The 449,264-nt window shown below is 63.6% G+C and carries 427 protein-coding genes, 5 tRNA genes and 7 pseudogenes (1 of these 439 cut by a window edge); 190 read left to right on the top strand and 249 right to left on the bottom strand.

What is annotated here, in order from left to right; all coding sequences use genetic code 11:
• The 3 genes in view from EJ074_RS04525 to EJ074_RS04515 are tightly spaced (at most 28 nt apart) and all read left to right on the top strand, a layout consistent with a single transcriptional unit that may run on beyond the window.
• On the top strand, positions 1-734 hold the 3' portion of the coding sequence (locus tag EJ074_RS04525) for a sugar ABC transporter permease (protein ID WP_095809118.1). 193 nt of this gene lie to the left of the window's left edge; the window shows 734 of its 927 coding nt (coding positions 194-927); the start codon falls outside the window, past its left edge; its stop codon occupies positions 732-734.
• The gene (locus EJ074_RS04520) at positions 734-1,591 is read left to right on the top strand and encodes a carbohydrate ABC transporter permease (RefSeq protein ID WP_095809117.1); all 858 of its coding nucleotides are present in this window, start codon (positions 734-736) and stop codon (positions 1,589-1,591) included. Before EJ074_RS04525 ends, EJ074_RS04520 begins: the two co-directional genes overlap by 1 nt.
• A 28-nt stretch (positions 1,592-1,619) precedes the next feature.
• Positions 1,620-3,581: a glycoside hydrolase family 127 protein gene (locus tag EJ074_RS04515; protein ID WP_129552797.1), complete on the top strand. Its 1,962-nt coding sequence runs from the start codon at positions 1,620-1,622 to the stop codon at positions 3,579-3,581.
• Between the two features lie 33 nt (positions 3,582-3,614).
• Here EJ074_RS04515 and EJ074_RS04510 read toward each other — a convergent pair whose 3' ends face one another.
• From EJ074_RS04510 to EJ074_RS04490, 5 genes and pseudogenes are all read right to left on the bottom strand, one after another.
• The gene (locus EJ074_RS04510; RefSeq protein WP_095809115.1) at positions 3,615-4,415 is read right to left on the bottom strand and encodes an endonuclease/exonuclease/phosphatase family protein; all 801 of its coding nucleotides are present in this window, start codon (positions 4,413-4,415) and stop codon (positions 3,615-3,617) included.
• A 36-nt stretch (positions 4,416-4,451) separates the two neighbouring features.
• Positions 4,452-5,912 carry a phospholipase D-like domain-containing protein gene (locus tag EJ074_RS04505; protein ID WP_095809114.1) on the bottom strand — a complete coding sequence of 487 codons (1,461 nt, stop codon included), beginning with the start codon at positions 5,910-5,912 and terminating at the stop codon, positions 4,452-4,454.
• A 115-nt stretch (positions 5,913-6,027) separates the two neighbouring features.
• Entirely contained in the window at positions 6,028-7,017 is a 990-nt protein-coding gene (locus tag EJ074_RS04500) for a GlxA family transcriptional regulator (RefSeq protein WP_095809113.1), read from the bottom strand.
• 182 nt (positions 7,018-7,199) lie between these two features.
• Positions 7,200-7,397 (bottom strand): annotated as a pseudogene (locus EJ074_RS04495) (hypothetical protein); the annotation flags it as partial.
• 149 nt (positions 7,398-7,546) lie between these two features.
• Positions 7,547-8,296, bottom strand: a complete 750-nt coding sequence (locus EJ074_RS04490) for a DUF899 domain-containing protein (RefSeq protein WP_095809112.1) — start codon at positions 8,294-8,296, stop codon at positions 7,547-7,549.
• A gap of 113 nt (positions 8,297-8,409) precedes the next feature.
• Between EJ074_RS04490 and EJ074_RS04485 the strand changes: the two genes are divergently transcribed.
• Together EJ074_RS04485 and EJ074_RS04480 are read left to right on the top strand one after the other, a co-directional pair.
• The gene (locus tag EJ074_RS04485; protein ID WP_095809111.1) at positions 8,410-9,630 is read left to right on the top strand and encodes a helix-turn-helix domain-containing protein; all 1,221 of its coding nucleotides are present in this window, start codon (positions 8,410-8,412) and stop codon (positions 9,628-9,630) included.
• A gap of 36 nt (positions 9,631-9,666) precedes the next feature.
• Entirely contained in the window at positions 9,667-10,314 is a 648-nt protein-coding gene (locus EJ074_RS04480; RefSeq protein WP_095809110.1) for a PQQ-binding-like beta-propeller repeat protein, read from the top strand.
• Positions 10,315-10,329: 15 nt separating this feature from the next.
• Here EJ074_RS04480 and EJ074_RS04475 read toward each other — a convergent pair whose 3' ends face one another.
• From EJ074_RS04475 to EJ074_RS04460, 4 genes are all read right to left on the bottom strand, one after another.
• The gene (locus EJ074_RS04475; protein ID WP_095809109.1) at positions 10,330-11,409 is read right to left on the bottom strand and encodes an acyltransferase family protein; all 1,080 of its coding nucleotides are present in this window, start codon (positions 11,407-11,409) and stop codon (positions 10,330-10,332) included.
• Positions 11,410-11,610: 201 nt separating this feature from the next.
• On the bottom strand, positions 11,611-12,507 hold the full coding sequence (locus tag EJ074_RS04470; protein ID WP_095809108.1) for an ankyrin repeat domain-containing protein: 897 nt from the start codon (positions 12,505-12,507) through the stop codon (positions 11,611-11,613).
• 113 nt (positions 12,508-12,620) lie between these two features.
• A complete protein-coding gene (locus tag EJ074_RS04465; RefSeq protein WP_095809107.1) occupies positions 12,621-13,877 on the bottom strand; it encodes an MFS transporter in 1,257 nt (418 codons plus the stop codon).
• On the bottom strand, positions 13,874-14,605 hold the full coding sequence (locus tag EJ074_RS04460; RefSeq protein WP_095809106.1) for an MBL fold metallo-hydrolase: 732 nt from the start codon (positions 14,603-14,605) through the stop codon (positions 13,874-13,876). The genes EJ074_RS04465 and EJ074_RS04460 overlap by 4 nt, the downstream gene beginning before the upstream one ends.
• A 99-nt stretch (positions 14,606-14,704) precedes the next feature.
• Here EJ074_RS04460 and EJ074_RS04455 point away from each other — a divergent pair, with 99 nt between their 5' ends.
• The 6 genes from EJ074_RS04455 (at position 14,705) to EJ074_RS04430 (ending at position 24,409) form a co-directional block, all read left to right on the top strand.
• Entirely contained in the window at positions 14,705-15,370 is a 666-nt protein-coding gene (locus EJ074_RS04455; RefSeq protein ID WP_095809105.1) for a metalloregulator ArsR/SmtB family transcription factor, read from the top strand.
• 268 nt (positions 15,371-15,638) lie between these two features.
• Complete coding sequence (gene bcsN / locus EJ074_RS04450; protein ID WP_165349849.1) at positions 15,639-16,523, top strand: cellulose biosynthesis protein BcsN; 885 nt, start codon at positions 15,639-15,641, stop codon at positions 16,521-16,523.
• A 143-nt stretch (positions 16,524-16,666) separates the two neighbouring features.
• The gene (gene bcsA / locus EJ074_RS04445) at positions 16,667-18,862 is read left to right on the top strand and encodes a UDP-forming cellulose synthase catalytic subunit (RefSeq protein WP_129552796.1); all 2,196 of its coding nucleotides are present in this window, start codon (positions 16,667-16,669) and stop codon (positions 18,860-18,862) included.
• Positions 18,859-21,207: a cellulose biosynthesis cyclic di-GMP-binding regulatory protein BcsB gene (locus tag EJ074_RS04440; RefSeq protein WP_095809102.1), complete on the top strand. Its 2,349-nt coding sequence runs from the start codon at positions 18,859-18,861 to the stop codon at positions 21,205-21,207. The genes bcsA and EJ074_RS04440 overlap by 4 nt, the downstream gene beginning before the upstream one ends.
• A complete protein-coding gene (locus EJ074_RS04435) occupies positions 21,204-22,262 on the top strand; it encodes a glycosyl hydrolase family 8 (RefSeq protein WP_245420665.1) in 1,059 nt (352 codons plus the stop codon). Before EJ074_RS04440 ends, EJ074_RS04435 begins: the two co-directional genes overlap by 4 nt.
• Positions 22,259-24,409, top strand: a complete 2,151-nt coding sequence (locus EJ074_RS04430) for a cellulose synthase (protein WP_095809100.1) — start codon at positions 22,259-22,261, stop codon at positions 24,407-24,409. Before EJ074_RS04435 ends, EJ074_RS04430 begins: the two co-directional genes overlap by 4 nt.
• A 493-nt stretch (positions 24,410-24,902) precedes the next feature.
• Here EJ074_RS04430 and efp read toward each other — a convergent pair whose 3' ends face one another.
• Positions 24,903-25,472: an elongation factor P gene (efp, locus tag EJ074_RS04425; protein ID WP_095809143.1), complete on the bottom strand. Its 570-nt coding sequence runs from the start codon at positions 25,470-25,472 to the stop codon at positions 24,903-24,905.
• A gap of 129 nt (positions 25,473-25,601) precedes the next feature.
• On the opposite strand from efp, the gene epmA reads away from it, so the two are divergent.
• Positions 25,602-26,648 (top strand): EF-P lysine aminoacylase EpmA, encoded by a 1,047-nt coding sequence (epmA, locus tag EJ074_RS04420; protein WP_095809099.1) that lies wholly within the window; start codon positions 25,602-25,604, stop codon positions 26,646-26,648.
• A gap of 173 nt (positions 26,649-26,821) precedes the next feature.
• On the opposite strand, the gene EJ074_RS04415 is transcribed toward epmA, so the two are convergent.
• From EJ074_RS04415 to EJ074_RS04400, 4 genes and pseudogenes are all read right to left on the bottom strand, one after another.
• Positions 26,822-27,643 (bottom strand): ABC transporter permease, encoded by an 822-nt coding sequence (locus EJ074_RS04415; protein ID WP_095809098.1) that lies wholly within the window; start codon positions 27,641-27,643, stop codon positions 26,822-26,824.
• A 2-nt stretch (positions 27,644-27,645) separates the two neighbouring features.
• Entirely contained in the window at positions 27,646-28,926 is a 1,281-nt protein-coding gene (locus EJ074_RS04410) for an ABC transporter permease (protein WP_095809097.1), read from the bottom strand.
• An 8-nt stretch (positions 28,927-28,934) separates the two neighbouring features.
• On the bottom strand, positions 28,935-29,987 hold the full coding sequence (locus tag EJ074_RS04405; protein WP_129552795.1) for an ABC transporter substrate-binding protein: 1,053 nt from the start codon (positions 29,985-29,987) through the stop codon (positions 28,935-28,937).
• Positions 29,984-31,146 (bottom strand): annotated as a pseudogene (locus tag EJ074_RS04400) (ABC transporter ATP-binding protein). The gene EJ074_RS04405 and the pseudogene EJ074_RS04400 overlap by 4 nt, the downstream one beginning before the upstream one ends.
• Positions 31,147-31,421: 275 nt before the next feature.
• Here EJ074_RS04400 and EJ074_RS04395 point away from each other — a divergent pair.
• The 8 genes from EJ074_RS04395 to lpxK all read left to right on the top strand — a co-directional run bounded on the left by EJ074_RS04395 (position 31,422) and on the right by lpxK (position 39,867).
• The gene (locus EJ074_RS04395) at positions 31,422-32,810 is read left to right on the top strand and encodes a PLP-dependent aminotransferase family protein (RefSeq protein ID WP_095809094.1); all 1,389 of its coding nucleotides are present in this window, start codon (positions 31,422-31,424) and stop codon (positions 32,808-32,810) included.
• A gap of 21 nt (positions 32,811-32,831) precedes the next feature.
• Positions 32,832-34,076 carry an FAD-dependent oxidoreductase gene (locus EJ074_RS04390; protein ID WP_095809142.1) on the top strand — a complete coding sequence of 415 codons (1,245 nt, stop codon included), beginning with the start codon at positions 32,832-32,834 and terminating at the stop codon, positions 34,074-34,076.
• Positions 34,077-34,279: 203 nt separating this feature from the next.
• Entirely contained in the window at positions 34,280-35,623 is a 1,344-nt protein-coding gene (locus EJ074_RS04385; RefSeq protein ID WP_095809093.1) for a TldD/PmbA family protein, read from the top strand.
• Entirely contained in the window at positions 35,610-36,413 is an 804-nt protein-coding gene (locus EJ074_RS04380; RefSeq protein ID WP_129552794.1) for a 3'(2'),5'-bisphosphate nucleotidase CysQ, read from the top strand. The genes EJ074_RS04385 and EJ074_RS04380 overlap by 14 nt, the downstream gene beginning before the upstream one ends.
• Positions 36,414-36,493: 80 nt before the next feature.
• Entirely contained in the window at positions 36,494-36,739 is a 246-nt protein-coding gene (locus EJ074_RS04375; RefSeq protein WP_095809141.1) for a DUF4170 domain-containing protein, read from the top strand.
• 5 nt (positions 36,740-36,744) lie between these two features.
• Entirely contained in the window at positions 36,745-37,518 is a 774-nt protein-coding gene (locus tag EJ074_RS04370) for a lysophospholipid acyltransferase family protein (RefSeq protein ID WP_095809091.1), read from the top strand.
• Positions 37,515-38,831, top strand: a complete 1,317-nt coding sequence (gene waaA / locus EJ074_RS04365) for a lipid IV(A) 3-deoxy-D-manno-octulosonic acid transferase (RefSeq protein ID WP_095809090.1) — start codon at positions 37,515-37,517, stop codon at positions 38,829-38,831. The genes EJ074_RS04370 and waaA overlap by 4 nt, the downstream gene beginning before the upstream one ends.
• Before the next feature lie 10 nt (positions 38,832-38,841).
• Entirely contained in the window at positions 38,842-39,867 is a 1,026-nt protein-coding gene (lpxK, locus tag EJ074_RS04360; protein WP_095809089.1) for a tetraacyldisaccharide 4'-kinase, read from the top strand.
• A gap of 84 nt (positions 39,868-39,951) precedes the next feature.
• Here the strand turns inward: lpxK and EJ074_RS04355 are convergent, their stop codons facing one another.
• Positions 39,952-40,185 (bottom strand): DUF2093 domain-containing protein, encoded by a 234-nt coding sequence (locus EJ074_RS04355; RefSeq protein ID WP_095809088.1) that lies wholly within the window; start codon positions 40,183-40,185, stop codon positions 39,952-39,954.
• A 163-nt stretch (positions 40,186-40,348) separates the two neighbouring features.
• Positions 40,349-41,275 (bottom strand): LysR substrate-binding domain-containing protein, encoded by a 927-nt coding sequence (locus EJ074_RS04350; RefSeq protein ID WP_095809087.1) that lies wholly within the window; start codon positions 41,273-41,275, stop codon positions 40,349-40,351.
• 90 nt (positions 41,276-41,365) lie between these two features.
• Here EJ074_RS04350 and EJ074_RS04345 point away from each other — a divergent pair, with 90 nt between their 5' ends.
• On the top strand, positions 41,366-42,259 hold the full coding sequence (locus EJ074_RS04345; protein ID WP_095809086.1) for a DMT family transporter: 894 nt from the start codon (positions 41,366-41,368) through the stop codon (positions 42,257-42,259).
• 199 nt (positions 42,260-42,458) lie between these two features.
• Here EJ074_RS04345 and mutL read toward each other — a convergent pair whose 3' ends face one another.
• Positions 42,459-44,345 carry a DNA mismatch repair endonuclease MutL gene (mutL, locus tag EJ074_RS04340; RefSeq protein ID WP_095809140.1) on the bottom strand — a complete coding sequence of 629 codons (1,887 nt, stop codon included), beginning with the start codon at positions 44,343-44,345 and terminating at the stop codon, positions 42,459-42,461.
• Between the two features lie 40 nt (positions 44,346-44,385).
• Entirely contained in the window at positions 44,386-45,300 is a 915-nt protein-coding gene (locus EJ074_RS04335) for a LysR substrate-binding domain-containing protein (protein WP_129552793.1), read from the bottom strand.
• Between the two features lie 93 nt (positions 45,301-45,393).
• Between EJ074_RS04335 and EJ074_RS04330 the strand changes: the two genes are divergently transcribed.
• The 3 genes and pseudogenes from EJ074_RS04330 to EJ074_RS30080 form a co-directional block, all read left to right on the top strand.
• Positions 45,394-46,944: a trimethylamine methyltransferase family protein gene (locus tag EJ074_RS04330; protein WP_095809084.1), complete on the top strand. Its 1,551-nt coding sequence runs from the start codon at positions 45,394-45,396 to the stop codon at positions 46,942-46,944.
• 46 nt (positions 46,945-46,990) lie between these two features.
• Positions 46,991-48,640, top strand: a complete 1,650-nt coding sequence (locus tag EJ074_RS04325; RefSeq protein WP_095809083.1) for an ABC transporter substrate-binding protein — start codon at positions 46,991-46,993, stop codon at positions 48,638-48,640.
• Between the two features lie 114 nt (positions 48,641-48,754).
• Positions 48,755-48,823, top strand: a pseudogene (locus EJ074_RS30080) (cobalamin-binding protein); the annotation flags it as partial.
• Positions 48,824-49,043: 220 nt separating this feature from the next.
• On the opposite strand, the gene EJ074_RS04315 reads toward EJ074_RS30080, so the two are convergent.
• Positions 49,044-49,673, bottom strand: a complete 630-nt coding sequence (locus tag EJ074_RS04315) for a TetR/AcrR family transcriptional regulator (protein ID WP_095809082.1) — start codon at positions 49,671-49,673, stop codon at positions 49,044-49,046.
• Between the two features lie 149 nt (positions 49,674-49,822).
• Between EJ074_RS04315 and EJ074_RS04310 the strand changes: the two genes are divergently transcribed.
• The 4 genes from EJ074_RS04310 (at position 49,823) to EJ074_RS04295 (ending at position 53,946) form a co-directional block, all read left to right on the top strand.
• Positions 49,823-51,859, top strand: coding sequence for an NADH:flavin oxidoreductase (locus EJ074_RS04310; protein WP_095809081.1), 2,037 nt, complete (start codon positions 49,823-49,825; stop codon positions 51,857-51,859).
• A 105-nt stretch (positions 51,860-51,964) separates the two neighbouring features.
• Complete coding sequence (locus EJ074_RS04305) at positions 51,965-52,444, top strand: DUF3828 domain-containing protein (RefSeq protein ID WP_095809080.1); 480 nt, start codon at positions 51,965-51,967, stop codon at positions 52,442-52,444.
• 5 nt (positions 52,445-52,449) lie between these two features.
• Positions 52,450-53,040 (top strand): hypothetical protein, encoded by a 591-nt coding sequence (locus tag EJ074_RS04300; protein WP_095809139.1) that lies wholly within the window; start codon positions 52,450-52,452, stop codon positions 53,038-53,040.
• A gap of 165 nt (positions 53,041-53,205) precedes the next feature.
• On the top strand, positions 53,206-53,946 hold the full coding sequence (locus EJ074_RS04295; RefSeq protein ID WP_165349847.1) for an alpha/beta fold hydrolase: 741 nt from the start codon (positions 53,206-53,208) through the stop codon (positions 53,944-53,946).
• 15 nt (positions 53,947-53,961) lie between these two features.
• Here EJ074_RS04295 and queF read toward each other — a convergent pair whose 3' ends face one another.
• Positions 53,962-54,423, bottom strand: coding sequence for a preQ(1) synthase (gene queF, locus EJ074_RS04290; RefSeq protein ID WP_095809138.1), 462 nt, complete (start codon positions 54,421-54,423; stop codon positions 53,962-53,964).
• A gap of 378 nt (positions 54,424-54,801) precedes the next feature.
• Positions 54,802-56,871: an EAL domain-containing protein gene (locus tag EJ074_RS04285; protein ID WP_095809078.1), complete on the bottom strand. Its 2,070-nt coding sequence runs from the start codon at positions 56,869-56,871 to the stop codon at positions 54,802-54,804.
• A 302-nt stretch (positions 56,872-57,173) separates the two neighbouring features.
• Here EJ074_RS04285 and EJ074_RS04280 point away from each other — a divergent pair, with 302 nt between their 5' ends.
• Both EJ074_RS04280 and tdh read left to right on the top strand, forming a co-directional pair.
• A complete protein-coding gene (locus tag EJ074_RS04280) occupies positions 57,174-58,361 on the top strand; it encodes a glycine C-acetyltransferase (RefSeq protein ID WP_095809137.1) in 1,188 nt (395 codons plus the stop codon).
• A gap of 218 nt (positions 58,362-58,579) precedes the next feature.
• Positions 58,580-59,614 carry an L-threonine 3-dehydrogenase gene (gene tdh, locus EJ074_RS04275; protein WP_095809077.1) on the top strand — a complete coding sequence of 345 codons (1,035 nt, stop codon included), beginning with the start codon at positions 58,580-58,582 and terminating at the stop codon, positions 59,612-59,614.
• Between the two features lie 192 nt (positions 59,615-59,806).
• On the opposite strand, the gene EJ074_RS04265 is transcribed toward tdh, so the two are convergent.
• Positions 59,807-60,250 (bottom strand): MarR family transcriptional regulator, encoded by a 444-nt coding sequence (locus tag EJ074_RS04265; RefSeq protein ID WP_095809076.1) that lies wholly within the window; start codon positions 60,248-60,250, stop codon positions 59,807-59,809.
• Between the two features lie 126 nt (positions 60,251-60,376).
• Here EJ074_RS04265 and hmgA point away from each other — a divergent pair, with 126 nt between their 5' ends.
• The 4 genes from hmgA to EJ074_RS04245 are packed head-to-tail and all read left to right on the top strand — an operon-like array spanning position 60,377 to position 64,146.
• Positions 60,377-61,690 (top strand): homogentisate 1,2-dioxygenase, encoded by a 1,314-nt coding sequence (hmgA, locus tag EJ074_RS04260; protein WP_095809135.1) that lies wholly within the window; start codon positions 60,377-60,379, stop codon positions 61,688-61,690.
• Positions 61,687-62,583: an MBL fold metallo-hydrolase gene (locus EJ074_RS04255; protein WP_245420663.1), complete on the top strand. Its 897-nt coding sequence runs from the start codon at positions 61,687-61,689 to the stop codon at positions 62,581-62,583. The genes hmgA and EJ074_RS04255 overlap by 4 nt, the downstream gene beginning before the upstream one ends.
• Positions 62,580-63,593, top strand: a complete 1,014-nt coding sequence (locus EJ074_RS04250; RefSeq protein ID WP_095809075.1) for a fumarylacetoacetate hydrolase family protein — start codon at positions 62,580-62,582, stop codon at positions 63,591-63,593. Before EJ074_RS04255 ends, EJ074_RS04250 begins: the two co-directional genes overlap by 4 nt.
• Positions 63,594-63,609: 16 nt before the next feature.
• Positions 63,610-64,146: a DinB family protein gene (locus EJ074_RS04245; protein ID WP_095809074.1), complete on the top strand. Its 537-nt coding sequence runs from the start codon at positions 63,610-63,612 to the stop codon at positions 64,144-64,146.
• Between the two features lie 22 nt (positions 64,147-64,168).
• Here EJ074_RS04245 and hppD read toward each other — a convergent pair whose 3' ends face one another.
• Positions 64,169-65,284, bottom strand: coding sequence for a 4-hydroxyphenylpyruvate dioxygenase (gene hppD / locus EJ074_RS04240; RefSeq protein ID WP_095809134.1), 1,116 nt, complete (start codon positions 65,282-65,284; stop codon positions 64,169-64,171).
• 137 nt (positions 65,285-65,421) lie between these two features.
• Here hppD and EJ074_RS04235 point away from each other — a divergent pair, with 137 nt between their 5' ends.
• Positions 65,422-65,889 (top strand): Lrp/AsnC family transcriptional regulator, encoded by a 468-nt coding sequence (locus EJ074_RS04235; RefSeq protein ID WP_095809133.1) that lies wholly within the window; start codon positions 65,422-65,424, stop codon positions 65,887-65,889.
• A 130-nt stretch (positions 65,890-66,019) separates the two neighbouring features.
• The gene (locus EJ074_RS04230; RefSeq protein WP_245454792.1) at positions 66,020-67,114 is read left to right on the top strand and encodes an ISAs1 family transposase; all 1,095 of its coding nucleotides are present in this window, start codon (positions 66,020-66,022) and stop codon (positions 67,112-67,114) included.
• A gap of 179 nt (positions 67,115-67,293) precedes the next feature.
• On the opposite strand, the gene EJ074_RS04225 is transcribed toward EJ074_RS04230, so the two are convergent.
• The 4 genes from EJ074_RS04225 to aztA form a co-directional block, all read right to left on the bottom strand.
• Entirely contained in the window at positions 67,294-67,632 is a 339-nt protein-coding gene (locus tag EJ074_RS04225; protein WP_095808400.1) for a TIGR01244 family sulfur transferase, read from the bottom strand.
• A gap of 148 nt (positions 67,633-67,780) precedes the next feature.
• A complete protein-coding gene (aztC, locus tag EJ074_RS04220; protein WP_095808399.1) occupies positions 67,781-68,722 on the bottom strand; it encodes a zinc ABC transporter substrate-binding protein AztC in 942 nt (313 codons plus the stop codon).
• A 30-nt stretch (positions 68,723-68,752) separates the two neighbouring features.
• On the bottom strand, positions 68,753-69,628 hold the full coding sequence (gene aztB / locus EJ074_RS04215) for a zinc ABC transporter permease AztB (protein ID WP_095808398.1): 876 nt from the start codon (positions 69,626-69,628) through the stop codon (positions 68,753-68,755).
• A complete protein-coding gene (gene aztA / locus EJ074_RS04210; RefSeq protein WP_095808397.1) occupies positions 69,628-70,452 on the bottom strand; it encodes a zinc ABC transporter ATP-binding protein AztA in 825 nt (274 codons plus the stop codon). The genes aztB and aztA overlap by 1 nt, the downstream gene beginning before the upstream one ends.
• A 232-nt stretch (positions 70,453-70,684) precedes the next feature.
• Between aztA and EJ074_RS04205 the strand changes: the two genes are divergently transcribed.
• Positions 70,685-71,029: a RidA family protein gene (locus tag EJ074_RS04205; protein ID WP_095808396.1), complete on the top strand. Its 345-nt coding sequence runs from the start codon at positions 70,685-70,687 to the stop codon at positions 71,027-71,029.
• 44 nt (positions 71,030-71,073) lie between these two features.
• Here EJ074_RS04205 and hutC read toward each other — a convergent pair whose 3' ends face one another.
• Positions 71,074-71,820, bottom strand: a complete 747-nt coding sequence (gene hutC / locus EJ074_RS04200; RefSeq protein WP_165350043.1) for a histidine utilization repressor — start codon at positions 71,818-71,820, stop codon at positions 71,074-71,076.
• 5 nt (positions 71,821-71,825) lie between these two features.
• Positions 71,826-73,181 (bottom strand): formimidoylglutamate deiminase, encoded by a 1,356-nt coding sequence (locus EJ074_RS04195; protein ID WP_095808421.1) that lies wholly within the window; start codon positions 73,179-73,181, stop codon positions 71,826-71,828.
• A 96-nt stretch (positions 73,182-73,277) separates the two neighbouring features.
• Here EJ074_RS04195 and hutI point away from each other — a divergent pair, with 96 nt between their 5' ends.
• The 8 genes from hutI (at position 73,278) to EJ074_RS04150 (ending at position 91,334) form a co-directional block, all read left to right on the top strand.
• A complete protein-coding gene (gene hutI / locus EJ074_RS04190; protein ID WP_165350042.1) occupies positions 73,278-74,507 on the top strand; it encodes an imidazolonepropionase in 1,230 nt (409 codons plus the stop codon).
• Positions 74,504-76,039: a histidine ammonia-lyase gene (gene hutH / locus EJ074_RS04185; RefSeq protein ID WP_095808395.1), complete on the top strand. Its 1,536-nt coding sequence runs from the start codon at positions 74,504-74,506 to the stop codon at positions 76,037-76,039. The genes hutI and hutH overlap by 4 nt, the downstream gene beginning before the upstream one ends.
• Before the next feature lie 220 nt (positions 76,040-76,259).
• Positions 76,260-77,075, top strand: coding sequence for an N-formylglutamate deformylase (gene hutG / locus EJ074_RS04175; RefSeq protein WP_095808394.1), 816 nt, complete (start codon positions 76,260-76,262; stop codon positions 77,073-77,075).
• A 34-nt stretch (positions 77,076-77,109) separates the two neighbouring features.
• Positions 77,110-78,780 (top strand): urocanate hydratase, encoded by a 1,671-nt coding sequence (gene hutU / locus EJ074_RS04170; RefSeq protein ID WP_095808393.1) that lies wholly within the window; start codon positions 77,110-77,112, stop codon positions 78,778-78,780.
• Between the two features lie 3 nt (positions 78,781-78,783).
• Complete coding sequence (locus EJ074_RS04165; protein WP_095808392.1) at positions 78,784-79,365, top strand: HutD family protein; 582 nt, start codon at positions 78,784-78,786, stop codon at positions 79,363-79,365.
• 269 nt (positions 79,366-79,634) lie between these two features.
• Entirely contained in the window at positions 79,635-88,217 is an 8,583-nt protein-coding gene (locus EJ074_RS04160; RefSeq protein ID WP_129552791.1) for a glucoamylase family protein, read from the top strand.
• A 356-nt stretch (positions 88,218-88,573) separates the two neighbouring features.
• Positions 88,574-90,343: a glucan ABC transporter ATP-binding protein/ permease gene (locus tag EJ074_RS04155; protein ID WP_095808390.1), complete on the top strand. Its 1,770-nt coding sequence runs from the start codon at positions 88,574-88,576 to the stop codon at positions 90,341-90,343.
• 232 nt (positions 90,344-90,575) lie between these two features.
• A complete protein-coding gene (locus tag EJ074_RS04150) occupies positions 90,576-91,334 on the top strand; it encodes a heme ABC transporter permease (protein WP_095808389.1) in 759 nt (252 codons plus the stop codon).
• Between the two features lie 3 nt (positions 91,335-91,337).
• On the opposite strand, the gene EJ074_RS04145 is transcribed toward EJ074_RS04150, so the two are convergent.
• Entirely contained in the window at positions 91,338-92,396 is a 1,059-nt protein-coding gene (locus EJ074_RS04145; RefSeq protein ID WP_095808388.1) for a D-TA family PLP-dependent enzyme, read from the bottom strand.
• Positions 92,397-92,601: 205 nt separating this feature from the next.
• On the opposite strand from EJ074_RS04145, the gene EJ074_RS04140 reads away from it, so the two are divergent.
• Complete coding sequence (locus tag EJ074_RS04140) at positions 92,602-93,288, top strand: D-lyxose/D-mannose family sugar isomerase (RefSeq protein ID WP_095808387.1); 687 nt, start codon at positions 92,602-92,604, stop codon at positions 93,286-93,288.
• Positions 93,289-93,664: 376 nt separating this feature from the next.
• On the opposite strand, the gene EJ074_RS04135 is transcribed toward EJ074_RS04140, so the two are convergent.
• From EJ074_RS04135 to EJ074_RS04110, 6 genes are read right to left on the bottom strand one after another with little or no spacing between them, the layout of a single operon-like run.
• The gene (locus tag EJ074_RS04135; RefSeq protein ID WP_095808386.1) at positions 93,665-94,528 is read right to left on the bottom strand and encodes an RDD family protein; all 864 of its coding nucleotides are present in this window, start codon (positions 94,526-94,528) and stop codon (positions 93,665-93,667) included.
• Positions 94,515-95,531, bottom strand: coding sequence for a stage II sporulation protein M (locus EJ074_RS04130; RefSeq protein ID WP_129552790.1), 1,017 nt, complete (start codon positions 95,529-95,531; stop codon positions 94,515-94,517). The genes EJ074_RS04135 and EJ074_RS04130 overlap by 14 nt, the downstream gene beginning before the upstream one ends.
• The gene (locus EJ074_RS04125) at positions 95,528-96,832 is read right to left on the bottom strand and encodes a DUF58 domain-containing protein (RefSeq protein WP_095808384.1); all 1,305 of its coding nucleotides are present in this window, start codon (positions 96,830-96,832) and stop codon (positions 95,528-95,530) included. The genes EJ074_RS04130 and EJ074_RS04125 overlap by 4 nt, the downstream gene beginning before the upstream one ends.
• Positions 96,829-97,785 carry a MoxR family ATPase gene (locus EJ074_RS04120; protein ID WP_095808383.1) on the bottom strand — a complete coding sequence of 319 codons (957 nt, stop codon included), beginning with the start codon at positions 97,783-97,785 and terminating at the stop codon, positions 96,829-96,831. Before EJ074_RS04120 ends, EJ074_RS04125 begins: the two co-directional genes overlap by 4 nt.
• Positions 97,772-98,974 carry a DUF4350 domain-containing protein gene (locus EJ074_RS04115; protein WP_245420550.1) on the bottom strand — a complete coding sequence of 401 codons (1,203 nt, stop codon included), beginning with the start codon at positions 98,972-98,974 and terminating at the stop codon, positions 97,772-97,774. The genes EJ074_RS04120 and EJ074_RS04115 overlap by 14 nt, the downstream gene beginning before the upstream one ends.
• Before the next feature lie 8 nt (positions 98,975-98,982).
• On the bottom strand, positions 98,983-99,615 hold the full coding sequence (locus tag EJ074_RS04110) for a DUF4129 domain-containing protein (RefSeq protein WP_095808381.1): 633 nt from the start codon (positions 99,613-99,615) through the stop codon (positions 98,983-98,985).
• A gap of 150 nt (positions 99,616-99,765) precedes the next feature.
• On the opposite strand from EJ074_RS04110, the gene EJ074_RS04105 reads away from it, so the two are divergent.
• From EJ074_RS04105 to EJ074_RS04095, 3 genes are all read left to right on the top strand, one after another.
• Positions 99,766-100,551: a hypothetical protein gene (locus EJ074_RS04105; RefSeq protein ID WP_095808380.1), complete on the top strand. Its 786-nt coding sequence runs from the start codon at positions 99,766-99,768 to the stop codon at positions 100,549-100,551.
• 128 nt (positions 100,552-100,679) lie between these two features.
• Positions 100,680-101,441, top strand: a complete 762-nt coding sequence (locus EJ074_RS04100; RefSeq protein ID WP_095808379.1) for a glycerophosphoryl diester phosphodiesterase membrane domain-containing protein — start codon at positions 100,680-100,682, stop codon at positions 101,439-101,441.
• 266 nt (positions 101,442-101,707) lie between these two features.
• On the top strand, positions 101,708-102,322 hold the full coding sequence (locus EJ074_RS04095) for a hypothetical protein (RefSeq protein ID WP_129552789.1): 615 nt from the start codon (positions 101,708-101,710) through the stop codon (positions 102,320-102,322).
• A gap of 66 nt (positions 102,323-102,388) precedes the next feature.
• On the opposite strand, the gene EJ074_RS04090 is transcribed toward EJ074_RS04095, so the two are convergent.
• The gene (locus EJ074_RS04090) at positions 102,389-103,066 is read right to left on the bottom strand and encodes an isochorismatase family protein (protein ID WP_095808377.1); all 678 of its coding nucleotides are present in this window, start codon (positions 103,064-103,066) and stop codon (positions 102,389-102,391) included.
• Positions 103,067-103,232: 166 nt separating this feature from the next.
• Here EJ074_RS04090 and EJ074_RS04085 point away from each other — a divergent pair, with 166 nt between their 5' ends.
• From EJ074_RS04085 to EJ074_RS04035, 11 genes are all read left to right on the top strand, one after another.
• Entirely contained in the window at positions 103,233-103,730 is a 498-nt protein-coding gene (locus tag EJ074_RS04085) for a GAF domain-containing protein (RefSeq protein WP_095808419.1), read from the top strand.
• Between the two features lie 423 nt (positions 103,731-104,153).
• Positions 104,154-105,587, top strand: coding sequence for an aldehyde dehydrogenase family protein (locus tag EJ074_RS04075; protein ID WP_095808376.1), 1,434 nt, complete (start codon positions 104,154-104,156; stop codon positions 105,585-105,587).
• 332 nt (positions 105,588-105,919) lie between these two features.
• Positions 105,920-107,893 (top strand): AAA family ATPase, encoded by a 1,974-nt coding sequence (locus EJ074_RS04070; protein ID WP_095808375.1) that lies wholly within the window; start codon positions 105,920-105,922, stop codon positions 107,891-107,893.
• A 30-nt stretch (positions 107,894-107,923) separates the two neighbouring features.
• On the top strand, positions 107,924-108,748 hold the full coding sequence (locus tag EJ074_RS04065) for a hypothetical protein (RefSeq protein ID WP_095808374.1): 825 nt from the start codon (positions 107,924-107,926) through the stop codon (positions 108,746-108,748).
• A 195-nt stretch (positions 108,749-108,943) separates the two neighbouring features.
• Complete coding sequence (locus EJ074_RS04060) at positions 108,944-109,546, top strand: ANTAR domain-containing response regulator (protein ID WP_095808373.1); 603 nt, start codon at positions 108,944-108,946, stop codon at positions 109,544-109,546.
• 1 nt (position 109,547) lies between these two features.
• The gene (locus tag EJ074_RS04055; protein WP_095808372.1) at positions 109,548-110,774 is read left to right on the top strand and encodes a CmpA/NrtA family ABC transporter substrate-binding protein; all 1,227 of its coding nucleotides are present in this window, start codon (positions 109,548-109,550) and stop codon (positions 110,772-110,774) included.
• Positions 110,775-111,516: 742 nt separating this feature from the next.
• Entirely contained in the window at positions 111,517-111,690 is a 174-nt protein-coding gene (locus EJ074_RS29545; protein WP_165349846.1) for a hypothetical protein, read from the top strand.
• A gap of 62 nt (positions 111,691-111,752) precedes the next feature.
• Positions 111,753-113,048, top strand: a complete 1,296-nt coding sequence (locus EJ074_RS04050) for a nitrate/nitrite transporter (RefSeq protein ID WP_095808371.1) — start codon at positions 111,753-111,755, stop codon at positions 113,046-113,048.
• Positions 113,049-113,068: 20 nt separating this feature from the next.
• On the top strand, positions 113,069-115,519 hold the full coding sequence (gene nirB / locus EJ074_RS04045) for a nitrite reductase large subunit NirB (protein ID WP_095808418.1): 2,451 nt from the start codon (positions 113,069-113,071) through the stop codon (positions 115,517-115,519).
• Positions 115,520-115,739: 220 nt separating this feature from the next.
• On the top strand, positions 115,740-116,069 hold the full coding sequence (gene nirD, locus EJ074_RS04040; RefSeq protein WP_095808370.1) for a nitrite reductase small subunit NirD: 330 nt from the start codon (positions 115,740-115,742) through the stop codon (positions 116,067-116,069).
• Positions 116,070-116,073: 4 nt separating this feature from the next.
• Entirely contained in the window at positions 116,074-118,962 is a 2,889-nt protein-coding gene (locus tag EJ074_RS04035) for a nitrate reductase (RefSeq protein ID WP_095808417.1), read from the top strand.
• A 66-nt stretch (positions 118,963-119,028) separates the two neighbouring features.
• Here EJ074_RS04035 and EJ074_RS04030 read toward each other — a convergent pair whose 3' ends face one another.
• On the bottom strand, positions 119,029-119,262 hold the full coding sequence (locus EJ074_RS04030) for a hypothetical protein (protein WP_095808369.1): 234 nt from the start codon (positions 119,260-119,262) through the stop codon (positions 119,029-119,031).
• Positions 119,263-119,509: 247 nt separating this feature from the next.
• Between EJ074_RS04030 and EJ074_RS04025 the strand changes: the two genes are divergently transcribed.
• From EJ074_RS04025 to EJ074_RS04010, 4 genes are all read left to right on the top strand, one after another.
• On the top strand, positions 119,510-120,229 hold the full coding sequence (locus EJ074_RS04025) for a LuxR family transcriptional regulator (RefSeq protein ID WP_095808368.1): 720 nt from the start codon (positions 119,510-119,512) through the stop codon (positions 120,227-120,229).
• A gap of 83 nt (positions 120,230-120,312) precedes the next feature.
• Positions 120,313-120,978, top strand: a complete 666-nt coding sequence (locus EJ074_RS04020) for an acyl-homoserine-lactone synthase (RefSeq protein WP_095808367.1) — start codon at positions 120,313-120,315, stop codon at positions 120,976-120,978.
• A gap of 305 nt (positions 120,979-121,283) precedes the next feature.
• Entirely contained in the window at positions 121,284-122,546 is a 1,263-nt protein-coding gene (locus tag EJ074_RS04015) for an Nramp family divalent metal transporter (protein ID WP_245420547.1), read from the top strand.
• A 252-nt stretch (positions 122,547-122,798) separates the two neighbouring features.
• Complete coding sequence (locus tag EJ074_RS04010; protein WP_280952470.1) at positions 122,799-123,365, top strand: sigma-70 family RNA polymerase sigma factor; 567 nt, start codon at positions 122,799-122,801, stop codon at positions 123,363-123,365.
• Positions 123,366-123,386: 21 nt separating this feature from the next.
• On the opposite strand, the gene EJ074_RS30540 is transcribed toward EJ074_RS04010, so the two are convergent.
• From EJ074_RS30540 to EJ074_RS03960, 11 genes are all read right to left on the bottom strand, one after another.
• Entirely contained in the window at positions 123,387-123,515 is a 129-nt protein-coding gene (locus EJ074_RS30540; protein WP_280952468.1) for a hypothetical protein, read from the bottom strand.
• Positions 123,516-123,764: 249 nt separating this feature from the next.
• Positions 123,765-123,983, bottom strand: coding sequence for a hypothetical protein (locus tag EJ074_RS04005; RefSeq protein WP_095808364.1), 219 nt, complete (start codon positions 123,981-123,983; stop codon positions 123,765-123,767).
• A gap of 65 nt (positions 123,984-124,048) precedes the next feature.
• On the bottom strand, positions 124,049-124,963 hold the full coding sequence (locus tag EJ074_RS04000) for a class I SAM-dependent methyltransferase (protein WP_165349845.1): 915 nt from the start codon (positions 124,961-124,963) through the stop codon (positions 124,049-124,051).
• Entirely contained in the window at positions 124,960-125,955 is a 996-nt protein-coding gene (locus tag EJ074_RS03995) for a GNAT family N-acetyltransferase (protein WP_095808363.1), read from the bottom strand. The genes EJ074_RS04000 and EJ074_RS03995 overlap by 4 nt, the downstream gene beginning before the upstream one ends.
• Complete coding sequence (locus EJ074_RS03990; RefSeq protein WP_095808362.1) at positions 125,952-127,016, bottom strand: glycosyltransferase; 1,065 nt, start codon at positions 127,014-127,016, stop codon at positions 125,952-125,954. Before EJ074_RS03990 ends, EJ074_RS03995 begins: the two co-directional genes overlap by 4 nt.
• 31 nt (positions 127,017-127,047) lie before the next feature.
• Positions 127,048-127,980, bottom strand: coding sequence for a beta-xylosidase (locus tag EJ074_RS03985; protein ID WP_095808361.1), 933 nt, complete (start codon positions 127,978-127,980; stop codon positions 127,048-127,050).
• Positions 127,973-128,734 (bottom strand): TIGR04290 family methyltransferase, encoded by a 762-nt coding sequence (locus EJ074_RS03980; protein ID WP_129552787.1) that lies wholly within the window; start codon positions 128,732-128,734, stop codon positions 127,973-127,975. Before EJ074_RS03980 ends, EJ074_RS03985 begins: the two co-directional genes overlap by 8 nt.
• Positions 128,735-128,736: 2 nt before the next feature.
• The gene (locus tag EJ074_RS03975) at positions 128,737-129,540 is read right to left on the bottom strand and encodes a sugar phosphate nucleotidyltransferase (protein ID WP_095808359.1); all 804 of its coding nucleotides are present in this window, start codon (positions 129,538-129,540) and stop codon (positions 128,737-128,739) included.
• Positions 129,540-130,640, bottom strand: a complete 1,101-nt coding sequence (locus EJ074_RS03970; protein WP_095808358.1) for a glycosyltransferase — start codon at positions 130,638-130,640, stop codon at positions 129,540-129,542. Before EJ074_RS03970 ends, EJ074_RS03975 begins: the two co-directional genes overlap by 1 nt.
• A gap of 12 nt (positions 130,641-130,652) precedes the next feature.
• On the bottom strand, positions 130,653-131,249 hold the full coding sequence (locus EJ074_RS03965; RefSeq protein WP_095808357.1) for a histidine phosphatase family protein: 597 nt from the start codon (positions 131,247-131,249) through the stop codon (positions 130,653-130,655).
• Complete coding sequence (locus EJ074_RS03960; protein ID WP_095808414.1) at positions 131,246-132,349, bottom strand: inositol-3-phosphate synthase; 1,104 nt, start codon at positions 132,347-132,349, stop codon at positions 131,246-131,248. The genes EJ074_RS03965 and EJ074_RS03960 overlap by 4 nt, the downstream gene beginning before the upstream one ends.
• A gap of 107 nt (positions 132,350-132,456) precedes the next feature.
• On the opposite strand from EJ074_RS03960, the gene EJ074_RS03955 reads away from it, so the two are divergent.
• Complete coding sequence (locus EJ074_RS03955; protein ID WP_245454791.1) at positions 132,457-134,244, top strand: hypothetical protein; 1,788 nt, start codon at positions 132,457-132,459, stop codon at positions 134,242-134,244.
• A gap of 15 nt (positions 134,245-134,259) precedes the next feature.
• On the opposite strand, the gene EJ074_RS03950 is transcribed toward EJ074_RS03955, so the two are convergent.
• From EJ074_RS03950 to EJ074_RS03910, 9 genes are read right to left on the bottom strand one after another with little or no spacing between them, the layout of a single operon-like run.
• Positions 134,260-134,478 carry a hypothetical protein gene (locus tag EJ074_RS03950; protein ID WP_245420543.1) on the bottom strand — a complete coding sequence of 73 codons (219 nt, stop codon included), beginning with the start codon at positions 134,476-134,478 and terminating at the stop codon, positions 134,260-134,262.
• A gap of 60 nt (positions 134,479-134,538) precedes the next feature.
• Positions 134,539-135,573 (bottom strand): UDP-glucuronic acid decarboxylase family protein, encoded by a 1,035-nt coding sequence (locus tag EJ074_RS03945; protein WP_095808412.1) that lies wholly within the window; start codon positions 135,571-135,573, stop codon positions 134,539-134,541.
• A 23-nt stretch (positions 135,574-135,596) separates the two neighbouring features.
• Positions 135,597-136,706 (bottom strand): glycosyltransferase, encoded by a 1,110-nt coding sequence (locus tag EJ074_RS03940; protein WP_095808355.1) that lies wholly within the window; start codon positions 136,704-136,706, stop codon positions 135,597-135,599.
• Positions 136,703-137,797, bottom strand: a complete 1,095-nt coding sequence (locus EJ074_RS03935; protein WP_095808354.1) for a glycosyltransferase — start codon at positions 137,795-137,797, stop codon at positions 136,703-136,705. Before EJ074_RS03935 ends, EJ074_RS03940 begins: the two co-directional genes overlap by 4 nt.
• The gene (locus EJ074_RS03930; RefSeq protein ID WP_095808353.1) at positions 137,794-138,924 is read right to left on the bottom strand and encodes a glycosyltransferase; all 1,131 of its coding nucleotides are present in this window, start codon (positions 138,922-138,924) and stop codon (positions 137,794-137,796) included. The genes EJ074_RS03935 and EJ074_RS03930 overlap by 4 nt, the downstream gene beginning before the upstream one ends.
• A gap of 2 nt (positions 138,925-138,926) precedes the next feature.
• Positions 138,927-140,027, bottom strand: a complete 1,101-nt coding sequence (locus EJ074_RS03925; protein WP_129552786.1) for a glycosyltransferase family 4 protein — start codon at positions 140,025-140,027, stop codon at positions 138,927-138,929.
• Positions 140,012-141,304, bottom strand: a complete 1,293-nt coding sequence (locus EJ074_RS03920) for a TIGR04295 family B12-binding domain-containing radical SAM protein (RefSeq protein WP_095808351.1) — start codon at positions 141,302-141,304, stop codon at positions 140,012-140,014. Before EJ074_RS03920 ends, EJ074_RS03925 begins: the two co-directional genes overlap by 16 nt.
• Positions 141,301-142,374 carry an NAD-dependent epimerase/dehydratase family protein gene (locus EJ074_RS03915; protein WP_095808350.1) on the bottom strand — a complete coding sequence of 358 codons (1,074 nt, stop codon included), beginning with the start codon at positions 142,372-142,374 and terminating at the stop codon, positions 141,301-141,303. The genes EJ074_RS03920 and EJ074_RS03915 overlap by 4 nt, the downstream gene beginning before the upstream one ends.
• Positions 142,371-143,477, bottom strand: a complete 1,107-nt coding sequence (locus tag EJ074_RS03910; protein ID WP_095808349.1) for an SDR family NAD(P)-dependent oxidoreductase — start codon at positions 143,475-143,477, stop codon at positions 142,371-142,373. Before EJ074_RS03910 ends, EJ074_RS03915 begins: the two co-directional genes overlap by 4 nt.
• Before the next feature lie 184 nt (positions 143,478-143,661).
• On the opposite strand from EJ074_RS03910, the gene EJ074_RS03905 reads away from it, so the two are divergent.
• Positions 143,662-143,934, top strand: a complete 273-nt coding sequence (locus EJ074_RS03905) for a hypothetical protein (protein ID WP_095808348.1) — start codon at positions 143,662-143,664, stop codon at positions 143,932-143,934.
• A gap of 44 nt (positions 143,935-143,978) precedes the next feature.
• Here EJ074_RS03905 and EJ074_RS03900 read toward each other — a convergent pair whose 3' ends face one another.
• Positions 143,979-145,157, bottom strand: coding sequence for a zinc-dependent alcohol dehydrogenase (locus EJ074_RS03900; RefSeq protein ID WP_129552785.1), 1,179 nt, complete (start codon positions 145,155-145,157; stop codon positions 143,979-143,981).
• Between the two features lie 170 nt (positions 145,158-145,327).
• On the opposite strand from EJ074_RS03900, the gene EJ074_RS03895 reads away from it, so the two are divergent.
• The gene (locus tag EJ074_RS03895; protein ID WP_095808346.1) at positions 145,328-145,567 is read left to right on the top strand and encodes a hypothetical protein; all 240 of its coding nucleotides are present in this window, start codon (positions 145,328-145,330) and stop codon (positions 145,565-145,567) included.
• 13 nt (positions 145,568-145,580) lie between these two features.
• Entirely contained in the window at positions 145,581-145,988 is a 408-nt protein-coding gene (locus EJ074_RS03890) for a VOC family protein (protein WP_095808411.1), read from the top strand.
• On the opposite strand, the gene EJ074_RS03885 is transcribed toward EJ074_RS03890, so the two are convergent.
• The 5 genes from EJ074_RS03885 to EJ074_RS03865 form a co-directional block, all read right to left on the bottom strand.
• Positions 145,981-146,211, bottom strand: a complete 231-nt coding sequence (locus EJ074_RS03885; protein WP_129552784.1) for a hypothetical protein — start codon at positions 146,209-146,211, stop codon at positions 145,981-145,983. The genes EJ074_RS03890 and EJ074_RS03885 overlap by 8 nt on opposite strands.
• A 37-nt stretch (positions 146,212-146,248) precedes the next feature.
• On the bottom strand, positions 146,249-146,692 hold the full coding sequence (locus tag EJ074_RS03880; protein WP_095808410.1) for a DUF983 domain-containing protein: 444 nt from the start codon (positions 146,690-146,692) through the stop codon (positions 146,249-146,251).
• Between the two features lie 254 nt (positions 146,693-146,946).
• A complete protein-coding gene (locus EJ074_RS03875) occupies positions 146,947-147,267 on the bottom strand; it encodes a hypothetical protein (RefSeq protein WP_095808344.1) in 321 nt (106 codons plus the stop codon).
• 96 nt (positions 147,268-147,363) lie between these two features.
• Positions 147,364-147,437 (bottom strand) — tRNA-Gln (locus tag EJ074_RS03870).
• A gap of 130 nt (positions 147,438-147,567) precedes the next feature.
• Positions 147,568-148,503 (bottom strand): lysylphosphatidylglycerol synthase domain-containing protein, encoded by a 936-nt coding sequence (locus EJ074_RS03865; RefSeq protein ID WP_095808343.1) that lies wholly within the window; start codon positions 148,501-148,503, stop codon positions 147,568-147,570.
• 247 nt (positions 148,504-148,750) lie between these two features.
• Between EJ074_RS03865 and EJ074_RS03860 the strand changes: the two genes are divergently transcribed.
• Both EJ074_RS03860 and EJ074_RS03855 read left to right on the top strand, forming a co-directional pair.
• Positions 148,751-150,061, top strand: coding sequence for a Ppx/GppA phosphatase family protein (locus EJ074_RS03860; protein WP_095808342.1), 1,311 nt, complete (start codon positions 148,751-148,753; stop codon positions 150,059-150,061).
• 231 nt (positions 150,062-150,292) lie between these two features.
• Entirely contained in the window at positions 150,293-150,988 is a 696-nt protein-coding gene (locus EJ074_RS03855) for an RlmE family RNA methyltransferase (protein WP_129552783.1), read from the top strand.
• Positions 150,989-151,221: 233 nt separating this feature from the next.
• On the opposite strand, the gene EJ074_RS03845 is transcribed toward EJ074_RS03855, so the two are convergent.
• Together EJ074_RS03845 and EJ074_RS29540 are read right to left on the bottom strand one after the other, a co-directional pair.
• Positions 151,222-152,643, bottom strand: coding sequence for an MFS transporter (locus tag EJ074_RS03845; RefSeq protein WP_129552782.1), 1,422 nt, complete (start codon positions 152,641-152,643; stop codon positions 151,222-151,224).
• Positions 152,644-152,736: 93 nt separating this feature from the next.
• A complete protein-coding gene (locus EJ074_RS29540; protein ID WP_165349844.1) occupies positions 152,737-152,889 on the bottom strand; it encodes a hypothetical protein in 153 nt (50 codons plus the stop codon).
• 39 nt (positions 152,890-152,928) lie between these two features.
• Here EJ074_RS29540 and guaB point away from each other — a divergent pair, with 39 nt between their 5' ends.
• From guaB to EJ074_RS03830, 3 genes are read left to right on the top strand one after another with little or no spacing between them, the layout of a single operon-like run.
• Positions 152,929-154,431 carry an IMP dehydrogenase gene (guaB, locus tag EJ074_RS03840; RefSeq protein ID WP_095808339.1) on the top strand — a complete coding sequence of 501 codons (1,503 nt, stop codon included), beginning with the start codon at positions 152,929-152,931 and terminating at the stop codon, positions 154,429-154,431.
• Between the two features lie 43 nt (positions 154,432-154,474).
• Complete coding sequence (locus EJ074_RS03835; protein WP_245420554.1) at positions 154,475-155,020, top strand: hypothetical protein; 546 nt, start codon at positions 154,475-154,477, stop codon at positions 155,018-155,020.
• Between the two features lie 19 nt (positions 155,021-155,039).
• Positions 155,040-155,459, top strand: coding sequence for an MAPEG family protein (locus EJ074_RS03830; protein WP_095808338.1), 420 nt, complete (start codon positions 155,040-155,042; stop codon positions 155,457-155,459).
• Positions 155,460-155,500: 41 nt separating this feature from the next.
• On the opposite strand, the gene rnd is transcribed toward EJ074_RS03830, so the two are convergent.
• The 4 genes from rnd to EJ074_RS03810 all read right to left on the bottom strand — a co-directional run bounded on the left by rnd (position 155,501) and on the right by EJ074_RS03810 (position 160,421).
• The gene (rnd, locus tag EJ074_RS03825; protein ID WP_095808337.1) at positions 155,501-156,652 is read right to left on the bottom strand and encodes a ribonuclease D; all 1,152 of its coding nucleotides are present in this window, start codon (positions 156,650-156,652) and stop codon (positions 155,501-155,503) included.
• A gap of 169 nt (positions 156,653-156,821) precedes the next feature.
• Positions 156,822-158,060, bottom strand: coding sequence for an MFS transporter (locus EJ074_RS03820; protein WP_095808336.1), 1,239 nt, complete (start codon positions 158,058-158,060; stop codon positions 156,822-156,824).
• A gap of 148 nt (positions 158,061-158,208) precedes the next feature.
• Complete coding sequence (locus tag EJ074_RS03815) at positions 158,209-159,534, bottom strand: aspartate aminotransferase family protein (RefSeq protein ID WP_095808335.1); 1,326 nt, start codon at positions 159,532-159,534, stop codon at positions 158,209-158,211.
• Positions 159,531-160,421: a MurR/RpiR family transcriptional regulator gene (locus tag EJ074_RS03810; protein ID WP_129552781.1), complete on the bottom strand. Its 891-nt coding sequence runs from the start codon at positions 160,419-160,421 to the stop codon at positions 159,531-159,533. Before EJ074_RS03810 ends, EJ074_RS03815 begins: the two co-directional genes overlap by 4 nt.
• Before the next feature lie 79 nt (positions 160,422-160,500).
• Between EJ074_RS03810 and EJ074_RS03805 the strand changes: the two genes are divergently transcribed.
• The 6 genes from EJ074_RS03805 to EJ074_RS03780 all read left to right on the top strand — a co-directional run bounded on the left by EJ074_RS03805 (position 160,501) and on the right by EJ074_RS03780 (position 165,677).
• The gene (locus EJ074_RS03805) at positions 160,501-161,361 is read left to right on the top strand and encodes a 3-keto-5-aminohexanoate cleavage protein (protein WP_129552780.1); all 861 of its coding nucleotides are present in this window, start codon (positions 160,501-160,503) and stop codon (positions 161,359-161,361) included.
• A 140-nt stretch (positions 161,362-161,501) separates the two neighbouring features.
• Positions 161,502-162,254 carry a glutamine ABC transporter substrate-binding protein GlnH gene (glnH, locus tag EJ074_RS03800; RefSeq protein WP_095808333.1) on the top strand — a complete coding sequence of 251 codons (753 nt, stop codon included), beginning with the start codon at positions 161,502-161,504 and terminating at the stop codon, positions 162,252-162,254.
• Between the two features lie 60 nt (positions 162,255-162,314).
• Positions 162,315-162,971: a glutamine ABC transporter permease GlnP gene (gene glnP, locus EJ074_RS03795; protein WP_095808332.1), complete on the top strand. Its 657-nt coding sequence runs from the start codon at positions 162,315-162,317 to the stop codon at positions 162,969-162,971.
• A complete protein-coding gene (gene glnQ, locus EJ074_RS03790) occupies positions 162,968-163,696 on the top strand; it encodes a glutamine ABC transporter ATP-binding protein GlnQ (RefSeq protein WP_095808331.1) in 729 nt (242 codons plus the stop codon). The genes glnP and glnQ overlap by 4 nt, the downstream gene beginning before the upstream one ends.
• Positions 163,686-164,744 carry a C45 family peptidase gene (locus EJ074_RS03785; protein WP_095808330.1) on the top strand — a complete coding sequence of 353 codons (1,059 nt, stop codon included), beginning with the start codon at positions 163,686-163,688 and terminating at the stop codon, positions 164,742-164,744. Before glnQ ends, EJ074_RS03785 begins: the two co-directional genes overlap by 11 nt.
• 15 nt (positions 164,745-164,759) lie before the next feature.
• A complete protein-coding gene (locus tag EJ074_RS03780; protein ID WP_095808329.1) occupies positions 164,760-165,677 on the top strand; it encodes a MurR/RpiR family transcriptional regulator in 918 nt (305 codons plus the stop codon).
• Between the two features lie 22 nt (positions 165,678-165,699).
• Here the strand turns inward: EJ074_RS03780 and EJ074_RS03775 are convergent, their stop codons facing one another.
• Both EJ074_RS03775 and EJ074_RS03770 read right to left on the bottom strand, forming a co-directional pair.
• Positions 165,700-166,911: an MFS transporter gene (locus tag EJ074_RS03775; protein ID WP_095808328.1), complete on the bottom strand. Its 1,212-nt coding sequence runs from the start codon at positions 166,909-166,911 to the stop codon at positions 165,700-165,702.
• A gap of 49 nt (positions 166,912-166,960) precedes the next feature.
• Positions 166,961-167,647, bottom strand: coding sequence for a DUF1629 domain-containing protein (locus tag EJ074_RS03770; RefSeq protein WP_095808327.1), 687 nt, complete (start codon positions 167,645-167,647; stop codon positions 166,961-166,963).
• A gap of 113 nt (positions 167,648-167,760) precedes the next feature.
• Here EJ074_RS03770 and EJ074_RS03765 point away from each other — a divergent pair, with 113 nt between their 5' ends.
• Together EJ074_RS03765 and aspS are read left to right on the top strand one after the other, a co-directional pair.
• Positions 167,761-168,519: a DeoR/GlpR family DNA-binding transcription regulator gene (locus tag EJ074_RS03765; protein WP_095808326.1), complete on the top strand. Its 759-nt coding sequence runs from the start codon at positions 167,761-167,763 to the stop codon at positions 168,517-168,519.
• Positions 168,520-168,648: 129 nt separating this feature from the next.
• Complete coding sequence (gene aspS / locus EJ074_RS03760; protein ID WP_129552779.1) at positions 168,649-170,442, top strand: aspartate--tRNA ligase; 1,794 nt, start codon at positions 168,649-168,651, stop codon at positions 170,440-170,442.
• Between the two features lie 72 nt (positions 170,443-170,514).
• On the opposite strand, the gene EJ074_RS03755 is transcribed toward aspS, so the two are convergent.
• Positions 170,515-171,705 (bottom strand): hypothetical protein, encoded by a 1,191-nt coding sequence (locus tag EJ074_RS03755; RefSeq protein ID WP_095808324.1) that lies wholly within the window; start codon positions 171,703-171,705, stop codon positions 170,515-170,517.
• Positions 171,706-172,143: 438 nt separating this feature from the next.
• Between EJ074_RS03755 and parC the strand changes: the two genes are divergently transcribed.
• Together parC and EJ074_RS03745 are read left to right on the top strand one after the other, a co-directional pair.
• Positions 172,144-174,399, top strand: a complete 2,256-nt coding sequence (parC, locus tag EJ074_RS03750) for a DNA topoisomerase IV subunit A (protein WP_095808323.1) — start codon at positions 172,144-172,146, stop codon at positions 174,397-174,399.
• Between the two features lie 274 nt (positions 174,400-174,673).
• Positions 174,674-175,888 carry an AI-2E family transporter gene (locus EJ074_RS03745; RefSeq protein ID WP_095808322.1) on the top strand — a complete coding sequence of 405 codons (1,215 nt, stop codon included), beginning with the start codon at positions 174,674-174,676 and terminating at the stop codon, positions 175,886-175,888.
• Here the strand turns inward: EJ074_RS03745 and EJ074_RS03740 are convergent.
• The 3 genes from EJ074_RS03740 to EJ074_RS03730 all read right to left on the bottom strand — a co-directional run bounded on the left by EJ074_RS03740 (position 175,876) and on the right by EJ074_RS03730 (position 178,283).
• A complete protein-coding gene (locus tag EJ074_RS03740) occupies positions 175,876-176,772 on the bottom strand; it encodes a DMT family transporter (RefSeq protein ID WP_095808321.1) in 897 nt (298 codons plus the stop codon). The genes EJ074_RS03745 and EJ074_RS03740 overlap by 13 nt on opposite strands.
• Before the next feature lie 126 nt (positions 176,773-176,898).
• Positions 176,899-177,663, bottom strand: a complete 765-nt coding sequence (locus EJ074_RS03735; RefSeq protein WP_095808320.1) for an arginyltransferase — start codon at positions 177,661-177,663, stop codon at positions 176,899-176,901.
• Positions 177,664-177,812: 149 nt separating this feature from the next.
• Entirely contained in the window at positions 177,813-178,283 is a 471-nt protein-coding gene (locus EJ074_RS03730; protein WP_095808319.1) for an RDD family protein, read from the bottom strand.
• Positions 178,284-178,477: 194 nt separating this feature from the next.
• On the opposite strand from EJ074_RS03730, the gene sthA reads away from it, so the two are divergent.
• Positions 178,478-179,866, top strand: a complete 1,389-nt coding sequence (sthA, locus tag EJ074_RS03725) for a Si-specific NAD(P)(+) transhydrogenase (protein WP_095808318.1) — start codon at positions 178,478-178,480, stop codon at positions 179,864-179,866.
• 17 nt (positions 179,867-179,883) lie between these two features.
• Here sthA and EJ074_RS03720 read toward each other — a convergent pair whose 3' ends face one another.
• Entirely contained in the window at positions 179,884-180,555 is a 672-nt protein-coding gene (locus EJ074_RS03720) for an alpha/beta hydrolase (protein ID WP_095808317.1), read from the bottom strand.
• Positions 180,556-180,758: 203 nt separating this feature from the next.
• On the opposite strand from EJ074_RS03720, the gene EJ074_RS03715 reads away from it, so the two are divergent.
• Positions 180,759-181,997, top strand: a complete 1,239-nt coding sequence (locus EJ074_RS03715) for an OpgC family protein (RefSeq protein WP_129552778.1) — start codon at positions 180,759-180,761, stop codon at positions 181,995-181,997.
• A 91-nt stretch (positions 181,998-182,088) separates the two neighbouring features.
• Here EJ074_RS03715 and EJ074_RS03710 read toward each other — a convergent pair whose 3' ends face one another.
• The gene (locus EJ074_RS03710) at positions 182,089-183,168 is read right to left on the bottom strand and encodes a LacI family DNA-binding transcriptional regulator (RefSeq protein ID WP_095808315.1); all 1,080 of its coding nucleotides are present in this window, start codon (positions 183,166-183,168) and stop codon (positions 182,089-182,091) included.
• 173 nt (positions 183,169-183,341) lie between these two features.
• Between EJ074_RS03710 and EJ074_RS29535 the strand changes: the two genes are divergently transcribed.
• Both EJ074_RS29535 and EJ074_RS30535 read left to right on the top strand, forming a co-directional pair.
• Complete coding sequence (locus EJ074_RS29535; RefSeq protein WP_095808314.1) at positions 183,342-183,485, top strand: hypothetical protein; 144 nt, start codon at positions 183,342-183,344, stop codon at positions 183,483-183,485.
• Between the two features lie 58 nt (positions 183,486-183,543).
• Positions 183,544-183,675: a hypothetical protein gene (locus EJ074_RS30535; RefSeq protein WP_095808313.1), complete on the top strand. Its 132-nt coding sequence runs from the start codon at positions 183,544-183,546 to the stop codon at positions 183,673-183,675.
• 48 nt (positions 183,676-183,723) lie between these two features.
• On the opposite strand, the gene EJ074_RS03705 is transcribed toward EJ074_RS30535, so the two are convergent.
• Positions 183,724-184,092 carry a DUF423 domain-containing protein gene (locus tag EJ074_RS03705; RefSeq protein WP_095808312.1) on the bottom strand — a complete coding sequence of 123 codons (369 nt, stop codon included), beginning with the start codon at positions 184,090-184,092 and terminating at the stop codon, positions 183,724-183,726.
• Positions 184,093-184,125: 33 nt separating this feature from the next.
• Entirely contained in the window at positions 184,126-185,379 is a 1,254-nt protein-coding gene (locus EJ074_RS03700) for a multidrug efflux MFS transporter (RefSeq protein WP_129552777.1), read from the bottom strand.
• A gap of 116 nt (positions 185,380-185,495) precedes the next feature.
• On the opposite strand from EJ074_RS03700, the gene EJ074_RS03695 reads away from it, so the two are divergent.
• Both EJ074_RS03695 and EJ074_RS03690 read left to right on the top strand, forming a co-directional pair.
• A complete protein-coding gene (locus EJ074_RS03695) occupies positions 185,496-186,161 on the top strand; it encodes a GntR family transcriptional regulator (protein ID WP_095808407.1) in 666 nt (221 codons plus the stop codon).
• Between the two features lie 123 nt (positions 186,162-186,284).
• Positions 186,285-187,256 carry a glycosyl transferase family 90 gene (locus tag EJ074_RS03690; RefSeq protein WP_095808310.1) on the top strand — a complete coding sequence of 324 codons (972 nt, stop codon included), beginning with the start codon at positions 186,285-186,287 and terminating at the stop codon, positions 187,254-187,256.
• 94 nt (positions 187,257-187,350) lie between these two features.
• Here the strand turns inward: EJ074_RS03690 and EJ074_RS03685 are convergent, their stop codons facing one another.
• The 4 genes from EJ074_RS03685 to EJ074_RS03670 form a co-directional block, all read right to left on the bottom strand.
• Positions 187,351-188,394 (bottom strand): aldo/keto reductase, encoded by a 1,044-nt coding sequence (locus EJ074_RS03685; protein ID WP_095808309.1) that lies wholly within the window; start codon positions 188,392-188,394, stop codon positions 187,351-187,353.
• 191 nt (positions 188,395-188,585) lie between these two features.
• On the bottom strand, positions 188,586-189,230 hold the full coding sequence (locus EJ074_RS03680; protein WP_095808308.1) for a dihydrofolate reductase family protein: 645 nt from the start codon (positions 189,228-189,230) through the stop codon (positions 188,586-188,588).
• Between the two features lie 220 nt (positions 189,231-189,450).
• The gene (gene hemB, locus EJ074_RS03675; RefSeq protein ID WP_095808307.1) at positions 189,451-190,482 is read right to left on the bottom strand and encodes a porphobilinogen synthase; all 1,032 of its coding nucleotides are present in this window, start codon (positions 190,480-190,482) and stop codon (positions 189,451-189,453) included.
• A 165-nt stretch (positions 190,483-190,647) separates the two neighbouring features.
• Positions 190,648-191,337, bottom strand: a complete 690-nt coding sequence (locus tag EJ074_RS03670) for a DUF2066 domain-containing protein (protein ID WP_245420541.1) — start codon at positions 191,335-191,337, stop codon at positions 190,648-190,650.
• 293 nt (positions 191,338-191,630) lie between these two features.
• Here EJ074_RS03670 and EJ074_RS03665 point away from each other — a divergent pair, with 293 nt between their 5' ends.
• The 14 genes from EJ074_RS03665 to EJ074_RS03600 all read left to right on the top strand — a co-directional run bounded on the left by EJ074_RS03665 (position 191,631) and on the right by EJ074_RS03600 (position 205,647).
• The gene (locus EJ074_RS03665) at positions 191,631-192,674 is read left to right on the top strand and encodes an enoyl-CoA hydratase/isomerase family protein (RefSeq protein ID WP_095808306.1); all 1,044 of its coding nucleotides are present in this window, start codon (positions 191,631-191,633) and stop codon (positions 192,672-192,674) included.
• The gene (locus tag EJ074_RS03660) at positions 192,671-193,093 is read left to right on the top strand and encodes a DUF6163 family protein (RefSeq protein ID WP_095808305.1); all 423 of its coding nucleotides are present in this window, start codon (positions 192,671-192,673) and stop codon (positions 193,091-193,093) included. Before EJ074_RS03665 ends, EJ074_RS03660 begins: the two co-directional genes overlap by 4 nt.
• Positions 193,094-193,330: 237 nt before the next feature.
• Positions 193,331-193,846 (top strand): winged helix DNA-binding protein, encoded by a 516-nt coding sequence (locus EJ074_RS03655; RefSeq protein ID WP_008875359.1) that lies wholly within the window; start codon positions 193,331-193,333, stop codon positions 193,844-193,846.
• Positions 193,847-194,021: 175 nt separating this feature from the next.
• Positions 194,022-194,396 carry a hypothetical protein gene (locus EJ074_RS03650; RefSeq protein WP_095808304.1) on the top strand — a complete coding sequence of 125 codons (375 nt, stop codon included), beginning with the start codon at positions 194,022-194,024 and terminating at the stop codon, positions 194,394-194,396.
• A gap of 319 nt (positions 194,397-194,715) precedes the next feature.
• Positions 194,716-195,969 (top strand): L,D-transpeptidase family protein, encoded by a 1,254-nt coding sequence (locus EJ074_RS03645; protein ID WP_095808303.1) that lies wholly within the window; start codon positions 194,716-194,718, stop codon positions 195,967-195,969.
• A gap of 313 nt (positions 195,970-196,282) precedes the next feature.
• Complete coding sequence (glyA, locus tag EJ074_RS03640; RefSeq protein WP_129552776.1) at positions 196,283-197,596, top strand: serine hydroxymethyltransferase; 1,314 nt, start codon at positions 196,283-196,285, stop codon at positions 197,594-197,596.
• A gap of 81 nt (positions 197,597-197,677) precedes the next feature.
• A complete protein-coding gene (locus tag EJ074_RS03635; RefSeq protein ID WP_095808406.1) occupies positions 197,678-198,250 on the top strand; it encodes a hypothetical protein in 573 nt (190 codons plus the stop codon).
• A gap of 145 nt (positions 198,251-198,395) precedes the next feature.
• Entirely contained in the window at positions 198,396-198,875 is a 480-nt protein-coding gene (gene nrdR, locus EJ074_RS03630) for a transcriptional regulator NrdR (RefSeq protein ID WP_095808301.1), read from the top strand.
• A 2-nt stretch (positions 198,876-198,877) separates the two neighbouring features.
• Complete coding sequence (gene ribD, locus EJ074_RS03625; RefSeq protein ID WP_165349843.1) at positions 198,878-200,005, top strand: bifunctional diaminohydroxyphosphoribosylaminopyrimidine deaminase/5-amino-6-(5-phosphoribosylamino)uracil reductase RibD; 1,128 nt, start codon at positions 198,878-198,880, stop codon at positions 200,003-200,005.
• A 61-nt stretch (positions 200,006-200,066) separates the two neighbouring features.
• Positions 200,067-200,684 (top strand): riboflavin synthase, encoded by a 618-nt coding sequence (locus tag EJ074_RS03620; protein WP_095808299.1) that lies wholly within the window; start codon positions 200,067-200,069, stop codon positions 200,682-200,684.
• A gap of 236 nt (positions 200,685-200,920) precedes the next feature.
• The gene (gene ribH / locus EJ074_RS03615; RefSeq protein WP_095808298.1) at positions 200,921-201,415 is read left to right on the top strand and encodes a 6,7-dimethyl-8-ribityllumazine synthase; all 495 of its coding nucleotides are present in this window, start codon (positions 200,921-200,923) and stop codon (positions 201,413-201,415) included.
• A complete protein-coding gene (nusB, locus tag EJ074_RS03610; RefSeq protein WP_095808297.1) occupies positions 201,412-201,906 on the top strand; it encodes a transcription antitermination factor NusB in 495 nt (164 codons plus the stop codon). The genes ribH and nusB overlap by 4 nt, the downstream gene beginning before the upstream one ends.
• A complete protein-coding gene (locus EJ074_RS03605) occupies positions 201,903-203,126 on the top strand; it encodes an MFS transporter (protein ID WP_095808296.1) in 1,224 nt (407 codons plus the stop codon). Before nusB ends, EJ074_RS03605 begins: the two co-directional genes overlap by 4 nt.
• A 379-nt stretch (positions 203,127-203,505) precedes the next feature.
• Positions 203,506-205,647, top strand: a complete 2,142-nt coding sequence (locus EJ074_RS03600) for a sodium-translocating pyrophosphatase (RefSeq protein ID WP_095808295.1) — start codon at positions 203,506-203,508, stop codon at positions 205,645-205,647.
• Positions 205,648-205,775: 128 nt separating this feature from the next.
• On the opposite strand, the gene EJ074_RS03595 is transcribed toward EJ074_RS03600, so the two are convergent.
• Entirely contained in the window at positions 205,776-206,294 is a 519-nt protein-coding gene (locus EJ074_RS03595; protein ID WP_095808294.1) for an outer membrane protein assembly factor BamE, read from the bottom strand.
• Positions 206,295-206,411: 117 nt separating this feature from the next.
• Between EJ074_RS03595 and EJ074_RS03590 the strand changes: the two genes are divergently transcribed.
• From EJ074_RS03590 to EJ074_RS03560, 7 genes are all read left to right on the top strand, one after another.
• Positions 206,412-206,954: a ubiquinol-cytochrome C chaperone family protein gene (locus EJ074_RS03590; RefSeq protein ID WP_095808293.1), complete on the top strand. Its 543-nt coding sequence runs from the start codon at positions 206,412-206,414 to the stop codon at positions 206,952-206,954.
• 11 nt (positions 206,955-206,965) lie between these two features.
• Positions 206,966-207,514 (top strand): DUF177 domain-containing protein, encoded by a 549-nt coding sequence (locus EJ074_RS03585; protein ID WP_095808405.1) that lies wholly within the window; start codon positions 206,966-206,968, stop codon positions 207,512-207,514.
• Positions 207,515-207,643: 129 nt separating this feature from the next.
• A complete protein-coding gene (gene plsX / locus EJ074_RS03580) occupies positions 207,644-208,714 on the top strand; it encodes a phosphate acyltransferase PlsX (protein ID WP_095808292.1) in 1,071 nt (356 codons plus the stop codon).
• A 9-nt stretch (positions 208,715-208,723) separates the two neighbouring features.
• On the top strand, positions 208,724-209,695 hold the full coding sequence (locus EJ074_RS03575; RefSeq protein WP_095808291.1) for a beta-ketoacyl-ACP synthase III: 972 nt from the start codon (positions 208,724-208,726) through the stop codon (positions 209,693-209,695).
• A gap of 104 nt (positions 209,696-209,799) precedes the next feature.
• A complete protein-coding gene (locus EJ074_RS03570; protein WP_095808290.1) occupies positions 209,800-210,123 on the top strand; it encodes an integration host factor subunit alpha in 324 nt (107 codons plus the stop codon).
• Between the two features lie 132 nt (positions 210,124-210,255).
• Complete coding sequence (locus tag EJ074_RS03565; RefSeq protein ID WP_095808289.1) at positions 210,256-210,798, top strand: MerR family transcriptional regulator; 543 nt, start codon at positions 210,256-210,258, stop codon at positions 210,796-210,798.
• A 67-nt stretch (positions 210,799-210,865) separates the two neighbouring features.
• Positions 210,866-211,168: a DUF883 family protein gene (locus tag EJ074_RS03560; RefSeq protein WP_095808288.1), complete on the top strand. Its 303-nt coding sequence runs from the start codon at positions 210,866-210,868 to the stop codon at positions 211,166-211,168.
• 128 nt (positions 211,169-211,296) lie between these two features.
• Here the strand turns inward: EJ074_RS03560 and EJ074_RS03555 are convergent, their stop codons facing one another.
• Both EJ074_RS03555 and EJ074_RS03550 read right to left on the bottom strand, forming a co-directional pair.
• Positions 211,297-211,557 carry a hypothetical protein gene (locus EJ074_RS03555; protein WP_245420539.1) on the bottom strand — a complete coding sequence of 87 codons (261 nt, stop codon included), beginning with the start codon at positions 211,555-211,557 and terminating at the stop codon, positions 211,297-211,299.
• Positions 211,558-212,030: 473 nt separating this feature from the next.
• Positions 212,031-212,225, bottom strand: coding sequence for a hypothetical protein (locus tag EJ074_RS03550; RefSeq protein WP_129552775.1), 195 nt, complete (start codon positions 212,223-212,225; stop codon positions 212,031-212,033).
• A gap of 579 nt (positions 212,226-212,804) precedes the next feature.
• Here EJ074_RS03550 and EJ074_RS03545 point away from each other — a divergent pair.
• The 3 genes from EJ074_RS03545 to EJ074_RS03535 all read left to right on the top strand — a co-directional run bounded on the left by EJ074_RS03545 (position 212,805) and on the right by EJ074_RS03535 (position 214,417).
• A complete protein-coding gene (locus tag EJ074_RS03545) occupies positions 212,805-213,071 on the top strand; it encodes a helix-turn-helix transcriptional regulator (RefSeq protein ID WP_095808281.1) in 267 nt (88 codons plus the stop codon).
• A gap of 172 nt (positions 213,072-213,243) precedes the next feature.
• Positions 213,244-213,702, top strand: coding sequence for a YbaK/EbsC family protein (locus EJ074_RS03540; RefSeq protein ID WP_095808280.1), 459 nt, complete (start codon positions 213,244-213,246; stop codon positions 213,700-213,702).
• A gap of 82 nt (positions 213,703-213,784) precedes the next feature.
• Positions 213,785-214,417 carry a LysE family translocator gene (locus EJ074_RS03535; protein ID WP_095808403.1) on the top strand — a complete coding sequence of 211 codons (633 nt, stop codon included), beginning with the start codon at positions 213,785-213,787 and terminating at the stop codon, positions 214,415-214,417.
• Positions 214,418-214,478: 61 nt separating this feature from the next.
• On the opposite strand, the gene EJ074_RS03530 is transcribed toward EJ074_RS03535, so the two are convergent.
• The 5 genes from EJ074_RS03530 to EJ074_RS03510 form a co-directional block, all read right to left on the bottom strand.
• Positions 214,479-214,555 (bottom strand) — tRNA-Pro (locus tag EJ074_RS03530).
• Positions 214,556-214,592: 37 nt separating this feature from the next.
• Complete coding sequence (locus EJ074_RS03525; protein ID WP_129553988.1) at positions 214,593-215,804, bottom strand: O-antigen ligase family protein; 1,212 nt, start codon at positions 215,802-215,804, stop codon at positions 214,593-214,595.
• A 146-nt stretch (positions 215,805-215,950) separates the two neighbouring features.
• Entirely contained in the window at positions 215,951-217,486 is a 1,536-nt protein-coding gene (locus EJ074_RS03520; protein ID WP_095807284.1) for an undecaprenyl-phosphate glucose phosphotransferase, read from the bottom strand.
• A 96-nt stretch (positions 217,487-217,582) separates the two neighbouring features.
• Entirely contained in the window at positions 217,583-218,713 is a 1,131-nt protein-coding gene (locus EJ074_RS03515; RefSeq protein WP_095807285.1) for a glycosyltransferase, read from the bottom strand.
• An 8-nt stretch (positions 218,714-218,721) separates the two neighbouring features.
• Positions 218,722-219,282, bottom strand: a complete 561-nt coding sequence (locus tag EJ074_RS03510; protein WP_095807286.1) for a polysaccharide biosynthesis/export family protein — start codon at positions 219,280-219,282, stop codon at positions 218,722-218,724.
• Between the two features lie 266 nt (positions 219,283-219,548).
• Here EJ074_RS03510 and EJ074_RS03505 point away from each other — a divergent pair, with 266 nt between their 5' ends.
• A complete protein-coding gene (locus tag EJ074_RS03505) occupies positions 219,549-221,744 on the top strand; it encodes an exopolysaccharide transport family protein (protein WP_095807287.1) in 2,196 nt (731 codons plus the stop codon).
• Between the two features lie 33 nt (positions 221,745-221,777).
• Here EJ074_RS03505 and EJ074_RS03500 read toward each other — a convergent pair whose 3' ends face one another.
• Entirely contained in the window at positions 221,778-223,007 is a 1,230-nt protein-coding gene (locus EJ074_RS03500; RefSeq protein ID WP_095807288.1) for a GNAT family N-acetyltransferase, read from the bottom strand.
• Between the two features lie 92 nt (positions 223,008-223,099).
• On the opposite strand from EJ074_RS03500, the gene EJ074_RS03495 reads away from it, so the two are divergent.
• Positions 223,100-224,158, top strand: coding sequence for a polysaccharide deacetylase family protein (locus EJ074_RS03495; RefSeq protein ID WP_129552774.1), 1,059 nt, complete (start codon positions 223,100-223,102; stop codon positions 224,156-224,158).
• Between the two features lie 16 nt (positions 224,159-224,174).
• Here EJ074_RS03495 and EJ074_RS03490 read toward each other — a convergent pair whose 3' ends face one another.
• Positions 224,175-224,390, bottom strand: a complete 216-nt coding sequence (locus EJ074_RS03490) for a DUF2842 domain-containing protein (protein ID WP_095807290.1) — start codon at positions 224,388-224,390, stop codon at positions 224,175-224,177.
• Positions 224,391-224,544: 154 nt separating this feature from the next.
• Between EJ074_RS03490 and EJ074_RS03485 the strand changes: the two genes are divergently transcribed.
• A complete protein-coding gene (locus EJ074_RS03485; RefSeq protein WP_095807291.1) occupies positions 224,545-225,636 on the top strand; it encodes a COX15/CtaA family protein in 1,092 nt (363 codons plus the stop codon).
• Positions 225,637-225,676: 40 nt separating this feature from the next.
• Here EJ074_RS03485 and argC read toward each other — a convergent pair whose 3' ends face one another.
• Both argC and speB read right to left on the bottom strand, forming a co-directional pair.
• Complete coding sequence (gene argC / locus EJ074_RS03480) at positions 225,677-226,612, bottom strand: N-acetyl-gamma-glutamyl-phosphate reductase (RefSeq protein WP_095807292.1); 936 nt, start codon at positions 226,610-226,612, stop codon at positions 225,677-225,679.
• A gap of 26 nt (positions 226,613-226,638) precedes the next feature.
• The gene (gene speB, locus EJ074_RS03475) at positions 226,639-227,640 is read right to left on the bottom strand and encodes an agmatinase (protein ID WP_095807293.1); all 1,002 of its coding nucleotides are present in this window, start codon (positions 227,638-227,640) and stop codon (positions 226,639-226,641) included.
• Between the two features lie 122 nt (positions 227,641-227,762).
• Here speB and EJ074_RS03470 point away from each other — a divergent pair, with 122 nt between their 5' ends.
• Entirely contained in the window at positions 227,763-228,977 is a 1,215-nt protein-coding gene (locus tag EJ074_RS03470) for an acyltransferase (protein WP_095807294.1), read from the top strand.
• Positions 228,978-229,072: 95 nt separating this feature from the next.
• Positions 229,073-230,131, top strand: a complete 1,059-nt coding sequence (locus EJ074_RS03465; protein ID WP_095807295.1) for a glycerophosphodiester phosphodiesterase family protein — start codon at positions 229,073-229,075, stop codon at positions 230,129-230,131.
• A gap of 201 nt (positions 230,132-230,332) precedes the next feature.
• On the opposite strand, the gene EJ074_RS03460 is transcribed toward EJ074_RS03465, so the two are convergent.
• Positions 230,333-231,289 carry an IS481 family transposase gene (locus tag EJ074_RS03460; protein WP_129552773.1) on the bottom strand — a complete coding sequence of 319 codons (957 nt, stop codon included), beginning with the start codon at positions 231,287-231,289 and terminating at the stop codon, positions 230,333-230,335.
• A gap of 88 nt (positions 231,290-231,377) precedes the next feature.
• The gene (locus EJ074_RS03455; RefSeq protein WP_095807296.1) at positions 231,378-232,250 is read right to left on the bottom strand and encodes an aldo/keto reductase family oxidoreductase; all 873 of its coding nucleotides are present in this window, start codon (positions 232,248-232,250) and stop codon (positions 231,378-231,380) included.
• A gap of 95 nt (positions 232,251-232,345) precedes the next feature.
• Here EJ074_RS03455 and EJ074_RS03450 point away from each other — a divergent pair, with 95 nt between their 5' ends.
• Positions 232,346-233,254, top strand: coding sequence for a LysR family transcriptional regulator (locus EJ074_RS03450; RefSeq protein ID WP_095807297.1), 909 nt, complete (start codon positions 232,346-232,348; stop codon positions 233,252-233,254).
• Between the two features lie 59 nt (positions 233,255-233,313).
• On the opposite strand, the gene rpsI is transcribed toward EJ074_RS03450, so the two are convergent.
• The 3 genes from rpsI to EJ074_RS03435 form a co-directional block, all read right to left on the bottom strand.
• Positions 233,314-233,790, bottom strand: a complete 477-nt coding sequence (rpsI, locus tag EJ074_RS03445; protein WP_095807298.1) for a 30S ribosomal protein S9 — start codon at positions 233,788-233,790, stop codon at positions 233,314-233,316.
• The gene (gene rplM / locus EJ074_RS03440) at positions 233,790-234,254 is read right to left on the bottom strand and encodes a 50S ribosomal protein L13 (RefSeq protein ID WP_040983169.1); all 465 of its coding nucleotides are present in this window, start codon (positions 234,252-234,254) and stop codon (positions 233,790-233,792) included. Before rplM ends, rpsI begins: the two co-directional genes overlap by 1 nt.
• 362 nt (positions 234,255-234,616) lie before the next feature.
• Positions 234,617-235,072 carry a PaaI family thioesterase gene (locus tag EJ074_RS03435; RefSeq protein WP_095807299.1) on the bottom strand — a complete coding sequence of 152 codons (456 nt, stop codon included), beginning with the start codon at positions 235,070-235,072 and terminating at the stop codon, positions 234,617-234,619.
• 148 nt (positions 235,073-235,220) lie between these two features.
• On the opposite strand from EJ074_RS03435, the gene EJ074_RS03430 reads away from it, so the two are divergent.
• The 5 genes from EJ074_RS03430 to EJ074_RS03410 all read left to right on the top strand — a co-directional run bounded on the left by EJ074_RS03430 (position 235,221) and on the right by EJ074_RS03410 (position 239,174).
• The gene (locus EJ074_RS03430; protein ID WP_095807300.1) at positions 235,221-236,042 is read left to right on the top strand and encodes an enoyl-CoA hydratase; all 822 of its coding nucleotides are present in this window, start codon (positions 235,221-235,223) and stop codon (positions 236,040-236,042) included.
• A 41-nt stretch (positions 236,043-236,083) separates the two neighbouring features.
• Positions 236,084-236,860, top strand: coding sequence for an AAA family ATPase (locus EJ074_RS03425; RefSeq protein WP_095807301.1), 777 nt, complete (start codon positions 236,084-236,086; stop codon positions 236,858-236,860).
• Positions 236,857-237,378, top strand: a complete 522-nt coding sequence (locus EJ074_RS03420; RefSeq protein WP_095807302.1) for a CoA-binding protein — start codon at positions 236,857-236,859, stop codon at positions 237,376-237,378. The genes EJ074_RS03425 and EJ074_RS03420 overlap by 4 nt, the downstream gene beginning before the upstream one ends.
• A gap of 166 nt (positions 237,379-237,544) precedes the next feature.
• Positions 237,545-238,825 carry an O-acetylhomoserine aminocarboxypropyltransferase gene (locus tag EJ074_RS03415; protein WP_095807490.1) on the top strand — a complete coding sequence of 427 codons (1,281 nt, stop codon included), beginning with the start codon at positions 237,545-237,547 and terminating at the stop codon, positions 238,823-238,825.
• A gap of 4 nt (positions 238,826-238,829) precedes the next feature.
• Positions 238,830-239,174, top strand: a complete 345-nt coding sequence (locus EJ074_RS03410; RefSeq protein ID WP_095807303.1) for a cupin domain-containing protein — start codon at positions 238,830-238,832, stop codon at positions 239,172-239,174.
• 55 nt (positions 239,175-239,229) lie between these two features.
• Here the strand turns inward: EJ074_RS03410 and EJ074_RS03405 are convergent, their stop codons facing one another.
• Entirely contained in the window at positions 239,230-240,477 is a 1,248-nt protein-coding gene (locus EJ074_RS03405) for a cytochrome P450 (RefSeq protein WP_095807304.1), read from the bottom strand.
• A gap of 92 nt (positions 240,478-240,569) precedes the next feature.
• Between EJ074_RS03405 and EJ074_RS03400 the strand changes: the two genes are divergently transcribed.
• Positions 240,570-241,670: an FAD-dependent oxidoreductase gene (locus EJ074_RS03400; RefSeq protein ID WP_095807305.1), complete on the top strand. Its 1,101-nt coding sequence runs from the start codon at positions 240,570-240,572 to the stop codon at positions 241,668-241,670.
• A gap of 30 nt (positions 241,671-241,700) precedes the next feature.
• Here the strand turns inward: EJ074_RS03400 and EJ074_RS03395 are convergent, their stop codons facing one another.
• Positions 241,701-242,429 carry a hypothetical protein gene (locus EJ074_RS03395; protein ID WP_095807306.1) on the bottom strand — a complete coding sequence of 243 codons (729 nt, stop codon included), beginning with the start codon at positions 242,427-242,429 and terminating at the stop codon, positions 241,701-241,703.
• Between the two features lie 125 nt (positions 242,430-242,554).
• Here EJ074_RS03395 and EJ074_RS03390 point away from each other — a divergent pair, with 125 nt between their 5' ends.
• Together EJ074_RS03390 and EJ074_RS03385 are read left to right on the top strand one after the other, a co-directional pair.
• Complete coding sequence (locus tag EJ074_RS03390) at positions 242,555-242,896, top strand: hypothetical protein (RefSeq protein ID WP_129552772.1); 342 nt, start codon at positions 242,555-242,557, stop codon at positions 242,894-242,896.
• A 20-nt stretch (positions 242,897-242,916) separates the two neighbouring features.
• Entirely contained in the window at positions 242,917-243,444 is a 528-nt protein-coding gene (locus EJ074_RS03385; protein ID WP_095807308.1) for a gamma carbonic anhydrase family protein, read from the top strand.
• Between the two features lie 16 nt (positions 243,445-243,460).
• On the opposite strand, the gene EJ074_RS03380 is transcribed toward EJ074_RS03385, so the two are convergent.
• The 4 genes from EJ074_RS03380 to EJ074_RS03365 form a co-directional block, all read right to left on the bottom strand.
• Entirely contained in the window at positions 243,461-244,045 is a 585-nt protein-coding gene (locus EJ074_RS03380) for an ankyrin repeat domain-containing protein (RefSeq protein ID WP_095807309.1), read from the bottom strand.
• Positions 244,046-244,240: 195 nt separating this feature from the next.
• Positions 244,241-244,846 carry a transglutaminase-like cysteine peptidase gene (locus EJ074_RS03375; protein WP_095807310.1) on the bottom strand — a complete coding sequence of 202 codons (606 nt, stop codon included), beginning with the start codon at positions 244,844-244,846 and terminating at the stop codon, positions 244,241-244,243.
• A 262-nt stretch (positions 244,847-245,108) separates the two neighbouring features.
• A complete protein-coding gene (locus tag EJ074_RS03370; protein ID WP_095807311.1) occupies positions 245,109-245,726 on the bottom strand; it encodes a PilZ domain-containing protein in 618 nt (205 codons plus the stop codon).
• A 208-nt stretch (positions 245,727-245,934) separates the two neighbouring features.
• On the bottom strand, positions 245,935-246,573 hold the full coding sequence (locus tag EJ074_RS03365) for a PAS domain-containing protein (RefSeq protein WP_095807491.1): 639 nt from the start codon (positions 246,571-246,573) through the stop codon (positions 245,935-245,937).
• 425 nt (positions 246,574-246,998) lie between these two features.
• Here EJ074_RS03365 and EJ074_RS03360 point away from each other — a divergent pair, with 425 nt between their 5' ends.
• Both EJ074_RS03360 and EJ074_RS03355 read left to right on the top strand, forming a co-directional pair.
• Positions 246,999-247,733 carry a rhomboid family intramembrane serine protease gene (locus EJ074_RS03360; RefSeq protein ID WP_095807312.1) on the top strand — a complete coding sequence of 245 codons (735 nt, stop codon included), beginning with the start codon at positions 246,999-247,001 and terminating at the stop codon, positions 247,731-247,733.
• A 217-nt stretch (positions 247,734-247,950) separates the two neighbouring features.
• Positions 247,951-248,382, top strand: a complete 432-nt coding sequence (locus tag EJ074_RS03355; RefSeq protein ID WP_095807492.1) for a CBS domain-containing protein — start codon at positions 247,951-247,953, stop codon at positions 248,380-248,382.
• A gap of 176 nt (positions 248,383-248,558) precedes the next feature.
• On the opposite strand, the gene EJ074_RS30075 is transcribed toward EJ074_RS03355, so the two are convergent.
• Together EJ074_RS30075 and EJ074_RS30070 are read right to left on the bottom strand one after the other, a co-directional pair.
• Positions 248,559-248,708, bottom strand: a complete 150-nt coding sequence (locus EJ074_RS30075) for a DUF6455 family protein (protein WP_245454790.1) — start codon at positions 248,706-248,708, stop codon at positions 248,559-248,561.
• Complete coding sequence (locus tag EJ074_RS30070; RefSeq protein WP_245420410.1) at positions 248,705-248,866, bottom strand: hypothetical protein; 162 nt, start codon at positions 248,864-248,866, stop codon at positions 248,705-248,707. Before EJ074_RS30070 ends, EJ074_RS30075 begins: the two co-directional genes overlap by 4 nt.
• 100 nt (positions 248,867-248,966) lie before the next feature.
• On the opposite strand from EJ074_RS30070, the gene gatB reads away from it, so the two are divergent.
• Both gatB and EJ074_RS03340 read left to right on the top strand, forming a co-directional pair.
• The gene (gene gatB, locus EJ074_RS03345) at positions 248,967-250,469 is read left to right on the top strand and encodes an Asp-tRNA(Asn)/Glu-tRNA(Gln) amidotransferase subunit GatB (protein WP_095807313.1); all 1,503 of its coding nucleotides are present in this window, start codon (positions 248,967-248,969) and stop codon (positions 250,467-250,469) included.
• 1 nt (position 250,470) lies between these two features.
• Positions 250,471-250,959 (top strand): GNAT family N-acetyltransferase, encoded by a 489-nt coding sequence (locus tag EJ074_RS03340; RefSeq protein ID WP_095807314.1) that lies wholly within the window; start codon positions 250,471-250,473, stop codon positions 250,957-250,959.
• A gap of 35 nt (positions 250,960-250,994) precedes the next feature.
• Here EJ074_RS03340 and panC read toward each other — a convergent pair whose 3' ends face one another.
• Both panC and panB read right to left on the bottom strand, forming a co-directional pair.
• Entirely contained in the window at positions 250,995-251,846 is an 852-nt protein-coding gene (panC, locus tag EJ074_RS03335) for a pantoate--beta-alanine ligase (protein WP_095807315.1), read from the bottom strand.
• Positions 251,843-252,679, bottom strand: coding sequence for a 3-methyl-2-oxobutanoate hydroxymethyltransferase (gene panB, locus EJ074_RS03330; RefSeq protein ID WP_095807316.1), 837 nt, complete (start codon positions 252,677-252,679; stop codon positions 251,843-251,845). Before panB ends, panC begins: the two co-directional genes overlap by 4 nt.
• 226 nt (positions 252,680-252,905) lie before the next feature.
• Between panB and EJ074_RS03325 the strand changes: the two genes are divergently transcribed.
• The 3 genes and pseudogenes from EJ074_RS03325 (at position 252,906) to EJ074_RS03315 (ending at position 254,648) form a co-directional block, all read left to right on the top strand.
• Positions 252,906-253,304, top strand: coding sequence for an NADH:ubiquinone oxidoreductase subunit NDUFA12 (locus EJ074_RS03325; RefSeq protein ID WP_095807317.1), 399 nt, complete (start codon positions 252,906-252,908; stop codon positions 253,302-253,304).
• Positions 253,305-253,593: 289 nt separating this feature from the next.
• Positions 253,594-254,043 (top strand): annotated as a pseudogene (locus EJ074_RS03320) (DUF2155 domain-containing protein); the annotation flags it as partial.
• Positions 254,044-254,261: 218 nt separating this feature from the next.
• Positions 254,262-254,648, top strand: a complete 387-nt coding sequence (locus tag EJ074_RS03315; RefSeq protein ID WP_095807493.1) for a hypothetical protein — start codon at positions 254,262-254,264, stop codon at positions 254,646-254,648.
• Between the two features lie 11 nt (positions 254,649-254,659).
• Here EJ074_RS03315 and aat read toward each other — a convergent pair whose 3' ends face one another.
• The 6 genes from aat to EJ074_RS03285 all read right to left on the bottom strand — a co-directional run bounded on the left by aat (position 254,660) and on the right by EJ074_RS03285 (position 259,994).
• On the bottom strand, positions 254,660-255,277 hold the full coding sequence (gene aat, locus EJ074_RS03310; protein WP_095807318.1) for a leucyl/phenylalanyl-tRNA--protein transferase: 618 nt from the start codon (positions 255,275-255,277) through the stop codon (positions 254,660-254,662).
• Between the two features lie 12 nt (positions 255,278-255,289).
• Positions 255,290-256,633: an acetyl-CoA carboxylase biotin carboxylase subunit gene (accC, locus tag EJ074_RS03305; protein WP_095807319.1), complete on the bottom strand. Its 1,344-nt coding sequence runs from the start codon at positions 256,631-256,633 to the stop codon at positions 255,290-255,292.
• A 19-nt stretch (positions 256,634-256,652) separates the two neighbouring features.
• Entirely contained in the window at positions 256,653-257,126 is a 474-nt protein-coding gene (gene accB, locus EJ074_RS03300) for an acetyl-CoA carboxylase biotin carboxyl carrier protein (protein ID WP_095807320.1), read from the bottom strand.
• 26 nt (positions 257,127-257,152) lie between these two features.
• A complete protein-coding gene (gene aroQ / locus EJ074_RS03295; RefSeq protein WP_095807321.1) occupies positions 257,153-257,587 on the bottom strand; it encodes a type II 3-dehydroquinate dehydratase in 435 nt (144 codons plus the stop codon).
• Between the two features lie 135 nt (positions 257,588-257,722).
• Positions 257,723-258,526 carry a DsbA family protein gene (locus EJ074_RS03290; protein ID WP_095807322.1) on the bottom strand — a complete coding sequence of 268 codons (804 nt, stop codon included), beginning with the start codon at positions 258,524-258,526 and terminating at the stop codon, positions 257,723-257,725.
• 58 nt (positions 258,527-258,584) lie between these two features.
• Entirely contained in the window at positions 258,585-259,994 is a 1,410-nt protein-coding gene (locus EJ074_RS03285; RefSeq protein ID WP_095807323.1) for a M48 family metalloprotease, read from the bottom strand.
• Between the two features lie 190 nt (positions 259,995-260,184).
• Between EJ074_RS03285 and EJ074_RS03280 the strand changes: the two genes are divergently transcribed.
• Together EJ074_RS03280 and EJ074_RS03275 are read left to right on the top strand one after the other, a co-directional pair.
• Entirely contained in the window at positions 260,185-261,333 is a 1,149-nt protein-coding gene (locus EJ074_RS03280) for an aminotransferase class I/II-fold pyridoxal phosphate-dependent enzyme (protein ID WP_095807324.1), read from the top strand.
• 10 nt (positions 261,334-261,343) lie between these two features.
• Positions 261,344-262,272 (top strand): annotated as a pseudogene (locus EJ074_RS03275) (glutaminase).
• 121 nt (positions 262,273-262,393) lie between these two features.
• On the opposite strand, the gene EJ074_RS03270 reads toward EJ074_RS03275, so the two are convergent.
• Positions 262,394-265,339 carry a ribonuclease E/G gene (locus tag EJ074_RS03270; protein WP_129552771.1) on the bottom strand — a complete coding sequence of 982 codons (2,946 nt, stop codon included), beginning with the start codon at positions 265,337-265,339 and terminating at the stop codon, positions 262,394-262,396.
• Positions 265,340-265,431: 92 nt separating this feature from the next.
• On the opposite strand from EJ074_RS03270, the gene EJ074_RS29530 reads away from it, so the two are divergent.
• The 8 genes and pseudogenes from EJ074_RS29530 to EJ074_RS03235 all read left to right on the top strand — a co-directional run bounded on the left by EJ074_RS29530 (position 265,432) and on the right by EJ074_RS03235 (position 274,525).
• Positions 265,432-265,569, top strand: coding sequence for a hypothetical protein (locus EJ074_RS29530; protein ID WP_165349842.1), 138 nt, complete (start codon positions 265,432-265,434; stop codon positions 265,567-265,569).
• A gap of 416 nt (positions 265,570-265,985) precedes the next feature.
• Positions 265,986-267,242: an N-acetylmuramoyl-L-alanine amidase gene (locus tag EJ074_RS03265; RefSeq protein ID WP_095807327.1), complete on the top strand. Its 1,257-nt coding sequence runs from the start codon at positions 265,986-265,988 to the stop codon at positions 267,240-267,242.
• 318 nt (positions 267,243-267,560) lie between these two features.
• Positions 267,561-270,017 carry a penicillin-binding protein 1A gene (locus EJ074_RS03260; RefSeq protein WP_095807328.1) on the top strand — a complete coding sequence of 819 codons (2,457 nt, stop codon included), beginning with the start codon at positions 267,561-267,563 and terminating at the stop codon, positions 270,015-270,017.
• A gap of 187 nt (positions 270,018-270,204) precedes the next feature.
• Positions 270,205-271,336, top strand: a protein-coding gene (prfB, locus tag EJ074_RS03255; RefSeq protein WP_129552770.1) for a peptide chain release factor 2 whose coding sequence is annotated in 2 segments (ribosomal slippage) — positions 270,205-270,270 and positions 270,272-271,336 — 1,131 coding nt in all. Because the reading frame shifts where the segments join, the coding sequence is not laid out codon by codon here.
• Positions 271,337-271,781: 445 nt separating this feature from the next.
• A complete protein-coding gene (locus EJ074_RS03250; protein ID WP_095807494.1) occupies positions 271,782-272,159 on the top strand; it encodes a hypothetical protein in 378 nt (125 codons plus the stop codon).
• Positions 272,160-272,563: 404 nt separating this feature from the next.
• Positions 272,564-272,930: pseudogene (locus EJ074_RS03245) on the top strand (GFA family protein).
• A 107-nt stretch (positions 272,931-273,037) separates the two neighbouring features.
• Positions 273,038-273,688 carry an OmpA family protein gene (locus tag EJ074_RS03240; protein WP_095807330.1) on the top strand — a complete coding sequence of 217 codons (651 nt, stop codon included), beginning with the start codon at positions 273,038-273,040 and terminating at the stop codon, positions 273,686-273,688.
• A 228-nt stretch (positions 273,689-273,916) separates the two neighbouring features.
• Complete coding sequence (locus EJ074_RS03235) at positions 273,917-274,525, top strand: hypothetical protein (RefSeq protein WP_095807331.1); 609 nt, start codon at positions 273,917-273,919, stop codon at positions 274,523-274,525.
• Positions 274,526-274,652: 127 nt separating this feature from the next.
• On the opposite strand, the gene EJ074_RS03230 is transcribed toward EJ074_RS03235, so the two are convergent.
• Together EJ074_RS03230 and EJ074_RS03225 are read right to left on the bottom strand one after the other, a co-directional pair.
• Complete coding sequence (locus tag EJ074_RS03230; protein WP_165349841.1) at positions 274,653-276,209, bottom strand: DEAD/DEAH box helicase; 1,557 nt, start codon at positions 276,207-276,209, stop codon at positions 274,653-274,655.
• 192 nt (positions 276,210-276,401) lie between these two features.
• Complete coding sequence (locus EJ074_RS03225; protein WP_095807333.1) at positions 276,402-277,175, bottom strand: NAD kinase; 774 nt, start codon at positions 277,173-277,175, stop codon at positions 276,402-276,404.
• 56 nt (positions 277,176-277,231) lie between these two features.
• Here EJ074_RS03225 and EJ074_RS29525 point away from each other — a divergent pair, with 56 nt between their 5' ends.
• A complete protein-coding gene (locus EJ074_RS29525; RefSeq protein WP_165349840.1) occupies positions 277,232-277,369 on the top strand; it encodes a hypothetical protein in 138 nt (45 codons plus the stop codon).
• A gap of 258 nt (positions 277,370-277,627) precedes the next feature.
• Here EJ074_RS29525 and EJ074_RS03215 read toward each other — a convergent pair whose 3' ends face one another.
• Genes EJ074_RS03215 through EJ074_RS03195 form a run of 5 tightly spaced genes read right to left on the bottom strand, consistent with a single transcriptional unit; the run spans position 277,628 to position 282,175 of the window.
• Positions 277,628-278,389, bottom strand: a complete 762-nt coding sequence (locus tag EJ074_RS03215) for an MBL fold metallo-hydrolase (protein WP_095807335.1) — start codon at positions 278,387-278,389, stop codon at positions 277,628-277,630.
• Between the two features lie 2 nt (positions 278,390-278,391).
• Entirely contained in the window at positions 278,392-279,456 is a 1,065-nt protein-coding gene (locus EJ074_RS03210; RefSeq protein WP_095807336.1) for an ABC transporter ATP-binding protein, read from the bottom strand.
• On the bottom strand, positions 279,453-280,235 hold the full coding sequence (locus EJ074_RS03205; protein ID WP_129552769.1) for an ABC transporter permease: 783 nt from the start codon (positions 280,233-280,235) through the stop codon (positions 279,453-279,455). Before EJ074_RS03205 ends, EJ074_RS03210 begins: the two co-directional genes overlap by 4 nt.
• Before the next feature lie 3 nt (positions 280,236-280,238).
• Positions 280,239-281,084, bottom strand: coding sequence for an ABC transporter permease (locus EJ074_RS03200; RefSeq protein WP_095807338.1), 846 nt, complete (start codon positions 281,082-281,084; stop codon positions 280,239-280,241).
• 8 nt (positions 281,085-281,092) lie between these two features.
• Entirely contained in the window at positions 281,093-282,175 is a 1,083-nt protein-coding gene (locus tag EJ074_RS03195) for a spermidine/putrescine ABC transporter substrate-binding protein (RefSeq protein WP_095807339.1), read from the bottom strand.
• A gap of 92 nt (positions 282,176-282,267) precedes the next feature.
• Between EJ074_RS03195 and EJ074_RS03190 the strand changes: the two genes are divergently transcribed.
• Positions 282,268-282,882: a TetR/AcrR family transcriptional regulator gene (locus EJ074_RS03190; RefSeq protein WP_095807340.1), complete on the top strand. Its 615-nt coding sequence runs from the start codon at positions 282,268-282,270 to the stop codon at positions 282,880-282,882.
• Positions 282,883-282,981: 99 nt separating this feature from the next.
• Here the strand turns inward: EJ074_RS03190 and EJ074_RS03185 are convergent, their stop codons facing one another.
• The 6 genes from EJ074_RS03185 to EJ074_RS03160 all read right to left on the bottom strand — a co-directional run bounded on the left by EJ074_RS03185 (position 282,982) and on the right by EJ074_RS03160 (position 288,949).
• A complete protein-coding gene (locus tag EJ074_RS03185; RefSeq protein WP_095807341.1) occupies positions 282,982-283,887 on the bottom strand; it encodes an SMP-30/gluconolactonase/LRE family protein in 906 nt (301 codons plus the stop codon).
• Between the two features lie 10 nt (positions 283,888-283,897).
• Positions 283,898-284,854 (bottom strand): ABC transporter permease, encoded by a 957-nt coding sequence (locus EJ074_RS03180; RefSeq protein ID WP_165349839.1) that lies wholly within the window; start codon positions 284,852-284,854, stop codon positions 283,898-283,900.
• Entirely contained in the window at positions 284,851-285,819 is a 969-nt protein-coding gene (locus EJ074_RS03175) for an ABC transporter permease (RefSeq protein WP_129552768.1), read from the bottom strand. The genes EJ074_RS03180 and EJ074_RS03175 overlap by 4 nt, the downstream gene beginning before the upstream one ends.
• Before the next feature lie 2 nt (positions 285,820-285,821).
• A complete protein-coding gene (locus EJ074_RS03170) occupies positions 285,822-287,303 on the bottom strand; it encodes a sugar ABC transporter ATP-binding protein (protein WP_095807344.1) in 1,482 nt (493 codons plus the stop codon).
• Positions 287,304-287,320: 17 nt separating this feature from the next.
• Positions 287,321-288,394 (bottom strand): substrate-binding domain-containing protein, encoded by a 1,074-nt coding sequence (locus tag EJ074_RS03165; RefSeq protein WP_245420411.1) that lies wholly within the window; start codon positions 288,392-288,394, stop codon positions 287,321-287,323.
• A 354-nt stretch (positions 288,395-288,748) separates the two neighbouring features.
• Positions 288,749-288,949, bottom strand: a complete 201-nt coding sequence (locus EJ074_RS03160) for a DUF2905 domain-containing protein (RefSeq protein ID WP_095807345.1) — start codon at positions 288,947-288,949, stop codon at positions 288,749-288,751.
• A gap of 217 nt (positions 288,950-289,166) precedes the next feature.
• Between EJ074_RS03160 and EJ074_RS03155 the strand changes: the two genes are divergently transcribed.
• The gene (locus EJ074_RS03155; RefSeq protein WP_095807346.1) at positions 289,167-289,478 is read left to right on the top strand and encodes a DUF3303 family protein; all 312 of its coding nucleotides are present in this window, start codon (positions 289,167-289,169) and stop codon (positions 289,476-289,478) included.
• Positions 289,479-289,627: 149 nt separating this feature from the next.
• Here the strand turns inward: EJ074_RS03155 and EJ074_RS03150 are convergent.
• Positions 289,628-289,703 (bottom strand) — tRNA-Thr (locus EJ074_RS03150).
• 157 nt (positions 289,704-289,860) lie between these two features.
• On the opposite strand from EJ074_RS03150, the gene EJ074_RS03145 reads away from it, so the two are divergent.
• The 3 genes from EJ074_RS03145 (at position 289,861) to EJ074_RS03135 (ending at position 290,941) form a co-directional block, all read left to right on the top strand.
• Complete coding sequence (locus EJ074_RS03145) at positions 289,861-290,028, top strand: hypothetical protein (RefSeq protein ID WP_095807347.1); 168 nt, start codon at positions 289,861-289,863, stop codon at positions 290,026-290,028.
• Positions 290,029-290,213: 185 nt separating this feature from the next.
• Positions 290,214-290,411 (top strand): hypothetical protein, encoded by a 198-nt coding sequence (locus EJ074_RS03140; protein WP_095807348.1) that lies wholly within the window; start codon positions 290,214-290,216, stop codon positions 290,409-290,411.
• Positions 290,412-290,620: 209 nt separating this feature from the next.
• Positions 290,621-290,941 carry a BA14K family protein gene (locus tag EJ074_RS03135; RefSeq protein WP_095807349.1) on the top strand — a complete coding sequence of 107 codons (321 nt, stop codon included), beginning with the start codon at positions 290,621-290,623 and terminating at the stop codon, positions 290,939-290,941.
• 73 nt (positions 290,942-291,014) lie between these two features.
• Here EJ074_RS03135 and EJ074_RS03130 read toward each other — a convergent pair whose 3' ends face one another.
• On the bottom strand, positions 291,015-291,272 hold the full coding sequence (locus EJ074_RS03130; protein ID WP_095807350.1) for a PepSY domain-containing protein: 258 nt from the start codon (positions 291,270-291,272) through the stop codon (positions 291,015-291,017).
• Positions 291,273-291,679: 407 nt separating this feature from the next.
• Here EJ074_RS03130 and EJ074_RS03125 point away from each other — a divergent pair, with 407 nt between their 5' ends.
• Entirely contained in the window at positions 291,680-293,494 is a 1,815-nt protein-coding gene (locus tag EJ074_RS03125) for an adenylate/guanylate cyclase domain-containing protein (RefSeq protein ID WP_095807351.1), read from the top strand.
• A gap of 89 nt (positions 293,495-293,583) precedes the next feature.
• Positions 293,584-297,906, top strand: a complete 4,323-nt coding sequence (locus EJ074_RS03120; RefSeq protein WP_095807352.1) for a cytochrome P450 — start codon at positions 293,584-293,586, stop codon at positions 297,904-297,906.
• A gap of 107 nt (positions 297,907-298,013) precedes the next feature.
• On the opposite strand, the gene EJ074_RS03115 is transcribed toward EJ074_RS03120, so the two are convergent.
• Complete coding sequence (locus EJ074_RS03115) at positions 298,014-298,700, bottom strand: Crp/Fnr family transcriptional regulator (RefSeq protein WP_129553987.1); 687 nt, start codon at positions 298,698-298,700, stop codon at positions 298,014-298,016.
• A 574-nt stretch (positions 298,701-299,274) separates the two neighbouring features.
• On the opposite strand from EJ074_RS03115, the gene EJ074_RS29520 reads away from it, so the two are divergent.
• Positions 299,275-299,445 carry a hypothetical protein gene (locus EJ074_RS29520; protein ID WP_165349838.1) on the top strand — a complete coding sequence of 57 codons (171 nt, stop codon included), beginning with the start codon at positions 299,275-299,277 and terminating at the stop codon, positions 299,443-299,445.
• Between the two features lie 80 nt (positions 299,446-299,525).
• Here the strand turns inward: EJ074_RS29520 and EJ074_RS03110 are convergent.
• Both EJ074_RS03110 and EJ074_RS03105 read right to left on the bottom strand, forming a co-directional pair.
• Positions 299,526-299,600, bottom strand: a tRNA-Val gene (locus EJ074_RS03110).
• A 115-nt stretch (positions 299,601-299,715) separates the two neighbouring features.
• Positions 299,716-300,396: a phosphoglycolate phosphatase gene (locus EJ074_RS03105; protein ID WP_095807354.1), complete on the bottom strand. Its 681-nt coding sequence runs from the start codon at positions 300,394-300,396 to the stop codon at positions 299,716-299,718.
• 147 nt (positions 300,397-300,543) lie between these two features.
• Here EJ074_RS03105 and rpiA point away from each other — a divergent pair, with 147 nt between their 5' ends.
• The 3 genes from rpiA to gor all read left to right on the top strand — a co-directional run bounded on the left by rpiA (position 300,544) and on the right by gor (position 303,344).
• Positions 300,544-301,275 carry a ribose-5-phosphate isomerase RpiA gene (gene rpiA, locus EJ074_RS03100; protein WP_095807355.1) on the top strand — a complete coding sequence of 244 codons (732 nt, stop codon included), beginning with the start codon at positions 300,544-300,546 and terminating at the stop codon, positions 301,273-301,275.
• On the top strand, positions 301,262-301,846 hold the full coding sequence (locus EJ074_RS03095) for a DUF2059 domain-containing protein (RefSeq protein WP_095807356.1): 585 nt from the start codon (positions 301,262-301,264) through the stop codon (positions 301,844-301,846). The genes rpiA and EJ074_RS03095 overlap by 14 nt, the downstream gene beginning before the upstream one ends.
• Positions 301,847-301,955: 109 nt before the next feature.
• Entirely contained in the window at positions 301,956-303,344 is a 1,389-nt protein-coding gene (gene gor, locus EJ074_RS03090) for a glutathione-disulfide reductase (protein ID WP_095807357.1), read from the top strand.
• Positions 303,345-303,458: 114 nt separating this feature from the next.
• Here the strand turns inward: gor and EJ074_RS03085 are convergent, their stop codons facing one another.
• Positions 303,459-305,351: an ABC transporter ATP-binding protein/permease gene (locus tag EJ074_RS03085; RefSeq protein ID WP_165349837.1), complete on the bottom strand. Its 1,893-nt coding sequence runs from the start codon at positions 305,349-305,351 to the stop codon at positions 303,459-303,461.
• A gap of 538 nt (positions 305,352-305,889) precedes the next feature.
• On the opposite strand from EJ074_RS03085, the gene EJ074_RS03080 reads away from it, so the two are divergent.
• Positions 305,890-306,321, top strand: a complete 432-nt coding sequence (locus EJ074_RS03080; RefSeq protein WP_095807358.1) for a hypothetical protein — start codon at positions 305,890-305,892, stop codon at positions 306,319-306,321.
• A gap of 4 nt (positions 306,322-306,325) precedes the next feature.
• Here EJ074_RS03080 and EJ074_RS03075 read toward each other — a convergent pair whose 3' ends face one another.
• Positions 306,326-307,006 carry a DsbA family protein gene (locus EJ074_RS03075; protein ID WP_095807359.1) on the bottom strand — a complete coding sequence of 227 codons (681 nt, stop codon included), beginning with the start codon at positions 307,004-307,006 and terminating at the stop codon, positions 306,326-306,328.
• Positions 307,007-307,037: 31 nt separating this feature from the next.
• Positions 307,038-308,858 (bottom strand): extracellular solute-binding protein, encoded by a 1,821-nt coding sequence (locus EJ074_RS03070; protein WP_095807360.1) that lies wholly within the window; start codon positions 308,856-308,858, stop codon positions 307,038-307,040.
• A 284-nt stretch (positions 308,859-309,142) separates the two neighbouring features.
• Between EJ074_RS03070 and EJ074_RS03065 the strand changes: the two genes are divergently transcribed.
• Positions 309,143-309,763 (top strand): invasion associated locus B family protein, encoded by a 621-nt coding sequence (locus EJ074_RS03065; protein WP_095807361.1) that lies wholly within the window; start codon positions 309,143-309,145, stop codon positions 309,761-309,763.
• 72 nt (positions 309,764-309,835) lie between these two features.
• Here EJ074_RS03065 and hspQ read toward each other — a convergent pair whose 3' ends face one another.
• Entirely contained in the window at positions 309,836-310,159 is a 324-nt protein-coding gene (gene hspQ / locus EJ074_RS03060) for a heat shock protein HspQ (RefSeq protein WP_165349836.1), read from the bottom strand.
• Positions 310,160-310,469: 310 nt separating this feature from the next.
• Positions 310,470-311,681: a UbiH/UbiF family hydroxylase gene (locus EJ074_RS03055; protein WP_095807363.1), complete on the bottom strand. Its 1,212-nt coding sequence runs from the start codon at positions 311,679-311,681 to the stop codon at positions 310,470-310,472.
• Between the two features lie 100 nt (positions 311,682-311,781).
• Here EJ074_RS03055 and EJ074_RS03050 point away from each other — a divergent pair, with 100 nt between their 5' ends.
• The 8 genes from EJ074_RS03050 (at position 311,782) to EJ074_RS03015 (ending at position 320,065) form a co-directional block, all read left to right on the top strand.
• On the top strand, positions 311,782-312,675 hold the full coding sequence (locus tag EJ074_RS03050) for a DUF2182 domain-containing protein (RefSeq protein ID WP_095807364.1): 894 nt from the start codon (positions 311,782-311,784) through the stop codon (positions 312,673-312,675).
• Positions 312,676-312,687: 12 nt separating this feature from the next.
• Positions 312,688-313,302, top strand: a complete 615-nt coding sequence (locus EJ074_RS03045) for a DUF1326 domain-containing protein (RefSeq protein WP_095807365.1) — start codon at positions 312,688-312,690, stop codon at positions 313,300-313,302.
• The gene (pcsA, locus tag EJ074_RS03040; protein WP_165349835.1) at positions 313,299-314,117 is read left to right on the top strand and encodes a phosphatidylcholine synthase; all 819 of its coding nucleotides are present in this window, start codon (positions 313,299-313,301) and stop codon (positions 314,115-314,117) included. The genes EJ074_RS03045 and pcsA overlap by 4 nt, the downstream gene beginning before the upstream one ends.
• Before the next feature lie 30 nt (positions 314,118-314,147).
• Positions 314,148-315,125, top strand: coding sequence for a quinone oxidoreductase (locus EJ074_RS03035; RefSeq protein WP_095807366.1), 978 nt, complete (start codon positions 314,148-314,150; stop codon positions 315,123-315,125).
• A gap of 215 nt (positions 315,126-315,340) precedes the next feature.
• Positions 315,341-316,918: an ABC transporter ATP-binding protein gene (locus EJ074_RS03030; protein WP_165349834.1), complete on the top strand. Its 1,578-nt coding sequence runs from the start codon at positions 315,341-315,343 to the stop codon at positions 316,916-316,918.
• Positions 316,915-318,027: an ABC transporter permease gene (locus tag EJ074_RS03025; protein ID WP_095807368.1), complete on the top strand. Its 1,113-nt coding sequence runs from the start codon at positions 316,915-316,917 to the stop codon at positions 318,025-318,027. Before EJ074_RS03030 ends, EJ074_RS03025 begins: the two co-directional genes overlap by 4 nt.
• On the top strand, positions 318,027-318,947 hold the full coding sequence (locus EJ074_RS03020; protein WP_095807369.1) for an ABC transporter permease: 921 nt from the start codon (positions 318,027-318,029) through the stop codon (positions 318,945-318,947). The genes EJ074_RS03025 and EJ074_RS03020 overlap by 1 nt, the downstream gene beginning before the upstream one ends.
• A gap of 50 nt (positions 318,948-318,997) precedes the next feature.
• A complete protein-coding gene (locus EJ074_RS03015; protein WP_129552767.1) occupies positions 318,998-320,065 on the top strand; it encodes a BMP family ABC transporter substrate-binding protein in 1,068 nt (355 codons plus the stop codon).
• A 67-nt stretch (positions 320,066-320,132) separates the two neighbouring features.
• Here EJ074_RS03015 and rimO read toward each other — a convergent pair whose 3' ends face one another.
• The 22 genes from rimO to EJ074_RS02910 form a co-directional block, all read right to left on the bottom strand.
• The gene (gene rimO, locus EJ074_RS03010) at positions 320,133-321,446 is read right to left on the bottom strand and encodes a 30S ribosomal protein S12 methylthiotransferase RimO (RefSeq protein ID WP_129552766.1); all 1,314 of its coding nucleotides are present in this window, start codon (positions 321,444-321,446) and stop codon (positions 320,133-320,135) included.
• Positions 321,447-321,568: 122 nt separating this feature from the next.
• Positions 321,569-322,231, bottom strand: a complete 663-nt coding sequence (locus tag EJ074_RS03005; protein WP_095807499.1) for a TerC family protein — start codon at positions 322,229-322,231, stop codon at positions 321,569-321,571.
• Positions 322,232-322,503: 272 nt separating this feature from the next.
• Complete coding sequence (locus tag EJ074_RS03000) at positions 322,504-322,911, bottom strand: DUF930 domain-containing protein (RefSeq protein ID WP_165349833.1); 408 nt, start codon at positions 322,909-322,911, stop codon at positions 322,504-322,506.
• 219 nt (positions 322,912-323,130) lie between these two features.
• Positions 323,131-323,436, bottom strand: a complete 306-nt coding sequence (locus EJ074_RS02995; RefSeq protein ID WP_135903946.1) for a hypothetical protein — start codon at positions 323,434-323,436, stop codon at positions 323,131-323,133.
• 152 nt (positions 323,437-323,588) lie between these two features.
• Positions 323,589-324,401 carry an NAD(P)-dependent oxidoreductase gene (locus EJ074_RS02990; RefSeq protein ID WP_095807501.1) on the bottom strand — a complete coding sequence of 271 codons (813 nt, stop codon included), beginning with the start codon at positions 324,399-324,401 and terminating at the stop codon, positions 323,589-323,591.
• A gap of 3 nt (positions 324,402-324,404) precedes the next feature.
• Positions 324,405-325,607 carry a pyridoxal phosphate-dependent aminotransferase gene (locus EJ074_RS02985; RefSeq protein ID WP_095807373.1) on the bottom strand — a complete coding sequence of 401 codons (1,203 nt, stop codon included), beginning with the start codon at positions 325,605-325,607 and terminating at the stop codon, positions 324,405-324,407.
• Positions 325,607-327,223, bottom strand: coding sequence for a hydantoinase B/oxoprolinase family protein (locus EJ074_RS02980; RefSeq protein ID WP_095807374.1), 1,617 nt, complete (start codon positions 327,221-327,223; stop codon positions 325,607-325,609). The genes EJ074_RS02985 and EJ074_RS02980 overlap by 1 nt, the downstream gene beginning before the upstream one ends.
• Positions 327,220-329,316, bottom strand: a complete 2,097-nt coding sequence (locus EJ074_RS02975; RefSeq protein ID WP_095807375.1) for a hydantoinase/oxoprolinase family protein — start codon at positions 329,314-329,316, stop codon at positions 327,220-327,222. Before EJ074_RS02975 ends, EJ074_RS02980 begins: the two co-directional genes overlap by 4 nt.
• The gene (locus EJ074_RS02970) at positions 329,313-330,983 is read right to left on the bottom strand and encodes a thiamine pyrophosphate-binding protein (protein ID WP_129552765.1); all 1,671 of its coding nucleotides are present in this window, start codon (positions 330,981-330,983) and stop codon (positions 329,313-329,315) included. Before EJ074_RS02970 ends, EJ074_RS02975 begins: the two co-directional genes overlap by 4 nt.
• 119 nt (positions 330,984-331,102) lie before the next feature.
• Entirely contained in the window at positions 331,103-332,506 is a 1,404-nt protein-coding gene (locus EJ074_RS02965; RefSeq protein WP_129552764.1) for an FAD-binding oxidoreductase, read from the bottom strand.
• A gap of 52 nt (positions 332,507-332,558) precedes the next feature.
• The gene (locus EJ074_RS02960; RefSeq protein ID WP_095807378.1) at positions 332,559-333,314 is read right to left on the bottom strand and encodes an amino acid ABC transporter ATP-binding protein; all 756 of its coding nucleotides are present in this window, start codon (positions 333,312-333,314) and stop codon (positions 332,559-332,561) included.
• An 11-nt stretch (positions 333,315-333,325) separates the two neighbouring features.
• Positions 333,326-334,405, bottom strand: coding sequence for an amino acid ABC transporter permease (locus EJ074_RS02955; protein ID WP_095807379.1), 1,080 nt, complete (start codon positions 334,403-334,405; stop codon positions 333,326-333,328).
• Between the two features lie 4 nt (positions 334,406-334,409).
• Positions 334,410-335,573: an ABC transporter permease subunit gene (locus EJ074_RS02950; protein WP_095807380.1), complete on the bottom strand. Its 1,164-nt coding sequence runs from the start codon at positions 335,571-335,573 to the stop codon at positions 334,410-334,412.
• Between the two features lie 125 nt (positions 335,574-335,698).
• Entirely contained in the window at positions 335,699-336,733 is a 1,035-nt protein-coding gene (locus tag EJ074_RS02945; protein ID WP_095807502.1) for an amino acid ABC transporter substrate-binding protein, read from the bottom strand.
• Positions 336,734-336,821: 88 nt separating this feature from the next.
• Positions 336,822-337,772 (bottom strand): LysR substrate-binding domain-containing protein, encoded by a 951-nt coding sequence (locus tag EJ074_RS02940; protein ID WP_095807381.1) that lies wholly within the window; start codon positions 337,770-337,772, stop codon positions 336,822-336,824.
• Positions 337,773-337,855: 83 nt separating this feature from the next.
• Positions 337,856-338,605 (bottom strand): SDR family oxidoreductase, encoded by a 750-nt coding sequence (locus EJ074_RS02935; protein WP_095807382.1) that lies wholly within the window; start codon positions 338,603-338,605, stop codon positions 337,856-337,858.
• 12 nt (positions 338,606-338,617) lie between these two features.
• A complete protein-coding gene (locus EJ074_RS02930) occupies positions 338,618-339,328 on the bottom strand; it encodes an SDR family oxidoreductase (RefSeq protein ID WP_095807383.1) in 711 nt (236 codons plus the stop codon).
• A gap of 24 nt (positions 339,329-339,352) precedes the next feature.
• Positions 339,353-339,508: a hypothetical protein gene (locus EJ074_RS29515; RefSeq protein ID WP_165349832.1), complete on the bottom strand. Its 156-nt coding sequence runs from the start codon at positions 339,506-339,508 to the stop codon at positions 339,353-339,355.
• 101 nt (positions 339,509-339,609) lie between these two features.
• Positions 339,610-340,398: a FadR/GntR family transcriptional regulator gene (locus EJ074_RS02925; RefSeq protein WP_245420412.1), complete on the bottom strand. Its 789-nt coding sequence runs from the start codon at positions 340,396-340,398 to the stop codon at positions 339,610-339,612.
• Positions 340,399-340,514: 116 nt separating this feature from the next.
• Positions 340,515-341,321: an SDR family oxidoreductase gene (locus EJ074_RS02920; RefSeq protein WP_095807385.1), complete on the bottom strand. Its 807-nt coding sequence runs from the start codon at positions 341,319-341,321 to the stop codon at positions 340,515-340,517.
• Positions 341,314-342,126: a shikimate dehydrogenase gene (locus EJ074_RS02915; protein WP_129552763.1), complete on the bottom strand. Its 813-nt coding sequence runs from the start codon at positions 342,124-342,126 to the stop codon at positions 341,314-341,316. Before EJ074_RS02915 ends, EJ074_RS02920 begins: the two co-directional genes overlap by 8 nt.
• Before the next feature lie 4 nt (positions 342,127-342,130).
• The gene (locus EJ074_RS02910) at positions 342,131-343,021 is read right to left on the bottom strand and encodes a 2-hydroxy-3-oxopropionate reductase (protein WP_095807387.1); all 891 of its coding nucleotides are present in this window, start codon (positions 343,019-343,021) and stop codon (positions 342,131-342,133) included.
• Between the two features lie 106 nt (positions 343,022-343,127).
• Between EJ074_RS02910 and EJ074_RS02905 the strand changes: the two genes are divergently transcribed.
• Together EJ074_RS02905 and EJ074_RS02900 are read left to right on the top strand one after the other, a co-directional pair.
• A complete protein-coding gene (locus tag EJ074_RS02905) occupies positions 343,128-343,892 on the top strand; it encodes an aldolase/citrate lyase family protein (RefSeq protein ID WP_129552762.1) in 765 nt (254 codons plus the stop codon).
• Positions 343,893-343,906: 14 nt separating this feature from the next.
• Entirely contained in the window at positions 343,907-345,124 is a 1,218-nt protein-coding gene (locus EJ074_RS02900; protein WP_095807389.1) for an FAD-dependent oxidoreductase, read from the top strand.
• A 630-nt stretch (positions 345,125-345,754) separates the two neighbouring features.
• On the opposite strand, the gene EJ074_RS02895 is transcribed toward EJ074_RS02900, so the two are convergent.
• A tRNA-Ser gene (locus tag EJ074_RS02895) sits at positions 345,755-345,844 on the bottom strand.
• 1,108 nt (positions 345,845-346,952) lie between these two features.
• Positions 346,953-347,111 (bottom strand): hypothetical protein, encoded by a 159-nt coding sequence (locus EJ074_RS29510; RefSeq protein WP_165349831.1) that lies wholly within the window; start codon positions 347,109-347,111, stop codon positions 346,953-346,955.
• A 398-nt stretch (positions 347,112-347,509) separates the two neighbouring features.
• Between EJ074_RS29510 and EJ074_RS02885 the strand changes: the two genes are divergently transcribed.
• The 7 genes from EJ074_RS02885 to EJ074_RS02855 all read left to right on the top strand — a co-directional run bounded on the left by EJ074_RS02885 (position 347,510) and on the right by EJ074_RS02855 (position 355,131).
• The gene (locus tag EJ074_RS02885) at positions 347,510-348,778 is read left to right on the top strand and encodes a septal ring lytic transglycosylase RlpA family protein (protein WP_129552760.1); all 1,269 of its coding nucleotides are present in this window, start codon (positions 347,510-347,512) and stop codon (positions 348,776-348,778) included.
• Between the two features lie 69 nt (positions 348,779-348,847).
• Complete coding sequence (locus EJ074_RS02880; RefSeq protein ID WP_176478397.1) at positions 348,848-350,026, top strand: D-alanyl-D-alanine carboxypeptidase family protein; 1,179 nt, start codon at positions 348,848-348,850, stop codon at positions 350,024-350,026.
• A gap of 72 nt (positions 350,027-350,098) precedes the next feature.
• The gene (gene tmk, locus EJ074_RS02875; protein ID WP_095807419.1) at positions 350,099-350,773 is read left to right on the top strand and encodes a dTMP kinase; all 675 of its coding nucleotides are present in this window, start codon (positions 350,099-350,101) and stop codon (positions 350,771-350,773) included.
• Entirely contained in the window at positions 350,770-351,825 is a 1,056-nt protein-coding gene (locus EJ074_RS02870; RefSeq protein WP_095807420.1) for a DNA polymerase III subunit delta', read from the top strand. The genes tmk and EJ074_RS02870 overlap by 4 nt, the downstream gene beginning before the upstream one ends.
• A 136-nt stretch (positions 351,826-351,961) precedes the next feature.
• On the top strand, positions 351,962-353,512 hold the full coding sequence (gene metG / locus EJ074_RS02865; protein ID WP_095807421.1) for a methionine--tRNA ligase: 1,551 nt from the start codon (positions 351,962-351,964) through the stop codon (positions 353,510-353,512).
• The gene (locus tag EJ074_RS02860; RefSeq protein ID WP_095807422.1) at positions 353,512-354,306 is read left to right on the top strand and encodes a TatD family hydrolase; all 795 of its coding nucleotides are present in this window, start codon (positions 353,512-353,514) and stop codon (positions 354,304-354,306) included. Before metG ends, EJ074_RS02860 begins: the two co-directional genes overlap by 1 nt.
• Before the next feature lie 3 nt (positions 354,307-354,309).
• The gene (locus tag EJ074_RS02855; protein ID WP_095807423.1) at positions 354,310-355,131 is read left to right on the top strand and encodes an MBL fold metallo-hydrolase; all 822 of its coding nucleotides are present in this window, start codon (positions 354,310-354,312) and stop codon (positions 355,129-355,131) included.
• Between the two features lie 222 nt (positions 355,132-355,353).
• On the opposite strand, the gene EJ074_RS02850 is transcribed toward EJ074_RS02855, so the two are convergent.
• From EJ074_RS02850 to EJ074_RS02835, 4 genes are all read right to left on the bottom strand, one after another.
• Positions 355,354-356,232 (bottom strand): aldose 1-epimerase family protein, encoded by an 879-nt coding sequence (locus EJ074_RS02850; protein ID WP_095807424.1) that lies wholly within the window; start codon positions 356,230-356,232, stop codon positions 355,354-355,356.
• A gap of 191 nt (positions 356,233-356,423) precedes the next feature.
• On the bottom strand, positions 356,424-357,140 hold the full coding sequence (locus tag EJ074_RS02845) for a Bax inhibitor-1/YccA family protein (protein WP_095807425.1): 717 nt from the start codon (positions 357,138-357,140) through the stop codon (positions 356,424-356,426).
• A gap of 38 nt (positions 357,141-357,178) precedes the next feature.
• Positions 357,179-357,952 (bottom strand): anti-sigma factor, encoded by a 774-nt coding sequence (locus EJ074_RS02840; RefSeq protein ID WP_095807426.1) that lies wholly within the window; start codon positions 357,950-357,952, stop codon positions 357,179-357,181.
• The gene (locus EJ074_RS02835) at positions 357,949-358,470 is read right to left on the bottom strand and encodes a sigma-70 family RNA polymerase sigma factor (RefSeq protein WP_165349830.1); all 522 of its coding nucleotides are present in this window, start codon (positions 358,468-358,470) and stop codon (positions 357,949-357,951) included. The genes EJ074_RS02840 and EJ074_RS02835 overlap by 4 nt, the downstream gene beginning before the upstream one ends.
• Positions 358,471-358,672: 202 nt before the next feature.
• Here EJ074_RS02835 and EJ074_RS02830 point away from each other — a divergent pair, with 202 nt between their 5' ends.
• Positions 358,673-359,857, top strand: a complete 1,185-nt coding sequence (locus tag EJ074_RS02830) for an amino acid aminotransferase (protein ID WP_129552759.1) — start codon at positions 358,673-358,675, stop codon at positions 359,855-359,857.
• Positions 359,858-359,935: 78 nt separating this feature from the next.
• A complete protein-coding gene (gene mazG / locus EJ074_RS02825) occupies positions 359,936-360,760 on the top strand; it encodes a nucleoside triphosphate pyrophosphohydrolase (RefSeq protein ID WP_095807429.1) in 825 nt (274 codons plus the stop codon).
• An 8-nt stretch (positions 360,761-360,768) separates the two neighbouring features.
• On the opposite strand, the gene hflX is transcribed toward mazG, so the two are convergent.
• The 8 genes from hflX to dusB form a co-directional block, all read right to left on the bottom strand.
• Entirely contained in the window at positions 360,769-362,157 is a 1,389-nt protein-coding gene (gene hflX / locus EJ074_RS02820; RefSeq protein WP_129552758.1) for a GTPase HflX, read from the bottom strand.
• Positions 362,158-362,403, bottom strand: a complete 246-nt coding sequence (hfq, locus tag EJ074_RS02815; protein ID WP_018428055.1) for an RNA chaperone Hfq — start codon at positions 362,401-362,403, stop codon at positions 362,158-362,160.
• Between the two features lie 143 nt (positions 362,404-362,546).
• The gene (locus tag EJ074_RS02810) at positions 362,547-363,410 is read right to left on the bottom strand and encodes a D-amino-acid transaminase (protein ID WP_095807431.1); all 864 of its coding nucleotides are present in this window, start codon (positions 363,408-363,410) and stop codon (positions 362,547-362,549) included.
• Between the two features lie 238 nt (positions 363,411-363,648).
• Entirely contained in the window at positions 363,649-365,010 is a 1,362-nt protein-coding gene (locus tag EJ074_RS02800) for a sigma-54 dependent transcriptional regulator (RefSeq protein ID WP_095807432.1), read from the bottom strand.
• Entirely contained in the window at positions 365,000-367,291 is a 2,292-nt protein-coding gene (locus EJ074_RS02795) for a PAS domain-containing sensor histidine kinase (RefSeq protein ID WP_165349829.1), read from the bottom strand. The genes EJ074_RS02800 and EJ074_RS02795 overlap by 11 nt, the downstream gene beginning before the upstream one ends.
• Before the next feature lie 219 nt (positions 367,292-367,510).
• Positions 367,511-368,971, bottom strand: coding sequence for a nitrogen regulation protein NR(I) (gene ntrC / locus EJ074_RS02790; RefSeq protein WP_095807433.1), 1,461 nt, complete (start codon positions 368,969-368,971; stop codon positions 367,511-367,513).
• The gene (locus EJ074_RS02785) at positions 368,968-370,110 is read right to left on the bottom strand and encodes a nitrogen regulation protein NR(II) (protein ID WP_095807434.1); all 1,143 of its coding nucleotides are present in this window, start codon (positions 370,108-370,110) and stop codon (positions 368,968-368,970) included. Before EJ074_RS02785 ends, ntrC begins: the two co-directional genes overlap by 4 nt.
• Entirely contained in the window at positions 370,107-371,135 is a 1,029-nt protein-coding gene (gene dusB / locus EJ074_RS02780; protein ID WP_095807435.1) for a tRNA dihydrouridine synthase DusB, read from the bottom strand. The genes EJ074_RS02785 and dusB overlap by 4 nt, the downstream gene beginning before the upstream one ends.
• A gap of 139 nt (positions 371,136-371,274) precedes the next feature.
• Here dusB and EJ074_RS02775 point away from each other — a divergent pair, with 139 nt between their 5' ends.
• Entirely contained in the window at positions 371,275-372,504 is a 1,230-nt protein-coding gene (locus tag EJ074_RS02775) for a bifunctional 2-C-methyl-D-erythritol 4-phosphate cytidylyltransferase/2-C-methyl-D-erythritol 2,4-cyclodiphosphate synthase (protein WP_095807436.1), read from the top strand.
• Positions 372,501-373,013, top strand: coding sequence for a CinA family protein (locus EJ074_RS02770; protein ID WP_095807437.1), 513 nt, complete (start codon positions 372,501-372,503; stop codon positions 373,011-373,013). Before EJ074_RS02775 ends, EJ074_RS02770 begins: the two co-directional genes overlap by 4 nt.
• On the opposite strand, the gene EJ074_RS02765 is transcribed toward EJ074_RS02770, so the two are convergent.
• The 11 genes from EJ074_RS02765 to eno all read right to left on the bottom strand — a co-directional run bounded on the left by EJ074_RS02765 (position 373,000) and on the right by eno (position 383,285).
• Complete coding sequence (locus tag EJ074_RS02765; protein ID WP_095807438.1) at positions 373,000-373,455, bottom strand: type II toxin-antitoxin system RatA family toxin; 456 nt, start codon at positions 373,453-373,455, stop codon at positions 373,000-373,002. The genes EJ074_RS02770 and EJ074_RS02765 overlap by 14 nt on opposite strands.
• A gap of 12 nt (positions 373,456-373,467) precedes the next feature.
• Positions 373,468-374,433, bottom strand: coding sequence for a lipoyl synthase (gene lipA / locus EJ074_RS02760; protein WP_095807505.1), 966 nt, complete (start codon positions 374,431-374,433; stop codon positions 373,468-373,470).
• A gap of 127 nt (positions 374,434-374,560) precedes the next feature.
• Entirely contained in the window at positions 374,561-374,818 is a 258-nt protein-coding gene (locus tag EJ074_RS02755; RefSeq protein WP_095807439.1) for a GlsB/YeaQ/YmgE family stress response membrane protein, read from the bottom strand.
• A gap of 120 nt (positions 374,819-374,938) precedes the next feature.
• Positions 374,939-376,405, bottom strand: a complete 1,467-nt coding sequence (lpdA, locus tag EJ074_RS02750; RefSeq protein ID WP_095807440.1) for a dihydrolipoyl dehydrogenase — start codon at positions 376,403-376,405, stop codon at positions 374,939-374,941.
• Positions 376,406-376,431: 26 nt separating this feature from the next.
• Positions 376,432-377,070 carry an SGNH/GDSL hydrolase family protein gene (locus tag EJ074_RS02745; protein ID WP_095807441.1) on the bottom strand — a complete coding sequence of 213 codons (639 nt, stop codon included), beginning with the start codon at positions 377,068-377,070 and terminating at the stop codon, positions 376,432-376,434.
• Entirely contained in the window at positions 377,067-377,492 is a 426-nt protein-coding gene (locus tag EJ074_RS02740) for a hypothetical protein (RefSeq protein WP_095807442.1), read from the bottom strand. Before EJ074_RS02740 ends, EJ074_RS02745 begins: the two co-directional genes overlap by 4 nt.
• Positions 377,493-377,506: 14 nt before the next feature.
• On the bottom strand, positions 377,507-378,880 hold the full coding sequence (locus EJ074_RS02735; RefSeq protein ID WP_095807443.1) for a pyruvate dehydrogenase complex dihydrolipoamide acetyltransferase: 1,374 nt from the start codon (positions 378,878-378,880) through the stop codon (positions 377,507-377,509).
• An 18-nt stretch (positions 378,881-378,898) separates the two neighbouring features.
• Positions 378,899-380,290 (bottom strand): pyruvate dehydrogenase complex E1 component subunit beta, encoded by a 1,392-nt coding sequence (locus tag EJ074_RS02730; RefSeq protein WP_095807444.1) that lies wholly within the window; start codon positions 380,288-380,290, stop codon positions 378,899-378,901.
• Between the two features lie 15 nt (positions 380,291-380,305).
• On the bottom strand, positions 380,306-381,352 hold the full coding sequence (pdhA, locus tag EJ074_RS02725) for a pyruvate dehydrogenase (acetyl-transferring) E1 component subunit alpha (RefSeq protein ID WP_095807445.1): 1,047 nt from the start codon (positions 381,350-381,352) through the stop codon (positions 380,306-380,308).
• A gap of 176 nt (positions 381,353-381,528) precedes the next feature.
• Complete coding sequence (locus EJ074_RS02720) at positions 381,529-381,852, bottom strand: septum formation initiator family protein (protein WP_095807446.1); 324 nt, start codon at positions 381,850-381,852, stop codon at positions 381,529-381,531.
• A gap of 158 nt (positions 381,853-382,010) precedes the next feature.
• A complete protein-coding gene (gene eno, locus EJ074_RS02715; RefSeq protein ID WP_095807447.1) occupies positions 382,011-383,285 on the bottom strand; it encodes a phosphopyruvate hydratase in 1,275 nt (424 codons plus the stop codon).
• A gap of 199 nt (positions 383,286-383,484) precedes the next feature.
• Here eno and EJ074_RS30530 point away from each other — a divergent pair, with 199 nt between their 5' ends.
• Positions 383,485-383,607 (top strand): hypothetical protein, encoded by a 123-nt coding sequence (locus tag EJ074_RS30530; protein ID WP_280952452.1) that lies wholly within the window; start codon positions 383,485-383,487, stop codon positions 383,605-383,607.
• A 65-nt stretch (positions 383,608-383,672) separates the two neighbouring features.
• On the opposite strand, the gene EJ074_RS02710 is transcribed toward EJ074_RS30530, so the two are convergent.
• From EJ074_RS02710 to EJ074_RS02690, 6 genes are all read right to left on the bottom strand, one after another.
• Positions 383,673-384,038, bottom strand: a complete 366-nt coding sequence (locus EJ074_RS02710) for a PRC-barrel domain-containing protein (protein ID WP_095807448.1) — start codon at positions 384,036-384,038, stop codon at positions 383,673-383,675.
• 96 nt (positions 384,039-384,134) lie between these two features.
• On the bottom strand, positions 384,135-384,977 hold the full coding sequence (gene kdsA / locus EJ074_RS02705; protein WP_095807449.1) for a 3-deoxy-8-phosphooctulonate synthase: 843 nt from the start codon (positions 384,975-384,977) through the stop codon (positions 384,135-384,137).
• Positions 384,974-385,849 (bottom strand): VOC family protein, encoded by an 876-nt coding sequence (locus EJ074_RS02700; RefSeq protein ID WP_095807450.1) that lies wholly within the window; start codon positions 385,847-385,849, stop codon positions 384,974-384,976. The genes kdsA and EJ074_RS02700 overlap by 4 nt, the downstream gene beginning before the upstream one ends.
• A gap of 113 nt (positions 385,850-385,962) precedes the next feature.
• Positions 385,963-386,253, bottom strand: a complete 291-nt coding sequence (locus tag EJ074_RS02695; protein WP_095807506.1) for a Dabb family protein — start codon at positions 386,251-386,253, stop codon at positions 385,963-385,965.
• Between the two features lie 101 nt (positions 386,254-386,354).
• Positions 386,355-386,489, bottom strand: coding sequence for a hypothetical protein (locus EJ074_RS30525; protein WP_280952453.1), 135 nt, complete (start codon positions 386,487-386,489; stop codon positions 386,355-386,357).
• A gap of 148 nt (positions 386,490-386,637) precedes the next feature.
• On the bottom strand, positions 386,638-387,903 hold the full coding sequence (locus tag EJ074_RS02690; protein WP_129552757.1) for an NAD(P)/FAD-dependent oxidoreductase: 1,266 nt from the start codon (positions 387,901-387,903) through the stop codon (positions 386,638-386,640).
• Between the two features lie 173 nt (positions 387,904-388,076).
• Here EJ074_RS02690 and EJ074_RS02685 point away from each other — a divergent pair, with 173 nt between their 5' ends.
• Positions 388,077-388,745 carry a 5-formyltetrahydrofolate cyclo-ligase gene (locus EJ074_RS02685; RefSeq protein WP_095807452.1) on the top strand — a complete coding sequence of 223 codons (669 nt, stop codon included), beginning with the start codon at positions 388,077-388,079 and terminating at the stop codon, positions 388,743-388,745.
• 95 nt (positions 388,746-388,840) lie between these two features.
• Here the strand turns inward: EJ074_RS02685 and EJ074_RS02680 are convergent, their stop codons facing one another.
• Positions 388,841-389,314 (bottom strand): Lrp/AsnC family transcriptional regulator, encoded by a 474-nt coding sequence (locus EJ074_RS02680; RefSeq protein WP_095807507.1) that lies wholly within the window; start codon positions 389,312-389,314, stop codon positions 388,841-388,843.
• 157 nt (positions 389,315-389,471) lie between these two features.
• Here EJ074_RS02680 and ald point away from each other — a divergent pair, with 157 nt between their 5' ends.
• On the top strand, positions 389,472-390,587 hold the full coding sequence (ald, locus tag EJ074_RS02675; RefSeq protein WP_095807453.1) for an alanine dehydrogenase: 1,116 nt from the start codon (positions 389,472-389,474) through the stop codon (positions 390,585-390,587).
• 623 nt (positions 390,588-391,210) lie between these two features.
• Here ald and EJ074_RS02670 read toward each other — a convergent pair.
• The 5 genes from EJ074_RS02670 to EJ074_RS02650 all read right to left on the bottom strand — a co-directional run bounded on the left by EJ074_RS02670 (position 391,211) and on the right by EJ074_RS02650 (position 395,098).
• Positions 391,211-391,678 (bottom strand): DUF1203 domain-containing protein, encoded by a 468-nt coding sequence (locus tag EJ074_RS02670; protein ID WP_095807454.1) that lies wholly within the window; start codon positions 391,676-391,678, stop codon positions 391,211-391,213.
• Positions 391,679-391,857: 179 nt separating this feature from the next.
• A complete protein-coding gene (locus EJ074_RS02665) occupies positions 391,858-392,421 on the bottom strand; it encodes a GNAT family N-acetyltransferase (RefSeq protein ID WP_095807508.1) in 564 nt (187 codons plus the stop codon).
• A 5-nt stretch (positions 392,422-392,426) separates the two neighbouring features.
• Positions 392,427-393,278 carry a 3-mercaptopyruvate sulfurtransferase gene (gene sseA, locus EJ074_RS02660; protein WP_095807455.1) on the bottom strand — a complete coding sequence of 284 codons (852 nt, stop codon included), beginning with the start codon at positions 393,276-393,278 and terminating at the stop codon, positions 392,427-392,429.
• A 42-nt stretch (positions 393,279-393,320) separates the two neighbouring features.
• Complete coding sequence (locus EJ074_RS02655) at positions 393,321-394,064, bottom strand: alanyl-tRNA editing protein (protein ID WP_095807456.1); 744 nt, start codon at positions 394,062-394,064, stop codon at positions 393,321-393,323.
• Positions 394,064-395,098 (bottom strand): cysteine synthase A, encoded by a 1,035-nt coding sequence (locus EJ074_RS02650; protein ID WP_095807457.1) that lies wholly within the window; start codon positions 395,096-395,098, stop codon positions 394,064-394,066. The genes EJ074_RS02655 and EJ074_RS02650 overlap by 1 nt, the downstream gene beginning before the upstream one ends.
• Positions 395,099-395,313: 215 nt before the next feature.
• On the opposite strand from EJ074_RS02650, the gene EJ074_RS02645 reads away from it, so the two are divergent.
• A complete protein-coding gene (locus tag EJ074_RS02645) occupies positions 395,314-396,162 on the top strand; it encodes an SDR family oxidoreductase (RefSeq protein ID WP_095807458.1) in 849 nt (282 codons plus the stop codon).
• Positions 396,163-396,217: 55 nt separating this feature from the next.
• A complete protein-coding gene (locus tag EJ074_RS02640; protein ID WP_095807459.1) occupies positions 396,218-397,192 on the top strand; it encodes an alpha/beta fold hydrolase in 975 nt (324 codons plus the stop codon).
• Positions 397,193-397,281: 89 nt separating this feature from the next.
• Here EJ074_RS02640 and EJ074_RS02635 read toward each other — a convergent pair whose 3' ends face one another.
• Positions 397,282-398,733 carry a DEAD/DEAH box helicase gene (locus EJ074_RS02635; RefSeq protein ID WP_095807460.1) on the bottom strand — a complete coding sequence of 484 codons (1,452 nt, stop codon included), beginning with the start codon at positions 398,731-398,733 and terminating at the stop codon, positions 397,282-397,284.
• A 405-nt stretch (positions 398,734-399,138) separates the two neighbouring features.
• On the opposite strand from EJ074_RS02635, the gene EJ074_RS02630 reads away from it, so the two are divergent.
• A complete protein-coding gene (locus EJ074_RS02630) occupies positions 399,139-400,671 on the top strand; it encodes an acyl-CoA carboxylase subunit beta (protein ID WP_095807461.1) in 1,533 nt (510 codons plus the stop codon).
• 114 nt (positions 400,672-400,785) lie between these two features.
• Here EJ074_RS02630 and EJ074_RS02625 read toward each other — a convergent pair whose 3' ends face one another.
• Complete coding sequence (locus EJ074_RS02625; RefSeq protein ID WP_129552756.1) at positions 400,786-402,792, bottom strand: hypothetical protein; 2,007 nt, start codon at positions 402,790-402,792, stop codon at positions 400,786-400,788.
• Positions 402,789-404,300 (bottom strand): NAD(P)H-hydrate dehydratase, encoded by a 1,512-nt coding sequence (locus EJ074_RS02620; protein WP_129552755.1) that lies wholly within the window; start codon positions 404,298-404,300, stop codon positions 402,789-402,791. Before EJ074_RS02620 ends, EJ074_RS02625 begins: the two co-directional genes overlap by 4 nt.
• 345 nt (positions 404,301-404,645) lie before the next feature.
• Here EJ074_RS02620 and EJ074_RS02615 point away from each other — a divergent pair, with 345 nt between their 5' ends.
• Both EJ074_RS02615 and glnA read left to right on the top strand, forming a co-directional pair.
• Complete coding sequence (locus tag EJ074_RS02615; protein ID WP_006205430.1) at positions 404,646-404,984, top strand: P-II family nitrogen regulator; 339 nt, start codon at positions 404,646-404,648, stop codon at positions 404,982-404,984.
• 57 nt (positions 404,985-405,041) lie between these two features.
• Positions 405,042-406,451, top strand: a complete 1,410-nt coding sequence (glnA, locus tag EJ074_RS02610; RefSeq protein ID WP_095807463.1) for a type I glutamate--ammonia ligase — start codon at positions 405,042-405,044, stop codon at positions 406,449-406,451.
• A 167-nt stretch (positions 406,452-406,618) separates the two neighbouring features.
• Here glnA and EJ074_RS02605 read toward each other — a convergent pair whose 3' ends face one another.
• Positions 406,619-407,659, bottom strand: coding sequence for a glutamine synthetase beta-grasp domain-containing protein (locus tag EJ074_RS02605; protein WP_095807510.1), 1,041 nt, complete (start codon positions 407,657-407,659; stop codon positions 406,619-406,621).
• Between the two features lie 313 nt (positions 407,660-407,972).
• On the opposite strand from EJ074_RS02605, the gene EJ074_RS02600 reads away from it, so the two are divergent.
• Entirely contained in the window at positions 407,973-408,167 is a 195-nt protein-coding gene (locus EJ074_RS02600) for a DUF2735 domain-containing protein (RefSeq protein WP_095807464.1), read from the top strand.
• Positions 408,168-408,247: 80 nt separating this feature from the next.
• Here EJ074_RS02600 and EJ074_RS02595 read toward each other — a convergent pair whose 3' ends face one another.
• The 40 genes and pseudogenes from EJ074_RS02595 to rpsL all read right to left on the bottom strand — a co-directional run bounded on the left by EJ074_RS02595 (position 408,248) and on the right by rpsL (position 436,720).
• A complete protein-coding gene (locus tag EJ074_RS02595) occupies positions 408,248-410,137 on the bottom strand; it encodes an MFS transporter (protein WP_095807465.1) in 1,890 nt (629 codons plus the stop codon).
• A gap of 188 nt (positions 410,138-410,325) precedes the next feature.
• A complete protein-coding gene (locus tag EJ074_RS02590; RefSeq protein WP_129552754.1) occupies positions 410,326-411,117 on the bottom strand; it encodes an ATP12 family chaperone protein in 792 nt (263 codons plus the stop codon).
• Positions 411,118-411,127: 10 nt separating this feature from the next.
• Complete coding sequence (locus tag EJ074_RS02585) at positions 411,128-412,045, bottom strand: DMT family transporter (protein ID WP_095807467.1); 918 nt, start codon at positions 412,043-412,045, stop codon at positions 411,128-411,130.
• Positions 412,042-412,248 carry a hypothetical protein gene (locus EJ074_RS02580; RefSeq protein WP_095807468.1) on the bottom strand — a complete coding sequence of 69 codons (207 nt, stop codon included), beginning with the start codon at positions 412,246-412,248 and terminating at the stop codon, positions 412,042-412,044. The genes EJ074_RS02585 and EJ074_RS02580 overlap by 4 nt, the downstream gene beginning before the upstream one ends.
• A gap of 9 nt (positions 412,249-412,257) precedes the next feature.
• On the bottom strand, positions 412,258-413,238 hold the full coding sequence (locus EJ074_RS02575) for an RluA family pseudouridine synthase (RefSeq protein ID WP_095807469.1): 981 nt from the start codon (positions 413,236-413,238) through the stop codon (positions 412,258-412,260).
• 91 nt (positions 413,239-413,329) lie between these two features.
• A pseudogene (locus EJ074_RS30065) lies at positions 413,330-413,512 on the bottom strand (DUF779 domain-containing protein); the annotation flags it as partial.
• Between the two features lie 13 nt (positions 413,513-413,525).
• On the bottom strand, positions 413,526-414,353 hold the full coding sequence (locus tag EJ074_RS02565) for an aspartyl/asparaginyl beta-hydroxylase domain-containing protein (protein WP_095807470.1): 828 nt from the start codon (positions 414,351-414,353) through the stop codon (positions 413,526-413,528).
• 122 nt (positions 414,354-414,475) lie between these two features.
• Positions 414,476-415,783 (bottom strand): replication-associated recombination protein A, encoded by a 1,308-nt coding sequence (locus EJ074_RS02560; protein WP_095807471.1) that lies wholly within the window; start codon positions 415,781-415,783, stop codon positions 414,476-414,478.
• Between the two features lie 39 nt (positions 415,784-415,822).
• Positions 415,823-417,316, bottom strand: coding sequence for a DegQ family serine endoprotease (locus EJ074_RS02555; protein ID WP_095807472.1), 1,494 nt, complete (start codon positions 417,314-417,316; stop codon positions 415,823-415,825).
• A 188-nt stretch (positions 417,317-417,504) separates the two neighbouring features.
• Positions 417,505-417,936, bottom strand: coding sequence for a 50S ribosomal protein L17 (gene rplQ, locus EJ074_RS02550; protein ID WP_095807473.1), 432 nt, complete (start codon positions 417,934-417,936; stop codon positions 417,505-417,507).
• Positions 417,937-418,079: 143 nt separating this feature from the next.
• The gene (locus tag EJ074_RS02545; protein WP_059188661.1) at positions 418,080-419,090 is read right to left on the bottom strand and encodes a DNA-directed RNA polymerase subunit alpha; all 1,011 of its coding nucleotides are present in this window, start codon (positions 419,088-419,090) and stop codon (positions 418,080-418,082) included.
• Between the two features lie 99 nt (positions 419,091-419,189).
• Positions 419,190-419,579 (bottom strand): 30S ribosomal protein S11, encoded by a 390-nt coding sequence (rpsK, locus tag EJ074_RS02540; protein WP_006205444.1) that lies wholly within the window; start codon positions 419,577-419,579, stop codon positions 419,190-419,192.
• 156 nt (positions 419,580-419,735) lie between these two features.
• On the bottom strand, positions 419,736-420,104 hold the full coding sequence (gene rpsM, locus EJ074_RS02535) for a 30S ribosomal protein S13 (RefSeq protein ID WP_024924780.1): 369 nt from the start codon (positions 420,102-420,104) through the stop codon (positions 419,736-419,738).
• A 189-nt stretch (positions 420,105-420,293) separates the two neighbouring features.
• Entirely contained in the window at positions 420,294-420,902 is a 609-nt protein-coding gene (locus tag EJ074_RS02530) for an adenylate kinase (protein ID WP_129552753.1), read from the bottom strand.
• Complete coding sequence (secY, locus tag EJ074_RS02525) at positions 420,899-422,239, bottom strand: preprotein translocase subunit SecY (RefSeq protein ID WP_095807475.1); 1,341 nt, start codon at positions 422,237-422,239, stop codon at positions 420,899-420,901. Before secY ends, EJ074_RS02530 begins: the two co-directional genes overlap by 4 nt.
• A 243-nt stretch (positions 422,240-422,482) precedes the next feature.
• Positions 422,483-422,956, bottom strand: coding sequence for a 50S ribosomal protein L15 (rplO, locus tag EJ074_RS02520; protein ID WP_095807476.1), 474 nt, complete (start codon positions 422,954-422,956; stop codon positions 422,483-422,485).
• 22 nt (positions 422,957-422,978) lie between these two features.
• Positions 422,979-423,176, bottom strand: coding sequence for a 50S ribosomal protein L30 (gene rpmD / locus EJ074_RS02515; protein ID WP_095807477.1), 198 nt, complete (start codon positions 423,174-423,176; stop codon positions 422,979-422,981).
• Positions 423,177-423,201: 25 nt separating this feature from the next.
• Positions 423,202-423,771 carry a 30S ribosomal protein S5 gene (gene rpsE, locus EJ074_RS02510; protein ID WP_095807478.1) on the bottom strand — a complete coding sequence of 190 codons (570 nt, stop codon included), beginning with the start codon at positions 423,769-423,771 and terminating at the stop codon, positions 423,202-423,204.
• Between the two features lie 153 nt (positions 423,772-423,924).
• On the bottom strand, positions 423,925-424,287 hold the full coding sequence (rplR, locus tag EJ074_RS02505; RefSeq protein ID WP_095807479.1) for a 50S ribosomal protein L18: 363 nt from the start codon (positions 424,285-424,287) through the stop codon (positions 423,925-423,927).
• A 129-nt stretch (positions 424,288-424,416) separates the two neighbouring features.
• On the bottom strand, positions 424,417-424,950 hold the full coding sequence (rplF, locus tag EJ074_RS02500; protein WP_095807480.1) for a 50S ribosomal protein L6: 534 nt from the start codon (positions 424,948-424,950) through the stop codon (positions 424,417-424,419).
• Between the two features lie 113 nt (positions 424,951-425,063).
• Positions 425,064-425,462, bottom strand: coding sequence for a 30S ribosomal protein S8 (gene rpsH, locus EJ074_RS02495; protein ID WP_059188496.1), 399 nt, complete (start codon positions 425,460-425,462; stop codon positions 425,064-425,066).
• A 13-nt stretch (positions 425,463-425,475) separates the two neighbouring features.
• Positions 425,476-425,781 (bottom strand): 30S ribosomal protein S14, encoded by a 306-nt coding sequence (gene rpsN / locus EJ074_RS02490; RefSeq protein ID WP_095807481.1) that lies wholly within the window; start codon positions 425,779-425,781, stop codon positions 425,476-425,478.
• Positions 425,782-425,807: 26 nt separating this feature from the next.
• Positions 425,808-426,386, bottom strand: a complete 579-nt coding sequence (gene rplE, locus EJ074_RS02485; RefSeq protein WP_095807482.1) for a 50S ribosomal protein L5 — start codon at positions 426,384-426,386, stop codon at positions 425,808-425,810.
• A complete protein-coding gene (gene rplX, locus EJ074_RS02480; protein WP_095807483.1) occupies positions 426,379-426,693 on the bottom strand; it encodes a 50S ribosomal protein L24 in 315 nt (104 codons plus the stop codon). The genes rplE and rplX overlap by 8 nt, the downstream gene beginning before the upstream one ends.
• 12 nt (positions 426,694-426,705) lie before the next feature.
• The gene (gene rplN, locus EJ074_RS02475) at positions 426,706-427,074 is read right to left on the bottom strand and encodes a 50S ribosomal protein L14 (protein WP_006205457.1); all 369 of its coding nucleotides are present in this window, start codon (positions 427,072-427,074) and stop codon (positions 426,706-426,708) included.
• 82 nt (positions 427,075-427,156) lie between these two features.
• Positions 427,157-427,396, bottom strand: coding sequence for a 30S ribosomal protein S17 (gene rpsQ, locus EJ074_RS02470; RefSeq protein ID WP_059188492.1), 240 nt, complete (start codon positions 427,394-427,396; stop codon positions 427,157-427,159).
• 4 nt (positions 427,397-427,400) lie between these two features.
• Positions 427,401-427,601, bottom strand: a complete 201-nt coding sequence (gene rpmC, locus EJ074_RS02465; RefSeq protein WP_095807484.1) for a 50S ribosomal protein L29 — start codon at positions 427,599-427,601, stop codon at positions 427,401-427,403.
• A 14-nt stretch (positions 427,602-427,615) separates the two neighbouring features.
• Positions 427,616-428,029 (bottom strand): 50S ribosomal protein L16, encoded by a 414-nt coding sequence (gene rplP / locus EJ074_RS02460; protein ID WP_040994621.1) that lies wholly within the window; start codon positions 428,027-428,029, stop codon positions 427,616-427,618.
• Between the two features lie 27 nt (positions 428,030-428,056).
• Entirely contained in the window at positions 428,057-428,779 is a 723-nt protein-coding gene (rpsC, locus tag EJ074_RS02455; RefSeq protein WP_095807485.1) for a 30S ribosomal protein S3, read from the bottom strand.
• Positions 428,779-429,168, bottom strand: a complete 390-nt coding sequence (rplV, locus tag EJ074_RS02450; RefSeq protein ID WP_010909277.1) for a 50S ribosomal protein L22 — start codon at positions 429,166-429,168, stop codon at positions 428,779-428,781. The genes rpsC and rplV overlap by 1 nt, the downstream gene beginning before the upstream one ends.
• Positions 429,169-429,170: 2 nt before the next feature.
• A complete protein-coding gene (rpsS, locus tag EJ074_RS02445) occupies positions 429,171-429,449 on the bottom strand; it encodes a 30S ribosomal protein S19 (RefSeq protein ID WP_006205463.1) in 279 nt (92 codons plus the stop codon).
• A 16-nt stretch (positions 429,450-429,465) separates the two neighbouring features.
• Positions 429,466-430,299 carry a 50S ribosomal protein L2 gene (gene rplB, locus EJ074_RS02440; protein ID WP_095807486.1) on the bottom strand — a complete coding sequence of 278 codons (834 nt, stop codon included), beginning with the start codon at positions 430,297-430,299 and terminating at the stop codon, positions 429,466-429,468.
• A 22-nt stretch (positions 430,300-430,321) separates the two neighbouring features.
• Positions 430,322-430,615, bottom strand: a complete 294-nt coding sequence (locus EJ074_RS02435) for a 50S ribosomal protein L23 (RefSeq protein WP_040983033.1) — start codon at positions 430,613-430,615, stop codon at positions 430,322-430,324.
• Positions 430,612-431,232 (bottom strand): 50S ribosomal protein L4, encoded by a 621-nt coding sequence (gene rplD / locus EJ074_RS02430; protein ID WP_095807487.1) that lies wholly within the window; start codon positions 431,230-431,232, stop codon positions 430,612-430,614. The genes EJ074_RS02435 and rplD overlap by 4 nt, the downstream gene beginning before the upstream one ends.
• Positions 431,232-431,951: a 50S ribosomal protein L3 gene (gene rplC, locus EJ074_RS02425; protein ID WP_095807488.1), complete on the bottom strand. Its 720-nt coding sequence runs from the start codon at positions 431,949-431,951 to the stop codon at positions 431,232-431,234. The genes rplD and rplC overlap by 1 nt, the downstream gene beginning before the upstream one ends.
• Positions 431,952-432,044: 93 nt before the next feature.
• Positions 432,045-432,353 (bottom strand): 30S ribosomal protein S10, encoded by a 309-nt coding sequence (gene rpsJ / locus EJ074_RS02420; RefSeq protein WP_006205468.1) that lies wholly within the window; start codon positions 432,351-432,353, stop codon positions 432,045-432,047.
• Between the two features lie 65 nt (positions 432,354-432,418).
• The gene (tuf, locus tag EJ074_RS02415) at positions 432,419-433,594 is read right to left on the bottom strand and encodes an elongation factor Tu (RefSeq protein ID WP_095805843.1); all 1,176 of its coding nucleotides are present in this window, start codon (positions 433,592-433,594) and stop codon (positions 432,419-432,421) included.
• Between the two features lie 101 nt (positions 433,595-433,695).
• Positions 433,696-435,786, bottom strand: coding sequence for an elongation factor G (fusA, locus tag EJ074_RS02410; RefSeq protein WP_095805834.1), 2,091 nt, complete (start codon positions 435,784-435,786; stop codon positions 433,696-433,698).
• Positions 435,787-435,815: 29 nt separating this feature from the next.
• Positions 435,816-436,286: a 30S ribosomal protein S7 gene (rpsG, locus tag EJ074_RS02405; RefSeq protein WP_059189563.1), complete on the bottom strand. Its 471-nt coding sequence runs from the start codon at positions 436,284-436,286 to the stop codon at positions 435,816-435,818.
• Positions 436,287-436,348: 62 nt separating this feature from the next.
• Positions 436,349-436,720 carry a 30S ribosomal protein S12 gene (rpsL, locus tag EJ074_RS02400; protein WP_006202128.1) on the bottom strand — a complete coding sequence of 124 codons (372 nt, stop codon included), beginning with the start codon at positions 436,718-436,720 and terminating at the stop codon, positions 436,349-436,351.
• 464 nt (positions 436,721-437,184) lie between these two features.
• Between rpsL and EJ074_RS02395 the strand changes: the two genes are divergently transcribed.
• Positions 437,185-437,466 (top strand): transcriptional regulator, encoded by a 282-nt coding sequence (locus tag EJ074_RS02395; RefSeq protein ID WP_095806133.1) that lies wholly within the window; start codon positions 437,185-437,187, stop codon positions 437,464-437,466.
• 83 nt (positions 437,467-437,549) lie between these two features.
• Complete coding sequence (locus EJ074_RS02390; RefSeq protein WP_095805835.1) at positions 437,550-438,509, top strand: Gfo/Idh/MocA family oxidoreductase; 960 nt, start codon at positions 437,550-437,552, stop codon at positions 438,507-438,509.
• Positions 438,510-438,641: 132 nt separating this feature from the next.
• On the opposite strand, the gene EJ074_RS02385 is transcribed toward EJ074_RS02390, so the two are convergent.
• The 5 genes from EJ074_RS02385 to rplJ all read right to left on the bottom strand — a co-directional run bounded on the left by EJ074_RS02385 (position 438,642) and on the right by rplJ (position 449,076).
• Positions 438,642-439,307 carry an O-methyltransferase gene (locus tag EJ074_RS02385; protein WP_095805836.1) on the bottom strand — a complete coding sequence of 222 codons (666 nt, stop codon included), beginning with the start codon at positions 439,305-439,307 and terminating at the stop codon, positions 438,642-438,644.
• Positions 439,308-439,382: 75 nt separating this feature from the next.
• Entirely contained in the window at positions 439,383-443,579 is a 4,197-nt protein-coding gene (gene rpoC / locus EJ074_RS02380) for a DNA-directed RNA polymerase subunit beta' (RefSeq protein WP_095806134.1), read from the bottom strand.
• A gap of 141 nt (positions 443,580-443,720) precedes the next feature.
• Positions 443,721-447,857: a DNA-directed RNA polymerase subunit beta gene (rpoB, locus tag EJ074_RS02375; protein ID WP_095805837.1), complete on the bottom strand. Its 4,137-nt coding sequence runs from the start codon at positions 447,855-447,857 to the stop codon at positions 443,721-443,723.
• A gap of 265 nt (positions 447,858-448,122) precedes the next feature.
• Positions 448,123-448,503: a 50S ribosomal protein L7/L12 gene (gene rplL / locus EJ074_RS02370; RefSeq protein WP_095805838.1), complete on the bottom strand. Its 381-nt coding sequence runs from the start codon at positions 448,501-448,503 to the stop codon at positions 448,123-448,125.
• Positions 448,504-448,557: 54 nt separating this feature from the next.
• Positions 448,558-449,076, bottom strand: a complete 519-nt coding sequence (gene rplJ / locus EJ074_RS02365) for a 50S ribosomal protein L10 (protein ID WP_095805839.1) — start codon at positions 449,074-449,076, stop codon at positions 448,558-448,560.
• Positions 449,077-449,264: the final 188 nt, after the last annotated feature.

The following is a 449,264-nucleotide window of genomic DNA, read 5'->3' as shown; positions in this document are numbered from 1 at the left end:
TCGGCTTCGACAATTACGTCGCCATCCTGCGCGACAACCGCTTCTGGAACGCGCTCAAATTCACCTTCTACTATACGGTGATCGTCACCATCGCGATCTTCGCCGTCGCCTTTCCGCTCGCAATCTTCATCGAGCGGCCGCGTCCGCTCACCAATCTCTACCGCACCGCCTTCTTCATGCCGGCGGTGGTGGGCTTCGCCTCGGCCAGCCTGCTCTGGTCCTGGCTGCTCAACGTCGATTCCGGCCTGTTCAGCCCGGCGGCCCTCGATCTCGGCCTGACCGAGAAGAAGGTCAATCTGCTCGCCACCTTCCAGCCGGCCTTCTGGTCGATCATCGCCATGGTGGTCTGGAAGGTCGCCGGCTTCACCATGATCATCCTGATGACCGGCCTGCAGTCGATCCCGCAGGATTTGCAAGAAGCCGCCGTCATCGATGGCGCCGGCCCCTTTGCCAGGTTCAGGGCCATCACCTTGCCGCTGATGCGCCGCACGCTGGCGCTGGCGCTGATCCTGTCGGTCGCCGGCTCGATCCTCGCCTTCGACCAGTTCTACATCATCCTGCGCGGCGGCCCGCGCAACCAGACGCTGACGGCCGTCTACTGGATCTTCAACCAGTCCTTCGTCTCGTTCAAGCTTGGCTACGGCGCGGCACTGTCCATGGTGCTGCTCTTGATCCTGGTGGCGCTCAGCCTCATCCAGCTCTGGCTGCTGCGCAAGCCCGAGGGGCTCGACTGATGGCCGAGGCGATGTCCCGCAGCCGCAAGGCGGCCTTCAGCTTCGGCAGGCATTCCACCGGCATCATCGCCTCGGTGCTGTTCCTGGCGCCGATCGTGTGGACGGTGCTGTCGACCTTCAAGCCGGCGCAGGAGGCGCGCCAGCCGCCGCTGCCGCCCTGGCCGACGACCGGCTTCTCGATCGAGAATTACCAGACGCTGAACAGCTTCGGCGACGGGCTCTGGGCCTCGGCGCAGAACAGCATCTACGTGTCCGTGATGACGGTGCTGCTCTCGGTGCTGGTCAGCGTGCTTGCCGGCTACGGCTTCTCGCGCTTCCGCTTCCCCTTCCGGGACTTCTTCTTCGTCCTCATCCTGTCGACGATCATGATTCCGTTCCAGTCGATCCTGACGCCGATCTTCCTGGTGCTGACCAGGCTCGGCCTGCACAACACGCTGACCGGCCTGGTCTGCGTCTACGTCACGCTGCAGCTGCCGTTCTCGATCTTCATGATGCGCAACGCCTTCGACGCGGTGCCCCGCGAGATCGAGGAGGCCGCGCGCATGGACGGCGCCAACAACGTCACCATGCTGGTCAAGGTGATGCTGCCGCTGGTCTGGCCGGGCGTCGTCACCATCGCGCTGTTTGCCTTCCTCGGCGCCTGGAACGAGTTCCTGGCCGCGCTCGTGCTGATGACCGACCAGTCCAAATTCACGCTGCCGGTGATGATGACCGCACTGCAGTCCGGCCGCTTCGGCGCCATCGACTGGGGCGCCGTGCAGGCCGGCGTCACCGTGATGATGGTGCCCTGCCTGATCCTGTTCCTGGCGCTGCAGCGCTTCTACATCCGCGGCCTCATGGCCGGGGCCGTCAAATAATCCGCCGCATTCGAATGGAGTGACATTCATGACCGCATCGCAAACCGCCGCCGCACCTGCCAAGCCGAAGCTCGCCTTCCGGCCGCTGCCGGTGCCGCAGGTCGATGTCCGCGGCTTCTGGGGCGACCGCGTCGACGCGGTTGCCGCCAAGACCGCCGGCATCCTCTACGACCGCTGCGTCGAGGCGCGCATGCTGGAGCAGATCGATCCCGACCGGCCGTCGCCGGGCGTCGTCATCCCCTTCCATGTCAGCGACGGCTTCACCTCGCGCACCGTCACCACGCAGATGTTCTGGGATTCCGACTGGGGCAAGACCATCGAGACTGCCGCCTATTCGCTCTACCGGCGCCGCAATCCCGATCTGGAAGCGAAGATCGACGCCGTCATCGACATGTATGGCAAGCTGCAGCAGGCGGACGGCTATCTCTCCAGCTGGTACCAGCGCATCCAGCCCGGCCTGCGCTGGACCAACCTGCGCGACTGCCACGAGCTCTATTGCGCCGGCCATCTGATCGAGGGCGCGGTCGCCTATTACCAGGCGACGGGAAAACGCAAGCTGCTCGACATCATGAGCCGCTATGCCGACCACATCGCCGACACCTTCGGTCCAGAGCCGGGCAAGAGAAAGGGCTATTGCGGCCATGAGGAGATCGAGCTGGCGCTGGTCAGGCTCGCTCGCGTCACCGGCAACCGGAAATACATGGAGCTGGCGAAATACTTCATCGACCAGCGCGGCCAGCAGCCGCATTATTTCGACGAGGAGGCGGTGGCGCGCGGCGCCGATCCCAAGGATTTCCACTTCAAGACCTACGAATACAACCAGTCGCACAAGCCGGTGCGCGAGCAGGACAAGGTCGTCGGCCACGCCGTGCGGGCGATGTATCTCTATTCCGGCATGGCCGACATCGCGACCGAATATGGCGACGACACACTCAAGGTGGCGCTCGAGCGGCTTTGGGACGATCTCACGACGAAGAGCCTCTACGTGACTGGCGGCCTCGGTCCATCGGCCGACAATGAGGGCTTCACCAACGACTACGACCTGCCCAACGACACCGCCTATGCCGAGACTTGCGCCTCGGTCGGCCTGGTGTTCTGGGCCAGCCGCATGCTCGGCATGGGTCCCAACGCCCGCTATGCCGACATGATGGAGCGGTCGCTCTACAACGGCTCGATCTCGGGCCTCTCGCTCGACGGCTCGCTGTTCTTCTACGAGAATCCGCTGGAGAGCCGGGGCGGCCACCATCGCTGGAAATGGCACCGCTGCCCGTGCTGTCCGCCCAATATCGGTCGCATGGTGGCTTCGATCGGCAGCTATTTCTACGGCCTCGCCGACGATGCGCTGGCCGTCCATCTCTACGGCGACTCGACCGCCCGTTTCGAGATCGCCGGCCGGCCGGTCAGCCTCGTCCAGACCAGCAACTATCCCTGGGACGGCGCGGTCGCGATCGCGGTCGAGGCCGAGGCGCCGGTGGCGTTCACGCTTCACCTGCGCATACCCGCCTGGTGTCGCAGGGCCGCACTGCGGGTGAACGGCAAGATGGTCGATCTCGAGACGGCAACGGTCGAGGGCTACGCCGCGATCCGGCGCGAGTGGCGCCAGGGCGACCGCGTCGAGCTCGACCTCGAAATGTCGATGGCGCGCCTCTTCGCCAACCCGCATGTGCGCCAGGACATCGGCCGCGTGGCGCTCGCGCGCGGGCCGCTAATCTATTGCGTCGAGGAGACCGACAATGGCAGCGGGCTGAATCGCATCGCCCTGCCGCGCACGGCCGTGCTCGAGGCGCACAAGGAGCCGAACCTGCTTGGCGGCATCGTCACCCTCTCGGTGGTCGGCGAGCGGGCCGAGGCGGAGAACTGGGGCAGGGATCTCTACCGCCCCGAGCCGCCGGTGACGCAGGAGATGCAGCTCAAGGCGGTCCCCTATTTCGCCTGGGACAATCGTGATCCCGGCGAGATGCTGGTCTGGTTGAGGGAAGGTGAGGGCTGACGGCGCCCACTCTGTGCTGACGACCAGCCAATGCTAGAGATGCACGAAGGCCGTCAGTGGCAAATGATCGGAGGCCACGCGCGACAGCGGCGTGTCGTGTGCTTCCACTGCCGAAACCATGCCGTTCCGGTTGCCCATGATCCGGTCCAGCGCCAGCACCGGCAGGCCTGACGGAAAGGTGGGCACCGCCGGCGGCGTGGGGTCGAAAGTCGAGTGCAGCGTGTTGAGCGCCGAGCGGTTGCCGAGCCGCCACTCGTTGAGGTCGCCGAGCAGCAGCGTCGGCCTTTCATCCGCGCTGCTCATGATGTCGAGCACTACGCGCGCCTGTTCCGAGCGCGAGCGGCGCAGCAGGCCGAGATGCGCCGCGATCACGCGCAGCGACCGGTTCTCGTCGAGATCGATCTCGGCAACCAGCGCCCCGCGCGGCTCCAGGCCCGGCAGCTTGATCTGATGGACGTCGCGCACGGTGCCGCGCTTGAACAGAAGCACATTGCCGCGCCAGCCATGCGCCTTGCCGTTTCCCGTGACCGGCACCGGCACCAGCCCGGTTTCCATTTCCAGCCGGTTGAGGTCGAGCAGCCCGGTCCGGTCGCCGAAGCGGCTGTCGGCCTCCTGCAGCGCGATCACGTCGGGGCTGATCTCGCGGATGACGCGGGCTGTCCGTTCGGGATCGAATTGCCGGTCGGTGCCGATGCATTTGTGGACGTTGTAGGAAGCGACCACCATCCCGGCGTCGTCTATCCGCTGGCGCGGCGTCGAAATCGCCTTCCGCGCCTTTCTGCGGCGGATCGTCAACAGCACTGTCTCCGGGAGGCTGCGTCCGTTCTTCTTCATGGGTCTGCTGCTCGTCTTCCCTGAACGTAGGCCCTGCTAAAGATAGGGCGATCCCAGCCACAGCAACCGGTCGAAGACGCGGATGATGAACGGCCGGGCCCTTAATGTCTGCAGTGTCACCGGTTGCGCCGAAGCCATCGCCGCGCCGATGCGGGCGTCGATGGCGGCAGCAAAATTGGCATCCAACACCTCCATGTCGATCTCGAAATTCAGCCTCAGCGAGCGGGCATCTAGATTGGACGAGCCGACATAGGCCCAGACGCCGTCGATCGCCATCAATTTCGAATGGTCGAACGGGCCTTCGTGGCGCCAGACCCGGCAATAGTGCTTCAGCACCTGGTCGAACTGGGCCGTCATGGCGTGGTCGACCAGGAAGAGGTTGTTCACCGCCGGCACGACGATGTCGATCTCGACGCCACGTCGGCCGGCCGTCGTCAGCGCGCTGATCAGCTCGCGATCCGGCAGGAAATAGGGCGACATGATGCGGATCGATTTGCGCGCGACCGAGAACGCCCCCATCATCAGTTTGTGGTTGGTTTCGTTCGAAGCATCCGGGCCGGTCGCCACCGCCCGCACAAGCATCGGTTGGCCAGGCGGCGGCGAAGCTCTTTCGACCTGCCAGATTTCTCCCGTCAGGGCCTCGTTGCCGGCGAAGCGCCAGTCCTCCGCGGCGACCGCGAACAGCTCTCCTACGATCGGCCCGGTCACCTCGAAATGCGTGTCCCTGGAGCTGTCGGAGCCGGCGAATTCGGCCGAGAACCCCTTGCGGATGTTCATGCCTCCCGTGAACGCCACCATGCCGTCGACGACCAGGATCTTCCTGTGGGTCCTGAGATTGGCATAGGGGAGCCTCAGCCCCATCAGCAGGTTGCCGTTGAAGAGGTCGGTCGTGACGTTGGCCTCGTGCAGCTGTTTGAAGATGCTGGGCACGGAATAGCGCACGCCGACGGCATCGATCAGCACGCGCACGGTGACGCCGCGTTTGACTGCGGCGGCCAGCGATTGCACGAACATCTGCCCGACCGCGTCATTGTCGAAGATGTAGGTCTCGAGAAGGACGCTTCTTTGCGCCCCGTCGATCGCCCGGCACATCGCCATGTAAGCTTCGTCGCCGGTTTCGAGCACGGCGATCGTGTTGCCCGAGGTCAGCGGACGCCGCGCGACCCTGTCTCCCAATATCTTCAGCCCGGCGAAGCGCTGGCCATATTGCGCGCCGACCAGCCTTTCCAGCGCCACGTCGCGGTCATGCTCGGGCCCGCTCGTCCCGCCGACCGACGGACGCATGGCGCTGATCGTCGCGCGGCGGATGCGGTTGATGCCGGCGATGGCGTAGATGATCGCTCCGAGGAACGGAGACAGGAGCATCACGCCCACCCAGCCGGTGGCCGCGCGCACGTCTTCCTTCGTCATGATGGCATGGACGATGCCGACCGCCGCCATCCCCAGCGAGAGGATCAGGATGAGCTGGGACCAGTGACTCGCAATCGCCTCGAACATCGCTTCGACTATTGAGCGAGCGGAAACGGAAGGCAATGCGTCCGATCAAGCAGTCTCGTGTATCGCCCACCCTCTATCCGCATACGATCGCGCTGCAGGCCGGCCGGGCACCTGGTCAATTTGGAACGGCCGACCTGACTTTGCTCGGCGGCACGCCGAATGTCTCGCGAAAGGCTCTGGAGAAGTGCGAGGCGTTCTCGAAGCCGACCTCGATGGCGATCTCGACCATCGGGACGCTGGTTTCGAGCAGCAGTTGCTTTGCCCGCTCGAGACGCACTCTCTTGTAGATGACGGCAGGCGAGCTCTTTGCCTGCTCCATGAACAGGCGCTCCAGCTGCCGCCGCGATAATCCGACCGATGCCGCGATCTGGGAAATCGACAGCGTGTTTTCGAGATGGCTCTCCATCGAGATCAGCGCCGCCTGGAGGCGCGGATCGTTGCATTCGATCGCCAGCGGCCGGCGCGGCTGGATGTGCAAGGCCGAGCGCGCCTTGTCGATCTGCAGCACTTCGAGGGCATTCCGCTCGGCGCGTTCACTGATGTGGCGCCTGACGATCGACGCCGCCATGTCGGCCGCGCTGCTGCCGCCGGCGCACGATCCCCTCGTGCGGTCGAGGTTGAAGATGCGGTCCGCCCTGACCTCGTGATCCGGGAAACGCTGGCGAAACGCCTGGTAATGCAGCCAGCTGACGCAGGTCCGGTGGTACTTCATCAGGCCGGCGTCTGCCAGGATGAAGGTTCCGGTACAGACACCGATCAGCGGAACCTTGCTTGCGGCCGCTTTCTTCAGATAGCGGACCGTCTCGTCGTCGACCGGAAACTCGTTGTTCAAGAGTCCCCCCACCACCACGACATAGTCGAACAGCTTGGGGTCCACCAGATCCGACGTCGGCGCGACCTGCACGCCGCAGCTCGAGGTGATCAGGTGCCGGGTGCTCGCCAGGACCTGCCAATCGGCGAAGATCCTGCCGGACCTGTCCGCCTCGTCGCTGGCCAGCCGGAGCGTGTCGACGAACAGCGCGAAGGCTGAAAGTGTGAAGGAGCGGGCAAGGACGAAACCGATCTTCAGTCGAGTGGTTTCGGCAGTTCCGTTCGCGGACTTCATGACTGACTCTCTGATACCGGCCCGAACTGTAGCGCTTTCCGAGAGCATTGTCCCAGGCGGATTGCTGGCGACGCCGCTCACACCGGGAGAGGATGAGCGCGCCAGCAGGCCGCTGATGGTCCATGAACGACGCGCGCAGCCCCGAATGCGTGCCGGGGCGAGCGTTTTGATGATTGCGGCGCCTACACCCGCTTGGCGACCAGCCGCAGCCATGGCGCAAGATGGAAGGCAGCCATCAAGAGATACATCGGTACCATGCCGCTGAGCATGGAGGCTCCGGGACCGGACATGCACGTCATGTCCTGACCATCGTAGGCGGCCGTCAGCAGCGCCATGATCGCGAAAGTGGGCGCTGCCGCGAGGCAAAGCCAGTCGGCGGCACCGAAGCCGCCACGACATGCCGGGCGAGGGGCGAGGTCAGGGTGATCGACGCTCATCGTCTTGATCTTCCAAATCGTCGGACTTTCGAGGCATTTGGCAAGAAATCGGCACTGGCGGCGCAGCTCGCACCGCCAGTGTCGCTTCACGTTCAGGCGCTCTTGTTGCGGAACGCCGCTTCGCCGGCATCCGAGACCTCGACCCATCTCTGGTCGGGCGCCGCACCTTCCTCGTAGTTGTCGTGCCAGTTCCACCACTTGTAGGTCTGTGTCTGCGGATAGCCCTCGGGCGAATCCTCCCACACCTCCTGGCGGCCGAGCGGGGTGACGTCGAGATAGCTCCACACCGTGCCAAAAGCCTCGTCGCCGCGATTGTTGACGAAATAGGTGCGGAAGATGCGATTGCCGTCATGGATGAAGACGTTGTGGCCGTGCCACTCGTCGACGCCGAAATCCTTGTCCCAGCTGTCGGTGATGGTGTACCAGGGCATCTCCCAGCCCATCCGCTTCTTCAGCCGGGCGATGTCGGCCTGCGGCGCGCGCGAGGCATAGGCAAGCGTGGTGTCGCGGGCGTTGAGATGGGCAAGGTTGCCGACCATGTCGGCGCCGAGCGAGCAGCCGCGGCAGGCATGCTCCGGCCAGCCATAGACGCCTGGCTCGAAGAAGGCGCGGTAGACGACGAGCTGGCGGCGGCCCTCGAACAAATCGAGCAGGCTCGCCTTGCCGTTCGGCCCTTCGAACACATAGTCCTTCTCGACCGCCATCCACGGCATGCGGCGGCGTTCGGCGGCGAGCGCGTCGCGGGCGCGGGTGAGGGCTTTCTCCTTCACCAGCATCTCCTCGTGTGCGCCTTCCCAGGCTTGCTGCGAAACGATTGGGGGTGTCTTCATCTGCTGGGTCATTGCTCTTGTCCCGTTCTTTCGGTTTGGTTGAAGGTGACGAAGGCAGACATAGGGCGCGGCGGGCCCACGGTGAGAGTTACAAGTGTGGCGGGATTTTTCTCGATGAGCCTGAGATGGACTCCCTGATCAATGCCGCCGGCCGTGCGCTTGCCGCGGGCGATCCGCTGGGCGCCTTGAAGCGGGTTGCCCTGCGCGAGGACGCGCCGGCGCTGGCACTGCGCGGTATCGCGATGGCGCAGCTCGGCGACTTGTGCAAGGCAAAGACGCTGCTGAAGAACGCGGCGCGCGCCTTCAGTCCGAAGGAGCAGGTGGCGCGCGCCCGCTGCGTCGTCGCCGAGGCCGAGATTGCTCTGGTCTCGCGTGACCTCGGCTGGCCGGAGAAGGCCCTCGGATCCGCACGCCGGACGCTTGCCGCACACGGCGACCGGGTAAACGCTGCCTATGCGGGAAGTCTCGAGGCGCGCCGCCTCATCCTGATCGGCCGCCTCGACGAGGCCGAGCGTGTGCTGGCCGGCTTCGATCCGGCGCCGCTGCCGCCGGTCGCGCGCGTGGCGCACGAACTCGCGGCCGCAGGCATCGCGGTTCGGCGTCTGAGGACGAAAGCGGCGCGCGCTGCGCTCGGACGGGCCACGCTCGCCGCCTATGAGGCGAACATCCCGGCGCTGAAGGCCGAGGTCCAAGCCGCCTCGCAGGTGCTGAATGCGCGCGTGGCGCGGCTGATCTCCAAGGGTCGGGAGAAGTCGCTGCTGCTCGATGAAGTCGAGGCGTTGCTGGGCTCGGGCGCGCTGGTCGTGGATGCCTGCCGCAATGTGGTGCGGCAGGCCGGCGCGGTGGTCCCGCTGGCGACGCGGCCGGTGCTGTTTGCCCTGGCGCGCACGCTTGCCGAAGCATGGCCGGCGGACGCATCGCGCGAAACGCTGCTCCGGCGTGCTTTCCGGGCAAGGGATGCCGATGAATCACATCGCGCGCGGCTCAGGGTCGAGATGGGCCGGCTGCGCGCCGAACTCGGCGCATTGGCCGAAATCAACGCGACTGCTGCCGGCTTTGCGCTGACGCCGCTGAACGCCGGCGAGGTCGTCGTGCTGGCGCCCCCGGTCGAGGAAGAGCATGGCGCGGTGCTCGCTTTCCTGGCCGACGGCGAGTCCTGGTCTAGTTCGGCGCTGGCGATCGCGCTTGGCGCCAGCGCCCGCACCGTGCAGCGGGCGCTGGAAGAGCTGTCGACGCGCAACAAGGTTCAGGCGGTCGGCCGCGGCCGGGCGCGCCGCTGGATGATGCCGCCCATAACCGGATTCCCGACTGTCTTGTTACTCCCCGGTCCGCTGCCGAGCGACTAGGGTAGCGGCACATCGTTCAGATCGAAGAGGAAGACAATGAAACGAGTGGCTGCCGAGATCCTGCGTGAATACGGTCCTTTTCCAGGTGTTGCCAAGGTGGCCGGCGTGACCTTCGACGGCGAGAAGGTGTGGTTTGCCTCGGGCGACAAGCTCAATGCGCTCGATCCCGGAACGGGCGCGACGCAACGCTCGATCGACGTCGCCGCCGATGCCGGCACCGCCTTCGACGGCAAGCATCTCTACCAGATTGCCGAGGACCGCATTCAGAAGATCGAACCGGCGACCGGAAAGGTCGTCGCCACCATTCCGGCTCCCGGCAATGGCGGCGATTCAGGGCTTACCTGGGCCGAGGGGTCGCTCTGGGTCGGCGAGTACCGGGCGCGCAAGATCCACCAGATCGATCCCGAAACCGGCAAGGTGATCCGCACCATCGAATCCAAGCGCGTCGTCACCGGCGTCACCTGGGTCGACGGCGAGCTCTGGCACGGCACCTGGGAAGGCGATGAGAGCGATATCCGCCGCATCGATCCGCAGACCGGCGAAGTGCTGCAGATGCTGGAGATGCCGGCCGGAACCGGCGTCTCCGGGCTGGAGTCCGACGGCGCCGGCTGCTTCTTCTGCGGCGGCGGCAACAGCGGCAAGGTCAGGGCCGTGCGCCGTCCGGGATACGAAGCTGCCGAGTAGCGCGCAACGGGCGGTTCAGGCCGTTTCACGGGCCGGCAACGCGGCGCCGGAAGCCTTGGCAGCCATTGTCCTGTCGATATGCGCCCAGGCCGGCCGCTCGAACAGGAACATGCCGAAGCCCGTCCACTTGACGATCAAATAGAGCACGACCGGGCTGATCGAGACCAGCAGCACCGCCAGGCTGAGCATGCCGGTGTCGGTCAACAGGCCGCTTGCCAAGGCAGCACCCCGGAACAGCGACATCGGGATGGTGAAGGCGACATAGACGACCAGCGAATGCTCGCCGAGCCAGCGCAGCCATTCCATGGAGGCGAATTTCGACAGGAAGCCGCCGGCGACGCAGAGCGCCAGCGCTCCGGTGACGGCGAGCACGAGGTGCAGCGGCGGCCAGGCCGCAAGGCCCATCTGCATGCCGACCGGCTCGACGGCATAGCCTGGCGAATAGACGAGCAGGCCGTTGACGATCGCCCAGGCGAGCAGCCCCGCGACGGTCAGGGCGGGACGGTCCTGTGTCCGCGCGACAAGCCGGAACACCAGCGGCGCCATCACGAAGCCGAGATAGAAGAAGACGAAATAGGCCGCGAACTGCTCGAGCGCATAGCTATCCGGGTGCGGTGCCCACATCTGCAGCGCGGCGGCGGTCGGGATGACGGCCCAGTGCGGCACGCGAAGCTCGCGCAGCACGCGAATGACGATGCCGAACACCGCCAGCATGTAGATGAACCACAACACGCCATAGGGCTGGACGACGGCCATGGCGAGGTCGTGCAGCATGCCGTCGACATCGCGGCTGTAGATGCCGATCTTCAGCCCGATCGAGATGATCGCCCACAACACATAGAAATAGAGGTAATGGACGACGCGCCGATCGACATAGCGCCGCCACGGCCGGTCGATCACCTGCGACAGGAACAGTCCCGAAATCAGGAAGAATTCCGGCATGCGGAAAGGCGTCGCAAAGCCGATGACATAATGCAGGAAGCCCACACCATTGGTGTATTCACCGGTGTTGTAGGCCGAATACATCATCACCACCAGGATGATCGAAAGACCTTTTGCCGTGTCCACCCACGGCATGCGCATCGGACTGTTCATCAACGAACTCGAGAAGGAAACACTGCGCCATACTATCGGATAGGCCCATTTCTAGCAGCATGAAGCTTCGGATATCGTAAACATGGCACTGCTGGTGGTGGAAATCTGACGCTTGTCGAAGGGGAATTCCGGCAAGTGCGGAACGGCCGTTGCGTGCAGTCGGCGCAGGCTGCGCAATAGTTGCGGAACAGACGATCGGGTTCAGGGTAGCGGGACCGGCTTGTCACTGAGGGTGCGCAAGTAGGCGATCAGGTCGACTCGTTCGGCCTCGTCCGGGACACCGGGAACCTCCATGTAGACGCCCGGCCTGGTGAGCATGGGCGCGAAGAGATATCCGTTCAGGTCCTCATACGACCATACGCCCTCCCAGCTCAGCAAGGCCTCAGAGTAACGCATATTCGCCACAGACGCCTTGTCGCGGCCGACGACGTCCCACAAATTCGGTCCCGTTTTGGTCCCTCCCTGTGGCTCGGCGTTGTGGCAACCATTACACACGTGGGTGAAATAGGTTCGGCCTTTCTCGACATCGGCAGAAGCCAGCTTCATCGAGATAGGGTCCGGTGTCGACAAGACGACGCCGTGCGACATGAGATAGTCGGCCACTTCACGGTGTCCCTTGATTTTTGCCAGATGGAGCGGTGTCTTGCCATCGTTTGTCTTCGCATTCACGTCCGCGCCGGCCTCGACCAGTGCCTTCACGCAGTCGAAACAATCGATAGTGACGGCGACATGAAGGGCGGATTGGCCACTGCGGCCGGGAATATTTGGATCTGCCTTTCGCTGCAGCAACAGCTTTAGCAGTTCGATCTTCTTGCCCTTTCCCACGGCTGCCATCAGCGCGGGACCCCAAGTCGACTGGGCGTTGACGTCCGCACCACGTTCAATGAGCAGTTTCGCCGCTTCGATATGGCTGGTCCGGACCGCAAAATAGAGCGCCGTCGCGTTTCCATCGCTCTCATCTATGCCGGCACCTGCATCGAGCGCTGCCGTGATCGCAGCGACATCGCCTTTCTTCGCGGCGTCGTGAATGGCGGCAGCGCGTGCTTCAATCGGGAAATGTACAAGCAGGAGCGGAATGAAAAGCAAGAACCCGCGCATTTGGCAGCCTCCCCAAGGCTTACCGGGTTGCGAAGGATACCTTAAATGCCCCGCAAGAACCAGAGTTTTAAGCAAGACTGGCCATGGCCTTGCTGGCCGTTAGGCTTTCGCCACTAGCCGTCGCTTCGCGCCGGCGTTGATGCGGTTGCCTCCCGCATCAACACCGCCACGATCGCTCCCGACAGGAAGGTCAGCGCCGCGACCGCTGAGATCGCGGCCACGAAGCCGAAGAAATCGGCGATCAGCCCTGCCGACAGCGCGCCCGCCGCGTAGCCGAGGTCGCGCCAGAAGCGGTAGACGCTGAGCGAGCGCGCCCGCCAGGACGGGTGCGAAGCGTCCGACACCGCCGCGATCAGGCTCGGATAGACCATCGCCGTGCCGAGGCCGAGCAGCAGGCTGGCCCACAGCCACCAGCCGAAGGCAGTGGTTGCGGCAGTGAGGAAAAGTCCCGCCGCCTGCACCCACATGCCGGCGACGATCAGGCCCTTGCGCCCCCACCGATCGCTCAGCGGCCCGGTCGCGACCTGGAACACGCCCCAAACGGCCGGGTAGACGGCCTTCAGGATGCCGATCCGCTCGACGCCGAGCCCGTTGGCGGCGAAGAAGAGCGGAAAGAGGCCCCAGCTCATGCCGTCGTTCAGATTGTTGACGAGGCCCGCCTGCGAGGCGGCGAAAAGATTGCGGTCGCCGAAGGAGGTCAGCATGAAGATCTCGCGAAAGCCGAGCGGCGAAGCCTGTTTGGCATGGTTGGCCAGTTCCAGCCGCACATGCTCGCGCGTGTCGCGTACCAAAAGGATCGATAGCGCGGCACCCACGATCGCATAGCCGACGCCGAGATAGATCGGCACCGGACGCAGCCCGTAGCGGCTCGCCAGGTAGCCGGTCAGGAAGGCGGTGATGCCGACGGCGAGATAACCGGCGAACTCGTTCAGGCCGACGGCAAGGCCGCGCGATTTCGGTCCGACGAGGTCGACCTTCATGATCACCGTCATCGACCAGGCAAGTCCCTGGTTGATGCCGAGCAGCGCGTTGGCGGCGACGATCCAGCCCCAGTTCGGTGCCGCGATGATGATGAAGGGCACCGGCAGGCCGAAAAGCCAGCCGAGGATCAGCACGCGCTTGCGCCCCCATAGGTCCGCAAGCTGTCCGGAAACGAGATTGGCGCAGGCCTTGACCACGCCGAAGCTGACGATGAAGGAGACGACGAGCGTCGTCGAGGCGACGCCGAACTCCTCCGCACCGATCAGCGGCACCACGGTCCGCTCGATGCCGACCATGCCGCCGACGAAGGCGTTGATCAGCACAAGCAGCGCAAATTGTTTCCAGTTGGCCTTGAGGCCGAGCGCGACGGCCGGCGCGGATGCGCTCAAGACGTCGCTCCGGCGTTGGCGGCCCGGTTGCGGGCGGCTTCCGGGGGCGGAGGCGGGATGTCGGCGGTCATGGCGGCGACGAACTGCTCCTCGTCCTCGATGCGAAAGGCCTTGTTGAAGCGCCGCTCGAAGCCGATCGTCGATGTCGGCTTGCCGCTCAGCGAGCGGCCGCAGACCGAGCCGGAATAGGCGCCCGGCAGCACCTCGATGTGATCGGGCAATTGCTTCAGGCGTTGCGCGCTGGCGAAGAGCGCGCGGGCGCCGTCTTCGGCGCTCGAAGCAAGCTCGGTTCGGCCGAGGTCGCCGACCATCAGCGTGTGTCCGGTGAGCACGAACCACGGCTCGGTCGAACGGGTATGGTCGGTGACGAGCAGGCTGAGATGCTCTGGCGTATGGCCGGGCGTGTGGATCACGGTCGCCGTCACATTGCCGAGCTCCAGCACCTCGCCGTCCTTCACGCGCCGGAACGGGAAGTCGGCCTCGGCGTCTTCGAACAGGACATAGTCAGCGCCGCTCGCTTCGGCGAGCGCCCGCCCGGCCGAGATGTGGTCGGCGTGGATATGGGTGTCGATGACATACAGGATGCGCATGCCGGTCGCGCGCGCTGCCTCCATATAGGGCGCAATGTCGCCGACCGGATCGACGACAGCCGCGGACGCGTTGCCGCCGCAGCCGAACAGGTAGGAGGCGGCAACCGGCTCTCGATGCAGGAACTGCCTGAGGATCATTGATCTTCCTCCCACAAGGAGCTGCCGCATAGTCTTGACAGCCGGTCGAAACCGTCATTCAACAACTCTATTGAATGACGGTGCGTCGCTGAAAGGCCAATGTCAATCCGCAATCCGAAGCAGGCGCTCTACGAGCAGTTCGCGATAGTCGCCAAGGCGCTTGGACACCCGCTGCGCCTGGAGATGATCGAGCATCTGGCGCAAGGCGCGCGCAGCGTCGAGGCGCTGGCGGCCAAGCTGGGACAACCGATCGCCAACATCTCCCAGCATCTTCAGGCGCTTCGCCGCGCCGGTATCGTCACGGCTGAGCGCGACGGCAAGTTCGTGCATTATTCGCTTAGCGACGACAGCGTGCTGTCGGCTTCCGCCTCGCTCCGCGCGATAGCCGAGCGTCACCTTGCAGAAGTCGACCGCATCGCGCGCGGCTATTTTCACGCGCGAGACGAGATGCGACCAGTAGGCCGGGACGAACTACAGGCGCTCATGCGCGACGGATTGGTGACGCTGATCGATGTCCGCCCGCCGGACGAGTTCGCGCTTGGCCATGTGTCCGGCGCGATCAATGTCCCGCTCGGGGAGGTCAAGGCCTGGTCCGCCGGGGTCGCGATGGACCGGGAGATCGTCGCCTACTGCCGTGGTCCATGGTGCGTCATGTCCTTCGAGGCGGTATCGACATTGCGCTCTCTCGGATTTGCGGCGCGGCGGCTGGAAGAGGGCATGCCGGAATGGAAGGCCGCCGGCCTGCCGGTCGAGACGGCCGCCTGACGGGCGTCGTCGACCGTCGAGTGTGGCGCTTCTGACTCGGCCGGCTTTTTGTTGAGCGGGATACGGCCTGGGGTTGCATTAACCCTTCGTCAATCCGGGCGAATCTCTTAGCTTCGCGCAGATGGACTTAGCCCGTTCCCGCCAAATCTATGCTGCCCGACCCCGTAGAACGCCGAGCGCCGTTCTGCGGGCTGCAGGTCTGATTTCCGCCGGTCTCGTTGCAAGCTGCGCCAATCCGCCGCCGCTGGCCAACTCTTCCGGCACACTCATGGTGCCTGCAGAAACCGCCTTCGCCTATCCGTCTCCGGGCGGACCAGCCGTCACCGCCGTGCTCGAGCGGCGCTTCGCCAATGCCACCGAGCAGGACATACTGCTCGCGACCTCGGCGCGCACGCCCGGCCAGAATATGCTTCGGGTGCAGATTTTCGGCCCGGTCGATGCCTCGATGGCTGGAGAGGGCAGGCTGCGCGACGGTTATCTGCCGATCGGCGATATCGGCTCCGAGATGCGGCAATTGCTGCCCGGCATCCGCATGCAGCGCTCGCCTTTCTTCGTGCAGAACAAGTATGGCCCGTTCGGCTATGCCGTCGGTCGCGGCGCCTCCGGCGACACCTGCCTCTATGGCTGGCAGCGCATCACCTCCACCGGTTCCACCCAGACCCTGATCGGCAACAAGGGCTCTGTCCAGGTGCGGCTGCGGCTTTGCGACCAGGATGCGTCCGAGCAGCAGCTGCTGGAAGCCCTGTATGGCTATACGATTTCCTCGGCGTTCAGGACACGCAACTGGAACCCTTATGGCGGCGCGCCTGGTCCGGACGCGGCGATCGGCAAGTCCGGTCATCCGATCTATCCGCTCGGCGCCGCTCAGTTCGGCACTGTGACCACTCCGCCGGCTCCGGCTCAGCCGGCGCGCCGGCTTGCGCGCCAGCACATCGCGGCTGAGCAGGCACCGCCGACGCCGGAGCAGCCACCGCCGGTCGGCCCGACGGTGCCGGCGCCGCCGGGAGGACAGACGGCCCAGACGCAAACGCCGAACTCCGTGCCACCGGTTCCCGCCGCCTCTGACGGTGCCCCCGCGACGATCGTTCCACCGCCGCCTTGTGCAAAGACGGATTCGGCCTGTGTCCAGGGCAAGGAAGACACCTCTCGTTAACCATCATCGCGGCACAACTGGAATCAGGCGGTGTGGTTGTAGCGCGAAACCGGAATAGGCAGCGGCAGGCGAGGGGCTACCTTGCCGTAAGCGATTGCCAAGCGGTGGCCCGACCGGCCGAAGCCGATTGCAGAGGCACTTGGATGCGGAAGTTCCTGATCGTCTTGCAATGGGCAATGGCTTCGGTCTGCGTCATCACCATGGTGTCGCTGCCGATCAGCCTGGAAACGCAGCTCGTCGCCTCGATGAGCGTGCTCCTCGCCATGATGATCCTCAAGCTGGTGCGTCCTGACGGCATCTGGCGGCTGATCGCGCTGGCTTTCGGTACCGCCATCGTCATGCGTTACGTCTATTGGCGCACGACCAGCACGCTGCCGCCGGTCAATCAGCTGGAAAACTTCATCCCCGGCGTGCTGCTCTATTTGGCCGAACTCTACAGCGTCATGATGCTGGCGCTCAGCCTCTTCGTCGTCGCGCTGCCGCTGCCTTCGCGCCCGTCGCGTGCCAACTCCAATGACCGGCTGCCGACCGTCGATGTCTTCATCCCGACCTACAACGAAGATCCCGATCTGCTCGCCAACACCATGGCCGCGGCGAGAGGCATGGACTATCCGCCGGACAGGTTCACCGTCTGGCTGCTCGACGACGGCGGCACGCTGCAGAAGCGCAACTCCGACCGCATCGTCGACGCCACCAATGCCGAGCGTCGTCACGCCCGGTTGCAGAAGCTCGCCGCCGATCTCGGGGTCAACTATCTGACGCGCGACCGCAACGAGCATGCCAAGGCCGGCAATCTCAACAACGGGCTCGCCACGTCGACCGGCGAGTTGGTCGCGGTCTTCGACGCCGACCATGCGCCGGCGCGCGATTTCCTGAAAAAGACCGTCGGCTATTTCGATGAGGATCCGCGCCTGTTCCTGGTGCAGACGCCGCATTTCTTCCTTAACCCCGATCCTGTCGAGCGCAATCTGAAGACCTTCGAGAAGATGCCCTCGGAGAACGAGATGTTCTACGGCATCATCCAGCGCGGCCTCGACAAATGGAACGCGTCCTTCTTCTGCGGCTCGGCCGCGGTGCTGCGGCGCTCGGCGCTTGTCGAGACCAACGGCTTCAGCGGCGTCAGCATCACCGAGGACTGCGAGACCGCGGTTGAATTGCACGCGCGCGGCTGGCACAGCGTCTATGTCGACAAGCCGCTGATCGCCGGCCTGCAACCCGCCACCTTCGCCAGCTTCATCGGCCAGCGCAGCCGCTGGGCGCAAGGCATGATGCAGATCCTGCGCTTCCGTTTCCCGCCGTTGAAGCGCGGCCTCTCGATCCCGCAGCGCCTCTGCTACATGTCCTCGACGCTGTTCTGGCTGTTCCCGTTCCCGCGCGCCATCTTCCTGGTCGCGCCGCTCTTCTACCTGTTCTTCGACCTGCAGATATTCACCGCCTCCGGCGGCGAGTTCATGGCCTATACGCTGAGCTACATGATCGTGAACCTGATGATGCAGAATTATCTCTACGGCGCCTTCCGCTGGCCGTGGATCTCAGAGCTCTACGAATATGTGCAGACCGTGCATCTTTTGCCGGCCATCGTTTCGGTGATCCTCAATCCGCGCAAGCCGACCTTCAAGGTGACGGCCAAGGACGAGTCGATCGCGACCAGCCGTCTGTCGGAGATCGGCAAGCCCTTCTTCGTCATCTTCGGCGTGCTCCTGGTCGGCGTCGCCATGACGGCCTACAAGGTCTACACCGAGCCTTACAAGGCGGACGTGACACTGGTCGTCGGCGGCTGGAACCTGCTCAACCTCATCATGGCGGGCTGTGCGCTGGGTGTCGTCTCCGAACGGGGTGAGCGTGCCGCCACCAGGCGCGTCAAGGTTAGCCGTCGCGCCGATTTCGAGATCGACGGCAAATGGTACAAGGGCACGATCGAGAACGTCTCGGCCTTCGGCGCGCGCCTCACCGTGCTGGACGCCGAGCTCGAGGATCTTGCCAAGGATGCCAGGGCCGGTATCCGTTTCAAGCTGTTCGCCGACGGCACCGAGGCGGTGCTGCCGGTCGCCATCCGCAACTTCGAGCGCACCTCCGACGGCATCGCGGTCGGCTGCCTCTACCAGCCGAGCGAGGCCGTGCACCACCGGCTGGTCGCCGACCTGATCTTCGCCAATTCCAAGCAGTGGGAGCAGTTCCAGCTTTCGCGGCGCGGCAATCCGGGCCTGCTGCGCGGCACGGGCTGGTTCCTGCGCCTCGCGATTTTCCAGACCTATCGCGGCCTGGTCTATTTCTGGCGCGATCTGCGGGGCAGAACCAGGAGCGCGCAGGTTGGACAGCTCGCGGAGAAGCGGCCATGAGAAGCGTCTGGCTGCTTCTGCTTCTGCTGGCGACGTGGCCAACGGCCGCACAGACCCCGTTCGACATGTCCGAGGAGCGACCGGCCGCGCCGCCTTCGCAGCCGCCCGCACCTGGAGCCCAGACTGTCCTGCCGGGGACCACGCCGTCATCTGCCGCGGGTAATAGGGGCACGGCCGAGCCCGGGATACAGCAGGCCGCCATTCAACCCGCCAAACGCCACTTCATACCGTTCAGCGAACTCGTGCTTTCCGGCGAATATGCGCAACGCTCCTGGTCGGTCTTCCTGACGCCCGAGCAGGCCGACGCAGCAAGCGAGCTCCATCTCGGCTATCAGAATGCGGTCGTCGTCGCCCCGGAGGCTTCGCGCATGACCGTGTCGATTAACGGCACCAAGGTCGTCGACGAGCCGATCGCCGCCTCGGACGATGCCGCCGACATTGTCGCCACCGTTCCGCCGAAGGTTTTGCATGCCGGGTTGAACGATATCGTGATTTCGGCGGTGCAGCGGCATCGCACCGACTGCACCATCCAGTCGACCTATGAGTTGTGGACCCAGATCGATCTCGCGCGCAGCTTCTTCTCCTTCGAGGGCGCGGAAGCAGGACACTGGAAACGGGTCGAGGATCTGCGCGCCGTCGGCGTCGATGAAAACGGAGCCACGACCTTCAACCTGATTGTGCCATCCATGGCCCAGGCTGTCTCAACGGCGCCGACGGTGCGGCTCGGCGAGGCGCTGGCGTTGATGGCCAACATGCCGAACCAGTCCTTCGAGGTCAGCGAGACCGGTTCGCCTGCCTCCGGCCCCGGCGTGGCCAACGTCGTTCTCGGCCCCGCCGCCGATATCGCCAAGCTGGTGGCGAGGCTGCCCGAGGGAGCGGAGGCGGGACCGGTTGCAACAATGGTCGACGACCCGAAGCTCGGCCCTTCGACCCTGGTCGTCAGCGGTCCGAACTGGCAGGCCGTCGACACGGCGATCGACGACCTCGCCAAGCAGGTGGATCGCCCGGTCGGCAGCCTGCGCACCAGCCTCGGCACGCGAAGCTGGCGCACGCCCGACGTGCCGATGCTGCTCGGCGCCAGCACGCTCAAATTCTCCGATCTCGGCGTGAACACCCAGGAATTTTCGGGTCGCCGGATCCGCACCGATCTCGCTGTCGGTGTGCCCTCAGATTTTTATGCCGGCGCCTATGGCCAGGCCACCATCCTGCTCGACGCCGCCTATTCGGCGGAGGTGCTGCCGGGCAGCCATATCGACGTCTATGTCAACGACAACATCGCCGCCACCGTGCCGATCACCACCGCGGGCGGCGAGATCCTGCGTCACCTGCCGATCAAGGTGACGATGCGCCACTTCCGGCCGGGCGAGAACACTATTGCGATCGAGGCGGTGTTGTTGACCGAGGCAGACGCCATCTGCGCCCCGGGCGCCACTGCTCAGGGCGCTCAGCGCTTTGCCGTCTTCGACACGTCCGAGCTCGTCATGCCCGACTTCGCCCGGATCGCCCGGATTCCGGATCTTGCCGCGATCAGCGGCACCGGTGCGCCCTACAGCAGAACCGATTATGCGCTGCCTCTTATCATGGACCGCGCCCAGCCCGAGACGGTCTCGGCCGGAGTGACGCTCATGGCACGCATGTCGGTGGCCGCCGGCCGCCTGATCGGTGTGGATTCATCGACCGCCGCGGCAGCCGTGTCCGATCGCAACGCTGTCTTCATCAGCCCGCTGTCGCAAGTTCCGCCGGCCGTGCTAGCCCAGGTCGGCGTATCCGGCAACAGTTCCTCGACCTGGGGACTGGTGGTCGCCTCGATCAAGCCGAACACCGAAACGACTTTCGACGAGTGGCGCCAGAAGCTGCGTGGCAGCGGTTGGCGGGGTCAGATCAGTTCGCTCGAGGACTGGATGGGCAGGACCTTCAACATCTCCATGGATTCCTTCCGCATTTTCCCGGGCAGGCCGGCCGAATACACGCCGCAGGGCAGCGCCAGCCTGCTCGTCGCGCAGGAAACCAGCCCGACCGTCGGCGGCACCTGGACCGTGATCACCGCGCCGACGGCCAGCGCGCTTCGCGAAGGCGTGCGCACGCTGACCCAGCAACGCAGTTGGCGCCAGATGGGCGGCCATCTCACAACGGTCGATTCCGGCGACGACAAGGTTGCGACGCTGCCCGTCACGCGCTTCAGTTTCGTCGAGACGCAGCCCTTTTCGCTATCCAACTACCGCCTGATCGTCGCCAACTGGCTGTCGGCCAATGCGCTGTCCTACGCCGCGGTGCTGACGGTGTTGTCGATCGTGCTCGGGCTGGCAACGGCAGGATTGCTTGCGTCGCTGGGGCGCCGCAAGTGAGCAGTCCCGTGCAGGCCTTTCTCGTAGCCTTTGCCTTGGCCGCCTCGCTGCTCGCACCAGCCCGGGCAAGCCTCGCGGCCGCAGCGATCACCTCGCAGGAGTGGTCGCTCTACAAGGACAAGTTCCTCGACCCCGCCGGTCGAATCGTCGACAACGCCAATGGCGGGATAAGTCACAGCGAAGGTCAGGGTTACGGGCTGCTTTTGTCTTACCTTGCCGGCAACCGGGGCGATTTCGACCGCATCTGGGCGTTCACGCGCACGGAGATGATGGTGCGTGACGACGGCCTGGCGGCCTGGAAATGGGACCCCGCCGCGAAGCCGCATATCAGCGACACGAACAACGCTTCCGACGGCGATCTGCTGATCGCTTATGGCCTGGCGTTGGCTGGCGAGGCATGGCACCGTCCCGACCTTACCCAGGCCGCGACCGGCATGGCGATGGCGCTCGCCGCCGGCAGCCTGGAGAAGGTGGGCGACCTCGTTCTGCTCAAGCCCGGCAATTCCGGCTTTGCCGCCGGCGACCGTCCCGACGGCCCGGTCGTCAATCCGTCCTACTGGGTCTTCGAGGCGCTTCCGGTGATGGCCGAGCTTGCCCCCGACGGACCCTGGAACGAACTTGCCGCCAACGGCAGGACCCTGCTGGCCAGTTCGATGAAAATCGGACCTTCGGAGCTGCCGCCTGATTGGGTTTCGTTGAAAGCGCAGCCGGCCGTCGCCGACGGCTTCCCGCAGGAGTTCAGCTACAACGCGCTTCGCATTCCGCTTTACCTGCTGCGCGCCGGCATCCATGACCGCGACCTGCTTGCCCCGTTCCTGTCGCAGATGCCTGACGATCAAGGCCGTGTTCGCATCGTCGACATCGCGACCGGACAGACGCGGCAGTTGCTGGCCGACAGCGGCTACCGCATCATTCCGGCGCTCGTCTCCTGCGTTATCGAGAGCAAGCCGCTGGCCGGCGATCTCAAGGCGTTCCAGCCGACCGACTACTATCCTTCGACACTCCAGCTGCTCGCGCTCGCCTATGCGCGCCGCCATCATCCGGAGTGCCTATGAAACCGGCAATCTTCATAGCTGCCGGAACGGTACTGCTCGGCGCCATGGTGCTTCATCAGGGCGGCTATTTGTCGAGCCCGGCGACCTTCCCAAAAGCTGGGACATTTCCGAATGCCGCGCAAAACCCTCGCGACGATGCCTCGCAGCAAAGCCTGTCAAAGCCCATCACCCTGGCCCAGGGCGACCAGCCGGTTGACGCCGATGTGGCGCCGGCATCCTCGCGAAAGATCGACGAGAGCGCGCTGCGCTACTTTGCCTCGAAGGGCGACACCAAGCGGCTGAACGCCGAGATCGCGCGGCTCAAGGCGCTCTATCCGGACTGGACGCCGCCGGCAAATCCGCTGGCCGTGCGCAGGCAGGGCGATCCGCAACTCGACCAGATGTGGAAGCTCTATTCGGCGGGCAAGCTGGCAGAGTTGCGCAAGGCGATCGCGGACCGGCAGACGGCGCAGGCCGGCTGGCAGCCCCCGGCCGACCTTCTGCAGCGGCTGGCGCTGGCGGAGGCGAGGGAGCAGCTCATCAACGCCTCCAACCTGAAGCAGTATGATGCCGTCATTCGCGTCGGCTCGACTAATTCCAGCCTCCTGACATGCGGCGACGTCGACGTGCTGTGGCGTGTCGCGGAGGCGTTCGCGCGCACCCGGCGCGAGGATCGCGCCAAGGACGCCTATCTCTACATCCTGGACAACTGCAAGAAGCCCGAGGAGCGCTTCGCCACCGTCCAGAAGGCACTGCCGCTGCTGTCGCGGCAGAACCTGGACCAATTGCTGGCGACGGAGCAGAAGACGCCCGACGGCAAGGGCGAGTTCGCCGCCTTGCGCGGTGACATCGCCAGGCAGAGCCTCGCCAACGCCGATGCCGATCCGAAGCTGGTCATTCCCGCCGCCGACATCGCAACGGTTGAGGGCCTTGCCCGGGAAGGCGGCCTGGCTTCGGACGATCTGCTGCTCGGCTGGTACTATGTCCAGCGTGACAATCCGCAGAGGGCCGAGACGTGGTTCCGCAAGGCGCGCGACAAGGAAGACACCGCCAAGTCGTCGCAGGGCCTGGCGCTCGCCCTGATCAACCAGAACCGCCCGGCCGAGGCGGAGGACATCCTCTTCCGGTGGCGCGATACGGACGACGATACGCGCAAGGTCTATCTCGCGGCGGTGGCAAACCTGCTCGCCATGACGCCGCCGGCGCCGCTCACCCCGCAAGTGCTGCAGCGCATGGTGCAGGCGGTTTACGCCGCCAAGGACGCGGCCTCGGCGCAGCAGTTCGGTTGGTATGCGGATGCCCTAAACCAGCCGCAGACCGCGGCGCAGTGGTTCAAGCTGGCGCTTGAGTGGAAACCCGATGAGGAGCCTTCCGCCTACGGGCTTGCGCTGACGCGCTGGAAGACCGGCGACAAGGCAGGCGTCAGGGAAATCCAGTCGGCTTGGATAGGCCGGTCAGAGCGCATACCGACGGTCGGCGAACGCAGCATCGAGACAGCCGCCGTCGGCAAGCCCAGGCAAGCCGCGGCTGCCTCGAACGAGGCTGGGCAGGAGCAACCGTCGCGGCGCCGCCCGCTCGCCCAGGTCGAGGTCAGCGAGCACAGCGCCGCCAGGCCGCGCGCGGCGACGCCCGGCAGAGCACGGCAGGCGCCCCGCAACTGCTCGACCACGCTCGATCCTTCGTCGCTGTCGCCACAGACGGCGCTGTCTCGCGGCTGGTGCCTTATGCAGGTCAACAGGCCGATCGAGGCCGCGGCCGCCTTCGACGTCGCGCTGCGCGGCTCCGGCAGGACGCGGGCCGACGCCGCCTATGGCCAGAGCCTTGCCTATCTGCGCGCCGGACTGATCGACAGGGCGGCGATTGCCGCCTCGCAGGCGCCGATGGAGGCCGGTCGCAGCATCGAGATCAGGACGGCGCTGCTCGAGGCCCAGGCCAACACCGCTTTCGATCGCGGCCGCTACAACGAGACGATCATGGCCCTCGACGAGCGCGCGCGCATCGCGCCCGAGCGCACCGGCCTGATGGTGCTGCGCGGCTATGCCTATCTGAAGCTGCGCCGCTTCGCCGACGCCGAGCAGGCGTTTCGCGCCGCCGCGGCCACCGGCAATCATGACGCGCTGAGGGGCCTCAACGACGTCAGGAACGAACGCCAATCGAACATGCAGTAACCCAATGCATGTCGCCCAAAAGTGCGCAGCGGTTTTGGGACAACGACATGCATCAAACAAAAGGGCATGTCGCCCAAAAGTGCGCAGCGGTTTTGGGACAACGACATGCATCAAACAAAAGGGCATGTCGCCCAAAAGTGCGCAGCGGTTTTGGGACAACGACATGCATCAAACAAAAGGGCATGTCGCCCAAAAGTGCGCAGCGGTTTTGGGACAACGACATGCATCAAACAAAAGGGCATGTCGCCCAAAGTGCGCAGCGGTTTTGCGACAACGACATGCATCAGACAAAAGGGCATGTCGCCCAAAAGTGCGCAGCGGTTTTGGGACGACGACATGCGTCAAACAAAAGGGCATGTCGCCCAAAGTGCGCAGCGGTTTTGCGACAACGACATGCATCAGACAAAAGGGCATGTCGCCCAAAAGTGCGCAGCGGTTTTGGGACGACGACATGCGTCAAACAAGTCCGCCCGATACTTTTCAGGCGTCCGCTCTAATCCTTGGCGCGCTCGACATAGGAGCCGTCGGCGGTCATCACCACCACGCGCGTGCCGGCGGAGATGTGTGGCGGCACCGCGGTGCGCACGCCGTTGGAAAGCACGGCCGGCTTGTAGGAAGAAGACGCTGTCTGGCCCTTGGTGACCGGCTCGGTCTCCACCACCTCGAAAGTGGCGCGCTGCGGCAGCACCAGCGAGATCGGCGCGCCGTTGAACTGCGCTAGCTGCACCGCCATGCCTTCCTGCAGGTAGGGAGCCATGTCGCCGACCACGCTTTCCGAGGCCACGACCTGGTCGTAGCTCTCCGGGTTCATGAAATGGAAGCCTTCGCCGTCGGCATAGAGGAAGGTGTGCTCGCGTTCCTCGACATAAGCGCGCTCGACCATCTCGGTCGTGCGATAGCGCTCCGAGACCTTCACGCCGTCGCCGATACGGCGCATGTCGAGCTGCGTTACCGGCGTGCCCTTGCCAGGGTGGATGTTTTCGGCAAAGAGAATGACATAGAGCTTGCCGTCCTTATCGACGACGTTGCCTTTGCGTAAGGAACTGGCGATGACCTTGACCACGGTATTCAATCCTAATCGAGTTATTCGGCCTGCAAGCGTTGAGTGCCGTAAATCGGCGACGGCGGCCATCGCGTGCGCCCTAGCGCATCTTGCGGCGAACCGCCAGCCTTCTGCGCGATTTTCCTGTCCATGACCGGCGCTTCGCCCTGGTGGACGCCGCATGTCCATGCCGACCGCCGGCCAAGGCTGATGGCGCGCAACGCCATCGCCGCGGCGCTGCGAGCCTGGTTTGCCGAACGCGACTTCATCGAGGTGACGACGGCTGCGCTGCAGGCCTCGCCCGGCAACGAGGCGCATCTTGCAGCCTTCGCCACCGAGGCGATCGGGCCTGACGGATCGCGCCAGCCGCTCTATCTCCACACCTCGCCGGAATTCGCCTGCAAGAAGCTGCTTGCCGCGGGCGAGACGCGCATCTTCAGCCTGGGCGCGGTCTGGCGCAATCGCGAGCGTGGGCCGCTGCACCACCCCGAATTCACCATGCTGGAATGGTATCGCGTCGGCGAGACCTATGAGGCTCTGATGGCCGACTGCGCCGACTTCCTGGCGCTCGCCGCGGAAAAGGCCCGTGCGAAAAGCTTCAGCTTTCGTGGCCGCATCGCCGACCCGTTCGCCGAGCCGGAACGGCTGAGCGTCGCGGAAGCCTTCGCCCGGCACACCGGCATTGATCTGCTGGCGACCGTCGCCCCCGACGGCGGCACCGACCGCGACGCGCTGCACGCAGCGCTGGTCCGCGCCGGCCTGCGCACCGCGCCCGACGACAACTGGGCCGACCTGTTCAGCCGGGTGATGGTGGAAAAGGTCGAGCCGGCGCTGGGGCAGGGGCGGGCCACCATCCTCTACGGCTATCCGGTATCGGAGGCCGCACTTGCCCGGCCAAGTGCCGACGATCCGCGCGTCGCCGAGCGCTTCGAACTCTATTGCTGCGGCGTCGAGCTTGCCAACGCCTTCGGCGAATTGACCGACCCGGCCGAACAGCGCCGCCGCTTCCTCGCCGAGATGGACGAGAAGGAGCGCGTCTATGGCGAGCGCTATCCGCTCGACGAGGATTTTCTCGATGCTCTAGCGGTAATGCCCGAGGCAAGCGGCTCGGCGCTTGGCTTCGATCGGCTGGTGATGCTGGCGACGGGGGCAACGCGGATTGAAGATGTGATCTGGGCGCCGGCGGCGGGCATCTGATAGCACCGGCTTCTGCCTATGCCGAAGCGCCATATCGGTTTGGCCGCGCCGTGCCAGAAGGTGGCGACGATCAGAAGCACGATCGACAGCGGGGCGCCGGCACGATCCATTCCAAGGAACGCAGCCGCTTATCGCGACGCGCATCACCATTCCCGTCTGATAGCGTTGCGCTCTCATCTATTCGGGGCTGTCCGACCGCGTCGCGCCAGAAGATTGGCAACGACCAGGAGTACGATCGATAGCGCCATCATCAGCGTCGCGGCGGCGGTGATGGCCGGGCTGAGCTTTTCGCGCAGTCCAATGAACATCTCGAGCGGCATGGTGCGCTGGCTGGCGCTGGCCAGGAACTGCACCACCACCACTTCATCGAAGGAGGTGACGAAAGCGAAGGCCGCGCCCGACAGCACGCCGGGCAGGATCAGCGGCAGCATCACGCGGAAAAATGCAGTCAGCGGTCTTGCCCCCGAAATCGCTGCGGCGCGCATTAGGTTGCGGTCGAAACCGGTGAGGCTGGCGCCTACTGTTACCACGACGAAGGGGCTGGCCAACGCGGTGTGCGCCAGGATGATGCCGGCATAGGTGCTGGCTAGCCCGACGCGCGCGTAGAACAGGTACGAGCCGACGGCCGTGATCACCACCGGCACGATCAACGGCGACAAAAGCAGCGGCATGATGATGCGTCGACCGGGGAATTTCTCGTCGGACAGCGCGATGGCCGTCAGCGTGCCCAGCGTGGTTGCGATCAGCGTTGTGCCGAAGGCGACGATCAGACTGTTGCCGATCGCCGATTGCCAGCGCTGAGTGCCGAGCACCACCTCGTACCAGCGCGTTGAAATTCCCTCCAGCGGGAAGATGAAGAAGGCACCGCTATTGAAGGAGAGCGGTACCGGAATCAGGATCGGCACCAGCAGGAACAGGATCACCAGTCCGCACCACAGCCAGAGCAGGGCGATGCGGACGCGTTCGCCGGTGGTGGGGTAGGGGGACAACAGCATGGCTACACCAGCTTCAGGCGGTCGAGGCCGAGGATGCGGGCGAAGATTGCGAACAGCGCCAGCGTGAAGACGAGCAGGATGAAGGAGAGCGCCGCCGCCATCTCCCAATTCAGTTCGACATTGACGTAGTTGGCGATGAAGTTGCTGATCAGCTGGTCGCTCGCGCCGCCGATCAGGGCAGGGGTGATATAGTAGCCGAGGCACAGGATGAACGTCAGCAGGCAACCTGCCATCACGCCGGGGAACACCTGCGGAATGTAGATGCGACGGAAGGCGGTGAAGGGTCGGGCGCCCAACGAATAGGCGGCCTTCATCTGCGAGGGCGGGATGGTGCGCATGACGCTGTAGATCGGCAGCAGCGTGAACGGCAGCTGGATATGGGTCATGGCGATGATGAGCCCGATACGGCTGTACATCAGGTCAAGCCGGTCGCTGGCGACGCCAACAAACAGCAGGAAGTCGTTGACCAGGCCGAATTTCTGCAGGAGCACCGTCCAGGCGGCAGTGCGGACGAGGATCGACGTCCAGAAGGGCAAAAGCACGGCCACGATTAGGATGGCGGCCAGCCCTTTCGGCACGTTGGCTATCAGATAGGCGAGCGGAAACCCGAGGACCAGCGTTGCCAATGTGACTGCGGCGGCGACGAAGAAGGTGCGCAGAAACACCTGAATGAAGATCGCCTGCTCGGGCGGCACCCGTTCGATGCCGCCATCGGCGTTCCAGCGCAGATCGAGCGCGCTGAGAAGGTAGAAGGAAGTCAAGCTCCGGGTGCCGCTCTGGATCGCCGGCCAGGTCGACGGAGCCGACCAGAATGGCACTGATTTCATGGCGTCGAGCGCAGCCTGGCCGTCAGCGTTTTCGAGCTTGCGCACCGTCTTCAGCACCTGGCTGCGCGCGCCGGGCAGGCGCGCGTTCATGCTCTTGGCCAATTGATAGGCCGTGCCCTTGCCCTGGTTGTCTTTGAGGTCCGCGGCCAGGGCGGCGAAAGCATCGTCGCCCGGCAGGCCCTGGCCGTTCCAGCCGCTCAACGCCTGCGTGGTCTTGGGCAGTGCGTCGGCGATCGTGGGATCGTACACGGCGCGCGAGAGCAGCAGCACGATCGGAATGCCGAAGCTTAGCGCCAGGAGGACCAGCAGGGGTGCCGCGAGCAGCAGCGTGCGCATTCGATCACCGAATTCGGCGCGGCGGAGCGCCGCCGACACGGATTTCAGGTCCGCATCGGCGGCTGACCGGTCGCGGGCCAGCGTCGGCCGGTCGAGTTGGCTGGGCTGGAGCGCCGACATCTGGGATCCTACTGGGCAAGCCAGGCGTTGAAGCGCTTGACGAGATCCTCGCCGTAGTCGCCCCAGAACTCGGTGTCGGCGACCAGGTACGCGCCCGCCAGATGGTCCGGAGCGTTGGGCAGCTTGGGCAGGGCGTCCGCCGCCACGAAGGACGCCGCGTCGGTGCGCACCGGCCCATAGGTGATGTAGCTGGCGAGCTTGGCGTTGTTCTTCGGATCGCTGATGTAAGCCAGATACTTGTAGGCGAGTTCCGGATTGCGCGCGCCCTTCGGGATGGCGATCATGTCGTATTCGAGGATCTGGTTGTTCCAGACGATCTTGAACGGCTTCTTGTCGTTGTCGATGGCGTTCTGGATGCGGCCGTTCCACGCGGTGGTCATAACCACCTCCTTGGAGGCGAGGAGCTGCGCCGGCTGCGCGCCGGCATCCCACCACACGATGTCCTTTTTGATCGTGTCAAGCTTCTTGAAGGCGCGGTCGACCCCTTCCGGCGTGGCCAGCACTTTATAGACGTCGGCGGGCGGGACGCCGTCGGCAAGCAGCGCCCATTCGAGATTCTGTGCCGGGAATTTGCGCATGGCGCGCTTGCCGGGGAATTTCGTTGTGTCGAAGAGGTCGAGGACCGAGGTCGGCCCGTCGTTCAGCACCGTCGGGTCATAGGCGAGGATGTCGCCGTAGGCATCGAGACCTACACCGCAATCGAGCGCCGAGCCTTCGATGAACTTGTCGCGCGGCCCGATCTTGGCATAGTCGAGCCGTTCGAGGATGCCTGCGTCGCAGCCTTGCAGCACGGTCGCGGTTTCGACCGTCACGAGGTCGATCGGTACATTGCCGGTCTCCACCATGGCTTTGACCTTGCCGAGATCGCCGAGATATTCCTGCTCGAGGATCTTGGCGCCCGTCTCCTTGGCGAACGGCTCGAACCAGGCCTTGCGCTGCGCGTCCTGCCAGGCGCCGCCGCTTGCCATGATGGACAGCTCGTCCGCGCGGACGGCACCGGCGATCGTCATGACCGCCGTGGCGGTCGCAAGCGCGAGCAGATGTGTTCTCACATGTTTCATGTCGTTTTCCCCTGTTTTGGAATGGCCCCGCCCGTTCCCGCATCGGCCGGAAAGGCGCGGCAATCATTGGGCGCGCAGGAGACCGTCACGGTCTCGCCATTCGCCATCGTCGCTTCGGGGCCGACCTTGACGATCAGCACTTGCTCGTTGGCGAGCTTGGCCACAAGGCGCAGGTGGTCGCCGAGATAGATACGTCCGTCGACCGTGGCCGGCAGCGCGTTGGCGCCGGCGGCAGCCGGCGTGAGATTGAGCCGCTCCGGCCGGATCGCGACGTGGCAAGCGCTGCCTTGCGCTACGCCGATCGCAAGCGCCGTAAGCTCGCCGCCGCCGTTCAGCCGCACGCGGCATTGCCCGCCGGAGACGCGCTCGACCATGCCTTCCAGCGTGTTGTTTTCGCCTATGAAGCTCGCCACGAACGAGCTTTGCGGTGTGTTGTAGAGGTCGTCAGGCGAGCCCAACTGGGCGATCGCGCCTTGGTTGAAAACGGCGACGCGATCCGACATCGTCAGTGCCTCGCTCTGGTCGTGCGTGACATAGACGATGGTGATGCCCAGCATCGTATGCAGTTGCTTGATCTCGAGCTGCATGTGTTCGCGCAGTTTCTTGTCGAGCGCGCCGAGCGGCTCGTCCATCAGCACCAGGCTTGGCTGGAACACCAGGGCGCGGGCAAGCGCCACCCGCTGCTGCTGTCCGCCGGATAGCTGTGTCGGCCGGCGTCGCCGAATTGCCTCAGCCGCACCATGTCTAGCGCCCGCGCCACGCGTGATGCGATGTCAGCCTTGCTCACCTGGCGGACGGAGAGCGGGAAGCCGACATTCTCCTGGACCGTCATGTGCGGAAAAAGCGCATAATTCTGGAACACCATCCCGATGTTGCGTTGGTATGGTGGCAGGCGGTCGACCGGCTGCCCCTCCAGTGTGATCGTGCCGTGCGTTGGCCGCTCGAAGCCGGCGAGCATGTTGAGCGTCGTGGTCTTGCCTGAGCCGGAGGGGCCGAGAAGCGTCAGGAACTCGCCGCGTGCCACGGTGAGGTTCATGCGCGTCACGGCGAAGGTGCGGCCGTCATAGGATTTCTCGACCTCGGCGAATTCGACGAAGTCCTGGCTGGCGGAAGCCGCTTGAGCCGCGGCGGCTGGGATCGCGGCCTGACCGGCGATCATCGTCCGCGATCCTGGAAACTGTTGATCGATTCGAGCTTGCGATCCATGCCTCGTCCTCCCGGAAACCAGACTGCCGTCGCTGGCTACCAACTTGTATGGTCACACAATTAACGCGAAATCGACCATAGATGCAGACAACTCTGCGCGTCAAGATGGTTTTCGCAAGATTGTGTGGTTATAATCTGGCCTAGGTCATGTCGGACAAATTCTATTGTCCGGAGCGTTGTCCTGTGCTAGATGCCCAAATGAGATGTCAGTCTTCGTTTGAATCCCGCATGCTCCAAGATCTCCGTCTCGCCGAGGATGAAAGCCCGGTCTACCGCCGTCTTGCCGACGCGATTGCCGAACGCATCGCAGCCGGTACGCTGGCCGTCGGTGATCGGCTGCCGACGCAGCGCGAGATCGCGCGCGCCCTGGGTATCAACGTCACGACCGTGACGCGCGCCCTATCGACACTGCAGGAGCAGGGGCTTCTCGAAGCACGGCCTGGACGCGGCACCACGGTCGCGGCCCGAGATATCGGTGAAAGACCGGGTTTCGCATCGGCGCCCAGCGACCAGAGCGGCATTATCGACCTTTCCGTCAACCGGCCGCCCACCGCGGCCTATCTCGACGCCGTTTCGACGCTGCTGCCGCGGCTGTCCAAGGACCGGCATTATGCCGCGCTGCAGGATTATCACCCGCCGGAAGGGCCGCTCTGGGGCCGCGTGGCGATCGCCGACTGGTTCAGATCCGTCGCTGGCGACGGCGACCCAGGCCGGGTCGTGCTGGCCGCCGGCGCCCAGCATGGGCTGGATTGCGTTCTTGGCGCCGTCACCAGGCAGGGTGAGGTCGTGCTTGCTGACGAGGTCACCTATCAGGGCATAAACGCGCTGTGCCGCGTGCACGGGCTCGACTTGAGGGGCGTCGCCATGGATCGCGGCGGCATGCGCCCAGACGCCTTCGAAGCGGCTTGCGCCCAGCTTCGGGCCCGCGCGGTCTTCCTGGTGCCGACGCTGCACAATCCGACGACCACCACGCTCAGCGAAGAGCGTCGGCGCGAGCTTGCCGCAGTGGCGCGGCGCCACAACGTGCTGATCATCGAGGACGATGTCTACCGGCCGCTGGCCGACGATCCGCCGCCCTCCTTCGCAAGCCTCGAGCCCGAGCTGACGATCTATCTCGGCGCGCTGTCGAAATGCCTGGCACCAGGCCTGCGACTCGGCTTCGTCATCGCGCCGCGCCCGATCGCCGGTCAGGTGGCGGCGGCGCTGCGCATCAACTGCTGGAGCATCAGCCCGCTGACCGCGCTGATCGGCGCGAGGCTGATCGAGGAAGGGTCGGCCGCGCGCATCATCGAGATCCAGAAGCAGGAACTGCGCCAGCGTCAGGCCATCGTGAGGGACGTCCTCGGCAACTTCGATACCCAGAGCCATCCGACCTCGACTCATGTCTGGCTGCGCCTGCCGGAGCCCTGGCGCGGCGCCGGCTTTGCCCGCACCTGCCTGGAGCGCGGCGTCGCCGTGCTGCCGGGAGACGCCTTCGCCGTCGGTCGCGAGCCCGTGCAGCATGGCGTACGCATCAACGTCGGCGCGGCCCGCTCGCAGGAGGACCTGCGCTCGGCGCTGACCGCCATGGCGGAATTGCTCGCCGCCGGCCATCTACAACTGCCCGGCTTCGTCTAAACCATGATTTCGAATCCAACGGTGTCTGCAGCCAAAAGCGTCGAGATCGCGATCGTCGGCGCCGGCGTCGTTGGCCTGGCCACGGCACTACGGCTTGCCGGCGAAGGGCGCGAAGTCCTGCTCATCGATCCTAACGAACCGGGTTCTGGCGCCTCCTTCGGCAATGCCGGAACGATCGCCGAATATGCCTGCATGCCGGTCGGCAATCCCGCCGTTCTGCGCGCGCTTCCGAAGCTGCTGCTCGATCCCGACAGCCCCTTTGCGCTGCGCTGGGCTGCGCTATTCCAGCTTGCGCCGTGGCTGATCCGCTTTGTTCGCCAGTCGCTTCCGGCGGCCACCCGCGCCAACGCGATCGCGCTTGCCGGCCTGCTTGCGGAGGCCCTGCCGGCCTGGGGAGAAATGGTGCAGGAAGCCGGTCTGCAGGATCTGCTGCGCCGCAACGGCTGCCTCTATATCTACCGGCGCGAAAGCGATTTTGCCGCCTCGGCCGACGGACGGGCCTTGCGGGCCGAAATGGGTGTCCATCAGGAACTTCTCACGGCTGCGGAGGTCGCGGCGATGGAGCCGGCCTTGGCGGGCGCGGCTACCCAAGGCCTCTATTTCCCGGATTCGCTCAATATTAGCGATCCCAGGAGAGTGATGGCGCGGCTGGCGGCTGCCGCTGGCGCTCGCGGTGTGCATCCGGTGCGGACAAGCGTCACCGGTCTCGTAGCGGATGCGGGAGGCGTCCGTCTGACCGGCCCAAGTCTCGCCATCACGGCGCGAAAAGTGGTGATTGCGGCGGGCGCCCGCTCGCGGGCACTTGCCCTGCAAGCCGGCGACAGGATCCCGTTGGAGACCGAGCGCGGGTACCATCTGGAATTTCCGACGGCGGCGCCATTGCTCAACCGGCCTGTATGCCCGGTGGATCTCGGTTTCTACATGACGCCGATGGCCGGCAGGCTCCGCGTAGCCGGCACTGTTGAGCTTGGCGGGCTGGCAGCACCGCCCAATCCTCGTCGGTTGGCGCTGCTCGACCGCGGTGTACGGCACTTCTTTCCCGAACTCGGCCGGCCATCCTCCGAATGGCTCGGCTTCAGGCCCTCACTCCCCGATTCGCGTCCGGTCATCGGTCCGTCCCGCCGAAGTCCTGCCGTTATCTACGCCTTCGGGCATGGCCATCTCGGGCTGACGCTGGCGCCGATCACGGCGCGTCTTGTCGCCGATCTTGTCAGCGCGCGCGGCAACGCGGCACGCCAGGCGCCTTTTGCCGCAGACCGCTTCTGATCAACCTCGCCCCTCTGGTCCCTTCCAATTTCCCTCAAACGTGTGCAGCGGGCAGCGTGAGCGACGCGGCGGGGATAGCCATGGCTCCTATCGCAATGCGTCCTCTGCCGCGCAGCCCATTGCACAAGCGATGGTGGAACAATAGATGGTGCGGCAGGGTTCCGCCCCAACGGCCCGCTTGAACAACAGGGATCAACAACAGCATGACCGACAAGCTCGACGCAGCGAAACTGACCGATCGCGTCGCGGCGCTCGTCGAGGCCGCCAGGCGCGCCGGCGCGGATGCCGCCGACGCCGTTGCAGTACGCGGCCGCTCGGCCGGCGTGTCGGTCAGGCTCGGCAAGGTCGAAGGAACCGAATCCTCGGAAAGCGAGGATGTCTCGCTGCGCGTCTTCGTCGGCCAGCGGGTGGCGAGCGTATCGGCCACCGCCGCCTCCGATCCGAAGACGCTGGCCGAGCGCGCCGTCGCCATGGCGAGAGTTTCCCCCGAAGATCCCTTTCAAGGTCTGGCCGATCCGGCGCTGCTTGCCCGCAATTTGCGCGATCTCGATCTTTTTGACCCGACCGAGGTATCGGCCGATCAGCTGAAGGAGGCAGCGCTTGCGGCGGAAGCAGCGGCGCTTGCGGTGAAGGGGGTCACCAATTCAGCCGGAAGCAGCGCCAGCGGCGGGCTGGGAGGCCTGGTGCTGGCCACTTCGCATGGCTTCCTCGGCCAGTATGTCGCCTCGCGTTTTTCGCGCTCGACCAGCGTGATTGCCGGCGAGGGCACGGGCATGGAGCGCGACTATGAATTCTCCTCTCGCCAGCATTTCGCCGATCTCGATGCGCCGGAGGAAATCGGCCGCAAGGCCGGCGAGCGCGCCGTGCGCCGCCTCGGCGCCCGCAAGGCGGCGACCGGCCCGGTCGATGTCGTGTTCGATCCCCGCGTCGCGCGCGGGATCGCCGGCCATCTCGCCGGCGCCATCAACGGTGCCGCCGTGGCGCGCAAGACCAGCTTCCTGCGCGACATGATGGGCAAGCAGGTGGCATCGAGCGCCATCACCGTTACCGACGAGCCGCTGCGGCGTCGCGGCCAGGCCTCGCGCCCCTTCGATGGCGAAGGCGTCGAAGGCGAGAAGCTTCTGATGGTCGAGAAGGGTGTGCTGAACCACTGGTTCCTCTCGACATCGGCCGCGCGCGAGCTTGGCCTCGCCACCAATGGGCGCGGCTCGCGCAGCGGCTCTTCCGTCTCGCCGTCTTCCACCAATCTTGCCATCGAGCCGGGTGAACAGCCGCCCGAGGAGCTAATCAAGTCTCTCAAAAACGGCTTCTATGTTACTGAAGTTTTTGGTCAAGGCGTCGATATGATCACCGGTGAATACAGCCGCGGCGCCTCCGGCTTCTGGATCGAGAACGGCGCGCTCGCCTATCCGGTGGCGGAGGTGACGATCGCCTCGAACCTAAAGACCATGTTCCTCAACATGGTGGCGGCGAGCGATCTCGACCGCAATTTCGGCACCGCGGCCCCGACGCTGCTGATCGGGGGGATGACCCTTGCCGGCGCCTGATGCGGTGATTTCAACCGCAGCGCGCGAGGACCTCGCCTTGCTGCGCGACGCCGCCCGCGCGGCCGGCGCGATTGCCATGCGCTATTTCGGCAACAGCCCGCAGGTGTGGATGAAGGGCGGCACCTCGCCGGTCAGCGAGGCCGACCATGCGGCCGACGCTTATTTGCGCGAGACCTTGCTCAAGGCACGGCCGGGTTATGGCTGGCTTTCGGAGGAGACCGCGGACGACCATGCGCGCCTGTCGGCCCGCCGCACTTTCGTCGTCGACCCCATCGACGGCACGCGCGGCTTCCTCGACGGCCTGCATTCCTGGTGCGTCAGCGTCGCGGTGGTGGAGAATGGCCGCTCGTTGGCCGGTGTGCTCGAATGTCCGGCCAAGCATGAGACCTATTGGGCACTGCCGGGCGAGGGCGCTTTCCTCAACGGCAAGCGCATTCAGGTCAGGCCGCTTGCCGACGCCATCGACATCGGTGGGCCGAAGGCGCTGATCGACCGGATGCCGGAAAAGTGGCAGGGCAGGCTGCGGCGCATGCCCTATATTCCCTCGCTGGCCTACCGGCTGGCGATGATCGCCGCCGGCAAGCTCGATGCTACATTCGTCAAGCCGAACGCTCATGACTGGGACATCGCCGCAGCGGACTTGATTCTCAGCGAGGCGGGCGGCGTCCTGCTCGACCGCAGCGGAAAGCCGCCGCGCTACGCCGGCGAGGTGATCAACCATGGCGCTCTCGCCGCCGGCAGCGGCGAGCTTCTGGGCGTCATTGCCGGGGTCGTCGCCGGGCTTGACTAGGGTGAGCCGGTCGAAGGTTCCAAAACCGGCTGCTTTGGTCTAGACCTATGACAAAATTGATGAATCTGCGAAGGATAGGCATGGCCGCGGAAGACGGAAAGAAACAGCTTTTGCACCTGGTGTTCGGCGGCGAGCTGAAAAAGCTGGGGGGAACCGAGTTCCGCGATCTCGACGCCCTCGACATCGTGGGCGTCTATCCCGACTATCAATCGGCCCATGCAGCTTGGAAAGCCAAGGCTCAGGCCAGTGTCGACAATGCTCATATGCGCTATTTCGTCGTTCACCTGCACCGGTTGCTCGACCCAGACGCAAAGGCCTCCGGTTGATACCGATGGAGCATGAAGCTGTGAAAGGGCCGACCAGGGTTCCGGCGGCCCGACGCAACGCGACGCTCTGGCGGCGGATTCGCGAGCCGCTGGCGCAGTCGGGGTTCGTCAAGAGCTTCATCGCCGGTCTGTTCGCTTGGTTTGTCCGCCTGGTGCGCCTGACCAGTCCGCTGGTCAAGGGATCGAGCCAGGTCGCCGGCGGTCCCCAGGTCGATCTCGAGCCGGGCATCATCGCGCTCTGGCACGGTCAGCATCTGCTGACGCCTGCCTTCTATCCCAAGGGCCGGCCGCTGGTCGCCATGGTTTCGCGAAGCGCCGACGCCGAGCTCAACGCGCTGATGCTCGAAAAATTCGGCATCGAGGCGGTGCGCGGATCCGGCGGCCGCGAGAATGCGCGCCACCTCGACAAGGGCGGCGCCAAGGCCTTGATCGCGCTCAAGAAGGCGCTCGTCGCCGGCAAGAACGTCGCCATGATCGCCGATATCCCGCATGGCAAGCCGCGCGACGCCGGAATGGGCATCGTGCTTTTGGCACGGCTTTCGGGCCGGCCGATCCTGCCGGCGGCGATCACCACCAGCCGCCGCAAGGTGCTGGAAAGGAGCTGGGACAAGACAACCATCAACCTGCCGTTCGGCCGCTCCGCCGTGGTGGTCGGAACACCTGTCTTCGTGCCGGCCGACGCCGACGATGCCGAGATGGAGCGCAAGCGCCAGGAGGTCACCGCCTCGCTCAACGCCGCGACCGCCGAGGCCTACCGCCTCGTGGACGGTGGCAAATGAGCGAGCGCTGGGCGCGCGCCATGCTGACGGCCTACCGCTATGCCGGCGCCGTCGCCTACCCGCTGATCGGGCCCTATGTCGCCTGGCGCGCCTCGCGCGGCAAGGAAGACCGTTACCGTCGCCGCGAGCGCTATGGCGTTGCCGGTCGGCCGCGCCCGCCTGGGCCGGTGATCTGGATCCATGCCGCCAGCGTCGGCGAAACCATTGCCGTCGTGCCGCTGGTCGAGAGCATTCTCGACTATGGCGTCAACATCGTGCTGACGACCGGCACCGTGACGTCCGCCCAGGTGGCCGACGAGCGGCTCGGCGATCGCATCATCCATCAATATGTGCCGCTCGACCTGAAACCGGCTGTCAGCCGCTTTCTCGACCATTGGCGGCCGGACCTGGCGATCATTGCCGAATCCGAGATCTGGCCGATGACCATCCTCGAACTCGGCGCCCGTCACGTGCCGCAGGTGCTGGTCAATGGCCGGCTGTCCGATCGCTCCTTCACCTCGTGGAAGAAGCGCGCCAGTGTCGCCGAGGCGCTGTTCGAGAACCTCGCCCATGTGATTGCGCAATCCGATGTCGACGGCGAACGCTTTCGCGCGCTTGGCGCGCGGCCGGTCACCGTGTCCGGCAATCTCAAGGTGGACACCAATCCGCCGCCGGTCGACGAGAGGATACTGGCCAGCTTGCAGCGTCAGATCGGGGGCCGCCCGACCTGGGCGGCGATTTCGACGCATGATGGCGAGGAAGTCGTCGCCGCGGAAGTCCACGCCACCCTCCATCGCCGCCACCATGGCCTCCTGACCATCGTCGTGCCGCGCCATCCCGACCGCGCCGACGCGCTTGCCGCGCAGATTTCCGGCATGGGGCTGAAGGTCGCGCGGCGCAGCAAGAGCGAGCGCATTTCGCCCGACACCGATATCCTGCTCGGCGACACGATCGGCGAGATGGGGCTTTACCTGCGTCTCACCGAGATCGCCTTCGTCGGCCGCTCGCTGACCTCCGAGGGCGGTCAGAACCCGCTCGAACCGGCCATGCTCGACACGGCGGTGCTCGCCGGCCGCAACGTGCAGAATTTCCGCGAGGCTTACCAGCGCCTGCTCGACCGCGGCGGCGCCAAGCTGGTGCGCGATCGCGACATGCTGGCCGGCGCGGTCAACTTCCTGCTGACCAACGAGGTGGCGCGCCAGGAGATGATTGCCGCGGGCGCTGCGACCGTCGACGAGATGCGCGGCGCGCTGGCCCGCACGCTGAAGTCGCTCGAGCCCTATATCCAGCCGCTGGTCGTCAAGGCGCGCCTGAAAGGCGCCAACGGGCGCTAGGTCCGGACCGGTGACAAGCGAAGCGCCGCCCTTCTGGTGGGAAAAGCCCGACTGGCGCGTGTTGGCGCTATCGCCGCTGTCGGCGGCCTACGGGCTTGTCGCCGGGCGCCGCATGCGGCGCGCGCCGCGCGAAAAGATGGCGGCGCCGGTGCTTTGCGTCGGCAATCTCACCGTCGGCGGCAGTGGCAAGACGCCGGTCGCGATCGCGCTGGCGAAACAGGCAAAGCGCATGCGGCTGACGCCCGGCTTCCTGTCACGCGGCCATGGTGGATCCTTCTCCAAGCCGCATGTCGTCGATGCGCATCACGATGCCGCCAAGCATGTCGGCGACGAGCCGTTGCTTCTGGCGGAGCACGCCCCGGTGGCGGTGACGCCGAACCGTGCGGCAGGCGCAAGGCTGCTGATGGAACAGCATGGCTGCGACTTCCTGATCATGGATGACGGATTCCAGTCGGCGCGCATCCACATCGACTACGCGCTGGTCGTGGTCGACGCGCGCTTCGGCATCGGCAATGGGCGTGTCATTCCCGGTGGGCCGCTGCGGGCCAAGGTCGTCGACCAGCTCGTTTTCACCAGCGGATTGCTGAAGATGGGAGAGGGCTCCGCAGCCGACGGCGTCGTGCGCCAGGCGGCTCGTGCCGGCCGGCCGATCTTCCTCGCCCTTGTCGAGCCGGCTAATCCTGGGCACTTTGCCGGCGGCCGCTTCCTCGCCTTTGCCGGGATCGGACATCCCGAAAAATTCTTCGACACGGTGCGCGGCGCCGGCGGCGAGGTCGTGCTGTCGCGCGCCTTTCCGGACCATCATGTCTATGCCGCGGACGAGCTCGCCGATCTGGCGACGCTTGCCAAGCGCGAAGGACTGCGCCTCGTCACCACCGCCAAGGATGCCGCGCGCCTGCGCCACGGCACGCCGGCCAACTTTCTGGATCAACTGGACGTGCTGGAGATCGACGCCGTGTTCGAGCTCGACCATGTCCCGGAGCGCATCATCAACGAGACGCTGGATGCGTGGCGCCAGCGCAAGATGCGGGGATAGGCCGCGATTGGGCGGCGATGCAGAAACGGGCGAGACAGAGGGGGCGCGAAGAAACGCGGCGCTTCGGTGTCCAGCGGGACGAACCTACCCCCGGCTGCGCAATTCCGGATGCGTTTCGATCTCTCGGCGCAATGAGGCTGCCGCGTTCGCATAGGGCTCCTGCCTTGCGACGCTCCAATATTTGAGCTCGTCCAGCGGAATGCTCTCGCCGGTCACCGCGCAGCGCACGAACGAGCCGGGGCTGGTGACCTGGAAATCGCCATCGAGATAACGGATGCGCGCTTCCTTGCCGCCGGGGCCTTCAAAACGGTTCATCATGAAATGACATGTGGGTTCATTGGGCTTCAATCGCCACAAATCTCGAGCAAGGTCAAGCTTGACACCCTCGCAGATGGGAAATCGACACGAGGTTCGAGCCTGGCCGGTCGTTCGCCTCGGCTCACCGCCATCGAGGTGTTGCGGCTGTGCTGGCCGCCGCCGGCTACGCGTCGTCCTGCAGGAACGCGTCGAGCTTTTCCTGCGCCAGCCCCGCCTGCTCGCCGATGCGCCGGGCAAGGTCGGCGGCCGCGGCGCGCGGACGACCTACTGGTCGATCCATCCAATAGGATATCGGATTGAGCGCGACGCGCTCGTCGACGGCCACGATCCTCCCGGACTTCAGCTGATCTTGCGTCATCGGCGGCCGCGCAAGCGCGATGCCGAGACCATGCGCGGCCGCGTCCAGCACCAGGTTGTAGTCCTCGAAGCGCCGGTCTTGCGGGCGCGGGCGATAGTCGACGTCCTGCGCCGCGAGCCACGCGCGCCAGCCGGAAGCGTCGGAATCATTGATCAGCGGGAATTTGAGCAGTCGGGCCGGGTCGCCGCGCCCGATTTCCTTTGCCAGCTCCGGCGATGCGATCGGGAAGATGTGCTCCTCGAAAAGCCGCACCGAAACGCGGCCGGGAATGCGGCCGCGCCCGCAACGCACCGAAAGGTCGATGCCCTCCTCGGCGAGGTCGGACTGGCGGTTGTCGATGTCCAGCACAATGCGCAGCCGGGTCGGGTTGTTCTCGAGCGCCGCCATGCGCGGCATCAGCCAGAGGCCGCTGACCGAAGGGATCGAGGCCAGCCGCACCACCGCGGTGCCGCGCGGCTCCACCCAACGGTCGGAATTGACCGAGATCAGCGCGAAGGCCTCGGTGGTGCGAAGGTGCAGCCGGTTGCCCTCATTGGTCAGCGTCACGCCGCGCGCGTTGCGCTCGAACACCTTGAGCCCAAGCCAGTCCTCCAGCTTGGCGATCTGGCGGCTCACCGCGCCATGGGTGAGGTTGAGTTTCTCGGCCGCCGCCGAGAAACTTCCCGTGCGCGCCGCCGCGTCAAAGGCGCGCAACGTCTCCAGCGGCAGCATCCGGTCAGAGCTGTGATCCATACTCACAGCTGACCCTCGAAATGCTCGTTTGTCAACGGGCCGGCCATCGCGTTTTCTACCTCCATGGCACTGAAAGACGGGGAATCTGTAATGAGCGCTTACACCGGCACGTTGAATGAGACACAGCGCATGGACACAACTGCTGGGATCGCGGTGGCCCTCACGGTGGTCGGCTGGGCCTCGGCCTTTCCGGCGATCCGCGCCGGCCTTGCCGCCTTCCAACCGCTCGAACTCGGGGCGTTGCGCTTTGCCATTGCGGCCGCCCCGGCCGCCATCTTTCTCGCCGTGAAGCGTCCGGCGCTGCCCAGGGTCGATGAGCTGTGGCGCTTCGCCTTCGGTGGCGCCATCTTCGTCGCGCTCTATACGGCCATGCTCAATTTCGGCGAGCTAACCGTCTCGGCGGGTGCCGCCGGCTTCATCATCAATGTCAGCCCGATCTTCACCGCCATAATGGCGATGGCGCTGCTCGGCGAGCGCTTCTCGGCGATGGCCTGGGCCGGCACGGTGATTTCGTTCACCGGCATCGGCATCATCGCGGTCGCCGACGGGCACGGCTTGCATTTCAACGCCGGCGCGCTGCTGGTGCTGGGCTCGGCGCTCTGCTCCGCGGTCAACACGATCGTGCAGAAGCCGCTCTTTGCCCGCCATCATCCGCTGACGATTGCCGCCTCCAACATGGTGCTTGGCGCGCTCTGCCTGTCTCCATTCCTGCCGGAGGCGGTCGCCCAGGCGGCGGTCGCCGATCTCGCTGGTCTCGGTGCCGTCATCTATCTCGGCGTCGTGCCCAGCCTGATCGCCTATGCCGCCTGGGCGACCGCGCTCTCGCGCTTGCCCGCCGCGCGCGCCTCGAACTTTCTTTACCTGGTCTCGCCGACCTCCGCCCTGATCGGCTTCTTCTGGCTGGGCGAGGTGCCGACACTGCTCGGTGTCATGGGGGGCGCGCTCGCGCTGGGTGGCGTGATCGTGGTGAATTTCAAGCGCTAGATCAAAGAGCAGGCTTCATCTTTCACATCGAAAAGTGCCGTTGAAAGCGGCTCTTTTCGGACCCTCACTCCGCTGCTGGCGCAGCGACCCTCCCCACACGGGGCCACAAGGGGGAGGGTTAAGGCGCGGCGCCCTACCTCCCCCTTGTGGAGAGGTCGGGCCGAAGGTCCGGGTGGGGGTCTGCGCCCTATGTGGTTTCTCACCGCCGCCCGAACAGCCTTTCGATGTCGGCGAGCTTGAGCTCGATGTAAGTCGGACGTCCGTGGTTGCAGGTGCCGGAGCCCGGGGTCGCCTCCATCTGGCGCAAAAGCGCGTTCATCTCCTCCGCCTTGAGCAGCCGGCCCGAGCGCACCGAGCCATGGCAGGCCATCGTCGCCGCTATCTTGTCCAAACGCTCCTTCAGCGTTTCGACGGTATCGTTGTCGGCGATTTCGTCGGCAAGGTCGCGCACCAGCTGCTGCACGTCGGTTTCGCCGAGCATCGATGGCGTCTCGCGCACCGCCACCGCGCCCGGCCCGAAGCGTTCCAGGCCGAGGCCGAATTTGGCGAGCGTATGCGAATGCATGGCCAGCCGCTCGGCATCCTCTTCCGGCAGGTCGACGATCTCCGGCAGCAACAGCATCTGCGAAGGCACGGCGCGCGCATGCAGCGCGTTCTTCAGCGCTTCGTAGACAAGCCGCTCATGCGCGGCATGCTGGTCGACGATAACCAGCGAATCCCTCGTCTGTGCGACGATGTAATTCTCATGCACCTGCGCGCGTGCCGCGCCCAGCACCATCCCGAGCAACGCTTCGGCCGGCGCGCTCTCGCCGGCCCGCGCATCGGCGCTGGCAAGCGGGCCGGTATCGAAGGCCGCCTGGTCGTTCTCCGCGAAGCCGCCCCTTTGCTGCCGAGGATCGCCATAACCCGTGTCGAGCGGACGCTGCGGCGAGCGCGCCAAATTCGAACCATGATCGAAGCCGCTGAAGCCGGAGGCGCGATAGGCCGCATCGTAGCTGCGGTGTCCGTTGGCGGGGCCAGGATGCGCGAAGGGCGCCGCGCCCGGCCGGAACGCCGCCATCATGCCGGCGGCGCCCGAGGTGGCAGCCCGGATGCCGGCGCCGGCCAGTGCCTCGCGGATGGCGCCGACGATCAGTCCCCGCACCAGGCCCGGATCGCGGAAGCGCACATCGGCCTTGGCCGGATGAACGTTGACGTCGACAGTTGCCGGATCGAGCGAAAGAAAAAGCACCGTCACCGCGTGCCGGTCGCGCGGCAGGACATCGGCGAAAGCGCCGCGAATCGCGCCGGCAATCAGCTTGTCGCGCACCGGCCTGCCGTTGACATAGGCATATTGCTGCAGCGCGTTGGCGCGCGTGTAGGACGGGATCGAGACGTGGCCGGCAAGATGAACGCCGTCGCGGACTGCATCGATGGCGATGGCGTTATCGGGAAAGTCGGTGCCCATCACCTGCGCGACGCGGGCGAGCCGGCCTTCGGGCGTGTCGCTTGTTGCCGGCAGCTCCAGGGTCGAGCGGTCGGCGCCGGCGAGCGTGAAGCGCACGTGGGGGAAGGCGATGGCGATGCGCTTGACCACGTCGCTCGTGGCCGAGCTTTCGGCCCGCTCGCCTTTCATGAATTTGAGCCTGGCCGGTGTGGCGAAGAACAGGTCGCGCACCTCGACCGTGGTGCCGCGATTGGCCGCCGCCGGCCTGACGGGCAGGAGACGGCCGCCCTCGATGCCGATCTCGGCCGCGCTATCGCCGCTGGCTGTTCGCGAGCGGATCGACAGCCGCGCGACGGAGCCGATCGATGGCAGGGCCTCGCCGCGGAAGCCAAGCGAGCGGATGTCGTGGATGTCGTCGGCAAGCTTGGAGGTGCAGTGACGGGCGACCGCCAGCGCCAGCTCCGGTTCGGGGATGCCGGAGCCATCGTCGGTGACGCGGATCAGGTTCAGGCCGCCCCCAGCGGTGACCACCTCGATGCGCGAAGCACCGGCGTCGAGCGCGTTTTCGACCAGTTCCTTGACCACGCTCGCAGGACGCTCGATGACCTCGCCGGCGGCGATCTGGTTGATCATCGTTTCGGAAAGCTGGCGGATGGGCATGGCGCGATTATAGGCGGATTCGCGGCGCATGCGGGAGGGACTAGTTCGATTGCCTCGCCTGCGCTGCCAGCCAATCCCGTACCTTGCGCGCGTTGTCGCTGAGCTCTCGGTTCTTCGGCCAGATCACGTAGAACGCGATCCCGGTCCTGAGCACATGATTGGTCAGCGGCACCAGCAGTTCCGCCGCAACGAGGCGCTCGACAAGGTGCCGCCACCCGAGGGCGATGCCTTGTCCTTCCATCACCGCCTGGATCACAAGGGCGTAGTCGTTGATGCGCAGTCCGCGTTCGGCATTGCGCAGGCTGGTCCCGGCGGATGCGAACCATTCGTCCCAGTTCGGGGCCTCGCGGTAGGGCTCCTCGAGATGGATGAGCCGGTGCGTGGCCAGTTCCGCGACGGTCTCGGGCGGCCCGAACTTCGCCAGATAGCCGGGGCCAGCGACCGGGAAGATCTCTTCGTCGGCGAGGGGCAGCGAATGATAGTCCGGCCAGTGCGCGGGCAAGCCGCCGCGCACGCCGAGCGGGATGCCTTCGGCGATGATGTCGAGGTCGCGGTCGGCGGTCTGGATGCGCAGATCAATGCCCGGCAGCGCGTCGCGGAACTGCTGCAGGCGCGGCATCATCCAGAAGGAGCCGAACGCCGTCGATGCGGCAACCGTCACATGCCCGCCGGTCGCCTGCAGGCGAAGGTCCTCGGCCGACTTGCGGATATGCGACAGGCCCAGCGAGACATCGGCATGGAAGCGCTCGCCGGCCTCCGTCAGGAGCACCTGGCGGTGGCGGCGCTGGAAGAGCTTGACGCCGAGCTGCTCCTCCAGGCCACGCACCGCGTAAGAAACGGCGGCTTGCGTCATGCCGAGCTCGCGCCCGGCGGCGGTGAAGCTCGACAGCCGGCCTGCCGCCTCGAAGACAATCAGGCTGCCGGCCGAGGGGAGAAGTTGACGCAGATTTCGCATAAGCATAGCTTATACTAGAGATCAGGATTTTCCAGCGTCACAGTCACATTTCGCCTCGCTAAGTTGACCGGAACTGGAAGGGATGGAGGTTCCATGAACGGACTGGCTGCGGAAGCGACCGAACCTACTCATCGTCGCGGTGGCGGCCGCCTTGGGCGCAAGGCGCTGAGGAGCGCGCCGATTGCGTCGTTCCCGACCTTGGTCCGTCAAATTCCCGTCTATCAGATCGTTCCCGACGAAGCGGTGGAACTGATCAACCAAGAGTCGCTCAGCATTCTTGAAGAGGTCGGCTGCGAGTTCCGCGACGAGGAAGCGATCGCCCAGTGGAAGGCGGCCGGCGCCGACGTCAAGGAGACGCGAGTCCGCATCGACCGCGCATTGCTGCTGGAGCTCGTGTCGAAGGTCCCGTCGGAATTCACCCTCAACGCGCGCAACCCTGAGCGCACCGTGCGGGTCGGCGGCAAGAACTCGATCTTCGTGCCGATGTATGGCGCACCCTATGTGCGTGACCTCGACAACAATCGGCGCTACGGCACGCTGGCCGATCTCAACAACTTGCACAAGCTTGCCTACATGGCGCCGGCGCTGCATTCGTCGAGCTCGATCATCTGCGAGCCGATGGAGATTCCGGTGCCGAAGCGCCATCTCCACATTATCCATTCGGCGCTTAAGCACTCCGACAAGCCGTTCATGGGCATCGTGACGTCCAAGGAGCGGGCCGAAGACACAATGGCGATGGCCGGCATCGTCTTCGGCGAAGACTTCGTCCGCGACAACCCGGTGCTGGTTTCGATCACCAACTGCAATTCGCCGCTGGTGTGGGACGCCACCATGATCGACGCCATGAGGGTCTATGCCCGCAACAGCCAGCCGCTGATCCTGGCGCCTTTTGCGCTGTGCGGCGCGTCGACCTCGGCCTCCGCGGTCGGCGCGGTCGCGCAGGTCAACGCCGAGGCGCTTGCGGGTGTCGCCTTTACCCAGCTCATTCGCCCGGGCTCGCCGCAGATCTACGGCCAGTTCATGGTCACCGTCGACATGAAGACCGGCGCCCCGATGGGCGGCACGCCGGAAGCCGCCCAGATGATGTATCTGATGGGCGCGCTGGCGCGGAAGTACAAGCTGCCGTGGCGCACCTCCGGCTTCCATGTCGGTTCGAAGCTCAATGACGCCCAGGCTGGTTACGAAGCGAACATGCTGATGCACGCGGCGATCCTTGCCGGGGCCAATTATATCTGGCACTCGGCCGGCTGGCTCGAGGCGGGTCTCACCTGCGGCTTTTCGAAATTCGCCACCGACTGCGAGCAGCTTGCCGGCTGGTACAAATATGCCGGCGGCGTTTCCTTCGATGATTTCAAGGAGGCGATGGCGGCGGTGCGCGAGGTCGGGCCGCAAGGGCACTTCCTCGGTACCCAGCACACGCTCGATCATTTCGAGAAGGCCTTTTTCATGCCGACCATCATGGACTACAACTCCTTCGAGCAATGGAGCGCCGAGGGTGCGAAGGATCATGACACGCGCGGTCGGGAGAAGGCTCGCAGCATGCTCGCTGATTACCAGGAGCCGAAGCTCGACGAGGGCATTGCCGAGGGCCTCAGAGATTTTGTAGCGCGACGCGAGGCAACGCTGCCTGATAGTGTTAGTTGAGAGAAAGAATGGGCGAAAACCCGCTCAAACCAATGGGAGAAAGAAAATGACGATTTTCAAAAGCAACGGCGACCGCGTTCCCGGCGCGATCGAGGCAATGGCCGAGGACGCACGGGCCGGCCGCATGGACCGGCGCGAATTCCTGGCGCTGGCAAGCGCTTTCGGCGCCTCCACGGCTTTTGCCTATGGCATGATCGGCCTTGCCGCGCCGACCAAAGCGCTGGCCGAGGAGCCCAAGAAGGGTGGCACGCTGCATGTCTCTATGTCGGTCAAGGCGCAGAAGGATCCGCGCACCTATGACTGGACGGAGATGGCAAACGTCACCCGCACCTGGCTGGAGCCGCTGGTGCGCTACACGCACCAGTTCACCTTCGAGCCGGTCCTGCTCGAAAGCTGGGACGTCAATGACGACGCCACCGAATACACCCTGCATCTGCGCAAGGGCGTGACCTGGAACAATGGCGATGCCTTCAACGCCGATGACGTGGTCGCCAACCTGAACCGCTGGTGCGAGAAGGGCGCTTCCGGCAATTCCATGGCCGCTCGCGTCGGCGCGCTGATCGACGCCAAGACGGGGAAGGCAAAGGATGGCGCGATCACCAAGGTCGATGACCTCACCGTCAAGCTCAAGCTCAACGAACCCGATATCGCGATCATACCGGGCTTCACCGACTATCCGGCGCTGGTCGTGCATCGCGACTTCGACAAGGACGGCGCCGACCCGATCAAGAAGCCGATCGGTACGGGAGCTTTCGAACTGGTGTCCTATGACGTCGGCCAGAAGGCGGTCGTCAAGCGTCGCGAGAACGGCAAGTGGTGGGGCGGCGAAGCGCCGCTCGACAGTGTCGAGTTCATTGACTACGGCACTGACTTCAACGCCACGGTGAACGCCTTCGATTCCGGCGAGATCGACCTCGATTTCGAAACGCCGGCCGACTTTATCGACGCCCTCGACAAGATGGATCTGGTGAAGTCGGAGGTCGCCACGGCGACCACGCTTGTTGCCCGCACCAACATCACGCACAAACCCTATGACGACCAGCGGGTGCGCAACGCGCTGCAGATGGCAGTCGACAACAATGCCGTCATGCAACTCGGCTACGCCGGGCGCGGCACGGTGGGCGAGAACCATCACGTCAGCCCGATCCATCCCGAATACTACCCTCTGCCCAAGAAGACGCGGGACGCTGCCGCCGCCAAGAAGCTGATGGCGGATGCCGGACAGGCCGACTTCGAGCATGAACTTATCACGGTCGAGGACGAATGGCAGAAGAACACCGGCGATGCGATCGCCGGCCAATTGCGCGAGGCCGGTATCAAGGTGAAGCGTACCGTGCTTCCGGGCTCGACCTTCTGGAACGATTGGACGAAATATCCTTATTCGATGACGATCTGGTACATGCGTCCGCTCGGCGTTCAGGTGCTTGCGCTCGGCTATCGCTCGGGAGAGGCCTGGAACGAGACGGCCTTTGCCAATCCGGATTTCGACGCCAAGCTCAAGCAAGCACTTTCGCTCGCCGATCCCGACAAGCGCAAGGAAGTCATGAAGGACGTCGAGCAGATCCTGCAGGATTCCGGCGTCATCATCCAGCCGTTCTGGCAGAAGCTCTACTGCCACATGAACAAGAAGGTGAAGAACTACGGAATGCACCAGACCTACGAAATGGACTTTCAGAACGTCTGGCTGGATGCCTGAGCCCACTCCCAGGGCTGATCTGGGCCGGCACCTGTTCGTTCAGATGCCGGCCGACTTTTCGATATCGAACCTACAGCAAGGTCAGAGCTTTCCGACGAGGAACTTGTGCAGCGGATGCATGACTGCCTCTATGACGGACTGAAGGAAGAAATCGAGCAAGGCACCCACATTCTTCTCTACAGGCGAAAACAGACGCGGAAAGAGTTTTGACATCTCAGGTTCACCTGCAAATTGGTTGGCTGAACATGCAGAATTCGCTTACCTGCCTCAACCGAGGCGCCTGTTTCGGGCTGTGAAGGCCATCGCAAATATCGGCGTCGAGAGCGGCTGCGCGCATCCCGGCTTGGCAAATGCGCGGGCTCGGCGCTCGACCGGGTCCGCAATTGCAATTCTCGACGTTGCTTCAATTCCCCGAATAGCTATGCCTGGCGAAGAAACGGTCCAGTTCGCGCTGCTGGGGAGACTTCCCGGTGAAGATCTCCACATATTTGGGAATTCGCTTCATGCGGGCCGCGAGATCTTCCTTGGTCTGCATTGAGATGTAGCCGATCTGCACGAGGTAGACGGTGCGCGCTCGGGCGTCGGCTGAGCTCTGCTCGTAGCCGAAGCGGATGAACATTTGGCTCATCGCGTCGAGCCGCATCTGGTCGGCTTTCTGCACCTCCGCCAGAATGTCGGGAGACTGAAGCGCCCAGCTTCTGACCGCGAACTCGAACGGAGAATCGAACAAGGACTTGTCGAGCCAGCAGTCGAAGACGTTCAGCATCGCTTCGGCGACCGTCTCGGCATATGCCTCGGCCTGCTTGACGAGGTTGCCGGTGTTCTTGTCCCGCCAACGGGTCACCAGCGCTGCAAGCAGTTCTTCCCGATCCTTGAAGAACCAATAGAAGCTGGTGCGCGACAGGCCCAGCGTCTTGGCAAGGGGCGAAATTCTGACGGTATCGACTCCGGATTCGAGAAGCAGGTCGTAGGCGGCTTCGAGCCACCCCTCCGCAGATCCGCGCCATCGGCTATCGTTCGAAATTTGCTCCATGAGCTTGCTTCCTAACAAAATGTCGAAGTCAGAACCAGCAAAATGTACGCCTACGTCGATTAAGCTGACATCTTAGAACATGAACTTGACACAGATGTACATTTTCGAATAGCGTTCACGCTTGCCTGTCTCAGCCCGGAGTCCGTCGGATGTCGAACGATCCCCTTCTGCAGCCTTACAAGCTCAAGCATTTGACCCTGCGCAATCGCATCATCGTGACGTCGCACGAGCCGGCCTATCCGGAGGATGGGATGCCGAAGGAGCGTTATCGTGCTTACACGCTGGAAAGGGCCAAGGGCGGTGTGGCGATGACGATGACAGCCGGGTCTGCGGCGGTTTCGAAGGACAGCCCTCCTGTTTTCAACAACCTGCTCGCCTACAAGGACGAGATCGTGCCGTGGATCAAGCAGATGACCGATGCGGTCCACGAAGAGGGCGCCGCCATCATGATCCAGCTCACCCATCTCGGGCGCCGCACACGCTGGGACAAGGGCGATTGGCTTCCGGTCGTGGCTCCGTCCCATCACCGTGAGGCCTCACATCGCGCGTTTCCCAAGAAGATCGAAGATTGGGATATCGAGCGCATCATCAAAGACTTCGCAGACGCCGCCGAGCGAATGAAGGCGGGCGGGATGGATGGCGTCGAACTCGAGGCCTACGGCCACCTGCTCGATCAGTTCACGTCACCGCTCACCAACGAGCTTGACGGTCCCTATGGCGGATCCCTCGACAATCGCCTGCGCTTCTGCCTGGATGTCTTGAAGGCGATCCGGTCACGGGTGGGCGAGGACTTCATCCTGGGCCTGCGATACACTGCGGATGAATGTCTCCCCGGCGGCACCGGCAAGTCGGAGGGCCTTGAAATCTCCAAGCGCCTCAAGGAAAGCGGACTTGTCGACTACCTCAACGTGATCCGCGGCCACATCGACACCGATGCGGGCTTGACGGACGTTATTCCCATCCAGGGAATGACCAACTCGCCGCACCTCGATTTTGCGGGCGAGATTCGCGCTGCGACGAACTTCCCAACCTTCCATGCAGCGAAGATACCGGACGTGGCGACTGCGCGCCACGCGATCGCGTCGGGCAAGGTGGACATGATCGGCATGACGCGCGCTCACATGACCGATCCGCACATCGTGCGCAAGATCATCGAGAAGCGCGAAGAGGAAATCAGGCCCTGTGTGGGCGCCAACTATTGCCTTGACCGTATCTACCAGGGTGGAGCGGCATACTGCATCCACAATGCCGCGACAGGTCGCGAGCTGACCATGCCGCACGTCGTCGCCAAGGCCGAGACCCGCAAGAAAGTTGTCGTCGTGGGTGCCGGTCCGGCAGGCCTGGAGGCGGCCCGCGTGGCGGGTGAGCGCGGACATGAGGTGGTGGTCTTCGAGGCCGCAAGCCATCCCGGAGGGCAGATACGCCTGACGGCGCAGAGCCCGCGTCGCAGGGAGATGATGAGCATCATCGATTGGCGCATGGCCCAGTGCGAAAAGCACGGAGTGTCCATCCAGTTCAACACCTGGGCGGAAGCCGAAACCATCGAGGCCGAGAATCCGGACGTCGTCATCATTGCCACGGGCGGGGTGGCGCACACCGAGGTGCTTTCCAAGGGCAACGAGTTGGTGGTGTCCTCATGGGATATCATCTCGGGAGACGTGAAGCCGGGGACCAATGTTCTCATCTTCGACGACGCCGGTGACCACGCAGCGCTGCAAGCTGCCGAATTCATCGCGGGTGCCGGCGGAAAGGTCGAGATCATGACACCGGACCGGTCCTTCTCACCCGAGGTCATGGCCATGAATCTCGTGCCCTATATGAGATCTCTTCAGAAGCTCGATGTGACCTTCACGGTGACCTATCGGCTCGAGTTTGTCGAAAAGAGCGGCAACCAGCTCATTGCACATGTCGGCAGCGACTACGGCGGCGTGTCCAAGCAGCGTGTCGTGGACCAGATTGTCGTCAATCACGGCACCATACCGCTCGACGACATCTATTTCGAACTGAAACCCAAATCGACCAACCAAGGCGAGATCTCGCACGATGAGCTCATCGCCGGGCAACCGCAATCGGTCGCACGCAATCCGCAGGGCCGATTTCAGCTCTTCCGCATCGGAGACGCTGTCTCGGCTCGCAACACCCACGCCGCGATCTACGATGCGTTGCGTCTGGCGAAGGATATCTGATGGCCGGCAGCGGGCTCCGCTCACCCACAACACAGGTTCAGCCCTAACCAGCCCCAGGATTCGTGGTATTGAATGGTTCCCGCCACGAAGCCTGGAGCTTATCGGATGAGACTGACTGTGCTTGCCGCCGCCCTCTCGATCGCAGCGCCTGCGGCCGCCCTGGCCGGGCCGGCATCCAATGCGGTGAAGTTCTTCTACAGGCCCGAAGTCAAATTCGAGGCCGACCTGAGATACCGCGATCGTTTCACCGAGCCGGTGACCAAGCTTTTCGAGCTCAATGATCAGGTGCAGAAGAACAAGCCGGACGAGGTGCCGTGCATCGACTTCGCCCCCGGTCTCGACGCTCAGGACTATGACGAGAAGACCGTCGCCAAGACGCTGAAGCTTTCGGAACAGGTGGACGGCGATAGCGCCAGCGTCACCGTGACCTTCAATCTCTTTCCGGAAGGCGATGATTCCAAACGCGAAATGATCTGGTCTCTGAAGAAGATCGACGGCAAATGGAAGATCGCCGATATCGCTTCCAAATCCAGCGGCTGGACGCTGAGCGCTCTCGAATGCATGTCTGGTTCGACGGCGGAGTGATTCAGTTGCTTCGTCGCCTTGTCCTGGCGTTTCCAATGGTCTCGATGCTGACTGCTGGGCTGAGCGACGCCGCCTCGGCGCAAGGCCTGTTCGGCACGCCGCCGCAAAAGCCGCCATCCGACTCCAGCAATGCGCCTGCGGACGATACGTTGCCCGCCAATCCGCCGGCCGCATCGCCGCCTGCGGAAAACGCCCCGGTCGCACCCGTCCTGCCGGGCTCGCCGACGGCGCTGGTCAAGCCCTTCTACGAGCATCTCGGGTTGGAGCTCGATCCAACTGAGCGTAAGAACTTCATCGATCCGGCCAAGACCGTGCTCGACAAAAGCGATGCGCTTCGGCAATCGGGGCAGGGCGAATGTCTCGATCCCAACATGGCGCTCGACAATGCCAATTATGACAAAGCGGCCATAGACGGCAGCCTGAAGACCATCGAGGCGGTCAAGGGCGACGAAGCCAAGGTCGTCGTCGCCTTCGTCGTCGCCGGCAACCAGCACCGCCTCGAGTGGAAGTTGAAGAAGATTGGCGGCGACTGGAAGATATCCGACCTTCTGTCGGTCACCGGAGAATGGGCGCTGAGCCAGTACCAGTGCGAGTGAGCCGCCGATGAAATCGCCGCCAGGCAATCGCCGATGAGATTTCGTGCTCTTCTCATGACTGCCGGCGTCGGACTGTGCGTCGCCGCTTGTGTCGATTGGGCTGTCGGAACGACGCTGATCGCCCGCAAGCCACGCGAGAGCCTGACAGCGGCAAGCGATCTGCCTGTGGATCGCGTCGAACTCGAGCAGGCTGGCGCGCCAGAACTCGCCGGCTGGGTGGCGCAGCGAGAAGGCAGTTGCGGCGCCATCGTCCTTTTGCATGGGCGCGGCGCCAATAGGCTTGCCATGGTGCAAAGAGCAAAACTGCTGTTCGACGCCGGCTACTCCGTCGTACTGTTCGATCTGTCGGGACATGGCGAGAGCGGTGGCACGGTTCAGGGCTTTGGCTACAGCGAAGGAAAGGACGCGGCTCGCATCCTAGCCTATGCGAGACAGCGCTTTACCGGCCAGAAGCTTGGCGCTGTCGGCTCATCGCTGGGTGCTGCATCACTTGTCTTTGCCGCGCCAGAGGCCCGAGCCGACGCTTATGTACTGGAGCAACTCTACGCGAGCCTGAGGGAGACGACAGCTTGGCGCATGCCCTTTCACGTCGCGCGACGCTTCCAGGTGGATGTCCTTTTGGCCCAAATGCCGCTGCGTCTCGGTTTCGGCGCCGATGATGTCAGGCCCGTCGATCGTCTCGGCAAGCTCGGCAAACCGCTCATGCTGCTTGCCGGCGGCATCGATCCCTTCATCGATCAAGGGCAGGTCATGGCCTTGCAAAACGCCGCGCGCGGATCAGAGTTGGTCTGGTTCGACCGGGCTGGCCACGTTGATCTGCTGCGCCACGACGAGCAGCGCTACAGCGACGCGGTTCTGCCGTTCCTTTCAAAAAACCTCTGCCGACCCGGTGTCAATCCTCCCTGACGGGTGTCCAGCGGCTCAACCTCTCCCGCGATAGGGCGCGACGCCCGTGTCGGGCAGCCACGCACCTTCCGGCGGTGCGCCCGTCTGCCAGAACACGTCGATCGGGATTCCGCCGCGCGGGAACCAGTAGCCGCCGACACGCAGCCAGAGCGGCTTGGTCGCCTCGACGATGCGTCGGCCGATCATGACTGTGCATTCCTCATGGAAGGCGCCGTGATTGCGGAACGAAGTCATGAACAGCTTCAACGATTTCGATTCCACCAGCGTCTTGTCCGGTGCGTAGTCGATGACGATGTGGGCGAAGTCTGGCTGGCCGGTGACCGGGCACAGCGAGGTGAACTCCGGGCAGGTAAAACGCACGATCGCCGGCGGCCCATCACCGCGCGAGAATGGCACGGTTTCCAGAACCGCCTGTTCTGGACGCGGTGGCGTCTCGACGTGCTTGCCGAGTTGGGTGAGGTTCTTTGCATCGGTCATGGGCGGCTCCTTGCTGCCGCCTGAAAACGTCGACGGCGGCAGCCGCAATCAAAGCTGGAAAATGCGCCGCGATCCGATGGGAGCGGCGCGATTGGGCGCTCATTTAGCACCTGAGTGAAAGGGGCGCAGCGGTTTTCATATGAATGCGATGCGTGAAATGGAAGCGGGAGCAGCAGGATTCTGGCGCGCGAATTAAACGGCAGGAACACGACAACCAGCGACGACCGCGCTGGCGGGCTGGACTTGGTCTGCCAGTTTTGCAATTTTCTGGCGCCGATCCGAGGCTTGCACAACCTCTGCATTGGCGCCACGCCGCGCGATTGTTGGAGCTAGAACAGGAGACAGGATCAGTAGCGGCTAACCAGTTGCTCGGCCGGCCTAAGCGAGGTTGCCCTGCAGCACCTTCAGCTTCGCTCTCTTCGGGCTGCGCGCCAGCAGCCATTCGCGCGCCTTGTCCTGCGGCATCGGGAAGGCGATGGAATAGCCCTGCACCTGGTCGCAGCCGATGGCCATCAGCGAGTCCAGTTCGGCTTCGGTCTCGGCGCCCTCGGCGACGATCGAGATGCCGAGCCCGCGGGCAAGCTCGGTGATGGCGCGCACGATCTTGGTGTTGTCGCCATTCTCGTTGATGTTCTGGACGAAGCGGCGGTCGATCTTGAGCCGGTCGATCTCGTTCGGATTGACATGGCTGAGCGAAGCATAGCCGGTGCCGAAATCGTCGAGCTCGAGATGCACGCCGGCGGCGCGGATATGCCTGAGCTTGGCGGCGATGCCCGTCTTCTCGTCGTCGAGGATGACGGATTCGACGATTTCCAGCGACAGCTTCTGCGGCGCTAGTCCGGCCCGTTCCAGGGTCCCGAACAGGAAGGTGTCGAAATCCGGTTCGCGCAGCTCGGTGCCCGAGACGTTGACGGCGATGCGTCCGAAATCGATGCCGGCGCGGTCCCATTCGGCCGCTTCGTTGATGGCTTTGGTGATGACGATGCGGCCGATATCCGGCATGAAGCCGCATTTTTCCGCGACCGGGATGAACTCGCCCGGCGAGATCATGCCGCGCGACGCATGCTTCCAGCGCACCAGCGCCTCGATGCCGCTGATCTTGCCGCTGGTGAGCGATACCTGCGGCTGGAAATAGACCTCGAAAGTCTTTTCCGCGATGGCGGTGCGAATGTCCTGCTCGAGTTGCTTGCGGTAGTCGAGCTCGCGCCGCAGCTCCTCGGAGAAGAAGGAGAAGCTGCCGCCGCCCATCTTCTTGGCGGAATAGAGCGCGAGATCGGCATGGACGAGCAGGTCCTGGGCGTTTTCGGCATCGACCGGGTAGACCGCAATGCCGGCGCTGGCACCGGGCAGGATGGTCGTGCCCTGGAAGGTGATCGGTTCGTTGATCTGGCCGATGATCCGCTTGGCCAGCATATGGATGTCCTCGGTGGTGCCGGCACCGTTGAGGATCATCACGAATTCGTCGCCGCCGAGCCGCACGCACAGATCCGATGCGCGGCAGGAATCGCGCATGCGCTGGGCGGTGACGACAAGAACATAGTCGCCCGCCGCGTGCCCCAGAGAATCGTTGATCTGCTTGAAGCGGTCGAGGTCGAGCTGGATCACTGCCAGGCGCTCGCGGCGGCGGTGCGCGCCCTTGATCAGCGTGTCGAAATGGTCAGTGAGGAAGGTGCGGTTGTGCAGGCCGGTCAGCCCGTCATGCACGGCGATGAAGGCCATCGAATTGCGCGCGTCGACCAGCTCGTGCGTCTTGCGCAGGATGGCCTTGGACATCGGCCGGAAGATGAACAGCGCAACCAGCAAGATGACGCCAAGGGTGGCGAAGAACAAGGTCCGATGCAGATCCAGCAACTGGCTGGAGCGCTCTTGGCCAAACGCGCTGATGCGCTGGCCGAGTGCTGCATAGCCGGCCAGCGTCGCATTCGCCACTGAAGCGTCGAGATCGACGCGCTCGGCACCTCCCTTGTAACCGTCGCTGCCAGTCGCAAGCCGGGATTCGAACGATGAGATCAGGCGTTTGCCGTTGGCGATCAGGCCGACGGAGAAATAGTCGAGATGGAACGGCTTGCCGAACAGCACATTCTCGATCGACTTGGGATCGAAACGCGCCCGCGAGATCGGATCGGCGCCGGTCTTGTCCAGCAGCAGATCGTAATTCGTTTCGAATTCCTGCGTGGCCTGCTTCAGCGCGGCGACCAGGGCCGGCTGCTTGTCCTGCCCGGCAGCGCCCGTTGCGCCGGAGAGAAAGACGATCCGTTGCGAAAGCGCCTTTTGCGTGCTGACGATGTTGAGCAGCGCGTCGTTGTGCTGCTGCGCCGCCATCATCTGCTGCAGCAGGATGAAAGCGGCCATCACCATGGCGGCGATGATCGTCAGGGCCAGCCAGTAGCCGCTCTTGATCAGCAGAACCAGCTTGCGCGAAACGCTGTGCACTGGCTGCTGCGACATAGCTGGTTGATCCCTCCCGCCCTTCAGAATCCTGGCCATGGCTTCGATGGCGGGAAGACCTTTGACCTGAAAGGGTTAATAGCTAGGCATACAGGCTGCGCGCTCATCGCGGCTGCAGAACAAAGCTGCCGGAATGGTTATTATGGCGTTTCCCGGCCCGCGCATTTTGAATGCATCTCCCATCGCGCTGGCACGATGAACTGCGGCCCGGCTTTCGCGAAGTCGCCGAAGCGGTCGCTTTTGCGATGGATTTTTCTCATCCACGGCGCGACAGTCCGCCTCGAAGCGAACAGGGCCGGATCATGAGCGCAGCCTTCCTATCCCACATCGACAAAGAACTCGCAGGGCTGAGATCGGCGGGGCTCTATAAATCCGAACGGGTCATATCCTCCATGCAATCGGCCGAAATCGAGGTCGGTGGCCAGAGGGTGCTGAATTTCTGCGCCAACAACTATCTCGGCCTCGCCGACAGCCCTGACCTGCGCGAGGCGGCCAAACAGGCGCTCGACCGCTACGGCTACGGCATGGCGTCGGTGCGCTTCATCTGCGGCACGCAGGAGGAGCACAAGGCGCTCGAAGCCACCATCTCGTCCTTTCTCGGCATGGAGGACACGATCCTCTACGGCTCCTGCTTCGACGCCAATGGCGGCCTGTTCGAGACCCTGCTCGGCGAGGACGATGCCGTCATCTCGGATGCGCTGAACCACGCCTCGATCATCGACGGCGTCAGGCTCTGCAAGGCCAAGCGCTTCCGCTACGCCAATAATGACATGACCGATCTGGAGGCCCGGCTGAAGGAGGCGAAGGACTGCCGCTTCCGGCTGATCGCCACCGATGGCGTGTTCTCGATGGACGGCATCATAGCCAACCTGCAAGGGGTCTGCGATCTGGCGGAAAAATACGATGCCATGGTGATGGTCGACGACAGCCATGCGGTCGGCTTCGTCGGCAGGAACGGCCGCGGCTCGGCCGAGCATTGCGGTGTCGAGGGCAGGGTGGACATCATCACCGGCACGCTCGGCAAGGCCCTGGGCGGCGCGTCCGGCGGCTATACGTCGGGCAAACGCCAGGTGGTCGACTGGCTGCGCCAGCGCTCGCGGCCCTATCTCTTCTCCAACACGCTGATGCCGGCGATCGCCGGTGCCTCGCTGAAAGTGTTCGAACTGATCCGCAACGGCGATGCGCTGCGCCAGCGCCTCTATGCCAACGCGCAACATTTCCGGTCTCAGATGGGCAAGCTCGGCTTTACGCTGGCGGGCGCCGAGCACCCGATCATTCCGGTGATGCTTGGCGATGCGGCTTTGGCGCAGGAGATGGCGCAGCGTATGCTGAAGCGCGGCATCTATGTCATCGGCTTCTCATTCCCGGTGGTGCCGAAGGGCCAGGCGCGTATCCGCACCCAGATGTCGGCCGCCCATTCCAGCGCCGATATCGACCGCGCGGTCGAGGCCTTTGGCGAAGTCGGCAAGGAACTCGGAATAGTCGGATAATAGCGAATGCTTGCTTTCTACGGCGTCCCCCTCTGTCCTGCCGGACATCTCCCCCACGAGGGGGGAGATCGGCAGCTTTGGCGCCAGCGCCTTTCTTCCACGTTTGAGATTGGCGAAGGTCTTCGTGACATCCAATCTCCCCCCAAGTGGGAGAGATGTCCGGCAGGACAGAGGGGGGCGCGAGGGAACGCGAGCGTTTGCAGCCTTTGGAGAGTCTCATGTCCAACATGATGAAGGCGCTGGTGAAGGCCAAGGCCGAGCCGGGCATCTGGATGGAAGAGGTGCCGGTGCCGGAGATCGGCCCCAACGACGTTCTCATCAAGGTCAAGAAGACGGCGATCTGCGGCACCGATGTCCACATCTACAATTGGGACCAGTGGGCACAGAAGACGGTGCCGGTACCGATGGTGACGGGTCATGAGTTTGTCGGCACCGTTGCCGACTACGGCGCGGAGGTCACCGAATACAAGGTCGGCCAGCGCGTCTCCGGCGAGGGACATATCGTCTGCGGCCATTGCCGCAACTGCCGCGCGGGCAGGGGGCATCTGTGCCGCAATACGCTGGGCGTCGGCGTCAACCGCCCCGGCGCCTTCGGCGAGTACCTGGTGATCCCGCAGCACAATGTCGTGCCGATCCCCGATGACGTGCCGGATGAGATCGCCGCCATTTTCGATCCGCTGGGCAATGCGGTTCATACGGCCCTGTCCTTCGATCTGGTCGGCGAGGACGTGCTGGTCACCGGCGCTGGGCCTATCGGCATCATGGGCGCGCTGGTGGCGCAATGCGTCGGCGCCCGGAAAGTCGTCATCACCGACATCAATCCGGTGCGGCTGGAGCTGGCGAGGAAGCTCGGCGTCCAGCATGTCGTCGATGCCTCGAAAGAGAAGCTGCGCGACGTCATGCCGGCGCTCGGCATGACCGAAGGTTTTGACGTCGGGCTGGAGATGTCGGGCGCCGCCCCTGCCTTCCGCGACATGATCGACACCATGAACAATGGCGGCAAGATCGCCATCCTCGGCATCGCGCCGACCGGCTTCGAGATCGACTGGAACAAGGTCATCTTCAAGATGCTGCATCTCAAAGGCATCTACGGCCGCGAGATGTTCGAGACCTGGTACAAGATGATTGCCCTGGTGCAGGGTCCGCTTGATGTTTCCGGGTTGATCACGCACCGCATCGGCATCGACGATTTTCAGGTCGGGTTCGATGCGATGCGGAGCGGCAGTTCGGGCAAGGTGGTGATGGATTGGTAGCTCATTAGAAACGCCGGCGGGACAGCACCCCCCTCTGGCCTGCCGGCCATCTCCCCCGCAAGGAGGGAGATCAACTGTCGCGCGGCTTTCGCCAATCTCCGACGTTGCAGGAGCGGCGCTGTCAGGGAAGCTGCCAATCTCCCCCCGTGCGGGGGAGATGTCCGGCAGGACAGAGGGGGGTGTGAAGGATCGCTACGAAGCAGACAAAGCCCTCTCCAGCGCCGCCACCCCACTTATAATCGCCGCCCGCTCTTCCGCGCTCACCCTCGCCAGCAACTCCCTTTCAAACGCTTTCGCCAGCGGCACCATCTCGCGATAGACGGCGAGCCCTGCTTTGGTCAGCGTCAGATGCTCGACGCGTCGGTCGGTCTCGTCAGGTGTGCGCGTCAGCCACCGCCGCCGCTCCAACTCCGCCACTGCCCGCGAAACCTTGGTCTTGTGCATGGCCGATTGCTCGCCGAGTTCCGTCGCCGTCATCGTGCCGCGCTGGCCCAACCCTGATAGCGTGCGCCATTCCGGCCGAGTCAGCCCGTGGCGCTCCTTATAGATGCGCGAGAACTCGCGGCTGACGGCATCGGCGAGTCGGTAGAGCCTGTAGGGCAGGAAGCTTTCGAGTTCGAGGATTTCCGGTTCCATCAAAACCACCGAGGGCGGCGTTCGCCGTTGATAGTTACATTTTCAATGGTTACAAATGAAACCAGTTTGGTCAACGTCCCGGAAGGCCACGCTGGAAAGCGGCAGTCCGGGATCAGGGAGGATCGGATGGGCTTTTCCTACATGCCGGGCTTCGGCAACGATTTCGAGACCGAGACGCTGCCCGGCTCGCTGCCGCAGGGGCGCAACTCGCCGCAGCGGCCGGCCTACGGCCTCTATGCCGAGCAGCTTTCCGGCTCGCCCTTCACCGCGCCGCGCGGCACCAACGAGCGCTCCTGGCTTTACCGCATTCGGCCGAGCGTCAGGCACACCGGCCGCTTCAAGGCGGCGAACTATCCTCTATGGAAGACCGCGCCGAATGTCGGCGACCACGAGCTCGCGCTCGGTCAGTACCGCTGGAGCCCGGCGCCGATGCCCAGCGAGCCGACCGACTTCGTTTCCGGCATGCGCACCATGACCACCGCCGGCGACGCGCTCGGCCAATCCGGCATGGCGGCACATGTCTACGTCGCCAACCGCTCGATGGTCGATGATCATTTCTTCAACGCCGACGGCGAACTGATGGTCGTGCCGCAAGTGGGGGCGCTGCGCTTCGTCACCGAGATGGGCATCATCGAGCTAAGGCCCGGCGAGATCGCCGTGCTGCCGCGCGGCCTGGTCTTCAAGGTCGAGCTCACCGACCAGGAGGCGCGCGGCTATGTCTGCGAGAACTATGGCGCGAAGTTCACCATGCCGGACCGCGGCCCGATCGGCGCCAACTGCCTCGCCAACCCGCGCGACTTCAAGACGCCCTGCGCCTGGTTTGAGGAGAAGGAGACGCCGTGCCGGCTGATCGTCAAATGGTGCGGCCAGTTCCATGTCACCGAGATCGGCCATTCGCCGCTGGATGTCGTCGCGTGGCATGGCAACTACGCACCGTTTAAGTATGATCTTGCTACATTTTCGCCGGTCGGCGCCATTCTGTTCGACCATCCGGACCCGTCGATTTTCACGGTCCTGACGGCGCCGAGCGGCGAGGAGGGCACGGCCAATGTCGACTTCGTCATTTTCCCGCCGCGCTGGCTGGTGGCGGAAAACACCTTCCGCCCGCCTTGGTACCACCGCAACATCATGAGCGAGTTCATGGGCCTGATCCACGGCCAGTACGATGCCAAGGAGGAAGGTTTTATCCCTGGCGGTATCAGCCTGCACAATCTGATGCTGGCGCACGGGCCGGATGCGCCAGGTTTCGAGAAAGCCAGCCGAGCGGACTTGAAACCGGTCAAGCTCGACAACACCATGGCCTTCATGTTCGAGACCCGATTCCCGCAGATGCTGACCCGCTATGCCGCCGAGCTCGATACGCGGCAGGACAATTACATCGACTGCTGGGCCGAACTGAAGAAGCGCTTCAACGGCACGCCCGAGGGCGACTGGTCTTGAGCGAGACGGCGGAGCGCCTCGTCCTTCTCGGCTGCAAGGGCGGGCCGGCGGTTCGTCCTGGCGGCCCTTGGCCGAGTTCGTCGCTGCTGGAGATCGGCGGGCGCGTGATCGTCCTCGATTGCGGGTTGGGTGTCACGCGCACCCTGACCGATGCCGGGGTGAGCCTCAAGGCGCTCGACCTGATCTTCATCACGCATCTCCATTCCGACCATGTGCTGGAACTCGGCCCATTGATCCACACCGCCTGGACGGCGGGTCTGGCGACCCCGGTGACCGTCTACGGGCCGCCGGGCACCGGACATTGCTGGCAGCACTTCTGCCAGGCGATGGAATTCGACATCGAAATCCGCATCGTCGACGAGGGCCGGCCGGATATCCGCGGACTGGTTTCGGTCGAGGAGTTCGGCGAAGGCACGGTGCTTGAGGAGCGCGGCCTCACGGTAGCGGCGCTGCGCGTCGACCATCCGCCGGTGACCGACTGCTTCGCGCTGCGCTTCGATCATGGCGGCAGGAGCGTGGTATTCTCCGCCGACACCGCATTCTTCCCGCCCCTGGGCGATTTTGCCCGCGGCGCCGACATTCTCGTCCACGAAGCCATGCTGGAAGCGGGCGTCGAACGGCTGGTCGCCAGGACCGGCAACGGCGCGCGGCTACGCGAGCATCTCTTCGCCAGCCATAGCCTGGCCGAAGAAGCAGGCCGCGTCGCCAGCGATGCCGGCGTGAAGCGGCTGGTGCTCAATCACCTCATTCCGGCCGACGATCCCGCGATCGGCGAGGCCGACTGGATCGCCGCCGTCAGGAAAACATGGCCGGGCGACTTGACGATCGCCCGCGACGGCCTTGTTGTACGATTAAGCGGCGACCAGGCCGCGTCAGGAGAGGAAACCGCATGAAGCTTGCCACATTGAAGAACGGGACGCGCGACGGGAAGCTGGTCGTGGTCTCGCGCGATCTGACGCGGTTCACCGACGCCTCCTTCCTGGTGCCGACGCTGCAGGCCGCGCTCGATGATTGGCGGCGGATCTCGCCGCATCTGGCGGCCATGGCGGAATCGCTCGAGGCCAACGCCGTGCCTTCGGCGCGTTTCCACGAGCATGACGCGCATTCGCCGCTGCCGCGCGCTTATCAATGGGCGGACGGCTCGGCCTATGTGAACCATGTCGAGCTGGTGCGGAAGGCGCGCGGCGTCGAGATGCCGGCGAGCTTCTGGACCGACCCGCTGATCTATCAGGGCGGCTCGGACTCCTTCATTCCGCCACGCGATCCGATCCGCATGGCCGACGAGGCCTTCGGCATCGACATGGAGGCCGAGGTCGCCGTCATTGTCGACGACGTGCCGATGGGCGCCGGGCAGGACGAGGCAAGGGATGCGATTCGCCTGATCATGCTGGTCAACGACGTGACGCTGCGCGCCGTCACCGGGCCGGAACTGGCAAAAGGCTTCGGCTTTTTCCAGTCGAAACCCTCATCCGCCTTCTCGCCCGTCGCGGTGACGCCGGACGAGCTGGGCGACGCCTGGGATGGCGGCAAGGTCAACCTGCCGCTGCTTGCCGACCTCAACGGCAAGCCTTTCGGCCGCGCCAATGCCGGCATCGACATGACCTTCGATTTTCCGGCACTGATCGTGCATGCCGCCAAGACCCGGCCGCTCACCGCCGGCACCATCATCGGTTCCGGCACCGTCTCCAACAAGCTCGACGGCGGACCCGGCAAGCCGGTCTCGGCCGGCGACGCCGGCTATTCTTGCATCGCCGAACTGCGCATGATCGAGACCATCGAGAGCGGCGAACCGAAGACGCCCTTCCTGCGCTTCGGCGACACGGTGCGCATCGAGATGAAGGACAAGGCCGGCCATTCGATCTTCGGCGCCATCGAGCAGAAGGTCGAGAAATACGAGAGGTGAGGGAGAGTCCGGGCGGATGACCCTGCTCGACCACCTGCGCCGCATGGCGCGCAACAATCTCTGGTCGAACGACCGGCTCTACCGTGCCGTCCTGGCGCTTCGACCGGGCGAGTTCGAGGCCAAGCGCACCAGCTTCTTTCCCTCGATCAGGGAAACGCTCAACCACATTCTGGCGGTCGATCATCTCTATCTCGATTTCCTGACGGGTGGCGGGCTCGGCGCCGCGGCCTACGACGACTTCGTGCCCTTCGACGAAGCGGCAAGCCTGGCGGCGGCACAGGTCGATTTCGACCGCAGGCTTGTCGCCTTCTGCGACGGACTGTTGGAGGCGGATCTCGACCGCCGCGTCATCACCGACCGCCGCGAGGACGGCATGATCCCCGAACGGATCGGCGATATCCTCGCTCACGTCTTCCTGCACGACATCCATCATCGCGGCCAAGTCCACGCGATGCTCTCCGGCACCTCGGTTGCGCCGCCGCAATTGGATGAGTTTTTGCTCGATTACGATCTGAAACTCAGGAAGGACGAGGTCGAGCGGCTGGGGTTGTGAGCCGCTCGACGTCTTGCGGGACCTACGCTGCCTTGCCGTCCACCTTCAGCACGCCGCGCTTGATCTGGTCCTGTTCGATCGACTCGAACAGTGCGCGGAAATTGCCCTCGCCAAAGCCTTCGTCGCCCTTCCGCTGGATGAACTCGAAGAAGATCGGACCGATCACGGTCTTGGAGAAGATCTGCAGCAGGATCTTGGTCGTGCCGCCGTCGACGACGCCTTCGCCGTCGATCAGGATGCCGTGCTTCTTCATCCGCTCGATCGGCTCGTCATGGTCGTGCACGCGGGTGTGCGACATCTCATAGTAGGTGTCGGGCGGACCGGGCATGAACTTCAGCCCGTTGGCGGCGAGCTTGTCGGTGGCGTCGTAGATCGCGTCGGTGCCGACGGCGATGTGCTGGATGCCCTCGCCATTGTACTTCTTCAGATACTCGGCGATCTGGCTGGTCTCGTCCTTGGACTCGTTCAGCGGAATGCGGATCTTGCCGCAGGGCGAGGTGATGGCGCGACTGACCAGACCGGTGATCCTGCCGTCTATGTCGAAGAAATGGATCTGCTTGAAGCCGAACAGGTCGCGATAAAAGTCCCACCACTTGTCCATGCTGCCGCGATAGACATTGTGGGTGAGGTGGTCGAGGTAGTAGAAGCCGACCCCTTCGGGCTTGGGATTGCGCTCGCCCAGCCACTCGAACTCGGCGTCATAGGCCGAGCCCTTCTCGCCATAGGTCTCGATGAAATAGAGCAGCGAGCCGCCAATGCCGACGATCGCCGGCACGTCGAGCGCCTTGTCCTTGCCTTCATAGGGGGTAGCGCCCTTCGATACGGCATGGTCGAAAGCATGCTTGGCGTCGACCACGCGCCAGGCCATCGATGCGGCACAGGGGCCGTGCTTGTCGACGAACTTCATGGCATGCGAGCCGGGTTCGGCGTTGACGACATAGTTGATGTCGCCCTGGCGCCAGACGGTGATGTCCTTACTGCGGTGCTTCGCCACCGCGACATAGCCCATGCGCGTGAAGAGATCGGCGAGTTTCGCCGGCTCCGGATGCGCGAACTCGACGAACTCGAAGCCATCGGTGCCGGCGGGATTCGCCTTGCTGATCCTGGCGGGCGGGGCGTCGTGCGGGAAGGGGCCCATGGCAGTCCTCCAATGCTGTTGCGGCCGATCGAGGCCATCTTCGCCTATGATAGCGCCGCAGGGCCGCACGGTGCTTGCATTCAGCTGCTTGAAATGCTGAAGATATGCGCGAAACATGCATGGATGGAGGAAAATCCGTGGATGATGCGCGACTTGACCAATTCGATCGCAAGATACTGGCGCTGTTGCAAGGCGATGCGCGGCTCACCAACAACGATCTCTCGGAACGTGTGAACCTCTCGGCCTCGCAATGCTCGCGCCGCCGCCAACGGCTGGAGGAAGACGGCTACATCAAAGGCTATCGCGCCGTGCTCGACCGCGATCGGCTCGGCTTTTCGCTGGTCAATGTCATCTCGGTGACCTTGGCCACCCACAACCGTGACAATGCCCGCCGCTTCGGCGAACTGGTGGCGCGCCTGCCCGAGGTGCAGGAAGCGCACGCGCTGACCGGCGAGATGGACTATATCCTTAAGGTGGTGACGCTCGATCTCAAATCACTGTCGGAGTTCGTCAACGGGGTGCTTTTGCCGCATGAGTCTGTGCAGCATGTGAAGACGGCGATCGTGCTCGAAACGCTGAAGGAAACCGGCGCGCTGCCGATTTAGTTTGCGGAGATCTTTGTTGGATGTGACGGCGGGACAGCGCCCCCTCTGTCCTGCCGGACATCTCCCCCACGAGGGCAGGGGAATCGCATATGGCTTTTTGGGACTTGAAGTTGGCCTGAGAAGGGATTCTTTGGGCAGGCAGTCGAACGAAGGAGAGACTGCCATTTCCAGCCTTGAGAGCTATTTTGGCGCGCTGCCCGATCCGCGCGCCGGCAATGCCACGCATCGGCTTGGCGATTTGATCGTGATGATGATCGCGGCGAGCCTGTGCGGGGCGAGCAATGCGACGGAGTTCTCGTTGTTCGCGCAAGAGCGCAAGCAGGCGCTGTCGCGGTTGATCGAATATGAGGTGGCGCCCAGCCACGACACCTTCTCGCGGCTGTTGCGGCTGCTGGATCCAGAGGCGTTCGGCCGTGCTTTCGCCGCCTTTGCCGCGGGCTTCGCGCGTGCCTGCGAGGAGGTGGTCTCGCTCGACGGCAAGGCGCTGCGGCGAGCCTATGAGAAGGGCCTTGCGGCCAGTCCGCCGCTGACGGTGTCAGCCTTCGCCGCCGAGACGCGGCTGTGTCTGGCGGCGGTATCGCCCGGCGCCGGAGAGAACGAGGTCGAGGCAGCCCTCAGGGTCGTCGAACTCATTGATCTTACTGGCAGAATGGTCACCGCCGATGCGCTCCACTGTCACACGCGCATGGCAAAGGCCATCACCGAACGCGGCGGCGACTACCTGCTCGCGCTTAAAGGAAACCGCCGGCACTGGGTTGCTCACGCCAAGCAACAACTGACCGAGATCACCCCCGCTGTCGCGGAGCGGACTGAAACCAGCCATGGCCGCAGCGAATGGCGGCAGGCCGAGGTCGTGGCGGCGGCCGAACCGCTGATGCCCGGTCACAAAGCCTTCATCCGCATCACCAGCCGGCGCGACCAGACCAAGCCGCTGACGCGCCTGTTCATGGCTTCCACATTGCTATCACCGCAACAGGCGCTCGAACTCACAAGAGCCCATTGGCAGATCGAGAATGGGCTGCATTGGATGCTCGACGTCCATCTGGACGAGGATCAATCCCGCGCCCGCAAGGACAATGCTCCCGCCAACACCGCGCTCCTCAACCGCATCGCCAGAAACATCCTTCAGGGCGCCGATGTCGACAAAGTCCCCATTAGCCACCGCATCAAGAAATGCGCCTGGAATGACGACTACCTCATCCAGGCGCTTACTCATATGCGATAGCCCTGCCCACGAGGGGGGAGATCGAAGTCACGCCGGCTTTCGCCAATCGCCAACGTCAGGGAATGGCGCCGTCGCCAACGCTGCCAATCTCTCCACCCGTGGGGGAGATGTCCGACAGGACAGAGGGGGCGCGAAGGATCGCCAACTGCGGAATTGGCTCTCGCCAATGCGCCAAGCTTTCACCCCCGCTGCTGCTGGATCAGCCCATAAAGATTGGTGCAGCGCGCCCCCGAGCGGCAGTAGGCGAAGACCGGCCCTTCGAGCTCCTCGAGCGCGGCGGCCTGGTCCTCGACATTCTCCATGGTGAGCTGGCCGCTGATCACCGGGATAAAGCGGAACGCCAGCCCCGCGGCCTCGGCTGCGGCCTTGACGCTGCCGGCCGACGGCTGGCCCGGCTGCTCGTTGTCCGGCCGGTTGCAGATCACGCTCTTGAAGCCGGCGTCCTTGATGGCGGCGATGTCGTCGGGCTGGATCTGCCCGGCGACCGAGTAATCCTCGCTGATCTGGCGGTATTCCATGATAATCGTCCTCGCGATCTCTTTGGCGGCAGTTTTGCCACTCCCGGGCAGGGGCGGCAATGCATGCCGGAAGATTTCTCTGCCAAATAGCGATCCCGGACCCGAAAATCCAACCGGGCCAACATGGGCCCGGTTGACGCGATGCCGCTCAGCTGCCGAGGATCGCGCCTTTAATCTGCGTAATGTTGTTGTGCATCATGTCGATATAGGTCGAGGCCGGGCCGTCGGGTCCGGACAGCGCATCCGAATAGAGCGTGCCGCCGACCTTGATGCCGGTCTCGCCGGCGATCTGCTCGATCAGCCGCGGATTGGTGATGTTCTCGATGAAGATCGCCGCGGCCTTGTCCTGTTTGACCTGCTCGACCAGCTTGGCGACGTCGGCGGCAGACGGCTCGGAATCGGTCGAGATGCCTTGCGGTGCCAGGAAGGTCAGCCCGTATTCGTGCTCGAAATAGCCGAAGGCGTCGTGCGAGGTGATGACCACGCGCTTCGCTTCAGGGATCGACTGGATCGCCGCCTTCACTTCGCCTTCCAGCGCATCGAGCTTGGTGGCGTAGGTGGCGGCGTTGGCCTTGTAGCTGTCGCAGCCCTCGCTGTCGGCGGCGCAGAAGGCGTCGGCTATATTCTTCACATAGATCCTGGCGTTTGCGATCGACTGGAAGGCGTGCGGATCTGTGACGGTCTTGCCCCTGCTGGTGCCGGCACCTTCGGCAGCATCCGCATCGGCGAATTCCGGCTTGAAGTCGATCGGCGTGACGCCCTTGGTCAGGGTGACGATCACGGCTTTGGTGGCGCTGGCGTCGACCAGGCGCTGCAGAAAGCCTTCGAAATGCAGGCCGTTGACCAGCACAACGTCGGCGCCCGCCATCGCCACTGCGTCCGCCGGGCTCGGCTCATAGACATGCGCGTCACCATCCGGGCCGACGATGGTGGTGATGTTGACGCGATCACCGCCGACATTTTTCGCCAAGTCTGCAATCACCGTGAAACTCGCCACCACCTTGAGCGGCGCTGCGACGGCCGAGGAGGCTGCGAAAGCGCTTAATGTTATAACGCTCACCGCCAGCGCGGCACGGATGGATTTCAGCATTGGTAAGTCTCCTTGCTTGGGTAGGCGGGATCAGGCGGTCCGGTGGCGGTGATGCACAATGCGGGCGCGCAGCGCGCCGCGCGAGCCGAACAGGATCGAGAAGAAATAGACGACGCCGGCCGACAGGATGATCGCCGGGCCGGACGGCAGTGACGCATGATAGGACAAAAGCAGCCCGGCGATGCAGGAGGCAAAGCCGATCAGCACCGCCAGCACGCACATCGGCTCGACCCGCACCGTCCAGAAGCGGGCAGAAGCCGCCGGCAGCATCATCAGCCCGACCGACAGCAGCGTGCCGAGCGCCTGGAAACCGCCGACCAGATTGAGCACGACCAGCCCGAGGAAGATGAAATGCACCGGGCTGCCCATGCGGCTCACCGAACGCAGGAACAGCGGATCGAGGCATTCGGCCACCAGCGCCCGCCAGAAGACGGCGAGGCTGGCGAGCGTCACCGCCACGATGCCGCCGATCAGCGCCAGCGCCTCATTGTTGAGCGCCAGCACCGTGCCGAACAGCACATGCATGAGGTCGACGCTTGAGCCGCGGATCGATACCATCAGCACGCCGACGGCGAGCGAGATGAGATAGAAGGCGGCCATCGAGGCGTCCTCGCGCTGGATGGTGAAGCGCGAAACGGCACCGGCGCCGAGCGCCACGATAATGCCGGCGATCAGTCCGCCGATGGTCATCGGCAGGATTTCAAGGCCGTAGAGCAGGAAGCCGGCTGCGGCCCCGGGCAGGATGGCGTGCGCCATGGCGTCGCCCGACAGGCTCATGCGCCGCAGCATCAGAAAGACGCCGACGGGGCAGGCGCCGAGCGACAGCATCAGCGAGCCGAACAACGCCCGCTGCATGAAGGCGAAGTCGGCAAAAGGCGCGATGAACAGGCCGTAGAGGAATTCCATTACGCCGCCCTCGGTCCCGAGCCATGGCCGTGATGATGATTATGCGTGTGCACGTGGTCATGATGTTCGTGGTCATGGCCATGATCGTGCTCGCTGGGCTCGCACCAGGGAGCGTTCTCTTCCCAGGCCTCGTGGAAGCGTCGTGCCTTGAGCAGGTTCTCCGGCCGCAGTGTCTCTTTCGTCTCGCCCCAGGCAACGGGCTGACGGGCAAGCAGCAAGGTCTCGGGAAAATTCTGCCGCACCAGATCGAGGTCGTGGACGACGACCATGATGGTGCGTTCCTCGCCATGCCAGTGCTTGATAAGCTGGATGAGGTCGCCGACGGTCTTGGCGTCGACCGCGTTGAAGGGTTCGTCGAGCAGGATGAGGTCCGCGTCCTGCAGAAGCACGCGGGCAAACAGCGTGCGCTGCAGCTGGCCCCCGGATAGCGTGTCGATCGGGCGCGTTTCGAAGCCGCCGAGACCGACCGCCATCAGCGCCTTTCCGACGGATTCCCGATCCTCTTTGGTGTAGCGTCCGAGCATGCCGCGCTTCGGCCACAGGCCAAGCGAAACCAGGTCGACGACCCGCGCCGGGAAGCTGCGGTCGAGCTCCGATTGCTGCGGCAGATAGGCCGTGCGCACGCCGGGCGCGCGTACGACCGCGCCTTCCATCGGCTTGAGCACGCCGACGATGCCTTTCATCAGCGTCGACTTGCCCGAACCATTGGCGCCGACCACGGCGGTCAGCGAGCCTTTGCGGACAATGCCGTTGAGGTGATGGATGGCTGGATGGCTGTTGTAGCCCAGCGTCAGGTCGCGGAAGGTCAGGCAGGCATTGGTCATCAGACGATCCGTGGCGGCGATCCGCGAAACAGTGCGGTCGAGTCGATATGTGATGTTATTACATAAGTCAACATGCCCAACTGGCGGAATTGCGGCGCGCCCGGTCAACTCGCCGTGTACGCGGTCCGGTCGAGGCCGGACAATTGGCTCAACTGGTTTCATCCCGGCCGGCCTTGCCGGAAGCGCACCTCGACTCTAAAGAGGCGCCATCCACAACAGGAAGGAACGCCCAATGAGCATTCGTCGCATCGATGTTGGCCCGCGCATGAGCCAGATCGTCATCCATGGCAACACCGTCTATCTGGCCGGTCAGGTCGGCGAGCCCGGCGGCAACGTCGCCTCGCAGACCCGCGACATCCTGAAGACCGTCGACGAGTTGCTGGCACAGGCCGGCACCGACAAGACCAAGATCCTGCAGGCGATCGTGTGGCTGGCCGACATGAGCACCTTCGCCGAGATGAACTCGGAATGGGACAAATGGGTGCCGCAGGGCCACACGCCGGCCCGCGCGACCGGCGAAGCCAAGCTGGCCGGTCCGGAGTATCTGGTCGAGATGATTATCACCGCGGCGATCTAAGCGCTGCCTGCCTTCTCCCCTTGTCAAGGGGAGAAGGCGAAGTGCTACCCCTGCGACGGGGTGAACCTTGCCACGAGCGTGTGGCTTTCCGCCGGATAGATGAAGCGCACATGGGTGACCGGGTGCTCGGCGCTCCAGGTGCGGCGCTCGACCACCAGGCAGGGCGCGCCGGGATCGATGTCGAGCGCGTCGGCGATATTGTCGTCCGCCGCCATGGCGCGGATGCGGTGCTCGGCCTCGCTCCACGGCACGCGCCCGATCAGCCACGGCCCGGGGGCAATGGCGAGAAACTCTTCCTCGGTCGCCTCGGAAACCGCCGAGAGATTGATCAGGCGCTGCTCCAGCGCAAACGGCCTTTCGCCGGCAAAATGCAGGTTTTCCAACCATAGCACCGGACCCGGGGTGGAGAGCCCAAGCAAGGCGCGGTCCTCGGCGCTGCTGCGCCGCTTCACCCGCTCAAGCCGCTCATAGCGATAGGGCAGGCCAAGCGCTTCCACCTCGATCCTGATGTCATGGATTTCCAGCACCGCGGCTTGGGATTGCGGCTGGCGGACAAAGCTTCCCGAACGCCGTCGCCGCTCGATCAGTCCCGACTTGGCGAGTTGCGACAGCGCCTTGTTCACCGTCATGCGCGAGCATTTGTATTCAGCCGTCAGCTCGTGCTCGAACGGAATGCGGTGGCCAGGCGCCCAGGCGCCGGAGACGATCTTTTCGCGTATGTCGGAGAGGATGCGCTGGTGCAGCGAGATGCTCTCGCCATCCTCCATCTCCGTCACTTCGACCAAGCTCATCGACATCAGCCCTCCGAAAGCGCCGTCATCGTCCGGCGGAACCGCTCGGCCACGGCCTCACGCTTGGCATGCCGACCGCCGCTGACCTGCTTTCGACCATGCACCCAGACGCAATCGACGCTGCTGCCATTGGCGAAGATCCAGGCATCGAGGATCGCATCGCCGCTCTTGCCCGCCAGCGAGGGATCGCCGGCATCGAGCGAAACAAGGTCGGCGGGAGCACCCACCGCGATATGCGACGGTCCGGCCCCGAGCGCCTGGGCGCCGCCATCGGCTGCGGCATCGAACAGCGCGCGCCCCGTGGAACCGCCGGCGCGCGCCAGCACGTTGCGCGCGCGGTGGGCGAGGCGCTGCGAATATTCGAGCTGCCTGAGCTCGTCCGGCAGGCCGATCAGCACATTGGAATCGGAGCCGACGCCGAAGCGGCCGCCATGCTCGACGAACAGCGGCGCGGCAAAAGTGCCGTCGCCGAGATTGGCCTCGGTGATCGGGCACAGTCCGGCGATCGCGCCGCTCCTGGCCATGGCGATGGTTTCGGCCTCGGTCATATGCGTGGCATGGATCAGGCACCAGCGCTCGTCCACCGAGGCGTTGCCGAGCAGGAATTCGACCGGCCGCGCGCCCGACCAGGCAACGCAATCCTGCACTTCCTTCATCTGCTCGGCGATATGGATGTGGACTGGGCCATGCGGCGCCATCGCCGCGACAGCGTTGAGTTCGTCCGGCGTTGCGGCGCGCAGGCTGTGCGGTGCGACGCCGACGACTGCCTGCTCAAGGAGGCGAACGCTTTCACGACATTTTTCAAGCAAGCGCCCGAAGCTGTCGATATCATTGATGAATCGCCGCTGGCCCTCGGTGGGCGCGCTGCCGCCGAAGGTGGAGTGGGCGTAGAAGACCGGCAGCAACGTCAGTCCGATGCCCGCCTCCGCGGCGGCGGCCGCGATCCGCTCCGCCATCTCGGCGATGTTGGCATAGGGTCGCCCGTCACGGTCGTGATGCAGATAATGGAACTCCCCGACACGCGAGAAGCCGGCCTCCAGCATCTCGACATAAAGCTGCGCCGCGACCGCCTCGACCTGGTCCGGCGTCATCGACAGCGCGAAGCGGTACATCACCTCGCGCCAGCTCCAGAAACTGTCGGCCGAGGGGCCGCGCAACTCGGCCAAACCCGCCATGCCGCGCTGGAAGGCGTGGCTGTGAAGATTGGGCATGCCGGGCAACAGAATGGCATGGCGTTCGTCGTCGGCCTGCGGTGAGGCGCCGGCCTCGACGGCACCAATGCGGCCGCTGTCGAAAACGATCCGCACATTGGCTTGCCAACCTTCTGCCAGCAGCGCCTGTTCCGCAAAGATCGCCGTCACGTCCATCTCCGAATCTGAGCTTTGAGCGACGATATCACTTGCGTCGCGCTTCAATATGTATATACATAATTGCCATCCTTTCAAATGGAAAAGATGATGGGTGGAGATAACGGGAAGAGCGGCTTTCGTCTCTGGCGCAATGCGCGCCTGGCCACGATGGCAGAGGGTGCTGCCGGCCTGGGCATTGTCGAAAGGGGTGCTATTGCCGCGCGCGATGGGCTTATTGTCTATGCCGGCGCGGAAGCCGACATGCCGGGCTCATTCGGGCAGGGTGCCGAGACCATCGATTGCCAAGGCCGCTGGATCACGCCCGGTCTGATCGACTGCCACACGCACCTTGTCTATGCCGGCAACCGCGCCAACGAATTCGAGATGAGGCTGTCCGGGGCCACTTATGAAGAAGTCGCCCGCGCCGGGGGCGGCATCGTCTCCTCCGTCAAATCGCTACGTGCAGCCGGCGAAGACGCGCTCGTCGCCGAGACGCTGCCGCGCCTCGACGCGCTGCTGGCCGAAGGGGTCACGAGTGTGGAGATCAAGTCCGGCTACGGCCTCGATCTCGATAATGAGAAGAAGTCGCTGCGCGCCGCCCGTCGGCTGGAGAGCGAGCGGAAGGTGACAATCCGCACGACCTGTCTCGCCGCGCACGCGCTGCCGCCGGAAGCCAATGGCGACAAGGACGCTTTCATCGATCTGGTTGCCGCCACGATCCTCCCCGCGGTCGCCGCCGAAAAGCTTGCCGATGCCGTCGACGGATTCTGCGAGGGTATCGCCTTCTCGCCGGAGCAGATTTCGCGCGTCTTCGACAAGACGAAGGCACTCGGGCTGCCGGTAAAGCTCCATGCCGACCAACTCTCCAATCTGCATGGGGCAGCGCTAGCCGCGCGCTACGGCGCACTTTCGGCCGACCATCTCGAATACACCGACGAGGCGGGCGCTGCGGCGATGGCCAAGGCTGGCACCGTGGCGACCATCCTGCCCGGCGCCTATTACTTCATCCGCGAGACGAAAAAGCCGCCGATCGACCTTTTCCGCCGGCATGGCGTAAAGATGGCGGTCGCCACCGACAGCAATCCCGGCACCTCGCCGCTCACGTCGTTGCTGCTCACCATGAACATGGCCGCGACGCTCTTCGGCCTGACCGTCGAGGAATGCCTTGGCGGCGTCACCCGCGAGGCCGCGCGGGCGCTGGGGCTGCTCGACGAGACCGGCACGCTGGAAGCCGGCAAGTCGGCCGATCTCGCCATCTGGAACATCGAGCGCCCGGCCGAGCTCGTCTACCGCATGGGCTTCAACCCGCTCCATGCCCGCATCTGGAGAGGACAATGACCGAACTGATCCTGAAGCCCGGCAGCGCCACACTTGGCGATTGGCGCGCCATCTATCGCGGCGCCGTGCCGAAACTTCACGCCGCCTGCCGGCCGAAGATCAAGGCCAGCGCCGAAGCGGTCGGCCGCATCGTCGCCAAGGGTGAGCCGGTCTACGGCATCAACACCGGTTTCGGCAAGCTGGCCAGCGTCCGCATACCGGCAAACGATCTCGAAACGCTTCAGCGCAACATCGTGCTCTCACACGCCGCCGGCGTCGGCGAGCCGATGCCTGCCGCGGTGGTGCGGCTGATGATGGCGCTGAAGCTTGCCAGCCTCGCCCAGGGTGCTTCCGGTGTTCGCGCCGAGACCATCGACCTGCTTCAAGGTATGCTCGCCAACGACGTCATCCCGGTGGTGCCGGCGCAGGGCTCGGTCGGTGCTTCGGGCGACCTCGCGCCGCTTGCTCACATGACTGCCGTCATGATCGGTGTCGGTGAATGTTTTACCCCGCACGGCCGCTTTCCGGCCAAGGTCGCTTTCGTCTCGCACGGACTTGAGCCGGTGACGCTCGGTGCCAAGGAAGGCCTGGCGTTGCTCAACGGTACGCAGTTCTCGACCGCTTTCGCACTTGCCGGCCTGTTCGAGGCCGAGACGCTCTATCAGTCGGCGCTGGTTGCCGGTGCGCTGTCGACCGATGCCGCGCGCGGCTCCGATGCCCCCTTCGATCCACGCATCCATTTGCTGCGCAAGCATCGCGGCCAGATCGAGTCGGCGGAGGCGCTTCGTAATTTGATGGCCGGCAGCGCCATCCGTGAATCGCACCGCCTCGGCGACGAGCGCGTGCAGGATCCCTACTGCCTGCGCTGCCAGCCGCAGGTGATGGGCGCCGCCCTCGACGTGCTGCGCAAGTCGGCTGACACGCTGGAGACTGAGGCGAACGGCGTCACCGACAATCCGCTGATCTTCGCCGAGGACGACACCGCGCTTTCGGGCGGCAATTTCCACGCCGAGCCGGTGGCCTTCGCCGCCGACATGATCGCGCTTGCCGTCTGCGAGATCGGCTCCCTGTCGGAGCGGCGCATCGCCATGCTGGTCGATCCGGCGCTCTCCGGTATGCCGGCTTTCCTTACGCCGAAGCCGGGCCTGAATTCCGGCTTCATGATCCCGCAAGTGACGGCGGCGGCGCTGGTTTCGGAAAACAAGCAGAAGGCCTACCCGGCGAGCGTCGATTCGATCCCGACCTCGGCCAACCAGGAAGATCACGTCTCCATGGCCGCCCACGGCGCGCGGCGGCTGCTCGGCATGATCGAGAATGCCACCGCCGTCATCGGCATCGAATTGCTGGCGGCCGCGCAGGGCTGCGATTTCCACGCCCCGCTGGCATCGAGCGAGGCGTTGGAAGCCGTGCGCAGGCTGGTCCGGGCCGAGGTGCCGCATCTCGACAACGACCGGCATTTCCACCCCGACATGGAAAAGGCGATCGCCCTGGTGCGCAGCGGCGCCGCGGTGAATGCGGCCGGTGTGGTCGCGCTGCCGGGGATTGCGTCGTGAGATTGAACGCTCTGATAGGTCGCGTTCCTTCGCGCCCCCCTCTGTCCTGCCGGACATCTCCCCCACAAGGGGGGAGATCAGCCGTCGCGTCGGCTTTCGCCAATCTCCAGCGGCGCAGGATCGAGCGATGCGCTGCAGCCGCCAATCTCCCCCCAAGTGGGGGAGATGTCCGGCAGGACAGAGGGGGGCGCCGTAGAACGCCGGCGCATGGAGTTCTCCAATGACCACGCCCTGGCTCACCGTCACACGCGGTACGGCGCCGCTGCTGGTCTCGATCCCGCACACCGGCATTGATCTTGCCGGCCTCGACAGCCGGCTGGTCTCGACCTGGCTCGGCCGCCGCGACTGCGACTGGTGGATCGACAAGCTCTATGATTTTGCCACCGACCTCGGCGCCACCGTCGTTCACACCGCCATCTCGCGTACCGTCATCGACGTCAATCGCGACCCTTCCGGTGTTTCGCTCTATCCTGGCCAGGCGACGACCACCCTGTGCCCCACCGACACATTTGACGGCGATCCGCTCTACCGCATCGGAGAGGAGCCGACGCCGTCCGAGATCGACCGGCGCCGCGAGACCTATTTCGCCCCGTATCACGCCGCCCTGCAGGACGAGATCGACCGGCTGCGCGGCATGCACGAGAACATTGTGCTCTATGACTGCCATTCTATTCGCTCGGTGCTGCCGCGCCTGTTCGAGGGCACGCTGCCGGTCTTCAACCTCGGCACCAATGACGGCAAGAGCACCGATCCTTCGCTGCAGGAGAAGGTCGCCGCCATTCTCGCCGCAACCGGCGAAAGCTGGGTGGTGAACGGCCGCTTCAAAGGCGGCTGGATCACCCGCCATTTCGGGCGGCCGCAGAGCGGAGTCCATGCGCTGCAGATGGAGCTCTCCAACCGCGGCTACATGCGCGAACCCGCCGAGAAGGGCACGCCGGCAAACTGGCCCGTGCCTTACGACCCGACCTACGCCGCGCCGATCCGCGCCACGCTGAAGACCATTCTCGAAACCGCCATTGCCTGGGCTGCGCGCTGACGCGCCCGCATCGCATCGAAAGGGAAGCGACCACATGACCGATCCCCGCCACAACATCCGCGAAGTACGCAGCCCCCGTGGCGACAAGCTCAATGCCCGCTACTGGACGACGGAAGCGCCGCTGCGCATGCTGATGAACAATCTCGACCCGGACGTCGCCGAGAACCCGAACGAGCTCGTCGTCTATGGCGGCATCGGCCGGGCGGCGCGCACCTGGAACGATTTCGACCGCATCGCCGCCTCGCTGAAGACACTTGGCGAGGACGAGACGCTGCTGGTGCAGTCCGGCAAGCCGGTTGGCGTCTTCCGCACGCACAAGGACGCGCCGCGCGTGCTCATCGCCAACTCCAACATCGTTCCGCACTGGGCGAACTGGGAGAAGTTCAACGAGCTCGATAAGAAGGGCCTGATGATGTACGGCCAGATGACGGCCGGCTCCTGGATCTACATCGGCACGCAAGGCATCGTGCAGGGCACCTACGAGACCTTCGTCGAAGCCGGCCGCCAGCATTATGGCGGCAACCTGAAGGGTAAGTGGATCCTGACCGGCGGTCTCGGCGGCATGGGGGGCGCCCAGCCTCTGGCAGCGGTGATGGCCGGCGCCTGCTGCCTCGCCATCGAATGCAATCCGGATTCGATCGATTTCCGCCTGCGCACTCGCTATCTCGACGAGAAGGCCGAGACGCTCGACGAGGCGATGGCCATGATCGAGCGATGGACCAAGGCCGGGAAGGCGAAATCAGTCGGCCTGCTCGGCAATACGGCCGAGATCGTGCCGGAAATGTTCAGGCGCGGCATCCGCCCCGACATCGTCACCGACCAGACCTCGGCGCACGACCCCATCAACGGCTACCTGCCGAAGGGCTGGACCATGGCCGAATGGCGCGAAAGGCGCGTCTCCGATCCAAAGGCCGTGGAGAAGGCGGCGCGCGCGTCGATGCGCGAGCATGTCGAGGCGATGGTGGCGTTCTGGAACGCCGGCGTGCCGACGCTCGACTATGGCAACAACATCCGCCAGGTCGCCAAGGAAGAAGGCTTCGAGAACGCCTTTGCCTTCCCTGGCTTCGTGCCGGCCTATATCCGTCCGCTGTTCTGCCGCGGGGTCGGTCCGTTCCGCTGGGCAGCACTCTCCGGCGATCCGGAGGACATCTACAAGACCGACGCCAAGGTGCGCGAGCTCACCCCCGGCAACACCCATCTGCACAACTGGCTCGACATGGCGCGCAAGCGGATCTCGTTCCAGGGGCTGCCGGCGCGCATCTGCTGGGTCGGTCTCGGCGACCGGCACAGGCTGGGGCTCGCCTTCAACGAGATGGTCGCCAAGGGCGAGCTCAAAGCGCCGGTCGTCATCGGCCGAGACCATCTCGATTCCGGCTCGGTCGCCTCGCCGAATCGCGAGACCGAGGCGATGAAGGACGGCTCCGACGCCGTTTCCGACTGGCCGCTGCTCAACGCGCTGCTCAACACCGCCTCCGGCGCCACCTGGGTGTCGCTGCATCACGGCGGCGGCGTCGGCATGGGTTTCTCGCAGCATGCCGGCATGGTCATTGTTGCCGACGGCACACCGGAAGCGGGCAAGCGCCTGGAGCGCGTGCTGTGGAACGATCCGGCGACCGGCGTGATGCGCCACGCCGATGCCGGTTACGACATCGCCGTCCAGTGCGCGAAGGAGCACCAGCTCAACCTCCCGGGCATATTGAGCTGAGCCATGCGCATTCTTCGTGCCGCCGAATACCGGGTCATGCCGTGGAAGAACGGCGGCGGCACGACGACCGAGATCGCCGTTTCGCCCGATGGCGCCGGCCTCGACGATTTCGACTGGCGCATTTCGATGGCCCGCGTCGAAACCGGCGGACCATTCTCCAGCTTTTCCGGCATTGACCGCACGCTGTCGGTGCTGGAAGGCGAGGGCATCGTTCTCGATATCGCCGGCCGTCCGCCACAGCGTTTGACAGGGGCGTCCGCGCCGCTTTCGTTTCCTGGCGACGTGCCGACGAGCGCTGCACTGATTTCGGGCCCGATCACTGATCTCAACATCATGACCCGCCGGAGCCGGATGAACCATGCGGTCGAGCGGCTGTCGCTTGCGGGCGCTACCGAAATCGAGCCGGCAGGCGAGGTGACGCTCGTCCTTGCCAGCGGTGGCGGCGTCAAAGTTTTCACAAACACCGCAGCAACACTGGCTCCGCTCGACACCTTGATCGTCGATCGGAACGCTCCGAAACTGCGCCTGGAGCCGGAAGGCCAAGGGATGCTGTTCGTCATCCGGCTCTTCGGCACCTACCGTTAACGGCTGTTGCCAAACATGATCGAGGTGTCGGCGAAATATCGCCGGCCCACTTGCATGTATCACGAAAAAGCCTGAATCCTTTCCCTCATCGAACCTGGGGATGGGGTGCGAGGGGCGCTCGTCCAGAGCTTGTCTAAAGGACGCTCCTGGTGCGCTGCGCAACGCAAACTTTCGGCCGAACTTGTCATGCAACCAATTGCAATCGAGCCGGTTTTAGGTGCATTGCCGTGGCGGTGAAGCCGCATTGCGCCCACCGTACGGAATTTTGAATGAATATTCAGACGAATCCCACCAAGATCGAAGCTACGAGCGCGACCTTTCCGGCCATTACGGAAGCGCCGATCCGCTCCAATTTCCTGCCCGAGGACCGCCTGCGTGAAGTGGGTGTCGGGCTCGCCAGGGGAGACGTCAAGGACCTGTTCGGTCTGGCGCCGTTCGAGTTCCAGGCCCGCATCCGCGACAGCGCCAGAAAAATCCTCGAGGTCTATCGCTCGACCAATGCCGCCCAAGCCAAGGGCGAGACGATCACGCCGGCGGCGCAATGGCTGCTGGACAACAATTACCTGGTCGAGGAGACCATCTTTCAGGTCAAGCGCGACCTGCCGCGCCGATTCTATCGGCAGCTGCCGACCCTGAAGCTTGCCGACGGCACCGTCATGCCGCGCGCTTTTGCCGTCGCCTGGAGCTATGTCGAGCATTCCGACAGCTCGGTCTCGGCGACCATGTTCAAGGCGATCGTCGAAGGTTTCCAGTCGGTCGAGCCGCTGAAGATCGGCGAGCTCTGGGCGCTGCCCTCGCTGCTGCGCTTCGTCTTGATCGAAAATCTCCGCCGGATCGCGGTGCGCGTCAGCCGCACCAGGCAGATGCGCCAGATCGCCAACGAGGTCGCCGACCGGGTGCTGGCGACCGACGACAACGCCGATCGAACCAGGATCCTGTCGCACTACGCCGCGCATGCGCAGGACACCACTTTCGCCACCCAGCTGCTCTACCGTCTGCGTGACGGCTCGCAGAATGCCGGCCGGGCGCTGGAATGGCTGGAAGGCGAGCTCGAGAAGACCGGCTCCGACGCCGAGGAAATCATCATCGGCGAGCATCAGACGCTGTCCAGCGGCAACGTCACCACCGGCAACATCATCCGCGGCCTGCGCCTCATCAACGACGTCGACTGGACGGTCTGGTTCGAGGACGTCAGCCGCATCGATACGCTGCTGCGTGAGAGGACCGACTTCGCCGCGCTCGACTTCTTCTCGCGCGACCAGTACCGCACCGCCATCGAGCAGCTGGCGCGCCGCTCGCAGCTTTCCGAATTCCGCGTCGCCGAGAAGGCGATCGAGCTCGCCGGTCATGCCCCGGGCGTCACCGATGCATCCGGCGTGCCGGATGCGGTCGCCGAACCAGCCGCGCATACCGATGTCGGCTTCTTCCTTGTCGGCCCGCGCCGGCAGGAGCTGGAGAAGGCGATCGGCTACCGGGCTCCCTTCTATGTGACCTTCAAGCGGGCCTTCACCGCAACCGGCTGGCTCGGCATCGTCGTGCCCGTCTTCCTGCTGACGGTGTTGTTGCTGGTGCTTTCCGGCAACGCGCTCGCCCATCTCGGCCTTTCGGCGGGATCGATCACGCTGATGCTGGCGCTGTTCGCGGTGCCGGCGAGCGAAGGCGCGCTCGCCTTCTTCAACACGGTCGTCGCGCTTTTCCTGAGGCCGACCCGGCTCGTCGGCTACGACTACAAGCACGGCATACCGGCAGAGGCGCGCACGCTGGTCGTGGTGCCTTCCCTGATCGGCTCGCGCGACGACGTCGAGGAGAACATCCGCAACATCGAGGTGCATCACCTCGCCAACACGGCGGAAGAAATCCATTTCGCGCTGCTGTCCGATTGGCCCGATTCCAAGGCCGAGATCGACGCAGCCGATATCGAGATCCTGCAATATGCGCGCGACGAAATCGCCAGGCTGAATGCCCGCTACCCCTCCGCGGGCGCGCCGCGCTTCTATCTCCTGCATCGCCGCCGGCTCTACAACCAGGCGCAGGGCTGCTGGATGGGCTGGGAGCGCAAGCGCGGCAAGCTGCACGAGCTGAACCTTTTGCTGCGCGGCGACAGCGACACCACCTTCCTGCCGCTCGACGTCGCGCTGCCGGAAAAGGTCGTCTATGTGATGACGCTCGATGCCGACACGCGCACGACGCGCGACGCGGTCTCGACCCTGGTCGGCAAGCTTGCCCATCCGCTCAACCGCCCGCGTTTCGATCCGGCAAAGCGCGTCGTCAGCGCCGGCTACACCATCCTGCAGCCGCGCATCACCGCCTCGCTCACCAGCGGCGACGACGCTTCGTTCTTCCAGCGCGTGTTCTCGGCCAATCGCGGCCTCGACCCTTACGTCTTCGCCGTGTCCGACGTCTATCAAGACGTCTTCGGCGACGGCTCCTTCACCGGCAAGGGCCTCTACCATGTCGACGCCTTCGAGGCGGCGCTGAAGGACCGCATCGAGGAAAACACCATCCTCAGCCACGACCTGCTGGAAGGCGCCATGGCGCGCGCCGCCCTGGTCACCGATGTCGAGCTGGTCGAGGACTATCCGACCCGCTATTCGGTCGACGCCTCGCGCCATCATCGCTGGGCGCGCGGCGACTGGCAGTTGCTCGGCTTCATCTTCGACCCGCGTTCCGGCGTGCCGGCGCTGTCGCGGTGGAAGATGGTGGACAATCTGCGCCGTTCGCTGACTCCGATCTTCTGGGTCATGGCCTGTATCGCCGGCTGGACCCTGCTGCCCTTCACGCAAGCGGCGCAGTGGCAGGCGCTGCTGATCCTCAGCCTGTTCATGGCGCCCACCTTCGACATCGTCAACGGCATCCTGCCGAAGAGCGGCGACCAGACCCCTCGCGGCCATTTCTCGGCGCTGGCAAGGGACACGGTGTTCGGAACCGCCTTGGTGGCCCTGAAGGTGCTGCTCATGGCGCATTTCGCCTGGATGATGGGCGACGCCATTGTCCGCACCCTCTACCGGCTCTTCGTCAGCCGCCACAACCTTCTGGAGTGGCGCACCGCCTCGCAGGCGCACAAGAGCGGCGGCAGCGACATCGGCGCCTATTACAGCATGATGTACGGCGCGGTGATCATCGGCGTCGTCGGCCTCGCCGTTCCGGTTCTGGCCGACTCGACCGGCGCCTTCGTCGCCTTCTTCTTTGCCATCTTCTGGATCGGCTCGCCGGCAGTGGCCTGCTGGATCAGCCGCTCGGCAGAGACCGAGGACCGGCTGCGCATTTCGGCTGCCGATGTCCACACGCTTCGCACCGTGGCACGCCGGACCTGGCACTATTTCGAGACCTTCGTGACGGCCGAGCACCATCACCTGCCGCCGGACAATTTCCAGGAAAGCCCGGCGCCGGTGGTGGCGCCGCGCACATCGCCGACCAATATCGGCGTCTACCTGTTGTCGGTCGTATCGGCGCGCGACTTCGGCTGGATCAGCCTGTCCGACGCCATCACCCGCATCGACGCCACGATGACGACGATCGAGAACATGCCGCGCGACCGCGGGCATCTCTACAACTGGTACGATACGACGACGCTGAAGCCGCTCTATCCGCTCTACATTTCGGCGGTGGACAGCGGCAATCTCGCCGGCCATCTGGTCGCGGTGGCCGCAGCCTGCGCCGAATGGGCGGAAGCGCCTTCCGTCCACCTGCAGGGCGATTTCGAGGGCATCCTCGACACCGTCACCATTCTCGACGAGAGCCTGGAAGATCTGCCCGACGACCGCCGGCAGCTGCGGCCGCTGCGCCAGCGTCTCGCCGATCGCCTCGACGGCATGCGCCGCGCGGTGATGACCATCAAGGCGCAGCCCGAGATGGCGTCGATCCGCACCATCAATCTGGCCGTGCTCGCCGGCGAGATCCGCAAGCTCGCCACCGCCATCCATGTCGAGGCGGCGTCGCCGAAGAGCGACATCATCGCCGACTGGGCGGCAAGGCTGGAGGCGACCTGCGAGGCGCATGTCCACGATTCGCACAATGACGAAAGTGCCGTCGGCGCCCTGCGCGCCAAGCTGCTTGCGCTGCGCGAGCGCTGCCGCCGCTACGCCTTCGAAATGGATTTCTCCTTCCTGATGCGGCAGGAGCGCAAGCTCCTGTCGATCGGCTACCGGGTCGAGGAGCACCAGCTCGACGAGAGCTGCTACGACTTGCTCGCTTCCGAGGCGCGGCTGACCAGCCTGTTCGCCATCGCCAAGGGCGACCTGCCGACGGAGCACTGGTTCCGGCTCGGCCGGCCGATCGTCGAGATCGGCTTCCAGGGCGCGCTGATGTCGTGGTCGGGCTCGATGTTCGAGTACCTGATGCCGCCGCTGGTGATGAAGGAGCCGCATGGCTCGATCCTCAACCAGACCAGCAAGCTCATCATCCGGCGCCAGATCCAGTACGCGCGCTCCAAGAACGTGCCGTGGGGCATATCGGAAGCCGCCTACAATGCCCGCGACCGGGAACTGACCTATCAATACACGAACTTCGGCGTGCCTGGCCTCGGGCTGAAGCGCGGTCTCGGCCAGAACACGGTGATCGCGCCTTACGCGACCATCCTGGCGGCCCAGTTCAGCCCTCGCGAGGCGGTGCAGAACCTGATGCGGCTGCGCTCGATCGGCGCGATGGGCCGGCACGGCTACTACGACGCGGTCGACTTCACGCCGCAGCGCGTGCCGGAAGGCGGCGATCATGCCGTCGTCCACAACTACATGGCCCACCATTCCGGCATGTCGATCGCTGCCGTGGCGGATGCCATCTTCGAGGGCCGGCTGCGCGACCGCTTCCACAGCGATCCGGTCATCGAGTCGGCGGAACTTCTCCTGCAGGAAAAGGCGCCGCGCGACATCCCGACGGCCACGGTCCGGACCGAAGCGGACGAGCGCGCCAAGGACGAGACCGAGACCGAAAGCCCGGACAGCCGCATCATCCTCGATCCGATCAAGGCCCTGCGCGCAACCAGCGTCATGTCCAACGGCCGCTACTCGGTCATGGTCACCGCCACCGGGTCGGGCTACAGCCGCTTCGGCGAGCTTGCCGTCACCCGCTGGCAGCCGGATCCGAGCGAGGACCGGCTCGGCTCCTATATCTTCCTGCGCGACGCAGCGACCGGCGACTGGTGGTCGGCGACCGCCGAGCCGAAGCGCGCGGATAGCGAGCGCGTCCAGACCCTGTTCGCCGACGACAAGGCGAGCTTCGTCAAGTCGGTCGGATCGCTGCGCTCGGAAGTCGAATGCATCGTGATTTCCGAAGGCAATGGCGAAGGCCGCCGCATCACGCTCTACAATGATGGCGCGACCGACCGGCATATCGAGGTGACCTCTTTCGCCGAGCTGGTGCTGGGCAACGAAGCTTCCGACAATGCCCATCCGGCATTCTCCAAGATGTTCGTCGAGACTGAGATCACGGGCAACAATGGCGCGATCTTCGCCACCAGGCGCAAGCGCGACAAGAACGAGCCGGACCTGACCATGGTGCATTTCGTCACCGATCCATCGGGTCCCTCGCGCGACGCTGAGGCCGAAACCGACCGGCGCGCCTTCATTGGCCGCGGCCGCACCATTGCCGATGCCGCCGCCTTCGATCCCGGCGCCAGGCTTTCCGGCCATCAGGGCTTCACGCTCGATCCCGTGGCGGCGCTCCGCCGCCAGGTCCGGGTGCCCGCCAACAAGAAGATCTCGCTGACGTTCTGGACCATCGTGGGAGCCAACCGCGGCGAACTCGACGAGGCGATCGCCCGGCTCGATCATCAGGAGAGCTTCGCCCGCCAGGCGATGCTTGCCTGGACCCGCAGCCAGGTGCAGACGCGTCATCTCGGCCTCAGCCTGACCGATGCCGCCAATGTGCAGAAGCTGGCGCGCTACCTGATCTATCCGGATCCGTTCCTGCGCTTGCCGGCGGACTCCATCGCCTCCGGTCTCGGCCGGCAGTCGAGCCTGTGGCCGACCAGCATCTCCGGCGATTTCCCCATCTTCCTGGTTCGCATCGGCGACGTCGCCGACCTCGAGATCGTGGCCCAGGCGCTGCGGTTCCAGGAATACATGCGCGCCCGCGGCATGATGATCGACTTCGTCGTCGTCAACGAGCAGGCCTCATCCTATGTCCAGGACCTGCAGCGCGCGGTCGAGACGCTGTGCGAGAACAGCCGCCTGCGTGGCCGCGAGCTCGGACCGCGCCAGCATATCTTCGCCGTGCGCCGCGACCTGATGGACGAGGCGACCTACAAGACTCTGCTCTCGGTCGCGCGCGTCGTGCTGCACACGCGCAACGGGACCATCTTCGATCAGCTCGAACGCGCCGAAACCGCCGCATTGCAGGCTCGCGACGCCTTGCAGCAGGCGGAAGGCGGCGCGCCCCGCGCGCCGTCCCAGCCGTTGCCCCTGCCGGTGCCCGCGAGCCAGGGAGCGGCCGACATCGCCGCCGACGGCAGCGGCCTCGGCCTGTGGAACGGCTTTGGCGGCTTCGACGGTGACGGACGCCACTATGTGACGCGCCTGACCGGGCGCCGCACCACGCCGCAGCCCTGGATCAACGTCATCTCCAACGCCTCGTTCGGCTTCCATATCTCGGCCGAGGGCGCCGGCTTCACCTGGAGCCGCAACAGCCGCGACTATCAGCTGACGCCGTGGTCGAATGACCCGGTGTCGAACCGGCCGGGCGAAGGCATCTATATCTTCGATCACGTGAGCGGCAAGGCGTTCTCGCCGATGGCCGCCGTGGTCCGCGACGCCTCGATGACCTACGAGACCTGGCACGGCCAGGGCTTCTCGACCTTCCGCTCGAAGCGCGGGTCGTTGTCGATGGACCTGACGCAGGTGGTCGATCCGACCGACCCCGTCAAGATCACGCGGCTGCGTATCCAGAATGCCGGTTCGGTGCCGGCAAGGCTGCGTGTCTATGCCTATGCCGAATGGGTGCTCGGCGGCCATCGCTCGCGCACGGCTGCGACCATCGTGCCCTCGCGCGATGCCGCGACCGGCGCAATGCTGGCGCAGAACCCCTATGGGCTCGATTTCGGCGAGAGGGTGGCGTTCCTCGCCGCCACGGCGCCGGTGCATTCGGTGACCGCCGATCGCGGCGAGTTCATCGGCAGGCACGGCACAAGCGAGTATCCGCAGGCCGTGCTGGGGGGCTCGGGTCTTTCCGGCCGCGTCGAGGCCGGCGATGACCCATGCGCCGCGATTGCCAGCGATATCGACATCCCGGCCGGCGGCGACGTGACCTTGTTCTGGCTGCTCGGCGACGCGGCGACGCCCGCGGAGGCGAGCGCGCTGGTGCAGACCCACCGGAGCAAGGACTTCGACCAGCGGCTGGCCGACAATGAGCGCGTGTGGCGCGGCTTCCTCGACACCATTCAAGTCGAGACGCCCGACAAGGCGCTCAACGCCATGGTCAATCACTGGCTGCCTTACCAGAGCCTGGCCTGCCGGATCCGCGCGCGCTCGGCCTTCTACCAGGCGAGCGGCGCCTTTGGCTTCCGCGACCAGCTGCAGGACACGCTGGCTTTGCTCGCGCATGACCCGAGGCTGGCGCGCGACCAGATCCTCAACGCCGCGCGCCGGCAGTTCCCGGAGGGCGATGTCCAGCACTGGTGGCTGCCGCGCACCGATGCCGGCGTGCGCACCATGATCTCGGATGACGTGGTGTGGCTGGCGCATGCTACCGCCCGCTACATCGAGGTGACAGGCGACGCGGCGATCCTGAAGGAACAATTGCCCTTCATTGACGGGCAGCAGCTCGGCGAGGGCGAGCACGATGCCTTCTTCACACCCGAGATCACCAAGACCACCGCCTCGCTCTACGACCACTGTGCGCGGGCGCTCGATCTGGCGATCAAGCGCAGCAGCCCGGCCGGGCTGCCGCTGATCCTCGGCGGCGACTGGAACGACGGCATGAACCGCGTCGGCGAGGGCGGCAAGGGCGAGAGCGTGTGGCTGGGCTGGTTCCTGTTGAAGACGCTGGGCGACTTCGCCCCCGTCGCCAAGGGACAGGGCGACACCAAGCGCGCCAATGCATGGAGCAAGCACGCCGACGCGCTGAAGCGGGCGCTGGAAAGCACGGCCTGGGACGGGCAGTGGTACCGGCGCGGCAGCTTCGATGACGGCACGCCGCTCGGCTCTCACAACTCGGATGAGTGCAAGATCGACTCCATCGCCCAGTCGTGGAGCGTTCTCTCGGGCGAAGGCGACCCGGCGCGCTCGACCACCGCCATGCAGCAGGCGACCAGGATGCTCGTCGATGACGATCACAAGATCGTCAAGCTGTTCACGCCGCCCTTCTCCAGGAGCGAGAAGGATCCCGGCTACATCAAGAGCTATCCGCCGGGCGTTCGCGAGAATGGCGGCCAGTACACCCACGCCGCCACCTGGTTCGTGATCGCACTGGCCGAGATGGGCCTCACGGACGAAGCCTATCGCTGCTTCTCGATGCTGAACCCGGTCAACCACGCTTCGGACGAGAAGGCTGCCGAACACTACCGCGTCGAACCCTATGTCGTGGCGGCCGACATCTACGCCGGCGAAGGCAAGGGCGGCCGCGGCGGCTGGACCTGGTACACGGGTTCTGCCGGCTGGCTCTACCGCGCCGCCGTAGAAGGCATCCTCGGCATCGAGCGGCGCGGCAAGCAGATCACGTTTAGACCGAAGCTGCCCAGCCACTGGGACGGCTATGCCGCCACGCTGAAGATGTTCGACGGCGAGGCCAGGGTGCGCGTGATCCGCGACAAAAAGACCAAGTCGATCTCGCTGGAAGTCAATGGTTCGAAGACAAAGACGGCGTCTTTCGAGCCGACGGCCGGCGAGGTGACGGAAGTTGTCGTCAAGATCCCCGCGTGAATTCAAAGCCTTGGCTCATGAGCCGCGTGTTCGTTGCAATAGGCGGCTGAAAACGAGCGTTTACTTGGGCGATGACTCGCGCCGACGATCGCCATCGTTCATTAGGGGGCGCTAACGCAGTCCCGGCTGACTAAAAATGTGGCAGCGCCGGGCACCTGCCATTATTTCGCCGCAAGGCTGACATTTCACCTTTTATCTCAAACCGTTAGGTGATCACGCCAGATTTCGCACCGTCGTCATCTTTTGTTCGCTAAATGGGAACGGAAGGGATAGACGGGCATTGTTTTGCGACGCGCCAACCGGTACGTGTCATGGAATGGTGCACTGCACAATAAATGTTTGGCGGAGTAGCTGAAGTGTCACTTCTGCAAATCTACTGGCGAGCACTGGGTTATCTGGCGGCCGACAAGAAGCGCGTTGCGCTGATCTGCGGCGCCAACGTTGCGCTTGCCATGGTCGCCATCCTCGAGCCGATCCTGTTCGGCCGGGTGATCGATGCCATCTCCGAACACGGTTCGGTGTTTTCCACCCTCGCTGTTTGGGCTGCCCTCGGCGCCTTCAACATCGTCGCCTTCGTGCTGGTGGCGCGCGGCGCCGACCGCTTCGCGCATGCCCGCCGCTCGGAAGTGCTGTGCCAGTCCTTCGAGCGCGTGATCACCATGCCGCTCGCCTGGCATCACCAGCGCGGCACCTCCAATTCACTCCACACGCTGCTGCGCGCTGTCGAGACGCTGTTCAGCCTGTGGCTGGAATTCATGCGCCAGCATCTGTCGACGGCGGTTGCGCTTGCGCTGCTCGTTCCGACCGCGCTTTCCATGGACGTCCGCATGTCGATGGTGCTGCTCGGCCTCGGCGCGCTTTATCTCGGCATCGGCCGGCTCGTCATGCGCCGCACCAAGTCCGGCCAGGCGGCGGTGGAGCGCCACTACCATACCGTCTTTGCCCATGTGACCGATTCCGTGAGCAACGTCGCCGTGCTGCAGAGCTACAATCGCATCGGCCATGAGACCGAGACGCTGAAGCGTTACGTCAAGAACCTGCTCGACGCGCAGAACCCTGTGCTCGACTGGTGGGCGATCGCCAACGCACTGCATCGGCTCTCCTCGACCATCTCGATGATGATCGTGCTGCTGATCGGCGCATACCTCGTCACCCATGGCCAGCTTCGCGTCGGCGACGTGATCGCCTTCACCGGCTTTGCCACGCTGCTGATCGCCCGCCTCGACCAGATGTCGGCTTTCGCCAATCAGATCTCCGAGGCGCGCGCCAAGCTCGAGGATTTTTATCGCCTCGAGGACTCGGCCGCCGACGCCGCAGAGCCGGACGGCCTGCGCGAGCTCACCAACGTCACCGGTCATGTCCGTTTCGAGAATGTCAGCTTCGAGTTCGCCAATTCGGGGCAGGGCGCCGACAACGTGTCGTTCGAGGTGCCGGCCGGCAAGACGGTTGCCATCGTCGGTCCGACCGGCGCCGGCAAGACGACGCTCATCAACCTGCTGCAGCGCGTCTTCGCGCCGTCCAGCGGCCGCATCCTGATCGACGGCATCGACACCCGCACGGTGACCCGCAAGTCGCTACGCCATTCGATCGCCACCGTCTTCCAGGACGCCGGCCTGCTCAACCGCTCGATCGAGGACAATATCCGCGTCGGCCGCGCCGATGCCACCTATGACGAGATCCACGCCGCCGCCAACGCCGCCGCCGCGCAGGACTTCATCCTGTCGAAGAGCAACGGCTACGACACGGTCGTCGGCGAGCGCGGCGGCCAGCTTTCGGGCGGCGAGCGCCAGCGCATCGCCATTGCACGCGCAGTGCTGAAGGACGCGCCGATCCTGGTGCTCGACGAGGCAACCAGCGCGCTTGACGTCGAGACCGAGGATCGCGTCAAGGAAGCCATCGACGAACTGCGCCGCGACCGCACCACCTTCATCATTGCGCACCGCCTGACCACGGTCCGCGATGCCGACCTGGTCGTCTTCATGGATAAGGGCAGGGTGGTCGAGTACGGCGGCTTCACCGAGCTGTCGCTGCGCAACGGCCGCTTCGCTGCCCTGCTGCGCGCCGGCGGCCTGCTCAACGACGAAGAGGTTCGCCGCCTCAGCCGCCCGGTCAACGAAGCGGCGTGAGATCAACGCTCCCCTTCTCCCTTGTGGGAGAAGGTGGTCGCGAAGCGGCCGGATGAGGGGTGCTCCAGCTTGGCAATTTTCGACGAATTGCCCACGCCTCATTTCTTCCAACACCCCTCATCCGTCTCGGCGCTGCGCGCCGATCCACTTTCTCCCACAACAAGAGGAGAAGGGAAGGGCTGCGACACTCCTCCGATTGCCGCCGGCACATTGCCGGTCTATCTAGGTCGGCATGAGCGAAACCACCTCACGTCCGAGCGGCTGGGCCGATCTCGCCAACCCGACGCGTTTTGTCGGGCTGGCCGGCAAGGTAATCCCGTGGCTGGCTTCCATTGCCGCTATCCTGCTCGTCGTCGGTCTCTACATGAGTTTCACCGCGCCCGAGGATTTCCAGCAGGGCATCACGGTGCGCATCATGTACATCCACGTGCCTTTCGCCTGGCTCGCCATGATGTGCTACTCGATCATGGCGCTCTCGGCCTTGGGCACGCTGGTCTGGCGCCATCCGCTGGCCGATGTGGCGCTGAAATCGGCGGCCCCGATCGGTGCCACCTTCACCGCATTGGCGCTGATCACCGGCTCCATCTGGGGCAAACCAATGTGGGGCACCTGGTGGGTGTGGGACGCGCGGCTGACCTCGGTCTTCGTGCTCTTCCTGATGTATCTCGGCATCATCGCGCTGACCCGCGCGTTGGATGACGCCAGCCGCGCCGCCTGGGCAGCCGCCATCATCACGCTGGTCGGCTTCATCAACATTCCGATCATCAAGTTCTCGGTCGACTGGTGGAATACGCTGCACCAGCCGGCTTCGGTCTTCCGGCTCGGTGGGCCTACCATCGATCCGTCGATGCTGTGGCCGCTGGCCGTCATGGCGCTCGGCTTCACGGTGCTGTTCTTCGCGCTGCACCTGATGGCGATCCGCACCGAGATCTTGCGGCGTCGGGTGATCGCGATGCGCAGGGTTGCCGCCAGGCAGGCCGAGCGCCAGTAGACGTCACCCCATCCGCCCGCGCGCCGCAACCGGCAGCGTCTCCAGCACCTTGTCGCCGTCGACCAGATGCACCTGGTCGAAGAGGTTCGTTACCACGCAGCAATGGTCGGGAACCACACGCACGCGCTCGCCGATGCGAAGCCTGGCCCCGCCCGAAAGCGTGACGTTGCCATGTTCTTCGCTCAGGGCGGTGATGCGGGCTCCGGGCACGCCGACCAGTTCGCCGAAATCGGGCAGCCCCAGCGTATCGGAGGACAGCGCCTTGCTGCCGCTATCGAGAATGGCGCGGGTTGGTGTCGGATGGCTGACCACCGTGGCGAGCACCTTCAGCGCGCAGTCGTCGAGCGTGCCGACGCCTTTGGCGACCTGGTAGCGGTCGAGATAGATGTAGGTGCCGGGCCGATATTCGGTAACCACGCTGTCCTGGCCCGAGCGCCACATATCCGGCGTGCCGCCGCTCGAGATGCGCCGGCACTCGAGCCCGTCCACTGCGAGCGTGTTGCGCGTATTCCTCAGCCATGCCTCCGCCTCGGCAGCGCGGCCCGCCGCAGGATAGGTCATCAAGCCACCGAAGCTGAGGCCTTTGGCTCTGTTGATTGCCTTAGCCAGCACCACCGCTTCAGCGGGGCTCTGCACGCCGCAGCGGCCCATGCCGGTGTCGCACTCGACCAGCACGGATAGCGGATGCCCTCCATCGGTGAAGGTCGCGGCAAGGCCTTGCAGCGTCTCATGGCTGTCTGCCGTCACCGACAGCGTCACGTGGCCATGCAGCGCCTTCAGCCGCTCCAGCTTGGCGCGGCCGAGAATGTTGTAGGGCAGAAAAATGTCGGTCAGCCCGGCATCGGCCATCACCTCGGCCTCGCCGATCTTCTGGCAGGTGATGCCGACGGCGCCCGCCGCCACCTGCTTCTTTGCCCAATACGGCAGCTTGTGCGTCTTGATATGCGGCCGAAGCTTGAGGCCATGGCGATCGGCATGCGCCTGCGCCTTTGTGATGTTGGCTTCGGCGCGAGCCGCATCGATCAGGATCGACGGCGTGTCGAGGTCGTCTATGCTTGGCATGAAAATCACCGTTCAACAGCACGTCTCCCGAAAGTGGGCCGATTTCGGGACCAGGACATGCGCAAGATCAAAGGACGGTTGAGGTTATGGCCCTGTTCCCGTCCGATGTCACGGGCCAGCGCTGCCGGTTTGCGTCGACAGCGGACGGGCGTTCAGCTATGCCGGAGGAGACATCTCAGCAGGCCCGGTCGAAGGAAGAGAACTCATGAAACGCTCCACCATCAACGACATCATCCGCGACGCCGACGCCTTCATCCGCTCGTTCGGCTACATTATGCCGCCCTTCGCCTACTGGAGCCCGGAAGAGATGAAGGCGCGCAAGAGGGATTCCTCAGCCATTTTCACCTCGCGCCTCGGCTGGGACATCACCGATTACGGCCAGGAGAAATTCGACGAGCTCGGCCTGTTCCTGTTCACCGTGCGCAACGGTCGCTACGAGGACATGAAGCTCGGCATGGGCATGCTCTATGCTGAGAAGATCATGATCTCGCGCAAGGATCAGCTGTCGCCGATGCACCGCCACAACATCAAGGCCGAGGACATCATCAACCGCGGCGGCGGCAAGCTGGTGCTGGAATTGTTCATGCATGACCGCGACGGCGGCATCGATCCGAAGGCCGAAGTCTCGGTGCCGGTCGACGGAACCATCCACCGCTTGCCGGCCGGCGGGCTCCTGAAGCTCGATCCGGGCCAAAGCGTCACGCTCCTGCCGGGCGTCTGGCACGCCTTCTGGGCCGAGGGCAAGGACGTGCTGATCGGCGAGGTCTCGACCGTCAACGACGATCTCACCGACAACGTGTTCCGCGACCCGATCGGCCGCTTCTCCAACATCGACGAGGACGTGGCGCCGGTCCATCTGCTGGTGTCCGACTATGAGAAGTGGGTGGGGTAGGCGAGGCTTCGCCGGGCCACCTGTTCCCCACTTTGTGGGACGACGAACCCAGCTGATCTGTCGGTGCTTTTGTCTGCACCGTCGCACTTCTTTTGAGGTAACGGCATGCATCCTCGGGTCTGCGCTGTGTCGCTCCGCGCCTTGCTCCGCCCCTGGATGACGACAGGCGGAACGTTCCAGCCAATTTCCAACGTCGGCGATCGGCTGCAGGCTGCGTTGCATTCGTCATCCAGGGGCGGAGCGGGAGCGAAGCGGACGCGCAGACCCGAGGATCCATGCCGTGACCGAGAAACGGAACATAGCGCTGCAGAATCAGGGCGATCCTTCGCGCCCCTGCTGGACAGCGCTGCGCACGTCTCCCGAATAGAGCCAAGTTTTACCGCGCATACTTATCCGCCTTGCGGTTTCCGAGCAGCAGCTTGCGTTCCAGATGCGCGCGCAACTCGCCGTAATAGGCGGTGAGGAAGGCCTTTGAATCGATCGGCTCGATCCTGGCGCCGATCTTGCGGCCGATCGTTTCCGCCACCGCTTTCATCGCGAAATAATCGTCGCGGCGCAGCACTTCTTCCAGCTTGTGCAGCTCCGCAATGCCATAGGCATCGAGCTGTGCAGCGCTGAACTGGAAGCGGGTCGCGACCGGCTCCTTGCGCAGCGAAAGATCCTCGACCAGCGCCACTTTCGGCGCTTCGACCACCCAGGTGCCGGCGAGCAGGTCGCCGATCCTCAGCCGGTCGCGGTTGAAGAGCGGAAACAGCGAGAACAGCAGCGCCCATACCAGGCCGAAGATCGTCGACAGCGTGTCGGCGACGCCGGCGCCTCCACGCGCGGCCATGATCGACAGCGGCAGGAAAACCTCGATCTCGCGCATCAGATTGCGCGCGATGACCTGGTCCAGCGTAAGACCCGCGCCGCTGCGCGAGGCGACACGGATGCCGATCATCCGTTTTCCGGGCGTCGCCGCCCGCCGGCCCGCCTCGAAGGCGATGAAATAGACGTTGCGCAACAGGAAGATGAAGATCAGCCAGACGATGAAGAGTGGTTCTGCTTGCTGCGCGCCGAGCCCGCCCAGGCCGAAGATCGCGACGAGGCTGACGACCACCGCGGCGACGACGATGATCATGACATCGAGCAGGAACGCGGAAGCCCGCGTGCCGGCATCCGCCAATTTGACCCGCAAGTCGACGCCCTCCGGCGTGACCAGCGGGCGCACGAGCGCGGCAGGGTTCCTAGCCGTTGCCATGCCGCACCATCCGGAACAGGTAGAAATAACAGATCCAGAGCGACAGCATGCCGCCGCCGATCGAGTACCGGGCGACGTCGCTGGTGATGGTCTGCCGGCCGATGCCTTCGAGCAAGCCGGCGAACAACAGCATGATCATTACGCCGACCATAGCGGTCGCAGCAACGCGTCCGGCCCGCGCGGCGGCGGCCATGCGCGTCAACTCGCCCGGGAAGGCGATGCTGGTGCCGATGCGCATGCCGGCCGCCCCGGCGATCGCGATCGCGAACAGCTCCGTCGTGCCGTGGATCGACAGCCAGCCGCCGAGCTCCAAGCCAAGTCCCTTGGCAGCATAGACCTGGAACAGCGCGCCCAGCATGCAGCCATTCATCAGGATGATGAGCACGCTGGGCACGGCAAAGGCGAAGCCGAGCGAGAAGGCCAGGATCGCCACCTGCGTGTTGTGCGTGAAGAGATAGGCAGCAAAGCCCGAGAGGAAGTGGTCGCCGCCGCCATAGAGCACGTTGCGCAGCATCTCGGCCGAGGAATCCGGGTTGCGCCCGCCGGCCAGGCTCGGCGCGATGATGGCGTCGTACCAGCGCTTGTCGGAAGCGACCAGCCAGTGACCGGCAATCGCGCCAATGACTGTGAGCGCGACCGACACCCACACTTCGCGCCACAGGTCGCGGATCGCCGCCGGCCAGTCGCGCAGGAAGAAGTCGCCGACGCGTGCCCGCAAAGTCCGCCGCGCGCCGTAGAGATAGAAATAGCCGCGCAGGCACAGCGCCTCGAGATAGGAAATCAGCGCGCTGTCGAGCGAGGTCGCGCGCGCCACCGAAAGCGAGGACAGCGCCGAGCGGTAGAGCAGGGGCAGCGACAGCAGCTCGTCTTCCGACAATGCGCGCGGCGCTCGCTTCTCGACCCGCGCAAGCAGCGCCTCGAAGGCCTTCCAGTCGGCCTCGCGCTCCTGGCGGAAGCTCGCCAGCGACTGGCGCACGGCATCGGTGCCGGCCGGCAGCGTCATAGGAGGTTCTCTTCCTTGAGCTGGATATAGCGTTCGACCAGCGCCGGACCAAGCCGCTGATGGTCGGCCTCGATGACATGCGCGCCGAGCAGCCGCAGCCGGCCGATCACCACCTGCCGCTGCCTGAGCAGGTCGCCGGCGGTGACCGCGCGCGCCACATCCTCGGGCGACGCCGGCGCCATGTCGGCCAGCGTCTCCAACTCGACATCCTTCATCAGCATGAACAGCACCAGATGCCGCTCGGTCAGCCGCCCCACGGTGCGCAGCATCAGCTCGGCGCTGATCGGGTCGACGAAATCGGTGAAGATGATGACCAGCGAGCGCCGGTCGAGCTTGGCCGCGAGCGTCGTCAGCGCCAGCGTGAAATTGGTCTCCTCGGTCGAATAGTCGATCTCGGCCGCGCGCTTCTGGATCATGGTGAAGCTCGGCGAGCCGCGCACCGCACCGCTGGAGACGCGCGGCCTGGCGTCGAAGGAGAACAGGCTGACGAGATCGCCGCCCTTCAGCGCAATAAAGGCGGAGAGAAGGGCGGCGGTAACGGCGCGATCGACCTTCGGCACGCCGTCGACCGGCTCGCACATCAGGCGGCCGCAGTCGATGGCCAAAACGATGTTGTTGTTCTCCTCGATCCGGAACTCGCGCGCGAGCAGCTTGCCGTGGCGGGCGCTGCGCTTCCAGTCGATCATGCGCCGGCCCATGCCGGGCTGGTAGTCCTTCAGCGCCTCGAACTCGCGCCCCTGTCCGGCACGCTTCTGCGCGTGGCCGTCGGCAAGCGCCGAGCGCTGCAGCAGCGTGATCGCCTCGTCGCGCGCCCGGCTGACATCGGGCAGCACCACTATCTTGCGATCCATCGGCAGCACGACCTGGTTCCAGACGAGGCCGAACGGTCCTTGCCAGCGCAGCCACAGCCGATCGAAGCTCGCCATGCCGCGCCGGATGGCGTCGAATTCGAGATCGAGCGTGCCGCCATGCGCCGGCAGCGCGCCGCCGGTACCGTTGACCGGCGCCAGCCGCTGGTCATGCCCGACGCGCGCCTGCAGGCGGCGCAGGCGTGCGCCGAGGCCGGCCGTGACGTGGAGCGTGAAGCGCCCGCCGACGCCGACCTGCGGCGGCGCCGTGAGCGTGGCGCTCAGCGAGGCGCGTCCGCGCCCGGCCGCCGCGTCCACCGCTAGAAAGGCGAGCAGGGCGCAGATCCACAACAGGCCGAGATACCAGACCTGCGGCAGCACGAGCGCGATCAGGAAGGCGGGAATCGCCCCCGCCGCCGCTGCCCACACCGCTCGTCCGCTCGGATAGATCAACGCGGCGCTTCCGTCTGATCGACGAGGTCGGACACGATCTGCTCCACCAGCCGTCCGTCGATCTGCGCCGCCGGCGAGAGGATGACGCGGTGCCGCAGCGCCGGCACGGCTAAAGCCTTGACGTCGTCGGGGATGACGTAGTTGCGGCCGTCGAGCGCGGCGCGGGCTCTTGCCGCGCGCGCCAGCATCGCGCCCGCGCGCGGGCTGGCGCCGACCTCGAGGTCCGGGCTCTCGCGCGTGCCGCGCACCAGCGCCGCGATATAGCCGACGACATCGTCGACGAGGGTCACGCCGCCGACCGTGGCCAACGCCGCTTCGAGCGTCTTGCGGTCGGTCTGCGCGGTGATGCCGTACTGTTTGATGTCGTGCGAGGCGGAGCCACCGCCGTGATGGACGATGATGGCGCGTTCCTCCTGCGCATCCGGATAGCTCACCCGATGCTTGAACAGGAAGCGGTCGAGCTGCGCTTCGGGCAGCGGATAGACGCCCTGGTGCTCGATCGGGTTCTGCGTTGCCACCACCATGAAGTTCTGGCCGAGCGAATGGGTGGTGCCGTCGAAGGTGACGGCGTGTTCCTGCATGGCTTCCAGCAGTGCCGCCTGCGTCTTTGGCGGGGTGCGGTTGATCTCGTCGGCAAGCAGCAGATCGCAGAAGATCGGTCCGTGGGTGAGCGTGAATTGCCCGGTCTGGAAATTGTAGATGTTGGAGCCGACGATGTCGCCGGGCATCAGGTCCGGCGTGAACTGGATGCGCCCATAGGCGACGCCGAGCGCCTGCGCAAAGCAGCGTGCGGTCATAGTCTTGGCTGTGCCCGGAGGTCCTTCGAGCAATATGTGGCCGCCGGCGAACAGCGCCGTCAGCATCAAATCGACGGTGTCGCGCTGCCCAGTGATTGCTTTGGCCACCTCATCCCTGATCGCGCTCGCCAGGGTCTTCACTTCATCGACGTTCACCAAGCCTCCTTGCCGTCCAGTCATGCAGCTTTTCCGCTGCTTCATGCATTCCGGTCAAACTGTTGGAATCGTTCGCGGCCTTGAAGCGCGAGCTGAAGCCCTGCGTTTCTTGCCTGTCGCGGGAATCGAGCCAGCGGTCGAGGGCATCGCCCTGCAATCCATATGGCGCGCCGAGAAGCGCAGCCGCGCGCTGCCGCATCAGCGACGCATAGCGGTCGCCCAAACCCTGCAGCCGCCCGGCACGCTTCAGCAGCATTGCCGTTGTGTCGACCAGCGCCCGCTTGCCGAATGCAATGGCGCGCCCCTCGGCGCGCGGCGGTCCGAACCGGCCGAGTCCATGCAGGAAGGCAAGGGCGGCGGCCACCAGCACCGACAGCGTCAGCGCCAGGAAGGGCGGCTCGACCAGGAGCTTGGCGAGATCGTAGGTCTGGCCAATGCCATGCAGCGTCAGGTCGAACATGACAGCGCCCCTGGCGGGTTCCAGCATGCCGATCATGTCGAGCGCTGCCGCCGCCTTCCGCTCATCCTTCAGTGCCGCGTTGTTGATCAGATCCGGATCGGTGAGAATGTAAAAGGGCTCCTCGTCGAGCTCGGTAAGGATGGCCTTACCATCGCCCGCCGCAATCAGAGGATGATCGTCGGCTACCCATTGCAGCTCGTCGGGCACAGCGATCTTGCGGCCTTCGATATCGATCTGCCCGGCTATCGGCTTGCCTTCGCCGAGCTTTGCCTTGGCGATGCGGCCGAGCCAGTCGTTGACCATGGTGGTCGGCAGCCGTTCGATCTTCATCTCCCAGCCTTCGTCGCCCTGCAGCGGCATGGTCTGCCATTTGGGCAGCACGAACAGCGTGTCCTTGCCCGAGCGGAGTTTCAGGATGCGCTGCAGCGCTGCCGGGTCGCTGTCCGGCGCGATGGTGACGACAAGCAGGAAGGTGGATGCCAGGGGCGACTCCAAATCCTTCTCGCCGCGCGCCATGGGTGGCGCTTGTCCGTTGGTGAGCTTGAGCCATTCGACCAGCCCGGCATAACCGGTGCCGCCCTTGGAAAGCGGGGTGGCGCCGCCCGCGGGTTGGCGGAAGTCGGGAGCATAGGTCGACAGCAGGAAGAAGCCGGCCGCCGCCAGCAGGCTGGCGAAGATGCCCCAGAACAGCGTCCTGCGGCTGAACGGCTCCTGCGCTGTGTCAGTCACCTCCGCGCTCATGCCCAGGCATCCCGGAAGGCGAAGCGCTCATAGGCACCGCGTGCATGCTGCCAACCCTCCATGCCCACCGGGCGGCGCGCGAACAGCGCGGCCTCGACGATGCGCGCGATGTCGCTGAAGGCGGCGCGGGGGCGGGTCGGGATCGAGCTCGCGGCCGCGATGTCGCGCGCCGTCAGCGACGGGCGCAGGAAGTCGGGCAGGCGGGTGGCGATATCGGCGACGCTGCGGCGAAGCAAAAGGTGCACCGCCTCGTCATAGTCGCCGCGCGCGGCAAGCGCGTCGGCTTCGGAGAGCAGGATCTGGGCCGCACCGGCATCAGGACGCCATTCCTCCTGCGCCTCGACCTCCGCTCGCTTCCGCCGCCACGGCAGCCGCCAGGCGACACCCTTCGCTTCGAGGACGATCAGGAAAACAATGACCACCACGCCGATGATCACCGCGCCCCAGAACAGATAGATCATGTAGGGCCCGATCTTGCCCAGGGCCTGCAGCAGCGGCTTCAGCCATTCCGGCGGTTTCACCTGCACCAGCGACGGCAGGTCGAACTGGATCGAATCGTCCGCCAGCAATTGCTTGTGCAGCTTGGCCAGCCATTCGGCGTCGGCCGTGCCCGGCTGTGCGACAGTCACCCGCTCCTTCCCCCTGCAACCTGCGGTTCGGCGCCGACACTGGCAACATGTCCAAACAATTGCAAGTGCACTGGACGCGGCCCTTCAAACTTGGCAAATTTACTTGTGTGTCACCCAAACGGATGCAGCGGTGACTCGGGGGAAAATATCATGACCACTGCGACATTGGGACGGCCCGGCAGATTTGAGATCGGCAGGGTGTTCAACAGCACTTTCGGGGTGATTACCCGCAATCTAGGGCTTTGCATTGGGCTTGCGCTGTTGTTTTCAGGGCTTCCGACATTCCTGTTTCAACTCTGGAATGAAGCCCACGTAGCCAATCTGGCGTCCGGCGATCCCAATCTCGCATTGAACGATCCAAACGTGGTGATCCGTGATTCGCTGTTCACCCTCGTGTTCGTCCTTGTCTACTTCCTCATGTCCTTGATGTTGCAGTCGGCCCTGGTCAGGGCCACGATCGAGGACCTGAACGGCAAGAAGCCTGAGTTTGGCGACAGCGTTCAGATCGCCCTTCGGTGCCTGCTGCCGACGATCGGCATCGGGATCCTGGTCGCGCTCGGCGCGGGGCTTGCCTCCCTGGCGCTGCTGGTCCCCGGCATCATCCTGTGGCTTGGCTGGTGCGTCTCTGTGCCGGTCCTGGTGCAGGAGCGTCTCGGCGTTTTCGGCTCGATGTCTCGCAGCCGCGCGCTGACCAAGGGCAACCGGTGGTCGCTGTTCGGGCTGTTCGTCATCATCACCATCCTGGCCATTGTTATCCAGGCGGTTCTCGGCACGGTCGTCTATCTCTTCGGCGGCATCATCGGCACCGTCCTCAGCGCCGTTGTTTCGGCGGTGATGTCGACGATCATGTCGACAGCCACCGCGGTCACCTATGTCGAGTTGCGCCAGGTCAAGGAAGGCACCAGCATCGACGAGTTGGCGGAGATCTTTTCTTAAACGCGTCGCGCTGAACGGATTCAGGCGAAGCGCTTTAAGTCTTTGTTCTTACGCATGTCATTGCCCCAGAACCGCTGCACACTTCTGGGCGGCATGCATCAAGAAGACCGTCACCCAAGAGGATCGCCATGGTGTCGACCGCTCTCAGTGCGCCCGATCGGTTCCGGATCGGGCGGGTGTTTCATGACAGCTTTGCGGTGATTGGCCGCAACCCGGTCCTGTGTGTTGGCCTCGGGGTGGCGTTCTACGCCCTGCCGAGGTTCGCCGCATGGCTTTGGTACGTGAATAGTGGTGCCGCCCGGTTGCCAGCGCAGGAATTATTTTCCCAGCACGCGATCCTCGTTGTGCTGGGCGTGCCTGTCTATTTCGTCGTCACCGCCATTCTACAGGCGTCTCTTATGCGTGCCACCATCGTGGACCTGCGCGGCGAGAAGCCAATCTTTTCGGATTGCTTCGGTATCGCGCTTGCGCTGTTGTTTCCGATTCTCGGCCTCTCGCTGCTGGCGACGCTTGGGATTATGGTCGGCCTGGTACTGCTGATCGTGCCCGGCATACTTCTCGTGCTTCGCTGGGCGGTCGCGATGCCGGTCCTTATCCAGGAAGGATGCGGCATTCTCGACAGCATGGCGCGCAGCCGCGACCTGACCAAGGGAAGTCGTTGGCGGCTGCTGGGGCTGTGGCTGATCCTCACTGTGGCGAGTGCGTTGGCGAGCCTGGTGGTCAACCGCTTCGCGATTCCTTTGAACGTCACGTTCGGACTGCTGGCAGAGGCCACCGTGAGGACGGCGGTTCTGGTGCTTTCGTCCGTTGCCAGCGCGGTTAGCTATGTCGAGCTGCGGCGGGTCAAGGAGGGCGCCAGCGTCGACGAGTTGGCGCAGATATTCTCGTAACGATTGGCGACATCCGCCGTGGTGGGGTCGGCTCTGGGACGGTCAGAAAAATTGCGACTGGGAAAGGTAATCAGCACGACTGTTGCTTTCGTCGGGCAGAATTTGGTCCTTTCATTAGTCGTCGGTGCGCTTTTTTTCGTTCTTCCTCTGACTTTGTTGGTCTATGGAGTTTCTGGTATTGGCCGCGTTTGGCGTATGTGGCTGGCGCATACGGCAACAGCCCTTGGGCGACCGCGGCCAACGTAGGCTCCGTCCAAGGTGCCGGGGTGCTGTGCCTGGCGGCGCATTTCGTGGGTCACGCAGCGCTGTCCAGGGCAACAATCGACGACATCAACGGTAATCAACCAACGACCACGAGCTGTGTTCGAACGGGTCTGCACCATCTTGGTCCGGTCCTGGGGATAGGGTTCGCGATCTATCTCGTCAAATCTTTCATTGGGTACATGAGACTTGGCGCCGGACTACTTTTTCCTCCTTATGGAAGCGGTGTCGTGTTCGTTCTTTTGACCGTACCTGCTATCATATGGGCGATGGGAATCTCGGTTGCTGTACCCGTGGCGATCCGGGAAGAGCTTGGGCCGATCGCTTCTATGTCACGCAGCCGCGCCCTGACCAGAGGATATCGCTGGCCGATTTTCGGCCTGTTTTCGATAACCCTGGGGCTGACGCTCCTGATGCGTGTGGCCTTGATTTCTGGAATTGGATATGCCGCGACCGCTATTCCTACGGCCTCTGCATTGATCATCGGCACAATCCCCTTTGCCATTGTCTCGGCGATCGTTTGGACAGTTTCGTCCGTTGGTGTGACGGCCGCCTACATCGAGCTGCGGCGAGTAAAGGAAGGTGGCGGCGTCGACGAACTGGCGGAGATATTCTCGTAAAGACTCCGCAGCGTCGTTCTCGGCATTGCGTATCCGTCTGACCGGGCCGGTGGCCGGGCGTCGCTGTCAGAGCTCGGCGTAGAGCCGCGCCGCGTTCTCGAAGGTGAAGCGCAGCGGCACCGCGCCTTCGACCTGCCAGGCACTTACCGTATCGCCGGCCATTAGCCGGCAGGCGTCGAGCGTGTTGGTGACGGCGCCACCATACAGACGGTTGGCGAGGTTGAGGATGCCGGTCTGGTGCATGGCGCTGCTGCCGCTGCCGCAGGCATCTTTGACCAGCAGCACACGGAATCCGCGCGCCACCGCGTCCTTCACCGTGGCGTCGACGCAGGCCTCCGTCCACACGCCGGCAACGACCAGCCATTCGATGCCGGCTGCCTTGAGCCTGTCGGCGAAGTCGTTCCTGGCGAAGGCGCTCGCTTCCTGCTTGACCAGCAGGGCTTCGCCGTCCTGCGGCGCCACCTCATGGCAGGTCGCCGTCAGCGGATCGTCCTTGTCGGAGAAGGCCGACTTGCCGCTTTCGTCCACCGGATGGAACGGCCGCGCCTCGGCAAGATCGACGACATAAGCCCAGTGGTAGAGCGGCACGAAATTGCGCCGCGCAGCATGCTGCAGGCGCTGGACGTTGGCGAGGATCTCGGCGAAGCCCTCGACCAGATAGCGCCTGTCCCTGCGGTGTTCCTCCTGCAGATCCACGAACACCGCCGCCACCGTGCCGGGCCGGAGTGAAAGGGGAGCCTTCATGGGAAGGCCTGCACTTCGTCGCACAGGGAACGCCCCGGTGGGACAAGAGGCGTGCGGCAGGACTGGACAGTGTTCACGATAGTTCTATTTCCCAGAGCCTTCATTGCTGGCAGAGAGTGGAACGGTAGCGGGCGTTCCGGCCGGCTTGCAACGCGGAGGCGACATGATGTTTGCGGCAACCGCCATCGATACCGGCGACAAGCCCGCCTTCTACGACGAACTGGCCGTGCAATTGAAAGCGCTGCTCGAAGGCGAGCGCGATTCGATCGCCAACGCCGCCAACACCGCGGCGCTGATTTTTCAGATGGTCCCCGACCTCAACTGGGCCGGCTTCTATTTCCTGCAATCGGACGAAGAGCTGGTGCTCGGCCCGTTCCAGGGCAAGCCAGCCTGCGTGCGCATCGCCGTTGGCAAGGGTGTCTGCGGCACGGCGGTCGATCTCGGCATGTCGATGCTGATCAAGGACGTGCACGACTTCCCCGGCCACATCGCCTGCGATGCCGACTCGCGTTCGGAACTGGTCGTGCTGCTGCGGGACGCCGACGGCGTTTTCGGCGTGCTGGACCTCGACAGTCCGCTGCCCGCCCGCTTCGACAAGGAGGACCAAGCCGGCATCGAGAAGCTGGCCGCCATCTATGTCGCGGCGAGCTCGTTTGAGGGCTAAGGTTTCGCCCGGCCGTTTGGGCCAGCGACTGGTTGACAGGCTCCTGCCTCCCAGGCGGTCGAGGCAGGCCGCCCGGAGCTTCGCCTGCTGACCAACGGCGCCTTCGAGGCCAATATCGCGCTCTACAGGAAACACGGCTACGCGCTCGATCGCGAAGAGCCTTTCATGAACGGGGCAACCGTCTATATGGGCAAGAGGCTGGAGCCTTGAAGCGCGTCGCGATGGACCGCATTGGGCGGCGCGCTTTCGGTCTTTTGTGTCGCTCTCCCAAAACCGCGGTACACTTTTCGGCGATACGCACGAAGGCATCTGAACGCGACGCGCTGGATCAGCTGTCCCTCGCGTTTGACACCATCACTGCCGCGCCGTTACCTCTGGCGGTATACGACGATCAAGCAGCGGCGGCCGACAGGAGCGAGAACCATGTCACACAATCTGCAGTTCTACATTGACGGCGCCTGGGTCGATCCGGTGGTGCCAAACAATTTCGATGTCATCGATCCCTCCAATGAGGACGCCTTCGCGCAGATCTCGCTCGGCAGCAAGGCCGATGTCGACAAGGCGGTGGCCGCCGCCAGGCGCGCCTTCAACAGCTTCGGCTTCAGCGAAGTCGCCGAGCGGCTCGATATCCTCAACCGCGTCATCGAGGTCTACAAGAAGCGCAGCGGCGATCTTGCGCTCGCCGTCTCACGCGAGATGGGCGCGCCGCGCCAGTTCGCGCTGGACAACCAGGTCGCCTCCGGCCGGGCGCATCTGCAGAAGATGGCCGAGGTGCTGAAGACCTTCCAGTTTCGCCATGTGAAGGGCTCCTCGCTCGTCGTCAAGGAACCGATCGGCGTCGTCGGCCTGATCACGCCGTGGAACTGGCCGCTCAACCAGATCGCCTGCAAGGTCGGCCCGGCGCTCGCGGCCGGCTGCACCATGGTGCTGAAGCCGTCCGAGATCGCGCCGCTCGACGCCATCATCTTCGCCGAGATCATGGACGAGGCCGGCGTGCCGAAGGGCGTCTTCAACCTCGTCAACGGCGACGGCCCGACCGTCGGCCACGCGCTGGCCAGCCACCCGGACGTCGACATGATGTCCTTCACCGGCTCGACACGGGCCGGCATCCTGGTCGCCAAGGCGGCTGCCGACACCGTCAAGCGCGTGCACCAGGAGCTTGGCGGCAAATCGGCCAACATCCTGTTCCCCGATGTCGACCTCGAAAGGGCCGTCACCAAGGGCGTCGCCGGCTGCTTCGGCAACAGCGGCCAGTCCTGCAACGCGCCGACCCGCATGTTCGTGCCGCGCGACCGCCACGACGAGGCGGCCGCCTACGCCAAGACCGCCGCCGAGAAATTCACCGTCGGCCCGGCTGACGCGCCGGGAACAAAACTCGGCCCGGTGGTCAGCCAGCTCCAGTTCGACAAGATCCAGGCTTTGATCCAGGCCGGCATCGATGAAGGCGCGACGCTGGTCGCCGGCGGCCCCGGCCGCCCGGCCGAGCTCAACCGCGGGTATTATGTCCGCCCGACCGTGTTTGCCAACGTCACCCACGACATGAGCATCGCCACCGAGGAAATTTTCGGGCCGGTGCTGTCGATCATGCCCTACGACACGGTCGAGCAGGCGGTCGAGCAGGCCAACGACACCGTCTTCGGCCTTGCCTCCTACATCCAGGCCAAGGACATCGAGAAGGCACGCCAGGTCGCCGCCCGCATGCGCTCGGGCTGCGTCTACATCAACTACCCGACCTGGGACGCCGGCCTGCCCTTCGGCGGCTACAAGCAATCCGGCAACGGCCGGGAGTATGCCGAGTATGGGCTGGAGGATTTTCTGGAGATCAAGGGCATCGCGGGGTACGAGGCGGCGGAGTAGGGTTCTGTTTGTTCGGGGTCGCCTGCATGCATCGACAGCGACAATAGAGAGGGCGCGGTCTCAACCAAGCCCTCTCGTTGTAGTCAGTCAGGTGTTCGCCTAAAGAACTGCGTCCCTCTTGTCTTGCAGTTCTTCGTAGTCAATCGCCACCTTAACGAGGTCACTCAGTTTCCGTTTGAATGCGCGAGCAGGGGGCCTTTGCCTTTTGCCCATGTCTGACAGGGTCAGACTCTGCCTTATTGTTAGCATACTATCAGTGAATTTCCGCGTCGGAGTACTCGACTCTACTCTTACCCAATGCTTTCATGAAAGTTGGGAGAAGGGGGAAAGTGATGCGGCTTATATCAGCACATGTAACCAATTTTCGTTCCGCCGAGGATGGCGGCCAGTTTGACGTAGATCAGGTCACGTGTCTGGTCGGGAAGAATGAGGCAGGAAAGAGCGCCGTGTTGCTCGCTCTTGCTGCGCTGAATCCACATGCTGCAACGCCCGCAACTTTCGACAAGGAAAGAGACTATCCTCGCCGATTGTTAACGCAATACGCCGAGCGTCATTCGAAAGAGGACGCCATCGCGATTTCAACGATTTGGAAGCTCGATGAGAAGGAGTTGGCCAGGATTGCCGACGCCGTGGGCCCCGATGTTTTTACGTCTGACGTAATAACGGCAATTCGGCGGTATGGGCGGGACTTTGAATTTCCGAACTTACCGCTCAATTTCAAGAAGGCACTAGATTTCCTATATGCGAAATTCAAGCTGGATGACGCAGAACGTGCAGTCCTTTCAGCCGTCACGACCACAAGCGATTTGATAGCGGAAATCCCGAAAATTTCGTCCCCCACGGACAAGCATAAGGAACTGCAAAAATACCTTGCAGAGCGCGGAACCGCGAAGGGGCAAACCGAAAAAATACTGCAAGGGATGCTCCCAAAGTTTATGTATTTCTCGTCCTACGATCGCATGGATGGCGCAATTCAGATTGAGTTGACTCGGCAAATGATCTCTGACGGAAGCATAATGCTCGATCAGAATCGTGGTGTCAGATTGTTCACCGATTTTCTGGATTATGCAGGTGTTTCGATCGATGAAATATCAAATGAAACGACATACGAAACATTTAACGCAAAACTTGGTGCAGCATCGAATAATATCACCGATCAAATCCTTGAGTACTGGACGCAAAATCCTGATTTGAGTGTAGAGGTTCGAGTTGACCCAGCTAGGCCGGGAGATCCATCGCCGTTCAATAGCGGCACGATAGCGAGAGCACGCATTCAGAATAGCTTACATCGTGTCGACACTCCTTTCTCGGAAAGAAGCGCCGGCTTCGTTTGGTTCTTCTCGTTCCTGGTCAAATTTGCTCGAGTGAAGAATGACCCTTCACCAGTCGTGCTGTTACTCGACGAACCGGGATTGACGCTTCACGGAAAGGCTCAGGCCGATCTGCTCAGGTTTTTCAGGGAAAAGTTGGCTTCGCACCATCAGATAATTTATTCAACACATTCCCCATTTATGGTTCCCGCCAACGAACTGGCTGCCGTCCGTGTTGTGCAGGATCAAATCGAAATGAAGGGGGCAAGGCGTGTCCCCATTGGCACGAAGGTCAAAGACGACGTTCTCAGCCTAGATCCTGACACGCTGTTTCCGCTCCAAGCCGCGCTCGGATACGACATCAGTCAATCGCTTTTTGTTGGGAAAAATACCCTCTTGGTAGAGGGGCCCGGCGATATCCTCTATATGCAAGCGCTTTCAGAAGTTCTTAGGCAACGAGGTCGAATTAGCCTTGATGCGAGATGGGTCGTTTGCCCGGCCGGCGGGATCGACAAAGTACGGTCCTTTGTCTCGCTATTCGCTGGTAATGGATTGAATGTGGCGGTGCTGTCGGATCAGGCCAGCGGAGATCGGAAGAAGATCGAAGAAATGAAGCGATCGGCTGTACTCAAGGCGGGCCAATTCTACACGATGGCCGATTTCCTTGAGCGACCTGAAGCCGATATCGAAGATATCTTCGAGCCAGAGGTTTTCGCCAACATTCTAAATGCTTGCTACGATTTGAAGGACTCTCAAACACTGACCGCTGACAAGCTCCGAGATGCTGACAAGGAAACTAGCCGTCTGATCAAGCAGGCCGAAGCAGCCTTTAGGGTTTTCCCGGAGACTATTCCTATGCTCGATCACTTCTCTCCAGCAGCATACCTGATCCGACATCAAAAATTGCTCGACGGAAAAAGCGCGCCGATAAACAAAACCCTGGATCGGGCGGAATCGATTTTCTCAACTTTCAACAAGCTGCTGCAAAGCCTGTAACCAGCAGATTTGGATGGATAGCTGGAACAAATGGCCGACGGCGTATGCAAGCTGACAGGGAGCCGGGGCAGATTCGTGGATTCCCATCTTCTGCCAAAAGCGCTCACCAAAGCTGGTGGCCTAGGTAAGCCTCTTATGCAGGGCGGGAAAGGGCGTCCGCCAACGACTCGGCACAGCAGTTGGTATGACAATCGACTGGTAACTCGCGCAGGGGAAGACATTCTGGCGAAGCTCGACGATTGGGCAATCAAAGAGTTGCGGAAGGCGAAGCTGGTATGGTCGGGGTGGGGTCCGATGACCAGGTTACCAGATATTCGCCAAATCCCCGCAACTGGCTGGGGTATTAGGGAACTGAGCGGAGTCGATTGGCGTCTGCTGCGGGTCTTCATGCTCAGCTTGCTGTGGAGGGCAGGGGCAACAGAGCGCGAAGAATTCGGTGATATTGAGATTCCCTCAGACGATTTGAACACGCTTCGGCGGATGGTACTAGAGCGAACTCCTGACCCGATCGAGTTCTACCAGACGGAATTGACGCAACTGTCTACGATGGGCTTCGAACATAACCATACGCCTATCGCCATGACTAAGACGATTCCTGGTCTGGATGGGGAACCTGAATACGAGGTGCCGCATTTTCGGTTCTACTTTGATGGGCTTATCGTGCATTTCGACCGGCGGCCAATAGACGAAATTATCCACCGACCGCTCGGTGAGCTTGTGTTGGGCTACAGTGATACGTTGATCGTCACCACGGTAACCTACCAGGAATCTTTCCAGCGACAGAACCTGGAGCTAATCCAGGCCGAGGCCGACTCTTGGATGAGCAATCGAGCAAATACGAAGAAATCAGATTGAATACTTCGCAACGTTGCTGGTTGATTAGACGAGCGATTTCGTTCGCACTGCGACGCGCCGAGTTATCACCTTTGCTCCCTGTCGTGGTTGACCAATTGCCTAGCGGGCTAATCGGCAACGCCGTGGGCGTGTATTGGAACGCGGCCCCCTCCCATCCCGCATTGCACAATCCCCCCGCTTCGACATATTGAACCCATGGTCCATTCCTCGCTCGCCGTTCTTGTGATCGACGAAAACCGCATCCGTGCCTCGATCATCGAGGCCGGACTGCGCGAGGCCGGGCATGAGCGGGTAACGGTTATCCATGACGTCGCCGGCATTGCGCGGCGCATTGCCGAGATCGAGCCGGACGTCATCGTCATCGATCTCGAAAACCCCAACCGAGACATGCTGGAAAATATGTTCCAGCTGTCGCGCGCGGTGAAGCGGCCGATCGCAATGTTCGTCGACCGCTCCGATCAGGCCTCGATCGAGGCGGCGGTGGAGGCGGGCGTCTCGGCCTATGTCGTCGACGGGCTGAGGCAGGAGCGCGTGAAGCCGATCCTCGACATGGCGGTGAGCCGCTTCAACGCCTTTTCGCGCATGGCGCGCGAGTTGGAGGAGGCGCGCAGCGAGCTCGAGAACCGCAAGGTCATCGACCGCGCCAAGGGCATTTTGATGAAGTCGCGCGGGCTCTCCGAGGAGGCGGCCTACACGCTGCTGCGCAAGACGGCGATGAACCAGAACCGCAAGATCAGCGAGATCGCCCAGAGCTTGGTGACCGCCGCCGGGCTGCTCGGACCGCTGGAGGGCGAATAGCATGACGGCTGCGCACCAGATCACCGCCGGCTTCATGCCGCTCTTCGACAGCGCCGTGCTGGTCGCGGCCGGCGAGATGGGCTTCGCCGCGCGCGAGGGCGTCGAACTCAAGCTGCAGCGTGAGACCTCCTGGGCCAATATCCGCGACCGCATCGCCATCGGCCATTTCGACGTCGCCCATATGCTGGGGCCGATGCCGCTCGCCTGCAGCCTCGGCCTGACCCCGATCGCCTCCGAGACCATCGTGCCGTTCTCGCTTGGGCTTGGCGGCAATTGCATCACCGTTTCCAACACGGTGTGGGATGGCATGGCGGCTCACGGCGCGGAACCGGACCTCGACCCGGCGCGCGCGGGGGCCGCACTGGGTGCGCTAATCCGCGAGCGGGTCGGGGCGGCCCGCGAGCCGCTGCGTTTTGCCGTCGTGCATCCGCATTCCGGGCATAATTACGAGCTGCGCTACTGGCTCGCCGCCTGCGGCATCGATCCCGACCGGGACATCGAGATCGTCATTGTGCCTCCGCCTTTCATGGCCGATGCGCTGGCCGCCGGCCGCATCGACGGATATTGCGTCGGCGAGCCCTGGAACAGTGCGGCTGTCGCCGCCGGCACCGGCCACATCGTGACCGTCAAGGCGCTGCTGTGGCGCAACAGCCCGGAGAAGGTGATCGGCGTGCGCAAAGTGTGGGCTGAGCAGAACCCGCAGGCGCTGGCGGCACTTTTGCGGGCGCTGCATCACTCGGCCCGCTGGTGCCAGGATCCGACGAACCGCACCGAGCTGGCAGAACTGATGGCCGACGCCCGTTTCCTCGGCCAGAAGCCGGCGGTCCAGATGCCGGTGCTGAGCGGACATCTTGCGCTCGGCGGCGGCGCGGAACGGGCTATCGAGGATTTCTTCGTGCCCTTCGACAAGGCGGCGAATTTCCCCTGGAAGAGCCATGCGCTGTGGTTCTACACGCAGATGGTGCGCTGGGGGCAACTGCCGCACACGCCGCAGAACCTGGCCATCGCGCGCGATTGCTACCGCCCCGACCTCTACCGCTCGGCGCTGAAGCCGCTCGGCGTGGCGCTGCCCGGCGCCAATGCCAAGGTCGAAGGCGCGCTGAAGGCGGCGACGCCGGTCGGCTCGGCAGGAGCGAGTCTCGTGCTCGGTCCCGACGGATTCTTCGACGGCCAGATCTTCGATCCCGACCAGATCGAGGCCTATATCGCCGGACAGAAACACGCCTGATCCCTGACGCGGAGTTTTTGGCAGGTCGGGAGTGGGTAGCGGATCTCACCCATGAGATTGCCGAAGCCATCCGTCACTTCGTCATCCACGGGCGAAGCAAGGAGCGAAGCGACGCGGCGCAGACCCGAGGATCCATTCCGTGATTTCCGAGCGATGCTACGGTGCAGAATTCTGCTCCGCTGCATTCTTCGGTTGAGGTCACGGAATGGATCCCAGGGTCTCCGCGACGGAGCTGCGCTCCTGCTTCGCCCAGGGATGACGACGTTGGGGGCCAACCCCGACCGTTCGCGATAATCTCTCCCAAAACGCGGTGAAATTCCTAGCCGCTACTAAGTGTCCGACCTGTCGACAATCCCGTGCCGAGAAACTGGTTCGCAGACCTGTTCATTTGCACGCCATTCTTGTGCATTGCACAAAATTTATGCGGCACCTCAGCGCCATTGACCAATGTTTGACCTGCCGCATCAGGGGCGTTGCCAACGCGCGGACGGTGCAGTGCGTTGAATTTACTTCATAATCCAGCTCATGCCGAAACTGGCACGGTTCCTGCTTTGACGTAACCGAGCCCCTCGCGGGCAACGAGACAGGCGTCCAATGGCGGGCGCTACAGGCAAAGCTGCCGCTCAGGTCGACGCGCGATCCCGGATGGACGGACGCGAGAGGCCTGGCCGGCAGCTTTTTTGTTTGGACCCGAAACGCAATCGACGGTGCCGATCCCAAGCGGCGCCAGGCGGAGACGACGATGACGAAACGGATCGGAACGACCCTCAAGGATTTCAGGCGGCGCGACTTTGTCGGCAGCAGCCTGCTGACGGCGGTGCTGTTCACAGCCGCGCTGCTGCTGTTTCCCGCCAGCCTCAAGACCGAGGGCAAGAGCCCTGAAGTGACCGCGCAGCACGAGGTCTCCACGCGCTGACCGATGCCGCCCCTGATCCACACAATTCGCGGTGCCTCCCACACCGCAACCCGGAGCCCAAGATGACAGCAATCCTCCCAGCCGCGCCAAGCCAGGACTCCCGGCAGGCGCTCGCAATGTCCACCATCGCCTTCACCGTCTGCTTCGCGGTGTGGACGATCTTTTCCATCATCGGCGTGCGCATCAAGCAGGAGCTTGGGCTGAACGAGACCGAGTTCGGCCTGCTCGTCGGCACGCCGATCCTCACCGGCTCGCTCGTGCGCATGGTGCTCGGCATCTGGACCGACCGCTTTGGCGGACGGCTGGTCTATACCGCGACGATGCTGGCGGCGGCGGTCGCGACCTTCCTGCTCGCTTTCGCGCACACGTATGAGCAGATGCTGGTCGCGGCGCTCGGCGTCGGGCTCGCCGGCGGCTCCTTCGCCGTCGGCGTCGCCTATGTCTCGCGCTTCTTCCCCGCCGGCCGGCAAGGCACGGCGCTCGGCATCTTCGGCGTCGGCAATGTCGGCGCCGCGGTCACCAAGTTCCTGGCGCCGTTCGTGCTCCTCGCCTGGGGCTGGCAGGCGGTCGCGCAGATCTGGGCGGGCGCACTTGTCGTCATGGCGATCGTGTTCTGGTTCACCACCGGTGACGACCCCGTGATCCGTGAGCGCCGTGCCGGCAAGGCGGCAGCGCCGAGAAGCTTCTGGCAGGAATTCGCGCCGCTGAAGAACCTGCAGGTCTGGCGCTTCGCCTTCTACTACTTCTTCGCCTTCGGCGCTTTCGTGGCGCTGTCGCTGTGGCTGCCGCGCTACCTGATCGGCGTCTACGGCTTCGGCATCGCCACCGCCGGCATGATCGGCGCGGCCTATTCGATCCCCGCCAGCATCTTCCGCGCCTATGGCGGCGTGCTTTCCGACCGCATCGGCGCGCGCACCGTGCTCTACTGGACCTTCGCGGTCAGTGCCGTCGCGACGCTGGTTCTGTCCCTCCCCTCGGCAGACTACGTGGTGCGCGGCATCAGCGGGCCGATCGCCTTCCATTTCGAGATCGGTCCGCTCGCCTTCATCGCCGTCGCCTGCGTGCTCGGCTTCTTCATGAGCCTCGGCAAGGCCGCCGTCTACAAGCACATCCCCGTCTACTATCCGCAGAGTGTCGGCGCGGTTGGCGGCGTGGTCGGCATGATCGGCGGCCTCGGCGGCTTCCTCCTGCCGATCGCTTTCGGCGCGCTGAACGACCTCACCGGCGTCTGGTCGAGCTGCTTCATGCTGCTCTTCATGATCGTCGTCACGTGCTTTGCCTGGATGCATTTTTCCATCCGGCGCATGGACCGCGCGGCCGCCGCCGAAGACTCGACGCTTTCCTACGCGGCCAAGTGAGACCGGAGCGGATCAGCGACATGACAGAAAAACTCGTCATCATCGGCAACGGCATGGCCCCCGGGCGCATGCTGGAGCATCTGCTGGAAAAGGCGCCCGGGCGCTACCAGGTCACCATCTTCAACGCCGAGCCGCGCGTGAACTACGACCGCATCATGCTGTCGCCGGTTCTGTCGGGCGAGAAGGACTATGAAGAGATCATCATTCATGGCGACGGCTGGTACATCAAGCACGGCATCACGCTCTATAAGGGCCACAAGATCGTCGCCATCGACCGTGCGGCGAAGACCGTCACCTCCGACCACGGCGTGACCGAAGCCTACGACAAGCTGGTCATCGCCACCGGCTCGGTGCCGTTCATCATTCCCGTCCCCGGCAACAATCTGCCGGGCGTGCTGACCTATCGCGACCTCGACGACGTCCGGGCAATGATGCTGGCCGCCCAGTCGCGCGCCAAGGCTGTCGTCATCGGCGGCGGCCTGCTCGGGCTCGAGGCCGCTGCCGGCCTCAAGGCGCAGGGCATGGACGTCACCGTGCTGCATGTCATGCCGACGCTGATGGAGCGCCAGCTCGATCCGGCGGCCGGCTATCTCCTGCAGCGCGCCGTCGAGGAGCGCGGCATCAAGGTTCTCACCAAGGCCAACACCCAGGCCATCATCGGCAACGGCAAGGTCGAGCAGGTCGAGCTTGCCGACGGCACGATCATCCCGGCGACGCTGGTGGTGATGGCGGTCGGCATCCGGCCCAACGCCGCGCTCGCCAAGGAGGCCGGCATTGCAGTCAACCGCGGTATCGTCGTCGATGCCGGCATGCGCAGCAACGATCCCGACATCTTCGCGCTCGGCGAATGCGCCGAGGTCAACGGCATGGTCTACGGCCTGGTGGCGCCGCTCTATGAGATGGCGCGCGTTGCGGCCTCGCAGCTTGCCGGCGACGAGACGGCGGCGTTCGTGCATTCCGACACGCCGACCAAGCTCAAGGTCACCGGCATCGAGCTCTTCTCGCTGGGCGATTTCGCAGATGGCGACGACCGCCAGGAAATCGTGCTGCGCGACGCCTCGGCCGGCGTCTACAAGCGCCTTGTGCTGAAGGACGATCGCATTATCGGCACCGTGCTCTATGGCGAGACCGCCGACGGCGCCTGGTTCAACGACCTCAAGAAGAAGCAGACCGACATTTCCGGGATGCGCGACACATTGATCTTCGGCCAGTCCTACCAGGGGGGTGCCCCCCTGGACCCTATGGCGGCCGTTGCAGCCTTACCGGATGATGCGGAAATCTGCGGCTGCAACGGCGTCTGCAAGAGCAAGATCACCGGTGCCATCACCAGCAAGGGCCTGACCTCGCTGGACGACGTGCGCGCTCACACGAAGGCGTCCGCCTCCTGCGGCTCCTGCACCGGGCTGGTCGAGAAGCTGATGGTGCTTACCCTCGGCGACACTTACAACCCGGCCGCCGTGCAGCCCATGTGCTCCTGCACTGCGCTCGGCCATGACGAGGTGCGCCGGCTGATCAAGGCCAAGGGATTGAAGACCATTCCGGCCGTGATGCAGGAGCTGGAATGGAAGACCTCCTGCGGCTGCGCCAAATGCCGGCCGGCGCTCAACTATTACCTCGTCTGCGACTGGCCGGACGAATACGCCGACGACTACCAGTCGCGCTTCATCAACGAGCGTGTGCACGCCAACATCCAGAAGGACGGCACCTATTCGGTGGTGCCGCGCATGTGGGGTGGCGTCACCAGCGCCGCGGAACTCCGCGCCATCGCCGATGTCGTCGACAAGTTCGAGATCCCGATGGTCAAGGTGACCGGCGGCCAGCGCATCGATATGCTGGGCATCCGCAAGGAGGACCTGCCGGCGGTGTGGGCCGATCTCGGCCAGGCAGGCTTCGTCTCCGGCCACGCCTATGCCAAGGGCCTGCGCACGGTGAAGACCTGCGTCGGTTCCGACTGGTGCCGCTTCGGCACCCAGGACTCGACCGGGCTGGGCGTGCGCATCGAGAAGTTCATGTGGGGCTCGTGGACGCCGGCCAAGGTCAAGATGGCGGTGTCGGGCTGTCCGAGAAACTGCGCCGAGGCGACCTGCAAGGATGTCGGCGTGATCTGTGTCGATTCCGGCTACGAGATCCACTTCGCGGGTGCTGCCGGCCTCGACATCAAGGGCACCGAGGTGCTCGGGCTGGTGAAGACCGAGGACGAGGCGCTGGAGCATATCGTGGCGCTGACGCAGATGTACCGCGAGCAGGCCCGCTATCTCGAGCGCATCTACAAATGGGCCAAGCGCGTCGGCATCGACGAGATCAGGCGCCAGATCATGGAGGACGGCGAGAAGCGCACGGCCTATTACGAGCGCTTCGTCTTCAGCCAAAAATTCGCCCAGGTCGACCCGTGGTCGGAGCGCGTCTCCGGCAAGGACAAGCACGAATTCCGGCCGCTGGCTTCGGTCGGGTTCGCCGAGGCGGCGGAGTAGGGCCGATGGAAGCGTTCCTTCACACCCCCCTCTGGCCTGCCGGCCATCTCCCCCGCAAGGGGGGAGATCGGATGCCACAAGGGCCTTCGCCAATCGCCAACGTTGAAAGAAAGGCGCCGTCACCGAAGCTGCCAATCTCCCCCCTTGCGGGTGAGATGTCCGGCAGGACAGAGGGGGGTGCCTGGGCGATTTCCTCTCAAGCGAAGGCGGGAGCCATCCAATGACCTGGATCGCGATCGGCACCATCACCGACATTCCGCGCCGTGGCGCCCGCTGCGTCGCGACACCGCAAGGCAAGATCGCCGTCTTCCGCACCGCGGAGGACCAGGTCTTCGCCATCGAGGATCATTGTCCGCACAAGGGTGGGCCGCTCAGCCAGGGCATTGTCCATGGCGCGGCGGTGACCTGTCCGCTGCACAATTGGGTGATCTCGCTGGAGACGGGCAAGGCGCTTGGCGCCGATGAAGGCGCGGTGCGCACCATTCCGGTGAAGCGGGAAGGCGAGCGGTTGTTCATCGCGCTCGAAGCGCTGGCCAGCCGTGCTGCCTGAAATCATGAACGAAGCGCGCGAGGTGAGGACCACCTGCCCCTATTGCGGGGTGGGTTGCGGCGTGCTGGCCAAGGTCGCAGCGGACGGCGAGGTGAGCGTCCGCGGCGATCCCGACCATCCGGCGAATTTCGGCCGGCTCTGCTCCAAGGGCTCGGCGCTCGCTGAGACGATCGGGCTCGACGGCCGGCTGCTCTATCCCGAAATCGAAGGGCACCGCGTCGGTTGGGATGAGGCGCTCGACCGCGTCGCCTCCACCTTCTCGCGCACCATTGCCGAGCACGGGCCGGACGCGGTCGCCTTCTACGTCTCGGGCCAATTGCTGACGGAAGACTATTACCTCGCCAACAAGCTGATGAAAGGCTTCGTCGGCTCAGCCAACATCGACACCAATTCGCGGCTCTGCATGGCCTCCTCGGTCGCCGGCCATCGCCGCGCCTTCGGTTCCGATACGGTGCCCGGCTGCTATGAGGACCTGGAGCTTGCCGATCTCATCGTCCTGGTCGGCTCCAATCTGGCCTGGTGCCATCCCGTGCTCTATCAGCGCATCGCCGCGGCGCGCGAGAAGCGCCCGGACATGAAGATCGTGCTGGTCGATCCGCGCCGCACCATGACCGCCGACATCGCCGACCTTCACCTGGCGATCGCGCCCGATGGTGACACTGCCCTGTTCTCGGGCCTGCTGGCTTATCTCGCCAGGAACGATGCGCTCGATCGCGCCTACATCGCCACGCATACTTCGGGTTTCCGCGAAACCCTGGCAGCGGCAGAAACGCTCGATCTTGCCTGCATCGCCGCTGCGACGGGCCTTGGCGAAGACGAGCTTCTGCAGTTTTACGAACTGTTCGCAGCGACGCAAAAGACCGTCACCGTCTACAGCCAGGGCGTCAACCAGTCGTCGCAGGGCACCGACAAGGTCAACGCCATCATCAATTGCCATCTTGCCACCGGCCGCATCGGCAAACCGGGGGCAGGGCCGTTCTCGGTCACCGGACAGCCCAACGCCATGGGCGGCCGCGAGGTCGGAGGCCTGGCCAACATGCTCGCCGCCCATATGGAGATCGAGAACCCGGCGCATCGAGCGCGCGTGCGCCGCTTCTGGAATTCGCCGACGGTTCCCGAGCGGCCCGGCCTGAAGGCGGTCGACATGTTCAAGGCTGTCGCCGACGGGCGCATCAAGGCCCTGTGGATCATGGCCACCAACCCGGTTGATTCGATGCCGGATGCAGACACTGTGCAAGCCGCGATCAAGGCCTGCCCTTTCGTCGTCGTGTCCGACGTTCTGGAACATACCGACACCGTTCGCCACGCCAATGTCCGTCTGCCGGCCACCGCCTGGGGCGAGAAGGACGGCACCGTCACCAACTCCGAGCGCCGCATCTCGCGCCAGCGGCCGTTCCTGGCCTCGCCGGGTGAGGCGCGGCACGATTGGTGGATCATCGCCGAAGTGGCGCGGCGGATGGGCTTTGGCGAGGCATTTGGGCATGAGACGCCGGGCGCGATCTTCGCCGAGCACGCCACGCTTTCGGGATTCGAGAACGATGGCGCGCGGGATTTCGACATTGGTGGTTATGGCGGTGTCGATGCCCAAGCCTATGAGACCCTTGCACCGTTCCAGTGGCCAGCGCCGAGCCGAGGCGCCCCCCTCTGGCCTGCCGGCCATCTCCCCCTCAAGGGGGGAGATCAGCTGTCGCCGCGGCCTTCGCCAATCTCAAACGCAGCAGGACCGGCGCCAAGGGCGAAGCTGCCAATCTCCCCCCTTGAGGGGGAGATGTCCGGCAGGACAGAGGGGGGTGTTCAAGCGCGAGTTCAGCCCGAAGGGGGTATTCAAGCTCGACCTCAGCCGGAGCGGCGCGGGGCGAGAGGACACCAATCCATCCGCTTCTTCGCCGACGGCCACTTCTACACGCCCGACCGCAAAGCCCGCTTCATCCCCACCCGCGTCGCGACCGAAACCCGCACCAGCCCCGAATTCCCGCTCATCCTCAACACCGGGCGCATCCGCGACCATTGGCACACGATGACGCGCACCGGCAAAAGCCCGCGCCTGTCGCAGCACATCGCCGAACCCTTTGTCGAAATCCATCCCGACGATGCTCGGGTCCACGGCATCGGCGACGCCGACATCGTGCGCCTGTCGAGCGCGCGCGGCGAGGTGCTGGTGCGCGCCCTGGTCACGACACGCCAGCGCCGCGGCAGCGTCTTCGCGCCGATGCATTGGACCGATCAGTTCGCCGCCAGGGGCAGGCTTGACACGCTGACCGCGCCACTGACGGACCCCATCTCCGGCCAGCCGGCGCTGAAACATGTCGCTGTGCGCATCGAGAAATTCGCGGCCAAGGCTTTTGGCTTTGCCGTGCTGCGGCAGCGCCCGGAGCAGATCGCCGCCGACTATTGGGTCGTCGCCCGTTGCCAGGGCGGCTGGCGGGTCGAACTGGCTTTTGCCGAAGACAACACCGACTGGGCGGCCTTTGCCAGGTCGCTGTTCGGAAGCCTGCCGCATGCCGAGACGCTCGCCTATCACGACCGCGATGCCGGCCAGCACCGCATAGCTGTCTTCGAGGGCGAGCATCTAGCCGGCGCGCTGTTCGTCGCACCCGGTCCGGTCGCGGTGTCGCGCGGCTGGGCGGCCGATCAACTCGGCATTGCGCATGCCGGCCAGCGTCAGCGCTTCCGCATCGTTGCCGGTCGCGCCGGCGCCGACAGGCCTGATCCCGGCGCCACCGTCTGCTCCTGCTTCGGCATCGGCGCCAACCAGATGGCGGCCGCTGTGAGGGCGGGCTGCGGAACCGTGGAAGCCATCGGCGAGACGCTCAAGGCCGGCACCAATTGCGGCTCCTGCCGCGCCGAAATCCGCGCGATCATCGCGGCAAACAGGGTGCAGGCTGCGGAGTGAGTGGCATCGCCGGACTTGCGCGGCCCGCTGCGACTGGCCAACCGTCACTCAGATGCGACCGGCCTCTTACCCGCGGCCTGCCTCGATGATCCCCACCATTGCGCGGGTGAATTCAACCATGCTGTTTGCCGTCAGGGCTGCCTTATCCGGGCTTTGCCCGATCTGCTCGGCAGCACCGCAGCACGACAGGCGAATGCGGTCGTAGTGCGGATCTCTCTCGTCGTCCGGCAAGGTCGCCAAGTTCAGCGCGCGGCTATGCATCATGCGCAGCAACTGCGCCAGTGCTGTTTCGACACTCATGCGTTTTGCTCCGCATCGGTCGGACGTCGCGGCACTTCTGGGCCGGATCGTCGATCGGGATCGGTTCCCGATCAGCAAGGCTGCATCACACATATTAACACATCGTTTATTGCTAATATGATGGTTTGACAGGCGGCTTCGGAAATACTGCCTGGCTGCGCATTGCGCTCATATGACCCGGGCTTTTTCATATTGGACTTGCCTAAAATGAGTTATAAACGGCCGTGCGGGAGTTGGGGTCTCTGGCATGATCGATTCAGACGTATTCGACTTCGTTGAGCGATGCAGGAAGCACACGGCTACAGGGCCGCTCTTGAGCGATCTGCTCGAGACAGTAAGAAATCTTGGATTCGAACATCTCATCTTGAGCGGCGTCCCTCTGGGCGGGCAGAAGCTCGCCCCGATGGTGGAATTGAATGGCTGGCCCGCAGGCTGGTTCGAACGTTATGTTGAGGCCGAGCACGCCGCCGTGGATGGCGTGTGTATCTATTCGGCAAAGACGCTGAAGCCGTTCCTCTGGTCGGAAGTTCCGGGTAAGTGGTCCGACACGGAAGCCTCGCGGCGGGTTGCGGGCGAGGCGACCGAGTTCGGCATCTGGAGCGGCTTTGCCGTGCCGATGCTGAGCGTCCATCACTGGCAATCGGTGCTGTCGTTCGCCTCTTCAGCCAAGTCCTGCAAGCTGTCGCAGCGCGAGCAGGGGCAGTTGGTGACGATGGCAGTATATGCCGGCATGACCATCCAGGCTCTTTCCCATGACGAAGATGGCGAGAGCCCGCTCACCGATCGGGAAAGAGAGGTGCTGCTGTGGGCTGCCGCCGGCAAGACCTCGTCCGAGACCTCGCAAATCCTCGGCCTCACCGAGCGCACGGTCAAATGGCACGCAGCGCGGGCCCGCGAGGCTTTCGGCGTCGCCACCACTACGCAGGCGGTCGTCGAGGCCGTGCGCCGGCGCCTGATTCACCCCTGAATACGTCAACTGTCCGATCGGACAGGTGACCGATTTTAGCATCGCTGCAATCATCCCCCAAAGATCGATCGGGGGATCGTGCGATGATTGCGGCTCATGTCGTCAATGCGCATAACAAGCATCTCTACGAAAAGGAATTCGACGAGTTTTTGCGCCGCCGGCACGATTTTTTCGTGCATCAGAAACATTGGCGCCCTCCGAGCCCAGATGGTCGTGAACTAGACCAATTCGATACGGATGCAGCAACCTATTTGCTCGGTATCGAAGACGGGCGCGTCGTGACCTCGGCTCGACTAATCCCAACGAGCGAGCCGCACATGGTCTCGGAGGTTTTTCCTCATATGTGTGAGAAGTCGGGCGTCCCGCGGCGCCCCGACTGGGCCGAATGGACCCGCACCTTCGTCGTTCCCGACAAGCGCGCGACCGGGCTGCGTGGCACGCTGACACAGCTCTGCTGCGCGGTGATGGAATACGCGCTCGACGAGGGCCTGGGCGCCGTCGGCGGCGTCCAGGAAACCTACTTCATGCCCCACCACAGCGCGCTCAAATGGCACGCCGAACCGCTGGGCATGGCCAGGGAAGAAAACGGCGAATGGTACATCGTCGCCTACATCGAGGTGAACGAAGCGGCGCTGGCGAGCGTGCGCAAGATACTCGGGATCGGTCACTCGCTGCTTGTGAAGCGGGGTAGGCAGGTGCCGTTCATTCGCGATCGGGTCGTTCCGCAGTTGAAAGTCTCGGCAGCCTGAGCCGTCTGGTCTGGCATCCCATGTCTCATCGCCCGGAGCGGCTCTGACGATTGGCGTGAATAGCTTCGCAAGCCGCGGTCGCGCGGACCCGCCTATGCTCACGTGCCGTCAAGTGCCACCGCCAACGTCTGCCAACTTGTGACCTGACGATGCAGCTTCGACGCTGGTCGAAGCCGAACAAACTTCACGGAACAATCCGCTCGCCGCGCTGTTCGGCCTTGCATTGGCAGGCGGGCTCACCGCCCATCGAGCATCGGTCGACCCGTGTCTCTGCTGCCGGCAGGCTTGTTGTTATGGACGGCAGCGTGGACAAGCGAGAGGGCAGGAGTATCGGTCGGTCCGTCGGTCTGGCGTTGATCGCAGGCGCCGCCGACGACGATTGCTCGGCAATCGGAACCTATGCCAGCGCCGGAGCGAGGTTCGGGCCCGAATTGCTGTGGACCGCGCCCGTCACGCTGCCGATGATGTACACCGTCGTCTACCTGTCGTCGAAGCTCGGTCAGGTTTCGGGACGTGGTCTGTTCCAGGTGATCGCCGATTTCTATCCGCGGTGGCTGCTGTGGTCGGTTCTGGTCGGCGTCCTGATCGGCAACACGATCGAGGCGGCCGCGGATCTCGGAGCCATGTCGGCGGCGATCAACCTCTTTGTGCCTTTGCCGGCGTCGCTGATTGTCGTCTTCGTCGCCGCCTTCATCTTCGCGATGCAGGTTTTCGGCTCCTACGAGCTTCTGAGGAACGTATTCAGGGTGCTGGCGCTGGCGCTGCTGGCCTATGTGGTCTCGGCCGTTCTTGCCAAGCCGGAGCTGATGCCCGTTCTGCTCGGCACCTTTCTGCCGAAGATCGAGTTCAGCCGCGAATACCTGTCGATCCTCGTTGCCATCATCGGCACGACCCTGTCCGCCTATCTCTACACCTGGCAATCCAACCAGGAGGTGGAAGAGGAGATCGCGAAAGGAAGAACCACTCTTCAACAACGCCAGGGCGCGACCCATGCGGAATTGCGGCGCTCGCGCCATGACATCCTGATCGGAATGACGTTCTCCAACCTCATCATGTATTTCATCATCCTGTCGACAGGCTCGACGCTGCACCAAGCCGGCCATACCGAGATCGACACCGCTGCGCAGGCGGCCGAGGCGCTGCGCCCCCTTGCGGGCGAGGCCGCCGGCATCGTCTTTGCCGCGGGCGTGATCGGCGTGGGCTTCCTGGCGGTGCCGGTCATGACGACCGGCGCAGCCTTCGATCTCGCGCAGGCCCTGGGCTGGAAGCACGGCATGAGCGCCAAACCGCGCGAAGCGCCGGGTTTCTACCTGGCGACCGCAGCCTTCACACTCATTGCGGTCGGACTCAACTTTCTCGGCTTCAATCCCATGCGAGCCCTGGTCTGGTCCGGAATCGTGCAGGGCTTTTCCACCCCGCCGCTGCTGCTCTTGATCCTGCTGATGACCAACAACCGCAGGATCATGGGCGACAAGACCAACAGCCGCGTCACCAATCTCCTCGGCGGCGTGACAACGGCTGCGATCTTTGCAGCCTCAATCGGCCTTGTGGCAACCTGGTTCATCTGACGCATGCCGCCCAGCAGTGTTGGTGCGCGAGAACGACATCGAAACAAGGATTTAAACCGTGTCTCGTGGCTCCGTCCGAGCGCGAGGCGATTTCAGGAATTTCTGAGTTCCTGGAGCCGTTTTGTTGCGGCCGATCACAAGTTCGATCGAGGTGCAATCAGACAGGAACGATCCTTATCCTCACGCATTCTGCCTAATCTGCGATTATCAACCACCATTCCTGGGGCCAGAACATTGATACCCGGAGATCATGTGACGCGGAGCCGCGAGGCAGAGGGAATATCCATCGTCGATCTCATCCCTGCGTTACGAGCTTTCGCGCGGACCTTTTGCCGGATGCCGGACGATGCCGATGACCTGGTTCAGGAAACGCTGACCAAGGGGCTTGCTAATCTGGACAAGTTCGAGCCGGGAACGCGCATGAAGTCATGGCTTTTCACCATCATGCGCAACACCCATTATACACGTATCAAGGCAGCGGCCAGGGAGGCGCCCGGCCTGCTCGACTGCGCTTCCAGCCGGCCGATTTCGGAAGCGTCCCAAGATTGGTCGGTACAGAGCAGGGAAGTCCACCGGGCCATCCAGAAGCTTCCCTCGCACCAGCGCGAAGTGCTGATGCTGATCGGCGTCCTGGGCGTCAGTTATGAGGAAACGGCGGAGATTTGCGGCTGCGCGGTCGGCACTGTGAAAAGCCGGCTCAACCGCGCGCGTGCGGGTGTTCTGGAATTCCTCGGCGAGAGCTCGCCGCAAACCTTGGTCGAAAGGCGCCAATATCTATCGGAGGATCATTGGGATTTGGAGGCTGCCAGGCGACGTTGACAAGTGACGTTTTGTCGGGGGTCAGTTTGTCGTCTCGCGCCTGCGCTTTTCGATCAACGCGTTCTGCAATTGGATCGCGAGCTTGGTGAGGCGATCAGGAACCTTTTCCTGCTCAATGGCGGACAACAGTGAGGCAATCTCCTGGTCCATGCCCAGGCTCGCCTGAGGGCCGAGATCGCCGTGGCTCGCGCGAGACATCGCTTTCTCTTAACAAATGAGGTCTCTTCAAATTCACTGAGACCATAGACGGACGCAGTTTGCAAGGCGGTTCCAGCCGCAGGGCCGATCCGATTTCGGCTCTGCACAGGATTGTTCTCCAGTGCCAATTCCGCTGCCCGAAGCTCCCGGTTTGCGAGATCCGTCGCGCGCAAGCGCCGAGGCTCGATCAGCCGACCGAGCCTACTCCTCGGGCAACCGGTTGGCTGCATGATCCTGATACTGATCGGACTTGGTCCGGTTGCCGTCGAGGCCGCGTTGCTCGGAGTGCTGCTTCTTGTCCCGGTTCGACAGGACGTCGTTTTCACCAACCATGTCCTTGGGAAGGTTGGTCTTCGCTCCGCTGCCGGAACCCTTGCCTTGGCTGCCGCGCCCCATGTGCTTCTTGCCGCCGGACGCCATCGCCTTCTCCTGTGGTTCGCTTTCGCCGCTAACCTGGTCCTGGGGTCCGAACTTCTCTTCCTCCGTTATGTTCCGCAGCCCCGACGCACAAGAAAGGCGGCGCCGTCCCAAAGGCTGAACGGCTTCTCGCCGGCGATGAGGACGTCCAGGCGGTGCGCATCGGCCAAGGAGCGAACATCGCAGCGGTCTCGGGCGCCTGCTTCCCGATAGGAATAGTTGAGGATTGCGGCCATTCCGCCTCGCCGCAGCACCCGCGCGATCTCGCCGAAATGCCGCTCGGCTACACCGGCGAGCACCAGATAGGGGAAGCTGTCGACCGCCAGCACGCCATCGAAGCTTTCGTCGGCGAAATCGTCGAGGCCGAAGCCGGAGGCCCGGCGAAGCTCCACAGTGGCAAGGCCGGCGCATCGCTGTCGCGCGATGGCGATCATGTTGGAGGAAATGTCGGTGCCGACAATGTGCCCCACCTTGGCGTGAAGCGCGGCTTCGAACCGGCCGATCCCGCAACCGATGTCCAGAATTGCCTTGCCTGTGCCGCCGAAGCCTTGCTGTTCCAGCCAGGAGCAGATCTCGGCTGTAGCCGCGCAGAGTTTTTCCTCATCGCCAAGCGACGACAGTTGCACGCTGGCGGGCGCAGAGATGGCGGCCGCCCGGTCGAAGCCGCTGGCCAGCCGTTCGATGGTCATGGCAGCCGTCTCGCCATCCGGGCGCTCATGGCATACCGAGGCCGCCGTCGCGCGGAGTTGGTCGAAGACATCGGGCTTGGTCGCGAGCAACGCCGCGATGTCCTCGAGCCAGTTCCTCCACCCGAACTGGCTTGAGCGCAGCTCCATCGCGATCTTCGCCAGTTCTGCCGCCCCGATCTCCGGCTCGACGCAGGCTGCCAGCCTGGCGAGTGCAACTTCGGCGCAGACGCCATCTGACATGCATTCCTCGAGGACGCGCCTTGCGGCCTTCGGCTCTTGCGTTGCTGCGCTCACGACGGTGCGCTCCGGGTCCAGACCCGTTGCTGCGTCCAGCGGTCGACGGCACCCCAGCCATATTTGTAGCTCTCTCGCCCGCGCAGGAAATCGAACTCACGAGCGCCCTCGTGAACGGCTTCTGCAATTGCCTCGCCGATCAGGATAGCGCCGGGGCTTTCCTCCGCGTAGCCGGGATCGAACCCGCCGAGATAGGCATAGGCGCGGCCGCGATGATGGAAGCCATAATAGGCGCCGACGACAGCCTCGCCGATTTCCATCAGCCAGCAGCGCGCTAGGCCATTGGCGGCGAGTCGAGGAAGGGCAGTCCGATGGAACTTCACCGCACAAGGGTCCGCCAGCACGCCGCCGCCTTGTCCGGCCCAGCGGGAGCCGTGCAGACGGATCAGATGATCGAGGAATGTCTCCGGATCGGTCTCGCAGCGTCTGATGATTACTGATCCTCTTCGTTGCGCGGCTCTCCATGCGCGACGCAACTGGCGCCTGCGCCGCGCCGGGACCAGGCTTGCAAGCGTCTCGTCACACGTAAGCGGGAGCACCGGACACGCGGCGTGGCTTGCGGATAGGCTCTCCACGGCATCCGGCAGCGCAAGGCTCGAGCAAGCGGCTTCTGGCGGAAGGTCCGGCAGGATCCATGACGACCATTCGAGCCGGAGCACTGCGCCGGCGATGGCAGCGTTCACCGCCGCCGCTTGTCCGGGCATGCACAGGATGTCGAGATAGTCGCTCAGCGAGATTCCGATCGGCAGCAGGCGCGACCCCGAGGCGTGTCGCTCGAGGTAGAGCGGCGCCAACCCGACAAGGTCCGTTCCGCTCCACACCGCAACAACCGCGAGATCGCCCGGCATAAAGGCCTGCCACCAGGGCAGCAGCCAGGCTGGAGATTGGAAAGGCGTCGCGGAGATGCATTGCGACCACAGCCGCCACCAAGGCGCTTCAAGGCCTTCGAGCGCATCTTGTTCGCGAATGATCTCGGCACAAAGCCCGCTCACCGGGCGGCTCCCTGCCACGTATGATGGGCGCCGAGCTGCGCCAGTTTGCGATAGGCATCCATATAGGCCGAAACCATGCGTTCGAGCGAGAAGCGGCGGCGCGCCTCGGCCCGGCATGTGTCATGGTCCAGCTCCGCGCAAGCAACCATGGCTTTCGCCATCTGATCGACGTCGTCGACGAGAAAGCCGGTCTTGCCGTGTTCGACGACGTCGGGCAGCGCGCCATTGGGAAAGGCGACGACCGGCGTGCCGCAGGCCAGCGCTTCCATGGCGACCAGCGAGCTGGTTTCCGCCGCGAGGCTTGGGATCACCAGGCAGCGCGCGGCATTGAGCAGGCGTCGCTTGGCAGACAAACCGAGGGGCCCGAGGAAGCGGCGTCGCCTGCCGAGGCAAGGCCTGATCTCGTCGGTGAAATACCGGACATGTGTCTCATAAGCGTAGAGCTGACCGCCGATCGCCAAAGGCATCGCGGCAAGCCTGGCGGCATCGAGCGCCAGATGGATGCCTTTCTCGGGACAGATGCGGCTCAGAACGAGCGCGAAATTGCGCCGCGAGCGCGGGTGGCTCAGGGCCTCGATGTCGACGCCATTGGGAATGGGCTTTATCAGCCTGGACCCGGGCGGCGCGGTCCTCTGCTGCGCCTCGGAGACTGCGTGCAGCCATAGATCGTCGCGCGACCGCGCCAGCACCTCAGGCGGATACCAGCCAAGCGGCAGGTGCAGCGTCACCAGTGTCGGGCCGTCGTCCGGCAGATAGGTATCGAAGTCGATGCCGTGCAGGTGCACCACGTCGATCGGCCACTGCGAGCGAGCGGCGGCGATGGCCGCGCGATGCGCTTGCTGTGCCCGCTTCTTTGCCGCCTCGTCGAGCGCCCCCGCTTCGGCGCGTGTTTCCACCAAAATGCCGGCAGCCCGGGACCCTTCGCAGGCGACCACGATCGACCGATGGCCTTGCTGCACCAGTGCGCGGTCCAGCATCGACAGCACCTGCTCGGCGCCGCCGACCGCATCGGGCCCGACGGGCGCGAGAGGGTAGGCGACGTTGAGCACCGTGAGGGTCATGGGCGGTCGAGCCTAAACTCCTCTTGGAACCTCATGCCGCCGAGATCTGCCGCACCGGCATCGCGGCAGCATTTATGCTCGGCGCGTAGCGACGGATCATGGCCGCACAGAACTCGGCGAACTCCTCGGGAACTTGTGGCGGACTGGTGTGATGCGGCTGAACGCCTCGATGCTCGGGCGTGAAGCAGAAGGTGACGGTAACGTCGAAATCGGCGAGCGCCTCCATCTGTCGGTCGAACCAATCGAGCGCGTTCGGCCGGAAGCTGTCGGCCCAGGAAAGCCCGGTGCGCAGGTTGGTGACCCCCAGCCGCTTCATCCAGGCGACGGCATCGTCCAGGCGGTGATCCTCGAAATGGAACCACTGGACCAGCCCCATCTCCGGGGCATGGCGGGCGAATTCCTCGAGAGCGGGCTTGGGCGTGCCGTCCTCACGCAGCAGGCCCATGTAGAAGTGCCGGTAGTAGGAGGAACCTTCCGCCTCGCGATGGCGCGTCGTCGCCTCCCAGGCGCTGGGCAGGTCATAAAGGCTGTACCATTGCACGCGCGGTGCAATGGCAAGCAGCAGCTCGGCTGTCCGGCGCAGGCCCCAGGCCTGGATCTCCTCGGCGCCGAAGGTCGAGACCCCGACTTCACTGACCCAGATCGGCAGCTCGGTCACACTCGCGATCTCGCCAAGCTTCTGCGGCCATTCGTGGATCTGCCAGAGGTTCCAGTCGAGCGGGAAGCCGTGCACCGCCACGGCATCGACATGGTCGAGCACGCCGAACTCCCTCATTCGCGTGATGAATCCGGCATCGATCGGCGAGATGCCGCCGAGCACTTTTGTGATTGCCGGGTTCTCCAAGCTGATCGCCTCGGCCGCCAGGGTCGCCATCCGGGCGAAGCGGCTCCAGTCGGGATCGAGCTCGGGGTCCCAATGGGACTTGTTGTTCGGTTCGTTCCAGATCATCGCCGCTTCAATCATCTGACGGTCCTTTCGATGGATATGCCGCGCCGCCCCCTTGAGGCTCGCCCGCCGCGCGGCAGAAATAGACCTCGTCTTCGGGGTGAAGCAGGATCTCGAAGCCGGCGCTGCGCAACATCGCCTCGGTGCAGGCACGATTGGGGATCCACCAGTTGGTCGGATCGTCTGCGTAGCGATGCTCGATGAAATGCAGCCGGGGGAACTCGGGCCGGTCGAACAGCTCCCGCATCCAGAAATGATAGTCCTGTTCGAGCGCGAGGACGTCGCCGCTGCCGCGCTGCATCGATTGAAAGACCATCAGGTCCCGCGCGACGTGCTCGCGGACCAGGTCCAGCGCCAGCAGCGGATGCCGCAGGTGGTAGAGCACGCCCATGAACAGCACGATATCGAAGCTCTCGCCGAGCGCGCCGACGTCATAGACCGACAGCTGCCGGAATTCGATCTGGCATTCCGCGATCTCGGCGGCGAAACGCGCCTGCGCCAGATAGCCCTCGTCGAAGTCGATGCCGAGCACGCGATCGGCGCCGCGCTTCTTCATCTCGATCGAGTAGAAGCCGGCATTGCACCCGATATCCAGCACGGACTTGCCCGACAGATCGGCCGGAATGGCATCCGCGAATTTGCGCCATTTGATCAGCGGATAATTGCCGAGGAAATGGTCGGGAGCGGTCTCAACGCCGGCCAGTTCCATGTTGTGGAACCACGGCCCGAGCGCGTCGATGCGGCGGCGTATTTCGGCATTGGAATGCAGCATGGCTAGCCTCCCTCGCCAGGAAAGGATGGTACCCGAGAGCGGCCCTGAGGCATGATGGCCGGTGTGCCTTCCACTTCGGCCGCTTCGTTGTTTTCCAGCAGCCGGAGCGCGGTCCGATAGCCGTTGAAGGTGCCGACGTCGACATAGGCGGTGCCTGCCTTCACGCCCCAGGCTTCACCGCCGGCAGCCAGATAGGCATTGACCAGCGTGCCGAAATACTCGTCGCGGCCCTCCCGCTCGCGCCACAGGGCGGCGAGCTCGTGAAAGATGCCGCCCGGCATCTTGAATGCGCCCCAGACCCAGTCCGTCGCCGCGTCGCGCTGCTTGACCTGGATCTGCTCGACACGGCTGTCATCATCGACCACCACGGCATCGAAAAGCTCCGGGCGGTCGACCGGAAACATGAGGAAGGACAGCCGGTCGTCGGCCAGGTGGCAAAAGCCGTCCTCGGGAAACCAGATCGTGTCCGGGAGGCCGATGAGGACCGTTTCGTCCGGCGCGACGAGCGGCGCAGCGCGGAAGATCGCGTCGCAAAGGCCGACCGGAGAGGGCTGCGCGACGAAGATCGCGGCGGCGCCGTCATAGCCGGCCGCGTAGTATTCGAGGATGTCCGATTTGCCTGATCCGATGATGAAGCAGATCCTGTCGACGCCGTTGCGCACCATTCGCCGCACCAGATATTCGCTGACCGCGCAGGGGCGCTCCGTCTGCCCGTCCATCCGGCTGCCCACCGGCAGCAATTCCTTGGAAAAGCCGAGCGGTTGGATGCGGCTGCCGCGCCCCGCCGCAGGCACAATACCCAGCATCAGACGGCTTCCTTCATGACTTCGCCCGCCGGCGTCCTGGCGGCATCGGCCAGGATCCGATCCAGTTCTGACGCGCGCCGGGCCGATGTATGTTCGTCGAGGACGCGTTCGCGGGCATGGCGGCGCAGCGCGCCCAGCTCCCCGTCCGACAGGCCGAGCGCCGCGATAACGTCGTCGGTTGAATGCGCCAGAAGGATTTCCCTGCCCGGATCGAAGAAGCTGTCCAGGCCCGGCCAGTCGTCGGAGATGATCGCCGCGCCGCAGGCCGCCGCCTCGAACAGCCGGCCTGAGGGGCACCAGCCCTTTCTCGCCATCGCCTCGCGCGTGACATTCAGCGTCAGGCGTGACGAGCAGAAAAAGGCGGAATGGTCAGCGGGCGGCAGATGCCTGACGAAGAAGATGTTGTCGCCCCACGGAAATTCCTGCGGATATTGCGCGCCGCCAATGATGAAGCGGCGATCAGGCATCCGTGCTGCGGGCGCGACCAGCAGTTTTTCGACAGCGGCCTGCCGATCCGCCGCATAGGTCCCCAGGTACGACAGGTCGCCGGCAAATTCCTGCCTGGGCGGTGCCGGCCGGTGGCGGTCAGGGTCGACATGGCCGTAAAGCGGCACGACGTGGCACGCGCCCAGCATGGACTTCAGCGCATCCAGCGCCGGACCACCGGTGAAGCTCAGCACCAGATCGAAGTCGCGAAGGCCTTCCGGACCGAAATAGTCCGGGTGTTCGCCCTGCTCGATCCTCGTCAGCGTCACCGGTGTATCGAGATCGTAGAACACCTTCAGCCCGCGGCAGCTCTCCTGGGCAAGCCGCGATGCTTCGACGGCGTCCGGGCAGTAGGAGGTGATGATGACCACATCCGCCTGCCGGATTGCGACGGCCGCGGCGCGGCGTATCTCTTCCCAGTCCGGATAGAGCACCAGGTCGCCGCCATCGAGCCGGTCGAGATCCCTGGCGCCGGCGTAGTAAGGCGTGTCGCGTTCGAAGAAGCTGATCGACCAGCCCAGCGGCGCCAGCGCCCGGATCAGCCCGCGCCAGAGCGTGGCATGCCCGTTTCCCCATGACGACGTGACGGTGAGACCGAAAATGACCATGCGCATCGGCAGCGTCCGTCAGGCGACTTCGTTCAGGCGGATGAGCTTCGAGCCCCAATCGCCGCTGACGATGGTGGTGAGCGAGGCCGGCTCTATGTCGAAGCGGAAGCAGTCGCCCAGCTGCAGCCCGAGAACCTTGCATACCGCCGCCTTGATGACGTCGGCATGGCTGACAAGCGCAACGACCTGGTTCTGCGCGTCTTGGCGTGTCTCGTCCATCAGGCCGACAACCCGTTCCTGCACGGCCAGCATCGTCTCGCCGCTCGGCGTGCGTGCGCTTTGGCGCTGGTCGTTCCACAAGCGCCAGCGGGCGTCTCCGTTCAGCTCTTCGAATGTCTTCCCGGACCAGGCGCCGAAGTCGATTTCGTCCAGTTCCTGGCAGATCCCGATCTTCTCGATGTCGCAGGCTGTGGCGATCGGCTTTGCGGTTTCCAAGGTCCGCTCACGCGGACTGCTCAGGATGGCAGAGATCGGTTCCCGCGCCATGCGGCGGGCAAGACGCAGAGCCTGCGCCTGCCCGGCCTGGCCGAGTCTGATGCCTTGCAGGCGCCCTGCCAGATAGCTCCCGACATTGTCGTGCGCCGCATGGCGGATGAGAAGGAAGGTCGTGGTCATTCCGCGGCATCCAGCATCGGCTCGTCCCTGCCGGCGATGAAGGCTAGCGTGCGCAGACGCGCTTCGGCGTCGGTGAACTGCTCCGGCGGCGACTTCATGAAGTAGCTGCAAGGTCCCGTCAGCGCCCCGGCGATGCCCCGGTCGAGAGCGAGCTTGGCGCAGCGCACCGCATCGATCACGACGCCGGCCGAATTAGGCGAATCCCAGACCTCCAGCTTGAGCTCGGCATTCAGCGGCACGCCGCCGAATGTCGTGCCTTCGACACGTATATAGGCCCATTTGCGATCGGTCAGCCAAGGCACGTGATCGCTGGGGCCGACATGGATGTTGCCGGCTTCGAGCGGAACGTCGATCTGGCTGGTGACGGACTGCGTCTTGGAAATCTTCTTCGATTCCAGCCGCTCCCGCTCCAGCATGTTGAGGAAGTCGGTGTTGCCCCCGAAATTGAGCTGGTAGGTGCGGTCGATGCGCACGCCGCGCTCCCGGAACAAATTGGCAAGCAGCCGGTGCACGATGGTGGCGCCGACCTGGCTCTTGATGTCGTCGCCAATAAGGGGAAGCCCACGCTCCTCGAAACGCCGGCGCCATTCCGCCCGTGAAGCGATGAAGACCGGTATGCAGTTGACGAATGCGCATCCGGCCTGAAGCGCGCATTCGGCATAGAAGTGTGTGGCCGCTTCCGAGCCGACGGGCAGGTAGGACACCAGCACCTCGGCTCCGCTGTCGCGAAGACGCTCGGTCACGTCGACGACCGGCTCGTCCGCTTCTTCGATCTCGTCGCGCAGATATTTGCCGATGCCGTCGAGCGTCGGGCCGCGCTCCACGCGAGCTCCGGTGGGGGCAGCATCGGCAAAGCGGAAGGTGTTGTTGGGCGCGCTGTAGATCGCTTCGGCCACATCGCGCCCAACCTTGCTCTTCGCGACATCGAAGGCACAGACCACTTCGATGGCATCGACATGATAGCCACCGAGGTCGGCATGCATCAGCCCGGGGATAGGCTCGTTGCTTTTCGCGTTGCGGTAGAAGGAGAGACCTTGCACAAGGGAGGATGCGCAATTGCCGACGCCAACGATGCCGATACGAACCTTCTTCGATGTCACGAAGCCGCCTCTGCTGTTGGGGGTAAGTTCCTCGTCGCCGAACCGCAAGCAGCCCGGAATGTTCCTTGGAAGGCGGAAAAATTACGGTGCCCGATCGTGGATCAAAGATGCTGCGCTTTGCGTTGGCGGCCAGACAGCCAGGCAGGAGCGGCATGATCGTCTTTGCCGACCACAAACAGGCGCACGACGCGCGGCGGCTCAGGCAAGCAGCCTGCGAGGCGCTCGAAAAGATTGGTCGCATGCACCCCGGCATCGAACGGCATGCGGCGCTGGTGGAGCTGTTCATCGCCGTCTCGGAGTTGATCCAGGGTCTCGCGGATGCCCAATTCCAGGCCAGCGGCATCGACATCAATTCACCCGACCAGCAGCGCGGTGCAGTGATCCTGGTCGCGCTGGCCAAGGAAGTGATGCGATCCTGGCAGGGCGGCTTTGCCGTTCGCGAAGCGCTCGACCCCGACCTGACAAAAAGGCTGGCCGGTCTCGACTGCGTGGGCGAGATCGCGACCGGCGCGGCCGAAGGCTACGCGCTCTATGCACTCTACCCGGAAACCTATCTCGTCGCAGCACAGCAGTCCGGCCTCAATGCGGACACATGCGTCATTGGCATCCGCAGCATTGGTCTCGGACTTGGCGCCCTGGTCGCCGCCGCACTTGGCGCGCCGCCGCCCGTCAGCCTGCGCCCCATCGGGCACCCCTTCGACCGATGCGTGTCTGCCAGTCCCGACCTCATAGCCGGCTGGCGGGACAACTCGGTAGCCAAATTCGCGATCGTCGACGAAGGCCCGGGCCTTTCCGGCAGCTCCTTCCGTGCAGTCGTCCAATGGTTGGCGGGGCAGGGTGTCGATCTTGATCGCATCCATCTGTTCCCGAGCCATCGCGGTGGTCCGGGCGCAGAAGCTTCGCCAGAGATCCGCAATATCTGGTCGCGTTGCCGATGCCACGTCGCGGATTTCGAGCACGCCTTCGACGGGCAGGCAGCACCCTCGCTGCGGCAATGGACAGCAGGTCTGCTCGGCAGGCCCGATATCCAACTTCGCGAAATCTCCGGTGGCGAATGGCGCAAGCATCTTCCTCAGCCAATCGAGCAGTGGCCGCCGTCCTTCGCCCGCTTCGAGCGGCGCAAGTTCATCACATCGGCGGGTGGCGAGCGCTGGTTGGTCAAGTTCGCTGGCCTCGGCGAGACGGGGCGGCGCAAGCTGCGCACGGCCGGAGCGCTCCATGAAGCGGGCTTCGGGCCGCCGATTGCCGGTCTCTGCCACGGCTTCCTGGTAGAACGCTGGATCGACGCGGCCAGATTGGATCAGGCCGATGTGAGCCGGGACAGGCTGGTCGAGTGGCTTGGTCGCTATCTCGGCTGGCGCTGTGCCAATCTCAGATCCGAAGAGGTCGGCGCGTCGGCATCTGGGCTGGCAAGGATGGCGCTGCACAACTGCGCCGAGGCATTGGGGGGCGGTCCGGCGAGCGCTTTGCGGGACTGGTTCGCCAACCGGCCGACGCCGGAGTCAAAGCGAAGGGTCGAGATCGACGGACGGCTGCATCCTTGGGAATTTCTGGTCTGTTCAGACGGCACTCTTTTGAAGACGGACACGGTCGACCACTGCCGCGCGCACGACCTTGTCGGCTGCCAGGACATCGCCTGGGACATTGCCGGCGCCCGAGTGGAATACCAGCTGTCTCAAAGCGAATTCATGCGGCTGGTCCGAGGCGTCGAGGCAGAAGCATCGTGCCCCGTCGACCCCGGCTTGGTCGACTACCTGGAGCCATGCTACATCGCATTCCAGCTGGGGCTGTGGACGATGGCGGAAGGGTCTGCGGCGGACGAGGAAAAGACCCGGCTGACCGCCCTCGTCAAGCGCTATGAAGCGGAGCTTCTTCGCTTCCTGGAGCGACTTTGACTGAGGCGAGGGTGCTCAGTCCAGCTTGCGCAGCATATCGGCTTCCTGTTCCAAAATCGCGGCCACTTCCTCGCGCTGGAGATGAGTCATCATGAGGCTGACGCAGCATTCGAGATAGGTGATGGAGGCTCGTCTCAGGAAGGCGGCGGTCTCCATGGCTGCCATCTGCTCGACGTCCTTGGCTGATCGCTTCGGCTGCACGGCTGCATCCTCCATGCCGGTTGTGAAGCCCAACCAGAATCTCGGTTGGTTGTTCCGCCGGGACGGAAAGAACGCATGGCGCGTCCAGTGTTCTCAAAGCGGGAGATTCTGCACTTTGCCCGCACCCACTTTGTTGATCGCCGCGATGGGCTCCATCGCACCGTCGTCGCGTTCTGCGAAATAGGCGATCGTGCGCAGCAATCCTTGCCTGAGCGGTACCTGGGGCGACCAGCCAAGCAGCGCCTTGGCGCGGGCTATGTCGGGTCGGCGCCGGCGCGGATCGTCCTGCGGCAGCGGCAGAAACTTCACCGCCGATCTCGTGCCGGTCAGTTCGCGCACCAGGCTGGCCAGTTCGAGGATCGTGAACTCTCCGGGATTGCCAAGATTGACCGGCTGGCGAGGATTGGGTTCGACATCCATCAGGCGCAGCAATCCATCCACCAGGTCGGTGACATAGCAGAAGGAGCGGGTCTGCCGGCCGTCGCCGAAAATCGTCAGCGGCAGCTTCTCCAGCGCCTGCATGACGAGATTGGAAACGATGCGGCCGTCGGCCGGATCCATCTTCGGACCATAGGTGTTGAAGATGCGGGCGACGCGGACGTCTGCCATGCGCGCCCTGAGATAGTCGAAGCAAAGCGTTTCAGCGGTCCGCTTGCCCTCATCGTAGCAGGCGCGCGGACCAGTGCAGTTGACATGGCCGACATAGTCTTCGCGCTGCGGATGCCGGTCCGGATCGCCGTAGACTTCGCTCGTCGAGGCCTGCAGGAAACGGGCGCCGTTGCTCGCGGCGAGCTCGAGCAGGTTCAGCGTTCCGATGACGCAGGTGCGCGTCGTGTGAACCGGGTCGGCCTGGTAGCGCGGCGGCGAGGCCGCGCAGGCCAGGTTGAAGACACGTTCGACGGGCTCGCCGAGTTCCAGCGGGGCGCAAATGTCCTGCTCGATGAGCCGAAAGCGCGGCTGGCTGACGAGTGAAGCTATGTTCTCCATTCGGCCGGTGAGAAAATTGTCGACGCAGGTCACACGATAGCCTTCACCAAGCAGCGCCTCGCACAGGTGCGAACCCAGGAAGCCGGCGCCGCCGGCGACCAGCGCCGTGCGTGCCTGTCGAGCCTTTCTTGACCGCTGCATCTCTATGTTCTCCTGTCTGCCAGTCATGCTGCGCTTTCGATATCCAGATCGAACGCTTGATGTGTCTGGTTAGGCCGCGTCAGCGCCGAGATGAATTCGCGCGACCGCGCGGCCCCGGTATGTCTTGCGAGCACCAGTTCGCGGGCGCGCCGGGCCATGCCGAGCCTGGCCCGCTCGGATTGCCCGACCAGCGCCTGGACCACGTGTTCCGCACTGGCGGCGGTCTGGATCGCCGAGGCCGGGAAGAAGCTGTCGAGTCCCGCCCAGCGATCGCTGATGATCGGCGTGCCGCAGGCCGCGGCCTCGAAGAGACGTACGCTCGGCGACCAGCCCGCAGCGATCATCGACGCGCGCGTGAGGTTCAGCGTGTAGCGCTGCCGGCTGTAGAAGGCGGCGTGATCGGCGGGCGGCAGGTGTTCGACGCGTTCGACATTGTCCGGCCAGGCGAGATCGGCAGGATATTGCGAACCGGCCACGACAAAGCGTCGCTCGGGCAGCCGTCGCGCCGGCTCGAGCAGCAGCGCTTCCAGCGCCGGTTGCCTGTCCGAGCTGTAGGTTCCGAGATAGCCGAGATCCCATTGGATCCGGCTTCCGATCCGGTGATGGCGTTCCGGATCGACCGAACAGTAGAGCGGCTCGGCCCGTTGCGCGCCGAACTCCGATCTCAGGCGGTCCAGCGTCGGCCCGCCGCTGAAGGAGAAGTAGACGTCGAAATAGGGAATCTGCCGTCGGGCCAGATAGTCGCAATCATCCTCGGCGATCCTGGCCAGGGTGACCGGCGTGTCGATGTCGTAGAAACAGAAGTGGCCCGTGCACAGCGAGGCGAGCTCGTCGATGATCACCTTGCCTTCGGGCACGAAGGAGCCGACGACCACCACGTCGGCGCGCTGCAGCTCTCGATGATGGTTGCGGCGAAGCTCGTCGACGGTCTCGTAGTAGCGCAAGGTACAGAAATCGGGATCGCGCAGGTCGCGGTGATGCGCATACCAGGGCACGTCGCGTTCGAGAAATGTGATGCGGTGACCGAGTTCATGCAGGCCTCTCAGCAGTCCGCGAAAGGTCGTCGCGTGCCCGTTGCCCCAGGAGGAGGACAGCGAAAGACCGAGGAAAACGATGTCGAGTGCCTTCGTCATTCCGCAGCCTCCACGGTCGGGCGTTCGAAATGCGACTTGAAGATGACGTCCACCAGCTCGGCTCTCAGCGTGTAGGTGTGATCGGCAAGAACGCGCCGGAGCGCCGCAGCGCCGATCGCCTTCGCCCGCTGCGGCGAAAGGGTGCGCATGATCTCGACGACATCCGTGCCGTCCCGGGCGATCAGGATCTCCTCGCCGGGGGTCAGGAACAGCTCGACGCCGAGCCAGGCATCGGTGATGAGGCAGGCGCCTGCGCCCGCCGCCTCGAAGACCCGCGTCGCCGGCGAGAAGCCATTGGCGGCCATGCTGTCGCGGCTGATGTTCAGCACCGCCTTTGGCGTGACGTTGAAGGCGTTGTGGTCCCTCGTGCCGACATGTCCAAGCCATGAGACATTGGCCGGCAGCGGCTTGTCTCCCCAGCCGGAGCCGCCGAGCAGGAAGCGCTGGTCGGCCGAGGCGCGGGCGGGCTCCAGGAAGAAGGCTTCGACCCGCGCCTCCCGGTCCGGCAAGCGGTTGCCGAGGAAGGCAAGGTCGCAGGCAAAGCGCGGATTCGTGGCGACCGGATGATGCGTCTCGGGATCGAGCGCATTGTAGATCGGCACGCATTCGGCCGCGCCCAGGGCCCGATACTCCCATACGACGGGATCGCCACCGCCATAGGTCAGCACAAGCCCGATCCGTTTCAGCGCGTCGTGCAATGGGTGGTCGGCGTCGTTTCGCAACTCGCCCAGCGTTGCGGGCGCATCGACGTCCCAGAACACGGTGAGCGCGTCGCTGCGGGCATTGTCGAGCACGGCGCGCAACAGCGCCTCGTCCTCGAAACCGACGCCGCTCGCCTTAACCACGATATCGGCCTGCGCGGCCCGCGACGCGACCTGCATCAGCGCATGCGGCGTCGCCTCGTAGACGACGACCGTGCACCAGTCCGGCGCCTCGATGTCGCGATGCCGCTGTCGGTCGAAAGCGTCGGGCTCGAAGAACACGATATCGTAGCCGCGCCGCGCAAGCGCTTTCAACAGGCCTCGATAATAGGTGGCGGCGCCGTTCCAGTACGAGGACAGCAGGCTTGATCCGTAGAATGCGATTTTCATGCCGCGGCCTCCCTTGCCGGTGCGCGATCAAGTGCCTGGCGATTGCCGCATGCGGCGAGAATGTCGAACAGTTCGTCCGCGCGGTGCCGGCAGGTATGCCTTGCGAGCACGGTTTCGAGGCCGCAGGCGGCCAGCGTCTCGGCAAGCTCTGGGTCGTGCAGCAGGTCGCGAAGATGGCGACGCATTTCGGCGCCGTCGCGCGCGAACAGGAAATCCTGTCCCGCGCGGAACAGTCCTTCGACGTCCGACCAGGGCGCGGAGACGAGGGGAATGCCGCAGGCCAGTGCCTCGAACATGCGGATGGTGGGAATGCCGGGCAGGCTTTCGCGGTATGGCCGGCGCGGAATGTGCACCGTTACGCGATGCCGCGCGAACGCTTGCGGGACGTCGGCATTGGCGATCCAGCCCTCGTAGCGCAGGCCGGCTTTGGCGAGAGCGGCAAGCGCCTCGGGCGGGTAGCGTACGCCGTGAACGGTTCCGGACAGGCCGGGTTCGCTTGCCGGCCCGATCAGGAACTCGCTGATTTCGGCGCTGCGCTCGTCGTCGCCCCAATTGCCGATCCAGACCAGGTCGGAGGCGCGATCGGTATCGGGTGAAGGCACGAACAGCCGGTGGTCCGCCGCCTCGTGCCAGGTGAAGGCCCGCTTGCCCCAGCCGGCCCGGAGATAGCTCTCCCGCAAAGCCTCGCCGAAGACCAGGACGCCGTCGTAATGGTCGAGGTTCAGCGCCGAGATCGATTGCGTTGCGGAGACGGCACGGTGATGCGTGTCGTGGAACAGAAGCGTGAAATTGCCTCCACTGGCTCGCGCCCGGCCGATGCGCGCGACAAGCTCCGGATCGGTCCATTCGTGCACGATCACGACGTCGGCCTTGGCAAGCCAGGCCTCATGTTCGAACGCGCCGTCATAGGTCACTGGCATCAGCTCGGGAAAATCCTTGCGGAAGCGCTCGACGGCGAAGGATCCCTTCTCGGCCAGCAGGTTGGAACGGCTCCACCCGTCGGCCGGCTCCAGCGCGAACGCATGATGTCCGCGCGCGATGAGCTCACGCATGATCCCCCGCTGGAAATGCGCGTTGCCATGGTTCCAGTCGGAAACGACGGAGTGGGTATAGAATAGGAAATGCATGGTCAGCGTCCTGCGACGGCCAGTGCCGCCTGATCGTAGATCTCGCGCATCGTTGCCGCCTGGGCCCGCAGCGAGAGCTTGCCTGCCCGTCGCGCGGCACGCCGGCCGAACCGGCGGCGCATGCCCTTGTCTCCGGCGAGGCTGGCGATGCATCCGGCAAGCGCATGCGCATCGCGCTTGTCGTAGAACACGGCCGCGCCGTCCCAGATCTCGCGGTAGGTCGCGATATCGGCAAGCACCAGCGGCGTCCCCGACGAAGCAGCCTCCAAAGCGGCGAGCCCGAAAGGCTCATAAAGCGACGGCGACACGAAAATGCCCGCCCGGCCCATCAGCCGGCGCACTTCGGCATGACCGATCGAGCCGAGCGAAAGGCAATTGTCGAGATGCGCACGCTGACCATCAGGGCCTTTGAGCGGACCGGCGGCAAAAACCGGCCAGTCGCAGTGGGCGGCCGCCGCGTCGAGCACCAAAGCGTTCTTGCCTTCGTCCCACCAGCGGGCCGCGGCAAAGACGAAGGGCTCGCGGTGCCCGGCCGTCGGGCCGGGCAAGCCGCCGTTGTGGACGACGCTCAGCCGCGCAATCGGTCCATAGCAGGCCTGCAGCATGTCGGCGTGGCTTCGGCTGGGAGCGACCACGGCGTCGGCGCGATCGAAGCCCGCTCTGTTGCGGCGCTTCTGCCAGCCCCAGTCGCCGGTCGCGGCTTTGCCGCGCACCGCATGAAGCCAGGTCACCACGCAGGAATGCGAGACCGCGATGACTGGGCAGGGCAGATCGAGCCCAGCGGCCTGCGCCGGAGCGTTGAGATGGACCAGATCGGCGGCGTAGGCGCTCGCAAGCGGCCCCAATTCGCCAGGCAACCGGTCGAGATCGTCCTCGCGATGTGTCATCCAGTCCGGCGGGGTCTTCAGCCATGCAAGCGTGGTGAAGGACTGCGCCTCGCGGGCCTGCTCCTCGCACGGTTCCGGCCCCAGGCCGGCAAGCACGATGCTGATGCCTTGGCTCGCCAGCTCACGCGCCAGGTCGAGTGAATAGCGCCAGATCCCGCCCACGGCATCGGTGGTCATCAGGATGCGTTTGGGACGATCGATCAATGGCTGCAGCATGAAGACTCCAACTCGGCAAGCGCATGCGGGCGCTGGTCCTGGATGTCGCTGAAGGTCCGAAACGAGGCGAGATAGTGCTCGTGCGCACGCTCCCAGGCGAAGTCGTCCGGCTCGCCCCATAATTCGCGATAGCTCGGAGAGCTCGGATAGGGATAGAGCGGCACCGGCTCGTTAGCCCAGACACCGTGATCGATCAGGTGCTTGCGCCAATAGTCCACCAGCGCCGGATCGTCCTCGACCACGCCGATCAGATTGGCCTGGACGAAAGGAACATGGCGGCGAGCGTCGACCAGCAGCGCGGCCAGTTCCTCTGTACCGAGGCGACAGCGCTTGGCCAGCATTTCGCGACCCTCGACGGTCAGGCTCTCCAGGCCTGCTTCGATCGACACGCAGCCGGCCGCGCCCAGCAACTCCAGCAGCTCCGGTTTCCACAGATCGATGCGCGTCTGGACGCCGAACTGCACCTCGCGCTCGATCAGCGCTTCAAGCAGGGCCTTCTGCGGCAGGAAGATCTCGTCGATGAAATAGATGTAGCCGACGCCCTGCGCGATCAGGCCGTCGATCTCGGCGACCACGGCCTCGTGGTTCCTGCGCCGGTAGGCGTCGCGAAAATCGATCTTGGCGCAGAAGCTGCAATTGTAGGGGCAGCCGCGCGACGCCTCCACTTCCGCTCCGGCTCCCCGCTGGTTGGAATCGAAACGGTGGTGATGATGCGCATGACCGGAGATCCAGTCGGACGGCCAGTGGACTGCCGGGTGGTCGACAAAGCGGCTGGCATGCACCCCGCCAGTCGCTATCAGCTCGCCGTCTAGGAGCCGCGCGGTATGAGCAACGGCGCTCCAGTCGCTCTGCCCGGCAAGCTCGGCGACCACCTCCTCGCATTCGCCGCGCACGACGACATCGACTCCAAGCTTGCGCAAGGCGGGCGCCGGCGTGGCCGAGGCGTGCGGCCCGACCGCGACGGTGCGGCCGCCGCGTCCGGCTAGACTTTCCAGGAACTCCGCCGGCACGCGCAGTTCGGGCGGGGCGCAGCGCCAGAAAAGGTAAGTCGGCGCCGTGGTCACGACGGTCATGTCCGGGCCAAACGCCGCCGCACGCTCGGCAAGCGTTGCGTTGTCGAGGTCCTGCAACTGCCCGTCCAGCATCAGCACGTCGTGCCCGGCTGCTTCCAGCAAGGCCTTGGCATAGCCCAGCTCCAGCGGCAGATGCGGCTGGCGGCAGCCGAAATAGATGCTGTGCTCGTAGGTCCAGTGGGGATTGACCAGGGCCACTCTCATGCGACGTACCTCGCGGCTTCAGGGCGTGGCTTCAGCCGGTGCCGCAGCAGCCAGCCGGCGAGATCGACGACACCCTTGCGCCACGGCACCTGCGCCTTCCAGCCGAGCGCGGCCTCGATCTTGCGGGTATCGGCAACGAAGAAGGGCTGGTCGCCGGTGCGCTCCGGTTCATGGCGGAGCGTGACGTCGCAATCGGTGACGGTTGCAATCTCGGCCAGCAACCCGCGCAGGCTGACTGCGTTACGCGGTCCGCCTCCCAGATTGAACGCCTGGCCCTTGAGGTCTTCGATCCCGGCCAGCACGGCGCGATAGGCGGCAACCGCATCGGAGACATGCAGGATGTCGCGCACCTGCTTGCCGTCGCCATAGACGGTGATGGGCCGGCCGCTGAGCGCGCTGAGCAGGAAATGCGCCACCCAGCCCTGGTCCTCGGTGCCGAACTGGTGCGGCCCGTATATGCAGCTCATGCGCAGCACCGCCGTCGGCAGGCCGTAGGACTTGGCGTAGTCGAGCACATACTGATCCGCCGCGCCCTTGGAACAGCCATAGGGGGTGCAGAAGTCGAGGCCGATCGTCTCGTCCACGCCATTGAGGCGGATGGCCTCGTCGCGAGGTTCGTAGCGATCGTCGGCTTCCCGCACCGCGATCTGCGGCAAGCTGCCATAGACCTTGTTGGTGCTGGCGAAGACGACGGGAACACCAATGCGGCGCGCAGCTTCGAGCACGTTGAACGTGCCTTTGAGATTGATGTCGAGGTCTTCCGCTGGGTCGACCAGGCTCGTGGTCACCGCCGTTTGCGCGGCCAGATGGAAGACGGCCTTCGCGGGCGCCAGTGCCGTGACCAGCGCGCCCGGCTCGCGTATGTCGACGGTTTCGACGCTGACGAGGCTGCCATGTGTTTGCGCCAGCCATTCCAGGTTCTGTTCGACGCCCGGGCGGCTGAGATTGTCGATGACCAGCACCGGCTCGCCATCCGACAGCAGGCTGTCGGCGAGGTTCGAGCCGATGAAGCCGCTGCCGCCGACGATCGCCACCGGGCCCCTGCCAAGCTCGCGGTTTTGCTGGTTCATGACACCAGACCCCGCTCTTCCAGTTCCCGCCGCATGTCGGCGCCGCGATCGATGGCGACGGTGTTGCGAACCCAGGCCACGAACTCGTCGAGCGAGTTCTCCAGCCGATGGTTGGGCTCGAAGCCGAGCAGTTCGCGCGCCTTGGCAATGTCTGCGAAACAGTTGCGGATATCGCCGGAACGAGCCTTGGCGAGAATTTCGGGCGGCCGTTTCGGGACGCCCATCGCTTCCGCAAGCAGCCGCGCGACCTCGCTGATCGTGTAGGAGCGTCCGCTGCCGATGTTGATGGCGTGGCCGGCTGCATGGCGCTGCTCCAGGGCCAGCCGGAAGGCGCGCGCGACGTCGCGCACATGGACGAAGTCGCGCTTTTGCCTGCCATCTTCGAAGATCGTCGGCGGCTTGCCGTTGGCCAGGCGTGAGGCGAAATTCGCAAGCACGCCGGTATAGGGATTGGCGAGCGCCTGACCGGCGCCGAAGACATTGAACAGCCGCAACGCCACCGCGTCGACGCCATACGCCTGGCCGAAGATCAGAACGGCACGCTCCTGCGCATATTTCGTGAGCGCATAGATGGAAGCGAGGTCGGCCCGCTTCTCCTCGTCGGTCGGGATCGGCGACAGCGTTTCGCCCGCATCCGACAAAAGATCCCAGCGGCCGTTCTTGATATCGGCCGGTCTGCGGCGCGCATCGTCGATGCGCCGCCCGTCCGGCGTCTGGTAGAGACCTTCGCCGTAGATGCTCATCGACGAGGCGACGACAATCCGTTCGACCGGCTTCTTGATCAGAGCCTCAAGAAGCGTCGCGGTGCCGAGATCATTGGTGGCGACATAGCGGGCGATCTCGTACATGGACTGGCCGACGCCGACTTCCGCCGCCAGATGGATGACGGCGTCGGCATCCGAAACAACCTCGGCCATAGCGGAGCGATCGCGCACGTCGCCCTTGATCAGTTCCGTTCCGGCCGGCATGGTGACGGCATCGGCGCCATGCACCTGTTCCAGCAGCGCGTCCAGGATGCGCACTGCATAGCCATGTTCGACGAGTTCCTGGGCGACATGGCGGCCAATGAAGCCGCAGCCTCCCGTAACCAATACGCGTTTCACGAGAACTCCCTTGCGGAATTGGCATAGGCGCCCCGAACTGCGGGGCAAAAGCTTTGTTCCCTACCTTCAATGAAGTTCCTGAAGGTCCCGAAAGAGAGGGCTTCGGCCTGGACCTGCTTCGGGAACATTGCCCTTTGCCCGCTGTTAGGGCCGCTCATCGGCCAGTGGCGAGAAAGGGAAATTCATGTCGGAGGCGAAGACGACCACCAATCACGACGAAATCCGCAAATGGGTGGAGGAAAGGGATGGCCACCCCGCGGTCGTTCGCACCAAAGGCGAGGGCGGTATCCTGCGCATAGACTTCGGCGAGCCTGAAGAGGCGCTCGACCCCATCGAGTGGGACGAGTTCTTCCGGATCTTCGACGAAAACGATCTCGCCTTCCTTCACCAGGACGAGGCAGGCCGCGGTGGGAAAAGCCGCTTCAACAAGTTCGTCGAGCGCAGCCGGAACGGCTGAGACCGTCAGCAGCGCCAGGCGAGTTCCAGCCGGGGCGCCGAACCTCAACTGTTTGGCCGCATCACCACCTTGATGCAGCCGTCCTTTTTGTCGCGGAACTTCTTGTAGAGTTCGGGACCGGCTTCGAGGCCGGCGCGGTGAGTGATCACGAATGACGGATCGATATCGCCGCTCTGCACCTTGTGCAGCAGCGGTTCGAGATAGCGCTGCGTATGGGTCTGTCCCATGCGGAAGGTCAGCCCCTTGTTCATCGCGGCGCCGAACGGGATGTGATCGATAAGGCCGATATAGACGCCGGGCACCGAGATGGTGCCGCCCTTGCGGCAGCAGTAGATCGCTTGACGCAGGACATGAGGCCTGTCGGTGCCGAGATAGACGGTCGCCTTCGCCTTATCCAGCATGGAATCGAAACTCGCGCCGGCGTCGGCTTCGGTGCCGACGCAGTCGATGCAGCTGTCCGGCCCACGCCCGTTGGTCATGGCCATCAGATCGTCATAGATGTCCGAGCTGCTGAAATCGAGCGTCTCGGCCCTGCCGTGGTCGCGCGCCATGGCAAGCCGCTCAGGCACCTTGTCGATGGCGATGACGCGACCGGCGCCCAGCATCCACGCGCTCTGGATCGCGAACTGCCCGACCGGGCCGCAGCCCCAGATGGCAACGGTGTCGCCATCGCGGATGTTGGCGTTCTCGGCCGCCATGTAACCGGTCGGGAAGATGTCGGACAGGAACAGCACCTGCTCGTCGTCGATGCCGCCGGGCACCTTGATCGGACCGACGTCGGCGAAGGGCACGCGCAGATACTCTGCCTGTCCGCCCCAATAGCCGCCAGTCAGATGCGAGTAACCGAACAGTCCGGCCGGCGACTGGCCCATGACCTTGGCGGCCTGCTCGGAATTGGGATTGGACCGGTCGCAAAGCGAGAACAGGCCGTTCTGGCAGAACCAGCATTCGCCGCAGGAGATGTTGAATGGAACGACGACGCGATCGCCTTTTCTGAACTTGCTGTGGGCGCGGCCCACCTCGACCACTTCGCCCATGGTCTCATGTCCCAGCACGTCGCCGGACATCATCGTCGGCATATAGCCGTCCATGAGATGCAGGTCGGAGCCGCAGATGGCGCAGCAGGTGACCTTGATGATGATGTCGCGGTCGTCCTCTATCGCCGGGTCGGCGACCTCCTCGCAGCGTATGTCGCCTTTGCCGTGCCATGTCAGCGCTTTCATCGGGCTGTTTCCTACGGATTGAAGTTGATGCGCAGGTGCGGGCCCGAACATGCGGCAGACCCGAATGTTCCGTTCAGGAAAATTCGGGAACGCCTGCCCTGGATGGCGAATGCATCGCGGGAACCATTTCCCGGTCCGGCGGTTCCGGCGTCAGCATGGAGTGACGCGCCATGGGACTCTTTTCCGACCTCAACAAGAAGCTGACCGAGAATATCTATGCGCATGGCAGCTACTTGACCGACCCGAGCGCCGATCTGCCGCGACGGGTGGAGGAGACCGTCGATCTTCTCATGCCGTTCATCCAGCCGGAAGCGCGCGAGACGGTGAGATTGCAGATCCTCGGGATCGTCCACGAACACATCTATGACGAGCCCGGGACTGAACCGGGACATGCTCCCGTCGAAGAATGAAAGCTCCGCCATGATGATCGATCACATCTCTCTGGCGGTGGCCGATCTGATACGCTCGAAGCGGTTCTACGACGCCTGCCTCGAGCCGCTCGGCATCGCTCCCGACGAGGTGAGCGAGGACAGTTGCAGCTACGAGAGCGGAGGCGGCGTCGATTTCAGCATCCATCAGGTGGGTGGGCGCCCGATGATCCTGCCGCCCCCGGAAAGCCACTACGCCTTCGTCGCGCCGACCCGCGAGGCGGTCGACCGCTTCTTCGAAGCTGCGCTTTCGGCTGGCGGGCGTGACGACGGCCCTCCCGGCCTGCGGCCGGAATACCATAGCGACTACTATGCCGCCTTCGTCGTCGATCCCGATGGCCACCGCATCGAGGCGGTCTGCCACCTGCCGGACGGGTATCCCGGCTCGGGCCATATCAGGTGATGTCGGAGGTCTTCTGCTTGCCGCTTATCTTTGCCGCTGGGCTGGCGGGCGCTTCCGCCGGCGGCCGGGCGGCAAGGCGCTGTTCGCGCAGCCGTGCCGTCTTTGCCTCGCGAGCCTGGCGTTCCGCCTCGAGCAGTTCGCGCGCCACAAGCGAAGTCCGCTCGTGCCTGTCCTTGTCGATCTGCCGCGTCGCCACTTTCCAGCTCTTCGATGGGAACCGCATCAACTTCCGGACCGCCGGTGGTTCCCAGGCCGGTCGGCTAGATGTTCTCTTGCCTTGGTCCGCCAGCCTTGCGCGCCTGCGCCGTGTGCCACTCGGTGTCTATCGAGCCTTCCTCGGCCTTGTGGAAATATTGCGAGCACACCAGCCATCCCTTCAGCGGCCGAAGGAGAGCGACGCAGCAAAGTACCGTGAGCGGAAGGGTCGTGACCGCATGGACCCACAGAGGCAGGCCGAACGTCGTCTGGAACCAGACGCCGAACGCCAGGGCGGGTACCGCAGCAATCGTCATCGCGAAAAATGCCGGTCCGTCGGCTGGATCGGCGAAGGAATAGTCGAGGCCGCAAACCTCGCAGCGCGGCGCCAGCGTAAGATAGCCGCTGAACAGATGGCCTTGCTGGCACCTGGGGCACAGGCCTCGAATGCCGGTCATCATCGGATTGGACGTTGGCGAATAGTCGCTTTCGGCTGGACGATCATTCATCGCGCGATCAACCGCGGAAGTCTCCATCGCCGCGCGACCCATGCTGCTGGTCGGTCTCACGCAACAAGCGCACGATTGCATCGACAGGAGACGGATCAGCCGTCGGTTGTGCTTTCCATTGCCAAAGGTAGCGAATCAGCTTTCTGAATCTCGGCATCGAAACTCACCTCCTGCACTGTCAAACCTGCTTGTCGGAGCGATGTTCCGCGGTCGCGACTGCGTGCTTGCATCAACCGCCAAATGCCCGAGCGGCGTCACCCCAGCGTTGCGGCCAACAGGAACGCGACCGCAGCCACGACGACGAGCGCGGCAATGACCAGCACGGGACCGTTCCTGCCCGGCTGCAGAGTGGGCTCGCTCTCCAGTGGCCGCATCGCGTTGGCAAAGCTTGCCTGGTTGGTGAACTCCGCCCCACGTCGCTCGGCGGGGCGTGCGGGGCTTGCCACATCTGCGGCCTCCGCATCGGTCTCCTGAGGCGCTGCCGCCGGATCGAAGCCCGGCGTCTTGTCCCGGGTTTCTCCGGCCTGGATATCTCCCCGGTCCTCGGAAGGCGTCCGCCCGGTCCGCGCGTTCATCGGAACCTCCTTTGCAACCCAACTTTCGCCAGGGGCTGGGGTTCCAGCCGGCGTCAAACAATCTCGGTTTGGATAGAGGTTCCGGTTGAAAAGTTCTGGCTGGGGAACCTGGATTCGAACCAGGACTAACGGAGTCAGAGTCCGTGGGTCTACCGTTAACCTATTCCCCAGCAGGCGCGTCTGGCGACACGCGAAGCGGGCGGCTGTACGCCGCGAGCGCTGCCTTGTAGCCGCCGCCCGAAAATAGTCAACCCCGCACTGCGTTTCAATCGCCGCTTTTGATCAATCCGGCCGGGCGGCTCATTGGCCCTCGCCGCGGCTGTATTGCGAATGCTCGAACAGCAGCACCACGCACAGCCCGATCAGGAGCGGGATGATCAGGTAGAACAGGCGGAACACCAGGAGCGCCGCCAGCACGCCGACCGGGTCCATATGCGACAGCCCCGCAAGGAAGACGACCTCGAAGACCCCGAGGCCCCCTGGCGCGTGCGAGATTTGCGCCACCGAGAACGACACCAGAAACACGCCGAGAATGACGAAATATCCGGGATTGCCGGCCGCGGGCAGGGCAAAGAAGATGATCGCAGCTGCCGCAAGCAGCTCGACCGGGCCGATCAGCAATTGCCGCGCCACGATCGGCAGCGCCGGATAGTGCAGTTGGAAGCTTGCCAGCTTCAGCGGCCTGAGATGCAGCCAGCTGCCGAAAATGTAAGCCCCGACCAGAGTCAGCATGCCGACCCCGGCAGCCATCGCCAGGTGGTGGTGCGGCGTGCCCGAAAACCGGTCGATGATCTCGGGTTCGCAGACCAGCACGAGGCCGCCCACGAATATGCTGGATAGCACGAAGGTGAACCAGCAGATCGCCACCAGCACGCCGACCTCCTGGCCGGTAAGCCCCTTGGTGCCATAGGCGCGGTAGCGGATGACGGCGCCGGAAAACACGGAGCCGCCGATATTGTGCGAGAGCGCATAGGTGGTGAAGGAGCACAGTGTCACGAACAGCCACGACACCTTCTTGCCGATGTGCAGCAGCGCGATGTGGTCGTAGCCGGCAAGCGCCGCATAGGCGACGGTCGAGCTCAGCGCGGCCAGAACCCAGCCGCGCGCCGGGATGGCGACGAGGCCGGCCCAGACATCGTCCAGCGAGATGCCGCGCAATTCGTGAATGAGCAGCCACAGCGAGAACGCCACGGCCGCAAGGCCGATGACCGGCCAGAAATAGCGCCTCCAGTTCATGGCGTCGTCGTCATGCGTTACGGCTCAGTGGTTGCTGTTGCCCGATCCCTCATTCGAGACATGCCTGATCGAAGCCGGCTATTCAACTGCGAACCCCTGATCTCCTTTGCAAGAGGGATCGCCGGCAAAATTCGCTTTCACGCTCTTGGTGATCGGCGATGGCGCTGCTAGTCTGGCTGCAACTTGAAACAATGAAAGCGCCAGCTGCGTCCGTTCTTCGGTTCGCGCGGTGCCGGAAGGAACAACAGTGGAAGACCACGACACCGGCGCCAGAGCGCCGGCAGTGGGCATGCCCGGGGCTTCGCCGTCAGAACCGGCAGGCCCGTCCGCGCGGCGATCGGAGCGTCACGCGGCCGAGCATCGGGGTGCAAGGCATGCCGACCGTCCCGGCGAACACCAGAAGGGCAAGACGCGCAAGCGGCGCAAGCGCCGGCGCGGCCGCAAGGTTTTCGCCCGTGATGAAAACGGCGCCGTGGCGCTGTCCCCGGCACCCGCCGTCCTGCCGCCTGAGCCTGCGCCGACGCCGCCTCAGTCGACGCCGGCACAGGGCGCGCCGCGTCCCCCGCAGCAGGAACTGCCGGTCTTCGCCGCGCTCGATCTCGGCACCAACAATTGCCGATTGCTGGTCGCGGTGCCCAGCCGGCACGGCCAGTTTCGCGTCATCGACGCCTTCTCGCGCATCGTCAGGCTGGGCGAGGGACTTGCCGCCAGCGGCCGTCTCGGTCAAGCGGCGATGGACCGAGCCGTCGAGGCGCTCAAGGTCTGTGGCGACAAGCTGCGCAATCGCAAGATCCGCAAGGCGAGGCTGATCGCCACGGAAGCCTGCCGCGCCGCCCAGAACGGCCTCGAGTTCCTGGACAGGGTCGAGCGCGAAGCAGGCTTGAAGCTCGAGATCATCGACCGCCAGACCGAGGCCCGCCTCGCCGTTTCGGGATGCGGCTCGCTGGTCGAGCGCGACACGCAAGGCGTGGTGCTGTTCGACATCGGCGGCGGCTCCTCCGAGATCGCACTGATTGATCTTACCCGCGGCCACCGCTCGCCGCGTCTTGCCAATCACATCGTCTCCTGGACGTCGCTTCCCGTGGGTGTCGTCTCGCTCGCCGAGCGCTTCGGCGGCCGCACCGTCACGCGCGAGACCTTCGCCGCCATGGTCGAGGACGTTGCGGTGCGGCTCAAGGCGTTCGACGGGCGCGACCGGCTCGCGCATGTGCTGGCCAGCCCCAACTTCCACCTGCTCGGCACTTCCGGCACGGTGACGACGCTCGCCGGCGTCCATCTCGATCTCGATCGCTATGACCGCCGCCGCGTCGATGGACTTTGGATGAACCGCGAGAGCGTCGACCGCATGGTGGAGAAGCTGATCGGCTGGGATTTCCAGCAGCGCGTCGCCAATCCCTGCATCGGCGCCGACCGTGCCGACCTCGTGCTCGCCGGCTGCGCCATCCTGGAGGCAATCCGCGGCGTATGGCCGTCCGAGCGCCTGCGCGTCGCCGACCGCGGCTTGCGCGAGGGCATCTTGAGCGAATTGATGGCCGACGACGGCGCCTGGCGGCGCTAGAGCCGGATGATTTCGGATCGAGTCGATCCGAAATCTGAATCCGGCTCTAAATCAAAGAGATAGAGCATGATGTCGTTCGAAAACCACTTCACACTTTTCGGCGTCATGCTCTAGGCAATTCCAGCAAAAACCGTGCAGCGGTTTTGCGCCGGGAATCGCGTAGAGAAGGGTGAGCATGACCCCAAAGTGGGAGCCGGTTCTGGAGACGATCGTGCTCAAAAGAGATCGTTCATGACGAAAAAGCCGGAAAAACCGGGCTCGGCCAGCATACGCGTGCTGAAGACGAGGATCAAGAAAAAGAGCGGCCTGAAGGAATCCTCGCGCCGCTGGCTCGAGCGTCACATGAATGATCCCTACGTGCAGCGCTCCAAGGCCGACGGTTTCAGGTCGCGCGCGGCCTATAAGCTGATCGAGATCGACGACAAGCATCATCTGCTGAAACCCGGCATGAAGGTGATCGACCTCGGCGCGGCGCCCGGCGGCTGGTGCCAGGTGGCGGCGGCGCGCACGAAATCGACGGCCGAGAACCCGCACGTCGTCGGTATCGACTATCTCGAAATGGACGCCGTGCCGGGCGCGGCCATCCTGCAGCTGGATTTCCTCGATCCGGACGCGCCGCGAAAGCTTTCCGAGGCGCTCGGCGGCCAGCCCGACGTCGTGCTGTCGGACATGGCCGCGCCAACAACGGGGCATCGCCGCACCGACCATTTGCGCACCATGCATCTTTGCGAGGTGGCGGCCGACTTCGCGCTTTCCGTGCTGAAGCCCGGCGGGCATTTGCTCGCCAAGACCTTCCAGGGCGGCGCGGAAAATGAGCTTCTGTCGCGGCTCAAGCAGAACTTCCGCTCGGTCCACCACGTCAAGCCGCCGGCCTCGCGGGACGAGTCCGTGGAGCTTTATCTGCTGGCGAAGGAGTTCAAGGGATAGCGCCGGCTAAAGGTGCTTAGCAGCGATCCTTCGCGCCCCCCTCTGTCCTTCCGGACATCTCCCCCACAAGGGGGGAGATTGGCGATTTCGGCGCTCCGCCTAGTTCTGCGAGGTTGGAGATTGGCGAAAGCCGGCGTGAAGTCCGATCTCCCCCCAAGTGGGGGAGATGGCCGGCAGGCCAGAGGGGGGCGCTGTCCTGCCAGCTTAAAAATTCTGGCGCTGTGCTCCGCCGCTCACTTCCCAGCCGTAGCCGCCGGCTCCAGCGTCTTCGGCGTTGTTAGCCGGCCGTGGCCCGACACCGCATTGCCGGCATCGGGCGCCAGCCGCATGAAGGTCAGCGACGCCGCCGCCGAAACCGCTGCGACGATGACGAAGGCAATGTGGAAATCATTGAGCGTCAGCGGCCCGCGATGGATCGACGTCGATACTTCCAGGATGCCGCCGGCCAGCGCCACGCCGAGCGCGATCGAGAGCTGCTGGAATACCGCAGTGATCGGCGTCGCCTTGCTGGTGTCGGCGGCCGAGACCTCGGCATAGGAGAGTGCATTGACGCCGGTGAAGAACATCGAGCGGATGAAGCCGCCGACCAGCAATATCGCGAGCATCAGCGCATAGGGCGTTTGCGGCGTGAAGAGACCGTAGATGGCGATCGAGCCCGCGGCGATCAGCGATCCCCAGATCAGCACCCGCCGGAACCCTGCCAGGCGGAAAAGCAGCGCGGTGACGAACTTCATGCCGATGGCGCCGATGGCCGAGACGAAGGTGATCATGCCGGACTGGAACGGCGTCAGCCCGAAGCCGATCTGGAACATCAGCGGCAGCAGGAATGGCACCGCGCCGATGCCGACGCGGAACAGCGATCCGCCCAGCACCGAGGAGCGAAACACCTGGTTGCGGAAGAGCTCAAGCGCCAGCAGAGGGTTTTTGGCGCGCCGCGCGTGCAGGAGATAGAGTACGCCCGAGATGACACCGACTGCCACCGTGATGAAGCCGGCGATCGGCGGCAGCGCCGGCAGGCTGATCACAGAAAGCCCGAAAACAATGCCCGACGCGGCAAGCCCGCTGAGCACGAAGCCCGGAAAATCCAGCGGCGGGGTCTCGGTCGACTCCGTCTCCGGCAGGAAGCGGGTGGCAAGCCAGATGCCCAGCAGCCCGATCGGCACATTGATCAGGAAGATCCAGTGCCAGGTGAAATAAGTGGTGATGAAGCCGCCGATCGGCGGGCCGACCAGCGGTCCGACGAGCGCCGGCACCGTCAGCCAGGACATTGCCGCGACAAGCTCGCTCTTCGGTGTGGCGCGCACCAGCACGAGGCGCCCGACCGGCGTCATCATGGCACCGCCCATGCCCTGCAGGAAGCGCGACACGACAAAGGCTGGCAGCGAGTCGGAGAATGCGCAAGCGACCGAACCGGCGATGAAGACGGTGATCGCGGCGCGAAAGACATTCTTGGCCCCGAACCGGTCCGCCATCCAGCCGCTGATCGGAATGAAGATCGCCAGCGACACGAGATAGGCTGTCAGCGCCAGCTTGAGCGCGATCGGGCTGGTATGGATGTCGATGGCAATCGCCGGCAGCGAGGTCGCGATCACGGTCGAATCCATGTTCTCCATGAAGAGTGCGACCGCCAGGATGAGCGGGATGATGCGGTTCAAGGGAACGCCCTGACTTGTCTTCGCGATTCGAGGCCGAGCCGGCACGACCGGGCGGTTATCACGCATTGCCCCGGATGTCGTATTAAATTGCTGTCACTTTTGTGCGACCGCAACCGCTGGTGGCTCCAGAATGGAAACGCCCAACACTTTGCGATGGACCGCAAGGTTCGGCTTTTCATCGGCAACAGGACGTGTTACCAGCCAGCGCCAATCCTGAAAGGGAAGATGAGAGTCGGCGCTGGTCATCGCGGTCCAGCGCCTTTTCGGCATTCATGAGGACTGGCCATGGCAAAAATCATCGAGACGTCCACCGGCGCCCTGGCGCTGACCTTCGACGACGTGCTGTTGCAGCCCGGTCATTCCGAGGTCATGCCGGGCGAGACCGACATCCGCACCCGCATCGCCACCGACATCGACCTCAACGTGCCCATCCTGTCGGCCGCCATGGACACCGTGACCGAGGCGAGGCTCGCCATCGCCATGGCGCAGGCCGGCGGCATCGGCGTCATCCATCGCAATTTCTCGCCGGCCGAGCAGGCCGAGCAGGTCAGGCAGGTTAAGAAATTCGAGTCCGGCATGGTGGTGAACCCCGTCACCATCGGGCCTGATGCAACGCTTGCGGACGCGCTGGCGCTGATGCGCGCCCACGGCATTTCGGGCATTCCGGTGGTGGAGAACGGCGGAACCGGCGGCCACACGGTGGGCCGGCTGGTCGGCATTCTCACCAATCGCGACGTGCGCTTCGCCTCCGATCCTTCGCAGAAGGTCTATGAATTGATGACCCGTGAGAACCTGATCACGGTCAAGGAGAATGTCGACCAGGACGAGGCCAAGCGCCTGCTGCACAAGCATCGCATCGAGAAGCTGGTGGTGGTCGACAGGAACGGCAACTGCGTCGGCCTGATCACCGTCAAGGACATCGAGAAGTCGCAGCTCAACCCGCATGCCACCAAGGACTCGCAGGGGCGGCTGCGCGCAGCCGCCGCCACCAGCGTCGGCGATGACGGCTTCGAGCGCGCCGAGCGCCTGATCGATGCCGGCGTCGACCTTCTGGTCATCGACACCGCGCATGGCCACTCGCAACGCGTGCTGGACGCGGTGACGCGGGCAAAGAAGCTCTCCAATTCCGTGCGCATCCTGGCCGGCAACGTCGCCACTGCCGAGGGCACGCAGGCGCTGATCGACGCCGGCGCCGACGCCGTCAAGGTCGGCATCGGACCAGGCTCGATCTGCACCACCAGAATCGTTGCCGGCGTCGGCGTGCCGCAGCTGTCGGCGATCATGTCGGCGGTGGAGACGGCCGAGAAGGCGGGCGTCTCGGTGATCGCCGACGGCGGTATCAAATATTCGGGCGACCTCGCCAAGGCGCTCGCCGCCGGCGCAAGCGCCGCCATGATCGGCTCGCTGCTTGCCGGAACCGACGAGAGCCCGGGCGAGGTCTATCTGCATCAGGGCCGCTCGTTCAAAGCCTATCGCGGCATGGGTTCGGTCGGCGCCATGGCGCGCGGTTCGGCCGATCGCTACTTCCAGGCCGAGGTGCGCGACACCCTGAAACTCGTTCCGGAGGGCATTGAGGGGCAGGTCCCCTACAAAGGACCTGTGGCTGGCGTGTTGCACCAGCTTGCAGGCGGTCTGAAAGCCGCTATGGGTTATGTCGGTGGGCGCGATCTTGCCGAGTTCCGCGAACGCGCCACCTTTGTGCGCATATCAAACGCCGGACTTCGTGAAAGCCACGCCCATGACGTCACGATCACCCGCGAAAGCCCGAATTATCCGGGCGGACTTTGATCAGGCTGGCGATCGGCCGGATCGCCAGAGGCTTTTGCGTGGTTTGATCGGAGCGGTGCTGCGCCTGTCGCGTCACGCGGCGGCGCTGTCGGTCGCTTCCGCCGCGGTCTTCACCGCCATGACCGCACTTGAATTCCTCTATTTCCGCAGTCTCAGCGGCGGTCTCGCTTCGCTCGACATGCGCGTCACCGGTTTCACGCCGGACGAAGGCATGGCATGGCTGACCGCGCTTGGACGCCGGGGCGGCGAGATCATCCTGGTTTGGCACTATCTGACCTTCGACCTGCTGTTCCCGGCACTGCTGTCGCTTACCCTGGTCAGCCTGATCCTGGCTTTTGGCCGACGGCACGCAGGTTTCCGCGCCATGCCGGCGCAATTGCAGGCGCTCTCGGCGGTGCTGCTGGTTGTGCCTTACACGATCGCGGACTACGCGCAGAACTTTGCCGTTGCGCGGCTCTTGTCGGATTTCCAATCGGCCAATCCCGATTCGCTGGCTTTCGCTTCGTCGGTGACGGTCACGAAGTTCGCGCTTCTGGCCATTCCCTTCATGGCCGTGGCGGTTCTAGCTCTGGCTGGGCGGCGGCGTTGAGCAGGGCAGGGGGCGACAGGTGAACCAAACCGCCATTTTCTGGCCGATGCTGGCGCATGTGCTGCTCGTCTACATCGTTTACCTGGTCATGCTGAAGCGGCGCTACCTCGCCGTGCAATCCGGCGAGGCCAAGCTCAGCCAGTACAAGGTCCGCTCCACCGAGCCGGCCTCGAGCGTCACCGTCGCCAACAACCTGATCAACCAGTTTGAACTGCCGGTTCTCTTCCACGTCCTGTGCCTGGCGCTCTTCGTCACCAACGGCGTCAACTACCTGACGCTGGTGCTGATGTGGCTTTTCATCGTCACGCGCTATGTCCATGCCTGGGTGCATCTCAACAGGAATCATGTGCTGCACCGCAGCCGCGCCTTCTTTCTCGGCGCCGGTATCCTCTTGGTGGCCTGGATCTGGTTCGCCCTGCACCTGCTTGGCGTGGTGTGAGCTCTCCTGAGCTTCTTTCCTTGCGGGAGAAGGTGAGGGCGCTACAAATCGAACACAGCGATCTTGCGCTTATCGAACTTGATGCCGATTTCGCCGCGCACCAGTCTCAGCGCCTGCTCGCCGAACACCGCGCGCCGCCAGCCTTGCAGCGCCGGCACCTCGGCGGCATCGCCCTCGGCGGCGATGCGGTCGATGTCGTCGCTGGAAGCGAGAACCTTGGACGCGACGCCCTCCTTCTCGGCGACGATCCTCAGCAGCACCTTGAGCAGTTCGGCAGCCGCGTTCGAGCCTTCGGGTGGCTGGAACGTCTTGGGCAGTTTCGGCATCGCTTCCTTCGGCACGGCGAGCGCCGCGTTGACGGCTGCCAGCAGCGCCGTTGCCGTCGCAGAGCGTTCCCAGCCCTTGGGCGTGGTGCGCAACCGGCCGAGCGCTGTCGCATCGCGCGGCGCCTGCTGCGCGATCTCGTAGATGGCGTCATCCTTGAGCACGCGGCCGCGCGGCACGTCGCGCTCGCGCGCCTCGCGCTCGCGCCAGGCGGCAACCGCCTGCACGACGGCAAGCTCCTGCGGCTTGCGCAGCCGCATCTTCAGGCGCTTCCATGCATCCTCGGGGTGCGGGTCATAGGTCTCGCGCGAGGTCAGCACGTCCATCTCTTCGTTCAGCCAGTGGGCGCGATCCTCGCGCTCCAGCTCGGCGCTGAGATGCTGATAGACCTTGATCAGATGGGTGACGTCGGCGAGCGCGTATTCGAGCTGCTTGTCGGATAGCGGCCGATGGCGCCAGTCGGTGAAGCGCGAGGATTTATCGAGCCGGGCGCCGGTGACGCGCTGCACCAGCTGGTCGTAGGACACGCTGTCGCCGAAGCCGCACACCATCGCCGCCACCTGGGTATCGAATACCGGATGCGGCACGAGGTCGCCGAGGTGGACGATGATTTCGATGTCCTGGCGGGCGGCGTGAAAGACCTTGATGACCGCTTCGTTGGCCATCAGCCGGAAGAACGGCTTCAGGTCGATGTCGGGCGATAGCGGATCGATCAGCGCCGTCAGTCCGGGTGCAGCCATCTGGATCAGGCAAAGAATCGGCCAGAAAGTCGTCTCGCGGATGAATTCGGTGTCGACGGTGACGAATTCGGACTTTTCGAACGCCGCGATGACGCTCTCGAGTTCTTCCTGGGTGGTGATGACGTGCATCAAATCGCTTTTGGCAAAAAATCAGGTCTCTCTCCATTCCAGCCGCAGGCGCTTTCGTCAAGCCGCCGCTGGAGCAATTCCAGGAAAACTGTGCAACGGTTTTCGGCCTGGAATTGCGCAAAAACAATCGGTTAGAGGGCTCAGCGTTTCTACCGGACGCTGAACCTCTCTAGCCGGCTGCGTCCGGATCGCCGTTTCGGCGCGCCAGTCGCCCGAACAATGTCGAGGTTCGCAAAAGCGCGGTGAAGCGGCTCCGATTGTCGGCCGGAACGCCGGATCGGACCTGCATCCGGTAGAGGATCACGATGATGAGAATGGCGTAGACGGCTGCACTGAAGATGAAGAGCGCGCTCGGCCCGAAGAATTGCATCACCGCCGATGCCGCGATCGGCCCGCCGATGGCGCCGAAGGAATAGAACAGCATCAGCGCCGCATTGATTAGCACGAATTCACCCTTGCCTGCGCGGTCATTGGAATGTGCCGCCGACAGCGAGTAAAGCGGCATGGCGAAGCTGCCGAAGATGAAGACGATGACGAAGTTGAGGAACGGGTCGCTGCGCGCCACGAAGGCCAGCGCCAGCGCCGCGAGCATGGCGCAGCATGTTGTCGTCAGCAGCACCGAGCGCCGGTCCCAGCGGTCGGAGAGATAGCCGAGCGGATACTGGATAAGCGCCCCGCCAAAGATGCCGACGCTGACGAAGGTCACGACGTCGGCAACCGACATGCCGATCTCCTCGGCATAGACCGGGGACAGCGTGCGGAAGGCGCTGTTGGTCACTCCGACGGCGATGCAGCCGATCGAGCCGAGCGGCGAGATCCGCCACACCCGCGGCAGGTCGAGCTTGACCTCTTCCGGCGGCGCCGGATTGGAGCGGTCACCAAGCGAGACCGGCACCAGCGACAAGGTGATCATCATCGACATCACGGCGAAGATGGCGAAGCCGCCGGCGCCGAACACCGGGATCAGGAACTGCGCGCTGGTCACCGAGCCGATGTCGACCATGCGGTAGATGGCGAGCACCCGGGCACGGTCCTTGTTGCCGACGCCTGAATTGAGCCATGCCTCCATGACGGTGAACAGGCCGGCGAAGCAGAAGCCGCCGGCAAAGCGTATCGCGCACCACATCACCGGGTTGATAACAAGCACCAAGAGCAGCGTGCCGACCGAAGCGATCGCGGCGAGTGCCGAGAACGTCCGTACATGGCCGACGGCCTTGAGGATGTGGGTGACCGCAAGGCAGCCGAGCAGGAAGCCGGCGAAGTAGAACGTGCCCATCAGGCCGATGTCGGAGGCGGAAAAGCCTTCCCGCGCGCCGCGCAATGCAATCAGCGTGCCCTGCAGTCCGTTGCCGCCGAGCAGGATGCCTGCGGCAATGAGGAGAGGGATCAGCGGGCGGATAGAGGACATCTGGAAGGGCAATCACGTTCGAGTGATCCTTCTTGGACCATTGCCCCCATCAATGCCAGCCCAATCCGGCCCTGGTCCGGTCATCCTGTCGACCTGGACGAGCGCAGCCCTCGTCGCGGTCCGGCTGGCCAACCCTTGGCTGTCCGGCTCAGGCCCGCAATGCATCCCGGATGGCATCGTCGAGGCGTTCGACGATCGCATCGATGACCTGCTCGCCGCTGATGAACGGTGGCGCGAGAAGCACGTGGTCGCCATTGACCCCGTCGATCGTGCCTCCCATGGGGTACACGAGAAGCCCACGCGCCATCGCCGCCTTCTTGATCCTCGCATGCAGTTTCCGCTTCGGATCGAACGGCTGCCTGGTCGAACGGTCTTCGACCAGTTCGACGCCCATGAACAGGCCGCGCCCGCGGACGTCGCCGACATTAGGATGATTGCTGAACCGCTCGCCAAGCCGGCGCGACAGATAGTGGCCCATGGCTCTGACGTTTTCGAGCAGCCTGTCGCGGGCGATCACCTCCCGAACGGCAAGTGCCGCCGCACAGGCCATGGGATGGCCGATATAGGTGTGGCCGTGCTGGAAAAGGCCCGAGCCGTTCGCGAACGCATCGAATATCTTTCGGCTGAGCAGGACGGCGCCGATCGGTTGATAGCCGCCGCCCAGCCCTTTGGCGATCGTCATCAGGTCGGGAACGACGCCGTCCTGCTCGCAGGCATGCAGCGTTCCGGTGCGGCCCATGCCGCACATGACCTCGTCGAGGATCAGCAGGACGCCGTGGCGGTCGCAGATTTCGCGGATGCGGCGGAGGTAATCCGCCACCGGCGGCACGGCGCCTGCCGTCGCGCCGACCACCGTTTCGGCAACGAAGGCCATGATCGTTTCAGGCCCGAGCTCGAGGATCTTGTCCTCCAGCGCCTGTGCCGCGCGCGCGGCATATTCTGCATCCGTCTCGCCCGCTTCCTGGAAACGATAGGCGAAGCAGGGATCAATGTGATGCGTGTCGATGAGCAGCGGCCGGAACTGCGCGCGGCGCCATTCGTTGCCGCCGGTCGCGAGCGCGCCGAGCGTGTTGCCGTGGTAGCTTTGCCTGCGGGCGATGATGTTGCGGCGCTGCGGCTCGCCGATCTCGACGAAATACTGCCGCGCCATCTTGAGCGCGGCCTCGACCGCCTCCGAGCCGCCCGAGACGAAATAGCAATGGCTGATCCCGGCCGGAGCGTCCGCCACGAGCCGGTCGGCGAGCGCTTCGGCGACGTCGCTGGTGAAGAAGCTGGTATGGGCATAGGCAAGCCGGTCGGCCTGCCGGTGCATGGCGGCGAGGATATCGGGATGACCGTGGCCGAGGCACGAAACCGCTGCTCCGCCCGAGGCATCGATATAGGCGCGCCCGTCGGTATCGAAGAGCTCGACGCCCTTGCCGCCGCTGGCGATGGGCAGCTTGGCGTGGATCTGGCGGTGCAGGATGTGGGTCATGCTTTCCTCCGGCCGCGCGGCGTCAGAATGTGGATGTCGAGTTGGGACAGTTGATCCTCGGTGCGGCGAATGGCGGCGAGCGAACCTTCTCCCCCCTTGCCGGCGATCAGCGCCGCGAGAACCTCGCCGACGATGAAGGCCGGCGCCATGGTGTGGAAGAAGGACGGGCTTTCGGTCGCGATCAGGACCGAAAGTCCAGCCAAACCGACGAGCGGCGATACGGCGCTGTCGGTGAGCGCGATCACCGGCACGCCATTGGCTGCCGCGCGACGGGCAAGGTCGACGGTTGTCCTGGTGTAGGGGGCGACGCTGACCACGAGCAGCACGTCCTCGTCGGCCGCCAGGCGAATGGCGTCGGTACCGGCTCCCGATGCGGCGTCCAGCATGACGGCCTTTTCGCCGAGGAAGGACATGACATAGGCGAAATGCGCGACGACCGGATGGCTGGAGCGCAGCCCGAGGCAGAATATCCGGCGCGCCGCATGCAGCGCCTCGGCGGCGGCGACCAGAGACTCGAGCCGGTCGGTCTCGCCGAGTTCGGCGACTTGGGCCGACAGCGACCTGATCATCTCGGCGGCCAACGCCCGGTCGCCAACCTGCTTTTGCCGCGCGAGCTGCGCGCCGGCCTTGCCCGCAAAGCCGAGTTCTCCTTGTCGCATGGCGTTGGCGTAGAGCGACCGCAGCGGTTCGTAGCCGTCGAAGCCCAGCCGTTTCGCCAGGCGCACCATCGTCCAGGGCTGCAAGCCGGCGCGACGGGCCTGCTCGCGCATCGACAACAGCGCGACGTCTTCGGGATTGTCGAGCAGATAGCGCGCAGCGCCCTGCAACTGGGAGGGCAAGGTGTCGAAGATCTCGACGATGGCATCGGAGAGTGGCGCGCGGATCATGCCGCAACCATAGACGCCGCTGCTCGGGCATGCAATAGATGTTGCAAACAATAGCAGTATGCAACAAATGGAGCTGGCCATGCGCAACGGCACAACTGAAGGGCAGGCCGCTTCCGGGCGATCCGATTCGGTCGTCATCGCCGTGGCGCCCAATGGCGGCAGGCGCACGAAGGTGGATCATTCCGCCTTGCCGATCACCCCCGAAGAACTGGCGAGCGTTGCCGCAGCCTCGCTCGATGCCGGCGCTGCCATGATCCATGTCCATGTCCGCGACCGCGATGGAGGTCACCTGCTGGACGCCGAGGCTTATCGGGCCGCGACGGCGGCGATCAAAGCTCGCGTCGGCGAAGGTCTGGTGGTCCAGATCACGAGTGAGGCCTTGGAGATGTATCAACCAGAGCAGCAGATGCGCGTGGTGCTTGAGACGCGCCCCGAAGCGGTTTCGCTGGCCTTGCGCGAATTCGTCCCGGATGAAGCGCACGAAAGCGCCTTCGCTGCGTTTCTCCAAAAGTTGCGGGTGGAGAAGATCGCGCCGCAGGTCATCCTCTATTCGCCGGAAGAAGCGACCCGGCTGGCGGCGCTCGCGAAGCGCGGCGTGATACCCTTCGACAACGTGCCCGTTCTCTATGTGCTTGGTCGCTACACGGTCGGGCAGAAATCCAGCCCTGCCGACTTGCTGCCGTTTCTGGCCCCCGGCACTGCCCCATTCAGGCATTGGATGGTCTGCGCCTTCGGCGCTTGCGAGACGGCCTGCGTCACCGCCGCGGCACTGCTTGGGGGGCACGCGCGCGTCGGATTCGAAAACAATCTTTTGCTCCCCGATGGAGCGCTGGCTTCCGGAAATCAGGACCTTGTCGCGGCCACCAGACGGGCGGTCGAAGCGTGTGGGCTGAGGCTTGCCGGTGCGGACGCGTTGCGAGCCCAATGGGCCTTCGACTAGGGCTCATTTCTCCGGGACCAAACAGGCGGTCATGCAAATCTAAAAGGCATTCATAGAACAAAATGCATTTTAGATTTGCGATAAGGGTACAGCGGTGCTAGGGTTCCGTGGCAATTCCAACAAACAGGGGAACCCGAAAAATGAAGTTCGCGCTTGCAAGCCTCACCGCCGCAGCGGCCGTCGCGGCAACACTTGTGCTTGGCCAACCTGCCTTTGCCGCCGACCTGATCGTGGCGACGGACACCGCCTTTGTTCCGTTCGAATTCAAGGAGGGCGACAAGTATGTCGGCTTCGACATCGACCTGTGGGCGGCAATCGCCAAGGACATTGGCGTGACCTACACGCTGCAGCCGATGGACTTCAACGGCATCATTCCGGCGCTGCAGACCAAGCAGGTCGACGTCGGCCTTGCCGGCATCACCATCAAGGATGAACGCAAGAAGGTCATCGACTTTTCGGATGGCTATTACGACAGCGGCTTCCTGCTGATGGTGCCGGTCGACAGTGCGATCAAGGGTCCGGACGATCTCGCCGGCAAGACGCTTGCCGTCAAGACCGGCACCTCAGCCACCGACTACGCCAAGGAGCACTTCAAGGACACCGAGTTGCGCCTGTTCCCGAACAGCGACAATGCCTATCTGGAAGTCGCGACCGGGCGCGCCGACGCCGCCATGCACGACACACCGAACGTGCTTTACTACATCAAGACCAACGGCCAGGGGAAAGTGAAGACCGTCGGCCCGCAAATGATGGCCCAGCAATATGGCATCGCCTTCCCGAAGGGCAGCGAGCTCGTCGCCAAGGTCAACGCGTCGATCGCCAAGCTGAAAAGCGACGGCACCTATAACACGATCTACAAGAAGTGGTTCGGCACCGAACCGCCAAAGAGCTGATCGCCGGGATTCTCTGCGCGCCGGGCGCGTCCGGTGCGCTTTCCTTGAAGGACAGCTCTCATGGATTTCGATTGGTCCGTTATCTGGCAGGCCCTGCCTGAGCTCTTGAAAGGAGCGCGCCTCACCGTGCTGATCGCGCTCGCCGGGCTCGCCGGCGGGCTGGTGATCGGCTTCACCGCCGGCCTGGCGCGCGCCTACGGCAATGCCGTTCTCAACGCGATCGCCTTCCTCTATGTGGAGCTGATACGCGGCACGCCGATCATCGTGCAGGTCATGTTCATCTATTTCGCATTGCCGATTCTTGCCGATGTCCGCATCAACCCGCTGGCGGCCGCCATCATGGCAATCGTCATCAATGCCGGCGCCTATATCGCCGAGATCGTGCGCGGCTCGTTTCTTTCCGTCCATCGCGGCTTGCGCGAAGCCGGCCTGGCGCTTGGCCTGCCGTTCTGGAAGGTGCTTTTCTACATCATCGGTCCACTCGCGTTCCGCCGCATGATCCCGGCGCTCGGCAACCAGTTCATCGTCAGCCTGAAGGACACGTCGCTGTTTATCGTCATCGGCGTCGGCGAGCTCACCCGGCAGGGCCAGGAAATCATGGCGGCCAACTTCCGTGCCGTCGAGATCTGGTCCGCCGTGGCCATGTTCTACCTGATCATGACCGGCACGCTTACGCTGATCCTCAGGCTGACCGAGAAGAGGATGCGCATCCTGTGAGCATCGTGGAATTCAGGAAGGTTACCAAGCGCTTCGGCCACGTCACGATCCTCGACGAAGTCGACCTGGCGATTGAACCTGGCGAGAAGATCGTTCTGATCGGTCCCTCCGGATCCGGCAAGTCGACGCTGCTTCGCTGCATCAACGCGCTTGAAGAGATCAACGGCGGAGATCTCGTCGTCGACGGCATCAGCGTCAAGTCCGGCGGCCGCATGGTTCGCCTGATCCGTCAGGAAGCCGGCATGGTCTTCCAGCAGTTCAATCTCTTTCCGCAGATGACGGCGCTCGAGAACGTCGCCTTCGGCCCGCACCGTGTGCGCGGTGAGACGCGGCAGCAGGCGCGCAAGCAAGCGCTGGAAATGCTGGCCAAGGTCGGGCTCGCCGATCGGGCGCATCACTATCCGAGTGAACTTTCCGGCGGCCAGCAGCAACGGGTCGCCATCGCCCGCGCGCTCGCCGTCAGGCCTAAGCTGATGCTGTTCGACGAGCCGACCTCGGCGCTCGATCCCGAGCTCCGGCATGAAGTGCTGCGCGTCATGCAGGCGCTCGCCGAAGAGGGCATGACGATGATTGTGGTCACCCACGAGATGGCCTTCGCCCGCAAGGTCGGCACCAGGCTGATTTTCATGGAAGGCGGCAAGATCGCCGTCGACGGCGAGCCGCGGGAGCTGCTCGAGAACCCGCAAAATCCTCGCTTGAAAGAGTTTCTGCAGCATGTCGCATGATGATTGCCGCCTGCTTTCCTTCATCGAGGTCTCGGGCTCGCCATATGATGTCGGAGCAACCCTGGGGCGTTTCGGCCGCGCGGCCCTGCACGATCATTTCCGCCAATCTGCCGCATGGCAGGAGCTGGTTTCTCGCCGCTTCGATACCCGCATCGGCATGATGGCAACGATCGTGCGGGACCGGTTTCCGCGATACTGGGCCGAATTGCGGGGCCTGGCCGCCGGTCTGGAATTGCCCTTCGAGGACGTTTTCCTGTGGAACTGTCGCGGCGATATCTGGGCGATGGCGCCGGACGGCTGCACCACCGTGCAATTGCCGGGTTCGCCGCACGTCATCGGCCATAATGAGGATGGCGCTCCCGACTTTGCCGGTCACTGCGCGCTGGCGCATGTGGCTTCCGAGGGCGGCAATCACTTCACAGCCTTCGTCTATCCCGGCTCGCTGCCCGGCCACACGTTTGGCGTCACGTCGACGGGCCTGGTCCAGGCCGTCAACAACATCAGGCCGCTGGCCGCCGGCGCCGGCACGCCGCGTATGGTGCTCGCGCGCGCGATGCTTGATGCATCAAATCTTGACGCGGCGTTGGCCGTGCTCAGATCGGCGCCCCGCGCCGGCGCCTTTCACCTGACCCTGGGCCAGGCCGGAGACGAACGGCTCCTCAGCGTCGAGTTCACCGCCCAAGTCCTGTCGGTCGACCGTGTCGACGTGCCGCGGGTTCACTCGAACCACCTCATCCATGCCGACTCCGGACGCGTGTCGCAGATCGTCACAGGATCGTCCGGTGTCCGCCAGCGGCGTGGCGAACTGCTGCTCGATCAGCCGCTCCAGTCTGATCCGCAAACCCGCGCGCTTGGCATATTGTGGGACGCAGCCGACCCGGAGCTGCCGATTCACCGCACCGACCCGGACGACAGCGATATCGAGAACACCTTGGCGACCGCGGTCATCTGCATCGGGGCTGACAAGGTCGAATGGTCTGTCTACGATGCCCCGCATGAAGCAGCTCGCTTCGACATGCGCGACGGGTTGGTCCCTGTCGCCGCGTGAGCAGGAACGGGGGCGATGCCTGAGGAAGCCATAGCGGAGCCGCCGCGCACCATCGAAGAACTCAGGGCGCTGGCGCTCTCGGTCGGCCGCGACGAGGCTGGCTTCTCCCTCGGCTCGAAGGCGCATGACGTGTTCGCCAAGCTGGTGGAGGCTCCGGAACAATCGGCGGTGCGCTCGATCTCGGAGCTCGCCGCTCAGTTCGGCATCAATCCATCGACACTGACCAGGCTGGCGAAACGTCTCGGCTTCGAAGGTTTTGGCGATTTCCAGGCCGTCTTCCGCAAGGCCATCGCAAACGACCAGCAATATTTCTACAGCCGCCAGGCCGGACGGTTGCTGGCGACTCCGTCCGCCGGCGATGCAGAGGTCGAGGTTTTCGCGCAGTTGGCGCAGGAAACGGCGGCGAATGTCGACGCTTTCCTGGGCCAGTTGGATGGCGCGTCGCTGAAGGGGGCGACGAAGCTGCTCGCAAGCGCGCGTCGCGTGCGCATCCATGGCGTTCGCCAGTTCCATTCGCTGGCGAGCTTTCTCACCTATTGCCTGGGAATGGTGCGCTCCGACGTCGCGCTCCTGGACGCGCCGCGGCTGGGTGTCGCCGAGGCGCTCTCACAGCTGGATAAAGGCGACGTCGTCATCATCGCAAGCTGCGCGCCCTATACGAGGAGCGTCGCCGAGGTGGGTCGCATCGCCGCTGCGAACGGCCAAACCGTAATGGCGATCACCGATTCCCGATCCTCGCCGCTCGTCCCTCCGGCCAAGCACGCCTTCTTCATTCCCCATGCCAGCAGTTTCTATTCGAACAGCATGGGTGCCTATGTCGTCTTTTGCGAAGCGCTGCTCAACCTCGTCGCCCGGGAACTGGGCGACAAGGCTCTGAACTCGCTGGCCGGGCGCGAGCGTCTGATTGCAGAAATGAACATAGAAGTCGGCTGATCCCACAAGGGACAGCTTGATCTTATGCCTCGTTGGCCCGCGCCAGCGCTTCCTGGGTCGTGCCGGATCCCACCTCGGCCAGCGTGGGGCGCCGGCCAAGAGAGCCCGCTGTCAGCAGGCTGAGTGCGATGAACGGGATGCCGATGCCGAAGGCCGAGCGAATGCCCCAGTGGTCGGAGACGAAGCCGAGCAGCGGCGGGCCGAGCAGGAAAGCAATGAAGGAGATTTGCGACAATGCCGCCACGTTGATGGCCGCCGGGCGGTCGCTTCGCTGCGCGGCTGCCGAAATCGCCAGCGGGAAGATGGCGCTGCTCCCGATGCCCAGGAGCACGAAGCCGAACATCGAGACAAATGGCGCGGGCGAGAAGAAGACCACGACGACGCCGGCGGCCATCGTCGCCAGGAGGGTGCGCGCCACGCCGCTCGGCGAGTGGCGGTCGACGAAGCTGTCGGCAAAGAAGCGCGTCGCCGCCTGCGAGAACGCAAACAGAGCCACCGTTAAGCCGGCGATGAACGGGCCGGATTCGAAGACGGTCCGCATATAGATGGCCGACCAGTCGATGCTCGCGCCTTCCAGCAGCATCGCCGAAAGCGTCACCGCGACGAGCACGAGGATCGGCAGTGTCGGCCGCGCAAACATGGGCGCCGTGTCGCCGGAGGTGGCAAAGCGCGCAGGGGCCGGCTCGTAGCCGCCGAGAAACAGCGCCATCGCAACGGCCACCATCGGCACGACGAGGGCCAGGTGGAGTTGCGGTGACAGGCCGAGATGCGCCATGGCGCCGCCGAACAGGCCGGCGCCGAAGAAGCCCGCGCTCCAGAATGAATGCGCGCGGTTCATGATGCGTCGCTTGAGCAGGAACTCGGTTCTGTCGGCCTCGACGTTGAGAATGATTTCGACGCTGCCGATCATCAGGCCGATAGGAAGCAGCATCAGAAACAGCGCGACCGGCCCGGACGCGTGCACGGCGATGGCGTAGACAAGCGCCAGAAGCGGGACCAGCCAGAGCAGCGCCCGGCGGAAGCCGACACGTTCCAGGATCGGCGCTGCCAGCGTCAGCGCGATCAAGGTGCCGATGGGCGTCCCTATCAGACTGAGCCCCAGTGTTCCGTCTGCGATGCCCATCGCGTGCTTGATGTCGGGCAGCCGTGGGAAAATGTTGCCCATGGCGAAGGAATAGATCCCGAACCCGGCATAGACGCGGTGCTGAGGGGCGAGTTTGAGGCCAAAGGTCATAGCGGCCCTTTCCGATAGGACGTTTTGCCAGATGGATGGTCGCCAGCCATCAGTCGATGCCCCCCTCGACTTCGCGCACTCGATTGGGCCGGTCAAAAGTCGTCAGAGACCACCCGCGAATGCATTCTCGTTGAATGAATTCTGCGAATTCGTCGGAAATAAACCGGCGTTTGATGCGATAGTCGTACCAGATGGCACGACCTTCCGCGCAGGATCGCCAGATCGCGATCTTGGTCTTGCTTCCGCCCTCTTCCAGGTAGCGGAAGTATTCGGGCAGTTCCGGATCGTAGACCCGTTTGAATACGCCTTCCGAAGCATCGAGCGCGACGCAGTCCAGCCGCCCGCAAATGTCGAGGAATCTCCAGCGGTCGATCCCCGTCTCCGTGTCCGTGGCAAGGCGGGCCGGGAGAAACTTGTGGCGACCGGGCTCGATCCGCTCGATCTCGGCCCTGACTTTGTCGCTCACCAGCCAGCCCATTCCGGTACTGATGATGTCGGGAAGGTCGGCCGAGCTTCCCCTGATCTTGATCTCGAACGGTTCGAAGTCCGGGAGTTCGAAACCGTTGATCATCTCGACGGGATCGGCAACGGCGTACAGCGGATCGTCTTTCGGCAATTGCTCATATTGCGCAGTCATCGCGTCGCACACCTTGTCGTATGCGGCCACGTTTTCCGGAGCGACCGTCAGCTTTGGGCGGTCCTCGTTGCGGAGAGATGTTGCGATATACCACGCCATTCATGCGCCCCTATTTTGCCGTTGCGCCACGGTCGGCATCGCCGATCCATGCACCGTTTCTTGCATGAACAGGCAAATCATGCAAGAACGTGCATAAAGAAAGAGGTTCGTGCATGCTGACCGAGGAACGTCACCAATTCATACTCGACCGCCTGGCGGCGGACGGGAAGGTTCTTGCCGGCGAGCTGGCCAGCCGCTTCGGCGTTTCCGAGGACACGGTACGCCGCGATCTGCGAGAACTCGCCAAGGCCGGCCAACTCCGGCGCGTCTATGGCGGGGCGATCACCTTGGCGCCGTTCGCTGCCGCAACGATCAGTCAGCGCAGCAGCCACGCTGTCGAGGAAAAGATGCGCCTGGCGAAGGCTGCGGTGGAGGTTGTCACCGCCGGTCAGGCGCTGTTCATCGATGGCGGCACCACCAACGAGGCGATCGCCCGCGCCCTCCCGCGCGACATTGAGCTGACGGTCGCCACCAATTCGCTGGGGGTCGCATCGGCGCTGGCCGATCTTCCGCTGGTCGAGCTGATCATGCTCGGCGGCCGCTATTCGCGCGACCTCGGCACCTGCGTCGGCGGCGACACACTAGCGGCCGTCGCGCAGCTCGGGGCCGATCTGTTTTTCCTCGGATCCTGCGGCCTCGATGCCTCGCGCGGCGTCACGGCGTTCGATTCGGCCGAGGCCGAGGTAAAGCGCGCCATGGCCAGGAACAGCGCCGGCATCGTCATCGCGGTCACGAACGACAAGCTCGCCACCGCGGCTCCCTACCGGGTCGCTGCGCCCGACGCGATCCGGCATCTGGTGGTCGAAAGCACGGCGCCTGCCGATATCCTCGCCGATTTCGAGCGACAGGGTGCCGAAATCCGCTTCGCTTGAACAACGAGGCCGCGAGCCTGTTGTGACGCTTGCCCCATGCGACCACTTAACTTGACAAAGCGGGTCTCTCATGCGCTTTTCGCGCCAATTTTCGAGCCGGGCTTTCGCTCGCAATTCCGGATTCCAGCAATGACCATGCATCGTTACCGCAGCCACACCTGTGCCCAATTGCGAAAGAGCGACGTCGGCAATCCCGTCCGTCTGTCGGGTTGGGTGCATCGCGTGCGGGACCATGGCGGGCTGCTGTTCATCGACCTTCGCGACCACTATGGCCTGACGCAGATCGTCGCCGATCCGGATTCGCCCGCCTTCAAGATCGCCGAGACGGTGCGCGGCGAATGGGTGATCCGCGTCGACGGCGCGGTCAAGGCGCGTCTGCCCGAAACCGTCAACGCCAACCTGCCGACCGGCGAGATCGAGATTTTCGCGCGCGAGATCGCGGTGCTGTCGGCGGCCAAGGAACTGCCGCTGCCGGTGTTCGGCGAGCCGGACTATCCGGAAGACATCCGCCTGAAATATCGCTTCCTCGACCTGCGCCGCGAGACGCTGCATAAGAACATCATCGCGCGCACCAAGATCATCGCCGAGATGCGCAACCGCATGGGGGAGGCGGGTTTCACCGAGTTCTCGACGCCGATCCTGACCGCGTCGTCGCCTGAAGGCGCGCGCGACTTCCTGGTGCCGTCACGCATCCATCCGGGCACCTTCTACGCGCTGCCGCAGGCGCCGCAGCAATACAAGCAGCTGATCATGGTCTCCGGCTTCGACCGCTATTTCCAGATCGCGCCCTGCTTCCGCGACGAAGATCCGCGCGCCGACCGTCTGCCTGGCGAGTTCTACCAGCTTGACCTCGAGATGAGCTTCGTCGAGCAGGACGACGTGCTTTCCACCATGGAGCCGGTGCTTCGCGGCGTCTTCGAGACCTTCGCCGCCGGCAAGCCGGTGACCCAGAAATTCCGGCGCATCCCTTATGACGAGGCCATGCGCACCTATGGCACCGACAAGCCGGACCTGCGCAACCCGATCGAGATGCAGGCGGTATCGGACCATTTCCGCGGCTCCGGCTTCAAGGTTTTCGCCAACATCCTGGCCAACGATCCGAAGGCCGAGGTGTGGGCCATTCCGGCGAAGACCGGCGGCAGCCGTGCCTTCTGCGACCGCATGAATTCCTGGGCGCAGGGCGAGGGCCAGCCTGGTCTTGGCTATATCTTCTGGCGCAAGGAGGGCGACAAGCTCGAAGGCGCGGGTCCGATCGCCAAGAACATCGGTGAGGAACGCACCGAGGCCGTGCGCCAGCAGCTCGGCCTTGCCGACGGCGATGCCGCCTTCTTTGTCGCGGGCGATCCGAAGAAGTTCGTTTCCTTTGCGGGTGCTGCTCGCACCCGCGCCGGCGAGGAGTTGAATCTCGTCGACCGCGACCGCTTCGAATTGTGCTGGATCGTCGACTTCCCGTTCTTCGAGTGGAACGAGGACGAGAAGAAGATCGACTTCGCCCACAACCCGTTCTCGATGCCGCAGGGCGGCATCGAGGCGCTCGGCGGCGAGGACCTGCTCGGCATCAAGGCGTTCCAGTACGACATGGTCTGCAACGGCTTCGAGATCGCGTCCGGCGGCATCCGCAACCACCTGCCGGAAACGATGGTCAAGGCCTTCGAAACCGTCGGGCTTGATCGCGCCACGGTCGAGGAGCGCTTCGGCGGCCTCTACCGCGCCTTCCAGTACGGTGCGCCGCCGCATGGCGGTATGGCGGCCGGCATAGACCGCATCGTCATGCTGCTGGTCGGCGCCAAGAACCTGCGCGAGGTCACCATGTTCCCGATGAACCAGCAGGCGTATGACTTGCTGATGAACGCGCCCTCGGAAGCCACGCCGCAGCAGCTGCGTGAGCTGTCGCTGCGCGTGGCCGTGGCTAAGAAGGATTGACGGCAGCGTTGCAACTGCCCTTTCTCCCCGGCCCTATACGGTATAGAGGCGGGGAGAAGGAGCACGGCCCGCTCAGTCCTCGTTGGCCCTGACCTTGACGCCGAGCGTCTTCGGCAGGTCGAGCGGGTTGGACATCGCGCCGGCCATGATCAGCGCGAACGGCACGGCAGCGGGCGGCTCGGCCGAGATTTCGAGGCTCTTCGGATCGTCGAGGAACTTGCTGACCGCAGCGGTGACCTCGGCCGTCAGTTCCGGATTGTTGAGCTGCGCCATGCCGAACGGCACCACGGCCTTGGCCTGGTTGGCGACGTCCTTGGCCGACATGCCCTGCTGCTTGCCGACATAGTCGAGCACCTTGCCGGTGAGCGAATCGTCGTCGAAGCGGATCGAGGCGCCGTTGAAGGAAAGCTGCTGCAGCAGGCCGAGCATGGCCATGCTTTCCGCCGAGTTGTCGGCGCCCTGGGGTTGCGCGGCGAGCTTCTTTTGCATCTCCTGCATCGACTTGACGAACTCGACGGTGTAGCCGCCGAGGTTGAAGGTCATGCCGAGCGTGCCGGCATTCTCGACCGAGATGTCATATTTCGACAGTTCCATCTTGCCGTCGCTCGGCTGCCAGGTGCCCGCCATCGCGATGGTGCCGGAGATGTTCTGGTAGCCAAGCGCGTCGATGACCTCCTTCGATTTGGGGTCGTCGACCAGCGTCAGGTCGGCATTGAACTTTTCGGTGTTGGCGGTGAAATCCATCGGCTTGCCGTCTGCCGGCGGGTTGATCTGGACCGCGAGCCCGTCCATCGAGAAGGCGGTCTTGTCGGCGACCTTGACCGTCATGTTCGACAGTTCGGCCGACTTGTACATCATCAGCGAGCCCAGCGGGTCGGTGCTGCCTTCGGCCGGAACCTTCATGTCGTGGATGACGAAGGGGCTGAGATTGAGCGTCACGCCGTCCTGGCTGCGCTCGAAGGCCGAAGTCGACACGGTTGCGATATCGAAGCCGCCGTTGGCCTCGGTGACGCCTTCCAGCTTCACATCGCCGATCGGGAGCGCCTCCTTCTCAGCCGCCGGCTTGATGGAGACGCCCTGCAGCACCACGTTGGAGTTGTCGCCGGAGACCCCGGTCCAGGAAATCTCGACGCCCTGCGTGGCAAGCATGGATTTGACGCGCTCGGCGACCGCCGGGTCAGCGGCGAGGGCGCTATTCAGGGGCAAAGTCAGAAGAAAGGTCGAAAAAGTCAGCTTCTTGAGCATGGTGTTTTGAATGGTCATGGCGAGTTCCCTGTCCTGAAAAGTGCTTTGAATTCTACTCCACCACCATTCCGTGACGAACGGAACGGGAAGAAGGCATTTCCCGGCACCTTTGTCGAAATCGGCGATGAAAAGCAAACCCGGTCGGAGGCCTTTGGCATATGCGGTGAATTTGTCATGAAGACAGCGGCTCCCATTCCGCTCCACTGCGCCGACCCGTTGCATGCGAAATAGAGCCGGCATGTAACAAGTTGATGTTGGCCGGCGCGGACTGCCCCAGAGACTTACGTTGCAGATTGCCGGCAAATTGGAGCGGCGGGCCGGGTGGTTCCGTGAAATCCTTCACATCATTGTCCGTGAGGCCTGTAGAAGGCAGCGGTGTCCGGTGCCGGGGCGAGTCTCTGCGGATTTCGGTGTCGGCGCTTGCCGCGAATCACCCGCTCGGCTAGTTCCACGCCCATGGGAAAAAGGCTTTTGCCACCGCAAGACAATGGCGGCGGCGATCACATCGAACCGGTCGATCTGAAGAAGGCGCTCGAGGAGCGCTATCTCGCCTATGCGCTGTCGACCATCATGCACCGGGCATTGCCGGATGTGCGCGACGGGCTGAAGCCTGTCCATCGCCGCATCATGCATGCCATGCGGCTTTTGAGGCTCAACCCCGACCAGGGCTTCGCCAAATGCGCCCGCATCGTCGGCGAGGTGATGGGTAAGTTCCACCCGCATGGCGATCAGTCGATCTACGATGCGCTGGTGCGTCTGGCGCAGGAATTCTCGATGCGCTACCCGCTGGTCGACGGGCAGGGCAATTTCGGCAACATCGATGGCGATAACGCGGCCGCCATGCGCTACACCGAAGCGCGCATGACCGATGTGGCGAGCGACTTGCTCGCCGGCATCACCGAGGATGCGGTCGACTACCGGCCGACCTACAATGAGGAGGATGAGGAGCCGGTCGTGCTCCCCGGCGCCTTCCCGAACCTGCTCGCCAATGGCTCCTCCGGCATTGCGGTCGGCATGGCGACTTCGATCCCGCCGCACAACGCCGCCGAGCTCTGCGACGCCGCTCTCCACCTGATCGAGCATCCGGATGCGCCCGTGGCGAAGCTGATGGATTTCGTCCAGGGGCCGGATTTCCCGACCGGCGGCATCATCGTCGACAGCCGCGCCTCGATCCTCGAAGCCTATGAGACAGGGCGCGGCGGTTTCCGCGTGCGCGCCAAATGGAACCAGGAAGACCAGGGCAGGGGCACCTGGAGTATCGTCGTCACCGAGATCCCCTACGGCGTCCAGAAGGCCAGGCTGATCGAGAAGATCGCCGAGCTCTTGATGGCGCGCAAGCTGCCGCTGCTTGAGGACATCCGCGACGAGAGCGCCGAGGATATCCGCATCGTGCTGGTGCCGAAGAGCCGCACGGTCGATCCCGGTATTCTGATGGAATCGCTGTTCAAGCTCACCGAGCTCGAAAGTCGCTTCCCGCTCAACATGAATGTGCTGTCGCGCGGCAAAGTGCCGAACGTGCTGTCGCTGCGGGGCGTGCTGAAGGAGTGGCTCGATCATCGCCGCGACGTGCTGATCCGCCGTTCGAAGCATCGGCTGGGCGAAATCGAGAAGCGGCTGGAAATCCTCGCCGGCTACCTGATCGCCTATTTGAACATCGACGAGGTGATCAGGATCATCCGCGAGGAGGATGAGCCGAAACAGGTGATGATGGCCCGCTGGTCGCTCACCGACAGCCAGGCCGAAGCCATCCTCAACATGCGTCTGCGCGCCTTGCGCAAGCTCGAAGAGATCGAGATCCGCAAGGAATTCGACGGGCTTACCGCAGAGAAGAAGCAGATCGAGGCCTTGCTGGCCTCCGAGGCCAAGCAATGGGCGACGATCAAGTGGGAAGTCACCAGCATCCGCGACAAGTTCGGGCCGGAGACCGCGCTCGGCAAGCGCCGCACCCAGTTCGCCGACGCGCCGGAACATGACCTCACCGACATCGCGCACGCCATGATCGAACGCGAGCCGGTCACGGTCGTGGTGTCCGAAAAGGGCTGGCTGCGTGCCATGAAGGGTCACCTGACCGATCACTCGCAGCTTGCCTTCAAGGAAGGCGACAGCCTGAAGCTGGCCTTCCATGCCCAGACCACCGACAAGATCCTGATCTTCACCACCGGCGGCAAGTTCTACACCATCGGCGCCGACCGGCTGCCGGGCGGGCGCGGCCATGGCGAGCCGATCCGTATCATCGTCGACATGGAGAACGACCAGGATATCGTCACCGCCTTCGTGCACGATCCCAAGCGCAAGCTGCTGCTCGTTTCCTACGACGCCAACGGCTTCATCGTTTCGGAGGAAGAGATCGTCGCCAACACCCGCAAGGGCAAGCAGGTGATGAACATCAAGGCGCCGGACGAGGCCAGGCGCTGCATTCCGGTCGCCGGCGACCACCTCGCCATCGTTGGCGACAATCGCAAGATGCTGGTGTTCCCGCTTGCCGAAATTCCGGAAATGGCGCGCGGCAAGGGCGTGCGCCTGCAGAAATACAGGGATGGCGGCGTGTTGGACCTCAAGACCTTCACGCTCGAGACCGGGCTTTCCTGGCAGGATTCTGCCGACCGAACCTTCACCAAGTCGCGCGAGGAACTGACCGAATGGATCGGCGCCCGCGCCGCCGCCGGCCGCATGGTACCGAAGGGATTCCCGCGGACGGGCAAATTTGGTTGAAGTTAGCTGATCTCCCTCTTGTGGGGAGATGCCCGGCAGGGCAGAGGGGGGCGCTGTCCCGCCGGCCTGTCAGTTCGATGCATCTATCAGCCCTTCGTAAGACAGATTGCGAAGGTCGTGTTCCTTCGCGCCCCCCCTCTGTCCTGCCGGACATCTCCCCCACAAGGGGGGAGATTGGCAGCTGCACCCCAAACATTTGGACTATCGCCACGATTGCTGCACTATGATCGTCCATAAGCATCCATGAACCACCGGGCAGGGGAGAAACGCCGGATTGAAGCGGGCTGAAAACCAGAAGCCGGGGCAGCGCCTGTTTGGGCTGTCGACGCCGCTCAGGGCGGCTGTCATTCCGCCGCTGTCGGCGGCGCGTTGGCTCCTGGTGCTGATCGTCGCCGCCGGTGTTTATTTCTTCCATGGCTTCCTGTTCCCAGTGCTGGCGGCGCTTGTCATCGCTTTTGCCAGCTGGCCGCTCTACCGCCGGCTGCTTGTCGCCGTCGGCGGCAGTCGCACCATCGCTGCGACCTTTGCCATCCTGTTCATCCTCACTTTCCTGGTCGTGCCGATCGCGCTTGCCGGCACCTATGCCATCAACGAGCTGCGCGAATGGGTGACCTGGGCCATCGAGACCAACCGCCACGGCTCGGTCACGCCGCAATGGATCGCGACCATGCCGGTCGTCGGCGAATGGCTGAACGAGCAATGGATGGCCAATCTCGGGCATCCCGGCGGCATCGGAGAATTGATCCAACTGGTGAGCGGCTCCAACATCGGCACCATCTATCGCGGCGCCTTGGCGGCCGGCGGTAGCGCGTTTGGCCTCCTGCTCACGCTGCTCTTCATGCTGATCGCGCTGTTCTTTGCCTATCGCGACGGCGAGTCTTTCGCCGCCCAGGTCGATCGGCTCGGCGAGCGCATCCTGCCGACGCGCTGGGAGCGCATCTCCCGCGTCGTGCCGGCGACCATCTCGTCCACGGTCACCGGCATGACCATCATCGCGATCGGCGAGGGGGTGGTGCTGGGCGTCGCCTACTGGCTGGCCGGCGTGCCTTCGCCGGTGACGCTCGGGGCGCTCACCGGCATCATGGCGCTGATCCCCGGCGGCGCGCCGCTCTCCTTCACGCTGGTCTCGATCTACCTCGCCGCCAGCGGCAAGCTGTTTGCCGGCCTGGCGCTGTTCGTTTGGGGCGCGGTCGAGCTCTTCATTGTGGACAAGACGTTGCGCCCGAAGCTGGTCGGCGGGCCGATCAAGCTGCCGTTCCTGCCGACTTTTTTCGGGCTGATCGGCGGCGTCAAGACGATGGGCTTCCTCGGCCTGTTCATCGGCCCGGTGCTGATGGCACTGCTCGTCGCCATCTGGCGCGAATGGCTGCGTGAGGTGGAATTGGCCGATGAAATGGCCCAGACGAGCCAGGCCGAGCCGGAAGGCGGCCCGCCGCAGATCGAGATGGTCGCGGAGCGCGGCGCGGCGAAAAAATCTCAGGCCGGGTGAACCACGGCCAGCGCCGCGCGCCGCTTTCGCCCCTCATGCAACTGCCACAGCGAATGCGCGACCAGCGTCACGATCAGGATCGTCCCGCCGATCAGGCTGTTGCGCGATGGAGCCTCGGCAAAGATCAGCCACACCCATACCGGGGCGAACACCGTTTCCAGTAGGTAGAACATCGCCACTTCCGGCCCTGAAATGTATTTCGGCCCATTGGCGAGGCAGAAGAACGAGATTGGCATGACCACGGCGCCGTTGAGGATGATCCACCACGGCGCGTCGACGTGAAAGCCGGTCTTCGTTACCATGATGATCGCCACGGCGAATGGCAGGATCACCCCTACGAGCGATGTGAAACCCATCTCCCTGCCGCTGGCTCGCGAGACGGTGATGGCGCAGGCAACGCAGAGTGCCGAGCACAGCGCCATGACGTCGCCGAACAGATGTCCATTGCCAATGGAGTCGCTGACAATGATTCCGACGCCGACGATCATGATCGCCAGCGCCGCGAGCGTCAGCGGCTGCGGCCTTTCCTTGAGGAATAGCCAGGACAGCAGTGCCGAGAACATTGTGGTGAAGGCGAGGATGAAGACGAGGTCGGCGGTCGAGGTGTGATAGACGCCGGTGATGAAGGCAATCGAGCCGAGCCCATAGAAGGTGGCGACGACCACGCCCAGCCGGCCCGGAATGAGCTTTGGCGCCTTGTCGCTCAACGAGCGCCAGACCGCCCAGATGACAATCGCGGCAATGAACATGCTTGCGGTGCGCAGCATCAGAATCGTCCAGGCCTCGCCATGGGCGAGCCGGACCAACGGGATGTCTACGGTCAGCGTCATGCCGCCTATGGCGGTCAAAAGCAGGCCTTTCTGGTGGTCGTGATGGGAGGACATGCGGGCAATTCTCGCGGGTGGAATGCAGGTCGCCAGGCAACCGGCGCGATAGCGAAATCTCCAGCCAGGCGCCTCAAAACTCAGCGTCGCCTGACTTGAAACAGTTAAGCTTCGACCTTGAAAAACTCAGCGACTGACCGCTTCGTCGTCGTAGCGTTCCCAACCTTTCGGGCCGAGATGCTCCTGCGGCATGAAACGCATCTTATAGCTCATCTTGCGCGAGCCGTTGACCCAGTAGCCGAGATAGACGTGGGGCAGCCCCATCGCCCTGGCGCGGGCGATGTGGTCGAGGATCATGAAGGTGCCGAGCGACCGATCCTCGAAATCGGGGCTGAAGTAGGAATAGACCATCGACAGGCCGTCAGCCATCTTGTCGGTCAGCGCCACCGCGATCAACTCGCCCTGGCCTTTGCCGGTGATGAAGCTGTCGGGGCCGCGACGCCGGTATTCGATGATCTTGGTGTCGACATGCGTGTCCTCAACCATCATGGCATAGTCGAGCACCGTCATGTCGGACATGCCGCCGCGCCGGTGGCGGGCGTCGAGATAGGCGCGGAAGAGCGAATATTGCTCGGTCGACGGCTGCGCGTCATGCATGGCGCCGATAAGATCGGCGTTGCGCTGGATCACGCGGCGCATATTGCGGCTGGCGGAAAATTCCTGCGCCAGGATGCGCACCGACACGCAGGCCCGGCACGACTCGCAGGCCGGCCGGTAGGCGATATTCTGCGAGCGCCGGAAGCCGCCTTGCGTCAACAGGTCGTTCATCTCCGGAGCCTTGTCGCCAACCAGGTGCGTGAACACCTTGCGCTCGAACTGGCCCTCCAAATACGGACACGGCGACGGCGCGGTCAGGAAGAACTGCGGCGACTGGGTCGGATGCTGCGTCATCTATTCTTGGAAGTGCTCCTACGAATCACCCTACCTTTGGCCCGGTCGGGGAAAAATTCAACAGGATTGTGGGGCAGCGACCTGTCGAAGGCCCTCATATTTGGGCACAAGGCGTCGAACCGAGCCGGCGATGGCTGTAGCGAACGCCATCAAACGTCATGGCGGGTGACCACGGTCCCCAAGAGCAGGTCGTGCAGCGTGCGCTTGCGATCGGAAAACAGCGTCACCAGCAGCACCAGCGGCGTCAGGATGACATTGCCGGCCCAAAACAACACGGAGTGCACGACTGCGGTCATGCCGTCGATGCGGCTGCCGTCGAGCTTGTCCAGACGGATGCCCATGAGCTTCATGCCCGTGGTCGCCTGGTCTTTGCTGCCCAGCGTGTTCCAGATGTAGAGAATGGCGACCAGCGGCACCAGCACGGAAAACAGCGCCCAGCCAAGGCCGAAGGTCAAGAGTCCGAGAATGGCGACCAGGATGGCGAACGGGACTGTGAGCAGCGCGACGATGAAATAGTCGAGGATGAAGGCAAAGATACGCCTCGTGCGCACGCCGCGATAGGCGCGAGTGTCCTCGAGCCTCGTGGTGATGATCTCGCCGTCAAGCACGCGCGCGTTCATATCGGTTCCTCGCAACGGCCTGAAACAGCTGTCGGCCGTCGCACTGAGATGGTGAAAACCGGCCTCGGAATCAAGGTCGGCGCTTTTCGCCGTCAGAGCAGTAAGCCAGGGCGAGGGTCGGTTGAACCGGTTGAATTCGCGGCGCGTATGGCGTTAGCTTGCTGCGGCGCAAGAAGACGCCGAGTGGGGCAGGAATGGATTACGACATGGTGGTCATCGGCAGCGGGCCTTCAGGGCGCCGCGCCGCGGTGCAGTCGGCCAAGCTTGGCAAGTCGGTGCTGGTGGTGGATCGAGGCCGGCGGCTGGGAGGCGTGTCGGTGCACACGGGCACCATCCCGTCGAAGACATTGCGCGAGACGGTGCTCAACCTATCCGGCTGGCGCGAACGCGGCTTCTACGGGCGCGGCTATCGGGTCAAGCAGGACATCTCGATCGCCGACCTGATCGAGCGGCTGCACAAGACGCTCGATCACGAGGTCGAGGTGCTGCAGCACCAGTTTATGCGCAACGCAGTCAAGAGCGCACGCGCAACCGCCAAATTCCTCAGTCCCAACAAGGTTGGCCTGACCGCCGACAATGGCGACTACAGCGAGGTCGGTTTCGCCAATGCCCTGATCGCGGTCGGCACCAGGCCGCACCGCCCGCGCGACGTGCCGTTCGACAAGACACGCGTGTTCGACAGCGACGAGGTGCTTGAGCTCAACCGCTTGCCGCGAACGCTGACGGTCATCGGCGCCGGCGTGATCGGCGTCGAATATGCCACGATCTTCTCGGCGCTCGACGTGCCGGTCACGCTGGTCGAGCCGCGCAACAGCATCCTCGACTTCGTCGACCGCGAGATCGTCGATGATTTCATCCACCAGATGCGCGACCGCGGCATGACCATCCGTCTCGGCAGCACGATCAAGGAGGTCGCCTCAAAGCCCGACTACGCCGAGGTGACGCTTGCCGACGGCCGCACCATCCGTTCCGAAATCCTGCTCTATGCCGCCGGCCGCAGCGGCAATCTTGGCAGCCTTGGCCTCGACGCTGTCGGCATCGAGGCCGACTCCCGGGGCCGCATCAAGGTCGATCCGCAAACCTTTCAGACCAGCGTCGCCAATATCTATGCCACCGGCGATGTGATCGGCTTCCCGAGCCTTGCCTCGACCTCGATGGAACAGGGCAGGGTGGCCGCTTGCCATGCCTTTGGCGTTGCACTGCCGCCGCCGCCCGAGAGCTTTCCCTATGGCATCTACGCCGTGCCCGAGATCTCCACCGTCGGCCAGTCCGAGGAACAGGTGCGTGAGAGCGGTGCCGCCTACGAGGTCGGAGTGGCACGTTTCCGCGAAACCTCGCGCGGCCACATCATGGGCGTCAACAGCGGCTTTCTGAAACTTCTGTTCTCGGTCGAGACGCGTCGCCTGCTCGGCGCCCACATCGTCGGCGAGGGCGCGACCGAACTGATCCATATCGGCCAGGCGGTAATCAATCTCGGCGGCACGGTCGATTTCTTTGTCAACAACACCTTCAACTATCCGACACTGGCCGAGGCCTACAAGATTGCCGGCCTGGACGCCTGGAACAGGATGAGCCAGGGATAGGGCACCTATTCGGCGGTTCAGCCCTTCGGTTCCGTAGCCGGTCGGCGGCCCGCCAGCCATTGCCTGGCAATGGCGGCATCGGCGTCGCCGAATTCATGGCCCGCGGCGATGATGCGCGCGTCGACCTCGGCGCCGCGCTGGCTGAGCAGCGTCACCAGGGCCGGCGCGAATGGGCCGTAGGTTTGATCGGTCGCACCGGCTATGACCAGCACCCGGGTGCCGCCGAGGGCGGTGGCCGGCGGATCGTCGAGCACCGGCATTGCTCTCAACAGAATAGCGTCCCTGACCAGGCCGGGATGGAGCAGCATCAGGCTGGAGACGAGATTGGCGCCGTTGGAATAACCGAGGAAGGCGGCCTGGGGGAGGTCAAGGCCATGGCGACTAGCCACCTCGGCTATGAAGCGGGCATAGGCGGCCGTCTCGGTGCGTATGCTCGACTGCTCGAAGCTGGTCGGCGTGATGCGCTCGAACCAGCGGAAGCCGTCGTCCTGGGCGATGCGGCCGCGCGCGGTGATCAGCGTGGCACGCGGCGCGATCTGTCTTGCCAGTGGGATGATCGTCGTCTCGTCGACGCCCGACCCGTGCAGCGCGAACAGGCATTCGCCGCTTGCGTTTTCCGGCTTCAGCAAACGATAGGCAAAGAGCAGATCCCGACGTAGCTCGCTGTTTTCGTCCGCATATTCGGACATGTTCACATCCTTTTGATTCCGTGGTGCTTTTGTTGTTTTGCCGGCTTGAAAACGGATTATTTTCGCGCTCCGCGAAAGTTGATTGAACCAGGCCCACTTCAGTCCGTTTCTGCGCCGATAGTCTCCCCGTGGGAGGAATCAAAGCGGTGCGCCCCGGGGGTCGCATTGCCCCAATGAACGACCAGCTTTGAGGCCTTTTGTCGATGACCATGCCAGTTTTGTCGGAGCGCGCTGAGCGTGTCCAGGAACGCGATACGCGTCTCAACGGTCGCCATGCGCGCGTCAACGATCGCGACACGCGTATCGATGTGCTGCGCGCGCTCGCCCTGCTCACGATTTTCATCGATCATGTGCCGGGCACTGTCTTCGAAAGCATGACCTACAAGAATTTTGGCTTCTCCGACGCGGCCGAGGCTTTCGTCCTGATTTCGGGCATATCGGTGGCGCTTGCCTATGGCGGCAAGTTCAGGCCGGGCGGGAGGCTTCTGGCGGCCCTGAAGATGTGGCGGCGTGCGGGGGTCCTCTATGTCGCCCATATCGTCATCACCATGGTGGTGATGGCGTTGTTCTGCGCCGCGGCGGTGTTCGCCCACCGGCCTGAGTTGCTGAAGCTGATCAACATCGAGCCGCTGATGAAGAACACGCCGGAAGTGCTGGTCGGCATCGTCACGCTGGGCCATCAGCTCGGCTATAACAACATCCTGCCGGTCTATGCGGCGCTGCTGCTGGCTGCCCCCGCCTTTGTGCTGCTGATCAGCTACCGGCCGGTCCTCGCATTGACGCTTTCCGGACTGCTGTGGCTCATCGCCGGGGTTTGGCAGATCGCGCCGCCGAACTATCCCGAACCCGGCTTCTGGTTCCTCAACCCGCTCTCCTGGCAGTTCCTGTTCAACATCGGCCTCGCCGCCATGCTGCATGTCAGGCGCGGCGGATCCATCCCCGTCAACCGCTGGCTGCTCGGCCTATGCGGTGTGTATGTGCTGGCGGCGGTGGTTTGGGTGCATAGCCCGCTCTGGGGCAAGGTGACGTGGTTCGACTTGCCGGTGGTGATCGGCGGCTTCGACAAGACCTTTCTGTCGCTGCCTCGGCTGCTGCATATCCTCGCCGTCAGCTACCTGATTGTCGCCTTGCCCGCGGTCTCGAACCTGTTCCGTACCAGCACCGACAATCCGCTGGCCATACTCGGCAAGCGTTCCCTGCCGGTGTTCATCGCCGGCACACTGATCGCCATGGCGGCTCAGGTGCTGAAGCTGATCAATCCGGGCGGGGTCGTCTATGACAGCCTCCTGATATCGGCCGGCATCGCCATGCAATTCGCGCTGGCCTTCTACCTCGAATGGCTGTCCAGCCTGGGCACCACTCGTGCAAAGCCGGAGCGCGAAAATGTAGCTCCGGAACGCACTGCATTCGGCGCGCGATCGGTGCCGGCGAGCGCCTACTGACGAAGGAGCGTGACACTTCGGTCCGGACTAATGTCGAACGAAGTGTTGTAGCAGTTCCGGGTTCTATCGACGTTCACCTGCTCTTGCGAGCTCAAGCCTCTGGCGCAGGGCCAGTGGAGGATCTGACGATCAATTCGAGGTCGAGCGTTTCGCGCCGCACTGTTCCATCGTAATCCAGGATCATGCGCGCCGCGCGCCGACCGATCTCGACGATGGGCTGGGCGATCGTCGTCAGTGGCGGCAAGCACAGCACGCCGTCGGGTACGCCGTCGAAGCCGATAACCGAGACATCGCCGGGAACGCTCAAGCCACGCTCGACCAGCCACTCGATCGCGACCATCGCCATCCGGTCCGACATCGCCAGGATAGCGGTGGGCGGATCGCCGTTGGCGAAGATCGTTTCGAGTCCAGCCCTGGTGGTGACCGCCTCGTTCTCGGTTTCGTAGACGGGCACCTTGGCGGTATCGATGCCGAACTGGGAAAGTTCCTCGAAATAGCCGGCAAGACGGTTGCGCGATCCGGCGTAAATCGCCGTCCCGAAACGCTCAGGCGCGACCAGACCGACACGGCCGTCGCCGAAAGGCAGCGACAGCACGGCGAAGCGGCGATGCCCAAGCTCGGCGAGATGACGGGCGGCAAGCCGCGCGCCGGCGACATTGTCGACGCCGATCATGGAAATGGTGTCGTCATCGAAGCCGAGTTCCAGCGCCACGAAGGGCAACCTGCGCTCGCGCGTCAGCTCGACGAGACGCGGGCCGCCTTCGATACAGAACAGGATAAAGCCGTCGACCAGCGCGCTCTGAATGTTCCAGGCGAGTTTTTCGTCATCTCGGGCCGACACCAGGGCAATCCCGGCCCCTGTGGTGTCACACGCTTGCGAGATGCCGGCCATCATGACGCGGGCAAACGGATCGTCAAAGAAATAGGATAGATGCTCGGTGGTGGCGACGCCAATCGCATTGACCTTGCCGGCGCGCAACAGGCGGCCTTTCGGGTCCGGTCCTGCATACCCCATCGCCTCCGCGACCGCCTTGACCCGTTCGCGCACCTCGGCGCGCACGATTTCCGGACGGCTGAAAACGTTGGAGGCCGTGCCATGCGACACGCCGGCGGCCTTGGCGATGTCCGCCAGCCGGATCGGTCGTCCCTGGCCTTCGGCGAGTGATGCCATGTCGTTCCTCCGAATCCGGTCAGGTGACAAGCATGACCGTGGAATGGTTGCCGGTCCTCTAACATTTTTGTTGGATCGATTCAAATATCGCTTGACTCTCGGGGCTCGAGGTCTAAGGTTGAATCGATCCAAGTTCGCCGCCGCAGCAGGCGGCTTTTGGCAAGGAGAGTGCCATGCATCCGGTCAATTATCTGTTCGAAGATGTTTATCACAACGATTGGGGCATCGCTTCGGCTGCGTTCAGCGAGAAACGCCGCGGCAAGGCAAGCCCGTGGAAGCGCGAACCGCGCTTCCTTGTGGGGCGCAAGCGCAGCTAGACAGCCAGTCTTTTCTATTCGGAGAAATTGGATCGATTCAACATTAAGGAGGGCAGCCATGCATCCGATTGGCCACCTGTTCCAGGACATCTACCGCAACTATTGGGGCATCTCGCCCCGGTCCGACCTGCCGGAGCGGCGCCGCGCCGTTCAACCGGCGACGCGCAAGCTGCGTTCGGAACGCAGGTAAATTGCCCGTGCGCGCGTCCGGCATCGCCTTGACGAATGCCCGATAGATCTAGCGACGCCACAGCGCGCAGACGGCGACCGCCAGCCAGCCGGCGATCAGCAAAGTGCCACCGATCGGCGCCGACATCGGAAACAGCCGAGAGCCGAGGAAGTCACGGGCAAGCAGGTCGCCGCTGAACAGCAACAGTCCGGCGAGCAGCACCAGGCTTGCGATCCTGAGGCCTCGGTTGCTGCCCGTAAGGCCGATGGCGAGGAAGACCGGGGCGTGCATCAGCAAAAACGAGGCGGCAGTGCCGGTGAAGGCGCCACCGCGGTGAGCGGCAAGCGCCGACAGCGCCACGCCGGCGGCGCCGATAACTCCGCCCGCCAGCACCAGAATGGGGTTGCCGCCGTTCGACGACTGAACTGGCAGGCTCATGGCGGATGCTCCGTGTTTCGCGTGAGCGAGCCCTCAGGACTCGCGAGCTACCAGCAGCATATGCCGCGCCCGTCGCGACTGGACAAGCCAGTTATAGACTGCTCCCAGCGCCATCAACGCCGAGGTGCCGAGGAACACTGCCCGCATGCCGAAATGACCGCCGACAAACCCGCCGGCAAGCGGTCCTGCGACTTGGCCGACATATTGCGCCGAGATCGACAGTCCCAGCACATTGCCGCCGATGCCGTCCGGAATGTTGTGGCGGATGACGCTGGTGATGCAGGGCAGCAGGCCGCCGAGCGCCAGCCCCATCAGGAAGCGCAGCCCGATCAACTGCCAGCTGTCTGTGACGAAGGCCTGGGGGATGAGCAGCAGCGCCGATACGGCGAGCGCGCCGACAACCACGTTCCAGTGACCGACGCGGTCGGCAAGCCTGCCCAGCCTTGATGAGGACAGGATGGTGCCGAGCGCCGCCGCCGCCATCACCACGCCGGCGATCATCGTCACCCGGTTCTGGTTCTCGACGAGTTGCTGCACATAGACGGTGATGATCGGCTCGATCGACATGGTGGCAAAGGCCAGCAGCATGCCCGTCGCCAGCATCGCGACGACCGGTCGCTTGTCGGGGATTTGCGACCAGCCGCTTTGCGCCTTCTTTACCGTCGCGACCTTTGCCGCTTGCGGACGCGGGTTCTCCTTGATCAGGAAGGTCGTGGCCAGGAAAGCCAGGAAGATGACGGCGCCGGAGAGCAGGAAGGTGGCGCGGATACCGATGAGCGGCGGCAGCGCCCCGCCGAGCAGCGGACCGACCAGCGAGCCTGCGGTGATGCCGGCCGACAGCACGCCTAGCGCCCAGCCCGAGCGGTGCTTTGGCGTCTGCATCGCCACAAGGATGGTCGATCCCGAGGAATAGCCGCCGGCAAAGCCGATCAGCAGTCTGAGCAGCACCAGTTGCCAGACGCTCTGCACCATGCCGGTCAGCGACATGCAGATCGCCATGCCGAAGCTCGCGCGCACCAGCATCAGCTTACGGCCGTAACGATCGCCGAGGCGTCCCCAGAGCGGCGCGACCAGGGCGGCGGCGAAGAAAGTCGCGCCATAGGCGATGCCTGACCACTGCACGATTGCCGCATGTCCTTGCGCGCCCAGCTGTTCGACGTAGAGCGGCAGGAAGGGCAGCAGCAGCGTCATGGCGATCAGCGTGCTGAACGAACCGGCGAAGCAGACGGCGAGATTGCGCCGCCAATGGACGTTGTAGTCGCCTTGGCCCGTGTCGTCCTGCCTCATCTCATGCGTGCCCTTACCGGGGTTGTTCCGGATACCATTTTGGGATACCAAATCGGTATCCGTCATGGACCTCAACCTTGCCGCTGTCAATGCGGCTCTGGAAAGCGGGAACGACGATGTCGCAGATGCAGAGCGTCGAAAGACAATTACGCGAGATGATCCTTGGGCTGGAAATCGGTCCAGGCGAGCGGCTGACCGAGCGCTGGATCGAAAACCGTTTCGGCGCCTCGCGCACGCCGGTCCGGGCAGCCCTGCTGCGGCTCGAGACTGAAGGCCTGATCGGCCGTGACGGTCGCGCCTGGACGGTGGCGCCGATCAACCTCACCGAGCTGGCGCAGATTGCCGTCTACCGCGAGGCTGTCGAGATCGCGGCTGTCCGGCTGACGGCCGAACTCCCTGATCGAGGCGGGATTGAGGTGATCGCCGCGATGCTCGATTCCTGCGACGGCGACACCCCTCGCGAGGAGTGGCACCGCGTCGGCATGGATTTCCATATCGAGCTGGCCAGGCTGTCCGGCAACGAGTTCCTTCTGAGGGCCGTGCGCGATGCGATGACGAGGCTCTCGCGCGCCCGCTGGCTTGAAGTTCGCGACGAGGCGGCGCTCCGCCGCGCCTGGGCCGAGCACCATGCCATCCTGGCCGCCGTCCGGGCCGGCGACGGCGACGCGGCCGCACGGCTTCTCTCGGCTCACATTGCCGGCAGTCGCGACCGGCTGGTGAATTCCCTGCACGACGACAGGCGGGCGCTGCGCGCCAGGGGCTTTGCCGTCGTCGCTGCCTGATCCTGTGCTGACCTCGGCGGACATTCAGGCCTGTCGCGGCACGCGGGCTTGCAAGATATTCCCCACAATGCTGTAGGAGGCGCGGGGAATTCAACGCCACCAATCTTTGAAAACGACGCACGCATGGCCTCGCCCTTACGCACCGCAGCGCGGGTATTCTATTTCATACGCAACATCACGCGCGATGTGGTGCCTCAGGCTCTCTTCCGCCGCCGCCTGGCCAGCCGGCTGCAGGAGGCCAGCCTTTCTGGCGAAACGATCCGCAACCGCGTCAACTACTACAACAGGCTAGAGCACAGCTTCGTGCCGAGCCCGACGGCGGTGCCGGCCGGCCGGATCCCCAGCTTTGGCAGCATGTACTATTACGACCTGAAGGAGTTCGCCCGCTACTTCGATCGCGACCTGCTCATCGACGTCCAGTTCGGCGACCTCGCCCACGTGCCCAAGATGCCTTCGATCGTCAAGGATCGGCCGATTGGGAATGACAATGCCAATGCCGTGATCATGAAGCTCGACAAGTTCCGCCATTTCAGAATGCCGGCGGACAGGCTGGCCTTCGCCGACAAGCGCCCGATGGTTGTCTGGCGCGGCCATCTCAACAATCCGATACGGGCCCGGTTCATCGATGCCGTGCGCGGCCTGCCGATCTGCGATGCCGGCTCGCCCAAGCCCGAAGCGCCGGCAGCGTATCGCAAGCCCTATCTCACCATCCCGCAGCAGCGGAAGTTCCGCTACATCGTCTCGCTCGAGGGCAACGATGTGGCGACGAACTTGAAATGGATCATGAGCTCGAATTCGCTCTGTCTGATGCCGCCGCCGAAATACGAAACCTGGTTCGCCGAGGCTGAGATCGAGGCCAACGTGCACTATGTGCCCTTGGCGTCCGACTTTTCGGACGTCGCCGACAAGGTCGCCTACTATGAGAAGCATCCGGCAGAGGCCCAGCGCATTGTCGCGGCCGCCCATGCCTATTGCCGCAGGTTTCACAACGAGAGAGAGGAGAGCACGGTTTCGCTGCTCGTCCTCTATAAATACTTCGTCCTGAGCGGCCAGATCGAACCGGATCCGCAAGTGTGGCGCTACATCACGGGCTAGAATACAGAAAGCGCTTCAGCGGTTTTCCGTCCGGAACTGGCGCAGGAAACGGATAGACAAAGCGGTTCCGCGACGCGCTGAACTCCAACAGCTCTCAAATATCACCGCGATCGAGCACCAGATCGGCCGGGCCGAAGCGCTCCTTGGCCGTGAACTGCTGGTGCCAATAGGGATAGAGCACCGGCGGGCGGCTGACCGCGTCGAGGCGCTGCCGCTCGTCGAAGGACAGCGTCAGGCTTGCGGCGGCAAGGTTGTCCTTGAGCTGGTCCTCGTTGCGTGCGCCGATCACCAGCGAGCTGATCGCGGGCCGCCCGAGCAGCCAGGCGAGCGCCACCTGCGCCGCCGACACGCCGCGCGTCTTGCCGATCTCGACCAGCACGTCGACGATCCGCCACAACCGGTCCTCGTCGCGGATCGGCGGTTCAGACCAGCCTGCGAGCTGCCGTGCCGTTGGGCTGTCGCGCCGATATTTGCCTGAAAGCAGGCCGCCGGCGAGGGGACTCCACACCAGAACGCCGAGGCCCTGGTCGACGGAGATCGGCAGCAATTCGTATTCCGCCTCGCGCGCTTCCAGCGTGTAGTGGATCTGCTGCGTGACGAAACGCGGCTGGTGACGTCCGTCGCTGACGGCAAGTGCCTTCATCACCTGCCAGCCGGAATAGTTGGAGCAGCCGACATAGCGGATCTTGCCCTGCGTCACCAAGGTGTCGAGCGCTGCGATCGTCTCCTCCAGCGGCGTGACGCCGTCCCATTCGTGCAGGAAGTAGATGTCGATGACGTCCGTTCTGAGCCGCTTGAGACTTCCTTCGCATTCGCGGATCAGATGATGCCGTGACAAGCCTTCATCGTTGGGCCCCTTGCCGATGCGCATGCGGGCTTTGGTTGCGATCAGCACGTCGTTCTTGCGTTTGCCGTCGAGCGCCTCGCCGATGATCTCTTCGGAAAGGCCGTTCGAATAGACGTTGGCGGTGTCGATGAGGTTGATGCCGGCATCGATGCAGGTGTCGATGATGCGCCTGGCTTGCGGCAGATCGGAATTGCCGACGGCCGCGAACGGACCGGCGCCGCCGAAGGTCATCGTGCCGAGGGTCAACGTCGAAACCTTCAGGCCGGAACGGCCGAGAGTGCGGTACTCCATGCGGTGACCTCGTGATCGAGATTGAAAAGGCGCGCCTGGGGCGCCGGAACAAGGCCGGCATTTGTAGGACAATTCCGTTGTCTTGTCTCGCTCGCCGAGCACGTATCGGCTGGGCCAGGTCCTGCAACAAGACCGTCATTGCCGACCGAGCTTCGCTCGGCCCTCTTCTCCGATGGGGAGAGGGAAGTCGTTTAGCCCCGCTCGATCATCACATGCGTGGCGTCGGCGGTTGCGACCTGGCCGGTGCAACGATAGCCGAGCTTCGGCATGTCGAGGCCGCCGAGGAGATGCTCGCCGGAGCCGAGCAGGACCGGCGAGATCGCGAGGTGCATTTCATCGATGAGGCTCTCCTGGAGATATTGCCTGACCGTCGAAACGCCGCCGCCGACGCGCACATCCTTACCATTGGCCGCTGCTTTGGCCTGTTCCAGCGCCGAATGAATCCCGTCGGTGACGAAATGGAAGGTCGTGCCGCCTTGCATGGCGATCGGCGCGCGCTTGTAATGGGTGAGCACGAAGACAGGGACGTGATAGGGCGGGTTGTCGCCCCACCAGCCTTTCCAGTTCTCGTCCGGCCAGTCGCCGCGGATGGGTCCGAACATGTTGCGGCCGAGAATCCAGGCGCCGACATTCTCGAAACTGCGCGCGGTGAAGCTGTCATCGGTATCCGTGGATCCGCCCTCCTGCCCGAACATCCTGCGGAATGTCCGGGTGCCGATCATCCATTTGTGCAGGGCCTCGCCGCTGACGCCCAACGGGCTGTTCAGGCTTTGATCCCGACCGGCGCCATAGCCGTCGAGCGACAAGGTGAAGGCGTTGACACGCAGCTTGGACATGGCTGTCTCCTGAACCGGTGGTCAAATGCAAGCAGTTATGAGTTAACTCGACCGATTGCAAAATGCAAGCGGTAATTTGACGGCGCGCCACCGGGAGGTTTTCCTCAGGGCGTCCGATCATCGGTAAGCGAAGGCTGAGGGCGTTCCACCCCGGCGTACAGCATTGTCCAGCGATGGCAATTGAACAGCTGTGGATCGGTGTATGTGCGTGCGCTGAGGCTCAGCCCCTCAGCATCTCCGCCGCCGTCGGCGCGAAATAGGTGAGAATGCCGTCGCAGCCGGCGCGCTTGAAAGCGAGCAGGGACTCCAGCATCGCCTTTTCGCCGTCGATCCAGCCATTGGCGCCCGCTGCCTTGATCATCGAATATTCGCCTGAAACTTGGTAAGCGAAGGTCGGCATCTGGAATTCGTCCTTCAGCCTGCGAATGATGTCGAGATAGGGTAGCCCCGGCTTCACCATCAGCATGTCGGCGCCTTCGGCGAGATCCTGCTCGGCCTCGCGCACCGCCTCGTCGGAATTGGCGTGATCGATATAGTAGGTCTTCTTGTCACCCTTGAGCAGGCCGGCGGTTCCCACCGCCTCGCGATAGGGTCCGTAGAAGGCCGAGGCGAACTTCGTCGCGTAGGACATGATCGCCACGTCCTGGAAACCGTTGGCGTCGAGCGCGTCGCGGATCGCGCCGATCCGCCCGTCCATCATGTCCGATGGGGCAATGATGTCGGCGCCTGCCGCCGCCTGGATCACGGCCGCGGCGGTGACCTGCTCCACCGTCTCGTCGTTCAGGATGATGCCGTCGCGCAAAATGCCGTCGTGGCCGTGGCTGGTGAACGGGTCGAGCGCGGCATCGGTGATGATGCCGATCTCCGGCACCGCGGCCTTGATGGCGCGGGTGGTGCGGTTGATGATGTTTTCAGGATCGAGGATATGCGAGCCGGTCTGGTCGCGCAGCGACAGCTCGACATTGGGGAAGGTGGCGATCGCCGGAATGCCGAGCTTGGCGGCGCGCTCGGCCTCCTTGACCGCGAGGTCGACAGAAAGACGGAAGACGCCGGGCATGGCCGCGATCGGCTCCCTCACATCTTTGCCTTCGACGACGAAGATCGGCCAGATCAGGTCGTTGACCGAGAGCTGGTTCTCCTGCACCAGGCGTCGCGACCAGTTGGCCTTGCGCATGCGTCTGAGCCGCCGGCTGCCTGTGATCTCGTCGACGCTGCGCGCGCCGGCAGGCTTCGCGGGGGTGAATCTGTTCATCGCCAAAACTCGCTTTCGGTCGGGCTTTTACCACGCACCTTTGTCGCTGACCAATGCGACACGATTGTGCCAGTGCCGCCAACCTCCCGGCTAGTGGGGGAGGTGCCCGGCAGGGCAGAGGGGGCATGAAGGATCGCCGACATTTGGAATTGCCCAACGCGATCTTCAAGGCTGTCCGTTGCCCGACAAGATCTGCGCAGCGCCCCTCACGGCCACGCGAAACGCCTCGTCGAAGCTGACGCCGCGTACCTGCCATCGATAGGTCTTGCCGCGATCGGCCAGACGCCAGTCGGCAATCCAGCCCAATTCCTTGTCGCTCCAGATGATGGTGCCGGCAAGCGCCCGGGCTGCAGCTGCTTTTCTCGCGAGCAGGTCGAGCTTTGCCATGTCGGATTTGCGCAGTGCCGTTCCGTCAAGTCCTGCCAGTCGCGCAGCCTTGGGGAAACTGACGTGCAGCAGCAGGGGGCCGGTGGCGTTGATGAAGGATTCGCGCATCGCTTCGCCGCGCACGTCGTCCGCCGTCAGCACAAAATGCCTCGAGCCTTGCTCGGCCGCGAGGAAGACGGACAGCACCGGCCGCTCGCCAAGCCAGGGCTTGCTGCCCAGTTGCGCCAGGAGCTTGTCCACGACGGTTGGCTTGTAGAGGCAGGTGAGGTCGTGCGGCCGGTCGTGCGTGCCTTGCTCGTCATGCACCGGGATGCCTTCGAGCCGGTCTCGGTAGCGGAAGCGGTCGACGAAATCCCCGGCCTTCTCGCGCAGCGCCAGCATTTCGGGCTTCTGCGGCAGTCGCTGGTCGCCCGAGACTCTGACCAGAACTTTATCCAGGCAATCCTTGAAGCCGACCTCGCGGTTCACCTCGCCGGTGCCGGTGACGATGGTCTGCGCCTGGTAGAGCTCGTCTGCCGTCGCGGCGATGGCCGGCAGAGCTCAAGGCACAGGAGGCCTGCCAATCCAGCCGCGAGACGAGAAAATCCCGGCATGTCGATCTGCTCGAAAATCCGTCGAACCGTGGGGGCACGATAGTTTGCCGGTTTCGTAACATCTGGCGAGGCCAGCCGCCAGAGCGCTACCCCCGGCATTGACGCGTCCAAGTGCCACCTTTAGCACTTCAGTCCCCCGCAAAAAGCGGAGAGAGGGATTCTCTGGCGATGGATTTTGGCGGAGGCGACGAGATTCGCTTCGAACGTTTGGGCAAGGCCGGCGTGGTCACGTTGACGCGGCCGCAGGCGCTCAACGCGGTCACCCATGGCATGATCAAGGCGCTTGGCAGGGCGCTCGATGCTTGGGAACGTGATGCCGACGTGAGCGTCGTCATTGTCAAGGCTGAGGGCAGGGCGTTCTCCGCCGGCGGCGATATCCTCCACATTTACGAGGCTGGCCGCGCCGGCAAGCCGCCGGTCGACTTCTTCGCGGACGAATACCGGCTCAATGCCCGCATCAACGGCTTGAAGAAGCCCTATGTCGCGCTGGTCGACGGTATCGTCATGGGCGGCGGCGTCGGCATCTCCTTCCACGGCTCGCACCGCGTGCTGACTGAGAATGCCCAGTTCGCCATGCCCGAAGTCGGCATCGGCTTCTTCCCCGATGTCGGCGCCAGCCATCTGCTGCCCGATCTCGGCGGCAGTTTCGGCATGTATCTCGCGCTGACGGGAAATCGCATCCGCTCCGGCGATGCACTGTGGTCGGGCCTCGCCACGCACACCATCAAGGCCGAGGACCAGGCAGGGCTGCTCGATGAACTGGCGGTGTCAGGTGATCCAGACTCCGAGCTGCGCGGCTTCTTCACGCCCGCCAAGCGCGAGACCGAGCGGCAGGATCTGGCCTCGATCGCCCGGCACTTTTCGCAACCCTCGCTCGCCGACATCATCGCCAGTCTAGAACAGGCCGCCGCCGCCGACGCGTTTGCCGCGAAAACGCTGGCCGCGATCAGAACCCGTTCGCCGACCAGCTTGCATGTCGCTTGGCGCCAGATCAGCGCCGGGCTGACGATGTCGATGTACGAATGCATGAAGATGGAGTTCCGCATCCTCAACCGCATGCTTGCCGGCCACGACTTTTACGAAGGCATCCGTGCCGCCATCATCGACAAGGGCTCGACGCCGCGCTGGCGCCCGGCGACCCTGGACGAGGTGAGCACTGCCGACATCGATGCCTATTTCGCGCCGCTCGGCCCTCAGGAGCTGCGCCTGTGAGCGAGGTCACCTCACGGCGCGTGGTGCTGCAGCCATCGACCACCGAGATCATCTTCGCCTGGTTCCAGCGTGTGATCGCCGGCTACTGCCTGCTGTTCGGCGTTCTCTACTGGATCCGGCTGATCGGCATCTACCAGGGACCGCTGTGGCGCTTCGACCTGATGCCCGTGCACTGGCAGGTGGCTGCAGTGACGCTCGCCGTCTTCTTTCCCTTCGCCGCCGCCGGGTTGTGGATGCTGGCGTCCTGGGGGCCGGTGATCTGGTTCATCTGCGCGGCGACCGAGATCGTGATGTATGCCGGCTTTCCGGATCTGTTCGGCCACCGGCTCCTGATCATCGTCTCGCATGGCTGCGTGGCGCTGCTCTATGTCGTCTTCCGCGTGACGATCTGGCTGCAGAAGCGCCAGCTCCGCCAATAGGCTGGCGGGCCGCCGAGGCAGCCCAAATCCGGACCGGATTTTGCCCGCGGCTATTGGCTAAACCTTTAGGTTAATTGATCTTGTTCACGTGACCGTTCGTTAATCCTCTTTCGAAACCACTTACCGGTAAGCTCTTGTTAGCCCTGGCGTTTAAGTCGAATTTTATGAGTATTCGATAGTGTCGCGATCAAGGTGAAGAACAAAAAATCACCGGGCGACAAACGAGAGGCAAAGACAATGATCAATTCGCGTCCGGCGGCGAAGACCGCTAACGTTTCCGACGATCGCCGCGAGGCGATCCGTTCGCTGTACATGGAATCGCTGCAGTTGGTGGAGCGTCTGCACCGCCGCCTGCTTGACGTGATCAAGGATGAGTTCGATCGCAACGGCCGCTCCGACATCAACGCCATCCAGGCGCTGCTGCTCTTCAACATCGGCAACTCGGAGCTGACCGCCGGCGAACTGCGCTCGCGTGGTTACTATCTCGGCTCGAATGTCTCCTACAATCTGAAGAAGCTGGTCGACCTCGGCTTCATCAACCACCAGCGCTCGCGCATCGATCGCCGCTCGGTCCGCGTCTCGCTGACGCCGAAGGGCAACGAGGTGGCGGAAGTCGTTGCCGGCCTCTACGAGCGCCATGTCGGCTCGATCGAGCAGGTCGGCGGCATCAACACCGACGAGTTCAAGCAGATGAACCGCGCGCTGCAGCGCCTCGACCGCTTCTGGAACGACACCATCGCTTACCGGATGTAAGCATTGGAAGCCTGAGACACTGAAGCCGCGCCGGAGAAGCGCGGCCGGGGGAAACAATGGGGGATCGGTGTCGAAAGGCGCCGGCCCCTTTTTTTCGGACCACGCATGCCGGAGGGGGGCCTGACCTTTGCTTTTGCCTCCCCAATGCCTAGTGTGACCGGCACAAGGGGGGGCGATGGGTCGAAGGAATAGCTTCGCAATCTGTTCTGTCGCAGCGGCGTTGTCGCTGCCGCCAGAAGCGGGCTTCGCCGAAGAGTGGTGGCAAGGCTCCTTCGCCGCGGAAGGCAGTAGCCCGTGCGACAACAATGACTCGATCGTGACGTTCACCGATACATCCGTGGAAATGTGGGAAGTTGGGTGCACTCTGGACCGGGTCCAGAAAGTCAAGGGCCTCGACGCCATCATCTTGGATATGACGTGCTCGGACGATTCCCACAGTACGGAAAAGCGGCGCGGCCTCCTGCTCAAGCTCCAGGACAACAAGGTCTTGCGATACCCCGAATACCAAGTCTTGCAACTCTGTTCGGAACTCGAGGCCAAGAAACCTTAGATCGCCAGTTCACTCCCCGTTGTCGCGGTCACCAGTGCTCAAAAACACCGGTCGCTTTTTTCCTTCCGCCGCCGCACGCAAATCGCGGGTCAAGGCCACGTTGCCGCCATAATCCCGGTGAAAGCGAGGATGCGGGTGACGCTGCGGGCAGATGCCTGGCGCTTCCTGGAGCCGGCTTCGGGGCTGCGCGTTTGTCGCGGCCTCGCTATGCGGATCATGGTTGGCTAATTGTTAAGATTGCCGACCCTAGAGTGCGGGCAAGCCCGCCAGTAGAGCGAACCGAGCGAGATTAGATACAGCTAGAATGTCTGGAACGTCCATGAGAACCAGCCGCCGTTTCTTCCTTTCCGGAGCCTCCGCGCTCGCCGCCGCCATGGTCGCGGGCCGTGCCAGCGCACAGGATGTGATCGGGGATATCCTGAAATCCTCTGCCCGCGGCAACTGGGACGACCAGTTCGACGCACGCGCCAGCCAGACCGGCAAGGTTGCCTCGACGCTGCCGATCTTCAGTCTGCAGACCGTAGCCTTTACCGAGCAGGCGGTGGCGCAATATCAGACCATTGTCGGGCAAGGCGGCTGGGAACAGGTTCCGGCAACCAAGAAGCTTCAGCTCGGCGTCGACGATCCGGATGTCGTGCCGCTGCGCAAGCGGCTGATGATGTCGGGCGACCTGTCGCAGAGCGCCGGCGTCTCGACCGCGTTCGACTCCTATGTCGACTCGGCGGTGAAGCGCTTCCAGCTCCGCCACGGCCTGCCGGCCGACGGCTCGATGGGCAAATACACCTATGCGGCGATGAACGTCTCGGCGCAGATCCGGCTCGGCCAACTGCAGACCAATCTGCAGCGTCTGCGCGAGAAGGCCGGCACGTTGGGCAATCGCTATGTGCTGGTCGACATTCCGGCGGCGCAGGTGGAAGCCGTCGAGAACGACCGCGTCGTGCTTCGCCACACTGCGATCGTCGGCAAGATCGATCGCCAGACCCCGATCGTCAATTCCAAGATCAACGAGATCATCGTCAATCCTTACTGGAATGCGCCGGTGTCGATCGTGCGCAAGGACATCATTCCGCTGATGCGGAAGGACCCGAATTATCTCAAGGACAGCCACATCCGCCTGTTCGCGCCGGACGGCAACGAGGTCGATCCGATGACGGTCGACTGGTCGACCGACGATGCCGAAAAATACCGGTTCCGGCAGGACCCAGGTGCCGGCAACGCCATGGCCTCGGTCAAGATCAACTTCCCGAGCCCGGATGGCGTCTACATGCACGACACGCCGCAGCAGAGCCTGTTCGGCAAGCTCATGCGCTTCGATTCATCCGGCTGCGTGCGCGTCCAGAACGTGCGCGACCTCGTCACCTGGATCCTGCGTGACACGCCCGGCTGGGATCGTCAGCATTTCGAGGCCACGATCAAGACCGGCGAGAACACTCCGGTGCAGGTCGTCAACCCCGTGCCGGTGCACTTCCTTTATCTGTCGGCCTGGTCGACCGGCCCCGGCGTCGTGCAGTTCCGCGACGACATCTACGGCCTCGACGGCAACGAGCAGCTGCAGATCACTTCTTCGCTGTAAGCAACTGAAATGCCGAATGAAAAGGCCGCTCTCGAGCGGCCTTTTCTGTTTGCTGGGGGCTTGACCCACCAGCCCCGCCCGCAATTGTGCGCCTACAGCGTCAAGCCTGCGGCTGGCGTTCCGGCGCGGGTATTGCGCTCCATTTGGCCAGGCGTGTCGCCATGCAGGAAATCATGTGTCGAGACGGCCCGCCAGCCGGTGCGCTTTGGCGCAATTCGGCAAGCAAATTTCGCGCGGCAAACGTGGCAGGTTAGAAACAACTGTGTTAATGGCGGCCACCTCGCAGATCTCCGGCCCCAAGGGAAAGCAAGCTATGTCAACAGCCGCGGCAGCCTCCAGCAATTCCGAATCCTTTTTCGAGACCAAGCTTGCCGACGCCGATCCGGAAATTTTCGGTGCTATCGGCAAGGAGCTCGGCCGCCAGCGCCACGAGATCGAACTGATCGCGTCCGAAAATATCGTCTCCCGTGCCGTGCTCGAGGCCCAGGGGTCGATCATGACCAACAAGTATGCGGAAGGCTATCCGGGCAAGCGCTACTACGGCGGCTGCCAGTTCGTCGACATAGCCGAGGAACTCGCCATCGAGCGCGCCAAAAAGCTGTTCGGCTGCAATTTCGCCAATGTGCAGCCGAACTCCGGCAGCCAGATGAACCAGGCAGTGTTCCTGGCGCTGCTGCAGCCCGGCGACACCTTCATGGGCCTCGATCTCAATTCCGGCGGCCATCTCACCCACGGCTCGCCGGTCAACATGAGCGGTAAGTGGTTCAAGGTCGTTTCCTATGGCGTGCGCAAGGACGATCATTTGCTCGACATGGACGCGATCGAAAAGACCGCGCATGAGACCAAGCCGAAGCTGATCCTGGCCGGCGGCACCGCCTACTCGCGTATCTGGGACTGGAAGCGCTTCCGCGAGATCGCCGATTCGATCGGCGCCTACCTGATGGTCGACATGGCCCATATCGCCGGCCTGGTCGCGGGCGGCGTACACCCATCGCCGCTGCCTTATGCCCATGTCGTGACCACGACGACGCACAAGTCGCTGCGCGGCCCGCGCGGCGGCATGATCCTCTGCAATGACGAGGATATCGCCAAGAAGATGAATTCGGCGGTGTTCCCGGGTCTGCAGGGCGGCCCGCTCATGCATGTCATCGCCGCCAAGGCGGTGGCATTCGGCGAGGCGCTGAAGCCGAGTTTCAAGATTTACGCCGAAAGCATCGTCGCCAACGCCAAGGCGCTGGCATCCAGCCTCAAGGAAACGGGTCTCGATATCGTTTCGGGCGGCACGGACAACCATCTGATGCTGGTCGACCTGCGCCCGAAGAACGCCACCGGCAAGCGCGCCGAGGCGGCTCTTGGCCGCGCCAACATTACCTGCAACAAGAACGGCATTCCCTTCGACCCGGAGAAGCCTTTCGTCACCTCGGGCGTTCGCCTCGGCACGCCGGCCGGCACCACGCGCGGCTTCGGCCAGGCCGAATTTCGCGAGATCGGCAAGCTCATCGCCGAGGTGCTGGACGGGTTGAAGGTGGCGAACTCCGACGAAGGCAATGCAGCCGTCGAGGCGGCCGTCAAGGCCAAGGTCACGGCACTGACTGATCGCTTCCCGCTCTACCCCTATCTCGGTTGACCGTGCGCCGCAGGTCATCTCTTATCCGCCGGCAGCGCGCCGCCCTCTGATCGGGCGGCGCTCCGAACAGGAGAGAGGATGATGTGCAATTTCCGCCCCGCCGCCTGTGCTGTTCTTGGCTGGCTGGCCATTTCCTTGCCGGCGTTGCCCGTTGCCGCGCAAACGGATTCGCTGCCGGCACCGAAGACAGAGACATTCGGGCGGTGGTCGACCATTGTCGATGAACTGAAGGCGGGCGAGGAGGTGCGCAAGACTTGTGCCGCCTCGACCGCCTTTCTCGATTCCTATGGCACCGGGGGAACTCTCACGCTGGCCATCTCGAACGGAGATGCGCTTCCCCCGAACGGCTATCCGAGCATAGTCATCGCCCTGCGGAACAAGGATCTGCCGACCGGGGAGCATATTGCGGCCGAGTTCAGCGACGACAAGGGCAAGGTAAAGGCGACCGTCAGCGCCGATGTAGGCGACCAGTGGATGCTGGACAACAAGACCGACATTGCTCTTGCCGTGCTGCGTGCGATGCGCCGCGCTTCCACCGTTGATGTCGTGTTCGGCAAGCAGCCTGTCGGGACGATCTCGATGGATGGCTTCACCAAGGCCTATCGCAGCCTCGGCCTGTCATGCGGTTTTCCGACGGTCGACGTCGCGCCCTGATCGCTGCGATGTGCAGAGCAGGGGCGCTGGCAATCTGCCTGGCGCCTCGCTATCTGTGAAGCGCGAAAGACCTCCTGGCTTTGCCATAGCGGCAAAAAGCACTAAGCCTTTCCGCAAGCCAAGAATCGCGAACCAAAGGCTCTCCATGCGCTGCCCCTATTGCCAGTCCGAAGATACGCAGGTGAAGGATTCGCGCCCGGCCGAGGATGGCGCGGCAATCCGCAGGCGGCGCGTGTGTCCCGATTGCGGCGGCCGCTTCACCACGTTCGAGCGCGTGCAACTGCGCGACCTCGTCGTCATCAAGAAGTCCGGCCGCAAGGTTCCGTTCGATCGCGACAAACTCCTGCGCTCGGTCGAGATCGCGGTGCGCAAGCGCAATGTCGACCCCGAGCGCATCGACCGCGCAGTGACCGGAATCGTGCGCCAGTTGGAAAGCTCCGGCGAAACGGAAGTGGCCTCGGGCGAGGTCGGCCGCCTGGTGATGGAGGCGCTCAAGTCGCTCGACGACGTCGCCTATGTCCGCTTCGCCTCGGTCTATCGCAATTTCCGCGAAGCCAAGGATTTCCACGAACTGCTGGGCGAATTGAAGGGCGACGAGGAAAAAAGTGAAGAGGACGCCGGCTGAGCATGGCGGGATCTCGATTGAGCGAGGCCGAACAGGGAGCTCTTGATCGCCGCTACATGGCCGCGGCGCTGAGGCTATCGCGTCGCAATGCCGGACGCACCTCGACCAATCCCTCAGTCGGCACGATCATCGTACGCGACGACGGCGCCGGCCCGATGATCGTTGGCACCGGCGTCACTGCCGTCGGCGGCCGGCCGCATGCCGAGACCGAAGCGTTGGTGGAGGCAGGCGAATTGGCGCGGGGCGCCACCGCCTATGTCACGTTGGAGCCTTGCGCCCATCACGGCCGCACGCCGCCCTGTGCGAATGCGCTGGTCAACGCCGGCATTGCTCGGGTCGTGGGTTCAGCGAGCGATCCCGACCCGCGCGTCTCCGGTAGGGGCTACGCCATCCTGCGCTCCGCCGGCATAGAGGTGGTGGAGAAAGTGCTGGCCGCCGAAGCTTCCGAGCAGATGGCCGGTTACTTGATTCGATCGCTTAAGAAGCGGCCCGAAGTGATACTGAAGCTTGCGCTTTCGAGCGACGGCAAGATCGGCAGGAGAGGGGCCGGCCAGATCGCGATCACCGGCGAGATTGCGCGCCGCGAGGTCTATATGATGCGCGCCGAGGCCGACGCCATTCTTGTCGGCATCGGCACGGCGCTGGAGGATGATCCTGCGCTGACCGTGCGCCTGCCGGGCCTGGAGACCCGCTCGCCGGCGCGCATCATCCTCGATCGCCAGATTCGCCTGCCCGAATCCTCAAAGCTGGTCTCCGGCGTAGACCACGTGCCGCTCTATGTGGCGGCCTGCCTCGAAGCCGACGCGCACCGCAGGGCAGCTCTCGAGCGCGCTGGCGTGCATTTCATCGGCACCGAGACGCATGAAGGCGAGGTGGCTTTGCCGGAATTGCTCGAGGATCTGGCGGCACTCGGCATGGCGAGCGTGCTCGTCGAGGGCGGCGCCAAGGTCGCCAAGGCGTTCCTGGACGAAGAACTGGTCGACCGCATCGTGTTGTTCCGAGGGCCGGATGCGATCGGCGAGGACGGCATTGCATCGCCTATAGACGCTGACCACATCCCGCCGGGTTTCCGCAAGTTGCGCGAAATGCGCTTCGGGGAGGACGGCTACGCCGAGTGGACACGACCATGACTCCAAGAAGTGAGGACCGGTTCTTGGATAGGAGCATGGTCATACGGAAAGACCGAAACTGATGTTTACCGGAATTGTCACCGACGTTGGCACTGTCGCCAACGTGAAGCGGCTCAGCGAAGGTATCGGCCTGCGCATCGACACGGCGTACGACCCCGCGACGATTGCGATCGGCGCTTCGATTTCCTGCGGCGGCGTCTGCCTGACCGTGACCGGATTGCCCGAGCAGGGCTCCAACGCGCGCTGGTTCGAGGTCGAGGCCTGGGAAGAAGCGCTCAGGCTGACCACCGCAGCAGGCTGGAAATCCGGCACCCGGATCAACCTCGAGCGGGCGCTGAAGATCGGCGACGAGCTCGGCGGCCATATCGTCTCCGGCCATGTCGACGGCACGGCCCAGATCGTCGAGCGCAAGGAAGAGGGCGATGCCGTGCGTTTCACGCTGGACGCGCCACGCCACCTCGCGCGATTCATTGCGCCGAAGGGCTCGGTCGCGCTCGATGGCACGTCGCTCACCGTCAACAAGGTCGAAGGCACCCGTTTCGACGTGCTCTTGATCCAGCATTCGCTGAGCGTCACCACCTGGGGCGACCGCCGGACCGGCGACCGCGTCAATATCGAAATCGACACCATGGCGCGCTATGCCGCACGATTGGTGGAGGCGGCTAAAGAAGGGCTTTGATGGTTCAGGCCGAAGGCAGAAGGCGGTCGATCATCGACGGATGAGCTTTGAGGTGCTGGCGGATATCGATGCTGGCCGAGTGATTGATCAGAAAGAGATCGAGGCTTGGGCCAGAGACCTGGAGACTGCACCAACACGTCGGCCTGATTAAATTACGCAGCGTCGCATAGTAACATCTTCCGCTTGCGATCAACCCGGCTTCGGCCTAAGTCACCGGCGATCCCCCGGAGACTTTTATGGCTGGCATATCCGAACACGGCAAAGCGTTCATTCGTCCGAAGGCGAAGGCGCACCTGCTCATCATCGAGGCGCGCTTTCACGACGATCTCGCCGACGCGCTGCTCGAAGGCGCGACCGGCGCGCTGGACGAAGCGGGCGCCACCTATGACGTCGTCACCGTCCCGGGTTCGCTGGAAATCCCGGCCGTGATATCCTTCGCGCTGGACGGCGCCGGCGAAGGCGGCGCGCGTTACGATGGTTTCGTTGCGCTCGGCACCATTATCCGGGGCGACACCTATCATTTCGACATCGTCGCCAATGAGTCGAGCCGCGCGCTGATGGATCTGTCGGTGCATGAGGCGATCGCGATCGGGAATGGCATCCTGACCACCGAGAATGACGCGCAGGCCTGGACCCGCGCCAGGCGCAGCGAAGGCGACAAGGGCGGCTTCGCCGCCCGCGCGGCGCTGACCATGATCGCTCTGAAAGAGAAATTGGGAGCGCAATCGTGAGCGATCCCGGTTCGACCGGTGCCGTGCGCCACGCCAACAAGCGCGGCGCCGCCCGTCTGGCTGCCGTTCAGGCGCTCTACCAGATGGATGTTGCCGGCAGCGGCGTGTTCGAAACCACCGCCGAATACGAGGCCTTCCGCCTCGGCAAGGAAGTCGACGGCGCGCTTTATCGCGAGGCGGACGCGCAATGGTTCCGCGCCATCCTGACCGGCGTCGTCGAGAACCAGAAGACCATCGATCCGGTGATCCACCAGGCGCTCACCGACGACTGGCCGCTGTCGAGGCTGGATTCGACGCTGCGCGCCATCCTGCGCGCCGGCGTCTACGAGCTGATGAAACGTGACGACGTGCCAGTGGCCGTCATCGTCTCGGAATATGTCGACATCGCCAAAGCCTTCTACGAGGAGGACGAGCCCAAGCTGGTCAATGCCGTGCTCGATCGCGTCGCCCGCCGGGTGCGCGGCGAGGGTCGCGGCAAGGACGCTTCATGACCGCGGCCTCGGCTGTGGTCGCCGGGGCTGGCAGGGAGGCGCGCCGCACGGCGCTGCTGCTGGCGGCGGCGCAGGCCATTGTCGGCTCCGCCGCGCCCATCGCCATTTCGCTCGGCGCGCTCGCCGGACAATATCTGCTCGGCCCCGACAAATCTCTGGCGACAGCCCCCGTCACCGGCTTCAATCTCGGCGTCGCGCTCGGCGCCCTGCCGGCAGCCGCCATCATCCGCCGGCTTGGCCATCGCGGCGGTTTCATGACCGGGACGATCGTCACCGCGCTGGGTGGCCTCGTCGCGACGGTGGCGCTCTATCGGGCCAGCTTCTGGCTGTTCGCCTTTGGACTTGGCATCATCGGCGTCGGCGGAGCCTTCGTCCAGCAGTTCCGTTTCGCCGCCGCCGACAATGCGCCGTCGGAATTCAAGGCGCGCGCCATTTCCTTCGTCCTGGCTGGCGGCATCGTCACCGCCATCCTTGGACCGCAGATCGTCATCTACACCCGCGAACTCCTGGCGCCCGTGATGTTTGCCGGGTCCTTCGCCTCGATCCTGGTGCTGGCCGCGGTTGGCGCCGTCATCCTTTCGTTCCTGCACATGTCCAGGCGCACAAGAATCGCCACCGAAGCCGCCGCAAGCGACGCCCGGCCGCTGGTTGAGATCGCTACCCAGCCGCGCTTCGTCGCAGCACTGTTCTGCGCCGTCGGCAGCTACGCGTTGATGAGCTTCGTCATGACCGGAGCGCCGCTCGCCATGGTAGGCTGTGGGCTCTCGACCGACGACGCCACGCTGGGAATCTCCTGGCATGTCATGGCAATGTTCGGGCCAAGCTTCTTCACCGGTTCGCTGATCCATCGCTTCGGCGCCGAGCGCATTGTTGCCGTCGGGCTGGTCCTGCTCATAGGTTGCGCCGTGGTGGCGCTTTCGGGCCTCGCATTATGGCAGTTCTGGACGGCGCTGATCCTGCTCGGGCTCGGCTGGAATTTCGGATTCATCGGCGCCACCGCCATGGTTGCCGCCAGCTACCGAACTTCGGAAAAGGGCAAGGTTCAGGGCTTCCACGACTTCGTCCTGTTCGGTTCCGTCGCCTTCGCTTCGCTGATGTCCGGTGCGGTCTACAACGCCTGGGGCTGGACCATGCTGAACTGGATAGTGCTTCCCGTCACCGTGCTATGCTTTATGGCGCTTGGCGCCCTGAAACTGCGGGAAGTGCGCGCCGCCGACTGACGTTGCGCCTGCCGCGACCGGGTCGGCTGGCCTGATTGTCGTCGTTCCGGCGGTGCCGATCGACGCCGGCAAACGTCCGCGGGCAGGTCGTCGGCGTGGGCTGGAATGCCTTGCCGGAGGATCGTCAAAAGATCTCGTCCGGAACGGTTACTCAACGTCATTTCAATCGATCTAATTTTGAAAGCCGCGCCAGGATGCCCGGCGTGGCGCCCGTCATTCCGGTGAAAGCAGGGCAAAAACCGAACAATATCTTGACGTTCCAAGCCCTGTTTCGCATACACGCCAGCGAAGGGGCGGATTCCGCTTGGCGTCATCCGTCCCCCGTCTCAACGGTCCAGGGAGGGGTTCTTCTGGGCCAACAATCGAGGAAAATCCGGCAATGACCATCATTTCCGCCGTCATCGCCTGCGGCCTGCTTTCAGTCCTGTACGCCATCTGGGCGACACGTTCGGTCCTCGCGTCCGACCAGGGCAACCAGCGCATGCAGGAAATCTCTGCTGCCATTCGCGAGGGTGCCCAGGCCTATCTGGCCCGCCAGTACACGACCATCGCCGTCGTCGGCATCGTCGTGCTCGTGCTCGCCTGGTGGCTGCTGTCCATCACCTCCGCGATCGGCTTTCTGATCGGCGCCGTGCTGTCGGGCGCTGCCGGCTTCATAGGCATGCATGTCTCGGTGCGCGCCAATGTGCGCACCGCACAGGCCGCGTCCAACAGCCTTGCCGCCGGCCTCGACATCGCCTTCAAGTCCGGCGCCATCACCGGCCTGCTGGTGGCGGGGCTGGCGCTGCTCGGCGTCTCGATCTACTACCTCATCCTCACGGGTCCGCTCGGCCTGCAGCCCAATGACCGCGTCGTCATCGACTCGCTGGTCTCGCTTGGCTTCGGCGCTTCGCTGATCTCGATCTTCGCCCGTCTCGGCGGCGGCATCTTCACCAAGGGCGCGGACGTCGGCGGCGATCTTGTCGGCAAGGTGGAGGCCGGCATCCCTGAGGACGATCCGCGCAATCCGGCTACCATCGCCGACAATGTCGGTGACAATGTCGGCGACTGCGCCGGCATGGCCGCGGACCTGTTCGAAACCTATGCGGTGACCGTCGTCGCCACCATGGTGCTGGCCGCCATCTTCTTCGGCGGCACCGCCGTTCTGGGTGCCGCCATGCTCTATCCGCTGGCCATCTGCGGCGCCTGCATCCTGACCTCGATCGTCGGCACCTTCTTCGTCAAGCTGGGCTCCAACGGCTCGATCATGGGCGCACTCTACAAGGGCCTGATTGTCACCGGCCTGCTGTCGATCGTCGGCCTCGGCGCGGCAACTTCGGCGACGCTCGGCTGGGGCGAGGTCGGCACCGTCGGCGGCATCGCCATCACCGGCAAGAACCTGTTCGTATGCGGCCTGGTCGGCCTGGCTGTGACCGGCCTCATCGTGGTGATCACCGAATATTATACCGGCACCAACAAGCGCCCGGTCAATTCGATCGCCCAGGCTTCGGTGACCGGCCACGGCACCAACGTCATCCAGGGGCTCGCGGTCTCGCTGGAATCGACGGCACTGCCGGCGATCGTCATCGTCGGCGGCATCATCGCGACCTACCAGCTCGGCGGACTCTTCGGCACGGCGATCGCGGTCACCACCATGCTCGGCCTCGCCGGCATGATCGTGGCGCTCGACGCTTTCGGCCCGGTCACCGACAATGCCGGCGGCATTGCCGAAATGTCGGGTCTGCCGAAAGAAGTGCGCCATTCCACCGACGCGCTCGACGCTGTCGGCAACACCACCAAGGCGGTGACCAAAGGCTATGCGATCGGTTCGGCCGGCCTCGGCGCGCTGGTGCTGTTCGCGGCCTATTCGAACGACCTGAAGTTCTTTGCGGCCAATGGCGACAAATATCCCTACTTCCAGGGCATGGGCGAGGTTTCCTTCGACCTCTCCAATCCCTATGTCGTCGCCGGCCTGATCTTCGGCGGTCTGATTCCGTACCTGTTCGGCGGCATTGCCATGACCGCCGTCGGCCGCGCCGCCGGCTCGATCGTCGAGGAGGTGCGCAAGCAGTTCCGCGAGGACAAGGGCATCATGGCCGGCACGTCGAAGCCGAACTATGCCCGCGCGGTCGACCTGCTGACCAAGGCCGCGATCCGCGAAATGATCATTCCCTCGCTGCTGCCGGTGCTGGCGCCGCTCGTCGTCTATTTCGGCGTGCTGCTGATCTCCGGCTCGAAGGCCTCGGCCTTTGCCGCGCTCGGCGCCTCGCTGCTCGGCGTCATCGTCAACGGCCTTTTCGTCGCCGTTTCGATGACCTCCGGCGGCGGCGCCTGGGACAATGCTAAGAAGTCGTTCGAGGACGGCTTCACCGACAAGGACGGCATCAAGCACTTGAAGGGTTCCGAGGCGCACAAGGCCTCGGTCACCGGCGACACCGTCGGCGACCCCTACAAGGATACCGCCGGTCCGGCGGTCAACCCGGCGATCAAGATCACCAACATCGTGGCGCTGCTGTTGCTTGCCGTGCTCGCGCACGGCTGATCCGGATCCGTTCCCACGCGAAAACCCGCGGGAGTGATCCCGCGGGTTTTGCTTGTGAGCTAAGCACCGCAAACAAAAAACCCGCCGGCGAGCCGACGGGTTCTGATCTGCGAAAGCCGGGAGAGATCTCAGGGCGTGCCGCCGCCACCCGGGATGCCAGGCGCCAGCTTGCTGGCGCCGTTGATGATCTGGCTGAGGAAGTTCTGGTCCTTGCCGCCGGTCGGCGTCGTCCTCGAGATGAAGTCGAAGATCTTGCCGTCCTTCATTCCGTAATTGGCGATTTGGCTGACGCGTCCATCGGCGCCGAAATAGACCGCCAGCACCTTCTGGTCGACCAGGCGCGGCTTGTCGAAGGCGACGTAACGCTTGCGCGTCTGCGAGATGTAGTAGAAGGCCTCGTTGTCGAAGGTCGCCGTCGTCGACGGGGTGCCGAGCGCCAGAAGCACCTGCTCGCGACTTGACCCGACGGGCACCGAGTCGATCGCCGCTTGATCGATGACATAGCCCTGCGTCAGCGTCTCGCTCGGGTTGAGGTCGCCGACCATCTTTGACGTGTTGCATGCCGAGAGCGCTGATACCGCCAACAGCAGCGACGCCATGCCCGCGGGCATCGGCGCAAAAACCGACTTGAATTTCAGCGCACCCAACAACAATTCTCCATCACATCCCCGCAACTTGCGCTGGGCCGCAAAACCGGTAAACCAGCTTGCCTGCCGATGCAACAAGGCCAATTCAAACAAAAGGTCCCCGGGAGACCACCCTCTATGTTCCAGCGCCTTTTTGGCCGCGAACGCCATGCCAACCGCGCTATCACCGAGGCGCTCTACGCACAAATCGTGGCGGCGGCGCGGCAGACTGTCTTTTATTCAGAGTGGAATGTGCCTGATACGCCGCTTGGCCGCTTCGAGATGCTGTCGCTGCATATGTACCTTGTCCAGCACAGGCTGCGGGCGGAGGCTGGCGCGGCGGCCGAGGTCGCGCAGGTGCTGATCGACGAGTTCTTCCTCGATGTCGACCATTCCCTGAGGGAACTGGGCGTCAGCGATGTTGGCGTGCCGAAGCGCATGAAGAAGCTGGCAAAGATGTTTTATGGCCGCACCGCTGCCTATGACGATGCCTTGAAGGACGACGACCGCGCCGCGCTCGCCGCGGCGCTGGCCCGCAATGTCAGGCCGGATGCCGGTCCCTGGCCGCAGGCATCGTCCCTCGCGGCTTATGTTTCGGAAGCATCGAGGCAACTGGCCGGCCAGTCGACCGAATCGATCGTGGCCGGCACCCTTGCGTTCCCGACCGCGATGGCAGCCTGATGGAGCCGGAGATGAGACACGCCGAACCGCGAAGCCCGGTTTCCTTTGTCGCCAATGTCGCCCGCCTGCCGCAGAAAGGATTGCCTGTGGTCGTCGAGGCCGACGAGAGCCAGCGTGCCGCGCTTGCCAGCGAGCACGGGCTGCTCTCGGTGGAGCGCTACCGCGCCGAGCTTCTGGTGTCGTCATGGAAGCGCAACGGCGTCAAAATCAGCGGCCGTGTCGAGGCCGACATCACGCAGGCCTGTATCGTCACTCTCGACCCGGTCGCAGCCAATATAGACGAGCCGGTGGAGGCGCTGTTCCTGCCCGAGCAATCGAAGCTTGGACGCGAGGGTTTCGAGGGCGGCGGCGAGATCGTGCTTGATGCCGATGGACCAGACAGTCCGGAGACATTCTCCGGCGACACCATCGACGTCGGCGCCTTGGCCGAGCAGTTCTTCGGTCTGGCGATCGATCCTTATCCGCGCAAACCCGGAGCCTCGCTCGATGCTGCGGGCGGGGACGAACCTGAGGAAAGCGAATTCCAGAAAAAACTGCGGTCGCTGCTCGGAAAAACCTGAAGGCGGCCGGAATTTGGAAAAGTTGGTTGTGCGGCAGCCCAAAACCGCTATTTTCGCCGAACCTTCGCGAGCCCCCTTACCTTGGCAGGCGCCCCCCGCAAGCCAGGCAAACCGTGAGAAAAACACCGCGTGATCAGGATTTCCATCGATGCCATGGGCGGAGATCACGGACCCGGCGTCGTCATCCCTGCGCTGATGACGGTCGCCATCCGCCGCCCTGACATCCGTTTTGTCATCTATGGCCGCGAGGACGCCGTGCGTCCCGAACTGGCCAAGTTCCCGAAACTGGCCGAGGTGAGCGAATTCGTCCACTGCGAGATCGCGGTCAGGATGGACGACAAGCCGAGCCAGGCGCTGCGCCACGGGCGCTGGAAATCGTCGATGTGGAAAGCTGTCGAGGCGGTGAAGTCCGGCTCGGCGCAGGCCTGCATTTCGGCGGGCAACACCGGCGCTCTGATGGCGATGTCGAAATTCTGCCTGCGCACCATGGCGACCATCGATCGTCCGGCGATCGCAGCGCTCTGGCCGACGACGCGCGGCGAAAGCGTGGTGCTGGATGTCGGCGCCACGATCGGCGCGGACGCGCACCAGCTCATCGATTTCGCGATTCTGGGCACCGGCATGGCGCGCTCGGTGTTCGGCGTCGAACGGCCGAGTGTGGGCCTGCTCAATGTCGGCGTCGAGGAGATCAAGGGTCAGGAAGAAGTCAAGGAGGCCGGCCGCATGCTGCGCGAGGCCAACATGGCTTCGATGAACTATCGCGGCTTCGTCGAAGGCGACGACATCGGCAAAGGCACGGTCGACGTCGTGGTCACCGAAGGCTTTGCCGGCAACATCGCGCTGAAAACCGCCGAAGGAACCGCAAGGCAGATCGCCGGCTATCTGCGCGCCGCCATGAGCCGCACGCTGATGGCCAAGATCGGCTATGTCTTCGCCAAGGGCGCTTTTGATCGGCTGCGCGAGAAGATGGATGTCGGCCGCTCCAATGGCGGCGTCTTCCTGGGTCTCAACGGCATCGTCGTGAAGAGCCACGGCGGCGCCGATTCGGACGGCTTTGCCGCCGCGATCGAACTCGGCTACGACATGGTGCGCAACAATTTGCTTGACCGCATCGAGGCCGACCTTGATCTGTTCCATGCGCGCAATCCGCATGCCCAGGCAAACAGGAAATCCGGTGTCGCCGTCGACGCCGAGAAATAGGAAAGAGCCTTGATCAGATCAGTCGTGCGCGGCAACGGTGCCGCGCTGCCCCGCCGCATCATGAAGAATGCCGATTTCGAAGGCATGGTGGAGACGTCCGACGAGTGGATCGTCCAGCGCACCGGCATTCGTCAGCGCCATATCGCGGCCGATGACGAGACGACTGCTTCGCTGGGCGAGGCAGCCGCACGCGCCGCGCTCGACAGTGCCGCTCTCACGCCGGCCGACATCGATCTCGTCGTGCTTGCGACGTCGACGCCCAACAACACCTTTCCCGCGACCGCCGTCGAGATCCAGAACCGGCTTGGCATGCATCACGGTTTTGCCTTCGACATGCAGGCCGTGTGCTCCGGCTTCGTCTATGCGATTGCCACCGCCGATCTTTATATCCGCGGCGGGTTGGCGAAGCGTGTGCTGGTGATCGGCGCTGAAACCTTCTCGCGTATTCTCGACTGGAGCGACCGCTCCACCTGCGTTCTGTTCGGCGACGGCGCCGGCGCGGTGGTGCTGGAGGCCGGCGAAGGGACGGGCGGCATCGCCGATCGCGGCGTGCTGGCGGCAAGCCTGCGCTCCGACGGCGTCCACAAGGAAAAGCTCTTCGTCGACGGCGGTCCTTCGACCACGGGATCGGTCGGCCATCTCAGGATGGAGGGCCGCGAAGTGTTCAAGCACGCGGTCGGCATGATCACCGACGTCATCGAGGCGACGTTCGCGCAGGCCGGGATCACGGCGGAAGACCTCGACTGGTTCGTGCCGCATCAGGCCAATAAACGCATTATTGACGCTTCCGCCAGGAAGCTCGGGATTGCCGAGGAAAAAGTGGTTGTCACCGTCGATCTACACGGTAACACCTCGGCTGCCTCCGTGCCGCTGGCGTTGTCGGTGGCCATTGCCGACGGCCGCATCAAGAAGGGTGACCTGGTGCTGCTGGAGGCGATGGGTGGGGGCTTCACCTGGGGGGCGGTGTTGGTTCGCTGGTAAGTGCCGAACGGACGGGTTCGCTCCCTTGACCTTGCCGGATCAATTACTTAGGCTCTGCCTTTGCCTGTATCGATTTACGTTTTTTGAGCTGATGGGACGGTCGCATGGGGGGAAAGACACTTACGCGCGCCGACCTTGCCGAAGCCGTGTACCGCAAAGTCGGCTTGTCGCGAACTGAATCGGCGGAGCTCGTCGAAGCGGTGCTGGACGAGATTTGCGAAGCCATCGTCCGCGGCGAGACGGTCAAGCTATCGTCTTTTGCCACCTTCCATGTCCGCTCCAAGAACGAACGCATCGGCCGCAACCCGAAGACCGGCGAGGAAGTGCCGATCCTGCCGCGCCGCGTGATGACGTTCAAATCATCAAATGTGCTGAAGAACCGCATCCTGCGCTCGCACCAGAACAGCAAGGCCAAGGGCAGCAAGTAGCGCCCGCTGCGAATGCCAGTTGAAAACCCCGGATCGCTTTGACGCCGGGCTTGAATATTGTTTCATAAACCGCTGAAATAAGGCGCGATTCGGCATCATTGCCGGATCATGGTCCAGTGTGAGGATTCGCCCATGGACAAGAGCCCGGATGCTTTCCGCACCATCAGCGAAGTCGCGGAAGATCTCGACCTGCCGCAACACGTGCTGCGTTTCTGGGAGACGCGCTTCAACCAGATCAAGCCGATGAAGCGCGGCGGCGGCCGCCGCTACTACCGGCCGCAGGACGTCGAACTGATCAAGGGCATACGTCACATGCTCTACGACCAGGGCTACACGATCAAGGGCGTGCAGAAGCTGCTGCGCGAGAACGGCAATCACTTCCTGGTCGCCATCGGCAATGGCGACATGGCGGCCGTCGAAGCGATTGCGCAACGCCGGCAGGCCGAGCAGGTCCCGTTGACGGTCGCCGCCCAACCGCGCGCCGGCGACGAGGACGCCTTGGTCGGCCAGCCCAAGGTCAAGCCCAGCCGCCGCTTCTTCGGCCTCGGCAAGGCTGAAGAGGATGGTCCGGTGCAGCCGGATTCCGGAAAACTGTCGCGCGACAACCGCGCTCTGCTGCAGGAGGCCTTGTTCGATCTGCTCGAGTGCAAGCGCCTGCTCGATCAGGTGCGCTAGGCCTGGAGCCCGGAACTGCCGCTGCTTCCATGCGTTAGGCCTTCTCTGACAGAGAAGGACTTCCGGCATGGCTTCATTTTCGTCTCTCTCGGACCTCGACCTGGACAAGCAGATCGCCTCGCTGTCGCGCCAGTTGACAGATCTTCGGTCGGCCTTGGCCAGACGCGGGGACGCTTACTATGACGATGGTCGCGCGGCAGCGTCGGACTACTATTCAGAGCTTGCCGAACGGCTGCACGACGCTCTGCCGGCAATTCGGCGCAGGGGTAGCGCGCTCGAACGCACGGCGCGCGACCATCCTGCGACGGCTGCCGCCGTTGGATTGGTCGTGGTCGGGTTGCTTGCCGGGCTGCTGCTCAGTCGGCGTTGAACCTTCGCCGGAATTACGGAAACAGAAATGGCGGCCGTCCATGACGGCCGCCATTTCCGTGCCAGGAATGCATGTCGCCCGGAGCGGTCCAGCGACAAGGTCGTGCATCAAGACGAAGGCTTAGCGCCTCAGTTCGCCAATTTGAGCCGGGTCTTGGGGTCGACTTTCATGACCTGGCTGCACTTGCCATAGACGGTGCCGTTCTTGTCGGTGGCGTCGGTGTAGGTGCCCTTGCAGTCGATCTGCAGCACCAGACACGAGCCGGCGCCCTTGCAGACCGCACCGCCGTCGCCGGTGGGATGCGTACCCGCAACGGCCGGAGCCGAAACCGAACCGAAAGCCGAGACGACGAGGGCCGCGGCGAGCGAGATGCGCTTGAAGTTGGTCATGTGATCATTTCCTTCCATTGGGTTGAGGATCGCCGTCTGGGCGTCCTTCGGGTTGGGGAGCCTTCTTGGCGTCCATGACAGCTTGGTGCAGCCCGGACAGGAAAGGTTCACGCGACGGTTCAGATTTCTTGCAGCGATCGGCTGATGACCGATCAAGACCGAACGCTGCCCGCAGGCGAATTGCGGCCTCGGTCGTAAGTCTGGAGGCCGGTGCGGGGTTGCGATCGATGCCGCCAGCGGGAGGGGTGGGTCGATACCGGTCCCGATTGCTCGTCAGCCATTGCCGGCTTGGGGCTCAGCGGACCGGTGGGCTTCAAGCACAATCGCTGACGCAACGCCTAATGTGGAGGATTGGCCATATCCGGCGGCGGCATGAGAGAAGACTAAGGACAATCGAGATACAAAATACCGATGGAAAGGCCAAGCCCGGTCAACGTGAAGGCCTGCCTCCCATCGGCAGATGGCGGGAAGAATCAGGCCTTCTTCGGAGCCACCTTCTTGTGGTGGTGATGATGATGGTGGTGATGCATGCGATGATGCTTGTGGTGATGACGGTGATGGTGGTGCTTCGTCACCGGCGCAGCATCAGCACTGGTCGCGCCGAGGATCGGCATCGTGAACGCCAGGGCCAGAGCCAGCCCAAGGGCGGAGAGGAGGGACTTCTTCATAACTTAGTTTCCTTTGTATGCGGGCCTTCCGAGATCCACCGCACCAAATCGGTGACCCAAGCCTCGCGATCGGGACTATCCTCCTGGATTTTTTCGACAATTTTTCCCAACTGTAGATTTTTGTTTCTGGATTGTTTCTGGCTGGCTGATCGCCTCCTGGAGCACCCTTTGGCCTCGCATCGGGCGAAACAAGGCCGTGGTTTCCGCCACGATAGCAGGGCAAGCGAGCTGCAGCTGCTGCTGGGCATGCGGTGACGACACCGCTCACATCTGCCGGAAACGCAGCCGCGAATTCCCCCGCTTCCTCCCGACTGAGTCGCGACGAGCAGCGATGTCGACCTGAGGCATTGGCGGCACGGCAGCGTCGATCAACTCGACGTTTCATTCCTCAAAACAACTTGATCGCTGGAATGAAGGCCGCGGAATGGCGGAATTGCGCGGTTTTCGCGGCCATTTGCGGGTCACGATGGCGTGACGCCGTGACGAGCGGCTTGGCAAATCACCTGTTAACGATCATTCTCCCGCCCGTCTCAGGCAACGCCAGCATTTCATCATTCTGTTTCACCCCAAGGAGTTGCCATGCCCAACACCGCAAGAAACGCAGTTTCCAGCGAAATGATTGCTGCGCCCGGCTACAACGCCCTCAAGGCCGTGCGCGAAACCAGGGGATATACAATTGAGGAGCTTTCTTTGACCTGCGGTTTGGCCGTTGGCGAGATCATCGACATCGAGGATGGCAGGGACGCCGATCCCGTCAAACTCCGACGTATCGCTTCCGCGCTGCAGATGCCGGAAGAGGAATTGATCAGCGTACCCGCCGTGGAAAGCCGGCCGACGCGACAATAGAGGTGCGCACTCAGGGACTGAAAGCCCGCCAAGGCCTTGCCAGGCGGGCTTTTTTGCGTCTCCGACGATTGGCCACCGGCTCTTGCCAATCGGCGGCGCCCTATGTGCCAATCCCGTCCGTCGCCGGTCGATTCGCTGGCGCCGACTGGCATCCTCTCCGACGAGGTTAGAGATGAGCTTGGAATCGGTCCGCGCATTCTTCGCCGAACATGCGCCCGACATCGAGGTGATCGTCACCGAGGCCAGTTCTGCGACGGTGGCGCTGGCCGCCGAGGCCCATGGCGTGCTGCCGGAGCAGATCGCCAAGACCATCTGCCTGCGTGTCGGCGACGAGACCATGCTGGTGGTGACAAGCGGCACCGCCAGGCTCGACAACCGCAAGTGCAAGGACACTCTCGGCGGCAAGCCGCGCATGCTCGACGGCGAGCAGGTGCTTGCGGCAACCAGCCATCCGCCCGGCGGCGTCTGCCCGTTCGGCCTGCCGGCGCCGCTGCCGGTCTATTGCGACGTCACGCTGCGAGCCTTCGACGAGGTCGTTCCCGCCGCCGGCGCCACCAACGCCGCCGTGCGCATCACGCCGCAACGCATGGCCGAGCTCGTCGATGCCAAATGGGTCGACGTTTGCCAGTAGCGTGCTGGTGAAGGCGCCTGAATCGCAGAGGAACCTCGAAGCCGGCCAAACGGTTGGGAGTAGACGATGCGAGTCAGCCAAGATGAACCCGGCGCACTGGATAGCCTTTGTTGGAACTGTCATCCTGCTACAGATGCCACCAGGCCCGGACAGCATGCTTGTCATGGCCCGTGGCATCGGCCAGGGGCGTGGAGTTGCCTTGTTTACGGTGTTGGGGATGACAGCCGGCGCCGGCATGGTGCAACTTCCGTTGATCGCGATTGGAGTTTCATCGCTCGTAAGAGCGTCGCCGTTTGCCTTTGCAATGCTGCAATGGATGGGAGCAGCCTATCTGATTTGGCTTGGCGTGCGGCTGATCTTCGCGTCGCCCGCTATGGCGTCCCAGCAAGTCAGGGACATCAAGCCGCTCGCCGCTGCACGGGAAGGGATGGTTGCCAATCTGATCAACCCTTGGCCCATCACTTTCATGGTTGCATTTCTGCCTCAGTTTGTCGAACCGCATGGCAGTTCGGTGACATCGCAACTCTTGCTGCTAGGGGCGACTCAGAAATTGACGGGCGTTCTGGTGCTAGGAGCCTATGCTCTCGCGGCCGGTTCGATCGGCGCCTGGATTATGGCGCGCCCTCATGTGCGGCTCTGGCAGCAGCGAATTGCCGGATGCGTCATCGTCGGATTGGGGGTCCGTTTGGCTTTGGGTAACGGCACAAGCCGCTAAGAGCAGAAGCCGTTCGATGTGTCGACGGTGCTGAAAGACTTGGGGACATCAAGGATTTAAATGGTCGGAGTGGCCGGATTCGAACCGACGACCCCTTGACCCCCAGTCAAGTGCGCTACCGGGCTGCGCTACACTCCGGACCGGGTGGCGATGTATCGTGATAACCCGGTGCCGGTCAACCGAATTCGGCAAGGTATCGCCCCGACGAATTCCCCATGGCGAATTGCGGCCCTAGGCCCAGCCGCAAATGCTTCTGATGCCGGTATTCCAACGCGATCGCGCCCCAGATCAGGCCGAGCAGCAGATAGAGATGGCGCCAATGGTCGATGTCGATGAAGGTGCCGAGCCCGATATTGCCGAGATAGGCGACAAAGGCGCAGAGCAGATAGGGCTGCCACGGCCGGTCGCGCAAAATGATGCGAAAGCCTGCGCTGATGGTCCATAGCGTCAGCGTCAGGAATGACACGAAGCCGAGCCAGCCATAGTCCATCAGGGCCTTCAGCCAGATGTCGTGCGTGTCCTCGCCGAAGAGGGTGCCGAACACCAGCGGGCCGATGCCGAACGGGTGCTCCAGCGCCATCTGAAAGCCGATCGTGTAGCGGGCGAAGCGGCCGAGGCGGGCCGTGTCGTAGCTCTGCTCCAGATGCGCGCGCTGGCTGAACATGTCCGACACGCCGGGCAGTTGCAGGATGACGAGGATGGCGATCACGAGCAGGGCGAGCGCCGCGATCGTCATCACCACCAGCCGCAGCCTGAACCGGCTGCTTGCGCTCTGCAGGAAGAGGCAGGCGGTGAGCAGCACCGCCGACACGGCGAACATGCCCCAGGCGCCGCGCGAGAAGGAAAAGAAGATGCCGGCCGCGACGACGAGCAGCGGCACCGCAAGCAGCGGCATGCGCGACGCCGGCCCGGTCATCAGGAGATAGAGCAGGTAGGTGCCGGGCAGCACCAGGAACGGGCCGAACACGTTGGGGTCCTGGAAGGCGCCGGCGGCGCGGTCGTATTTGGTGAACATCTCGGCGCCCGGGAAGGCATGGAAATAGCCGGCTATGCCGAGCAGGGAGGTGGCGACCGCCGACACGACATAGGCGATGAAGATCAGGCGGTAGAGATCGGGCTGGACCGATGTCACCGAGGCGAAGAAGACCGCGCTGAAGGCGAGGAACAGCGAGACGGCGAGATAGAGCGGAGTGTTGGCAAGGTCCGACATCTGCGTCATCGCGATCATGCCGCCGATGTTCATCGCCACCAGCAGCACCAGCAGCGGCATGATTGCCCGCGAGATCCGCAAGCCGAACAGCGCCCAGACGGCGATCAGCGCGGCCATATAAAGCTCGTAAGGCGCGGGCTCGCTGATGACGAAGCCGGAGAGAAGAATGCCGAACATGATTGCGCCGGACGAGATCAGCGCGATCAGCTTGGCGTTGACCGCCCGAGGCGGCACCTGGTTGACCGCCCGAGGCGGCAACTGGTTGACCGCCTGAAGCGGCAACTTGTTGACCGCGGCTGGCGACAGCTCATGCGTGACCGCGCTCAATAGGCGTTTTCCGTGTTGAGCAGTCGGACCGGCGTCAGGAACAGGATGCGCAGGTCGAACAGCATCGACCAGTTCTCGATATAGTGGAGGTCGTATTCGGTGCGCATGCGGATCTTCTCGTTGGTGTCCATCTCGCCGCGCCAGCCATTGATCTGCGCCCAGCCGGTGACGCCGGGCTTCACCTTGTGGCGGGCGAAATAGCCGTCCACCACCTCGTTGTAGAGCAGGTTGTGGGACTGTGCGGCGATCGCATGCGGGCGCGGCCCGACCAGCGACAACGAGCCGAGCAGCGCGTTGAAGAACTGCGGCAGCTCGTCGATCGAGGTCTTGCGGATGAAGCGGCCGACGCGGGTCACGCGCGGATCGTTCTTGGTCACTGTCTGCTTGGCGGTCGGATCCGACTTGTCGGTGTACATCGAGCGGAACTTGTAGACCTCGATGATCTCGTTGTTGAAGCCATGCCGCTTCTGCTTGAACAGCACCGGACCCCTGCTGTCGAGCTTGATGGCGATGGCAGTCGCGATCATCACTGGCGAGAACAGGATGATGCCGACCAGCGAGAAGACGATGTCGAAGGCGCGCTTGGCGACCGAGTCCCAGTCGTTGATCGGCTTGTCGAAGATGTCGAGCATCGGCACCGAGCCGATGTAGGAATAGGCGCGCGGGCGGAACTGCAGCGCGTTCGAATGCGCCGACAGCCGGATGTCGACGGGCAGCACCCATAATTTCTTCAAGAGTTGCAGGACGCGCGATTCGGCCGTCAGCGGCAGCGACACGATGAGCATGTCAATGCGAGCGATGCGCGCGAATTCGATCAGTTCCGTGATGGTGCCTAGCTTCGGGTAGCCGGCGACGATGGGCGGCGAGCGCTTGTCGCCGCGATCGTCGAAGATGCCGCAGATGCGAATGTCGTTATAGGGCTGCTTCTCGACCGAGCGGATCAGCTCTTCGGCCGCTTTGCCGCCGCCGACGATGACGGCGCGGCGCTCCATTCGACCATCGCGCGCCCAGCGTCGGATGAGCCTCGCCATCACCACTCGCAGGCCGAAGATCAGGGCAAAGCCGACGACGAACCAGGTGCCGAACAGCAGGCGCGAATAGTCCTCCGACATCTTCATGATAAAGGCCGTCAGTGCCATCAGCGCGAAGGTTCCGGCCCATACCAGCAGCAGCCGGCCGAAATTGGCGATCGGGCGCATCAGGGCCGCGACCTGGTAGCAATCGCTGACGTCGAGCAGCACCACCGCCATGAACGAAGCAGCGGCGATCGTCAGCGGATACTGCCAGGCGAGATAGGTGAAGAAGCCGACATACTGGAAATAGAGTCCGAGTCCCGACCCGAACAGCAGGGCGAATTCGACCATGCGCAGCACGCCGCTGACCATGATCGGCGACATCGTATCACGCCGGTACTGCGAGGCGACCTGGCGGGCGACGTCGTTGATGCCGCCGGGCTTTCCGCTCTCGGCTGGGCTGTCCAATTTCCGCACCACGTCCATGGAAAAGCGGCGCGCGGGGTCGATCTCGTTCATCGGGAGTGTCCGCAAACAACGCGGAGGTGCTTAGCAAAAGAGAGCTAAGAAAGCCTTGAGACAACCAGTGGTTTTGAAGCTGTATGGCTGCGCGGATTATCGGCCGAGCGCAGCGAAATAGGTCTTTTCGATATCCGCGGCCATAACGTCGGCGCCGAACCGGGATTTGAGTTCGACTGTCTGCGGCATCAACTGCCGAAAGGCGGCGAGGTCTTCGAGGGCTGCTTTCATCCTGTCCGCGAGTTGAACGGCATCGGGCCGGATCAGGGCAGGGGACCCTTCGCCGAATATTTCCGGGATGCCGCCCACCGCGGTGGCGATCATCGGCCTACCGGCGGCCAGCGCCTCCAGCACGATATAGGGCATCGCCTCGGCGCGCGAGGGCACCACGATCAGCTGCGCCAGCGCGAAGGCCTGCCTCGCCGGCATCGGCGCCAGGAAGCGGACATCATCCGAAAGCCCGAGACGTTTGACCTGCGCGTGGTAGCGCGGCAGGTCGTCGCCATCGCCCACCATCACCGCGCTCGGGCGACGGCCGAGTTGGTTGGCGGCGAGCGCCAGGGCCTCGATGAAGATGTCGGGACCTTTGAGGTCGCGCATCATCCCGATGTAGAGGAAGTCGGCGGGATCTGGCGCCGTCGTCACCGCATGGAATTCGGCCGCGCGCAGGCCGTTATAGACCAGCCTGTTGGGGATGGACGGCTCGCCGACCTTTCGGCGCCAGGTGCGCCGCTCGTAATCGGAGACGAACAACAGACAGTCGGTGAAGCGCGCCATGGATCGCTCCAACCCGAAGAACAGCTTCCCGGTGGCCGTCGTTTCGTCATAGTGCAGCGAGCCGCCATGCGGCGAATAAAGGCGGGCTACGCGAAACCTGGAGACCCGCAACAGTGAGCCGAACAGACGGGCATAGGCGCCCCCCTTTGCGCCGTGCCCGTGCAGCACGTCCGGCCGCAATTCCTTGATGATCTTGTACGTGCGCCAGGCCGCCGCGACGTCGCCCGGCCCGATGTGTCGCTGCATCGGCGTGCGATGGATGCCGAGCGCCAGGCAGTTCTTCATCGCCCCGAACAGCCGCTCCTCGTAGTCGCCGCCGGTGGTCGAATCGCAGACAATGCCGACCGAATGGCCGGCCGCGACCTGCGCCTCGGTCAGGTCGCGCACATGCCGGAAGATTCCTCCGACAGGTGAGCGAAAGCAATGGACGATCCTGAGGTTCGCCGCCACGTTGGTTTTCAGAACAGGCGTTCACGGACGTAGACGGTGTCGCCGGGCAGCAGCGGATCGGAAGTCACCACCCGCCCGGTCATCACCTTGCCGTTTATGTCGCGGGTGATGTCGACGCTCTCCTGGTTGGCGCGGGGCGTGAAGCCGCCGGCGATGGCGATTGCCTTTTGCACTGTCAGCCCCGGCACATAGGAATACTGGCCGGCGGCGCCGACCTCGCCCATGACGAAGATCGGCCGGTAGCGGTCGATCTCCACCGAAACATCGGGATCGCGCAGATAGCCCTGCCGCAACTTGTCGGCAATTTCCTTCTCGAGCTGGTGGGCCGTATGGCCGCGCGCCGGAACGGCGCCGACCAAGGGAAAGGAGATATAGCCGGACTGGTCGACGCTGTAGGTATTTGTCAGCCCGTCCTGCTCGAACACGGTGACTCGGATGCGATCGCCGGCACCGAGCCGGTAGGGCTGGTCCAGCACCTCATGGAAAGCGGCGGGCGCCGGTCGATAGCTGGAGCAGCCGGTCAGCAGCGACAAGGCAAGCAAAGCGCGAAAGAGACAAGTGCTTTTCATGACCGGTTACGAACCTTCATCGCTCTCGCAGCCAGTGCCGCGGCCACCCCAAGAAACCCGGGATCGTTATCATCCTGTTAGGGTTAATGGCCGGTAAAGGACTGGAGTGCGAGACAATGCGGATCGTCGAAAAGCGTAATATTTCTGCTGCTTTATATGCTGCGTGCTTGAGCAATCTCTAATAGGTCGCCCGGTCCGATCTTAACGCCTGAGTTACCATAGTTGTTTACGGTCCACGCTCGACTCAAAGCTCCGGAGCAGGATGCATGTCCGTTCAGTCAGCGGCCGCGGATGTCGATGTCGACCTGAGACAGCTTTTCGCCAGCCTGGCGAGGAACTGGCTGCGCATATTTGTCGTCACGATGGCGGCAATGGGATTGGCTTTCGCCTTCGCCTGGCTCGCGACGCCGCAATACAAGGCGACCGCCAAGCTGGAGATCGGGCCACGCGAATCGGTCTACACGCGGCCGGCCGGCTCGAGCAATGACGACCGGCCGGCAACAGACGAGGAGACGCTGGCCACCGAGGTCCAGATCATATCGTCCCCCGATATCCTCAAGCAGGTTGCGGCCGATCTCGACCTGGAGAAATTGCCAGAATTCGACGAGGCGCTGAAAATGTCGGCGCTGGCGCGCGCGCTTGTCCTTGTCGGCCTGAAGAGCGATCCCTTCGACATCCCGCCGGAAGAGCGCGTGCTCAAGGCAATGCACGATAAGCTCAACGTCTATGGAATTGAAAAAACTCACGTTATTGCGGTTGAGTTTTCCTCGAAGAATCCAGCTCTCGCCGCCAAGATTTCCGACGCCATCGCCCAGGCCTATCTCGCCTCCAAGGCCAATGCAAAGAAGGAATCGAATTCCGCCGCCACCGGCTTTCTTGGCCCGGAAATCACCGATCTGCAGAACCGGGTGAAGGAGGCCGAAGCCAAGGTTGCCGCCTATCGGGCTCAATCCGATCTCTTGATGGGCGGCAACAATTCGGTGCTTGCCACCCAGCAGCTCTCCGAACTGTCTAGCGAGCTTTCGCGGGTGCGCGCCAATCGCGCCGCTGCCGAGGCGACGGCAGACAGCGTGCGCAAGGCGCTCCAGAATGGCGGCACGCTCGACAGCGTGCCGGAGGTACTGTCCTCGGAACTGATCCAACGTCTGCTCGAGCGGCAGGTTGAACTCAGGACCAGCATCGCCGACCTGTCGACCACCTTGCTGGACAACCATCCGCGCATCCGGGCGTTGAAGTCGCAGCTTGCCGACCTCAACGGTCAAATCCGCAGCGAGGCGCAGAAGATCCTGAAGGGATTGGCGACTCAGGCGCAGACAGCCAAGGCTCGCGAGAACCAGCTCGTTTCCGAGGTCAACCAGTTGAAGGTCGCTTCGGCCCGCGCCGGCGAGCAGCAGGTGCAACTCGATGCGCTGCAGCGCGACGCCAATGCTCAGCGCCAGCAGCTCGAATCCTATATGGCGAGCTACCGCGAGGCGGCTTCCCGGGCGGACCGCAACTATCTTCCGGTGGATGCCCGTCTGCTCGCCAAAGCGCAGGTCCCTACCGAGCCCTATTTCCCCAAGATCGGGCCGATCACGGGCGCCGCCGCCGCCGCATCGCTGCTGCTGATGGCCATTGGCACTCTTTTGGCGGAGTTGTTCTCCGGCCGTGCCATGCGACCGGCGCCTGGTGCCCCATTCGACCGCATCGAACAGGTGGCGATGCCCGTGGCGCGCCCGGCGCCGGTGGTCGCTGAGGCTAACAACGATGCCGACCAGCCGGCTGTCGACAATGGTGAACGCGTCGCTGCCGAACCCCTCTTGGAAGCGGCCGAAGCACAGGTCGCGGATCTCCCTGCGGCCGAGGCGCCGCCGCAGTCCAGGCTGGGGGAGATCGATGTCGAGAGAGCGGCGGAGAAGCTGATCATCTCGGGGGCCGCGCGCGCCATCTTCGTCTCGCCCGAAGGCGACGAGGCGGCGGCCACTGCCGTGCTGGTGGCACGCGAAGTTTCAGACGCCGGCCTGCGCGTCCTGTTGCTTGATCTAACCGCTTCCGGTGCCGCCTCGCGGCCGATGCTGGACAGCGGGCTATTTCCGGGCATCACCAACCTGCTTGCTTCCGAAGCGCAGTTCAGCGACGTCATTCATCCCGATCTTTACTCGGACGCGCATGTCATTCCCGTTGGGACCGCCGATCCGGTCCGCTCCATGCGCGCCGCCGACCGCTTGCCGATCATCATGCAGTCGCTGACCACCGCCTATGATCTCGTCGTCGTCGAATGCGGCCCGGCCGATGCGCAAGGCATCGGCAGGCTTGTCGGTGACGGCACCGAAGTTTTCCTGTCGATGCTCGAAGCCGACGAGGAAGTGACGCAAGCCGCCGTCAAGCTGATCGAGAACGGCTATCCCAATCTCACGCTGGTCACGCCTGTCGGCCATGAACCGCCGGGAAATCCGGTCCCAGGGCGCCGCTCGGCGGCGTAACAGGCGTCGCGGCCCGCGCCGCGATCGTGACGATCAGGTATCGTCGTTGGCAGCAGCAGGCGCGGGCTTGCCTGCAGCCTTCCGGCGCAACATCTTGGTCAGCTTCCAGACCGTCTGATTGTTCTTGATGAAGACCTTTGCCCGCGCGCCTTGCCGGACTCCTATCGCCAGCGCTCGGCCTTTCAGCGTCAGTGGGGCGAGAACTTCGAAATGCTGCACTGCGAGGTCGCACCAAAGCCGCTTGTAAGGCTCGTCGCCGACCGAGAAGTCGTAGACGCCGAAACCTTGCTCACAGGCTTCCTGGATATTGTCGAAGAACAGATAGTCGCCGGGGCTGGTGAAAGCGAGATCGTCCTCGGCGATTGCGCCGAATTCGCAGATGAGGCGCTTGCCTGAGCGGCTGGAGCCGGTGACGGCACGAAGCTTGCCGGCGACCTCCAACCCATGCAGCAGGAAGGCCGGCCTTTCCTCCGCAAGCGCATCGGCAAACAAGGCGCGAAAGAAGGCACGCACGCCTTGCTCGCCGAACACGTTGGCGATGCCCATTTTGCGGAAACGCTGCTCCTTCATGTCGTAGAAGGCGTCGAGCAGCCTGTCGACCTCGTCCCGTGTGCGCGCCGCGATGCGGCGGAAGGTGCCGACAGCCTCGAACTTGCGCGTCTGCGAGCGGTGCTTCTTGCGCTTGCGCTTGCCGCTTGCGCGCGCCAGCAGCGCGTCGAACCCGCCGGCGAGATCGACAGCGAGAGCGAGGTTCGGGCTCGCAAAATGGGGCAGCGCCGCGAGTGGGTTGGCAACGCCATCGAGGTCGGGAAGCAGCCGTTCAAGCGAAACGAGATCGATATCCCGCCGTGCCTCGGCAATGGCGCTAAATAGGGAGCGGATCGCCGGGCCGTCGATCCTTGGCATTTGGCGCATGTCTGCTGCGGCGAAATTGCCATTGGCGTGACGGCCGCCGGCGAAGCGGGCGACTTTGAATGGTCCGCGGCTCACGACTTCCAGTCCCAGCGATAATGCCGGTCTGCCGTCCATGATCAAAGTTGCGATGACGATGTCGGCATCGGTCTTGCTGACCCAGTTGCGCAGCCAGCACGGGCTCTGTGCCGGGGCGAACAGCGCCGAAGCGCAGAATTCGGTATAGCTGGCCAGGCCGGCGCCATCGCTCACCAATGTCGCAAGGCCGTCCCGGATTGAGGCGAGCGGGCGTGGTGGGGCTTCGTTGACCGCGACCCGATTGCCGTCAAATGACGCGTTAGCGTCAACCATACCTCAATCCTTAAGACGTATTGGTTTCCGACTTGCGGGTTCGCGTAGGCGCAAATCGTGCGTGGATGAGCCTAGGCGTAAAAGGTGAAGGAATGATCGACGGGGGCGAGGCAATCCGGAAACTGGCGCTGAACCTTGCCCGCTACTCCGGCCTTGCCCCGCTGGCGCGGCCGTTCGTCGGCGGCGTCGGCGCCATTCTGATGCTGCACCGTGTGACCGCGACACCGGAAAAGCCGAACGGCGTCAACCGCCACCTCAACATCGCGCCAAGCTTCCTCGATGTCCTGATCTCCGGCATCAAGGCCGACGGTTACGATTTTGTCAGCCTGGAGGAGGCGATCGAGCGCGTAAAGGCCGGCGGCATGAGAAATCCGTTCGCCGCCATCACCGCCGACGATGCCTATCGCGACAACATGACCGAGGCGCTGCCGGTCCTGGAACGCCACGGCGCGCCGATCACCATCTATGTCGCTCCGGGCCTCATCGACGGCGCCGCCGATCTCTGGTGGGACGTGATCGAAGACATCGTCGATGCGAGCGCGAGCCTGTCGCTGACCACCGCGAGCGGCCCCGCGACGATCGACTGCTCGAGCCCCGCCCGCAAGCTCCAGGCCAACGAACGCCTGCATGCCTGGCTGACGCTCGAGGTTCGCGAGCAGGATCAGGGCAGGGCGCTGCGCGATCTGGCGCGTTCGAACGGAATCGAGCTCGGCACGGGCCGTCCGGGCACGTTGATGAGCTGGGATGATATCCGCGCCATGGCGGCGCATTCGCTGGTGACGATCGGTGCGCATACAGTCAACCACCGTAACCTGAAGCGGCTGTCCGAGGCGGACGCCCGGCACGAAATCGGCGACGTCAGGTGCATCCTGAAGGAAAAGCTGGGCGAAGAGCCGCGCCACCTCGCTTACCCTTACGGCTACGCCAGCGCCGTCGGCTGCCGCGAGGTAGGCTTCGCCCGCGACGCCGGGTATGCCTCCGCAGTGACAACGCGGCACGGCGTGTTGAAGGCTGAGCATGCCGGCTTCCTGCATGCGCTGCCGCGCATTTCGGTCAACGGCCGCTATCAGAGCGTCGCACATATCCGCACGATGCTGTCGGGCGTGACGACGCCGCTCGCCAATGCCGGCAAGATAGTCGTGACCGTCTGACTGCAGGGACGCCGTTTCAGCGCTTCGGCCGCGGCTCCAAGATCAGCCATTTGATGATGCCCATCGCGGGCAGCACCCAGAGCAGGCCGCTGAGCAGAAAGAACAGGAAGTGAGCCGTCGCGCCGAACTCGGCGAGCCGGGTCACGGCGATGGCCGAAGCGACCAGCGCATAGATGATGACCAGGGCGACCAGCAGAATGGTGCCGATCAGTTTCTTCAGGCGAATGGGCATGTCGCGGTCCCGTTGAGCCGTCTCGCTTAGGCCGAACGGAAGGCGCACGCAACCATCGACCTGCAGCGCGACGGCGTGCCGCGCTGACCGGTCTTGCCAGCCGCACGGTCATGGTCCACCAATCGCGCGGTTCAAACTTGCCGGGATATCGCCCATGGCTGCCGTCACCGCTGCCGCCCCTTATGCCGCCCGCGATCGCGACCTGCACAACCGGGCGCTGGTGCGCGGCTGGCTCTACGTCGTGCTGCTCATGCTGTTCGTGCTGGTGGTTGTCGGCGGCGCCACCAGGCTGACCGAATCCGGCCTTTCCATCACCGAATGGCAGCCGATCCACGGCGTCATCCCGCCACTCAACGACGCCGAGTGGCAGGAAGAGTTCCTGCGCTACCAGCAGATCCCGCAATATGCCGAACTCAACAAGGGCATGAGCATCGAGGCCTTCAAGTCGATCTTCTGGTGGGAATGGGCGCACCGCATTCTTGCTCGCGTCATCGGCTTCGTGTTTGCCTTGCCCCTGATTTTCTTCTGGGCGACGCGGCGTATCGAGGGCGGCCTTGGACGAAAGCTCGTCGGCATCCTCCTGCTCCTCGGCCTGCAGGCCGCTATAGGCTGGTGGATGGTGGCGTCGGGTCTGGTCGATCGCGTCTCGGTCAGCCAGTACCGGCTGGCGACGCACCTGACGATCGCGGCCCTGATCTTCACCGCCACCATGGTGGTCGCGCGAGGCTTGGCGCCGCATTCAGAACCGGCCGCTGACCGCTCGACCCAACGCCTTGCCGGGTTCATCGTGCTTCTGGCCCTGATCCAGATCTATCTAGGGGGCCTTGTCGCCGGGCTCGACGCGGGCCTCAGCTACAACACCTGGCCGCTGATGGATGGCAAGGTGATCCCGTCCGATCTTCTGCTGCTCGAACCAGCCTGGCGCAACTTCTTCGAGAACCCGAAGACGGTGCAGTTCGTTCACCGCCTCGGCGCTTACACGCTCTTTATCGTGGCGCTATGGCACATGATCGCGACATGGCGCCGCCGGCGCGGCACCACGCATGCGCGCCGCGGCGCGCTGTTGTTCCTGCTGGTGCTGGCGCAGGCATCGATCGGCATCGGCACGCTGCTGATGCAGGTGCCGTTGCATCTGGCGCTGACCCATCAGGGCTTCGCCCTGATCGTTCTCGGTTTCGCTGCCGCGCACTGGCGTGGCACCAAGGGTGCCTATCCCTTGCCGCACGAGGTCAAGATCGGAAGCTGACATCTCGACTTCCCAGCACCCTGGGAAGAAGCATTGCTGCTCAGCGCTTGATGCCGAGCATCAGGTCCAGGTTCTGCACAGCAGCCCCGGAGGCACCCTTGCCGAGATTGTCGTAGACGGCCATGAGCAGCGCCTGCGCGCGCTCGTCATTGGCGAACACATAGACCTTCATCCGGTTGGTGCCGTTATAAGCCTCCGGATCAATCTCCGGGACGCGCTCCGTGTGGGTGTAGGGCGCGACTTCGACAACGCCGCCGTCGATCGAGGCGAAATGGTCGGCGATCGCGGCATGCAGTTCCGCGCCTGTCGGAACCCGCTTCAGGCCGCCGAGCTGCAGCGGCACGACGGTGATCATGCCTTGCGCGAAATTGCCGACCGCCGGCTGCATGATCGGATCCTGCGACAGCTTCGCATAGGTCCTTAGCTCCGGCACGTGCTTGTGCTGCAGAGTGAGGCCGTAGGGCAGGAATTCCGGCGCGTCCTCGCCCTTGCCGACATAGTCCTCGATCATCGGCCGGCCGCCGCCGGAATAGCCGGAAATACCGTTGACAGCGACCGGAAAGTCGGCGGGCAGCAGGCCGGCCGAAACCAGCGGACGCAGCGTCGCGATCGGGCCTTGCGGCCAGCAGCCTGGATTGGCGACGCGTTTCGCCCCGGCGATCTTCTTTGCCTGGTGCTTGTCCATTTCGGCAAAGCCATATTCCCAGCCTTCGGCCACGCGATGAGCGGTCGAGGCGTCGATGACCTTCGTGGTGTCGTTCTCGATCAGCGACACGCTTTCCTTGGCAGCTGCATCCGGCAGGCAGAGGATCGCGACGTCCGCGGCATTGAGGAATTCGGCGCGCGCCGCAGCTTCCTTGCGGCGCTCGGCGGGAATGGAGATGATCTCCAGGTCGTCGCGGTCGGCCAGCAGCGCCCTGATCTGCAGGCCTGTCGTTCCATGCTCGCCGTCAATGAAGATCTTCGGTTTCGTCACTTGTCAAATTCCTTGCGAATTCAAGACTATATACCGTGTGCTTCATGCAGCACGGCTTGATTGCCATTGTTCAAGTCTTCAAGCCGTGCCTTTCGCTCGGCCACCAAGCCGAGATAGTGCATGGCGATGATCGATCCCGCGATTGCCGTTATATCGGCATGATCGTAGGCCGGCGCAACCTCGACGACGTCGGCGCCGACAATATCGATCTGGCCGAGTTGGCGCAGCGTCGACAGCACCTTGGCCGAGGATGGGCCGCCGGCTACCGGCGTGCCGGTGCCTGGCGCGAAGGCCGGATCGAGGCAATCGATGTCGAAGGTGAGATAGGTTTTCCTGCCGCCGGTGCGCTCGACAATCGCGTAAGCAATATCGGACGCCCGCATTTCCTCAACCTCGTGGCCATAAAGGATCTTGATGCCGAACGTTTCCGGCGCATGCGTGCGGATGCCGATCTGGATCGAGCGGTCGGGATCGATGATGCCTTCTTTCACCGCCCGAGCGACGAAAGACCCGTGGTCGATGCGCTTGCCGTCGTCGGGCCAGGTGTCCTGATGCGCATCGAACTGCACCAGCGCCAGCGGTCCATGGATCGCCGCATGCGCCTTGAGCAGCGGCCAGGTGACGAAATGATCGCCGCCGAGCGACAGAAGGAAGGCCCCTGATCTCAAGATCCTGGCCGCCTCGCGCTCGATCGTGCCGGGTGTCTTCTGGTGGTTGCCGCTGTCCAGAAGGCAATCGCCATAATCGACGACCGAAAGATGCTCGAACAGGTCGCGCGAGAACGGGTATTGCGGATCGTTGTCGAGGATCGCCGAGGCGCGCCGGATCGCCTGCGGCCCGAAGCGGGCGCCGGGCCGGTTGGTGACGGCGGCATCGAATGGAATACCCCACACGACAGCGTCCGCGCCCTTCACATCCTTGGTGTATTTGCGCCGCATGAACGACAGCGCGCCGGCATAGGTCGGCTCGAAGGAGGCACCGGTCCGGGAGCGGGCTGTGAAGGCGTGGTCGATGTTCTTGTTCGGCATCGCGTGTCCTCAGGTCATCGGGCAGCCACAACTACAGAACCGGCACGCAACATGCCAGTCACAGCTTACGGAGACGGAATGGTGCTTCCTCGGGTGCCATTGCAACACAGGATTGTACCATTATGACTGAGGCCGCCTTGCTCAATCTCGCGCCCGCACCGGCGGCCGCCCGCGCCGGTACGGTGGCAGGCGAGCGTTTCAAGGTGCTTGATTCCTGGCGCGGCATTTGCGCGCTGCTGGTGGCACTGTTTCATTTTCCGACGACGTCGATGATTTCGCGGAGCACCTTTGTCGGCGGCTGTTATTTGTTCGTGGACTTCTTCTTCGTGCTCTCGGGCTTTGTCATTGCCGGCTCCTATGCCAGCCGGCTTGGCGAGCCGGGCGCGCTTGCCCGTTTCGCGCTCGTGCGCTTTGGCCGCATCTACCCGTTGCACCTGGTGATGCTTGCGGCCTTCGCTGCATTCGAGACGCTGCGGCTTGTGCTGCCGGCGCTGCGCGGCACGGGTGCGGCGCCCTTCACCGGCGGTTTCGACTTGAGAAGTCTCGCTGCCAATGTGTTCCTGTTGCAGGGCATGGGCGTCGAGGATCATCTCAGCTGGAACGCACCGAGTTGGAGCATTTCGGCCGAGTTCTTCGCCTATCTGCTGTTTGCCGCCGTCGTCTTCGCGGCAAGCGGGCGCGCCTGGATATGGTTCATCGCCGCAGCCATGACCGCGCCGCTCTTCCTGCTTGCCTTCTCGACGCGTCATATGGACGTGTCCTTCGATTTCGGCTTCATCCGCTGCCTTTACGGCTTCTCGCTCGGTGCGCTGCTTGCCTGGTTTCAGCACGATTCCATTGCAGAGGCGCGAGAGGCGCTCGCGGACGGGGCAGGGCGTATCGCCTGGACACTGGCTGAGCTTGCCATGATTGCGGTGATCGGGGTCTTCGTCTCGGTCGCCGGGTCAAACGACGCCGGCATCGCAGCCCCGGTTGTCTTTGCGCTGGCGCTCTATCTCTTCGCGCATGAGGGTGGCTGGATCAGCAGTCTACTGCGCAGCCGTCCGATGCTCCTGCTCGGCTCGCTTTCCTACTCGATCTACATGGTCCACATCTTCGTGCAGGCGCGCATGATCAATGTCGGCGGTCTGATCGAGCGCAAGCTCGGCCTCGGAATTGTCGGCGACATTGCACTGCGCGGCGATCAGGTGACCGGCTTCGGCCTGGGCTCGCCCTGGATCGGATTCGCGGCACTGATGACAATGTTGATCGGCGTTATTGTTTCTTCCTGGTTCACCTGGCGCTTCGTCGAAATGCCGGCGCTGGCCTGGTTCCGTCGCCTCGCCAAGCGGGTTTGAGAGGCCTTCCGCTTGAACAGCTAGCCGGCTTCGTTCACCGGCCTGTCATGGGCATCGCCTAACCGGGTGCCGACCCGGAACGGAGCGATTCCCCGATGCGAACCCTCTGGCTGAGCCTCATTTTGTCTGCCACGCTTGCTGCCGTCTGCGGCCAGGCTTTAGCCGGCGAGACACGCACTGCCCAAATCCTCGATCGCTTCGGGCATGCCAACCAATGGCGCGACCATGTCATGATCGCAGCCCACCGCGCCGGCAGCATGCAGGCCGGCAAAACGCTCTATGCCGAGAATTCGCTCGCCGCGGTCGAAGGTTCGATCGAGGTAGGCGCAGAGATCGTCGAGGTCGACGTCAGGCGCTCGAAGGACGGCGAGTTCGTCATCATGCATGACAGCTGGCTCGACCGCACCACCACCTGCAAGGGCGAGGTGGTGAACTACACGCTTGCCGAACTGAAAAAATGCCGGCTGGTGGTCGAAGGCACCGATGCCGTGACCAATGAGACGGTGTCGACGCTGCGTGAAATGCTGACGGCGACCAGGGACCGGATCCTGATCAACCTCGATAACAAGCTGGAGGTGAAGGATCTGCCCGGCATGATCGCGGTTGCCCGGGATCTCGGCATGACCGATCAGGTAATCGTCAAGGAGAACCTTTGGAGCCGCCAGCGCATCGACGCGGCCCACACAGCACTTGCCGAGGCTGGCGGCGGCTTCCAGTTCATGCCGATTCTTGCTGATGATGCCGTGCATGACGCGGGTTTCGCGCACGAAGTAGGCCGGGCGTTCTCCCCCCGGGCGGTCGAGCTGATCAACTGGCGCAACGGTGCCGAGATGCTGACCGCGACCGGCGGCCCGCTGTTCAGCACCCGCATGCGCGCGGAAGCGGTGAGGGGTGATTGGCACCTCTGGGCCGACACTTACGCCATCGTCAACAAGCCGGGCGGCTATCTCGCCGGCGGCCGCGGCGATGAACTCGCGGTCGCCGCCGGCATGCCACGCGAAAGCTGGGGCTTCTGGGCCGACCGCGGCGCCACCATCATCCAGACCGACGAGCCGAAAGCGGCCATCGACTGGCTCACAGCCAACGGTTATCGGGTGCCTTATTCGACGGACGTGAAACCGGCTGAGCCGGCGCGTACCGCCAGTATTAATTAGAGCACGGCGCGGACACCGCCGATCTCCCCCCTCGTGGGGGAGATGCCCGGCCGGGCAGAGGGGGGCGCTGTCCCGCCGGCCTGTCCGGTCAATCGCTGCTTGCATTTCGGGGCATTTCGCTCACCTCGGGCCTTCGTGTTGGCGTTCCTTCGCGCCCCCCTCTGGCCTGCCAGTCATCTCCCCCACAAGAGGAGAGATTAGCTAGTTGTGGAGCCTCAACAGGTTGTCCTCGGTTAGAGCGAGGCGACTGATAGGTGTTTTGGACTTTAGGCTCCCGTGGGGACGGTGCCAATTGTATCTGTGCAGCCAGACCGGCAACTCTGCGGCGCGGTGATCTGAAGTCGGATAAGCGATGGCATAAGCCCATTCGCGCAGTGCTGTCTGGATGAAGCGCTCGGCCTTGCCATTGGTCTTGGGTGTATAGGGTCTTGTCCTGACGTGCTTGAGGCCGAGATCGCGGCAGGCCTTGGCGAAGGCCTTTGATCTGTAGCAGGAGCCGTTGTCGGTCATGACGCGGGCTATCGTGACGCCGAGGCTGGCGTAGTAGGCCACCGCCGCCTTGAGGAAGGCGATGGCGCTTTCTTTTTTCTCGTCGGGCAGGATCTGCGAGAAGGCGATGCGGGAGGCGTCGTCGATGCAGACATGGACGAACTCCCAACTGCTGCCGCGCGAGCTGGCATTGCCGGTGCGCTTGCCGGTAATGCGATGACCGATGCGCTCGAAACGACCGAGCTTCTTGATATCGATATGGATCATCTCGCCAGGATGCTCGCGCTCGTAGCGTCGGATCGGCTCGGCCGGTTCGATATCCCGCAACCGCGACAGTCCGGCACGCTTGAGAACCCGGCTAACGGTGGCGGGCGAGACGCCGACCTCATGGGCGATGTGCTTGCCGGTCCAACGTTGCCGCCGCAGCGCCATGATGCGCTCGGCGATCAACGCAGCGGTGGCCTGCGGCATATGGGCGGGCCGCGAGGAACGGTCGATCATGCCGGCCCGCCCTTCGGACTTGTAGCGCTCGACCCAGCGCGCCACGATCTTGGCCGACACGCCGTAGACACGCGCCGCATGGGCTTTGGAGAAAGCGCCTTCTATCACCGACAGCGCCATCTCCTCTCGACGCAGCGGTGTGAGACGGGCATTCTTATGGATGTTCATTCGGATCCTCCGATGGATGCTGAAGCGTGGTAACTCCAGTCTCCTCGGTCCGGTCCGAATGGACAACCTCCCGAAAGCTCACAGCTAGTCACGCTGCTTTGGCGACTCCGTCCAACTCGCTCAACACCTCGTCCGTCAATTCGAGCTCCGCCGCCGCCAGGTTCTCCCGTAGATGCGCGACCGATGACGTACCTGGGATCAGCAGGATGTTCGGCGCGCGCCGCAGCAGCCAGGCAAGCGCCACCTGCATGGGTGTGGCGCCGAGCCGCCCCGCGACACTGGACAGTGTCGAGGACTGCAATGGGTTGAAGCCGCCGAGCGGGAAGAACGGCACATAGGCGATGCCTTCACGGGCAAGCTCGTCGATCAGCACGTCGTCGTTCCGATGCGCCAGGTTGTACTGGTTCTGCACGCAGACGATCTCGCAGATCCTGCGGCCCTCCGCGATCTGTGCGCGGGTGACGTTGCTCAAGCCGATATGGTGCACCAGACCCTTGCGCTGCAGTTCGGCCAGCACCGTCAGCGGCGCCTCGATCGAACCCTCGGCGGGGCCGTGGATGCCGAACATGATGCGCAAATTGACCACGTCGAGCATGTCGCGTCCGAGATTGCTGAGGTTGTCGTGCACGGCCCGGGTAAGTTCCTCCGGTGAATAGGCCGGCAGCCAGGACGCGTCGTTGCCGCGGCGGGCGCCGATCTTGGTGACGATAGTGAGCTCGTCGGGGTAGGGCGCCAGCGCTTCGCGGATCAGCCGATTGGTGAAATGCGGACCGTAATAGTCGCTCGTATCGATATGATTCACCCCGCATGCCACCGCCTCGCGTAGCACGGCGACGGCTGCGTCATGGTTCAACGGTGGGCCGAACACCCCTTTGCCTGCAAGCTGCATCGCTCCATAGCCGAGTCTGCGGACTGGGCGGTCACCAAGCTTGTAAGTACCCGATTTGTCGATGCTGGACATGCTGCTTCTCCTTGTCGCTCGAATAGGGAAATAAGGCATGTTCGCTGTTTCGATAATTGCCTATAATCGAGACAGCTTGTGCGGAATGTCGAACAATGGCCGACTTCAATGATCTCCAGGCATTTCTGGCGGTGGCCCGCGCCGGTGGCTTTCGCGAGGGAGCACGCACAACGGCAAGCAGTGCTTCGGCGCTGAGCGAAGCGATCCGGCGACTGGAAACGCAACTAGGCGTCAGACTATTCAACCGCACCACCCGCAGCGTGGCCCTCACCGATGCCGGATCGAGTCTGCTGGCACGGCTCGGCCCCGCGCTGGGTGAGGTCGAGGCAGCGCTCGATGTCGTCAACGGTTTTCGCGATCGGCCCGCCGGGACCTTGCGCCTCAATGTGCCGATAAGCGCCTCACGGCTGGTCCTGCCCAAGATCGTACCGGGCTTTCTGGCTGCCAATCCTGCCATTCGCCTGGAGGTGATCGCCGAGGAGAGTTTTGTCGATCTGCTGGCAGCCGGTTGCGATGCCGGCATCCGCTATGACGAGCGGTTGGAGCAGGACATGATCGCGGTTCCGATCGGCCCGCGCGTGCAGCGCTTCACCACCTCCGCGGCGCCGGCCTATCTCGAACGGCATGGCCGGCCACAGCATCCGCGCGATCTGCTCAGCCATGCCTGTTTGCGCGGCCGCTTTCCCAGCGGGGCAATGACGCCTTGGGAATTTGAGCGGGACGGCGAAGTGGTACGGGTGAATCCTACGGGACCGTTGGTCGTTGGTATCGGTGGCGGTGTCGATCTCGCGGTCGATTCAGCGATCGCCGGCGTTGGCATTCTGTGGCTCTTCGAGGATTGGGTGCGCCCGCATTTCGAGAGCGGCGCGCTCGAACCTGTGTTGAAGCCTTGGTGGCAGAGCTTCCCGGGGCCCTTCCTGTATTATCCCGGCCGGCGTCTGGTGCCTGCACCGCTGCGAGCATTCATCGACTACATCAAGTCACCGGCCGGACGCGGCCAATAACTGCGCCAAACAAAAAGGCCGCCCGGAGGCGGCCTTCGAGAAACTTGCATCCAAAACGCTTAGCGCTTCGAGAACTGGAAGCTGCGGCGGGCTTTCGCCTTGCCGTACTTCTTGCGCTCGACGACGCGGCTGTCGCGGGTCAGGAATCCGCCCTTCTTGAGCACGGAGCGCAGCGCCGGCTCGTAGTACGTCAGCGCCTTGGAGATGCCGTGACGCACTGCGCCCGCCTGGCCCGAGAGGCCGCCGCCGATGACGGTGGCGACGATGTCGTACTGGCCGGCGCGGTTGGCTGCGACGATCGGTTGGTTGAGGATCATCTGCAGCACCGGACGCGCGAAATAGCTCGCGAATTCCTTGTCGTTGACGATGATCTTGCCGGAACCCGGCTTCACCCAGACGCGCGCGATGGCGTTCTTGCGCTTGCCGGTGGCATAAGCGCGGCCCGACTTGTCGAGCTTCTGGACATGAACGGGCGCGGCCGGCTGCGCGGCGGTCGTGACAGTCCCGAGTTCTGCGAGCGAGGAAAGCTCAGCCATTACGAGGCCCTCTTGTTCTTGGAGTTCAGCTTTGCCACGTCGAGCGTGACGGGCTGCTGGGCGGTGTGCGGATGCTCGGCGCCTGCATAGACGCGAAGATTCTTCATCTGGCGGCGGCCAAGCGGGCCGCGCGGAATCATGCGCTCGACGGCCTTCTCGACGACGCGCTCGGGGAAACGGCCCTCGAGCAACTGGCGCGCGGTGCGCTCCTTGATGCCGCCGGGGTGGCCCGTGTGCCAGTAGTAGACCTTGTCGGTGTACTTCTTGCCGGTGAACACCACCTTGTCGGCGTTGATCACGATGACGTTGTCGCCGTCGTCGACATGGGGGGTGAAGGTGGGCTTGTGCTTGCCGCGCAGATGGTTGGCGATGACAGTGGCGAGGCGGCCGACGACGAGACCTTCGGCGTCGATCAGCACCCACTTCTTCACCACATCCGCAGGCTTCTGCGAAAAGGTAGCCATGGTTTTGCTCTCGGGTTGACCTTCCTATCCGCAAGGACATGAAAGGCGTTTCTTGTTGCTTGGATTGACGGAGCGGCTAGAGCCATCCGCCAATAACAAAACGGCGGCCGTTGCGGGCCGCTGCTTCGGAGGGGCTTATAGGCGAGAGTACCGGGTACGTCAAGGCGCCGGAAAACTCTGTCGCTTGCGTTAAATCAAGCAAAAACAGTTCGTTATCTCTATGGTATTATTTTACCGCAAGCTGGATTCCGCGTCAATCGCCTGCCAGATCTAATCTATCGTTCCGGGAGGGTGATCCCGAAAGTGGGTGTCCGGCTTGGCAACCAAGAGAATAGCCTATCCCTTTGGAAATATACCCAAACCTAGGGTGACGCTCGCTTCGGCGGGATCGAATAGGTGCCTGTGGCATGCGCCACTGTGTGCCGGTCCGGGCCGGCGACCATGTCAATATCGAACACCATCAGGCTCTTGCCGAGCTTGAGGATGCGGCAATGGCCGTCGATCGGACCGGCCTCTGCCTTACGCATGAAATTGATGTTGAGGTTGGTGGTCACCGAAAGCGCATCCGGACCGGCATGAGATAGCACACAGACATAGCCGCCGATGTCCGCCAGCGTGAACAGGGACGGACCGGACACAGTGCCGCCAGGACGCAGATGCCGGTCGTCGGCATTGAGCCGCACGGTGCAGCCGCCGGGAAAAACCTCCAGCGCCTCATAGAAGGAGAACTGGTCGTTGAGCTGCGGATAGACGCTTGCCATCAGCCGGTTGACCTCCGTCGCGGTGAGCACCGGCTTCAGATTGGTTTGGGCAGGCATCGGCGGCGTCCTATATGATGCTGTAAGGCAGGGCGGCTGGACCAAATGATGTCGAGCGAGAAAACACGCCTCGCGGCTGTTCTTCAATCGGCAGCGTGCTAGTTCTGTTGCTCCATGCCCAGCGAGCGCTGATCAAGAGGGTTTGAAAGTGGCTGAAATCGTCGCCATGAAGCCGGCCGCCGTCGATGGTTCGGTTCTTGTCAGCCGGGACAATGGCGTATTGCGCCTCACGCTTGCCAGTCCGCCGGCCAATGCGCTGTCCTTGGCGACGATGGCGGCGCTGCAAGCCGAATTCGATTGCGTGAAGGCCGACAAATCCGTTCGGGTCATCATACTGGCGGCGTCCGGCAAGGTTTTCTGCGCCGGCCACGACCTCAAGGAAATGACCGCGCACCGCGCCGACGCCGATCGCGGCCGCGCCTTCTTCGAACAGACCTTCGCCGCCTGTGCGGGTTTGATGCAGACGATCGTTCGTCATCCGAAGCCGGTGATCGCCGAGGTCGATGGTCTTGCCACGGCGGCCGGGCTGCAGCTTGTCGCCAGCTGCGACCTTGCCATTGCCTCGCATGAGGCGACCTTCTGCACGCCGGGTGTGAACATCGGCCTTTTCTGCTCGACGCCGATGGTGGCACTGTCGCGCAACGTTTCGCGCAAGCAGGCGATGGAGATGCTGCTCACCGGCGAGACGATCGATGCCGCGACCGCCAAGGAATTCGGCCTGGTCAACCGCATCGTGCCGCGCGAATATCTGAATCAGATTGTCAACAAATACGCGCAAACCATTGCCTCAAAATCATCTTTGGTGGTCAAGACTGGCAAGGAAACCTTCTACGCCCAGGCCGAAATGGGGCTGTCCGACGCCTATGCCTACGCCGGCCGCGTGATGGTGGAGAACATGCTGGCGCGTGACGCGGAGGAAGGCATCGGCGCCTTCATCGGCAAGCGCAAGCCAGAATGGACCGATGAATAGCAGGCCCGATAGCAGCGCTTTCCCATCATTGAAGGTTCGACGTGCCTGCCCGCAAGCAACTGACACGGCTGAAAGCGCCCTATCTGAAACGCATCCTGCTCGAGCCGTCGCGGGTGGCCGATTGGGACCGATACCCCTGGAATCTTCCAATCTTTCAGAGCCGTGAGTTCGAGTTCGAATTCTCGACCGCCATCACTATCATCGTCGGCGAGAACGGCACCGGTAAATCGACGCTGCTGGAAGCGATTGGTGCTTTGGCCGGTTACGACGAAGCCGGCGGCGGCAAGGGCTACAGGCCGGTCGACCATTCCACCGCCATCGACAAGAGCGGCGCCGCACTCGCCGATACATTTCGGGCTCATTGGCTGCCGAAGGTCACCGCGGGTTGGTTCTTTCGTGCCGAATCCTTCTACTCCGTCGCCCGCTACCTCGACCAGGCGGCGCTGGATTCTGGCGGGGCACCTCCGGATTTCCTGTCATGGTCGCATGGCGAGGGCTTTATCCGATTCTTCCAGGAGCGCTGCCGCCGGCAGGGCATCTACATCCTCGACGAGCCCGAAAGCGCGCTCTCACCGACGCGCCAGATCGAGTTGCTCAAGCTGCTCCAACGGATGGAGCAGTCCGGCACCGCACAGGTGATCATGGCCACGCACTCGCCGTTGCTGATGGCCTGTCCGAATGCGCGGCTCTTCCGCGTCACCCGCTTCGGCCTTGATCCGACCGATTTTGGAGACACCGATCATTTTCGCATGATGCGCGACTTCTGCAGCGATCCGGCTGCCTTTCTCGCCGAAGCGCTGTATGAGGACGAGCCATGAACCATGACGCGTACGACAACAATTACATTGCCGGTATCCTCAACTCGGTAAAGACGATCGCCATGGTCGGCGCATCGCCCAACGATGTGCGGCCGAGCTATTTCGTGCTGAAATATCTGCTGGCGAAGGGTTTTTCGGTATTCCCGATCAACCCTGGTCATGCCGGCAAGCAGATCCTGGGCCGCACCGTCTATGCCAGCCTGGCAGACCTGCCGCAGCCGGTGGACATGATCGACATTTTTCGCGGCTCGGCGGCAATTCCGGGCATCGTCGACCAGGTGCTGAGACTCGATCCGCTGCCGAAGGTCATCTGGATGCAGCTTGGCGTGCGCCATGACGAGGCGGCCGCTCGCGCCGAGGCCGCCGGCATCAAGGTGGTGATGAACCGCTGTCCGAAGATCGAATATGGCAAGCTGTCAGGCGAGATCGGCTGGACCGGCGTCAATTCCGGCGTGCTGTCGTCGAAGAAGCCCCTGATGCGACAGGGCTTTCAGAGCTTCGGCGTGCGACAGAAGTAGACGCGCGCCGCAAAATTATTCCGGAAGGAGATGGATTTTTCCGGGCGTTCGGCGCAGATCCAGCGCCGAAAGGTATTTTCTTCTTTGCATTCACGACCGCGCTTGGCCAAGAATGCCCGACGATTTTTGCAAGGTCGATTTTCGCAAGTTTGAGAGGGAGGCTTCGATGACCCGTACGCCCGGTTTCAATACGCTCGCCGTTCACGCCGGCGCCAAGCCGGATCCGGCGACCGGCGCGCGTGCCACACCGATTTATCAGACCACCTCCTATGTCTTCGACGATGCCGATCACGCCGCCTCGCTGTTCGGGCTGAAGGCCTTCGGCAATATCTACACCCGCATCATGAACCCGACGCAGGCTGTTCTCGAGGAACGCCTTGCTGCGCTCGAGGGCGGGACCGCGGCGCTTGCGGTTGCCTCCGGCCACGCCGCACAGGTGCTCGTCTTCCATAACCTGATGCAGCCGGGCGACAATTTCATCGCAGCCAACAAGCTTTATGGCGGTTCGATCAACCAGTTTGGCCACGCCTTCAAGAATTATGGCTGGGAGGTCCGCTGGGCCGACGTCAACGATCTCTCGACCTTCGAGACCCAGATCGATGACAGAACCAAGGCGATCTTCATCGAAAGCCTCGCCAATCCCGGCGGCATCTTCGTCGATATCGAGAAGATCGGCGATGTCGCGCGCAGACACGGCCTGCCGCTGATCGTCGACAACACGCTTGCCTCGCCCTATCTGGTGCGGCCGATCGAGCACGGCGCCGACATCGTGGTGCATTCGTTGACCAAGTTCATCGGCGGCCACGGCAATTCGATCGGCGGCGCCATCGTCGACGGCGGCACGTTCGACTGGTCCAAGTCCGGGAAATACCCGATGCTGTCGGAGCCGCGCCCCGAATATGGCGGCCTCGTGCTGCACGAGACCTTCGGCAACTTCGCCTTTGCCATCGCCGCGCGCGTGCTCGGCCTGCGCGACATCGGCCCGGCGATCTCGCCCTTCAACGCCTTTCTGATCCTGACAGGTCTTGAAACGCTGCCGCTGCGCATGCAGCGCCATTGCGACAACGCAGTGAGCGTCGCCGCCTGGCTTTCGAACCATCCGAAGATCGCGTGGGTGAACTATCCCGGACTGCCGAGCGACAAGAACAACGCGCTGCAGAAGAAATACTCGCCGCAGGGCGCCGGCGCCGTGTTCACCTTCGGCCTCAAGGGCGGATACGAGGCCGGCGTCAAGTTCGTCGAGGCGCTCGAACTGCTTTCGCACCTGGCCAATGTCGGCGACACCAAGTCGCTGGTCATCCATCCGGCCTCGACCACGCATCGTCAGCTTTCCGACGAGCAGAAGATCAAGGCCGGCGCTGGACCGGACACGGTTCGGCTGTCGATCGGCATCGAAGACGTCAACGACATCGTCGCCGATCTCGAGCAGGCGCTCGACAAGGTCTGATCGCATGGCGGCCTTCCTTGAAGTCAATACCGAAACCGTGGTGCCGGAGGTCGGCGCTCCGGCGCCGGACCGGTTGATCTCCGGGGACCCAAAGTTCCGCACCTGGAATGTCGAAGAACGGGACGGCAGTCTTTATGCCGGCATCTGGGAAGCGACGCCCGGCAAATGGCGCATCGCCTATGACGAATGGGAGTTCTGCCACATCCTGTCGGGCGTATCGGTGATCACTGAAAATGGCGGCGAGGCGCGCACCGTGCGCGCCGGCGACAGTTTCGTGCTGAGGCCCGGGTTCCAGGGCACCTGGGAAGTGCTCGAGACGACCCGCAAGGAATATGTGATCAAACTCTAAAGGGACGGTCGGCAGCGGCTGCCGTGTACCCCTCGGGGTGAAACAGACCTTGGCATCAGTAGCCGACAGCCAGCGTTTCCAGCCCATGAAAGTGATAGGTGTCGCGGAAGCGCGGCGTGTCCGCCAGACGCAGCTTTGGCAGCCGGTCAAACAGCGTTTTCAATGACACCTGCAGTTCGAGCCGCGCCAGCGGAGCGCCGATGCAGAAATGGATGCCGGCGCCGAAGGAGACGTTCTTCTGGTCCGTGCGCATCGGGTTGAACCTGGCCGGCTCGGCAAACGCCAGAGGGTCATGGTTGGCCATGCCGAGCAGCAGCGCGATCTTCTCGCCGGGCTTGAGCAAGATGCCCGGAGCAACCTCCATCTCTTCATAGGCGTAGCGCAGGAACATGTGCAGCGGCGCATCGAAGCGCAGGCATTCCTCGACAGTGGCTGCGTTTGCTTCCGGCGTAGAGAAGAAGCGACGCGGGTCGCCGCCCTGCGCCAGGATTGAACGCACCGCGTTGCCGGTCTGATGCACGGTAGCCTCGTGCCCGGCGTTGAGCAGCAGGATCGCCGAGGAAACCAGCTCGTCTTCGGAAAGCTTCTGGCCATTGTCCTGCGCCTCGATCAGCAGCGACAGCAGATCGTCACCCGGTTTCCTGCGCCGCTCGGCGACATAGCCGCGCAGGAACGTCGCAAACTCGCGGCCGGCGCGGTTGGCAGTGTCCTCGACCTCGCGCGTGCGGCCATGCATGTACATGGCGACCATCCGATGCGACCAGTCGAGCAGTTGCGGGCCCATCTCCACCGGGACGCCGAGCATTTCGGCGATGATGGTGATCGGCAGGGGCGAGGCGTAGGACGGCAGAAGGTCGACGCCGCCAGGCTCGAACCGGTCGATCAGTTGGTTGGCCAAGGTCTCGATGCGTGGTCGCAGCCGCTCGACCTGGCGCGAGACGAAGGCGCGGTTGACCAATGTCCGCAGCCTCGTATGCACCGGCGGCTCGAGTTCCAGCATTGAATTGGCCTCGATCGCATCGAAAGCCGCGAGGTGTGAACGATCATCGCCGACCCCACGGCTGTCGGGAATGCCGGCCGGGTTCTGGCGTCCGAAGCGGCGGTCGCGCAGCAGCCGGTTGACGTCGTCGAAACCGCCAAAACACCAGTAGCCGTAGTCCTCCCAGAAGAAAGCGTTCGAGGCCCCGTGCAGGAAGGCATAGGCCTCGTATGGGTTCTGCACGAATCCCGGCTCGTGCGGTTCGAGGCGCAGGCGGCTCCTGGCTGGATCAAAGGCGAGATAAGGAGGCATCAAATCGGTCATGCCAGATGATTAGCGCGCCTTGCCTGTCAGTCGCCAGACCGTATGTTGGCCGCCTCTGCCTTTGAGTTCAGCCAGCGGGAAGGAAGTCATTGATGAATGTGATCGTGGTTGGCGCGGGCATCGCGGGGCTTTCCACCGCCTGGTCGCTGGTCAAGGCCGGCCACAGCGTCTCGATCGTCGAGCAGGGACCGATCCCAAATCCGTTGGCGGCCTCCGGCGATCATCACCGCATCATCCGCCGCGCCTACCGCGCCGGCACCGGTTACGGCCAGCTCATCAGCGAAGCCTATGAGGCGTGGAATGAGCTCTGGACGGATCTCGGCGAAAGCCACCTCGACCCGCGCGGTTTTCTCTGCATCTCGTGCGAGCCTGGCGACAAGGCGGAGGAATATCGTGAGGGCATGGAAGAAGGGAACTATCCGTACGACCTGTTCGAGCCGGAAGCTGCCGTCGAACGCTGGCCATTCCTGGAGCCGGGGGGATTCCGCTATGTCTTTTTCTCGCCAGATGGCGGAGCCTTGCACTGCCGCAAGATCGCATCGGGCCTTGCCGCCTGGCTGCTCGCCAATCGCGCCAATGTCTATGAGAAGAGCAAGGTGGTCCAAGTCGACGCGGAGGCCGGCCGCATCACGCTTGCCGGCGGTGAGACGATGCAGGCCGACAGGATCGTCGTTACCGCTGGCGCCTGGGTGCTGAAGCTGTTTCCGGAACTGGGCGGCGAACTGCGGACCTATCGCACGGCGCTCGCCTATGTGGACCCGCCGGCCGACCTCAAGGCCGCGTGGGAGGTCGCGCCCATGATCCTCACCGGTGGTACCACCGACGGCTACATGATCCCGCTGACGCGCGGCGCCGGCATGAAGTTCGGCTCCGGCCTGCACAAGGTGCCGACCAGCGACGCCGACTGGAACCGCCAGCCGGTGCCGGGCGAGGGCGAGGTGATCCGCAACCTGTTCTCGCCACCGATCGCCCGCATCACGGAATACAAGGTGACCGAGGTCGTCACCTGCGCCTACACATTTACCGAGGACGAGAAATTCCTGGCTTACGAGAAGGGCAAATGCCTGGTCGTCTCGGCCTGCTCGGGCCATGGCTACAAGTTCGGCGCGAGCGTCGGCCGGCGTGTGGCGAAGGCCGTGCGCGACGGCGACGTGGCTGGCCTGAAGCGATGGCTGCGGGCTGAAACAGCTTGAACTGAGATCCGGGCGGCGCTTTCACGCCACCTAGTGCCCCGGCTTGAGGATGCCTGCCACCTTGGCGACGATTGCCGCATCGAGCGCCTGCCAACTGCCCAACAGCTCGCGCGGGAAGCGATAGGTGAGGCTGAGGTCGTCGCCGACCTGGATGTCGCGCTCGCAGGGCGCCAGCGATTCCTCCGCACTGGGCCCGCTCAGACAGCGGGCGACGAAGGGATCCTTGCCCGGCCGGTCGGCGACCGCGAGCACCTCGTTGAGATAGCCTGATTTCTCGGTAAAACCATAGAGCGTCGTTCCGCCCGGTCCGGACGTGCCCGGCTTGACGATCAGGGCGCTGTAGATCGGCGCGAAGCGGCCGCTCATGTCGCGTGACATCATGCGCGGCTCGAAAGACATAAAGATGATCTTCTTGGTCGCGGCGTGGTTGAAGTCGTCGCGCGCGGCGCTGCTGTAGCCGTCCATTTCGGGATAGCGCAGATAGAGGTCGAGGCGCGAGGCGATGCCGTCGACCCTGGCCTGCTCGAAGCGGATGTAATTGGCCGGCACTGCGACGACGTTGTTGCCGATGACGATCTGGCGGACGGACGTGTCATCCGTGTAGCCCGCCATGGCGATCGATCGGCCCAGCCACTTCCCGCTGACGCTGATTGCGACCGAAAGCAGTGCGAGCGCCGCGAAGGCGTAGAACACCCGCTTCATGAAAGCAGAATCCACGACCTCGAATTCCGGATTGTCGGCGGCGGCTGCCTTTTTCATCACAATCCTCGATCCAATCCCGCGCCTCTCGAAGTGTCCTTTGCCGGCACAGCAGGCACGGCATGGCTTTTGCACTGCGTCCTGCGATTGCGACTGTGCGATTTCATGGTAAACGGTTGGTAAAGATGGGCTCCGCAGGACTGTTTCTCTACGCCTTTGCGGTTGGCCTCACGGCTTGCGGCCTCGCGGGCTCCGCCATGGAACTGGTCTGTGGCCGCCGGCTGGCCTTTGCCGAGCCTTATGTCTCGCCCGCTCACATCCTGCGCTCGCTCGCGGCAACCGCCTGCGCCGGCCCCTTCATGCTCACCAACGAGGCGCTTGCCGCCCGGCGCGAAGGACGTATCAGTGCGCTGGCGCTGTTGTCATGCGGCTGCACGGCGCTCGCCTGGGCGCTGGCGCTCGGCGTCCTCATCGCCATTGCGTCCTGGGCCTCCGGCAACCTAGGGTCTTTCGACGTCTCGGCTTGAGACGATTCGGGAGACGGAAGATGCCGGTCTATTCGATCGATGGCAGAGCGCCTCAATTCGAGGATGTTGAAACCAACTGGATCGCGCCGGACGCCACGTTGATCGGCGATGTCAGGGTTGGTCGCAACGCCGGCTTCTGGTTCGGTGCGGTCATCCGGGGCGACAACGAGCCGATCATTATCGGCGCCGACACCAATGTGCAGGAACATACGGTCATGCACACCGATCCCGGCTTTGCTCTGACGATCGGGCAGGGCTGCACGATCGGCCATCGCGCTCTGCTGCATGGCTGCACCATCGGCGACAACAGCCTGATCGGCATGGGCGCCATCGTGCTCAACGGGGCAAGGATCGGCAGCAATTCGCTGGTCGGCGCCGGCGCTCTCGTCACCGAAAAAAAGGTTTTCCCGGACAATTCGCTGATTGTCGGCTCGCCCGCGCGCGTCGTCAGGGAACTGGACGCTGCAGCGATCGCCCGGCTGCGCGGCTCGGCCGCCCACTATGTCGCCAACGGCAAACGCTTCAAGGCAGGGCTGAAGGCGGTCTGACGCAGGTCCGCACTGCTCAGCTCTCGCGCTGGGAACGCCGCTTCAGAGTACCCGAACTGCGCTCGTTCATCGCCGCACGCAGAAGTGACGCTCCGGCTTCAAAACCCGCCTCGTCAGCGCCTTGCAGCGCAGTTGCACAGTCGTCGATGCGAGTTCTAAGCGAAGGATCCGCGCCCGATACCAGGAGCAGGCGGATCGCCTCGGCGTCGCGCAGCGACACCGCATAATGCAAGGGCGTCCAGTCGTTCACGCCGCGCATGTTGGGATCCGCGCCATGGTCGATCAGCATGCGGACGATGTCGTGCTTGTCCGGCCGCTCTGTCGACAGCGCCGCAATGATCGACGGAAAGCCGGCATGATCCTCGTAATTCGGGTTCGAACCGGCATCGAGCAAGGTCGCGATGAAGGCGAGCGGGCTCCAGTAGACCGCATATTCGAGCGGATGGCCAAGGCCGAGCTCGAACGGCATTCTCTCATCGTACCAGCGCGGGGAGCCGCCAAGCGCTCTGCCAAGCCCATCGAAATCGCCCGTCTTGAACGCGTCGTCTATGGCCTTGAAAAGGCGATGACGTTCGCAGCGATCGTCAGGGATTTCCAGCATGAAGCAAGATCCGACAACGGATTGGACGGGCTCATTCTGCTCCCGTCGGGCTCACCCATAAAGAGCCCGTTCATTGTCGGTCCGGCGCACCCTCGGGAAGAAAAGCGGAGCCGGCCCGGGGACAGGGCCGGCTCCTAAAACCCGGTCGTTGGGGACGGGGAGGGTGGGAACTCGACCGGGCTTTTTCGTCGCACCCTAGCGAACGCTGGCGACGGCATCCTCGCGGCCGTCGTTGATCGTGACCCAAACGCCCGAATTCTCGGTCGATTGACGTTTGAGATAGGTGTAGACGGTGTTGTTCCAGGCCAGCACCTTGGGCTCGAGATTGTCGAGCACGAACTCGCCGAGGCTGGTGCGCATCGTCAGCACCGCGTGTCCGTCGCCATTCGGCTGGCGCACCACCGTCATCAGCAGGTCGCCGGCGGGGACACCGGCAGCCATCAGTTCGCGGCGCTTCTCCAGCGCATAGTCCTCGCAGTCGCCAAAGCCATTGTCGGGATAGGCCCAGTATTCCTCGACGCCGTAGATCTCCATATCCGTGCGCGGCTTGACCCGGGTGTTGACGGAATTGTTGACGCTGATCATCGTCGCCCACAGCTTGCGCGTCAGCTCGACCGGCGGCCCCTTCGCGGTCCTTTCGTTGCATTCGGCAGGAATGCGCCGGCAGAATTCATAGTGTCCCACCGGTTGAGTCGTGCGGCCACCCGTATGCATGAAAACCGGTCCTGCGCTTGCCGTCCCCCAGGCGAAAAGCTGCATCGCCATTGCCAAGAGCAACAGCTTGCCCCTCGTCATTCTCATTCTGGTAGTCTCCCCGTTTGAGAAGACTGTGCCACGATGGGATTTATTTGACGCAAAGACCCGAAGTAGACATTGAGTAAAACGCCGGTCTAATAAGCATAAAAATTGACCGATCTTGATGCGAAATCATTGAGACCTGGTCCCGCCGGGCTTGGCCGCAGACGCGGTCGGCGCAAGCGCAGAAGCTGCAGATTTGTCCTGAATGACGCAACAAAAAACCGGCCGATTGCGGCCGGTTGGGTTCTGCCCGGTTGCGTTCGCGTCAGGCGCGCGGCGTGTTGAATTCGGAGTCCAGTGTTTCAGGCCGCTGGATGACCGCGAACTCGATGGCGACGCCATCCTCGAAATGACGCACCACCTGGCCGCGCATCGTTCCGAGCATCACCTGAACGCCAAGCGCCGGCTTGACGTCGATTTCGATCGCCGCCCCCGACAGCGACAGGTCGATGATGCGGCACTGATATTGGCGACCGTCGGTAAGCTGCAAGACGCTCATCGGATTGCGCGGCGCCACGCGCTCGTGACGGCGGTCTTCCGGCAGATCAAGCTCATGCTTGTTGGCGAGCCAGGTGAGTTGCGCCGCGAGCTTGTCTTTCTTGCGGTCGGAAGCGATGACGGTCATCGCGAAACCGTCCGCCGAAGTGCGCGTGACGATGCCTTCGATGCGCCCGATATGGTCGATATAGGCGATCACCTTCTCGCCAGGCATGCCGATGCGCTCGGTGCGCAAGGCGACATTGCCAGGCGACATGTCGATCACCTGGCAGGGATGCTCCGTGCGGTCTTCCAGCATGAAACGCCCGTAGATCTTCACCCGGACGCGCTGGAAATTGCGCCGTTCAGCCCGGGACGGCGCGTAATCTACCGCCGCTGACCTCATGTCTGATTACACCCCGTTGGCATTCCTCACGAGCTTGTGAGGATTCTCCCCCGAAAACTACAGCCAAGCAGGTTAACAAACGGAAAAGCCGGCCACGATCGACTTAACGTCAGGGCCGCGGATGGCCTTCCGGGGCTGACCTGAAATATGCCTTCGAACTGGACGCGATCTGGTCTCCTCCGGGGCATCGCTGCGGGTTGCGACTGCCCTATTCCTCCCGGCCTCCGTCGAGCACGACGAGGTGGCGGATTCGGCGCGCCCGGCCAAGCGCCGAGATGGTTTCGGGAACATCGAAATCCGATGGCACGAGCGAAGGCACCTCGATTGCCGGCCGGTTTTTCAGGAACATCGGTTCCTTGTCGGGATCGATGACCCGGATCGAATCGATCAGGGCATCGCCGAGCGGGTCCGCGCCCAGCCAGAAGGGCCGTTCCGCAGCGCTGACGATCCCGAGGCAGCGCGGGTTCTCGACGCCGCCGTCGAGAGGCAGAGCAAGCAGCTCGAATTTGTTGGAGCGACCATTTCTGCTGAATCCTTCGTAGGTTAGCAGCAGGGCGGTCTTCTGGTCGAAGACGCCGTGGATGAGCCGCGACACCAGCCGCTGATCCTTGTCGCGCCATAGTGAAGGAAAGGAAAATCCCTTGAGCTCGCGACCGTAACAGGCGCAAAGCCTGGTGCCGGCGAGCCGGAACACGGCTTCGCCTCGAGTGTCGCGCTCCAGGATGAATGTATCGGCCAGAAGCGACTTGATGTCCGCCGGCTCCACTTCCGAACGTTTCGGGGCAGGGCGGCCATCACGCAGCTGGTTCCAATATTGGAACAGCGTGATTGATCCGTTCTGATTCATATCCATTCCGCTCCGCGCAATCTGTCTCTTTGCTGTCCCATCGGCGAACAGACAGGGCGCCCTCCGATGACCTTCATGCGGTGCGGAGCAGGATGCGTGCCAGTATCGTTAACGCTTGTTCACGGGTCGGGGCGGTTAAGGTTAACAAGTGGTTTACATTGCATGCCAATGGGCCGTGTGGCACACCAAAACCACTCCAAAAACGGTCGTCCTGGCGACGATCGGCAGCACTTCAGTCGAGATTTTCGGGGATAGGGGACTCGACCGGCCGTTCAGGGGAAACCCTGGACGGCTTTCTTTTGATTCGCATCGTTTACGATTCGGCCCCCTTCGACTCAGGGCTGTGGCGATTCGCGGTTTGTGATTCGATCCGCTCTGATCTAGATGCTCGGCCAGAATCGAGCTCCAACCGACTGCCACGGCGCATGAGCGAACCTGCCAGCCCTCCCGAAATCGAACCGCAGCCAGCCGAGGTCCCTGAACCGCGTCGCGAGCCGGTGTTCAACCTGCCTGCGACGGTGCTGGCCGTGATCGGGATCTGCGTTGCTGTCCATCTGGTTCGGGTCTATCTGCTCACCGACGACCAGGATTTTGACCTGCTCGTTCGCGCGGCCTTCATTCCGATCCGCTATTCCGGTCGCTTCGACCTCGACTTCTATGCCTTTTCCAGCCCGTTCACTTATGCCTTCCTGCATGGCAGTTGGGCGCATCTCTTGATCAACATGGTCTGGCTGGCGGCCTTCGGGTCGCCACTGGCGAACCGGTTCGGCGCGTTTCGGTTTGCGCTCTTCTTCGCAGCGACAGGCCTTGCCTCGGTGGCCTTGTTCTGGGGGCTGCATCCGCTTGGCCAGACGCCGCTTGTCGGCGCGTCCGGCGCTATCTCCGGCATGATGGGAGCGGCCGCCCGCTACGGCTTCCGCATCGACCGCTCGAGCGGCAAGGCAGCCTTCGCCGGCGAGCCGTTGCCGATTGCCATCGTGCTGCGCTCGCGCGGTGTCATGACCTTTCTGGGCGTCTGGATGGTGATCAATCTCGCCACAGGCCTGCTCGGCTTTGCACCGGGGATCGAGGGCCAGATCGCTTGGGAAGCCCACATTGGCGGCTTCGTTGCCGGCTTTTTCGGTCTGCGTTTTTTCGACCGTCCGCCGCCGGCGCGTTAACGCCGTAGCGCACTTGAAATGCAGCCGATCACGGCGCACGATACTGCCATGCGTGTCGCCCGAAAGCGCCAGCGGTTTTGGGAGAGCGACATGCATCAAAACAATGAGCTTGGAGCGCGCCACGGCGCGCTTTAAGCCGCCCGGCGCCTTCCCAAGGGCGCTGGAGCTGAAACGCTGGTCACGGCAGGAGCCGGCGAGCAAGGCAGTGGAGGACGCCATGACGGTTAAGGCAATTCTCGAACACAAGGGCCATGACGTGCTGACGCTCGGGCCCAACGAAAAGCTGAGCGAAGCCATTCGCATGCTCGCCGAACACAGGATCGGTGCATTGGTCATCACCAATGGCGACCGCAAGATCGTCGGCATTCTTTCAGAGCGCGACATCGTGCGCGTACTCGCCAGGGAAGGGAAGGGCGCGCTCGACATTGCAGTGCGTTCGGCCATGACGCCGAAGGTCAAGATCTGCAACGAGAGCCACACGGTCAATGAGGTCATGGAGATCATGACGAAAGGCCGCTTCCGTCATCTACCGGTGGAAAAGGACGGCCAGCTCGACGGCATTGTTTCGATCGGCGACGTGGTCAAACGGCGCATCGAGGACGTCGAGCGCGAGGCCGAGGAGATCCGGGCCTACATCGCCACAGCCTAAAGCGCTGAAACGGATTCAGGCGACGCGCTTTAAGTCTTTGTTTTTATGCATGTCGTTGCCGGAGCCGCTGCACACTTCTGGGCGGCATGCACTGGCTGCGGCCAGGATGCTTTATTGTACCAGCCCGCCGTCCGGGGATATGCGCTGGCGCGGGCCGGCTGCCTTCTGAGCCGCAATCAAATCGGCGTTGCGGCAATAGTCGGGGGGGGAGAGTCTGCTTGTTCTTGGCTGTCGAGCCATGTCGCGCATTCGGCCTGATGGCCGCAGGCGTGACAGCGGTCGGCAGCGCGATTGGTAACGGCAACTTGGTCCGCGACGACCGTCAACTGCCGGTCGACGCCCCATCTACTGCATCATTCGATCCATCAATGATGGCTCTGACGTCGGTGGGAAGCAGATAACCCAGAAAATTCATGTCCGTCGCTCTCCTTGCCTTGTCGTCAGTTTCGCCAAGGCGACAGCGGCATGCCTTGATCTCGGTCAAGAGACGACTCCCTTGCCAGCCCGGGCCGATTGATCTAGCGAACGGGTGACAGGCCGCGCCGCAAGAAGCGCGGCAATTCGGACACGAGACCTGGACCACCATGAGCATCATCGATACCCGCACGCCCGACGCAAAACGCCTGATCCCCGGCGCCACCGGCGACTGGGAAGTAATCATTGGCCTCGAAGTGCATGCGCAGGTGACGTCGGAAGCCAAGCTGTTCTCCGGAGCATCGACTTCTTTCGGCGCGGCGCCCAACGCCAATGTCAGTCTCGTCGACGCCGCAATGCCGGGCATGCTTCCGGTTATCAACGAGGAATGCGTCAGGCAGGCGATCCGTACCGGCCTCGGGCTGAAGGCCACGATCCACCACAAGTCGGTGTTCGACCGGAAGAACTATTTCTATCCGGACCTGCCGCAGGGCTATCAGATCTCGCAGTACAAGCAGCCGATCGTCGGCGAAGGCAAGGTGATCGTCTCCGTCGGACCGGACCGGCAGGGCGAGTTCGAGGACATCGAGGTCGGCATCGAGCGCCTGCATCTCGAGCAGGACGCTGGCAAATCGATGCACGACCAGCACCCGACCATGTCCTATGTCGACCTCAATCGGTCGGGCGTTGCCCTGATGGAGATCGTCTCGAAGCCGGACATTCGTTCCGCCGACGAGGCGAAAGCCTATGTCACCAAGCTGCGAACCATCATGCGCTATCTCGGTACTTGCGACGGCAATATGGACGAAGGCTCGCTGCGCGCCGACGTCAATGTCTCTGTGCGCCGGCCCGGCGGTGCGTTCGGCACGCGCTGCGAGATCAAGAATGTCAACTCGATCCGCTTCATCGGCCAGGCCATCGAATCCGAGGCACGCCGGCAGATCGCCATCCTGGAAGACGGTGGATCAATCGAGCAGGAGACGCGCCTGTTCGATCCCAACAAGGGCGAGACGCGCTCGATGCGGTCCAAGGAAGAGGCGCATGACTACCGCTATTTCCCGGACCCCGACCTGCTCCCGCTGGAATTCGACGAAGCTTATGTCGAAGACCTGGCCCGACACTTGCCGGAATTGCCGGACGACAAGAAGGCGCGGCTGATCGGCTCTCTCGGCCTGTCGACCTACGACGCCTCGGTGCTGGTGTCGGAGAAGCCGATCGCCGATTATTTCGAGAAGGTGGCGGCCGGACGCGACGGCAAGCTTGCCGCCAACTGGGTCATCAACGACTTGCTGGGCGCTCTCAACAAAGCCGGCAAAGACATTGAAGATGCTCCGGTTTCTCCGGATCAGCTCGGCGCCGTTATCGACTTGATCAAGGAAGGTACGATCTCCGGCAAGATCGCCAAGGACCTGTTCGAGATCGTCTGGACCGAAGGCGGCGACCCGCGCCAACTCGTCGAAAGCCGCGGCATGAAGCAGGTGACCGACACCGGCGCCATCGAGAAGGCCGTCGACGATGTCATCGCCGCCAATCCGGACAAGGCCGAGCAGGCGCGCGCCAAGCCCACCATGGCCGGCTGGTTCGTCGGCCAGGTGATGAAAGCGACTGGCGGCAAGGCGAACCCGCAGGCGGTGAACGAGTTGGTCAAGACCAAGCTCGGCATTGAGGGCTAGCATGTTCGTGCGGACGGCCAGTGAACGCGATCTCGCCGCCGTCCGTGCACTGCTGGTAGAAACCTGGCACGCCACCTATGATGCCATCTACGGCGCCCAGCGGGTCACCGAAATCACCGATGACTGGCATTCGATCGCCTCGCTTCAGGCGCGGCTGATGCGTCCCAATTCGGAATTTCTGCTGGCCGACGACGGCAGCCGGATCGGCGGCATGGCTTTCGCTTCGGCCACCACCGATCCGAAGATCGTTCTGCTGCACCAACTCTATGTGCACCCGGATTGCCAGCGGCAGGGCATCGGCCGCTTATTGCTCGACGAGGTCGAGCTAAGCTTCCCGCAAGCACGGACAATACGCGTGGAAGTCGAGGAGGCGAATGCTTCGGCCATCGCTTTCTACGAGGCGAGCGGCTTCCAACCCGCGGGCAAAACTGCCGACTGCGGCGGCGGTTCAGGCATGCCCGCGCTCGTACTGGAGAAGCGGCTGGGCTAGAGAGCCGGAGGCTGGGCGAGGTCGCGCAGCGCCGATCAGGCGGAGAGGATCTCTACATTGTCGATCAGCCTGGTGGTTCCGAGCCAGGCTGCTGCAAGCAGGCGGCCCTCGCGTTCACGACGCCAGGGAGCAAGCGTCACCGCCTCCCGCGCCGCGACGTAGTCGACCTTTCGGAAACCGGCCGTGATTAGGGCATCCGTAGCGTCACCCGTGGCGTCCGTCTCCTCAGCGCCGGCGGCAAGTGCCGCCGCGGTCTGCCGCAGAACCGCATTGAGCTTGCGCGCGACGTTGAGTTCGGCCTCGTTGAGATAGGCGTTGCGCGACGACATCGCGAGACCCTGGGCGTCGCGCACCGTCGGTCCGCCGATGATCTCAACCGGCAGATCAAGATCGCGGCAAAGCTGCCGCACGACGCAAAGCTGCTGGTAGTCTTTCTCGCCGAACACAGCGCAATCGGGCGCCGCCTGCAGGAAAAGCTTGGTCACTACCGTCGTAACACCATCGAAGAAGGCCGGCCTGAAATCGGTTTCCAGGCCCGACGAGGGGCCCCCGACCGAAATCTTGGTAGCGAAGCCGGCCGGGTACATTTCCGCCACGCCCGGCGTGAACGCGAGATGCACGCCCGCGTCTCGCAGTTGGTCGAGATCGCGGGCCAGTTGGCGCGGATATTTGTCCAGATCCTCGGTCGGCGCGAACTGGGCGGGATTGACGAAGATCGAGACCACACAGCGCTCGGCGCGTTGAAGCGCAATCCTGACCAGCGAAATGTGGCCCTCGTGCAAGGCGCCCATGGTCGGCACCATGGCAATCCGCACTCCGTCCCGCCGCCAATCCCGGATCTGCGTGCGAAGCGCCGCAATGCTGTCGACGACGATCGGTCCGCTCATGCCTTATCCTTGTCTGATGCAGAAAAGACGTGATCCGATCCGGGAAATGCGCGGCTGCGCACGTCGGCTGCATAGCGAGACGCCGCATCCGAAATGACATCCCGCAGGTTTGCATACTCCTTGACGAACGTCGGCACGCGGTCGACCGTCGTGCCGATCATGTCGTCGATGACCAGGATCTGGCCGTCGCAATCGCGGCTGGCGCCGATGCCGATGGTCGGGATCGAGATATGGCGGGAGAGATCGGAGGCTACGGCCTCCACCGTGCCCTCGATCACGACCGCGAAGGCGCCGGCCTTCTCCACCGCTTCGGCATCGCGGAATAGGGCGGCGATGTTTTCCCCGGTTCGGCCCTTGATCCTGTAGCCGCCATCCTTTTCCACCGATTGCGGCAGCAAGCCGATATGCCCCATCACCGGGATGCCGTCGGCGACGATCGCGGCGATCTGTCCGGCCATCTCGACCCCGCCCTCCAGCTTGACCGCCTGACATCCGGTTTCGCGGGCGATGCGCCTTGCCGCGGCTACGGCCTCAGCCACCGAGCTCTCGTAGCTGCCCGCCGGCATGTCGACCACGACGCAGGCCCTGGCCGAGCCGCGCATCACCGCTTGTCCGTGCGCGATCATCAGGTCAAGCGAGGCGCCGAGTGTCGTGGCATGGCCATGCAGCACCATGGCAACGCTGTCGCCGACCAAGAGCAGATCGACATGCGGGTCCAGCATGCGGGCGATCGGATAGGTGTAGGCGGTGAGGCAGACGATCGGCACGCCGCCCTTGCGGCGGCGTATGTCTTCAGCGCCGATCCGGCTGCTGGTGGACCGTTCTGGGGCCAATCCTCACCTCCCTCAATCGGCATGGGGCCGGTGCCCGCTTGCGGGCGAGCGAGCTTTAGGAAGACGGGCAGCGCTTGGCAAGCCGGGTTGCGTACCGGCCGCGAATCTGTATCGATTTAGCGCACGGAGCATTTACATCGCCGCCGGGGCAAGCCCCCTTGCCTTCGCGGTGACCTGACGCCATAAGCAGGAAACAGGCGCAGCCGCTGCCGCCACGAGGATCTGGATGAAAACTTTCCTGCTGCAGTTTTTCACCTGGTGGAACAGCCAGACGCTGGGCACGCGCTTCCATACCTGGCGTTTCGGCAAGAAGGTCGGCGAGGACGAGGCCGGCAACGTCTACTATGAAGGCGGCATCGACTCGGAAGGCCGTACCCGCCGCTGGGTCATCTACCGCGACTATTCAGAAGCCTCAAAGATCCCTCCAGGCTGGCATGGCTGGATTCATCATCGCGTCAGTGTGCCGCCTTCGAGCGATGAATACCGCGCGCGCGAGTGGCAGAAGCCGCATCAGCCGAACCTGACCGGAACTCCTGCTGCCTATCGCCCCAAGGGCTCCGTGCTGACCAACCAGCACCGCCCGCAGGTGACGGGCGACTACGACGCCTGGACGCCGGGATCCTAATCCGCACCTGTTTCGGGTCCTTTGTCGCCACAATTGACGTTTAGCTGCTTGCCGACAGCGCTGCCATGACTAGCCTTGGCGATTGACAGAATCACCCGGGCGCAACCACCGGTGTCCTCGCATGAGCTTTCTGAAGCAATTCCAGGAAAAGTGCGTAGCGGTTTTCCGTCCGGAATTGCGCCAAAACCAGGCTGAGCAATTCCAGGAAAAGTGCGTAGCGGTTTTCCGTCCGGGATTGCGCTCAGAGGCACTGTGCCGAATCTCGACAGGACTGATCGCGGCAGCGACCATTCTGACCACATCAACGGTGGTCTTCAGCGCCCCCCAGACGCCCGCGGCGCCCTTGGCCGCCGACCGCATCACCAATCCGGTGGCCGAATTCGCCGGCATCGACAAGATCACCGGCCGCATCATCACCTTCGACGTCTATATTGACGAGACCGTGCAGTTCGGCGCCCTGCAGGTGACGCCGCGCGTCTGCTATTCGCGCCCGGAAACCGAGCAGCCGAAGACCGATTCCTTCGTCGAGGTCGATGAGATCACGCTCGACCGCAAGATCCGCCGCATCTTCACCGGCTGGATGTTCGCGGAGAGCCCTGGCCTCAACGCTGTCGAGCATGCCGTCTATGACGTCTGGCTGAAGGGCTGCAAGCAGAAGTCGGATGTGCCGCCGCCGACAGCGGCCAAAGCTGAGACAGCCAAGCCCGATACGGCCAAGCCGAAGACCGAAGCCGCCAAGCCGAAGCCGCCAGCGCAGGAGCAGCCGGCGGAAGCTGCGCCCGAACCCGGCGTAGCCCTAGACGGCGACACGGGCACCGGCGATGCGAACACCGGCGATACCAACTCGGGCGATATCAATACGGGCGAGCCCGACAGCACCGACACCAACTGATCATTTCGGAACTTGCCCGCCTGTGGTCCGTTCCAATCGGGCGACAGGCGTTGAAGGAGACCGCGATGAGCAAGACAAAGCTGATCACCGTCAACAAGCAAGAAATCCTCGAGCTCGAGAAAGGTTTCTGGACCGGCGGTTCGGACTTCTACGAGGCGAACGCCGACAGCGAGTGTCTGGTCGCCTTTCCGGGGATGGCGCAGGCGTTGACCAATTCCGAATTGGCCAAGACGGCAAGCAAACCAAAGCGCTGGCGCGATCTCGACATCAGATTGAAGGGCATGGTCGAACCAGGCAGCGACATTGTCATGCTGACCTATGAGGCCCGCGCGACGCGGGAGAATGGCGAACCCTATGCCGCTCTGGTCAGCACCGGCTATGTCCACCGCGTCAATGGCTGGAAGATGATGTTTCATGCGCAGACGCCGATGGAGTCGTCCAGCGACGACTGACTGCTCCGCCCTCAGGGAAAGAACACGGCCTCGCCCTTCAATGCTTCGGTCAGCATCTTCTCATACTGGCCGCGTGCCACGTCGACGGCGCCGAAGCGCTTCAGGTGCTCAGTGGTGAACTGGGTGTCCAGCAGAGCGAAGCCGCGCGCCTTCAGCCGCTCCACCAGATAATAGAGGCAGGTCTTCGAGGCGTCGGTTTCCCTGGCGAACATGCTTTCGCCGAAGAAGACGCGGCCGAGCGAGACGCCGTAGAGCCCGCCGACCAGACGCTCCTCGCGCCATGCCTCGACGGAATGGCAATGGCCCAGCCGGTGGAGCTCGACATAGGCTTCGCGGATCGGCCCGTTGATCCATGTCGAGCGGCGCTCCTCGCGCCTTTCGGCGCAACCGTCGATCGTCGCCTCGAAATCGAAATCGTAGCGGATGTCGAATGGGTGCTTGCGGATCGTCTTCTTCAGGCTTCGCGGCGTATGGAATCCATCGAGCGGGATGATGCCGCGCGTCTCCGGCCTTACCCAGAACACCTCCGGATCGGTCGCGCTCTCGGCCATCGGGAAGACCCCCGAGGCATAGGCTTTCAACAGCAAGTCGGTCGGGATGCGATAGCCGGGTGCGTAGGGACGGGTCATCGCATCCCCGTGCTATGCATCCTTGGCCAGATATTTTTCCAGCCAGTGGATGTCGTAATCGCCATTGGCGATGTCCGGGTTGCCGACGAGGTCGCGGAACAGCGGCAGCGTCGTCTTGATCCCGTCGACGACGAACTCGTCGAGCGCGCGGCGCAGCCGCATCATGCATTCGACCCGGTTGCGGCCATGCACGATCAGCTTGCCGATCAGGCTGTCGTAGTAGGGCGGGATCCGGTAGCCGGAATAGACGCCGGAATCGACGCGGATGCCGAGGCCGCCGGGCGTATGGAAGTGCGTGATCGTGCCGGGCGAGGGCGTGAAGGTGCGGGGATCCTCGGCGTTGATGCGGCACTCGATGGCGTGGCCGTTGAACTTGATGTCCTCCTGCCGCACCGACAGCCCGCCGCCCGAGGCGACGCGGATCTGCTCGTGGACGAGGTCAATGCCTGTGATTGCTTCCGTCACCGGATGCTCCACCTGCAGGCGAGTATTCATCTCGATGAAATAGAATTCGCCATTCTCGTAGAGAAATTCAATGGTGCCGGCGCCGGAATAGCCAAGATCGGCAATCGCCGTGGCGCAGATTCCACCGATGCGCGAGCGCTCCTCCGCATTGAGCGCGGGCGAGTTGGCCTCCTCCCACACCTTCTGGTGGCGACGCTGCAGCGAGCAGTCGCGCTCGCCGAAATGCACGCCCCGCCCGGCGCCGTCGCCGAACACCTGCAACTCGATGTGGCGCGGCTTTTCAAGATATTTCTCGATGTACACCGCGTCGTCGCCGAAGGCGGCACCAGCTTCGGACTTCGCCGTCTGCAGCGCGATCTCGAGGTCGGCTTCCGTGCGCGCCACCTTCATGCCGCGGCCGCCGCCGCCGGCCGACGCCTTGATGATCACGGGGTAGCCGATCTCGGCCGCGACGCGTTTTGCTTCCTTGTCATCGCTGATCGCGCCGTCAGAACCAGGCACGACCGGAATGCCGAGGCGCTTTGCCGTTCGCTTGGCTTCGATCTTGTCGCCCATGACGCGGATGTGGTCGCCCGACGGGCCGATGAAGGTGATGTTGTGGGCAGCCAGAATATCGGAGAACTTGGCGTTTTCCGACAGGAAGCCGTAGCCCGGATGCACTGCGTCGGCGCCGGTGATCTCGCAGGCGGCGACGATCTGGTGGATGTTGAGATAGCTTTCGCGCGACGGCGGCGGGCCGATGCAGACGCTCTCGTCGGCGAGCCGCACATGCATGGCATCGGCATCCGCCGTGGAATGGACCACCACCGTCTGGATGCCGAGTTCCTTGCAGGCGCGCAGCACCCGCAGGGCGATTTCGCCGCGATTGGCGATGAGGATCTTCTGGAACATCTGCCCGCTGTTCCCGGCTCTACTCGATGACCACGAGCGGCATGCCGTATTCTACCGGCTGGGCATCCTCGATCAGGATCGCCGTCACCGTGCCGGCGCGCGGCGAGGGGATCTGGTTCATCGTCTTCATCGCTTCGATGATGAGCAGCGTCTGGCCTTCCTTGACCTTCTGGCCGATCTCGATGAACGCCTTTGCGTCGGGCGAGGGCGCCAGATAGGCGGTGCCGACCATAGGCGAAGGCACGGCGTTCTTGCCGGGATCGGCAGCCGCTGCGCCGACCGGGCCCGCTGCCGGCTGCGCCGCCGCAGCCGCCATCGGGGCCGCGGCAACCGGCATCGGAGCTGCGACCGCATGAACGGCCTGGGCCTGGCGCGACACGCGCACCTTCAGGTCGCCGAGCTCGACTTCGATCTCGGTCAGGTTGGTGTCGTTCAGTATGCCCGCCAGATCGCGGATCAGCTGCTGGTCAACACCATTCTTCTTTATCGACATGTTCGAGCCTTCTGTTTGGGGGCCGGTCACAGGCGTGCCGCCAGCGCTTGCAGCGCGAGCGTGTAGCCGAGCGGCCCGAACCCGCAGATCATGCCGACGGCGACCGGCGAGATCATGGAAACGTGGCGAAAAGCTTCCCGCGCGTGAATATTGGAAAGATGGACTTCGGCGACCGGCAGCGGCGCGACGGCGCGAATGGCGTCGTGGATGGCAATCGAGGTGTGGCTGTAGGCGCCGGGGTTGATGACGATACCGGCAGCCTTGTCACCGGCCTCCTGGACCCAGTCGACGAGGTCGCCCTCATGGTTGGACTGGCGGAAATCGATCTCCAGCCCGAGCGCCGCGCCTGCCGCCTTGCAATCTTCGGCGATCGCGGCGAGCGTCTTGCCGCCATAGATCCCCGGCTCGCGCTTGCCGAGCATGTTGAGATTGGGACCGTTCAGGACGAAAATCGTTTTCAAGGATGCCGACCTTCTTCAGCGCCCGCTCCAAGCCGGCGCGCTGGGCCTCTATAATGGGCATAGCCGCCCGCGAAAAGAGCGCAAGTGCGTTCTTTCGCTGTCCACAACTGCCGGAAAACCGCGGCGCGCCGCTGCTCAGAGCGCGCTCTTGGCCTGCTCGATCTTCTCCGCGAGCACCTGCTGCCCGAGCGCGCCGAACACCACTTCGTTGCCGACAACATAGGACGGCGTGCCAGTGATCGACAGCTTGGTGGCGAGGTCGTAGGTCCGCGAGAGCGCTTCGTTGATGCTCGGATCCTTCATCTTCTCGCGCAATTTCGCCTCGTCGGCACCGAGCGACAGCGCCACCTTCATGGCGGTCTGTTCGGTGGCGCGGCCCTGGCCGCCGAGCAGCGCGGTGTGGAACTGGCCGTACTTCTCAGGCATCATCAGATGGAAGGCCATCGAGACGATGCTGGCCTTCTGCGAATCCGGGCTCAGGATCGGGAATTCCTTGAGCACGAAACGCAGGTCGGAATCGGCCTTGGTCAGCGCCTGCATGTCTTCGATGGCGCGTTTGCAGAAGCCGCAATTATAGTCATAGAACTCGACGATCGTGATCTTGCCGTTGGGATTGCCGACGACGCCGTCGAAGGTGGAATTGAAGATCTCGTCCTTGGCGTTCTTGATGACGCCGAGCGCGGCGATCCGCTGTTCTTCCTTCTGCTTGGCCTCGAGCGCGTCCTGCACCTCGAGCAGCACCTCAGGGTTCTTCAACAGATAGTCCCGGATGATCGCTTCGACTTCCTTGCGGTCGATCTTGGTGTCATCGGACGCGACCTGGATGGCTTGTGTGGTGTCGGCCTTGGCGGCCTGCGGGCTTCCTGCCACGAAGCCGAATGCCAGCATGCCGAGCGCTACCGCCACGCCGGCGCTGCCGAGCAGGATTGCCTTGTTCATGATCAGATCCTTCTGCCTGTCCCGTTCAGGGTCTCGTCGCCGCATGCTGCCGGGACTTTCATTTCAGTTTGTTTGATGGCGTGTAGTTTATGATATCCTGCGCACGAAGCCACCTCGGTTCGCCGCGTTTCAACTTCTGTTGAGCGCGCATGGCGAAGATTTTCGCGTTCTTGTAGTCGCCGGAATAAAAATGTCCCTCAGCCGTCGCTAGATCGGCGGCCGATATATCGCCTTGCTCACCATAGGCTTGCGCCAGATAACGATAGGCCTCCGCGTTTTCCTTGTCGCGGCCAATGCCGTTGTTGAGCTGGGTAACGGCCTTCTTCGCCGAATCGGGCGTGCCGACGGCCAGCAGCGCCTGGCCGAGCGAAACCTGCAGCAGCCCGGACCGCGCCGGATCGAGGCTGACTGCCTTGGCATAAGCCTCTGCGGCATCCTTAGGCTTGTTGACCTTCATTAGGATGTCGCCGCGCAACTCCTGAAAATAGGGGTTCTTCGGCTGTTCCTTGATCAGTGCGGCGGTTTTGACCAGCGCCGCGCCAGGATTGCCGTAGAGATAGGTCACCTGTGCATCGCCATAGCGAGAGGCCAGGCTTCCCGGGTACTTGCGCATCAGCCGCGCCACAGCGGCCTGGCCCTGCATGTAGGCCGCGATCTTGATGCGCATCATGTCGTGCCGCTGTTGCAGCGCCGGCGGGTCGACTTTGCCGACATAGGGGCTCTGCTTGACCAGCGCCTCCAGGTTGGCGATGCGCTCCTGCGGTATCGGGTGGCTGATCCGATACGGATCGACCTGCGTGCCGGCCAGCGACAAGGCGCTCTGGAAGCGGGCAAAGGTCTTGAGCATGCCCATCCCGGACTGGCCGGTGGCGTTGAGATAGGTGATTGCCGAGCGGTCGGCGATGATTTCTTCGCCGCGTTGATAGGCGAGGATGCTGCGCTGCGCCATCTCGCCGCTGCCCGCCGCTACGCCCATGCCTGCGCCGGCGAGGCCGCGGCTGTTGGTGGTCGCGCCGGCGACGATGGCGCCGGCGCCGAGCAGTGTGGCGAGGATGGCCATCGTCTTGGCGCGTTCGAGCTGGTCGCGCAGCTTCTGCTGGTGGCCGCCGGCGATGTGGCCGGCCTCGTGCGCGATGACGCCGATGATCTCGTTCGGCGTCTCGGCAGTCATCAGGGCGCCGGTATTGATGAACAGGCGACGGCCAGTGACGAAGGCATTGAAGCTCTGATCGTTGACGAGCACGATGTCGATGCCGTCATTGGCAAGGCCGGCTGCCCTGAAGATCGGCCGGGCATAGTCGCGCACCAGCGCTTCGATTTCGGCATCGCGCACGACGGGGACGCCCTGCGCAAAGGCGTTGGTCGAGCCTGAGATTGCGACGGCGGCGGCAAGCAGCAGTGTCGCAAATGCGCGTGCGGTTCCTACCAGGGTCGATCTGGCTTCGGATGGTCGGGCTCGGCTCAACATGACAGCTCCACTGGTAGACGAGCGGGCGAAGGATGAAAAGTCGGCGCCGGCAACTTCCTGCGCGCTTGTGATCCCCACATCAATCGGGCATTTGTGCGGCGCTTGCGCTGATGCTGGGCGGTCCCGGCACGGTTCGCGGCGGCTTTCCGCCGGAATTGCGACAACAAGGGCAGGGTGGACGAGAGGTCAGATGGTCGTTTCGCTTTCACGCCGCGGCGAGGTCGAGCCGTTCCACGCCATGGATATCCTGGCCGAAGCCAACCGGCTTAAGGCGACGGGCGTGCCGGTGGTGTCGATGGCGGTGGGCCAGCCATCGGACCCGGCGCCGGCCATCGTGCGCGAAGCAGCGGCAGCGGCCCTCAAATATGGCCGCATCGGCTACACCGATGCACTGGGCCTGGCGGAGCTGCGCAGGGCGATCGCCGCGCACTATGGCGAGCATTACGGTATCGATGTCGCCCCGGCCCGCATTGCGGTGACCACAGGCTCGTCGGCCGCCTTCAATCTTGCCTTCCTGGCCATGTTCGATCCCGGTGACCGCGTTGCGATCGCCGCACCCGGCTATCCGGCCTACCGCAACATCATGGCCGCGCTCGGCATCGAGATTGTCGAGATCGAGCTCGGCTCGGACGCCTACCTTCATCCCGGGCACCTGAAGGAGGCGCACAGCGAAAGACCGCTCAAGGGCGTGCTCTTTGCCAGTCCCGCGAACCCGACTGGCGCGGTCATCCCGGGCAAGGTGCTTTCCGCGTTGGTGAAGACGGCCGAGGAGCTCGGCATCGCGGTGATCTCCGACGAAATCTACCACCGGCTGGCCTATGCCGCGCCGGATGTCACGGCCTTGGCCTGTGGCGCCGGTGTGACGGCGATCAATTCCTTCTCGAAATACTATTGCATGACGGGCTGGCGCATCGGCTGGATGGTGCTGCCCGAGGAACTGGTGCGCCCTGTCGAGCGCATCGCTCAGAGCCTCTACATCTCACCGCCGGAACTGTCGCAGCTCGCGGCGATCGAGGCGTTCAAGGCAACGGCGGAGCTGGAAGCGGTGAAGGCGCGCTATGCCTGGAACCGCGATCTTCTGATGAAGCGCCTGCCGGAACTCGGCTTCGCGCTGGCGGCGCCCATGGATGGTGCCTTCTACGCTTTCTGCGACGTCACCCGCCACACCAATGACAGTATGGCCTTTGCCCGCAAGATGCTTGCCGAGGCGCACGTCGCAGCCACGCCCGGTCGCGATTTCGATCCGCTTCAGGGCCATCGCACCATGCGCTTTTCCTATGCCGGCAGCCACGAGGACATGGTCGAGGCGATCGCGCGCATCGAGCGCTGGCTGAAATAGCGGGGACTTCATGCCGGAACTCGAGCAGGCGTTGGCCGAAGTCGCCGCCGAAATGGCGGATCGCACGGATCGCGGCGAGGTCGCCAACTACATTCCTCAGCTCGGCAAGGTCGACCCGAAGAAGTTCGGCATCGCCGTCGTGACCAATGAAGGGCGCGTCCTCGTCGCCGGCGATGCCGATGAGCCCTTTTCGATCCAGAGCGTCTCCAAAGTGTTCACGCTGACGCTGGCGCTCGGCAATGTCGGCGACGCGCTGTGGCAGCGGGTCGGACGCGAACCGTCCGGCAACCCGTTCAATTCGATCGTCCAACTGGAGCACGAGAACGGCATTCCGCGCAATCCGTTCATCAATGCCGGCGCCATCGTCGTTTCCGACATACTGCTCGCCGGTCATCAGCCGCGCGAGGCCATCGGCGAGATTCTGCGCTTCGTCCAGTTCCTCGCCGACGACGACACCATCATCATCGACCGCGAGGTCGCAGCCTCCGAGAGAGCCACCGGCTATCGTAACTTCGCCTTAGCCAACTCATGAAATCCTTCGGCAATCTCCATCACGCGCCGGAGCTGGCGCTCGGCGTCTACTTCCATCACTGCGCCATCGCAATGAGCTGCCGTCAATTGGCGATGGCCGGCCGCTTCCTCGCCAATGGCGGCAGGAACCCGGCGACCGGGCATTCGGTCGTGTCGACCGAGCGCGCACGTCGCATCGGCGCGCTGATGCTGACTTGCGGTCACTATGACGGTTCGGGTGATTTCGCCTTTCGCGTCGGCATTCCCGGAAAGAGCGGCGTCGGCGGCGGCATATTGGGGATCGTGCCGGGCGTGGCGTCGCTGGCGGTGTGGTCGCCAGGCCTCAATGCCAACGGCAATTCGCAGCTCGGCTCGATTGCCTTGGAGAAATTGGCCAGGACGATGAACTGGTCGATCTTCGCACCTTGAGCCTGGAACTCGCGTGTGTCGCAGTGAATTCGTTCAGCGCTGAACCTGAAACCAGACAAAAATCCCGCGCCAGGTGGCGCGGGATTTTTGTTCAGCAGATCAGCCTAATCGTCTGTAACGCTTAGAAAAAGCCCTTGCGCTGCCACCAGCCGGCGCGCTTCGGCTTGTCTTCGGCCTTGGCCTCCTCGCTCACATTCGATGAGACGACGGGAACCGCCGGCGCGTCGATCGACTGGGGCCTGCGCCGGGTCGGATGCGCTGGAGCCTCAGCTTCCGCCGCGGCAGAAGCAGCAAGCACCGGTTCCGGTTCGGCGGCCGCAGGGGCAGGTACTTCAGCGACAGGCTCGGCCACGGCATCGACCACCGCTGCCGCCGCAGCCTTCTTTGCCCTCGGGGCGCGGCGCAGCTTCTTCGTTTTGTCCGCGTCGGGCGCATCGTCATTGGCTGGCGCCGGAGTTGCCGCCTGTTCGGCGGAGGCTGCGACCTTGTCGTCCGCCGCCTCGTCCTCGGCGCCTTCCGTCTGATCGCCGGCGACGGCATCGACCGATTCTTCGCCCTGACGATTGCGCTTGCCGCCGCGCTTGCCGCGCCTGCGCTTTTTGCCGGAAGCATCGTCAGCCGCTGCCGCTTCGCCACCGGCTGTCACCTCCGGTGCGGCTTCGGCCTCTACCTCAACCGGGGTGCCGTCGTCTGCCGCCGCGGGCGCTGACACGGCATCCGCATGGGCTGGATGCTCGCGGTCGCGATCCTTGCCGCCACGCCGCCTGCGGCGCCTGCGGCGCTTGCGATCACGGTTGTCCCCGTCCTCGCCGGACCTCTGCTCATGCTGTCCGTGCTGCTGCGGATGACGCGGCTGTTCGGCCTCGGCCGACATCTCGTCTTCCTCGACGACGATCTCGTCCTCGGGCTCTTCCGGCTCGACATAGGTCGGCAGGCTGCGCACCTCGACAAAGCCTTCCGGCTTCTCGGCCACGGCGCCGCGGAAAATCGCGTAGTGCTGGGATCCCAGGGTTTCGTCTGCTTCGAGCGTGATGGTCAAACCGAAGCGGGCTTCGAGTTCGACGAGATTGGCTCGCTTGTGGTTGAGCACATAGAGCGCGGTCGCCGCCGGGGTGCGCACGGTAATGTGGCTGCGCGAATCCTTGAGCAGGAATTCCTCGATCGCCCTCACCACCATCAGCGCTACCGAGGAATCGGAGCGGACATGGCCGGTGCCGCCGCAATGCGGACAGGGCTTCATGGTCGATTCCAGCACGCTGGCGCGGATGCGCTGGCGCGACATCTCCATCAGGCCGAAATGCGAGATGCGGCCGACCTGGATGCGTGCGCGGTCGTTCTTGAGGTGGTCCTTCAGGCGCTTCTCGACGGACCGGTTGTTGCGGTTCTCCTCCATGTCGATGAAATCGATGACGATCAGGCCGGCGAGGTCGCGCAACCTGAGTTGCCGCGCGACTTCCTCGGCGGCCTCCAGATTGGTGTGGAGCGCGGTGTCTTCGATCGAATGCTCCTTGGTGGAGCGGCCGGAGTTGACGTCGATCGAAACCAGCGCCTCGGTCTGGTTGATGATGATGTAGCCGCCGCTCTTCAGCGTCACCTGCGGCTGCAGCATGCGATCGAGTTGCGCCTCGATACCGTTGCGCACGAAGATCGGGGTGGTGTCGCGGAAGGGCTGAACCACCTTGGCGTGGCTCGGCATCAGCATGCGCATGAAGTCCTTGGCCTCGCGATAGCCGTCCTCGCCGGAGACCAGGATCTCGTCGATATCCTTGTTGTAAAGGTCGCGGACCGAGCGCTTGATCAGGCTTCCTTCCTCATAGACCAGGGCAGGGGCCGTCGACTGCAGTGTCAGGTTGCGGACGTTCTCCCACAGCCGCATCAGATATTCATAGTCGCGCTTGATCTCGGCCTTGGTGCGGCTTTCGCCAGCGGTGCGCAGGATCACGCCCATGCCCTGCGGCACGTCGAGATCGGCGACAACTTCCTTCAATCGCTTGCGGTCCTGCGCATTGGTGATCTTGCGCGAGATGCCGCCGCCGCGCGCCGTGTTCGGCATCAGCACCGAATAGCGGCCGGCGAGCGAAAGGTAGGTGGTAAGCGCCGCGCCCTTGTTGCCGCGCTCTTCCTTTACGACCTGCACCAGCAGGATCTGCCGGCGCTTGATGACTTCCTGGATCTTGTACTGGCGGCGAACCGGCTTGCGGCGGTTGCGCACCTCTTCCAGAGCGTCCTCGGCGCCAACGGATTCGATCTCGTGCTCGTCCGAATGCGAGGACTGGACCTCTTCGACCATGCCGCGATCGTTGTCGCTGGAGGCGGCTTCGTCGGCAGGAGCGGTTTCGGTGGCGGACTCGGCCTGCGGCACCGCTTCGGAAATCACGTCGGCATCGACGCTGGCCGCAATGGAGGTTGGGCCGCGCTCGGAAGACTCCTCATCCCCGCTTTCGGGACTGACGTCCGTCTCTGCGGTCGCGACAGGTTCGGCGCCGGTGCTGTCCTGTTCATCGGCCGCCTCGGCCGCGGCTTCGACAAGCGAAGAGCCTTCTTCGGTGATTTCCGTCAGGGCATCGCCAGCGTCGCCGCCCTCGCTGACGGTCTCAGCGCTTGCCGGCGTTGTTTCTTCGGCACTTTCGCTGGATTCGTCGGAACCGGCGGCAGCATCGCGCTTTTGCTCGCCGCGATCACGGTTCCTGCCGCCGCGCCGGCGGTTGCGGCGGCCGCCGCGGTCGCGCGCCTGCTGCTCTTCGCCGCTCTCGGCTTCCTCGTCGTCTTCGTCCTCGGCCTCCTGCGCTTCGGCACGCAGCAAGGCCTGACGGTCGGCGACCGGGATCTGGTAATAGTCCGGGTGAATTTCACTGAAGGCAAGAAACCCGTGACGGTTGCCGCCATATTCGACAAAGGCTGCCTGGAGGGAAGGTTCGACGCGGGTTACGCGGGCGAGGTAGATATTTCCTTTGAGCTGCTTCTTGTCCTGGGATTCAAAGTCGAATTCTTCGATGCGGTTACCGCGAACGACAACAACGCGTGTTTCCTCCGGGTGGGAGGCGTCTATCAGCATCTTGTTGGGCATTATTTCGTTTCCTCCCGGCAGCCAACAGCCGCAGCTGGCGAGGCAGGCCCCGCCGCTGTGCGCCTGGATTTTTATGGTCGCCGGACAATTGAATGTCTGCCGGCCGCTGCTTCGACGCAATGGCGGTGCCGCCCGCAGCCACTATGGCGCGGTTCGATGCGGACCTTTCCATGATTGCGCTTGAAGCCATCGGCACCCAGCAGAACCTATTGAACCAAAGCCCGGGTTAAGCCGGACCAGCTTGTTTGCTCACACGAGCCGGCGCGGGACATCCCGGGCCGTTTTCCTCACGCAAGCGATTCCCCCGCCACGGGAGCACGCCTGCGAAAATCGTCGCGACCAACTGAAGCCCGGAAGCGAAGGAGCCGCCTTAGCATCTTGCCTGTGACAGGAAACCAGGGGGCGGGTTGGTTCCAGGATTGCAGTGATCCAATGTCGCTTTTATGATTTGGCGGGGTGGAAGGCAACCCCGATTTCGGCTGCCGGCAAAATGCGCTTCCGCTGCGGAAGGTTGCCCTCCAGCGTGCGAGAAAAGGGTTGGTTAACCTTCTCTGGATACCAATTGTTAATCGAGTTGTCTGCCTGAGACGGCGCATCTCCGAAACGATCCGGCGCAAGGCGCCAAAGCGGGAGCGACTGCAAAGAGATGGGACCGTCAGGCACCGCAAACAAGTGGCGTGGCGCTGTCAGGCACCTCCCGCACCTGGCATGGCTGCTTTTCCTGCTGACGACGCTGCTTGGTCTTGCAGATGTCTCACGAGCCGATGCCTTGCTTGCCGCAACCAGCTACAAGATGGCGGGCGATGCCACCAAGATGCGCATCGTGGTAGCTTTCGACCGCGAGCCCGAAGTCAAATGGTTCCTGCTGCGCGGGCCCAATCGCCTCGTCATCGACCTGCCACGGACGCGCTTCGCCGTCATCGCCAAGGACACCAGGCCGCGCGGGCTGGTGCGGGCCGTGCGCTACGGCGACCAGGGACAGGGCTCGCGGCTGATCCTGACTGGCAAGGGGCCGTTTGCGGTCGACAAGCTCGACGTGCTCAAGAATGACGAGGGCAGCGGCTATCGCATCGCCATCGACATGTCGGCTGCCTCGGAGCGGGAATTCGACGAAGCCTTGGCCAACCAGTCGTTGACGACCGGTTCGACCGTTTCCACCGACAAGGGCGCCAGGGTCGGCACAGGGCCGGTCTCCGCGCCTGGCCACCGTTTCACGATCGTCATCGATCCCGGCCATGGTGGCGTGGACGGCGGCGCGGAAAGCGCCGGCGGCACAGTCGAGAAGAACGTCACGCTCGCCTTCGCCACCGAGTTGCGCGACAAGCTCGCCGCGGTCGGGAGCTACGACGTGTTCATGACGCGCGACAAGGACGAGTACCTGACGCTGGACGATCGGGTGCGCATCGCCCGCCAGCACGAGGCCGACCTGCTGATCTCGATCCACGCCGATACCATCAACGTCCGTGGCATCCGTGGCGCCACCGTCTATACGCTGTCGGACAAAGCCTCCGACCCGGAAGCGCAGGCGCTGGCCGATCGCGAAAATCTGTCGGACCAGTTCGCAGGCTTGGTGATCAAGGACGACAACAAGGAAGTCACGGACATTCTGATCGACCTGATCCGCCGCGAGACCCACAGCTTCTCGATGAGCTTTGCCCACACTTTGGTCGGGCAGTTGTCGACCAGCGTCGGTCTCATCAACAATCCGCAACGCTCGGCCGGCTTCAAGGTGCTCAAGGCGCCCGACGTACCTTCGGTGCTGGTCGAACTCGGCTACCTCTCCAACACCAAGGACGAGGCGCAACTCCTGAGTGCGGACTGGCGCGGCAAGGCGGCACAGAGCATAACCAACGCCGTCGCTCTCTTTGCCGCCGCCAAGACTGGTACGCAGACGGGTGGCTGAAGGCGCCGCCATCGGCTACAACCACTAGAGCGCGTCGCGTTGAAACGGATCCAGGCGACGCGCTTCAGGTCTTTGTTCTTATGCACTGTCGTTTTCGCAAACCGCTGCACGGTTTTACGCGACATGCAGTAGCGGCGTTGCACGACCACAACAGCGAGCGCTATTATTTCGCAGACCGAGACCCGAAATTTCGCGTTGCCGTATTTTGTCCACATGGTCGCGACATGGGTTTTCCATTGCGGATTGGGACCGCCCCGGGAAGCTTGCGTGGCAGGTGGCTTCGTTTAGGAAAATCCCGAACCACGGACTGGAGCGGGCATGATTCGTCTCATCGGCTATTTCTTCGGCATCGGCACGACGCTCGCCCTGCTGGTCGCGGCTGGCCTGGCCATCTACATCGGCCATCTGGCGAAGGATCTGCCCGACTATGAGGTGCTGGCCAAATACGAACCGCCGGTGACCACGCGCATCCATGCGTCCGATGGCTCGCTGATGGCCGAGTATGCGCGCGAGCGGCGTCTTTATCTGCCGATTCAGGCAATTCCGGATCGCGTCAAGGCCGCCTTCATGTCGGCCGAGGACAAGAACTTCTACAACCACCCCGGGATCGACGTCACCGGCCTCGGCCGTGCCATCATCGTCAACCTCCAGAATTTCGGTTCCGGCCGGCGACAAGTGGGCGCCTCCACGATCACCCAGCAGGTCGCCAAGAACTTTCTGCTGACCTCCGACCAGACCTACGAGCGCAAGATCAAGGAGATGATCCTGGCCTTCCGCATCGAGCAGGCCTATTCGAAGGACCGCATCCTCGAGCTCTATCTCAACGAGATCTTCTTCGGCTTCGGCGCCTACGGCGTCGCCGGTGCCGCGCTCACCTATTTCGACAAGTCGGTCAACGAGCTCACCGTTGCCGAAGCCGCCTATCTCGCTTCGCTGCCCAAGGGTCCCAACAACTATCATCCCTTCAAGCATGCCGATCGAGCCATCGAGCGCCGCAACTGGGTCATCGACCAGATGGTCGAGAACGGTTACGTCACTCGCGAGGAAGGCGACAAGGCCAAGGCCGAGCCGCTTGGCGTGACGCCGCGCCGCAACGGCTCCTACCTGTTCGCGGGCGAGTATTTCACCGAGGAGGTGCGCCGCCAGATCATCGCCCGCTACGGCGAGAACGCCCTTTACGAAGGCGGCCTTTCGGTGCGTACCACGCTCGATCCGAAGATCCAGCTCATCGCCCGCAAGGCGATGCAGAACGGCCTGCTGAAATACGACACGCTGCGCGGTTATCGCGGGCCGGTGACCCATATCGACATCTCCGGCGACTGGGGCGTGCCGCTTGGCAATGTCAAGGGGCTGGAAGACGTGCCCGAATGGAGGCTGGCGGTGGTGCTCGACAGCTCCGCCGAGGGCCTGACCATCGGCATCCAGCCGGCGCGCCAGGTCTCGGGCGAACTCGTCAAGGAGCGCGTCGAGGGCACAGTCAGCAAGGAAGACATGGGCTTTGCCATGCGCCACATCGTCAACGGCAAGTCCGTCAGGGCGAAATCGCCCGCGGAAGTGCTTGAGCCCGGCGATGTCGTCTTCGTGCAGAAGAACGAAGGCTCCGACAATGCCTACAGCCTGCGCCAGGTGCCCGAGGTCGAAGGCGGCCTGGTTGCCATGGACCCGCATACCGGCCGAGTCCTGGCCATGGTCGGAGGCTTCTCCTATGCGCAGTCGGAATTCAACCGCGCGACCCAGGCGATGCGTCAGCCCGGCTCGTCATTCAAGCCGATCGTCTATTCGGCGGCGCTCGACAATGGCTACACCCCGGCTTCGGTGATCATGGACGGTCCGATCACCATCCAGAGCGGCAACACGACATGGACCCCGAAGAACTATGACGGTACGGCGGCCGGCCCCGCCACCCTGCGCTCCGGCATCGAGAAGTCGCGCAACCTGATGACCGTGCGGCTTGCCAACGACATGGGCATGAAGCTGGTCGTGGAATATGCCGAACGTTTCGGCGTCTACGACCATCTGGCGCCATATCTGCCGATGGCGCTGGGGTCAGGCGAAACGACGGTCATGCGCATGGTTTCGGCCTATTCGATCATGGCCAATGGCGGCAAATCAATCAAACCGTCGCTGATCGACCGCATCCAGGACCGCTACGGCAAGACCGTGTTCAAGCAGGACGAGCGCGGCTGCGAAGGCTGCAATGCCAGCGAATGGAAGAACCAGCCCGAACCTGAACTGGTGGACAATTCCGAGCAGGTGCTCGACCCGATGACGGCCTACCAGATCACCTCCATGATGGAAGGCGTGGTGCAGCGCGGCACCGGCGCCACCATCGCCGAGCTCGGCCGTCACATCGCTGGCAAGACCGGCACCACCAACGACGAGAAGGATGCCTGGTTCATCGGCTTCACGCCGAACCTCGTCGTCGGTCTGTACATGGGCTACGACAACCCGCGCGGCCTCGGCAAGGGCGCCACGGGCGGCGGCCTGGCGGCGCCGATCTTCAAGGATTTCATGCGCGTGGCGCTCGACGGCACGCCGAATGTCGACTTCCAGGTACCGGAAGGCATGAAGATGATCGCCATCAACCGCAAGACTGGCATGCGCGCGGCCGAGGGCGATCCCAACACCATCATCGAGGCGTTCAAGCCTGGCACCGGCCCGGCCGACAGCTATTGGGTCATCGGCATGGGCGCGGACGGCTCCAACGGCTCCGGCGGAGCGCTGTCGCCGCAGGCCAACCAGGCCATCCAGGACGGCGGCGGCGGCCTCTACTGAGGCACGGCGCCCAAACGGGTGCGGCGGTCCTGGGACGACGGGAAACAAAGACGTAAAGCGCGTCGCGTGAGTCCGTTTCGGCGAGACGCGGCGTCGGCCCATTTCGCTTTACAGGCGGCGTTGCCGTGCCTATGTATCGCGCCTACTCCGGACAAAGAACCAGAACAACAGGACAGAACCAGAAGCCATGCGCGCGGAAACGCAGAACATTGTCGACGAGATCAGGCAGGCGATAACCCTGCTGAGGAGGCATCTTTGACTGGGATCAGGCCATCAAGCGGCTTGAATACCTGAACGTCCGCGCCGAGGATTCCAGCCTCTGGAACGATCCCCTGGAAGCGCAGAAGCTGATGCGCGAGCGCCAGGAACTCGAGGAGGGCATCGCGGCGGTCAAGGGCCTGACACAGGCGCTCGAAGACAATATCGGCCTGATCGAGCTCGGCGAGGAAGAGGGCGACGAAGGCGTCGTCGCCGAAGCTGAGGCGGCGCTCCGCTCAATGCAGGGCGAGGCGAAGGCCCGCCAGGTCGAGACGCTGCTATCGGGCGAGGCCGACGCCAACGACACCTATCTCGAAATTCATGCCGGCGCCGGCGGCACCGAGAGCCAGGACTGGGCCTCGATGCTTCTGCGCATGTATACGCGCTGGGCAGAGCGGCGGCGCTTCAAGGTCGAGGTGCTGGAAGTCCACGAAGGCGAAGAGGCTGGCATCAAGTCGGCCACGGTGCTCATCAAGGGCCACAATGCCTATGGCTGGCTGAAGACGGAGTCCGGCGTCCATCGCCTGGTGCGCATCTCGCCTTACGACAGCAATGCGCGCCGCCACACCTCGTTTGCCAGCGTCTGGGTCTATCCGGTCATCGACGATACGATCGAGATCAATGTTTCGGAATCCGACGTCCGCATCGACACCTACCGCTCCTCCGGTTCGGGCGGCCAGCACGTCAACACGACCGACTCGGCAGTCCGCATCACCCATCTTGCGACCGGCATCGCGGTTGCCTGCCAGGCCGAGCGCTCGCAGCACAAGAACCGGGCCAAGGCCTGGGAGATGCTGCGCTCGCGGCTCTACGAGGAAGAGCTGAAGAAGCGCGAGGCCGTCGCCAACGCCACCGAGGCGTCGAAGAGCGATATCGGCTGGGGCCACCAGATTCGCTCCTACGTGCTGCAGCCCTACCAACTGGTGAAGGACCTGCGCACCGGGGTTGAGAGCACCAGCCCGTCGAGCGTGCTCGACGGCGACCTCGACGAATTCATGGAGGCCTCGCTGTCGCACCGTATCGAAGGCGGCGCCGGCGAAATGGTGGCGGATCTCGACTAGCCGAGACGCAAGCTGACGTTTCAGGATGGGTGGTGACGCGCCGCGCTCGGTGCGGCCCCCCACAGCACACATCTTTGTCGGTTCCAAGGCGAAATGGTTCACAATCGGCGACAAGCGCCTGCGGTATGATGAACGTGTTCCCGGCTGAACGGCCGGAACCAGCGTGAGCCGAATTTCGTTGTCCGGCACCAGCTTCCGCACTGCTAACCGGCCATTTACCAAGCCGGCGCACGATTCTGGCAGGCAGAGGTTGGCGCAGGTCGCGGCATCGTCGATGCAGCAGATTCTTGCGCCGGCCAAGGAATCAGCCCAGCATTGGGGCTGAACGATAGAAGCATTTATGGCCGGACGCGGCATATCTGCGACTGACGATCCGGCCACTTGGGAAGACACGTTCCGGGAACGGGCAAGCGAGAAACGCTTGATGCTCGAAAGGAACGCTTCGATGTCTGCTGCCATAGCAAGATCGGCCCAAACCGTTCGACCGGCTGGCCGACTCCTGTTTTCCCTGTTCACCACCGGTGTGCTCGCGATTCTGACCGCGCCTGCCTTCGCGCACGACGCCAAACCCACGGCGGTTCTACCGCAAGGCTGGAGCTATCCCTTTGCCTGCTGCGCCAATTACGACTGCAAGGAGGTGCCGCAGTCGTCGATCAGCGAGCGGCCAGAAGGCTACGTCATCAAAGGCACGGGCGAGGTCGTGGCCTACAGCGACAAGCGCGTCAAGGATTCGCCCGATGGCGAATATCACTGGTGCGCGCATCAGGCTGGGCTCGATGCCGGCAAGACCATCTGCCTGTTCGTGCCGCCCCCGTCCTACTGATGCATGTCGCCCAGAAATGTGCAGCGGTCCTGGGCAACGACATGCATAAAACAAAGACTTAAAGCGCGTCGCCTGAATCCGTTTCAGCGCGACGCGCTTTCGAGCAGGATACGCCAGATCGACTTTGACATCCTGCTCTACCTGCCTGTGTTGCGGTGCTTCTAAGAAGCCAGGCGGCTCCGCCTAGCTGCAAGCCCACCTCACTCTGCCGCTGACCGCTTGAGGGCTCAAGCGCGCAGGGCAGAAGCTGCCGGCACGAGACGATGCCAGCCTCCTGACGAACGGTTGTCAGGAGTGCTTCCTTATGCTGCCTTGCTGCTCAAGCATTTGCACGAAACGTGCGAAGCGGCTTTCCGTGCGGAATGCTCGACAAAGGGGTGGCGGACAACGGAGAGGTAACGACTATGACAATCAAGGGAAGCTGCCACTGCAAGGCGACGACATTCGAAGTGTCGGGCGCCGCAGACGGTGACGCAGTGCACATGCTCGTTCTGCTCCAAGCGGGGCGCGCTATGGGCCTACTACGTGCCATCGCAATTCAAGCTGACCAGCCCACTTGAAAAGGTCTCCTTCTACCGCTGGGGTTCGAAAACCATCAAGCACGGTTTTTGTGCCACCTGCGGCTGCGGCACCTTCACCCAAACGCCTGATTGGTCGACGGGCGAACCGGACTTCGACAACCCGAGGATCAGCGTCAATTCCCGCCTGTTCGACGATTTCGACCTGGGTCAGGTCGAAGTGGTTGTGATTGACGGGAAGAACCTCTGGTAACGCCACCTTTGCCGTTCCGTTTTTCGCCGTATTTCATGCTACAAGGCGAGCGGAAGGGCTGATTTGGCGCCGCCGCAACGGCGGCGAATTGGAGAGGGACCAATCTTATGAAGAAGACTGTGCTCGTCGTCGTGGCGACGGCTGTGCTCGTGAGCGCCTGCACCACCACCGATCCGTATACCGGCGACCAGAAGATCTCCAACACAGCCGCTGGTGCTGGCCTTGGCGCGCTCGCAGGCGCCGGCATCGGTCTGCTCGCCGGCGGCAATGACCGCCGCAACGCACTGATCGGCGCGGGCATTGGCGCGCTGGCCGGCGGCGCGATCGGCGCGACCATGGATCAGAACGAAGCCGAACTGCGGCGCCAACTGCAGGGCACCGGCGTCAGCGTGACCCGCGCCGGCGACCAGATCATCCTCAACATGCCATCCGACATCACTTTCAACGTCGACCAGGATGCGGTGAAGCCGGGCTTCTATCCGGTTCTGAACTCGGTAGCACTGGTGCTGAACAAGTTCCGCCAGACCACGGTCGACGTCTTCGGCCACACCGACTCGACCGGCGGCGACGAGCATAATTTCGACCTGTCGCAGCGCCGGGCGCTGGCCGTCGCAAATTATCTTTCCGGACAAGGCGTCGATTCCCGCCGCTTCGCCGTCACCGGCTTCGGCAAAACCCGTCCGATCGCCTCCAACGCTACGGCCGCCGGCCGCGCGCAGAACCGGCGCGTCGAGATTCAACTGTCGCCGCTCACCTGATCGTATCGGCAGGCGAATGCGAGAAACGGTCCCGCGCGGGACCGTTTTTGTTTGAACGAAGGCTAGCGCTCTTCAGATCCGGTTAATTCTAAATGACTGCTTTTCCGCAATCAGGGAAAGGTCTAGCATCGACGATGTTCCAGAGGGGACGGGGCGGCATAAACCGGCCGCGCAATGCACTCTCCGCCTCGGTCTTGCACGGCTAGATCCAAAATCTGGGAGGAATGCATGACAAGACAAGCTCGCCTTGGACGTTGCGGCGTTCTCGTTTTGACTGGTCTTTTGGGTGCGTGGCTCGGCGCCACGACGGCTCACGCCGAGGACGCAAACAAGGCTGATATCGAAGCCCTGAAGAAATCGCTGGCCAAATATGAGGACTACACGGCCGCTGTGCGCGACCTCTATCTGTCGACCGTCGGTTGCGTCTACTACAGCGGCGAGAAGCTACCGGGCACGATGGACTATCCGAAGGGCGCCATGGGCATCCATTTCGTCAACGTTCCCAGTGTCGGCCAGAAGCTCGACCCGATGAAACCCAACGTCCTGATCTACGAGCCGACCAAGAAAGGCTTGAAATTGGTCGCTGTGGAATGGCTGGTGCCGCTGACGCCGGACGTCAAGGAAGCACCGACGCTTTTTGGCCAGAAATTCATGGGTCCGATGGAGGGGCACTATCCGCTCATTCCCAAGGAGTTCGTCCACTACGACCTTCACGCCTGGCTGTTCAGCGACAATCCCAACGGCATGTTCAGTCCGACGAACCCGAAGGTGAAATGCAGCAAGGCCGAGTTTCCGATGTTGGAAAAACCGACCAAGATGATGCCGGGCCCGATGTGAGAGCGAGCAGGATCATTTCGGGAAAAGTGTCTGGCTGAACCATCGGGCGAAGCCAGCAAAAGAACGGCCCCGCTTGGGCCGCCCCGCTTGGGGCCGTTTCGTTTCCGTCGGCGTTTGCTGGCGAGGTTCAGACCTTGGCGACGATCCGCATGAAAGCCGGCACGTCGTCGCCAAAGCCGACGGTCGCGTCGTCTTCTTCCTGACGATGACGGGCAGGGCGGTTGTCCCGTGGCGAACGCTGGTCACCGCGCTGGTCGTTGCGATTGGCGGAGCCCTTGCGGTCGTTCTCGGAGCGGATCGCGTCCTTGCGGGCGCGGCGCTCGGCGATATCGGTGACCTCGGCGACCGGCTGCTCATCGCGCGGCGCAACAGGCGTTTCGTCCTCGCCGTGCCCGGCATGGCGGTCGGCGCCCTTCTTGCGCTCGCCGCGGCCTTTGCGTTCCTCGTCCTTGCGGCCGGCCCGGCGCGGGGCACCGCGGCCACGGCGCGGTGCTTCCTCGCCCTCGCTTTCGGTCACCGTCGACAGATCGCCGTCATGCCACTCGATCTCGGTGCCGATCAGCCTTTCGATGGCGTCGATATATTTGGTGTCCGCGCGCGTTGCGATCGTGAAGGACTTGCCCGAACGGCCGGCGCGGCCGGTGCGGCCGATGCGGTGGACATAGTCCTCGGCATGGATCGGCACGTCGTAGTTGAAGACGTGGCTGACATCGGGGATGTCGAGACCGCGAGCGGCGACGTCGGATGCCACTAGGTAGCGCAGCTTGCCGTCACGGAAATTGGCAAGCATCTGCATGCGGGCGCGCTGGTCCATGTCGCCATGCAGCGCGCCGGCGTCGAAATCATACTTCAGCAACGAACGGAAAAGCTCCGACACCTCGACCTTGCGGTTGCAGAAGATGATAGCGTTTTTCAGCCCCTCGCTTTCAGCCTTCATCAGGTTGCGCAGCGTCTCGCGCTTCTCCCACGGCTTGGAGCCCGACTTTACCAGCCGCTGCGTGATGCTGGTCGCGGTGGAGGCGGCCTTCGAGACCTCGACACGCACTGGAGCGTGCAGGAATTTTTCGGTGAGCTTGGTGATCTCCGGCGGCATAGTCGCCGAGAAGAACAGCGTCTGGCGCGTGAATGGGATCATCTCGCAGATGCGCTCGATGTCGGGAATGAAACCCATGTCGAGCATACGGTCCGCCTCGTCGATGACGAGGATCTCGACGCCGTTGAGCAGCAGCTTGCCACGTTCGCGGTGGTCGAGCAGACGGCCAGGCGTGGCGATCAGCACGTCTGCGCCGCGCTCCAGCTTCTTGTCCTGCTCATCGAACGAAACGCCGCCGATCAGCAACGCGATGTTGAGCTTGTGGTTCTTGCCGTATTTGATGAAGTTCTCTTCGACCTGCGCGGCGAGTTCGCGCGTCGGCTCGAGGATCAGCGTGCGCGGCATGCGCGCGCGGGCGCGGCCCTTTTCCAGCCGTGTCAGCATCGGCAGCACGAAGGAGGCGGTCTTGCCGGTGCCGGTCTGGGCAATGCCCAGCACGTCCTTGCCCAGAAGCGCGTGCGGAATGGCGCCGGCCTGGATCGGAGTCGGCTGCGTGTAACCGGCATCGGTGACTGCGGAGAGGACCTTCGGCGACAGGCCGAGGTCGGTGAACGTCAACGCTTCTTGAGCGATCGTGGTGTCTGAGGACAAGTGTTTGGTGTCTTTGGCTGGTTCGGGAAAAGCGCAACGCTATCCGTCGCGGCAGACGCCGCGCGCCTGCAAGATCGCGTTGCAGTTAGGCGCAAGTCCGCGATTTGTCAACAGAAACGGCCGGAAATGCTGTGATTGTGAAGCTGTAACCTTAATGGCGCTGCATAATCGCGGCTATATCTACGCGCCACCTCAGTAGCGGAACTGCTCGGCCAGGATGCGTTCATTCCACGAATGGTTGGGATCGAACAGCAGTGTCGCTGTCGCGGTCGGGGATTCCCGGACGGTGACCGAGGCAACGGCCTTGACCTCCGTATGGTCGGCGGCGGCGTTCACCGGGCGCTTTTCCGACTCCAGTATGTCGAAGCGCACCGTCGCCTTGTTGGACAGCAGCGCGCCGCGCCAGCGCCGCGGCCGGAACGGGCTGACCGGCGTCAGCGCAAGCAGCGGCGCGTCGAGCGGCAGGATCGGCCCGTGCGCCGACAGATTATAGGCGGTGGAACCTGCCGGCGTAGCGATCATCACGCCGTCGCAGTTCAATTCCTCCAGCCGCACCTGATCGTCGACGGTGATGCGGATCTTCGCCGTCTGGTAGGACTGGCGCCAGAGCGCCACTTCGTTGATGGCGAGCGCGGAGATCGTTTCGCCATCATGCGTCACCGCCTGCATCTCGAGCGGGCGGATCGTCTCCGACACCGCCGACGCGATGCGATCCTCGAGTGCGCCGGCGCGATACTCGTTCATCAGGAAGCCGATCGTTCCACGGTTCATGCCGTAGACCTTCTTTCCCGTGCTCATCGTGTCGCGCAGCGTCTGCAGCAGGAACCCGTCGCCGCCAAGCGCGATAACGATCTCGGCATCGGCGACCGGCATTTGCCCGTAGCGGGCCGACAATGTCTCCAGCGCCGAGCGGGCGTCGTCGGTATCGGATGAGACGAAGGCGAAGCGGCTGGTTTGTTTGCTCATGGGTCCCGAACGGCAACCGCGACCGCCTGGTTGGGCCGCGCCGGCGACGGCGTAGCATGGGCCGCCGCATCTGCAAAGGGCGGCATGGCTGCGCCGAACTGACCGGCCAGCGCCGCTGGCTGCTCGCGCTTCGTGACAGCCATGCAACGAATGTGATCGCCGCGATGGTTAAGACCAGGCTTAAACACTCGTAAAGCCGGATCGGTCATGTTAGCCGGCAGTGGATGGGGTTGGCGGGGGCCAGTCGAGAGACCTGTCTATTGCCGGTAACACGCCTGATCATAGTCTTCCTGATGATGGGAAGTTTCGCCCTCATGTTCGCCGAGCTGGTGCGACATTCGGAAGAGATGAGCTTGCGGCCGCAGCCGGCCGCTTCGCGATGCGGCGATGCAGCCGGAACGCCCTGTCCGCAACGAGCGCTTTAAGCCAAGACTGCTGATCGCCTCCGGTGCTCACCGGCTCCGCTGAAGGTGGCACCCCGACTGGCGCTTGTGCGCGAGGTATTCGTCGATGAGCTGTCGGTAGCGTACCTTGCCGAAGCTCGGGAAATGCCCGCCATGCACGACCGAGACATCGAGCTCTCGCATTGACAGCATCGTATCGACATAGTCGCCGATGTCTGAGTGATAGACGTCGTCGATCAGCGGGCCGTCATAGACGATATCGCCGGACAGCAGAATGCCGGTCTTTCTCTCGTAAAGCGCGATGCCGCCGGGCGAATGTCCCGGCGTGTGGATGACCTCGAAGGTGCGGTCGCCAAGATCGACCACGTCTCCACCTTCCAGCAGCCGGCTCGCGGGCGCCGGCAGGATGCGGTAGCGCGCCGCCTCCCAGCCCTCAGGCAGGCCGTCGAACATCGCATCGGTGGCGTAGCGGTCGGCGACCGTCCATTCGTTGCGCGGGTCGGCCAGGATTTCCGCTTCGGCCGAGTGCACGCAACGCTCCGAAAATTCATGATGGCAGCCGATGTGATCGAAATGCGTGTGGCTGGCGACGCACAGGAGCTTGCGCTCGCTGACCAGGGGAACGTGGCGCCTGAGGCTGAAATGGCCAAGGCCGGTGTCGAACAGCAAGTCGCGGTCGCGCCCGCGCACGTGCCAGATGTTGCAGCGGAAGAACGGCTTTATCCACGGCTCATGGATAAGCGTGATGTCGTCGCCCATGCGGATGGTTTCGTACCAGTCCGGAGCGCCTACGACCGGAAGAAGGTTCATGCTCAGTCCGCCAGCAGGATGATGTCGCCAGCGTTGCATGAAACGGCGACCGTGTCTCCAGCCTCAACCGTCGCTGCGACAGGCGCCTTGGCGATGAACTGCAGCGCCGGATCCTGCATCGAGGCTGCCAGCACGCGCTTGAAGCTGCCCTGGAAGACGACGTCGCTAATCCTGGCCGTGCCAAGCGCGACATCGCCTTTGGCGTCGCCGAGGAGCAGATGTTCGGGCCGTATGCCAAGCGCAACGCCGCGGCCGGCGGGCGACGTGCCGGGTACTGAGACCGGGCCAAGTTTGGTCGCGACTGTGACGCGCCCGCCCTGCGGATCGTCGGCCTTGCCGGCGACGATCGTGCTTTCACCCATGAAGGTCGCGGAGAAGCGTGTCTTCGGCCGGGCATAGACCCGCTCGGGCGAGCCCTCATCTTCGATGCGCCCGTCATTCATCACCACGCAATGGTCGGCCAGCGCCATCGCTTCTTCCTGATCGTGGGTGACATGGACGAATGCGGTGCCGACGCGCTTCTGGATAGCCTTCAGCTCATCCTGCATCTGCCGGCGCAGCTTCAGATCCAGCGCGCCGAGCGGCTCGTCGAGCAAGAGCACCGCCGGTTCGATAACCAGGGCGCGGGCAAGCGCAACCCGCTGCCGCTGGCCGCCGGAGAGCTGGTGCGGCTTCTTGTCGAAGGCTGTTGACAGACCGACGAGCGCCAGGGCCTCGCGCGCTTTCGCCGCCCGGGTAGCGCCATCGACACCCTGCATGCGAAGCCCGAATCCGACATTGCTGCCGACGCTCATATGCGGGAACAGCGCATAATCCTGGAACACCGTCGTCGTCGGGCGCTTGGCCGGCGGCACGGAGGTGCAATCCTCGCCGCGGATGAAAACCTTGCCTTCGCTGGGCGTGACGAAGCCGCCAAGGATCGAAAGCAGCGTCGTCTTGCCGGAGCCTGACGGCCCGAGCAGGATCGTGTAGCTGCCGGGTTCGATGGCGAGCGAGACGTTCTTCAGCACCGGATGCTGGCCGAAGCGGTGCGAGACGTTGCGGATGTCGACCAGGGGGGCGCTCATGCCGGCTTTCTCCGCAGAAGGGTCAATTCGAACAACACGACGAGGACGATCGATACGGCAAAGACCAGCGAGCCGACGGCGTTGGTCTTGGGGTTGAGACCGGAGCGCAAGAGGTTCCAGATTTCGACCGGCAGGGTCGTCTCGAAGCGGGTGAGCAGGAAGGAGATGACGAACTCGTCCCACGAGAACGTCATCGACAGGAAGAAGCCGGCAAAGATCGCCGGCGCCATCACCGGCACGGTGATCAGGAGCAGCACCTTCCATTCGGCCGCGCCGAGGTCGCGCGCGGCGCGCTCGATGTTGATCTGGTGGTCGCCCATCTGGCTGTAGATGATGGCAAAGCAAAGCGGCAGGTTGATCACGACATGGCCGATTCCGGCGGCGAGCAGCGATTTCGGCACGCCGGCCCAGTTGAACAGAACCAGAAGCCCCATGCCGATGATCAGATAGCTGACGGTGAGCGGCAGCGTGATCAGGCCGCGCAGCAGGGCCGAGCCGGGCAGCGCGAATCGCGCGAAACCCCAGGCGGATAGGAAGCCGAGCGAGGCCGAAGCAAGCGAGAACAACACCGCCACCAGCAGCGAATTGACCAGCGCCGAGGTCAGCCGTGCGTCGCTCAGAACCGCCTGATACCAGCGCAACGACGGGCCGGTGAAGGGTGGTATCGGGAATGAGGTCGATTGCAGCGAAAACAGCACCAGCACGACCACGGGCAGGAAGATGAAGCCGTAGACGGCGATTGCGTACGCCCCGGCGGCTATGCGGACGGCTGCGCGCATCGGTCAGGTCCGCTCGATCTTCAGCCAGCGGGCGCAGGCGAGATAGGCGACCGTGACGACCGCCATCAGGATGATCGACAGCGCCGAGGCGAGTGGGAAATCGCCGCGCCGGCCGATCTGCATCATGACCAGCTGCGGCATGACCAGCTCATTGTTGCCGCCGAGTATCTGGGGGGTGATGTAATCGCCGATGCAGAGCACGAAAGTGAGGAAGGCGCCTACCATGATGCCCGGCAAGGTGAGCGGCAGCACCACATGCAGGAAGATGCGCACCGGCCCGGCACCGAGATCGGCTGCGGCCTTGCGGTAACTCGGGCTGAGCTGCTTGAGGTTGGCGAAGATGGTGAGCGTCAGCAGCATGACGAAGAAATGAACGAAGCCGGTGACCGTGGCGAAGCGCGTGTTGGCGAGCTGCAGCGGCTCGGCAACCAGCCCGAGGCCAGCCAGCGCGCGGTTGATCACACCGTTTTGCGCCAGCACCAGCAGCCAGGAATAGGAGCGAACCACGTAAGACGTCCAGAACGGCAGCACGGCCAGCATCAGCGCCAGCCGCTGCCAGCGCTCCGGCACTTGTTCCGCCAGGATCCAGGCGAAGGGATAGGCGAGCAGGATCGAGATCGCCGTGACGACCGCTGTCACCTCGAGCGAGTTCACCATCGCCCGCCAGTAGGATGGGTCGGTGAAGAACTGGCTGTAGTTGGTGAGGGTGAATGCGCCGCCTTCATGCGCCGTCAGGCTGGAAAGCCCCATGGCGATGAAGGGCAGCACGAAGAACAGCAGCGTCCATGCCAGCGCCGGCGTGACCAGCGCCCAGGGTAGGGCACGTCCATTGGTTCCAGCAACGCTCATCGGCCGAGTTACTGCGCCTGCAGCATTTCGGTCCACATGTCCTGCATCTTCTTGTCGAGATCGGCATTCGGCGCCGGATAAGGCTGGGCTCGGGCAAGGAACTCAGGCTGCTCGTCGAAGCGCAGGATCTTTTTCTGCTCATCGGTCAGTGTCGCCTTCTTGTTGGAAGGCATGCCCCAGTAGCAGGCGGAGGTGGCAAGGCGCGCCTGGCCTTCCGGGCTCATGATGTACGGGATGAACTTCAGCGCCATGTCCTTGTTCTTGGAATCCTTGAACATGGCAAGCGACTGCGACCACAGCACCGCGCCTTCCTTCGGGATCGAGAAGTCGAGCGCCGGGTTTTCCTTGGCCAGGCCCGCCGTCACCCATTCGCCGCCGCCGACCAGGATGTCGACCTCGCCGGTTGCCAAAGCGGTCTGGCTGGCGGTGACCTCGCCGACCAGCTTGGCGTTGGCCTTCATCTTCAGCAACTCGGTCTTGAGCGCGGGCAAGTCGGCCTCGGTGAGTTCGGCGGTCTTCTTGCCGATCGCGAGCGCCGCCATGCCGATGACCGGCAAATAGTAGTCGTAGATGGCGATCTTGCCCTTGTATTTGTCGCTCGTTAGCGACGCCAGCGACTGCATGTCGGCCGGATCGACCTTGGTCTTGTTGAAGCCGATCGTGTTGTAGCCGAATTTTTCCGTGATGCCGTAGTGCTTGCCGTCGACGACGGTGGACTTCTCCATCTTCACTTCCGGAAAGAGGTCGGCGAAAGGCAATTTGTCTTCCGGCAGCGGCTCGAAAAGCCCTTTCTCGACGCCACGCGGCACGTCGATGGAATCGATCACCATCACATCCCAATCGCCAGGCTGCGACTGCTCTATGATGGCGAGACCGGCGCCGGTGCCTTCGAACTCCTTGACGTTGACCTTGACGTTGTTGGCTTCCTCGAAGGGCTGCAGCAGCGCCGGGTCGGAGTGATCGCACCAGATGAGCGCATTGAGGTCGGCGGCCTGAGCCGCGCCCGCCGCGACAAGCAGCGCTGTCGCCGCGCAGGCAGCGGCGAGATTGGATTTCAGGGTGGAAAGTGGATTCCGGGCGTTGATGGTCATCGAGTGTTCTCCCTGCCTTGCTGGCTTGTTAGCGAAAAGTTGAACCAATTCTAAAATTGAGTCAATTATGTTTTTGTGGCAAAGAGGCTGATATGAGCGGATTGCGCGAAAGGCAGAAGGCGGACCGGCACCGTCGCATCATCGATGCTGCGACAGCGCTATTCCGCGAAGCCGGCTATGAGGGCGCCAAGATCGAGGCTATCGCCGCGCAGGCCGAGGTCTCGATCGGGACGATCTACAATTACTACCAAAACAAGGGCGATATCCTCGGCGCCATCGTCGCCATGGAGGTCAACGAGGTGCTCAACGCCGGGCGAGGCGTGGTGGCCAATCCCCCCGCCGATATCGGCGACGCGCTGGACACGCTGCTCGGCATCTATATCGAGCACTCGCTGAATTATCTGAGCAAGGAGATGTGGCGGCAGGCGATGGCGATCTCGACGCAATTGCCCGACAGCCCCTTCGGCCAGGCCTATACCGCGCTCGACCGCGCATTGATCGAGCAGATCAGGGCTCTTATCGCGCGGCTGCAGGAGATCGGCCTCGTGCGCGCCGACATCGACGGGCCTACGGTGGGCGAGTTGCTCTTCAACAATATGAACATGATGTTCATCGAGTTCGTGAAGCGAGACGAGGCAAGGATTCCCGAATTGCGTGCTGCGATAAGGCGGCAGAACAGGATTTTGGTGGCGGCGATCAGGGTGTGACTGGTCCCGGATTGCTCCGGGACCAGCCCTCGGGAGGCTCCCTCTGCGGGAGTGAAACTAAGAAGCCGGGGCCGATGAAAACCCTGGGGGACGCACACATCAACGGGCGCCGAAAACCGGCTCGGGCAGACCGCGTATCCCGACCTCGATGGCGAAGATACCGCCGGTCATCGGCGCCGCATCGAAACCTGCGTCGTCCATGAAGACCCACCCGCCGTTGGCGAATTCGACCGAGGCTGTGGTCACGAACAGCGTGTCCAGGTTAGGGCCCCCGAACGCACAGCTCGTGACGTTCTTCACCGGTATCGCAATCTCAAAATCGATGGTTCCGTCCGCTGCATGGCGCGTTACGCGGCCGCCTCCCCAATGGGTAGACCAAAGGTATCCTTCGGCATCGACGGTGGAACCGTCGGGAGCGCCCTTCGCACCATCGAACCGGACAAAGGGCCGACTGTTCGACGCTTCGCCGGTATCGGGATCGATATCGAAGGCATTGATCACCCGCTCCAGGGTGCAACTGTGATACATGGTCCGCCCGTCCGGACTGAATGACGGTCCGTTCGAACAGACGAAACCGTCTGCGAACATCGTCGCGGCGCCATCGGCATCGATGCGGTAGAGCTGTCCAAGGGCCTCGGCTTCCAGGCGATCCGTCGTTCCGGCCCAGAGCCGGCCCTGGCGGTCGCATTTGGCATCGTTGAAGCTGATGTTGGGCCGGCCCGCGATCGGATTGACCAGCGTGGTGCGGTTCCTCATATCGGGCGAGAGCACGGTGATGCCGTCCGAGGCGGCCAGTGCCATGCCACCCTCGGCGGTGAGCACCAGGCCGCCGAGTTGCGGCGGCAGATCCAGATCGAACTTCGTATCCTTGCCAGTCGCCGGATCCAGTCGATGGATCTCGGGCCGAAATTGATCCAGCCAGTAGAGCGCCTGCTCGCCCGGATGCCACAGAGCGCTTTCGGCGAGTGCGCTTCGGGCCTCGAAAATGCAGCGAACGTCCATCATGTCACTCCAGTCACATCTGTTGCATGCGGCTCGTCTTGTTCAGCGCCAGCACAGCGATGATCAGGATGCCGGTGATGATGTTGCGCAGCCCTGGTTCGACCTGGAACACGTTCAGCATCGACAGCAGCAGAAAGAGAAATAGAGACGCGCTCCAAGTGCCGACCACGCTGGCCTGGCCCCCGGCGACATTGGTGCCCCCGATCACGACGACGGCGATCGAGCTCAGCAGGAACTCGCTGCCCATGTTGAGCGAGGGCCCGCCGACGAAGCCCGCGAACAGGACGCCCGCAAGGGCGGTCAGCATGCCGCATAGAATATAGGCCGAGAACCGGGTGCGCAGCACGTCGACGCCGGAGAGCCAGGCGGCGGTGGTGTTCTGCCCGCACGCGAGCAGCGAGCGGCCGAAGATGGAACGCCGCAGCACGTGGATCAACGCGAGGGAAGCGATCACCGCCGCCGCTGTGAGATAAGGAAGGCCCATGAACTGGCCGGTGGTGAACTCCGCCAGCAGCGGCGCGGGTTTGGCGACGGAGATCCTTGAATACACGAAGGTAAGAGATTCGAGTACCAGGCCGCACGCGAGCGTCGCAACCATGGGCGGAATGCGAAAAACGATGATCAGGAAGGCATTCGCCGCGCCAATGGCGAAGCCGCTGCCAAGACCGGCGGCGATCCCTAACAACAGGCCGGCATTCGCGCCTTCCATCTGTCCGGTGGAGAGATAGGCCGCCAGCGTGATGTTGGCAGGTACCGACAGGTCGATGTTGCCGGCGCCGCTCACCATGACGATCATTTGTCCAAGCCCGACAAGGGCGAAGAATACCGAATAGTTGAGTGCCGCGGAAACCACCGCGCCGCCACCGGCACCGCCGGAATAGGTCAGGATCACCACCCAAACCACGACCGCACCTGCCGTGGCGTAAAACCACGGCTGACCAAGCAGCCATGCACCCGTGATCTTCCTCATGCTGCCTTGGGCCTCCACGATACGATCCTGAGCGCCAGGATGACGAGCAGGATGGCGCCCTGGATGCTGTACTGCCATGCCGGCGGCACCGACGCGAAGCTCAGCAGAGACCCCGAGAGCAACATGATCAGGGCGCCGAACACCGTGCCGATCGGGGAGACGATGCCGCCGACGAACTCACCGCCGCCGATGATTACCGCGCCGATTGAAACCAGTGTCAGCCCACGTCCGACGTTGGCGTCGCCGGTGGTGGTGGTCGCGGCGAGACAGAGGCCGGCGCAGAGCCCGCAGATCCCGGCGAGACCGTAGAGCGTTATGCGCGCCCTCAGGGTGGAACGGCCGGCGCGTTCGACAGCCGCCAGGCTCCCGCCAATGCCCCGCAGCACGACGCCGTAAGACATCTTGTTGAGGATGAGATGAGCGGCCACCATCGGCACGAGGGTCAGCACGATCGGCATCGGAACGAGCGGCGGACGCAGCCGCACGAGTTCCGTCAGTGCCGCCGGTACCGTGCCACCGGGCATCGGCAGCACAGTCAGCGCCACACCGAGCCAGACGAAGGATGCGCCCAAAGTGACGACGATCGACGGCAGCTGGCGCAAGTGAATGAGTGCGCCTATTAGGGAGTAGGCGATTGGACAAGCAACAAGGAGCGCCACGCCGGTGACTGGCTGCTCGTTCAGCAGGCCGGCTGCAATGCAATCGATCAGCCCGACGAACGTGCCGACGCCCAGATCGATGTCTCCCGCAGTCATGACGAACATTTGCGCCAGCGCGGTGAAAACCAGCACGGGGGACAGGTTCAACAGCAGCCGCAAGCCATTATAGCTAGCCATGTTCGGACGCAGCCAGAAGACGAACAGGAGGATCAGCGCGAGCGCGATGAGCGCAAGGCCGAAGCGCGCCGCACCCAGGCTCGAAATGCCATTGCCGACCCGCGAAATCAAACTGGCGCGTCCATTCATCGTCAGTGTCCCTCGAATGAGGCGCGGATGAGCCGGTCTTCAGTCAGATCGGCGCGGTCGATCACGTCAACAACCCTGCGTTCGTGGAAGACATAGACCCGGTCGCAGAGGAACAGTTCGTCATTTTCAGTCGTGTACCAGACGAAGGAACGACCGCTTCCCGCTTCGGCGCGGATCTGCTCATAAATCTCACGCTTGGTGCCGATATCAACGCCGCGGGTCGGATCGTCGAAAAGGATGATCTCGGACGTCGAGGCGAAAGCCCTGGCCACCAGAGCCTTCTGTCGATTGCCACCGCTCAAAGCCATGATCGACTGGTCGGGGCCGGAGCTGCGGATTCCGACCTTTTGCCGCCAGCGCTCGGCCAGGTCCCTTTCCTCGACACCATCGATGAAGCCTCGACGGGCCAGCCGCCGCATGCTGGCGATCGAAACGTTGAGTGCGATCGACCAGAGCGGAAAGATGCCCTCGCGCTGGCGGTCGCCGCTGACATAGGCAGCTCCGCCTTCGACCCGGCATTGTCCGTCCCCCTTGCGGGTCCGGGCGGTCCGATAGATGCGGCGTAGTGTGTCCTTCTGGCCATGACCAGCCAATCCGGCGAGCCCCACCACCTCGCCGGCCTGAACGTGGACCGCAGGCATTCCGTCCAACCCCGCGATCTCGATCCGCAGATTGCCCTTGACGAGAGAACCGGTGGGCGTTGTTTCCGCCCTGGCGACCGCGCCCATCAACTCGAACAGCCGTTCACGGGAGAGGCCCGCGGCCGGCACATCGGCGACGATCCGGCCGTCTTTCATGGTCACGATGCGCTGAGTGTGGTCCAGCACTTCGTTGAGTTTGTGGGTGATAAGGATGCAACTGCGCCCGGCCGCCGATGCGCGGCGGAGGTAGGCGAGAAGCTGTTCCGCTGCGCTCGCATCCAGCGACGACGTAGGTTCATCCAGGATCACGAGCTTGGCTGGGGAGTCGCTCTCGGTGAAGGCACGCGCAATCTCGATCATTTGCCTCTCACCGATGGCGAGCTCGGAGATCGGCGCGTGGAGTTTGATCCGGTTGCCCGGGAAGATCTCGCCCAGCGTGTGCGCGATGAGAGCGCGACTGCGCTTCTCCCAACCCAGCCCGCCCAAGTGTGGATGGACAACCAGCGTGTTCTCGATCGCGCTCAGGTTGGGACAGAGCGACAGCTCCTGGAAAACGCAGCGTATTCCCAACGTATGGGCACGGGACGGATGATTGTCCCCAGTGACCAGGCTGCCGTCCATCGAGAGGGTGCCGTTGTCGGGAAGGACAACACCCATCAGCACATTCATCAGCGTGCTTTTTCCGGCGCCGTTGTGGCCGATCAGGCCAAGCAGTTCGCCGCGCTGGAGCTCCAGGTCGACTGACCGCAATGCCTCGACTGGGCCGAAAGACTTGCTGATGCCGCGCAGCGACAAGAGGGAAGCCTGCCCGGCTTTCCCTCTCTCAAGTGTCTCGACGGTCATGTTCGAAAATACCGGCCTTATTGCGGGACCTTGGGTTGCGGAAGATCGCTGCCGCTCTTGCCGGCCGCGCTTGCATCCATAAGCGCCACCGCATCGTCCTTGGTGTAGTGCGGCGAGGCTGCTGTTCCGACGGCCGTGGCCGCCAGCCAGGCATCGAGCGTATCGTCGTGAATGGCCAGGAGCGGGACGTTGACCGTGTTGGGAACCTTCTTGCCTGCCAGAACCTGCTGCGCGATCCAGAAGGCTATGGTTGACATGCCCGGCATCGATGAGATCGAGTAGGTCTCGTAACCGTTGGCCTTCATTTCCTTCCAGAGCGCCAGTTCGTCCTGCCGATTACCCATGACGATGGTCGGGATCTGACGTCCCGCCGCCTTGAAGGCCTGATAAGCGCCGAAGCCGTCGCCACCCTGGCCCACGACCCCGTCGACCTGCGGCAGGGTGGGAAGGATCGTTCCGACCTGCTTTTGGGTGATGGTTCCATCCCAGTTGCCGTACACGGTGCCGACCTTCTTCAAGTCGGGATACTTCTTCAGCGTATCGTTGATACCGGCGGAGATATCGATGTCCACCTGCGAGCCGGCAACGCCGCGGATTTCGAGGATGTTGCCCTTGCCGCCGAGCTTCTTCGCCAGGTACTCGGTCTCCTGCACACCGTAGTCGTGGTAATCGACTTTCAGCTTGATCGCACAAGGTTCGGTCGCCAGAGAATCATAGACCACCACCACAATGCCCGCGTCGCAGGCATCCTTGATACCGCCGTTGAGAGCGGTTGGAGAGGCGGCGTCGATGGCGATCGCGTTGAAGCCCTCAAGCACCAGATTCTGGAGCTGCGTGATCTGCTGAACCGGGTCGTCGTTGCCGGTGATGATCTTCTGTTCCTTGATCACTCCATCCTTGACTGCCTGGTCGGCAACCGCGTTCCAGGAATTCCAGGCCGATTGCTCCCAGGAGTTCGAGCTGAAGCCATCGGTGAGGGCGATCCGCATCTTCGAAGTGTCGCCCTGGGCTGCGCCCTCCTGCGACGCGGCTGCTCCAATGCCCAAAAGACTGGCCGCAAGCCCGCAGGCAATAAGCGTCGTTTTACGCACGTTCTCCTCCCTCAATTTCCCGGCAATGTCCGATCTTTGCCTCAGATCCTCCCCGCATTGTCATGGGCTCCTGTGAATAGGAGCGGCGGGAGAGGCACGATACCTAGGCCCCCGCATGAAAGTGAATCACCCCCAGGGGGGACGTCAGCTTCGCGAGGCGATCATCGTCGGAGACGCTGCCGGTACCAGAAGCTGGAAGCCTTTAGCTCCGCTAAACACACCTCTGCCCGCTTGGACAGGTGCGCCCGGCGATGTAGTGGCACGCGATGGCGATCAGGCGACAGAATAGGATTTTGGCGGCGATCTTGGTGTGAGAAGATCAAGCGCGAGCAGAAGAACGGCGGCCGGACCGCCCTAACGATTGATCAGCCAAAGAATGGCCGAGAACCCGATGCTGATCAGTATTCCGGTGGTGATCGGAATGTAGAGTCTGAAGTTCTCACGTTCGATCACGATGTCGCCAGGCAGTCTGCCAAGTCCGGTCCGGGCCAACCATGGCCAGAGCAGCCCTATGGCAACTATGCTGAGACCAACGACGATCAGCGTTCGCGACATGGCAGCACCCTGCCAGAAATGGTGTCTTGTTGAAACACAGTTAGGACGGGCGCCGCGGCAGGGATCGAAGCCCGCGTGCATTTCAAACGTCGCGCAGATTCACCACTTTCGTATCCTGAGGCCTACCTCTATTGGAGGAGACTAGGAGACGATCCGAAGTTCGCCTCGGGAGCTACAATGCCGCTTGGGTTTTCGCGGTTACCCGAGGGAGGAGATCATGAAATACCTCGTGAATTGGAGCGAGCGGCCACAGGGATCGGCGATTGAATACGAGAATGTCCAAAAGCGGATCCTGAAAATCTTCCAGCACTGGGAAATACCCAGCGAGGTCAAGGTCCATGCCTTCGTGGCGCGAGTGGGCGAATGGGGCGGCAGCATGCTGCTCGAGGCAGATGATCCGCTGGTGGTTCACAAAATGTGTTCGACCTTCCCGGCATTCCAGTTCGACGTCCGTCAGGTCATCGACGTTCAGGACGCAGTCCGCGTCGAGATGGAAGCCATCAAATGGCGGGATGAACTTCCTTCATGAGCCGCCCCTGAGGCGGCCCACAGGCGCACGCCCCGCTCACTGCGCCGGCATCGCCGCGGAGTGCGAGGCGGCGCGGCGATCGACGGCCGAACGCTTGTCGGCGGACGCCGCTGCGTTCCACATTTGGCTCTGATTGAATCGTGTGCTGCTGGTGCCCCCGGCAGGGATCGAACCCGCGACCTTCGGTTTACAAAACCGCTGCTCTACCAGCTGAGCTACAAGGGCACGGCGCTCCGGTAGCACATTTCGTGCGCCAGTAAAGACAAAACTCCGCTTTCGGTTGCCGAAGGACCTCGCCCCGTGTCCGGGCCGGCATGCTGAAATGCGTCACTGGGCTTCCTACATCTCAAAAGAGGTGCAATCGCATCGAACGGGGTGTCGCATGATCAGGTTTGTCATCATCCTGCCGATCATCGTGGTGACGTGGCTTCTCCTGTTGAAGCTCATCAGCGATTTGAAGAAGGCCAATATCGACTGGACCGGCGTTGCCGTCATCATCGGGTTTATAACGCTGGCCTTCTGGCTGCGGCACGTCACCGGGATGGGGTGAGGGGAGCGACTAGGGAGCAGCGAATAGCGAAATAGCGAATAGGGAAGCGACAATTCGTGAATTGCACTTTTCCTGCTCGCTATTCGCTACTCCCTATTCGCTCAATTTCGAACCTTTTCCGGCTCCGCCACGACTGATCTCCCAGAGGCGAATGGTCGCCTCGATCAAGGATCCAGGAGATCGTCATGTTCAAGCGCACACTCACCTCAGGCCTCGTCGCCATATTCGTTGCATCCGGCGCGCTCGCCGGCACCGCGCAGTCGTCTTCGGCCCACGGCATGCATCATCACCACCATCATCACCACCACAAGCACCACAAGAAGCCTTGGTGGTGGTGGCATCATCACCATCGCCACCACGGCAAGGTGATCATCTTCCTTTGACGAACAGACCAATCGTCTCGAAAGGGCGGCTCCGGCCGCCCTTTCTTCGCCCGGCGGTAGAGCCGTGCTGTCGTCCCTCGACAAAACCGGGCGGCTTCTGCGGCCCTCGAAAAAAAGTTGCAAGGAAACTTCGAACCTTCTTCGCGGTCGCTGCGACAGATGATCAAGAGGCGGACGGATCGCCTCGGTCAACGAACCAGGAGATCATCATGTTCAAGCACACGCTCGTTTCCGGCCTCATCGCCACCACCGTCGCCGCCGGCTCGCTCGCCGGCACCGTCCAGCCTTCGGCTGCCCATGACCATCATCATCACCACCGCCGCGAGCTCGGCATCGGCATTGCCGCCGGCGTCGGCGGCTTCGTGCTCGGCAGCCTGCTGGCCCAGCAGCAGCCGCAGCCGGTGTATGTCGAGGAATACGGCGGTGGTTCCTGGCATGTGCGCCGCTGCCTAGCCCGCTACGCCAGCTACGATCCGGGCTCGGACACCTATATCGGCTACGACGGTTACCCGCACTACTGCCGGCTTTGACAGCGCCAGCGGTCCGGCATAGAAGAGGGGCTCGCACGAGCCCCTTTTCTGCCATCCGCATGCCAAATGGCCGCTACTTCGGCTCGCCGGTCATCGGGTCATAAGTGATCTCGACCTTGGCCTTGTCAGTCGTGTAATAAGTGACGGTGTAACCGTCGCTGCTCCAGTCGACCTCCTTTACATAGCGAAAGTCGCCGCGCTGCTCGACCTTGGCGATGATCTCGGAGAGCTTCTTGGCATCTTGCGGCGGCAACGCCTTCTCGTCGGCCGCCAAGGCAGATCCGCCGAACAGTAGACCCGTGATTCCGATTGCCAAAACAACAGTGCGCATGACGGCCCCTCATCTCGTGCTGGCATTGGTGCGGTAAGAAACTCGCATGCGACCCCGTTGGTTCCGCCAGCCGGCAGGCAGCGACTGCTCCAGGGTCGGTCTCGATGATGCGGAATCTCCGATTCGAGGAAGCGGGAATAGACAAATCTCAACCAGTCCAATACGTAACTATGCTTAAGTGAAGTAGTGGATCAGGTAACAATCAGCTAACCATGCATGCGGCCACGCACTGCGTTCCATTAGCGGATCGTGGTAGAGCTTTTTCCCGGACCCTGTTAGACTTCTGGACATAACAGGGTGGCAACGGCGCGCCGAGCCTGCCGGGGATCTCCGTCGGCAAATCGGCGAAGTGTTCAAGAGCGGAAGTCGCCTGTACTGGAGCAGAAGCAGGGACCGGGGGCTCGACCATGGCTGAACGGCACTATACCCGTCAGCTTGCGACAATCATTTCCATCGATGCCGTGGGGTTCTCACGCCTGATGGGCATCGACGATGAGCTGGCCGTCGCGGCTTTCGAGGAACGGCGCGACATCATTGCCGACAGCTGCGGCAGCTTTGGCGGCCGCACCTTCGGCGATGCCGGCGACAGCATCATGGCGGAGTTCGGCAGCCCGATCGAAGCCCTGCGGGCGGCGTTCGATTTCCAGGACCGGATCGTTGCGCTGAACGCCTCGGTCGCCGAGGAACTGCGCATGCCGTTTCGCGCCGGCATCAACACCGGCGACGTCATCGTCCGCGAAGGGCGCCTTTATGGCGACGATGTCAACATTGCCGCCCGGGTCCAGGAATTCGCTCCGCATGGCGGCCTCGCCATCTCCGAGACGACCTGGCACCACGTGAAGGACAAGACGGCCGCGGCGTTCACCGACCTTGGCGAGTTCAGGCTGAAGAACATAGCCCTGCCGGTGCGCGTGCTGATTGCCGGCCGCAGCGGCAGCAACGGTGCCACGGCGCCCGCGCCTCTGGCCGCAATCCCCTCGGCCTCGGGCAATCACAGGCCGGTTCCGATGGGACCGCCGGCGATAGCCGTGCTTCCGTTCCAGGGCGACGGCAGCGAGCCCGATGTCGGTTACATGGCGGACGGCATTGCCGAGGACATCATCTACGGCCTCTCCAACACGCGCTGGCTGTCGGTCATTGCGAAGGGTTCCAGCTTCCAGTTTCGCGACGACAGCCTTGGGACCAAGCTCATCGGCAACGCGCTCGGCGCCCGCTATCTGGTCGGTGGCTCGCTGTCGCGCAATGGCGGGCAGATCCGCCTCAACGCCTCGCTGGCCGACAGCTCGAACGGACGCCTCGTCTGGTCGCAGCGCTTCGACCGCGATCTCGTCGATATCTTCAATCTGCGCGACCAGATCGGCAGCGAGATCGTCTCCATCCTCGACAAGGAAGTCGACCGCGCCGAGCAGGTCAGGACCTTCCAGGTGCCGTGGGAAAGCCTCGAGACCTGGCAATTGGTACGGCGCGGCCGCTGGCATATGAACCGGCGCACCCGCGGCGATACCGAGATTGCGCTCGAGTTCTTCGACAAGGCCTACAAGGAAGATCCCAATTCCAGCGCCGTGCTGAACGAACTGGCCTGGTGGTATTTCTGGCGTGCGTGGCTGCGCTTCGGCGACAGCGACGACCTCGACAAGGTCGAGGCCTTCGCGCGCAAGGCGCTCCTGATGGACAGTCTCGATGCCCGCCCGCACGCCTATCTCGGCGCGGCCGACATCATGCGCGGACGGCCGGCATCGGCGGCCGAGCATCTTGCCGAAGCGATCCGCATCAATCCAAGCTTTGCCTTTGCCCGCTCGGCGATGGGCAGTGCCCGGCTGCTGCTCGGCGACCCCGCCGGTGCGATCCCGTACTTTCTCGACACCGAGCGCTTGAGCCCATTCGACCTCTACCGGTTCCACAATCTTGGCGAGTTGGCCGCCGCTTACTGCTTCGTGGAGGACTGGCCGGCTGCGATCGCGGTCGCCGACCGCTCGCTGAACCTGTCGCCAGGCTATTTTTACGCGCGCTTCCTGAAGATAGGCGCCCTGACAAGGAGCGGCCGCCGCGACGAAGCTGCGCGCGAGCTCGCCGTCTTTACCACCAGGCATCCGGATTTTTCCGAGCAGAGGATACGCTGGATCCCGTTCGTCGACGCGGCCAAGAATAACATCCTCATCGCAAATTTCGATCTCGCCAAGTCGGTCCCGAAACCTGTCGGAGCTGAACGAGAACGATTGTGAAAGGCTTCACATACGCCGGACCGACGCGAACCTAGGCCATAGGGTTGCCGGCATCGCAATGACGTGGACCGCCGGGGGCTCGAACGCGCATGATCAAGCTGAAATACTTCAAAGCCATCTTCGCAGCCCAGAAAGACAAGATCCAGCCGTCGGAGATGCCGCCGTTCGACATCAATCGGTTGCGCAAAACCGGCATATCGGCGCGCATTGCCAAGTTCATTCTCGAGGATCATCCGCGTCCGTTTCTGGCTTTCCTGCGACGCTTCTGGCCGAATTTTGCCCTGGGCAGGTTTCTTCTCGTCACCAAGGGTGTGGACGTTCGCGACATATTGGAGCGCGGCGACGAATTCGAAACGCCCTACGGACCGGAAATGACCGAACTGGGGGGATCGACCTTCATTCTCGGCATGCAGGATGGAGCTGCCTATCGGCAGATGAAGTCCGCGGTGCTGAGCGCCTTTCCGCCGGCTGTGGTCGAAGCCGTCGTCAGGCCGATCGCCGAGCGCCATGCGCGCGAGATCATGAGCCGCGCCGCCCCCGGTTTCGATGCTGTCGCGGAGCTGATGAAGATCGTGCCGGTGCGCATCTGCCGCGACTATTTCGGCCTTGATATCGACGACGAAACCGAATTCGCCGATTGGTCGATCGCGCTGAGCGCGCTGTTCTTTTCCGATCCTACCGCCGACCCCGCCACGCGCCAGCTTGCCGTCGTCGGTAGTGATCGCCTGATCAAGGTCATCGACCGTTCGATTGCCGCGATCAGGGGCAGGGCAGCGCCCGATAACCGGCCGCTGCCGCAGTTGGTCGAGTTTATGGACCAAGGCCGCCTGTCGCTGGCCGATGTCCATTCCATCATGCTCGGCATGGTGGCCGGATTTGTGCCGACCAACGTGCTTGCCGCCGGCAATTGCCTGGACGTGATCCTGTCGCGTTCGGATGCGCGACAGGCAGTTGACGCGGCCCTTGCCGAGAACGACACCGACAAACTCGACCGGGCGATCCTCGAGGCTATGCGCTTCAAGCCGATTTGGATCGGACCCTGGCGCTACACCAGGCGCGACGCGGTGATCGGCAAGGGCACGCGCCGGGAGCGGGTGGTCAGGGCTGGAACGGTGGTGATGCCGGCGACGCTTTCGGCCATGTTCGATCCTGAGATCGTGCAGAGGCCAAACGAGTTCGACATCTCGCGTCCGCATCGCGACTACATGGTGTTCGGCCACGGCATCCATCTGTGCATCGGTGCCGAGATCGCTCGAATCCAGATTGGCGAATGCGTGCGTGCCCTGTTCAGCAAGCCGAAGCTCAGCCGCGTCCGCGGCCGGGCCGGCAAGCTGGTCTATGTCGGCGCCTATCCGGCGAACCTCAAGGTCGATTTCGAACCGTCACCGCTCTGCCGCACGGTCGAACAGTCCATGGTCACGGTGGTCTGCCCGGTCACCGGGGCCGTTCCGCTGGACGCTGTGCGCGAAAAGGTCGCCGCTCTTGGCAATCCGGCAGCCAAGCTGTTGCGCGACGCGCTCGACGACGTCGGCACCATCCATTTCACCAGCCTTGCCGTTGCCGATACCGGCAAGAACGAGGCTTCGGACCACGAGACCGGAGCCCTTGTCCTGGAAATTTCGGGCGACGGCAGCAGCGACGACGTCATCGCTGACTTGACGAAAGCCATCGGAACTCATCTGCGGCCGATCTTCAGGGGCGCATGCGGCCTGTCCGACGGTGGCGCGCTGGAGGATTTCCTGCGCAAATATAGTGTCGAGATCTCGCCATCCTTTGGCAGCGCGGCCGGTCTGGTGTTTTCGGGAACGCCTGGCCACTCGGTCCAGCGCATCAAGGCCGAGCAGGAGCTTTTCGAAGCCGTCCGAGGTATCGTCGAGCAGCCGCGACGGGGCACCGGAAACGCGCCCGCGGTGCTGGCCGAAGCGCGTCGCCATGTCCAGGAGCTGGGAACATTCGCCTGGGCCTTCGAGCCAGCCGAGAGCCTGCTGGAAAAGCCGCGCGGCCGCTTGCGAGACGCGTTGAAGGCGACGTTGTTTGCTCCGCCGGTCCTTGTGAGCCTCGTGGCCGCGTGGCTCGCCGGCGCCTGGATGACCTATGCCAAAGTGTTCGACCCAGTGGGCGGGTTCACCTTCCGCAACCTTTGGATCGCCGGCACCTCGCTGTTGTTGAGCGCGCTCGGGATCCTGTTTTGCGCCGTGCTGTTGCTGGGGCTGTGCTTCTGGCTGTTGCGGCGCCGCGAGGACAAGGATCGCCCGCAAAGCGTCTCGATCGGGATTGGGGCGCTGGACAGGATCCTGGCCAACGAGGATCACGCAGCGCAGAACCACCTGACGGCGATCTCGACGATGAAGCCCGGTCTCCTGCGGCGGCTCGCGCTCAGGCTTACTTTCTACCTGATCTCGATCGCGGCGCGCAAAGTGTTCAAGCCGGGCTTTCTCAACACCATCAACACGATCCATTTCGCGCGCTGGATCCTGCTGCCGGGCACAAACCGGCTGATGTTCTTTTCCAACTACGGCGGCAGCTGGGAAAGCTATCTGGAGGACTTCATCGCCAAGGCCTCCGCCGGCCTGACCGGCGTGTGGAGCAACACGGAAGGCTATCCGCGCACCCGCTGGCTGTTCCTGGATGGTGCGCGCGATGGCGACCGGTTCAAGCGCTGGGCGCGACGCCAGCAGGTGCCGACCCTGTTCTGGTATTCCGCCTATCCTCATCTCAACACAGCGCGCATCCGCATCAATTCAGGGATCCGGCGCGGCCTTGCTTCCGCCATAGGCAACCAGGCGCGCGACTGGCTGAGCCTGTTCGGTTCGCTGCCGCGTCCGGCAACCGAAAAGACCGCCGTTCAAAAGACCACCTCGCTGCTGGCCAATGTCAGTTCGGCCTTCCCCCTCCCGCTCGAGCAGCAACTGGAGACCGGCGAGATCCAATCCATTTTCTTCGGCCCGTTCGGCGCGCTCGGCAAAGGACATATGCTGGCAATTCAGGTGCCGGACCATCTGCAGGCGGCAAGCCGCAGGGCGTGGCTGGACTTCGTCCTGGCACGGACGAGCTTCGGCGACAGCGTGCCGGTCGAGCGGGCCATGATCGTGGCCTTCGGTCCTGATGGGCTCAGGCGCCTGGGCCTGCGGGGCGGGGTCGACAACGATCCGCTCGAAACCTTCCCCGTCGCCTTCCGGCACGGCATGGGCAATCCGGAACGCAGCCGCATTCTCGACGATTCCGGCGCCGATGCACCGGACAAATGGGAATGGGGTTCGCTCGACAGGCCCATCGACGCGGTCGTCGTCTGCTACGCCAGAACGCCCGAGCGACTTCAGGCCGAAGTTGCCGCCGTGACCGAAGCAACGGTCAGCGCGGGGATGAAAATAGCCGCCGAATTGCCACTCGCCGTAAATCGCAAGCCGGAAGCGGACGGCGACAAGTCAGCGCGTGCCGCAAAGCAGGATGACGCCGCAAAAGGAGCCGGCAGGCAGCAACGCGAGCGGGCCTACGAGCATTTCGGCTTTGTCGACGGAATCTCGCAGCCGATCATCCGCGGCACCGCGCGCGCCAACAAGGGTGCCGCATCCATGCATCTCGTCGCACCGGGGGAGTTCCTGTTCGGCTATCGTGACGAGCACGGTTTCTATCCGTCATCGCCCTCCGTCGCCGCGGCGCAGGACCGGACCGGGATCCTCTCGCAGGTGCGCCGCAGCCGTCACATTCCAGGCCTGCCGCCACCGCCGCGCGATTTCGGCCGCAACGGCTCATTCCTCGTCGTGCGCCAGTTCGAGCAGCACGTCGACCGCTTCCAGGACTACTGCAAGGAGGCCGCCGTACGGGCCGCACGCGACACCGGCAACGCGGCCGTCACGCAAGACTGGGTCGCCGCCAAGATGCTCGGCCGCTGGCAGAACGGCAGCTCGCTGACGCGCAATCCCGACCGCCCGGGACGCGCGGTGGACAATGACTTCGCCCTCGGCGCCGAGGATCCGCAGGGCCATCATTGTCCTCTCGGCGCCCATATTCGCCGTTCCAACCCGCGCGATTCGCTGGGAGAGGACCGCGAGACGCAGATCCAGATCGGCAAGCGTCACCGCATCCTCCGGGTCGGCCGCACCTACGAGAAAAAGAAGAAAGGCGGGAAAGTCGAGAAAGGCCTGCTGTTCATGTGCCTCAACGCCGATATCGAGCGGCAGTACGAGTTCATCCAGCAGACCTGGGTGTCGCAGACCTCGTTCCAGGGTCTGGTGGCCGAGAAGGACCCGATGATCGGCACGCAGGGCAGCGCCAATGGCCGTTTCACCATTCCTGCCTGGGAAAAAGTGACGGTGCTGGAGAAGATGCCGCAATTCGTCACCACCAAGGGCGGCGGCTATTTCTTCATGCCAAGCCGCTCGGCGCTGCGCTACCTGATCTCGCGGCTCTGATTTGGGAGCGGGTGCATCCGGGTCGCGCAAAACTGTGCAGCGGTTTTGCGAGACGGACAAAGCATAAAACCTAAGGCGCGTCGGACTCTTTTCAGCGCGACGTGCTTCTAGTCGTCATCCTGCGATTCCGCGATCTGGTTCAGAGCACCGGCGTTGGTGATGCGCAGTCCGCCGCGCTTGATCGCGATCATCTGCCGGTTGCGCCAGTCGTTCAGCGTCTTGTTGACCGATTCTCGCGTCGCACCGAGAAACTCTCCGAGCTCGGACTGGGAAATCGGAATCCAGCCTGCCGGATCGGCCATGACGCTGCTCAGGAACACCAAACGTTTGGCAAGCCTGGCTTCGATGCCGAAGAAAGCCTGGTCGCCCAACTCGCCGCTGACCCAACGCAGCCGCGCGCAGAGCAGCTCGATCATCGCGCGCGCAAGCGGCGGATTTTTCTCGATACGATCGAAGAGTTGCGATCGGCTTAGCGAGACCAGCTCGCAAGCGGTGAGGCAGATCGCCGTTGCCGTTCGCGGGCGTCCGTCCAGCGCTCCGATCTCGCCGACCAGGCTCCGCGACAACTCGATATTGGCCACCAGTTTCTGGCCGCCAGGCGAATAGATCGAGATCTCGACGGTGCCGTTCATCACGCCGTAGATGCGGTCGGATGCGTCCTCCTGCACGAACAGGTGCTGGCCGGCCGCGTAACGCTCCACCTTGCATCCGGCGAACAGCAGATCAAAATGGCGCGGATCGATCCGCGCTAGGCGCGGTAAGTCGGCCCTATCATCCCCGTCGGTCATGGGCATCACGCGATTCCGCCTTTTGTCGAGCGGAAATTGTAGGATAAGTGCGTGTTCGATCAAAGCCTCGTCTCCTTCGTGGTTGCTACAGCAACGCGGACGGCCTCTGTCGAAGTGCGGGCGCCAGACGTATGCTGCAGGCATCAACTAGCCGGCAAAGTTCCTGCAGTAAGGAGACCGGGGCGCGCTGGCGGCCACGAACCGATCTTCGAAACGCCGCCTGCGCGCGTGGTGGGAGGAACCGACGCGCGCAGACCGCAAATCTGAAATGGCTTGGTGATCCAAATTTCTTGCTGGGGACGACCCCACGCTCACAGCCCGGAATTCGACCTGTGCATCGAAGCAAGAGGATCAGCGCCACCCGGCCAACTGTTTGCCGCGAAATGCGACCAGCGTATGTGAAGGCGCTCACAGAAGCGTCACCCTCACGGCAGGAAGCTGGAATCTATCGAGGCCGGCAGGCTATGGGTGCTTCGCGCGACAGTCCCGCATCAGGCCGATTGCAGAATTCGAAAAAGCGCTTTATGGAGCGCTCGGCCGATTGAGGGCGGCTTTCCATCGTATTCCACAAGGTTGCCCCATGCCCGATAACTTCGCGCGCGTCGTCGCTTTCCTTGCCGTTGTGCTGGCCCTGCTGTGCGCCGGGTTCCACTTTCACAACGGCAACGTCATTGCCACGCTCTACTTCATGACCGGGTCCATCCTGGTCACGGCCGTGACGCATCTGAACGTGCGCAGAGGGCTGATCTGAGCGGCCGCTGGGCGCCGGTTTCCGCCACCTTGTTGTCGAAAGGCTCACCTGGGGCTCATCCAACCCGACCGCGAGTTGGATGGTGGGCGATGCAGGGATTGAACCTGCGACCCCACCCGTGTGAAGGGTGTGCTCTCCCGCTGAGCTAATCGCCCGCTCGTTGCCCGAAGGCCAAGCGAGCCGCGATATAAGGGAGGCGGGTGCGTGAAGTCAAGGCGATGTGCCGACGATCTCGCAGCTATCGAATGTCACGCGCACCGGCCTTGCGGCTCAGTCCGCTGCGGCGATCAGCCGTTCCGCGAGTTGGGGCGTCAGCGTGTCGAAATGCGAGATCACCAGCGTGGGCTCGAACTCGCGCACGTGGCGATCCGTATAGCCGAAGTCGACCGCCACCACCGGAATGCCGGCTGCCTTGGCGGTGTCGATATCCGTCTGCGAATCGCCGACCATCAGCGCTTTTTCCGGATCGCCGCCGGCCAGCCTGATCGTCTCGGTGAGATGGCGCGGATCGGGCTTGCGGAAGGCGAACGTATCCTGGCCGCAGATCGCGGCGAAGTAATCTTCCAGACCAAGCGCGCCGATCAGCGCGACGGAGTTCGCTTCGTATTTGTTGGTGCACACCGCCATCAGGTAGCCGGCCGCCTTGAAACGCTGGAGGGCCGCGACGACGCCGGGGTAGGGGCGTGACTTGCCGGGAATGTTGAGCGTGTAGTGGTCGAGGAAAAGCTTCAGCAGCCGATCATGCTCTTCGGCCACCAGCGACTTGTTCTGTGCGGCATGCGCGCGCTCGATCATGACGCGGCCGCCATGGCCGACGAAACGTCTGAAGCCGGCTTCGTCGACGGCGGTGAGTTCGCCGGCGGTCAGGCTGTGGTTGAGGCTGTCGAGCAGGTCCGGCGCAGTGTCCACCAGCGTCCCGTCGAGGTCGAAGATGATGATCGGTCGGGTCATGGCCAGTCCTGCGCGATTGAGTTGAGGCAGCCGATACAGGGTGGGCCAGTTCCAGGCAAGCCGGCTCGATCGGTCCACAGGCTGAGCCTTTGACGCGGCAGGCAAAGATGCTAGGAGGCGCGCGAAACCAGCGGAGCCGGAACAGGCATGGACGCAAGGCAGTTGAAAGTCGAAGCCGCGCGCGCGGCCCTAGCCCATGTCGGCAGCGGCATGCGGCTCGGCATCGGCACCGGCACGACCGCGGAGGAGTTCGTCCGGCTGCTGGCCGAGAAGGTCGCGACCGGCCTCACCGTCATCGGCGTCCCCACATCCGAGCGCACCGCGGCTCTTTGCCGTGAGCTCGGCGTGCCGCTCTCCACTCTTGAGGAGACACCGGAACTCGATCTCACGATCGACGGCGCCGACGAGGTCGATCCGGAACTGACATTGATCAAGGGCGGCGGCGGGGCGCTGCTGCGCGAGAAGATCGTGGCGGCGGCCTCCGAGCGCATGATCGTCATTGCCGACCGGTCGAAGATGGTGGGCATGCTTGGCCGCTTTCCGCTGCCCATCGAGGTCAATAAGTTCGGCCTACGCGCGACCGAGATTGCCATTGCCGCGGCAGCGGCAAGCCTCGGCCTTGCCGGCCCCATTACATTGAGGATGACGGGAGCCGAGCCATTTGTTACAGACGGCGGCCATTTTATCCTCGATGCATCTTTTGGCCGCATTCCGGATACAAGAGCGCTTTCGCATGCTCTCCACGCCATTCCAGGCGTTGTCGAGCACGGTCTTTTCATCGGGCTGGCGTCAACGGCCATCATCGCCGGCGGCGACGGCATTCAAACCGTCCATGCCCCCCGAAAACCAGGGAGTCCTATTCATCATGATGTTGCATAACCGGGTTCGCCGCCTTTCGACCATTCTGGCGGCCTCAGTCGTCCTCGCGCTGTCTTCGCCGGCATTTGCGCAGGATGTCAGCGAATCGCATCTCAAGGCCGCGCGTGCCGCGGTCGTTGCGATCCACGCCACGGATTCCTTCGACAACATCCTGCCGCAGGCCGCGGCGGCGCTCGAGTCGCAGCTGATCCAGAAGAACCCGGATATGCAGGAGCTGATCGCCAAGACGGTCACCGAAAAGGCCATGTCGCTGGCGGCGCGGCGCGCCGATCTCGAGAAGGAAGCAGCTATGGCCTACGCCAAGGTGTTCTCCGAAAAGGAGCTCAACGACATTGCCGCCTTCTACAGCTCCGATTCCGGCAAGAAGCTGCTCGACAGCGGCCCTGCCGTGACGCGCGACCTCGTCAAGGCTGCCGATATCTGGCAGAACGGCCTGGCCCGTGATCTCGCCCAGCAGGTTGGTGAGACGCTGGCGGCCGCCGCCAAGGCAAAAGCTCCGGCCGCCCCGGCGGCCGCGGACGGCTCCGCACCCGCGGACAACGCGGCTCCGGCCGACGACTCGCAGAACTGATGCGGCCCCAGCCATTGGACCAAGAAAGCCCGGCCTCGCCGGGCTTTTCTTTTGATCATTGGCAGCCTACCTCTGGCTCGTCCTTCTATTGCGCAGGAGTACCCTCGTCATGGCCGGTTACGACTACGACCTTTTCGTCATCGGCGGAGGTTCGGGCGGGGTGAGGGCGGCCCGCGTGGCTGCCACGCTGGGCAAGCGCGTCGGCATTGCCGAAGAATATCGCTTTGGCGGCACCTGCGTCATCCGCGGCTGCGTGCCCAAGAAGCTCTACGTCTACGCCTCGCAATTTCCAGAGCATTTCGCAGACGCCGCCGGCTATGGCTGGAGGGTGCCCGAGGCGAGCTTCGACTGGCCGACCCTGGTGGCCAACAAGGACAAGGAGATCGCCCGGCTCGAGGCGATCTACAAGAGCAACGTCGATGGAGCCGGCGGCGAGACCTTCCACTCGCGCGCCATGCTGATCGATCGGCATACCATCCATCTGCTCGGCGAGGATCGCACCGTCACCGCCGACCAAATTCTGATCGCCACCGGCGGCCGGCCCGCACCGCATCCCGCGCTCGCCGGCCATGAGCATTGCATCTTCTCCAACGAGGCTTTCGATCTGAAGCAGTTGCCAAAGGCAATCATGATCGAGGGCGGTGGCTACATCGCCGTGGAGTTCGCCAATATTTTTCATGGCCTCGGCGTCGAGACGACGCTCGTCTATCGCGGCAAGGAGATCCTGTCGCGCTTCGACATGGACCTGCGCCGCACGCTGCACGAGACGATGGAGAAGAAGGGCATCAGGATCCTGTGCCATTCGATCTCCGAATGGGTGCGGAGGAACCCGGCCGGCAGATTGGATGTGCTGCTCTCTTCCGGCAAGACTTTGACGGTCGACCAGGTGATGCTGGCGATCGGTCGCCTGCCTAATACGGAGAATATGGGACTCGAAGGCGTCGGCGTGGAACTCGGCAAGACGGGTGCGATCGTCGTCGACGAGTATTCCCGCACCAACATCGACAACATCTGGGCGATCGGCGACGTCACCCACCGCGTGCAACTGACGCCGGTCGCGATCCACGAAGCGATGTGCTTCATCGAGACCGCCTTCAAGAACAACCCGACTTCCCCTGACCACGACACCATTGCGACGGCGGTGTTCTCGCAGCCAGAAATCGGCACCGTCGGCCTGTCCGAGGACGAGGCGGTCAAGCGCTTCGCCGACATTGAGGTCTATCGCGCCTCCTTCCGTCCGATGCGGCACACGCTGTCCGGCCGCGACGAGAAAATGCTGATGAAGCTCGTGGTCGACGCCGGCACCAGAAAGGTGCTCGGCGCTCACATTCTGGGGCCCGATGCCGGCGAGATGGCGCAGCTTCTCGGCATTCCATTGAAGGCCGGGCTGACCAAGGAAGACTTCGACCGCACCATGGCGGTACATCCAACCGCGGCGGAAGAACTGGTCACCATGTACAAACCGAACTACCGCGTGAAGAATGGCGAGCGCGCCTGAAGCTTCGCATCCGGGGTCCGCGGCTAGGGGCTGGCAAGCCGAGGCGGGACCGGCGCGACTGTGACCGATCGCGCCATTCCGGTGGCTGGCGAGCGGCCAAGGGCTCGTTGGCTGTTATTTCTGCTTTAGCCGCCGCGGAAAGCGCAGCCACTTGTCCTCGGTCGGCCTGGGTTGGGCGAGGATGGTCGTGAGCTCGCGCGGCAGGGTGGGAACCAGCGGTTTCTTGGTTGCGACGCCGTCGGAGATCGCCACCACGCTGTGATAGAATTCCTCGCCCGAGAGCGAGCGCGGCGGCACGGCCTCATGCATCACGCTGATGACCGTGACGTCCGGGCAGTTGGCCTTGATCGCCTCGTGGAAGGCGATCTTGCCTTCGGGGTCGAGCGCGCCGGTCGCCTCGTCGAGGAACAACAGTCCCGGCTGCTGCAGGATGATGCGCGCGACCACCAGCTTCTGTTTCTGGCCGCCGGACAGGACCTGGTCCCAGATCTTGCCCTCGCGGCTTTCATCGGCAAGGTGCTCGATGAATTCGCCCAGGCCGGCCTTGTGTAGCGCCGCGGCCACCTGCATGTCGCTGTGATCGTGCTCGGAGCCCGGCAGGCAGACCAGCTGCTTCAGCGACACCTGCTGCAGCTTGACCTCCTGGGCGGCGTAAAAATTGGTGATCCCTTCCGGGAACACGATGGTGCCGCGGCCGTAGGGCCACAGGCCGTTGATCGCCTTGATCAGCGAGGTCTTCCCGCAACCGGATTCGCCCTTGAGGAACGTCCATTCGCCGCGGCGGAAGCGCAGGTTCGCAGCGCTGAGGAAGGGCGTGGCGTCCTCGCCCTGATGTGCCAGCTCGAGCTTCTGGATGGTCAGGCCGAAAACCGGGTTCTGGCTGGCGAAGCTGAAGTCGGAGCGGCCCGTCTGCTGGTAGAATTCCTGCGGCTTTTGCACGCCCTCTATCGCATTGGCGAGTTCGGTCACGCGCTGTGCGTTGGCCCGCAAAGTGGCAATGTCTGGCATCACGCGGATGAGCCAGGAACACTGGCCGATCAATTGGTTGATCATCTCGGCGCCGGTTACGTAGCCTTTGAGATCAAGCTTGTTGTGAATAAAGGAGACCAGACCAGGCGCATAGGCGATGATGCGAAAGCCCATAAAATTGTGAACCGCCTCGAATGAATTGTAACAGACGTTGACGACATTCAGCCTCGCCCAAGTCCGGTCGATGTCGCCATAGAGCCGGTTGTGCATCGTCTTCTGGACGTCTTCGGCGCGTGAGGCCGCGACATGGAAGCTACGACGAAGAAAGGTCGTCAATTCGCCGCGATAGCTGCCCTCGGCCTGCTGCAGCCGGACATTCAGGCGCTCTAGTGCTCGTCCAAGTTTTACTGCGATCCATGTGTTGAACGGCACGTAGGTTGCAATAGCGAGCAAGGCAAGAACCGCGCTGCCATAGGTTCCGAGGAACTCCAGCCCGGTAACCTCCACTGAAGACTGAATGAGGTTCTCGCCGATAAAATAGAGGGACGTGGCAACGCCAAGTACGCCCATGGCGAGGCCGATGGCACCGCCCGTCATGCCCTTGATCGATTCCTGGATGCGCTGGTCAATATTGTCAGGTGCGGCGGCCCCACTGCTTGGCGAACCATGCTGGGCGTGGAAATGGGTATGATTGGCATCAAGCAGTGCGTCATTGAACTGGCTGTTCAACCAGCCGCGCCATTTTCGGTGCAAGGTCGCCGACACCCAGCTTCTTGCGCCGGCGATGCCGGCATCTTTGAGCACAAAGAGAATCATGACGAGCCCCGCGTTGGTGAGCAACGTCTTGAGCGGCGAGGTGTTAGCAGCGTCATGATAGAAATTGACCGAGTTGGTCAATTCCCCCAGCATCAGAGCCAACCAGACACCGGTTTTGCTAAGAAGTGTTGTGAGAGATGCGATGACGAGCGTTAGCGTCCAGGCTTCCTTCCAGCGGTCGGAGAACCAGTAGGCTCGCATCAGCCCCCAGAAGCTACGCATCGACGACACCGGCGTCAGGGGCGAGGGTTTCGCGCCCCCGCTAGCTCGTTTTGCCGGTATTGTACGTCGCGGCCTGCCGACCCGAATCACGATCCCGTCCAAACCCTTTTTAGTTTTGTTACGGATAGTAACACCAATTGATCATTTTCTCTTAATTTTTTCCCCTCGAATGTGAGTCCGCCCACTTCGCGTTGCAGCAAGGCAACAGAAATGCATCGGGGCATCGGCACCAAGCCCGCGGGAAACATGAGTGAATTCAGTGAGCTGGAGGAGACTCCTCACGTCCGGCTCTGCTTTCCCCAAGGGAAGCAAAAAACACGGTTTTGTGAACCGAATGCAGCGTAGATCGGCGCGATTTCCGATCGTGAACTCACGGGAAGGGCGGAAAAGTGAGTTCTTGGCGCTTACTGAATGGTCCGTCAACGGGGACGCCCGCGCAGGTGATTCTTCGGATCGCACCCGCAGATGCGATCGGATTTGACAATTCGCGCTTTCCGGATCGAATTTGCTGGCGTGAACTGCACTGAGGGGATTTGAGATGCCTGCACGGGGACTTTCAGCCGCAATCATAACGGCAGCGATGCTGTCTCAGGCGCACGCCGCCAATCAAACCATTCCGGCGAATGCCGAAGGCCAGATCGAATTCATCACGCCGTCCGGCAATATCGGCTGCATCTACACGCCGAAGGGCGGCACCAGCACCTACCAGCCGCAGGATGGCGGTCCGGAACTGAGCTGTTCGCGGGTCGAGCCCAGCTACGTCACGGTCATCCTGGGCCCGACGGGGACCGCCACGCTCATCAACAATCCCGGAGAGCAGGGATGTTGTAGCGACGTGACCAAGCTGCGCTACGGCAATAGATGGAGCAAGGGACCGTTTTCATGCCAGTCGTCGACCAAGGGGCTGAGTTGCTCTGACGACAATGGCCATGGCTTCTTTGTCAGCAAGGCCAAGGTAACCGTCAAATAACCCCTCAGCTGGCCGCTTCCAGTTCGCCGCGCGCTTTGGTGGCCGCGACCTGGCGGATGGCGTCGGCAAGGGTGCCGGCGTCCTGCGCGCCCATGACGGCATATTTGCCTTCGAGCAGAAAGCAGGGCACACCGGTGATGCCCATGCGGGAAGCGGTGGCGATCTCGTTGCGGACCGCGTCGACATCGGCATCCGTCGGCAGCAGCGTTTCGATCACCGAGGCATCCAGGCCGGCGTCGCTGGCGGCTGCGGCCAGCACCGCGTGATCGCCCAGATTGGCTCCCTCTTCGAAATTCAATTGGAAGAGACGGCGCACCAGCCGGTTCTGGGCATCCTCGCCGGCGGCGCCCGCCCATCGGATGACGCGATGGGCGTCGAGCGTGTTCGGCGCGACCTTGATGGCGCCGAACGCGAAGCTGATCCCCTCGGCTTCACCGACAGGCTCGATGCGGGCATGGATCTGGCGGATCCGCTCGTCGCTGCCGAATTTGCCCAGCATGTATTCGCGGCGATCCATGCCTGCCGGCGGAATGGTCGGATCGAGCTGGAACGGCCGCCAGCGCACATGAACCTCGACATCGCTCGCGGCGGCAATGGCCTTGTCCAGGCGCTTCTGGCCGATGAAGCACCAGGGGCAAACCACGTCGGACACGACATCGACGGCGATTGAAGTCTCGGCGCTCATGCTCGTCTCCGTCTTGCGTTGGTCGGGAAGGTCAGTTGGGCTTGCGCCACCAGGTCGGCAGCTGGTACCCGAATATGGGGGTCTTTTGCGGATGTTCCAGATAGTTCCAGTACGCCACCCATTGCTGGGTGTTGTATTGCATCGGAACCATGTAGTTGCCCGAGATCAGCAGGCGATCGAGGACCCGCACCGCGGCGACATAATCTTCCTTGCTGCGGGCATTCAGCATCGCATTGATCGCCGCATCGACCGCGGGGTCCGAGACCCCCGCCAGATTGAACGACCCTTCCTGTTTGGCTGCGAGCGATCCCCAGCGACCGAACTGCTCGCTGCCGGGCGACAGTGAGTTGTTGAAGCCGCTGGAACCGATGAGCACCTCGAAATCGAAGCGCTGCTTGCGTGATTGAATTTGGTCGCCGTCCAGCGTGCGAATGGTGACGTCGATGCCGATCTTCTCCAGCGTGCGCTGATAGAGAGCCGCCAGGCGCTCCTCATCCTGCGATGACGTCATAATCTCGAAGGCCAGGGGATTTCCCTGCGGATCGAGCAGCCTGCCGTCCTGCAGATGATAGCCGGCAGCTTTCAGAAGCTCGAACGCCGCTTTCAACACCTTGCGGTCCTGGCCGGAGCCGTCGGTCACCGGCGGGCGCCAAGTGCCGTCCATCACGTCAGGCGGCACACGGCCGGGGTAGGGGGCAAGCAGCGCCTTCTCGCGGTCATCGGCAGGATGGCCGAGCGCCGAAAGCTCTGAATTCTGCCAGAAGCTCATCGTGCGGTCGAACTTGCCGCCGAACAGGTTCTTGTTGGCCCATTCGAAGTCGTAGAGCATGCCGAGCGCACGCCGCACGACAGGATCGGCAAACTTCGCAAGCCTGGTGTTGAACAGGAAGCCCGTCACCACGGGCGGGATCCCGGTGTCGAAATACTCCTGCTTGACGTCACCCTTGCGGAATGCCGGAAAGTCGATATCGCGCTCGCGCTTGACCGGATCGGATTCGTCGTCGATGGCGCAGATGCCCTTCTTGAACGCTTCCGTTTTGGCGTTGGCGTTGAGGAAATACTCGATTGTGATCTGGTCGAAATTGTCGAAGCCGCGCTTCGACGGGACGTCCTTGCCCCAATAGTCGGGATTGCGCTTGAAGACGATGCGCTGGCCGGGCTGGACCTTGTCAACCATGTATGGACCGCTGCCGATCAGCGGCTTCAGCGTCGTCTTGTCGAACGTTTCCTTGTCGAAAGCGTGCTTGGGGATGATCGGCGTCAGCGCGATGATCAGCGGAAATTCGCGATTGGCCTTCTCGTTGAAGGTGAATTTGACGCTGTGCTCGCCCGTCTTCTCCAGCTTGGCGACCATGCTCATGCGGTCGCTATAAGGCGGGCGGCCCTTGTCGGTGAAGACGTCATAGGTGAACAGCACGTCATCCGGCGTCACCGGTTGGCCGTCCGACCATCTGGCATTCGGATTGAGGTGGAACTCGATGGTCTTGCGCTCCGGGTCCATGTCGGCGGTGTCGGCAAGCAGACCGTAGAGGCTGAAGGGCTCGTTGTAGTTGCGCTGCATCAGCGGCTCGAAGACGAGATTGCCGTAGATCGTGTCGATCATGCCGCGCGCGGTAGTGCGCAGGCTCTTCAGGATGAAGGGATTGAGATTGTCGAAGCTGCCGACGACGCAATAGGTCACGCTGCCGCCCTTCGGCGCATCGGGATTGACGTAGTCGAAATGCTGGTAATCGCTCGGCAGCGCCGGCTCGCCCTGCATGGCGATGCCGTGCTTTGGCTCCGACAAAGCCGGAAGGAGCGAAAGGACCAGAAACGAGGTCGCGGCGGTCAGCCGAACGAGAACGCGGTCCATGACCGTCTCCTTGCAAAGGCGGTTTTGTGATTCGCCGTGCACCCTAGAGCATTTCGTCCGTTGATTGAATCGTTGCGCTGCGACGAAATCCAATCAGGCGAACCGCGGACGCACAAGCAGCAAAACTCTCTCAAGAATCGCAGAAACCGGGCTGGATTCGCTGCCCCCGGCAGTGTAACACGCGCTCCGAAGTCATGCTGTTGCCTCATTTCGGCAACAGGTAGCCAGGCCACCCGGCACGAAGAAGCCGGCCCCCCGGATCATTTGAGAGGAAAGTGCACCATATGACGATGAACGCGTATCGCCTTTCGGTTCTGGCCGCAGGCGTCGTCGGCGTCCTGGGCGCCGGGCTTTTCACCGCCTCGGCACAGCAGGCGCCGCAGATTCCGCAGGGCTGGTTCAAGGCCTGCACCAAGCAGGAAGACGTCGATATCTGCAACGTCCAGAACATCGTCACCGCCGGCAATGGCCAGCTCGTCACCGGCGTCAGTCTGATCGAGCTCAAGGGCAAGGTGAACCGCAAGGTGTTCCAGGTAACGGTTCCGACCGGCCGCATGATCGGTGCCGGCATCGGCCTCCAGATCGATACCGGAAAGGCGCAGAAGCTCGAATACGTGGTCTGCTTCCCCGACCGTTGCGTGGCCGAAGTGCCGCTGACCGACCAACTGGTCGCGTCGTTCAAGAAGGGGCAGGGGATCACCCTTACGTCGATCAATTTCCAGAACCAGCCGAACCCGGTCAAGGTTGCGCTGACCGGCTTCAGCGGCGCCTATGACGGCCCGCCGTTGCAGCAGTCGGACATCGAGGACCGTCAGAAGAAGCTGCAGGACTTCGTTGCCAAGAACAACCAGGACTTCGCCAAGAAGCTCAAGGAAGAGCAGGACAAGGCGAAGACCGCCAACTGATCGCCGGAGCGTTCCTGCGGGAAACAAAAAGCGGGGCAATTGTCCCGCTTTTTTTGCCCCTTCGTTGAGCGGTCAGTGCTTTGAATGACGTTTGGGCTCGTAGCGGCCGTCAGGCAGCTTGTGGAACATCTCGCGGATCTGGGGATGCCGCACGGGCTCCCCAGAGCGGTCCTCGAGCAGATTCTGCTCGGACACGTAGGCGATGTATTCGGTTTCGGAGTTTTCGGCGAGGAGGTGGTAGAAGGGCTGGTCCTTGCGCGGACGCACATCGGCAGGAATGGCCTCGTACCATTCCTCCGTGTTGGCGAATTCCGGATCGACATCGAAGATGATGCCACGAAACGGAAACAGCCGGTGGCGAACCACTTGTCCGATCGAGAATTTGGCCGTTTTCATCACGCTCACCACTTAGGTCCCGAGACGCCTTGCGTGGCCGCGCAGGTTCCTAAGATCTTGAATTTACACGTTGCGCGGTCAAAAATCGACCCCGACTTTCGGCTGGGTGCCTATTTGGCGTAGACGCTGCGGCACTTCAATGGCCTTAAGGCCTAAACCTTTTGCCTGAACCACTGCCGGCGCAAGGGTTAAGCCGCGCTGCCGGCGCCACCGCCGACCGCCATCGACGTCTTCGTCATCGCCCAGCCATATGGCGCCTGGGGCGCGGCGGGGCCCGACCGGGCAGTTTTACCTGGTTTTCTGACCGGTCTTACCGGCCCGCCTCTTTGCGCAGGCCGCCGGCGAGCGCGCGAAAGCCGCTGCCGGGCCGCAGGCCTTCGCGCATGAAGAAGGCGCGCAACGGCGCGAAGCTGCCCAGCGCATTGAGCCCGGCGCTGCGCGCCAGTTGCGCCGGCAGCATGTCCGACAGCAGCGACAAGTTGAGCAGGTTCACCGCGCCGCTGCGTGCCCATATGTCGGGCCGGCGCCTTGTGTCATAGGCAGCGAGGCTCATCCTTGACCCGGGATCTTTGCGGTTTTCGCTAGCGATTCCAATCAGATCGTCGATATCCCTGATGCCCAGGTTCAGGCCTTGCGCGCCGATCGGTGGAAAGACATGGGCCGCTTCCCCAACGAGGGCCACGCGGTTTTGCGCGAAGCGGCCCGGCGAGGCCGCCGATAGCGGATAGATCTGTCGGCCGGCCTCGACCGACACCCGGCCGAGCATCGACTGCATCTGCTCCTCGACCCGAGCAGAAAGCGCGGCATCGTCGAGTGCCGCGAGTTCTTTCGCCGTCTCCGGCTTGACCACCCAGACAAGGCTGGAGCGCTTGCCCGGCAGCGGCACCTGCGTGAAAGGCCCGGTCTCGGTGTGGAATTCGGTCGAGACGAAGCCGTGCTCGCTGCGATGGCTGAAATTGAGGACGAGCGCGGACTGGGGATAAGGCCGCGCGATGGCGCGAATGCCCGCGGCTTCCCGCGCCGGCGACAGGCGCCCGTCGGCCGCGACTGCCAGCGATGCTGAGACCTCGCTGCCATCGGCCAGGCTGGCATGAGCGAGATCGGCATCGAGCCGCCATGTCTCGACCATCGACGTTCGCCACTCGATGCCGGGATGAGTGGCAGCCGTCTTGGCAAGCACCGGGATCAGGACCTTGTTCGGCAAGTTGAGGCCGAACTGCTCTTCGCCGATCTCGCTGGCGCGAAAGGTGACTGTCGGGCTGCGGATCAGCCGCCGGGTCGCATCGACAATTCGCATCACCTTCAACGGCGCTGCTTGCGGCCTGAGCGCGGCAAGCACGCCCAGCCGCTCCAGGACTTTCAAGGCAGGGTTCATCAGGGCGGTGGTGCGGCCATCGCTGCCGGCGGCCTCGGGACCTGCAAGCGTCACGGCGAAGCCTGCCTCGGCGAAGCCGAGCGCTGCGATCAAGCCGGCCGGACCGCTGCCGGCAACCAATATGCGGGCTTTGTCGTTCTGCTCCACGCCAGGCTCCACAAGTGAGGGCGACCCGTCGGGCCTAACTGCGGATATAGGTCAGATCGGCAGGCTTGATCAACGCGGCGATTCGGCCCATTCGAGTGCCATGACCGGCCAGGAGCAGGATTTCAGCCGCCTCGACCGCGCCGGCCGCGCGGCGGCAAGCCTGGCGCGCAGTTCCCGCCTTGCTGTGACCATCGCGCTCGGCGCCGGCCTCGTACTCGCCTGGACTATCCTCGCGGCCATGGCTGTCCGTGGCGCTGAAAGCCGCGTCGGCGCGGGCGCTCCCGGCGACGCTCTGCTGCAGGGCCTGCCGCGAATGCCGCTGCCGCAATTCCTCGACCGCTTCTTCGCGCTTTGCCTTGCACCGGCACCGCTCGCAGGCTCGGCAGCCGTGCAGGTCCTCGCGCTCGTCCTGATGTGGTTTCTGATGGCCGTGGCGGCAATGCTGCCTTCGGCGGCGCCGATGATCCGCACCTATTGCGAGATTGCCGATACGGCGACGATCAAGAACGAGCCCGTCGTCCACCCGCTGGTCCTGGTTGCCGGCTATCTCACCACCTGGGTCGTCGCATCGGTCGCGTTCGCGGGACTGACGCTTGCGGCGAGCGCCTTGGCTTCATCGGGCCAGATGCTCGATCCCATTGGCGGACGTGCCGGGGCCGCCGCTCTGCTGATCGCCGGCCTCTACCAGTTCAGTGGGCTGAAGCAGACCTGCCTCAGGAAATGTCGGAATCCGTTCTCGACCTTGTTTGCCAACTGGAGCGCGAAGCCGGCGCGCATCTCCCGCCTTGGGCTGGAGCAGGGCATCTGGTGCCTGGGCTGCTGCTGGGCGCTGATGCTGGTGATGCTCGCCGTCGGCGCGACGAACATTTTGTGGATGGCGCTGATCGGCCTGTTCAGCCTGATCGAAAAACAGACCTCGGGCAGCGTGCCAAGCCGGATCGCCGGTGCGATATTGCTTGTCTGGGCAACCGCCCTGCTAGTAGTCTCCGCCTGAGGGGAGAACTCGATGACGGATCAAAGCTGGGCAATGAAGGGGGAACTGGTACTCTCCTGCAATTGCACGGTTTTTTGCCCCTGCGTGCTGTCCCTCGGCAGCCACCCGCCGAGCGAGGGCTATTGCCAGACTTGGGCAGGTTTCCGCATCGATGCCGGCCATTTCGGCGAGGTCGACCTCTCCGGTCTCAACCTCGGCCTGATCATGGAAATTCCGGGCTATATGAGTCGTGGCAACTGGACCGCCGGCCTGTTCATCGATCAGCGCGCATCGGTCTATGCGGTCAAGGCGCTGACCAGGATTTTCACCGGCAAGGCAGGGGGGACCACTTCGCTGCTTTCGATCCTCGTCGGAAAGTTCCTCGGCGTCGAGCAGGTGCCGATCACCTACGAGACGCGGGACAAGACACGCGTCTTTCAGATCCCCAAGATCATCGACGGCGCCGTGACGCCGGTTCCCGGCAAGAACCGCGAGAAGGACACGGTGATCACGAATTCCGAATACTGGATCGCGCCGGAAATCATCGTGGCGAAATCCGAGAAGAGCAAGATGCGCGCTTTCGGGCGCAACTGGAATTTCGCCGGTCGCTCGGCCGAAATCTGCAAGCTGGACTGGCAGGGACCGTGAGCAAGAACACAGCGGCCAGAAAAGCGGCCAAGAAGATCGCGGATCGGATCCCGCGGCCCAAGAAGAAGGTGACGTGGCCGCAGGCTCGCGCATTTTCCGTGCATCTGCTCACCGCGTCCGGCTCGTTCCTGGCCTTCCTGTCGCTGGTCGCGGCCAGCGAGGAGCGCTGGACAGCGATGTTCTGGTGGCTGGGCCTCGCCTTGTTCGTCGACGGGATCGATGGCCCGATCGCCAGGAAGCTCGAAGTCAAGGAGATCCTGCCGACCTGGTCGGGCGAACTGCTCGACAACATCATCGACTACGTGACCTACGTGCTCATCCCGGCCTTCGCGCTCTATCAGCGCGGGTTCATGGGCGAGAACCTGTCGTTCCTTTCGGCGGCCATCATCGTGGTCTCCAGCGCGATCTACTACGCCGACACCGGCATGAAGACGAAGGAGAACTTCTTCAAGGGTTTCCCCGTCGTCTGGAACATGGTGGTGTTCACGCTCTTTGTCATCGAGCCGGGTCAGTGGGTCTCGTTCGCCGTGGTCGTGGTCGCCGGGATCCTTACCTTCCTGCCGATCAACTTCATCCATCCCGTGCGGGTGGTGCGGCTAAGGCCGCTCAATCTCGGCATGACGCTACTGTGGTGTGCCTTCGGCGCGCTCGCCCTGGCGCAAGCCGCGCTTGCGGCCTTCTACGACAAGATCGGAGTCCTGGGCGAGCAAGTCAGCGACTTCACCAAGATCGGCATCACGGTGACCGGTCTTTATCTCGCCTGCATCGGTGGCCTCATGCAGTTGTTCCCCGGTCTTGGCGCCAAGAAATCCTGACCCTAGATTGGTTCCCGAAAGAGTTGAGCGATGTCCAAGGCGATCCGCATTCATGCCCATGGCGGCCCCGAAGTTCTGACTTATGAGGATGCCGATCCCGGCCAGCCGGGTGCAGGGCAGATCCTGATCAGGCACACGGCCATCGGGCTCAACTTCATCGACGTCTATCACCGGTCGGGCCTTTACCCTCCGCCTGGCGGGTTCCCGCTGATCCCGGGCGGCGAAGCGGCCGGGGTGGTTCTCGCTGTCGGGGCCGGCATAGACTGGCTGAGCCCCGGCGACCGCATCGCCTATGCGGTCACCGTCGGCGCCTATTCCGAACAACGAGTGATTGCCGCCGACCGTGTGGTCAAGGTGCCGGACGGCATCAGCGACGAGCAGGCCGCGGCCATGATGCTGAAAGGCATGACGGCAGAGTATCTGCTGCGCCGCACTTACAAGGTGAAGGCAGGCGACACACTTCTCTATCATGCCGCGGCCGGCGGTGTCGGCCTCATCCTCGGCCAGTGGGCGAAGCACATCGGCGCGACCGTGATCGGCACGGCGAGTTCTGCCGACAAGATCGAGCTCGCAAAGGCGCATGGTTTCGACCACGTCATCAACTACAAGGAGCAGGACTTCGTCGCCGGCGTCGCCGCCATTACCGACGGCAAGAAATGCGATGTGGTCTATGATTCCGTCGGAAACGATACTTTTCCCGCTTCGCTCGATTGTCTGAGGCCACTCGGCATGTTCGTCAGCTTCGGTCAGTCCTCAGGACCGATCCCGCCTTTCCCGGTGTCGCTTCTGGCGCAGAAGGGCTCGCTTTACGTGACCCGGCCGACGCTCTTCGTCTACAACGCCAGGCGCGAGGATCTGGTCGCCTCGGCGCAAGCGCTGTTCGATGTGGTCCTAAGCGGGGCCGTCGAGATCAAGATCAACCAGCGCTATGCGCTGAAAGACGCCGGCCAGGCGCAATCGGATCTGGAGAGCCGCAGGACGACCGGAGCGACCATCCTGGTTCCATGATCGCATTTTGCTCGGTTTCAGGTCCGTTGCCGAAGCTGAAGGCATGCGTTGCCCGAAAAGCTTGCCAGTTCCTTCCACGCTGCCAATAGGTCTATCTTACCTCTTGAGTTTCCGCTGGAATTCTTGAAGCTCTTTCAAGTCGGGTGCCGCTTTCCGACCCAAGCCGGCCGCGCATACGATACCAGCGGGAACACAGAACATATCCGGGAAGCTGGATGGGAGGCACTGTGAGTGCAGATCATGACAGGGCGAACCTGCTCGAGGTTCGTGGCCTTACGAAGATTTTCGGCACGCTGACGGCGTGCAATCATGTCGACCTCAACATTTCGAAGGGCGAGATCCACGCGCTGCTTGGCGAGAACGGCGCCGGCAAGTCGACGCTGGTCAAAATGCTGTTCGGATCGCTCGAGCCCAATTCGGGTGAGATCTTCTGGGAAGGGCAGGCCGTCAGGATCACCAGCCCCGGCGTGGCGAAGAAGCTCGGCATCGGCATGGTGTTCCAGCATTTCTCGCTGTTCGAGGCGCTGACGGTGGCCGAGAATATTGCCCTGTCGCTGAATGACGGGTCGCCGATCGGCGCGATTGCCGCGAAGGCGAGGGCGCTCTCCTACAGTTATGGCCTGCCGCTCGATCCGGAATCGCTGGTCGGCGATCTCTCCGTCGGCGAGCGCCAGCGCATCGAGATTATCCGCTGCCTGCTGCAGACGCCGCAGCTCATCATCCTCGACGAGCCGACCTCGGTGCTGACGCCGCAGGAAGCCGACAAGCTGTTCGAGACACTCGAAAGGCTGCGGGCGGAAGGCAAGTCCATCCTCTACATCTCGCACCGGCTGGAAGAGGTCAAACGCATCTGCGACCGCGCCACGGTGCTGCGCCACGGCAAGGTCGTGGGACATTGCAATCCGCGCCAGGAGACGGCCGCCTCGCTCGCCCGCATGATGGTCGGCAACGAGGTCAAGGCGGTGGTGCGCGCGCCCGCCGAAGGCATGGCGACCGCGCCGGCGCTTCTGGAGATCCGCGCTCTTACCCGCAAGCCGGCAACACCGTTCGCCGTACCGCTCAAGAACATCGATCTCACCGTACGCGCCGGCGAAGTGATCGGAATCGCCGGTGTGGCCGGCAACGGCCAAGGCGAATTCTTCGAATCCGTCTCCGGCGAAGTGCTGCAGCAGGATGCCGCCTCCGTGCGCATCCGCGGCAAGAATGCCGGAGCGCTTTCGATCACCGGCAGGCGGCTGATGGGTGCTGCCTTCGTGCCGGAAGAGCGCCTTGGCCACGGCGCGGCGCCGCGCATGAAGCTTTCGGAGAACCTGCTGCTCTCGCGCCATGCCACCGACGGCAAGGCGTTCGTCGGCTCCGGCGGCATGGTCAAGAATGCTTCCGTCTACAGTGCCGCCCAGCGCATCATCACCGCGATGGATGTGCGCAAGAGTGCGCCCGACCCGGAAGCGGCGGCGCTATCAGGCGGCAATCTGCAGAAATTCATTGTCGGCCGCGAGCTCGATCGCAAGCCGAGCGTCATGGTCGTCAATCAGCCGACCTGGGGCGTCGACGCGGGCGCCGCTGCCCATATCCGCCAGGCGCTGATCGAGCTGGCTCGGAGCGGCTCGGCGGTCCTTGTCATTAGCCAGGACCTCGACGAGCTGTTCGAACTGTCGGACGCGATTGCGGTGATGCACAACGGCGAATTGTCCGCGCCGCTGCCCATCGCCGAGGCGACCTTCGAAAAGATCGGCCTGTTGATGGGCGGCGCCGAGCCCGGCCACGCTCAACACACCATGGAGACGGCATGATGCGCCTCGAACTGGTCAAACGCCCGCAGCGCTCGGCGCTGTTTTCGGTGCTGTCGCCCTTCATCGCCTTCGCGCTGACGATGCTTGCCGGCGCCATCATGTTCGCGTTGCTCGGGGTCAATCCGCTCGACGCCTTCAATATCTATTTCATCCAGCCGGTCAGCGAGATCTGGCAATTGCACGAACTGGCGATCAAGGCAGCGCCGCTCATCCTGATCGCGGTCGGCCTGTCGGTCTGCTACAGGGCCAACATCTGGAATATCGGCGCCGAGGGCCAGTTTATCCTGGGCGGCATCTTTGGCTCGATCGTTCCGGTGCTGTTTCCGGAATTCGAAGGGCCGCTGGTGCTGCCGCTGATGCTGCTGCTCGGCATGCTCGGCGGCGCCCTCTATGCCGCCATCCCGGCGCTGCTGAAAACCCGCTTCAGCACCAACGAGATCCTGACCAGCCTGATGCTGGTCTATGTGGCGCAACTCTTCCTCGACTGGCTTGTGCGCGGGCCCTGGCGCGACCCCGAGGGTCACGGCTTTCCACAGACCATCCAGTTCGGCGACTCGGCCATCCTGCCCGAGTTGATGCCGGACGCCGGCCGCGCCAATTGGGGTTTCGTCTTCGCGCTGGTCGCCGCTGTGGCGATCTGGCTGATGATGAGCCGCATGCTGAAGGGTTTCGAGGTGCGCGTGCTCGGCTCGAGCCCGAGAGCTGGGCGCTTCGCCGGTTTCGGCTTCAACAAGATGGTTTTCTTCACCTTCCTGCTGTCCGGCGCATTGGCCGGTCTTGCCGGCATCTCGGAAGTCTCCGGCGCCATCGGCCAGCTGCAGCCGGTGATCTCGCCCGGCTATGGCTTCACCGCCATCATCGTCGCCTTTCTCGGCAGGCTCAATCCGCTGGGCATCGTCGCCGCGGGCCTCGTGCTGGCGCTGACCTATCTCGGGGGCGAGGCGGTGCAGAGTGCGCTCGGCATCTCCGACAAGGTGGCGCGCGTCTTCCAGGGCATGCTTTTGTTTTTCGTGCTCGGCTGCGACACCCTCATTCACTACCGCATTCGTGTGATCGGCTTCGCGGCGCCGAAACTCGAGGCCGCGCCCAAGCTGGAGGAGGCACGCTGATGGACATCACCATCAACATCCTTTTGACCATCGCGACCGCGGCGACGCCGCTCCTGATCGCGGCGATCGGCGAACTCGTGGTGGAGCGCTCCGGCGTGCTCAATCTCGGCGTCGAAGGCATGATGATCATGGGCGCCGTCGGTGGCTTCGGCGCCGGCTATCTCACCGGATCGCCCTGGATCGGCTTGCTTGCCGCGATCATTGTCGGCGCGCTGTTTTCGCTGCTCTTCGCCGTCATGACTCTGTCGCTGGCGACCAACCAGGTGGCAACCGGCCTGTCCCTGACACTGCTCGGCCTCGGTCTTTCCGGCATGATCGGCACCAGTTTCGTCGGCCAGCCGGGCGTCAGGCTGCCGAACCTCGACATCCCCGTGCTGAGTTCGATCCCTGTGATCGGCAGGCTGATCTTCGGCCAGGATCCGCTGTTCTACATCTCGATCGCGCTCACGGCCGCGGTGATGTGGTTCCTGTTCAGGACGCGCACCGGCCTCACGCTGCGCTCCATCGGCGACAGCCACTCTTCGGCGCATGCGCTCGGCATCAAGGTCATCCGCTACCGCTATCTGGCGGTGATCTTCGGCGGCGCCTGCGCCGGACTTGCCGGCGGACACCTGTCGCTGGTCTATACGCCGCAATGGGTGGAGAACATGAGTGCCGGCCGCGGCTGGATCGCGCTGGCACTGGTGGTGTTCGCCTCCTGGCGTCCGTGGCGGGTGCTGGCCGGCGCCTACATCTTCGGCGCGGTCTGGATCGGCCAGCTTCATGCACAGGCTTTCGGCATTCCGGTGCCCTCGCAGTTCCTTTCTTCGCTCCCCTATCTGGCAACCATCGTGGTTCTCGTTCTAATCTCGCGCAACAAGCGTCTGACGATGATGAACACGCCGGCTTCCTTGGGGCAGCCATTCGTTCCGGATCGTTGACAACAAAAAAAGACGGGAAGCTCCAAGGCATAACTCAGAGAGGTAACACTATGAAAAAACTGCTTATTGCGTTGATGACCACGGCGGCGGCGCTGTCGCTGGCGGCGACCGCCCAGGCGGCCGACAAGCTTAAAGCCTGCTGGGTCTATACGGGTCCGATCGGCGACTTCGGCTATTCCTACCAGCACGACCAGGGCCGCCTCGAGGTCGAGAAGGCGCTCGGCGACAAGGTCGAAACCGCTTACCTTGAAAACGTCTCGGAAGGCCCCGACGCCGACCGCGCCTTCGAGCGCCTAGCGCGCGAGAAGTGCAAGATCATCTTTGGTACGTCGTTCGGCTTCATGGACGCCGAGGTGAAGGTCGCGAAGAAGTTCCCCAATGTGATGTTCGAGCATGCCACCGGCTACAAGACCGGCAAGAATCTCGGCATCTACAATGCCCGCTTCTATGAAGGCCGCTATGTTCTCGGCCAGATCGCGGCCAAGCAATCGAAGAAAGGCCTCGCCGGCTACATCGTATCCTTTCCGATCCCGGAGGTGGTGATGGGCATCAACTCCTTCATCCTCGGGGCGCAGTCGATCAATCCCGACTTCAAGGTCAAGATCGTGTGGGTCAACTCCTGGTTCGATCCGGGTAAGGAAGCCGACGCCGCCAAGGCCCTGTTCGACCAGGGCGCCGACATCATCGTCCAGCACACCGACTCGACCGCCGCCCTGCAGGTCGCGGAAGAGCGCAAGCTGCATGGCTTCGGCCAGTCGTCCGACATGATCAAGTTTGCGCCGAACGCGCAGCTGACCTCGCTCACCGACGAGTGGGGGCCGTATTATATCAGCCGTGTGCAGGCAGCGCTCGACGGCACCTGGAAGCCGGATAATGTCTGGCTGGGCATCAAGGACGGGGCCGTGAAGCTCGCCCCCTTCACCAACATGCCGGATGACGTCAAGGCGATGGCCGAGGCGACCGAGAAGAAGATCGCCGGCGGCTGGAATCCCTTCACCGGTCCGGTGTCCAAGCAGGACGGCTCGCCCTGGCTGAAAGACGGCGAGGTCGCCGACGACGGCACGCTGCTCGGCATGAACTTCTACGTCAAGGGCATCGACGACAAGCTGCCGCAGTAAGCAGTAGCGTCCTCAAAACGAAAGGGCGCCCACGCGGCGCCCTTTTTCATTGGCAGGATCTTGGGCCTCAAACCGCCGAGCCGTAGAGATCGTAGGCGTCGGCGCGGTCCACTTTCACCGTGACGATGTCGCCGGCGCGCAACGGCCGCCGCGACTGGATGTGCACGGAGCCGTCGATCTCGGGCGCATCATATTTGGTGCGGCCCTTGGCCGATGTGCCATGCGCCTCATCGATCAGCACCGGCAGGCGCTTGCCGACCTTCTTGGCGAGCTGCGTTGCCGAGATCTTCTGCTGGCGCTGCATGAACCGGTGCCAGCGCGCCTCCTTGATCTCCTGCGGCACCTGCTCGAGGCCGAGGTCGTTGGAGCGCGCGCCCTTGACCGGCTCGTATTTGAAGCAGCCGGCGCGATCGATCTTCGCTTCGTCCAGCCAGTCGAGCAGCATCTGGAAGTCGTCCTCGGTCTCGCCGGGGAAACCGACGATGAAGGTGGAGCGGATAGCAAGGTCGGGGCAGATCTCGCGCCAGCCGCGGATGCGCTCCAGCGTCTTTTCGCCATGGGCAGGACGGCGCATGTTCTTAAGCACCTGCGGCGAGGCGTGCTGGAAGGGGATGTCGAGATAGGGAAGTATCTTGCCTTCCGCCATCAGCGGAATGACGTCTGCGACATGCGGGTAGGGATACACATAGTGCATGCGTATCCAGATGCCGAGCTTGCCGAGTTCTTCGGCGAGATCGAGGAATTTCGCCCGAACCTCTCGCTCGCCGAACAGGCTCGTCTGATACTTGATGTCGATGCCGTAGGCGCTGGTGTCCTGCGAGATGACGAGGATTTCCTTGACCCCGGCCTTGGCGAGCTTCTCCGCTTCGCGCAGCACGTCGGCGGCCGGTCGCGAGACGAGATCGCCGCGCAGCGCCGGGATGATGCAGAAGGTGCAGCGGTTGTTGCAGCCTTCCGAGATCTTCAGATACGCGTAGTGCCGCGGCGTGAGCTTCACGCCCTGTGGGGGCAGCAGATCAACATAAGGGTCGTGGCTGGGCGGAGCCGCCTCGTGCACGGCCGCCATCACGCTCTCATAGGCCTGGGGACCCGTGATCGCCAGTACATTGGGATGTCTCTCGCGGATCACCTCCGGCTCGGCGCCGAGACAACCGGTCACGATGACGCGGCCGTTTTCCGACAGCGCGGAACCGATGGCGTTGAGCGACTCGTCGCGCGCGGAATCGAGGAAACCGCAGGTGTTGACGACGACGAGGTCGGCGCCATCATGCTTGCGCGCGATTTCGTAGCCTTCGGCGCGCAGGCGCGTGATGATGCGCTCGGAATCGACGAGGGCCTTCGGGCATCCAAGGCTGACGAAACTGACGCGAGGGGCAGACATAATCTATTCCAGGCTTTTCGGGATCGGCGGCGCCATACCACACTAATTGCGGCATTGGTATGGTCCGGCCTTTGCTGCGGCAAAACGCAGTGCAAGAGCCGGCACATCGAGGTCCGGCGGCGTCAGCTCACCGCGTTGTTGACGTGGGGCCAGACTTCCATCGCACCCCTGTAGACCATGTCGAGCGCAACATAGAGGATGATCAGCAGGCCGATATAGGCGATCCAGCGGTACCGGTGCAGCAGCCTGGCGATGAAGCTGGCGGCCAGGCCCATCAAGGCGATCGACAGAACCAGACCGATGACCAGCACCGGAAAATGGTCGCGTGCCGCACCCGCGACCGCGAGCACATTGTCCAGCGACATCGACACGTCGGCGACGACGATCTGCAATGCCGCCTGGCCGAGCGTCTTGCGCGGCGCCTTTCCGGCCACAGCCTTGTCACCGCTGAAATCCGAATTGGAGAGCGCCTCCGTCGCCTCTTCTTCGTCGGCATGGGAGGTGCGAAGCTCGCGATACATCTTCCAGCAAACCCAAAGCAGCAGGATGCCGCCGGCCAGCAGCAGGCCGACAATAGCGAGCAGCTTGACGGTGACGGCCGCGAACGCGATGCGCAGGATGGTCGCTGCCACCACGCCGATGAGGATTGCCTTCTTGCGCTGTACGGCAGGCAGCCCGGCGGCCGCCAATCCGATGACGATTGCATTGTCGCCGGCAAGCACGAGATCGATGGCAATGACCTGAAGCAGGGCGGTCAGGCTTGCGGCGCTCAAAAACATGTCCATCGGCTGGATTGCCCTTTGCTGTTCGCCGAGCGTGATCGGCGAATGTCCGACGTCACAGCAGTTCAGCATTCGATAGAACGCAGACCCGCTCTAAGTCTTTGTTTTCACGCAATTCCGGGGCGGAAAACCGCTGCGTAATTTTCCTGAATTGCTCTACGTGTATGGTTTTCGTACGTCAAGAGAACCAGCAGGAACAAGCGCTTGCCGCTTGTCTTGTTCCACTGGAATTCAAATGCCGCCGCAGTCGTTAAGGTGCCGCCCGCGCCGCATTGTCAATCGTAGAGATTGTATTTCGCCCAGTCGGTTTCCGGGATCTCGTCGCCGATCTTGTAGCGGAGCTGCAGCACCTGCATGTGGTCGGGCGCGGTCTGGCACTTGAACTTCAAACGGTACCATTGCCCCTTGCTGCGAAAGGCAGCGCCCGGGCTTTTTATCGCATCGGGGCTCATTTGCGGCGTGGCGAAGGCATAAGCCACCACGCGGTCGGCCTTGTATTGGTGGTCGTCGTGGCTGATCCGGTCGAGCACTTCGGCATCGCAACGCTGCTCGAGACGCGTCTCCGGATCGAGTTTCAGCAAGCCGGCGCGCAACGCGTTGTCCATCGCCTTGGCCGGCCAGGCCAGTGCCAGCGGCGCCAGAACCATCAGGCAGAGCTTTTTCATGGTCGCGACAAGCAGCATAGTTTGTCCGAGAAATCAACCAAGGGCGACGCTCGTGCGGCGCTATCACTCGGTTCAAGCGTTCTCGGGTCAGCGGCGCCCTCCGCAGGCCGCGCCAGCTCGCTCGGCTGCCCGACATCTCGGTCAGCGTGAGCGAAAAACCAGGCTCCGCGGCTAAGGAGCAATTCCAGGAAAATGCGTAGCGGTATTCCGTCCGCACCACGCTTTAAGCGCGGCGGGTCATTCCAGAATGTTCTCTCCGGCATCCGGGTCAACTGCGCCGTCGCCGTCGCCAGCTGTATCCGACACCTGCTCGTCGCCTGAATCGGTGGGTGCAAGCACGGTAACGTCCATTCTCGCGATCCGTGATGCTGCTCGTCCTTGCGCACCGGGCTCGCTGTCGCCGGCCTCCAAGACAGAGGCTTTGGCGAGATGACCGACGCTTTCGGCGCTCTTGCCGGGAAATTCTGCTTCGGACGGCGCTTCAGGTCTGCTCGTGCGATGCACCATGCCCGTGTTGTGCTGGTTGCCAATGGGAGAGGTCATGGCTTTGCTCCAGTGGATGACGCAGGCCATTTACCACTGGAGGCTGGTGCCAGCCTTGTGACTGGGATTGAGCTCGGCTTCTGGATGCCAAGTGTTTCTGGCGCCTCCGGAGCCGCTTGCATCATCGATTGGGCGATGACCCGCTGTGGTGGTCATTCGCCTTTATCGTCGGGATGCCCGAGTTCGCAGAACCATCCACCAAGGTATTTCACGGACGGCTTGGTCGGATCGGGGATCGGCGTCTTGGCTTCGACGGCGGCGCGGTACGGCTCCGAACTGTCCTGCGGGACGAAACCGAGGTGGTCTGCGCCGCTGTTGTCGACCATCTTCAACTTGTTGTTGGAAATGCCGAAGGAGATCGTGTGGCCGACGCGTGGCGCCGTCAGCGATGCCTCGACCAGGCGCACGCAGTCGGCGAAGGAGAGGTAGGACCACAACATGCGGCGGTCGGCGGGTTCGGGGAAGGAGGAGAAGATGCGCAGGCACACCGTCTCGATGCCGAACTTGTCCCAGTAGAGCCGGCTGAGGCTTTCGACGAAATTCTTCGACACGCCATAGAGGCTGTCGGGGCGCACCGGCGCATCGACGCCGATATGGGTCTCGATCTCGTGATAGCCGATGGCATGCACCGAGGATGCATAGATGACGCGCTTGACGCCGTGTTTCCGCGCGCCTTCGTAGATGTGGTAGGAGCCGCGGATGCTGGAATCGAGGATGGTCTGCCACTCGCATTCGAGCGGCGCGCCGCCGAAATGCACGATGGCGTCGCAATCCTTGGTCGCCGCGATCGTCGCATCCATGTCGGCGAGATCGAAGACCGCTTCCTCCTCGTGGGGCGCGAGATCACCGAATGGTTCGCGCCCGGCCAGGCGGATGGTCTTTGCCAGCGGCACCAGCCCCTTCCTCAACTGAGAGCCGAGCCGTCCGGCGGCGCCGGTGATCAGGATACGTTCGTAATGCGGCATCATTTACTCCACTAGCGCGACGGCGGCTTTGATCCGCGAGATCGCCTCAGTCAACACTTCTTCGCTGGTCGCTGTCGAAATACGAAAATACGGCGACAATCCGTAGGCGACGCCGGGCACCGACGCCACTCGCCCTTCGTTCAGAAGATAATTTGCCACAGCCGCATCGTCTTCCAGCACCGCGCCCTTGGGCGTCTTGCGGCCGATCAGGCTGGCGCAGCCGATATAGGCGTAGAAGGCGCCTTCCGGCGGTGACAGCGTCAGTCCGTTAATCTTCCTGATACCGTCCACGACGAGGTCGCGGCGCGCCTCGAAGGCCTGCCGGAAGCGAGCCACCTCGTCCTGCGGCCCGTCGAGCGCCGCGACCGTCGCCGCCTGCGCGATCGAGCAAACGGAAGTGCAGGACTGGCTTTGGACCGTCGACATCGCCTTGACGAGCGGCGCCGGGCCAGCCGCGTAGCCGACGCGCCAGCCGGTCATCGCGTAAGACTTCGACACGCCGTTGACGATCAGTGTGCGCTCCTTGAGCTCGGGGCAAGCCTTCCCGAAGGAAACGAACTCGCGCCCGTCGAAGAGGATGTGCTCGTAGATCTCGTCGGCGAGGACGAGAACATGCGGGTGTTTCGCCAGCACTGTTCCCAGCGCTTCGAGTTCGGGTTGCGAATAGACCGCGCCGGACGGGTTGCCAGGCATGTTGAGGAAAAGCCACTTCGTCCTTGGCGTGATCGCCTGCTCCAGCAGGGCCGGCGTCAGCCGGAAGCCCGTTGTCTCCGGACACTCGACGACCGCCGGTCTGCCTCCGAGCAGCTTCACCATCTCGGGATAGGAGACGAAGTAAGGCGCCGGCAGGATTGCCTCGTCGCCGGTTTCCAGCGTCGCCATCAGCGCATTGAAGATGATCTGCTTGGCGCCGTTGGCCACCACGATGTCGTCGGCCTTGTAGTCCAGACCATTCTCGCGCCGGAACTTGCCGGCGATCGCCTCGCGCACCTCGGCCGTGCCCGCGGCGGCCGTGTAGAGCGTCTGCCCGGCCTTCGCAGCGAAATGCGCGGCGTCGATGATGTGGAGAGGCGTCGGGAAATCGGGCTCGCCCAGCCCGAGGTCGATCACGTCCACCCCCTTGGCGCGCAGCGCCTTAGCGGCCTGCGAGGCCGCCATCGAAGCCGATGGCTTCACCACCGACAGCCGCGAGGCAACATAGCTCATCAGTCTTTCTCCGTGATGTAACCCTTGGACCGGTCATTGGCTCGCGAGGTGGCGCTGCGCCTGGCTGGATCGCCATAGCCGCCACCGCCCGGGAGTTCGAGGATCAGCCTGCGCCCGGCCGGCACGTGCTGCCAGCCCTTCGGCCGCATCTTTGTCCCGTCATCGAGCTTGACCACGCCCGCGACACCAGGCTTGCCGCCATTGCGCCCGTGGGCCGGATGATTGACGCGGTCGAACATGGCCGAGAAGTCGAATTCATGGCCGTCGGTCGCGGCGATCTCGATGACCTGCCCAAGGCCGCCGCGGAATTCACCATCGCCGCCCGAGTTCGGACGCAGCTCCTTGCGCCAGATCACGATCGGGCCGGTATGTTCCGTCGCCTCGATCGGCATCGTATGGACCCCGGAAGGGAAAGCCGTCGCCGACAGCCCATCGAGCTCTGGACGGGCGCCCATGCCGCCGGAGTTGAACATCAGCACTTCGGCGCGCCGGCCGGATCCCCCGGCAACCGGACGTGCCGAGATATGGATGTTCCAAAGCGCGCCCGCACCTTCGGCGAGGATTTTTCCCGGCAGCGCCTTGGAGAAAGCGCCCAGGACCAGATCGGGCACCATGTGGCCGAAGATATGCCTGAGCGCCACCGGCGCCGGCCGCACGGCGTTCAGGATGTTGACCGGCGACGATACGGTGAAGAAGGCAAGCGAGGCGGCATTGTTGGGAATGTCGGGCGCCACCATGCATTTCAGCGCATAACATGCATAGGCCTTGCTGTAGATGATCGGGCAGTTGATGCCCCAGCGGCTCATCGGATCGGTGCCGGTGAAGTCGACCTCGACATGGTCGTCACGGACCGAGACCGTGGCTGCGAGCTTGACCGGCTCGTCATAGCCGTCGGTCACCAGCTCGTTCGACCAGCTTCCCTTGGGCAGCGCCTTAATGCGTTCGAGCATGGCGTCGCGCGTGCGCGAGAAGATGAAATCGCCGAGCCCGTCGAGCGAGGTCAGGCCGATCTCCTTCATCATGTCGACGAGCCGGCGATGGCCGACTTCGTTGCAGGCGGCAAGCGAATAGAAGTCGCCGACGACCTGGTTCGGCTCGCGGACATTGGCGCGCAGGATCCGGACAAGGTCGAGATTGACCTTGCCCTTTTCCGCGAACTTCATGATCGGGATCTGGATGCCTTCCTCATAGACCGACTTGCCGTCGGCGCCGAAGCCGCGTCCGCCGACATCGACGACATGCGCCGTGCAGGCGAAGAAGGCGACGAGCTCGCCGTTCAGGAACGACGGCGACACCATGGTGATATCGTGGAGATGGCCCGTGCCCAGCCAGGGGTCGTTGGTGACGTAGGTGTCGCCCTCGAACATGTTTTCGCGCGGGATCTCGTTCATGAAATGCAGCACGGCTTCGGCCATGGTGTTGACGTGACCGGGCGTGCCGGTAACCGCCTGCGCCAGCATCTGGCCGCGCGGGTCGAACACGCCGGCAGACAGGTCCCCGGATTCGCGCACCGAGGTCGAGAAGGCGGTGCGCAGCAGAGTGAGCGCCTGCTCCTCGACCACCGAGATCAACCGGTTCCACATGACCTGCATGCGGATTTCGCCAATATCGCTCATGCCTGGCTGCCTTTGCGGATCAGAAGGATTGCGCCGTCGCTCTGGATGACGGCGTCGAAGCTGGTTGTGACGACGGTCGATGTCTCACGCTCGACGATGACCGCCGGGCCCGCGACGCGATCGCCGGCGCAGAGCATCTCACGTTCGATGATTCCATAGTTCTGCGGCGACCCGGTTGCCGGATCGAAGACCGCGCGCATCGTTGTCGGCTGGCTGGCCTTGTTGCCGGTCGTGAGTTCGTGCCTCGCAACGGCGGGCCGAACGTCCGTCGCCTTGACCGACCAGGTGACGATTTCGATCTCCAGCCCGTCGAGCCCTTCGATGGCGCGGCCGAAGAAGCGCTGGTAGCTGGTCTCGAACAGTTCCTTGAGCTTTGCCGCGGCATCGTCGCCGAACGGCTCGTCCGCCAGCGGCACGGGAATTTCCCAGCCCTGGCCGGCGTAGCGCATGAACGCGGTAATCTCGCAGATGATCCTACCGCTGGCGCCTGTCCGCACGAAACCCTCAGCCGAGGCTTTGAGGTCGGCGAGCAGGGCATTGACCTCGGCCGGTTTGAACCGTGACAGGCGCGTCAGCTTCGACGCCAGCGCCTCGTAGCCGAACGGTGCCTTGAGGAAGCCGATCGCCGATCCGACACCGGCGCCTCTCGGCACGATGCACTGATCGATGCCGAGCTTTTCGCACAGCCTTGCCGCGTGCAGCGGCGCCGCGCCGCCAAAGGCGATCATCAGATTGTCGGAAATGTTCTTGCCGTTTTCGACCGCGTGGACGCGGGCGGCGTTGGCCATGTTCTCGTCCACCACCTCGCAGATGCCGAAGGCGGTCGACATCGCGTTGAGCGACAGGCGCTCGCCGACATCGCGCATGATCGCCTGCTCGGATGCCGCCGCATCGAGCTTGATCGCGCCGCCGGCGAAATTGTCGGGATCGAGCTTGCCGAGCACCAGGTCGGCGTCGGTGATCGCCGGGCGCTTGCCGCCGCGGCCGTAGCAGGCCGGTCCTGGTTCCGAGCCGGCGCTCTCTGGCCCGGTCTGGATGCGGCCCATGGCGTCGACCCAGGCAATGGAACCGCCGCCGGCGCCGATCTCGATCATCTCGATCACCGGAATGGAGATCGGCATGCCCGAGCCTTTCGAGAAGCGGTAGGTGCGCGCCACTTCGAATGTCCTCGCCGTGCGCGGCGCATAGTCCTCGATCAGGCAGATCTTGGCAGTGGTTCCGCCCATGTCGTAGGACACGACCTTCTCAAGACCAAAGCGCCTGGCGATGTCTGCGGCGAAGATCGCCCCGCCCGCCGGGCCGGATTCGACCAGCCGCACCGGGAATTCCGAAGCAGTCTCCACCGAGATCAGGCCGCCGCCGGAATGGATCATGAAGACCGGGCATTCGGCGCCCATGTCCTTCAGTCGTGTCTGCAGGCGGGCGAGGTAGTCGGCCATCTGCGGCCGCACATAGGCGTTGGCGCAGACTGTGTTGAAGCGCTCGAACTCGCGCATCTGCGGCGAGACTTCCGAGCTGATCGAGATCGGGATGCTGAGCTTCTTAGCGAGGATCTCGCGAGCCCGGCTCTCGTGAGCAGGGTTTGCATAGGCGTGGATGAAGCCGATCGCCACCGAGCCGAAACCGCCGGCCGCTATGCGCTCGGCGATATGCTCCAGGGCTGCTTCATCGAGGGGCTGCAACTCCTGGCCCTCGGCGCCGATCCGGCCCTTGACAGTGAAGCGGTCCTCGCGCGGGATCAGCGGCGTCGGCAGTTGCAGGTTGAGATCATACTGTTCGAAGCGGTTTTCCGTTCGCATCTCGATCACGTCGCGGAAGCCTTCCGTCGTGACCAGCGCGGTCTTGGCGCCGCGCCGCTCGATCAGCGCATTGGTGGCGAGCGTCGTGCCGTGGATGATAATGCCGATCTCGGCTGCCGAGATGCCGGCATCGCGAGTGACGATGGCGATACCATCGAGGATCGCCTGCTCCGGCGCCGAATAGTTGGTCAGCACTTTGGTCGAGAACAGTGTGCCCCTGACATCGAGGGCGATGTCGGTAAAGGTGCCGCCGATGTCCGCGCCGAGACGGATGTCGTCAGTTGTGGAGGTCATGCCTTGGCCTTCTGGGAAGCGAGCGCGGCGTCGCGCATCTGGGAGAGGGTCTGCCGGGGCGTGAGCGCTTCGGGCGAGATGGCGATGTCGAGCACCGCGCCTCTTTCGGACTTGAGCGCCCGCTCGAACGCCGCGGCGAAATCTTGCGTCGCCTCGACGCGCTCGGCGTGGAAGCCGTAAGCTTTGGCCAGCGTCACGAAATCCGGATTTTCGAGCGAGGTTCCGCAGACGCGGGCGGGATAGTTGCGCTCCTGATGCGCCCGGATCGTGCCGTAGATACCGTTGTTGATGATCAGCACGATCGGCTGCGAGCCAGCCTGCATGGCGGTGCCGAGTTCCTGGCAATTCATCTGGAAATCGCCGTCGCCGGCGAAGCAGACGACCGTGCGCTCAGGATGGGCCACCTTGGCGGCGATCGCCGCCGGCAGGCCGTAGCCCATCGCGGCGGACTGCGGTGCAAGCAGCCGCGCCTGCGGCCCGAACTTGAAGAACTTGTTCGGCCAGACGGTGAAGTTGCCGGCGCCGTTGGTGAGGATGACGTCGGCCGGCAAGGTCTCGCGCAGCCAGGCGCTGACCGCGACCATGTCGACCGGACCAGGTTGGACTGGCGCGGCGAACGTGCCTTCATAGGCCTTGCGTGCCCGCGCGCGCCAGTCGGCCCAGGTGCCCTTGACCGGGGACAGCGCATTGGCGAAGGCGTTCGGCCCGGCATGGATACCGATTGCGGGCACATAGATCTTGCCGATCTCGCGGTCCGAGCCGTGGACATGGATCAGCTTCTGACGCGGCACGGGCACTTCCAGCAGCGTGTAGCCGTCCGTCGTCATCTCGCCGAAACGGACATTGACGGCCAGGATCACATCGGCCTCGCGGACTAGGTTTCTTACATGCGGCGCCATGCCGACGCCGGCCTCGCCGACGAAGACCGGCGAGTTGTTGTCGAACTGGTCCTGGTAGCGGAAGGCGGCGACAACGGGAATATCGGAGGACTCGGCGAAGCTCTGGAGCGCCGCGCGCCCAGCCGCCGTCCAGTTGGCGCCTCCCATCAGCAGCACCGGCTTCTCGGCCGCTGCCAGCACCTGGAGCGCCGCGGCAATCGCATCCGGTGCCGGAGCGGCTTCGAAAATTGACGCCGGACCGCTGAGCGGCGCGGCGTCGGTCATCGTTGTAAGCATGTCTTCCGGCAGCGCGACCACGACGGGTCCGGGCCGTCCCGTCAAGGCGGTGGTCCAGGCCCGCGCCACGATCTCGGGAAGGCGCGCGACGTCATCGATCTCGACCGCCCATTTGGCGACGGTTCCGTACACTGCGCGGTAGTCGATCTCCTGAAAGGCTTCACGGCCTTTCATGTCGGTGCCGACCTGGCCGACGAACAGGATCATCGGCGAACTGTCCTGCATGGCCGTGTGCACGCCGATGCTAGCATTGGTCACGCCCGGACCGCGGGTGACGAAGCAGATGCCAGGCGAGCCGGTCAGCTTGCCATAGGCCGAAGCCATGAACGCTGCGCCGCCTTCGTTGCGGCAGAGCACGTAGTCCAGCTTTCCATGGGTGTCGTGCAGCGCGTCGAGTACGGCGAGATAGCTTTCGCCGGGAACGCCGAAGCTCTTGGTCGCGCCCAAGGCGATCAGGCACTCGACGAGAAGGTGACCGCCATTGCGGACCATGCTTCGACATCCTCTCAAGCTGGCGGCAGGCGGACCGAACCTGCCTGTCGGACTATACCTGCACTCTGTCGGATAGGGGCGAAATCAAGAAATGCGGTCCATTCGAAAGTTTTTCTTTCCTATGGATTTCGCACCAGGACACCGGGATTCATCGCGCCTTGCGGATCGAACGCATTCTTCAGCCGCGCCATGAGTTCCCGCTCCACCGAACCCCGGTTGCGGTCGGCCATAGCGATCTTGGCGCGTCCAAGCCCATGCTCTGCCGCGAAGCTGCCGCCCATTGCCGTGGCGAGCGATGCCAGCCCTTCGGCGAACGCTCCGGCCTTGCCCTCGAAATCGGAGCGACGCTCCGGAGGCGACAGGTTGTAGTGAATGTTGCCGTCGCCGAGATGCCCGAACGGATTGATCCGCACGCCGGGAAGAATGTCGTTGCATATCGTTGCGCCGGCTTCGATGAAACGGGCGATGGCGCCGGGCGGCACTGAGATGTCGTGCTTCAGCTGCTCGCCCTCCAGGCGCTGCCCTTCGGGCTGTTCCTCGCGCAGGCGCCAGAACTGCGCCCGCTGCGCGCCCGAGGTCGCCAGCGCGCCGTCGACGACCAGCCCTTGCTCCACGCCCCATTCCAGCGCTGAAGCCAGGATGTCGTCGAGGGGAACGCGCGTCGAGCCCGATGCCATTTCGACGAGCAGATAGACGTCGCCTCGCGACTCGAGCTGGTAGGCGAGGTCCGGCAGGTGCTTGAGCGCGAGCGTCAGCCCGACATCGGAAAAGAATTCGAGCCCGGCCAGAAACTCTTGCGCCTCGCCGCGCAGGCAGGTGCCGAACGAGACGGCGGCGGCAAAGTCGGACATGACCAGCAGCGCGCTCGCCTGCTGCCGGTGCGTGGGATAAAGCCGCAACACCGCACGCGTCACAATGCCCAGCGTGCCTTCCGCGCCGCAGAACAGCTTGCGCAACTGATAGCCGGCATTGTCCTTCTGCACCGCGCGCAGGCCGTCCCACACCGCGCCGTCCGGCGTCACGACTTCGAGGCCGAGCACCAGATCTTGCATCATCCCGTAGCGGAACGCTTGGCTGCCGCCGGCATTGGTGCCGATCAGGCCGCCGATCCTGGCGCTGCCTTCGGCGCCGAGATGCATCGAAAACATCAGGCCGTGCGGCTCCAGCGCCTCGTGCAGGGAGGAAAGCACGACGCCGGCTTCGACCGCGACCGAGCCGCTTTCCGGGTCCGGTTGGCCGATCGCCGTCATGCGGGACAGCGAGACGATCACCGCGTTCGGCTGATCGGCGACGGCGCCGCCGCACAGGCCCGTGTTCCCGCCTTGCGGCACGACGGCCAATCCTGCTTCCCGGCAAGCTTTGACGACCGCGGCGACCTGCGCAGTGTTGGCGGGCCGGGCAACGCCGAGGGGCGGGACGCCATAGCGGTTCAGCCAATCGCGTTGATATGGCTCGGCGTCGCTCCCCGAAAGCCAGCCTTTCGGTCCCAGAATCGCCTGCAATGCACCGACGGGATCTGTCATCGAAGTCCCTGAACTGTCCGACGTGCCGCGTATAGAGGGTAGGGGCGCCCGCTCAATGACCCAGAACCTGCGAGAGGAACTGTCGCGTGCGCTCGTTGCGGGACGCGGCGAAGAACTCCTCCGGCGGCGCCTCCTCGACGATCTCGCCGCCGTCCATGAAGATCACCCGATCGGCAGCCCGGCGCGCGAAGCCCATTTCATGCGTGACGCAGATCATCGTCATGCCCTCGGAGGCAAGCGTCACCATGACGTCGAGCACTTCGGCGATCATTTCCGGATCGAGCGCCGAAGTCGGTTCGTCGAACAGCATGATCTGCGGCTGCATGCAAAGGGCACGCGCAATCGCCACCCGCTGCTGCTGGCCGCCGGACAACTGTCCCGGAAACTTCATCGCCTGCTCGGGAATGCGGACCTTTTCCAGATAGCGCCGCGCGGTCGCCTCGGCTTCCGCGCGCGGCCGCTTGCGCACGATCATCGGTGCGATCATGCAGTTCTCCAGCACCGTCATATGCGGAAACAGGTTGAAGTGCTGGAACACCATGCCGACTTCGCGCCTGATCTCGTCGATGTTGCCGACGTCGTCGTTGAGTTCGGTGCCGAGCACGGTGATGCGGCCGCCATTGTGCTGTTCCAGCCGGTTGATGCAGCGGATCATGGTGGACTTGCCGGAGCCGGAAGGACCGCAGATGACGATCCTTTCTCCCCGCTCCACGCAAAGGTCTATCTTCCGCAGCGCATGGAACGACCCGTAATATTTGTCCAGGCCCTCGATGCGGACCGCGGGTCCGGACGATTGCGTGGCATTCATGTGCACCTCCCTTAGCGTTCGCCGACCGACATGCGGCGCTCCAGGAAGCCGCCGTAGCGGGACAGGCTGAAGACGAAGACGAAGTAGATGAAGGCGATGAAGGCATAGACCTCGACATAGGCGAAGCGCCATTCGCCGGTGCCGTAGGCGGCGTTGCCTGAGGCCAGGATCTCGAAGAAGCCGACGATGACCACCAGCGAGGTTTCCTTGAACGAGATGACGAACTGGTTGATCGTCGCCGGCAACGCGTTGCGCATGGCCTGCGGCAGCAGGATGCGGCCGATGCGCTGCCAGTAGCTCATGCCGAGAGCCATGGCGGCCTCTTCCTGTCCCGTCGGAACACCCTGCATTCCGCCCCTGACGATCTCAGCCTGATAGGCAGAAAAGAACAGGGCAGAACCAAGGATCACCCTGTACAGCTTGTCGCCCTGGAGCCATTGCGGCAGCGCGAACGGCAGAACGATGGCGAATGTGAACAGAATCGAGATCAGCGGCAGCGAGCGGACCGAATCGATGATGACGCCGGTGGTCCGCGATATCCACGGCAGTTCGGACCGGCGCAGCAAGGCCAGGCAGATCGCCAGCGGAAAGCCGATCAGGCAGGTGGTCACGAAAATGAAAAGAGTCAGCGCCAATCCGCCCCAGGCTTCCTCGCCGACATAGGCGAGACCAAGCACGCCGCCTTTCATCAGCACGTAATAGAGGGCAGTTCCGGCGCCCCATACGAGTGCGATGCGGCGGCCCGTCCAGAACGCGGGAATACAGCTCAGCACCGTCATGACCACCACCGTCACGCAGGCGAGCGCCGAGCGCCATTGCTCCTCGAAGGGGTAGAGCCCGAACAGGATGATGCGCCACCTCGCCGCGATGACCGACCAGCAGGCTCCTGCCGCGGCCTGGCAGGCCTCGGGCCCGCCGCTCGTCGTGAACACCGCCGAGAACACTGCCCAATTGAGCAGCTTCCAGGCCAGAGAGGCCATGATGGCAAGGGACACCAGCGACAACAGGGCCTGAAGCGGTGTTACAAAGAAGCGTCGCTTCAGATCCTCCAGCCGTCCTGGCGCGGGCGGAGCAACAAAGATCATCTCCATTGTCTCATCCCCTCAGTTGATTGCCCTTAAGGGCAATGGCCTTGTTGATGCGGTTGAATACAGCGGCCAGGCTCAGATTGATGGTAAGGAAGCCCGCCATCAGGATGCCGATCGCCTCAAGCGTCTGGCCGGAATGGTTGATCGTCAGCGCCACGATCATGAAGAAGTCGGTGAAACCGACGGCAATGCCCATCGTCGTTGCCTTTATCAACCAGACATACTGGTTGGCGAGGATCGGCAGCATGGCGCGCAGCGCCAGCGGCAGCCGCACCAGCGTGAAGATGCGCCAAGGGCTGAGCCCCAGCGAAAGTGCCGCTTCCACCTGGCCCTTGCTGACAGCCTTGAAGCCGCCGCGCACGATCTCGGCGATGTAGGAGCCGCCATAGATGGCGATAGCCACCGCCAGCGCGGAAAATTCCGGCGGAATGCGCAAGCCCCCTTTGATGTTGAGGCCCTGCAAGGCCGGGAAGTCGAGCAGCGGCAGGCCCGGAAGGCGGCCGCCCGCCAGGATGAGGACCGCGCAGGCCAGCGCCGCCGCCGCGCCGGCGAGTTGGATGCCGAGGCGCTCGCCGAGCGGTCGGTTGAGGCGCGACGTCCTGCCCAGCCAGACGGGAAGCGCGATTGCGCCGATGAATGCGATGGCCGCCGCCGCGAACGCAACGCCGCCGACATTGGGGATCGGTGCATAAAGGCCACGGCTGGTCAGCAACATGCCGAAGGCCTGATGCGCGGCGCGCGGCGTCGGCAGGTGCGTGATGACGGCGTACCAGAAGAACACCTGCAGGATCAGCGGGATGTTGCGGAAGATGTCGACATAGGTACGGCCGAGCAGCCGCGCCAATTCGTTGGAGGAGGTGCGCGCCAAACCGACGATCGTCCCGACGACTGTCGCCAGGATCAGCCCGACGCTGCCCAGGAAGAGCGTATTGATGATCCCGATCAGGAAATACCACCAGTAGGGATCATTGGCCGTGGCGGGCAGGAGGGAAAAGCTCACGTCCCAACCCGTCGACTTATACAAGAAGTCGAACCCGGAGGTGATCCCCTGCTGGGCAAGGTTGCGTCGGGCGATCATCGCGCAGGCCAGCACCAGCGCTCCAAGCGACCCGACATAGACAACCTGCAACAGCGCGTTGCGGGCCTTCTGATTTCTCAGCAGGCTGACCATTGACCGACTTTTCCTGAATTGCCGCCGTCTCCGCCCGGCGAAAGCAGGGCGGAGGCACATGCGTTAAATTCCTCCCAGCCGCATTTCAGCGGCGCCAAGTGATGCCATTCGGCATGTCTGGTGGATCAGTCGATCACCAGCGGGAACAGGACCCCGCCATTGTTCCAGAGGTTGGTCAGCTCGCGATCCATCTTGTAGGGCGAGTCCTTGCCCAGATCGCGATCGAAGATCTCGCCGTAATTGCCGACCTTCTTGATCACGTTGTAGGCCCAGTCGTCGGCGAGCCCGAGACCCTTGCCCAGGCCCGGTGTCGCGCCGAGGAACTTCGCCACCTGCGGTGAGGTCGGCTTGGCCTTGATCTCATCGACATTCTTGGACGTGATGCCTTCCTCCTCGGCGAAGAGCAGGGCAGTGAGCGTCCAATTGGCAACGTCGACCCAATTGTCGTCGCCTTGCCGCACGATCATCACCTCGGGCTCGACGGCGAGCACGTCGGGCAGGATCACGTGGTCGTCGACCTTGCCCTTGGCGACACGCGCGATTGCGAGAACCGGCCCCCATTGGGCGTACATATCGCAGCGGCCCGAGAAGTATGCCTGCTCAAGCTCCTCGGTCTTTTCGATGACGACCGGTTCCAGCTTGATTCCCACCTTCTGCGCATAGGCCGCAACCTGCTGCTCGATGGTCGTCCCGGCGGGAATGCAGATCGTGCCGCCATTGGCGTCCTTCAGCGACTTCAGATTGAGTTCCTTGTGCGCCATCACCTTGGTTGTGCCGAGATAATAGGACATCGAGAATTGCAGGCCGAGTTCGGTGTCGCGGCTGAGCGTGCCGCCCGAGGCCTTGATGATGATGTCGACGTCGCCCGACTGCAGCGACGGCCAGCGCTGGGCCCAGCTGATCGGAACGACTTTCAGCTTCGCCGGACCGCCGAGCACGGCCGTGGCCACCGCTTTGCAGAGATCGATGTCCATGCCCTTCCAGTTGCCCGTGTCGTCGACCTCGGCGAAGCCGAGATAGGAGCCGTCATGGCCGGTGCAGTTGAGCATTCCGCGCGCCTTCACGGTTTCCAGCGTCTTGCCGCCGGCCGCCTCGGCCGGCACCGCGAAATGAACCAGGCCAAGGGCCACGGCCGCGGCCCCCCATTGCATCATTTTCATGTTCTGTGTCTCCACTGTTGAGGTTTGCTTTGTTCTTGTTCTTGGAGGTCTGAGACGCGCGTCCTGGACCCCGGTCACGAAGCCGCTCCTAATCGGAGAGCGGGGTCGGTTTCGGCAGCGAAGAAAGCTTGAGGTCGCTCCCCCAGTCCTGCTGAACGAGCCATCGATGCAGGGCCGCCACGGCTTTCACGCGCAGATGACCGCGCGGCACGATCAGGTAGAAGCCTGGGACCTCCTCGGTCTTCATGTCTGAAAGAGCGTCACGGCCGATCGGCGCAACCAGCGCGCCCGATCGCAAATCCTCCTCGGCGTCGATGACGGAGACGAGCCCGATGCCGATGCCCTGCAGGGCCGCACGGCGCATCGTCGCGGCGTCGTCGAAGCCGATGCTGCGGTCACCTTCCGCCTGCTCCACGCCGAGGTGCCGCAATATGTCCGGCCACAGGCGCTTCGACTTGACGGTGTCGAGCAGGGTGAACCGCGTCAGGTCCTGAGCCGACTTGATCTTCTCGCCGATGGCCGGCGTGCAGCAGATGATCTTCGGATCCGGCACCAGCAGCGTGGTCTCGTAGTCCGGCCAGTTGCCGTAGCCCCACTGCACCGTCATATCGATGTCGTCACGGCCGAAATCGGGCAAGTCGACCATCGTCGTCAGGCGTAGGTCGGCGCCCGGCAGGATCTCGCGGTACAGCGCAAGCCTGGGCAGAAGATAGTGCGTGGCGAAGTAGGGGCTCGCATTGAGGTTGATGCGATCCCTGTAGTTCGATTTGGTGACGCGGCGGACGCCTTCGGAGAACTCGTCGAAGCCGGCCTTGACGTAATGCGAGAGCAGGATCGCCGACTCGGTCAGTTCGATCGATCGGCCCTTGCGCTCGAACAGCGTCACCTGGAGCGTGTCCTCCAGGAGCTTGATCTGCTGCCCGACGGCCTGTGGGGTCACCAGCAGCTCGTCGGCCGCCTGCCGGAAGCTTTTGTGCTGCGCCACGGCATGAAAGACCCGAAGAGCATTGAGCGAAGGAAGGCGAAGCTTGCCGGTCATGGTGAATTCCGCCTCCTTTCGTCCGAGACTCCGTTGATGATGCACTGCCGTATCTCAGCCGGCGGCGGCCGCTGAAAGCCCGCTCAAGCGTATATGTAACCGCCGGAAACGATTACATTTTCGCCGGTCATGTAGGTGTTCTTCGGGCCGCCGGTCATCAGCACCCATTCGGCGATCTCGGTCGGCTCGGCACCGCGGCCGAGCGGGCTGGCCTTGGCGAGTTCCTCGAGGAAGCCGAGGGCCTTCGCCTTCTCCGTGGCCATGCCGGCCGGCGCCACCGAATTCACCAGGATCCCGTCCTTTGCGACGTGATGGGCAAAGGACCGCGTCAGGCTGACGACCGCAGCCTTCGTTGCCGCATAATGGGCGTTCTGCGGATGCGCCTTGAAAGCGTCGACCGAGGTCAGATTGACGATGCGCCCGCGCACCTGGGCTTTCGGCTCCTGCAACTGCATGTGGCGAACCGCCGCCACCATCATGTGGTAGGTGCCCTTGATGTTGATGCCGTTGGAGGCGTCCCACTCGGCGTCGGTGATCTCGAGCAGCGGACGGCGTGGGTAGATCGCGGCGCAATTGATCAGCGTGTCGACGCGTCCGAGATTCGCAACGACGGCGTCGAAGGCGGCGTGGCATTGAGGGCCGAGCTGGATGTCGCAAGTCGCGGCCGCGGTCGGCAAGCCCTTGGCCTTTGCTGGTTCGAGCGCTGCCTCGGCGGCTTCCTTGTTGATGTCGATGATGCCCAGCTTGGCCGCTCCGGCCTCGACGGCCATGCGGGCGAGAAGCGCACCCAGGCCGGCGCCGCCGCCAACGATCAGAACGGAAAGATCCTTCATTCCAGTTTTTCCTTATTTGGTGCCGCTCGGCGAGGTCGGCCAGGTCGGCATGATGTCGAAACGGGTAACGTCGGCCCACGCGGGGAGCGCCAGCACCGCGACGACCATCTTGGCCACGTCATCCGGCTGCACCACCTTTCCGGCGTACATGGCAGCGCGCGCGTTGGCGTCGAGGATCTGGTTGTAAAGCTGCGTCTCGACACGGCCGGCGACGATCTCGGTGACACGTATGCCGGACGGGGAGAGGTCGGCGCGCAACCCGGCGGCAAAGCCCGAGATCGCCGCCTTGGTGGCCGAGTAGACGGCAATGTTGGAGAATGCGGCATGGCCCGCGACGGAGCCGGTGAACAATATGTGCCCCGACTGCCGCTCGCGCATCTGCGACACGACGAGGCGGGTGAGCAGGATCGCTGCGCTGAGGTTTATCTCAAGCGTCGTGTCGATATCGGCGATCTTCATGTCGGCGAAGTTGCCGAGCGGCGGCATTATGCCGGCATTGTTGATCAAGACGTCGACGGTTAGACCTGCCAGCACCGATTCCAGCGCCTCGCGATCGGTGATGTCGACGGCGATCGGAACAATGCCTGGCCGCTCGGACTGCAGCTCCTTCAGCGCTGCCTGGCTGCGGCCGACCGCATAGACGTCATAGCCGGCGTCGCTCAACGCGATGGCGATCGCTCGCCCTATGCCGCTCGTCGCTCCTGTGATGAAGGCTGTGGTCACGTGGGTTCCCCAAATTGGCTGGCGTCAGTGTGCGGCCTTGGCCGATGCTGCGAAACCAAGAAAAGCAACAAAAAGGAAAGATGCACTTTCGAAAGCGCTTCCGGCGACTGAAGCGTGCTGCGCCGCTTGCACGAGCCCCAGCCGCAGCAAATCAAAGGAAAGCAATACTTTTCTACCCATGCAAAGCGCTTTCGCGTTGCCGATTGAGCAAAACGCGGCTTTCGCTAGCGGGTGACGCCTGGCCCCCGGACCATGTGGTCAGCAATGCAAGCCCTTGAGGCTCATCCGCCTGTCGATACCGGCCTTTTCATTTTGGTGAAAAGCGTGGCCGCGGCCGCCTTCTGCTCTGCATCCGTTGCCTCTACGCCAGAGGCTCTCGCCAAGGCGCGCACGCGTCCGAGGCTGTTGTGCAGATGCTTGCGCATGGCCTGGCGGGCGGCGCGGCCATCCTGTCTTTCGATCGCATCGACGATGGCTTGGTGCTCGCTGTGAATGCGCGCGTAGTAGCTGTCCTTGAGTGCCGGCTCGACGACATAGCCGAGTTGGAAACGTGGCACGATCATCGGTCCGAGATAGCTCAGGAAGCCATGGATGAACTCATTGCGGGCGGCCTTGGCGATCGCGAGGTGAAAATCATAGTCGTAGTGGATCTGGACGGCGGCGGGATCCGCCTGCTGCGCGTCGATCTCATCCATCATGGCCCGGATATTGCTCGCTTCCTTGTCGGTCCGGCGTTCCGCGCAAAGCCCGGCGGATTCCACTTCGACGCTCAATCTCAATTCGAGCAGGGCGATGGTTTCCGGCAGGGTTCTGAGCGCCTCGTCCGGAATTGAGAAATTGCGTGGTGCAGGCGTTTGGCTGACAAACATACCGCGCCCTTGCTGCGGCACCACCATGCCTTCCGAGCGCAGACGCGCCACCGCTTCGCGCACAACCGTGCGGCTGACATCGTATTCGGCGCAAAGCTCCGCCTCCGTCGGCAGTTGCGCGCCGGGCTGCAGCTTTCCCGAATGGATCTTGTCGGCCAGGCTCTCCGCCACAACGGTGGACAGCGGCTTGCGCTTCGTCATCAGGACCCTTCCGTTCGCGTCCAAGGCCAGATTCGGGATGATGCCCGAACCGGCAAAACCATTCAAACCGCCGCCGTGGCGACCGTCCGACCGTGAATTCCGGCTTTGGCCATCTGTCAGATCACCGGTGCTTGCCGGATAGGATTGCCTTGCAGGTACTGCGCGTAGGGCGCCTGGACAAGCCAGCCGGCATCGACGGGCAGCGTGATCCCGGTGATCGAAGCGGCGCGGTCGGAGCAGAGGAACAAGGCCGCCTCGGCCACGTCGCGCGGCTCGACGAAGCGGCGCAGCGCCGTAGTGGCCTGGATCGCATCCGGGTTGCGTTCGCCTTTGGCGATCTTGGTCTTCAGCCCGTCGGAGAGCGTGTAGCCCGGCGCCACGGCATTGACGCGAACCCCATGCGGACCGAGCTCGGCAGCCAGCATCTGGGTCAGGGCCAGCACCGCGTGCTTCCCGGGCGTGTAGGCTGGGAGCGACAGCGGTGCGAAAGAGGCCAGCGACCCGACGTTGAGGATCGCGCCGCGCCCGGCGGCCGACATCAGCCGGCCGAACACCTGGCAGCCGAGAAGGGTGCCGCGATAGTTGATCCGCCACATCTTCTCGTCTTCGTCCAGATCCTGGTCGAGCACATGCTTGCCGCTCTGAAGGATGCCGGCGCAGTTGACCACGACATGAGGCGTACCGAACCTGTCCACGGCATCGACCGCCAGAGCCTCGACAGAGGAGGGGGCGGCGACATCGGTCTGGACAAAGACGGCGCGTGGCGCGCCGGCAGTCTCGCAGGCCGTTGCCGTTTCCTTGCCTCGGACGGCATCGCGGCCCGCGACGACCACCTGATAGCCGTCCTCGGCGAAGCGCTCTGCTATCGCGCGTCCGATGCCGGATGTGCCGCCGATGACGACGGCGGTCATTGCTTCAGCCATTGCCGCGATCCTTCCGCTCGATGTCGAAAAATTCAGCCATGGCTTCTACCTGGAAATCCATCATCGGGCGTCCGGGCTGGATCCGGCAGCCAATTTCCTTCGCCGCCTTGAGCAGGGCCGTCTGGGCCGGCTCCATGATGATGTCGACCACCGTCATGTTCGGCGTCAGTCGGCTCACATCCATCGGCAGCGGGTCGCCGGCCTTCAGGCCGGACGGTGTGGCGTTGATCGCCATGTCCATTCCGGATGGGTCGGGCTGGCCGACCTCGATGCGGCAATTTGGAAAGGATTGGTGGACCAACGACGCGAGCTTCTGCGCACGTTCCGTGTCGATGTCGGCAAGGCGAATTTCCGCTGCGCCTTCTTCGGCCAGGCAGTAGGTCAGCGAGGAGCCAGCGCCGCCGGCGCCGACCTGAAGGATGCGCCGGCCTGCGATCTGGTGTCCGCCCGCCTTCAGCCCGTCGATGAAGCCGACGCCGTCGAAATTGTCGGCATACCAGGTGCCGTCGGCCTGCCTGCGCACGGAGTTCGCGCTCTGCACGCGTGCCGCGCGGTCGTGGGCGGCCGCGCATTTGTGGTAGACCGGCACTTTGTACGGCACCGAGATGATGACGCCACGGATGTTCTCCGCCGCCGTGATGCCGGCCCAGAAGGTGTCGAAGTCCTCCGGACGGCAGCTCAGCGGCACCATCAGGCTGTCGAGCCCTTTCTGCTCGAAGATCTCGTTGAAGATGCCAGGGCTCTTCGCATGGCCCACGGGATGGGCAAGCATCACGAAGACATCGGCTTTGCCGGTTCCGCGCATCGGTTCAATTCCTTTCCTTTGACAATTCATGGTCGCTCAGGACTTCGAGAGCCCGAACGAGGGACGAGTGGTCGGCTTCCGCGCCGTCCGGTCGCGCCGAACAGGCGTTCATCAATTGCTGCGCCATCGCTGTGCTCGGCAGTGCCGCGCCGAGCGCGCGGGCGCTTTCGAGCGCGAGATTGAGATCCTTCTGGTGCAGCCGGATGCGAAACCCCGGCGCAAAACTGCGGGCGATCATGCGCTCGCCATGGACCTCCAGCACACGCGAGGAGGCAAAGCCCCCCATCAGGGCACTGCGCACTTTCGCCGGATCGCAGCCGGCCTTGCTGGCAAAGACCAGAGCCTCGGCAACGGCCTCGATGTTGAGCGCTACGATGATCTGGTTGGCGATCTTGCAGGTCTGGCCGGCGCCGTTCTTCTCGCCGATCAGCGTGATGTTCCTGCCGAGCTTCTCAAAGATCGGCAACGCGCGCTCGAACTCGGCGGCCGGGCCGCCGACCATGACCGTGAGGCTCGCTGCCTTGGCGCCGACCTCGCCGCCGGAGACGGGTGCGTCCAGATAGCCGGCGCCGGCTTGCCGGAACCTCGACGCGAATCCGGCCGTGGCGATCGGGCTTATCGAACTCATGTCGATGACCAGCTTTCCCGCCGAGATTCCCTCCAGCACACCGTTTTGGCCGACGAGGACCAGTTCCACGTCAGGCGTGTCGGGCAGCATGGTGATGACGATCTCGGATGCGCACGCCACTTCGGCAGGGGAGGCGACCACCGACGCATTCAGCCCTTTTGGAAGAGGCGAGCGGTTCAGCACCGTGACGATATCGTGTCCGGCATCGGCGAGATGTCGCGCCATTGGCGCACCCATCACGCCCAAACCGATAAAGCCAATTTTCATGCTCAAATCTTTCTGTCGCGTCAGAGCGGCTTGCAGCTCAAGTTACGTGTATGATATAGGACATCATACAAATTTCAATGCATCTCTGACTGGAGCCGATCGCAAAATGCAGGAGCGCATCAACTCGCTGAAGGCGGCCGTGCAGGCAAACCGATCTCATATCGGAATCTGGTGCTCGTTGGCCTCGGCGCTCACCACCGAGGTCGTTGCAGGTTCCGGAGCAGGTTGGCTGCTGATCGACGGCGAGCACAGCCCGAACGATCTGCGCAGCATCATGGCGCAGTTGCAGGTCACCGCGGCATTCCCTTGCGAGGCGGTGGTGCGGCTGCCATCGGACGATCCCAATCTCATCAAGCAGGCGCTGGATGTCGGCGCCCGCAGCCTGATGATCCCGAACGTGCGGACTGCGGATCAGGCGCGGACAATCGTTGCCGCAATGACATACGCGCCCGGCGGCTTCCGCGGCTTCTCGGTCGGCCACCGCGCCAACGCGTTCGGCCGGATCGCCGGTTACCACGCCAAGGCGCGCGAGCAGCAGCTGCTGGCCGTGCAGATCGAAGACGAATCCGGCGTCGCCAATGCCGCCGAGATTGCAGCGGTGGAGGGCGTCGACGTCCTGTTTCTCGGGCCGGGCGATCTCTCCACGAACATGGGCGCCATGGGCAATCCCGGCGCGGCACACGTACAGGAAGCAATTTCGTCGGTGCGCAAGGCTGCGGCAGCCGCGGGCAAGGCCAGCGGCATCCTGGCTCCCGTCAAGACGGATGCCGACCGCTATCTCGACGATGGCTTCACCATGATTGCCGTCGGTTCGGACCTCGGCCTGTTGGCACGAGGCTCGGATGCCCTGATCGCCTCGTTCAACCGGTAGAGCGAAGAAAAACCATGCCGATTCCTCCCTACAAATCTCCTTCGCGCAGGTCCTATGACATCGTCATCGTCGGCGGCGCGGTCATGGGCTCGTCTACGGCTTACTGGCTGAGCCAGGCGCTGGGCGATAAAGCTTCAATCCTGGTGGTCGAGCGCGACTCGAGTTACGAATTCTCCTCGACGGCGCTCTCCACCAGCGCCATCCGCCAGCAATATTCCAATCCGATCAACGTGAGGATCAGCCAGTTCGGCATCGAGATCATCCGCGGCTTCCAGGAGCGGATGGCGCCTTTCTACAACAACGAGCCGGCCCCCGACCTCGGCTTTCGCGAGCACGGATATCTTTACTGCTGCTCGCCTGACGGCGTGGAGGCGGCCAAGGAACGGGTCGACCTGCAGCGCAGCCTCGGCGCTCATACGGTCTTTCTCGAGCCGGGTCCGCTGAAGGAACGCTTTCCGTGGCTGAATGTCGAGGATCTCGGCGGCGGTTCATGGGGTTCCCGCGAAGAGGGCTGGTTCGATTCCATGGGCATGCTGAACGGCTTCCGCCGCGCCGCGCGAGCCAGCGGGGTCGAATACATCGACAATGCCGTGACGGGGCTGGAGGTGGCTGGCGGCCGAGTCGTCTCGGCGAAACTCGCGACCGGCGAGACGGTGGCCTGCGGCACCTTGGTCAACGCCGCGGGCCCGCGAGCGCAGCAGGTCGCCGGCATGGCCGGGCTCTCCATCCCGGTAGCGCCTTACAAGCGCTACAGCTTCGTCTTCGCCAGTGCCAATCCGATCCCGGGCCGCATGCCCAACGTCATCGATCTTTCCGGCACGTTCGTGCGCCCGGAAGGTGAGCTTTTCCTCACCGGCAACACGCCGCAAGGCGATGGGCCGGCCGACTATGACGACTTCGAAATGCATTTCGAGGAGTTCGACGACTATATCTGGCCGGCGCTGTGGCACCGCATTCCGGCCTTCGACGCCTTGAAGGTCCAGACCAGTTGGACCGGCCATTACGAATACAACATGCTCGACCACAACGGCATCGTCGGCTTCCACCCAGAGGTAAGAAACTTCATGTTTGCCAATGGCTTCTCCGGTCACGGCCTGCAGCAGTCGCCGGCGGTTGGCCGGGCGGTGTCGGAGCTGATCGTCCACGGATCCTTCCAGACGCTCGACCTGTCGCCGTTCTGCTACGAGCGTATCCCGCGCAACGAGCCGTTCCTCGAAGAAGCCGTCATCTGAGCGGGGAGGGGTTTCGGATCCCGGTCTACCCTGCTGCGCGGAGGCGGGAGCGGCCCGGTACCCTTAGTTTCGGGGAGTAAGGGTGACCGGGCCTGACCGGCGGGGACTTCGCTACGGGGACTACGCTACGACGGGCACCGGCTAACGAGGAATATACGCTGTCGCTAAAATGATCGGAACGCATCCATAAGAACGAAGGCGGGACTAACCTAAGGAGGTTGGCGCCCGCCGGCGGCACCAGCTTGACGCCGAGGCACCAAGGCTTGCGGTCTCGATCGGCAGCGCCCTAAGGCGCGTGGCGCTGAAACGGATCCAGGCGACGCGCTTCAAGGCTTTTAGTGGTTGAAGGCGGTCCAGATGAGAAAGCCCGCCAATACCACGGCAGCCTCTGGTAACGGCGCGTACCACTCCGCGATGGCCCGATCGCTTCGGTTACCGGGCTTTTTAGCAATCGCGAATGTGTGATGAGTGCGGTAGACGAATTTGGGGTTAAGGTATCTCTTCACCCCTTAGACCAAACTCCAGTCCCTTGGCCCGGCGCTTCGGCACCGGGCGTTTCTTTTTTGGGGCATGGCGAAGTTATGGCATGGCCCAGAACAGTATCTAACGCTTTGAAATTGCTAGACCTTGTGGCGGAGGGAGTGGGATTCGAACCCACGGTGAACTTGCGCCCACGCCGGTTTTCAAGACCGGTGCCTTAAACCGCTCGGCCATCCCTCCGCTGCGGTTTTTCAACCACTTAGGATCATCGCTGTCGGTCGTTTTGAGCAGGTGGGCACCGCAGTGCACCAGCGGGCTCGACCGGTTCGCGCTTCATTCCTGTAGTGCGGCAGTCAGGGCCGCGTCAACCACCCGCTGCGGCACCTCCCTAATGTTCAGCCAAAGGCGCTGAGGCGATGCGATCATTTTGCGCTTCCCAAAGCGTTGGCGGGCCAGACAGACCAATGGCCCACCCGTCAGCCCCGCCGACAGGACTTCGGTCGCATGACCGCCAGGCATGTGGGCCCGCTTAGCTGTGTCATTAGAAATTGCTAAAATGCAGGTTGATATCAGGGGTTTGGCAAATGGACGCACTGAATATTTACCTGGAAGCCAAGCGATTGGCGGACACTGTAGAGCCACCAGCAAGATATAGTCCTCTCCAGGCAGGCGTGCTTGGGGTCGCCATAGCTGGAGGCACGGTTGCAATTTCTTCTTGGGTCTTCGGCAGCGACCATATCGCGGGCGCGACCAGCTTGGCGATGATCTTGGCATTTGCCCTGGCGTACTTCTCCCTCAGGAGCGACAGACGAAGGAATACGGAGGCTTTCGAGGCAGAGTTTGTCGCCCTGTTGCAACGGGAGGGGAGGAAGGAAGAAAGTCGTCGTGTTCTCCAGTGTCGTCGGCCGAGACTCACTGCTTCCTCAGCCTAACACCGGCAACCCATTCGGAAGGAGACCGCCAATCGCGGGTCGGTCGGTATCCTCGAGCGACAGGCGGACTGATCCAAGCACCGCGGCGGCACGCTGCACGTTCGCTCCGCGAAACTCATGCATGTCGCCCAGAAGTGTGCAGCGGTTCTGGGGCAAAGACATGCATCAAATCAAAGACTTAAAGCGCGTCGCCTGAATCCGTTCGGATCCGTTTCAGCGCGACGCGCTTTAGTTGTTGAACGAGACCCTCACAAGTCCCGGAAAATTCTCTGCCTGCTGAAGGCCGCTCGAGAGTTGAGTCCAGTATCGGCCCTTGTTAGCCAGACCGTCCCACACGAAAAAAACGGCAACTGCGGCGACGACCAACAGAACCGGTCGCATCGGTAAGCTCCCTCAAAGTCGCGGGGCTCAGGAGTTTAGGCGGGTTGGAACCGCTCGACCGGATCCTTGCCCGACAATGCGATCAGCCGCATGGCCGCGAAGGCCGCCATGATCAGGAAGACCGCCGTGATGTCGAGGAAGATCGACCACGCAAGTTCTAGACTGCTGTGGTCATAGCAGACTGCGAGTTCCATGACGCGCGTTACCCCTTCAAACCCACCAGTTCCCAATCCAGTGGCCCACGCCGCATCCAAGCATGATCCTGATTAGAGAAAAATACAAGAGACAGCTAATATAAGCCCTAAGCTCTCACCTGACGGCTAATGGCGCGAAAGGCTCCCGGTCATACTCCGCAGGGCATGGAAGGCCCTTGCCGAATACACCCGTGTAGCATACCTCGGGTGGCCGGTGACGGTCGCGCGCTAAGCCACGGGCGATCCCGCCATAATCTCGCCCGGTTCCGGCCATAATCGATTAACATCGTGATAAACAATTCCTGTGCAAAAGGGGATTGGGGATCAAGGTGTTGCTGGCATTTGCGGGCGCTTTGGCTCCGGCTGATGGCGGCAAGACTTAGGGGACAATCGAAATCATGCAGACACCGGCGCGTCCGCGTCTTCGTCGCGCTCCTGCTTTCGCGCTGTGCGCCCTGTCAGTGGCACTGCTTGCCGGCTGCACGTCGACGCCGCAGCCAAAAGCCATGATCGACAAGCGGCCGCGCTCCAAGGAATACTTCGCCGAATCCGAATATGGCGTGAAGGCGAGCCCGCGCGTCGCCTTCATGCGGCGCGGCGGCGGTCGTGACCAGCTCGGCAAGCCCTATCAAGTCCGCGGCAAGTGGTATTATCCCAAGGAAGACAAGAGATACGCCAAGGTGGGTCTGGCCTCATGGTACGGCGACGCCTTCCACGGCCGGCTCACAGCCAATGGCGAAGTCTATGACACGGCGCAACTGACGGCGGCGCATCCGACCATGCCGTTGCCGAGCTATGCCCGCGTCACCAATCTTGAGACCGGCAGTTCGGTCATCGTGCGGGTCAATGACCGCGGCCCATACCATGAGGGCCGCATCATCGACGTGTCGGAGCGTGTCGCGCAAATGCTCGATTATGACAGGGTCGGCACCGCAAAGGTGAAGGTCGAATATGTCGGCCGGGCGCCGCTCGACGGCAATGACGACCAGTATCTGATGGCTTCCTACCGTCCCGGCAACAGGCGGCCGGATCCGTCCGATGGCCTGCCGACAGGCGTGATGGTGGCCATGAACGGCCCCTCGCCGAGCCTGTCGATGAGTGATGCGCCTCCACCGGCCGTGCCATTCCCCGGCCAGCTGACCAGTTCGGGGCAGGCTTTTGCGTCGCAGCCCGGGCTGTCGGCGCAACCGACCTCGTCCGAGCAGCCTGCTATGTCGGGGCAGGGTGTCAGCGAGGTCGTGCTGCCCGATTTTGGACCGATCGTGCCGGAGCGTCCGGAATTCAGGCTGCCGCCGAATTCGCCCTTTGCCATGGCCTCGCTGTCCTATGCCGATGAGCGGGTCAAGCGAGCCGACGTCTTTGCCGCCCTCGACGCAAGCGGCATGTCGCCTGCCGACATCCTGCAGTCCTGGAAGAAATCGAATCGCCAGGATCAGGCGCCGGATTCGGACTATGTCGCCGCTGGTTCATTCGATGACGCGGTCCAGGCAAAGCGGGTGGCAGCGGCACTCGAGCGGTTCGGCAGGACCGAAATCCAGCGCACCGAACTCGACGGCAACGACTGGTATGCGGTCAATGTCTATCCGAATGGCCATGGCAGCATCGACGACCTGCTCAAGGCGGCGTGGTCGCATGGCGCGCCGGACGCGCTGGTTGTGCGAAACTGATCGCACGCACGGTTGATCCGTCGGAAAGAACCCTGCTAGCTTGGCCGGGGGGTAACGGGTCGAGACTTCATGCTGTTCCGCTTCTTTTCGCCTTTCGCCGGATTCCTGGGATTGGCCCTCTTGCTGCTTTGCCTTGGCCCGGCCGGCGCGCAGCTCTTCGAGACCAAGGCGGCGCAGGCATTCATGATCGATGCCGAGACCGGGACCGTGCTTTTCGCCAAGGACGCGGACAAGCCGTTCCCGCCCGCCTCGATGGCCAAGCTGATGACGATGGAAGTGGTCTTCAACGCCATCAAGTCGAAGCGCATGACGCTCGATGATACTTTCGTGGTCAGCGAGAACGCCTGGCGCACAGGTGGGGCGCCGTCGGGAACCTCGACCATGTTCGCCAAGCTGAAATCGGCGGTCCGCGTCGAGGACCTCATCCAGGGCGTGACCGTGCAGGCCGCCAATGACGGCTGCATCGTGCTCGCCGAAGGCATGGCGGGTTCGGAAGCAAATTTCGCCGCCCAGATGACGGAGCGCGCCCGCGAAATCGGCCTTCAGAAATCCACCTTCGTCAATTCGACCGGCCTGCCGGCCGATGGTCAGCAGACGACGGTGCGCGAACTCGCCCAACTGGCGCTCCATATCTGGCGCGACTATCCGGAATTCTTCCACTACTATGGCCAGCCGGATTTCACCTGGAACAAAATCTCCCAGCGGAACCGCAATCCGTTGCTTTCCATGGGCATCGAAGCCGACGGCTTCGTCGCCGGTGCCAGCGAGGCGGGGGGATTCGGCATTGTCGGCACGGTCAGCCACAACGGCAGCAGGGTCATTGTGGCGATGAACGGGCTCGCAAGCGACCGGGAACGGTCAGAGGAAGCGCGCAAGCTGCTCGATTGGGGATCGCGCTCGTTCCAGAAGACAGAGATCTTCGCCAAGGACGAGGTGGTCGGCGAAGCCGAGGTCTTCGGCGGCGACAAGTCCGGCGTGGCGTTGAAAGCCAAAGGCCCGGTGGACATCTTCCTGCCGATCGCCAACCGCGACAAGTTGACGGCCAGGATCGTCTATAACGGTCCGGTGGCGGCACCGGTGGAGGAGGGGCAACCGGTCGGCGAACTGCGCGTTTGGATAGGCGACACGCTCAGCCAGCGCACGCCGCTGTTCGCCGCCGAGGCGGTGAAAGTCGGCACGCTGCCGCAGCGCGCGCTCGACGCCGCCAAGGAACTGGCTGTCGGCTGGCTGCGCCAGAAACACTTGTGATCGGGCAAGTTCGTGGACCTTTTGCCGGACGAGGACTATGACAGCGGCCAGCACGGGCAAAGGCGTTCTCGATTGGCGAGCGGATTTTTCATCACCTTCGAAGGCGGCGAGGGAGCGGGCAAGTCGACGCAGATCGAGCGGCTGGCGCGCAGAATGCGCGCCAAGAGGTACGATGTGCTGGTCACGCGCGAGCCAGGCGGCTCGCCGGGCGCCGAAGCGGTCAGGCATGTGCTGCTGTCGGGCGCCGCTGAACCGTTCGGACCGAAGATGGAGGCGATCCTGTTCGCCGCCGCGCGCTCCGACCATGTCGAGCAGATCATCCGGCCGGCGGTCGAGCGCGGATCGGTTGTTCTCTGCGACCGCTTCCTCGATTCCTCGCGTGTCTACCAGGGCGTGACCGGCGGGCTCGACCCGGATTTCATGGAAGCGCTGGAGGCTGTGGCCGTCAATGGCATGGTGCCGGACATGACGCTGATCTTCGACATCGATCCCGCCGAGGGCTTGAAGCGCGCAGCAGCACGCCGCGGAGCTGGTGACGTCGCAGACCGCTTCGAGAAGGAGACACTCGCCATCCATCAGCGCCGCCGCGAAGCATTCCTGGCGATCGCCACGGCGGAGCCGGACCGCTGCATCGTGATCGACGCCGCGGCCGACCCCGACACGGTGGAAAATGTCGTCACGGCCGCGGTTTTTGCGGCACTCGAAAAGCGTATGCCGGTTGAGAGCAAGCAGACGGCGCCGGCATGATCTTCGAGCGCATTGCCCCCGAACAGCACGATACGCTGGACGGCGTTCCCGAGCCGTCGGAAACGCCGCGGCTGATCGGCCATGCGCACACGGCCAACATGCTCGCCGCCGCCTATCGTGCCGGCAAGCTGCCGCATGCGCTGATTCTTGCCGGGCCGCTCGGCATCGGCAAGGCGACGCTCGCCTTCCATCTGGCGCATCACCTGCTGAGGCATCCGGCTCATGCAACGGCGCCTGAAACATTGGCCGTTCCCGATCCGGCATCGTCTCTGTTTCGCCAGATCGCCACCGGCGCTCATCCGTCGGTGCTGCACCTCACGCGCCCGGCCAACGACAAGACCAAGAGTTTCAAGACGGTGCTCACCGTCGATGAGATCCGCAAGGTCAATCGCTTCCTGTCGATGACCTCCCATGACGGCAGTTACCGCGTGGTGATCGTCGACCCGGCCGACGATATGAACATCAATGCCGCCAACGCCCTGTTGAAGAATCTGGAGGAGCCGCCGGCCCGCACGCTGTTCATTCTGATCGTGCACGCGCCGGGAAGCCTTTTGCCGACGATCCGGTCGCGCTGCCAAATGGTGCGGCTGTCGCCGCTCGGCGCGGAAGAGCTGATGGCCGTGCTGGACGGCATCGAGCCGCCGCCACCCGACGATCCCGCCGCCCGCGCGGCGTTGGCCGAGCGGGCAGGGGGCAGCGCCCGCAACGCGATCCTGCTCACCCAATATGGCGGGCTGGAGATCGCCGGCGCCCTGGATGCGCTGGTGGCCTCGAAGAAACGCGATATCGCCGGCGCACACCGACTTGCCGAGGCTGTTGCCGGCCGCGACCAGGCGATCCAGTTCGACATCTTCAACCGCCGTGCACTCGATCTGCTGGCTGCAGCCGCCAGCGCAGCGGCGCTAGCCGGCCATCTTGCCAGGGCCAAGACGCTGTCGGAAGCTTGGCAGGAGGCGCTGAACACGATATCTGAAGCCGAGACCTACAATCTCGACAAGAAGCAGCACGCCTTGACCATGATCGACCGCCTGAATTCTGTGATGCGAATGTGACGGTTTCTTTGATGCATGCCGTGGCCCAAGACCGGGGCACTTTTGGGCGGCATGCACTCCCTCGGGATGGCAATCGACATCCTGATGCGATATCCACCGCCACAACTCACATTCAGACATTCATGACGGTTCATTCATGTCACGCGACACTTTCTACATCACGACCGCGATTTCCTATCCGAACGGCAAGCCGCATATCGGCCATGCCTATGAACTGATAGCCACCGACGCGCTCGCCCGTTTCCAGCGCCTCGACGGCAGGAAGGTCTTCTTCCTGACCGGCACCGATGAGCACGGGATCAAGATGCTGCAGACGGCGCGGAAGGAAGGGATTGCGGCGCGCGAGCTCGCCGACCGCAACTCGGCCGAGTTCAAGCGCATGGCGAGCGCGCTCAACGCTTCCAACAACGATTTCATCCGCACCACGGAAGAGCGGCACTACGCCGCCTCCCAGGCGATCTGGAAGGCGATGGCCGCCAATGGCGACATCTACAAGGGCGGTTATGCCGGCTGGTACTCGGTGCGCGACGAGGCCTATTACGGCGAGGAAGAGACCGAGCTTCGCGCCGACAATATCCGCTACGGACCGCAGGGGACGCCCGTCGAGTGGGTCGAGGAAGAGAGCTATTTTTTTCGGCTTTCGGCCTATCAGGACAAGCTCATCGCGCTCTACGAAAGCCAGCCCGACTTCATCGGCCCGGCCGAGCGGCGCAATGAGGTGATGAGCTTCGTCAAATCCGGTCTGAAGGATCTGTCGGTCTCGCGCACCACTTTCGACTGGGGCGTGCCGGTGCCCGGCGACGAGAAGCATGTGATGTATGTATGGGTCGACGCTTTGACCAACTACATCACCGGCGTCGGCTATCCTGATGAAAAGGCTGACAAATGGGGCTTCTGGCCGGCCGATGCGCACATCATTGGCAAGGACATTGTGCGCTTCCATGCCATCTACTGGCCGGCGTTCCTGATGTCGGCGGGCATCCCGCTGCCCAAGCGCGTCTTCGGCCATGGTTTTCTGTTCAACCGCGGCGAGAAGATGTCGAAGTCCGTCGGCAACGTCATCGATCCGTTCACCATGGTGGAACATTACGGCGTCGATCAGGTGCGCTATTTCTTCCTTCGCGAGGTGCCGTTCGGCCAGGACGGCAATTACAGCCACGAGGCGATCGTCAATCGCACCAATGCCGACCTCGCCAACGGGCTGGGCAACCTGGCGCAGCGTTCGCTGTCGATGATCGCCAAGAACTGCGGCGGCGTGGTGCCCAAGCGCGGCGAACTGGCCGAGGCCGACACCGCCATTCTCGACCAGGCGGTGGAGGCGCTGGCCGTGGCGCGCAGGGCGATGGCGGAGCAGGGCATCCACCTGGCGCTGGCGGCGATCTTTGGCGTTGTCGCGGAAGCCGACCGGTATTTCGCCTCGCAGGCGCCCTGGGCGCTGCGCAAGACCGATCCCGAGCGCATGGAGACGGTGCTGTGGACGACCGCAGAGGTCGTCCGGCGCGTGACGGTGCTGTGTCAGCCTTTCATCCCAGGATCGGCCGCGAAGCTGCTCGATCTGCTGGCGGTGCCCGCGGACAAACGCACCTTCGAGCATGTCCACGCCGACCATGCGCTCGTGCCCGGCACCGCCTTGCCGGCACCGGACGGCGTGTTCCCGCGTTATGTCGAGCAGGACACCAAAGCCTGATGCTTGTCGACAGCCACTGCCATCTCGACTTTCCGGACTTCGCCGAGGAGCGGGCGGCCGTCGTCGCCCGCGCCCTCGATGCCGGGATTGGCCGCATGGTGACGATCTCGACGAGGGTGAAGCGATTTCAGCAAATCCTTGATATCGCTGACTCCTTCAAAGAGGTCTATTGCTCCGTCGGCACCCATCCGCACAATGCGGCGGAAGAGCTCGACGTGACCGCCGAAGAACTGGTGCGGCTTTCGGCCCATCCCAAGGTGGTGGCGATCGGCGAGGCCGGCCTCGACTATTTCTATGACCGAGCACCCCGCGATGCACAGGCGCAAGGCTTGCGCACCCATATCGATGCGGCGCGCCGGACCGGTCTGCCGCTGGTCATCCATTCGCGCGACGCCGACGATGACATGGCCGCCATCCTCGAGGACGAAACAGAGAAGGGCGCCTTCCCCTTCATTCTGCATTGCTTTTCGTCCGGGCGCAGGCTGGCCGAGGCCGGCGTGGCGCTGGGCGGCTATGTCTCGTTCTCAGGCATCCTGACCTTCAAGAACTCGACCGAATTGCGCAGCATCGCTGCGGACGTGCCGCGCGAGCGGCTTCTCGTCGAGACAGACGCGCCTTATCTCGCGCCCATCCCGTTCCGGGGCAAGCGCAACGAACCTGCCTATGTTGCCAACACGGCCAAGGTTCTGGCCGAAACCATCGGCGTCAGCGAGGCCGAGATCGCCGATATCACCACCGACAACGTCTTCCGGCTGTTTACCAAGATGCCGCGCCTGAACATGGCTGCCGCCTGAGACATGAGCGACCGGCTGCGCCTCACCATTCTCGGCTGCGGCTCGTCGCCCGGCACGCCGCGCATCACTGGCGATTGGGGCAATTGCGATCCGGCCAACCCGAAGAACCGGCGCATGCGCACCGCAGCGCTCGTCGAGCGCATCGCGGCCAATGGCAGTCGCACCACGGTTGTCATCGATACCGGGCCGGATTTCCGCGAGCAGATGCTGCTGGCCTCAGTCAGACGGATCAACGCTGTCGTGTACACCCATCCGCATGCCGACCACATTCACGGCATCGACGACCTGCGCGGCTATGTGCACGAGCAGCGACACCGCATCGACATACATGCCGATGAGCGGACCATGCAGCGGCTGCGCGAAGCTTTCGGCTATTGTTTCGAGACGCCGCCCGGCAGTTCATATCCGCCGATCGTCAAGCCGCATCTGATCGACCACACCACAGCGGTGGTGATCGAAGGAGAGGGGGGTCCCCTCGCCTTGGAGCCGCTGCCGCAGATCCATGGCGACATCATTTCGCTCGGCTTCCGCATTGGCGGCTTGGCCTATTGCCCCGACATCAGCGACTTCCCGCTCGCCACCGCCGATCGCCTGCGCGGTCTCGATACGCTCGTCATCGACGCGCTGCAGTACAACACGCATCCCAGCCATCTGTCGCTTGGCCAGGCGCTGGACTGGATCGAGAAGCTGGCGCCACGAAACGCCGTGCTGACGCACATGCACGTGCCGCTCGATTATGCCGCTGTGATGGCCGAGACGCCCGATCATGTGGTGCCCGGCTATGACGGCATGGTCGTCGAAATTCCTTACGAGTCAGCGCCGTAGAGACGCTTGTTCATTCGGCGGTCGTTTTCTTGGATCGACACGACCAGCGTCGGCACCGTTGAAACGGCGTGGGCCTGCAAGCCGCATCGGTGCCACGTCTTCCAGCGACGCGCAATGCGCTCAGGGTGGAGACAAAGGCCGAAACTGCAGTGATTCCCGGCTTCGCGCCTTTCGCTTTGGTTCCATAATCTATCTTATGCGACTTTTGTATGCAGCTGCAATCTAAGCGGATTGCAGTCCGATCTGATAACTCAGCACTCGCTTCGCGCCCGGCTCAATCAACATCACGCCAGGCTTGTCGGTGAACTCGCCATCGAAATCGACTGGGCTCGCTAGACCATGCCAGGGCTCGATGCACAGGAATGGCGCGCCGCCCGGCTTGGACCAGATGCCAAGTTCGTTAAAGCCCTGCCACGACATTTCAATCACCGGTCCGCGCTCTGCGGCATAGCGCATGCTCGTGCTGGCCGGCCGGTCCAGGATGACGGCGTCGCCATCGAACAGCCGCTCCGAGAGCGCAAGCCTCCTGCCTTCGATGGGCGTGGGCTGCGGTGCCGGCAGCAGCAGACCGTCCTTCAGGCGGCGGATCGGGGCCGGCTCATCTTTGTCAAAGGTCAGCAGATAGGATTCCTTGGGCAATTCCGGCAGCAGCGGCCAGTTGAAGGCCGGATGCGCGCCGATCGAGGCAGGTAGCACCTCATCACCTGTGTTTGTGACCTCGAATGCTACGCTGAGCCGGCGAGGTCCGACGCTGTAGCTGATGGCGAGGCGAAAGGCGAACGGGTAACGGGCGTGGGTTTCGCCATCGTCGGTCAGGACCAGCGTGCAGGAGGATGGCCCCTGCTCCGCCCAGGCAAACCGCCGGTCGCGGGCAAAGCCGTGCTGCGTCATCGGATAGGTTTGGCCGCGATGGCGCAGTTGATCGCCTTTTAGTCGACCGACGATCGGAAACAGAACCGGCGAATGACGCCGCCATTCCGGTCCGGCCTGCCACATGAGTTCGACACCATCGGCATCGCGCAAGGAGACCAATTCGGCCCCCTGCCCGACGATGGTCACCGAGATGCCCTCGCCGTGAAGTGTCCGGCTGTCCTGTTCCATGCGTCCTCGCGGCTGGCTTTGGCGTGGCCGGCAGGCTAGCAAAAGGCTTCGCGTGAACTCAAGCGCGTCGGGCTCTGCCTTACGTTGACGAGCGCGATGCGCGCTCGCGATGCCGCCCCAGACAATCGTGGCCGGAGGTTTCCCTCCGGCCACGGCAAGATTTCCGAAGCTGTTGCCTGCAACGGTCCGGACTATTCGCGCTCGCCGGTGAAATTCAGCAGCAGCTGGAAGATGTTGATGAAGTTCAGATAGAGCGAGAAGGCGCCGAAGACGGCGAGCTTCTGCTGCGATTCCGCATCGAAATTCTCGGCATACTGCTCCTTGATCGTCTGCGTGTCCCAGGCGGTCAGGCCGATGAAGACGAAGATGCCAATGACCGATATGGCGAATTGCAGCGCGCTCGACCCGAGGAACAGGTTCACCAGGCTGGCGATCACTACGCCGATCAAGCCCATGATCAGGAAGGACGACAACTGGGTCAGGTCGCGCTTGGTCGTATAACCGTAGAGGCTGGTGGCGCCGAACATGGTCGCGGCGATGAAAAAGGTACGCGCGATGCTGGTGCCGGTGAAGACGAGGAACACCGAAGCGAGCGACAGGCCCATGACGGCGCAGAAGGCCCAGAACATGGCTTGCGCGCTCGCCGCTGACATCGTCTGCATCTTGAACGAGAACAGCATCACGAAGGCGAGCGGCGCCAGCATCACCACCCATTTCAACGGGCTGGAGAAGATCGGCACGTAGAGCGCCGGGGTCGAGGCCACGGCGAGCGCGACAAGGCCGGTGACCACAAGGCCAAGGCCCATATAGTTGTAGACGCGCAGCATGTGCCGGCGCAGGCCCTCGTCATAGATCGCTCCGGCCTGCACGCCGGTACCCATTCGATATCCCAGATTGGGGTTGTTCATTCGGGTTCTCCTTGATTGGATCGGTTCGATCGGATGTCTCAGTAAAGCGTTCTGGCCAGCCTTTCGGCGGCTCGGTCGAGATTGCCGGCGTCGCTGCGACCAACGACGGCGTAGGCGACCTCGCCGATCTGGAAGTAGGCGGACGAGATGTCGCCAGAGGGCACGACGGTCGGCTTGACCACATCGAATGTGCCCGGCCTGATGGCGAACAGCGAAACCAGCCCGAGGTCGTTCGTTTCGATTGCCATTTCGACGCTTGGCCCGAACTGCGACGGATAGACCTGCACGTCGCGGATCCTCCAGTCGGCGGGCAGCGACGGCATCACGATTGCGGTCGCGGCACGGATTTCGTCCGCATTGTAGCCTGGCGCTTCCGGCTGGGATGGCATGGTCTCGCGTACCAGGGTGGTTCTATGCGCCCTTACCGCATCCGCGACATAGGCCGGCGGCTGGGTCGAGGCGACGACCTTGGTCACGGCCATCGGCCCGAACATTCCGCTTGCAAGCCAGCCGGCCGCAACCAGCACGGCGGCAGCCGCCGCCCGCTGCAGAACGGCAAAGACGCGTCTCCTGGCAAGGCCCCTCTCCAGACGCCGCGCGGCATCGGCCGTAGCCGGGCGCGCCACGCCCGCCGGGCCGGCCAGCGCCACGCGCAGTTCATCGCGCGTCCTGAGGTCCGACATCACACGCGCGGCAGCCTCCGGGCGGGCGGACAGGAAGGCTTCGACTTCGATGCGGCGGGCGACATCCAGCTGATCGTCGATATAGGCGTCGAGGTCGGCATCCGTCACCGGATCGACAATTGCCGTCATGGTTCACCTCCAACGATCCTCAAATGGTTGTTGCCGCGCGCCGGGGCGCCGTCCTCCATCTGCCGCAGCGCCGCACGCGCGCGGCCGATGCGCGACATCAAGGTTCCGAGCGGCACGCCGGCGATCTCCGCAGCCTGGGCGTAGCTCAGTCCTTCGATGGCGACGAGGTGCAGCGCCGAACGCTGCTCCTCCGGCAGTGACAGAAATGCGTCGCGCACTTGCGCCAGCCGCACCGAATGGTCCTGCGACGCTGGCACGCTCGGATCAGAGAGGTGCGCCGCCTGCTCGATGCGCGCAGCCTCGGATCGGCGCGAGCGCAGCTTGTCGATAAAGGCGTTGTGCATGATCGAGAAAAGCCAGGCGCGCAGGTTGCCGCCGGCGCGGAACGTGCCGCGTCGCTCATAGGCGCGCAGCAGCGCATCATGGACCAGATCCTCCGCATCGGCGCTGTCGCGCGTCAGCGAGCGCGCATAGCGGCGAAGTGAGCCAAGCTGCCCCACGATATCGAACCGTGCCATGGACCGTTTCATGCCCTGTTTACGGAGCGCGGCAAGATTTAATCCCGCTGCCACCGTCTCTTTGCGCTCAGGTGGACATTGCGTCGTTGGTTCACAACCTGCTCATGGCGCCGCCAAGGTCACGCCTTCGCTGACGCGGAGGAAAGCGCTGGCGCAGCAGGCCCGTTTTGCGTATCACTTCGCCGCCATTGGAGCCCTATCGATGTTCGAGACCCTGCAGCCAGCGCCCGCCGACAAGATCCTTGCCCTGATCGGCCTCTATCGTGCCGATCCGCGCCCTGGCAAAGTCGATCTCGGCGTCGGCGTCTACAAGGACCGCGACGGCAGGACGCCGGTGATGCGCGCCGTGCGCCAGGCCGAAAAGCGGCTGCTGGAAAGCCAGGACAGCAAGACTTATCTCGGTCTTGCGGGCGATACCGCCTTCAATACCGCGATGATCAAGCTCGCTTTCGGCGAGAAGGCGGACCTTTCACGCATCCGCGCGGCGCAGGCGCCTGGCGGTTCGGGCGCGCTCAGGCTGGTTGCCGAGCTTTTGCAGCGCACGCGCGCCGGCGCGACGGTCTGGCTGTCCGATCCGACCTGGCCGAACCACATGCCGGTGATGCGGGGCGCTGGCCTGCAAGTGCGAAACTATCCCTATTTCGATGCAGCTTCCGGCGCCGTGCGCTTCGACGACATGCTGGCCGCGCTTGCGGCGGCCAGCGGCGGCGACGTCGTGCTGCTGCATGGATGCTGTCACAATCCGACCGGCGCCAACCTGGACGCGGCGCAATGGGGCCGCGTCGCCGATCTCGTTGCCGAACGTGGCCTGCTCCCGTTCGTCGACATCGCCTATCAGGGCTTCGGCGACGGCCTCGACGCCGACGCAGCAGGCCTGCGGCTGCTGGCGGCCAAGGTCCCGGAAATGGTCGTTGCCTCCAGCTGCTCCAAGAACTTCGCCGTCTATCGTGACCGCGTGGGTGCTGCGATGGTCATGGCCAGGGACAGCGCCGAGGCGGATGTGGCGATGAGCCAGATGCTGTCGGCGGCGCGCGCGCTATACTCCATGCCTCCGGACCATGGTGCCGCTGCCGTGCGCATGGTGCTGGAAGACGCGACCTTGAAGGCGGATTGGCAAGCGGAACTCGAGCAGATGCGGCTGCGCATGCTCAGGCTGCGGGTCGCCTTTGCCGAGGCGCTCAGGCGGCAGTCGAACTCCGACCGTTTCGACTTCGTCGCCAGCCATCGCGGCATGTTTTCCAGGCTTGGCCTGACGGAAGCGCAGGTCGAACGCCTGCGCACCGAGCACGCCGTCTATATGGTCGGCGACAGCCGCATCAACGTGGCCGGCCTGCCGGAGGACGGCATGGACGAGCTCGCCAAGGTGATCGTCTCGGTGCTCGACTGAAGGTCTGGACTGTGGACAAGTCATTCCGGCGCGCCGCCGGGATTGGTCGGCTTGCTGCCGCGGGATAGGTTGTCTCCCATGAAGCCCTCCAAGGACATTTCGCGGCTGATCGAGATCATGGCGGCGCTGAGGGCGCCGCAGACTGGCTGTCCGTGGGACATCGAGCAGGATTTCGCGACCATCGCTCCCTACACGATCGAGGAAGCCTATGAGGTGGCCGATGCGATCGCGCGTGGCGATCTCGACGATCTGCGCGAGGAACTGGGCGACCTGTTGCTGCAGGTCGTCTACCACGCCCAGATGGCCGACGAGGCTGGCGAATTCGCCTTCGGCGACGTCGTCCAGGCCATCACCACCAAGATGATCCGCCGCCACCCGCATGTCTTCGGTGACGAAGAGGCGCGCAGCGCCGGCATGGCCAAGGGCATGTGGGAGAAGATCAAGGCCGTCGAGAAGGCCGAGAAGCGCGACGCCCGTATCGCCCGCGGCCTTGACCCGGAAGACCATGGCAAGGGCTTTCTCGACAGTGTTCCGGTAGCTCTCCCCGCACTGACCCGCGCGCTCAAGCTGCAGGAAAAGGCGGCCCGCGTAGGCTTCGACTGGAGCGAGGCGGCTCCCATCCTGGACAAGATCGAGGAAGAGATCGGCGAGTTGCGCGACGCGCTCGCCAAGGGCGACGCAGCACCCATCAAGGACGAATTCGGCGACATGCTGTTTGCCATCGTCAATCTCGGCCGCCACCTCAAGCTCGACGCCGAAGCGGCGCTCAGCGGCACCAACGAGAAATTCCGGTCGCGCTTCCATTTTGTCGAGCGGCAGTTGGATGCCTCGGGCAGTTCGCTGGAGAAAGCGACGCTGGATAAGATGGAAGCGCTCTGGCAGCAGGCCAAAAGCGCAAAGTAACCCGCGGCTTAGCCGCTGTTCTTGCGGTGCAGCCGGCTCTCGATCTCCTGCCTTGCGCTGCGCGTCGCCGTGAGCGAGATGGTGACGCTGCCGTCCTCATTGTCGGTGCGCGAGACGATATCGCCGTTGCGGTAGAGCCAGTCCACATGGCCGAGCTGGGCGGGGCTCAACGTCACTGTCAGCCCTTCGAGCTCCCCCGAGACCCTCGTCTCGATCAATGCTTTCAGCGCATCGATCCCCTCCCCGGTCGCAGCCGATATCGCGACGGGCGGCGCCTTCCCGGCGGCACCCTCGGCCAGCAGGCGCTCCCGGTTGCCTTCGTCGAGCAGGTCGATCTTGTTCCACACTTCGATCACCCGGTTCGTGTCGCCGGCATCGACGCCGAGATCGCCGAGGATGCGCTCGACGTCTTCGGCTTGCGCCGCGGTGTCCGGGTCGGAGATGTCGCGCAGGTGGAGCACGAGATCGGCCTCGACCACCTCTTCCAGCGTCGCCCGGAAGGCAGCGACCAGATGCGTCGGCAGGTCGGAGATGAAACCGACCGTGTCCGACAGGATGACCGGCGACCCATGCGGCAGGCGCACGCGACGCAGCGTCGGGTCGAGCGTCGCGAACAGCATGTTCTCGGCCAGCACCCCTGCCCCGGTCAACCGGTTGAACAGCGTCGACTTCCCGGCATTGGTGTAACCCACGATCGCCACCACCGGAAACGGCACCTTCTTGCGTTTGGCTCGGTGAAGGTCGCGCGTGCGGCGCACCGTCTCCAGCTCATGCTTCAGCTTGGTGATCTTGTCCTGCAGGATGCGCCGGTCGGATTCGATCTGGGTTTCACCCGGCCCGCCGAGGAAACCGGCGCCGCCGCGTTGCCGTTCGAGGTGGGTCCAGCTCCGCACCAGCCGGCCCTTCTGATAGTTGAGATGCGCAAGTTCGACCTGCAGCGTGCCTTCCTTGGTCCGCGCCCGCTCGCCGAAGATCTCCAGGATCAGCCCGGTGCGGTCGAGCACCTTGGCGTTCAGTTCCTTTTCGAGATTGCGCTGCTGCACCGGCGTCAGCGGATGGTCGACGATGACCAGCTCTGCCTTGCGCTCCTTCACGATCTCGGCAAATTCCGCCACCTTGCCGCTGCCAAGCAGCGTTGCCGGGCGCGGATCGGCAACCGTTACCACCGCCGTATGGACAGGATTGAGGTCGATGGCGCTCGCAAGCCCCACCGCCTCGTCATGGCGTGCATCAGCCGAGCGGCTGAGACGCGGCCGGCTGGACTCCTCCTCGCCGCGCGGCTGGCGCTGAAGCACGGGCACAATGACAACGGCCCGGGTCGGAGCCTTGTCCTCCGAGCTCAACTGGTGCGCTGGTTTCCCGCGGACGTTGCGATCCGCGTCGTTCTCACGTGCCAATCAGCCGCCCTGGCTTTCCTCGCCATCGAACATCTGAACCGGCTGGCTCGGCATGATCGTGGAAATGGCGTGCTTGTAGACAAGCTGGGAGTGTCCGTCACGCCGCAACAACACACAAAAATTGTCGAACGAAGTGACCACGCCGGTCAGCTTCACGCCATTGATGAGGAAGATGGTGAGTGGATTTTTGCTCTTGCGAACAGAATTCAGGAACAGGTCCTGAAGGTTTTGCGATCGTTCCGCCATTGTTTTTGTCTTTCGCCGATCCCCTTCGGTCTGCAGGCCAATGCGCCAAATTAATCGGCACCTGTCAAGCGCGCAAACCCCCTCTTGCCGTCAGAACGGCAAGCAGAACGAGATAATTGAGATTCATTCCACCTTTGCGGTTATCAGGCTGGACTTTTTTCCGCAATGTCAAAAAAGGCCTGACGCAAGGAAAGTGTCATGGAGCCCGGATGACCATTTGCGACCGGTGAGCCGTCGATTTCGACCACCGGCATGGCGATTGTGGTCGCCGAACTGATGAACGCCTCACGCGCCGCCTTGGCTTCCGCGACCGAAAATCCGCGCTCCTCGATCTTCAGGCCGAGGCTTGCGGCGACTTCGAAGAGGGTTGTGCGGGTGATGCCGCGAAGGATGCCGTGCTCTGCCGGTCGCGTCACCAGAACGCCATCGCGGGTGACGATCCAGGCATTGGATGAACCGCCTTCCTTCACCGTGCCGTCGGCATCGACGAACCACGCTTCCTGCGCACCGGCCTCCTTGGCCTTCTGTTTGGCGAGCACGTTGGGCAAGAGCCCGGTGCTCTTGATGTCGACGCGGTCCCAGCGGATCTCCGGCACGGTGATAACCTTGATGCCGGCCTCGGCTCGCTTGGCCGCGGCGGAGGGATCGGCCTTGCGGGCGGTTATCACCAGGGCCGGCCTGGTGCCTGCCGCCGGAAAGACGAAGTCGCGGCTGGCGACACCGCGCGTCACCTGGACATAAACGAGACCGTTGACGACGTGATTGCGGCGCACCACCTCGCGCAGCAGAAGCGGCAGCACAGCCTCCGAGACCGGCCAGCCGATCGACAGTTCCTTTAGTGAGCGCCTGAGCCTACCGAGATGGCGCGGCATGTCGACGATATAGCCGCGCGCCACCTCGCAGACCTCGTAGACGCCGTCGGCGAACTGATAGCCGCGATCCTCGATATGGACGCTGGCGTCGGCATGGACGACGTAGCGCCCGTTGACATAGGCAATGCGCGGCATGGAACACCTCGGGGTAATTCGGCTTTCTTAGGCGATTCCGCCGCTGCCGCAATGAACAATCGGGTGGGCCAATCGGGATTGGCAGTTAATGCATGTCGCCCAGAAGTGTACGCGGTTCTGGGACAACGACATGCATCAAAACAGAGACTTAAAGCGCGTCGCCTGAATCCGCCCAGCGCGACGCGCTTTAAGCGCAATTCCGAACGGAAAACCGCTGCGCACTTTCCTGGAAATTGCTTTAGACACCCAGCGACTTCAGCTTGCGATGCAACGCCGACCGTTCCATGCCGATGAACTCGGCCGTCTTGGAGATGTTGCCGCCGAAGCGGTTGATCTGCGCGATCAGATAATCCTTTTCGAACTGTTCCCGTGCCTCGCGCAGTGGCAGCGCCATGATGTGCTGGTCCGACTGGTTCGGCGTGCGCGGCATGACATCGCCGATTTCCGACGGCAGAAGGTCTGCCGTGATCGGCGCATCGACATCGCCGCCACGCGCCAGGATCATCAGCCGTTCGACATTGTTGCGCAGCTGGCGCACGTTCCCCGGCCAGTTGTGCGCCTGCAGCACGGCGAGCGCGTCGTCGCCGATGCGGCGCGGCTTGATGCCGGCCTGGCGCGCGATCTGCTTCATAAAATTGTCGACAAGATAGGGAATGTCCTCGCGCCGCTCGGCCAGTCCCGGCACCATGACCGGGACCACCGCCAGACGATGATAGAGATCCTCGCGGAAGCGGCCGTCGGCGATCATCGCCTCCAGGTTCTGCGAGGTGGAGGAAATGATGCGGACGTCGACTTTCACCCGCTTCGTGCCGCCTACCCGCTCGAACTGCTGCTCGACCAGCACGCGCAGGATCTTGTTCTGCGTCTCGCGCGGCATGTCCGCCACTTCGTCGATATAGAGAATGCCGCGATGCGCCTCTTCCAGGGCGCCGACCTTGCGCTCGGTGCCGTTCGATTCGGTGCCGAACAGCTCGATCTCCATGCGCTCGGGCGTGATGGTGGCGGCGCTCAGCGTCACGAAGGGAGCTCCCTTGCGCGCCGACAGTGCGTGGATTGCGCGCGCCGCCAGTTCCTTGCCGGACCCTGACGGGCCGATGATCATGACCCGGCTGTTGGTCGGCGCGACACGCTCGATCGTCTGGCGCAACTGGCTCATCGCCGACGACATGCCGATCAGGTCGAATGTCTCGCCGCTGCGCTGCTTGAGGTCGGAGACCTCCCGCCTCAGCTTGGACGTCTCCAACGCGCGCTCGGCGATCAGAATAAGGCGATCGGCCTTGAACGGCTTCTCGATGAAATCATAGGCGCCGCGCCGGATTGCCGACACCGCCGTCTCGATGTTGCCGTGGCCCGAGATCATCACCACCGGCAGGTTCGGGTGCATCGTCTTGATCTCGTCGAGCAACGCCAGCCCGTCGAGACGTGAGCCCTGCAGCCAGATGTCGAGAAAGATCAGGCGCGGCGCGCGGTCGGCGATCGCCGCCAGCGCGCTGTCGGCATCGAATGCCGTGCGGGTTTCGTGGCCTTCGTCGCTCAGAATACCGGCGACGAGTTCGCGGATGTCTTCCTCGTCATCGACGATGAGAATGTCAGACGCCATTACCGACCTTTTCAGTTTCTCGTTCGTGTTCGTTCCGGCTATCGCCGCGTGGCGGCGCGGCAACGACTGCCGCCGGCGGCAGGATGATCGAGATCATCGCACCCCGGCCGCCGTGGAATTCCTCAGGCGCATCATGCAACTCGAGACGGCCACCATGGTCCTCCACGATCTTCTTGACGATAGCGAGGCCAAGCCCGGTGCCCTTTTCGCGCGTCGTCATATAGGGCTCCAGGAGTCTTTGGCGATTTTCGCGCGGCAGCCCTCGGCCATTGTCGATGACATCGATTCGAATGGCGCCATTTTGACGCCCTGCTTGAATCCGGATTGTGCCGTCGGAGCGGTCCTTTGCATCAAGTCCGTCAATTGCTTCCGCAGCATTCTTGATGACATTGCCGAAGGCCTGCGCCATCAGGCGGCTATCGAAAGTTCCCTTCAGAGGCTCATTGCCGAAATCGCGCTCGAAGGCGATGTCGGAGCGGCTGACTTCGACCAGGAACGATGCCTCGCGCAGGGATTCGCGCAGGTCGATCACCTTCATCTCCGGCTTCGGCATGCGGGCGAAGGCCGAGAACTCGTCGACCATGCGGCCGATATCCTCGACCTGCCGGATGATGGTGTCGGTGCATTGGTCGAAGACCTCGCGGTCTTCGGTGATGACCTTGCCGTAACGGCGCCTGATGCGCTCGGCTGACAGCTGGATCGGCGTCAGCGGGTTCTTGATCTCATGTGCGATGCGCCGCGCGACGTCGGCCCAGGCTGACGAACGCTGGGCCTGGACGAGGTCGGTGATGTCGTCGATGGTCACGACATAGGATTTCTCCTCCGACCCATCGTCGCCCTCCTCGATGGTGATCTGCACATTGAACGTACGTTCCGTGCCGGCGCGGGAGAAGGTCACCTGCTCGCGATAGACCGGCTTGCCCGACTTGCGGCCGATCTCGAAGACGCGGCCGACATGCGGCAACAGCGCTGAAAGGTTCTGCCCGAGCGCCGCCGTAGCCGAGATCGCAAGCATGGTCTCGGCCGAGCGGTTGACGATTGTGACGATGCCATAGGGGTCGACGCCGATGACGCCGGCCGTGACGCCGGCCAGCACCGCTTCGGAAAAGCGCCTCCGCTCGTCGATCAGGTCCTTGGCGGAGAGAAGCTCGTTGCGCTGCGACTTGAGCTCGAGGATCATGTTGTTGAACGTTTCGCCCAGCGAGGCGACGTCCCCGTCGGAGTGCCGGACGGGAACGGCAACGTCGAGGTTGCCGGTCGCGACCTCGTCGGCGGCACCGATCAACTGGCGGATCGGCCGCACCAGCCGGTCGGCGACCGCAATGCCGGTCCAGATCGCCGACAGGATGACGATCAGCGTCAGCGACAGATAGGGCAGCGCGAAGGCCACCTGCGACGTGCGCCGATTGTCCTCCAGATTGCGATATTCATCCGTGTTGGAGCGAACGATCTGGCGCGCCTTGATCACATCGGGATCGACGAGACGGATCGTGTAGAGATAAAGCCCCTCGATCTCGCGCAGCTTCACGATGGCGCCCATGATGTTGCGGGTGCGCGGCTCGATCAGCACCGGCTTGCCGGCGGCGGCGGTCTCCACTGCGCCGGCCGGCGGCTCCGGCATGGCGAAATCGGCGTTCGTCTTGGCGCTCATGACAAAGGAGCCGTCAGGCTTGATCAGCGCGGCATGCGCGAGTCCGCGGCCCACGGCTTCCTTGTTCATGAGCTCGAGAAAGCCGGTCCGATCCAGGCCATAAAGCGTGCGCGAAGCATCGAGGTCGTAAGCCATCGACAGCGTCGTGCCCTGCAGGTTGCGCGCATTTTCCTGCACATAGGCATCGGCAATCGACAGCGAGGAGTTGACGATCGTTTTGGTGCGTATCTCGAACCAGCGGTCGAGGCCTATGTCGAGCGTTATCGAGGCGATGATCGCCACCATGATCGCCGGGATGGCAGCGACCAGGGCGAAACTCGCCACGATGCGAACGTGCAGCCGCGACGCCGCCCGGCCATGCCGGCGCGCCATGACGATGCGATGCACCTCGCGGCCAACCAGCCCGATCAGGAACAGGACGAAAACGGCGTTGACCGCAATCAGCGTCCATGTGGTCTCGGCATTCGGGGCTATCGGCGTCGCGCCGACCAGAATGGCGAACGAGATCGCGGCCGTGATCAAGGCTCCGGCAATCGCGACCACGCCCGGCAGCGCCAGCAGGCGGCGGGCCTCACCCGCGCCGGGGCGGCTGAAAAGCGTTGGATTCAATGTCGGAGCCTGCGAAGCCATGTCGCCGTCTAGAGTCAGTGATGCGTCGGATGTATGCAACGCATTGTGGCGATTATGCAACAAGTGTGGCCGGGACGGAAATCTTTCCCCGGCTCATTTCCCCAAAAAGCGATGATGCGCTGAAGCCCTTCGCCGAAGTGGATTAGCGCAGTCGGTGTAAGTCTTTGTTTCGATGCAAGTCTTGGCTGCCAATCCGCCGCGACGGTTTGGCGGCAAGCATCAGGGCTGCCTGGCCGATTTGTAGACGTTGACGCCAAGCTCGCGGATCTTCTTGCGCAGCGTGTTGCGATTGAGGCCCAAAAGCTCTGCCGCTTTGATCTGGTTGCCGCGCGTCGCGGTCATCGACGCCAGCACGAGTGGATATTCGACCTCCGCAAGGATGCGCTGGTAGAGTCCGGCGGGCGGCAGGTCGCCGGTAAAGGAGGCAAAATAGCGCTGTAGGAAATGTTCGACCGCCTGGCCGATCGACAGGTCGTCCGGAATGAGAGGACCTGTACCCGGGACGACCGGTCGCTCGCCGGTCTTGAGCTCCGCTTCGATGATCTCGGCCGAAATCTCGTCCTGCGAGTAAAGCGCGGCCAGTCTCCGCACCAGGTTTTCCAGTTCGCGCACATTGCCGGGCCAGGGGTAGCGCTTCATCAGTTCGATACCGCCGGAGGAGATGCGCTTGGTCTGCAGGCCCTCGCTTGCGGCCTGCTTGAAGAAATGCCGCACAAGGTCCGGGATGTCCTCGGAGCGCTCGCGCAACGCCGGCAGCCGCAGCGGCACGACGTTGAGGCGATAGAACAGATCCTCGCGGAACAGGCCCTGGTTGATGAGCGTCCTGAGATCCTTGTTGGTGGCGGCGACGATGCGCACGTCGGTCTTGATCGGCGTGCGGCCGCCGACGGTGGTGTATTCGCCCTGCTGCAGCACGCGCAGCAGACGCGTCTGCGCCTCCATCGGCATATCGCCGATCTCGTCCAGGAACAGCGTGCCACCCTCCGCCTGCTCGAAGCGGCCGGTGGAGCGGTTCTGGGCGCCGGTGAAGGCGCCCTTCTCATGGCCGAACAGCTCCGATTCGATGAGGTCGCGCGGGATGGCCGCCATGTTGATGGCGACGAACGGGCCACCGCGGCGGCGGCCATATTCGTGCAGCGCGCGCGCCACGAGCTCCTTGCCGGTGCCGGATTCGCCGCTGATCATCACCGTCAGGTCCGTCTGCATCATGCGCGCCAGCATGCGGTAGATGTCCTGCATGGCGGCCGAGCGGCCGACCAGCGGCATCGTCTCCGGCTGGTCGTCGGCGCGCGAGTCGAGCTTCGGCCGCTTCGGCTCCGCCAGCGCGCGGTTGACGATATTGAGCAGTTCGGTGAGGTCGAACGGTTTCGGCAGGTATTCGTAGGCACCGGTCTCGGAAGCCCGAATGGCGGTCATGAAGGTGTTCTGCGCGCTCATGACGATGACCGGGAGTTCCGGCCGCGCCTTCTTGATCCGCGGCAGCATGTCGAAGGCGTTCTCCTCCGGCATCACCACGTCGGTGATGACGAGGTCGCCCTCGCCTGCCGCCACCCAGCGCCACAGCGTCGAGGCGTTGGACGTCACCCGCACCTCATGGCCGACACGCGACAGTGCCTGGTTCAGCACGGTGCGGATGGCCGCATCGTCGTCGGCGACGAGGATATTGCCGCGAACCGTCATTTGCGGTCTCCTTCAGGGTCTTCCTCGGTGTCTGGCGCGCTCGCCTTCCAGGCGGGCAGCAGGATGCGGAAGGTGGTTCCGCGCGGCGTCGAATCGCATTCGATGACGCCGCCATGCTCGCCGACGATCTTGGCCACCAATGCGAGCCCCAGGCCTGAGCCGTTCGGCTTGGTGGTGATGAACGGGTCGAACAGGATCGGCAGGATGTCCTCCGAGACGCCGGGGCCGTTGTCGCGCACGCAGAATTCGAGCGGCAGCGAAACGCGGTCCTGCGTTCCCGGCACGGAAACCCGGATGCCCGGCCGGAAAGCCGTCGACAGCACGATCTCGCCTTGCGGATCGGCGCCGATCGCCTCAGCGGCGTTCTTGACCAGATTGAGGAACACCTGGATCAACTGGTCGCGATTGGCAAAAACCGGAGGAAGCGATGGATCATATTCCTCCAAGATCTTGATCCGCCTGGCAAAACCGTTCTTGGCGATCGCCTTCACATGGTCCAGCACGACGTGGATGTTGACCGGATAGCGCTCGATAGGCCGCTCGTCCGAAAACACCTCCATGCGATCGACCAGCGAGACGATGCGATCGGTCTCGTCGGTGATGAGGCGGGTCAAGGCGCGATCCTCGTCGGAGGCCGACAGTTCGAGCAGCTGGGCGGCACCCCGAATGCCGGAAAGCGGGTTCTTGATCTCATGCGCCAGCATGGCGGCGAGACCGGTGACGGAACGCGCAGCGCCGCGATGGGTCATCTGACGGTCGATCTTGTCGGCCATCGACCGTTCCTGGAACATCACCACCACGGAACCCGGGAATTCCGGCACCGGCGCGACATAGAGGTCGACCATCTTCTCGATGCCGAGGCGCGGCGAGGAGACGTCGACGCGATATTCGTTGACCGGCGCGCGACGCTCGCGCACCTGGTCGACCAGCGTCAGCAGCGGACTGCCGAACGGCACCAGCTTGGACAGCGTGTTGCGGGCAAGCATTGTCGCGCTGGAGCGGAAGAAATCCTCGGCATCCGCATTGGCGAAGGTGATGAAACCGCCGGAATCGACCATGATCACCGGACGGCGGATGGTGTTGAGGACAATGTTGGCTGCGTCCGGCATGTCGGTGCCCTGTGGACCAGTCATGGTCATGCCGCGCTCCTCAGCCTGGCCGGCTCACCGTTCTCGACGAATGTCCTGCACAATCCGGCAATCACTTCGGCAGGCTCGAAGGACGTGAGAATGCGCTTGCGCTGCTCGGCAGAAACATTGGCCGCATGGCGGTCGAGATACCAACCGAGATGCTTGCGTGCCTGCCGAAGCCCGCTTTCTGTGCCATAGAGCGAGAGCATTTCTTCGTAGTGGGCAACGACGTAGTCGGCGAGACCATGCGCCGTTTCGGGAATACCTGCCGCGCCTGCACCAGCGGCGGCGGCCGCAATACTGCCGGCAATCCAGGGCGCGCCGTAGTGGGCGCGGCCGATCATCACCGCGTCGGCGCCGGACTGGTCGAGGATCGTCGCCGCTTCTTGCGCTGAGCCGACATCGCCATTGGCCACCACCGGGATCGATACGGCTTCCTTGACGCGCGCGATCGCCCGCCAATCGGCCTTGCCTTGGTAGAATTGGCAGCGCGTGCGGCCATGCACGGTGACCATCCGTATGCCGGCCTGCTCGGCGCGGCGCGCTAGTATCGGGGCATTGAGCGCGGATTCGTCCCAGCCGAGCCGCATCTTGACCGTGACCGGCACCGAAACGGCGCCGATCACCGCTTCGATGAGCGACAGCGCGTGGTCGAGATCACGCATCAGCGCCGAGCCGGCATAGCCGCCGGTCACCTTCTTCGCCGGGCAGCCCATGTTGATGTCGATAATGTCGGCGCCCTCGCCGGCCGCTATCCGCGCACCTTCGGCCATGTGGGCAGCCTCGCGGCCGGCAAGCTGAACCATATGAACAGGCAGGCCTGAATGGCGGATGCGAAGGTCGCAGCCTGCCCTGCCCTTGGCCAGTTCGCCGCTCGCGACCATTTCCGATACGACAAGACCGGCGCCATGCCCATGCGCGCGGCGGCGGAACGGTTCATCCGTGATGCCCGACATCGGCGCGAGGAATACGCGATTGCGAATCGTCACACCGCCGACATCAAGCGGCAGAGCCAATGTGGTCAACTCAGGCATGCACAAAAACCAAGCATGTTCGATTGCTGCACATTCTGTAGCCAGATGCAAGGCTTTGTGCAATGCGCAATGACGTCACATTAAGGCGCATTTTGGAAAAGGCTGGCCTTCCCTTCGAGCCACGACTAAGCCTCTCATCATGACCGACGCAAGTGAAGATCAAGCTTCGAGCGAGGATGGCAAAATCGCCGTGGTGATCGTGGCGGCCGGCCGCGGCGCGCGCGCCGGCCAGGCCGATGGACCGAAGCAATATCAGCGCATCGGCGGACGCGCCGTCATCGCGCACACGCTGGAAACATTCCTGTCGCACCCCGCTATCGGACCGGTGGCCGTTGCCATCCATGCCGACGACGGCGAGCTTTTCAAGCGCGCGGCGGGGATGCTTGGCGAACGCGTCATCGCCGTTGTCGGTGGCGCCTCTCGCCAGGCCTCCGTCCGGCTGGGGCTTCTGGCCTTGAGGCAGCACGCGCCGGCCAAGGTGCTGGTGCATGACGCCGTGCGCCCCTTCGTAGACTCCGAGCTTATCGACCGTACGATCGCAGGCATAGGCGAGCAGCAGGGCTCGCTTCCCGCCCTGCCCGTTGCCGACACGCTGAAGCGCAAGTCTTCAACCGGCATGATCGAGGAAACGGTGTCGAGGGACGGGCTTCATGCCGCCCAGACGCCGCAGGGCTTTCCTTTCGAACTGCTGCTGGCGGCGCACGAAAAGGCGCACCATCTCGGCAGACTGGACTTCACAGACGACGCGGCCATCGCCGAATGGGCGCAGATTCCGGTCAAGATTGTCCCCGGCTCGCCGGATAACGTCAAACTCACCTGGGCAAGGGATATCGCAATGGCCGACCAGCGGCTTTCAGGCGCGCTGCCGCGCTTTCCGGACATCCGCACCGGCAATGGCTACGATGTGCACGCCTTCGAGCCTGGCGACCACGTCACGCTGTGCGGCATCGCCATTCCTTACCAGCGGAAACTCTCCGGGCATTCGGACGCCGATGTCGGCCTTCATGCGCTCACCGATGCACTGCTCGCCACCTGCGGCGCGGGCGACATCGGCACGCATTTCCCGCCGTCGGATCCGCAATGGAAAGGTGCCGCCTCAAGGATCTTCGTCGAGCATGCGGCAAGGCTGGTGCGCGAACGCGGCGGCCGCATCGCCAACGCCGACGTCACGCTGATCTGCGAGGCGCCGCGCGTTGGTCCGCACAGGGAGGCGATGACGGCGGCACTTGCCGCCATGCTCGACATTGCGCCGGAGCGCATCTCGATCAAGGCCACGACCAACGAGAAGCTCGGCTTCGTCGGCCGTGGCGAGGGCATTGCGGCGATCGCCACAGCCAGCGTGGTGTTTCCAGGAGAGGTGCCGAAATGAGCAACGCCGAACTCGCCAATGCCCTGCTCCTGGCCTGTCAGCAACGCGGCGTCATGCTGGCGACGGCCGAGAGCTGCACCGGCGGCATGATCATCGCCGCGCTGACGGATATCGCCGGCTCTTCCGCCGTGGTCGACCGCGGCTTCATCACCTATTCCAATGAATCCAAGATGGACATGCTCGGCGTAACGGCCGCAACCCTCGACGCCTATGGCGCCGTCTCAAGGCAAACCGTGCTGGAGATGGCAGCGGGTGCGCTGGCGCATTCGCGCGCGACCCTGTCTCTGGCCGTGACCGGCATCGCCGGCCCGAGCGGCGGTTCGGCGGAAAAGCCCGTCGGCCTCGTCTGGTTCGCAGTCGCACTTGCCGGACAGCCGGTCGTCGCCGAACACCAGTTGTTTGCCCACAAGGGCCGCGAATTCATCCGCCACGAGACCGTGAGGCACGCGCTGCAACTTGGGCTGCGTGCGCTTGGCGATGACGGGCGGGGTGAAATCAGCCGGGCTTGATGCCGTAGATCAGGTCGGCGCGTTTTTCGAAAGCTTCCGAGAACATGCGGAAGGCGCGGTCAAACATCGTGCCCATCAGCGCGCCGAGAATGCGGCTCTTGAACTCATAGTCGATGAAGAAATGCACCTCGCAGCCGCCTTCGGCCGGATCGAAGCGCCAGATATTGCTCAGATATTTGAACGGGCCGTCGATGTATTTGACGTCGATGGCATTCTCTTCCGGCCTCAGGAGCACCTGGGTGGTGAAGGTTTCGCGGATCGCCTTGTAGCCGATGCTCATATCGGCGACGAGGATGGTGCGGCCGTCGCGTTCCTTGCGCGAGCGCACCGTCAGCGCTTCGCAGAGCGGCAGGAACTGCGGATACGCCTCGACATCCGCGACCAGCGCGAACATTTCTTTCGGCGTGTGGCCAACGCGGCGGATGGCTTCGAATTTCGGCATTGAAACAGCAGGTTAGCTGGCTTTGTTGAGCTGTGCTTCGCGTGCCGCGCGCAGCCTGGCGAAGTCGTCGCCGGCGTGATGCGAGGATCGCGTCAAGGGGCTGGACGCCATCAGCAGGAAGCCCTTGGTCCTGCCGATCGTCTCGTAGGACTTGAACTCCTCCGGCGTGACGAAGCGGATCACCGGATGGTGCTTCTTCGACGGCTGCAGATATTGGCCGATGGTCATGAAGTCGACATTGGCCGAGCGAAGATCGTCCATCAGTTGCAGGATCTCGTTCCGCTCCTCGCCGAGCCCGACCATGATGCCCGACTTGGTGAAGATCGACGGATCGAGTTCCTTGACCCGCTGCAGCAGCCGGATCGAATGGAAATAGCGGGCGCCCGGCCGCACCGTCAGATAGTTCGAAGGCACCGTCTCGAGGTTGTGGTTGAAGACGTCCGGCTTGGCGGCCACGACGATCTCCAGCGCGCCGTCCTTGCGCAGGAAGTCGGGCGTCAGGATCTCGATCGTCGTCGAGGGGGCAGCCGCACGGATGGCATGGATGACCTCGGCGAAATGCTGCGCGCCGCCGTCGGCAAGGTCGTCACGGTCGACCGAGGTGATGACGACGTGGCTGAGGCCCATCTGTTTGACGGCATGGGCGACGCGCGCCGGCTCGCCAGCGTCGAGCGCGGTCGGGATTCCGGTGGCGACGTTGCAGAAGGCGCAGGCACGCGTGCAGATCTCGCCCATGATCATGAAGGTGGCGTGCTTCTTGTCCCAGCATTCGCCGATGTTCGGGCAGCCGGCCTCTTCGCACACGGTCACCAGCTTGTGCGACTTCACGATCTCGCGCGTCTCGGCGTAGCCCCTCGAGACCGGCGCCTTGACGCGGATCCAGTCCGGCTTGCGCAGCACTTCCTGGTCCGGCCTGTGCGCCTTCTCCGGATGCCGCGGCCGCGGTGCCTTGCCGATCGTGTCGAGAACAGTGACCATCTCAAACCCTTCGCGGCCGCTGCCACGGCCACCTGTTGGCGTCATCTAGGACTTTTCGGAGCAAAGAAAAAGGCCGCGCCGGCGCATGCCGCCACGGCCATTTTCGCATAACGGCTGTTCGTGAGCCTCAGCGGCGCACCAGACGTCCGACAAAGATCAGCAGGCAGGCGCCGATGAAGCCGGTGATCAGATAGGCGAACCAGCCGACACCAAAGGCTTCGATGTTGAGGGCCCTGAGGATTGCGTTCAGCACCACCGCGCCGGCAATGCCAAGGATGATGTTCATGAAGATGCCGGTGTTGCTCTTCATGACCATCTCGGCGAGCCATCCGGCCAAACCGCCGATGATGATGGCTGCCAGCCAGCCCACGCCATTCACGTCCATATGCCAACTCCTCCTCGATCAGGTGAAAATGCATCCGGATACGAATTGCCTTGCTCTCAGAGTCCTCCGGCGCTCGCGACTGAGTCTCGCCCAACCAATTTAACATCGATTGGCAATCTATCATGCGTTCAAAGCGCGGCCATAAGCGTCGAGCACGCTTTCCTTCATCATCTCCGACAGCGTCGGATGCGGGAAGATCGTGTGCATCAGCTCTTCCTCGGTGGTCTCGAGGTTCATCGCCACGACGAAACCCTGGATCAGCTCCGTCACCTCGGCGCCGACCATATGCGCGCCGAGCAGCTGCCCGGTCTTCTTGTCGAAGATGGTCTTGATGAAACCTTGATCCTCGCCGAGCGCGATGGCCTTGCCGTTGGCGCCGAACTGGAAGCGGCCGATGCGGACATCCTTGCCTTCCGCCTTGGCCTTGGCTTCGGTCAGGCCGACCGAGGCGACCTGCGGATTGCAATAGGTGCAACCCGGGATCTTCTGCTTGTCGGTGGCATGCACGCCGGGCACGTTGGCGATCTTTTCGATGCAGACCACGCCTTCATGCTCGGCCTTGTGCGCAAGCATCGGCGGCCCGGCGACATCCCCGATCGCGTAAATGCCGGGCACGTTCGTCTTGCCGTAGCCGTCCACCACGACACAGCCGCGATCGGTCTTCACGCCGAGCGTCTCGAGACCGAGGCCCTCGATGTTGCCCTGCACGCCCACGGCAGAGATCATGCGGTCGGCAGTGATCTTCTCGACCTTGCCGTCCTTCATCTCGACATGCGCGGTGATCGAGTTGGCACCCTTCTCGACCTTGGTCACCTTGGCTTCGAGGATGATCTTCATCCCCTGCTTCTCGAACTGCTTCTGCGCGAATTTCGAGACCTCGGCGTCCTCGACCGGCATCACCGCCGGCAAGAGTTCGACCACGGTCACTTCCGCGCCCATCGTGCGATAGAAGGAAGCGAACTCGATGCCGATGGCGCCCGAGCCCATCACCAGCAGGGACTTCGGCATCTCCTTCGGCACCATGGCCTCGAAATAAGTCCAGATCAGCTTGCCGTCCGGCTCGATGCCGGGCAGCGCACGCGGCCTGGCGCCGGTCGCGAGTATGATGTGCTTGGCGGTGTAGGTGCCTTCGCCCTTGACGCCCTTCGGCGCTGGCGGCTGCGGCTCCATCGGCTTCTTGGCGGTCTTGGAGACGACGATCTCGCCCAATTTGTCACCAGAAGGAGCCTTCGAAAGCTTGGCCTCGCCCCAGATGACGTCGACCTTGTTCTTCTTCATCAGGAAGGCGACGCCGCCATTCAGCCTGAGGGACACCTTGCGCGAGCGATCGACCACGGCGGCCGTGTCGGCGCTGACCTTGCCGCCTTCGAGCTTCAGCCCGTACTCCTTGAGGTGATCCGAATAATGCATGATCTCGGCCGAGCGCAGCAAAGCCTTGGTCGGGATGCAGCCCCAGTTGAGGCAGATGCCGCCGAGATGCTCGCGCTCGACAATTGCCGTCTTGAAGCCAAGCTGGGCGGAACGTACCGCCGTCACGTAGCCGCCAGGGCCAGAGCCGATGATGATGACGTCGTAGTTCTCAGCCACGGATTTCTCCCTGATCTTTCTGCGGGTTAGAGTGAGAGCATCACGCGCACGATCGGGGCCAGCGCCTGGCCGATCCGCCGCGTGTTCTCGGCATCGAGATGGACGCCGTCGAGCGGCGTGGTGACGGCGACGCTGCCGGCATCGAAGAAGCCGCAACCGGCTTCGTCGGCGAGTGCGGAATACAGCGGCGCCAGCCGCTTCGAGGCGTCGTCGCCGCCGGCAAACATTTCCTTGAATTCAGCATTGTCGGTGCGCGTCACCGGGGGCGGTGCGACGATGAGAATCTGCGGCGCCGGCCAGTCGAACGGATAATCGTGCCCGCGCACGATATTGATCAGCCGCTCCATGCCCTGCTTGGCGGCGACCGGATTGCCGTGAATCCACGGTTTCATGTCGTTGGCGCCGAGCATGATGATGATCAGGTCGAGCGGCGCATGGCTCATCAGGATGGTGGGCAGCACGCGCGCGCCGTTGCGGTCGGCGCCGGCCACGTGCTCATCGAAAGCGGTGGTGCGGCCGTTGAGGCCCTCGGCGATGACTTCGAGATCACCGCCGAGCGCAGCCTTGAGAACGCTCGGCCAGCGGTCCTGCAGCCCATGGCGGCCGAGACTGGCGGCGTCATAGCCCCAGGTCAGCGAGTCGCCGTAACAGAGAATCGTCGTCATGCGCTTGCTCCACCCCTGCCGAACACCGCCGACATGCGCTTGAGCCGCCAGCGCACGAACAGCCATTGCACGATGACCGCCACGATGCCGGGCAGGATCAGGCCGGCAACAATCGAAACGTCACTTGCGATCGCCCTGTTCTCGGCCGGCACCGAAAACATCCAACCGGCGAGCGCGAACAGGACGATCCCGAAGATCGCAAGCAGCCACCAAAACATCCGGTCGACGGCCCGGAGCGGCTCGGCACGGAACTGCACCAGGAAGAAGCCGATCGTCACGACGATGACGATCATCACCGTTGCCGCAAAGACCAGAATGTATTCTTCCGTCGCTCCGGTAAGTACGGCCAATTCCTGAACGACCAGTCCGCCGGCCAGACCGGAAAGGATGAAGGCGAAAAGGCTGGTGAAGAATGTCCGCACCGCCTTTTTTCCTCTTAGACCAGCATACCCATCGGATTTTCGATGAGACGCTTGAAGGCACCCAGCAACTCGGCGCCCAGCGCGCCGTCGACGGCGCGGTGATCGGTGGACAGCGTCACCGACATCACGTTGGCTATCTTGATCTCGCCGTTCTTCACCACCGCACGCTGCTCGCCGGCGCCAACCGCCAGGATCGTGGCATGCGGCGGGTTGATGACAGCCGCGAAGTCCTTGACGCCGAACATGCCGAGATTGGAAACAGCCGTCGTGCCGCCCTGATATTCTTCGGGCTTCAGCTTGCGGCTGCGGGCACGGCCCGCCAGATCCTTCATCTCGTTGGAAATGACCGACAGCGTCTTTTCGTCGGCTCGGCGGATGATCGGCGTGATCAGGCCGCCGGGGATCGACACGGCGACGCCCACATCGGCATGCTTGTGCTTGACCATGGCATTGTCGGTCCAGGAGGCGTTGGCGTCCGGCACCGCCATCAGCGCCATCGCCATGGCCTTGATCACCATGTCGTTGACCGACAGTTTATAGGCCGGCACCTCGCCCTTCTCGGTTTTCTTCACGGGCGCCGCCGCATTGAGCTGCGTCCGCAGCGCGAGCAGAGCGTCAAGCTCGCAGTCCAGCGTCAGGTAGAAATGCGGAATGGTGCTCTTGGCCTCGACCAGGCGGCGCGCAATCGTCTTGCGCATGTTGTCGTGCGGGACGAGTTCGTAGGAGCCCTCGGCAAACAGCTTCAGCACCTGATCGTCCGACATCGGCTTTGGCGCCGGAGCAGGAGCGCCGGCGGGCGCACCGGCAGGCGCCTTGGCGGCGGGGGCTGCCTTGGCTCCGCCGGATGCGATCGCCGCCTCGACATCGACCTTCACCACGCGGCCGTGCGGACCGGACCCGGTCAGCGCCGCAACGTCGACGCCGGCATCCTTGGCGATGCGGCGGGCGAGCGGCGACGCGAAGACGCGCTCGCCGCCGGCGTGGCCGTTGGCGACCGGAGCGGGTTCGGCCTTCGCTGGTGCAGCAGCGGCAGCTGCCGGCTTCGGCGCCTCCTTAGGGGCCTCGGCCTTCGGAGCCTCCGCTTTTGGGGCCTCAGCCTTGGGTGCTGCGCCGCCGTCGGCTTTTGCAGCAGCACCGGCATCCTCGCCTTCACCAGCCAGGATGGCGATCACCGCATTGACCTTGACGCCTTCGGTGCCGGCCGGAACCACCAGCTTGGCGACGGTGCCTTCATCGACGGCTTCGACTTCCATCGTCGCCTTGTCGGTCTCGATTTCGGCGATCACGTCGCCGGGCGCAACCTTGTCGCCTTCCTTGACCAGCCACTTGGCGAGGTTGCCCTCTTCCATCGTGGGCGAAAGCGCCGGCATGGTGATGTTGATTGGCATTGTGTCCTCCCGGCCGGCTCAGCGATAGGTGACGGCTTTGACCGCCTCGACAACCTCGCCGACATTGGGCAGGGCGAGCTTCTCGAGGTTCGCGGCATACGGCATCGGAACGTCCTTGCCGGCGATGGTGATCACCGGAGCATCGAGGAAATCGAAGGCACGCTGCGACACTTGGCTGGCGATGTGGTCGCCGACCGAACTCTGCGGAAAGCCTTCTTCGACGACCACCAGCCGGTTGGTCTTCTTCACCGAGGCGATCACCGTGTCGAAGTCGAGCGGGCGAATGGACCTGAGGTCGATGATCTCGGCATCGATGCCCATGCCGCGCAGTTCGGCTTCCGCCTTCACCGCATAGGTCATGCCGATGCCGAAGGAGACGATGGTTACGTCCTTGCCCTGCTTGTGAATGCGCGCCTTGCCGATCGGCAGCACGAAATCGTCGAGCTTCGGCACGTCGAAGGACTGGCCGTAGAGGATTTCGTTCTCGAGGAAGATGACCGGGTTGGGATCGCGGATCGCCGCCTTCAGCAGGCCCTTGGCGTCGGCTGCCGTATACGGCATCACCACTTTCAGGCCCGGGACGTTGCTGTACCAGGAGGCATAGCACTGCGAGTGCTGCGCCGCCACGCGCGCCGCGGCGCCGTTCGGACCGCGGAAGACGATCGGCGCGCCCATCTGGCCGCCCGACATATAGAGGGTCTTGGCGGCTGAGTTGATGATCTGGTCGATCGCCTGCATGGCGAAGTTGAAGGTCATGAACTCGACGATCGGCTTCAGGCCCGCCATTGCCGCGCCGACACCGACGCCGGCAAAGCCATGCTCGGTAATCGGCGTGTCGACGACGCGACGCGGCCCGAATTCCTGCAGCAATCCTTGGGTGATCTTGTAGGCGCCCTGGTATTCGGCGACCTCCTCGCCCATGACGAACACGTCGCCGTCGCGGCGCATCTCTTCTGCCATGGCGTCGCGGAGTGCTTCGCGCACCGTGGTCGAGACCATCTCCGTGCCGGCGGGGATGTCCGGATCGGCGGCGACTTGCGCCTTTGGCGCGGCCGCGACAGGTGCGGCAGCCTCACTCTTGGCTGCAGCGGGTGCAGGTGCTGGCGCAGCGGCTTCGGTCTTGGCCGCTTCTTCGCCGATGCCTTCGCCGGCCTTGTCGACATCTTCACCATCGACCGCAAGCACGGCGATCACGGCGTTGACCTTGACGCCTTCGGTGCCGGCAGGAACCACGATCTTGGCGAGCGTGCCTTCATCGACGGCTTCGACTTCCATCGTCGCCTTGTCGGTCTCGATCTCGGCGATCACATCACCGGCGACGATCTTGTCGCCTTCGTTCTTCAGCCATTTGGCAAGATTGCCCTCTTCCATCGTCGGCGAGAGCGCGGGCATGAGAATTTCGATCGGCATGTGCTTGCCCTCCCCTTACAGCAACACGTCGGTCCAGAGCTCGGATGCATCCGGCTCGGCGTCGTTCTGGGCGAATTCGGCGGCGTCGGCGACGATGTCGCGAACCTCCTTGTCGACGGCTTTGAGATCGTCCTCGCTTGCCCATTTCTTGTCCAACAGCCGCACCCTGACCTGCTCGATCGGGTCATGCTCGGAGCGCATCTTCTGCACTTCTTCCTTGGAACGGTATTTTGCCGGGTCGGACATCGAGTGGCCGCGATAGCGGTAGGTCTGCATCTCGAGGATCAGCGGGCCGTTGCCGGCTCGGCACCATTCGGTGGCGACATCGGCGGCCGACTTGACGGCCCGGACGTCCATGCCGTCGACCTGCATGCCCGGGATCTTGAAGGAAGCGCCGCGATTGGAGAAATCGGTCTCGGCCGAAGAGCGCGAGACGGAAGTGCCCATGGCGTAACGGTTGTTCTCGATGATGTAGATGACCGGAAGTTTCCACAGCGAGGCCATGTTGAAGCTCTCGTAGACCTGGCCCTGGTTGGCGGCGCCGTCACCGAAATAGGTCAGCGAGACGTTCTTGTTGCCGCGGTAGCGGTTGGCGAAGGCGAGGCCGGTGCCGAGCGACACCTGGGCGCCGACGATGCCGTGGCCACCGTAGAAATGCTTCTCCTTGGAGAACATGTGCATGGAGCCGCCCTTGCCCTTGGAGAGGCCTCCGCGGCGTCCGGTCAGCTCGGCCATGACGCCGCGCGGCGACAGGTCCATGGCCAGCATATGGCCGTGATCACGATAGGCGGTGATCATCTGATCGCCGTCAATCAGCGCCATCTTCATGCCGGTGACGACGGCCTCCTGGCCGATATAGAGGTGGCAGAAGCCGCCGATGAAGCCCATGCCATAGAGCTGGCCGGCCTTCTCCTCGAAGCGGCGGATGAGCAGCATGTGCCGGTAGGCCGACAACTCCTCTTCCTTGGTGAATTCGGCTGGCTTGGGGGTGGAAAGGCCCGGCGATTTGCCGTCGGCTTTGGATTTGGACTTGGCAGGCGCTTTTCTGGCGGCGGTTGCCATGCATCACTCCCTGTTGGCGTCTCTTCGCGGACATGCGGGGAGATCGAACGTCCCCCCAACCGATTTGATCGAAGCTAACATGCAGGACAGCATTGCGCCATGCTGAAAAACGCATGGCTGACATGCATCTAAGCGGTTAGAATCGTTGGCAATAATAGCAGTTAACCGATGTTCGGTTAATTTGCCGAGGCTGGCAGCATGATGGTGATTTCGTCGGGCTGGGATAGATTGAGCGCCTTTCGGGCCTGCTCGTCAAGCATATCCTTCTCCAGCGTGCCTTCATGCAGCAGCTGGACGCGACGCTCGAAATCCATCCGGCGTGCCTTGACGACGTCGAGCTGCGCCTGCAGTTCGACGGCCTGCGCCTGCAGCCGATACTTGGAATAGATGCCGAATTCACCATGATAGGCATGGAAGCCGAAATAGGTCAGGAACAGCACGCACAGCGACGGAACGATCAGCCGGCCGGTGTTTCTCTGCTTGTGCTGACGTGTCCACATGACCCGAACCCTCTTGGTCGCGAAGCCAGCGACCGTCGAGTCTTTTTTCGCCCGATTGTGCTTAATGGACGGTTACGGAAGGGCCGATTGAGACCTGCCGAAACGAAAAGAGGCGGGAAAGCCCCGCCTCTTTCAGTATGGCAAGATGGTTGCCGGGATCAGCCCTTGACCACCGACTTGCCGGCGTAGCGCGCCTGCTTGCCGAGCTCTTCCTCGATGCGGATGAGCTGGTTGTATTTGGCCATGCGATCGGAGCGCGACAGCGAGCCGGTCTTGATCTGCCCGCAATTGGTCGCGACCGCGAGGTCGGCAATGGTCGAATCCTCGGTTTCGCCCGAGCGGTGCGACATGACGGCGGTGTAGCCCGCCTTGTGCGCGGTCTCGACCGCGTCGAGCGTCTCGGTCAGCGAGCCGATCTGGTTTACCTTCACCAGGATCGAGTTGGCGACGCCCATGCGGATGCCGTCACGCAACCGCGCCGTGTTGGTGACGAAGAGGTCGTCGCCGACCAGCTGCGTCTTCTTGCCGATGAGGTCGGTCAGGATCTTCCAGCCTTCCCAGTCGTCCTCGGCAAGGCCGTCCTCGATGGTGATGATCGGATAGTCGGAAGCGAGCTTGGCCAGGTATTTCGCCTGCGTCTTCGGATCACGGGTCTTCTTCTCGCCCTCGTAGACGTAGTTGCCGTCCTTGAAGAACTCGGTCGCGGCGCAGTCGAGGCCGAGGGCCACGTCCTCGCCCGGCTTGAACCCGGCCTGCTCGATCGATTCCATGATGAAATCGAGCGCCGAAGGCGCGCTCTTCAAATTGGGGGCAAAGCCGCCCTCGTCGCCGACATTGGTGTTGTGGCCGGCATCCTTCAGCTTCTTGCGCAGCGTGTGGAATATCTCCGAGCCCCAGCGCACGCCGTCGCGCAGCGTCGGCGCACCGACCGGCAGGATCATGAATTCCTGGAAGTCGATCGGATTGTCGGCATGAGCGCCGCCATTGATGATGTTCATCATGGGCACCGGCAGGACATGCGCCTTGGCGCCGCCGACATAGCGGTAGAGCGGCAGGCCGGCGGCTTCCGCGGCTGCCTTGGCGACCGCCAGCGACACGCCCAGGATGGCGTTGGCGCCAAGCCGGCTCTTGTTGGGGGTACCGTCGAGCTCGATCATCGTCTGGTCGATATGGATCTGGTTCTCGGCCTCCATGCCGCCAATCGCCTCGAACAACTCGCCGTTCACGGCCTCGACGGCACGTTGCACGCCCTTGCCGAGATAACGCGGCCCGCCGTCGCGCAGCTCCACCGCCTCATGGGCGCCGGTCGAAGCACCGGACGGCACCGCGGCGCGGCCCATGGAACCGTCTTCCAGCACCACGTCGACCTCGACGGTCGGATTGCCACGGCTGTCCAGGATTTCACGCCCGACTATGTCGACGATGGCGGTCATTGCGATGTCCCCGATTGTTCGATTGAAGCGTCGCGCCCCTCTTAGCCAAAGCATCGCAAAAGGCAATCGGGCGGCCGGCGAATATTGCCGGTGCTATGAGTCACGAAGCGCAAATTTCTGTCATCATAAGTCATGCGCATCGCCCACGCTTCTGATCTATGGTCGAGTCCGCGCGGGGCGAAACAGGAGGAGTTTCGCCATGTCCCAGTTGAGCGGTATCGTGAGTTTGTTTCTGATCGCGGCGGCGTTCCTGACATCCTGCGACGACCAGAAACCCCAGCAAGGCTCGGTTGAGCTGTCCACTCTCCAAGCAGCGCAGTAAATTCCAGATGTACGAAGGCCCCCGGAATTTCTGGGGGCCTTTTGATTCCAGTTTTCGCGCGGGAGTCAGTGCCAGTATGGCGTCACATTGTAATAGGCGAAGGACGCATCGCGGGCCGCTTCGCCATCCGCGCCGGTCAGTTCGTCGATCGAATACGCGGGAGCGGCCTTCAGCTGCTCCTTGTTGAAGGGCACGACGTAGCCGCCCATGTCCTTATCATAATCGAGGCTCGCCCACGGAATGGCGTGATATTTCTCTCCCATGCCGAGGAAACCGCCGAAGCCGATCACCGCGAACATGATGCCGTTCGACATCTTGTCGAGCATGACGTCCTCGATGCTGCCGATGCTGGTGCCCTCGGTGTTGTAGACCGACGTGCCGATGACGCGCGAGGCGGCAATGGCTTCGGTATGCCCGGACGGGGTAGTCATGATTTTGCTCCTCTCGATTGAATGCCTGTTGGCACAATGAGAGGAGCGAACGAAGGTTCCAGATTTTCCGCTGGCGGTCGCCGCCGAGGCGAGACCCTACTGTGCCTTCGCCACCCGATCGAACGCCATCAGCCTCTCCAGCAACGCCGGCAAATCCTTCAAAGGAACCATGTTTGGGCCATCGGAGGGGGCATTGTCCGGGTCCTGGTGCGTCTCGATGAACACGCCGGCGACGCCGACCGCCACCGCCGCACGCGCCAGCGTCTCGACAAAGCGGCGATCGCCACCGGTCGAGCCGCCCTGCCCGCCAGGCTGCTGCACCGAATGCGTGGCGTCGAAGATCACCGGCGCGCCGATTTCGGCCATGATGGGCAGCGCGCGCATGTCGGAGACCAGCGTGTTGTAGCCGAACGAGGCGCCGCGCTCGGTGACCAGCACATTGGCATTGCCGGACCCGGTGACCTTGGCCACGACATTCTTCATGTCCCATGGCGCGAGGAACTGTCCCTTCTTGACGTTCACCGCCTTGCCGGTTCGTGCCGCCGCGATCAGCAGATCGGTCTGACGGCTGAGAAAGGCCGGTATCTGCAGCACATCGACATGCGGCGCCACCAGAGCGCATTGCTCCTCGGTATGGACATCCGTCAGCACAGGCAACGCGAACGCCTTGCGCAGATCGTCGAAAACCGGGAGCGCCGCATCGAGACCTGCGCCGCGCGCGCCGCCAAGCGAGGTGCGGTTGGCCTTGTCGTAGCTGGTCTTGTAGACAAGGCCGATACCCAGTCGCCCGGTCAACTCCTTCAGCGCCCCGGCCATGTCGAAGGCATGCTGGCGCGATTCGAGCTGGCAGGGGCCGGCGATCAGCGACAGCGGAGCATCGTTGGCGAAGACGGTCGTGCCGAGACTAACAGATGCATTGGGTGCCAGGGCCTTGCTCATGGAATCTCCCGGAAGATGAAGACGGCGCCCTGCCCGGGCGCCGCCGGCACGACGATGTCGTTGCCGCTCAGGTTGTGCTCGATCGCGTTGGCTGCAAGCACGCTCGCGGCAGCGTCGGAGCTGCCGATCGAAAAAACAATGGCCGCAAAACGCAGCTCGGATGAGCTTCCGGCCGACACGCCGAAGCGCGACGTAAATGCGGCAGGCTTCAGAACGGTCAGCACCGCGTTGGGCAGTTCAATCTTGTCGCCGTTTTCCGCATCCTTGCCCGCTGCGGCCGACATCAATCCGACCTGCGCCGAAGGCCTGTCGCCGACCGCCACGATCTCGAGAATGCCAGCCACGCCATTGGCATGAGCCTGCAGGGCCGTGCGATCGATCTTCGGCGCGTTGATGCGCTGGCAGGCGAACAGGAAAGCCTCGCTCGTCTCTGTGCCTGTCGCGAATGCCAGCTTGAACGATGCCGTATCGCTTTTCCCGGCCGCGTCGGTGAAAGCGCGTGAGAAGCTCAGCATGTTTCCCGCCGACAGACCGCTCGCGACATAGCGGGCATGGTCGGCATCGGCATCAGCCGTTGCGAACACGACGGCGGAGAAGCCCTCGTCGCCAAGCCGGTCGCGGAAAAGGCGGTCGCGCGCGACAAAGACATTGCCCTCGGCTATCGCTCGCTCGGCCGTCGTTTCATCGCCTATTGCGAGCGGCTCCAGATAGGTGTCGTCGGAGAAGAACACACAGCAGTTCTCGGTTCCGAATGGATGGACGCCGGTCGGCGCGACGACGAAACCGAGAGCCGACAAGCGGTTGCGCGCAACCTCGAGGCTCCGCGTGGGCAGCACCAGATGGTCAAGCGGGTGGGCGGTAGCTTTCCTCATGCCGGCGCGGTGTGCCCTATTCCGGCCGAGGGTTCAAGCCATCCCGGAGGTTCCCTACATCCCGGCGCGCGGAACCAGCTCGAACGAGCGAAGCGCGTGGAGCGGCCGCAGCCTCAGGCGGCGGCCACCACGTCGGCCGAGTAACGCAGTTCGCGCAGCGGTTTGACCTTGATGGTCGTCTGCTCGTAGAGGGGATGCGCCTTGTAGGAAGCGAGCGCCGCCTCGTCCTCGAATTCCGCGTATACCACCACGTCGATCGCGTTGGAGAACTGATCGACTTTGGTGTTGAGCGTCACCTCGAACAGCTTCGAATGCGGTATCTTGCCCAGTTCCTGAAGGCCTGTCCGTACGGCCTCGACATCCTCCTTGCGCCGGGCGCTGAAGAAAACGATGTGCCGGATCAACCCAGCCTCCTTCATTGTCGCTTTGGGCGTGTTTTGTGCGAGCCGATGTGTTGCGTCAACCGGCAACGATGTCGCGCTCGCGGTCCGGCGGCACTCGAGTCTCAGACGAATCCGGTAACATAGCGCACGATGCGCGACATCTCCCTGACCGTCGCGTCAAGATAGTCGCCCTGATTGTAGAGGCCATCCCAGATCAGGAAGAACGTGAGGCCGACGATGACGATCACATAACGCATGGCTGAAACTATCGCATGTGCCCGGCCCGAACCAGTGTGGGTTTGCGGCAATTGTTTCAGTTCACCGCTTTTTCAACGATCGGATTTACCGGCCGATAATGCCGTGTTGATCACGACAAGATTATGCGCTGGCGCGGAAAGACGCCAGTCAGCCCTTGTCGTTGTCGCCCTGGGTGATCAGTCGGGCGCTGCGCTGGCCGGTGAAATAGATCCACAGCCAGCTGAGCGAGACCGCGAGCCGGTTGCGGAAGCCGATCAGGAAGTAGATGTGGGCGATGCCCCAAAGCCACCAGGCGAGCCAGCCGGTGAGCTTGATCCAGCCGAAGTCGATTGCGGCGGCGCGCTTGCCGATTGTTGCCAGGTCGCCATCATGCCGGTAGCGGAAAGGGCGAGATGTCGTATCGCCGCCCAGCCGCGCCTTGATGGTTGCCGCGACATGTCGGCCCGCCTGCTTGGCGGCAGGCGCCACGCCCGGCACCGGCTTTCCGTCCTGCCGCAACAGATGCGCCGTGTCGCCGATGACGAAGATGTCGGGACTGCCCGGCACGGTGAGATCGGGTTCGACCAGCACCCTGCCCGCCCGGTCGGCCGCAACGCCCAGCCATTCGGCTGCCGGCGAGGCGGCGACGCCTGCTGCCCACAGGATAGTCTTTGCGGGCAGATGTGTATCGCCGAAGACGACGCCCTCGGCGTCCAGATGCGTGACGGCGCGGCCTAGCTCGATGGTTACGCCGAGCCCCTCGAGTGACCTCTGTGCGTATGCAGACAGGTCCGGCGCGAAATTGGCAAGGATGCGGTCGCCGGCTTCGATCAGCACCACCCGAGCCTGCCGCGTGTCGATGTTGCGGAATTCGTCACGCAGCGTGTCATGCGCAAGCTCGGCGATGGTGCCGGCCAGTTCCACGCCGGTCGGCCCACCGCCGATGATGACCAGGGTCAGCAAGGCTTGGCGTTTGGCCGGGTCATCCTCGCGCTCGGCCTGCTCGAAGGCGAGCAGGATGCGGCGCCGGACCGTGGTGGCATCTTCCAGCGTCTTCAGCCCAGGCGCGAACGGCTCCCATTCATCGTGACCAAAATAGGCGTGCCGCGCACCGGTGGCGAGCACCAGCGTGTCATAAGCGATGGCGCTGCCATCCTGAAGCAGCACGCGCTTGGCCTGGCGGTCGACACCGACGACGGTGCCGAGCAATGTGGTCACGTCCTGGCGTTTGCGCAGCAGGTGGCGGATCGGCCAGGCAATCTCGGACGTTGCCAGCGATGTGGTCGCCACCTGGTAAAGCAGAGGCTGGAACAGATGATGGTTACGCCTGTCGATCATCGTTATGCGGACCGCCGCACCCGCCAAAGCGCGGGTAAGTTCGAGACCGCCGAACCCTGCGCCGACGACAACTACATGATGGCTGGCTTCCTTCATTCGTCCACCTCGCCAAACCGATTACCGCCCCGTGATGTAAGCATTTTTGTGCATTGGAGCAACGTTGCCGCCGGCCATTCTACTGCCCGGGAGTCGTCGCCCGGTGTCGTGAACGAACATGCCGCCCTAGGTTGTCCGGGATAGCGTGGAGCGCAATGACAGGGAGTGAACGCATGGCTGACAATCGCGACGACGAAGGCCCGGCACAATATGCCTCGCCGCCTTGCTTCATGCACGAACTCGATCCGGCATATCAGATGCCGCTGTCCGACTGGGCCGATGTGAAGCGATGGCGCAAGGCGGAGCGCGAAAGGCTCATCGGCACCCGGCTTGCAGTTTCCGCCGACGCCCGCTCAGCAATGTCGATGCGCATTGCCGAGGGCCTCGACGCTCTGATCGGCGACGTTTCGGGCCGCATGGTCAGTCTCTATTGGCCGTTCCGCGGCGAACCGGATCTGCGCGCCTGGATGGCTTCGGTCAACGCGCGCGGCGGCCGCACGGCGCTGCCCGTCGTCATCGAGAAGGGACGCCCTCTGGTGTTTCGCGCCTACGTCCCGGGCGACCGGCTGGAAAAAGGCGTCTGGAACATCCCGATCCCGGCCGCAGGCGATCCGGTGCTGCCGGACATCGTGATCTCGCCGATCGTCGGCATCGACCCAGGCAACTACCGGCTCGGCTACGGCGGCGGCTTCTTCGACCGCACGCTGGCCGCCATGCCGTTCCGGCCGCTGGTGATCGGCGTCGGCTACGAATTGCAGCGAATCCCCACCATTTACCCGCAGCCCCACGACATCCCCATGACCACGGTGGTGACCGAGGCGGCGGGGAACAATGGCGGCTAGCCCGGCTCAGCTCATAGAGTGGCTCACCCGCTCAAGGTTCTTCTTCTTAGGCGATTCCGCACCGAGAATCGCGACGGACGCTTTCTGGAATTGCTCTAAGCCATCTCTGGCTTCAAACCCAGCGCGGTGCGGTCGACGATCTCGCGCAAGGCGAAGGACGAATTGATCTTCGTCACATGCGGCATCGCCGACAGCCATTCCTTGTGGATGCGCTCGTAGTCGACGAGGTCCTTGGCGGCGATGCGCAGGATGTAGTCGTATTCGCCCGACATCAGATGGCAGGAGAGCACGTTCGGGCAGCGCTTGATCGCCGCCTCGAAATCCGACAGCGTCTTCTCGAATTGGCCCGACAGCGATATGTGCACGATCGCCGTCATCTGATGGCCAAGCGCGGCGTTTGAGAGACGCGCGTGGTAGCCGCGGATGGTCCCGGATTTCTCCAGATTGTCGAGCCTGCGCGAGCAGGCCGATTGCGAAAGCCCGACCTTCTCCGCGAGCGCCGCATTGGGTATGCGCCCATCCTTCTGCAAAGTCTCCAGAATGGCGATATCAATCCTATCGAGCGGCATTTTTCGTGATTCCTGCGAAGAACTTTCCATTTTGCGCAACGATTATCGAAGCCGGCCGCAGGGCGCAAGCGCATTCGCAAACACCTGCGCAACGATTCGTGGTTCACTTGGTGCTGACAGGGAACGAGCCCCAGCGGGCCGTATCAGGAGAAGAAAAATGCGCGTCGGATGCCCCAAGGAAATCAAGAACCACGAATACCGCGTCGGCCTGACGCCCGGCTCGGTCCGCGAATATGTGGCGCATGGCCATGAAGTGCTGGTCGAGACAGGCGCGGGCGCCGGCATCGGCGCCGACGACAATGCCTATCGCTCCGCAGGCGCCGCGATTGCCAAGACCGCAGCCGACGTGTTCGCCAAGTCGGATATGATCGTCAAGGTCAAGGAGCCGCAGCCCAACGAGTGGGTCCAGTTGCGCGACGGCCAGATCCTCTACACCTATCTTCACCTCGCTCCGGATCCGGATCAGACCAAGGGTCTGCTCGCTTCCGGCGTCACCGCGATCGCATATGAGACGGTCACCGACGATCGCGGCGGCCTGCCGCTGCTGGCGCCGATGTCGGAAGTCGCCGGCCGTCTGTCGATCCAGGCCGGCGCGACCGCGCTGCAGAAGGCCAATGGCGGCCGCGGCGTGCTGCTCGGCGGCGTGCCCGGCGTCCTGCCCGGAAAAGTCACCGTGCTGGGTGGCGGCGTCGTCGGCCTGCATGCTGCCAAGATGGCCGTCGGCCTTGGCGCCGACGTCACCATCATCGACCGTTCGATCCCGCGCCTGCGCCAGCTCGACGACATCTTCGCCGGCCGCGTTCACACCCGCTATTCGACCGTCGAGGCGCTGGAAGAAGAATGCTTCTCGGCCGACATCGTCGTCGGCGCCGTGCTGATCCCGGGTGCTGCGGCGCCGAAGCTCGTCACCCGCGAAATGCTCTCCGGCATGAAGAAGGGGGCAGTCCTCGTCGACGTCGCCATCGACCAGGGCGGCTGCTTCGAGACCTCGCACACCACCACCCATGCCGATCCCACCTACGAGGTCGACGGCGTCATCCACTACTGCGTCGCCAACATGCCCGGCGCGGTGCCGGTCACCTCGGCGCATGCGCTCAACAATGCGACGCTGCATCATGGCCTGCAGCTTGCCGACAAAGGCCTCAAGGCGCTCGTCGACGACCACCACTTGCGCAACGGCCTCAATGTCCACAAGGGCAAGATCACCAACCGCGCCGTTGCCGAGGCGCTCGGCTACGAAATGGTCGAGCCGAAGGCCGTGCTCGCCGCCTGATTCCCCACAAAGAGCTTCCTCCCGTCTCGCCCGCCGGTTCGTTCCGGCGGGCTTTTCTTTGCCCGGCTGAATTCCAAGCCGGCTGAATTCCACGGAAGTGTGCAGCGGGTTTCCATCTGCAGCTACGCAGCGCTGTGCAAAAGAAAAGCGCAAAACAAAAAAGCGGAGCCGGGGCCCCGCTTCCTCGATGTTGCGACATGCCGCCGGTCCATCCGCGGTCGGCAATCGATCAACCAGTCCCATTTAGCGTGATTGTACGACAGGAATACGACAGGTTCGTCTTTGGTCAGCTCCCACAGCGCCAGGCAAACAGGAAGAGCCCGTGTGTGAAATACTTCACATTCGGCACCTGAAAGCCATGCTCAGAGTGATGCGGCTCCCTGACGGCTTCAGCCGCTTCGCAATGCCGGACAACACCGGACTGCTAGAGCATGATGCCGAAAAGTGTGAGGCGGTTTTCGGGCGACATCATGCTCTATCTCCTTGATTTAGAGCCGGATTCAGATTTCCGGTCGATTCGACCTGAAATCATCCGGCTCTAGCGGCTATTGCCGACGGCTTCTGTCACAGACTTCTTCCCAACGGCCCGCCAGACCATCGGCGGGCTTCTTTTTTTCCGGCCCTCATGCCCGATCGATGCGGCATTGGTAGCAATTGTTGCGCGCCGAGCGGACATGGATGTAGGCGATGTCGTCGCGCTCGAACAACCTCTCGGAGCGTGCCGCAATGTCGCTGGTCGGGCCGACTCCGCCACTGCCGTAGACGATGCGGTCGTCCCTGCCGTAGCCTCGCACGATGTAGTCGCTGCTTTCGAGCATTTCCGGCAGCGCATCCACTTCCGCAGCAGCTTCGCATTCGTGCGCATGCAAGAAGATCGGCCCGGTCTCGGCGTAAGGCTGAAGCCGGGGGAATGGCCGATAGGCGAGAATGAGGTAGCGCTCGCCCGCGGCAACGTTCTTCAGGCAATGCCGGCATGGCACGCCGTCGCCGTCGGAAATCCTTCGTTCCGGCGCGAGGCCATAGGCGTCTGGCCCTCCCCGTTGCAGGCTGCGCACGGCTTCGGTCGGCAGGGCTTTGAACTGGATGCTCATGGCTAATCTCCGGAGACGATGACCGCAAGCTACGCCGCGGTAGCGGCGCGTCCCACCCGATTCTTGCCAACAGGAAAGGCCCGGTCTCGTCGAAACCGGGCCCTGATGCGGATTGGAAAATCCTGTGCTGGCAGGAAATATTCGAAGCGGCCGCCGATGAGCGGCGAGTTTAAGAATTGCTAAGGTCTCATCACGCTTGCCGAGCGCTCGGCAAAGGTCAGCGGATGCACGACTTCCTTCTTCTGCGCCACCGGCTGAAAGCCGAGCTTCTGGTAAAGGGGCAGCGCCGCCGGATGGTCAAGCGTGCAAGTCTGCACCGTCACTCGCTTCGGCCCATACGCCCAAGCGGCGGAAATTGCCGCACCCAGGAACCATCGCCCGATGCCTTGGCCGTGCGCGTGTTCCATCATTCCGAAATAGGCGAGTTCCACCTCCTCCGGTAGATGCGGCTTGAGGTCGAAGAAGCCGGCTGGAGACCCGTCGAGATAGAGCACCCTGATGTCCCGATCCTCGCGATGCAGCCCGGCTGCCAGCTCCTCGTCGCTTAGCCGCAGCACATTGACCCAATGCCATTTGCGCCCGACGCGATCCATCAGGTAGCGGTAGAAATGCAGCGGGATTTCCCTGGTCTTCAGCAGCGCGATCTGGCGGTTGTACGGTAGCGGCGGCGACGCCGCCGGCGGCACATGCATTTCAAGGAATGTGACCGTGACCTCGATATCCTTCAGCGAGCCGGTTTCCATCCTGGTCATTCCTTGCCCGTCACCACGGGCGTATCGCTCAGGCCACCCCATTCGGTCCACGCGCCATCATAGAGCTTGTTGTCCGTATGGCCGAGCGTCTCAAGCGCCAGCGTGATCGCCGCGGCGGTGATGCCCGACCCGCATGACGTGACGACCGGTTTCGACAGATCGATGCCGGCGTCCTCGATCAGCTTGCGCAAGCGGGCCCGGGGCAGCATTTCTCCATTTTCGGATAGCGACCCAACAGGGATATTGCGCGCGCCCGGCATGTGGCCGGAACGGATTCCGGCGCGCGGTTCGGGCTCGGTGCCGGCGAAACGGCCGGCCGAGCGGGCATCGGCGATCTGGCTTTCGCGGCCGTCGACGATCTTGCGCATCTCGGCCAGGCTGACGACGCGGCCGGCATCGAAATCGGCGTGGAAGATGCAGGGCGCTATTCGGGTCTGCTCCGCCGTCACCGGCCGCCCTTCCGCCTTCCAGCGGTCGAAACCGCCGTTCAGGATATAGACCTGGAAGACGCCCATGACCCTGAACATCCACCAGGCGCGTGGCGCCGAAAACAGGCCCGGTCCGTCATAGATCACGATGGTGTCGTCGGCGGAAACGCCCATGGACCCGACATATTGCGCGAAATATTGGGGCGAGGCCAGCGTATGCGGCAACTTGGAATCCGGGTCCGAGATGTCGTCCTGGTCCAGGAAGCGGGCGCCGGGAATGTGAGCGGCGTCATATTCGGCGCGCGCGTTGCGGTTCTGCGCCGGCAGGTACCAGGACGCATCGATGATGGTGAGCCCAGGCTCGCCCAGCCGCTTCTCGAGCCAGTCCGCGTCGACGATGAAAGGACTATCCTCAGCCATGTTATGCTCCCTTCCGCCTCTCGCTATTCGCCCGTTTCGTCGTCAGTTCGCTGGCATCGGCCCGAAGCGGATGCGGAAGCGCCGGTTCTCGCGACCCTTCTTCTCGATCTTGCCGATGTGAATCTCGCCGACCTCGCCGGTGCTCTTCACATGGGTGCCGCCGCATGGCTGGCTGTCGATCGAGGCATTGTCGCCGATGCAAACCAGGCGGATCTTGCCGATCCCGACCGGCGGCCGCACGTTCTTTGATTTGACCAGACCCGGATTCGCCGCCAGTTCCTCATCGGTGATCAGGCGCGTGAAGATGGGATGGTCGGAGCGCACCAGTTCCATCAGTTGCGCGGTCACATCCTCCTTGCTGAAGCCGGCATCGGGAATATCGAAGTCGACGCGGCTGTCATCCTCGGCGACGGCGGCCCCGGTTATCGGAAACGGGCACACCACGGTAAGCAGATGACAGGCGGAATGCATGCGCATCAAAAGATGCCGCCGTTCCCAGTCGACGGCCAGTCTCAGCTTTTCACCAAGTGCAGGCAGCACCTGCTCAGGCGCGGGCACATGGATGATCTCATCCTTGGTCTCGCCGGTTATGGTGGCAGCGATCGCGATGCGATTGCCGTCGGCGCGTTCGAACACGCCGGTATCGCCGGGCTGTCCGCCCGATGTGGCATAGAAGATCGACCGGTCGAGAAGGATGCCGCCGCGATCATTGATGGCGACGACCTGCGCCTCCGCCGTCCTCAGATAGGCATCGTCCCGGAACAGCGCTTCGGTCCGCTGCGCCATTACGCCACCTTTTCGAACGGCACCGGGATGTCGGCTTTCTCTTCCATCCAGTCCGGCACCGGCAGGTTCTTGCCGCGCAGGAACTCTGGATTGAACAGCTTCGACTGGTAGCGCGTGCCGTAGTCCGCCAGGATTGTCACGATGGTGTGGCCGGCTCCAAGCTCGCGCGCCAGCCTGATCGCGCCGGCGATGTTGATGCCGGTCGAGCCGCCGACGCAGAGCCCCTCCTCCTGGATCAGGTCGAAGACGATCGGCAGCGCCTCTTCGTCCGGGATCTGGAAAGAGAAGTCCGGCGTGAAACCTTCGAGGTTGGCGGTGATGCGGCCCTGGCCGATGCCTTCGGTGATCGAGCTGCCCTCGGCCTTCAATTCGCCGCTGGTGTAAAAACTGTAGAGGGCGGCGCCCAGCGGATCGGCGAGCGCGATCTTGACTTGCCTGCTCTTGCTCTTCAGCCCGATCGCGACGCCGGCGAGTGTTCCGCCCGAGCCGACCGCCGACACGAAGCCATCGACCTTGCCGCCGGTCTGGGCCCAGATCTCCTCCGCCGTGGTGCGGATATGGCCGTCGCGGTTGGCGACGTTGTCGAACTGGTTCGCCCAGATCGCTCCGTTCGGCTCCGATAACGCCATTTGCTGGGCGAGCCGGCCCGACAGCTTCACGTAGTTGTTGGGGTTTTTGTAGGGCACGGCCGGCACCTCGATCAGTTCGGCGCCCAGAAGCTTGATCGTGTCCTTCTTCTCCTGGCTCTGGGTATCGGGAATGACGATCACGGTGCGGTAGCCGAGCGCCTTTGCGACGAGCGTCAGCCCGATGCCGGTGTTGCCGGCAGTCCCTTCGACGATGACGCCGCCGGGCCTGAGCAAGCCGCGCTGCTCGGCATCGCGGATGATGAAAAGGCCGGCCCGATCCTTGACCGATTGTCCAGGATTCATGAACTCGGCTTTGCCCAGGATCTCGCATCCGGTCGCTTCCGAGGCCTTGTTGAGCCGGATCAGGGGCGTATTGCCGATCGCGTCGATCACAGAACGGGGCATCGAGGATTCCTTGTTTGGCCGCGGCGAGACCCTAGAAACCCGAAGCTGCGGTTTCAAGGCAAGATTTTGCCTGGTCCAGTCGCATTCCAAGCACTGCAACGCTTGTTGACCGCTCCTGCCATTCTCTCATGCATTTCAGCAATGCGGCCAGAAGCGCTCTTTTCATTCTATTTCTTCGCCGCTAGAGCACTACCGAAATATTCGCAGGACTTCGCATGACACTCTACCGGGCCAACCCTAAGGACGGTGTCGCCTGGGTCACGGGCGGCAGCAGCGGACTGGGCCGCTCCTTGGCCAAGGATCTCGCCAATCAAGGTTACGCAGTCGCGGTAACGGCGTTGCCGGACGATCCTGTCGATACGTTGCTGGTCGAAACGGCGCAGATGGCCGGCCATGTGAAGTCCTTTCCCTGCGACGTCACCGACGAGCAAGGCATGGCACGGACGGTTGCGGCGATCGAGAAGCAGATGGGGCCGATCGTGCTCGCCGTCTTCAATGCCGGCAACTATATCGCCACGCCCGGCGAAAACCTCGTCGTGCGCGATTTCCAGCGCTCCTTTGCCGTCAACTACTTCGGCATCGTCAATGGTCTCGTGCCCGCGGTCGGGTGCATGCGCGGTCGCGGGCGCGGCCATGTCGTTCTTGTCGGATCCGTGACTGCCTATTCCGGCTGGCCGACCACCGCGGCTTACGGCGGCACCAAGGCGGCAATCAACATCCTGGCGGAGTCGCTGAAATATGATTTCGACAAGATGAACATTCGCGTCCAGGTGATGAACCCGGCATTCGTGGACACGCCGCTGACGGAAAAGAACATGCTGCCGATGCCGGGACTCATGCCCGTGCACCGAGCGTCGCGCCGCATGCTGCGCGGCATATGCAAAGGCGGCTTCGAAGTCACCTTCCCCTACCACATAAGCTGGCCGCTCAAATTGCTGGGCCTGCTGCCGCGGCCGATCGGTCGCTGGGTCATCGGCCTGACGACGAGCTGGAATGCACGGCCGTTGTTTTACGATCGCAAGCCGCCGAGCCGAAGAAAGCCGTCATCGGATCAGGCGGCATAGAGCGGCAAAACGGCGTCGGCCCGGACAGGCATGGCGATGGGTGGACGGGGTGGACATGAGGCGACGAGTGATGCTTGCGGTGCTTGGGCTCGCCGTCATTCTTGGCTCCGGCTTCTTTCTCGGACCTCGTGTGCCTGTCGATACCATCATTCGCTTCGATCCGTCCGTGATCGGCGACGACCCGCAGGCCTATCTGGCGCGCGAGGAAGCCGCTGTGCCCAGGATCCGCGACGGACTGGAGAAGGAGATCATCTGGGCCAATCCGCTGGTTCGCGCCAAGACCAAACTGTCGATCGTCTATATCCATGGCTTCTCGGCCTCGAAGGGCGAGGTCCGCCCGCTGCCCGATGATGTCGCTGAGCAGCTCGATGCCAATCTCTTCTACACGCGCCTGGCCGGCCATGGTCAGGACGGCGCCGCAATGGCCGAAGGCAGCGTCAACGCCTGGATCAACGATTACGAGGAAGCGCTCGCCATCGGCAGGGCGATCGGGGACAAGGTGATCGTCATCGCCACTTCGACTGGAGGCTCACTGGCGGCCTGGGCCGCAACACAGCCGCGCGCCTCCGAGGGCGTCGCTGCGATCGCGTTCATCTCGCCGAACTTCGGCGTCAAAGCCTCCGGCGCCGAGCTGCTGACCAAACCCTGGGGCAGACAGATCGCCGAACTCGTCGGCGGAAAGGAACACAGCTTTGTGCCCCGCAACGCGCTCAACGCCAGATTCTGGACCTACCGCTATCCGATGAGCGCGGCGCCGGCCATGGCTGCCTTGACCGAACTCGCCTACCGCGCGCCGGTGGACAAGGCGACCGTCCCTGCCCTGTTCATCTTTTCCGATTCGGACAAGGTGGTGCGGCCCGATCGCACACGCGAGATCGCGGGGCGCTGGGGCGCTCCGCACGAACTGGTGCCGGTCGATGATACGGACGATCCCGACGATCATGTCATCGCCGGCGACGCGCTGTCGCCATCGACCACGGCGGTCCTTGCCGAGCGCATCGTGGTGTGGGTGAAGGCACTGACGGAGTAGCGCCGGGTATCCCAAACAAAGGAGCGGCCGAAGCATCGCTTCGGCCGCTCCTTTTTAGCCGCACTGCGTAGCAAGTCTACGGCCGCTGTCTAAGCGGCCCTGTTCGCTGGTCGCTTGCCGCCAAAGCGGCGCTTGTTGTTGCCCTTGAAACGCTTGGCGCCCTCCGGCTTGCGCTCGACATTCGGCTTGGCCGCAACGGCGCGCTCGCCGCCTGGCTTGCCCGAAAATGCCCTTTCGCCTGTCGGCTTGCCACCGAAGCGCTTCTTGCCGAAGCCGTTGCCGGTGTTCGGGCGCCGGCCGTCGCGGCGGGCGCCATGATGCTCGCGATCGTTGGCCGGCTCGAAATGGCGCTCACTCTTTTCCTTGGGGTCGCGTTGCGGGTCGGGGTTGCCGAGATGATCGGCCATCACCGGCAGCCGCATGCGGATGATGCGCTCGACCTGCTTCAGCTTGCCGTTCTCCGACGGATCGCAAAGCGTGATGGCAATGCCGTCCCTGCCGTTGCGGCCCGTGCGGCCGATACGGTGGACATAGCTTTCCGCCTCGTCCGGCAGGTCGAAATTCACGACATGGCTGATGCCGGGCACGTCGATGCCGCGGGCCGCGATGTCGGTCGCCACCAGGATACGTACCGAGCCGTCGCGGAAATCGTTGAGCGCCTTCTGGCGCGCGTTCTGCGACTTGTTGCCGTGGATGACGGCGGCGTTGAATCCATCACGGGCAAGGTCCTTGGTGACGCGGTCGGCACCGTGCTTGGTGCGCGAGAACACGATCACCGAACGCATCGCCTCGTCTGCCAGCATCTTGGACAGCACCTGGCGCTTCTGCTTGGTGCGGGCAAGCACCACGCTCTGCACGATTTCGGCAGCCGCCGTGCTTTGCGGCGCGACCTCGATGCGGACCGGGTTCTTCAGCAGGCCCTTGGCGAGTTCGGCGATCTCGTCCGGCATGGTGGCCGAGAACAGCGCGGTCTGGCGGTCCGGCGCAGTCGCCTTGGCAATGCGCTTGACGTCGTTGATGAAGCCCATGTCGAGCATGCGGTCGCCCTCGTCGAGCACCAGCCATTTGGTATCGGCAAGGATGAGGTCGCCCTCGCGTACCAGGTCGGTGAGCCTGCCGGGCGTGGCAATCAGCACGTCGACGCCGGGCGCGATCTTCTTCACCTGGCTATAGCGGGAGACGCCGCCGAGCACGAGCGCTGTCGAGATATGCGCGCCTTTGGCGAGCAGCTTGATCGTGTCCTCGATCTGTACGGCGAGCTCGCGCGTCGGCGCCAGGATCAGCGCGCGCGTCGTTTTCGGCCTGCGCTTGGTGCCCAGCCCGATGATCTTCGACAGGATCGGCAGCGCAAAGGCGGCCGTCTTGCCCGAACCGGTCTGGGCGATGCCGAATATGTCACGGCCTTCCAGCTGCGGCGGGATCGCCTGCACCTGGATTGGCTTCGGCTCGGTGAAGCCAGCGGCATTGGCGGCCTTGAGCAGCGCGCCGGTGATTCCAAGGGTAGCGAAACCGTTCTGTTCCGCTTGATGTTCGTTGGTCAAAATACTCTTCTTTCACGCGGCTCTGGGCCGCAAAACAGCAATGGCGGCAGGGCGCAACCTGCCGTCGAAAAATTATCAGGAAACGACAAGGCGGCGGACGAGCTGTCCGCGCGGCTGCGCTGTCGTGCCCGCGGACGTCATGCCCCGGGGCTTTTTCGCCACCTTATCGACTGCCGGACACAGGGCCGACTTGCCGGAAGAGGGAAAACAGACGCAACCAGTCTCATGCATGGAGAAAGCCGGACAAGTTCCGGCCCAAGCGCCTATGCCGCCCATATGGCCGAGTCCGCTCCGAAATGCAAGGGGCCGATGCTGCAGTGCAGCAAAACAAGGACGATCGGAGCGCTTGCGCTCCCCTTCCCTCGCGATTACCACAAACCGACTATTCGCATTTGGGGCCCGGCGATGAAAGACGTGCTGAAGGAACTCGAGCGCCGCCGCGAGATCGCCCGCATGGGCGGTGGCAAGGAGAAGATCGAGGCCCAGCACAAGAAGGGCAAACTCACAGCCCGCGAACGCATCGAGGTCTTCCTCGACGAAGGGTCGTTCGAGGAATTCGACATGTATGTTGAGCACCGGTCGACCGACTTCGGCATGGAGAAGACCAAGATCGCGGGCGATGGCGTCGTGACCGGCTGGGGCACGGTCAATGGGCGTCCCGTCTATCTCTTCGCGAAGGATTTCACCGTATTCGGCGGCTCGCTGTCGGAGGCGCATGCCGAGAAGGTGGTCAAGGTGCAGGAAATGGCCCTGCGCAACCGCGCCCCGATCATCGGCCTATACGATGCCGGCGGCGCCCGCATTCAGGAAGGTGTGGCCGCGCTCGGCGGCTACGCCGAAATCTTCCAGCGCAATGTGCTGGCCTCCGGGGTCATCCCGCAGATCTCGCTGATCATGGGACCTTGCGCGGGCGGCGACGTGTACTCGCCGGCCATGACCGACTTCATCTTCATGGTGCGCGACACCTCCTACATGTTCGTCACCGGGCCGGATGTGGTGAAGACGGTTACCAACGAGACGGTGACGGCCGAAAGCCTCGGCGGTGCGTCCGTGCACACGACCAGGTCCTCCATCGCCGACGGCGCCTACGACAACGATGTCGAGGCGCTGCTGCAGATGCGCCGGCTGGTCGATCTGCTGCCGGCCTCGAACACCGCCGAGATCCCCGAGATCGAGTGCTACCAATCGGTGACGGACCACGATCTGTCGCTTGACCGCCTGATCCCGGACAACGCCACCAAGCCCTACGACATCAAGGAACTGATCCTCAAGGTCGCCGACGAAGGCGACTTCTTCGAGATCCAGCAGAATTTCGCCAAGAACATCGTCACCGGTTTCGGCCGTGTCGAGGGCCGCACGGTGGGCTTCGTCGCCAATCAGCCGATGGTGCTTGCCGGCGTGCTGGATTCCGACGCCAGCCGCAAGGCGGCGCGCTTCGTGCGTTTCTGCGACTGCTTCTCGATCCCGATCGTCACCTTTGTCGACGTTCCGGGCTTTCTGCCCGGCACTGCGCAGGAATATGGCGGATTGATCAAGCATGGCGCCAAGCTGCTCTTTGCCTATGCCGAGGCGACCGTGCCGAAGATCACCGTCATCACCCGCAAGGCCTATGGCGGCGCTTATGACGTGATGGCCTCAAAGCATCTGCGCGGCGACATGAACTATGCCTGGCCGACGGCGCAGATCGCGGTGATGGGCGCGCGGGGCGCGGTCGAGATCATCTATCGCAAGGATATCGGCAACGCGGAAAAGATCGCTGCCCACACGAAGGCTTACGAGGACCGCTTCCTGTCGCCATTCGTCGCGGCGGAGCGTGGCTATGTCGACGAAGTGATCATGCCTCACTCCACCCGCCGGCGCATCGCCAGAGCCTTGCGCATGCTGCGCAACAAAGACATGCAGAACCCCTGGAAGAAGCACGACAATATCCCGCTGTGAGCCCGCGCCTTCCAAGCAAACGGGGCTCACCATTGAATCCGATCTCGTTGCCAGCTTTGCGGCGACCGGCGATTTTGTCGTCATCACTCGGCGGATCATCGCCGAACAAGCCGCCTACTCGTCCGCAACCGCTCCAAACCCTGCGCCCACGCTGGCGCGGGCGGCAGTCGCCCAGGGCGTGGCGTGGTTGTCGATGCGCATCTGGAAGAGGAAGTAGGTCGGCGAGCAGAAGCCGATGCCCTTTACCTTGGCGGCTCCCGGCGTGTCTGGTGGCAGCGCCTGGCACATGTAGTCCTCGCGGCAGAAATGCTCGGCCGAGCATGCAGGGCGGTTGCCGCGATTGACAGCCCCGCCGAGGCACTGGTCGAAATTGTTGGTCGCTACGCAGATATCGAACTTCTTGCCACCGACCAGGCCGCAGACTTCGCGGGGCATCGGCTTGCCGGCCTTGAAGCCGGTGAACGCACGATCCTTTTCGTCGCAGCCGCGATAAGCGAAGCCAGCCGGCACGCCGATCTTGGGCGGGCGGCAGGTGTAGTCCGTGCGTGAAATGCCCGGTGAGAAGGCTGCGAACTGGCCGGTGATCATGTAGCGGTCGTTGAACGGCTGCGACTGATTGCTGTGGATCGAGCCGGTCAGGCACGGGTGCCCGGAAAACATCGCGGTGCTATTCTTGGGCAGCAGGCATTGCGCGAGTTTGGTGCGCACCCCCGAGGCAGTTGCGATCGGCGTGCAGACCGTGCCGCCTTCGCATTGCCAGGTTCTGCCGAAGCGGACAGCGTCTTCCGGCATCAGGCATGGCATGGCCATCTCGGCAGAGGCGTAGTCGATCGTGCCGTCGTCCGTCCAGGCAGCGGCCGGCGCAAAGGACAGCGGCCGGAACCGGTTAGGCTCCCTGCCCTGGATCGTCGCCGCCAGCCACGCCTCGCGCCGGGGAATCTCGGCATGGAGATGCGGCGAGATGCCGACTTGGATGCGGTTGAGTGGCGAGGTCGTGCTGTCGTCGAGTCCGATGAAATGGAACCCGGCGGTCGAGCCGGCCTGATGGCACCCCTGGCAGGCGCCGTTGTCCAGCCGCTCGACCAGGGCTTCCGGCGTGCGCGCCAGGGCCAGCTTCGAATAGTCCAACCCGGCGAAATCCTCGGGCTTGAACAGCGGCGTGAACGGGTGGTTGGCCAGCCTCGCGCTGCCGAAGGTCGACCAGGAGATGACCTTTTTCGCCAGGAATTCCTCGGGGATTTCGTAGACGCCAAGATCGATCGCAGCTGCATTGGCGCGGACATAGTCGGCGAGCCGGGCCTTGAGTGCGTCGTCCTCCGAAAGCCGTGTGGGATCCGGCGTGTTTTCCAACGGCTCCTCGGTGACTGCCGTGCCGTCGATACCGAAAATGCGCATCAGATAGGCGGCCTGGCCGCCGAATTCGGTCTCCTGGCCGGATGGAAAGCGCACCACCTGGGCGTTGAGTTCGAGCTGCTTGAAGGAGAGGCTCGCCTTGTCCAGTGGTCCGCCGGTCAGCCAGCCGGCATCGACGCTCTCGTCGAGTTGCGGCATCCAGCGCCCGGCAACCCCGGTGCAGCCGCCATCGGCATCCGTAGCGGCACGGTAGACGGCGCTGAAGTTGAACGGCAGGCGGGAGGCCAGAACCTTGCCGTTCTTCTTGAAGCTGTAGGCAAGGCGATAGATGAACCGCACCTCGCCGCAACCTGCTTCGTTGGAAAGTCCGCCAAAGTCGCGGCGGTCGATCCGGTTGACGACGCCGACCAGCCGGAAGCGCGCCGCATCGGTCTTCAGCCAGCGCATGTCCATGATGCGACCGACGTTGCCGTCGGTCACTTCGTAGAGCGGCCGGCCGCCGGCCTTCATGTCGGCGCGGAGCGCCGCGACGTCGGCGGCCACGGTCTCGACGATGGCGTGGTAGGCCGGCGCATTGTCATAGAGGGTCTTGAGGTCGTCCTTCCCATCCAAGCCGAAGATGCCGGCGAAGCCGAACCCCTTGGCATCGAGCGTGGCGAGAATGCGTGGATCATCGACGATGGTCACCGGACGGCCTTCTGCCGAGGCCGGAAGCGCTGCGAGCACCGCGGCGGCGATGGCGCCGATCAGAGGAAAAACGAGCTTCATCCGGCAGCCGCGTATCCGACAAGCTCGCGCAGCACCGGCACCAGCGCCAGAGGCAGATCCTCGGCGATCAGTCCCGGGCCGAAACGGCTGCCCGCCTCGGCATGGACCCAGACCGCGGCGCAGGCCGCCTCGAAGGCTGGCGTGCCTTGCGCCAGGAACCCGGCGATGACCCCTGCCAGCACGTCGCCTGAGCCGGCAGTGGCAAGCCAGGGCGCGCCGTTGCAATTGATCGCGGCCCAGCCTTCCGGCGACGCGATCACCGTATCGGCGCCCTTGCAGACGATCGCGGCACCGGCGCGCTGCGCGGCCGCGCGCGCCTTGCCCAGCTTGGACAAAGCCTTGTCCGCCATGATGTCAGGAAACAGCCTGGCGAACTCGCCCTCATGCGGGGTCATCACCAACGCCGGCGCATTCGGACCTCGAGCGGCTTCGAACAGACCGGTCGGGGCATCGCGGAATGAAGTGATGCCGTCGGCGTCGAGCACAAGGCCTTCGATCGCTGCAGGTTCTCTCGTGTTGAGCAGCGCCAGGGCAAATTCGCGCGCCTTTTCGCCAATCCCGAACCCTGGGCCGAGCACGAAGGCCGAGGGACGTCTTTCCCTGACGAACGTGCCGATCTCATCGACCGTATCGGCCTTGCGCAGCATGATCGAAGTGAGATGAGCGGCATTCACCTGCATGGAGTTGCCGGGAGACAGCACCGTCACCGCCCCTGCCCCGCTCCTTGCCGCACCAAGCGCCGACAGGCGAGCCGCGCCGGTTGCCGAAGGTCCGCCGGAACAGATGCCGACATGACCTCGCTCGTATTTGTGCGCATCGATTGCCGGAACCGGCATATGCCTGCGCCAGACGGCTGGTGTGTTCTCGAAGGTTCGCGGCGCGACCTGAGCGATGATCCTGTCATCGATGCCGATGTCGGCGAGTACGATCTCGCCGCATTGCTCGCGTCCGGGCAATAGGAGATGTCCGGGCTTCTTGCGTGCGAAAGTGACGGTGACATCGGCCCGAAAAGCCGCGCCGAGGATGGCGCCGCTTTCGCCCGAGACACCCGAGGGCAGGTCGACGGCCACGACCGGCAATCCCTTCGCGATATCGACGGCGCGCTTGGCCTCGCCCGACAATGGCTTCGACAGGCCTGCGCCATAAAGCGCGTCGACCACCACCGAACCCGGTTCCGCCGCGAAAGCCGACAACGGACGCCGCTCCAGAGCGCAATCCGCCGCTGCGATTGCGGCGTCGCTGCCTGCCCGCGGTTCGCCGGATACCCACAAAGCGACATCGACGCCGGACTCGGCCAGCAACCGCGCCACGACATAGCCGTCGCCGCCATTGTTGCCGGGGCCGCACAGCACGTGCACCCGCGTCGCTGCCGGGTAGCGCTCCAGCACCACCGCCGCCACCGCCTCACCGGCGCGCCGCATCAACCCATAGCCATCGAGCGGACCTTCGCTGATCGCCAGCCGGTCGGCCTCTGCCATCTCTGCCGGCGAAAGAAGTTCATTGCTCATGGGATTGCCGATCTTCATCCTATCGAGCATTGTCCGATTTGCTGTTCGAAGCAAACATCGGCGACCCAATACTCACCTGAAACGGTGGCGCCGGAGGGGAATCTGATCGCGGGTTGCGCTGTCTGCCCAATTTTTACGCAGAAGGATGGAGGGACGATGTATACGCTTTGGGCGTTCATGACGCTTCCGACGCAGCGGACGACGCGAATTTGTGTTCGGGTGCAGCATGGCGTGTAAATCGCCCGATACCGCTTCCAATCTCCGGAATTTGGCACAGTTCGTGCTTGATGGAGGCGCAAGCGGGGCACACAACCCGTCTTTTTGGCAGTGGAGGCCACTTTTTACATGAAAAAGATCGAAGCGATCATCAAGCCATTCAAGCTCGACGAAGTGAAGGAAGCGCTTCAGGAGGCCGGACTGCAGGGCATCACCGTCACCGAGGCTAAGGGCTTCGGCCGCCAGAAGGGCCATACCGAACTCTATCGCGGCGCCGAATATGTCGTCGATTTCCTGCCCAAGGTGAAGATCGAAGTGGTGCTCGGCGACGACGCCGTCGAAGGCGCCATCGAGGCGATCCGCAAGGCGGCGCAGACCGGCCGCATCGGCGACGGCAAGATCTTCGTGTCCAACATCGAGGAAGTCGTTCGCATTCGCACCGGCGAGACCGGCATGGATGCCGTCTGACACCCACCATTCTGCAACGTCATCATCAAAAAACGTCATCACACAGGGATACATGACATGACGACAGCCAAAGACATCATGAAGCAGATCAAGGACAACGACGTGAAGTTCGTCGATCTGCGCTTCACCGATCCGCGCGGCAAGCTGCAGCATGTGACCATGGATGTCGTCGAGGTCGAGGAAGACATGTTTGCCGACGGCGTCATGTTCGACGGTTCCTCGATCGCGGGCTGGAAGGCGATCAACGAGTCCGACATGGTGCTGATGCCGGATCCGGAGACGGTCCACATGGACCCATTCTTCGCCCAGTCGACCATGGTCATCCTGTGCGACATCCTCGATCCGGTTTCCGGCGAGGCCTACAACCGCGACCCGCGCGGCACCGCCAAGAAGGCCGAGGCCTACATGAAGTCGGAAGGCATCGGCGACACCATCTATGTCGGCCCGGAGGCCGAGTTCTTCGTGTTCGACGACGTCAAGTACAAGTCCGATCCCTACAATACCGGCTTCCGGCTGGACTCCACCGAGCTGCCCTCGAACGACGATACCGACTACGAGACCGGCAACCTCGGCCATCGTCCGCGCATCAAGGGCGGCTATTTCCCTGTGCCGCCGATCGATTCCTGCCAGGACATGCGCTCGGAAATGCTGACCGTTCTGGCCGAGATGGGCGTGCGCGTCGAAAAGCACCACCATGAGGTCGCCGCCGCCCAGCACGAGCTCGGCATCAAGTTCGACACGCTGGTGCGCAACGCCGACAAGATGCTGATCTACAAGTATGTCGTGCACCAGGTCGCCAATGCCTATGGCAAGACGGCCACCTTCATGCCGAAGCCCGTCTTCGGCGACAACGGCTCGGGCATGCATGTCCACCAGTCGATCTGGAAGGGCGGCAAGCCGACCTTCGCCGGCAACGAATATGCCGGCCTGTCGGAAAGCTGCCTCTACTATATCGGCGGCATCATCAAGCATGCCAAGGCGATCAACGCCTTCACCAACCCGCTGACCAACTCCTACAAGCGCCTGGTGCCGGGCTACGAAGCGCCGGTGTTGCTCGCCTATTCGGCGCGCAACCGCTCGGCCTCCTGCCGCATTCCGTTCGGCTCGTCGCCGAAGTCGAAGCGCGTCGAGGTCCGCTTCCCCGACCCGGGCGCGAACCCGTATCTCGGCTTCGCCGCCATGCTGATGGCCGGCCTCGACGGCATCAAGAACAAGATCCATCCCGGACAGCCGATGGACAAGGATCTCTACGATCTGCCGCCCAAGGAGTTGAAGAAGATCCCGACCGTCTGCGGTTCCCTGCGCGAGGCGCTGCAGAGCCTCGACAAGGACCGCGGCTTCCTGAAGGCGGGCGGCGTCTTCGACGACGATCAGATCGACTCCTACATCGAGCTGAAGATGACCGAGGTCATGCGCTTCGAGATGACCCCGCACCCGGTCGAGTACGACATGTACTACTCCGTCTGATGTCCCCAGACCCGTATTGGCGCCAACCAGAACCCCGGCGAGAGCCGGGGTTTTTTCATGGGCAGCTCATTCACCAGAGCTCAAACAGCAAGAAGCCCCGACGTTTCCGCCGAGGCTCCTTGGCAAGTTCGACAGGCGCGGAACTGATAGCTCCGCGCCGCAAGAAATCAGGCGGCGGCCGAGACCGACGCGTCGGTCGGGACCTGTGAGATCGTCTTCAGCACCTGGGAGGCGATCTGGTACGGGCACCCCTGCGAGTTCGGGCGGCGGTCTTCCAGATAGCCCTTGTAGTCGTTCTTTATGAAGGAATGCGGAACGCGGATCGAGGCGCCGCGATCGGCGACGCCGTAGCTGAACTTGTTCCACGGCGCGGTCTCGTGCTTGCCGGTCAGGCGCTTGTCATTGTCCGGACCGTAGACGGCAATGTGATCCATCAGGTTCTTTTCGAACTGCGCCATCAGCGCCTCGAAATAGGCCTTGCCGCCCACTTCACGCATGTACTTGGTCGAGAAGTTGCAGTGCATGCCCGAGCCGTTCCAGTCGGTGTCACCAAGCGGCTTGCAGTGGAACTCGATGTCGATGCCGTATTTCTCGGTCAGACGCAGCAGCAGATAGCGGGCCATCCAGATCTGGTCGGCGGCTCTCTTGGAACCCTTGCCGAAGATCTGGAATTCCCACTGCCCCTTGGCAACCTCGGCATTGATGCCTTCGTGGTTGATGCCGGCGGCGAGGCAGAGGTCGAGATGCTCCTCGACGATCTGGCGCGCGACGTCACCGACATTCTTGTAGCCGACGCCGGTATAGTAAGGGCCCTGCGGCGCCGGATATCCGCTCTCCGGGAAGCCGAGCGGGCGGCCGTCCTTGTAGAAGAAATACTCCTGCTCGAAGCCGAACCAGGCGTCCTCGTCGTCGAGGATGGTCGCACGGCTGTTCGACTCATGCGGCGTCACGCCATCGGGCATCATGACCTCGCACATGACGAGCACGCCGTTGGTGCGGGCCGGATCCGGGTAGAGCGCCACCGGCTTCAGCACGCAGTCGGAGCTGCGGCCTTCGGCTTGGTTGGTGGAGGAGCCGTCGAAACCCCACAGCGGCAGCTGCTCGAGCGTCGGGAACTCGGCAAATTCCTTGATCTGGGTCTTGCCGCGAAGATTGGGGGTCGGGGTATAGCCGTCGAGCCAGATGTACTCGAGCTTGTACTTGGTCATTCCTGTGCCTCTCGTTGCTGGGACACCGCGCGCCACGGCGGCGTCGACGCATGGCCGGACCGACCCGACCTGCCGATCGTCAAAAAGCAATTCGTATGCCACTCCCCGGTCAATGGGTGCGGCAAAATGGTCGCGACATCGTCCTGAATCCGATGAGCCGACCAGGCGATGCGCCGAGATCAATCAGAAGTGCGGTTTGCACAAATCCTAGGCAAATGCTGAGATTTTTGTAGGCATATTGCCTAAAGGACTCGCAGAATCTATGTTGTAGAAAGTTGAATCGCTCCGATCCTGGAGACGGAAGGAGGCCGCCATGGAAGTCATCACGTCGCGTCCCTCGGCAAAGATTCTGACGTTCCGGCTTGCACGACGAGCACCTGCCTCAAATTTAGGCGCAAAGGCGAAATTCGCGGCAGAACTTGCCTCGCTGCGCACTACGCAGGCCGATTTCGACAGCTGGTACCATGAGGCGGCGATCGAGGAAGAGAACCAGCAGCGCAAGAGCTGACACGCTTTTTCGATTTTCGATACGAAAGAGCCCGGCGCGATCGCTCGCGCCGGGCTTTTCATTGCGGAAGATTCGGGCGGCTATTCCTTGGCGTGCAAGTTGGTGCCGAGCGTATCCCTAACGAAGATCATGCCGATGATGAGCGACATTGCCGCGATGACCACCGGGTACCAGAGGCCGTAGTAGATGTCGCCCTTATAGGCGCTCAGCGCAAACACCGTCGCCGGCAACAGGCCGCCGAACCAGCCATTGCCGATATGATAAGGCAGCGACATGCCGGTGTAGCGGATGCGGGTCGGGAACATCTCGACCAGGATCGCCGCGATCGGACCATAGACCATGGTCACGAACACCACCAGGATGAACAGGATGCCAATCGTCATCGGCCAGTTGACGGCGGCCGGATCGGCGGTCATGGCGAAGGGCCCGCCACCTGGAATGTTGTAGACGGTGATCTCGGGCGCGCCCGCCGCCTCGTCCTTGGTCAGCAGCTTGTCGGCAACGGCCTTGTCGGCGGGAACCGTCGTCTTCTCGCCGCCGCGGATCGTTGCGGCATCGAGCTTCAGTTCCGGATTGGCCGCGATGAAGGCGTCAAGCTTCTGGTCCGGCACCTTGGCCGCGGCGCGCTTCAGCGGGTAGCCACCATCCCGCAGCGACATGTTGACGGCCTTCTGGAAGGTCGCCTCCTTGGCCTTGGCCTGGTCTCCGGCAGCGATGGCGTCGTAGGACTCGACCGTCTCGTTGCCGATCTTGACCGTGGCCGCCGTTCCGGGCGCGGCCGTCGTCACCACGTCATAAGGCACCGAGTTCTTCGTCAGGAACGAGGTCGCGATATCGCAGGAGGTGGTGAACTTCGCCGTACCGACCGGGTTGAACTGGAACCGGCAGTCGCCGGGAGCCGCCGTCACCGTCGCGCGCGTGTTCTGCTGGGCGGTGGCCAAAGCCGGATTGGCGGCCCAGGTCAGTGCCTTGAACAGCGGGAAGGTGCAGACGATTCCCAATGCGAGGCCGGCCATGATGATCGGCTTGCGGCCGATCTTGTCGGACAGCCAGCCGAACACGACGAAGAAGATCGAGCCGACGGCAAGCGCGATCGCGATCATGATGTTGACCGACTGCGGATCGACCTTGAGCACGTTCTGCAGGAAGAACAGCGCGTAGAATTGCCCGTTGTACCAGATCACGGCCTGGCCGGCGGTGAGGCCGAGCAGCGCCAGAAGGGCGATCTTGGCGTTCTTCCACTGGCCGAAGGCTTCCGACAGCGGCGCCTTGGAGCCCTTGCCCTCCTCCTTCATGCGCTGGAAGGTCGGCGACTCCGAGAGCGACAGCCGGATCCAGATCGAGATGGCGAGCAGCAGGAAGGAAACGATGAACGGAATGCGCCAGCCCCAGGAAGAGTAGGTTTCCTTGCTCATTGACCCCTGCACGATCAGGATCACGATCAGCGACAGGAACAGGCCGAGCGTCGCCGTCGTCTGGATCCAGGAGGTGTAATAGCCGCGGCGATCGTCCGGAGCGTGCTCGGCGACATAGGTCGCGGCGCCGCCATATTCGCCGCCGAGCGCCAGGCCCTGCAGCATGCGCAACCCGATCAGGATCACCGGTGCGGCAATGCCCAAGCTGGCATATCCCGGCAGCAGGCCGACCAGGAACGTCGACAGGCCCATGATGGTCATGGTGACCAGGAAGGTGTATTTGCGGCCGACAAGGTCGCCGATACGGCCGAACACCAGCGCGCCGAAGGGACGGACGAGGAAACCGGCGGCAAAGGCCAGCAGCGCGAAGATGTTGCGCGTCGCCTCCGGAATGGTCGGGCTGAAGAAGGTCGTGCCGATGAAGGCGGCCAGCGAGCCGTAGAGGTAAAAGTCGTACCATTCGAAAACGGTGCCGAGCGAAGAGGCGAAGATGACCTTCTTTTCCTCCCGCGTCATGCCGCGGCTTGTCCTGCCGGCGGTCGAAGCCATTGCCATTGATCTATCCTCCCGTGGGATTCCGTCTGTCCTCGAAAGCTGTGCGCCGCGGTCCGCAACTCCTCCGGAAGGCGGACTCAGACGCAACCAACGGGCAAAAAATGACAGAAAGCGCCGCCGAAAGGCATCGAGACGATGGGATTATGACTTTCGTATTAGGTGCGATGCGAAGGCTGCGCGCGCTGCGCTCAGGCCTGGAGCGCTTCGAGCAGACTGACCGCTGCCATCATGTCGCGCTTGCGGGCCGCGCGCCGCGCCACGGCCTCCGCATCCTGGCCCCAATGCTCGATCTGCCAGTCCTCGTCGACATGGGCGGCTGCCCACGCCTGCTCGCCGTCAAGCTCGCCGAAATCGACGGCGAGCGCCAGCAATGCCGAGCCGGTCAGCGAGGTCATGACATGGATGGCGGCCAGCCGCAGCGGTTCGGTGCGCTGGGCAAGATGCGCGCCAAGGACGGCAATCGTCTCGCGCGGCTGCTCGATATGGATTATGCCCTCGGCAAGATTGAAGCGTGCGCCCAGCTTGCTCTTCGCCCAATCGAGGACGGGATCCCAAAACCTGTTCTGCCGCTCGACCAGGCCTTGCGGGCCATCGGCGCGGTAGCAAAGCAGATCGGACGAAGCGAAGCGCAGCACGTCCTCCAGAACCGCCTGCGGGTCGCTGGCGACACCGTCGAGGGCCGTGTTGACGAGGCGCATGACCGGCATCGTCACGGGATCGATGACGTCGCCTTGCGCCGAAAACTCGTCAGCCACCAGGACCGCCGCCTTTTCGGTGGGCACCGCCAGTGGCGCTTTTCCCGGCGTGCGGACCGATTTGCCGTCGAGATGGACGGCAAAGCCCTTTTCGACCGGCACGACCGAGACAGTCTTGTAGAAGCGCTTCGGCAGCGGCGTCTTCATCTGGATCTGAGCGCGGCGGACCGGATCCGGATCGGAAAGCTGCTTTCCCGCTTCGAGGTCGTTGAGGATGTCGCGCATACCGAACTCCTTACGCTGGAACCTGCTTGCGTGACGGCCGGTTGACGATGATCAACCCGGCGGCGATCAGACCGAGCGCGAGGAAGATCCTGACCGTCAGCGGTTCGCCCAGCAGCAACGCTCCGCACAGCACGCCGAACACCGGCGATAGGAACGCAAAGCTCGACAGGCCGGCGGCAGGATAGCGCGTCAGCAGCCAGAACCACAAAACATACGTAAAAGCGACGACATAGAAAGACTGGAACAGCAACGCCAATGTCGGCAATGCGGCAAGTTGGCGGATTGGCGGGCCGGCCAAGGGCAGGACCAGCGCGCCGACGACGGCGGCGCCCGCCAGTTGATAGAGCAGAAGCTTTTCGGCGCTGGTCCCGGCCAGCTTCGAGCGCTTGATGACGATGCTGGTGAGCGCCCACAGGATGCCCGAGCCGAGACTGAGCACATCGCCCATCAGTGTCGCGTGATTGCCGGCGAAAATTCCGTCGGAGAAGACCGCCAGTAGCCCACAGAAGGCAAGAACCAGCCCGCCAAGCTTGCGCGCGTTGATGTGCTCGCCAAGCAGGAAGTGGCCGCCGATCAGTACCCAGAACGGCATGGTGTTGACGAGCAGGGTGTTGCGGGCGACGGTCGTGTATTCCAGCCCGATGTAGAGGCACAGGAACTCTACCCCGAAAAGCACGCCGACGGCGATCCCTGCGATCAGTGTCCCGTCCGCTTCGAACAGCTTGATGCCGCGTAATCGGCACCAGCCGAACACGCACAACCCGCCGAGGATGGAGCGTGCGATCGACACGAAGACCGGATCGTAACCGGCATAGGATATCTTGGCGGCGACGTAGTTCAGCCCCCAGGACAGCGTCAGCCCGACCATGATCGCGGCCGCCGCCATGTCGACCGCGTCGCGGCGGTCCATTTGGCTTGCCGTGGTCATTTCTCAGATTGGCTTTCCAGTTTCGCGAGCACCGCCTTAAGCGCTTCCGTGTTCTGCCTGACGGCCTCGGTATTCTCGCGACCAATCTCGGCCATTGATCCCTGCCTGGCAGCGATCCGGCGGGTGTAGACGAGCCACACGACAAAAATCAGCATGAACGGCAGCCATCCGGTCAACTGACTGGTGAGAGCATTTCCCTCCATAGGCTCTGCCTAGGGCTCCCCGCTTTGTTCGTCGAAGCCGAGCAGGTTCCAGCTCTGGCGCATATGCGGCGGCATTGGCGCGGTGATGTCGATCGCGCCTTGATCGGGATGCGGAATGACGATGCGGCGCGCATGGAGATGCAGGCGGTTCTGGATGCCGCCCGGGAATTCCCAGTTGGTGTCGGCTTCGAAATATTTAGGGTCGCCGATGATCGGGCAACCGATATGGGCGGCATGGACGCGAAGCTGATGTGTGCGACCCGTATACGGCTCCATCTCCAGCCAGGACAGCGCCTGCGCCGCCTGCTCGACGATGCGGTAGTAGGAGACGGCGTGGTCAGCGCCCTTCTCGCCATGCTTGGCGATCCGTACGCGGTCGCCGTCCGGCGTTGCCTCCTTGACCAGCCAGGTCGAGATCTTGTCCTCGCGCTTCGGCGGCACACCCTTGACCAGAGCCCAATAGGTCTTTTTCGTCTCACGCGCCCGGAACGCTTCCGAAAGCTTCATCGCAGCCAGCCTGGTGCGGGCGACGACCAGCACACCGGACGTGTCGCGGTCGAGGCGGTGAACAAGCCGCGGCTTCTCGCCCTTCTGGTTGCGCCAGGCCTCCAGCATGTCGTCGACATTGCGGGTGACGCCGGAGCCGCCTTGGACGGCCAGGCCCGCCGGCTTGTTGAAGACGAAGACTTTCGGATCCTCGTGCAGCAGCATCTTGGCGAGCACGTCGGCATCGCCCTGGTTGCGGATCGAGTGGCCGGTGAGCCCGGCATCGCCCTTCTTGTCGACCTCGAGCGGCGGGATGCGCACGGTCTGGCCGGGTTCGACCCGCGTATCGGCCTTCACGCGGCCGCCATCGACGCGGACCTGGCCGGAGCGCAGGAGCTTCTGCAGATGGCCGAATCCGAGTCCCGGATAGTGGACCTTGAACCAGCGGTCGAGCCGCATGCCCGCCTCGCCGGCCTCCACCGTGATCTGTTCAACACCTGCCATGACTTCGCTTTTCCGTTTGAAAGCGGCGCCATAGCACTAAGGCGAGCCTGTTGCGAGGCAAAGGCCCAACAAAGCGCGGCGATTGCCCCAATCAATCGCGTTGGCCACCAGACCACGATGCTGGCGCGGCGCAGACGGTGGATCGCGTCAGGAACCGCTTCTCGCGGCCATTGTGTCGAGCAAGAACATGCCGCCTCTGCCCGGCACAACGTCGATAGTCGGTATGCTTCCACGCCTCGAATTGCGCGGCGCTGATGTAGACCGGCGTCTCGCCGCTTCTGCTTGGTTCAGCTGACCGGCGCCTTCGGCTTGGCTGAGCCAATCATCTTCCAGTTCTTGTAGAAGACCGAGTTGATGCGCTCGACGCTGACCGAGACAATCGCCAGAAGCCCTGCGATCAGGCCAGGGAACGGGGACGGGCGGACGATGTCGACAAAGACGCAGTAGCGGCGTCCGTCATACTCGTTGACCGAGCGGTGGAAGAGCGTGTCGTCGAAGATGAACAGCGGATTGTCGTGCCAGTAGTTCTTCCTGCTGCCGCACTGGACGAAGATTTCCGCCTTTACCGGGATCAGATTATAGAGCAGGCGCAGGCTGAGCCGCAGCGGTCCGAAATGCCAGGACGTCGACTCGCGGCCGCTGAAAACCGAGACCGCGATGGTCTTGACGTATGTGAAGTCCTTGTTGAACTCGGGGACGCTGTCGATCTTGTGCTTGCCATACCACTGATAGACGTACATGCCGCGGCGGCCGCCGCCGAAATTGGCGTCGATGTCGGCGATGATCTCGTCCTTGCGCGCCTTGAAGACATCCAGCACCTCGTTGATCTCACGCTGGTACTCTTGCGGAAACTGATCGAGCGTCCAGACGCCGGGATTTCTGTAGCAGAGAAGGTCCACAACCAGATTGAACGGCGAAAGCAGCCAGGTGAACAGGCCGTTGCCGAGGAAGTAGCGCTCGAACAGCATCGCGTTCTTCTGATCGTTTCGCATGACGTCGATCAGGCCGCAGACGATGAAGACCGTCGTCACCAGGGGAATGAAATAGAAGCCGAGCGCAAGAACGAGGGCCGCGACCGCAGCCTTGCGAATTGTCTTAACCGTCTGCTTTGTCATCGTCTTTCGCGGGGAGCGCGATCCTGTTCGCACGAGCCAAATAACGGCGACCCCCGCCAGCCGTGCGCCTTAATAGGATTTTTCGTGGTCCTGCACAATCCGCGCTGCAACAGGCCCGGCGCTTACTCCCGCTCTTTGCGCAGCTTTGCCCAGTATTCCAGCCGCTTCCGGACCTCGCGCTCGAAACCGCGCTCCGGCGGATCATAGAAGGTGTGGCGGCCCATCTTTTCCGGGAAGTAGTCCTGGCCGGAAAACGCATCCGGCTCGTCATGGTCGTAGCGGTAGCCGGCGCCGTAGTCCTCCTCTTTCATCAGCTTGGTCGGCGCATTGAGGATATGTTTGGGCGGCAGCAGCGACCCATGCTCCTTGGCCGCTCGCGTCGCCGCCTTGAAGGCGGTGTAGACGGCGTTCGATTTCGGCGCCGTGGCGAGATAGACGGCCGCCTCGGCGAAGGCCAACTCGCCCTCGGGAGAGCCGAGATAATCATAAGCGTCCTTGGCGGCGTTGGCGACGACCAGCGCCTGCGGATCGGCGAGCCCGATATCCTCCACCGCCATCCGCACCAGCCGGCGGCCGAGGTAGAGCGGGTCCTCACCCGCATCGAACATGCGCGCGAGATAGTAGAGCGCTGCGTCAGGGTCCGAACCGCGCACCGATTTATGCAGCGCCGAGATCAGGTTGTAGTGACCGTCCTGGCCCTTGTCGTAGATCGGCGCGCGGCGCTGGATCACGCGCTGAAGGCCTTCCGGACCGAAGACTTCGCCGGGCTTGGCGGCGCGCCAGACTTCCTCGGCCAATGTCAGCGACGCCCGGCCGTCGCCGTCGCTCATGCGGATGAGCATGGCCCGCGCCTCGTCGTCGAGCGGGAGCGCCCTGCCCTCGGTTTCCTCGGCACGTTCGAGCAGCTTGGCGATGCTCTCCTCTCCGAGTGAGCGGAACACCAGCACTCTGGCGCGGGAGAGCAACGCCGCATTGAGTTCGAAGGATGGGTTCTCCGTGGTCGCGCCGACCAGAACCACAGTCCCGTCTTCCATCACCGGCAGGAAGCCATCCTGCTGGGCGCGGTTGAAGCGATGGATCTCGTCTACGAAGAGCAGCGTCTGGCGGCCATTGGCCCGGCGCAACCTCGCCGCCTCGAACACTTTCTTGAGGTCGGCGACACCGGAAAACACCGCCGATATCTGCTCGAAGGCAAGGTGGGTCTCGCCGGCCAGCAGCCGCGCCACGGTCGTCTTGCCGGTGCCCGGTGGGCCCCAGAAGATCATCGAGCCGAGCGAGCCGGAATTGATCAGCCGCGTCAGTGCGCCGTCGGGCCCGGTCAGATGCTCCTGGCCGACGACCTCGCCGAGGTTCTTCGGGCGCAAGCGGTCGGCAAGCGGCCGCCCGGGCGGCGGCTTCTCCGGTTCATCGGCACTGAACAGGTCGGCCATGGTACTCTTCAGCCTGGAGCGCGACCTCTCCGATCGGGCTCAGTAACGCAATACTTGCCGCAGTATCTGCCCGCCGCGTTCGACGGTAAAGCGCCACCAGCGCGTGTCCTGCTGGGCAATCTGGGCCAGCGTCGCTGCTGTGTCGATGCTCGTGCCATTCACCTCGCGCACGATGTCGCCTGGCTGGAAGCCAAAATCGGCGGCCGGGGAATCGCGGTTGATGTCGACGACGGTGACGCCTTTGATGTCGCTCCGCAGGCCAAGCCGCTGCGCCAGCCGCGGCGACAGTTCCGCCACCTTGGCGCCGGCGAACGGACTGCGGCCATGCAGCGTCACTTCCGTGGCCTTTGCCCCTTCCGGCGCACGCTCCAGCGCGATCTCCATCGTCGCCTGCTGGCCCTTGCTCAGCACTGCGAAGGTCGCCTTGGAGCCGATCGACAGCGTCGCCATCCGGTAATCGAGCGCCTCGATGCTTTCCACCGGCGTGTTGTTGAGCGACAGCACGACATCGCCGGGCTTGAGCCCTGCCTTGCCGGCCGGGCCGGTCGCGTCGACCGAGGAGACCAGCGCGCCGGTCGGCTTTTCCATCCCGAGCGATTCCGCGATCTGCGGCGTCACCGCCTCGAATTCGGCGCCGATATAGGGCCGCTCGAAGAAATCGAGACCGGCCTTGGCGGCGTCGGCGAAAGCGCGAACCATATTCGCGGGAATAGCGAAGCCGATGCCGATCGAGCCGCCGCTGCGGCTGTAGATCGCCGTGTTGATACCGACCAGCTGGCCGCCCATGTTGATCAGCGCGCCACCGGAATTGCCGGGATTGATGGCAGCGTCCGTCTGGATGAAATAGCCCGAATCCGACACACCGATATGGCTGCGCGCGAGCGCCGAAACGATGCCGCTTGTGGTGGTCTGCCCGACACCGAACGGATTGCCGATCGCCAGCACCAGATCGCCCACCTCGAGCGCGTCGGAATCGCCGATGGCGATCACCGGGAACGGCTTGTCGCCCGAGATCTTGAGCACGGCGAGATCGAGCGTCTCGTCCTTCAGCATCACCTTGCTGGCAAATTCGCGCCCATCGGCGGTTGCTACCTTCACCTCGTCGGCACCCTTGATGACGTGATAGTTGGTGACGATGACGCCGCTCGGGTCGACCAGCACGCCGGATCCGAGGGAGGACTGGGCGCGGGGCCGGGTGCGGCCGAAGAACTCCTCGAAGAAGGGGTCGCCTTCGAAAGGCGATGTCACCTTGGCGGTCTGTGATGCATAGACATTGACGACGGCCGGCGCCGTCTGCTTGACCAGCGGAGCAAAGGAAAGCTGCACCTCTTCGCGGCCGAAGGGCACGCGCTTGTCCGGACCGGAGGTGGCGTTCTCGCCTTCGACGCCGTGCAGCAGATCGGTCAGCACGTCGGACAGGCCGGGATCAGCCGGCTTGGCAGCGTCCTCGGCCAACGCCTGTCTCACGGCGGGCGCCGCGGCAAAGGCGGCCAGCGCGCAAATTGCAACCAGAAACAGACGTTTGAACTGCATTCCGAATCCTCCAGTCGGGCGCCATTGTCCCGACGATTGTGCAGAATGAAAGGCTAATGCACTGAAATGCGACAATTGTCGCGCAAAACCATACGCTTGGCAGTGTCAACACGGCTCCGTCGGGCACTGCCGCCCAAATGCAAAAAGGGGCCCGAAGGCCCCTCGATGTCATCGGCGAACGCCAAGCCTCAGGCGGCTTCGGCTTCCTCGTTGCCGCCTTCGGCCTCGAGGCGGGCGCGGTCGGCGGCACCTTTGGCCGACGTGTCGCGGTCGACGAACTCGATGACCGCCATCGCAGCGTTGTCGCCGTGGCGGAAGCCCGCCTTCATGATGCGCAGGTAGCCGCCGTTGCGGGTGGCGTAGCGGGGGGCAATGGTCTCGAACAGGCGCTTGACGACGCCTTCATTGCCGATCTGCGCGATCACCTGGCGGCGGGCGTGCAGGTCGCCGCGCTTGCCGAGCGTCACCAGCTTCTCGACGATCGGACGCAGGTCCTTCGCCTTCGGCAGGGTTGTGACGATCTGCTCGTGCTCGATGAGGGACACGGCGAGATTGGCGAACATCGACTTGCGGTGGCTTACGCTGCGGGCGAACCGGCGGCCTTTAAATCCGTGGCGCATGGCTCTTCTCCTGGTGTTATGGGCGGTTGCCCGGCTGTTTCGATTTGTGAATGGTCAATAGTGAATGGTGAATGGAAGGGCTCTACGTCTCCGAAGCCGCCGATCGGCGACCATTCACCATTTCACCATTCTCAATTCACCGCTCAGTATTGATCTTCGTAACGCTTGGCGAGGTCTTCGATGTTTTCCGGCGGCCAGTCCGGCACTTCCATGCCGAGATGCAGGCCCATTGCCGCCAGCACTTCCTTGATCTCGTTCAGCGACTTGCGGCCGAAGTTCGGGGTGCGCAGCATCTCGGCTTCGGTCTTCTGGATCAGGTCGCCGATATAGACGATGTTGTCGTTCTTCAGGCAGTTGGCCGAACGCACCGAAAGCTCGAGCTCGTCGACCTTCTTGAGCAGCGCCGGGTTGAAGGCGAGCTCGGTGACCGCCTCGGTGGCGACTTCCTTCTGCGGCTCGTCGAAGTTGACGAACAGGCTGAGCTGGTCCTGCAGGATGCGGGCAGCGAAAGCCACCGCGTCTTCGCCCGAGATCGAACCGTCGGTCTCGATGGTCATGGTCAGCTTGTCATAGTCGAGAACCTGGCCCTCGCGGGTGTTCTCGACCTTGTAGGAGACCTTCTTTACCGGCGAGTAGAGGCTATCGACCGGGATCAGGCCGATCGGCGCGTCCTCGGCGCGATTGCGTTCGGCCGGCACATAGCCCTTGCCGGTGTCGACGGTGAACTCCATGCGGATCTCGGCGCCCTCGTCCAGCGTGCAGATCACGTGGTCGGGGTTGAGGATCTCGACGTCGCCGACGGTCTGGATGTCGCCCGCGAGCACCGCGCCGGGGCCCTGCTTGCGCACGACCATGCGCTTGGGACCGTCGCCTTCCATGCGGATGGCGATTTCCTTGATGTTGAGCACGATGTCGGTCACGTCCTCGCGCACACCGGCGATGGACGAGAATTCATGCAGGACGCCGTCGATCTGCACGGCGGTGACGGCCGCGCCGCGCAGCGAAGACAGAAGCACGCGCCGCAGCGCGTTGCCGAGGGTGAGGCCGAAGCCGCGCTCGAGCGGCTCGGCGACCAGCGTGGTCAGCGTCTTCTTCTTCGACGAAAACTCGATCTTGTTCGGCTTGATCAGTTCCTGCCAGTTTTTCTGGATCATGGTGTCTTCCTTCCTTTGACCCGCCACCATCCAATCGTGGCGGGCAGCCTGGAAAAACCGCGGCTGCGCCCAAGCGCTCGCGCGGCGTTCGGTAATTTCTTAGACGCGGCGCTTCTTGCGCGGGCGGCAGCCATTGTGCGGGATTGGCGTCACGTCACGGATCGAGGTGATGGTGAAGCCGGCAGCCTGCAGTGCGCGCAACGCCGATTCGCGACCGGAGCCGGGTCCGCAGACCTCGACCTCGAGCATGCGCATGCCGTGCTCCTGCGCCTTCTTCGCAACGTCTTCGGCCGCCATCTGGGCAGCGAACGGGGTCGACTTGCGCGAACCCTTGAAGCCCTGGGCGCCGGCCGACGACCAGGCAATCGAATTGCCCTGCGCGTCGGTGATGGTGATCATCGTGTTGTTGAAGGTCGAATTGACGTGGGCAACGCCCGACGAGATGTTCTTGCGTTCGCGACGGCGAACACGAGCGGCTTCCTTGGCCATGGTAGTCCTTTCAGTTGATCTCTACACCGCCGTAATGCCAGCGGCTCCACCTGGTAAGGGAGTAGGGGAATAGGGAAGTAAGGGAGCAGGGAACAAACGATCCGATTTTCGGACTATTCCCTACTGCCTTACTCCCCTACTCCCTTATTCCCCCAATTACTTCTTCTTGCCGGCGATCGCCTTGGCCGGGCCCTTGCGGGTGCGCGCATTGGTGTGCGTGCGCTGGCCGCGGACCGGCAGCGAGCGGCGATGACGCAGGCCGCGATAGCAGCCGAGGTCCATCAGCCGCTTGATGTTCATCGAGACTTCGCGGCGCAGGTCGCCTTCGACCTGATAGTCGCGGTCGATCGTCTCGCGGATCTGCAGCACTTCCGCGTCGGTCAGCTGGTTGACGCGCCGCTCGGCCGGGATGCCGACCTTGTCGACGATCTCCTGGGCGAACTTCTTGCCAATGCCGTGAATGTACTGAAGCGCGATGACGACGCGCTTGTTGGTCGGAATGTTGACGCCGGCTATACGAGCCATCTTCTCTCATCTCCATTTGGGCCGGACGCGCCGGCGCTGTCTAAGTTCCCCGCGTCCGGTGGAGGCCGGCCCTTGCGGGAGTTTCCTGGTTCAAAGCGGCTGCCCTGCCCTTGCGGGCAAGCAAAGTTCATGCCTGATAGGAAGACGGGCCGCCATACCCCAGCGAACCCCTGCAGTCAAGCGCAATCTTCAGTTCGCCGCGGCGGCCTCCTTCACGGTCGCCGCAAGAACCGCTTCGATCTCCGCGGTCACCGCGTCGATGCTGGCCATGCCGTCAACGCCTTTCAGCTTGCGCTTGGCGTAGTAGTAGCCGGTCAGCGGGGCGGTCTTCTTGTAATACTCCCGCAGGCGCTCCTCGAACACCGCCGGGTTGTCGTCCTTGCGCACCGGCTGGCCGGCGGCCTTGGCGTCCTCGGCCCGTTTCACGATTCGGCCGACCAGCGCCTTGTCGTCAACGACGAGCTCGATGACGGTATCCAGTGCGATCCCGCGCTCGGCGAGCATGGCGTCGACCGCGTCCGCCTGCACCAGCGTGCGCGGATAACCGTCGAGGATGAACCCCCTGGCGCAGTCGGGCTGGTCGATCCGTTCGGCGACGATGGCGTTGACGATGGCATCCGACACCAGTTCACCGGCATCCATCACCGCCTTTGCCCGCTTGCCGACTTCAGTTCCGGCCTGGACGGCGGCACGCAGCATGTCACCCGTGGAAAGCTGGGGGATGCCGTGATTGTCTACCAGTCTCTGTGCTTGCGTCCCCTTGCCCGCCCCTGGCGGTCCAAGCAATATCAGCCTCATCTGCTCCTCTTTCCCCCGCGCAACTTCGACTTCTTGATCAGCCCCTCATACTGGTGCGCGATCAGGTGACCCTGAATCTGCGCCACCGTGTCGAGCGTGACACTGACCACGATCAGAAGCGATGTGCCACCGAGGTAGAAAGGTACGCCAGTCGCCGAAATCAGGAACTCGGGCAGCAGACACACCAGCACCAGGTAGATGGCGCCGATGACGGTGATACGCGTCAGAACGTAATCGATATATTCCGCAGTGCGTTCGCCCGGACGATAGCCCGGAATGAAGCCCGAATGCTTCTTCAACTGGTCGGCCGTGTCCTTCGGGTTGAAGACGATCGCCGTGTAGAAGAAAGCGAAGAAGACGATCATCGCAGCGTAGAAGGCCATGTAAAGCGGCTGGCCATGGCCGAGCGAGGCGAGGATCGCGCTAGCCCAGGTGGGCAGGTTGGTCGTCTGCGAGAAACCGGCGACGGTCGCTGGCAGAAGCAGCAGTGACGACGCGAAGATCGGCGGGATGACGCCCGAGGTGTTGAGCTTCAGCGGCAGGTGCGAGGTATCGCCCTGGAACATCCGGTTGCCGACCTGACGCTTCGGATACTGGATCAGCAGCCGGCGCTGCGCGCGCTCGAAGAACACGATCAGCCCGATCACCACGATGGCGAGCACGATGATCGCCAGGATCAGGCTTGTCGACAGCGCGCCGGTGCGGCCAAGTTCCAGCGTGCCGGAGATCGCCCGCGGCAGGCCGGCGACGATGCCGGAGAAGATGATCAGCGAAATGCCGTTGCCGATGCCGCGCGCGGTGATCTGCTCGCCGAGCCACATCAGGAACATGGTGCCGCCGACCAGCGTAACGACGGTCGAGATGCGAAAGAACATGCCGGGATCGTTGACGATGCCGTTGCCGCCCTCGAGGCCGATCGAGATGCCGTAAGCCTGCACCAGAGCCAGCAGCACGGTGCCGTAGCGCGTGTACTGGTTGATGATCTTGCGGCCCTGCTCGCCCTCCTTCTTCAGCGCCTCAAGCGACGGGATGACCGAGGTCATGAGCTGCATGATGATGGAGGCGGAAATGTAGGGCATGATGCCGAGCGCGAAGATCGCCATGCGCTGCACGGCGCCGCCGGCGAACATGTTGAACATGCCGAGCACGCCCTTGCTCTGCGAGGAGAAGGCCTGGGCAAACGCGTCGGGATTGATGCCGGGAAGCGGGATGTAGGTGCCGAGGCGGTAGACGAGCAGCGCGCCCACGGTGAACCAGATGCGTTTCTTCAGATCCTCGGCTTTGGCGAAGGCCGCAAAATTCAGATTCGAGGCTAGTTGTTCAGCAGCCGAAGCCATGCCTGATTCTCCGCTAGAGCATGATGCCGAAAAGTGTGAAGCGGTTTTCGGACAATGCTCTACTTCTTTGATTTCTTTGCCGCTCGATGCCCGCAGCTCAGGCGGCGCCTGTCGCCGATGCTGACGAGATAAGCTCCAGACCGTAAACATGCAAGCGGCCGCGTTGACGCGGCCGCTCAATTGATCAGATCAAAACGCGGCTCGACGGCAATTCATCCGTGTCGGCCGCGCTTCAATTCGCCGTTACTCGGCGGCGGCCGCTTCCGGCAGCTTCACCGAACCGCCGGCCTTCTCGATCTTCTCGATCGCGGCCTTGGAGGCGCCGGCGACGTCGAAGGAAAGCTTGGCCTTCAGCTCGCCGTCAGACAGCACGCGCACGCCGTCCTTGGCGCGGCGGATGACGCCGGCGGCAATCAGAGCCTCGGCCGTCACAGTCGCCTTGGCGTCGAGCTTCTTGGCGTCGACGGCAGCCTGGATGCGGGCGAGCGACACGACGGTGAAGCTCTTGCCGAACAGGTTGTTGAAGCCGCGCTTCGGCAGGCGCCGGTAGAGCGGCATCTGGCCACCCTCGAAGCCGTTGATGGCGACACCGGAGCGAGCCTTCTGGCCCTTGACGCCGCGACCGGCGGTCTTGCCCGAGCCGGAGCCGATGCCGCGGCCGAGGCGCTTCTTGGAATGCGTGGCGCCGTCCTTGTCACGCAGATCGTTGAGTTTCATCTTCGTTCTCCTGCGCTTCTGCTCAGCCCTCGTCCACGACGCGGACGAGATGCTGGACGGCAGCGATCATGCCGCGCACGGAAGGAGTGTCTTCCAGGGTGCGCTGCTTGTGCATCTTGTTGAGCCCGAGGCCGACCAGCGTCGCACGCTGTTCCTTCGGCCGGCGGATCGGCGAACCGATCTGCTTGACGGTGATGGTTTTGGTAGCTTTCTTGGCCATGGTCGAAATCCCTGGTCAGCGTCGACTATTCTTCGGTCGCCACGGCAGTGCCGCGGCGAGCCTGAAGGGTCGAGTACTTGATGCCGCGCGCGGCAGCCACATCCTTGGGATGCATCTGGCTCTTTAGCGCGTCGAAGGTGGCGCGAACCATGTTGTACGGGTTCGACGAACCCATCGACTTGGCGACCACGTCATGCATGCCGAGCGTCTCGAAGACGGCGCGCATCGGGCCACCCGCGATGATGCCGGTACCCTGCTTGGCGGCGCGCAACAGCACGCGTCCGGCGCCCCAGCGGCCCTCGACGTCGTGATGCAGCGTGCGGCCCGAGCGCAGCGGCACGAAAATCATGTCGCGCTTGGCCGACTCGGTCGCCTTGCGGATCGCCTCCGGCACTTCGCGTGCCTTGCCGTGGCCGAAACCGACGCGGCCCTTCTGGTCGCCGACGACGACGAGAGCGGCAAAACCGAAGCGACGGCCGCCCTTCACCACCTTGGCGACGCGGTTGATGTGGACGAGCTTGTCCACCATGCCGTCGTCACGCTCTTCGCGCTCACGCTCGCGGCCGCGGCCGCCTTCTCTACGTTCCTGTGCCATATCCTAGTCCTTGTTCTTTTCCGGAAGCACGGGTTGCTGAAATGCCGGCGCCTCTTGTGGGTCGCCGGCGGCGAAATTCATTGCCCCTTTGCATGATCTGGTCCGAAAAGTCAGCAACTTTCGCTGCGCTGACCTCCCGGACCAGGAGCAAGCTTAGAAGCTCAGACCACCCTCGCGGGCGGCCTCGGCCAGCGCCTTGACGCGGCCGTGATAGATATAGGCGCCACGGTCGAAGACGACTTCCTTGACACCAGCCTTCGTCGCACGCTCGGCGATCAGCTTGCCCACCGCGGCAGCGGCGGCAGTGTCGGCGCCGGTCTTGAGCGAACCCTTGAGGTCCTTCTCCAGGGTGGAGGCGGCAGCCAGCGTGTGGCCCTTGGCGTCGTCGATGACCTGGACGTAGATATTCTTCGAGGTGCGGTGCACCGAAAGCCGCGGGCGCTCGCCGGCGACCTTCTTCAACTGGCGGCGCACGCGCTGCGCGCGGCGTTGGGTGGTTTCTTTCGGGCTTGCCATGATGTCAGTTCCTTGCCTTCAAAAAACGGGGGCAACCTTGTGCGGTAGGCCAGGCCTCCCGCGGCCGCTCCCCGCGGCGTTGCACTTGGTCCTTTGCGAAAAGTCTGCAACTTTTCGGGGCCAAGCCTACTACTTCTTCTTGCCTTCCTTGCGGACGATCCGCTCGTTGGCATAGCGCACGCCCTTGCCCTTGTAGGGCTCCGGGCCGCGATATTCGCGGATCTCGGCGGCGACCTGGCCGACCTGCTGCTTGTCGATGCCGGTGATCGTGATTTCAGTCGGCTTCGGCACCGCGATCGTGATGCCCTGCGGCGTCTCATAGACCACGTCGTGGCTGAAGCCGAGCGCCAGCTGCAGGTTCTTGCCCTGCATGGCGGCACGATAGCCGACGCCGGTGATCTCGAGCTTCTTCTCGAAGCCGTCCTTCACGCCCTGCAGGATGTTGACGATCTGCGTGCGCGACATGCCCCACTTGGAGCGGGCGGCCTTGGTCTGGTCGCGCGGCTCAACGGAGATCTCGTTGTTCTCCAGCTTGACCAGCACTTCGTCGTTGACCACGAATTTCAGCTCGCCCTTGGGGCCCTTCGCCGTCACGGTCTGGCCGGCAACGGTCGCGGTCACGCCCTGCGGCAGCGAAACGGGTTTCTTTCCGATACGAGACATTGTTGTCTCCTCTTTCCTTAACTGCTGTGAATGCTGAATGGTGAAGTGGAGAATGGCGCGGTCACAGTCCCGTGCAGTTTCACCATTCACTATTCACCATCGACCATCCACCCTTAGAAAATCTGGCAGAGAATTTCGCCGCCGACATTCTGCTCGCGTGCCTCATGGTCGGCCATCACGCCCTTCGGCGTCGACAGGATGGCGATGCCGAGGCCGTTGGCGACCTGCGGGATCGACTTGGCCGAGACGTAGACGCGGCGGCCAGGCTTCGAGACGCGCTCGATCTCGCGCACGACCGGCGCGCCATCGAAATACTTCAGCTCGATCTCGATTTCCGACTTGCCGTTGTCGAAGTCGGTCTGGCTGTAGTCGCGGATATAGCCTTCCGACTTCAGCACTTCGAGGACGCGGGCGCGCAGCCGCGAGGCCGGGGTCGAGACGCTCGACTTCTTGCGGCCGTAGGCGTTGCGGATGCGGGTCAGCATATCGCCGAGAGGATCGCTCAATGACATCTCAATGTCCTCCTTACCAGCTCGACTTGACCAGGCCCGGGATCTGGCCGGTGTTGCCCAGATCGCGAAGCGCGATACGCGAAAGCTTGAGCTTGCGATAGTAGGCGCGCGGACGGCCGGTGACTTCGCAGCGGTTGCGGATGCGGATCTTGGCCGAGTTGCGCGGCAGCGCCGAAAGCTTCAACTGGGCACGGAACCGTTCTTCCATCGGCTTGGACTGATCCATGACGATGGCCTTGAGCGCGTTGCGCTTGGCGGCGAACTGGCCGGCAAGCTTGCGGCGCCTGTTGTTCTTCTCGACTGAGCTGGTCTTTGCCATTTCAGATTTTTCCTTTTTCGCTGCCGTTACTGGCGGAAGGGGAAGTTGAAGGCCTTGAGCAACGCCCTGGCCTCGTCGTCCGTCTTCGCCGTCGTACAAACGATGACGTCCATGCCCCAGACCTGATCAACCTTGTCGTAATTGATCTCCGGGAACACGATGTGTTCCTTGATGCCCATGGCGTAGTTGCCACGGCCGTCAAAGCTCTTCGGGTTCAGCCCGCGGAAGTCGCGGACGCGCGGCAGCGCGATGTTCACGAGGCGGTCGAGGAACTCGTACATGCGTTCCTTGCGCAGCGTGACCTTGGCGCCGATCGGCATGTTCTCGCGCACCTTGAAGCCGGCAATCGAGTTGCGGGCGCGGGTGACCACGGCCTTCTGGCCGGCAATCAGCGCTAGGTCTTCGGCCGCGACCGAAGGCTTCTTGGAATCGCCGGTCGCCTCGCCGACACCCATGTTCAGCACGATCTTGTCGATGCGCGGAACCTGCATGTCGTTGTCGTAGCCGAACTGCTCCTGCAGCGCCTTGCGGATGGTCTCGTTGTAGACCTTCTTGAGGCGCGGCTCGTTCTTGGCAGCTGCCTGCTTGGTTTCAGCCTTAGCCATTGATGACTTCTCCCGAACGCTTGGCGACGCGCACCTTCTTGCCGTCCTTCTGGATGGCGAAACCGACGCGGGTCGGCTTGCCGTCCTTGGGATCGGCCAGCGCGATGTTCGACAGGTGGATCGGCGCTTCCTTGGTGATGATCCCGCCCTCTTGGGACTGGGTCTGCTTCTGGTGACGGCGAATGAGGTTCACGCCGCGAACGACCGCGGTGTCTTCCTTCGGCTGCACCGACAGGACTTCGCCCGAGCGGCCCTTGTCCTTGCCGGCAAGCACGACGACCTTGTCGCCTTTTCTGATCTTCTGCATTGGTCCGGCTCCTTACAGCACTTCAGGCGCGAGCGAGATGATCTTCATGTGGTTCTTGGCGCGAAGCTCGCGCGGAACCGGCCCGAAGATACGCGTGCCGATCGGCTCTTTCTTATTGTCGACGAGAACGGCCGCGTTCTTGTCGAAACGGATCACGCTGCCGTCCGGGCGGCGGATGTCCTTGGCCGTGCGAACCACGACCGCCTTCATAACATCGCCCTTCTTAACGCGGCCGCGCGGGATGGCTTCCTTGATCGACACCACGATGATGTCGCCGACGGAGGCATACTTCCGCTTCGAGCCGCCCAGCACCTTGATGCACATGACACGACGAGCGCCGGAATTATCCGCGACGTCGAGGTTTGTTTGCATCTGAATCATGACTGGCCGCCTTCTTCTTTTCTAACGGGACGGGCTCGAAGCCCCTCCCCGGTCTGTCCAAAATTCGTTTCGTTCGCCCGGATCAAGCCTGATCCGAAGTGACGACGATCCAGCGCTTGTCCTTGGAAATCGGCTTCGATTCCTGGATGAACACCTGGTCGCCGACCTTGTGGGCGTTGTTCTCGTCATGCGCCTTGTACTTCTTGGTCAGGCGCACGGTCTTCTTCATCACGGGATGCGTGAAGCGCCGCTCGACCTTGACGACGACCGTCTTCTCGTTCTTGTCGCTGACGACGGTGCCCTGCAGGATGCGCTTTGGCATGGTCTTAACCCTTCTTGGCCGCGGCTTTTTCCGCGGCGATGGTCTTGATGCGCGCGATGTCCCTGCGGACCTGCTTCACGCGCGCGGTCTTCTCGAGCTGGCCGGTGGCCTTCTGGAAGCGCAGATTGAACTGCTCCTTCTTCAGGCTGGCCAGATCGTCGGTCAGCTGATCCTGGGTCTTGGTCCGGATGTCTTCGGCTTTCATGGTTCAGCCCGTCCTTATTCTGCGATGCGCTGTACGAAGCGCGTCTTGACCGAGAGCTTGGCGGCACCGAGACGCAGCGCCTCACGCGCGGTCTCTTCGCTGACGCCGTCGATCTCGAACATGATGCGGCCAGGCTTGACGCGCGCCGCCCAGTAGTCGACGCCGCCCTTGCCCTTACCCATGCGGACTTCGGTCGGCTTCGAGGTGACCGGCAGATCCGGGAACACCCGGATCCAGACGCGGCCGGCGCGCTTCATCTCGCGGGTGATCGCGCGGCGGGCCGCCTCGATCTCACGCGCGGTGACGCGGTTCGGCTCAAGCGCCTTCAGTCCGAAACCGCCGAAATCCAGATTGGTGCCGCCCTTGGCGGCACCGTGGATACGGCCCTTGAACTGCTTGCGGAACTTTGTGCGCTTTGGCTGCAGCATCGTTCTAACTCCAAATTCTCAAATGTCTCAGGCGTTCTCGCGACGACGACCGCGCTCGCGCTCGCCCGACGGACCGCCATGATCGCCTTCCGTGGCGCGGCGTTCCGAAGCCATCGGGTCGTGCTCGAGGATCTCGCCCTTGAACACCCACACCTTGACGCCGCAGATGCCGTAGGCAGTGTTCGCCTCGGCCGTGCCGTAGTCGACATCGGCGCGCAGCGTGTGCAGCGGCACGCGGCCTTCGCGGTACCACTCCATGCGGGCGATTTCGGCGCCGCCGAGACGGCCCGAACAGTTGATGCGGATGCCCTCGGCGCCGAGGCGCATGGCCGACTGCACGGCGCGCTTCATGGCGCGGCGGAACGCGATGCGGCGCTCCAGCTGCTGCGCGATCGACTGCGCGATCAGCGTGGCGTCGATTTCCGGCTTGCGCACCTCAACGATGTTGAGGTGCGTCTCCGACTTCGTCATCTCCATCAGCTTCTTGCGAAGCTTCTCGATGTCGGCGCCCTTCTTGCCGATGATCAGGCCCGGACGCGCGGCATGGATGGTGACGCGGCACTTCTTGTGCGGGCGCTCGATCACGACCTTGGAGATCGCGGCCTGCTTGAGCTCCTTCTCAAGATAGTTGCGGATCTTGATGTCCTCATGCAGCAGCTGGCCGTATTCGCCGGTGTTCGCGAACCAGCGCGAATCCCAGGTGCGGTTGATGCCGAGACGCAGCCCGATCGGATTGACTTTCTGGCCCATTATGCGGCCTCCCCTTTTTCCTCGACTTCACGAACGACGATCGTGAGGTGCGAGAACGGCTTTTCGATACGGCTGGCGCGACCACGGCCACGAGCGTGGAACCGCTTCATGACGATCGACTTGCCGACATAGGCTTCCGCCACCACCAGCGCGTCGACGTCGAGGTCGTGGTTGTTTTCCGCGTTGGCGATCGCCGACTCCAGCGTCTTCTTGACCGTGCCGGAAATCCGCTTGGCCGAGAATTCGAGGTCGGAAAGCGCTGTCGCGACCTTCTTGCCGCGGATCAGCGCGGCAACCAGGTTCAGCTTCTGCGGGCTGATACGGATCGTGCGCAGCACGGCGCGCGCTTCGTTGTCAGCAAGCCTGCGCGGAGCTTTGGCCTTGCCCATGATTATTTCCTCTTCGCCTTCTTATCCGCGCCGTGACCGTAGTAGGTCCGGGTCGGAGCGAATTCACCGAACTTGTGGCCGACCATGTCCTCGTTCACGGAGACGGGAACATGCTTCTGGCCGTTGTAGACACCGAAGGTGAAGCCGACGAACTGCGGCAGGATGGTGGAGCGGCGGCTCCACATCTTGATCACCTCATTGCGACCGCCTTCACGAACCTTGTCCACCTTCTTGAGAAGGTAGCCGTCGATGAAGGGGCCTTTCCAAATCGAACGAGTCACTTGGCGTTACCTCTTCTTAGCTCTTGCGCTGATGGCGCGAGCGCACGATGAACTTGTCGGTCGCCTTGTTGGACCGCGTCTTCTTGCCCTTGGTCGGCTTGCCCCAGGGCGAAACCGGATGGCGGCCACCCGAGGTGCGGCCTTCACCGCCGCCGTGAGGATGATCGACCGGGTTCATGGCCACGCCGCGATTGTGCGGGCGCTTGCCGCGCCACACCGTACGGCCGGCCTTGCCGTCGTTGATGTTGCCGTGGTCGGGGTTCGACACGGCGCCGACGGTGGCCATGCACGAACCGTGCACGATGCGCTGCTCGCCCGAGTTCAGGCGCAGGATCGCCATGCCCTGGTCGCGGCCGACGAGCTGGGCGTAACCGCCCGCCGAACGGGCGACCTGGCCGCCCTTGCCCGGCTTCAGCTCGATGTTGTGGACGATCGTGCCGACCGGCATCGAGGCCAGCGGCATCGCATTGCCCGGCTTCACGTCGACGGCTTCGCCGGCCACGATCTTGTCGCCGGCGGCAAGACGCTGCGGCGCCAGGATGTAGGACAGCTCGCCATCGTCATACTTGATCAGCGCGATGAAGGCGGTCCGGTTCGGATCGTATTCGATACGCTCCACCGTGCCGACGATGTCGAACTTCTTACGCTTGAAGTCGATGATGCGGTACGAGCGCTTGTGACCGCCGCCGATGAAGCGGGCCGTGATGCGGCCGTAGTTGTTTCGGCCGCCCGACTTGGTCAGGCCTTCGGTCAGGCCCTTGACGGGCTTGCCCTTGTAGAGGCCCGAGCGGTCGACGATGACCAGCTGGCGGGTGCTCGGCGTCACCGGGTTGAATTTCTTGAGTGCCATTGTCCTGTCCTCGCGGCCTTGCTCAGAGACCCGTCGCGACGTCGATCGACTGGCCGTCGGCCAGCGTCACAACCGCCTTCTTGACGTCGCCCTGGCGGCCAACCGTGCCGCGGAAGCGCTTGATCTTGCCCTTGCGGACGAGCGTGTTCACGGCCGTCACCTTGACGCCGAAGAGAGCTTCGACGGCGGCCTTGATTTCCGGCTTCGACGCCTTCTTGGCGACGTTGAAGACGACCTGGTTCTGCTCGGAAGCCATGGTCGACTTTTCGGTGATCGCCGGCGAGACGATCACGTCGTAGTGACGAAGGTCGGTCATTTGAAGCGCTCCTCGAGAGCCTCGACGGCGGCCTTCGAAAGGACCAGCGTGCCGCGGCGCAGAATGTCGTAGACGTTGATGCCCTGGATCGGCAGCACGTCGATGTTCGGAATGTTGGTCGCCGCCAGCTTGAAGTTCTGGTCGAGCTCGGCGCCGCCGATCACCAGGGCATTGGTCAGCCCCAGCGTCTCCAGGCTCGCGGCCAGCGCTTTCGTCTTGGCCTCGGCCAGCTTCAGCTCGTCGACGATGATGATCGAAGCGCTCTTGGCTTTGGCCGAGAGAGCATGCTTCAAGCCCAGCGCACGCACCTTCTTCGGCAGGTCGTGCTCATGGCTGCGCACGACCGGGCCGTGCGCCTTGCCGCCGCCGCGGAACTGCGGAGCGCGAGCCGAATGGTGACGGGCGCGGCCGGTACCCTTCTGCTTGTACATCTTGGCGCCGGTGCGCGCGATCTCGGCGCGGCCCTTGGCCTTGTGCGTGCCCTGCTGCTTCTTGGCGAGCTGCCAGCGCACGACGCGCTGCAGGATGTCCTCGCGCGGGTCAAGGCCGAAAATCTCCTCGGAGAGTTTCACCTTGCCGGCGTCCTTGCCGCCGAGCGTTGTAATCTTGAGGTCCATTATTCAGCTCCCTCGGTGGCCGGGGCGTCGTTCTTGGCGACAGCGGCAGCGCGGATTGCGGCAGGCTTCGGTGCGTTGGCGGGCAGCGCAACCTTGGCCGCGTCGCGGACCAGGATCCAGGCGCCCTTGACGCCAGGAACGGCGCCGCGGATCAGGATCAGGCCGCGGTCGGCATCGGTCGAGACGACCTCGACATTCTGCGTGGTGACGCGGACGTCGCCCATGTGGCCGGCCATCTTCTTGCCCTTGAACACCTTGCCGGGGTCCTGGCGCTGACCGGTCGAACCGTGCGTGCGGTGCGAAACCGAGTTACCGTGCGTGGCGCGGCCGCCACCCATGTTGTGCCGCTTGATCACGCCCTGGAAACCCTTGCCGGTCGAGGTGCCCGTCACGTCGACCTTCTGGCCGGCGACGAAATGCTCGACGGTCAGCTCGGCGCCGACGTCGATCATGTTGTCGGCGGAGACGCGGAACTCGGCGAGCTTCGCCTTCGGCTCGACGGAGGCGGCAGCGAAATGGCCGCGCATCGCCTTCGACGTGTTCTTCACCTTGGCAAGGCCAACGCCGAGCTGGACGGCGGTGTAGCCGTTCTTCTCCTGCGTGCGCTGCGCCACGACCTGGCAGTTCTCCATCTGGAGAACAGTGACGGGAACATGTTCCCCGGCATCGTTGTAGATGCGGGTCATTCCCACCTTCTTTGCAATCACACCTGAACGCATCGGTTCAATTCCTTTAGAGTTCCCTGTCGGGGCTAGCGCCCCTCCACGCCTCTTGTTCCTTCAGAGTTCCGGGTCGCCCCGCCCTCTTGTTCCTTAGAGCTTGATCTCGACGTCGACACCGGCGGCCAGATCGAGCTTCATCAGAGCATCGACCGTCTGCGGGGTCGGGTCGACGATGTCGAGCAGCCGCTTGTGGGTGCGCATCTCGAACTGCTCGCGGCTCTTCTTGTCGACGTGAGGCGACCGGTTGACCGTGAACTTTTCGATCCGCGTCGGCAGCGGAATGGGGCCACGGACGTTGGCGCCGGTGCGCTTGGCGGTCGACACGATTTCGCGCGTCGAGGCGTCGAGCACCCGGTGATCAAACGCCTTAAGGCGGATGCGGATATTCTGTCCGTTCATGCGTCAATTCCTTGTTCTGGCGCGGCGCGGGCATCCCGCGCCCGCGACAGATCGTTTCGGTCCAATTACTCTTTGATGGTGACGACGATGCCGGCACCGACGGTGCGGCCGCCTTCACGGATGGCGAAGCGCAGCTTCTCTTCCATCGCGATCGGCACGATCAGCTCGACGTCGACGGTGATGTTGTCGCCGGGCATCACCATCTCGGTGCCGGCCGGCAGCGTCACGATGCCGGTCACGTCCGTGGTGCGGAAGTAGAACTGCGGACGGTAGTTGGTGAAGAACGGCGTGTGGCGGCCGCCCTCGTCCTTGGTCAGGATGTAGGCCTCGGCCACGAACTTCTTGTGCGGCTTGACCGAGCCCGGCTTGGCCAGGACCTGGCCGCGCTCGACGCCCTCGCGGTCGACGCCGCGCAGCAGCGCGCCGATGTTGTCGCCGGCCTGGCCCTGGTCGAGCAGCTTGCGGAACATTTCCACGCCCGTGCAGGTCGTCTTGGTGGTCGGCCGGATGCCGACGATCTCCAGCTCCTCGCCGACCTTGACCACGCCGCGCTCGACGCGGCCGGTCACCACGGTGCCGCGGCCCGAGATCGAGAACACGTCCTCGATCGGCATCAGGAACGGCTTGTCCAGCGGACGCACCGGCGTCGGGATGTAGGCGTCGACCTGCGCCATCAGCTCGCGGATGGCGTCCTCGCCGATGGTCTTGTTGGAGTCTTCCAGCGCCGCCAGCGCCGAGCCCTTGACGATCGGAATGTCGTCGCCGGGGAACTCGTTCTTGGTCAGCAGCTCGCGCACCTCGAGCTCGACCAGCTCCAGAAGCTCGGCGTCGTCGACCTGGTCGACCTTGTTCAGGAACACCACGATCGACGGCACGCCGACCTGGCGGGCGAGCAGGATGTGCTCGCGCGTCTGCGGCATCGGGCCGTCGGCGGCCGACACCACCAGGATCGCGCCGTCCATCTGCGCGGCGCCGGTGATCATGTTCTTCACATAGTCGGCGTGGCCGGGGCAGTCGACGTGGGCATAGTGCCGGTTGGCCGTCTCGTACTCGACGTGCGCGGTCGAAATCGTGATGCCGCGCGCCTTCTCTTCCGGCGCCGCGTCGATCTGGTCATAGCGCTTGTATTCGCCAAAATACTTGGTGATCGCCGCCGTCAGCGACGTCTTGCCGTGATCGACGTGGCCGATCGTGCCAATGTTCACATGCGGCTTGGTGCGCTCGAATTTACCTTTTGCCACTGTATTTCTCCGTCTTTACTCGTCCCGCTCGGGGAAATTGATATTCGCTCCAGCCGAACCGGAAACGCGCAAGAGGCGCGGATCCGGCGGCACAGGCATTCTCACGCGTACTTTTTCTGGACTTCCTGAGCCACCGCCGTGGGGACCGGCTCGTAGTGGTCGAACTGCATCGTGTACTGGGCGCGGCCCTGCGACATCGAACGCAGATTGTCGACATACTTGAACATGTTGGCGAGCGGCACCATCGCGTTGATGACGACGGCCACGCCGCGCGCTTCCTGGCCCTGGATCTGGCCGCGACGGCCGTTGAGGTCGCCAATGACGCCACCGACATAGTCTTCCGGTGTCACCACCTCGACCTTCATGATCGGCTCGAGCAGCTGCACGCCGAGCTTCGGGGCCGCTTCCTTGAAGCAGGCGCGGGAAGCGATTTCGAAGGCGAGAACCGACGAGTCCACGTCGTGGAAGGCGCCGTCGATCAGCGTCGCCTTGACGCCGATCATCGGGAAGCCCGCGAACGGGCCGGAGCCCATGACGCTCTGGATGCCCTTCTCGACGCCGGGGATGTATTCCTTCGGCACCGCGCCGCCGACGATCTTGGACTCGAACACGAACTCCTCGCTCTCGGAGTTCGGCTCGAACACCAGCTTGACGCGGGCGAACTGGCCGGTACCGCCGGTCTGCTTCTTGTGCGTGTAGTCCTGCTCGTGGGTGCGGGTGATCGTCTCGCGATAGGCCACCTGCGGAGCGCCGACATTCGCCTCGACCTTGAACTCGCGGCGCATGCGGTCGACGATGATGTCGAGATGCAGCTCGCCCATACCGGCGATGATGGTCTGGCCGCTTTCCTCGTCGGTCTTGACGCGGAAGGACGGATCCTCGGCCGCCAGGCGATGCAGCGCCAGGCCCATCTTCTCCTGGTCGTTCTTGGTCTTCGGCTCGATGGCGATCTGGATGACCGGATCAGGGAATTCCATGCGCTCGAGAATGACAGGGTGCAGCGGATCGCAAAGCGTGTCGCCGGTGGTCGTGTCCTTGAGGCCGGCCAGGGCGACGATGTCGCCGGCGTAAGCCTCCTCGATGTCGGCGCGCGAATTCGCATGCATCTGCAGCATGCGGCCGATGCGCTCCTTCTTGCCCTTAACGGTGTTGTCGAGGGAGGCGCCCTTCGACAGCTTGCCCGAATAGATGCGGGCGAAGGTCAGCGAACCGACGAACGGGTCGTTCATGATCTTGAACGCCAGCATCGACAACGGCTCGCTGTCGGTCGCATGACGCTCGATCTCGGCATCCGTCTTGGCGTCGACGCCCTTGATCGCCGGCACGTCGATGGGCGACGGCAGGTATTCGACAACGGCGTCGAGCAGCGGCTGCACGCCCTTGTTCTTGAAGGCAGAGCCGCAGAACATCGGGAAGAACTTGACCGCGATGGTGCCCTTGCGGATCAGCGCGCGGATCTCGTCGTTCGACGGCATGTTGCCTTCGAGGTAATTCTCGAGCGCGGTCTCGTCCATCTCGACGGCGGCCTCGATCATCTTCTCGCGATACTGAGCGGCCTTCTCCTTGAGATCGGCCGGGATCTCGACGACGTCCCAGGCGGCACCCAGCGTCTCGTCGCGCCAGACAAGCGCGTTCATCTCGACGAGATCGACAACGCCCTTGAACTCGGTCTCGGCGCCGATCGGCAGCTGCATGACGACGGCCTGCGCGCCGAGGCGCGAACCGATCATTTCCACCGAGCGGTAGAAGTCGGCGCCGATCTTGTCCATCTTGTTGCAGAAGATCATGCGCGGCACGTGGTACTTGTCGGCCTGGCGCCACACGGTCTCGGTCTGCGGCTCGACGCCGGCATTGGCATCGAGCAGCGCGATCGCGCCGTCGAGCACGCGCAGCGAGCGCTCGACCTCGATGGTGAAGTCGACGTGTCCGGGAGTGTCGATGATGTTGAAGCGGCGCATCTTGCCGTCACGACCCTTCCAGAAGGTCGTGGTCGCGGCCGAGGTGATGGTGATGCCGCGTTCCTGCTCCTGCTCCATCCAGTCCATGGTGGCAGCGCCGTCATGGACTTCGCCGATCTTGTGCGACTTGCCCGTGTAGTACAGGACGCGCTCGGTCGTCGTCGTCTTGCCGGCGTCGATATGCGCCATGATACCGAAATTGCGGTAGTCTTCGATTTTGTATTCGCGGGCCATGGTAGGTGCCTCTCAGTCTCGTTCGCGCTTTACCAGCGGTAGTGCGCGAAGGCGCGGTTGGCTTCTGCCATCTTGTGGGTGTCTTCACGCTTCTTGACGGCCGTGCCGCGGTTGTTGGCCGCGTCCATCAGCTCGCCCGAGAGGCGGTCGATCATGGTGGTCTCGTTGCGGTTGCGGGCGGCGGCGATCAGCCAGCGGATGGCCAGCGCCTGGCGCCGCTCGGGGCGCACGTCGACCGGAACCTGGTAGGTGGCGCCGCCGACGCGACGCGAGCGCACTTCCACATGCGGCGCGACATTGTCGAGCGCCTGATGGAAGACGGTGACCGGCTCCTGCTTGGTCTTGGCCTGGACCTGATCCAGCGCGCCGTAGACGATCGTCTCGGCAACCGACTTCTTGCCGTCATACATGACGGCGTTCATGAACTTGGTGACGATCAGGTCGCCGAACTTCGGGTCCGGATTGATCTCACGCTTTTCTGCACTGTGACGACGGGACATGGCTTTTGTCTCTCAATCTCGTGGCACGGCGCAGTCAAAAAAAGCGCCGAAGCCGGAAACCCTTACTTCGGACGCTTCGCACCGTATTTCGAACGGCGCTGCTTGCGGTTCTTCACACCCTGCGTGTCGAGCACGCCGCGGATGATGTGGTAGCGGACACCCGGAAGGTCCTTGACGCGGCCGCCGCGGATCATGACCACGGAGTGCTCCTGCAGGTTGTGGCCTTCGCCCGGGATGTAGCCGATCACTTCGAAGCCGTTGGTCAGACGGATCTTGGCCACCTTGCGCAGCGCCGAGTTCGGCTTCTTCGGCGTCGTGGTGTAGACGCGCGTGCAGACGCCCCGCTTCTGCGGGTTCTGCTGCATGGCCGGGACCTTGTTGCGCTTCACCGGCGCCAGGCGCGGCTTGCGGATCAGCTGGTTGACGGTAGGCATTAAACCCTCTTGTCTCTCAATTCCGTGTCTCGCCCCTGTCAGGGCCGCTCAAAGCGTCGTTTCCATACGCAAATTCGGGCAACACACCGCGTCTCGCGGTCCTGCCCGAACAAATTGCAGAGGAAGCGGAAGCCGCTTCATGCGCGCCGGAAATGTCTTTTCGCTCGTAAAACGAACCCTGTTTGAGGCAAACTCCAAGGCGTGTCGCCTCGGAAAAGCAAGTCTCACATCGGTTCTGACGGGGCGGCTTCTACTCGTAAGGCCCCTGTCCGTCAACCCCGGAGCAGCAAATATTGCGGCCCAATTCGAGGCTTGGCAGCCATGCGTCCAACGCATGTAATTTTGTTGCGTCTTTTTGCAAGGGCGAGGAAGAAAGTGACCGCCTTCCGCCTGTCCTATATGGGTGCTTCATGCCAAAAGGCGGCATGAGCAGCACCAATCCCCTCGCCCGGAGGAATCAGCCCGTGAACGACAATGAAGAACGCCCGGTCACCATCATTACCGGCCGGGTGTGGAAGAAGAAGGGCGGCAAGCCGGAGGGCGTGCATGTGATGCTGGTCGCGCCGGACGACGATTCGGCCGTTCGCCGAGCGCTCGAATCGCTCGCCGCAGAAGGCTATGCGGAAGCCGAGCTCGATCAGATCGGCGACATGGATGGCGCGCCCGACGACGAGCCGCATCTGTCCGCCTATCAGGGCGCGATCGAAGGCGAGGTCTCGATCGTCACCTTCGACCAGCCGCTCTGATTCACCAGGGCGGCGGCAAAGGCGTCGGCCGGCCAGCCCTCTCCTGCCTAGAACACCCAGCTTTTCAGTCCTCCGGAGTTCCCATGACCAGCGATCCCGCCAAGCTCGGCACCATCAAACTCGACCCCATCAAGCTAGGCATCGTCGGCGTGGGAAAGATCGTCCGCGACCAGCATCTCCCTGCCCTGGCGAAGGACGCCAATTACCAGCTTGTCGCCGCCGCCAGCCGCCACGGCAAAGTCGACGGCATCCCGAACTATCCGAGCATCGAGGCCATGCTCGAAGCCGAGCCCGGCCTTGACGCCGTCTCGCTCTGTATGCCGCCCCAGTTCCGCTACGACGGCGCCCGCGCCGCGCTCGAGGCAGGCAAGCACGTCTTCCTCGAGAAGCCGCCGGGCGCCACCGTCAGCGAGGTCGAGGACCTGAAGACGCTTGCCGCAAGCCACGGCGTCTCGCTTTTCGCCAGCTGGCATTCGCGCTACGCGCCGGCGGTCGAGGCCGCGCGCGCTTTCCTCGCTTCGGCAAGCATCAGTTCGGCCGCGATCAACTGGAAGGAAGACGTGCGCCGTTGGCACCCGAACCAGGAATGGATCTGGGCGCCGGGCGGCTTCGGCGTGTTCGATCCCGGCATCAACGCGCTGTCGATCGCCACCCACATCCTGCCGCCGATGTTCATCACGTCGGCCGTGCTCGATTTTCCGGAAAACCGCGCCGCGCCGGTTGCCGCGCATGTCGTCTTCCGCACCTCGGGCGGGCTGCCGGTGACGATGGAGCTCGACTGGCTGCAGACGGGCCCGCAGAGCTGGGACATCCTGGCCGAGACCGACAAGGGCAAGATGGTGCTTTCGGGCGGCGGGGCGAAGCTCGCCATCGAGGGCAAGATCGTCCATGACGAGCCGGAAGCCGAATATCCGATGCTCTACAAGCGCTTCGCCGAGATCGTGCGCGCCGGCGTTTCGGATGTCGACCTGGCGCCGCTGCAGCATGTCGCCGACGCCTTCATGCTCGGCAAGCGCAACGTCGTCGAGGCCTTTTTCGACTGAGCGCCTTCCTTTCCCTCCGGAGGGGGAAAAGTGGCGCTGCGAAGCAGCGACGGATTGGGGGAAGCCGCTCGTCAGACGAACAGCCGGTGACAAGCGAGCTGGTCCGATATCACTGTCATTGACGGTGTCATATCACTTGACGATCGCAATCGCGAAGCCGTCATAGCCCTTGGCGCCGACGGTCTGGATGGCTGTTCCCTCCAGCCGCTCGTCTCCGCCGATGAAGGCGAACGCCGCGCGGGCGCCTTCGACATTGGCGTCGCTGCCGTCCTGGTTGAGCACGGCACCGTCGCGAACGACGTTGTCGCAGACGATCACCGTGCCGCGGCGCGACAGCCGCATGGCCCAGGACAGATAGTTCGGGATGTTCGGCTTGTCGGCATCGATGAAGATCAGGTCGAACGGACCGGCATTTTCGCTCTCCAGCTCAGCCAGCGACTGAAGCGCCGGACCGACCCGCAGTTCTACCTTGTCGGAGACCCCTGCCCGCTCGACATTCGAGCGCGCCACTTCGGCATGATGCGGTTCGAGCTCCAGCGTCACCACCGTCCCTTCATCAGGCAGTCCCCGCGCCATCCAGATCGTCGAATAGCCGCCCAGCGTACCGATCTCCAGCACTCGCTTCGCGCCGCGGATGCGCACCAGCAGCGACAGCAGCTTCCCTTGCGCCAAGGAGACGTCGATGGCAGGCAGCCCCTGCTCGCGGTTCGCCGCGAGCACCGCATCGAGAATGGGATCCGCCTCGAAAAGCGAGGAAACGATGTAGTCGTCGACAGCCGTCCAGGTCTTGCTGGTCATGGTTATTCCTCGTTTGGAGCCAGAATGAAAAAGGGGCCGCGCGGGCCCCTTTCCAGTTTTCATTTCCAGCCGCGCTTACTGCGCGGCGTTGACCATGTCGGTCAGCATCGGCTCGGCGACTTCGACGCCAGACGCCTTGCGGCGCTCGTCGATGATGAGCTCGTCGCGCGAGGTGGCGATGCGCCGGATCTGGCTCATCGTGCCGCCGGTGCCGGCCGGGATCAGGCGGCCGACGATGACGTTTTCCTTCAGGCCCTGCAGCATGTCGGTCTTGCCGGCAACCGCCGCTTCGGTCAGCACCCTGGTCGTCTCCTGGAAGGAGGCGGCCGAGATGAAGGACGGCGTCTGCAGCGAAGCCTTGGTGATGCCGAGCAGCACCGGCTGGCCTTCGGCCGGCTTCTTGCCGTCGTCGATCAGGCGTTCGTTGACCTCTTCCAGTTCGATCACGTCGACGTGGTCGCCCGGAATGTAGCTCGAGTCGCCCTGGACCGTGATCTCGACCTTCTGCAGCATCTGGCGAACGATCACCTCGATGTGCTTGTCGTTGATCGACACGCCCTGCAGGCGGTAGACCTCCTGGATCTCGTTGACGAGGTAGGACGCAAGCGCCTCCACGCCCTTGATCGCCAGGATGTCGTGCGGCGCCGGATTGCCGTCGAGGATGTAGTCGCCCTTCTCGATGACGTCGCCGTCCTGCAGATGGAACGGCTTGCCCTTCGGGATCAGGTACTCGACCGGCTCCATCGTCGAGTCATGCGGCTCGATGATGATGCGGCGTTTGTTCTTGTAGTCGCGGCCGAAGCGGACCGTGCCATCGATCTCGGCGATGATGGCGTGATCCTTCGGCCGGCGAGCCTCGAACAGTTCGGCCACGCGCGGCAGACCGCCGGTGATGTCCTTGGTCTTGGCGCTTTCCATCGGGATACGCGCCAGCACGTCGCCGGGACGGACATGCGCGCCCGGCTCGACCGAGAGGATGGCCTCGACCGAGAGCAGGAAGCGTGCATCGCCGCCCTTCGACAGCTTGCCGACCTTGCCCTTGGCATCCTGAACGACGATTGCCGGCTTCAGGTCGCTGCCGCGCGGCGTCGAACGCCAGTCGATGACCTCGCGCTTGGTGATGCCGGTCGATTCGTCGGCCGTCTCCTGCACGGAGATGCCGTCGACCAGATCCTCGAACGCCACCTTGCCCTCGATTTCGGTGAGGATCGGGCGAGTGTAGGGATCCCACTCGGCGATACGCTGGCCGCGCTTCACCTTGTCGCCGTCGTCCACAAAGATGCGCGAGCCATAGGCGACGCGGTGCGTGGCGCGTTCCTTGCCGGTCTCGTCGAGGATCAGAACCGCCATGTTGCGGCCCATCACCATCTGCTGGCCTTCGGAGTTGCGCACCACGTTGCGGTTGCGGATCTGAACCTTGCCCTCATAGGAGGCTTCAAGGAACGAGGAGTCCACCACCTGCGCCGTGCCGCCCATGTGGAAGGTACGCATGGTGAGCTGGGTGCCCGGCTCGCCGATCGACTGCGCGGCGATGACGCCGACGGCCTCGCCCTGGTTGACGGGGGTGCCGCGGGCAAGATCGCGACCGTAGCAGACCGCGCACACGCCGGTCCTGACCTCGCAGGTCAGCGCCGAGCGGATGCGCACCGACTGCACGCCGGCCTTCTCGATCTGCTCCACATCGCGCTCGTCCATCAGCTTGCCGGCCTTGACCAGCAACTCGCCGGAAACCGGATGGTTGATGTCGTCGAGTGCCGTGCGGCCAAGCACGCGCTGACCGACCGAGGCGACGATCTGACCGGCATCGACGATCGGCTGCATGGTGAGGCCCTTCTCGGTGCCGCAATCCAGCGAGTTGACGATGCAGTCCTGGGCCACGTCGACCAGGCGGCGGGTGAGGTAACCCGAGTTCGCCGTCTTCAGTGCGGTGTCGGCCAGACCCTTGCGGGCCCCGTGGGTCGAGTTGAAATACTCGAGCACGGTGAGGCCTTCCTTGAAGTTCGAGATGATCGGCGTCTCGATGATCTCGCCCGAAGGCTTGGCCATCAGGCCGCGCATGCCCGCGAGCTGGCGCATCTGGGTGGGCGAGCCGCGCGCACCCGAATGCGACATCATGTAGATCGAGTTCATCGGCTTCTGACGGCCATTGTCCTCGAACTCGACGGCCTTGATGCGGGCCATCATCTCGTCGGCGACCTTTTCCGAGCACTTGGCCCAGGCGTCGACCACCTTGTTGTACTTCTCGCCCTGGGTGATCAGGCCGTCATTGTACTGCTGCTCGTATTCCTTGGCCAAAGCCTCGGTGTCGGAGACCAGCTTCAGCTTGGTGTCCGGGATCACCATGTCGTCCTTGCCGAACGAAATGCCGGCGCGGCAGGCATGAGCGAAGCCGAGGGCCATGATGCGGTCGCAGAAGATGACCGTCTCCTTCTGACCGCAATGGCGGTAGACGGTGTCGATCATCTTGGAGATGTTCTTCTTGGTCATCTCCTGGTTGGCGATCTCATAAGGCACGTTGACGTTCTTCGGCAGAAGCTCGCCGATGATCATGCGGCCAGGCGTGGTGTCGTGAATCCTCGACACCGTCTTGCCATCGGCATCGACGGTGCGGAAACGGCCCTTGATCTTGGCGTGCAGCGTCACGGCCTTGGTCTCCAGCGCGTGCTGGAGCTCGCCCATGTCGGCAAACACCATGCCCTCGCCCGGCTCGTTCTGGTTGACGATCGAGAGATAGTAGAGACCCAGAACCATGTCCTGCGACGGCACGATAATCGGCGCGCCGGAGGCCGGGTGCAGGATGTTGTTGGTCGACATCATCAGCACGCGGGCTTCGAGCTGCGCTTCCAGCGACAGCGGCACGTGGACCGCCATCTGGTCGCCGTCGAAGTCGGCGTTGAAGGCCGTGCAGACCAGCGGATGCAGCTGGATCGCCTTGCCTTCGATCAGGATCGGCTCGAACGCCTGGATGCCGAGGCGGTGCAGCGTCGGCGCGCGGTTCAAGAGCACCGGATGCTCGCGGATGACCTCGTCGAGGATGTCCCAGACCTCCGGACGCTCCTTCTCGACCAGCTTCTTCGCCTGCTTGACGGTCGAGGAGAAGCCCTTTGCGTCGAGGCGGGCGTAGATGAAGGGCTTGAACAGCTCGAGCGCCATCTTCTTCGGCAGGCCGCACTGGTGCAGCTTGAGCTCCGGACCGGTCACGATGACCGAGCGGCCGGAATAGTCGACGCGCTTGCCGAGCAGGTTCTGGCGGAACCGGCCCTGCTTGCCCTTCAGCATATCGGACAGCGACTTCAGCGGACGCTTGTTGGCGCCGGTGATGACGCGGCCGCGACGGCCGTTGTCGAACAGCGCATCGACGGCTTCCTGCAGCATGCGCTTTTCGTTGCGCACGATGATGCCCGGCGCGCGCAGCTCGATCAGCCGCTTCAGGCGGTTGTTGCGGTTGATGACGCGGCGATAGAGATCGTTCAGGTCGGACGTGGCGAAGCGGCCGCCGTCCAGAGGGACCAGCGGGCGCAGGTCCGGCGGGATCACCGGAACCACCTTCATGATCATCCATTCCGGACGGTTGCCGGATTCCATGAAGTTCTCGACGACCTTGAGCCGCTTCAGCAGCTTCTTCTGCTTGAGCTCGGACGAGGTCGAAGCCAGCTCCGAACGCAGGTCGCCGGCGATCTTCTCTAGTTCCATGCCGGCGAGCAGGTCATGGATAGCCTCGGCGCCGATCATGGCGGTGAAGGAATCCTCGCCGTACTCGTCGACGGCCAGCATGTACTCTTCCTCGCTGAGCAGCTGGTGCTCCTTCAGCGCGGTGAGGCCCGGCTCGGTGACGATGTAGTTCTCGAAGTAGAGGACGCGCTCGATGTCCTTCAAGGTCATGTCGAGCAGCGTGCCGATGCGCGAGGGCAGCGACTTCAGGAACCAGATATGGGCGACCGGCGCGGCGAGCTCGATGTGGCCCATGCGCTCGCGGCGCACGCGCGACAGCGTGACTTCGACGCCGCACTTCTCGCAGATGACGCCCTTGTACTTCATGCGCTTGTACTTGCCGCACAGGCACTCATAGTCCTTGATCGGACCGAAGATGCGCGCGCAGAACAAGCCGTCACGCTCCGGCTTGAAGGTGCGGTAGTTGATGGTCTCCGGCTTTTTGATTTCGCCGAACGACCAGGACAGAATCTTCTCAGGGCTGGCGAGCGAGATCCGGATGGAATCGAACACCTGCGCAGGCGCCTGGGGGTTGAAGAGATTCATGACCTCTTGGTTCATGCCGTTCTCCTTTTCGGGGTCCTCGAAAACCCCTTGCATCGATCGCGGGCCGAATGCCCGCAGACTGGCCGGCCAACCGGCCGAAGAATTTGACGGGCGCGCCGCTTCTTGGGCGGCGGCGCGCCATTGCCTTGCTTGGCGTTACTCGGCCGCGTCGGGCAGCCGCACGGGGGCCTCGTCGACCTTGGTGTTCTCCAGCTCGACATTGAGGCCGAGGGAGCGCATTTCCTTGACGAGAACGTTGAAGCTCTCGGGGATGCCGGCCTCGAACGTGTCGTCGCCTCTGACGATCGCCTCATAGACCTTGGTGCGCCCGGCGACGTCGTCCGACTTAACCGTCAGCATCTCCTGCAGCGTGTAGGCGGCGCCGTAGGCTTCCAGGGCCCAGACCTCCATTTCGCCGAAGCGCTGGCCGCCGAACTGCGCCTTGCCGCCCAGCGGCTGCTGGGTGACGAGCGAGTACGGGCCGATCGAGCGCGCGTGGATCTTGTCGTCCACCAGGTGATGAAGCTTGAGCATATAGATGTAGCCCATCGTCACCTTGCGATCGAACGGCTCGCCGGTGCGGCCGTCATAGAGCTGCGACTGACCGCTGGTGTGCAGGCCCGCCTGCTCCAGCATGGTGTTGATGTCGGCTTCGTGGGCGCCGTCGAATACCGGGGTCGCGATGGAGACGCCGCGGCGCATCTGCTCGCTGAGGCGAACGATGCTCTCGTCGTCATATTCGCGGATCGGCTCGTTGCGGTCGTTGGAGGGCATGAAGCTCTCCAGCGTCTTGCGCAGCGGCTTGATGTCGCCGCCCGCCTTGTACGCGTCGATCAGCTCGCCGATCTTCCGACCCATGCCTGCGCAGGCCCAGCCCAGATGCGTTTCCAGGATCTGGCCGACATTCATGCGGCTCGGCACGCCCAGCGGGTTGAGCACGATATCGGCATGCGTGCCGTCCTCGAGGAAAGGCATGTCCTCGACCGGAACGATGCGCGACACCACACCCTTGTTGCCATGACGGCCGGCCATCTTGTCGCCCGGCTGCATCTTGCGCTTCACCGCCACGAAGACCTTGACCATCTTCATGACGCCCGGAGGCATCTCGTCGCCGCGCTGCACCTTCTCGACCTTGTCCATGAAGCGCTGCTCGAGCGCCTTCTTGGAGTCGTCATACTGGCCGCGTAGCGCTTCCAGCTCGCTCTGGAGCTTCTCGTTCTCCACCGCGAACTGCCACCACTGCGAGCGCGGATACTCGTCGAGCGTGTCCTTCGAGAGCTTCGAGCCCTTCTTGAAGCCCTTCGGCCCGGCGATCGCATCCTTGCCGACCAGCATGTCGGAAAGGCGCGAATAGACGTTGCGGTCGAGGATCGCCTGCTCGTCGTCGCGGTCCTTGGCCAGGCGCTCGATCTCCTCGCGCTCGATTGCCATGGCGCGCTCGTCCTTCTCGACGCCGTGGCGGTTGAAGACGCGCACTTCCACGACCGTGCCGAAGGTGCCCGGAGGCATGCGCATGGAGGTGTCGCGGACGTCGGAAGCCTTTTCGCCGAAGATGGCGCGCAGCAGCTTTTCTTCCGGCGTCATCGGGCTTTCGCCCTTCGGCGTGATCTTGCCGACCAGGATGTCGCCCGGCTGCACTTCCGCGCCGATATAGACGATGCCGGCCTCATCGAGGTTCTTCAGCGCTTCTTCCGAGACGTTCGGGATGTCGCGCGTGATTTCCTCCGGCCCGAGCTTGGTGTCGCGGGCCATGACCTCGAACTCCTCGATGTGGATCGAGGTGAAGACGTCGTCGGCCACGATGCGCTCGGAGAGCAGGATCGAGTCCTCGTAGTTGTAGCCGTTCCACGGCATGAACGCGACGAGCACGTTACGGCCGAGCGCGAGATCGCCGAGCTCGGTCGACGGACCGTCGGCGATGATGTCGCCCTTGTTGACCCGATCGCCCATGCGCACCAGCGGACGCTGGTTGATGCAGGTGTTCTGGTTCGAGCGCTGGAACTTCATCAACCGGTAGATGTCGACGCCGGACTTGCCGGGATCGAGATCCTCCGTGGCGCGGATGACGATACGCGTGGCGTCCACCTGGTCGACGATGCCGCCGCGGCGGGCGCCGATGGCGGCGCCCGAGTCACGGGCGACGATCGGCTCCATGCCGGTGCCGACGAACGGCGCCTCGGCGCGCACCAGCGGCACGGCCTGACGCTGCATGTTCGAGCCCATCAGCGCGCGGTTGGCGTCGTCGTTCTCGAGGAACGGGATGAGCGCAGCCGCCACCGACACCATCTGCTTCGGCGAGACGTCCATCAGGTCGACGTTCTCGCGCGGCGCCATCATCACTTCGCCAGCGTTACGGCAGATGACGAATTCGTCGACGAAACCGCCATTCTTGTCGAGCTCGGCGTTGGCCTGCGCGACGTGGTGCTTGGCCTCCTCCATCGCCGACAGATAGACGACTTCGTTGGTCAGCTTGCCGTTGACGATCTTGCGGTACGGGCTCTCGATGAAACCGTACTTGTTGACGCGCGCGAAGGTGGCGAGCGAGTTGATCAGGCCGATATTCGGGCCTTCCGGCGTCTCGATCGGGCAGATGCGGCCGTAATGCGTCGGGTGCACGTCGCGCACCTCGAAGCCGGCGCGCTCGCGGGTCAGACCGCCCGGTCCGAGCGCCGACAGGCGGCGCTTGTGGGTGATCTCCGACAGCGGGTTAGTCTGGTCCATGAACTGCGACAGCTGCGAGGAGCCGAAGAATTCGCGCACGGCGGCAGCCGCCGGCTTGGCGTTGATGAGGTCCTGCGGCATGACCGTGTCGATCTCGATCGAGGACATGCGCTCCTTGATCGCGCGCTCCATGCGCAGGAGGCCGACGCGGTACTGGTTCTCCATGAGCTCGCCGACCGAGCGCACGCGGCGGTTGCCGAGATTGTCGATGTCGTCGATCTCGCCCTTGCCATCACGCAGCTCGACCAGCGTCTTGACCACGGCCAGGATGTCTTCCTTGCGCAGGACGCGCACGGTGTCCTCGGCCTTGAGCTCGAGACGCATGTTCATCTTGACGCGGCCGACGGCCGACAAGTCGTAGCGCTCGCTGTCGAAGAACAGCGAGTTGAACATAGCCTCGGCGGTCTCGAGCGTCGGCGGCTCGCCCGGACGCATGACGCGGTAGATGTCGAACAGCGCGTCCTGGCGGCTTTCGTTCTTGTCGACCGCGAGCGTGTTGCGGATGTAGGCGCCGACATTGACGTGGTCGATGTCGAGGATCTGGATTTCATCCTCGCCCGTGCCGAGCAGCACCTTCAGCGTCTTTTCGTCGATCTCGTCGCCGGCCTCGAGGAAGATCTCGCCGGTGGCATAGTTGACGATGTCCTCCGCGAGGTAGTTGCCGAGCAGGTCCTCGTCGGTCGCCTTGATCGCCTTCAGACCCTTTTCGCCGAGCTGGCGGGCCTGGCGGGCGGTGATCTTCTTGCCGGCTTCGACGACGATCTCGCCAGTGTCGGCGTCGACCAGGTCGCCGACTGCCTTGAGGCCGCGGAACCGCTCGACGTTGAACGGAATGCGCCAGTGGTCGCCGGAGCGCTTGTAAGTGATCTTGTTGTAGAAGGTCGACAGGATCTCCTCGCCGTCCATGCCGAGCGCCATCAGAAGCGACGTCACCGGGATCTTGCGGCGGCGGTCGATGCGGGCGTGCACGACGTCCTTGGAATCGAACTCGATGTCGAGCCACGAGCCGCGATAGGGAATGACGCGCGCGGCGAACAGAAGTTTGCCGGACGAGTGCGACTTGCCCTTGTCATGGTCGAAGAAGACGCCCGGCGAGCGGTGCATCTGCGAGACGATGACGCGCTCGGTGCCGTTGACGATGAAGGTGCCGTTCGACGTCATGAGCGGCATGTCGCCCATGTAGACGTCCTGCTCCTTGATGTCCTTGATCGACTTGGCGCCGGTATCCTCGTCGATATCGAACACGATGAGGCGCAGCGTCACCTTCAGTGGCGCGGCATAGGTCAGGTCGCGCTGACGGCATTCGTCAACGTCGAATTTCGGTCCCTCGAACTCATACTTCACGAATTCCAGCATCGAGGAGCCGGAAAAATCGGAGATCGGGAAGACCGACTTGAAAACAGCCTGCAGTCCTTCGTCCGGACGTCCGCCCTTGGGCTCGTCCACCATCAGGAACTGGTCATAGGATGCCTTTTGGACCTCGATCAGGTTCGGCATCTCCGCAACTTCGGGGATCTTTCCGAAGAACTTGCGTACGCGTCTGCGGCCATTGAAAGTCTGGGTCTGGGCCATCGTCGCTCCTTAGCTCTGAACTCGGGGCGAACCTCGCCGCGGCTCGCCTTGCACCAACGGGCTGCCTTGGGGCCGCCCCTGTCTGTTTTTCCGGCCGCCCCTTCCAATCGTTTGGCGGGTGCCGGCTAAAACGGGAGAAAACCCGTTTCCGGAAGGCCGTTTGCGGCCCTCAGGAAAGAGGTTTTCAAACGTCTCGCGCTGCGAAGCCTCCCTTGGTCAAGGGAGGGGGCGGACGGCGCGAGGCCGTCCGCCCTCGCCCAAAGGCTTACTTCAGGTCGACCTTGGCGCCAGCGGCTTCCAGCTGAGCCTTGAACTTGTCGGCGTCGGCCTTGGAAACGCCTTCCTTGACCGGCTTCGGAGCCGCTTCGACCAGGTCCTTGGCTTCCTTGAGGCCAAGGCCGGTGATGGCGCGGACTTCCTTGATGACGTTGATCTTCTGGGCGCCGGCATCGGCGAGAACGACGTCGAATTCCGTCTTCTCTTCGGCCGGAGCAGCAGCGGCGGCAGCGCCACCAGCAGCAGCAGCAACCGCCACCGGAGCAGCAGCCGAAACGCCCCACTTCTCTTCCAGGAGCTTCGACAGCTCAGCCGCCTCGAGGACGGTCAGCTTCGAAAGGTCGTCTACGATCTTCGCGAGATCAGCCATTTGTGTATTCCTTCACTAGGTTCGAACGTGTGTTGTTGACAGCGAGGAACGGCCTCATGCCGCCTCGTCCTTCCGGGCGTAAGCGCCGATGACACGCGCGACCGAAGCCGCGGGCGCATTGACGATCTGGGCGATCCGGGTTGCCGGCGTGGCGATCATGCCAACCAGCTTGGCGCGCAGCTCGTCGAGCGACGGCATGGTGGCGAGTGCCTTCACACCGTCGGCGTTGAGCGAGGTCGAGCCCATCGCGCCGCCGAGAATGATCAACTTGTCATTCCCCTTGGCGAAATCGGACGCGACCTTCGGCGCCGCAACCGGATCCTCCGAATAAGCAATCAGCGTCTGTCCCTTGAACAGATCGACGATCGATGCGGAGTCCGTGCCCTGAAGAGCGATCTTGGCGAGACGGTTCTTCGCGACTTTGACGGTGCCACCGGCAGCGCGCATCTTCGACCGAAGGTCGTTCATTTGCGCGACGGTGATACCGGCGTAGTGGGCCACGACGACTGAACCGGCGTTCGAGAACGCTTCGTTCAGGCCCGTGACGAGTTCGCGTTTTTCCGCTCTGTCCACTGCCTATCTCCAGTTGACCCCCAACCTGCTGATGAGAACATTCTCATTCACGAGGTCAGGCGTCGGGTTGCCTTTTGCCGGCCGGGCTATCCCAAAAAGGATCTCCCGAACGGCGCTCGAGGATCCTGCCCCCTTTCGCCACACCGACGGCCACGCCGGCGATGTGCTGACAAAAGGCAAACACGGTT

Origin of the sequence: Mesorhizobium sp. M3A.F.Ca.ET.080.04.2.1 (assembly GCF_003952525.1) — a bacterium.
Taxonomy (GTDB): Bacteria; Pseudomonadota; Alphaproteobacteria; order Rhizobiales; family Rhizobiaceae; genus Mesorhizobium.
This window is presented reverse-complemented; position numbering and strand designations above follow the sequence as displayed.

What these genes read in the sequence shown, in the direction of transcription:
- EJ074_RS02900 (WP_095807389.1), top strand. Translation starts at nt 343,907, where the DNA reads ATGCCGATTCCTCCCTACAAATCTCCTTCGCGCAGGTCCTATGACATC.
- EJ074_RS03925 (WP_129552786.1), bottom strand. Translation starts at nt 140,027, where the DNA reads ATGCTGCAGCCATTGATCGATCGTCCCAAACGCATCCTGATGACCACC.
- EJ074_RS03755 (WP_095808324.1), bottom strand. Translation starts at nt 171,705, where the DNA reads ATGACCATTCAAAACACCATGCTCAAGAAGCTGACTTTTTCGACCTTT.
- EJ074_RS03160 (WP_095807345.1), bottom strand. Translation starts at nt 288,949, where the DNA reads ATGTCGCGAACGCTGATCGTCGTTGGTCTCAGCATAGTTGCCATAGGG.
- EJ074_RS04145 (WP_095808388.1), bottom strand. Translation starts at nt 92,396, where the DNA reads ATGCCAAGCATAGACGACCTCGACACGCCGTCGATCCTGATCGATGCG.
- EJ074_RS03920 (WP_095808351.1), bottom strand. Translation starts at nt 141,304, where the DNA reads ATGAGAGTGGCCCTGGTCAATCCCCACTGGACCTACGAGCACAGCATC.
- hppD (WP_095809134.1), bottom strand. Translation starts at nt 65,284, where the DNA reads ATGGGCCCCTTCCCGCACGACGCCCCGCCCGCCAGGATCAGCAAGGCG.
- EJ074_RS29520 (WP_165349838.1), top strand. Translation starts at nt 299,275, where the DNA reads ATGCCCGATAACTTCGCGCGCGTCGTCGCTTTCCTTGCCGTTGTGCTG.
- sseA (WP_095807455.1), bottom strand. Translation starts at nt 393,278, where the DNA reads ATGGCTGAGGATAGTCCTTTCATCGTCGACGCGGACTGGCTCGAGAAG.
- EJ074_RS04140 (WP_095808387.1), top strand. Translation starts at nt 92,602, where the DNA reads ATGAAACGCTCCACCATCAACGACATCATCCGCGACGCCGACGCCTTC.
- EJ074_RS04250 (WP_095809075.1), top strand. Translation starts at nt 62,580, where the DNA reads ATGAAGCTTGCCACATTGAAGAACGGGACGCGCGACGGGAAGCTGGTC.
- EJ074_RS03200 (WP_095807338.1), bottom strand. Translation starts at nt 281,084, where the DNA reads ATGAGCGTTGCTGGAACCAATGGACGTGCCCTACCCTGGGCGCTGGTC.
- ribD (WP_165349843.1), top strand. Translation starts at nt 198,878, where the DNA reads ATGGCGGGATCTCGATTGAGCGAGGCCGAACAGGGAGCTCTTGATCGC.
- EJ074_RS04205 (WP_095808396.1), top strand. Translation starts at nt 70,685, where the DNA reads ATGAGCATTCGTCGCATCGATGTTGGCCCGCGCATGAGCCAGATCGTC.
- EJ074_RS02915 (WP_129552763.1), bottom strand. Translation starts at nt 342,126, where the DNA reads ATGCGCGGAACCGGCAAAGCCGATGTCTTCGTGATGCTTGCCCATCCC.
- EJ074_RS03170 (WP_095807344.1), bottom strand. Translation starts at nt 287,303, where the DNA reads ATGACCGTCGAGACACTTGAGAGAGGGAAAGCCGGGCAGGCTTCCCTC.
- EJ074_RS03455 (WP_095807296.1), bottom strand. Translation starts at nt 232,250, where the DNA reads ATGTCCAGCATCGACAAATCGGGTACTTACAAGCTTGGTGACCGCCCA.
- EJ074_RS02595 (WP_095807465.1), bottom strand. Translation starts at nt 410,137, where the DNA reads ATGGCAATGGCTTCGACCGCCGGCAGGACAAGCCGCGGCATGACGCGG.
- glnA (WP_095807463.1), top strand. Translation starts at nt 405,042, where the DNA reads ATGACGACAGCCAAAGACATCATGAAGCAGATCAAGGACAACGACGTG.
- EJ074_RS02605 (WP_095807510.1), bottom strand. Translation starts at nt 407,659, where the DNA reads ATGACCAAGTACAAGCTCGAGTACATCTGGCTCGACGGCTATACCCCG.
- EJ074_RS04510 (WP_095809115.1), bottom strand. Translation starts at nt 4,415, where the DNA reads ATGAAGAAGAACGGACGCAGCCTCCCGGAGACAGTGCTGTTGACGATC.
- EJ074_RS03185 (WP_095807341.1), bottom strand. Translation starts at nt 283,887, where the DNA reads ATGATGGACGTTCGCTGCATTTTCGAGGCCCGAAGCGCACTCGCCGAA.
- EJ074_RS02670 (WP_095807454.1), bottom strand. Translation starts at nt 391,678, where the DNA reads ATGAGCATCCAGTTCAAAGCCCTGCCGACCGAAGCCGTGCGCAGCCTG.
- EJ074_RS03505 (WP_095807287.1), top strand. Translation starts at nt 219,549, where the DNA reads ATGTCCGTTCAGTCAGCGGCCGCGGATGTCGATGTCGACCTGAGACAG.
- EJ074_RS03815 (WP_095808335.1), bottom strand. Translation starts at nt 159,534, where the DNA reads ATGACCCACATCCTGCACCGCCAGATCCACGCCAAGCTGCCCATCGCC.
- EJ074_RS04160 (WP_129552791.1), top strand. Translation starts at nt 79,635, where the DNA reads ATGAATATTCAGACGAATCCCACCAAGATCGAAGCTACGAGCGCGACC.
- glnP (WP_095808332.1), top strand. Translation starts at nt 162,315, where the DNA reads ATGGATTTCGATTGGTCCGTTATCTGGCAGGCCCTGCCTGAGCTCTTG.
- lipA (WP_095807505.1), bottom strand. Translation starts at nt 374,433, where the DNA reads ATGGTCACTGTTCTCGACACGATCGGCAAGGCACCGCGGCCGCGGCAT.
- EJ074_RS04440 (WP_095809102.1), top strand. Translation starts at nt 18,859, where the DNA reads ATGAGAAGCGTCTGGCTGCTTCTGCTTCTGCTGGCGACGTGGCCAACG.
- EJ074_RS04480 (WP_095809110.1), top strand. Translation starts at nt 9,667, where the DNA reads ATGAAACGAGTGGCTGCCGAGATCCTGCGTGAATACGGTCCTTTTCCA.
- EJ074_RS30525 (WP_280952453.1), bottom strand. Translation starts at nt 386,489, where the DNA reads ATGCGTTATGTGATCGTCATCGTCGGCCTCACGTTCTTCCTGATCTGG.
- secY (WP_095807475.1), bottom strand. Translation starts at nt 422,239, where the DNA reads ATGGCTTCGGCTGCTGAACAACTAGCCTCGAATCTGAATTTTGCGGCC.
- EJ074_RS03970 (WP_095808358.1), bottom strand. Translation starts at nt 130,640, where the DNA reads ATGCGCATGGTCATTTTCGGTCTCACCGTCACGTCGTCATGGGGAAAC.
- EJ074_RS03385 (WP_095807308.1), top strand. Translation starts at nt 242,917, where the DNA reads ATGCCGGTCTATTCGATCGATGGCAGAGCGCCTCAATTCGAGGATGTT.
- EJ074_RS02960 (WP_095807378.1), bottom strand. Translation starts at nt 333,314, where the DNA reads ATGAATGCCACGCAATCGTCCGGACCCGCGGTCCGCATCGAGGGCCTG.
- mazG (WP_095807429.1), top strand. Translation starts at nt 359,936, where the DNA reads ATGAAGCCCTCCAAGGACATTTCGCGGCTGATCGAGATCATGGCGGCG.
- mutL (WP_095809140.1), bottom strand. Translation starts at nt 44,345, where the DNA reads ATGCCCATCCGCCAGCTTTCCGAAACGATGATCAACCAGATCGCCGCC.
- pdhA (WP_095807445.1), bottom strand. Translation starts at nt 381,352, where the DNA reads ATGGCAACCGCCGCCAGAAAAGCGCCTGCCAAGTCCAAATCCAAAGCC.
- EJ074_RS04520 (WP_095809117.1), top strand. Translation starts at nt 734, where the DNA reads ATGGCCGAGGCGATGTCCCGCAGCCGCAAGGCGGCCTTCAGCTTCGGC.
- EJ074_RS03715 (WP_129552778.1), top strand. Translation starts at nt 180,759, where the DNA reads ATGACCATGCCAGTTTTGTCGGAGCGCGCTGAGCGTGTCCAGGAACGC.
- EJ074_RS03145 (WP_095807347.1), top strand. Translation starts at nt 289,861, where the DNA reads ATGATCAGGTTTGTCATCATCCTGCCGATCATCGTGGTGACGTGGCTT.
- EJ074_RS03690 (WP_095808310.1), top strand. Translation starts at nt 186,285, where the DNA reads ATGGCCTCGCCCTTACGCACCGCAGCGCGGGTATTCTATTTCATACGC.
- EJ074_RS02385 (WP_095805836.1), bottom strand. Translation starts at nt 439,307, where the DNA reads ATGACCAGCAAGACCTGGACGGCTGTCGACGACTACATCGTTTCCTCG.
- fusA (WP_095805834.1), bottom strand. Translation starts at nt 435,786, where the DNA reads ATGGCCCGCGAATACAAAATCGAAGACTACCGCAATTTCGGTATCATG.
- EJ074_RS02735 (WP_095807443.1), bottom strand. Translation starts at nt 378,880, where the DNA reads ATGCCAATCAACATCACCATGCCGGCGCTTTCGCCCACGATGGAAGAG.
- hspQ (WP_165349836.1), bottom strand. Translation starts at nt 310,159, where the DNA reads ATGAAAACGGCCAAATTCTCGATCGGACAAGTGGTTCGCCACCGGCTG.
- EJ074_RS04070 (WP_095808375.1), top strand. Translation starts at nt 105,920, where the DNA reads ATGCGGCTTATATCAGCACATGTAACCAATTTTCGTTCCGCCGAGGAT.
- EJ074_RS03450 (WP_095807297.1), top strand. Translation starts at nt 232,346, where the DNA reads ATGGCCGACTTCAATGATCTCCAGGCATTTCTGGCGGTGGCCCGCGCC.
- EJ074_RS03735 (WP_095808320.1), bottom strand. Translation starts at nt 177,663, where the DNA reads ATGACGCAGCATCCGACCCAGTCGCCGCAGTTCTTCCTGACCGCGCCG.
- EJ074_RS04505 (WP_095809114.1), bottom strand. Translation starts at nt 5,912, where the DNA reads ATGTTCGAGGCGATTGCGAGTCACTGGTCCCAGCTCATCCTGATCCTC.
- rplQ (WP_095807473.1), bottom strand. Translation starts at nt 417,936, where the DNA reads ATGCGCCACGGATTTAAAGGCCGCCGGTTCGCCCGCAGCGTAAGCCAC.
- aztC (WP_095808399.1), bottom strand. Translation starts at nt 68,722, where the DNA reads ATGCTGAAATCCATCCGTGCCGCGCTGGCGGTGAGCGTTATAACATTA.
- EJ074_RS03205 (WP_129552769.1), bottom strand. Translation starts at nt 280,235, where the DNA reads ATGCGCGCAGCCGTCCGCATAGCCGCCGGGGCGTACGCAATCGCCGTC.
- EJ074_RS03720 (WP_095808317.1), bottom strand. Translation starts at nt 180,555, where the DNA reads ATGTCCGAATATGCGGACGAAAACAGCGAGCTACGTCGGGATCTGCTC.
- EJ074_RS04075 (WP_095808376.1), top strand. Translation starts at nt 104,154, where the DNA reads ATGTCACACAATCTGCAGTTCTACATTGACGGCGCCTGGGTCGATCCG.
- EJ074_RS03565 (WP_095808289.1), top strand. Translation starts at nt 210,256, where the DNA reads ATGGACAAGAGCCCGGATGCTTTCCGCACCATCAGCGAAGTCGCGGAA.
- EJ074_RS03600 (WP_095808295.1), top strand. Translation starts at nt 203,506, where the DNA reads ATGACCATCATTTCCGCCGTCATCGCCTGCGGCCTGCTTTCAGTCCTG.
- EJ074_RS04430 (WP_095809100.1), top strand. Translation starts at nt 22,259, where the DNA reads ATGAAACCGGCAATCTTCATAGCTGCCGGAACGGTACTGCTCGGCGCC.
- EJ074_RS02645 (WP_095807458.1), top strand. Translation starts at nt 395,314, where the DNA reads ATGACACTCTACCGGGCCAACCCTAAGGACGGTGTCGCCTGGGTCACG.
- EJ074_RS04490 (WP_095809112.1), bottom strand. Translation starts at nt 8,296, where the DNA reads ATGACCCAGCAGATGAAGACACCCCCAATCGTTTCGCAGCAAGCCTGG.
- rpsI (WP_095807298.1), bottom strand. Translation starts at nt 233,790, where the DNA reads ATGGCTGAGCTTTCCTCGCTCGCAGAACTCGGGACTGTCACGACCGCC.
- metG (WP_095807421.1), top strand. Translation starts at nt 351,962, where the DNA reads ATGTCACGCGACACTTTCTACATCACGACCGCGATTTCCTATCCGAAC.
- EJ074_RS03025 (WP_095807368.1), top strand. Translation starts at nt 316,915, where the DNA reads ATGATGCGCCTCGAACTGGTCAAACGCCCGCAGCGCTCGGCGCTGTTT.
- EJ074_RS04375 (WP_095809141.1), top strand. Translation starts at nt 36,494, where the DNA reads ATGGCCGCGGAAGACGGAAAGAAACAGCTTTTGCACCTGGTGTTCGGC.
- hutI (WP_165350042.1), top strand. Translation starts at nt 73,278, where the DNA reads ATGGGTGGAGATAACGGGAAGAGCGGCTTTCGTCTCTGGCGCAATGCG.
- EJ074_RS02910 (WP_095807387.1), bottom strand. Translation starts at nt 343,021, where the DNA reads ATGAAAATTGGCTTTATCGGTTTGGGCGTGATGGGTGCGCCAATGGCG.
- EJ074_RS03540 (WP_095808280.1), top strand. Translation starts at nt 213,244, where the DNA reads ATGAGCTTGGAATCGGTCCGCGCATTCTTCGCCGAACATGCGCCCGAC.
- EJ074_RS04065 (WP_095808374.1), top strand. Translation starts at nt 107,924, where the DNA reads ATGGCCGACGGCGTATGCAAGCTGACAGGGAGCCGGGGCAGATTCGTG.
- EJ074_RS02620 (WP_129552755.1), bottom strand. Translation starts at nt 404,300, where the DNA reads ATGAGCAATGAACTTCTTTCGCCGGCAGAGATGGCAGAGGCCGACCGG.
- EJ074_RS03195 (WP_095807339.1), bottom strand. Translation starts at nt 282,175, where the DNA reads ATGACCATCAACGCCCGGAATCCACTTTCCACCCTGAAATCCAATCTC.
- EJ074_RS04280 (WP_095809137.1), top strand. Translation starts at nt 57,174, where the DNA reads ATGAGCGCAGCCTTCCTATCCCACATCGACAAAGAACTCGCAGGGCTG.
- EJ074_RS04470 (WP_095809108.1), bottom strand. Translation starts at nt 12,507, where the DNA reads ATGCGCGGGTTCTTGCTTTTCATTCCGCTCCTGCTTGTACATTTCCCG.
- EJ074_RS02565 (WP_095807470.1), bottom strand. Translation starts at nt 414,353, where the DNA reads ATGACAAAGCAGACGGTTAAGACAATTCGCAAGGCTGCGGTCGCGGCC.
- EJ074_RS02920 (WP_095807385.1), bottom strand. Translation starts at nt 341,321, where the DNA reads ATGGCTGAAGCAATGACCGCCGTCGTCATCGGCGGCACATCCGGCATC.
- EJ074_RS02680 (WP_095807507.1), bottom strand. Translation starts at nt 389,314, where the DNA reads ATGCCGCTCGATAGGATTGATATCGCCATTCTGGAGACTTTGCAGAAG.
- EJ074_RS03560 (WP_095808288.1), top strand. Translation starts at nt 210,866, where the DNA reads ATGGCTTCATTTTCGTCTCTCTCGGACCTCGACCTGGACAAGCAGATC.
- EJ074_RS04405 (WP_129552795.1), bottom strand. Translation starts at nt 29,987, where the DNA reads ATGAAACATGTGAGAACACATCTGCTCGCGCTTGCGACCGCCACGGCG.
- EJ074_RS03895 (WP_095808346.1), top strand. Translation starts at nt 145,328, where the DNA reads ATGGGACTCTTTTCCGACCTCAACAAGAAGCTGACCGAGAATATCTAT.
- EJ074_RS03915 (WP_095808350.1), bottom strand. Translation starts at nt 142,374, where the DNA reads ATGAACCAGCAAAACCGCGAGCTTGGCAGGGGCCCGGTGGCGATCGTC.
- rplE (WP_095807482.1), bottom strand. Translation starts at nt 426,386, where the DNA reads ATGGCTAAGGCTGAAACCAAGCAGGCAGCTGCCAAGAACGAGCCGCGC.
- EJ074_RS03415 (WP_095807490.1), top strand. Translation starts at nt 237,545, where the DNA reads ATGACCCGTACGCCCGGTTTCAATACGCTCGCCGTTCACGCCGGCGCC.
- EJ074_RS04005 (WP_095808364.1), bottom strand. Translation starts at nt 123,983, where the DNA reads ATGGCGTCCGGCGGCAAGAAGCACATGGGGCGCGGCAGCCAAGGCAAG.
- EJ074_RS03555 (WP_245420539.1), bottom strand. Translation starts at nt 211,557, where the DNA reads ATGACCAACTTCAAGCGCATCTCGCTCGCCGCGGCCCTCGTCGTCTCG.
- EJ074_RS03805 (WP_129552780.1), top strand. Translation starts at nt 160,501, where the DNA reads ATGCGCAACGGCACAACTGAAGGGCAGGCCGCTTCCGGGCGATCCGAT.
- EJ074_RS03965 (WP_095808357.1), bottom strand. Translation starts at nt 131,249, where the DNA reads ATGACCACGACCTTCCTTCTCATCCGCCATGCGGCGCACGACAATGTC.
- EJ074_RS04475 (WP_095809109.1), bottom strand. Translation starts at nt 11,409, where the DNA reads ATGAACAGTCCGATGCGCATGCCGTGGGTGGACACGGCAAAAGGTCTT.
- EJ074_RS03005 (WP_095807499.1), bottom strand. Translation starts at nt 322,231, where the DNA reads ATGGACATGTTTTTGAGCGCCGCAAGCCTGACCGCCCTGCTTCAGGTC.
- EJ074_RS03810 (WP_129552781.1), bottom strand. Translation starts at nt 160,421, where the DNA reads ATGATCCGCGCGCCACTCTCCGATGCCATCGTCGAGATCTTCGACACC.
- EJ074_RS02850 (WP_095807424.1), bottom strand. Translation starts at nt 356,232, where the DNA reads ATGGAACAGGACAGCCGGACACTTCACGGCGAGGGCATCTCGGTGACC.
- EJ074_RS03890 (WP_095808411.1), top strand. Translation starts at nt 145,581, where the DNA reads ATGATCGATCACATCTCTCTGGCGGTGGCCGATCTGATACGCTCGAAG.
- rplN (WP_006205457.1), bottom strand. Translation starts at nt 427,074, where the DNA reads ATGATTCAGATGCAAACAAACCTCGACGTCGCGGATAATTCCGGCGCT.
- EJ074_RS03400 (WP_095807305.1), top strand. Translation starts at nt 240,570, where the DNA reads ATGAATGTGATCGTGGTTGGCGCGGGCATCGCGGGGCTTTCCACCGCC.
- EJ074_RS03045 (WP_095807365.1), top strand. Translation starts at nt 312,688, where the DNA reads ATGACGGATCAAAGCTGGGCAATGAAGGGGGAACTGGTACTCTCCTGC.
- EJ074_RS03585 (WP_095808405.1), top strand. Translation starts at nt 206,966, where the DNA reads ATGAGACACGCCGAACCGCGAAGCCCGGTTTCCTTTGTCGCCAATGTC.
- hutH (WP_095808395.1), top strand. Translation starts at nt 74,504, where the DNA reads ATGACCGAACTGATCCTGAAGCCCGGCAGCGCCACACTTGGCGATTGG.
- rpsL (WP_006202128.1), bottom strand. Translation starts at nt 436,720, where the DNA reads ATGCCTACCGTCAACCAGCTGATCCGCAAGCCGCGCCTGGCGCCGGTG.
- EJ074_RS02975 (WP_095807375.1), bottom strand. Translation starts at nt 329,316, where the DNA reads ATGACCTCCACAACTGACGACATCCGTCTCGGCGCGGACATCGGCGGC.
- EJ074_RS03370 (WP_095807311.1), bottom strand. Translation starts at nt 245,726, where the DNA reads ATGAGGTCAGCGGCGGTAGATTACGCGCCGTCCCGGGCTGAACGGCGC.
- EJ074_RS03280 (WP_095807324.1), top strand. Translation starts at nt 260,185, where the DNA reads ATGGTCGTTTCGCTTTCACGCCGCGGCGAGGTCGAGCCGTTCCACGCC.
- EJ074_RS02650 (WP_095807457.1), bottom strand. Translation starts at nt 395,098, where the DNA reads ATGCCCCGTTCTGTGATCGACGCGATCGGCAATACGCCCCTGATCCGG.
- gatB (WP_095807313.1), top strand. Translation starts at nt 248,967, where the DNA reads ATGAGCATCATCGATACCCGCACGCCCGACGCAAAACGCCTGATCCCC.
- EJ074_RS03380 (WP_095807309.1), bottom strand. Translation starts at nt 244,045, where the DNA reads ATGCTGGAAATCCCTGACGATCGCTGCGAACGTCATCGCCTTTTCAAG.
- bcsN (WP_165349849.1), top strand. Translation starts at nt 15,639, where the DNA reads ATGGTGCCTGCAGAAACCGCCTTCGCCTATCCGTCTCCGGGCGGACCA.
- rpsK (WP_006205444.1), bottom strand. Translation starts at nt 419,579, where the DNA reads ATGGCCAAGGAAGCCGCTCGTGTTCGCCGTCGCGAACGCAAGAACATC.
- EJ074_RS03360 (WP_095807312.1), top strand. Translation starts at nt 246,999, where the DNA reads ATGAGCGAACCTGCCAGCCCTCCCGAAATCGAACCGCAGCCAGCCGAG.
- EJ074_RS03955 (WP_245454791.1), top strand. Translation starts at nt 132,457, where the DNA reads ATGCTGCGCTTTGCGTTGGCGGCCAGACAGCCAGGCAGGAGCGGCATG.
- rpsN (WP_095807481.1), bottom strand. Translation starts at nt 425,781, where the DNA reads ATGGCAAAGACCAGCTCAGTCGAGAAGAACAACAGGCGCCGCAAGCTT.
- EJ074_RS03820 (WP_095808336.1), bottom strand. Translation starts at nt 158,060, where the DNA reads ATGTCCTCTATCCGCCCGCTGATCCCTCTCCTCATTGCCGCAGGCATC.
- ald (WP_095807453.1), top strand. Translation starts at nt 389,472, where the DNA reads ATGCGCGTCGGATGCCCCAAGGAAATCAAGAACCACGAATACCGCGTC.
- EJ074_RS03740 (WP_095808321.1), bottom strand. Translation starts at nt 176,772, where the DNA reads ATGTCCTCCCATCACGACCACCAGAAAGGCCTGCTTTTGACCGCCATA.
- parC (WP_095808323.1), top strand. Translation starts at nt 172,144, where the DNA reads ATGGGAAAAAGGCTTTTGCCACCGCAAGACAATGGCGGCGGCGATCAC.
- nrdR (WP_095808301.1), top strand. Translation starts at nt 198,396, where the DNA reads ATGCGCTGCCCCTATTGCCAGTCCGAAGATACGCAGGTGAAGGATTCG.
- rimO (WP_129552766.1), bottom strand. Translation starts at nt 321,446, where the DNA reads ATGTCTGCCCCTCGCGTCAGTTTCGTCAGCCTTGGATGCCCGAAGGCC.
- hutU (WP_095808393.1), top strand. Translation starts at nt 77,110, where the DNA reads ATGACCGATCCCCGCCACAACATCCGCGAAGTACGCAGCCCCCGTGGC.
- EJ074_RS02970 (WP_129552765.1), bottom strand. Translation starts at nt 330,983, where the DNA reads ATGGTCCGCAATGGCGGTCACCTTCTCGTCGAGTGCCTGATCGCCTTG.
- gor (WP_095807357.1), top strand. Translation starts at nt 301,956, where the DNA reads ATGGCCGGTTACGACTACGACCTTTTCGTCATCGGCGGAGGTTCGGGC.
- rplO (WP_095807476.1), bottom strand. Translation starts at nt 422,956, where the DNA reads ATGAAACTCAACGATCTGCGTGACAAGGACGGCGCCACGCATTCCAAG.
- EJ074_RS02710 (WP_095807448.1), bottom strand. Translation starts at nt 384,038, where the DNA reads ATGACTACCCCGTCCGGGCATACCGAAGCCATTGCCGCCTCGCGCGTC.
- ntrC (WP_095807433.1), bottom strand. Translation starts at nt 368,971, where the DNA reads ATGACGGTTCGCGGCAATATCCTCGTCGCCGACGACGATGCGGCCATC.
- EJ074_RS02995 (WP_135903946.1), bottom strand. Translation starts at nt 323,436, where the DNA reads ATGACCTCTCCCATTGGCAACCAGCACAACACGGGCATGGTGCATCGC.
- accB (WP_095807320.1), bottom strand. Translation starts at nt 257,126, where the DNA reads ATGTCGATAAAGAAGAATGGTGTTGACCAGCAGCTGATCCGCGATCTG.
- EJ074_RS03930 (WP_095808353.1), bottom strand. Translation starts at nt 138,924, where the DNA reads ATGCATTTCCTATTCTATACCCACTCCGTCGTTTCCGACTGGAACCAT.
- EJ074_RS04325 (WP_095809083.1), top strand. Translation starts at nt 46,991, where the DNA reads ATGACGATTTTCAAAAGCAACGGCGACCGCGTTCCCGGCGCGATCGAG.
- EJ074_RS03605 (WP_095808296.1), top strand. Translation starts at nt 201,903, where the DNA reads ATGACCGCGGCCTCGGCTGTGGTCGCCGGGGCTGGCAGGGAGGCGCGC.
- rpmC (WP_095807484.1), bottom strand. Translation starts at nt 427,601, where the DNA reads ATGAAAGCCGAAGACATCCGGACCAAGACCCAGGATCAGCTGACCGAC.
- rpsH (WP_059188496.1), bottom strand. Translation starts at nt 425,462, where the DNA reads ATGTCATTGAGCGATCCTCTCGGCGATATGCTGACCCGCATCCGCAAC.
- bcsA (WP_129552796.1), top strand. Translation starts at nt 16,667, where the DNA reads ATGCGGAAGTTCCTGATCGTCTTGCAATGGGCAATGGCTTCGGTCTGC.
- EJ074_RS04455 (WP_095809105.1), top strand. Translation starts at nt 14,705, where the DNA reads ATGTCAATCCGCAATCCGAAGCAGGCGCTCTACGAGCAGTTCGCGATA.
- EJ074_RS02630 (WP_095807461.1), top strand. Translation starts at nt 399,139, where the DNA reads ATGAAAGACGTGCTGAAGGAACTCGAGCGCCGCCGCGAGATCGCCCGC.
- EJ074_RS04055 (WP_095808372.1), top strand. Translation starts at nt 109,548, where the DNA reads ATGACGGCTGCGCACCAGATCACCGCCGGCTTCATGCCGCTCTTCGAC.
- EJ074_RS04285 (WP_095809078.1), bottom strand. Translation starts at nt 56,871, where the DNA reads ATGTCGCAGCAGCCAGTGCACAGCGTTTCGCGCAAGCTGGTTCTGCTG.
- EJ074_RS04130 (WP_129552790.1), bottom strand. Translation starts at nt 95,531, where the DNA reads ATGACGCTGCCGGCCGGCACCGATGCCGTGCGCCAGTCGCTGGCGAGC.
- EJ074_RS03115 (WP_129553987.1), bottom strand. Translation starts at nt 298,700, where the DNA reads ATGCCCATGACCGACGGGGATGATAGGGCCGACTTACCGCGCCTAGCG.
- EJ074_RS03765 (WP_095808326.1), top strand. Translation starts at nt 167,761, where the DNA reads ATGCTGACCGAGGAACGTCACCAATTCATACTCGACCGCCTGGCGGCG.
- rpsJ (WP_006205468.1), bottom strand. Translation starts at nt 432,353, where the DNA reads ATGAACGGACAGAATATCCGCATCCGCCTTAAGGCGTTTGATCACCGG.
- speB (WP_095807293.1), bottom strand. Translation starts at nt 227,640, where the DNA reads ATGCCGAACAAGAACATCGACCACGCCTTCACAGCCCGCTCCCGGACC.
- rplM (WP_040983169.1), bottom strand. Translation starts at nt 234,254, where the DNA reads ATGGCTACCTTTTCGCAGAAGCCTGCGGATGTGGTGAAGAAGTGGGTG.
- EJ074_RS03315 (WP_095807493.1), top strand. Translation starts at nt 254,262, where the DNA reads ATGAGCAAGACAAAGCTGATCACCGTCAACAAGCAAGAAATCCTCGAG.
- rplL (WP_095805838.1), bottom strand. Translation starts at nt 448,503, where the DNA reads ATGGCTGATCTCGCGAAGATCGTAGACGACCTTTCGAAGCTGACCGTC.
- EJ074_RS03390 (WP_129552772.1), top strand. Translation starts at nt 242,555, where the DNA reads ATGGGCTCCGCAGGACTGTTTCTCTACGCCTTTGCGGTTGGCCTCACG.
- EJ074_RS03510 (WP_095807286.1), bottom strand. Translation starts at nt 219,282, where the DNA reads ATGAAAAGCACTTGTCTCTTTCGCGCTTTGCTTGCCTTGTCGCTGCTG.
- EJ074_RS04225 (WP_095808400.1), bottom strand. Translation starts at nt 67,632, where the DNA reads ATGGAATACCGCCAGATCAGCGAGGATTACTCGGTCGCCGGGCAGATC.
- EJ074_RS03215 (WP_095807335.1), bottom strand. Translation starts at nt 278,389, where the DNA reads ATGAACCTTCTTCCGGTCGTAGGCGCTCCGGACTGGTACGAAACCATC.
- EJ074_RS04345 (WP_095809086.1), top strand. Translation starts at nt 41,366, where the DNA reads ATGAGCGCTTACACCGGCACGTTGAATGAGACACAGCGCATGGACACA.
- EJ074_RS03270 (WP_129552771.1), bottom strand. Translation starts at nt 265,339, where the DNA reads ATGCCCAACAAGATGCTGATAGACGCCTCCCACCCGGAGGAAACACGC.
- EJ074_RS04060 (WP_095808373.1), top strand. Translation starts at nt 108,944, where the DNA reads ATGGTCCATTCCTCGCTCGCCGTTCTTGTGATCGACGAAAACCGCATC.
- EJ074_RS03865 (WP_095808343.1), bottom strand. Translation starts at nt 148,503, where the DNA reads ATGAACTGGAGGCGCTATTTCTGGCCGGTCATCGGCCTTGCGGCCGTG.
- EJ074_RS02940 (WP_095807381.1), bottom strand. Translation starts at nt 337,772, where the DNA reads ATGACCGGCAAGCTTCGCCTTCCTTCGCTCAATGCTCTTCGGGTCTTT.
- EJ074_RS02685 (WP_095807452.1), top strand. Translation starts at nt 388,077, where the DNA reads ATGGCTGACAATCGCGACGACGAAGGCCCGGCACAATATGCCTCGCCG.
- EJ074_RS03140 (WP_095807348.1), top strand. Translation starts at nt 290,214, where the DNA reads ATGTTCAAGCGCACACTCACCTCAGGCCTCGTCGCCATATTCGTTGCA.
- EJ074_RS03075 (WP_095807359.1), bottom strand. Translation starts at nt 307,006, where the DNA reads ATGAGCGCCGAGACTTCAATCGCCGTCGATGTCGTGTCCGACGTGGTT.
- epmA (WP_095809099.1), top strand. Translation starts at nt 25,602, where the DNA reads ATGACCGGCGCTTCGCCCTGGTGGACGCCGCATGTCCATGCCGACCGC.
- EJ074_RS30530 (WP_280952452.1), top strand. Translation starts at nt 383,485, where the DNA reads ATGTCCCAGTTGAGCGGTATCGTGAGTTTGTTTCTGATCGCGGCGGCG.
- EJ074_RS02590 (WP_129552754.1), bottom strand. Translation starts at nt 411,117, where the DNA reads ATGCGCGACATCCTCAACGACCTCGAAGCGGGAAAGCAGCTTTCCGAT.
- EJ074_RS03470 (WP_095807294.1), top strand. Translation starts at nt 227,763, where the DNA reads ATGACTGAGGCCGCCTTGCTCAATCTCGCGCCCGCACCGGCGGCCGCC.
- rpoB (WP_095805837.1), bottom strand. Translation starts at nt 447,857, where the DNA reads ATGGCCCAGACCCAGACTTTCAATGGCCGCAGACGCGTACGCAAGTTC.
- ribH (WP_095808298.1), top strand. Translation starts at nt 200,921, where the DNA reads ATGGCTGGCATATCCGAACACGGCAAAGCGTTCATTCGTCCGAAGGCG.
- rplD (WP_095807487.1), bottom strand. Translation starts at nt 431,232, where the DNA reads ATGGACCTCAAGATTACAACGCTCGGCGGCAAGGACGCCGGCAAGGTG.
- EJ074_RS02765 (WP_095807438.1), bottom strand. Translation starts at nt 373,455, where the DNA reads ATGCCGAAATTCGAAGCCATCCGCCGCGTTGGCCACACGCCGAAAGAA.
- EJ074_RS02390 (WP_095805835.1), top strand. Translation starts at nt 437,550, where the DNA reads ATGACCAGCGATCCCGCCAAGCTCGGCACCATCAAACTCGACCCCATC.
- EJ074_RS03570 (WP_095808290.1), top strand. Translation starts at nt 209,800, where the DNA reads ATGGGGGGAAAGACACTTACGCGCGCCGACCTTGCCGAAGCCGTGTAC.
- EJ074_RS30535 (WP_095808313.1), top strand. Translation starts at nt 183,544, where the DNA reads ATGCATCCGATTGGCCACCTGTTCCAGGACATCTACCGCAACTATTGG.
- EJ074_RS02990 (WP_095807501.1), bottom strand. Translation starts at nt 324,401, where the DNA reads ATGCCGCATTACGAACGTATCCTGATCACCGGCGCCGCCGGACGGCTC.
- rplF (WP_095807480.1), bottom strand. Translation starts at nt 424,950, where the DNA reads ATGTCTCGTATCGGAAAGAAACCCGTTTCGCTGCCGCAGGGCGTGACC.
- aspS (WP_129552779.1), top strand. Translation starts at nt 168,649, where the DNA reads ATGACCATGCATCGTTACCGCAGCCACACCTGTGCCCAATTGCGAAAG.
- EJ074_RS03105 (WP_095807354.1), bottom strand. Translation starts at nt 300,396, where the DNA reads ATGACCCGACCGATCATCATCTTCGACCTCGACGGGACGCTGGTGGAC.
- EJ074_RS02795 (WP_165349829.1), bottom strand. Translation starts at nt 367,291, where the DNA reads ATGGCTTCGCAGGCTCCGACATTGAATCCAACGCTTTTCAGCCGCCCC.
- EJ074_RS03405 (WP_095807304.1), bottom strand. Translation starts at nt 240,477, where the DNA reads ATGACCGATTTGATGCCTCCTTATCTCGCCTTTGATCCAGCCAGGAGC.
- EJ074_RS03050 (WP_095807364.1), top strand. Translation starts at nt 311,782, where the DNA reads ATGACCGGCCAGGAGCAGGATTTCAGCCGCCTCGACCGCGCCGGCCGC.
- hutG (WP_095808394.1), top strand. Translation starts at nt 76,260, where the DNA reads ATGACCACGCCCTGGCTCACCGTCACACGCGGTACGGCGCCGCTGCTG.
- EJ074_RS03015 (WP_129552767.1), top strand. Translation starts at nt 318,998, where the DNA reads ATGAAAAAACTGCTTATTGCGTTGATGACCACGGCGGCGGCGCTGTCG.
- EJ074_RS02840 (WP_095807426.1), bottom strand. Translation starts at nt 357,952, where the DNA reads ATGACGGCAATTGTCGATCCGGTGACGGATGCCGACCTCGACGCCTAT.
- EJ074_RS02880 (WP_176478397.1), top strand. Translation starts at nt 348,848, where the DNA reads ATGCTGTTCCGCTTCTTTTCGCCTTTCGCCGGATTCCTGGGATTGGCC.
- EJ074_RS03710 (WP_095808315.1), bottom strand. Translation starts at nt 183,168, where the DNA reads ATGGCATCACTCGCCGAAGGCCAGGGACGACCGATCCGGCTGGCGGAC.
- EJ074_RS02720 (WP_095807446.1), bottom strand. Translation starts at nt 381,852, where the DNA reads ATGTGGACACGTCAGCACAAGCAGAGAAACACCGGCCGGCTGATCGTT.
- EJ074_RS03945 (WP_095808412.1), bottom strand. Translation starts at nt 135,573, where the DNA reads ATGCAGCGGTCAAGAAAGGCTCGACAGGCACGCACGGCGCTGGTCGCC.
- EJ074_RS04105 (WP_095808380.1), top strand. Translation starts at nt 99,766, where the DNA reads ATGACCACTGCGACATTGGGACGGCCCGGCAGATTTGAGATCGGCAGG.
- kdsA (WP_095807449.1), bottom strand. Translation starts at nt 384,977, where the DNA reads ATGAGCAAGGCCCTGGCACCCAATGCATCTGTTAGTCTCGGCACGACC.
- EJ074_RS02555 (WP_095807472.1), bottom strand. Translation starts at nt 417,316, where the DNA reads ATGCAGTTCAAACGTCTGTTTCTGGTTGCAATTTGCGCGCTGGCCGCC.
- rpsC (WP_095807485.1), bottom strand. Translation starts at nt 428,779, where the DNA reads ATGGGCCAGAAAGTCAATCCGATCGGGCTGCGTCTCGGCATCAACCGC.
- EJ074_RS03490 (WP_095807290.1), bottom strand. Translation starts at nt 224,390, where the DNA reads ATGCCCATTCGCCTGAAGAAACTGATCGGCACCATTCTGCTGGTCGCC.
- EJ074_RS03065 (WP_095807361.1), top strand. Translation starts at nt 309,143, where the DNA reads ATGACGATGAACGCGTATCGCCTTTCGGTTCTGGCCGCAGGCGTCGTC.
- EJ074_RS04305 (WP_095809080.1), top strand. Translation starts at nt 51,965, where the DNA reads ATGAGACTGACTGTGCTTGCCGCCGCCCTCTCGATCGCAGCGCCTGCG.
- rpoC (WP_095806134.1), bottom strand. Translation starts at nt 443,579, where the DNA reads ATGAACCAAGAGGTCATGAATCTCTTCAACCCCCAGGCGCCTGCGCAG.
- EJ074_RS04500 (WP_095809113.1), bottom strand. Translation starts at nt 7,017, where the DNA reads ATGAAGTCCGCGAACGGAACTGCCGAAACCACTCGACTGAAGATCGGT.
- EJ074_RS03885 (WP_129552784.1), bottom strand. Translation starts at nt 146,211, where the DNA reads ATGCGGTTCCCATCGAAGAGCTGGAAAGTGGCGACGCGGCAGATCGAC.
- EJ074_RS03000 (WP_165349833.1), bottom strand. Translation starts at nt 322,911, where the DNA reads ATGCTGCTTGTCGCGACCATGAAAAAGCTCTGCCTGATGGTTCTGGCG.
- EJ074_RS02950 (WP_095807380.1), bottom strand. Translation starts at nt 335,573, where the DNA reads ATGGTCAGCCTGCTGAGAAATCAGAAGGCCCGCAACGCGCTGTTGCAG.
- EJ074_RS03645 (WP_095808303.1), top strand. Translation starts at nt 194,716, where the DNA reads ATGAGAACCAGCCGCCGTTTCTTCCTTTCCGGAGCCTCCGCGCTCGCC.
- sthA (WP_095808318.1), top strand. Translation starts at nt 178,478, where the DNA reads ATGGATTACGACATGGTGGTCATCGGCAGCGGGCCTTCAGGGCGCCGC.
- EJ074_RS02855 (WP_095807423.1), top strand. Translation starts at nt 354,310, where the DNA reads ATGAGCGACCGGCTGCGCCTCACCATTCTCGGCTGCGGCTCGTCGCCC.
- EJ074_RS29530 (WP_165349842.1), top strand. Translation starts at nt 265,432, where the DNA reads ATGTCTGCCGGCCGCTGCTTCGACGCAATGGCGGTGCCGCCCGCAGCC.
- EJ074_RS03980 (WP_129552787.1), bottom strand. Translation starts at nt 128,734, where the DNA reads ATGCTGCATTCCAATGCCGAAATACGCCGCCGCATCGACGCGCTCGGG.
- glyA (WP_129552776.1), top strand. Translation starts at nt 196,283, where the DNA reads ATGTCAACAGCCGCGGCAGCCTCCAGCAATTCCGAATCCTTTTTCGAG.
- EJ074_RS02770 (WP_095807437.1), top strand. Translation starts at nt 372,501, where the DNA reads ATGAGCAACGCCGAACTCGCCAATGCCCTGCTCCTGGCCTGTCAGCAA.
- EJ074_RS04035 (WP_095808417.1), top strand. Translation starts at nt 116,074, where the DNA reads ATGAACGAAGCGCGCGAGGTGAGGACCACCTGCCCCTATTGCGGGGTG.
- EJ074_RS02585 (WP_095807467.1), bottom strand. Translation starts at nt 412,045, where the DNA reads ATGACCACGGCAAGCCAAATGGACCGCCGCGACGCGGTCGACATGGCG.
- EJ074_RS04265 (WP_095809076.1), bottom strand. Translation starts at nt 60,250, where the DNA reads ATGGAACCGGAAATCCTCGAACTCGAAAGCTTCCTGCCCTACAGGCTC.
- EJ074_RS03085 (WP_165349837.1), bottom strand. Translation starts at nt 305,351, where the DNA reads ATGCGTAGCTTCTGGGGGCTGATGCGAGCCTACTGGTTCTCCGACCGC.
- rpsE (WP_095807478.1), bottom strand. Translation starts at nt 423,771, where the DNA reads ATGGCACAGGAACGTAGAGAAGGCGGCCGCGGCCGCGAGCGTGAGCGC.
- EJ074_RS04330 (WP_095809084.1), top strand. Translation starts at nt 45,394, where the DNA reads ATGAACGGACTGGCTGCGGAAGCGACCGAACCTACTCATCGTCGCGGT.
- EJ074_RS03240 (WP_095807330.1), top strand. Translation starts at nt 273,038, where the DNA reads ATGAAGAAGACTGTGCTCGTCGTCGTGGCGACGGCTGTGCTCGTGAGC.
- EJ074_RS29535 (WP_095808314.1), top strand. Translation starts at nt 183,342, where the DNA reads ATGCATCCGGTCAATTATCTGTTCGAAGATGTTTATCACAACGATTGG.
- EJ074_RS02665 (WP_095807508.1), bottom strand. Translation starts at nt 392,421, where the DNA reads ATGGAAACCGGCTCGCTGAAGGATATCGAGGTCACGGTCACATTCCTT.
- EJ074_RS02755 (WP_095807439.1), bottom strand. Translation starts at nt 374,818, where the DNA reads ATGGACGTGAATGGCGTGGGCTGGCTGGCAGCCATCATCATCGGCGGT.
- EJ074_RS03435 (WP_095807299.1), bottom strand. Translation starts at nt 235,072, where the DNA reads ATGCCTGCCCAAACCAATCTGAAGCCGGTGCTCACCGCGACGGAGGTC.
- EJ074_RS03650 (WP_095808304.1), top strand. Translation starts at nt 194,022, where the DNA reads ATGGGTCGAAGGAATAGCTTCGCAATCTGTTCTGTCGCAGCGGCGTTG.
- EJ074_RS03775 (WP_095808328.1), bottom strand. Translation starts at nt 166,911, where the DNA reads ATGACCTTTGGCCTCAAACTCGCCCCTCAGCACCGCGTCTATGCCGGG.
- rpsM (WP_024924780.1), bottom strand. Translation starts at nt 420,104, where the DNA reads ATGGCTCGTATAGCCGGCGTCAACATTCCGACCAACAAGCGCGTCGTC.
- EJ074_RS03785 (WP_095808330.1), top strand. Translation starts at nt 163,686, where the DNA reads ATGTCGCATGATGATTGCCGCCTGCTTTCCTTCATCGAGGTCTCGGGC.
- EJ074_RS02640 (WP_095807459.1), top strand. Translation starts at nt 396,218, where the DNA reads ATGAGGCGACGAGTGATGCTTGCGGTGCTTGGGCTCGCCGTCATTCTT.
- EJ074_RS02615 (WP_006205430.1), top strand. Translation starts at nt 404,646, where the DNA reads ATGAAAAAGATCGAAGCGATCATCAAGCCATTCAAGCTCGACGAAGTG.
- EJ074_RS03375 (WP_095807310.1), bottom strand. Translation starts at nt 244,846, where the DNA reads ATGAGAATGACGAGGGGCAAGCTGTTGCTCTTGGCAATGGCGATGCAG.
- waaA (WP_095809090.1), top strand. Translation starts at nt 37,515, where the DNA reads ATGAGCGAGCGCTGGGCGCGCGCCATGCTGACGGCCTACCGCTATGCC.
- EJ074_RS03080 (WP_095807358.1), top strand. Translation starts at nt 305,890, where the DNA reads ATGCCTGCACGGGGACTTTCAGCCGCAATCATAACGGCAGCGATGCTG.
- nirB (WP_095808418.1), top strand. Translation starts at nt 113,069, where the DNA reads ATGACAGAAAAACTCGTCATCATCGGCAACGGCATGGCCCCCGGGCGC.
- accC (WP_095807319.1), bottom strand. Translation starts at nt 256,633, where the DNA reads ATGTTCCAGAAGATCCTCATCGCCAATCGCGGCGAAATCGCCCTGCGG.
- aat (WP_095807318.1), bottom strand. Translation starts at nt 255,277, where the DNA reads ATGACCCGTCCCTACGCACCCGGCTATCGCATCCCGACCGACTTGCTG.
- EJ074_RS03190 (WP_095807340.1), top strand. Translation starts at nt 282,268, where the DNA reads ATGAGCGGATTGCGCGAAAGGCAGAAGGCGGACCGGCACCGTCGCATC.
- aztA (WP_095808397.1), bottom strand. Translation starts at nt 70,452, where the DNA reads ATGACCAATGCCTGCCTGACCTTCCGCGACCTGACGCTGGGCTACAAC.
- EJ074_RS04395 (WP_095809094.1), top strand. Translation starts at nt 31,422, where the DNA reads ATGCTCCAAGATCTCCGTCTCGCCGAGGATGAAAGCCCGGTCTACCGC.
- EJ074_RS03120 (WP_095807352.1), top strand. Translation starts at nt 293,584, where the DNA reads ATGATCAAGCTGAAATACTTCAAAGCCATCTTCGCAGCCCAGAAAGAC.
- EJ074_RS03485 (WP_095807291.1), top strand. Translation starts at nt 224,545, where the DNA reads ATGGCTGCCGTCACCGCTGCCGCCCCTTATGCCGCCCGCGATCGCGAC.
- rplB (WP_095807486.1), bottom strand. Translation starts at nt 430,299, where the DNA reads ATGGCACTCAAGAAATTCAACCCGGTGACGCCGAGCACCCGCCAGCTG.
- EJ074_RS03770 (WP_095808327.1), bottom strand. Translation starts at nt 167,647, where the DNA reads ATGGCGTGGTATATCGCAACATCTCTCCGCAACGAGGACCGCCCAAAG.
- eno (WP_095807447.1), bottom strand. Translation starts at nt 383,285, where the DNA reads ATGACCGCCATCGTCGACATAGTCGGGCGTGAAATCCTGGACAGCCGT.
- EJ074_RS04050 (WP_095808371.1), top strand. Translation starts at nt 111,753, where the DNA reads ATGACAGCAATCCTCCCAGCCGCGCCAAGCCAGGACTCCCGGCAGGCG.
- EJ074_RS02700 (WP_095807450.1), bottom strand. Translation starts at nt 385,849, where the DNA reads ATGAGGAAAGCTACCGCCCACCCGCTTGACCATCTGGTGCTGCCCACG.
- EJ074_RS02800 (WP_095807432.1), bottom strand. Translation starts at nt 365,010, where the DNA reads ATGGCGTCTGACATTCTCATCGTCGATGACGAGGAAGACATCCGCGAA.
- EJ074_RS03875 (WP_095808344.1), bottom strand. Translation starts at nt 147,267, where the DNA reads ATGAACGCGCGGACCGGGCGGACGCCTTCCGAGGACCGGGGAGATATC.
- EJ074_RS03500 (WP_095807288.1), bottom strand. Translation starts at nt 223,007, where the DNA reads ATGGTTGACGCTAACGCGTCATTTGACGGCAATCGGGTCGCGGTCAAC.
- EJ074_RS02810 (WP_095807431.1), bottom strand. Translation starts at nt 363,410, where the DNA reads ATGCCGCGCATTGCCTATGTCAACGGGCGCTACGTCGTCCATGCCGAC.
- EJ074_RS02575 (WP_095807469.1), bottom strand. Translation starts at nt 413,238, where the DNA reads ATGGCAGGTGTTGAACAGATCACGGTGGAGGCCGGCGAGGCGGGCATG.
- EJ074_RS02845 (WP_095807425.1), bottom strand. Translation starts at nt 357,140, where the DNA reads ATGAACAACCCCAATCTGGGATATCGAATGGGTACCGGCGTGCAGGCC.
- EJ074_RS03855 (WP_129552783.1), top strand. Translation starts at nt 150,293, where the DNA reads ATGACGAAAAAGCCGGAAAAACCGGGCTCGGCCAGCATACGCGTGCTG.
- EJ074_RS29545 (WP_165349846.1), top strand. Translation starts at nt 111,517, where the DNA reads ATGACGAAACGGATCGGAACGACCCTCAAGGATTTCAGGCGGCGCGAC.
- EJ074_RS04135 (WP_095808386.1), bottom strand. Translation starts at nt 94,528, where the DNA reads ATGGCAACGGCTAGGAACCCTGCCGCGCTCGTGCGCCCGCTGGTCACG.
- EJ074_RS02925 (WP_245420412.1), bottom strand. Translation starts at nt 340,398, where the DNA reads ATGACGAAGCGCAAGCCGCTGTCCACCGTTGTGGCGGAGAGCCTGGCC.
- EJ074_RS03550 (WP_129552775.1), bottom strand. Translation starts at nt 212,225, where the DNA reads ATGAAGAAGTCCCTCCTCTCCGCCCTTGGGCTGGCTCTGGCCCTGGCG.
- EJ074_RS04090 (WP_095808377.1), bottom strand. Translation starts at nt 103,066, where the DNA reads ATGAAGGCTCCCCTTTCACTCCGGCCCGGCACGGTGGCGGCGGTGTTC.
- EJ074_RS02835 (WP_165349830.1), bottom strand. Translation starts at nt 358,470, where the DNA reads ATGGCACGGTTCGATATCGTGGGGCAGCTTGGCTCACTTCGCCGCTAT.
- rpsG (WP_059189563.1), bottom strand. Translation starts at nt 436,286, where the DNA reads ATGTCCCGTCGTCACAGTGCAGAAAAGCGTGAGATCAATCCGGACCCG.
- EJ074_RS03695 (WP_095808407.1), top strand. Translation starts at nt 185,496, where the DNA reads ATGTCGCAGATGCAGAGCGTCGAAAGACAATTACGCGAGATGATCCTT.
- EJ074_RS03655 (WP_008875359.1), top strand. Translation starts at nt 193,331, where the DNA reads ATGATCAATTCGCGTCCGGCGGCGAAGACCGCTAACGTTTCCGACGAT.
- EJ074_RS04315 (WP_095809082.1), bottom strand. Translation starts at nt 49,673, where the DNA reads ATGGAGCAAATTTCGAACGATAGCCGATGGCGCGGATCTGCGGAGGGG.
- EJ074_RS02945 (WP_095807502.1), bottom strand. Translation starts at nt 336,733, where the DNA reads ATGAAAATGATGCAATGGGGGGCCGCGGCCGTGGCCCTTGGCCTGGTT.
- EJ074_RS02625 (WP_129552756.1), bottom strand. Translation starts at nt 402,792, where the DNA reads ATGAAGCTCGTTTTTCCTCTGATCGGCGCCATCGCCGCCGCGGTGCTC.
- EJ074_RS03135 (WP_095807349.1), top strand. Translation starts at nt 290,621, where the DNA reads ATGTTCAAGCACACGCTCGTTTCCGGCCTCATCGCCACCACCGTCGCC.
- hfq (WP_018428055.1), bottom strand. Translation starts at nt 362,403, where the DNA reads ATGGCGGAACGATCGCAAAACCTTCAGGACCTGTTCCTGAATTCTGTT.
- EJ074_RS03975 (WP_095808359.1), bottom strand. Translation starts at nt 129,540, where the DNA reads ATGCTGGGTATTGTGCCTGCGGCGGGGCGCGGCAGCCGCATCCAACCG.
- EJ074_RS03035 (WP_095807366.1), top strand. Translation starts at nt 314,148, where the DNA reads ATGTCCAAGGCGATCCGCATTCATGCCCATGGCGGCCCCGAAGTTCTG.
- EJ074_RS04485 (WP_095809111.1), top strand. Translation starts at nt 8,410, where the DNA reads ATGGACTCCCTGATCAATGCCGCCGGCCGTGCGCTTGCCGCGGGCGAT.
- EJ074_RS03905 (WP_095808348.1), top strand. Translation starts at nt 143,662, where the DNA reads ATGTCGGAGGCGAAGACGACCACCAATCACGACGAAATCCGCAAATGG.
- EJ074_RS03410 (WP_095807303.1), top strand. Translation starts at nt 238,830, where the DNA reads ATGGCGGCCTTCCTTGAAGTCAATACCGAAACCGTGGTGCCGGAGGTC.
- EJ074_RS03985 (WP_095808361.1), bottom strand. Translation starts at nt 127,980, where the DNA reads ATGATTGAAGCGGCGATGATCTGGAACGAACCGAACAACAAGTCCCAT.
- EJ074_RS02985 (WP_095807373.1), bottom strand. Translation starts at nt 325,607, where the DNA reads ATGAGCTATGTTGCCTCGCGGCTGTCGGTGGTGAAGCCATCGGCTTCG.
- EJ074_RS03460 (WP_129552773.1), bottom strand. Translation starts at nt 231,289, where the DNA reads ATGAACATCCATAAGAATGCCCGTCTCACACCGCTGCGTCGAGAGGAG.
- EJ074_RS03285 (WP_095807323.1), bottom strand. Translation starts at nt 259,994, where the DNA reads ATGTTGAGCCGAGCCCGACCATCCGAAGCCAGATCGACCCTGGTAGGA.
- panC (WP_095807315.1), bottom strand. Translation starts at nt 251,846, where the DNA reads ATGAGCGGACCGATCGTCGTCGACAGCATTGCGGCGCTTCGCACGCAG.
- EJ074_RS03900 (WP_129552785.1), bottom strand. Translation starts at nt 145,157, where the DNA reads ATGAAAGCGCTGACATGGCACGGCAAAGGCGACATACGCTGCGAGGAG.
- rpiA (WP_095807355.1), top strand. Translation starts at nt 300,544, where the DNA reads ATGGACGCAAGGCAGTTGAAAGTCGAAGCCGCGCGCGCGGCCCTAGCC.
- EJ074_RS02885 (WP_129552760.1), top strand. Translation starts at nt 347,510, where the DNA reads ATGCAGACACCGGCGCGTCCGCGTCTTCGTCGCGCTCCTGCTTTCGCG.
- EJ074_RS02745 (WP_095807441.1), bottom strand. Translation starts at nt 377,070, where the DNA reads ATGACGACGATTCTCTGTTACGGCGACTCGCTGACCTGGGGCTATGAC.
- EJ074_RS03705 (WP_095808312.1), bottom strand. Translation starts at nt 184,092, where the DNA reads ATGAGCCTGCCAGTTCAGTCGTCGAACGGCGGCAACCCCATTCTGGTG.
- EJ074_RS03030 (WP_165349834.1), top strand. Translation starts at nt 315,341, where the DNA reads ATGGGAGGCACTGTGAGTGCAGATCATGACAGGGCGAACCTGCTCGAG.
- EJ074_RS03250 (WP_095807494.1), top strand. Translation starts at nt 271,782, where the DNA reads ATGTCTGCTGCCATAGCAAGATCGGCCCAAACCGTTCGACCGGCTGGC.
- EJ074_RS02965 (WP_129552764.1), bottom strand. Translation starts at nt 332,506, where the DNA reads ATGACAGATCCCGTCGGTGCATTGCAGGCGATTCTGGGACCGAAAGGC.
- EJ074_RS02690 (WP_129552757.1), bottom strand. Translation starts at nt 387,903, where the DNA reads ATGAAGGAAGCCAGCCATCATGTAGTTGTCGTCGGCGCAGGGTTCGGC.
- EJ074_RS03125 (WP_095807351.1), top strand. Translation starts at nt 291,680, where the DNA reads ATGGCTGAACGGCACTATACCCGTCAGCTTGCGACAATCATTTCCATC.
- EJ074_RS04150 (WP_095808389.1), top strand. Translation starts at nt 90,576, where the DNA reads ATGAGCGAAACCACCTCACGTCCGAGCGGCTGGGCCGATCTCGCCAAC.
- aztB (WP_095808398.1), bottom strand. Translation starts at nt 69,628, where the DNA reads ATGGAATTCCTCTACGGCCTGTTCATCGCGCCTTTTGCCGACTTCGCC.
- EJ074_RS02530 (WP_129552753.1), bottom strand. Translation starts at nt 420,902, where the DNA reads ATGAGGCTGATATTGCTTGGACCGCCAGGGGCGGGCAAGGGGACGCAA.
- EJ074_RS02655 (WP_095807456.1), bottom strand. Translation starts at nt 394,064, where the DNA reads ATGGCGCAGCGGACCGAAGCGCTGTTCCGGGACGATGCCTATCTGAGG.
- rplX (WP_095807483.1), bottom strand. Translation starts at nt 426,693, where the DNA reads ATGCAGAAGATCAGAAAAGGCGACAAGGTCGTCGTGCTTGCCGGCAAG.
- EJ074_RS04085 (WP_095808419.1), top strand. Translation starts at nt 103,233, where the DNA reads ATGTTTGCGGCAACCGCCATCGATACCGGCGACAAGCCCGCCTTCTAC.
- EJ074_RS03620 (WP_095808299.1), top strand. Translation starts at nt 200,067, where the DNA reads ATGTTTACCGGAATTGTCACCGACGTTGGCACTGTCGCCAACGTGAAG.
- EJ074_RS03730 (WP_095808319.1), bottom strand. Translation starts at nt 178,283, where the DNA reads ATGAACGCGCGCGTGCTTGACGGCGAGATCATCACCACGAGGCTCGAG.
- EJ074_RS03355 (WP_095807492.1), top strand. Translation starts at nt 247,951, where the DNA reads ATGACGGTTAAGGCAATTCTCGAACACAAGGGCCATGACGTGCTGACG.
- EJ074_RS03880 (WP_095808410.1), bottom strand. Translation starts at nt 146,692, where the DNA reads ATGAATGATCGTCCAGCCGAAAGCGACTATTCGCCAACGTCCAATCCG.
- rpsQ (WP_059188492.1), bottom strand. Translation starts at nt 427,396, where the DNA reads ATGCCAAAGCGCATCCTGCAGGGCACCGTCGTCAGCGACAAGAACGAG.
- EJ074_RS04515 (WP_129552797.1), top strand. Translation starts at nt 1,620, where the DNA reads ATGACCGCATCGCAAACCGCCGCCGCACCTGCCAAGCCGAAGCTCGCC.
- rplP (WP_040994621.1), bottom strand. Translation starts at nt 428,029, where the DNA reads ATGCTGCAGCCAAAGCGCACAAAGTTCCGCAAGCAGTTCAAGGGCCGT.
- EJ074_RS03290 (WP_095807322.1), bottom strand. Translation starts at nt 258,526, where the DNA reads ATGAACAAGGCAATCCTGCTCGGCAGCGCCGGCGTGGCGGTAGCGCTC.
- EJ074_RS03525 (WP_129553988.1), bottom strand. Translation starts at nt 215,804, where the DNA reads ATGTTCGGCATTCTTCTCTCCGGCTTCGTCATCAGCGAGCCCGCGCCT.
- EJ074_RS03210 (WP_095807336.1), bottom strand. Translation starts at nt 279,456, where the DNA reads ATGAGCGCCCCCCTGGTCGACATCCGCAACGTCTCGCACCGCTTCGGC.
- EJ074_RS03130 (WP_095807350.1), bottom strand. Translation starts at nt 291,272, where the DNA reads ATGCGCACTGTTGTTTTGGCAATCGGAATCACGGGTCTACTGTTCGGC.
- EJ074_RS03265 (WP_095807327.1), top strand. Translation starts at nt 265,986, where the DNA reads ATGGGACCGTCAGGCACCGCAAACAAGTGGCGTGGCGCTGTCAGGCAC.
- EJ074_RS02785 (WP_095807434.1), bottom strand. Translation starts at nt 370,110, where the DNA reads ATGACCATGACTGGTCCACAGGGCACCGACATGCCGGACGCAGCCAAC.
- hutC (WP_165350043.1), bottom strand. Translation starts at nt 71,820, where the DNA reads ATGAGCTTGGTCGAAGTGACGGAGATGGAGGATGGCGAGAGCATCTCG.
- EJ074_RS03520 (WP_095807284.1), bottom strand. Translation starts at nt 217,486, where the DNA reads ATGAACGAGATCGACCCCGCGCGCCGCTTTTCCATGGACGTGGTGCGG.
- rplV (WP_010909277.1), bottom strand. Translation starts at nt 429,168, where the DNA reads ATGGGCAAGGCCAAAGCTCCGCGCAGGCTTGCTGACAACGAAGCGCGC.
- EJ074_RS03180 (WP_165349839.1), bottom strand. Translation starts at nt 284,854, where the DNA reads ATGAGGAAGATCACGGGTGCATGGCTGCTTGGTCAGCCGTGGTTTTAC.
- EJ074_RS03225 (WP_095807333.1), bottom strand. Translation starts at nt 277,175, where the DNA reads ATGAGCAAACAAACCAGCCGCTTCGCCTTCGTCTCATCCGATACCGAC.
- EJ074_RS04460 (WP_095809106.1), bottom strand. Translation starts at nt 14,605, where the DNA reads ATGATCCTCAGGCAGTTCCTGCATCGAGAGCCGGTTGCCGCCTCCTAC.
- EJ074_RS03175 (WP_129552768.1), bottom strand. Translation starts at nt 285,819, where the DNA reads ATGAATGGACGCGCCAGTTTGATTTCGCGGGTCGGCAATGGCATTTCG.
- EJ074_RS04410 (WP_095809097.1), bottom strand. Translation starts at nt 28,926, where the DNA reads ATGTCGGCGCTCCAGCCCAGCCAACTCGACCGGCCGACGCTGGCCCGC.
- EJ074_RS04415 (WP_095809098.1), bottom strand. Translation starts at nt 27,643, where the DNA reads ATGCTGTTGTCCCCCTACCCCACCACCGGCGAACGCGTCCGCATCGCC.
- EJ074_RS03780 (WP_095808329.1), top strand. Translation starts at nt 164,760, where the DNA reads ATGCCTGAGGAAGCCATAGCGGAGCCGCCGCGCACCATCGAAGAACTC.
- EJ074_RS03395 (WP_095807306.1), bottom strand. Translation starts at nt 242,429, where the DNA reads ATGAAAAAGGCAGCCGCCGCCGACAATCCGGAATTCGAGGTCGTGGAT.
- EJ074_RS03325 (WP_095807317.1), top strand. Translation starts at nt 252,906, where the DNA reads ATGAAAACTTTCCTGCTGCAGTTTTTCACCTGGTGGAACAGCCAGACG.
- EJ074_RS04025 (WP_095808368.1), top strand. Translation starts at nt 119,510, where the DNA reads ATGATCGATTCAGACGTATTCGACTTCGTTGAGCGATGCAGGAAGCAC.
- EJ074_RS04030 (WP_095808369.1), bottom strand. Translation starts at nt 119,262, where the DNA reads ATGAGTGTCGAAACAGCACTGGCGCAGTTGCTGCGCATGATGCATAGC.
- EJ074_RS03940 (WP_095808355.1), bottom strand. Translation starts at nt 136,706, where the DNA reads ATGACGAAGGCACTCGACATCGTTTTCCTCGGTCTTTCGCTGTCCTCC.
- EJ074_RS02860 (WP_095807422.1), top strand. Translation starts at nt 353,512, where the DNA reads ATGCTTGTCGACAGCCACTGCCATCTCGACTTTCCGGACTTCGCCGAG.
- rplR (WP_095807479.1), bottom strand. Translation starts at nt 424,287, where the DNA reads ATGGCAAGCCCGAAAGAAACCACCCAACGCCGCGCGCAGCGCGTGCGC.
- rpmD (WP_095807477.1), bottom strand. Translation starts at nt 423,176, where the DNA reads ATGGCCAAGAAAGCTACCAAAACCATCACCGTCAAGCAGATCGGTTCG.
- EJ074_RS03665 (WP_095808306.1), top strand. Translation starts at nt 191,631, where the DNA reads ATGGATTTTGGCGGAGGCGACGAGATTCGCTTCGAACGTTTGGGCAAG.
- EJ074_RS04350 (WP_095809087.1), bottom strand. Translation starts at nt 41,275, where the DNA reads ATGGATCACAGCTCTGACCGGATGCTGCCGCTGGAGACGTTGCGCGCC.
- glnH (WP_095808333.1), top strand. Translation starts at nt 161,502, where the DNA reads ATGAAGTTCGCGCTTGCAAGCCTCACCGCCGCAGCGGCCGTCGCGGCA.
- EJ074_RS03155 (WP_095807346.1), top strand. Translation starts at nt 289,167, where the DNA reads ATGAAATACCTCGTGAATTGGAGCGAGCGGCCACAGGGATCGGCGATT.
- EJ074_RS03535 (WP_095808403.1), top strand. Translation starts at nt 213,785, where the DNA reads ATGAACCCGGCGCACTGGATAGCCTTTGTTGGAACTGTCATCCTGCTA.
- EJ074_RS04020 (WP_095808367.1), top strand. Translation starts at nt 120,313, where the DNA reads ATGATTGCGGCTCATGTCGTCAATGCGCATAACAAGCATCTCTACGAA.
- EJ074_RS02775 (WP_095807436.1), top strand. Translation starts at nt 371,275, where the DNA reads ATGACCGACGCAAGTGAAGATCAAGCTTCGAGCGAGGATGGCAAAATC.
- EJ074_RS29510 (WP_165349831.1), bottom strand. Translation starts at nt 347,111, where the DNA reads ATGGAACTCGCAGTCTGCTATGACCACAGCAGTCTAGAACTTGCGTGG.
- EJ074_RS04355 (WP_095809088.1), bottom strand. Translation starts at nt 40,185, where the DNA reads ATGATGAACCGTTTTGAAGGCCCCGGCGGCAAGGAAGCGCGCATCCGT.
- guaB (WP_095808339.1), top strand. Translation starts at nt 152,929, where the DNA reads ATGGCAAAAATCATCGAGACGTCCACCGGCGCCCTGGCGCTGACCTTC.
- EJ074_RS29525 (WP_165349840.1), top strand. Translation starts at nt 277,232, where the DNA reads ATGGGCCGCCGCATCTGCAAAGGGCGGCATGGCTGCGCCGAACTGACC.
- EJ074_RS03020 (WP_095807369.1), top strand. Translation starts at nt 318,027, where the DNA reads ATGGACATCACCATCAACATCCTTTTGACCATCGCGACCGCGGCGACG.
- EJ074_RS02955 (WP_095807379.1), bottom strand. Translation starts at nt 334,405, where the DNA reads ATGGAGATGATCTTTGTTGCTCCGCCCGCGCCAGGACGGCTGGAGGAT.
- EJ074_RS29540 (WP_165349844.1), bottom strand. Translation starts at nt 152,889, where the DNA reads ATGACCAGCGCCGACTCTCATCTTCCCTTTCAGGATTGGCGCTGGCTG.
- EJ074_RS04100 (WP_095808379.1), top strand. Translation starts at nt 100,680, where the DNA reads ATGGTGTCGACCGCTCTCAGTGCGCCCGATCGGTTCCGGATCGGGCGG.
- rplC (WP_095807488.1), bottom strand. Translation starts at nt 431,951, where the DNA reads ATGCGTTCAGGTGTGATTGCAAAGAAGGTGGGAATGACCCGCATCTAC.
- EJ074_RS04245 (WP_095809074.1), top strand. Translation starts at nt 63,610, where the DNA reads ATGACCCTGCTCGACCACCTGCGCCGCATGGCGCGCAACAATCTCTGG.
- EJ074_RS03235 (WP_095807331.1), top strand. Translation starts at nt 273,917, where the DNA reads ATGACAAGACAAGCTCGCCTTGGACGTTGCGGCGTTCTCGTTTTGACT.
- EJ074_RS02980 (WP_095807374.1), bottom strand. Translation starts at nt 327,223, where the DNA reads ATGAGCGATATTGGCGAAATCCGCATGCAGGTCATGTGGAACCGGTTG.
- EJ074_RS03365 (WP_095807491.1), bottom strand. Translation starts at nt 246,573, where the DNA reads ATGAATCAGAACGGATCAATCACGCTGTTCCAATATTGGAACCAGCTG.
- dusB (WP_095807435.1), bottom strand. Translation starts at nt 371,135, where the DNA reads ATGCCTGAGTTGACCACATTGGCTCTGCCGCTTGATGTCGGCGGTGTG.
- EJ074_RS02545 (WP_059188661.1), bottom strand. Translation starts at nt 419,090, where the DNA reads ATGATCCAGAAAAACTGGCAGGAACTGATCAAGCCGAACAAGATCGAG.
- EJ074_RS03590 (WP_095808293.1), top strand. Translation starts at nt 206,412, where the DNA reads ATGTTCCAGCGCCTTTTTGGCCGCGAACGCCATGCCAACCGCGCTATC.
- EJ074_RS03680 (WP_095808308.1), bottom strand. Translation starts at nt 189,230, where the DNA reads ATGTCCAAGCTGCGTGTCAACGCCTTCACCTTGTCGCTCGACGGCTAT.
- EJ074_RS02905 (WP_129552762.1), top strand. Translation starts at nt 343,128, where the DNA reads ATGCAGGAGCGCATCAACTCGCTGAAGGCGGCCGTGCAGGCAAACCGA.
- EJ074_RS04335 (WP_129552793.1), bottom strand. Translation starts at nt 45,300, where the DNA reads ATGCGAAATCTGCGTCAACTTCTCCCCTCGGCCGGCAGCCTGATTGTC.
- EJ074_RS03465 (WP_095807295.1), top strand. Translation starts at nt 229,073, where the DNA reads ATGCGAACCCTCTGGCTGAGCCTCATTTTGTCTGCCACGCTTGCTGCC.
- EJ074_RS04310 (WP_095809081.1), top strand. Translation starts at nt 49,823, where the DNA reads ATGTCGAACGATCCCCTTCTGCAGCCTTACAAGCTCAAGCATTTGACC.
- EJ074_RS04370 (WP_095809091.1), top strand. Translation starts at nt 36,745, where the DNA reads ATGGAGCATGAAGCTGTGAAAGGGCCGACCAGGGTTCCGGCGGCCCGA.
- EJ074_RS02600 (WP_095807464.1), top strand. Translation starts at nt 407,973, where the DNA reads ATGGAAGTCATCACGTCGCGTCCCTCGGCAAAGATTCTGACGTTCCGG.
- EJ074_RS03260 (WP_095807328.1), top strand. Translation starts at nt 267,561, where the DNA reads ATGATTCGTCTCATCGGCTATTTCTTCGGCATCGGCACGACGCTCGCC.
- EJ074_RS02560 (WP_095807471.1), bottom strand. Translation starts at nt 415,783, where the DNA reads ATGGCCGACCTGTTCAGTGCCGATGAACCGGAGAAGCCGCCGCCCGGG.
- EJ074_RS03685 (WP_095808309.1), bottom strand. Translation starts at nt 188,394, where the DNA reads ATGGAGTACCGCACTCTCGGCCGTTCCGGCCTGAAGGTTTCGACGTTG.
- EJ074_RS02435 (WP_040983033.1), bottom strand. Translation starts at nt 430,615, where the DNA reads ATGACCGACCTTCGTCACTACGACGTGATCGTCTCGCCGGCGATCACC.
- EJ074_RS03935 (WP_095808354.1), bottom strand. Translation starts at nt 137,797, where the DNA reads ATGAAAATCGCATTCTACGGATCAAGCCTGCTGTCCTCGTACTGGAAC.
- hmgA (WP_095809135.1), top strand. Translation starts at nt 60,377, where the DNA reads ATGGGCTTTTCCTACATGCCGGGCTTCGGCAACGATTTCGAGACCGAG.
- queF (WP_095809138.1), bottom strand. Translation starts at nt 54,423, where the DNA reads ATGACCGATGCAAAGAACCTCACCCAACTCGGCAAGCACGTCGAGACG.
- tdh (WP_095809077.1), top strand. Translation starts at nt 58,580, where the DNA reads ATGTCCAACATGATGAAGGCGCTGGTGAAGGCCAAGGCCGAGCCGGGC.
- EJ074_RS03095 (WP_095807356.1), top strand. Translation starts at nt 301,262, where the DNA reads ATGATGTTGCATAACCGGGTTCGCCGCCTTTCGACCATTCTGGCGGCC.
- EJ074_RS03420 (WP_095807302.1), top strand. Translation starts at nt 236,857, where the DNA reads ATGAACCATGACGCGTACGACAACAATTACATTGCCGGTATCCTCAAC.
- EJ074_RS02935 (WP_095807382.1), bottom strand. Translation starts at nt 338,605, where the DNA reads ATGAAGGATCTTTCCGTTCTGATCGTTGGCGGCGGCGCCGGCCTGGGT.
- EJ074_RS30540 (WP_280952468.1), bottom strand. Translation starts at nt 123,515, where the DNA reads ATGGACCAGGAGATTGCCTCACTGTTGTCCGCCATTGAGCAGGAAAAG.
- EJ074_RS29515 (WP_165349832.1), bottom strand. Translation starts at nt 339,508, where the DNA reads ATGGGTAGAAAAGTATTGCTTTCCTTTGATTTGCTGCGGCTGGGGCTC.
- EJ074_RS03635 (WP_095808406.1), top strand. Translation starts at nt 197,678, where the DNA reads ATGTGCAATTTCCGCCCCGCCGCCTGTGCTGTTCTTGGCTGGCTGGCC.
- rnd (WP_095808337.1), bottom strand. Translation starts at nt 156,652, where the DNA reads ATGCACGTCATCACCACCCAGGAAGAACTCGAGAGCGTCATCGCGGCG.
- nirD (WP_095808370.1), top strand. Translation starts at nt 115,740, where the DNA reads ATGACCTGGATCGCGATCGGCACCATCACCGACATTCCGCGCCGTGGC.
- hemB (WP_095808307.1), bottom strand. Translation starts at nt 190,482, where the DNA reads ATGAACAGATTCACCCCCGCGAAGCCTGCCGGCGCGCGCAGCGTCGAC.
- EJ074_RS03340 (WP_095807314.1), top strand. Translation starts at nt 250,471, where the DNA reads ATGTTCGTGCGGACGGCCAGTGAACGCGATCTCGCCGCCGTCCGTGCA.
- EJ074_RS02870 (WP_095807420.1), top strand. Translation starts at nt 350,770, where the DNA reads ATGATCTTCGAGCGCATTGCCCCCGAACAGCACGATACGCTGGACGGC.
- EJ074_RS02580 (WP_095807468.1), bottom strand. Translation starts at nt 412,248, where the DNA reads ATGGAGGGAAATGCTCTCACCAGTCAGTTGACCGGATGGCTGCCGTTC.
- EJ074_RS03700 (WP_129552777.1), bottom strand. Translation starts at nt 185,379, where the DNA reads ATGAGGCAGGACGACACGGGCCAAGGCGACTACAACGTCCATTGGCGG.
- EJ074_RS04165 (WP_095808392.1), top strand. Translation starts at nt 78,784, where the DNA reads ATGCGCATTCTTCGTGCCGCCGAATACCGGGTCATGCCGTGGAAGAAC.
- EJ074_RS04385 (WP_095809093.1), top strand. Translation starts at nt 34,280, where the DNA reads ATGACCGACAAGCTCGACGCAGCGAAACTGACCGATCGCGTCGCGGCG.
- EJ074_RS03545 (WP_095808281.1), top strand. Translation starts at nt 212,805, where the DNA reads ATGCCCAACACCGCAAGAAACGCAGTTTCCAGCGAAATGATTGCTGCG.
- EJ074_RS03495 (WP_129552774.1), top strand. Translation starts at nt 223,100, where the DNA reads ATGATCGACGGGGGCGAGGCAATCCGGAAACTGGCGCTGAACCTTGCC.
- EJ074_RS03990 (WP_095808362.1), bottom strand. Translation starts at nt 127,016, where the DNA reads ATGACCCTCACGGTGCTCAACGTCGCCTACCCTCTCGCGCCCGTCGGG.
- EJ074_RS03070 (WP_095807360.1), bottom strand. Translation starts at nt 308,858, where the DNA reads ATGGACCGCGTTCTCGTTCGGCTGACCGCCGCGACCTCGTTTCTGGTC.
- EJ074_RS02830 (WP_129552759.1), top strand. Translation starts at nt 358,673, where the DNA reads ATGTTCGAGACCCTGCAGCCAGCGCCCGCCGACAAGATCCTTGCCCTG.
- EJ074_RS02730 (WP_095807444.1), bottom strand. Translation starts at nt 380,290, where the DNA reads ATGCCGATCGAAATTCTCATGCCCGCGCTCTCGCCGACGATGGAAGAG.